The 382,582-nt window shown below is 38.7% G+C and carries 352 protein-coding genes, 4 tRNA genes, 3 pseudogenes and 1 other annotated feature (1 of these 360 cut by a window edge); of the genes and pseudogenes, 146 read left to right on the top strand and 213 right to left on the bottom strand.

Annotated features, from left to right (window positions below; genetic code table 11):
• Nucleotides 1–74: 74 nt before the first annotated feature.
• From ACPEH5_RS03735 to ACPEH5_RS03710, 6 genes are all read right to left on the bottom strand, one after another.
• Nucleotides 75–707, bottom strand: a complete 633-nt coding sequence (locus ACPEH5_RS03735; protein ID WP_281111436.1) for a hypothetical protein — start codon at nucleotides 705–707, stop codon at nucleotides 75–77.
• 10 nt (nucleotides 708–717) lie between these two features.
• Nucleotides 718–1,260 (bottom strand): hypothetical protein, encoded by a 543-nt coding sequence (locus ACPEH5_RS03730; protein WP_071548096.1) that lies wholly within the window; start codon nucleotides 1,258–1,260, stop codon nucleotides 718–720.
• 3 nt (nucleotides 1,261–1,263) lie between these two features.
• Nucleotides 1,264–2,739, bottom strand: a complete 1,476-nt coding sequence (locus ACPEH5_RS03725) for a hypothetical protein (protein WP_042843765.1) — start codon at nucleotides 2,737–2,739, stop codon at nucleotides 1,264–1,266.
• A gap of 15 nt (nucleotides 2,740–2,754) precedes the next feature.
• On the bottom strand, nucleotides 2,755–3,207 hold the full coding sequence (locus ACPEH5_RS03720) for a TcpQ domain-containing protein (protein ID WP_210847286.1): 453 nt from the start codon (nucleotides 3,205–3,207) through the stop codon (nucleotides 2,755–2,757).
• 18 nt (nucleotides 3,208–3,225) lie between these two features.
• Complete coding sequence (locus ACPEH5_RS03715) at nucleotides 3,226–4,875, bottom strand: prepilin-type N-terminal cleavage/methylation domain-containing protein (protein WP_281111437.1); 1,650 nt, start codon at nucleotides 4,873–4,875, stop codon at nucleotides 3,226–3,228.
• Nucleotides 4,876–4,940: 65 nt separating this feature from the next.
• On the bottom strand, nucleotides 4,941–5,675 hold the full coding sequence (locus ACPEH5_RS03710) for a type IV pilus major pilin (RefSeq protein WP_042843767.1): 735 nt from the start codon (nucleotides 5,673–5,675) through the stop codon (nucleotides 4,941–4,943).
• Nucleotides 5,676–6,307: 632 nt separating this feature from the next.
• Here ACPEH5_RS03710 and ACPEH5_RS03705 point away from each other — a divergent pair.
• Nucleotides 6,308–6,559 (top strand): hypothetical protein, encoded by a 252-nt coding sequence (locus ACPEH5_RS03705; RefSeq protein ID WP_042843768.1) that lies wholly within the window; start codon nucleotides 6,308–6,310, stop codon nucleotides 6,557–6,559.
• A 125-nt stretch (nucleotides 6,560–6,684) separates the two neighbouring features.
• On the opposite strand, the gene ACPEH5_RS03700 is transcribed toward ACPEH5_RS03705, so the two are convergent.
• Nucleotides 6,685–6,948 (bottom strand): DUF3811 domain-containing protein, encoded by a 264-nt coding sequence (locus ACPEH5_RS03700; RefSeq protein WP_042843769.1) that lies wholly within the window; start codon nucleotides 6,946–6,948, stop codon nucleotides 6,685–6,687.
• A 159-nt stretch (nucleotides 6,949–7,107) separates the two neighbouring features.
• On the opposite strand from ACPEH5_RS03700, the gene mnmH reads away from it, so the two are divergent.
• Nucleotides 7,108–8,199, top strand: a complete 1,092-nt coding sequence (mnmH, locus tag ACPEH5_RS03695; protein WP_206226930.1) for a tRNA 2-selenouridine(34) synthase MnmH — start codon at nucleotides 7,108–7,110, stop codon at nucleotides 8,197–8,199.
• Nucleotides 8,200–8,261: 62 nt separating this feature from the next.
• Here the strand turns inward: mnmH and ACPEH5_RS03690 are convergent, their stop codons facing one another.
• From ACPEH5_RS03690 to alkB, 4 genes are all read right to left on the bottom strand, one after another.
• On the bottom strand, nucleotides 8,262–8,906 hold the full coding sequence (locus ACPEH5_RS03690) for a LysE family transporter (protein WP_129465918.1): 645 nt from the start codon (nucleotides 8,904–8,906) through the stop codon (nucleotides 8,262–8,264).
• 107 nt (nucleotides 8,907–9,013) lie between these two features.
• A complete protein-coding gene (locus ACPEH5_RS03685) occupies nucleotides 9,014–9,475 on the bottom strand; it encodes a YaiI/YqxD family protein (protein WP_042843771.1) in 462 nt (153 codons plus the stop codon).
• A 393-nt stretch (nucleotides 9,476–9,868) separates the two neighbouring features.
• Nucleotides 9,869–10,894: a threonine aldolase family protein gene (locus ACPEH5_RS03680; RefSeq protein WP_129465917.1), complete on the bottom strand. Its 1,026-nt coding sequence runs from the start codon at nucleotides 10,892–10,894 to the stop codon at nucleotides 9,869–9,871.
• A gap of 187 nt (nucleotides 10,895–11,081) precedes the next feature.
• Nucleotides 11,082–11,717, bottom strand: a complete 636-nt coding sequence (alkB, locus tag ACPEH5_RS03675) for a DNA oxidative demethylase AlkB (RefSeq protein WP_281111438.1) — start codon at nucleotides 11,715–11,717, stop codon at nucleotides 11,082–11,084.
• A 264-nt stretch (nucleotides 11,718–11,981) separates the two neighbouring features.
• On the opposite strand from alkB, the gene ACPEH5_RS03670 reads away from it, so the two are divergent.
• From ACPEH5_RS03670 to ACPEH5_RS03660, 3 genes are all read left to right on the top strand, one after another.
• Nucleotides 11,982–12,371 carry a RidA family protein gene (locus tag ACPEH5_RS03670; protein WP_129465916.1) on the top strand — a complete coding sequence of 130 codons (390 nt, stop codon included), beginning with the start codon at nucleotides 11,982–11,984 and terminating at the stop codon, nucleotides 12,369–12,371.
• 27 nt (nucleotides 12,372–12,398) lie between these two features.
• A complete protein-coding gene (locus ACPEH5_RS03665; protein ID WP_071548092.1) occupies nucleotides 12,399–13,364 on the top strand; it encodes a threo-3-hydroxy-L-aspartate ammonia-lyase in 966 nt (321 codons plus the stop codon).
• Between the two features lie 83 nt (nucleotides 13,365–13,447).
• Nucleotides 13,448–14,077 carry a helix-turn-helix transcriptional regulator gene (locus tag ACPEH5_RS03660; RefSeq protein WP_129465915.1) on the top strand — a complete coding sequence of 210 codons (630 nt, stop codon included), beginning with the start codon at nucleotides 13,448–13,450 and terminating at the stop codon, nucleotides 14,075–14,077.
• Between the two features lie 10 nt (nucleotides 14,078–14,087).
• Here the strand turns inward: ACPEH5_RS03660 and ACPEH5_RS03655 are convergent, their stop codons facing one another.
• A complete protein-coding gene (locus tag ACPEH5_RS03655) occupies nucleotides 14,088–14,624 on the bottom strand; it encodes a metallophosphoesterase (protein WP_281111439.1) in 537 nt (178 codons plus the stop codon).
• Between the two features lie 245 nt (nucleotides 14,625–14,869).
• Between ACPEH5_RS03655 and ACPEH5_RS03650 the strand changes: the two genes are divergently transcribed.
• Nucleotides 14,870–15,760 (top strand): alpha/beta fold hydrolase, encoded by an 891-nt coding sequence (locus ACPEH5_RS03650; protein WP_129465913.1) that lies wholly within the window; start codon nucleotides 14,870–14,872, stop codon nucleotides 15,758–15,760.
• Between the two features lie 51 nt (nucleotides 15,761–15,811).
• Here the strand turns inward: ACPEH5_RS03650 and ACPEH5_RS03645 are convergent, their stop codons facing one another.
• A complete protein-coding gene (locus ACPEH5_RS03645) occupies nucleotides 15,812–16,696 on the bottom strand; it encodes an ATP-binding protein (protein WP_071548846.1) in 885 nt (294 codons plus the stop codon).
• Between the two features lie 244 nt (nucleotides 16,697–16,940).
• Nucleotides 16,941–24,641, bottom strand: coding sequence for a C80 family cysteine peptidase (locus tag ACPEH5_RS03640; protein ID WP_423727016.1), 7,701 nt, complete (start codon nucleotides 24,639–24,641; stop codon nucleotides 16,941–16,943).
• Between the two features lie 308 nt (nucleotides 24,642–24,949).
• On the opposite strand from ACPEH5_RS03640, the gene ACPEH5_RS03635 reads away from it, so the two are divergent.
• Both ACPEH5_RS03635 and ACPEH5_RS03630 read left to right on the top strand, forming a co-directional pair.
• The gene (locus tag ACPEH5_RS03635; protein ID WP_071548089.1) at nucleotides 24,950–26,107 is read left to right on the top strand and encodes an iron-containing alcohol dehydrogenase; all 1,158 of its coding nucleotides are present in this window, start codon (nucleotides 24,950–24,952) and stop codon (nucleotides 26,105–26,107) included.
• A 596-nt stretch (nucleotides 26,108–26,703) separates the two neighbouring features.
• Nucleotides 26,704–27,894, top strand: coding sequence for an MFS transporter (locus tag ACPEH5_RS03630; protein ID WP_281110869.1), 1,191 nt, complete (start codon nucleotides 26,704–26,706; stop codon nucleotides 27,892–27,894).
• A 24-nt stretch (nucleotides 27,895–27,918) separates the two neighbouring features.
• Here the strand turns inward: ACPEH5_RS03630 and ACPEH5_RS03625 are convergent, their stop codons facing one another.
• Nucleotides 27,919–29,085 carry an MFS transporter gene (locus ACPEH5_RS03625; protein ID WP_166686529.1) on the bottom strand — a complete coding sequence of 389 codons (1,167 nt, stop codon included), beginning with the start codon at nucleotides 29,083–29,085 and terminating at the stop codon, nucleotides 27,919–27,921.
• A gap of 524 nt (nucleotides 29,086–29,609) precedes the next feature.
• Between ACPEH5_RS03625 and ACPEH5_RS03620 the strand changes: the two genes are divergently transcribed.
• Nucleotides 29,610–30,842, top strand: coding sequence for an MFS transporter (locus ACPEH5_RS03620; RefSeq protein WP_129465910.1), 1,233 nt, complete (start codon nucleotides 29,610–29,612; stop codon nucleotides 30,840–30,842).
• A 211-nt stretch (nucleotides 30,843–31,053) separates the two neighbouring features.
• Here ACPEH5_RS03620 and ada read toward each other — a convergent pair whose 3' ends face one another.
• Both ada and ACPEH5_RS03610 read right to left on the bottom strand, forming a co-directional pair.
• A complete protein-coding gene (gene ada / locus ACPEH5_RS03615) occupies nucleotides 31,054–32,112 on the bottom strand; it encodes a bifunctional DNA-binding transcriptional regulator/O6-methylguanine-DNA methyltransferase Ada (protein ID WP_048607206.1) in 1,059 nt (352 codons plus the stop codon).
• 103 nt (nucleotides 32,113–32,215) lie between these two features.
• Nucleotides 32,216–33,394 (bottom strand): MFS transporter, encoded by a 1,179-nt coding sequence (locus tag ACPEH5_RS03610; protein WP_281110868.1) that lies wholly within the window; start codon nucleotides 33,392–33,394, stop codon nucleotides 32,216–32,218.
• 115 nt (nucleotides 33,395–33,509) lie between these two features.
• Between ACPEH5_RS03610 and ACPEH5_RS03605 the strand changes: the two genes are divergently transcribed.
• Nucleotides 33,510–34,406, top strand: a complete 897-nt coding sequence (locus ACPEH5_RS03605; RefSeq protein ID WP_166686528.1) for a LysR family transcriptional regulator — start codon at nucleotides 33,510–33,512, stop codon at nucleotides 34,404–34,406.
• 5 nt (nucleotides 34,407–34,411) lie between these two features.
• Here the strand turns inward: ACPEH5_RS03605 and ACPEH5_RS03600 are convergent, their stop codons facing one another.
• Complete coding sequence (locus ACPEH5_RS03600) at nucleotides 34,412–35,266, bottom strand: helix-turn-helix domain-containing protein (protein ID WP_166684932.1); 855 nt, start codon at nucleotides 35,264–35,266, stop codon at nucleotides 34,412–34,414.
• Between the two features lie 147 nt (nucleotides 35,267–35,413).
• Here ACPEH5_RS03600 and ACPEH5_RS03595 point away from each other — a divergent pair, with 147 nt between their 5' ends.
• From ACPEH5_RS03595 to ACPEH5_RS03575, 5 genes are all read left to right on the top strand, one after another.
• Nucleotides 35,414–35,956 (top strand): GNAT family N-acetyltransferase, encoded by a 543-nt coding sequence (locus ACPEH5_RS03595; RefSeq protein WP_166686527.1) that lies wholly within the window; start codon nucleotides 35,414–35,416, stop codon nucleotides 35,954–35,956.
• 177 nt (nucleotides 35,957–36,133) lie between these two features.
• The gene (locus ACPEH5_RS03590; RefSeq protein WP_048607201.1) at nucleotides 36,134–37,561 is read left to right on the top strand and encodes a Na+/H+ antiporter NhaC family protein; all 1,428 of its coding nucleotides are present in this window, start codon (nucleotides 36,134–36,136) and stop codon (nucleotides 37,559–37,561) included.
• A gap of 16 nt (nucleotides 37,562–37,577) precedes the next feature.
• Nucleotides 37,578–38,567, top strand: a complete 990-nt coding sequence (locus ACPEH5_RS03585; protein WP_166686526.1) for a D-cysteine desulfhydrase — start codon at nucleotides 37,578–37,580, stop codon at nucleotides 38,565–38,567.
• A gap of 141 nt (nucleotides 38,568–38,708) precedes the next feature.
• A complete protein-coding gene (locus ACPEH5_RS03580; protein WP_042843786.1) occupies nucleotides 38,709–39,230 on the top strand; it encodes a GNAT family N-acetyltransferase in 522 nt (173 codons plus the stop codon).
• A gap of 21 nt (nucleotides 39,231–39,251) precedes the next feature.
• A complete protein-coding gene (locus tag ACPEH5_RS03575; protein WP_042843788.1) occupies nucleotides 39,252–40,118 on the top strand; it encodes an SDR family oxidoreductase in 867 nt (288 codons plus the stop codon).
• Nucleotides 40,119–40,315: 197 nt separating this feature from the next.
• On the opposite strand, the gene yqfB is transcribed toward ACPEH5_RS03575, so the two are convergent.
• A complete protein-coding gene (gene yqfB / locus ACPEH5_RS03570) occupies nucleotides 40,316–40,639 on the bottom strand; it encodes a N(4)-acetylcytidine aminohydrolase (RefSeq protein WP_042843790.1) in 324 nt (107 codons plus the stop codon).
• Nucleotides 40,640–40,816: 177 nt separating this feature from the next.
• Between yqfB and ACPEH5_RS03565 the strand changes: the two genes are divergently transcribed.
• The gene (locus ACPEH5_RS03565; protein WP_281110866.1) at nucleotides 40,817–41,599 is read left to right on the top strand and encodes a GNAT family N-acetyltransferase; all 783 of its coding nucleotides are present in this window, start codon (nucleotides 40,817–40,819) and stop codon (nucleotides 41,597–41,599) included.
• Nucleotides 41,600–41,652: 53 nt separating this feature from the next.
• Here ACPEH5_RS03565 and ACPEH5_RS03560 read toward each other — a convergent pair whose 3' ends face one another.
• Entirely contained in the window at nucleotides 41,653–42,573 is a 921-nt protein-coding gene (locus ACPEH5_RS03560) for an alpha/beta hydrolase family protein (RefSeq protein WP_166684928.1), read from the bottom strand.
• Between the two features lie 469 nt (nucleotides 42,574–43,042).
• Here ACPEH5_RS03560 and ACPEH5_RS03555 point away from each other — a divergent pair, with 469 nt between their 5' ends.
• A complete protein-coding gene (locus tag ACPEH5_RS03555) occupies nucleotides 43,043–44,203 on the top strand; it encodes an MFS transporter (RefSeq protein WP_048607195.1) in 1,161 nt (386 codons plus the stop codon).
• 54 nt (nucleotides 44,204–44,257) lie between these two features.
• Here ACPEH5_RS03555 and ACPEH5_RS03550 read toward each other — a convergent pair whose 3' ends face one another.
• Nucleotides 44,258–45,085, bottom strand: coding sequence for a PhzF family phenazine biosynthesis protein (locus ACPEH5_RS03550; protein ID WP_042843793.1), 828 nt, complete (start codon nucleotides 45,083–45,085; stop codon nucleotides 44,258–44,260).
• 152 nt (nucleotides 45,086–45,237) lie between these two features.
• On the opposite strand from ACPEH5_RS03550, the gene ACPEH5_RS03545 reads away from it, so the two are divergent.
• From ACPEH5_RS03545 to ACPEH5_RS03530, 4 genes are read left to right on the top strand one after another with little or no spacing between them, the layout of a single operon-like run.
• Nucleotides 45,238–46,338, top strand: a complete 1,101-nt coding sequence (locus ACPEH5_RS03545; protein ID WP_048607193.1) for an NAD(P)/FAD-dependent oxidoreductase — start codon at nucleotides 45,238–45,240, stop codon at nucleotides 46,336–46,338.
• A 3-nt stretch (nucleotides 46,339–46,341) separates the two neighbouring features.
• The gene (locus tag ACPEH5_RS03540) at nucleotides 46,342–47,115 is read left to right on the top strand and encodes a GNAT family N-acetyltransferase (protein WP_042843795.1); all 774 of its coding nucleotides are present in this window, start codon (nucleotides 46,342–46,344) and stop codon (nucleotides 47,113–47,115) included.
• Nucleotides 47,099–47,572 carry a GNAT family N-acetyltransferase gene (locus ACPEH5_RS03535; protein WP_048607191.1) on the top strand — a complete coding sequence of 158 codons (474 nt, stop codon included), beginning with the start codon at nucleotides 47,099–47,101 and terminating at the stop codon, nucleotides 47,570–47,572. The genes ACPEH5_RS03540 and ACPEH5_RS03535 overlap by 17 nt, the downstream gene beginning before the upstream one ends.
• Before the next feature lie 12 nt (nucleotides 47,573–47,584).
• Nucleotides 47,585–48,127, top strand: coding sequence for an AAA family ATPase (locus tag ACPEH5_RS03530; protein ID WP_042843796.1), 543 nt, complete (start codon nucleotides 47,585–47,587; stop codon nucleotides 48,125–48,127).
• Nucleotides 48,128–48,208: 81 nt separating this feature from the next.
• On the opposite strand, the gene ddlA is transcribed toward ACPEH5_RS03530, so the two are convergent.
• Nucleotides 48,209–49,312 carry a D-alanine--D-alanine ligase gene (gene ddlA, locus ACPEH5_RS03525; RefSeq protein WP_042843797.1) on the bottom strand — a complete coding sequence of 368 codons (1,104 nt, stop codon included), beginning with the start codon at nucleotides 49,310–49,312 and terminating at the stop codon, nucleotides 48,209–48,211.
• 138 nt (nucleotides 49,313–49,450) lie between these two features.
• Nucleotides 49,451–50,329 (bottom strand): LysR substrate-binding domain-containing protein, encoded by an 879-nt coding sequence (locus tag ACPEH5_RS03520; RefSeq protein ID WP_071548078.1) that lies wholly within the window; start codon nucleotides 50,327–50,329, stop codon nucleotides 49,451–49,453.
• Nucleotides 50,330–50,477: 148 nt separating this feature from the next.
• Here ACPEH5_RS03520 and ACPEH5_RS03515 point away from each other — a divergent pair, with 148 nt between their 5' ends.
• Complete coding sequence (locus ACPEH5_RS03515) at nucleotides 50,478–51,092, top strand: LysE family translocator (protein WP_071548077.1); 615 nt, start codon at nucleotides 50,478–50,480, stop codon at nucleotides 51,090–51,092.
• A 19-nt stretch (nucleotides 51,093–51,111) separates the two neighbouring features.
• Here ACPEH5_RS03515 and ACPEH5_RS03510 read toward each other — a convergent pair whose 3' ends face one another.
• Together ACPEH5_RS03510 and ACPEH5_RS03505 are read right to left on the bottom strand one after the other, a co-directional pair.
• On the bottom strand, nucleotides 51,112–51,576 hold the full coding sequence (locus ACPEH5_RS03510) for an NUDIX hydrolase (RefSeq protein ID WP_042843800.1): 465 nt from the start codon (nucleotides 51,574–51,576) through the stop codon (nucleotides 51,112–51,114).
• 23 nt (nucleotides 51,577–51,599) lie between these two features.
• The gene (locus tag ACPEH5_RS03505) at nucleotides 51,600–51,986 is read right to left on the bottom strand and encodes a cytidine deaminase family protein (RefSeq protein WP_048607185.1); all 387 of its coding nucleotides are present in this window, start codon (nucleotides 51,984–51,986) and stop codon (nucleotides 51,600–51,602) included.
• 418 nt (nucleotides 51,987–52,404) lie between these two features.
• Here ACPEH5_RS03505 and ACPEH5_RS03500 point away from each other — a divergent pair, with 418 nt between their 5' ends.
• Nucleotides 52,405–52,863: a GNAT family N-acetyltransferase gene (locus ACPEH5_RS03500; protein WP_042843802.1), complete on the top strand. Its 459-nt coding sequence runs from the start codon at nucleotides 52,405–52,407 to the stop codon at nucleotides 52,861–52,863.
• 59 nt (nucleotides 52,864–52,922) lie between these two features.
• Here the strand turns inward: ACPEH5_RS03500 and leuE are convergent, their stop codons facing one another.
• Nucleotides 52,923–53,564, bottom strand: a complete 642-nt coding sequence (gene leuE, locus ACPEH5_RS03495) for a leucine efflux protein LeuE (protein ID WP_048607183.1) — start codon at nucleotides 53,562–53,564, stop codon at nucleotides 52,923–52,925.
• A 686-nt stretch (nucleotides 53,565–54,250) separates the two neighbouring features.
• On the opposite strand from leuE, the gene ACPEH5_RS03490 reads away from it, so the two are divergent.
• The 5 genes from ACPEH5_RS03490 to ACPEH5_RS03470 all read left to right on the top strand — a co-directional run bounded on the left by ACPEH5_RS03490 (nucleotide 54,251) and on the right by ACPEH5_RS03470 (nucleotide 56,925).
• A complete protein-coding gene (locus ACPEH5_RS03490; RefSeq protein ID WP_048607181.1) occupies nucleotides 54,251–54,952 on the top strand; it encodes an AzlC family ABC transporter permease in 702 nt (233 codons plus the stop codon).
• Nucleotides 54,949–55,263: an AzlD domain-containing protein gene (locus ACPEH5_RS03485; protein ID WP_042843806.1), complete on the top strand. Its 315-nt coding sequence runs from the start codon at nucleotides 54,949–54,951 to the stop codon at nucleotides 55,261–55,263. Before ACPEH5_RS03490 ends, ACPEH5_RS03485 begins: the two co-directional genes overlap by 4 nt.
• A gap of 185 nt (nucleotides 55,264–55,448) precedes the next feature.
• Nucleotides 55,449–55,916: a DUF1456 family protein gene (locus ACPEH5_RS03480; protein ID WP_042843807.1), complete on the top strand. Its 468-nt coding sequence runs from the start codon at nucleotides 55,449–55,451 to the stop codon at nucleotides 55,914–55,916.
• Between the two features lie 89 nt (nucleotides 55,917–56,005).
• Nucleotides 56,006–56,467: a type II RES/Xre toxin-antitoxin system antitoxin gene (gene parS / locus ACPEH5_RS03475; RefSeq protein ID WP_048607179.1), complete on the top strand. Its 462-nt coding sequence runs from the start codon at nucleotides 56,006–56,008 to the stop codon at nucleotides 56,465–56,467.
• The gene (locus ACPEH5_RS03470; protein ID WP_042843809.1) at nucleotides 56,464–56,925 is read left to right on the top strand and encodes an RES family NAD+ phosphorylase; all 462 of its coding nucleotides are present in this window, start codon (nucleotides 56,464–56,466) and stop codon (nucleotides 56,923–56,925) included. The genes parS and ACPEH5_RS03470 overlap by 4 nt, the downstream gene beginning before the upstream one ends.
• 8 nt (nucleotides 56,926–56,933) lie before the next feature.
• Here ACPEH5_RS03470 and ACPEH5_RS03465 read toward each other — a convergent pair whose 3' ends face one another.
• From ACPEH5_RS03465 to ACPEH5_RS03440, 6 genes are all read right to left on the bottom strand, one after another.
• Complete coding sequence (locus ACPEH5_RS03465; protein WP_131680005.1) at nucleotides 56,934–57,824, bottom strand: LysR family transcriptional regulator; 891 nt, start codon at nucleotides 57,822–57,824, stop codon at nucleotides 56,934–56,936.
• 43 nt (nucleotides 57,825–57,867) lie between these two features.
• Entirely contained in the window at nucleotides 57,868–58,827 is a 960-nt protein-coding gene (gene accA / locus ACPEH5_RS03460; protein ID WP_129465903.1) for an acetyl-CoA carboxylase carboxyl transferase subunit alpha, read from the bottom strand.
• A 106-nt stretch (nucleotides 58,828–58,933) separates the two neighbouring features.
• The gene (locus tag ACPEH5_RS03455; protein ID WP_042843814.1) at nucleotides 58,934–59,356 is read right to left on the bottom strand and encodes a helix-turn-helix domain-containing protein; all 423 of its coding nucleotides are present in this window, start codon (nucleotides 59,354–59,356) and stop codon (nucleotides 58,934–58,936) included.
• Nucleotides 59,357–59,412: 56 nt separating this feature from the next.
• Nucleotides 59,413–59,946 (bottom strand): GNAT family N-acetyltransferase, encoded by a 534-nt coding sequence (locus ACPEH5_RS03450; RefSeq protein ID WP_226693208.1) that lies wholly within the window; start codon nucleotides 59,944–59,946, stop codon nucleotides 59,413–59,415.
• 16 nt (nucleotides 59,947–59,962) lie between these two features.
• Nucleotides 59,963–61,390, bottom strand: a complete 1,428-nt coding sequence (locus tag ACPEH5_RS03445) for an AMP nucleosidase (protein WP_370661193.1) — start codon at nucleotides 61,388–61,390, stop codon at nucleotides 59,963–59,965.
• A 115-nt stretch (nucleotides 61,391–61,505) separates the two neighbouring features.
• A complete protein-coding gene (locus tag ACPEH5_RS03440; RefSeq protein WP_048607173.1) occupies nucleotides 61,506–62,414 on the bottom strand; it encodes an AEC family transporter in 909 nt (302 codons plus the stop codon).
• Nucleotides 62,415–62,734: 320 nt separating this feature from the next.
• Here ACPEH5_RS03440 and ACPEH5_RS03435 point away from each other — a divergent pair, with 320 nt between their 5' ends.
• From ACPEH5_RS03435 to ACPEH5_RS03420, 4 genes are all read left to right on the top strand, one after another.
• Nucleotides 62,735–63,502, top strand: coding sequence for a basic amino acid ABC transporter substrate-binding protein (locus ACPEH5_RS03435; protein WP_042844340.1), 768 nt, complete (start codon nucleotides 62,735–62,737; stop codon nucleotides 63,500–63,502).
• A 63-nt stretch (nucleotides 63,503–63,565) separates the two neighbouring features.
• Nucleotides 63,566–64,330, top strand: a complete 765-nt coding sequence (locus ACPEH5_RS03430; RefSeq protein WP_129465901.1) for an amino acid ABC transporter permease — start codon at nucleotides 63,566–63,568, stop codon at nucleotides 64,328–64,330.
• Nucleotides 64,317–65,039, top strand: a complete 723-nt coding sequence (locus ACPEH5_RS03425) for an amino acid ABC transporter ATP-binding protein (protein WP_042843818.1) — start codon at nucleotides 64,317–64,319, stop codon at nucleotides 65,037–65,039. Before ACPEH5_RS03430 ends, ACPEH5_RS03425 begins: the two co-directional genes overlap by 14 nt.
• Before the next feature lie 104 nt (nucleotides 65,040–65,143).
• A complete protein-coding gene (locus ACPEH5_RS03420) occupies nucleotides 65,144–65,683 on the top strand; it encodes an NADAR family protein (protein ID WP_042843819.1) in 540 nt (179 codons plus the stop codon).
• Nucleotides 65,684–65,790: 107 nt separating this feature from the next.
• Here ACPEH5_RS03420 and ACPEH5_RS03415 read toward each other — a convergent pair whose 3' ends face one another.
• Complete coding sequence (locus ACPEH5_RS03415; protein WP_042843820.1) at nucleotides 65,791–66,249, bottom strand: GNAT family N-acetyltransferase; 459 nt, start codon at nucleotides 66,247–66,249, stop codon at nucleotides 65,791–65,793.
• Between the two features lie 103 nt (nucleotides 66,250–66,352).
• On the opposite strand from ACPEH5_RS03415, the gene ACPEH5_RS03410 reads away from it, so the two are divergent.
• The gene (locus tag ACPEH5_RS03410; protein WP_042843821.1) at nucleotides 66,353–67,840 is read left to right on the top strand and encodes a PLP-dependent aminotransferase family protein; all 1,488 of its coding nucleotides are present in this window, start codon (nucleotides 66,353–66,355) and stop codon (nucleotides 67,838–67,840) included.
• Between the two features lie 94 nt (nucleotides 67,841–67,934).
• Nucleotides 67,935–68,516 (top strand): YebB family permuted papain-like enzyme, encoded by a 582-nt coding sequence (locus ACPEH5_RS03405; RefSeq protein WP_048607169.1) that lies wholly within the window; start codon nucleotides 67,935–67,937, stop codon nucleotides 68,514–68,516.
• Between the two features lie 30 nt (nucleotides 68,517–68,546).
• On the opposite strand, the gene ACPEH5_RS03400 is transcribed toward ACPEH5_RS03405, so the two are convergent.
• The 12 genes from ACPEH5_RS03400 to ACPEH5_RS03345 form a co-directional block, all read right to left on the bottom strand.
• Nucleotides 68,547–69,218, bottom strand: coding sequence for a CerR family C-terminal domain-containing protein (locus ACPEH5_RS03400; protein ID WP_042843824.1), 672 nt, complete (start codon nucleotides 69,216–69,218; stop codon nucleotides 68,547–68,549).
• A gap of 21 nt (nucleotides 69,219–69,239) precedes the next feature.
• Nucleotides 69,240–70,505, bottom strand: a complete 1,266-nt coding sequence (locus tag ACPEH5_RS03395) for a M24 family metallopeptidase (RefSeq protein WP_129465899.1) — start codon at nucleotides 70,503–70,505, stop codon at nucleotides 69,240–69,242.
• A gap of 205 nt (nucleotides 70,506–70,710) precedes the next feature.
• The gene (gene yajD / locus ACPEH5_RS03390; protein WP_042843825.1) at nucleotides 70,711–71,058 is read right to left on the bottom strand and encodes an HNH nuclease YajD; all 348 of its coding nucleotides are present in this window, start codon (nucleotides 71,056–71,058) and stop codon (nucleotides 70,711–70,713) included.
• Between the two features lie 235 nt (nucleotides 71,059–71,293).
• Nucleotides 71,294–72,901: a GMC family oxidoreductase gene (locus ACPEH5_RS03385; RefSeq protein ID WP_129465898.1), complete on the bottom strand. Its 1,608-nt coding sequence runs from the start codon at nucleotides 72,899–72,901 to the stop codon at nucleotides 71,294–71,296.
• A gap of 368 nt (nucleotides 72,902–73,269) precedes the next feature.
• A complete protein-coding gene (locus tag ACPEH5_RS03380; protein ID WP_042843827.1) occupies nucleotides 73,270–74,301 on the bottom strand; it encodes a methionine synthase in 1,032 nt (343 codons plus the stop codon).
• A 28-nt stretch (nucleotides 74,302–74,329) separates the two neighbouring features.
• Entirely contained in the window at nucleotides 74,330–75,307 is a 978-nt protein-coding gene (locus ACPEH5_RS03375) for a DUF1852 domain-containing protein (RefSeq protein ID WP_129465897.1), read from the bottom strand.
• 783 nt (nucleotides 75,308–76,090) lie between these two features.
• A complete protein-coding gene (gene ahpF, locus ACPEH5_RS03370) occupies nucleotides 76,091–77,665 on the bottom strand; it encodes an alkyl hydroperoxide reductase subunit F (protein ID WP_042843830.1) in 1,575 nt (524 codons plus the stop codon).
• A 113-nt stretch (nucleotides 77,666–77,778) separates the two neighbouring features.
• Nucleotides 77,779–78,342 (bottom strand): alkyl hydroperoxide reductase subunit C, encoded by a 564-nt coding sequence (ahpC, locus tag ACPEH5_RS03365; protein WP_042843832.1) that lies wholly within the window; start codon nucleotides 78,340–78,342, stop codon nucleotides 77,779–77,781.
• Between the two features lie 185 nt (nucleotides 78,343–78,527).
• On the bottom strand, nucleotides 78,528–79,652 hold the full coding sequence (locus tag ACPEH5_RS03360; RefSeq protein ID WP_162493717.1) for an ABC transporter permease: 1,125 nt from the start codon (nucleotides 79,650–79,652) through the stop codon (nucleotides 78,528–78,530).
• 4 nt (nucleotides 79,653–79,656) lie between these two features.
• Nucleotides 79,657–82,413: a ribosome-associated ATPase/putative transporter RbbA gene (rbbA, locus tag ACPEH5_RS03355; protein WP_048607162.1), complete on the bottom strand. Its 2,757-nt coding sequence runs from the start codon at nucleotides 82,411–82,413 to the stop codon at nucleotides 79,657–79,659.
• Nucleotides 82,410–83,480 carry an HlyD family secretion protein gene (locus ACPEH5_RS03350; RefSeq protein WP_042843835.1) on the bottom strand — a complete coding sequence of 357 codons (1,071 nt, stop codon included), beginning with the start codon at nucleotides 83,478–83,480 and terminating at the stop codon, nucleotides 82,410–82,412. Before ACPEH5_RS03350 ends, rbbA begins: the two co-directional genes overlap by 4 nt.
• A gap of 398 nt (nucleotides 83,481–83,878) precedes the next feature.
• The gene (locus ACPEH5_RS03345) at nucleotides 83,879–84,355 is read right to left on the bottom strand and encodes a GNAT family N-acetyltransferase (RefSeq protein ID WP_042843836.1); all 477 of its coding nucleotides are present in this window, start codon (nucleotides 84,353–84,355) and stop codon (nucleotides 83,879–83,881) included.
• 414 nt (nucleotides 84,356–84,769) lie between these two features.
• Between ACPEH5_RS03345 and ACPEH5_RS03340 the strand changes: the two genes are divergently transcribed.
• From ACPEH5_RS03340 to ACPEH5_RS03330, 3 genes are all read left to right on the top strand, one after another.
• Nucleotides 84,770–86,512: an ABC-F family ATP-binding cassette domain-containing protein gene (locus tag ACPEH5_RS03340; protein ID WP_048607160.1), complete on the top strand. Its 1,743-nt coding sequence runs from the start codon at nucleotides 84,770–84,772 to the stop codon at nucleotides 86,510–86,512.
• A gap of 248 nt (nucleotides 86,513–86,760) precedes the next feature.
• Complete coding sequence (locus tag ACPEH5_RS03335; protein ID WP_129465889.1) at nucleotides 86,761–88,455, top strand: hypothetical protein; 1,695 nt, start codon at nucleotides 86,761–86,763, stop codon at nucleotides 88,453–88,455.
• Nucleotides 88,456–88,578: 123 nt separating this feature from the next.
• Nucleotides 88,579–93,468, top strand: a complete 4,890-nt coding sequence (locus ACPEH5_RS03330; protein ID WP_281110863.1) for an RHS repeat domain-containing protein — start codon at nucleotides 88,579–88,581, stop codon at nucleotides 93,466–93,468.
• A 187-nt stretch (nucleotides 93,469–93,655) separates the two neighbouring features.
• Here the strand turns inward: ACPEH5_RS03330 and ACPEH5_RS03325 are convergent, their stop codons facing one another.
• The 5 genes from ACPEH5_RS03325 to ACPEH5_RS03305 form a co-directional block, all read right to left on the bottom strand.
• Nucleotides 93,656–93,868, bottom strand: coding sequence for a hypothetical protein (locus ACPEH5_RS03325; RefSeq protein ID WP_042843838.1), 213 nt, complete (start codon nucleotides 93,866–93,868; stop codon nucleotides 93,656–93,658).
• Nucleotides 93,861–94,412, bottom strand: a complete 552-nt coding sequence (locus ACPEH5_RS03320; protein WP_042843839.1) for a PadR family transcriptional regulator — start codon at nucleotides 94,410–94,412, stop codon at nucleotides 93,861–93,863. Before ACPEH5_RS03320 ends, ACPEH5_RS03325 begins: the two co-directional genes overlap by 8 nt.
• A 231-nt stretch (nucleotides 94,413–94,643) precedes the next feature.
• Complete coding sequence (tyrP, locus tag ACPEH5_RS03315) at nucleotides 94,644–95,792, bottom strand: tyrosine transporter TyrP (RefSeq protein ID WP_230232918.1); 1,149 nt, start codon at nucleotides 95,790–95,792, stop codon at nucleotides 94,644–94,646.
• 81 nt (nucleotides 95,793–95,873) lie between these two features.
• Nucleotides 95,874–97,814 (bottom strand): pyridoxal phosphate-dependent decarboxylase family protein, encoded by a 1,941-nt coding sequence (locus ACPEH5_RS03310; RefSeq protein WP_166686519.1) that lies wholly within the window; start codon nucleotides 97,812–97,814, stop codon nucleotides 95,874–95,876.
• A 406-nt stretch (nucleotides 97,815–98,220) separates the two neighbouring features.
• Nucleotides 98,221–99,231: an NAD(P)H-quinone oxidoreductase gene (locus tag ACPEH5_RS03305; protein WP_395346597.1), complete on the bottom strand. Its 1,011-nt coding sequence runs from the start codon at nucleotides 99,229–99,231 to the stop codon at nucleotides 98,221–98,223.
• A 365-nt stretch (nucleotides 99,232–99,596) separates the two neighbouring features.
• Here ACPEH5_RS03305 and ACPEH5_RS03300 point away from each other — a divergent pair, with 365 nt between their 5' ends.
• Complete coding sequence (locus ACPEH5_RS03300; RefSeq protein WP_042843842.1) at nucleotides 99,597–100,352, top strand: FNR family transcription factor; 756 nt, start codon at nucleotides 99,597–99,599, stop codon at nucleotides 100,350–100,352.
• A 125-nt stretch (nucleotides 100,353–100,477) separates the two neighbouring features.
• A complete protein-coding gene (gene uspE, locus ACPEH5_RS03295; RefSeq protein ID WP_048607154.1) occupies nucleotides 100,478–101,425 on the top strand; it encodes a universal stress protein UspE in 948 nt (315 codons plus the stop codon).
• Nucleotides 101,426–101,711: 286 nt separating this feature from the next.
• Here uspE and ACPEH5_RS03290 read toward each other — a convergent pair whose 3' ends face one another.
• From ACPEH5_RS03290 to pntA, 3 genes are all read right to left on the bottom strand, one after another.
• Complete coding sequence (locus ACPEH5_RS03290) at nucleotides 101,712–102,725, bottom strand: hypothetical protein (protein ID WP_281110861.1); 1,014 nt, start codon at nucleotides 102,723–102,725, stop codon at nucleotides 101,712–101,714.
• A gap of 353 nt (nucleotides 102,726–103,078) precedes the next feature.
• Nucleotides 103,079–104,467 (bottom strand): Re/Si-specific NAD(P)(+) transhydrogenase subunit beta, encoded by a 1,389-nt coding sequence (gene pntB, locus ACPEH5_RS03285; protein ID WP_042844348.1) that lies wholly within the window; start codon nucleotides 104,465–104,467, stop codon nucleotides 103,079–103,081.
• A 13-nt stretch (nucleotides 104,468–104,480) separates the two neighbouring features.
• The gene (gene pntA / locus ACPEH5_RS03280) at nucleotides 104,481–106,010 is read right to left on the bottom strand and encodes a Re/Si-specific NAD(P)(+) transhydrogenase subunit alpha (RefSeq protein WP_048607149.1); all 1,530 of its coding nucleotides are present in this window, start codon (nucleotides 106,008–106,010) and stop codon (nucleotides 104,481–104,483) included.
• 385 nt (nucleotides 106,011–106,395) lie between these two features.
• Between pntA and ydgH the strand changes: the two genes are divergently transcribed.
• Nucleotides 106,396–107,346: a DUF1471 family protein YdgH gene (gene ydgH / locus ACPEH5_RS03275; RefSeq protein WP_071548056.1), complete on the top strand. Its 951-nt coding sequence runs from the start codon at nucleotides 106,396–106,398 to the stop codon at nucleotides 107,344–107,346.
• A gap of 363 nt (nucleotides 107,347–107,709) precedes the next feature.
• Nucleotides 107,710–109,050 (top strand): amino acid permease, encoded by a 1,341-nt coding sequence (locus ACPEH5_RS03270; RefSeq protein ID WP_395346592.1) that lies wholly within the window; start codon nucleotides 107,710–107,712, stop codon nucleotides 109,048–109,050.
• A gap of 294 nt (nucleotides 109,051–109,344) precedes the next feature.
• Here ACPEH5_RS03270 and hrpA read toward each other — a convergent pair whose 3' ends face one another.
• Nucleotides 109,345–113,247 (bottom strand): ATP-dependent RNA helicase HrpA, encoded by a 3,903-nt coding sequence (hrpA, locus tag ACPEH5_RS03265; RefSeq protein ID WP_281110860.1) that lies wholly within the window; start codon nucleotides 113,245–113,247, stop codon nucleotides 109,345–109,347.
• A gap of 206 nt (nucleotides 113,248–113,453) precedes the next feature.
• Between hrpA and ACPEH5_RS03260 the strand changes: the two genes are divergently transcribed.
• On the top strand, nucleotides 113,454–114,053 hold the full coding sequence (locus tag ACPEH5_RS03260; RefSeq protein ID WP_042843850.1) for an FMN-dependent NADH-azoreductase: 600 nt from the start codon (nucleotides 113,454–113,456) through the stop codon (nucleotides 114,051–114,053).
• A gap of 63 nt (nucleotides 114,054–114,116) precedes the next feature.
• Here the strand turns inward: ACPEH5_RS03260 and ACPEH5_RS03255 are convergent, their stop codons facing one another.
• From ACPEH5_RS03255 to ACPEH5_RS03245, 3 genes are read right to left on the bottom strand one after another with little or no spacing between them, the layout of a single operon-like run.
• The gene (locus ACPEH5_RS03255; protein WP_042843851.1) at nucleotides 114,117–114,446 is read right to left on the bottom strand and encodes a YdbL family protein; all 330 of its coding nucleotides are present in this window, start codon (nucleotides 114,444–114,446) and stop codon (nucleotides 114,117–114,119) included.
• Nucleotides 114,443–114,655 (bottom strand): YnbE family lipoprotein, encoded by a 213-nt coding sequence (locus ACPEH5_RS03250; protein WP_042843852.1) that lies wholly within the window; start codon nucleotides 114,653–114,655, stop codon nucleotides 114,443–114,445. The genes ACPEH5_RS03255 and ACPEH5_RS03250 overlap by 4 nt, the downstream gene beginning before the upstream one ends.
• An 11-nt stretch (nucleotides 114,656–114,666) precedes the next feature.
• Nucleotides 114,667–117,264 (bottom strand): YdbH family protein, encoded by a 2,598-nt coding sequence (locus ACPEH5_RS03245; protein WP_281110859.1) that lies wholly within the window; start codon nucleotides 117,262–117,264, stop codon nucleotides 114,667–114,669.
• 233 nt (nucleotides 117,265–117,497) lie between these two features.
• Here ACPEH5_RS03245 and ACPEH5_RS03240 point away from each other — a divergent pair, with 233 nt between their 5' ends.
• Both ACPEH5_RS03240 and ACPEH5_RS03235 read left to right on the top strand, forming a co-directional pair.
• Complete coding sequence (locus ACPEH5_RS03240; protein WP_042843854.1) at nucleotides 117,498–118,496, top strand: 2-hydroxyacid dehydrogenase; 999 nt, start codon at nucleotides 117,498–117,500, stop codon at nucleotides 118,494–118,496.
• 15 nt (nucleotides 118,497–118,511) lie between these two features.
• Nucleotides 118,512–118,949 (top strand): META domain-containing protein, encoded by a 438-nt coding sequence (locus ACPEH5_RS03235; RefSeq protein ID WP_042843855.1) that lies wholly within the window; start codon nucleotides 118,512–118,514, stop codon nucleotides 118,947–118,949.
• Nucleotides 118,950–119,032: 83 nt separating this feature from the next.
• Here ACPEH5_RS03235 and grxB read toward each other — a convergent pair whose 3' ends face one another.
• Nucleotides 119,033–119,671 (bottom strand): glutaredoxin 2, encoded by a 639-nt coding sequence (gene grxB / locus ACPEH5_RS03230; RefSeq protein ID WP_206227344.1) that lies wholly within the window; start codon nucleotides 119,669–119,671, stop codon nucleotides 119,033–119,035.
• Between the two features lie 188 nt (nucleotides 119,672–119,859).
• Here grxB and ACPEH5_RS03225 point away from each other — a divergent pair, with 188 nt between their 5' ends.
• A complete protein-coding gene (locus ACPEH5_RS03225) occupies nucleotides 119,860–120,459 on the top strand; it encodes a DJ-1/PfpI family protein (RefSeq protein WP_129465883.1) in 600 nt (199 codons plus the stop codon).
• A 517-nt stretch (nucleotides 120,460–120,976) separates the two neighbouring features.
• The gene (locus ACPEH5_RS03220) at nucleotides 120,977–121,288 is read left to right on the top strand and encodes a helix-turn-helix domain-containing protein (protein ID WP_042843858.1); all 312 of its coding nucleotides are present in this window, start codon (nucleotides 120,977–120,979) and stop codon (nucleotides 121,286–121,288) included.
• A gap of 224 nt (nucleotides 121,289–121,512) precedes the next feature.
• Here ACPEH5_RS03220 and ACPEH5_RS03215 read toward each other — a convergent pair whose 3' ends face one another.
• The 11 genes from ACPEH5_RS03215 to ACPEH5_RS03165 all read right to left on the bottom strand — a co-directional run bounded on the left by ACPEH5_RS03215 (nucleotide 121,513) and on the right by ACPEH5_RS03165 (nucleotide 131,794).
• The gene (locus ACPEH5_RS03215) at nucleotides 121,513–122,508 is read right to left on the bottom strand and encodes a fimbrial protein (RefSeq protein ID WP_129465882.1); all 996 of its coding nucleotides are present in this window, start codon (nucleotides 122,506–122,508) and stop codon (nucleotides 121,513–121,515) included.
• Nucleotides 122,499–124,982 carry a fimbria/pilus outer membrane usher protein gene (locus ACPEH5_RS03210; RefSeq protein ID WP_129465881.1) on the bottom strand — a complete coding sequence of 828 codons (2,484 nt, stop codon included), beginning with the start codon at nucleotides 124,980–124,982 and terminating at the stop codon, nucleotides 122,499–122,501. Before ACPEH5_RS03210 ends, ACPEH5_RS03215 begins: the two co-directional genes overlap by 10 nt.
• Before the next feature lie 9 nt (nucleotides 124,983–124,991).
• Nucleotides 124,992–125,693 carry a fimbrial biogenesis chaperone gene (locus tag ACPEH5_RS03205; protein ID WP_129465880.1) on the bottom strand — a complete coding sequence of 234 codons (702 nt, stop codon included), beginning with the start codon at nucleotides 125,691–125,693 and terminating at the stop codon, nucleotides 124,992–124,994.
• A gap of 119 nt (nucleotides 125,694–125,812) precedes the next feature.
• The gene (locus tag ACPEH5_RS03200; RefSeq protein WP_129465879.1) at nucleotides 125,813–126,433 is read right to left on the bottom strand and encodes a fimbrial protein; all 621 of its coding nucleotides are present in this window, start codon (nucleotides 126,431–126,433) and stop codon (nucleotides 125,813–125,815) included.
• 1,586 nt (nucleotides 126,434–128,019) lie between these two features.
• Nucleotides 128,020–128,259, bottom strand: a complete 240-nt coding sequence (locus tag ACPEH5_RS03195; protein ID WP_166686513.1) for a putative hemolysin — start codon at nucleotides 128,257–128,259, stop codon at nucleotides 128,020–128,022.
• Between the two features lie 299 nt (nucleotides 128,260–128,558).
• Nucleotides 128,559–128,768: a hypothetical protein gene (locus tag ACPEH5_RS03190; protein WP_166684904.1), complete on the bottom strand. Its 210-nt coding sequence runs from the start codon at nucleotides 128,766–128,768 to the stop codon at nucleotides 128,559–128,561.
• A 327-nt stretch (nucleotides 128,769–129,095) separates the two neighbouring features.
• Entirely contained in the window at nucleotides 129,096–129,218 is a 123-nt protein-coding gene (locus tag ACPEH5_RS03185) for a hypothetical protein (RefSeq protein WP_259671930.1), read from the bottom strand.
• A 29-nt stretch (nucleotides 129,219–129,247) separates the two neighbouring features.
• Complete coding sequence (locus ACPEH5_RS03180) at nucleotides 129,248–129,688, bottom strand: YcgN family cysteine cluster protein (RefSeq protein WP_042843865.1); 441 nt, start codon at nucleotides 129,686–129,688, stop codon at nucleotides 129,248–129,250.
• Between the two features lie 20 nt (nucleotides 129,689–129,708).
• Nucleotides 129,709–130,365, bottom strand: a complete 657-nt coding sequence (locus ACPEH5_RS03175; RefSeq protein ID WP_042843866.1) for a fumarylacetoacetate hydrolase family protein — start codon at nucleotides 130,363–130,365, stop codon at nucleotides 129,709–129,711.
• Nucleotides 130,366–130,388: 23 nt separating this feature from the next.
• Nucleotides 130,389–131,477 (bottom strand): lytic murein transglycosylase, encoded by a 1,089-nt coding sequence (locus tag ACPEH5_RS03170; protein WP_042843868.1) that lies wholly within the window; start codon nucleotides 131,475–131,477, stop codon nucleotides 130,389–130,391.
• 47 nt (nucleotides 131,478–131,524) lie between these two features.
• Nucleotides 131,525–131,794: a YcgL domain-containing protein gene (locus ACPEH5_RS03165; protein ID WP_042843869.1), complete on the bottom strand. Its 270-nt coding sequence runs from the start codon at nucleotides 131,792–131,794 to the stop codon at nucleotides 131,525–131,527.
• A gap of 129 nt (nucleotides 131,795–131,923) precedes the next feature.
• Between ACPEH5_RS03165 and minC the strand changes: the two genes are divergently transcribed.
• From minC to minE, 3 genes are read left to right on the top strand one after another with little or no spacing between them, the layout of a single operon-like run.
• Nucleotides 131,924–132,625, top strand: coding sequence for a septum site-determining protein MinC (gene minC / locus ACPEH5_RS03160; RefSeq protein ID WP_129465877.1), 702 nt, complete (start codon nucleotides 131,924–131,926; stop codon nucleotides 132,623–132,625).
• A 23-nt stretch (nucleotides 132,626–132,648) separates the two neighbouring features.
• Complete coding sequence (gene minD, locus ACPEH5_RS03155) at nucleotides 132,649–133,464, top strand: septum site-determining protein MinD (protein ID WP_042843872.1); 816 nt, start codon at nucleotides 132,649–132,651, stop codon at nucleotides 133,462–133,464.
• Nucleotides 133,465–133,467: 3 nt separating this feature from the next.
• Nucleotides 133,468–133,752 (top strand): cell division topological specificity factor MinE, encoded by a 285-nt coding sequence (gene minE / locus ACPEH5_RS03150; RefSeq protein ID WP_042843873.1) that lies wholly within the window; start codon nucleotides 133,468–133,470, stop codon nucleotides 133,750–133,752.
• An 84-nt stretch (nucleotides 133,753–133,836) separates the two neighbouring features.
• On the opposite strand, the gene ACPEH5_RS03145 is transcribed toward minE, so the two are convergent.
• The 9 genes from ACPEH5_RS03145 to ACPEH5_RS03105 all read right to left on the bottom strand — a co-directional run bounded on the left by ACPEH5_RS03145 (nucleotide 133,837) and on the right by ACPEH5_RS03105 (nucleotide 147,197).
• On the bottom strand, nucleotides 133,837–134,613 hold the full coding sequence (locus tag ACPEH5_RS03145) for an energy transducer TonB (RefSeq protein WP_166684902.1): 777 nt from the start codon (nucleotides 134,611–134,613) through the stop codon (nucleotides 133,837–133,839).
• 61 nt (nucleotides 134,614–134,674) lie between these two features.
• Entirely contained in the window at nucleotides 134,675–137,665 is a 2,991-nt protein-coding gene (locus ACPEH5_RS03140) for a TonB-dependent receptor domain-containing protein (protein WP_281110856.1), read from the bottom strand.
• A gap of 18 nt (nucleotides 137,666–137,683) precedes the next feature.
• Complete coding sequence (locus ACPEH5_RS03135; RefSeq protein ID WP_281110855.1) at nucleotides 137,684–139,093, bottom strand: surface lipoprotein assembly modifier; 1,410 nt, start codon at nucleotides 139,091–139,093, stop codon at nucleotides 137,684–137,686.
• Between the two features lie 77 nt (nucleotides 139,094–139,170).
• Nucleotides 139,171–139,914 carry a Slam-dependent surface lipoprotein gene (locus ACPEH5_RS03130; protein ID WP_187551096.1) on the bottom strand — a complete coding sequence of 248 codons (744 nt, stop codon included), beginning with the start codon at nucleotides 139,912–139,914 and terminating at the stop codon, nucleotides 139,171–139,173.
• A gap of 408 nt (nucleotides 139,915–140,322) precedes the next feature.
• The gene (gene rnd / locus ACPEH5_RS03125) at nucleotides 140,323–141,444 is read right to left on the bottom strand and encodes a ribonuclease D (RefSeq protein WP_042843875.1); all 1,122 of its coding nucleotides are present in this window, start codon (nucleotides 141,442–141,444) and stop codon (nucleotides 140,323–140,325) included.
• Nucleotides 141,445–141,529: 85 nt separating this feature from the next.
• Nucleotides 141,530–143,218, bottom strand: coding sequence for a long-chain-fatty-acid--CoA ligase FadD (gene fadD, locus ACPEH5_RS03120; RefSeq protein ID WP_042843876.1), 1,689 nt, complete (start codon nucleotides 143,216–143,218; stop codon nucleotides 141,530–141,532).
• A 419-nt stretch (nucleotides 143,219–143,637) separates the two neighbouring features.
• A complete protein-coding gene (locus ACPEH5_RS03115) occupies nucleotides 143,638–144,234 on the bottom strand; it encodes a Slp family lipoprotein (RefSeq protein WP_042843877.1) in 597 nt (198 codons plus the stop codon).
• A 244-nt stretch (nucleotides 144,235–144,478) separates the two neighbouring features.
• On the bottom strand, nucleotides 144,479–145,177 hold the full coding sequence (gene tsaB, locus ACPEH5_RS03110) for a tRNA (adenosine(37)-N6)-threonylcarbamoyltransferase complex dimerization subunit type 1 TsaB (protein ID WP_048607136.1): 699 nt from the start codon (nucleotides 145,175–145,177) through the stop codon (nucleotides 144,479–144,481).
• 103 nt (nucleotides 145,178–145,280) lie between these two features.
• Complete coding sequence (locus ACPEH5_RS03105; RefSeq protein ID WP_048607135.1) at nucleotides 145,281–147,197, bottom strand: ATP-dependent DNA helicase; 1,917 nt, start codon at nucleotides 147,195–147,197, stop codon at nucleotides 145,281–145,283.
• Between the two features lie 150 nt (nucleotides 147,198–147,347).
• Here ACPEH5_RS03105 and ACPEH5_RS03100 point away from each other — a divergent pair, with 150 nt between their 5' ends.
• From ACPEH5_RS03100 to ACPEH5_RS03085, 4 genes and pseudogenes are all read left to right on the top strand, one after another.
• Entirely contained in the window at nucleotides 147,348–147,695 is a 348-nt protein-coding gene (locus ACPEH5_RS03100) for a RidA family protein (protein ID WP_281110854.1), read from the top strand.
• 356 nt (nucleotides 147,696–148,051) lie between these two features.
• On the top strand, nucleotides 148,052–148,777 hold the full coding sequence (locus tag ACPEH5_RS03095; protein WP_048607134.1) for a gluconate 2-dehydrogenase subunit 3 family protein: 726 nt from the start codon (nucleotides 148,052–148,054) through the stop codon (nucleotides 148,775–148,777).
• A 2-nt stretch (nucleotides 148,778–148,779) separates the two neighbouring features.
• A pseudogene (locus tag ACPEH5_RS03090) lies at nucleotides 148,780–150,554 on the top strand (GMC family oxidoreductase).
• 12 nt (nucleotides 150,555–150,566) lie between these two features.
• Nucleotides 150,567–151,832 (top strand): c-type cytochrome, encoded by a 1,266-nt coding sequence (locus ACPEH5_RS03085; RefSeq protein ID WP_423727015.1) that lies wholly within the window; start codon nucleotides 150,567–150,569, stop codon nucleotides 151,830–151,832.
• Nucleotides 151,833–151,930: 98 nt separating this feature from the next.
• Here the strand turns inward: ACPEH5_RS03085 and mdtI are convergent, their stop codons facing one another.
• Entirely contained in the window at nucleotides 151,931–152,263 is a 333-nt protein-coding gene (gene mdtI, locus ACPEH5_RS03080; protein ID WP_042843883.1) for a multidrug/spermidine efflux SMR transporter subunit MdtI, read from the bottom strand.
• A 1-nt stretch (nucleotide 152,264) separates the two neighbouring features.
• Complete coding sequence (gene mdtJ, locus ACPEH5_RS03075; protein ID WP_042843885.1) at nucleotides 152,265–152,693, bottom strand: multidrug/spermidine efflux SMR transporter subunit MdtJ; 429 nt, start codon at nucleotides 152,691–152,693, stop codon at nucleotides 152,265–152,267.
• Nucleotides 152,694–153,327: 634 nt separating this feature from the next.
• Between mdtJ and pdxK the strand changes: the two genes are divergently transcribed.
• Nucleotides 153,328–154,176, top strand: a complete 849-nt coding sequence (pdxK, locus tag ACPEH5_RS03070) for a pyridoxine/pyridoxal/pyridoxamine kinase (RefSeq protein WP_281110852.1) — start codon at nucleotides 153,328–153,330, stop codon at nucleotides 154,174–154,176.
• Between the two features lie 82 nt (nucleotides 154,177–154,258).
• On the opposite strand, the gene zwf is transcribed toward pdxK, so the two are convergent.
• Nucleotides 154,259–155,734, bottom strand: coding sequence for a glucose-6-phosphate dehydrogenase (zwf, locus tag ACPEH5_RS03065; RefSeq protein WP_042843887.1), 1,476 nt, complete (start codon nucleotides 155,732–155,734; stop codon nucleotides 154,259–154,261).
• A 474-nt stretch (nucleotides 155,735–156,208) separates the two neighbouring features.
• Between zwf and ACPEH5_RS03060 the strand changes: the two genes are divergently transcribed.
• Nucleotides 156,209–157,054 carry a MurR/RpiR family transcriptional regulator gene (locus tag ACPEH5_RS03060; protein WP_042843888.1) on the top strand — a complete coding sequence of 282 codons (846 nt, stop codon included), beginning with the start codon at nucleotides 156,209–156,211 and terminating at the stop codon, nucleotides 157,052–157,054.
• A 199-nt stretch (nucleotides 157,055–157,253) separates the two neighbouring features.
• Nucleotides 157,254–158,696: a pyruvate kinase gene (gene pyk / locus ACPEH5_RS03055; RefSeq protein ID WP_042843889.1), complete on the top strand. Its 1,443-nt coding sequence runs from the start codon at nucleotides 157,254–157,256 to the stop codon at nucleotides 158,694–158,696.
• Nucleotides 158,697–158,758: 62 nt separating this feature from the next.
• Here pyk and lpxM read toward each other — a convergent pair whose 3' ends face one another.
• The 3 genes from lpxM to znuA all read right to left on the bottom strand — a co-directional run bounded on the left by lpxM (nucleotide 158,759) and on the right by znuA (nucleotide 162,173).
• Nucleotides 158,759–159,733, bottom strand: a complete 975-nt coding sequence (gene lpxM / locus ACPEH5_RS03050; protein ID WP_166686507.1) for a lauroyl-Kdo(2)-lipid IV(A) myristoyltransferase — start codon at nucleotides 159,731–159,733, stop codon at nucleotides 158,759–158,761.
• Nucleotides 159,734–159,851: 118 nt separating this feature from the next.
• Nucleotides 159,852–161,192 (bottom strand): murein DD-endopeptidase MepM, encoded by a 1,341-nt coding sequence (gene mepM, locus ACPEH5_RS03045; protein WP_129465874.1) that lies wholly within the window; start codon nucleotides 161,190–161,192, stop codon nucleotides 159,852–159,854.
• Nucleotides 161,193–161,213: 21 nt separating this feature from the next.
• Nucleotides 161,214–162,173, bottom strand: coding sequence for a zinc ABC transporter substrate-binding protein ZnuA (gene znuA, locus ACPEH5_RS03040; protein ID WP_042843892.1), 960 nt, complete (start codon nucleotides 162,171–162,173; stop codon nucleotides 161,214–161,216).
• Between the two features lie 76 nt (nucleotides 162,174–162,249).
• Here znuA and znuC point away from each other — a divergent pair, with 76 nt between their 5' ends.
• Complete coding sequence (gene znuC, locus ACPEH5_RS03035; protein WP_042843893.1) at nucleotides 162,250–163,017, top strand: zinc ABC transporter ATP-binding protein ZnuC; 768 nt, start codon at nucleotides 162,250–162,252, stop codon at nucleotides 163,015–163,017.
• On the top strand, nucleotides 163,010–163,795 hold the full coding sequence (gene znuB / locus ACPEH5_RS03030) for a zinc ABC transporter permease subunit ZnuB (protein WP_042843895.1): 786 nt from the start codon (nucleotides 163,010–163,012) through the stop codon (nucleotides 163,793–163,795). The genes znuC and znuB overlap by 8 nt, the downstream gene beginning before the upstream one ends.
• A gap of 528 nt (nucleotides 163,796–164,323) precedes the next feature.
• Here znuB and ruvB read toward each other — a convergent pair.
• The 6 genes from ruvB to aspS form a co-directional block, all read right to left on the bottom strand.
• Nucleotides 164,324–165,334 (bottom strand): Holliday junction branch migration DNA helicase RuvB, encoded by a 1,011-nt coding sequence (gene ruvB, locus ACPEH5_RS03025; protein ID WP_042843896.1) that lies wholly within the window; start codon nucleotides 165,332–165,334, stop codon nucleotides 164,324–164,326.
• A 16-nt stretch (nucleotides 165,335–165,350) separates the two neighbouring features.
• On the bottom strand, nucleotides 165,351–165,968 hold the full coding sequence (gene ruvA, locus ACPEH5_RS03020; RefSeq protein WP_281110851.1) for a Holliday junction branch migration protein RuvA: 618 nt from the start codon (nucleotides 165,966–165,968) through the stop codon (nucleotides 165,351–165,353).
• 142 nt (nucleotides 165,969–166,110) lie between these two features.
• Nucleotides 166,111–166,632: a crossover junction endodeoxyribonuclease RuvC gene (ruvC, locus tag ACPEH5_RS03015; RefSeq protein WP_042843898.1), complete on the bottom strand. Its 522-nt coding sequence runs from the start codon at nucleotides 166,630–166,632 to the stop codon at nucleotides 166,111–166,113.
• A 276-nt stretch (nucleotides 166,633–166,908) separates the two neighbouring features.
• Nucleotides 166,909–167,652: a YebC/PmpR family DNA-binding transcriptional regulator gene (locus ACPEH5_RS03010; RefSeq protein WP_042843899.1), complete on the bottom strand. Its 744-nt coding sequence runs from the start codon at nucleotides 167,650–167,652 to the stop codon at nucleotides 166,909–166,911.
• A 31-nt stretch (nucleotides 167,653–167,683) separates the two neighbouring features.
• Complete coding sequence (gene nudB / locus ACPEH5_RS03005; protein WP_042843901.1) at nucleotides 167,684–168,115, bottom strand: dihydroneopterin triphosphate diphosphatase; 432 nt, start codon at nucleotides 168,113–168,115, stop codon at nucleotides 167,684–167,686.
• Between the two features lie 9 nt (nucleotides 168,116–168,124).
• The gene (aspS, locus tag ACPEH5_RS03000) at nucleotides 168,125–169,909 is read right to left on the bottom strand and encodes an aspartate--tRNA ligase (RefSeq protein WP_042843902.1); all 1,785 of its coding nucleotides are present in this window, start codon (nucleotides 169,907–169,909) and stop codon (nucleotides 168,125–168,127) included.
• Nucleotides 169,910–170,402: 493 nt separating this feature from the next.
• Here aspS and ACPEH5_RS02995 point away from each other — a divergent pair, with 493 nt between their 5' ends.
• The 5 genes from ACPEH5_RS02995 to cmoB all read left to right on the top strand — a co-directional run bounded on the left by ACPEH5_RS02995 (nucleotide 170,403) and on the right by cmoB (nucleotide 173,629).
• Nucleotides 170,403–170,726 carry a DUF4377 domain-containing protein gene (locus tag ACPEH5_RS02995; RefSeq protein WP_210814150.1) on the top strand — a complete coding sequence of 108 codons (324 nt, stop codon included), beginning with the start codon at nucleotides 170,403–170,405 and terminating at the stop codon, nucleotides 170,724–170,726.
• A gap of 98 nt (nucleotides 170,727–170,824) precedes the next feature.
• Nucleotides 170,825–171,229 carry an NUDIX hydrolase gene (locus ACPEH5_RS02990; RefSeq protein ID WP_042843905.1) on the top strand — a complete coding sequence of 135 codons (405 nt, stop codon included), beginning with the start codon at nucleotides 170,825–170,827 and terminating at the stop codon, nucleotides 171,227–171,229.
• 149 nt (nucleotides 171,230–171,378) lie between these two features.
• Nucleotides 171,379–171,777 (top strand): MAPEG family protein, encoded by a 399-nt coding sequence (locus tag ACPEH5_RS02985; RefSeq protein WP_042843906.1) that lies wholly within the window; start codon nucleotides 171,379–171,381, stop codon nucleotides 171,775–171,777.
• A gap of 128 nt (nucleotides 171,778–171,905) precedes the next feature.
• On the top strand, nucleotides 171,906–172,655 hold the full coding sequence (gene cmoA / locus ACPEH5_RS02980) for a carboxy-S-adenosyl-L-methionine synthase CmoA (protein WP_042843907.1): 750 nt from the start codon (nucleotides 171,906–171,908) through the stop codon (nucleotides 172,653–172,655).
• 2 nt (nucleotides 172,656–172,657) lie between these two features.
• Nucleotides 172,658–173,629: a tRNA 5-methoxyuridine(34)/uridine 5-oxyacetic acid(34) synthase CmoB gene (cmoB, locus tag ACPEH5_RS02975; RefSeq protein ID WP_042843908.1), complete on the top strand. Its 972-nt coding sequence runs from the start codon at nucleotides 172,658–172,660 to the stop codon at nucleotides 173,627–173,629.
• A 62-nt stretch (nucleotides 173,630–173,691) separates the two neighbouring features.
• Here cmoB and ACPEH5_RS02970 read toward each other — a convergent pair whose 3' ends face one another.
• From ACPEH5_RS02970 to ACPEH5_RS02950, 5 genes are all read right to left on the bottom strand, one after another.
• Nucleotides 173,692–174,468, bottom strand: coding sequence for a dimethyl sulfoxide reductase anchor subunit family protein (locus ACPEH5_RS02970; protein ID WP_042843909.1), 777 nt, complete (start codon nucleotides 174,466–174,468; stop codon nucleotides 173,692–173,694).
• A gap of 1 nt (nucleotide 174,469) precedes the next feature.
• Nucleotides 174,470–175,087 (bottom strand): DMSO/selenate family reductase complex B subunit, encoded by a 618-nt coding sequence (locus ACPEH5_RS02965; RefSeq protein WP_042843910.1) that lies wholly within the window; start codon nucleotides 175,085–175,087, stop codon nucleotides 174,470–174,472.
• Nucleotides 175,088–175,097: 10 nt separating this feature from the next.
• Nucleotides 175,098–177,521 carry a DMSO/selenate family reductase complex A subunit gene (locus tag ACPEH5_RS02960; protein WP_129465871.1) on the bottom strand — a complete coding sequence of 808 codons (2,424 nt, stop codon included), beginning with the start codon at nucleotides 177,519–177,521 and terminating at the stop codon, nucleotides 175,098–175,100.
• 281 nt (nucleotides 177,522–177,802) lie between these two features.
• Nucleotides 177,803–178,564 (bottom strand): copper homeostasis protein CutC, encoded by a 762-nt coding sequence (cutC, locus tag ACPEH5_RS02955; protein ID WP_042843912.1) that lies wholly within the window; start codon nucleotides 178,562–178,564, stop codon nucleotides 177,803–177,805.
• Between the two features lie 182 nt (nucleotides 178,565–178,746).
• Nucleotides 178,747–179,298, bottom strand: coding sequence for a VOC family protein (locus ACPEH5_RS02950; RefSeq protein WP_187550941.1), 552 nt, complete (start codon nucleotides 179,296–179,298; stop codon nucleotides 178,747–178,749).
• A 170-nt stretch (nucleotides 179,299–179,468) separates the two neighbouring features.
• Here ACPEH5_RS02950 and argS point away from each other — a divergent pair, with 170 nt between their 5' ends.
• Nucleotides 179,469–181,199: an arginine--tRNA ligase gene (argS, locus tag ACPEH5_RS02945; protein ID WP_042843913.1), complete on the top strand. Its 1,731-nt coding sequence runs from the start codon at nucleotides 179,469–179,471 to the stop codon at nucleotides 181,197–181,199.
• A 201-nt stretch (nucleotides 181,200–181,400) separates the two neighbouring features.
• On the opposite strand, the gene murJ is transcribed toward argS, so the two are convergent.
• Together murJ and rimJ are read right to left on the bottom strand one after the other, a co-directional pair.
• The gene (gene murJ / locus ACPEH5_RS02940) at nucleotides 181,401–182,939 is read right to left on the bottom strand and encodes a murein biosynthesis integral membrane protein MurJ (protein WP_042843914.1); all 1,539 of its coding nucleotides are present in this window, start codon (nucleotides 182,937–182,939) and stop codon (nucleotides 181,401–181,403) included.
• A gap of 91 nt (nucleotides 182,940–183,030) precedes the next feature.
• Nucleotides 183,031–183,618 carry a ribosomal protein S5-alanine N-acetyltransferase gene (gene rimJ / locus ACPEH5_RS02935; protein ID WP_129465867.1) on the bottom strand — a complete coding sequence of 196 codons (588 nt, stop codon included), beginning with the start codon at nucleotides 183,616–183,618 and terminating at the stop codon, nucleotides 183,031–183,033.
• Between the two features lie 274 nt (nucleotides 183,619–183,892).
• On the opposite strand from rimJ, the gene mdtH reads away from it, so the two are divergent.
• Together mdtH and ACPEH5_RS02925 are read left to right on the top strand one after the other, a co-directional pair.
• Nucleotides 183,893–185,098 (top strand): multidrug efflux MFS transporter MdtH, encoded by a 1,206-nt coding sequence (gene mdtH / locus ACPEH5_RS02930; RefSeq protein WP_042843916.1) that lies wholly within the window; start codon nucleotides 183,893–183,895, stop codon nucleotides 185,096–185,098.
• Nucleotides 185,099–185,136: 38 nt separating this feature from the next.
• On the top strand, nucleotides 185,137–185,697 hold the full coding sequence (locus ACPEH5_RS02925; protein WP_042843917.1) for a lipoprotein: 561 nt from the start codon (nucleotides 185,137–185,139) through the stop codon (nucleotides 185,695–185,697).
• Nucleotides 185,698–185,840: 143 nt separating this feature from the next.
• Here the strand turns inward: ACPEH5_RS02925 and ACPEH5_RS02920 are convergent, their stop codons facing one another.
• Nucleotides 185,841–186,392 (bottom strand): TorD/DmsD family molecular chaperone, encoded by a 552-nt coding sequence (locus ACPEH5_RS02920; protein WP_042843919.1) that lies wholly within the window; start codon nucleotides 186,390–186,392, stop codon nucleotides 185,841–185,843.
• A gap of 194 nt (nucleotides 186,393–186,586) precedes the next feature.
• Entirely contained in the window at nucleotides 186,587–187,528 is a 942-nt protein-coding gene (ghrA, locus tag ACPEH5_RS02915) for a glyoxylate/hydroxypyruvate reductase GhrA (protein WP_129465866.1), read from the bottom strand.
• Between the two features lie 351 nt (nucleotides 187,529–187,879).
• Between ghrA and ACPEH5_RS02910 the strand changes: the two genes are divergently transcribed.
• Nucleotides 187,880–187,967: transfer RNA gene (locus tag ACPEH5_RS02910), tRNA-Ser, on the top strand.
• A gap of 8 nt (nucleotides 187,968–187,975) precedes the next feature.
• Here the strand turns inward: ACPEH5_RS02910 and ACPEH5_RS02905 are convergent.
• The 5 genes from ACPEH5_RS02905 to ACPEH5_RS02885 all read right to left on the bottom strand — a co-directional run bounded on the left by ACPEH5_RS02905 (nucleotide 187,976) and on the right by ACPEH5_RS02885 (nucleotide 194,172).
• Nucleotides 187,976–189,493: an alanine/glycine:cation symporter family protein gene (locus ACPEH5_RS02905; protein WP_042843921.1), complete on the bottom strand. Its 1,518-nt coding sequence runs from the start codon at nucleotides 189,491–189,493 to the stop codon at nucleotides 187,976–187,978.
• An 86-nt stretch (nucleotides 189,494–189,579) separates the two neighbouring features.
• On the bottom strand, nucleotides 189,580–191,064 hold the full coding sequence (locus tag ACPEH5_RS02900) for an aldehyde dehydrogenase (protein WP_042843922.1): 1,485 nt from the start codon (nucleotides 191,062–191,064) through the stop codon (nucleotides 189,580–189,582).
• A gap of 15 nt (nucleotides 191,065–191,079) precedes the next feature.
• Nucleotides 191,080–191,946, bottom strand: coding sequence for a 4-hydroxy-tetrahydrodipicolinate synthase (gene dapA, locus ACPEH5_RS02895; protein ID WP_281110849.1), 867 nt, complete (start codon nucleotides 191,944–191,946; stop codon nucleotides 191,080–191,082).
• Between the two features lie 18 nt (nucleotides 191,947–191,964).
• Nucleotides 191,965–193,212 (bottom strand): NAD(P)/FAD-dependent oxidoreductase, encoded by a 1,248-nt coding sequence (locus tag ACPEH5_RS02890; protein WP_166684891.1) that lies wholly within the window; start codon nucleotides 193,210–193,212, stop codon nucleotides 191,965–191,967.
• Between the two features lie 9 nt (nucleotides 193,213–193,221).
• Nucleotides 193,222–194,172, bottom strand: coding sequence for a 4-hydroxyproline epimerase (locus ACPEH5_RS02885; protein ID WP_129465864.1), 951 nt, complete (start codon nucleotides 194,170–194,172; stop codon nucleotides 193,222–193,224).
• 152 nt (nucleotides 194,173–194,324) lie between these two features.
• On the opposite strand from ACPEH5_RS02885, the gene ACPEH5_RS02880 reads away from it, so the two are divergent.
• The 6 genes from ACPEH5_RS02880 to dauA all read left to right on the top strand — a co-directional run bounded on the left by ACPEH5_RS02880 (nucleotide 194,325) and on the right by dauA (nucleotide 201,700).
• Entirely contained in the window at nucleotides 194,325–195,128 is an 804-nt protein-coding gene (locus tag ACPEH5_RS02880; protein ID WP_181469252.1) for a helix-turn-helix domain-containing protein, read from the top strand.
• Between the two features lie 236 nt (nucleotides 195,129–195,364).
• Nucleotides 195,365–195,988, top strand: coding sequence for a CDP-alcohol phosphatidyltransferase family protein (locus ACPEH5_RS02875; protein ID WP_210831957.1), 624 nt, complete (start codon nucleotides 195,365–195,367; stop codon nucleotides 195,986–195,988).
• A gap of 13 nt (nucleotides 195,989–196,001) precedes the next feature.
• On the top strand, nucleotides 196,002–197,768 hold the full coding sequence (locus ACPEH5_RS02870) for a bifunctional alpha/beta hydrolase/class I SAM-dependent methyltransferase (RefSeq protein ID WP_281110847.1): 1,767 nt from the start codon (nucleotides 196,002–196,004) through the stop codon (nucleotides 197,766–197,768).
• A 203-nt stretch (nucleotides 197,769–197,971) separates the two neighbouring features.
• On the top strand, nucleotides 197,972–199,309 hold the full coding sequence (locus ACPEH5_RS02865; protein WP_048607111.1) for a phosphatase PAP2/dual specificity phosphatase family protein: 1,338 nt from the start codon (nucleotides 197,972–197,974) through the stop codon (nucleotides 199,307–199,309).
• Nucleotides 199,309–199,710, top strand: coding sequence for a hypothetical protein (locus ACPEH5_RS02860; RefSeq protein ID WP_198861353.1), 402 nt, complete (start codon nucleotides 199,309–199,311; stop codon nucleotides 199,708–199,710). The genes ACPEH5_RS02865 and ACPEH5_RS02860 overlap by 1 nt, the downstream gene beginning before the upstream one ends.
• A 274-nt stretch (nucleotides 199,711–199,984) precedes the next feature.
• Nucleotides 199,985–201,700, top strand: a complete 1,716-nt coding sequence (dauA, locus tag ACPEH5_RS02855; RefSeq protein WP_129465861.1) for a C4-dicarboxylic acid transporter DauA — start codon at nucleotides 199,985–199,987, stop codon at nucleotides 201,698–201,700.
• A gap of 64 nt (nucleotides 201,701–201,764) precedes the next feature.
• Here the strand turns inward: dauA and ACPEH5_RS02850 are convergent, their stop codons facing one another.
• From ACPEH5_RS02850 to hemA, 7 genes are read right to left on the bottom strand one after another with little or no spacing between them, the layout of a single operon-like run.
• Nucleotides 201,765–202,499: a tetratricopeptide repeat protein gene (locus tag ACPEH5_RS02850; RefSeq protein ID WP_129465860.1), complete on the bottom strand. Its 735-nt coding sequence runs from the start codon at nucleotides 202,497–202,499 to the stop codon at nucleotides 201,765–201,767.
• Nucleotides 202,500–202,521: 22 nt separating this feature from the next.
• Nucleotides 202,522–203,424, bottom strand: a complete 903-nt coding sequence (locus ACPEH5_RS02845) for a TIGR01212 family radical SAM protein (RefSeq protein ID WP_210855190.1) — start codon at nucleotides 203,422–203,424, stop codon at nucleotides 202,522–202,524.
• 12 nt (nucleotides 203,425–203,436) lie between these two features.
• Nucleotides 203,437–204,291, bottom strand: a complete 855-nt coding sequence (gene kdsA / locus ACPEH5_RS02840; RefSeq protein WP_042843935.1) for a 3-deoxy-8-phosphooctulonate synthase — start codon at nucleotides 204,289–204,291, stop codon at nucleotides 203,437–203,439.
• A gap of 45 nt (nucleotides 204,292–204,336) precedes the next feature.
• Nucleotides 204,337–205,146, bottom strand: a complete 810-nt coding sequence (gene sirB1, locus ACPEH5_RS02835) for an invasion regulator SirB1 (RefSeq protein ID WP_281110846.1) — start codon at nucleotides 205,144–205,146, stop codon at nucleotides 204,337–204,339.
• Nucleotides 205,147–205,169: 23 nt separating this feature from the next.
• On the bottom strand, nucleotides 205,170–206,003 hold the full coding sequence (gene prmC / locus ACPEH5_RS02830) for a peptide chain release factor N(5)-glutamine methyltransferase (protein WP_042843936.1): 834 nt from the start codon (nucleotides 206,001–206,003) through the stop codon (nucleotides 205,170–205,172).
• Nucleotides 206,003–207,085, bottom strand: coding sequence for a peptide chain release factor 1 (gene prfA, locus ACPEH5_RS02825; protein WP_042843937.1), 1,083 nt, complete (start codon nucleotides 207,083–207,085; stop codon nucleotides 206,003–206,005). Before prfA ends, prmC begins: the two co-directional genes overlap by 1 nt.
• A 31-nt stretch (nucleotides 207,086–207,116) precedes the next feature.
• Nucleotides 207,117–208,379: a glutamyl-tRNA reductase gene (hemA, locus tag ACPEH5_RS02820; protein WP_042843938.1), complete on the bottom strand. Its 1,263-nt coding sequence runs from the start codon at nucleotides 208,377–208,379 to the stop codon at nucleotides 207,117–207,119.
• A gap of 628 nt (nucleotides 208,380–209,007) precedes the next feature.
• Between hemA and lolB the strand changes: the two genes are divergently transcribed.
• The 3 genes from lolB to prs are packed head-to-tail and all read left to right on the top strand — an operon-like array spanning nucleotide 209,008 to nucleotide 211,513.
• Nucleotides 209,008–209,637 (top strand): lipoprotein insertase outer membrane protein LolB, encoded by a 630-nt coding sequence (lolB, locus tag ACPEH5_RS02815; protein ID WP_206227108.1) that lies wholly within the window; start codon nucleotides 209,008–209,010, stop codon nucleotides 209,635–209,637.
• A complete protein-coding gene (gene ispE, locus ACPEH5_RS02810) occupies nucleotides 209,634–210,509 on the top strand; it encodes a 4-(cytidine 5'-diphospho)-2-C-methyl-D-erythritol kinase (protein ID WP_048607107.1) in 876 nt (291 codons plus the stop codon). Before lolB ends, ispE begins: the two co-directional genes overlap by 4 nt.
• Before the next feature lie 56 nt (nucleotides 210,510–210,565).
• Nucleotides 210,566–211,513, top strand: coding sequence for a ribose-phosphate diphosphokinase (gene prs / locus ACPEH5_RS02805; protein ID WP_042843941.1), 948 nt, complete (start codon nucleotides 210,566–210,568; stop codon nucleotides 211,511–211,513).
• Between the two features lie 274 nt (nucleotides 211,514–211,787).
• Here prs and ychH read toward each other — a convergent pair whose 3' ends face one another.
• On the bottom strand, nucleotides 211,788–212,060 hold the full coding sequence (gene ychH, locus ACPEH5_RS02800) for a stress-induced protein YchH (RefSeq protein WP_034783625.1): 273 nt from the start codon (nucleotides 212,058–212,060) through the stop codon (nucleotides 211,788–211,790).
• Between the two features lie 300 nt (nucleotides 212,061–212,360).
• Here ychH and pth point away from each other — a divergent pair, with 300 nt between their 5' ends.
• The 4 genes from pth (at nucleotide 212,361) to ACPEH5_RS02780 (ending at nucleotide 216,341) form a co-directional block, all read left to right on the top strand.
• Nucleotides 212,361–212,951 (top strand): aminoacyl-tRNA hydrolase, encoded by a 591-nt coding sequence (gene pth, locus ACPEH5_RS02795; RefSeq protein WP_042843942.1) that lies wholly within the window; start codon nucleotides 212,361–212,363, stop codon nucleotides 212,949–212,951.
• Between the two features lie 102 nt (nucleotides 212,952–213,053).
• Nucleotides 213,054–214,145 carry a redox-regulated ATPase YchF gene (ychF, locus tag ACPEH5_RS02790; protein WP_042843943.1) on the top strand — a complete coding sequence of 364 codons (1,092 nt, stop codon included), beginning with the start codon at nucleotides 213,054–213,056 and terminating at the stop codon, nucleotides 214,143–214,145.
• 215 nt (nucleotides 214,146–214,360) lie between these two features.
• Complete coding sequence (locus ACPEH5_RS02785; RefSeq protein ID WP_281110845.1) at nucleotides 214,361–215,551, top strand: tyrosine-type recombinase/integrase; 1,191 nt, start codon at nucleotides 214,361–214,363, stop codon at nucleotides 215,549–215,551.
• 172 nt (nucleotides 215,552–215,723) lie between these two features.
• Nucleotides 215,724–216,341, top strand: a complete 618-nt coding sequence (locus ACPEH5_RS02780; protein WP_163761951.1) for a Fic/DOC family protein — start codon at nucleotides 215,724–215,726, stop codon at nucleotides 216,339–216,341.
• On the opposite strand, the gene ACPEH5_RS02775 is transcribed toward ACPEH5_RS02780, so the two are convergent.
• The 12 genes from ACPEH5_RS02775 to ACPEH5_RS02720 form a co-directional block, all read right to left on the bottom strand.
• Nucleotides 216,338–216,502, bottom strand: a complete 165-nt coding sequence (locus tag ACPEH5_RS02775; protein WP_006536548.1) for a hypothetical protein — start codon at nucleotides 216,500–216,502, stop codon at nucleotides 216,338–216,340. The genes ACPEH5_RS02780 and ACPEH5_RS02775 overlap by 4 nt on opposite strands.
• A 404-nt stretch (nucleotides 216,503–216,906) precedes the next feature.
• A complete protein-coding gene (locus ACPEH5_RS02770; RefSeq protein ID WP_163761950.1) occupies nucleotides 216,907–217,302 on the bottom strand; it encodes a hypothetical protein in 396 nt (131 codons plus the stop codon).
• Between the two features lie 5 nt (nucleotides 217,303–217,307).
• A complete protein-coding gene (locus tag ACPEH5_RS02765; RefSeq protein WP_163761949.1) occupies nucleotides 217,308–217,877 on the bottom strand; it encodes a hypothetical protein in 570 nt (189 codons plus the stop codon).
• Nucleotides 217,878–218,479: 602 nt separating this feature from the next.
• Nucleotides 218,480–218,614, bottom strand: a complete 135-nt coding sequence (locus ACPEH5_RS02760) for a DUF4113 domain-containing protein (protein ID WP_241105271.1) — start codon at nucleotides 218,612–218,614, stop codon at nucleotides 218,480–218,482.
• A gap of 85 nt (nucleotides 218,615–218,699) precedes the next feature.
• Nucleotides 218,700–220,502 (bottom strand): UvrD-helicase domain-containing protein, encoded by a 1,803-nt coding sequence (locus ACPEH5_RS02755; protein ID WP_163761948.1) that lies wholly within the window; start codon nucleotides 220,500–220,502, stop codon nucleotides 218,700–218,702.
• Between the two features lie 2 nt (nucleotides 220,503–220,504).
• Nucleotides 220,505–222,715 (bottom strand): AAA family ATPase, encoded by a 2,211-nt coding sequence (locus ACPEH5_RS02750; RefSeq protein WP_163761947.1) that lies wholly within the window; start codon nucleotides 222,713–222,715, stop codon nucleotides 220,505–220,507.
• Nucleotides 222,716–222,852: 137 nt separating this feature from the next.
• A complete protein-coding gene (locus tag ACPEH5_RS02745) occupies nucleotides 222,853–223,560 on the bottom strand; it encodes a PIN domain-containing protein (protein ID WP_231039576.1) in 708 nt (235 codons plus the stop codon).
• A 3-nt stretch (nucleotides 223,561–223,563) separates the two neighbouring features.
• Nucleotides 223,564–224,196, bottom strand: coding sequence for a hypothetical protein (locus tag ACPEH5_RS02740; RefSeq protein ID WP_281110844.1), 633 nt, complete (start codon nucleotides 224,194–224,196; stop codon nucleotides 223,564–223,566).
• Nucleotides 224,197–224,688: 492 nt separating this feature from the next.
• Nucleotides 224,689–225,312 (bottom strand): hypothetical protein, encoded by a 624-nt coding sequence (locus tag ACPEH5_RS02735; RefSeq protein WP_163761945.1) that lies wholly within the window; start codon nucleotides 225,310–225,312, stop codon nucleotides 224,689–224,691.
• A gap of 258 nt (nucleotides 225,313–225,570) precedes the next feature.
• Nucleotides 225,571–227,070, bottom strand: coding sequence for a hypothetical protein (locus tag ACPEH5_RS02730; protein WP_281110843.1), 1,500 nt, complete (start codon nucleotides 227,068–227,070; stop codon nucleotides 225,571–225,573).
• A gap of 368 nt (nucleotides 227,071–227,438) precedes the next feature.
• The gene (locus tag ACPEH5_RS02725) at nucleotides 227,439–228,545 is read right to left on the bottom strand and encodes a hypothetical protein (protein ID WP_281110842.1); all 1,107 of its coding nucleotides are present in this window, start codon (nucleotides 228,543–228,545) and stop codon (nucleotides 227,439–227,441) included.
• Between the two features lie 68 nt (nucleotides 228,546–228,613).
• The gene (locus ACPEH5_RS02720; RefSeq protein ID WP_272524065.1) at nucleotides 228,614–228,826 is read right to left on the bottom strand and encodes a helix-turn-helix transcriptional regulator; all 213 of its coding nucleotides are present in this window, start codon (nucleotides 228,824–228,826) and stop codon (nucleotides 228,614–228,616) included.
• Between the two features lie 254 nt (nucleotides 228,827–229,080).
• Between ACPEH5_RS02720 and ACPEH5_RS02715 the strand changes: the two genes are divergently transcribed.
• The gene (locus ACPEH5_RS02715; protein WP_115166750.1) at nucleotides 229,081–229,677 is read left to right on the top strand and encodes a hypothetical protein; all 597 of its coding nucleotides are present in this window, start codon (nucleotides 229,081–229,083) and stop codon (nucleotides 229,675–229,677) included.
• 5 nt (nucleotides 229,678–229,682) lie between these two features.
• Here the strand turns inward: ACPEH5_RS02715 and ACPEH5_RS02710 are convergent, their stop codons facing one another.
• Both ACPEH5_RS02710 and ACPEH5_RS02705 read right to left on the bottom strand, forming a co-directional pair.
• Entirely contained in the window at nucleotides 229,683–230,204 is a 522-nt protein-coding gene (locus tag ACPEH5_RS02710; RefSeq protein WP_281110840.1) for a hypothetical protein, read from the bottom strand.
• Nucleotides 230,205–230,273: 69 nt separating this feature from the next.
• The gene (locus tag ACPEH5_RS02705; protein WP_281110839.1) at nucleotides 230,274–230,708 is read right to left on the bottom strand and encodes a DUF2787 family protein; all 435 of its coding nucleotides are present in this window, start codon (nucleotides 230,706–230,708) and stop codon (nucleotides 230,274–230,276) included.
• Between the two features lie 634 nt (nucleotides 230,709–231,342).
• Between ACPEH5_RS02705 and ACPEH5_RS02700 the strand changes: the two genes are divergently transcribed.
• On the top strand, nucleotides 231,343–233,601 hold the full coding sequence (locus ACPEH5_RS02700) for an autotransporter outer membrane beta-barrel domain-containing protein (RefSeq protein ID WP_281110838.1): 2,259 nt from the start codon (nucleotides 231,343–231,345) through the stop codon (nucleotides 233,599–233,601).
• A gap of 230 nt (nucleotides 233,602–233,831) precedes the next feature.
• Here the strand turns inward: ACPEH5_RS02700 and ACPEH5_RS02695 are convergent, their stop codons facing one another.
• The 3 genes from ACPEH5_RS02695 to ACPEH5_RS02685 form a co-directional block, all read right to left on the bottom strand.
• A complete protein-coding gene (locus tag ACPEH5_RS02695) occupies nucleotides 233,832–234,143 on the bottom strand; it encodes a hypothetical protein (RefSeq protein WP_281110837.1) in 312 nt (103 codons plus the stop codon).
• Nucleotides 234,144–234,158: 15 nt separating this feature from the next.
• Nucleotides 234,159–234,500 (bottom strand): hypothetical protein, encoded by a 342-nt coding sequence (locus ACPEH5_RS02690; protein ID WP_281110836.1) that lies wholly within the window; start codon nucleotides 234,498–234,500, stop codon nucleotides 234,159–234,161.
• A 107-nt stretch (nucleotides 234,501–234,607) separates the two neighbouring features.
• Nucleotides 234,608–234,883, bottom strand: coding sequence for a helix-turn-helix domain-containing protein (locus ACPEH5_RS02685; RefSeq protein ID WP_001967176.1), 276 nt, complete (start codon nucleotides 234,881–234,883; stop codon nucleotides 234,608–234,610).
• A 137-nt stretch (nucleotides 234,884–235,020) separates the two neighbouring features.
• Here ACPEH5_RS02685 and ACPEH5_RS02680 point away from each other — a divergent pair, with 137 nt between their 5' ends.
• From ACPEH5_RS02680 to ACPEH5_RS02670, 3 genes are all read left to right on the top strand, one after another.
• Entirely contained in the window at nucleotides 235,021–235,437 is a 417-nt protein-coding gene (locus tag ACPEH5_RS02680) for a hypothetical protein (protein WP_001967075.1), read from the top strand.
• 61 nt (nucleotides 235,438–235,498) lie between these two features.
• The gene (locus ACPEH5_RS02675) at nucleotides 235,499–236,329 is read left to right on the top strand and encodes a DNA translocase FtsK (RefSeq protein WP_281110835.1); all 831 of its coding nucleotides are present in this window, start codon (nucleotides 235,499–235,501) and stop codon (nucleotides 236,327–236,329) included.
• Between the two features lie 62 nt (nucleotides 236,330–236,391).
• Entirely contained in the window at nucleotides 236,392–238,350 is a 1,959-nt protein-coding gene (locus ACPEH5_RS02670) for a nuclease-related domain-containing protein (RefSeq protein WP_318859373.1), read from the top strand.
• 193 nt (nucleotides 238,351–238,543) lie between these two features.
• On the opposite strand, the pseudogene ACPEH5_RS02665 reads toward ACPEH5_RS02670, so the two are convergent.
• Together ACPEH5_RS02665 and ACPEH5_RS02660 are read right to left on the bottom strand one after the other, a co-directional pair.
• Nucleotides 238,544–239,023 (bottom strand): annotated as a pseudogene (locus ACPEH5_RS02665) (site-specific integrase); the annotation flags it as partial.
• 473 nt (nucleotides 239,024–239,496) lie between these two features.
• Complete coding sequence (locus ACPEH5_RS02660) at nucleotides 239,497–240,390, bottom strand: LysR family transcriptional regulator (protein ID WP_042843944.1); 894 nt, start codon at nucleotides 240,388–240,390, stop codon at nucleotides 239,497–239,499.
• Nucleotides 240,391–240,514: 124 nt separating this feature from the next.
• Here ACPEH5_RS02660 and ACPEH5_RS02655 point away from each other — a divergent pair, with 124 nt between their 5' ends.
• Nucleotides 240,515–242,164, top strand: a complete 1,650-nt coding sequence (locus tag ACPEH5_RS02655; RefSeq protein ID WP_166684888.1) for an alpha-keto acid decarboxylase family protein — start codon at nucleotides 240,515–240,517, stop codon at nucleotides 242,162–242,164.
• A 65-nt stretch (nucleotides 242,165–242,229) separates the two neighbouring features.
• On the opposite strand, the gene ACPEH5_RS02650 is transcribed toward ACPEH5_RS02655, so the two are convergent.
• Nucleotides 242,230–243,207 carry a Gfo/Idh/MocA family protein gene (locus ACPEH5_RS02650; protein ID WP_210814141.1) on the bottom strand — a complete coding sequence of 326 codons (978 nt, stop codon included), beginning with the start codon at nucleotides 243,205–243,207 and terminating at the stop codon, nucleotides 242,230–242,232.
• Between the two features lie 53 nt (nucleotides 243,208–243,260).
• Complete coding sequence (locus ACPEH5_RS02645; RefSeq protein ID WP_281110906.1) at nucleotides 243,261–244,178, bottom strand: LysR family transcriptional regulator; 918 nt, start codon at nucleotides 244,176–244,178, stop codon at nucleotides 243,261–243,263.
• A gap of 112 nt (nucleotides 244,179–244,290) precedes the next feature.
• Between ACPEH5_RS02645 and ACPEH5_RS02640 the strand changes: the two genes are divergently transcribed.
• The 5 genes from ACPEH5_RS02640 to ACPEH5_RS02620 all read left to right on the top strand — a co-directional run bounded on the left by ACPEH5_RS02640 (nucleotide 244,291) and on the right by ACPEH5_RS02620 (nucleotide 249,458).
• On the top strand, nucleotides 244,291–244,767 hold the full coding sequence (locus tag ACPEH5_RS02640) for a DMT family transporter (RefSeq protein ID WP_281110907.1): 477 nt from the start codon (nucleotides 244,291–244,293) through the stop codon (nucleotides 244,765–244,767).
• Nucleotides 244,768–244,771: 4 nt separating this feature from the next.
• Nucleotides 244,772–245,200, top strand: a complete 429-nt coding sequence (locus ACPEH5_RS02635) for a DMT family transporter (RefSeq protein WP_210814140.1) — start codon at nucleotides 244,772–244,774, stop codon at nucleotides 245,198–245,200.
• Nucleotides 245,201–245,468: 268 nt separating this feature from the next.
• Nucleotides 245,469–246,191, top strand: coding sequence for an IclR family transcriptional regulator (locus ACPEH5_RS02630; protein ID WP_042843951.1), 723 nt, complete (start codon nucleotides 245,469–245,471; stop codon nucleotides 246,189–246,191).
• A gap of 26 nt (nucleotides 246,192–246,217) precedes the next feature.
• Entirely contained in the window at nucleotides 246,218–247,633 is a 1,416-nt protein-coding gene (locus tag ACPEH5_RS02625; RefSeq protein WP_048607074.1) for a YfcC family protein, read from the top strand.
• Between the two features lie 10 nt (nucleotides 247,634–247,643).
• Nucleotides 247,644–249,458 (top strand): CocE/NonD family hydrolase, encoded by a 1,815-nt coding sequence (locus tag ACPEH5_RS02620; protein ID WP_166686481.1) that lies wholly within the window; start codon nucleotides 247,644–247,646, stop codon nucleotides 249,456–249,458.
• A gap of 82 nt (nucleotides 249,459–249,540) precedes the next feature.
• Here the strand turns inward: ACPEH5_RS02620 and ACPEH5_RS02615 are convergent, their stop codons facing one another.
• The 8 genes from ACPEH5_RS02615 to ACPEH5_RS02580 form a co-directional block, all read right to left on the bottom strand.
• Nucleotides 249,541–250,686, bottom strand: coding sequence for an ABC transporter substrate-binding protein (locus ACPEH5_RS02615; protein ID WP_131679973.1), 1,146 nt, complete (start codon nucleotides 250,684–250,686; stop codon nucleotides 249,541–249,543).
• A gap of 18 nt (nucleotides 250,687–250,704) precedes the next feature.
• On the bottom strand, nucleotides 250,705–252,828 hold the full coding sequence (locus ACPEH5_RS02610; protein ID WP_281110908.1) for a TonB-dependent receptor family protein: 2,124 nt from the start codon (nucleotides 252,826–252,828) through the stop codon (nucleotides 250,705–250,707).
• Nucleotides 252,829–253,038: 210 nt separating this feature from the next.
• A complete protein-coding gene (locus ACPEH5_RS02605; protein WP_181469238.1) occupies nucleotides 253,039–253,893 on the bottom strand; it encodes a dimethyl sulfoxide reductase anchor subunit family protein in 855 nt (284 codons plus the stop codon).
• An 11-nt stretch (nucleotides 253,894–253,904) separates the two neighbouring features.
• On the bottom strand, nucleotides 253,905–254,447 hold the full coding sequence (locus ACPEH5_RS02600) for a DMSO/selenate family reductase complex B subunit (protein WP_042843955.1): 543 nt from the start codon (nucleotides 254,445–254,447) through the stop codon (nucleotides 253,905–253,907).
• Nucleotides 254,448–254,460: 13 nt separating this feature from the next.
• The gene (locus ACPEH5_RS02595) at nucleotides 254,461–257,043 is read right to left on the bottom strand and encodes a molybdopterin-dependent oxidoreductase (RefSeq protein ID WP_048607069.1); all 2,583 of its coding nucleotides are present in this window, start codon (nucleotides 257,041–257,043) and stop codon (nucleotides 254,461–254,463) included.
• 32 nt (nucleotides 257,044–257,075) lie between these two features.
• On the bottom strand, nucleotides 257,076–257,753 hold the full coding sequence (locus ACPEH5_RS02590) for a TorD/DmsD family molecular chaperone (protein ID WP_131679970.1): 678 nt from the start codon (nucleotides 257,751–257,753) through the stop codon (nucleotides 257,076–257,078).
• Nucleotides 257,746–259,110, bottom strand: a complete 1,365-nt coding sequence (locus ACPEH5_RS02585; RefSeq protein WP_166684881.1) for a radical SAM protein — start codon at nucleotides 259,108–259,110, stop codon at nucleotides 257,746–257,748. The genes ACPEH5_RS02590 and ACPEH5_RS02585 overlap by 8 nt, the downstream gene beginning before the upstream one ends.
• Nucleotides 259,111–259,894: 784 nt before the next feature.
• Entirely contained in the window at nucleotides 259,895–260,356 is a 462-nt protein-coding gene (locus ACPEH5_RS02580; RefSeq protein WP_206227183.1) for an Lrp/AsnC family transcriptional regulator, read from the bottom strand.
• Between the two features lie 171 nt (nucleotides 260,357–260,527).
• On the opposite strand from ACPEH5_RS02580, the gene ACPEH5_RS02575 reads away from it, so the two are divergent.
• Entirely contained in the window at nucleotides 260,528–261,139 is a 612-nt protein-coding gene (locus ACPEH5_RS02575) for a LysE family translocator (protein WP_048607063.1), read from the top strand.
• On the opposite strand, the gene ACPEH5_RS02570 is transcribed toward ACPEH5_RS02575, so the two are convergent.
• Together ACPEH5_RS02570 and ACPEH5_RS02565 are read right to left on the bottom strand one after the other, a co-directional pair.
• Nucleotides 261,136–261,702: a HutD/Ves family protein gene (locus tag ACPEH5_RS02570; protein ID WP_042843962.1), complete on the bottom strand. Its 567-nt coding sequence runs from the start codon at nucleotides 261,700–261,702 to the stop codon at nucleotides 261,136–261,138. The genes ACPEH5_RS02575 and ACPEH5_RS02570 overlap by 4 nt on opposite strands.
• A 92-nt stretch (nucleotides 261,703–261,794) precedes the next feature.
• A complete protein-coding gene (locus tag ACPEH5_RS02565) occupies nucleotides 261,795–263,219 on the bottom strand; it encodes a PLP-dependent aminotransferase family protein (protein WP_048607059.1) in 1,425 nt (474 codons plus the stop codon).
• 227 nt (nucleotides 263,220–263,446) lie between these two features.
• Here ACPEH5_RS02565 and ACPEH5_RS02560 point away from each other — a divergent pair, with 227 nt between their 5' ends.
• From ACPEH5_RS02560 to zinT, 5 genes are all read left to right on the top strand, one after another.
• Complete coding sequence (locus ACPEH5_RS02560; protein ID WP_042843965.1) at nucleotides 263,447–264,784, top strand: cytochrome ubiquinol oxidase subunit I; 1,338 nt, start codon at nucleotides 263,447–263,449, stop codon at nucleotides 264,782–264,784.
• Nucleotides 264,774–265,784, top strand: a complete 1,011-nt coding sequence (gene cydB / locus ACPEH5_RS02555) for a cytochrome d ubiquinol oxidase subunit II (RefSeq protein WP_166696769.1) — start codon at nucleotides 264,774–264,776, stop codon at nucleotides 265,782–265,784. Before ACPEH5_RS02560 ends, cydB begins: the two co-directional genes overlap by 11 nt.
• Nucleotides 265,741–265,920, top strand: a complete 180-nt coding sequence (locus ACPEH5_RS02550; RefSeq protein ID WP_048607056.1) for a DUF2474 domain-containing protein — start codon at nucleotides 265,741–265,743, stop codon at nucleotides 265,918–265,920. The genes cydB and ACPEH5_RS02550 overlap by 44 nt, the downstream gene beginning before the upstream one ends.
• Nucleotides 265,921–266,321: 401 nt before the next feature.
• A complete protein-coding gene (locus ACPEH5_RS02545) occupies nucleotides 266,322–267,161 on the top strand; it encodes a siderophore-interacting protein (protein WP_048607054.1) in 840 nt (279 codons plus the stop codon).
• A 197-nt stretch (nucleotides 267,162–267,358) separates the two neighbouring features.
• Entirely contained in the window at nucleotides 267,359–268,003 is a 645-nt protein-coding gene (zinT, locus tag ACPEH5_RS02540; RefSeq protein ID WP_166686561.1) for a metal-binding protein ZinT, read from the top strand.
• A 67-nt stretch (nucleotides 268,004–268,070) separates the two neighbouring features.
• On the opposite strand, the gene phoH is transcribed toward zinT, so the two are convergent.
• The 5 genes from phoH to ACPEH5_RS02515 form a co-directional block, all read right to left on the bottom strand.
• Nucleotides 268,071–268,856 (bottom strand): phosphate starvation-inducible protein PhoH, encoded by a 786-nt coding sequence (gene phoH / locus ACPEH5_RS02535; RefSeq protein ID WP_131679968.1) that lies wholly within the window; start codon nucleotides 268,854–268,856, stop codon nucleotides 268,071–268,073.
• 46 nt (nucleotides 268,857–268,902) lie between these two features.
• The gene (locus ACPEH5_RS02530; protein ID WP_042843970.1) at nucleotides 268,903–269,085 is read right to left on the bottom strand and encodes a hypothetical protein; all 183 of its coding nucleotides are present in this window, start codon (nucleotides 269,083–269,085) and stop codon (nucleotides 268,903–268,905) included.
• A gap of 267 nt (nucleotides 269,086–269,352) precedes the next feature.
• Nucleotides 269,353–270,303: an endonuclease gene (locus ACPEH5_RS02525; protein WP_164975511.1), complete on the bottom strand. Its 951-nt coding sequence runs from the start codon at nucleotides 270,301–270,303 to the stop codon at nucleotides 269,353–269,355.
• A gap of 244 nt (nucleotides 270,304–270,547) precedes the next feature.
• Complete coding sequence (locus ACPEH5_RS02520; protein ID WP_042843971.1) at nucleotides 270,548–271,018, bottom strand: threonine/serine exporter; 471 nt, start codon at nucleotides 271,016–271,018, stop codon at nucleotides 270,548–270,550.
• Nucleotides 271,009–271,818 (bottom strand): threonine/serine ThrE exporter family protein, encoded by an 810-nt coding sequence (locus ACPEH5_RS02515; protein WP_042843972.1) that lies wholly within the window; start codon nucleotides 271,816–271,818, stop codon nucleotides 271,009–271,011. The genes ACPEH5_RS02520 and ACPEH5_RS02515 overlap by 10 nt, the downstream gene beginning before the upstream one ends.
• 196 nt (nucleotides 271,819–272,014) lie before the next feature.
• On the opposite strand from ACPEH5_RS02515, the gene ACPEH5_RS02510 reads away from it, so the two are divergent.
• A complete protein-coding gene (locus ACPEH5_RS02510; protein ID WP_042843973.1) occupies nucleotides 272,015–272,653 on the top strand; it encodes a TetR/AcrR family transcriptional regulator in 639 nt (212 codons plus the stop codon).
• Here the strand turns inward: ACPEH5_RS02510 and ACPEH5_RS02505 are convergent, their stop codons facing one another.
• A complete protein-coding gene (locus ACPEH5_RS02505; RefSeq protein ID WP_129465846.1) occupies nucleotides 272,654–273,055 on the bottom strand; it encodes a hypothetical protein in 402 nt (133 codons plus the stop codon). It abuts the gene before it with no gap.
• Between the two features lie 238 nt (nucleotides 273,056–273,293).
• Between ACPEH5_RS02505 and ACPEH5_RS02500 the strand changes: the two genes are divergently transcribed.
• Nucleotides 273,294–273,587, top strand: coding sequence for a DUF5339 domain-containing protein (locus tag ACPEH5_RS02500; protein ID WP_166686560.1), 294 nt, complete (start codon nucleotides 273,294–273,296; stop codon nucleotides 273,585–273,587).
• A 75-nt stretch (nucleotides 273,588–273,662) separates the two neighbouring features.
• On the opposite strand, the gene ACPEH5_RS02495 is transcribed toward ACPEH5_RS02500, so the two are convergent.
• The 5 genes from ACPEH5_RS02495 to ACPEH5_RS02475 form a co-directional block, all read right to left on the bottom strand.
• Complete coding sequence (locus ACPEH5_RS02495) at nucleotides 273,663–274,100, bottom strand: universal stress protein (protein WP_042843975.1); 438 nt, start codon at nucleotides 274,098–274,100, stop codon at nucleotides 273,663–273,665.
• Nucleotides 274,101–274,271: 171 nt separating this feature from the next.
• A complete protein-coding gene (locus ACPEH5_RS02490; protein WP_042843976.1) occupies nucleotides 274,272–274,607 on the bottom strand; it encodes a hypothetical protein in 336 nt (111 codons plus the stop codon).
• A gap of 121 nt (nucleotides 274,608–274,728) precedes the next feature.
• Nucleotides 274,729–275,157 carry a universal stress protein gene (locus ACPEH5_RS02485; RefSeq protein ID WP_042843978.1) on the bottom strand — a complete coding sequence of 143 codons (429 nt, stop codon included), beginning with the start codon at nucleotides 275,155–275,157 and terminating at the stop codon, nucleotides 274,729–274,731.
• A gap of 111 nt (nucleotides 275,158–275,268) precedes the next feature.
• Entirely contained in the window at nucleotides 275,269–275,706 is a 438-nt protein-coding gene (locus tag ACPEH5_RS02480; protein ID WP_042843980.1) for a glyoxalase/bleomycin resistance/dioxygenase family protein, read from the bottom strand.
• Nucleotides 275,707–275,779: 73 nt separating this feature from the next.
• Nucleotides 275,780–276,718 carry a Gfo/Idh/MocA family protein gene (locus ACPEH5_RS02475; RefSeq protein ID WP_042843981.1) on the bottom strand — a complete coding sequence of 313 codons (939 nt, stop codon included), beginning with the start codon at nucleotides 276,716–276,718 and terminating at the stop codon, nucleotides 275,780–275,782.
• A gap of 157 nt (nucleotides 276,719–276,875) precedes the next feature.
• On the opposite strand from ACPEH5_RS02475, the gene ACPEH5_RS02470 reads away from it, so the two are divergent.
• Nucleotides 276,876–277,061, top strand: coding sequence for a hypothetical protein (locus tag ACPEH5_RS02470; RefSeq protein WP_166686476.1), 186 nt, complete (start codon nucleotides 276,876–276,878; stop codon nucleotides 277,059–277,061).
• Here the strand turns inward: ACPEH5_RS02470 and ACPEH5_RS02465 are convergent.
• Together ACPEH5_RS02465 and sra are read right to left on the bottom strand one after the other, a co-directional pair.
• A complete protein-coding gene (locus ACPEH5_RS02465; protein ID WP_042843984.1) occupies nucleotides 277,051–277,830 on the bottom strand; it encodes a YaeF family permuted papain-like enzyme in 780 nt (259 codons plus the stop codon). The genes ACPEH5_RS02470 and ACPEH5_RS02465 overlap by 11 nt on opposite strands.
• A 229-nt stretch (nucleotides 277,831–278,059) precedes the next feature.
• Nucleotides 278,060–278,248, bottom strand: a complete 189-nt coding sequence (gene sra / locus ACPEH5_RS02460) for a stationary-phase-induced ribosome-associated protein (RefSeq protein ID WP_048607043.1) — start codon at nucleotides 278,246–278,248, stop codon at nucleotides 278,060–278,062.
• 306 nt (nucleotides 278,249–278,554) lie between these two features.
• Between sra and ACPEH5_RS02455 the strand changes: the two genes are divergently transcribed.
• Nucleotides 278,555–279,199 carry a glutathione S-transferase family protein gene (locus tag ACPEH5_RS02455; RefSeq protein WP_166686475.1) on the top strand — a complete coding sequence of 215 codons (645 nt, stop codon included), beginning with the start codon at nucleotides 278,555–278,557 and terminating at the stop codon, nucleotides 279,197–279,199.
• A 43-nt stretch (nucleotides 279,200–279,242) separates the two neighbouring features.
• Here the strand turns inward: ACPEH5_RS02455 and ACPEH5_RS02450 are convergent, their stop codons facing one another.
• Entirely contained in the window at nucleotides 279,243–279,593 is a 351-nt protein-coding gene (locus ACPEH5_RS02450; RefSeq protein ID WP_208292456.1) for a hypothetical protein, read from the bottom strand.
• A 413-nt stretch (nucleotides 279,594–280,006) separates the two neighbouring features.
• Here ACPEH5_RS02450 and ACPEH5_RS02445 point away from each other — a divergent pair, with 413 nt between their 5' ends.
• From ACPEH5_RS02445 to catA, 3 genes are all read left to right on the top strand, one after another.
• Nucleotides 280,007–280,702 carry an aspartate/glutamate racemase family protein gene (locus tag ACPEH5_RS02445; protein ID WP_129465844.1) on the top strand — a complete coding sequence of 232 codons (696 nt, stop codon included), beginning with the start codon at nucleotides 280,007–280,009 and terminating at the stop codon, nucleotides 280,700–280,702.
• A 316-nt stretch (nucleotides 280,703–281,018) separates the two neighbouring features.
• On the top strand, nucleotides 281,019–281,267 hold the full coding sequence (locus tag ACPEH5_RS02440) for a helix-turn-helix transcriptional regulator (protein WP_042843989.1): 249 nt from the start codon (nucleotides 281,019–281,021) through the stop codon (nucleotides 281,265–281,267).
• Between the two features lie 193 nt (nucleotides 281,268–281,460).
• Nucleotides 281,461–282,102, top strand: coding sequence for a type A chloramphenicol O-acetyltransferase (catA, locus tag ACPEH5_RS02435; protein WP_129465843.1), 642 nt, complete (start codon nucleotides 281,461–281,463; stop codon nucleotides 282,100–282,102).
• 85 nt (nucleotides 282,103–282,187) lie between these two features.
• Here the strand turns inward: catA and ACPEH5_RS02430 are convergent, their stop codons facing one another.
• Nucleotides 282,188–282,328, bottom strand: a complete 141-nt coding sequence (locus ACPEH5_RS02430; protein ID WP_164975491.1) for a hypothetical protein — start codon at nucleotides 282,326–282,328, stop codon at nucleotides 282,188–282,190.
• 282 nt (nucleotides 282,329–282,610) lie between these two features.
• A complete protein-coding gene (locus ACPEH5_RS02425) occupies nucleotides 282,611–282,847 on the bottom strand; it encodes a YgdI/YgdR family lipoprotein (protein ID WP_042843991.1) in 237 nt (78 codons plus the stop codon).
• A gap of 879 nt (nucleotides 282,848–283,726) precedes the next feature.
• Between ACPEH5_RS02425 and ttcA the strand changes: the two genes are divergently transcribed.
• A complete protein-coding gene (gene ttcA, locus ACPEH5_RS02420) occupies nucleotides 283,727–284,641 on the top strand; it encodes a tRNA 2-thiocytidine(32) synthetase TtcA (RefSeq protein ID WP_042843992.1) in 915 nt (304 codons plus the stop codon).
• A 256-nt stretch (nucleotides 284,642–284,897) separates the two neighbouring features.
• On the opposite strand, the gene zntB is transcribed toward ttcA, so the two are convergent.
• Both zntB and ACPEH5_RS02410 read right to left on the bottom strand, forming a co-directional pair.
• Nucleotides 284,898–285,881, bottom strand: a complete 984-nt coding sequence (gene zntB / locus ACPEH5_RS02415) for a zinc transporter ZntB (RefSeq protein ID WP_042843993.1) — start codon at nucleotides 285,879–285,881, stop codon at nucleotides 284,898–284,900.
• Between the two features lie 346 nt (nucleotides 285,882–286,227).
• Entirely contained in the window at nucleotides 286,228–287,850 is a 1,623-nt protein-coding gene (locus ACPEH5_RS02410; RefSeq protein WP_042843994.1) for a peptide ABC transporter substrate-binding protein, read from the bottom strand.
• 661 nt (nucleotides 287,851–288,511) lie between these two features.
• Here ACPEH5_RS02410 and tpx point away from each other — a divergent pair.
• Nucleotides 288,512–289,015 carry a thiol peroxidase gene (tpx, locus tag ACPEH5_RS02405; RefSeq protein WP_042843995.1) on the top strand — a complete coding sequence of 168 codons (504 nt, stop codon included), beginning with the start codon at nucleotides 288,512–288,514 and terminating at the stop codon, nucleotides 289,013–289,015.
• A 79-nt stretch (nucleotides 289,016–289,094) separates the two neighbouring features.
• Here tpx and ACPEH5_RS02400 read toward each other — a convergent pair whose 3' ends face one another.
• From ACPEH5_RS02400 to pspA, 8 genes are all read right to left on the bottom strand, one after another.
• On the bottom strand, nucleotides 289,095–289,469 hold the full coding sequence (locus tag ACPEH5_RS02400) for a hypothetical protein (RefSeq protein ID WP_042843996.1): 375 nt from the start codon (nucleotides 289,467–289,469) through the stop codon (nucleotides 289,095–289,097).
• A 219-nt stretch (nucleotides 289,470–289,688) separates the two neighbouring features.
• Complete coding sequence (locus ACPEH5_RS02395; protein WP_042843997.1) at nucleotides 289,689–290,117, bottom strand: hypothetical protein; 429 nt, start codon at nucleotides 290,115–290,117, stop codon at nucleotides 289,689–289,691.
• A gap of 5 nt (nucleotides 290,118–290,122) precedes the next feature.
• Nucleotides 290,123–291,682 (bottom strand): transcriptional regulator TyrR, encoded by a 1,560-nt coding sequence (tyrR, locus tag ACPEH5_RS02390; RefSeq protein WP_281110911.1) that lies wholly within the window; start codon nucleotides 291,680–291,682, stop codon nucleotides 290,123–290,125.
• A gap of 240 nt (nucleotides 291,683–291,922) precedes the next feature.
• Nucleotides 291,923–292,978 (bottom strand): YcjF family protein, encoded by a 1,056-nt coding sequence (locus tag ACPEH5_RS02385; RefSeq protein WP_042843999.1) that lies wholly within the window; start codon nucleotides 292,976–292,978, stop codon nucleotides 291,923–291,925.
• Entirely contained in the window at nucleotides 292,975–294,372 is a 1,398-nt protein-coding gene (locus ACPEH5_RS02380) for a YcjX family protein (protein WP_131679963.1), read from the bottom strand. Before ACPEH5_RS02380 ends, ACPEH5_RS02385 begins: the two co-directional genes overlap by 4 nt.
• 367 nt (nucleotides 294,373–294,739) lie before the next feature.
• Nucleotides 294,740–295,096 carry an envelope stress response membrane protein PspC gene (pspC, locus tag ACPEH5_RS02375; protein ID WP_042844002.1) on the bottom strand — a complete coding sequence of 119 codons (357 nt, stop codon included), beginning with the start codon at nucleotides 295,094–295,096 and terminating at the stop codon, nucleotides 294,740–294,742.
• Entirely contained in the window at nucleotides 295,096–295,326 is a 231-nt protein-coding gene (pspB, locus tag ACPEH5_RS02370; protein WP_042844003.1) for an envelope stress response membrane protein PspB, read from the bottom strand. Before pspB ends, pspC begins: the two co-directional genes overlap by 1 nt.
• A gap of 80 nt (nucleotides 295,327–295,406) precedes the next feature.
• Entirely contained in the window at nucleotides 295,407–296,072 is a 666-nt protein-coding gene (gene pspA, locus ACPEH5_RS02365; RefSeq protein ID WP_042844004.1) for a phage shock protein PspA, read from the bottom strand.
• A gap of 267 nt (nucleotides 296,073–296,339) precedes the next feature.
• Here pspA and pspF point away from each other — a divergent pair, with 267 nt between their 5' ends.
• From pspF to sapF, 7 genes are all read left to right on the top strand, one after another.
• The gene (gene pspF, locus ACPEH5_RS02360) at nucleotides 296,340–297,350 is read left to right on the top strand and encodes a phage shock protein operon transcriptional activator (RefSeq protein ID WP_042844005.1); all 1,011 of its coding nucleotides are present in this window, start codon (nucleotides 296,340–296,342) and stop codon (nucleotides 297,348–297,350) included.
• A gap of 567 nt (nucleotides 297,351–297,917) precedes the next feature.
• On the top strand, nucleotides 297,918–298,523 hold the full coding sequence (locus tag ACPEH5_RS02355) for a hypothetical protein (RefSeq protein WP_042844006.1): 606 nt from the start codon (nucleotides 297,918–297,920) through the stop codon (nucleotides 298,521–298,523).
• Between the two features lie 376 nt (nucleotides 298,524–298,899).
• Nucleotides 298,900–300,585 (top strand): ABC transporter substrate-binding protein SapA, encoded by a 1,686-nt coding sequence (gene sapA, locus ACPEH5_RS02350; protein ID WP_048607026.1) that lies wholly within the window; start codon nucleotides 298,900–298,902, stop codon nucleotides 300,583–300,585.
• Entirely contained in the window at nucleotides 300,582–301,547 is a 966-nt protein-coding gene (sapB, locus tag ACPEH5_RS02345; RefSeq protein WP_042844008.1) for a putrescine export ABC transporter permease SapB, read from the top strand. Before sapA ends, sapB begins: the two co-directional genes overlap by 4 nt.
• Entirely contained in the window at nucleotides 301,534–302,424 is an 891-nt protein-coding gene (gene sapC / locus ACPEH5_RS02340; RefSeq protein WP_042844010.1) for a putrescine export ABC transporter permease SapC, read from the top strand. Before sapB ends, sapC begins: the two co-directional genes overlap by 14 nt.
• Nucleotides 302,424–303,419, top strand: a complete 996-nt coding sequence (gene sapD, locus ACPEH5_RS02335) for a putrescine export ABC transporter ATP-binding protein SapD (RefSeq protein WP_042844011.1) — start codon at nucleotides 302,424–302,426, stop codon at nucleotides 303,417–303,419. The genes sapC and sapD overlap by 1 nt, the downstream gene beginning before the upstream one ends.
• The gene (gene sapF, locus ACPEH5_RS02330; protein ID WP_247603799.1) at nucleotides 303,419–304,225 is read left to right on the top strand and encodes a putrescine export ABC transporter ATP-binding protein SapF; all 807 of its coding nucleotides are present in this window, start codon (nucleotides 303,419–303,421) and stop codon (nucleotides 304,223–304,225) included. The genes sapD and sapF overlap by 1 nt, the downstream gene beginning before the upstream one ends.
• Nucleotides 304,226–304,246: 21 nt before the next feature.
• Here sapF and ACPEH5_RS02325 read toward each other — a convergent pair whose 3' ends face one another.
• Nucleotides 304,247–305,113 (bottom strand): DUF817 domain-containing protein, encoded by an 867-nt coding sequence (locus ACPEH5_RS02325; RefSeq protein WP_048607024.1) that lies wholly within the window; start codon nucleotides 305,111–305,113, stop codon nucleotides 304,247–304,249.
• 292 nt (nucleotides 305,114–305,405) lie between these two features.
• On the opposite strand from ACPEH5_RS02325, the gene gstA reads away from it, so the two are divergent.
• Nucleotides 305,406–306,011: a glutathione transferase GstA gene (gene gstA, locus ACPEH5_RS02320; protein ID WP_042844014.1), complete on the top strand. Its 606-nt coding sequence runs from the start codon at nucleotides 305,406–305,408 to the stop codon at nucleotides 306,009–306,011.
• 55 nt (nucleotides 306,012–306,066) lie between these two features.
• Here gstA and pdxY read toward each other — a convergent pair whose 3' ends face one another.
• From pdxY to anmK, 4 genes are all read right to left on the bottom strand, one after another.
• Nucleotides 306,067–306,930: a pyridoxal kinase PdxY gene (gene pdxY, locus ACPEH5_RS02315; RefSeq protein ID WP_129465839.1), complete on the bottom strand. Its 864-nt coding sequence runs from the start codon at nucleotides 306,928–306,930 to the stop codon at nucleotides 306,067–306,069.
• A 233-nt stretch (nucleotides 306,931–307,163) separates the two neighbouring features.
• Complete coding sequence (gene tyrS / locus ACPEH5_RS02310) at nucleotides 307,164–308,438, bottom strand: tyrosine--tRNA ligase (protein ID WP_042844016.1); 1,275 nt, start codon at nucleotides 308,436–308,438, stop codon at nucleotides 307,164–307,166.
• A gap of 160 nt (nucleotides 308,439–308,598) precedes the next feature.
• Nucleotides 308,599–309,252 (bottom strand): pyridoxamine 5'-phosphate oxidase, encoded by a 654-nt coding sequence (pdxH, locus tag ACPEH5_RS02305; RefSeq protein WP_042844017.1) that lies wholly within the window; start codon nucleotides 309,250–309,252, stop codon nucleotides 308,599–308,601.
• Nucleotides 309,253–309,271: 19 nt separating this feature from the next.
• Nucleotides 309,272–310,393 carry an anhydro-N-acetylmuramic acid kinase gene (gene anmK / locus ACPEH5_RS02300; protein ID WP_042844019.1) on the bottom strand — a complete coding sequence of 374 codons (1,122 nt, stop codon included), beginning with the start codon at nucleotides 310,391–310,393 and terminating at the stop codon, nucleotides 309,272–309,274.
• A gap of 519 nt (nucleotides 310,394–310,912) precedes the next feature.
• Between anmK and ACPEH5_RS02295 the strand changes: the two genes are divergently transcribed.
• Nucleotides 310,913–311,380, top strand: a complete 468-nt coding sequence (locus tag ACPEH5_RS02295) for a glycine zipper 2TM domain-containing protein (RefSeq protein ID WP_042844020.1) — start codon at nucleotides 310,913–310,915, stop codon at nucleotides 311,378–311,380.
• Between the two features lie 483 nt (nucleotides 311,381–311,863).
• Here the strand turns inward: ACPEH5_RS02295 and slyA are convergent, their stop codons facing one another.
• Both slyA and ACPEH5_RS02285 read right to left on the bottom strand, forming a co-directional pair.
• A complete protein-coding gene (gene slyA / locus ACPEH5_RS02290) occupies nucleotides 311,864–312,298 on the bottom strand; it encodes a transcriptional regulator SlyA (RefSeq protein WP_042844021.1) in 435 nt (144 codons plus the stop codon).
• 538 nt (nucleotides 312,299–312,836) lie between these two features.
• The gene (locus ACPEH5_RS02285) at nucleotides 312,837–313,076 is read right to left on the bottom strand and encodes a DUF1289 domain-containing protein (protein ID WP_042844023.1); all 240 of its coding nucleotides are present in this window, start codon (nucleotides 313,074–313,076) and stop codon (nucleotides 312,837–312,839) included.
• A gap of 176 nt (nucleotides 313,077–313,252) precedes the next feature.
• Between ACPEH5_RS02285 and gloA the strand changes: the two genes are divergently transcribed.
• Both gloA and rnt read left to right on the top strand, forming a co-directional pair.
• Complete coding sequence (gloA, locus tag ACPEH5_RS02280; protein WP_129465838.1) at nucleotides 313,253–313,660, top strand: lactoylglutathione lyase; 408 nt, start codon at nucleotides 313,253–313,255, stop codon at nucleotides 313,658–313,660.
• A gap of 127 nt (nucleotides 313,661–313,787) precedes the next feature.
• On the top strand, nucleotides 313,788–314,432 hold the full coding sequence (rnt, locus tag ACPEH5_RS02275; RefSeq protein ID WP_042844024.1) for a ribonuclease T: 645 nt from the start codon (nucleotides 313,788–313,790) through the stop codon (nucleotides 314,430–314,432).
• An 81-nt stretch (nucleotides 314,433–314,513) separates the two neighbouring features.
• Here the strand turns inward: rnt and ACPEH5_RS02270 are convergent, their stop codons facing one another.
• Complete coding sequence (locus ACPEH5_RS02270) at nucleotides 314,514–314,861, bottom strand: Grx4 family monothiol glutaredoxin (RefSeq protein WP_042844025.1); 348 nt, start codon at nucleotides 314,859–314,861, stop codon at nucleotides 314,514–314,516.
• Nucleotides 314,862–315,331: 470 nt separating this feature from the next.
• Between ACPEH5_RS02270 and sodB the strand changes: the two genes are divergently transcribed.
• Together sodB and purR are read left to right on the top strand one after the other, a co-directional pair.
• Nucleotides 315,332–315,910, top strand: a complete 579-nt coding sequence (gene sodB, locus ACPEH5_RS02265; protein ID WP_166687428.1) for a superoxide dismutase [Fe] — start codon at nucleotides 315,332–315,334, stop codon at nucleotides 315,908–315,910.
• A gap of 435 nt (nucleotides 315,911–316,345) precedes the next feature.
• Nucleotides 316,346–317,371: an HTH-type transcriptional repressor PurR gene (gene purR / locus ACPEH5_RS02260; RefSeq protein WP_042844027.1), complete on the top strand. Its 1,026-nt coding sequence runs from the start codon at nucleotides 316,346–316,348 to the stop codon at nucleotides 317,369–317,371.
• A gap of 9 nt (nucleotides 317,372–317,380) precedes the next feature.
• On the opposite strand, the gene punR is transcribed toward purR, so the two are convergent.
• Nucleotides 317,381–318,286 (bottom strand): DNA-binding transcriptional activator PunR, encoded by a 906-nt coding sequence (gene punR, locus ACPEH5_RS02255; protein ID WP_042844028.1) that lies wholly within the window; start codon nucleotides 318,284–318,286, stop codon nucleotides 317,381–317,383.
• Nucleotides 318,287–318,408: 122 nt separating this feature from the next.
• Between punR and punC the strand changes: the two genes are divergently transcribed.
• The 3 genes from punC to ACPEH5_RS02240 all read left to right on the top strand — a co-directional run bounded on the left by punC (nucleotide 318,409) and on the right by ACPEH5_RS02240 (nucleotide 320,996).
• Nucleotides 318,409–319,632, top strand: a complete 1,224-nt coding sequence (gene punC, locus ACPEH5_RS02250) for a purine nucleoside transporter PunC (protein WP_048607018.1) — start codon at nucleotides 318,409–318,411, stop codon at nucleotides 319,630–319,632.
• A 308-nt stretch (nucleotides 319,633–319,940) separates the two neighbouring features.
• The gene (locus ACPEH5_RS02245; RefSeq protein ID WP_225832903.1) at nucleotides 319,941–320,699 is read left to right on the top strand and encodes a helix-turn-helix transcriptional regulator; all 759 of its coding nucleotides are present in this window, start codon (nucleotides 319,941–319,943) and stop codon (nucleotides 320,697–320,699) included.
• 24 nt (nucleotides 320,700–320,723) lie between these two features.
• Entirely contained in the window at nucleotides 320,724–320,996 is a 273-nt protein-coding gene (locus ACPEH5_RS02240; protein ID WP_048607016.1) for a putative quinol monooxygenase, read from the top strand.
• A gap of 229 nt (nucleotides 320,997–321,225) precedes the next feature.
• On the opposite strand, the gene ACPEH5_RS02235 is transcribed toward ACPEH5_RS02240, so the two are convergent.
• Nucleotides 321,226–321,888: a riboflavin synthase gene (locus tag ACPEH5_RS02235; RefSeq protein ID WP_042844031.1), complete on the bottom strand. Its 663-nt coding sequence runs from the start codon at nucleotides 321,886–321,888 to the stop codon at nucleotides 321,226–321,228.
• A gap of 283 nt (nucleotides 321,889–322,171) precedes the next feature.
• Between ACPEH5_RS02235 and ACPEH5_RS02230 the strand changes: the two genes are divergently transcribed.
• The 6 genes from ACPEH5_RS02230 (at nucleotide 322,172) to ACPEH5_RS02205 (ending at nucleotide 326,474) form a co-directional block, all read left to right on the top strand.
• Nucleotides 322,172–323,545 (top strand): MATE family efflux transporter, encoded by a 1,374-nt coding sequence (locus ACPEH5_RS02230; RefSeq protein ID WP_423727014.1) that lies wholly within the window; start codon nucleotides 322,172–322,174, stop codon nucleotides 323,543–323,545.
• 158 nt (nucleotides 323,546–323,703) lie between these two features.
• Nucleotides 323,704–323,780 (top strand) — tRNA-Val (locus ACPEH5_RS02225).
• A 32-nt stretch (nucleotides 323,781–323,812) separates the two neighbouring features.
• Nucleotides 323,813–323,889, top strand: a tRNA-Val gene (locus tag ACPEH5_RS02220).
• Nucleotides 323,890–323,921: 32 nt separating this feature from the next.
• A tRNA-Val gene (locus ACPEH5_RS02215) sits at nucleotides 323,922–323,998 on the top strand.
• 405 nt (nucleotides 323,999–324,403) lie between these two features.
• Nucleotides 324,404–325,816 carry a pyruvate kinase PykF gene (pykF, locus tag ACPEH5_RS02210; RefSeq protein ID WP_042844034.1) on the top strand — a complete coding sequence of 471 codons (1,413 nt, stop codon included), beginning with the start codon at nucleotides 324,404–324,406 and terminating at the stop codon, nucleotides 325,814–325,816.
• 421 nt (nucleotides 325,817–326,237) lie between these two features.
• Nucleotides 326,238–326,474: a major outer membrane lipoprotein gene (locus ACPEH5_RS02205; RefSeq protein ID WP_004263789.1), complete on the top strand. Its 237-nt coding sequence runs from the start codon at nucleotides 326,238–326,240 to the stop codon at nucleotides 326,472–326,474.
• A gap of 94 nt (nucleotides 326,475–326,568) precedes the next feature.
• Here ACPEH5_RS02205 and ACPEH5_RS02200 read toward each other — a convergent pair whose 3' ends face one another.
• The 9 genes from ACPEH5_RS02200 to ydiJ all read right to left on the bottom strand — a co-directional run bounded on the left by ACPEH5_RS02200 (nucleotide 326,569) and on the right by ydiJ (nucleotide 337,410).
• A complete protein-coding gene (locus ACPEH5_RS02200) occupies nucleotides 326,569–327,636 on the bottom strand; it encodes a L,D-transpeptidase family protein (protein ID WP_048607013.1) in 1,068 nt (355 codons plus the stop codon).
• A gap of 237 nt (nucleotides 327,637–327,873) precedes the next feature.
• Nucleotides 327,874–328,290, bottom strand: a complete 417-nt coding sequence (gene sufE, locus ACPEH5_RS02195; protein WP_042844037.1) for a cysteine desulfuration protein SufE — start codon at nucleotides 328,288–328,290, stop codon at nucleotides 327,874–327,876.
• 36 nt (nucleotides 328,291–328,326) lie between these two features.
• A complete protein-coding gene (sufS, locus tag ACPEH5_RS02190) occupies nucleotides 328,327–329,565 on the bottom strand; it encodes a cysteine desulfurase SufS (RefSeq protein ID WP_042844038.1) in 1,239 nt (412 codons plus the stop codon).
• Between the two features lie 5 nt (nucleotides 329,566–329,570).
• A complete protein-coding gene (sufD, locus tag ACPEH5_RS02185) occupies nucleotides 329,571–330,878 on the bottom strand; it encodes a Fe-S cluster assembly protein SufD (protein ID WP_281110913.1) in 1,308 nt (435 codons plus the stop codon).
• Nucleotides 330,853–331,599: a Fe-S cluster assembly ATPase SufC gene (sufC, locus tag ACPEH5_RS02180; RefSeq protein ID WP_042844040.1), complete on the bottom strand. Its 747-nt coding sequence runs from the start codon at nucleotides 331,597–331,599 to the stop codon at nucleotides 330,853–330,855. The genes sufD and sufC overlap by 26 nt, the downstream gene beginning before the upstream one ends.
• Before the next feature lie 46 nt (nucleotides 331,600–331,645).
• On the bottom strand, nucleotides 331,646–333,145 hold the full coding sequence (gene sufB, locus ACPEH5_RS02175) for a Fe-S cluster assembly protein SufB (RefSeq protein ID WP_042844041.1): 1,500 nt from the start codon (nucleotides 333,143–333,145) through the stop codon (nucleotides 331,646–331,648).
• A 16-nt stretch (nucleotides 333,146–333,161) separates the two neighbouring features.
• A complete protein-coding gene (sufA, locus tag ACPEH5_RS02170) occupies nucleotides 333,162–333,530 on the bottom strand; it encodes a Fe-S cluster assembly scaffold SufA (protein WP_042844042.1) in 369 nt (122 codons plus the stop codon).
• 410 nt (nucleotides 333,531–333,940) lie between these two features.
• Nucleotides 333,941–334,357: a 1,4-dihydroxy-2-naphthoyl-CoA hydrolase gene (gene menI, locus ACPEH5_RS02165; RefSeq protein WP_042844043.1), complete on the bottom strand. Its 417-nt coding sequence runs from the start codon at nucleotides 334,355–334,357 to the stop codon at nucleotides 333,941–333,943.
• Entirely contained in the window at nucleotides 334,357–337,410 is a 3,054-nt protein-coding gene (gene ydiJ / locus ACPEH5_RS02160) for a D-2-hydroxyglutarate dehydrogenase YdiJ (protein WP_042844044.1), read from the bottom strand. The genes menI and ydiJ overlap by 1 nt, the downstream gene beginning before the upstream one ends.
• Nucleotides 337,411–337,666: 256 nt before the next feature.
• Between ydiJ and ydiK the strand changes: the two genes are divergently transcribed.
• On the top strand, nucleotides 337,667–338,782 hold the full coding sequence (gene ydiK, locus ACPEH5_RS02155; RefSeq protein ID WP_042844045.1) for an AI-2E family transporter YdiK: 1,116 nt from the start codon (nucleotides 337,667–337,669) through the stop codon (nucleotides 338,780–338,782).
• A gap of 706 nt (nucleotides 338,783–339,488) precedes the next feature.
• Here the strand turns inward: ydiK and ppsA are convergent.
• Entirely contained in the window at nucleotides 339,489–341,867 is a 2,379-nt protein-coding gene (gene ppsA / locus ACPEH5_RS02150; RefSeq protein WP_042844046.1) for a phosphoenolpyruvate synthase, read from the bottom strand.
• 295 nt (nucleotides 341,868–342,162) lie between these two features.
• Here ppsA and ppsR point away from each other — a divergent pair, with 295 nt between their 5' ends.
• From ppsR to ACPEH5_RS02125, 5 genes are all read left to right on the top strand, one after another.
• Nucleotides 342,163–342,984 carry a posphoenolpyruvate synthetase regulatory kinase/phosphorylase PpsR gene (gene ppsR, locus ACPEH5_RS02145; RefSeq protein WP_269466240.1) on the top strand — a complete coding sequence of 274 codons (822 nt, stop codon included), beginning with the start codon at nucleotides 342,163–342,165 and terminating at the stop codon, nucleotides 342,982–342,984.
• Nucleotides 342,985–343,103: 119 nt separating this feature from the next.
• On the top strand, nucleotides 343,104–344,153 hold the full coding sequence (locus ACPEH5_RS02140) for a 3-deoxy-7-phosphoheptulonate synthase (RefSeq protein ID WP_042844048.1): 1,050 nt from the start codon (nucleotides 343,104–343,106) through the stop codon (nucleotides 344,151–344,153).
• A gap of 533 nt (nucleotides 344,154–344,686) precedes the next feature.
• Entirely contained in the window at nucleotides 344,687–346,846 is a 2,160-nt protein-coding gene (locus ACPEH5_RS02135) for a TonB-dependent receptor domain-containing protein (protein WP_131679957.1), read from the top strand.
• Between the two features lie 128 nt (nucleotides 346,847–346,974).
• The gene (locus ACPEH5_RS02130; RefSeq protein WP_281110915.1) at nucleotides 346,975–348,024 is read left to right on the top strand and encodes a hemin-degrading factor; all 1,050 of its coding nucleotides are present in this window, start codon (nucleotides 346,975–346,977) and stop codon (nucleotides 348,022–348,024) included.
• Nucleotides 348,025–348,650: 626 nt separating this feature from the next.
• Nucleotides 348,651–349,022 (top strand): helix-turn-helix domain-containing protein, encoded by a 372-nt coding sequence (locus tag ACPEH5_RS02125; RefSeq protein WP_042844051.1) that lies wholly within the window; start codon nucleotides 348,651–348,653, stop codon nucleotides 349,020–349,022.
• A 78-nt stretch (nucleotides 349,023–349,100) separates the two neighbouring features.
• On the opposite strand, the gene ACPEH5_RS02120 is transcribed toward ACPEH5_RS02125, so the two are convergent.
• The 11 genes from ACPEH5_RS02120 to btuC all read right to left on the bottom strand — a co-directional run bounded on the left by ACPEH5_RS02120 (nucleotide 349,101) and on the right by btuC (nucleotide 360,091).
• Nucleotides 349,101–350,117, bottom strand: coding sequence for a lipoate--protein ligase (locus ACPEH5_RS02120; RefSeq protein WP_042844052.1), 1,017 nt, complete (start codon nucleotides 350,115–350,117; stop codon nucleotides 349,101–349,103).
• A gap of 65 nt (nucleotides 350,118–350,182) precedes the next feature.
• On the bottom strand, nucleotides 350,183–350,671 hold the full coding sequence (locus ACPEH5_RS02115) for a C40 family peptidase (RefSeq protein ID WP_042844053.1): 489 nt from the start codon (nucleotides 350,669–350,671) through the stop codon (nucleotides 350,183–350,185).
• A 75-nt stretch (nucleotides 350,672–350,746) separates the two neighbouring features.
• A complete protein-coding gene (gene arnF / locus ACPEH5_RS02110) occupies nucleotides 350,747–351,166 on the bottom strand; it encodes a 4-amino-4-deoxy-L-arabinose-phosphoundecaprenol flippase subunit ArnF (protein ID WP_281110916.1) in 420 nt (139 codons plus the stop codon).
• Nucleotides 351,163–351,510, bottom strand: a complete 348-nt coding sequence (arnE, locus tag ACPEH5_RS02105) for a 4-amino-4-deoxy-L-arabinose-phosphoundecaprenol flippase subunit ArnE (RefSeq protein WP_129465834.1) — start codon at nucleotides 351,508–351,510, stop codon at nucleotides 351,163–351,165. Before arnE ends, arnF begins: the two co-directional genes overlap by 4 nt.
• The gene (gene arnT, locus ACPEH5_RS02100; RefSeq protein ID WP_042844056.1) at nucleotides 351,507–353,165 is read right to left on the bottom strand and encodes a lipid IV(A) 4-amino-4-deoxy-L-arabinosyltransferase; all 1,659 of its coding nucleotides are present in this window, start codon (nucleotides 353,163–353,165) and stop codon (nucleotides 351,507–351,509) included. The genes arnE and arnT overlap by 4 nt, the downstream gene beginning before the upstream one ends.
• Nucleotides 353,166–353,172: 7 nt before the next feature.
• A complete protein-coding gene (gene arnD, locus ACPEH5_RS02095) occupies nucleotides 353,173–354,066 on the bottom strand; it encodes a 4-deoxy-4-formamido-L-arabinose-phosphoundecaprenol deformylase (protein ID WP_129465833.1) in 894 nt (297 codons plus the stop codon).
• On the bottom strand, nucleotides 354,066–356,051 hold the full coding sequence (arnA, locus tag ACPEH5_RS02090; RefSeq protein ID WP_042844058.1) for a bifunctional UDP-4-amino-4-deoxy-L-arabinose formyltransferase/UDP-glucuronic acid oxidase ArnA: 1,986 nt from the start codon (nucleotides 356,049–356,051) through the stop codon (nucleotides 354,066–354,068). The genes arnD and arnA overlap by 1 nt, the downstream gene beginning before the upstream one ends.
• On the bottom strand, nucleotides 356,051–357,043 hold the full coding sequence (gene arnC, locus ACPEH5_RS02085) for an undecaprenyl-phosphate 4-deoxy-4-formamido-L-arabinose transferase (RefSeq protein WP_042844059.1): 993 nt from the start codon (nucleotides 357,041–357,043) through the stop codon (nucleotides 356,051–356,053). The genes arnA and arnC overlap by 1 nt, the downstream gene beginning before the upstream one ends.
• Complete coding sequence (gene arnB / locus ACPEH5_RS02080; RefSeq protein ID WP_042844061.1) at nucleotides 357,043–358,188, bottom strand: UDP-4-amino-4-deoxy-L-arabinose aminotransferase; 1,146 nt, start codon at nucleotides 358,186–358,188, stop codon at nucleotides 357,043–357,045. The genes arnC and arnB overlap by 1 nt, the downstream gene beginning before the upstream one ends.
• Nucleotides 358,189–358,316: 128 nt before the next feature.
• On the bottom strand, nucleotides 358,317–359,084 hold the full coding sequence (locus ACPEH5_RS02075) for an ATP-binding cassette domain-containing protein (RefSeq protein ID WP_166687187.1): 768 nt from the start codon (nucleotides 359,082–359,084) through the stop codon (nucleotides 358,317–358,319).
• 5 nt (nucleotides 359,085–359,089) lie between these two features.
• Nucleotides 359,090–360,091 (bottom strand): vitamin B12 ABC transporter permease BtuC, encoded by a 1,002-nt coding sequence (gene btuC / locus ACPEH5_RS02070; protein WP_048606996.1) that lies wholly within the window; start codon nucleotides 360,089–360,091, stop codon nucleotides 359,090–359,092.
• 115 nt (nucleotides 360,092–360,206) lie between these two features.
• Between btuC and ACPEH5_RS02065 the strand changes: the two genes are divergently transcribed.
• Nucleotides 360,207–361,145: a RhoGAP domain-containing protein gene (locus tag ACPEH5_RS02065; protein WP_281110917.1), complete on the top strand. Its 939-nt coding sequence runs from the start codon at nucleotides 360,207–360,209 to the stop codon at nucleotides 361,143–361,145.
• A gap of 118 nt (nucleotides 361,146–361,263) precedes the next feature.
• Here the strand turns inward: ACPEH5_RS02065 and ACPEH5_RS02060 are convergent, their stop codons facing one another.
• The 3 genes from ACPEH5_RS02060 to ACPEH5_RS02050 form a co-directional block, all read right to left on the bottom strand.
• Nucleotides 361,264–362,277, bottom strand: a complete 1,014-nt coding sequence (locus tag ACPEH5_RS02060) for a phage integrase (protein WP_036962137.1) — start codon at nucleotides 362,275–362,277, stop codon at nucleotides 361,264–361,266.
• Nucleotides 362,278–362,370: 93 nt separating this feature from the next.
• On the bottom strand, nucleotides 362,371–362,583 hold the full coding sequence (locus tag ACPEH5_RS02055; protein ID WP_281110918.1) for a hypothetical protein: 213 nt from the start codon (nucleotides 362,581–362,583) through the stop codon (nucleotides 362,371–362,373).
• Nucleotides 362,580–362,846 (bottom strand): helix-turn-helix domain-containing protein, encoded by a 267-nt coding sequence (locus ACPEH5_RS02050; protein WP_259672909.1) that lies wholly within the window; start codon nucleotides 362,844–362,846, stop codon nucleotides 362,580–362,582. Before ACPEH5_RS02050 ends, ACPEH5_RS02055 begins: the two co-directional genes overlap by 4 nt.
• Nucleotides 362,847–363,010: 164 nt before the next feature.
• On the opposite strand from ACPEH5_RS02050, the gene ACPEH5_RS02045 reads away from it, so the two are divergent.
• Both ACPEH5_RS02045 and ACPEH5_RS02040 read left to right on the top strand, forming a co-directional pair.
• Nucleotides 363,011–363,727 carry a hypothetical protein gene (locus ACPEH5_RS02045; RefSeq protein ID WP_226618962.1) on the top strand — a complete coding sequence of 239 codons (717 nt, stop codon included), beginning with the start codon at nucleotides 363,011–363,013 and terminating at the stop codon, nucleotides 363,725–363,727.
• On the top strand, nucleotides 363,714–364,145 hold the full coding sequence (locus ACPEH5_RS02040; protein ID WP_131679953.1) for a tail fiber assembly protein: 432 nt from the start codon (nucleotides 363,714–363,716) through the stop codon (nucleotides 364,143–364,145). Before ACPEH5_RS02045 ends, ACPEH5_RS02040 begins: the two co-directional genes overlap by 14 nt.
• Nucleotides 364,146–364,188: 43 nt before the next feature.
• Here the strand turns inward: ACPEH5_RS02040 and ACPEH5_RS02035 are convergent, their stop codons facing one another.
• Nucleotides 364,189–365,700 (bottom strand): phosphoethanolamine transferase, encoded by a 1,512-nt coding sequence (locus ACPEH5_RS02035; protein ID WP_166687184.1) that lies wholly within the window; start codon nucleotides 365,698–365,700, stop codon nucleotides 364,189–364,191.
• A 148-nt stretch (nucleotides 365,701–365,848) separates the two neighbouring features.
• On the opposite strand from ACPEH5_RS02035, the gene ACPEH5_RS02030 reads away from it, so the two are divergent.
• The 8 genes and pseudogenes from ACPEH5_RS02030 to ACPEH5_RS01995 all read left to right on the top strand — a co-directional run bounded on the left by ACPEH5_RS02030 (nucleotide 365,849) and on the right by ACPEH5_RS01995 (nucleotide 372,043).
• Complete coding sequence (locus tag ACPEH5_RS02030) at nucleotides 365,849–367,021, top strand: phage tail sheath protein (protein WP_281110919.1); 1,173 nt, start codon at nucleotides 365,849–365,851, stop codon at nucleotides 367,019–367,021.
• A 2-nt stretch (nucleotides 367,022–367,023) separates the two neighbouring features.
• On the top strand, nucleotides 367,024–367,539 hold the full coding sequence (locus ACPEH5_RS02025; RefSeq protein ID WP_036962042.1) for a phage major tail tube protein: 516 nt from the start codon (nucleotides 367,024–367,026) through the stop codon (nucleotides 367,537–367,539).
• Nucleotides 367,540–367,548: 9 nt separating this feature from the next.
• Nucleotides 367,549–367,857, top strand: a complete 309-nt coding sequence (locus tag ACPEH5_RS02020; protein WP_036962040.1) for a phage tail assembly protein — start codon at nucleotides 367,549–367,551, stop codon at nucleotides 367,855–367,857.
• A gap of 14 nt (nucleotides 367,858–367,871) precedes the next feature.
• Nucleotides 367,872–367,991, top strand: a complete 120-nt coding sequence (locus tag ACPEH5_RS02015) for a GpE family phage tail protein (RefSeq protein WP_281110920.1) — start codon at nucleotides 367,872–367,874, stop codon at nucleotides 367,989–367,991.
• Nucleotides 367,984–369,880, top strand: a pseudogene (locus ACPEH5_RS02010) (phage tail tape measure protein); the annotation flags it as partial. The gene ACPEH5_RS02015 and the pseudogene ACPEH5_RS02010, both read left to right, overlap by 8 nt.
• A gap of 326 nt (nucleotides 369,881–370,206) precedes the next feature.
• Nucleotides 370,207–370,653 (top strand): phage tail protein, encoded by a 447-nt coding sequence (locus ACPEH5_RS02005; RefSeq protein ID WP_281110923.1) that lies wholly within the window; start codon nucleotides 370,207–370,209, stop codon nucleotides 370,651–370,653.
• Nucleotides 370,650–371,756, top strand: coding sequence for a phage late control D family protein (locus tag ACPEH5_RS02000; RefSeq protein ID WP_281110924.1), 1,107 nt, complete (start codon nucleotides 370,650–370,652; stop codon nucleotides 371,754–371,756). Before ACPEH5_RS02005 ends, ACPEH5_RS02000 begins: the two co-directional genes overlap by 4 nt.
• Before the next feature lie 71 nt (nucleotides 371,757–371,827).
• Nucleotides 371,828–372,043 carry an ogr/Delta-like zinc finger family protein gene (locus tag ACPEH5_RS01995; protein ID WP_281110925.1) on the top strand — a complete coding sequence of 72 codons (216 nt, stop codon included), beginning with the start codon at nucleotides 371,828–371,830 and terminating at the stop codon, nucleotides 372,041–372,043.
• Nucleotides 372,044–372,120: 77 nt separating this feature from the next.
• On the opposite strand, the gene ACPEH5_RS01990 is transcribed toward ACPEH5_RS01995, so the two are convergent.
• Nucleotides 372,121–373,908 carry a DUF262 domain-containing protein gene (locus tag ACPEH5_RS01990; RefSeq protein WP_242680853.1) on the bottom strand — a complete coding sequence of 596 codons (1,788 nt, stop codon included), beginning with the start codon at nucleotides 373,906–373,908 and terminating at the stop codon, nucleotides 372,121–372,123.
• A gap of 425 nt (nucleotides 373,909–374,333) precedes the next feature.
• Between ACPEH5_RS01990 and ACPEH5_RS01985 the strand changes: the two genes are divergently transcribed.
• Nucleotides 374,334–374,675: a hypothetical protein gene (locus ACPEH5_RS01985; RefSeq protein WP_131679948.1), complete on the top strand. Its 342-nt coding sequence runs from the start codon at nucleotides 374,334–374,336 to the stop codon at nucleotides 374,673–374,675.
• Between the two features lie 151 nt (nucleotides 374,676–374,826).
• Here ACPEH5_RS01985 and ihfA read toward each other — a convergent pair whose 3' ends face one another.
• The 8 genes from ihfA to thrS all read right to left on the bottom strand — a co-directional run.
• The gene (gene ihfA / locus ACPEH5_RS01980) at nucleotides 374,827–375,123 is read right to left on the bottom strand and encodes an integration host factor subunit alpha (RefSeq protein WP_004263721.1); all 297 of its coding nucleotides are present in this window, start codon (nucleotides 375,121–375,123) and stop codon (nucleotides 374,827–374,829) included.
• Between the two features lie 4 nt (nucleotides 375,124–375,127).
• Nucleotides 375,128–377,515, bottom strand: a complete 2,388-nt coding sequence (pheT, locus tag ACPEH5_RS01975) for a phenylalanine--tRNA ligase subunit beta (RefSeq protein WP_129465830.1) — start codon at nucleotides 377,513–377,515, stop codon at nucleotides 375,128–375,130.
• A gap of 14 nt (nucleotides 377,516–377,529) precedes the next feature.
• Nucleotides 377,530–378,513 (bottom strand): phenylalanine--tRNA ligase subunit alpha, encoded by a 984-nt coding sequence (gene pheS / locus ACPEH5_RS01970; RefSeq protein ID WP_048606990.1) that lies wholly within the window; start codon nucleotides 378,511–378,513, stop codon nucleotides 377,530–377,532.
• 120 nt (nucleotides 378,514–378,633) lie between these two features.
• Nucleotides 378,634–378,765 (bottom strand) — a sequence feature (Phe leader region).
• Between the two features lie 87 nt (nucleotides 378,766–378,852).
• Nucleotides 378,853–379,209, bottom strand: a complete 357-nt coding sequence (gene rplT / locus ACPEH5_RS01965; protein ID WP_042844069.1) for a 50S ribosomal protein L20 — start codon at nucleotides 379,207–379,209, stop codon at nucleotides 378,853–378,855.
• 45 nt (nucleotides 379,210–379,254) lie between these two features.
• The gene (gene rpmI / locus ACPEH5_RS01960; RefSeq protein ID WP_004263702.1) at nucleotides 379,255–379,452 is read right to left on the bottom strand and encodes a 50S ribosomal protein L35; all 198 of its coding nucleotides are present in this window, start codon (nucleotides 379,450–379,452) and stop codon (nucleotides 379,255–379,257) included.
• Between the two features lie 81 nt (nucleotides 379,453–379,533).
• Nucleotides 379,534–380,073, bottom strand: coding sequence for a translation initiation factor IF-3 (infC, locus tag ACPEH5_RS01955; protein ID WP_071548019.1), 540 nt, complete (start codon nucleotides 380,071–380,073; stop codon nucleotides 379,534–379,536).
• Between the two features lie 372 nt (nucleotides 380,074–380,445).
• Nucleotides 380,446–380,985 (bottom strand): translation initiation factor IF-3, encoded by a 540-nt coding sequence (gene infC, locus ACPEH5_RS01950; RefSeq protein ID WP_071548018.1) that lies wholly within the window; start codon nucleotides 380,983–380,985, stop codon nucleotides 380,446–380,448.
• A 3-nt stretch (nucleotides 380,986–380,988) separates the two neighbouring features.
• A protein-coding gene (gene thrS, locus ACPEH5_RS01945) for a threonine--tRNA ligase (protein WP_042844073.1) crosses the window boundary here: on the bottom strand, nucleotides 380,989–382,582 show its 3' portion. Its footprint extends 335 nt past the window's final position; the window shows 1,594 of its 1,929 coding nt (coding positions 336–1,929); its start codon lies off the right edge, out of view; it ends in the stop codon at nucleotides 380,989–380,991.

The following is a 382,582-nucleotide window of genomic DNA, read 5'->3' as shown; positions in this document are numbered from 1 at the left end:
AACCCATGAAAGTTTAAATCACCTCCCACCGGAGGCCTATCGTCAACAGTTAGAAAACTCTAATTTAACGTGTCTCAATTAAAGGGGAGTGGACAAGAGGAAGATGGTAATTCATTTAATTTTATCTTTTTTTTCTCGTTATCTTTTGATGAATTGTACGCATAAACATAGTTTATATAATCATTGCAAGTAGGTACATGCAATTTTGCCTCAGGAGAAGTTATTTTATTTTCCAATCTATTATCAGTATATTTCAATTGTAAATTAGAAAAATCCAAGCTATCTGGGCTAATAATCCCTTCGTAGCGTTCATTGAAAAAAAATTTATCTTGAACATTAAAAATAGCACCAGGCTTTAATTTGTATGAAAATTGACAGTTATCTTCATTACAAGTAAACATATCCTCATTGAAGCCACTTGCTGTAAATGCATAACTACTGAGTAAAATTTGTTTTAATATAATGATAAGATCATCAGCTTGATACCCATGAAACTGAGATAAATAAAAATTTGTAATTTTCTTTTTATCATTGAGAACTAACTGCTGCTGTTGTTTTTCTAATGCCTCTTTTTCTGTTTTTTTATAATGTAAATAATACATTACACCAGAAATGGTGATAATTAATACTATTACAATACTAATGATTAGCATATACTTACTTTTCAATAAGCCATGCTCACGCCAGCCAGAAAGAATATCTTTCATACTAATAACCCTAATATAAGGATAGAATATAAATAATGATTGTGAATATGCTTATACCACAAGCAATTGCCGCTGAAACTTTAATGATTGTATTACGATACTTTTTTTCCTGATTCAAATACTCTTCATAAATTGCATCAAATATATCATCATTAATAACCGTCACATCTAAAGAGCCATATATTGATGTATCTTTTTGACTCAAAATATAGGAGAGCATTCCCTCCGTTATGATTGTATCGATTGGAGAGATTACACAATCATCTTTAATGCATATTAAATAATAATGTGTAATATCACCCTCAACTATAGGAGCATAAAACATGCCATCGCCATAAAGTTCTTTAATATATAAAGCTAATATTTCGTGTAATTTCACTTGCTTAGGAAATAACACTTCCTTCATACCATTACGAGTTTTATACCTAATTTTCCTACATTTTTTTTTGGTTGACTCAAGCCAAAATCGATGCCGATGCTCTTCTGTTTGGCTCGAATCAATCCATATACCACCAATAGTCAGCTTATTTTTTAGTAACTCTGCTAATGTCATGGCTTACTCATTAATTGAAAAGTAATTGTCTATCCCTACAATCATAATAATAGTTGAATTCGCATCTTCACTTTTTAAGATAGCTGATAAAATACCTGCCTTTTGTCCATCAGATTCTGTATTTTCATCATATTTACCAACGATCAGTAAATCACCCGGTTTAATTACAGAAGTATTAAACATTTCCGTTGTTGTATAATTAGGCAGTTGAACATTATCAAATTTTTCTATGCCAATCAGATTTTTACGTGTAAATCCACTAGCAACTTCAATTTTCCCATCAGATAAGGCTCTCGGAGTAATAATAAAACTGCTCCCTGTCACAATTTGATCGGTTGTTAACTGATTCTCAGTAATATCCATATTGGCATTTTTAGTTGAAGTCATGCCAGATACATAATGTTGAGTCTTAGTTAAATTTAGCGGGATTGGCATATTATTACGAGTAATAAAAGACCCACTTTGCAAAATTTTACTTCCAGTTAAATTATAAACAGCGTCAAGTTGTGCGGCTAAGCGAAATTTGGCATTTTCACCACCATGAAAATTTGAATTAGCATTAAGACTTCCAGTTAACTTAGTCAGCAAACTTTGATTAAACCCGACTTGCGTACCACCACTGTTGTAAGAAAAACCCAACTCTGCTTCTAAGTTTTTAGATTTTGACTTGTCGAGTATATAAATTTTATAGCTAACAACAAATTGACGGCTATTTGCTTGTTTGTATTGCTCTAGAACCTTATTGACATGATTGTATTCTGATTGCCTTCCAACAAACGTCAAAATAGATGAGTCTTGAAATATATTATATACCCCTGAAGAGATATATTTATCCATCATATCTTTCACATCTGCCCAGAACGAGGATTTAAATGAGGTTGTTGATTTACCTTTTAATCCGCTAGATGAGGCTGCCTCATTACTTGATATATCTAAACTAGCTTCATAGTTATTATCTGTCCCATAATAATCAAGGTTGATCGCAAAGTTTGAATATAAGTTAACCTCTAGTAAATTATTCTTCTTCAGTTGAATACTTACATCATACAAATTTGATAAATAACCAATAAATTCGTCTAGATTACCTTTAAAATTAATAGTATATACTGTGTTTTTTAATATATCCTCACCAGCCGTAGCTTTCTCAGCCAACTCTTGAGGAGTACTCGCATCAACTTTATAGGTAATTTCCATTTGTTCACCTAACATTTCTAATACGGTATAAATGTTAACAGGTGCATAAGTTGTCAAATTAATTTCTTTATCGAGTACTTTTTTCTGCTGACGATCGTAACTGACTTCTTTTCCTAAATACGATGTACCTAGAGATAAAAATGTCTCTTGTTTGCTACTATCAATATCTTGAAGGTCAGTTACTCTATCAAATAATTCTTTGTCATTATATTTTTCTTCAAAAAAACTACTACATCCTTGAAGTAGTAATGGCAATAGAATATAAACCAATTTACACATTTTCATTTTATTTTCTACTTATCAATTATCAATCACGAGAACATTGTTTTCTTCATAAAACTTCAAATAAAACCCTGCTTTTTGGTAAGACAGTTGTTTACCTAATTTTTCTAAAACTTGTATCCTATCTGTACCATCAATTGTGATCTCATTAAAAATGACAATATCTTTTGGGCTATTCCAAATAAAATCAATGCCATTGAATTTTGTCCACTCTTCAATACTTTGGCTTAAAAGCTCATTTTTCTTTAGTATTAAATGACTCATAACCTCCCGTTGCTCTTCACCCTCTTTTTTATCACCAGTCATTTGTTTTATATTGATATTTTGCTGTTCAGTTTTTGATGAATCAGAAACCGATTTAATTTCTTTCATCGGTTTTAAATTAACCCACCCTTGTTGACCTATTGTTGAGTTAGCAATAGAAGAGAAAGCTAAACTACATAAAATAAACACGCTCATTTTATATTTCATTATATGAATACCTTATTACTAATCATATGAAGTAGAATAATCCCCTTTAATTGAACTGCACCATTCAACTGCCATAATTGATAATGATTTAGGGTTAACATAAGTACTGGAATCCCCGTTCTCTGGATTATTTACACCTAATGATGCACTTATAATCCAAGTCGGTTGAAATGGTGTCGTTGCTGTACCTACAACATAACCGTGTCTAGCCTGTAATACGACGCCTGCCGATAGCCCTACGTGTTTTATTTTGTTTATTCTTGTACTCGACTCGTGAGAGAGGTCAACATCTAAAATATTTTTTTCATCATCAAATACAACTGGCGTCATTGATGAAACTGCGACTGTCAACCTTGGCCATAACCTTACGTCATTAACTACCGGACATAACTTTCTTGGTATAGTAATGACCCCATCCTCTTTGAGATCATCTCCAACATAATTCTCACCAACAATCATGCTCTTATTATTGCCTGTAAAACTGTGATAACTTACTTCAGGGACGGTACGATATTCTTTGACTAATTTAGAGCCTTCATAATGACTATCTTCAATAACTACATTAGCGACCAATGTTCCTGCTATTTGATTGCCTTTATTATCTTCTTTGGTGAGTATAAAATTACTGTCATCTAAATATTGAGCATCCGTTATACTGAAGTCTCCGGGTAATTCTTTCAATTCTAAACAAACAGATTTTGCTTTATTTTGAGTATCCCAACATAAAGCAGGCATTTTTTCATTTTTATCTGGAGCGCCACTCGTTAATACAAGTTTATTCTCATCTTTTGCTGTCAAACAAGGACCATATTGACTATTTTTTGTATTCCAACATAATTTATCGGTATTAACAGAACCATCGGATTTTAAATATTTCCCTGCTTTACTATTGAAGCTAAAACGTATTCCATAATTATAATTATCATTACTTAAAGTATCAGCATTTAGTGCTAATTCTCCAAACTTGATATTTTGATCATTTTTCTTTAATAATTTCCAGTTAGTATTTTCATTATGTTTTTTTTCTTTAAAAACTATATCAGCTTGAATTAAATATAGGGACTTATCTTTAAATGATTGCATAAAGTTATTATATAAATTTTCAATGTATAAATTTTCTTCTTCTTTTTGTGGGTGGTACATTGCGATAAAATCAGTTCGCTCAATTGTTTTTCTTTTGGTGTCACCAATAAGATCAATTCTTTCTATAGATAAAACAGGCTGTTGGCTAATTAAAGGGTCAATTGTACATTTCAAAAATTCTTTTTTTAGTGATAATTCAAGTAGGCTTCCTTGACAAGTTTCATCGGTAAAGTAATTACGTTCACTTCCAATGCCATTTCCCCAATTAAAGTGTAAATTATCATGAGTTAATTCATCTTCAATTTTATAGTTACTCACACGCTTACTGTATTCTGGATTTTTATTTCCTATTTGAAATAAAGGATTTCGCTTGAGGTTCCCATCTATTGTTTCTAGTTCGTCACTATTAACAAAGTCTATAAAACGATACATTTCATCAACGATTGTATCTGAAATTTGTTGGCGACGGTTATCTTCAATTCTATTAATAATAAAGCGGCTCAATGGAACCATTATCACACCAATAATTCCAAGGACGATAATAACTTCAAGTAATGAATAACCTGCTATTTTACTTTTTTTCATCTTTATTTCTCAAAACCTCTCTAATTAAAGAGAGGTTTTATTAGCGAGTTATTAGTCTCTATTTATTAACGACTACCTAAAATAACTGCGTTAGTTGGCGAATCGACACAAACTGTTGCGATGTCATCTGGCTTAATGTTTTTATTACCATCGGCATGCAATGAGCGCAGGATAGGTGAATCATCTGTTATTTCTACAGCGAGATTTTTTGGTGTTGCAGTCAAGCTACTTGCTCCAGCTGCTGCTACACCGACTTCAACGTAATCCCATAAATTTCCTGATTGGGAAATAACCGCACGGCACTGCTCTTGATTAAGTCCATTTAATTCCACAACAAACCCACGCAGCCCCGTTGCTGGCTGCCCCGTTACTGTCATGGCTCCAGAGATCGCAATAAAGTTATTAGAAATATTATTACGCGCTTCGTCTGTCGAAACTTTGCCTAACTGAACTAAGCGTGCCACAATTGCTGTAGATTCTTTTGCGTCTTTAATTGACTCAAATGTATAGTTCGCAGAATCTGTTCCTGCCTCTGCTGGGTAACCTGGAGCGCGTTGATAAGCTTCTTTAGCTGCAATACGTATTGAGTTTGTATTGCTCACTAAGTCTGAGATTGCACGGCTATCGAATGCACGTTGTGCTAATACGACGACACCTGCTGCAATTGTTCCGACAATGCCTAATACAATGATAATTTCGAGTAATGTCATACCACGCTGATTTTTTACTTCGTGGTATTTGGATACTTTTTTTAGGAGTTTCATTTTTAAATTTTGAGTCTGTTGATACACTTTGAACATAGTTATTCCTCAAATATTGATTTGATATGTTTTTATAAATTCAATAACATTGATAAATTATATATTATTTAAATTAGTTACTCTCTTTATTAATAGTAACTCTATTTATTACCTTTCAAGATTTTATTTTGTTTATATTAAATGTTTATTGGCTGTATCCTTTTATCACTACCTCTCATTGCAATAATTATTAGTTCAAATTATTTTTCAGTCAACATGGTTTTATTATTATAAATTTAATTGTCGTAATCACCTTGTAATCTTTATTAACTTTTATTTAATATCTTATACATAAAGCATATTTAATATGTATGCACCATTTATCTATTCAGTATATAAAAACCCACCGATTAGGATTATTCCTAATCTATTTTAATTTAATAAGAAATATTCAGTTACATTATTTATGAAAATACTACCGATTAAATATATACAATTAAATAATATTAATATATTTTACTCTTTATTCGGCTAAATACTACTATTCGGGATAATAAACGTGCTTTGTATATTGCTTATTTATTATCACTTGAGTAATTCTGTTTTTTAGTCGAAACACTACTTTTACTACCAATTACCGCTATTACTATCGTTAGTTGTATGGTAAATAGCCCTGATATGAGACTATAAACATGACATATCCAAAATTATCCTTTACTGGCACTTCATTTAGCTCTAATCATGAGTCTACTATTAATTCAAAACCTGCACCAATTGCTAAACAAGATTTGAAAAAGGCAAAATTAATACAAGTTCCTATGATATATATTGATGCATTTGAAAATATTAAAAATGAAGGGTATACCTCCCTCTCCTTCTCTTCATATCTAATCGAAGCGTTAAAAGAAAAAATCATTTGTGATGTCTCTCGATTAGATTCATAGAATTATATTTAACGTTTTAACCTAATAAAAAATCGCGTATTTATTCATGCTCAAATACGCGATTTTTTATTTTTAACTACACTAACAAATAAAATAACCTACTAACTATTCTTACTAATAATTAGTTATCGATAACCTTTTTTATGGTTTGCCGAAGACCAACTGTAAGTTTGGTCACTTGGTATTAATTTATCTTTTTTCTTTTGTGCTCGAAGTTTCTTTGCTTGCTTATCAACTTCAATAGATATTTCGGTAATGATTTGCTTTTTGACTTTATTTTGCTCAGAGTTGGTTAATTCACGGCCAAGTTTTTTTCTTTCTTGCGCCAACTTACTACGAACTTGCATCTTTTGAGTTTCGGTCATCTCTTGGATGGTTAACATCTTCATTGTCTCGCCCCTTACTCATATTGAAATACCCAACATCAATATAGCATCATTATACGCCAAAGTACTATTAAGCCTTTTTAATCTTAACATTAAGTGCCAAGTGATAAGATTAGGAGTATAGTTAGCCTTATTGCAACTTTAATGAATACCACAGTTATTATGGAATTAACTCCCTCTTCAAAAAATATTCGGCAATTACTGGCGACTGACAGCACGTTAATTGATGTCAGGGCTCCTATCGAATTTCAACAAGGTTCGATGCCAAGTGCGATTAATATCCCTTTAATGAATGATGATGAACGCAAAGCAGTTGGCACTTGCTATAAACAAGAAGGGTCTCATCAAGCACTCACATTAGGGCATCAGCTTGTGAGTGGTGAGATAAAAGAAGCACGCTTAGCTGCTTGGAAAGAAGCCTGTCTCAGCCATAAAAGTGGCTATATTTGCTGTGCTAGGGGGGGAATGCGGTCGCATATCGTTCAATCATGGTTAAAAGACATTGGTATTGAATACCCTCTCGTTGCAGGAGGCTACAAAGTATTACGGCAAGCCGCAATTGATGCAATCAATGAATTAACACTACGGCCTATAATTTTAATTGGTGGCTGTACTGGTAATGGCAAAACAACGCTTGTTCATAACTTAGCAAATGGGATTGATTTAGAAGGAATTGCTCATCATCGCGGGTCGTCTTTTGGTCGCACATTACAACCCCAATTTCCTCAAGCCACATTTGAAAATCATTTGGCAGTTATGCTACTAAAAAAAGCAGAACATCATAACCGCTGGGTTTTAGAGGATGAAGGTCGTGCAATTGGTTCTAATAGCCTACCCAGTGTACTCAAAAGTCAAATGGACTCTGCTACTATTGCGGTGGTTGAAGACCCCTTTGATGTACGGCTCGAACGCCTTAAACAGGAATACTTCGACCGTATGACACATGAATTTCTTAATGTATTTGGGGAGGAAAAAGGCTGGCAAGAATACAGCGAATATTTACACCACGGTCTCTTTGCTATTCGTAAGCGTTTAGGTTCACAGCGTGCAATTGAATTAACTCGCTTATTAGATCTTGCTCTTGCAGAACAAAAAGTCACAGGTGACACTCGAGCACACTATTCTTGGCTATGCCCTTTACTCAATGAATATTATGACCCTATGTATCTCTACCAATTAAGCAAAAAACAACAGCGGATTATTTTCCGTGGAACTTATGAAGAAGTTGAATATTGGCTAACGTCTCAGCACTGATTTTAGATCCATATCATACAAATCCCATGCTCAAAACGGTGAAACTGTATAGTTGTCATCTGCTATCTTTTAACAACAAGTTCAGTTACACCTTGGTAAATGAGCCTTGATGCTAGCGTACCTAGTACTATACCAACCGCTTTTCCTACTATTTTATGAATGCGTGAATACATTCTTCTGACTGACGTCATCGAGAAAGTTTGGCATAAAATGATTCGCCATATTAATGATGCGATGATAATGCCGAACCAAATGACGAGCTTGGTCCATAAAGGAGTAGAAGGTGAAATAGTTGTTGAGAAAATACTCATGAAAAACAAAACTGTTTGCGGATTAGATAAATCAGAAATCACCCCCCGCCTGAAATAAACACCGGAAGGAAAGCTTTCGACAATGTTTTCTGTAGATAAATTAAGCTGCGTCCTATTTTTAAAAACGGTTATGGCATAGTAAAACAGGTATAAACCACCAAGAATTTTGATCAATGAAAATAATGAACCAAATTCAGACATTAGGGTAACTAAACCAAATAGACCTAACCCGGAATAAATCGCATTACCCAATACAACACCATAACCACAAGTTAACCCCGCTTTTTTACCCGAACTTAATGTTGTTTGCACAACAATAAACAGGTTTGCGCCAGGGTTAAAAAAAGTTAAGACAAACAAAAATAGAGTGATAATAATGCTGTGCAAAGGGTCCATAATTTTGTATTCAAAAATTTAGGGATAACCATTATAGACATAAGATTATTAGCAACTCTATTTTAATTTGCATGTTTTCTGAGCTAAATCAGCAAATTTATTTCCTATTATAGACTTAATGACTTTTTACGGTGTAATAACCATTTGTCTAACTCATTTGCAAATTGCTGCCTATCACGTTGATTTAAACTTGCAGGCCCCCCTGTTTGAACGCCACTTGCCCGCATGGTATCCATAAAATCACGTATATTAAGGCGTTCACGGATCGTCGCCTCACTATAACGCTCCCCTCGCGGATTCAAGGCAGAAGCTCCTTTTTCCATCACCTCTGCGGCTAACGGTATATCCGCCGTAACAACAAGGTCGCCTACTTGTGCACGTAAGACAATTTCATTATCCGCAACGTCAAAACCTGCAGAAACTTGCAACGTTTTTAAAAACGGTGATGGTGGAACTGTTAAGCGCTGATTGGCAACAAACGTTATTTGCACATTTTCCCTATCCGCCGCACGGTATAAAATTTCCTTAATTACTTTAGGACAGGCATCCGCATCAACCCAAATTACCATTATTGTATCCAGAATAGTCAAAAAATAGGGCTCATGATTATAACAGAGAATAGAAACAACGAGTGTGGATTTATAAGCGAGTCAACTAGAACAGATGAAAACAGGATACAATATTGACAATTTCATCACTATTTTATGTCAGGTTACCCCACCATACTCAGGGTTTTAAAAATAAACGTATTTATTTTCTATATTGGTGTCTACGCCATCATAATTTTGTTGCGGCCAGTCACAGTGGCCTCTTCTTTTAAGTCTCAGATAGTATATCGACAACAGATAACACCAACCGATAACATTAACTAAAGTAGCTCATTGAACAGCCCGTTACACGTAAAAATAACAGGATAGAGCAACCAATAAATAAGGTTATCGACTGGTTTACTGACTGTATTTTTAACTTAATGTATGAAAAACTTGTTTAAATTTATCGATATCTTGCTGGGTTGTTGACCAAGCCGTACAAAACCGTACGCACGTTGTTTCCGTTGTGGGGTTACCAATTTTGCTCAGTTGGTAATGCTTTAATAAATTATCAGCAAGGCTGTTTGGTAAAATAACGAAAACTTGGTTTGATTCAACGGGAGCTAAAAACTCAAACCCTTGTTCCTCAAAAAATAAGGCTAACTGAGATGCCATCTCATTAAGGTGATGACCAAGCTCAAAATATAGCTCATTATTAAACAGTGGCTCAAACTGTGCGGCCAATAACCAACCTTTAGCTTGTAACCCCCCTTTTTGCTTGATGCTATAACGAAAATCAGATTTTAATGCTGGGTTCAAAATAACCAGTATTTCCCCCGTTAAAGCCCCTATTTTTGTACCGCCAATGTAGAAAACATCTGTGACTGCAGCAATATCTTCAATGGTTAAATCACTTGCTTTAGACATTAACCCCGATGCAAGACGTGCGCCATCTAAAAAAAGGAGTAACCCATGCTTATCGCAAATCTCACGTAATGCAAGTAACTCATGTTTACGGTAAACGGTGCCTATTTCTGTCGAATTACTGATATACACTAATTTTGGCTGCACACTGTGTTCATCATTATGCTCAGCCAGCACATTCGCAACCAGTGTTGGCGTTAATTTCCCTGATGGTGAGCTCACCGTAATCACCTTATGCCCCGTTGCTTCGATCGCACCAGTTTCATGCGTAGCTACATGCCCACTATCAACAGCGATCACCGCTTGGTGCGGGCGTAAAGCATGGGAGATCACGGTTAAATTGGTAACAGTGCCGCCATTAAAAAAATGAATATCCGCATTAGGTTGTCCAATACGTGCTTTAACTTGCTCAGTGACCCGAGAACAAATTTCATCTGTGCCGTAACCTTTAAAACGTTTTCCTGTTAAGTCATTCAGGGTTTTCATCACTGCTGGATGGGCTATTTCATTGTAATCATTTAAGAAGCTATACATTCATTCACCTATTAATACTGGACAAAACCATTTTATAGCCACTATTTATAGGTGTATCTTATTAATTATTCAACAAAATTTTTATTGGGATGCGTTTCAAGTTGCTTACGTAGCTTTCAATTTTCTGAAGCTAAATATGCAGCTATTTATCACCTATTTCCCCCCTTTAGTTGGAATACAACCGACTCTAGTTTTGGGTACGGCGAAAAGTTAAATTAAAGCGATAAGTGCCAAGTAGTGGGTGAGTCCCTGCTTTAATACGCCTTATACCATGGTAATTTAACCGTGATTGTCCTCCCCAAACCACCACATCGCCATGTTCTAAATGGATAGCTTGTTTAGCGGCATCCCTTGTTATCCCTCCAAAGTCAAATAGCGCAGGTAGCCCCAAAGAAAAAGAGACAATTGGATGAGAATAATCGGCTTCATCTTTATCTTGGTGCAAAGATAATTTTGCCCCGATAGCATAACGATTAACTAGGCAAGCATCAGGTTTAAACCCATCAAAACCGACGCTATTTGCAGCTGAAGTCGCTAACTGACGGAAAATAGCTGGCATTGATAACCAAGGTAAATTAGTGACAGGGTCACGCTGACTATAACGATAACCTTGTTCATCCGTTACCCATCCCCAATCCCCACAATTAGTCATCGCAACTGACATGTGATAACCACTTGGTGTTTTCATGTGCCTTAAAGGATTCGCCTTGAGTACAAGGTTCAAATCCTTCAATAACCCTTGGCTATGCCCTAATAAAAAGCCTTTTAATAAATAAGCATCAGGGGCAATCTGAATGGTGTTTTCTTCTTCGGAAAATAGCATATCGACCACTTCTCATTATTAGCTGCTAATAAAAATAATACTGCTGCCCGCTATACTACCCCAAAACTTTCGTTAACACCGGATAGTGTCGCTTTTGCTAACCATGTTACTGAAAGATGTTCTTTACATTACTCGAATAGCTTTGCTCACGTTTAAACGCAGACCTCATGTTATTTAGATGGAAAACATTGACTAAACATATAATCTAATATTAGACTAAAATTCCAATGCAAGACCACCGTTGTGATAGATAACAAGGTAAATATGAACCAATCAATTAAATATGCGAATGCCTCTACATTAATTCCCCCTAAAGGGCATTATTCTCATTGTGTTAGCGCTAATGGGTTTGTTTTTATATCGGGGCAATTACCTATTGATGCTTTGGGTAATGCCGCCACAAACATATCTTTTACCGAGCAAACCAAGCTTGTGCTCAATAATTTGCAAGTCTGCCTAGATACCGTCAATTGTACTAAAGCCAACTTGGTGCAAGTCCGTATTTATATTACCGATATGAATAACTGGAATAGTTTTAACCAAATTTATGCTGAGTGGATCGGTAATTACCGCCCCGCTCGTGCTGTTGCTGGGGTTGCAGAGCTCCACTTTGGCGCCGCATTAGAAATCGAAGCCACCGCTGTATACGCTTAAAATTTGATAATTTATTGAGGTAATATCATGACTGAGTTAACTTTGCCAAGCTATCAAGATATTGAAGATGCCGCCCAACGTATTTTAGGTTTTGCCCATAAAACGCCTGTATTAACATCAACCACTGCAAATAAACAATTTGGGGCTGAATTATTTTTTAAGTGTGAAAATTTCCAGCGTATGGGTGCATTTAAATTTAGAGGCGCATTCAATGCGTTAGCACAATTAAGTCCAGAACAAAAAAAAGCAGGTGTTATTGCTTTTTCATCAGGTAATCATGCTCAAGGTGTTGCTTTGGCCGCACAGTTACTCGATATCCCAGCAACAATTCTAATGCCAAATGATTCCCCTGCAGTCAAAGTAGCTGCCACCCAAGGCTACGGGGCTAAAGTTATACACTTTGATAGATATACCGAAAACCGCGAGCTACTTTGCCAACAACTCGCTAAGCAACATGGGTTTACCATTATCCCGCCCTATGACCATCCACATATTATTGCTGGCCAAGGTACTACTGCTAAAGAACTCATAGACGAAGTTGGGCCATTAGATGCCCTTTTTGTGTGCTTAGGTGGTGGTGGTTTGCTCTCAGGCTGTGCTATTGCCACAAAGCAACTACTCCCTGATTGCCAAATATATGGTGTCGAACCACTTGCGGGTAATGATGCACAACAGTCATTTTATCGCGGTGAAATTGTACATATTGATACCCCAAAAACCATTGCAGATGGTGCCCAAACCCAACATTTAGGCCATTATACTTTTGAAATTATTAAAAATATTGTCAATGATATTTTTACCGTTACTGACCCGCAATTAATCGACTGTATGAAGTTTTATGCTGAACGCATGAAAATTATCGTTGAACCAACGGGTTGCTTATCTTATGCAGCAGCTCTGGCTAACAAAGAACGACTGCAAGGTAAACGAGTGGGGATTATTGTCAGTGGAGGGAATGTGGATATTCATCACTTTGCTCAGTTAATATCCTAACCCCATAATTGCCTATCACCTATTAGATACATTAAAAATAGTTTAAAATTAGGGTTTCGATACAAGATAAATAAGGGAGAATAATGTCAGACCTAAAAGAAAATTCATTACTTGCGCAAATAGATATTATAGCAAAAGGATTAAGCGAAACATTTGCCCCTTTTTGTGAAGTAGTGGTTCATGATCTTAAAAAACCTGAACATTCTATTCTCTCTATTCATAACAATTTATCTGGTCGCCAAATCGGTGAACCTACAACAGAGTTAGGCCTTGCAAGAATAGAGTCTCCTGATTTCCCAAATATCATAGCCAATTATACCAACCAGTTTACGGATGGACGCCCAGTAAAAAGTACCTCGATTGGTATAAAGGATGATTCTGGGCAATATGTCGCTGCGCTTTGTCTTAATTTAGATATGACGCTATTCAGGGGAATGCAAAGTATGTTGTCTCAATTTATCGAAGTGGGAAATAGCCCTATAAAAGAACATATTGAACCCAATGGCACAGAGGCAATTCGCATCCGTATTGACCAATATGCAGCTTCGTTAGCTACCACAGCGCGTACTTTAAAAGTTGAGGAACGGAAAAATTTAATTGAGATATTACGAAATGAAGGCTTACTGGATGTAAAAAAAGCAATGGAGACTGTTGCTCAACACCTTGGGATTTCAAGAGCTTCGGTGTATTTATACGCTAAGAAAGCAAGCTAGTTTTGCTTCCTTAGCCATTTACTTTTTTTAAAATACTTTTAATGCTTATTGGGTAAAAATCATTTACATCAACACCCACATTGATTGCACGTGAACCCAATATTTCTAAGCGTTTACGTTGCTCAGGGTCTTTACCTGAATTATGTACATGCCCATATAAATGAATAGCGTCACGGAAAAAACCTTGCCATTCTAAAATTGGGTAGTGAAATAACACAAATTTTTGCTTTTGGTATTCCAATTCATAGTAGCTTCGTACCCATTCAAATAAGGTCGTATCAAACTCTGGATCATCCAAAAATTTATCATGGTTGCCCCGTATGAGATATTTCTTCCCAGCTAAACGACGTAATATTTTATTTGCATTACTGCCGTTCCCTTTATATAAAAAATCACCCAATATGTAGATCTCATCATAGTCCGTAACATAAGCATTCCAGTTATGAATTAAAGTATCATTCATGTGGTTAGTGCTTCGAAAAGGTCGATCACAAAGATTAATTATATTAGAGTGACAAAAGTGCGTATCTGAAATAAAGTAAATCATATAAAACCCGAAAAAAGATATTAATTGTCATTATGTTAAAAATGATAGTATACAAATAAATATGCGCTATCCCCTATATCATAACGTACTTGTAATTAATAACCTTACAGAATTGACCTAAAAATCCAATTCCTCCTACATAGAGGTTAGCGTTAATTGTTGATAGTTTTTATCTGTTTTTATCACTCGCATTGGACGCGAAATTGCGGCATAAATAATACAACATTCAAAATATCGGAAACAAAATGACCAATCCTTCCTCAATTTCTCTTTTCTATGATTCATTTGGTATAGCGAAAAACCCTGCTGTTGTGTTGATCCCAGGTTTGGGTGGCCATAATATCAGCTGGACTTCGGCGTTTTGCCAACAAATTGCAGATGCAGGCTTTTATGTTATACGTGTTGATAACCGTGATTCAGGATTGTCTTCCCACATCGAACATTTTCCACCAATCGTTTTAAGTGAATTGATTGGAAAAATGCAAACTGGGGAACAATTTGTTATTCCTTACACTTTATTAGATATGGCTGAGGATATAATTCGCCTACTCGACTTATTATCTATTGATAAAGCACACATAATTGGCCGCTCAATGGGGGGGATGATTGCACAGTTGGTTGCTGCGAATTACCCGCAACGTATACTATCCCTTTGCCCAATTATGTCTTCATCAGGGAACCCCGACCTGCCACAAAGCGAACCCGATGTAATGCAAATGCTGATGAGCCCAAGCCCCAACCCTAAAGAAAATTTAGAGGGGTACTTAAGCGGTCAATTAGCATTTTACCAACGCATTAGTTCCTCTATTTGCCCATTTGATGAAAATTATTATCGGGATTATGTACTGCAAGCGCTTGCTCGAAATTATTCCCCAGAAGGAACTAAACGGCAAATGGTTGCTGTGGCTATGACGGGTGATCTTCGGCCTTATATCAAAAGTATAGATGTACCAACATTAGTTATTCATGGTTCCATTGACCCTTTGTTCCCATTAGCTGCAGGTCAGGATATCGCAGAGAATATAGTGAATGCAAAATTAGAAATCATTGAGGGTATGGGGCATGAAACACCTCCGGCTCTAAACTCGCAAATTGCAACTCTGATTATTACTCATTTAAAGCAGAACCAAGTTTAGCTTGGTTAGTACCTATTTATGGCTCTATAACTGAGCCATAAATATAGGTGATTATAACCATCCTTGTTTTTTATGTTGCGCACAAATGGGGCAAATATTGATATTTTCTTCCCAAGATGAAAATGGTAGATGGCAAGTATGGCACTGACCATCATAATAGTTAAAACTAATCGGTTCGCTATTTTTAGCCGTATGCGCGTGGACATGAATAGATTGCGGGAAACAAACTACTTGGCAGCTCATACACCCCGTACACCGCTTTTCATCTATTAAAAATTGGTTATTTTCGATGTTTATCGCATGTTCATCACAAACTTTTGCACAAGCACCACATAAAATACAGCTTGCTGTATCAAGCTCTACTCTAAACCAGCTATCCTCAGGGTAAAATTGTTTCCTTGCATTTAACCCCGTTTTTACTTGGCCTTTATCTAACGGTTTCTCGTCCAATTTTTGACGGAATAACATCATTCGACGCCCGGTATCCACCTGTGCCGGCTGTACAATACGTAATTGCCAAATCGGTTCTTGTAGCGTTTTTAACTTTAAATTCAATGAGGCAACTGTTGGCAGCCACTTGTCTACCAAAGGCTCTGCTATCTGTATGCCGCGAATGCCATATTGCCGGTGCCAAACAATTAACTCATCTGCATTGGCGACAGGTTCATCGTGGTTAACCACCAAAAAGTCACCTTGATAGGTTCGTTCATGAGGAGCAATATTCTCAATAGCGTCAACAGGGCAAGAAAATAAACAGTTACCACATTGAAAGCACAGTTCATTATCAATTGCAGCTGCCATATGGCTAAAAGACACCGCACCAACCGGACAACTCGTCGCACAATTGTCACAAATACTATTTTTTAATCGTTTTCTGACACAGTTATTATTAATTGTTGGCTCTGGTGGAAGTTCTAGATTAATAAAACGTCTCATCATTCTGCACTCCCATCGTAGCAATAAATACGAATGTAAAAATCAACATTCACCTACTCAACGCTCACATTTTACCATTAATCTAAGGTTTATTTTAGTACAACACATTGTAGATAAAGATGATTTAGGCTAACTAATATGTCAAAAAACATAAAGATTTAACTATTTCAATCACCTAGTAGGGCGGGAACTCATTTATAGTTAAAAACTTTATGTTTTTTTAGCAGTAATAACTTATACAGTACTAGTTTATTGGTGCTGCTAACAGTGCATTTCTCATATAACTTTCAACGTGCGTGACTGGGTCCCAGCCAGCTTGTATTAGCGCAATACTTTTACGACCAAAACTACTGATTTCATCTTGTATACGCATCCCTGCAATTGTATTAGCTAAATACTCCAACTTTTGTTGTGTACTAAGTTCATCTTGACCACCTAGACTTTTATAAAGGCGAATTTCCGGTGCTTTAGTATTGGGATATTGAAGTATTGTTACCCTCCTTCCCAATTTTGACTGATAAATAAACTGAGTTGCATTACTTAGATGATTAGGCTCTTCTCGGGTAGGTTTTTTGTCAAAACCAATCAGATGAATCGCATTATCACCACCGCGACTATGTATTGTATTCCAACCTTCTATTTCACCATTAATGAGAAAGCTATTTTTCCCTTTTAACTCTGTTAGCAAACCATTTGCCCCGTTGATAATGTAAACATCATCTCCATCCCCTGCCGATAAGTCATTTTTACCTTTACTTGCATAAATAACATTATTTCCAGGCGTTTTATCCGGTACGGAAACGACACCCTCTTCCGCTTCGGCATAAAACACCCGCCCATACCCGCTTCGGTCCCAAATATTTTGTTTTGCACCTTTAGTTTTTACAACAAGCTGACTAAATGTGGAGTTTTCAGAAATACGAATATCCATTGACTTGAGATCAATAGTTGGTAAAGACTTCCACCCGTTAAGCATGCCTTTAAATTCATCCATTGGCTGCCATGGAGTGTTTAAATTTAAGTCGTTTTTATATTTTCTCTGTTCTGCTAAATAACGGATTAAAGAAACCATATCTTTTTTAGCATAATTTGGCAGGTGTGTAGGTAAGCTGTCATAATGATGAGCGTGGTTTATATTCATATCACTATCTGGTAATACCTTTATTTTCACAGACCGAAGATTTGATTTGGACTTATAAAGATGAAAAATAACATCATCTTCACTGATAACTTCGTATTCTGATTGGAAATTAAATAAATGAATATGGTTTTCGCCACTAGCATCATGTATTGTAGTTTGGCCGGCTTCTAAATCCCCATTTATAAGGTAATGGTCATTACCGTCTTTACCATCTAAAATATCATTACCTAAATCTGAAAGGAATAAATCATTTTGATCTCCACCATAAATATGGTCATCACCCTCCCCACCATATAGAACATTTGCCCCACTAGTCACGACTACTATGTCGTTACCTTTTCCTGCATTGACGATACATCCAGTGATATTATCATTTTTAATGAAATCATTACCATCGGATGCATCGATAATAGGAAAAGGAAATTGATATCCCATTGGGATATCAATATAATCGTCTTGTTCAGTCGGTAAGTTTATTACTTTTGCAGAGACAATTTCTTGTTCTTTTTTACTAAAGTCCACATGGAAATAGTTATTATTTCCATCTTGAATACGAATACTACCGTGTTTTTCTAATGAATAATTAATAAGTTTAATTTCTAACTTAACATCATTAAATCGGTTATATAATAGGATAGATTGGCCTATAACCTTTAACCTAAACCCATTCTCATAAGGTAGCGAAATATATGTAGCACCAATGTTATCACTTACTTTATTTATATTCGAATAGTCAAAAACCAACTGACCTTGAAAATATTGTTCTGGGCTTACCTGATAAAAATCTTGGCCTTCAGTAACAATAATCCGGCTATTTCTATTCACCATCAATAGTTGGTTATCACCAGAGGTCCCTTGATAAGTCAAATTTCGAATAGAACCATGAAGTTTAAAACTTCCCCATTTACGAGGGGTATATATACGGTCGCCAATACTTAACGTATTTGTTTCATCATTTATATTTACAGTTTCATTACTGTATTTATATATGGCATCTTGTTCTTGTTGGTAGGTGATGTCAAAAATATCTTCTTTAAGGATAAGGGGTTTCTGTGCATCTAAGTCTTTTAATTTACTATTTAATAAAAAACCATCTTTGGTATGTAATTGGTATTGATGATTTATTCTTCTAGTATCTTCATACTTAGAATATACATTTTTAAGTTCAACTTTGACGCTTACTATTTTATCTTTAAAATTTGATGATTTACTACAGATGACTATTATTATATCATTACCACTAACATATACCTCTTCAATTTCACTTAACAAATAACCTAAGGTTACTCGACTTCTACTTTTTGTTGTTTCCGTAATCGTTGCTGTTAAATTAAATATTTTTTTGGCTTCATTTTCAGGGATACTTCCCCAATCAAAACGTCGTAAAAAGTAGCTATCATTACCTTCTCCACCATTTATTACGCCGTGTTCAAATACCAAATGGTCATCCCCCCCCATAGCATTAATAAAAGCACAAGCTGAAGCAGCATCTAATGTATTACTTTCATCATTGCCCACTAGAGTCGCTTTTGAATCTCGGCTTCCTACTAAAAAAACATTACTAATATTACGTAAAACAAGATCTTTCTGTTTTTTATTGTAAAAGGTAATTTTTGATTTAAGTGAGTTAAGGTCTATATAGATATAACTCCCAATTCGTATGTCATTAATAATTAAAGTATTATTCCCACCATTTCCATCAAAATATAAATCATTGATTTCATTACTTGATGAATCAAATAATAGTGATAAATTTGCCACATCATCATGATTTCCACCAGCTAAAAACTTAGTACCGGAACTAATAGTAAAAGAATTTCTTGCATTTTTTTTACCAATAGTAATATCAGTCCCATTACCCGAATTAAAATTAATATTTTTTTGCTTAGCTTCTTCCTCATATTGTAATCCAATATTTTGCATGCCTTCATAAATAATATCAGGAACTTCACCTAGTATTTTTTTTGCAATTTGAACTGGATCAGCAATAATTTGTTCACCTAAAATTTCAATTGGTATGTGACTGTCAAAGTCTGGATGATAAATATTACCATGATGATTCCTTGCCCTAAAGAACCTTAATTCAGAGGCGGCTAATGTGCTTAATTGAGTAACGACTGGTTGCTTTTTTTTACTCTTGTATTTTTCATTTAATTTAAATCGATACAGAAACTCTTTTAATAAATCACTATCATATTCTGTATTGAGTATAAGAATGTCATCAGCTTTTTTCTCACCAATGTCCTTATAAGAGACACCTGCCTTCTTCTTAATAAGACTAAACTTACAGCAAAAATGAATTTTACGTGTTCCTTTTCTGATTTTTATCCATATATTACAGTGTGAATCATAATCATAATTATTACAAATATAATTAATTTGCTCTATCGTATAATGAGGGCCAGTATCATCACGTGCAATGTTTTTAAGAATATGGTTGTCATCACCCCCTTCAAATACAGTGCTATTGATGATTCTAAATTTTGGCCGATAATAAATATAATATTTTTTATGTTCTGTAAGTATCGGCTCACCTACAAATTGCAGATGTTCTTCAAACCCTTGGTAAAGATTGTTCGATTTAAAATTATCTAGATCCTGTTGCCAATTTACATTTTTAAAATGTGCTAGATGCTGCTTATAGCTAATTCGATTTAATATATCGTCAGAAGGAGAAAAACCAAATGCCGCGCGTATCCCTTCTCTAGCTTTTTCATCCCAATCTAAAGAGCTTCCTAATTCCTCTTCGATTCTCTCTACGGCTCGTATACCTGTATAAACCATTCCACCTATTAATAATGCACCACCAACAATTAAACCAACAACAGGTATTGTTGATGACCCTATGATGATACCAATGATGGTCAGGCTACCAACAACTATATTTGCAATAGACAACGAGCCGTTAACAAGTAAATCTTGCCGCTCTTTTGCATCCGTTATTTTGTCTAACTGCTCAAAAGCTTCATAAGCCTGATAAATGTCTAATCCGATCCCAATTAAGTTAAATATGATTGTGACTCGAGCGGCTAATTTAGCCCCTGAATTAAATGACCCAGCCTGTTTATATGATAATCTCAATAAAATAGGCTGCAAAATCATGTCACCATAATTAAAACAGGCGGATGCACAAGCCATGGTCAGTTTTTTGGTAATTAAAGAACGTTCATCTTCCGTAAGGTCTGGGTTATCTAAACCATCAATCAACTGATAAATCCCATTAAGTGTAATAAAAACACCGACTCCCCCCGTAACTTGACCGGCACCATTAGCAATACGGGCATAAGCGGGTAATTTTATTCCTTCATTATGTAATGACTTAACCCCTTTAGATACAGTACGCTTATCTCCAAAATCTAATTTTTGAATAATTTTTAATTGCTTTAAAGCAATTTGTTGACTTTGCATCATGTCATTTGAGCGTATTTTTTGCTCAATATTACTATCTTTGATTAATTGTTGTGTCACCTCAAGAGGTTTAATGTCTGCCTCTAGTTCTGTCGATAAGGTTAATTTTTCTACTAATACATCAGCATTAAATTTAATTTTCTGCACCCATCCTTTATCCTCCACGTGTTTTGCGTGAATAGGTACATTGTCTATCATCGCCCCTAGTGAGCGTAATTCTTTTATCGATGTTGTAACTTCTCCCAGTTGAAGGGCCACATTTCTATTGATCTCTAAGTTCTTTTTATATACCGTGTTTTCCAGTTTCTCTTCACTTTGTTTTACTAACGTACGGTAACCCTCTCCGCTCGCATCAATATATAATGCTGTTGCTCTTAGCCCTTCATCTGAATCAGTTAAAAAACCCAACTGTTTGCCTCTAGTTATCACCCTACCATCAAGTTGTTGAAGCTCTTGTTGCATATAGTGTTGAGTTATTTTCAATAATCTAGCTCGAGCAACGGCAAGGTTAGGGTCAGATATTACTAATTCAATGCCTGATTCATCCATCAAGTGAAAAGTATAACTCTCCACTTTATATTCACACTTAATCATAATTTTAGATAAAGGACTTTTAATACAAACTAAATAATCGTTATTTATTTGATTAAAAATAGTCTCAAAAGATTGATTACTTGATGTTGAAGCTATTTTCTCTATTCCCTCATTTTTTAACTGGTAGATATCATTATAACTTTTTAAAATTTCTATTTCATGGCTAGATGCATTACCTAGCCTATGCTTATATTTAATTTCTTCATAAATATTATAACAATCTTCTGCCATTTTTTCATTTTTGAAATAAACATTATATAATGATGTAGATGTTTTTTTACCCTCATAATGAAATTCATTAAATTTCACATAATCATGATAAAACAATCCCCTACTCATCTCCTTTACATAATTTACTGTAAGTTTTCGTTCATACTCCAACTTACACATTAACCCATATGCTTTTTTCAACGAGCCATTATTAAATGCTTCATTATCTTCTTGGTAAAGATATATTAAATCTCGAAGTCTTCTTTTAACTATCCCTAGTCTATCATTAGATTTTAACGTAAATAATAATTCTTTGTGATCATATTTATTCCCTCGTGGAAATAGTGATTTCAATCTATTTTTTGAAGACTCACCCAAATATACATTAATTTCAGGGTTAGATTTTAGCGCTTCTAATAATATCATTGATTCTTGTGCTTGTTGTACCAAAGAATATTTTTCATTATCCTGAAATAGAATATTCCACTCTTTTAAACCTTTAACATTACCCTCACTTTTAAAATAGCTCATCACTCTTTTATTAATTATCGGGTCCATTCTAATCATTGATATTTTTTCATGATTTAGTTTTCCATCATCATGGGTTAAATAACCTATTATATACTTATCTTTTTCTATATCTATCTGGCTTGGAACTATTTTTTTATTAATTAGTTTTAATATTAAACCTTCTAATCTTTCGTTATCATTTAACTCCTTCTCATTTAATGTCCATCTAGTATTTACTGTTAATTTATTTGGCTCATATAGCCCCGCATTAATTAATGTATTTTTTAACTTTTCAGAAGCAACTTTAACCCCTTCGGAGGTTAAATCATTTGGATTATCCGTTAAAACTAAGGATACCGAATTATTAAAATCCGAATTATAATCTTTTCTTAATTTTTCCATTACATCAGTTAGGGGTAATAATGATTCATTTATCTCTAATGCGCTAGTAATAAACACCCATTTTTTTTGCTTTAGCCCCGTAAGCTTGTTAATATCACCATATTCAATACAACCATCAGCCACACCTTTACCTACTTGCATAATAAGGGTATTTTTAGGATTGTTAGAAGCTATTTTCTCTGCCTGTAGCCTACCACTCTCACTACCATTTACCCGTAATATAATGGTCGCCAGGCCATCATCAACAACTTTATTTACTCGATTATTAATATTTTCATCATTTACCATACGCCATAATGGGGGTTCTTCAATACCAGCACTGGCAAGTAGGTGACAGATCCTATCGTAAAAATCTTCATCAATAATGCGCTCATACCCCTTGAGCTCTGATTCTAAAATAGCGTTTGCTTTATGATTAAATGCTAATGTCTTTATTAGATCACTGTTAACCACTCCATTTTTTTTATAAAAAGCCAGTAGATTAGTATTTTTACCTTCCAAAATTTGCGAAATTTTTAATTCCCCACGTCGAACTTCATTTATAAAAAATAATGGTGCAGGAAACCCATTTATATATGTTTTTTTCGATGAAGGATGTGTTTTATATTCATATTTAAAATTCTTAGTTGAAAATTCCTCACCCTTAATTTTAATTGATTTTACCCCTATATGGTTCACACTCTCTCCAATGGACCTATTATAAGCCACTATTGGAATATTGATGCCTTTTCTATTTAAAGCCAAATGAGTATTTAATGCAAAATTTTCATTAATGCCACCTCGAGCCAATTTACAACCATATAGAACAATTTTATTTGGCTGTAAGTTTTTTAATGTGTTATTTTTTAAAAAAGAGACTCCACTGGCGAACTCTTCAGGTAGCGCACCTTCAAATGTTACTTTACTACCTATATTATTTGTGTTCTTTACATGTAAACCATGCCCTACAAACGTCCAACGAATATTCTTGTTTTCACCTACTTCAATCGCTGATTTTAAAATACGTGCTTGCTTGCTCTCCAAATCAAATTGGACTAATGTAGTATTTTCCGAATGTTTGACGTATAGCCCAGAAATAACATCTGCTGTAATTTCATCACTACCTAATTGAATAACAATATGATGATCATAATTAGAGCTTAGATTTTTATGAGTTAACCCTACAATAGATTTTTCAGGGTTATATTTATAGTCTAAGTACTCAGTCTCTGATAAGTTTACATTTGAATTAGTTCTATGCCTTTCATATTCATCTTTTTTTACCTCATTTAATTCAAAGACACATCTAAGGAATAGTTTTTTCATTTCATCTTCATTTTTAGTATATATTTCCTCCATAATTTTAGGATCTTTAAACATATAAACAAACTTATCTTTGCTTATATAAAAATATTCTTTATATTGCATTAACTCAGCTGAATTAGCCTCAATAAGGTTAATGACTCTCCCTTGATTTTCAATCCTTGTTTGTAAACAAATAATTTGTTCTTTTTTTTGGATTTCATATTTAATAGTTTTAGATTTAATATCATAATTTTCAAAGCTGAGTAAAAACCGCCCTTGTGAATCCAACTTCATTACAGGTTTTACTGAATATTTATCTGTGTTTTTACCTTCAATCATGTCATTGACGTAACAAATGAATTTTTCTTTTGTCATAAAATTTAAATTATTTGGCATATTGTATCCCTTTTATTTGGTTTCATCATTATTGATAAAGTTGGCATTTAAAATACCAAATGAAGATAAAAATCAAAATTCGCTGAGGTTAAATAAGACTAACTTTTTATTTTTTACTTCTACTTATCATCAGCATGTAAAAATAATTATATTGAAGAGCGGTTTCGCTTATATCATACAAGTCGAAATTATATGCTGGTTATATATCACTACCATAGCTATATAATTTGTATCTAATACATTTAGGCGCTAAACTTGATTAGTTAACAAAAACCAAGTCCACCCACTTTTAAGGCTAAGGTTTATCTATGAATAACTTTGAATTTTATAACCCAACACGTATCGTTTTTGGTAAAGATAAAATCGCTGAACTTGACAGGCTCATTCCACAAAATGCAAAAGTTCTCATCCTGTTTGGTGGCGAAAGCGCCCGAAGGACAGGTACATTGAATGAAGTTGAGCAAGCATTAGGCACGCGTCAATTTGATCTGTTTGGTGGAATTGAAGCTAACCCTCGTTATGAAACGTTAATTAAGGCCGTTGATAAAATAGAGAAAGAAGGCTTTGATTTTTTACTTGCCGTTGGTGGTGGGTCTGTCATTGACGGTGTTAAATTTGTGGCAGCAGCGGTTAACTACCCTGGTGATAAGTGGGAAGTTGTTACCAACAGAGGCTCTACAATCAAAACAGCTTTACCTTTTGGTACCGTTTTGACATTACCAGCAACAGGTTCAGAAATGAACAAAGGCTCCGTCATTACAAGGGAAGAATTACACTCAAAGTTAGCATTTATGAGCGATTATGTTTTTCCTCAGTTCTCGATTCTTGACCCTGTAAAAACATTTACCTTACCTCCTCGACAAGTCAGTAATGGTGTTGTTGATGCCTTTGTACATATTGTTGAGCAATATTTAACCTACCCTGTTAATGCTAAAGTACAAGACTCATTTGCTGAAGGTTTACTAAAAACGTTAATAGACATTGGTCCTAAAGCACTTGAAACACCTCATGACTATGATATTCGCGCTAATTTAATGTGGGTTGCAACATTAGCATTAAATGGGTTGATTGGAGTTGGCGTACCGCAAGATTGGTCTACCCACATGTTAGGCCATGAAATTACAGTGTTATATGGTTTAGACCATGCACAAACATTAGCTATCGTACTTCCTTCAATGCTGCTCGAAAAACTACCACAAAAACAGGAAAAATTAGCCCAGTACGCAGAAAATGTGTGGGGGGTTACCGCTGGTTCTCAATCAGAGAAAGCCATCAAAGCTATTGAGCTGACAAGAGCGTTTTTTGAAAAAATGCAAGTAGGCACACGCTTTAGTGATTACCAGCTTACCCAAGATGTCATTGAACCATTAGTCAACAGTCTAAAAGCACATGATATGGTCAAGCTGGGTGAACACCAAGATATTACTTTGGACGTTAGCCGCCGAGTGTATACCGCAGCCTTATAACGGCTATGTAAAGGTTGTACCTTCAACCTTTTTAATGAAGCCCGTTAATGTTTTCTTGACCACATTTGCATTGATAGGTGATTATTTCTAATAAACAAAATAATCACCTACTTAATTGTAATTTCAAGTATGTCCAAACCAGTATTACATGATTTTCTTTGCGCTAACCACCTAACCTTGTAGATTGACTCAATCTAGGTTTATTGGTTATTTGGAGGGGAGATTTTTAATCAGTGAACTACTGTAATACCACCCCCCCATCAAACTCGCTAAAGCCATTATTAATCATAATTAGGTTAATCATTTACCTTGATTGAACGCCCATTTGTTTGCATCCATACCTATAAAACTACATCGGCCATAATTAGCCTAAGTTACTCATATTTATCTATCTAGCATATAACGTTTAATTAGATATAAGGGCGCTTTAATTACCAGATTTTTAATTGTGAATGGTAGATTAGCATTAGCAAAATATTGTTTTCGATTCAGAGCATTATTCCCCATTTCTCACTGCTCTAAATTTATGTATTTTATAGCTTACAGACCCTTTTATACAAAATTTTAACAACAATTATGAGTTAGGTTGTGAGCCAATGCTTTCTAAATTTAATATATCAAACAGCGCATTACTTGCATCGTCACTACTCTTAACGATAGGACGTGGCGCAACATTGCCCTTCATGGCAATTTACCTAACTCGAGAATACCAAATGGCAATTGATATTGTCGGTATAGCCATGTCACTGGCAATGGTTATAGGTGTTTTATTCAGTATGGGCTTTGGTATGCTTGCTGACCGGGTTGATAAGAAACGCTGCATGTTATTTGCTGTGTTAGCTTTTATTTTGGGGTTTATCGCTATCCCCACAGTAAATAATGCTATTTTAGTTATCGCGTTCTTTTCTCTTATTAACTGCTCATATTCTGTGTTTTCTACGGTCTTAAAAGCCTATTTTGCGGATACACTCACAGTCTCTTTAAAGGCAAAGATATTTTCCTTAAATTATACCTTTATCAATATCGGTTGGACTATTGCCCCCCCCATTGGTACTTGGTTATTAATGTACAGTATTAACTTACCATTCTATTTAGCCGCTATATCAGCTGCTCTACCAATATTTTTTATACAACGTTTTGTACAAAGCATAAAACCAACGCCATTAGAAAACGGAAACATACGTAAATGGAACCCACTGAGTATGCTAAGTGATCAAGTCTTAGCATGGTTTATTTTATCCACATTTTTGGGTTCATTGGTTTTTGGTACTTTTACCACTTGGATTTCGCAATATGCAATTACTGTGGCAAGCAGTGATTTTGCTCAGGTTGTTATTGGGGTAATTTTACCTGTGAATGCAGTCGTGGTCGTTACATTACAATACACCGTAGGGAAGCGTATCACCCCGGATAACCTAAAAAAATTAATGACCTTAGGCAGCTTATTCTTTATTTTAGGCTTAGCAACTTTTATGAATGCACATGAAAATTTATACCTCTGGGCGGCAGGCGCTTTTATTTTTACATTAGGTGAATTAATTTATGCCCCAGGAGAATATATGTTAATTGACAGTATTGCACCGGAAGGCATGAAAGCGAGTTATTTTTCAGCCCAATCCCTTGGGCTATTGGGCGGTGCATTTAACCCTATGTTAACTGGTGTTGTTCTTACTGAGCTTCAGCCACATTTCATTTTTATTATTCTCATGTTTATTACCTTTCTGGCATGGTTATCCATGTTAAACGGGATGCGATTACGCAAAAAACAATTATTACGCACCGTATAGTGCGTTACCGTTAGTGCTCCATCATTAACGGTAACGCCTATTTTTCCTGACCCGTAAATTTAACGTAGCCATAACGAGAAAAATTGCACTACTAATTATTAAGATGACTGAAAGTACTAAAGTTGAGAGATTATTTTCAGTCACCAGCAGTGAAAATGCAGGTATTGTAATTAATAAAGCTAAATTATTTATGCTTTCTGAAACAGATAATACTAATCCTTTATTTTTAGTACTCTCTTTAGCCAATAACGAGGTACTGACCGGTGAAGCCACCCCTAATGCTACCCCTATAAATAACAAGCAGATACAATCGCCAACTAAGGGTAATTTTCCTGTAATAAATAACACTAAAGCAACCAATATTCCTAATAAAATTAGGATTAGTTTAGCTGCATCCTGTAGTTTATATTTTGCTATTTTCGCAACCAAAGCATTACCAATGAACAAGCCAATACCAAATAACCCCATAATGATACCAATCTCAGCTGTTTCTAATGCAGTTCTTTGTCTTATAATTTCCCCTGACAATAAAAAGATACTAACTGAAACCCCGTTCCATAATCCCTTTGCTATGATCAAACGTAAAATATTTGCTTGTATTAAGCAGCTCAATGAGTGGGGATAGGTATGGTTTTTTTTAGAACTCGGCAAGATAAACCATGATATAGAAAATGCGAATAAGCCACATAAACTCGTTAATATAAAAGGCGAATACCACGAAAAATATTGAACTAAAATACCCGCTAACATTGGCCCAGTCACAATGCCAACGGTCATTCCCATCATGACACTCCCCATCGCGGCTGCTTGGTTTTCTCTTTTTATCACATCGGCTATAAGGGAAAAAATAACGGGAACTAATGCCGCTGATGCCACTCCCCCTATAACGCGGAAAATTACAGCAACCGAAAAATTAGGCGAAAAAATAATCGCCAAACTATCTAGTGATAATAACAATATTGCAGTGAGTAAAATTTTTCGCTTATCTATTCGGTCAGAAAGGTAACCAATTAGAGGTGCTGTGAGTGTATATGCCAATGCATAGGACGATATCAGCCAAGGAATTTGTTCAGACGGAACTTCAAATGCCAGTGCTAGTGGCGACATTATTGAGGACAACATAAATTCTGTAGTCCCAACTAGATATACAATAACAGCAGATAAAAATAATACATTACGATTAGAGGTCATAGTATCCCCTTACGAGTGAAGTAATTAATATGATTTGAGTTTTAGATTTAATAAATTGAGTCTAAATTTAATGAATCGAAGAAATTAGATTTTGGGCTATAAGATGTCAAAATGAACGCAACTCGGCTAAAGTCACATAGTTTGAGGTGAGTGAAATGGGGTATTCTAGGTTAGTAATTAGGTAGGTTTCATCTAATTTAACACTAATTACGAGGCTAATGCAACTTTTAGTTTAACCTTATTGTTAACTATTTCTTATATTTAATTACCTAAACAACCCTCTTCTTAAATACAAATTATTAACATTTCGGTGAGTATGTAATAATGCTTATAAAAGTAACAATGTAATATTTAATTTATAATAAGCCGCTTTTACATCAAAAAAAAAGCCCAAAATTATATTTTATAATATGCAAGAAATAACCAATAGATGCTTGTATACATGATTATTAAATGAATTTGTGTAAGTGATTAATTTAACAATTACATGAAAGTATATTTAGACTAGGCAAGGATGTATAAATATGAATATAACAACTCGATTAAAGATAGTTTCATTTTTACAATTTTTTATATGGGGATCTTGGTTAGTTACATTTGCGTCCTATCTTTTCAACACCCTACACTTTAAAGGTGGTGAAATTGGGTTAATATTCAGTGCATTAGGGATATCCGCTCTATGCTCACCAGTTATCATAGGGTTTATTGCAGATAAAATTAATAACCGTAAACTAGTTTATATCGCTTCTCATTTTATTTCTGCTTTATTCTTACTCGCGATGGCTCATAGTCATTCAATAACCCTACTGTTCATTATGACATTAATCCACCTAATGTTTTATATGCCAACAATTTCAATCTGTAACAGTATTGTTTTTGAAATGTTAGAGGAGCAAAAGCTTAGCTCTGATATCTATTTCCCTAAAATACGAGTCTATGGCACAGTTGGCTTTATTGTCGCTATGTGGACTATTAGTCTATTAAAACTTGAAATGAGTTTTTATCAATTATATATCAGTGCTGCTGCATCTATTGTTTTAAGTATTTTTTCTGTTTTCTTTATATCGATTAAAAGAGTTAATACATCAAAAAATAAAAAAATTAGCTGCCAAAATATTATTCAGCTATTTAAAAAAGGTAGAGTCGCTGTATTTCTATTTTTTGCTATGCTACTCGGTTCTGTATTGCAAATAACCAATACCTTTGGTGTTCCTTTTTTGCAAGATATGGCTCTAGCTCCTGAGGCTAAGGGTTCTGTTTTCTCTGCGTATCCAACCATATTCTTATCAATATCACAGTTTTCTGAAATTATTTTTATTCTCCTTTTACCTATTTTGCTGAAAAAAATTAAAATTGAAACGATCCTATTGCTCAGTATGATTGCATGGATTTTACGCTTAGGATTATTTGCTTATGGTGACTTCACCTCCATAGGCACCATCGCCCTCTTCTTATCAATGGTTGTGTATGGCTGTGCATTTGATTTCTTCAATATTGCGGGAGCCCTATTTTTAGAAAAAGAAATCGCCCCTGAATTTCGTTCCACAGCACAGGGCGTTTTCACGACTTTAGTTAATGGGTTCGGTACTTTTTTAGGCGCAGTGCTTTGTGGTTGGGCAATTGAACTCAATACAGTTGAAGGTATTGTAGATTGGAAAACTTTTTGGCTAATATTTACCGGGTACACAGCAAGTTTTACGGCTTTATACCTTATCTATATGTTGTTCACTAAACATAATAAGGCTGAATCTATGTAATTGTTCATAATCACAAGCTCCCAAAGATAAACCTAAATCAACTTTACTCATGACTGCTAATGGGCTGTAGAACGATAAGCTAAGCGATTAGTACTTTAATTTTAAAGTACTGATTAATTTTTTGGGGGCGTCTTTTACACCATCGACTCACATTAAGCTTTAGTTAACTCATCATAAAAGATGACCAATACTAAATGACTTATTATTTAAATCATTTACGTTGAGATTCTTTTAACAATAGTGCTTGTTTACGATCTATTCCCCAGCGGTAACCGGAAAGGTCACCATTATTTCTGACCACGCGGTGGCAAGGTATCGCTACAGCTAATATATTTGCAGCACAAGCACTCGCAACTGCCCTAACCGCTTTAGGTTGGCCTATTTTTTCTGCTATCTCACTATAACTTACTGTTTTACCAGCGGGTATATCACGTAATGCATGCCATACCCGTTGCTGAAATGCAGTACCTCTAATATCTAATGGTAGGTCAAAACCAATTTCGGGTGCTTCAATAAACCCCAAAACTTTCGCAATCACTTTTTCAAACTTATCATCACCTCCGATAAGATCAGCTTTAGGGAACTTATCTTGTAAGTCTCTCAATAGCTGCTCAGGGTCGTCTCCCAGTAAGATAGCACAGACACCTATTGGGCTTTGAGCAACCAATACAGTTCCTAATGAACAAGCAGCGAGAGCAAAATAAATTTTGCTGCCACCCCCTCCTGATTTCCAAGCGCTTGGGGTCATTCCTAGCCGCTGTATTGCCGTTTCATAAAAGCGGCTGTTTGATTGGTATCCTGCATCATAGATAGCATCAGTAATTCGTTCTTGTTGCTGAAGTTGACCTTGTAATTTTTCGTGTCGCAGACCGTTTGCATAAGCTTTAGGCGTTAAACCTGTGTGCGCCTTAAATAAGCGATGAAAATGGTAACGGCTAATTCCAACGTATTCTGCAAGTTCAGTCAGTGTCAACGGCCGATTTTGCTGTTCAATGTAACGGCAGGCCTTTTCTATTTTTTCCTTATAAAATTGGTTTAATTGTGCCGTTTCTGTACGCTGACGTTTACCGGGACGATAACCTTGCTTAATGGCTTGTTGTTCATTATCGAAAAACTCAACATTATCTCTATTCGGTAAACGCCCCGCAGCAGAAGGATGGTTATAAATTAATGATGTTTTCACACCATAAACAAAATGACCATCTGCATTTTTATTACGTTCGACTACGGCTTGCCAACGTTGCTCTGGAGATTTCCACATATTAACCATCGCTATGACCCCTATTCCACTTTAGAATTATTGCGTTAATTATCAACATTGGGCTAGCACAGAAACTCCGAACCTTGCTTTTTAATTATTCAATCGCTACTGGCTAACTACACGCCACTTCCGTTACGAGTTTTGTATTAGCATTTCTGCGAGAAATAACCAGAATAACACTGATGCCTAAAACAGCAATTAACGCCCCAATAAAGCTAATCATTGAATAGCTATAACCATGAGATAATATAACTCCCCCAATAGCGGCTCCAATCGCATTACCTAAATTAAAAGCCCCAATGTTAACAGAAGAAGCTAAAGCTTGTGCCCCCGTCGCAGCATTCATAACAAGCATTTGGATTGGTGGTACAATACCAAAACTAAAAATACTCCAAAATAATAAACCAGCACCAGCCCCGATTGAATTTACCGCGATAAATGGAAATATAGCCATACTGGACGCTAACATAATAAAAAATACAATTAAGGTACCAAACAATGATTTATCAGCAAACAGCCCTCCAATATAATTACCAATGGTAAAGCCAATACCAATAATTACTAACATTATGGTGATCATTTGATCTGAAGCTTGGATAAATTCCATTAACATTGGGGTTATATAGGTATAAAGTGTAAACATCGCACTGGCACCTAATACTGTTGAAAGCATCCCTAGCAATACCTGAGGTCGTCGCAGAATAGCTAATTCGCTTTTCACATTCACTTTTTTACCCGTCAAATGGCTAGGTAATGCCAAAACCAAGCTAATAATCGTCAATATACCTAAAGCAGAAATCAAATAAAATGCCTGACGCCAGCCTATCATTTGAGTTAATTTAGTCATTAATGGTACACCACCAATATTCGCTATTGTTAGCCCCATAAACATCGCTGCTATTGCACTGGCTTGTTTACCCGTTGGTACTACACTAGGGGCCACCATTGCGCCTAACCCAAAAAATGCGCCATGATTTAAGCTGGTAATAAAACGAGAAAGTGACAGTGTCACTAAATCAGGTGACATGGCAGATAATAGATTCCCTATAGTGAATATTGACATTAAAAATATTAAAGCCATTTTCGGTCGTCTATTTGCTAAAAGTAATGTCATGATTGGCGCACCAATCATCACCCCTAATGCATATATCACTACAATAGAACCTACTGATGGTATGTCTACCTGAATATTTTGCGCGATATAAGGTAACATTCCCATCGGTGAAAACTCTGTTGCTCCAATAGCAAACGCACCTATCGCCAAAGCCAATAATGCTGTGTTTATTCTCATTCAAAACCCTTATTAAAATACATTATGAGTGCTGATTAATAACCCGAATTCTTTCATATTGAAACACAATGAAAAAGGCGTTAAGGTGGAAATGACTTTTGCCGGAAATGCAATAATGAAAATAACATTTGAAGAACTGCAAACCTTTATTAGTGTTGTCGATTGTGGCTCAATTACCGCTGCTGCTGAGCAGTTAAACGTCACTGTCTCAACTGCAAGTCGTCTATTACTTAGGCTTGAAGAAAAAGTGGACACCACCTTAATATATCGCACAACACGCTCAATAAAACTCAGTGATGAAGGTGCTGCATTTTTGCGAAAAGCGCGAGAAATTGTTAACCTCACTCAAGAAGCGGAAGAAATGCTATCTGCCCGCCAATCTATTCCCTCTGGCGTATTACGCATTGATGCATCAACCCCGTTTCTCACTCATGTTATTGCACCATTAGTCCCTTTGTTTTATCAGCATTACCCACAAGTTGAACTTGAAATCCATAATTATGAAGGGATAACAAATTTATTAGAAAAACGGATTGATGTTGCCTTCCGTATTGGTACGCTTAAAGACTCTTCCCTTAACGCCACCTTACTTGGGTATAGCCAAAAACGGTTAGTCGCAAGCCCATCTTATTTAAAGCAATATGGCGTACCACAAAATATTGATGAACTAAATAAACACTGCATATTAGGCTTTACACAGCCTGATACCTTGAATGTATGGCCGATAAAAACCAACGATGAAAAATTGTTGAAAGTTACGCCTAATATTGCAGCTGCAAGTGGCGAGGTCCTATTTCACCTCGCTGTTCAAGGGGCCGGTATTTTATGTTCAGCAGATTTTGTTACGGCGAATGCGCTTGAAAGTGGGCAATTATTACAAATTTTGGAAAGTAAAACTGTGGTGACTCGGCAACCCATTAATGCCGTGTATTATCGCAACCAAACCGTTTCCCCTCGATTACGCTGTTTTATTGAGTTTATAAAAAAATATTCAACTAAAATTGAATCCTGAATCCTCTATTCAGCAACCTTGTCTTTTTTATGTAATGCGTTTTTAAACCTTGTTAACGTCATACCCGTATGGCGTTTAAAATAACGGCATAAATAAGACGTATCCTCGAAGTTTAATTCACTCGCTATTTGCTTAATAGATAATTCACCAACCTCTAATAATGCTTTAATTTCTAGAGTAACTTGTCTATCAATCAATGCTTTAGGTGGGTCATTAAAAAAGGCTTGGCTGATTTTCGATAAATAAAAAGGGGTAATTGCTAATTCATTCGCATAAAACTTCACCTCTTTATGTTGTTTGCAATGAGTCGTAATTAAATCCCAAAAGCGCCAACACAACTGTTCTTGTCGGCTTCTTTCCATCGGTTTATTTAGTTTATTTTGAGCCCCATTGCTAATCTCTAAAAATAGATTTTGTAGGTGATTTTTTAATTGCAATTGCCAATATTCGCCACGGCTTGATACGATTTCAAATAAAATATGCCGCCAGCTTTCAAGTACTGTTTTTTTCCCAGCTGGGATAGTAATAATCGGATATTCATTAAAAAATGAAAACAATTGGTTTGGCAATGAATAAGCGATTTCAGTTGCAAATTTTTTCTCAATCAATAGATACTCAATCTGAAAATTGCGTGATTTAGCCTTTAACATCGCAAAAGTATCATCATATAACACCATGATATCACTTTTGCCAACAGTGTAATGTTTGAAGTTAATATTAAATACCGCTGCCCCTTGCCTGCATATACATACAGTGACATAAGATGGCCTTATTGGGGTCAATTGCATTTCATCCATATTCGTATTACCCAAACAAATCACATCCAATAATTCAATTTGATGTTTTTTTATACGAAGCATCTTTTCCTCTTTCACCTTCGATTTGTTTAAATCATAGCAAATGAGTTGTCATTTGTACCCAAATTGGAGATGTATTGCCCTTTTATGTTTTTCATAAATACCTAAAATAGCCTCCAATATCAAATAAGCATGATAAGGAGCTTTAGGATGATACTTAATACCAACAGGTTAGTTTTGCGCCCTTGGCAAGAAACAGATGCAAGTGATTTATATTTTTATGCAAAAGATAAACGAATTGGCCCAATAGCTGGTTGGCCCCCTCATCAAAATGAAGAAGAAAGTCGAATAATTATAAAAAATATTTTTATGCGTGAAGAGATCTATGCTGTTACGCTAAAAAATGATAATCGAGCTATCGGTTTAATTGGCCTATCCTTTAACCACGAAAGTAATTTCCCGATTGGTGATAATGATGCAGAAGTGAGTTATTGGATTGGTGTACCATTTTGGGGAAAAGGTTTGATCCCAGAAGCAATGTCTGAAATCATGCGCCATGCCTTTGTTGACTTGAAATTAGATAATTTATGGTGCGGGTATTTTCAAGGCAATCAACAATCTAAAATAGCCCAAGAGAAATGTGGGTTCAAATATCATTCAACCCTCGCCCCACAGTATATTGAGCTCATTGCAGAAACTAAAACAGAAAATATTAGCCGAATTACAGCCCAAGAATGGCTATCATTACAATAATTGTTTATTACTCACCAAGCAGCCATAAATTCAATATGGCTGCTTTTCATTGGTTACTGTTCCCCACGTTTTTCAAACTGCATAAAATTATTCTACCCTGTTGTTATTAATGCTATGATTTTTCGATAATTATAAAGTTATAACATTTTTATTTTATAAAGGATCACAGGTAAACACATGCAGGACTATGGTATTTGGACAATTATAACTCCCATTGTGACCATTATTCTGGCTATATTAACTCGCCAGGTAATGCTTTCATTAATGTTGGGGATTTTAGTCGGTTTTACAGTTATTCATGACCACAATCTACTTTTAGGTGTTCAAGGCACTGTCGATGGGATTATTCATACTTTTTCATCCGCAGGTAATACTCGCACCATTGTCTTTATGGTAATGATAGGCGGTATCATGCGCTTGGTAGTTGTCACTGGTGGTGTTCGTGCCCTAGTTCAATTACTCACCAATAAAACTAAATTAATTAAAAACCGTACAGCCACACAACTGTTAGCGATAATCATCACATCTCTTATCTTTATAGAAAGTTCAATAAACCAACTCGTCGCCGGAGCATCGACTAAAAATTTAGCAAGGCAGTATGGTGTTGCTCCCGAAAAAATGTCCTACATCATTCAAACAGCCTGTGTTTCGGTGTGTTCATCAGCCATAATTAATGGCTGGGGTGCAGTCATTATGGGGTTAATCGGTGTGCAAATATCTCAAGGCCTAATTAGTGGCGAACCTTTTGATATTTTAATTACCTCTATTGGTTATAACTTGATGGCATGGTTATCCATTATCACAATCTTGTTCTATGTATTTACTAATATTTCATGGGGCCCCATGAAAAAAGCAGAAGATAAATATCAACAAGATTTTGCCTCAGGGAATATCTCTCAGCACCAAGGGCAAAATGACGAAGATGAAATTATTGATCACCCAAACGCACATTCTTCATTAAACTTTTTTATCCCCATTTTATCTACTGTGCTTATGGTACCTATTGCGCTTTATATCACAGGAGATGGAGACTTTAGTAAAGGAAGTGGTTCAACATCTGTATATTGGGGAGTTATGTTTGGAACAGCAGTGTCTTTCTGCTGGTTTATTGGCCGTCGCTTACTAACTATTGATGATTTCTTTAAAGAGCTCTTTATCGGCTATGCCAATATGCTGAAAATTAGTTCTATTATGATCTTAGCGTTCTTAATGGGGAATGTTTCCGCTGAATTAAATACTGGCGCCTATATTGCCGAAGTCACTCATGGCGTTATGGCGCCAGGTTTCTCTATTGGTTTTATCTTTATTATCAGTGCCATCATGTCGTTAGCGACAGGAACATCTTGGGGAACATTTGCCATTATGATCCCCATTGGGGTTCAATTAGGTTTATCCGTAGGAATGCCTGTTGAGTATATGATTGGCGCTGCAATTTCAGGCTCTATTTTTGGTGATATGACATCACCAATTTCTGCCGATGCAATTGTTGCTTCGATGGCAACAGACTGTGAACATATTGAGCATATCCGCACTCAAATGCCATATGCATTAGTCACTGCCAGCATTGTGCTCGCCATTTACCTTTACCTTGGTTTCTCTTATTAATTTATTGGGAGTTTAAATGTCTCTTCAACAACAATTAAGCCAATATGCAAAAATAGATTTACTCAACGCACCAACTCCGCTTAACCGGCTTAACAATTTATCGCGTAAATTTCATCGTGAAATTTATATTAAGCGAGATGATATGACCCCCTTAGCGATGGGAGGTAATAAATTACGTAAGCTTGAATATTTGATGGCAGATGCCCTTGCAAAAAAGGCTAAAGTCATCGTAACTGCAGGGGCGATACAATCGAATCATGTTAGGCAAACCGCGGCTGTTGCTGCAATGTACGGTCTTGAGTGTGTCGCATTATTAGAGAACCCAATTCAAAGTGATAACCCTCATTTTCTGCATAATGGGAATAAATTACTAACTGATCTATTTGGCGCCCGTTGCGTCATGTGTGATGAATTAACTGACCCACAGTCACAGATGGAAACGTTAATTGAAACATTAGCGCTTAAAGACACCTATATTGTTCCAGTAGGCGGTTCAAATGCATTAGGTGCATTAGGGTATATTCAATGTGCTATTGAAATCGCGCAACAAAAGCCAAAACATATTGAATTCGATAAAATTATCGTCGCTTCCGGTAGTGCGGGAACCCACGCTGGCCTCGCTATCGGGATACAAGAATTATTATCTCAAAGCCAGGTTATCGGTGTCACCGTTTCAAGAAAGCAACAAGACCAATCCCCTAAAGTAGAGAAGCTACAAAATGAGCTAGCGCAAATGTTTGCGCTTACTCAAACACCAGAAATCCAATTATGGGATGATTTTTTTGCGCCTATGTATGGAATGCCAAATTGCCAAGGGTTAGAGGCAATTAGACTGTTAGCTCAACAAGAAGGTATTTTGTTAGACCCCGTTTATACGGGTAAGGCAATGGCTGGGTTAATTCATTACTTAGAAACGTCAACCGAAAATACCCCCGTATTATTTATACATACTGGCGGTGCTCAAGCCTTATTTGCTTATTCAGATATTAGCCAAAAAATTAAATAACCTACTTTGTGCAAAAGGGCTTATCTGCCCTTTTATCTTGCTTGCATAATCCTTTATATCCAAAAATGCTCTTCCCCCTCACCTCTGTAGCTATCTCACTGCATATTGCTATAAACTGATGATATACAGGAGATAATATTTATGACTCAAGTTTCTATTACACTGAGAAAAGCCACTGAACAAGATGCATCAATACTTAGTGATATAGGTATCAACAGCTATTGCCACCATTTTGCTGCTTTATGGAATAATCAAGATGAGCTATTAGATTATTTAGACCAAGAATATAGCCCAGTTAAAATTATTAATGATATCAACCAACAAAATATTGAATGGTACCTAATAGAACATAGTTCTCCAATCGGGTTAGTTAAGTTAACTCACCAATCTTCCATACCTGAATCCTCAATAACAGGAACACTACTCAACAAACTCTATTTCTCACCCGACGTCACAGGTAAAGGTTATGGAATGATCGTTTTCAGATTAATTGAAAATATTGCCAAACAATCTGGCAGCACAGCATTATGGTTAGATGTTTTGGCTAGCAACGCGAGAGCCATCAAACTTTATCAGTCAAATGGATTACACATCCTGAAGGAAGTGTTATTCAAAAGTAAAACTCAGCAAACACTTGAATATATTATGAGTAAAACACTTTAATTTATTTAATCAGGAATATTTATGAAAAATACTATCCTCATCACCGGTGCTACGGGTCAAGTCGGTAGTTATTTGACCCAGTCATTACATGAAAAAGGATACCAAGATGTCGTTTTAGCTATTAGGGTTCCAAACAAAATAACTAACACCAGCTATCGTACCGTTGTCATGGATTACGATAAGCCTGAAACCATTGAAAATGCTTTGCAGGGTATTGATTCTGTTTTCATGATGACTGGCTATACCATTGATATGCTTGTACAAAGTAAAATTTTTATTGATACGGCAAAAAAATCAGGGGTTAAATATATCGTTCATTTAGGTGCTTGTGGCGATGATAATGCGCAAGTTGCTCATTGGGCTTGGCATCAGTTAATCGAGCGTTATATTGAATGGTCTGGAATGCAATATACTCATCTTCGCCCTGAATCTTATATGCAAAATCTATTAGGATACCAAGGGGATAATAATTTACAAAAAGGGATATTACGTTCTTATTTTGGCCATGCTGTATTAAGTTGGGTTGATTGCGCAGATGTTGCCGAATTAGCTGCACATTGTTTACTTGCTCCTGAAAAACATACTGGTCATATTTATCGTCTTGGTTACGAAAATAAAAATTACACTCAGATTGCTGAACTCATTACAGAACAATTAGGTATAACTTTTCAGTATCAAGCAGAAAACCCAGATGAATTTTGGCAACATGCCCTAAATAACAATCTAGAGCTTGCCTATATGAAAAGTATCTATGACCATTATGTAGATTTTACAAATGGTAAGTTAGATCGCACAGGTATTGTTTTTGATAATTTTCAAACCATCACTGGTAAGCCCCCAACCTCATTAAAGCAGTTTATTTTAAAACACCAAAGATACTTTATATGAGCCTCACCCAGCTCACTATGTAATAGTGGGCTAACATTTATTAGTGAACATTTTACCTATAACGATGCCCTTCCTCCAGCTAACAGAGGCAGCAGAAATCACAAAAATTTCTTTTGCAAATGGCCTATGGTATTCGCTACAACCAAAAGAGGCTTTTGATTAAAATAGTAAGCAACTCTAACTCATAATTAATAACTCTATTTTATTAGCCTATAACTAATAACATACAAAGATTGCTCTGTTGGGTAAATTTCTCTAATCAGTTTTTTCAATGTATCTAATGTCATCGCTTCTTGCTGAGCATGGTATTCAGAAATATCATCGTAAGAGATAGGCTGTACCGAAAGAATTTCAATATCCGTATAGTATTTATTTGTTTCTAATGCATATACTTTAACAAAACTACCTGGCACATAATGGCTTTCGCTTTTATCACGAATAGTGATAACTTTTTCTCCTGATACGACTAATGGCAGTAAACGTTCAAAAAACGTGATGGTCTCTGGTGCTGCACTCTTCATATTATTCTCCTTATATTGTCAGTGAAATACCTTATCATAAAAACCAATTTTTAAATCCATCAGTAAATGCAATGGTTCCAATCGTGCTGTCAGAGGCTCAAGCACTATAGCGATTGAATTGTATTATATACAATGTAACCCAAAAGCAACTAGCCGTAATAAATCACAGGGTCTACAATGAATAACAAAGAAGGTTTATTTTACCAACAAGAAAATCATTTTTGGTCAGCAATTTGCTTAGAAACCGCTCATATTGACGACCATGTCATCGCTTATTTTTCTGAGCTTCCTCTGCCTGTTTTTAATTTTATTTATTTACATAAAGACGCAACTATTACAGGCTTTGAAAATGCACGACATTTATTTAAGCAACGCTCTAAACCTTATGTACTAGTCGTTCATGAACAAGCACTTCATCAAGTCAAATCTGAAATTGCCAAATTAAGTTTAATTGCTGATGGTGAATCAACGGCCATGTTTCTTCCTCAAGCATCATTATCTCAATATTCTATAGCACTACCGCTTGCCGCAGATTACCGAATTGAAACCTGTAATGAACAATTAACTAATTGGGCACAACCTTTAATTACAGCTTTCCCAATTGAAGTTGAAGGAGAGGAAAACGATTCAACCGTCATTAACGAATACATTCGTTATCACCAAAGAGCTATGGATAAAAATACAAATATGATGCATTTCGTCTTATTTGATAAGCAACAACCCGTTTCTACTCTAACCTTAACTATAAATGAAAAAACTGCTCGCCTTGATGATATTGGAACTGATGTTCAATACCAAGGCAAAGGGCTAGCGACTCAATTAATTAAACATGCTCTTTTCTTCTGTCATCAGCAAGGTATAGAGCAATGTGTACTCGAAGCATCATCAGATGGGCTATCTATTTATAAGAAATTAGGTTTCGAACCTATATTCAATTACTACAGTTTTATTGCTGAGTAATCTAATAGTTACACTTTAAAAATTAAGGTGTAACTATTCATCATAGGAAAAGATTAGTTATTGATTGTTTGGTACCAACTCTGAATATCCCTAATAATTTCCTTGGTATGTAATTGCCCTTTATAATCTTGGAAAAAATGGTCTAACCCTTGATATTGCTTAAAGCTCACATTGGTATTATGGTTTTTTTGTATCATTTTTTCCGTAGCATAAGCATCAACGTTGGTGTCGGCCATAGTTTGGATAACTAAGTGCGGCGTTTTTATCGATTGAATTAATTTTAAATTATCAATGGTTAACATTTCATACCACCACATGGCTCCATGACCACTCACGAACTGGTCTTTTCTTAATTGCTTTTGTTTGACGGCTTCTGCAAACTGTTTAAAACCCTCAATAGAATTATCGACTTCGTCGGCAGGGGTATTATTCTTAATACTGTATAAAACGTCATTAATAAAAAATTGCCCTCCAACGTTAATAGCGACGGAGGCAGTTATAAAATCTACTTTAGACGCAATCAAATTAGTGACTGTTGCCCCCTCGCTCCCTCCTAATAAAATAATATTCCGGTAATCATTTTTTAGCTGCTGTAACACCGCAATATAATTATCCGCCCTTTCTAAAGGGGAATCTTGGGACATATATTCAACGGGGCAATTTTCTTCCGAAACTGGGTTTCCATCAATACCAACTTGCCGAGTCAAGCCTGTTTTTTCAACTAATAAAATATCATTCTTAGGGAATGCGATAGCAAAATTTTTTACCATATTAGGGTTGTTTGTCACGCTTATGCAATCAGACCCTTGCAATAATACTAACAAATCATTTGAGTTTAGTGCTTGTTGCTTAATAACGTAATAATCAACTTTTTTCCCCTCATGGAGTAAAGTTTGCTTTTGCCAGTTATCTCCCTGTGCAAATGCATTTAAGCTGTAAATAGAAAACAAGAAAGCAACAATTTTTAGCTTCATAATATGCCCAAATAAATTTTAGTCAGGTGATTATATTAAACCATCCTGTAAATTAGGTGCTAAAAATGCCTTAATAAAGATATGAATTTAGAAAAATGATAAATAACAATAAAAGCCTAGCCACTGATTAAGCAAGCTATCTTCTATCCAGAGTTCCCAAAATAGTTTTTCCCGCCTAATTATTGTTCATACTGACCTAACTAGTCTTATTGACTCATAATACCTGAGAATATTATTCAGTGATGACACTAACCACAAAAAAATTTATTTTTGCGTTAAATTCGCACTAGAACCTTATGATATTGTTTCATTAGTCCCTATGATTAAACCTACTGATGTACACTTAAAGGCAAGTACTTTGATGGCAAAAGAGCCATTATTGTCTTTGATTGCTCTATTCTCCACGAGCAAATTCTCGCTATTTTAAATAATGGTTAATTTTATTTATCTTATTGTAAAGTAATTAAAAATGCACTCTACCCAACAATTAAACGTTAATATTCACGCTGCGCCAGCCAAAAAAGAACAAGTTTCTACACGAATTATCTTTTTTATTGCAGGTTTTGTAACCGCTGCGTGGGCCGCTATAGTGCCTTATATTAAGATTAACACGGCAGCAAATGATGCCACCCTTGGTATGTTACTGCTCTGCTTTGGGGGTGGTGCTCTCGTTGCCATGCCAATGACTGGCGCTCTGGCTGCAAAATATGGTTGTCGGCGATTAATGGTTTTTTCAACAATTGCATTTTGTTTACTCTTCCCTATTTTATCTTTCATATCGCAAATTAATTTGTTAGTAATCGGCTTATTACTGTTTGGTATTTTTATCGGTTTAACAGATTGTGCCATGAATGTACAAGCCGTGATCGTCGAAAAATCATCCGATAAACCCATCATGTCAGGATTTCATGGGTTTTATAGTATTGGTGGTATTGCGGGGGCCGGTACGATGAGCCTAATATTACTCCTCGGCGCTTCAGCAGTGCTTGCATCAGTTATTATCTCTGTAATTGCATTCATTTTACTCATGGTTTGCTATAACGGTCTGCTCCCTTATGCCAATGCGCCGTCAGGGCCACTCATTGCGGTCCCTAAAGGAATTGTGCTCATCATCGGGATTGTTTGCTTTGCCGTTTTTCTTTCTGAAGGTGCAGTATTAGACTGGGGAGCCGTGTTTCTTATTGAGCATCACGGTTTAAAAGAAACCCTAGGGGGACTTGGTTTTGCAGCCTTCGCAACCATGATGACTATTGGCCGGTTATTCGGCGACAAGATTGTTATGCGAGTAGGTTCTGCACGTGTGGTTTTTTTAGGGGCTTTGATTGCTTGCTCTGGTTTTGTTATTGCCGTTTTATCACCGTCTTTAACATTGGCGATCATCGGCTTTGCTTTAGTCGGTGCTGGTTCATCCAATATTGTTCCTGTCATGTTTTCCGCTGCTGGGAAACAAAAAACTATGCCTGAATCACTAGCTGTCCCGGCAATTTCAACCTTAGGTTATTTAGGTATTCTTGCAGGCCCTGCCGCAATCGGTTTTGTTGCCTTTCATCTATCATTAGCCACCTCATTACTGATGATCTCTGCATTACTTATTATTATCGCTTTCGTGACACGTTTTATTCGCGTGTAATCGATTTAACATCATAAGGTGATTGACCAAAGTCAGTCACCTTATGATGCATTCTTAATCCAGTTCTACTGTCCCGCTAATACAGTTAACAACATCACCGGCAACCCAGATCCCTTCATCATCAGCGGTTACATAAATTAACCCATTGCGCCCAATGCACTGACCTTGGCCAGCAGTATATTGTTGCGGTAATTTCCCCTGAGGGATTAACCACTGTGCAGCCACCGCATTAAAACTTCCCGTCACAGGGTCTTCTTCGGCTATGGAACAACAAAATGCCCTAACCTCTAATTGTTTATCATGACCTTCAGGGCAAATGGCACATAATCCAATGTCATATCCCTTTAATTGGGAATAGTCAGGTTCAATGTGCAATAGTTTTTCAACAGATTTAAGTTCAATACCAAGCCAACCAGGGCCATTATCGAGCCATTTGCAGCCAACGACATCATCATCTGTAAGCCCAAGTGCTTTAAAAATTTTATTTTTTTCTTGTTGTTCTATTTCACCACCACGAATTAGTGGTGGCGCCATAAATGCCAGCTTACCATTTATTCGTTTTATTGTTACTAAGCCCACTCCGCACTCTTGGACTATGGTGTCTAGCGGTCGACCATAAGTTTGCTGCCATACAAAACAACTGCCTAAAGTTGGGTGCCCAGCAAAAGGGAGTTCACCTTCCGTGGTATAAATCCTCACACGGTAATCCGCTTTAGGTGTTGTTGGTTTTAATAAAAAGACGGTTTCACTTAAGTTAGTCCATTTTGCAAATTTATTCATTTGCTCTTCTGTTAAATCATCAGCCCCTACAACAACAGCCAAAGCATTGCCATCCATTTTTTTAGATGAAAAAACCGTTACTTGCTCAAAAATATACTTCATTTACTTTCCCTATTTTACTTCTATGCTGCATCAATGTTCGAATAATAATGCGCCATTAATGAATTAATCGGATATAATTAAAATAATAGCTTATTAATTGTTGCCTTAACTTTATAGTAGTTTTCATTATATGGCGACTGTCTGGGTAATTTATGCATTCTGAACATAAAAAAACTATTGTTATCGTTGGTGCAGGCATTGTCGGAGTGACACTCGCATGGTATTTATCAAAAGAGAGTGATAGCAAGATTATTTTGCTAGATAAAGGCCATGTTGCTCAAGGGGTAACACAGCACTCTTTCGCATGGTTGAATGTTTCATATGGGCGACCAGATGGTTATAGCCAGCTTCGTCAGCAAGCTTTAGCGAGTTGGCATCAGTTGGAAAAATTAACCCATGGTGAAATAAAAATTAATTGGTCTGGTGCTATCAGTTGGCACAAGACTGATAAAGAAACCCAAGAATTCATCAATAGCCACCAATCTCAAGGTTTTAACATCCAAGCGTTAAACCGTATTGAGTTGCAAGCGATGGAACCTAACTTAAAAATCTCACCTGCTATTACTGCTTTTTGCCCTGATGAAGGTAGCATTGACCCTGTCAATACCACACAAACCTTGTTAAAACTTGCTATTAAACAAGGTGTAACATACTTACCTGAGCACGAAGTATTATCCTTAAATGTTAGTGATAAACGTATTTTAGGAGTCAAGACTAGCGAGGGTAATTTCATCGCAGATCAAACCGTCGTCACTGCGGGGGTTGGAGCAACTGGTATCATTAATTCATTAGGAATAACGCTGCCAGTTTCAGCATCTCCTTCAATTATTGTCCATTTTACGAAACAAGATACCGTCAAAATGGTTCAACATATCATTTCAACACCCGCAATGGAGCTTCGCCCAGAGACTTCTGGTAAAATTGTTTGCGCTGAAGATTATATTGATGAGCAGCCTATACATAGTGCAGTCAATATCGCACAAAATGCCCTTACAACAATCAAGAATTCATTTATAGGTAGTAATACACTAACTCTTGATAACACTTTCATAGGAATGAGACCTATGCCTAAAGATCAGATGCCAATTGTTGGAAATGTTGCTGATTTTGAAGGTTTATATATTATCAGTATGCACGCAGCAATTACATTAGCGCCTTTGATATGCCAGTTAGCTCAAAGTGAAATATTACATGGTGTAAAACACGCTGCTTTAGGCCCATATCGATTAACTCGTTTTGCATCAGGTAACTGACAAATGAATATTCCGCTTTATTACTTAAGACACTACCAATCGATCGAAAAAACGTTTTGGACTTCAATTTGTGAACATAGCATTCAAATAGCACAGCATACCATTTGCTACTTGACGCCCTTAAACTCCCCTGCGTTTAATTTCATTTATCTGCAACCTGATTCCACCAGCCATGCATTTATGCAGGCACATAACTTATTTATATCACAAAGAAAAAACCACACATTAGTTATCCCTGAAGAAATGTTGCCACAAATTGTGCAACAGGCTGAATCATTAAACTACAAACGTGACAGTGTCACAACCGCTATGGCGTTGACCCTTGCAAAACAGAATGAGGTCACTCTGCCCAATAACCAAGTTGATATCGTACTGGCTAATCATGACTTATCGCTCTGGGCCGCTCCTCTCGTGGCTGCATTTTATTTATCTGAAGAACACGATGAAGTCATTAAAGAGTATGTTCGTTACCATGAAGATGCATTACAGCAAGGTGCGCCACAATTTCACCTCGTATTGCTCGTCAATGGTGAGCCAGCGACTTCAATGACAGTGACCATAGAAGGTACCCTTGCTCGTTTCGATGATATCGGTACTGAGCCGAAGCACCAAGGCCATGGGTATGCTTCACAACTTATTGATTACGCCTTAGCATTTTGCCGCCAGCAAGGTGTCGAACATTGCTTCCTTGATGCCTCAGAAGCAGGGTTTGACCTGTATAAAAAATTCGGTTTTGAGCCCTTGTTCCGCTATATTAACTATGTCTGGTGTAAATAGTTCACGTCATTGGCGTTATTTGCACGACCTCCCTGAGCTGGAACCATTGCTTGTACAGTGGTTCCTTCAAGAGTGGCCCTCCCATTATGGTCCTCTAGGTAAAGGTGATGTTTGGCAAGATATTGCTTCCTATCGCCATCGTGAAGGGGTCGGTATGGGGATCATCGCCTTTGAACATGATATACCTTGTGGTTTTATTGCATTGAAAAGTGATACTTTTTTTTCTGATAACACCGCATTTCCATGGGTTGGTGCTGCCTTTGTTATCCCCAGAAAACGAAATCAGGGTATCGGGAAGTTTTTGTTTGAACAACTTGAATGGGTTATTGATAAACAGCAATACCCTCATATTTTTTGTGCAACCACAGTGGCTGATAACTTACTTATTCGCTGTGGATGGCAATTAAATTTATCATTAAGTCAGCCTTCTCTACGTATTTACCACAAATATATCTGACAGTTACATTGCATGAAAATTAATATCATTGGTACCAGTGGCAGCGGTAAAACGACTCTTTGCCAACAACTTGCATCGCTATTAAACGTGCCTTCAATCGAATTGGATAGCCTATATTGGCTGGAAAATTGGCAAGGTTCTTCGGATGAAGCGCTTAACCAGAAACTAAGCGCAGCCTTGAATGAATCCGTATCAGGCTGGGTGCTCGATGGAAACTATACACGGACTCAACCCATTAAATGGAAAGAGGTTGATATGGTGGTTTGGCTGGATTACTCATTACCTCGAACCCTTTATCAGTCTATTATACGCACGTTATCACGTATTCGTTCAGGGCAAGAACTGTGGGAAAATACAGGTAATAAAGAAAGCTGGAAGAACGCCTTTTTCAGCCGTGATTCGATTATTTTATGGCAGCTAAAAACATACTACCCAAATAAAAGAAGAAACCTAAAACATATGGCTAATATCAATTTGCGCCATATTCAGTTTGTTCGGCTGACTTCGCCAAAGGAGACCCGCCTATTTTTTGAACATATAAAGTCGCAAATTTAGGAGAGATTAATAGGTTAACGCTGGTAGTCTGGGATCACCTCAGTAGCCATAAAGACTACCGAGGTAGTATAAATCATACGATTAAATTTCATCACATGCTGTTTTCAGCATCGCCGTTTGTTGGAACTTTTCAATGCCTAACTCAATCAAACGACTAATTAATTGCTGATATGTCATACCGCCTTGTTGCCATAGCTTAGGATACATACTGATATTCGTAAAGCCTGGCAATGTATTGATTTCATTAATAACTACATCATTATTTTCTGTTAAGAAAACATCAACACGCGACATACCGCTACAATTTAATGCCCTGTATGCCGATAACGCAATCTCACGAATTTTATCACTAACGGCTTCATCTAGCTGAGCTGGAGCAACCACAGAAGCACCATTTTCATCAATATACTTAGTGTGATACGCATAGAAGCTATCATGTAAAACAATCTCACCGCATGGGCTTGCTAGTGGGTTTTCATTGCCTAACACTGCACATTCAATTTCGCGGCCTTTTACTGCGCTTTCAATTAACACTTTAGTATCGAATAAAAATGCAAAATCGAGGGCTTGGTTAAATTCAGCTAGATTACTGACTTTATTAATACCCACTGAAGAGCCTTGATTAGCGGGTTTAATAAACAGAGGTAGGCTTAACTGAGCCACTATTTCATCATAGTTAACTGTGGTGCGCTCACTGTTTAAAACGGTAACAAAGGGTGCAATTTTTAAACCCGCATCTCTTAGTAACCTTTTCGTTACGTCTTTATCCATACAAGCCGAAGAACCTAATACTCCAGGCCCAACAAAGGGTAAATTAGCCATACGTAAAAGGCCTTGTAAGGACCCATCCTCACCTAAATTACCATGGACAATTGGAAATATAACATCGATTTGAGGGAGCGGCTTTGCGTCTTCTAAAGAAATAAATTGTTCGGAAGTCTTGCCTGGAACAATCGCAATACTACGCTTTGGTGTATTTAATGTAATACGAGATGGGTCATCACCATGCAATAAGAAATCGGCTTCGTTATATTCATGCCATTGCCCTTCTTTATTAATACCTAAAAGGCATACATCAAACCTATTGCGATCTAGCCCATTGATAATATTTTTAGCGGACTGTAAAGAAACTTCATGCTCCGTTGACTTACCACCGAAAATAACACCTACCCGTATTTTGCTCATTATCTGCTCCAACATAAGACATAAAACCCAGCAGAGAAATATAGCACGCACGGAAATAGTTATGTCATAAAATCTTTATATGACAGGGGGGTTCGGTGAATTAATAACCAAAATATCCTTTTTTGATAGTTAACTATATTAATTTATGATTGTTTTAATACTTGTATTCACTTGGTCGATTAACCACTGGGTAAAAATATCTGCTGCACTCTTAGGCTTGATGGGTTTTACCGACAATAAATAATACGCTGAGCCATCTTGCATAAACCCATCTGGAGCACAAAGTTGCTTCGATTTAACTTCATCAGCGACCATCAAAAATGATGCCAATGCGACACCTTGCCCTGCTAATGCGGCTTGAATACATAGATAAAAATGTTCATAAGTGATTACCTTATTCCCTTGAAAAGATACCCCTTTCATTTTCTGCCAAGTTTGCCATGCATTTGGCCGCGACGCTGTTGATAACAATGTCGCGTCGCCAATTCCCCCTGCAAAATCTATTTCGGGCCTAATAACCACCCCCATATGTTCAGAGCACACTTTTACCGCACTAATGTGCATATCCCATGTGAAATCATTTCGTCTAAGCGCTAAATCAACATTAGTTTTAGTAAAATCAATAGGCCCTCCAGCGGCAACCAAGTGCACCGTAATATCTGGATAATGTTGATAGAAATCAGTCAACCGAGGAATTAACCACTTCATCGCAATCGTCGGCTCACAAGATAAACTTACCACATTAGAGGTGTTATTTGCGGTGATTTTTTCGACACTTTCTCGCAATTGCTCAAATATAGAAGTGGTTGTTTGTAGTAATAATGCCCCTTCAGCAGTTAAAAAAACAGCCCGGTTTCTGCGCTCAAATAGCTCGACATTAAGATGTTCTTCCAATAAACGAATTTGCCGGCTAATTGCGCTGTGAGTGACATTTAACTCTTCGGCAGCTTTAACAAAGCTGCCTGCTTTAGCTGCTGCGTCAAAAAAACGTAATGAAGTTAAAGGTGGTAGTTTCATATAGGTAATAAAAACTGACAGATTTATGTCAGGATAAATCGCTTTTTAGTTTTAATCAATCTATTGATAATAAAAAATAATAAGCCAGCTTAGAAAGATAAAACAAAGACTTTTCAGTAAGTTTTTATTACTCATTTAGGGAATTAATATGAATGAAATTATTGCTGTTGCCACTATTACGATTTTGGCCGTTATTAGTCCAGGCCCCGATTTTGCTATGGTGACGCGCAGTAGCTATACCTATGGGGTTAAGACAGGGTTAATTTGTGCGTTAGGGATTGCTATCGGTGTACAAGTACATGTTTTTTACACTATTTTCGGTATTACAGTGATCATTATGAGTTCACCCACTTTATTTTTAGTGGTGAAACTTCTTGGTGTTTTTTATTTGGTTTATATAGGTTTTAAGTCATTTATAAATAAAACAAAGATAACAACAGGTGCTTCCCAAGGTCAGTCGCTATCACATTTTGTCGCGTTTAAAACGGGCTTTTTAACTAATGCGTTAAACCCCAAAACAATGTTTTTTGTTGTTTCTGTCTATAGCCAAGTCATCCAAGTGAATAACTCTGTTTGGTTAAACCTAGGCTACGGGTTATTTATCTCTTTTGCCCATTTAGTCTGGTTTAGTTTAATCGCCCTATTTTTTGCAACCCCAACTGTACGTAATAAAGTACTTAACTACCAACTTGTGATGGATAAGGTTATTGGTCTTTTACTTATCGTGTTAGGGTTATCTTTGTTGTTTTTCAACGTGAGCTAATTTTGCGTTGGCTTGCCAGTCACTGTTGATAATATTCATTGACCATTTTCGCCAACTCAATCACATCCTCAGGAATATTGAGTTTGGCGAGTTGCTCATATGCAACCCATTTGAATGGCGCAATGGGAGGCTGTGCTGGCGACAATAATTCGCACAAATACACCATATCAATATGCCAATGATCCCCTTGCGTTTTATCAGCAATAAATTCTTTTAAAATCGCGAGAGGTAAAGGCAATACTTGTGTCGGAGGAACACCCTTTACCTTTGATTTAAAAGGATAACTACAATCAATAACCTTGCATTCCAACCCCGTTTCTTCAAGAACCTCTCGAAAAACAGCCTGCTGTGGTTCTTCATTCGCTTCAATATGGCCACCGGGGGGTAACCAAAACCCTAATTTACGATGTTCATGTAATAAAAACTCACCTTTATCATTACGGATCATCGCAGTAGCTGTATAGTGCTTCACTTCATTATTCATTTTGTAACCATTCTTTTATTAGATTAACAACGCGCTACCTTCCAGTCATAAGGCATTAACTGTGCTAATGTCACTTGCACATCATCACTCACACCCACAATCGTTTCTTTATTTTTATCCGACAGTTGGGTAAGAAGCTCACGGCATCGTCCACAAGGAGGTACGATACAACCTGATGAGTCAACAGCAACAATAGCTTTAATTACTGACTTACCTTCCTTTAACATATCAGCGACAGCAGCGTGCTCAGCGCAAAAACCCAATGAGCATGCTGAATCAATGCTCACACCACTATAAATTTCACCATCTTCTGTTTCTAATGCAGCTGCTACATGCCCGCTTTCTATATACCCATTAAAGGTTGCGGGCTTTGCATAATTTTTAGCAATTTCTATTAGATGTTTTAGCATAAATAACCCCAGATTTATCTTTTAATTCAACACTATTAAAAACTAATCGAATAAAAACCATCAAGTTTTTCGTGCGTTATTGTAAGCCTAGTCACAACAATATCACTTGCTGTTGTAGGTTAATGATTATTACAACATAGGACGTTATTATCTGTGCTGTTGCGAAAAAATAACCTATAACAGATTTTCGCACTATTGGAGCGACCCAGACTTAATATTTACCCTACATTTGTTACTTCACCAATTAGATGATGGACACGCTATATCGTTGCGAAACCCTAGGTACATACTGGGAATTGCCACATAAAAACGTATAACCATAACAAAAATAAAGTGATAAGTTATATTTATAGGCAAATATTCAGTCTACTAGACGCCCTTTCACCATTACTTATATTATCTGCTCAATAGGGATGCTATGCACTTTATCGTCGTTACACCTCAGGACACACAACTTATTGAACAAATTAGCAGTGCCTTACATCATGAATGGCGGCATTTACCCCCATGGGAAAATATTTCTGCCATTCGTATGCGGCTAATAGAACGCTGTAGTCATGACAACCCGCAAATACTATCTTGTTATGCGGATAAAAATGGCAATCTCCTTGCTACTGCAAGTACTATTTTGCATGAATTAACGGGTGTCCACCAAGCTACTTGGTGGCTAGGCGAAGTGCTCACAGTCCCTGAAGCCCGTGGACATAAAATGGGCAGTAAACTTATTGAAGAATTATATAACTACTATCACAACCTGATAGGCCAAAGCCTTTACTTATACACTCCGGATATGCAGCAACTCTATCGTCGAATGGGCTGGAAAGATGTCGAGGAACGGATAGTGAACCATGAGCAGGTTACAGTGATGAAACGTTAGTCTCCATAAAAATAGCCGATATACCATCGGCTATTAGTAGGTAGTAGGATAATTTATCCCTATGCGGTTAAAGCCAGTTTCACACCAAACATTAGAAACACGGCACCAATACAGCTATTGGAAAATTTGGATAATTTTTTATTGTGTTTCACCATATTAGTCACTGCAACTGCACCAAAAATTAGTAATGATAAATAAATCATACTGCAAGTTTCTAAAATGAGGCCCAGAATGAAAAATGGCACTCCAGCGCTTGGGTAAGCAGGGTCTATAAATTGGATAAAGAACGACACATAAAAAATGATCATTTTGGGGTTAAGTAAACTTAAAAAGACGGCTTTTTTAAATGTCCCTTTAGTGGCAAGGACAATAGAATCAACATCACCCGCCGTGTCTTTTTTATGTAGAACGCTATAGAGTGTTTTAATCCCTAAATAAAATAAATAAGCTGCCCCTGCATATTTTATGACACTAAAGAATATAGGGGAGGTTTTCACCAATGAAGCGACACCCAAAAATGATAAAAATATGAGTACAGCATCACCAGTAAAAACACCTAACGCTGCTTTATAACCATTTTTTACGCCATATTTTGCACTGCTCGTTAAAACAAATAAAGAATTAGGGCCGGGTACCAGAGTAATAAATATTACACCAATAAGATAAGTCCATAAGTTTGTAATACCGAGATTTTCAAGCATAGTAAACCTGCTAACTCTATAAAAGTTATAACAAAAAATTCACATTCTTTCTTAATGGTTACTATGATACAGATCTTCTGTTTTATATGAAAGATATCACTAATTAATAATTTCAATATGGATTTATTATCTGCATACAAACAAAAAACCAGCTTAACCAATGAGTTTCTGGCATACACAGCAGAATATAAAACCAGAGCGGTCACCCTATTCAGTGGCGTGCTGAAAATAATTTACCAGCGTGTTTTTATGCTTACATCTCATAATTAATTGGAGTTTTAAACTTTTTATGGCCATCTATTAGCAGTAGTGATTAAGTTTGTATTTCAAGATATAACATAACAGCCTGTATTACATAAAAGTAGCTATGGCACTAACATCTATTTATTAAACACCCTATATAAATTAGTATTCCAAATGCCATCTTTCTGCTTATTAGTTGTTATTAAAATAATGCTATCAATAAGTCGCTTAATAAAAATAGCTCATAAACGACTCACTTTTGGGAATGCTATGGAAAGTACCCATTACTTTCATTTACAAGGCCTTGGTGGGCTTGAAATGATCAATGGCACGTAATCAGGTGGATATAAAAGAGCAATCTTGTTTTATCCCATTGAGTTATAAGTCTTTAATATAAATTATATTGCTATAATTATTTTTACTCATAATAGGTATATATCTACATGTATTCTCAACAACATCACTCATGGCAAAAAGCAATGATGAACGGCGCTGTTCACACTGCCCCTCTCAACCTTGCCGTTATTCCATGGGGAGTCCTCGCTGGCTCTATGGCTGTCGAAACAGGGCTTGATTTTTGGCAAAGTCTTGCCATGTCAGCCATGGTATTTGCTGGTGCTGCTCAATTAGTTACACTTGGGTTACTTAATTCTGGTGCTGGTTATATCACGATTATTATCTCGGTTTTCTTTATTACTTCTCAACACTTACTATATGGGTTGACACTGCGACCCCAAGTTAAAGACTTTACAACGCCTCAGCGCCTTAGTATCGGCTTCTTACTGACTGATGAGTTATTTGCGATTAGTGCAGCAAAACGCCAGAGTTTAAGTTTTCCTTATCTCTTTGGTGCAGGTTTTAGTTTTTATCTGGTTTGGTTAATTACCAGTCTTTGCGGGATTGCGATGGCCAATATTGTGGGCGATTTGAGTCGATTACATCTTGATTTTTCTGTGGTTGCAACTTTGCTCGCAATCGTCGTTCCATTAACAAGAAAAATAAGTACACTTTGCGGAGTTATCTTTTCACTCGTTGTCGCTATCATACTTTCAATGTACTCCTTCAGTAGTGCTATTGTTATCGCAGGCGTTGGTGGGATGTTTGTCTCTGTCGCAGTTTCACGTTTATTGAAGGAGGAAAAATGATCTGGTTGTTAATTATTAGCTTAACCGCTATTGTTTTTACTCTGCGCTATATTTTTCTAATCCCCCAATTACCAATACGGTTACCCCTTGTCGTTCGTCAAGCTTTGAGCTATTCGGCTCCCTGCTTATTGACCGCTATTTGCGCACCTGTAATTTTGCTAGAAAATCATGAGATTCGCAGCTTCCCAGACAACCCTTACCTTTGGGGTGCTCTCTTTTGTGTGGTCGTAGCTTCAGTGCTTAAAAATATGCTATTAACCGTTGGGCTTACCTTAGTCTTTTTCTATTCCCTTATTTATTTTATGGGCTAGATAACGCTACATGGGGTAAAGCATCGTTCAGTGCTTTGCTTTATCCTGTTATTCCCTCATAATAGCCACCTCGTCATCGCAAGTTTCTTTTCAAACAATATCTTGTCAGCGTTGTCACGGTAACCATTAATGCAAACAATATGATTGCGTTAATTAATTTTATAAATAATGGATAAAATACAACCATGCTTAATAATTATGTTTTACGTAGTATTCGCTATATGTTGGACTTGAGCGATGCTCAGATGGTTAATATCGTAAAACTAGCAGACCTCACAATTTCAAAAGAAGACATGGTGAGTTGGTTAAAGAAAGATACAGACCCTGAATACATTGAATGTAATGATAATGTAATGGGGCATTTTTTGAATGGGCTGATTTATTATCGCCGTGGTAAAGATGAAAGTCGTCCTGCACCTGAAATCGATACTCGTTTAAACAACAATATTATTCTCAAAAAATTACGTGTCGCTTTTGAACTAAAAGACACTGATATGATTGAAATTTACCAACTCGCTGACTTTCGTGTTTCAAAACCCGAACTAAATGCCATTTTTCGTAAACCCGGGCATAAAAACTACCGTGAATGTGGAGACCAGCTACTTCGTTACTTTCTAAAAGGCCTCACAACGCGTTTTCGAGGCGATAAATAGTCTTCACCAATGGCTATTTTTTAATCTTTCATTTTACACCTTACTGACAATTGTCTATAATAAACAAGACAAATGTCAGGAGGTATTTAATGAGAAACTATATTCCAGCACTCCCAACCCAACCCGCCACGCCACCTTTTAAGCCCCTATGGCGCTTTGCTGGCCTACCCGCAGAACGTGGTATCGAACTCACTCATTTCCTACGACAAGGTCTTTCCGTTACGGTGTTAGACAACATTCAAGAATGGTCTGGCATCAGCAAATCTGAATTACTCCGTATTTCAGGTATTAATGAGCGCAATGTGGCAAGGCGTAGAAATGCAGGTCAGCCACTCAATGCCGATGAAAGTGAAAGAATTGCTCGCTTAGTGCGTGTATTTGATGCCGCTGTACGCTTATTCAATGGTGATAAGTCAATGGCAAGTGATTGGTTGAATCACCCCGTGAAAGGCTTAGGACATACGCGCCCTATAGAGTTGATTGCCACTGAAAGTGGTGCTCTTGAAGTTATCGACCTTATTGGCCGCATTGAACACGGTGTTTTTTCATGATTTTATATCGTTTGATTAAATCTGACTTTGCTCATGATGCGTGGTCCGGTCAAGGTGCTAGGTTATACGGTGGGCGCTGGAACCATAAAGGTACGCCCGCTATCTACACATCAACAAGTATTTCATTAGCTGCTTTAGAAATTCTCGTTCATATAAACCAAGATACCGTGCTTAATCATTTCACTTTATTATCAATTGAGATCAACGATAGGTATGTGATGAAGCTGTCAGTAGAGCATCTCCCTGATGATTGGCAGCGTGACCCAGCACCTACCTCTACAATGGACATAGGCACAACCTGGTTAACTAACCAAGACAGCCTAGCCTTAATTGTCCCTTCTTGTATTATTCCTTATGAATATAATGCCATTATTAACCCTATGCACCCGCAATTTCAAAAAGTGACCCAAACCATTAAGCCCCTCGACTTTGCTTTTGACCCACGATTTAACCGGTAGTAAGCTTGTTATATTTGCTGTAATAAATAATTTAAAAACGCAGCTATCTTTGGTGATAATGCACTGCGACTGGCATAAACAGCACGTAACTCAATAGGTGCAGGTTTTATATCACCAAATTCAATCAACTCAAGTACCCCTTGCTGTATTTGCTCACGACAAGCCTCTAACGATAAAATCGCGTAACCTACGCCGTTTGCCGCAGCGGCATTAGCAAGTAACCCACTGTTAACCCGATATGTGCTGTTTATTACTACTTTTTGCTGGCGGTCATGTGCATCAATAAATATCCACGGCTGCCCTTGTAAAGCGCTTAAACTTGAAATGCAAGGCACACTAGCCAAATCAGCCAATGTAGAAGGTTTCCCCGTTTTTTCAATTAGTTTTGGTGATGCGACTACCGCACTTGGCCATGATTTAATTAACCGTGAGTGATAACTACTGTCTTCGAGATGGCCCCGATGAAAAGTCAGCAATAAATCAATATCGTCACTGATAACATCTTGTGGTGTTAATTGAGTATCACAATGGATATTTAGTTGGGGATGCAATAATGCAAATTTTGCGAGTAAATCAGCCAATAATAAACTACCAGACTCACTGGGAATAGTCAGCCTCAATGTCCCTGTGAGCGCTTGAGGGTGACAAATTCTCTGGACGACTTGCTCCAATTCATCTACTAGTTTTTGGCTTTGAGCAAATAATATATTACCGGCCTCGGTTAAACGCATTTGCCGCGTTGTTCGCTCAATTAATTGGCTATTTAGTTGATGTTCCAGTTGTTTAATATAACGGCTTACATTTGATGTAGGCATGGAAAGCTGCTTTGCCGCATTCACAAAATTCCCTTGAGTGGCTACCGCAATAAAAACTTTCAATAAATTCAGGTCGACCGTCATATTTCCTCCATGCTCCACAACATATGGGCCTGAACTAATAACATTAACAATAACCGAAATCCATTATTTTTTGATAACGAGAAGCGAGCAATGTGTCTATATCTAATTGAGTTAATTCAGCTAAATCGACCAATAACTGCTGCTTTAAGTGCTCGGCTGCCAATGTATAGTCACGGTGTGCCCCTCCCATTGGCTCAGGTATAATTGTATCGATAATTCCGAGGTCTTTTAATCTAGGAGCTGTCATCCCCATCACTTCCGCGGCTATTTGGGCTTTTTGTGCATCTTTCCATAAAATAGATGCGCACCCTTCCGGTGATATTGCTGCATAAGTACTGTATTCCAGCATATTTATTCTGTCCCCTACACCTATCCCTAATGCACCACCTGAACAGCCTTCCCCTGTTATCACACAAATGATCGGTGTTTTTAAACGAGACATTTCGATAATATTACGGGCAATAGCTTCAGCTTGCCCTCGTTCTTCCGCACCAACACCCGGATAGGCCCCTGCTGAATCAATGAAAATAATGACGGGTAAATGAAAGCGTTCCGCCATTTTCATTAAACGCAATGCTTTTCGATACCCCTCTGGTGAGGGCATTCCAAAGTTGCGCATCACTTTTTCTTTCGTTGTACGTCCTTTTTGTTGGCCAATAACCATCACAGGCTTACCGTCTAAACGCGCAAGCCCGCCTACCATTGCTTTATCATCAGCAAATGCGCGATCACCTGCAAGCTCTTGAAACTCAGTAAATATTAATGGGATATAATCTAAGGTATAAGGCCTTAATGGGTGCCTAGCTAACTGAACAACCTCCCATGCACCAAGTGATGAAAATATTGTTTTAGTCAATGAGAGGCTTTTTTTCTTTAATAATTGGATTTCTTCATCGAGTTTAATTTCAGATGGGTGGCCTTTTTGTTTAAAGGCGATCAAAGCTGCTATTTTTTCGTTAAGTTCAATAATCGGTTTTTCAAACGCCAAAAAATGAGTTGTCATAATTTCCCTAAAATCGTTACTACAATTTTAGCAGTGTAATCAGATTAGCCATCCCATTCTATGCTTGAAATTAGGATTCATTATTATCAAAAGTGGGATAATATAATCAGGGTCCTTTTTTCTTTAACTGGTTTAATTTTAAACGACTTGCCATAATCTTTTGGAAGTTAGGGCATAAAAAATGATTCTCTTCAGGGCAATTAGCAATATGTAAAATACCATTTTTTAAAACTGACAGACTTTGCAGGGTTTGTTCAATCTCATCCGCTTTTGCCAGTAAACTTTCTCGTTCAATTTTAGGGCCCCCTTTATGGTTTAGCATTTCAGCTATTTCTTCAAGTGAGAACTTTGCCTCCTGCCCTAGCGAAATCAAAGATAAACGGGTTATAACTTCTTTGCCATGATAAACCCGTTTTAGCCCTTTTCTGCCTATCGGTTTAATTAACCCTCTTTCCTCATAATAACGAAGTGTAGAGGGTGCCAAACCTGATAACTGGCTAACTTGGGAAATATCTAGCTCATCATACATAAAATAATAACCCGTTATGCAATAAAAATTCATGATTAAATAACTACATCAACTAGTTATGCAACATCTAATTCCTGGCGTAATAATACCGTAATGCAACCGTTCATAAATATTTCACGGTCGACAACATAGCCTACTTTTTCAGCAACACGCAAAGACGCTATATTTCTCGGCTCAATAAAACAAATTGATTGCTTATGTTTTTTTTGTTTTTTTAACCACATTAGAGCGGCGCTCATCGCCTCGCTTGCATAACCTTGACCTTGAAATTCAGGTGCTATTACCCAACCAGCTTCAGGGACCCCTTTAACTTTAGGCTCAACCATGCGGTGAAAATCAGCAAAGCCTAAATCCCCTATATACTGCCTCGTGTTTTTTTTGCGCACAGCCCAATAACCAAACCCCAGTAATGGCCACAGCCCTCCATACGCAAGCATTCTCATCCACGATTCACGCTCTGAAGATGGAACGCCACCAATATGGCGTACCATAGATTCTGTTGCCCATAACTTGGTCAGTGCAGGAAAGTCACTTACCTGATGTTTGGATAAAATCAACCTATCCGTTTCAATTTCTGGTATCAAATTCATAGATGGCATCTCCTTGCTATCTAAATGGCGGTTCATCAAAAGTTCTTAATTTCCTAGAATGTAATTTATCCCCTTCTTGCCTTAATAAATCAATAGCACGAATACCTATTTGTAAGTGTTCGGATATCGCACCTTCATAAAAACTATTGGCTTGTCCCGGTAATTTAATTTCACCATGCAGAGGTTTATCTGAAACGCAAAGCAGTGTGCCATAAGGTACTCGGAAACGATAACCTTGCGCTGCGATTGTTGCACTTTCCATATCCACCGCGACCGCACGGCTTAAACTAAACCGACGTGCGGTTGCAAAAAAACGCAGTTCCCAGTTTCTATCATCTGTGGTAACTACCGTTCCAGTACGTAGCCGCTGTTTGACCAACTCACCAGGCATATTACTTACCTGTTTTGTTGCATCATAAAGAGCACGCTGAACCTCTGCGATACTTGGAATAGGAATATCTGGCGGTAATACATCATCTAAAATATGGTCATCACGTAAATAAGCATGAGCTAACACATAATCACCAATTTTTTGGCTTTCTCGTAAACCACCACAATGACCAATCATTAGCCAGGTATGTGGCCTTAATACAGCAAGGTGATCACAAATGTTTTTTGCATTTGAAGGGCCAACGCCAATATTCACTAATGTGATACCAGAGCCATCTTTTGCAATCAGATGGTATGCAGGCATTTGGAACTTTTTCCATGTTAAATCGGAAGTTGCAATTTGTGGGTCTGCATTTTCATCCGTTAAATAATTATGACCAACACAAGACAAAGCAATATAGCGGCTTTCAGGGTCTCGAATTTGTTCGCATGCCCAGCTCACAAATTCATCCACATAACGGTTATAGTTCGTAAATAAAATATAAGGTTGGACGTGCTCAGGCGGTGTACCCGTGTAATGTTTTAAGCGCGCTAACGAAAAATCTACCCGCAACGCATCAAAATGCGATAATGGCATTTCATCAGTTATTGGGTTTAAACCATCCGTAATATCGTCACTAATATGTGATAAGTCTGTAATCGGAAAATGTGCAGCAAGACGACTGCTCATACTACGGTCTAGGACTAAATCTGAACCATCAATCACAAATGGGTAGGGAATTTCTGTTTTGGATGGGCGAACCGTAAAAGATACATCATAGTCTTGTTGTAAAATAGAAAGCTGCTCAACTAAATAAGCCCGAAATAGTTCTGGTTGAGTTATCGTGACAGTATAATTACCGCGTTTAACAAAGCGTGCATAAGCACGTGTTTTTTCACAGTGATCAACTTCCCCTAACCATGTTACGCATAGCTCTGGGTAGGCAAATAAACCATTTTCCCGTTCAGCATTTTCAGGTATGCGGCCATCTTTAACATAAATAGCGATTGCATCTCGTAATGAATCAATTGCATTTGTATATAACAATGAAAGTTTATCCAATACCTCTTCAATTGATAAATTTTCATATTTCTGACATTTATCCAAAGACACACACAACTCCTTATCAGACGAAGTAATCTCCCGATAACATAGTGTATGGAGGCTAAGGTTGCAAAATATATCGCTGTTATTGTATGGCTAATGACAGAACTAGTGGCAAGGTAAAAACCGCCATCACAGTTTGTAATGTAATAATACCTGCCATTAATTGGCTATCACCATTCAATTGCCTAGTCAGAATATAAGCTGTTGGCGCAGTTGGAATAGCAAAAAAAATAACTAATAAAAGAGTTTCAAATTCAGGTAAGGAAAATAAATATGCGATTGATACCGCCAATACTGGCATCGCTAATAAACGTATCAATGTTGAGATAATCAAAGGCTGGAATTCTCTTCTTAAGGTTGCCGTTTGCAAAGCGCCCCCAATGCATATCAACCCTAATGGTAAACTGGACGCCGCCAATAATTTTAATAATTGGCCAGACCCAAATGGCAAACCAATAGGGGATAAATTCAATAGAATACCGACCAAACAAGAGATAATTAATGGGTTTTTAATGATCGGGAATAGAATTTGCTTTATCGATATTTTCTCACCTGATGTTAGGGAAAGTACCGCAATCACATTACAACTAGGGACAAGAATTGCCATTATTACCGCAGCAATTGCAACCCCTTCTTGACCAAATAAATCAGCTATTATTGCCAAGCCTAAGTAGGTGTTAAAACGCGTGATCCCTTGAATATAAGCACCGAAGCGCGGAACCGTAATTTTGAATAAATATTTACATAGCAAAACTAAAAATGAACTTGCCCCTAAGATACAGAATATTGCACTGGCAAGGAAAGTTAATTTAGGGTTATCTAGCGGTGCACTGGCCAAACTATTAATCAACAATGCAGGGAATAGGATAAAATAGTTAAGTTTTTCAGCACTCGGCCAGAAATCATTAGAAAATAAACTTGTACGACGTAAGATAAACCCAATTGCTATTAACGCAAATAAGGGCCATAACACCAATAAAATCTTTTCCATGATAAGTTAATTTATTCAATGAGCTAGCTAAACATGGCAGAAGCTTATCGTTAATGCAATGTTATGGTTAGGTAAAAAAAGCGATATTGTGAATATCCGTTTTTGTAAGAAGGTTTTTTCATTAAAACTAGAAATACCTCACATTTCCTATTCTTAAATAGTTTTATTTTCTCCGCTAATCTCACTGACAACACAAAACGGTATCCCTCCGCATTATTCAACCTCATATCACAGTACTAATTTATAAATATTGTTTGCTTACAACCTAAAGTTTATGTATTTTTATGCACTATAATTGCATAAATAAAGAGGCTGTAATGATGTTTAAAAAATTAGTTTTTGCGGGATGCCTGACACTCGCGGCTTTTTCAGGGAATGTTTACGCTAAAGAAAGTTATACGGTCGGTGCTGGTGGTACATACCGCCCTTTTGAATTTGAAAATAGCCAAAAACAACTGGAAGGTTTTGATATCGATATTATTAAAGCTATAGCGGAAGTTGAAGGTTTTGATGTGAAGTTAATCAATACCCCTTGGGAAGGTATTTTTGCAACTTTATCCTCAGGTGATCGGGACATTTTAATTTCCGGTATCACTATCACAGATAAACGTAAAAATATGGTCGATTTTTCCAACCCTTATTTCCCAGCAGAACAAGCTATCGTTATCAGCGAGTCCTCCAATGTGACTGACCTGAACAGCTTAAAAGATCTCAATGTTGGCGTGGTCAATTCCAGTACGGGGGATATTGTAGTCTCTGAAGTTATTGGCAAAAATAGTACCTCAATCAAACGGTTTGATAATACCCCTCTTCTACTACAAGAACTATTTGAAGATGGTATTGATGCAGCAGTCGGCGATGTGGGTGTGATTAAGTTTTATATCAAAACACACCCAGAGAAAAAATTTAAGCTGATCTACGATAACCATTTTGAAAAACAATATTTCGGTATTGCGGTGGCTAAAGGCAATAGTGAATTACAACAAAAAATCAATAATGGTTTAAACAAAATTGTTGAGAACGGAACTTATAACAAAATTTACCAAAAATGGTTTGATGAGAACGTTCCGCAACTGCCAAAACAATAACAGTAGAATTTAAAGCCATCGTTAGGTGGCTTTTTCGCGATATAAATCAGGGTGATAATTAAGATGTCTGCGTTTCGTTGGGAAATAATCGAAGAATATGCCCCTTTGTTTGCCGAAGGCGCTATGATGACTATCAAAGCGACCATCATATGCGTTATTTTAGGCTCACTTTGGGGATTAACATTAGGTTTAGGAAGAACAGCTAAGGCTGAACAAGGGATCTGGAAACCTGTTTTACGCTATTTCGTTCAATGGCCTGTCCGTTTCTATGTAAGTGCATTTCGTGGTACACCTCTGTTTGTACAAATAATGGTCGTCCATTTTGCCTTAGTACCGCTTTTTATTAACCCACGTGATGGCTTATTAGTCACATCAGGGATTATGTCCATCGATACTGCGCGTATGTTACGCTCTGATTACGGTGCATTTTTATCATGTGTAATCGCAATTACGCTAAACTCAGGAGCTTACGTCTCTGAAATATTCAGAGCCGGTATTCAATCCATTGATAAAGGGCAAATGGAAGCCTCTCGAGCGCTTGGTATGAGCTGGGCTAAAACAATGCGAAAAGTTATCTTGCCTCAAGCTTTCCGCAGGATCCTTCCGCCATTAGGGAACAATGCCATTGCAATCGTTAAGGATTCATCCCTTGCATCAGCTATCGGTTTAGCCGACCTTGCTTATGCAGCAAGAACCGTTTCCGGTGCTTACGCAACCTATTGGGAACCGTATTTAACCATATCAGTAATTTATTGGATGCTGACATTTATACTTGCTCAGCTTGTGCAATATATGGAAAAAAGGTTGGGCAGAAGTGATTTACGTTAATGATTTACAAAAAAAATTTGGTAATACCCATGTATTACGAGGCATTTCATGTGAAGTTCAACCACAAGAAGTTATTTGTATCATTGGGCCTTCAGGCTCAGGGAAAAGTACCTTTTTACGTTGCTTAAATGCATTAGAACGCCCTGATGGCGGCGAAATAAAAGTTAATGGGTTTAACGTCCATGACCCTAAAACTGATTTAAATAAAATGCGTGAAAATATAGGTATGGTTTTTCAGCGTTTTAATTTATTCCCTCATATGACCGTACTTGAAAACCTGATGATGGCGCCGACATTGGTCAAAGGACTAAAAAAGGATCAGGCACTTAAGCAAGCTGAGCAACTACTCGCCAAGGTTGGGTTATTAGACAAAATTGATGCATGGCCTGCGAGTTTATCTGGTGGGCAACAACAACGAGTAGCTATAGCTCGCGCCTTAGCCATGCAACCGTCAATTTTATTATTTGATGAACCCACCTCAGCGCTTGACCCTGAGCTAGTGGGAGAAGTTCTAGCAGTCATGAAAACTTTAGCCAATGAAGGAATGACGATGGTTATCGTTACTCATGAAATGGGGTTTGCACGGGAAGTTGCTGACCGCGTTATCTTTATCGATCAAGGCATCATCCAAGAACAAGGTAGCCCTGAACAAATTTTCAACTCCCCGACAAACCCACGTACTGCAGAATTTTTAAGTAAGGTACTCTAGGCATCACGCCTGCTTATAATTGACTAAGCAGGCTATTCCGATAGTCAGGGTTACCTGTGATAGATAAGCTAAGCATATTATTCTTAGCTAAAGCTGACTAACTTATGGATATAAAAACTCTTTGTAATCAATTTCGCTCAGGCAAAAAATATAAATATGTTTTTTTCTGGGGCCACCAAACAAAACAAAATCACATAACCAAAAGCTGTTTTAGCCAATGGTACCCTTCCCCATTTATTGTTGATGGTCATCGATTTGCAAGTGCTGAACATTTTATGATGGCGGAAAAAGCACGCTTATTTGGTGATACAGAAACCCTAAATAAAATTATTCATGCACCAAATCCAGGTGCGGCTAAAGCTTTTGGTCGCGAAGTCCGTGGGTTTAAACAAGATGTCTGGGATAAAAACCGTTTTGAGATCGTGGTTGCCGCTAATATGGCAAAATTTTCACAAAATGAAGAACTAAAGCAATTTTTACTTTCTACAAATGAGCGAATACTCGTAGAAGCCAGCCCCGTTGATAAAGTTTGGGGAATTGGGTTAGCTGAAGATAGTGAAAATATCGAAAATCCTCTAACGTGGAAAGGGTTAAATTTACTGGGTTTCGCATTGATGGAAGTACGTTCCCAATTAGCTGATTAACTCAGTTTATTTTTGCATGCTCTCTGATTGAGATGAAAAACCCGTTGTTGCCAAACAACGGGTCAGCAAATAATTAACTGAAATGTAGGATATTCGGCGGCTATTTATTACAAGGCCATTCTGTATTCAATCACGCCGGGCTTTTCTGCCACCCAGTTATACAATTTTTGACCGGGTAAGTTAGTTTCTTGCGTATGCCAATAAAGACGACCACATTGTTTTTCTTTAGCTTGCTGATGTACAAACTCGATTAACTGTTTCCCAACATGACGACCTCGCATTTCAGGTGTCACATATAAATCCTCTAAATAACAAAAATCATTTTCAGCCCAAGTTGACCGGTGATATAAATAATTCACAAAACCAACAACTTTTCCTTCTTCCAGTGCTACAGCACAATACATCGGCTCATTAGCATCAAAGAAGCGCTCCCACGCTTTTAACGTCACCTCTTCTTTTAAATCCACTTTGTAGAATTTTTGATATTCTAGCCAATAAACTAACCACTCAGGGTAATGTTCTGGCGCGACAAAATCGACTGTGACTGGTAATGCTGTTTTATTCATAATAACCCTTCCATCTATTAATTTATAACTTAGTGGGGTTATAGTACATACCAATCTGGTGCTGTATAAGATACACTTTTGTTATTTAAATAGGGTCCACTTTATGCGCCGTAAGCAGCAAGCTCCATTTCCCCTTCTTTTACTTAAAGAGGGTTACATTAAAGAAAATGTTTACCACACAATCCGTGATGCAATTCTGGATGGGCGTATTAATACAGGTATTAAACTTCCCTCAACTAGAGCACTTGCGGAAATGATGTCAATTTCTAGAAATTCTGTGATTGCAGGATTCGATAGGTTAATTGATGAAGGCTATTTGTATACCAAGAAAGGGTCTGGCACTTATGTTTCAGCGAAGATCCCAGACGAATTAGTTAGAACAACAAGTAAGCCTCAAATTATTAATTGCCCTGAATACAATGCACTTAATCTGAACCCTATTATCAGCACACTAGAAAGCTTATGGGATAAATCACGACCGAATACAAACACACACCAAATGTTTAATATTGGTATTGGCTGTGTAGACCAATTTCCACATGAACTTTGGGGGCGTTTACTGGGCCGTGTTTGGCGTAAATCTAAGTCTGCAATCCCTCATTTTAACCATCCCGATGGTTATATGCCGTTAAAAAAACTGGTGGCTGACTATGTTCGCTCAACGCGGGGAGTCCACTGTAATGAAAATCAAATTATTATTGTCAACGGTACCCAGCAAGCCATTAATTTAGTTTCCAAAGTTCTATTAAAACAAGGTGATACTGTTTGGTTAGATGATCCTGGTTATGATAGTGCAAGGGCAATACTCACCGCAACAGGGGCTAAAATCGCCGCTATTCCTTCAGATCAGGAGGGAATGGATATCACTTACGCTGCAAAACAATATAGCCATGCAAAATTAATTTACACCACGCCCTCACACCAATTTCCACTAGGAACAACGTTAAGTTTACCTCGGCGCTTGGCATTGCTAGATTGGGCACAACAAAATAATGCATGGATTTTCGAAGATGACTATAACAGTGAGTTTCGTTTTTCATCTAAACCAATTCAAGCATTACAAGGACTGGATAATCACCAACGTGTAATTTATGCAGGCACATTCTCTAAAATGATGTATCCCGGATTCCGTTTAGGCTTTTTAGTTGTCCCAGAAATACTGAGCGAACCTTTTACAATGATGAAATATTACAGTGATAGTCATTGTGGCTACCTAGAGCAAGCGGCCTTAGCTCAGTTTATTCAAGAGGGGCATTATGCACGTCATGTTAGGAAAATACGCAAAATATGTCATGACAGGCAAAACGCATTCCTCAGCGCAATCAACTTATACTTGCCCCATTTATTTGACGTACAAATGACAGACTCTGGTATTCACACTGTTTGCTGGGTCAAAGCAGGTTACGATATTCGGATAATCCTTGAACAATGCCAGCAATTAGGCTTTGGTGCACAACCGTTATCTCGTTATTGTATTGAAAGCCGCAACCACAATGCGATTCTCTTTGGATATGCCGCTCATAATGAAAATGACATCATAAGTAGTGTAAAACGGCTCAGCGAAAAACTAACGAACCTATACCCAACCTAAACAATGGTTATTTTAAGCTTTTATCTGATAGCTTGATTTCTACAAACCATTATAAATGTACCTTAATGACATTATATTTCATTGAGGTAAATTGATGACGACAATAAATTATCCCCATAAATTCGAAGTTGGTGATATTGTATTTACCAGTATCGGAACAGAGTTGTTTCGCCAGATAGCCTCTGCTTCACAATGCTGGAGCAACCATGTCGGCATGATTGTAGGCCATGATGGAGATGACTATTTAATCGCTGAAAGCCGTGTTCCACTATCAACCACAACTACCTTATCCCGTTTTATTTCTCGGTCATCTGATAAGCGCTATAGTGTACGGCGACTCAGACAGTCATTGACCCAAGAACAGAAAAAAGCGTTAGTCGCACAAGTACCACCACGTTTAAATAAATTTTACCATACGGGGTTTAATTATGATTCTTCTAGGCAATTTTGTTCAAAATTCGTGTTTGATATATACCAATCAGCGCTATCTATCCAAATTGGCGAAATTGAAACCTTTGAAGCTTTATTAACCAAAAACCCAAACGCCAAATTAAACTTTTGGAAATTATGGTTTATTGGACACATCCCTTGGGAACGTACAACCGTTACTCCAGCGAGTTTATGGCATCACCCTGAATTATCACTAGTGTACCGTAGCCATCAAGATATCCATTAAAACACCATGTGGAAAGCTATATTCGCCATATTAGTTTTGTATAGAGATAAGAAATGCGTTGCTCGTCATTAAACAAATTTGCTGCATAATTTGTGCTAACAACGCATCATCTATTTGTTCGCGCTCTAATCGCTTGAGTAATGGCTTGCGTGCAACAACAAAGCCTAATACTTGACCGATTAATGTATGGGCGCGAATAATTGCAGTTTGCTCATCAACCGAATGAGCCAATTGAACGAGGCTAGATAACCTAATATGAAAAGGCTCAATAAAATCACGATAAATAACATCATAATTTTCTGTCGGTTCTAACTGCTCCCGAAGGATCAATACTGAGTAATATTCATGTTCAGGTAATAGTAATGCATTACCCAATCCTTTAATCAATAAACATGCCAATTGATTTATTTGCTCATTTTCCACAACAGACTGTGTTTTTATCTTTGCCATCTGATCATCAAATAGCTGAATATTACTCGCTTGGGATAAATCAGCGGCTATTTTTTGGATAACAGCGGTATAAACGCCCAATTTCCCGCCCATATGATACGGAATTGCAGACTGGTTAACTCCTGCATTTTCAGCTAGTTGTCGCGTCCTTACACCATTAATACCATGAAGAGCAAACTGTTTAATCCCTTCATTGATTAACTTTTCTTTGGTTGACTCAGAAGAAAGTGTATTTTTATTGGTTTCAGTCATATCCCGCTGTTATTCCATCTATTAATTATCTGCCCGCATAAGATAAGTTGAATTATGATTCAGTTCAATACCCTGACTTTGACCAACGACGACAGTTCCGCCCAAATTACATAAATGGTAACCAAATGCGCAATTAGGTTCAAAGGCAAATGTCATACCTGCTTTTAACACCAGCTCACGACCAGGGTTCGGTAAACGCTCTAATTGGCGATACTTTTGTGCAATAGGTAAAGACTCGATACCCGGCGCAGTACCAAAACCAATTGGCCCATATGGGTTAATACTGTGGATCAACGGGTGAACATGCCATCCTTTTGATTTTAAAAGAGGCTGTTCCATTTTATCGACCACTTCCCCAAAAGTGACACCTTCTTTCAGATTTTCAACGCCTATTTCATAGCATTCCCGTGCGACAGCCGCAGCCTTTTCGAGGTTAGGGTGAATTTTCCCTACAGCGACTGCGGCTTGGTGTTGTGTTTCATACATCCCATACAGTGCAAATATTTCACTCAAGACAATATCACCTTGCTCAATTTTACGCGGTGGCTGTGAACGATATTGCCAAGCAGGTTGCCCCCAACCAATATACTCAGGGCCAGAACCCATTAAAATTTCGGCAGTAAACCCGCCCATGGACAAACACTTGGCTGTCACTGCTGCGGCAATATCGGCTTCTGAGTGACCGACCAACGCAGTTGCGCGCATTGATTCACTCATTGCTTCACCAATCATCGCAGCATATCTTACATGCTCTAATTCTTCGGCACTTTTCACTGAAGCTAACTGGAAAAAATGTTTATACACAGGCACAAAATTAAGTTGAGGTAAGCGTTCTTTGATACCTGTTAACGTGTTATAAGGCATCGCCCCATCAAAATAAAATGGGGGATAAGGTTCCAAACCCACCACACCGATATTCGCATTGGCTGATACCCCTAAATCAACAAATATTTGTGCAATATTTCGCCCTGTTTTACCCACAATAATCTGCTCTGGCGAGATCCATTGTACATCGCCCCGCATCTGCGCTTGTATATGGTCAGCCACCATCATTGGCGCAAATGTCACCACCAGCGGTGCTTTATCTTGATGAAAAATCACGACGGAACCTAAGCGGTCATTAGTAAAGTAGTGGTCAATACAAAAAGGTGCTGGCGCAGCTGACTCCCTATCCCCATAAATCATTAAGACTTCTAGGTCATTTAACTGCATGATTTTCCTTGCTATCCCCCACCTTCTATCACGTTCTTCAAAAGAAAAGGGGCTTGGAACAGTTATTGTATTCATCATCATCTCTCTTTATATTTAATTCATTTGAATGAATTAAATATAAGCCTGAGTAATCCCCTTTGTCAAACAATCATATGAACATATCGTGCGGATCAGGGAATTAAAAAATGGGTATTTAGTGAGGCATTAACGATAGTAAATACACTCAGATAAATGTATTTGCTATCATTGATTAACTATAAGCGCAGTTTTACGACTAAAATTATTTCTTTTTATTTAACATTGATTTTAAATCTGCAAAGGGATTGTAAGTTGCGGCTTCAACATCATCTTGCGCATCCTCCCCTGCGACCACGCGTGTACCGTACTGGTCAGCTTCCGTATACTTGGAGTGTTCATGATCATGACAAAACAGACACAATAATTCCCAATTGCTACCATCTTCTGGGTTATTGGTGTGGTCATGGTCGATATGATGAACCGTTAATTCGCGTAAATTTGAATACACAAACTCCCGAGTACATCGCCCACATATCCACGGGTAAATTTTAAGTGCTTTCTCACGGTAGCCGCTTTCCAAGCGCGCATAGTTTTTTGGGATCACTGCCATTGCCAATGTTACCTATAATAAAAAACAACTTTACGATGATTTCTTTAATATACCCTATCTGGGAACAAAAGGAGAAATGCAAAAAGTAGAATTTTAATCAACTGATCAACGTGCCTGACATATAGAACCACATTAAACACCAGTTACCTATGTCTTGTGTAGCTCAGGTGTTTTTTGATACCCCCCAAAAGTCAGCTGCTGAGACTACCCTCAGCAGACATAACAATAATAAAATTTATTTTCTATCCTCAATAATCATTGCTGCTGCACGCTCTGCAATCATTATCGTTGGCGCATTCGTATTACCACTTGGGATCTCTGGTATGACAGAGCAATCCACCACCCGTAAATTCTTAATACCATGAACCCTTAAACGTAAATCTGTTACCGAATTTGTTGTTTCTGTTCCCATGCGGCAAGTTCCCACGGGGTGATAAACCGTTTTACAAAAATTACGGACAAACTCTTCTAACTGCCGTTCATCATCATATACCGCCGCAGGAGGCATCAAAATATCTTTGCTTACCGCTTGCAATGACGGTGAATTGAGCACTTCTAAACCAAATTTAACTGCTCGTTTGCAACCTTCCATATCTTCAGGCGAAGCAAGATAATTTGCATGAATTTTTAACGGGGCGAGAGGGTCACGACTACGCAATAAAACTTCACCACGGGATTTGGGTTGAAGATACCCCACTTTCAATGTAAAACCGTGAGTCGCTGGTAATGGCTCACCAGGAACATCATCCCAGCTATCCAATATAGGAAGAAAATGGATTTGTACATCAGGGCGCCCTTGGTTACAACTGTCTTTAAACGCAGCACCTTCTAATACATTAGAGGCTAATAGCCCACTACGAAAGACCATCCATTCCAGTCCATGTTTAATCGCATTTAGCCCTTGGTCCGCACCAAATAAGCTAATTGGTTGTTTGGTTGTCACGTTAATTGACATATGCAAATGGTCATGAAAATTTTTGCCAACAGGCAGATTTGCAACGGTATCAATACCCAGACTGGAAAGATGTTCTTCTGGCCCAATGCCTGACAACATCAATAGTTTTGCTGACCCCATCGCGCCTGAACAAATAAGAACTTCATTTGTTGCAAACGCTTCTATTTCATGTCCACTTTTCCCTTGATAAGCAACACCAACAGCACAGCCATTACGGATAATAATGCGGTTAACTTGTGCATTCAGTTTTAGCGTGAGTTTTTCGCTATTTTCCACCGATTTTAAATATGTTTTTGAAGTGCTTGCTCTTTCACCATTGTGGGTTGTAGTTTGGTAAAAACCAGTACCCTGCTGGCTTCCCCCATTGAGGTCATTAACATAAGGTAATCCGTGTTCTTGTGACGCACGAATAAATGCCATCGATAGTGGGTGCCGGTACCTGTTCTCACTCACAGGGAGAGGCCCTTCGGTTCCATGATACTCACCTGTCAGGCTTTCGTTACGTTCCGCTTTTTTAAACCACGGGAGCACATCATCGTAACCCCAACCTTCGCAACCATAATTTTGAGCCCAATTATCGTAATCTTGTTTTTGACCGCGGATATAAATCATGCCATTTACAGAGCTACTTCCCCCAAGAACTTTCCCTTGAGCAATCTGCATTTTACGGTTGTTCGCATGAGCTTCCGGTTCGGTTTCGTAAGGCCAGCTTTTTTGTGCAATAATTTTAGCCACGCCTGCTGGCATACGAATAAACATGTGGTTATCACTTCCTCCAGCTTCGAGAAGTAATACCCTAGCTTGAATGTTCTGAATCAATCGAGCAGCAAGAACACATCCCGCAGAGCCCGCACCGACAATAATATAGTCATATTTTTCTGTATTCATTTCCGATCCACCACCCAAAAGATTAACAATGCATTCCCATTAATTTAACAATAGCGCTTTTGATTTGTTAATGTATGAATAATATTTAGTTAATGTGATTTAAATCAAAAATAATTTCCTACTTTAACTATTTAAAGGGATATTAATTAGTGGCTATATATGGTGTTTTTTACGGATGAATCGACGATAACCAAAACGTCATTAACCCTTTATTAATAGGTTAACATTTAATTAGTCATCCAACCGTGATAGGGAAGAAATGTCATTTAACTCTAATTGTATTAAAGAAGCTTCTTATAGGTAAGAAGCTTCTTTAACATGTGATGATAAGAAATAAACCTATTACAAAACTAGGGGATTTAGCGCAACTACTTCGTTGAAAGCTCTCTACGGATGATTTCTGCTCCGGCACTTAACGCATTGAGTTTACCGCTAGCCACTTGACGAGATAATGGAGCCATACCACAGTTTGTCGAAGGGTAAAGTTTATCTGCATCAACAAACTCAAGGGCTTTACGTAATGTGTTCGCAACCTCTTCAGGGGTTTCTATCGTATTTGTTGCCACATCAATGGCCCCTACCATCACTTTTTTACCACGGATCAGTTCGATCAAATCCATAGGAACACGTGAGTTATGACACTCTAAAGAAATGATGTCGATATTCGAAGTTTGCAGTTTAGGAAATGCTTCTTCATACTGCCGCCACTCTGTTCCCAACGATTTTTTCCAATCTGTGTTGGCTTTAATGCCATAGCCATAACAGATATGAACAGCAGTTTCACATTTTAGCCCTTCAATAGCTCTTTCTAATGCCGCTATTCCCCAATCATTAACTTCATCAAAGAAAACATTAAAAGCGGGTTCATCAAACTGGATAATATCAACCCCTGCCGCCTCAAGCTCTTTTGCTTCTTGATTGAGGATTTTAGCAAATTCCCAAGCCAGTTTTTCACGACTTTTATAGTGGTTATCGTACAGCGTGTCGATCATCGTCATCGGGCCTGGCAGAGCCCATTTAATCGGTTGGTTAGTTAACTGACGTAAAAATTTGGCATCTTCCACAAAGACAGGTTTTTGGCGCGCAACGGCACCAACAACGGTAGGAACACTTGCCTCATAACGGTCACGAATTTTAACCACCTGACGTTTCTCAAAATCAACGCCGCTAAGGTGTTCAATAAATGTCGTCACAAAATGCTGGCGTGTTTGCTCACCATCGCTAACAATATCAATCCCTGCCCGTAGCTGATCGTCCAAAGATAAACGAAGCGCGTCTTGTTTTCCCTCAATTAATTCATCATTCTGTAATTTCCAAGGAGACCAAAGTTTCTCCGGTTCAGCAAGCCATGAAGGTTTCGGTAAGCTACCTGCAGTGGATGTTGGTAATAATATTTTCATAATAATTGACCTTAAATTTTTAAATTAATCAAAGCACGCAGTTAGCAGACCATTTCTCTAGAATATGTTTGTAAGGTTCAATAAAGTGTTCTTCGGTATATTTCCCCTGCTCAATAGCCAGTCGGCTACGTTCTTCGCGGTCATAAACAATTTTTGTTAATGAATAATCTTGGTTCGTCAAACTCGGTTGATAGCATTGTCCTGCGACAGAGTTCGCATTATAAATTTCAGGGCGATAAATTTTCTGGAATGTTTCCATCGTGCTGATTGTGCCAATCAACTCAATATTGCTGTAATCATTCAGCAAATCCCCCGTAAAATAAAAGGCCAACGGTGCAACACTATTTTTCGGCATGAAATAGCGAACCTGTAATCCCATTTTTTTAAAATATTTATCCGTTAATGAGCTACCATTTTGCTGATATTCTATCCCTAATACCGGGTGTTGATTTCCTGTACGGTGGTAAATGTCTTTATTTGATACACTTAAACATATCACTGGCGCCTTGTTAAAACGCGCTTTATACTCATTTGAATTTACAAAATATTTAAAGATGTTCCCATGCAAATCACCAAAATTTTCGGGAAGGCTAAAGTTTGTTTGGTTTTTATTATGGTCTAGCAATAGAACACTGAAATCATAGTCACGGACATAAGACGAAAAGTTATTTCCGACAAGTCCTTCTATCTTTTTACCCGTTTTTTTATCGATAATATTAGTTCTTAGTATTTCAATAACAGGAAAAGTATTGGCACTTTTTTCAACGCTCATCTCTACCGAAATAATTTCAATTTCGATTGAATAACGGTCACTTTTTGGGTTATCCCAATACGCTAGTGTATTAAAACGATTATTCATCATCACCAGCGTGTTACGTAAATTTTCTTGACGGTTTTCCCCTCTCGCTAAATTAGCAAAGTTGGTCGTAATGCGAGTATTTTCCGAAGGGTTATAATTCTCGTCGAAAACACTGCTTTTAATCTTAAAGGTAAAATCTTTATTCATCGTGTTTGTTGCATCCTAAGCGCCAAGATGGAAACGGAGCCTCGCTTTTAAAATCACGTTTCCATTTATCAATATTCATGTTGTCAATAAGTTAATGATTTGAATAACCTAATTTATGCCAGAGCCGATGAATGAGTTAAAGCGACTTAATTTCATTTGGAACATGAGTTATCTTCATGATCAAAAGATCAGCATATAAAGACTGGAATATAAAGTGTTAATCGTGGTATCCAGAAAATGATTAGCTTTTGATTTTGTTGATAATTAACATCTAAGAACTGCTCCACATTTATAAAATTTATTTTGATAAGAAACTTTATAATGTCGGAAGATACCCCCTTTTCCAGCGAGGTAATATCAAATTTTGCCATACCTCTTTGTAATTTTAACCATCACGACACCTTTAGTAGAACGCTCGCCTTTGAAGATTTATCTACCTCTACGTGATGATAATGATGATGGGTCACAATTCTCTGGTGTAATCTACTACTGAAATGACGAAAACTTCGATGTGTGTGATGAAGCTATAGAATATCATCATCAATAATTTTCTCGGTGCTGTTGTTCGAAACTCTATCTTTTGTTGAAAATACCTCATTTGTTAAGCAAATGTAAATTGAGTTAACTAATTGATTTAAATGGATTTAGTCAATGGTTGATGTCCACACTTGAACACTTTTAGGCACTTTTGAGCCTTTTTTGTACAGATTATGCACAAAAAAAAAGGCACTCGCCCCCGAGTGCCTTTTGACTACAACTCACTGAATATAAAGTAAATTATACCTATTCAGCGGTTCTGGTACTTGTGCGGATTAGGTAATCAAATGCGCTAAGTGCGGCTTTTGCCCCTTCTCCGGCTGAAATAATAATTTGCTTATAAGGTACTGTTGTACAGTCCCCCGCGGCAAAAATACCTTTAACACTCGTTTCGTTACGTGCGTCGATTTCAATTTCACCCATACGGTTTCTTGCGATGGTATCTCCCAACCAATTGGTGTTGGGTAATAAACCGATTTGTACGAATGCCCCTGCAACCTCAAGTAAATGAACGCTATCATCTGTACGGTCTTTATACTCAAGACCCGTCATTTTGCTACCATCACCTTTAACCTCTAAGGTTTGTGCATTCAAAATAATATCGACATTACTTAAACTGCGGACTTTTTCTTGTAACACAGAATCCGCTTTCAGTTCTGGTGCAAATTCAAGCACAGTAACATGGTCAACGACTCCCGCTAAATCGATAGCCGCTTCAATTCCTGAATTACCACCACCAATTACCGCTACACGTTTACCTTTAAACAATGGACCATCGCAATGTGGGCAGAATGTAACGCCTTTAGTGCGGTACTCTTGTTCCCCAGGAACGCCCATGTTTCTCCAGCGAGCCCCCGTAGAAATAATGATGCTGCGTGATTTTAAGATACCACCTGATGCTGTCTCAATTTGGTGTAAACCACCTTCCTCTGCTGCGGGTATCAATTTCGCTACCGATTGACCATCAATGACATCAACATCATAACTATCGACATGATTTTTTAACGCGCCCGCAAAAATTGCCCCTTCGGTTTTAATCACTGAAATATAATTTTCAATATCAACGGTATCCATTACTTGGCCGCCAAAACGCTCACCGATCACCCCAGTACGGATCCCTTTACGAGCAGTATAAATTGCAGCTGAAGCACCCGCAGGGCCACTGCCAATTACCAGTACTTCAAATGGCTTACGTTCTGTCAGTGATTTTGCTGCGCGTGCATCCGAGTTGGTATCAACCTTGCTAACAATCTCACTTAATGTCATACGCCCTTGGCCAAACTCTTTTCCATTAAGGAAAACCGCAGGAACGCCCATTACATTACGCTCGTCAATTTCGTTTTGAAAAAGCGCACCGTCAATCGCGGTATGGCTAACATTGGGGTTCAATACAGCCATTAAATTCAGTGCTTGAACAACATCAGGGCAGTTATGGCATGATAACGAGTAATAAGTCTCAAAATGAAACTCACCTTCTAGGCCTTTAACTTGTTCCAATAACTCTTGTGCTTCTTTCGATGGATGACCACCAATTTGCAATAATGCCAGCACAAGAGAGGTAAATTCATGTCCCAGTGGCGAACCTGCAAAACGCAAGCCACTATCTATTCCTGGGTTAGTAATTAAAAAAGAAGGTGTTCTTATCGCGTCGTTGCGTTCTTCACGCACACTGACTTTATCTGATAGTGATGCGATTTGTTCTAACAGCTGTTTGATTTCATTTGATTTTTGGCTGTCATCTATATTAGCAACTAATTCAACGGGTTTAGTTAAACGTTCTAAGTAGGCTTTTAATTGTGCCTGTAAATTATTGTCGAGCATGTAATCCCCTTTAATTTTAATCATAAAATCGGGTACATATACCCGTCCATGCTTCAAGTTGCAGGCCTAAACACCTGCAACTTGAATAGTTTTTTTATTAATCTAGAAACTAATTAGATTTTGCCAACTAAGTCTAAAGACGGAGACAGTGTCGCATCACCTTCTTTCCATTTCGCTGGGCAAACTTCACCTGGATGGCTAGCTACGTATTGCGCAGCTTTAACTTTACGCAGTAAATCTGAAGCATCACGGCCAATACCTTCAGCAGTGATTTCAATTGCTTGAATGATACCTTGTGGGTCAACAACAAACGTACCACGGTCTGCTAGACCTTCATTCTCACGCATATTTTCAAAGTTACGAGTTAATGCGCCAGTTGGGTCACCGATCATGGCATATTTAATTTTGCCAATAGTGTCTGAGCTTGCATGCCATGCTTTATGTGTAAAGTGGGTATCAGTAGATACAGAGAAAATCTCAACACCTAATTTTTGGAATTCTTCGTAATGGTCAGCAATATCGCCTAATTCCGTTGGGCAAACGAAAGTAAAGTCAGCTGGATAGAAGAAGAAAACACTCCATTTACCTTCAACGTCTTTTTCAGAAACTTCGATAAATTGACCGTCTTTGAATGCTTGGTTAGTAAAAGGTTTGATTTGAGTATTAATTAATGACATATGATGTTCTCCTGTTTGGTTGCCTATTAAGTTACTGTTTTACAGCAATTAAATCCAATCAGTACCCACTATCGATTTGATAGGTATAACCTAATCATTGTCATATAATTAATAGGTGCGACATTAAAACGCTTACTGAACTCTTCAGCAAGCGTTTTGTTGTTAGGAAGGTATTTTTTCTATGATTATGCCATCGTGGCAATAGTTTTGCGGAAGCGGAACAATGCAAGTGTAAAGAAAACACTCCCAATGACGATTAAAATAACAAATTGCGGCCAAACTATTTGGAAACCTGCACCACGATACAAAATAGCTTGCGCAAGGCTAACAAAGTGAGTTGTTGGCATAGTTTGCATAATATCTTGCACTAATTGAGGCATACTCTCACGTGCCGTCATTCCCCCAGAAAGCATATTTAAAGGTAATAAAACTAAAATCATCAATAGACCGAACTGAGGCATGGACCTTGCGATAGTTCCCATAAAAATCCCGATTGACGTCGTCGCAAATAAACTCAGCGCAACCCCTCCCATAAAGAGCAATATAGACCCCTCAATAGGGACTTGCAGCAAGGTTTTAACCACCAGCAACAATGAAACACCCGATGCAATCAGTACCACCAGCCCCATGGACCATATTTTCGACATCATGATTTCAAATGGCGTCAACGGCATCACCATCAAGTGCTCTACTGTGCCATGCTCCCGTTCACGGATTAACGCAGCCCCAGTCAAGACAATAGACAACATCGTGATATTGTTAATAATCGCCATTACGGAACCGAACCACGATTGCGTCAAATTAGGGTTAAAACGCATCCTCACTTCTAAGTCTACTGGCAAGCTTGCATTACTTCGATACTTTGCTAAAAACTCGTTGACCTCTCCTAATGTAATATTTTGGATATAGCTATTTCCTAAAAAAGCTTGGCTCATCCGTGTTGCATCAATATTAACTTGGATTTCAGGTTGTCGCCCTGCAAGAACATCTTTTTGAAAATTAGGCGGAATATCGAGTGCGAAGGTGTATGAACCTCTATTTAATAAACCGTCAATTTGGTCAGGTGTAATATCTGCCGGGGGTAAAAAATACGGGGCATAAAAGCTGTTGATGATCCGATTCGATAACTGTGAGCGGTCTTGATCGGCTATCGCAATAGGCGCGTTATGTAACGAACCCGGCGTAACCGTTGCCGATGAATAAATCGAAACGGTAAACGCAAAGACGATCAATGCAAGCATCGCTTTATCTCGGCCTAAGCTGCGTAACTCTTTAACCCCTAGGTTGATGATATTTTGTATTTTACGCATCATACTAAACCTCCTGCTTTTTCAAAAACAATACGCTTAAGCCAATAACAAGCGGTACCGTGATAAGTAGCGGGATAAATGATGCCTGTAAATCAAATAAATTCAGCCCCTTAGAGAATGTCCCCCGAGTGATGGTTAAGAAATGTGATGTCGGGTAGACCATACCAACCCACCGACCTATTCCTTCTAATGAAGATACGGGGTCAATCATTCCTGAAAATTGAGTCGCAGGAATTAAAGTAATGATTGATGTACCAAAAATAGCAGCGATTTGGCTTTTCATAAAACAAGAAATGAGTAAACCAATCCCCGTTGCAATACTGACATACAAGAAAGCCGCTAACGTCAACGTTAGGAAGCTCCCCTTAAATTCCACACCAAATATATATACCGATAAAATGCACAGTAATAAAAAGTTAAACATGCCTAATAAAATATAAGGCAATTGTTTACCAAGCAAAAACTCTAATTTGGTGATCGGGGTGACATAAAGATTGATTATCGAACCTAATTCTTTTTCGCGTACCACACTAAGAGCACTTAACATGGCTGGGATCATCATTAATAACAATGGGATAACCGCAGGTACAATAGCGGGTAAGCTGCGAACATCAGGGTTATAACGATAGCGAGTTTCGATATCGATAGCCGGCATCCCTGCAACCCCGACAGGTTGACGAGCAGCCATTGTACTTAGCCAAGCAAGGTGCATAGCTTGCACGTAGCCACGTACCGTTTCTGCTCGGTTTGGCATTGCGCCATCAATCCATACCCCAATTTTGACATTATTTCCTCGAGCAACATCCCTCGCAAAATTAGGTGGAATTTCTATAGCAACGGTAATCTTACCGCTACGCATTCCAGCCTCTAAATCATCATAATCTTTGATAGGCGGCTGCTCGATAAAATAACGAGAACCTGCGAGGTTTAGAGTATATCCTTGACTTAACCCCGTTTGGTCACGATCTAGTACTGAAAAGCGTAAGTTTTCGACGTCCATGCTAATCCCATAACCCATAATAAACATTAGGATCACTGTTCCAAGTAACGCTAATGTTGAACGAACCGGGTCGCGGCGAAGCTCCATGCCTTCACGAATGGAATAGCTGAATAACCGACGTAAGCTAAAACGCTTTTTAAGTGCATCTGTTGCTTGCTCTTTTAATGCAGGGTCAACATGGAATTCAGGGGCTGTTTCTTGCTCAGCTCCCGCTTCCCCTACAGCATCTTGCAAATAGGCGATAAAGGTTTCTTCAAGAGTGCCTAAACCTCTTTTTTTGGTTAAATTAACTGGCGTATCACAATCCAGTACTTTCCCTGCATGCATCAACGAAATTCGGTCACAACGCTCAGCTTCATTCATAAAGTGGGTCGAAATAAAAATTGTGACACCGTCACGTCTTGATAGGTCTACCATCAAATTCCAGAACATATCCCTCGCGACAGGATCGACCCCTGAGGTAGGCTCATCTAGGATTAACATCTCTGGTTCATGGATCACCGCAACGGCCAACGATAAGCGCTGGCGGATGCCTAGAGGTAAATCATCTGGCATGGTTTCTCTAACATCTTCCAACTCAAAGCGTTGGCACATGTCATTAATACGCTGTGCAATGTTATCTTCTGGAATATGAAAGAGTTTCGCATGCAGTTCAAGGTTTTGCTCTACACTCAGTTCGCTATACAGGGAGAAGGCTTGTGACATATAGCCCACACGCTTACGCGTTTCAATATCTTTAGGGTCAATTTCTTGCCCAAATAACCAAGCTTGTCCTTCACTCGCTTGTAATAGCCCGGTTAGCATTTTCATGGTGGTCGATTTACCACAACCGTTAGAACCTAAAAAACCAAATATCTCCCCTTTAGGGATTTTTAAGTTCACATGGTCAACCGCCACAAAATTACCAAAGCGCATCGTCAAGCCTTGCGCTTCAATCGCAATCACATCATCTTTTGATTTATCACGCGGGGGAATAATGACTTTTTTGTGGCCACTGCGTTTTTCTTCAGGTAACAATTGAATAAACGCAGCTTCAAGATCATCACAATGGGTTTGTTTTTTTAGCTCCGATGCGTGACCGGTGGCTAAAACTTTACCGTCGTCCATCGCAACCAACCAATCGAACCGTTCCGCTTCTTCCATATACGCGGTTGCCACTAATACGCTCATGTTTGTTTGACGTAAACGAATTCGGTCAATCAGGTCCCAGAACTGCGCACGAGATAATGGGTCTACCCCTGTCGTCGGTTCATCTAAAATAAGTAAATCCGGGTCATGAATCAACGCACAACATAGGCCTAATTTTTGTTTCATCCCTCCCGATAGCTTACCAGCGGGTCGGTCTTTAAACGGAGCGAGCCCTGTGCTTTCAAGTAAGTCTTGAATCCGGTACTCACGTTCAGCTTTTGATTGACCAAACAACCGGCCAAAAAAATCCACATTCTCATATACGGATAGTGTGTGGTACAGGTTCTTTCCTAGCCCTTGCGGCATGTAAGCAATTCGTGGGCATACTGCCCTGCGATGCAAAGCGCTGTTCATATCCCCATCAAGTACCCTTACGTGGCCTTGCTGAATCGCCCTAGCCCCTGCAATTAGTGAAATTAGACTCGATTTACCCACTCCATCAGGCCCTATTAGCCCAACCATTTTCCTCGCAGGGATAGAAAGAACAATGTCATCCAACGCACAATTTTCACCATAATGCTGGCTGACATGCTGTAAATCGATTATCACATCATCCATCAATTTGTTGGTCATTGCGGTAATCTCACCTCAAGTTCAGCAGGCCAAGGTTCATTTGGGTCTAAACGCACATAAGCCTTTCCTGGTAACCCCGTTTTGACGTATTCAAGGTGTTGCTCTAATAATTCAGGTGATATGCGCGCCCTAACCCGGAACATTAGCTTTAAGCGTTCATTTTGGGTTTCCACCGTTTTTGGGGTGAATTGAGCCACACTGGCAACAAAGGTTGTTTTTGCCGGAATAACAATATTAGGCGCAGCATCAAGGATAATATGGACATCGCTACCTATCGCAACTTTCCCTGCATCTTCTGTCGGCAAGAAAAATGTCATATAAACATCGCTTAAATCAACCATATTTAAGACCCGCCCACCGGCTCCAAGTACCTCTCCTGGCTCAGCTACACGGTATTGAACGCGTCCATTTCTTGGGGCTTTTAAAATACTATCGTCTAAATCTGCTAAAATCCTGCGCTCTGTAGCCGTCGCAGCTTCAACACGGTTTTTAGCTTGTACAATCCCTGCAGAAGCAGAATCAATGGCAGAAGTCGATGCGGCAACTTGTGCTTTAGAAGCTTCTAAAGCGGCTCTAGCCCCTTGCATCTGCGCGGTATCATCATCAACTTGCTGCTGTGAAACGGCGTTTGTTCTGACTAATGCTCTAGAACGATTAAGCCGTTTTTGTGCGGCATTCAACTCAGCTTCACGTTGGCGAACGACTGCTTGAGCGGCTAATTTTTCGCTCTTACGTTGTGCTAAGGCAGATTCAGCCGTAGTGACGGCACTAATCGCTTGACGCAATTGTGCTTGTACTTCATGCAGTTGCTCTTGAAGAGCACGAGTATCCATCCGTGCGAGCTCTTGACCTGCTTTAACAAAAGCCCCTTCTTTTACGTTGATTGTTTCAATTCTACCTGCTGTTTTAGTCGCAATATCAATCTCAGTTGCTTCAATACGGCCGTTACTCTGCGCAAAGCCCGCAGGTAGCCCCCCAGAGTTCACACTCCAGTAATAATAGCCGCCCACGGCAATAATGATTATTAAAATGAGATACAACGATACTTTTCGCTTATTTATTTTCATACCATCCCTTTTCCATTAAATGAGAAAACAATGAACAACAATTATTTTGATTATTAACCTGGTGAAATTAATAAAGCCGTATAACTGTTTATATACGAAATAAATACGATTAAGACTGAAGTTGTGATGCTTTCTTTTTTTAATCGAGCTACATTTTTCCAAATACAGTTCGATTATTAGCTATCTATCTAATTTAACGACATTTTATCAGGATTTATCTTAAGTATAGTTGCCGTACATCACAAAAAAATAGAATAGATTAGAAAAAGTGATAATAAGGCATTTATTGTATATGTTTATACAAAAATAAAGCCAGTATTTAATTTACTGGCTTACTTGAATAAACTTTAAAAACATCTTTAATATTACATTTACAAGTTGTTTATTTTCTACAAAAATTAACTAGCAAATATTGCAATTGTTTTTTCATCCATCCGATAACGAACCCACTCATCTTGTGGCTGTGCACCGATACTTTTATAAAAATCGATTGCGGGCTGATTCCAGTCTAAAACGCTCCATTCAAGGCGCTGACATTTGCGCTCTACAGCAAGCGTTGCAATGTATTTCAATAATTTTTTCCCTGCACCAGCGCCTCTGTAATCAGGAGAAACGTATAAATCCTCTAAATATATTCCATTATTCCCTAGCCAAGTTGAATAACTTGTAAAAAATACGGCATATCCTGCAGGTTGCCCGTCAATATAACAAATTAAAGCTTCAGTATTTGAATCTGAACCGAATAACGAATTTTCAATGTCAGTAACGGAGGCTTTTACTTCATGACGAGCCTTTTCATAATCAGCCAACTCGATGATCATGTCTAAAATTAATGCAGCATCTTGGCGTGTTGCGGGTTTTATTTCTACGTTCATTAGTCATTCCCTTATAATTTGAGCATCAATTTTATGTATTACTCGCTAAAATCCCAACCATCAGAAATTTTATTCATCTCATCATTAGCTGTATAAGTTTTGTTTATACCAATAACTTACTTCTGAGTAGATAAATTAAACAGCGCATTTTAGGACATTGCTCCTTAAACAGTCTATTTGCTATGATACCGACATTGTTCAACTTAACTAAATAATAAGGAGGCTAATCTATGTTGTTGTGTGATTTAATTGAATATTCACACTTCTTTGGTAATCGCCAAAGCTCAGGCTTTCACAGTTTTATACTGCGATAACCCTGCCTGAGCGAAATTACCAATTGGGTGTTCCCTCAGCTTACTGGGTTGTCGTTCTGACAATTCCTTGGCATTTTTGTGCCTAAAAATTGAGTAAGCTATGAGTACTTTATTGTCTGTAAAATCATTAAACTACGATACACCAACAACGTCTTTATTAAATGATGTTTCTTTTACCTTACAACAAGGTGAACGTATAGGCTTAATAGGCCATAACGGCAGTGGGAAAAGTACATTATTAAAACTGATAACCCACCAGTTATCTCCAAATAGTGGCACTATCACTTATGCAAACCATTGCGTCACCGCTTATATCGAACAGCATTTACCTGCAGATGTTGCTAATCTGTCACTCATTGATGCTATTGTTGAGAAGCTTCCTGAGCAAGATAAAATAACAGACCGCTGGCGGGCTGAAGTTTTATTATCTGAGTTAGGCTTTACGACACAACAATGGGAACAAAAAGCAAACACAATAAGTGGTGGTCAACATACTCGTTTATTATTAGGCCGTGCTTTAATTGAACAACCTGATTTATTACTGTTAGATGAACCGAGTAACCACTTAGATCTGCCTACCCTTATTTGGTTAGGTGATTTTCTGCAATCATGGAAAGGCAGCTTTATACTTGTTTCCCATGACCAAGCGTTACTTGATAAAGTGACCAACTGCACATGGATTTTGCGGGATAAATCGCTCCATTTTTTTCGGTTAGCTTGTAGCGCCGCTCGTCAAGCGCTAATTGAAAAAGATATCGCAGACGAACATCGGTTTCAGGCAGAGCAAAAGGAAATTGACCGCATAACCTCAAGTGCTAAGCGCTTAGCCATATGGGGACACGTGTACGATAACGAAGCACTTTCTCGTAAAGCAAAGCAGATGGAAAAGCATATTGATCGTCTTAAGGATGACCAAACAGAAGTCACAGAGGGTTACCAATGGACATTATCTTTAAATGGCAAATCCATCCCTGCAAACCGCGTACTTGAGTTAGAGAATACCGTCATTTCAACACCTAATGGCTTGCATTTATTTACTAGTGCATTTCATCAAGTTAAAAGTGGCGATCGTATTGCTATTATCGGTGCAAATGGTTGTGGTAAATCAACATTATTGCGTCTACTTTGGCAGCACTATCAGCAAGATTTACGCTATAGTTCGCAGCTAAAGTTTCATCCTGCAATTAGCACTGGTTATTATGATCAGCAACTTGCGCAGCTAAATGATAATGACACTCTACTGGATGCATTACGCCCTTTTGCACCGTTAACAGATGAACAACGCAAAATGGCCTTAATCAGTGCAGGTTTTGCTTATACTCGTCACTCACAAAAAGTAGCAACACTGAGTGGCGGGGAACGCTCTAGACTGTTGTTTATTGGTTTAAGTTTGGCTCAATATGAATTATTGTTACTGGATGAGCCAACAAACCACCTTGATCTTGAAGGGAAAGAAGCACTAAGCGAGCAAATCCGCCAATTTTCAGGGGCATTACTGGTCGTCAGCCATGATAGGTGGCTGATCGAAAATAGCTGCCAACGTTTTTGGTTTATTAATGATAATCGTTTGGAAGAATACCTCAATGTAGATGATATCTATCATAAAATTGAGCAGCAATCCCAGCTGTTGTTAGTCAATAATCCCCCGCTTATTAATGCAAGTGCGGAGCTTGATGTTTACCCTAGCAAAGCAACTCAGGAAGATGAATTGCTAGAAAAATTGTTAGTGTTAGAGGAAAAGTTACAAGCTGACCAAAAACGCAAACTGAATCATCAAAAACCACAATTACAGCAGCAATGGATTGAAGAAATTGCCTATATACAATCTCAATTAGGTTTATAACCTATTCCCCTGATAATTCAATATTATCAGGGGGATTTATACCATTCATGTTTCTATGATAAATTTAATTTATTATAATTTTAAGTAAGAATACTCTTTTTTTAGCATTCTAATTATTTATTTTTTTCATTAACATTAACAACCTTTGAATGTTAATAATATTTTTATATTTTATATTTCCCATTAAAGATAAACATATAGTCCAAAATTTAGTATACCTACAAACCCAATAAACAAGGTTAATTATTATGCAGAAATATAGGATCACCGATATTGAAAAAAATCATGATGGCATCACACTATATAAAATAGAAAACCTAATAACCAAAGAATATGGTGGATGGGTTAGTAGTGAAAGTAATTTAAGTCAGGAAGGTAATTGTTTTATTTTAGATGATGCGATGGTATATGGTAACGCTCATATTTCTGGTGATGCACAAATATCTGGTAATGCCTGCATATGTGACGATGCAAAAGTATATGACAATGCTATGGTTTATGGTAATGCTCTAATATCCGATAATGCAAATATTTATGGAAATGCAAAGGTATCTGATAATGCTAGTGTTTCTGGTAATTCTAAAGTATTAGATAAATCCGATGTTTTCGATAATGCTAAAGTTTCAGGCAATGCTGAATTAAGAGGAAGATGCCTTATTATGAACTCAGCTGAAATAAGCGAATTTGCTCAAATCACAGGAAAAGATTATACCGCAGTAATAATAAAAGACTCTGCTAAAGTTTATGGTAATGCCATAGTGACTAATAATTCTATTATTAGTGGTCATGCTGAGGTTTATGACAATGCGAAAATACTTATTAGTTGTCAGGTAACTAATTATGCAAAAGTCTATGAAAATGCCACTGTAGAAGGCAGTCCACTCATTAGTGAAAATGCTCAAGTTTATGGTAATGCCCTTATCAGGAATAATGCAATAATAAGAGGTAATGCGAGGGTTTATGGCAATGCGTCAATAAATTTAGGCACCGTGATAGAGGGAAATGATTATGTATCGGGTATTTGCTACTGGGAGGATATTCACTCTCTATCCGCCTTAAAAATATTCATTCCTGGTGGGGGTAAAGCTGCATCTATTTATGCTAATGGCAACCACCAAGTTCAGGTTGAAATTAATATCGAAGCGAAAAACAATCACAACCAACCACTTGACATATCGCCAAAAGATATATTTAAAAACATTCAACTAGTAGATTATAAGAATGAACCGTTTTCTAATGTACTTCACTATACTGATATATGCGGAAACTATGTCCCAAACAGTGGTACGTCTAATAAACAGGTTAACATTTCATCATGTATTGTCTATGTCTCTCTTAACCATCTAATTGAAGCATTTAAACTCTGTGTAAGATGTCAAATTAATCAAGATGAATATACTACAGCCCTAGAATATAATGGGAAAAATAAAATGCCTGATTATGTTCTATTGAATGTACTACCCAAACGTATTTTTTCAGAGTCCGATCTTGATAAGTACTCTCTTGAACACCCCATTATCGAGAAAGGCGTGGGTGGTTACTCAAATAGCATTTTGACTAAATACTACGTAAGATTTAATAATACAAATGGCACAATTACTCATGACGCATCATGCCAAGAGCATCTATGGTTCCACTATAAACAAACAGGTAATTACAAAGGTTGTAGCACATCAACGGACTCTTCAGTCAAACAAAATCACGATGCCGCATATACAACAACATTTCATTTCACACAAAAATGGTCCATCACTGTTACATCAAAAAACCATGAAAAATCAGGGTTATGCTTTTGGAGTTACCGTGTTTGGTATGGTGCTTTATGGAATTATAGTGAATGGGGAGAAAAAATGGCGTTTATTTTGCGTGACCAATATGGAAATGAAGCCACAATTATAGCCAAGGTAGGTAATGATGAACATATTAAATTTTATGTTAGCTAACCAACCGCATTATTATATTTATTAATTTCTCAGCATTATAAATTATAACGCTTATTATTTTAATAATGTCATAATCAAAAACATCCAACAAAAATCAATAATAAATTAAATGGATAACATTCTATGAATAAATTTTTTTCACAAAGCCAAAATTTCATAAGTGCATTAAAAACAGGAATAGACCCTAGAACCGGTATTTTTTCCTTAAATATCCCTATCGTTAATATTAATTGTAACTATGGCATGGGCCCCGAAATTAACTTATCATTATGCAGTAGTTCATTACAAAATAATAATAGTGGCTTTGGTATGGGCTTCTCATTACCATTAACCACCTATGACAGTAAGAACAAACTACTTCACTTATCATCTGGTGAAAAATATCTTATTAATGATACTGTTGCCAATTTTGAAGTAAAACAAAAAAAGTTAAATAATTTTATTTTTGAACGTTTTGATGATTTTTATAAAATCACCTATAAATCAGGTGTAGTTGAAATATTAGAAGGACCATCTTCGGGAAGTGATATCAAAAATACATTAAAAATCGAAAGTTATGATGGCCATTTTGTTATCCTAAAATGGGCGTTTTTTGGCTTCCCTCACCTTTTAGAAATAAAAGATGAAAATAATGTTTTATTATCGATAGACTACGAAAATTATAATCAGCCTATAATATCAATATACCCCCTATCACTAGAATGCTATAAAATAAAATTAAAAATATTCAATGGACATTTACAGCAACTTATAAAAACAACAGAAAATTATATTTGGCATTTCAGTTATAATGAATATGGTTACATAGAAAAAATAATACATCCTACTGGGTTAGTTGAATCTATTTATTATCAAAGAGACCTCATTAGATTCCCTGAGGATATATACCCTGCACTAATTGCCGCAACTCGCCATACGTTATCCTTCCAAGGAGAACAACCTGATATTGTCACCTCCTATACTTATACAAACACAAATTATTTAGGCTTTGCTAGCGGATTAAATTTCAAATCGGATACTGATAATTTATATTCGCTTTTAACTAATTATACTTATGGGTCTACAGAAATACAGAGAAGTGATGACCTAATTATAGAAACTAAACGGCTCTATAATAACTATCATTTACTGACAAATGAAATTACAACATATCAATCACATAATGGTTCTATTAATATTAATCGTACAGACTATGATTATTACGCCGTTATCGGTCTTCCTTTTGATAAGCAACCCCCTCAATTTCAATTCGTTAACAAAAAAACTATCACATGGGAAAATCAACAAGGTCAAAAACGACAAGATGTTTATCAATCCGAATTTGACGAACATGGCAACCCTACATTAGAAATACATCCCGATGGTACGCGAATCATTATGCAATGGTATTCAGCAGAAGAAAGTAGCGATACCAATAATAATTTATTGTGCCCTCGCGAAAAAAATGGATTTGTCCGCTTCATGAAATCCAAAATAGTAATACCTAACCAAACTGATTATCAAACACCGACTACATCAACATATTATTCCTACAGCTACCTAGAAAATACCGAGATAATTATTTTACACCAAGAACAATATTATGCAGATAATCGTTTATTGCAAAAACGTATTTTTGAATTTTGTAGCCAGAGAAATGGTATAGAATATGGTAGAATAACAGCTAGTTATAATATTTTTTATCAAGATGGGGAAAACTCAACCCACTTCGATTCAAAACAATCTATTAGCACTTCTATACAAAACCAGCAAATAGTTCAAAAAAATCAATTTCAAGGGCATGATGGTTGCCAATTAGCAACAATGAAAAAACTATCAATGCTGAGTTTATGTTTGCTGAGTGAAATAAATAGGTTAGGCATTCAAACTAATTATACTTATGACCAGATTGGCCGGATATTGAGCCAAACTGAAGCTGTGGGTTCCGCCTATGAGCGAACAATATATTGGCATTATAAAATCACTCATTTAGGCCCTATTACTTATGAAAAAGACTCATATGGTAATCAAGCAAAAATACTCTTCAATAGTTTAGGTTACCCTATAAAACAATATCAATTTGATAATGATGGAACCCAAGAATGGTACGAGGTAAAGCATCAGAAATATGGGCCATTAGGTAACCTACAAGCAACAACAGAACAAGATACCCAATTTTCTGATAGAAAACAGCAGTGCTATACCATAAATACAACCTATAAAAGAGACTCATGGGGTGAAATTACTACGACAAGGCTTAATAATAATTTTGAAACACACCGAATAGTTGACCCAATCTTATTAACCGAAACACATACTCAGCAAGGTTGGTTAAACGGCCAACATCTACAAAGTGGCCAGTGGATGACTATTCTTAATAAGAAAAATCAATTGCCCAAACTCACACTACGTATTGATTCGAATAGTGAAATTATTGCCTCTCAACAACACTTTTGGGACGGTTCAGGGCGTTTACGTAAACAAATTGATGAGTTAGGCAATCCTATTGAATGGACCTATGATGTGTATGGTCGTGTTCTTAGCCAAACATTACCTGATGGCACAGTAATTGAACAAACATATGTCCCATATTTAATGGGAAAAGAAGTTTCATCCATTCAAGTAACTGATATCAATGGCCATTGCTGGGTTCTAGGAAGCCAAGAATTTGACAGTTTAGGCCGTTTAACCCTACAAGAAAGCGGCAAACGAGTCACAACCTACCAATATGATAACGCATCCCCCTCGCCTTCATTCATCACATTACCTTCAGGAGAAACCGTACATTATGAGTATATCCCTGAATTAAATAATGCCATAAATAAGGTCAATGTATGTGGCGTCACTCAGGAGTTTGAATATGATTTAGCCACCGCAGAACTGTTACATTCTACAGAAAAAGACACAAAAGTGAGCAATCAATGGAATAATTCAGGCACATTGAAACGAGAAACAATGATTTTATCGGGTGTAACTAAGCAGACTGAATATCAATGGACATTGCAAGGAAAGCCCGTGTCATACCATGATATTACAGGGGCAAAAACAGACTATCAACGAGATAAATATGGTCGATTAAGTCGAATTTTTGATAGTGCTCTGATAACTGATTTTACCTATGATGCGCTGGGTCGTTTAATTACGCAAATAGTAACTGATAATTCTACCCATGCTTTTATACTCACCACATTCACTTACAATGAGTTTAATCAGGAAATTAGACGGAGTATCACCGATAACCAAGGTTCTCAATTGGTTATTCAAAGTATATGGCTAAAAAATGGCTTACTATCATCCAAACATACGACATTGGATAATAAGCCCGTAAAAAATGAAAAATATCGCTATGATAAACGTAATCGTTTAATAGGTTACTCTTTTGAAGGTAATGAGCACCCTATAGACTGCTATGGGCAATCAGTTAGACAGCAATTCTATGATTACGACCCATTAAATAACCTTATTCAGGTACGCACCGTACTAAAAAACCACGAAGTGGATATTGCCCTGCACCATTACAATAATAAAGATGACCCTACACAATTAACCGCCATATCTCATTCACACCGTAATTACCCTGCGAATATTCCACTTGAGTATGATAAATGTGGTCGTCTGATACTAGATAATGCAGGTAGGACATTACACTATGACCCTCTAGGGCGGCTTATTCGCGTTAATGGGCTAGAAAATAGCAAATATGGCTACAATGCTCTAAATCAAATTGTGAGCCAAACCGTCAAAAATAATCAAAATCATCAACTCTATTACCGCGCCGACGAGCTAGTTAATGAAATCACCACAGAAAAAAACAACAAAATTCGTTTAATAAAAGCAGGTCATACTTGCTTAGCTGTTGGATGTAATACTGAACTAACCTTAATGGCGAATGAATATAATGACAATTTAATATGGTCTTTAAATACAAACAATAAGCTGAGCCAGTCCCACTCTAGGTTGCCATATGGCGAAGATAAAACAACAGAACATTTTCTTGGCTTAAATGGTGAGCGAATTGACCCAATTACAGGTGTTTATCACCTAGGCAATGGTTATCGTGCATATAACCCATGCCTAATGCGCTTTCATTGCCCTGATAGTTTGAGCCCTTTTGGCAAAGGGGGGATAAATCCCTATGCCTATTGTGCCGGAGACCCGATAAACCGGATTGACCCATCAGGGCACTTTAGTCTTAAAGCAATGAGTGGGTTAGCGATTGGGGCATTAGGGATAATTTTCTCTGGTGTAACATTTGGTGCATCATTAGCAGCCTCTGGCGCCATCATGGCAAGTATTACACTAATATTAAGTGTTGCCTCAGATGCTACGGGGATCGCTAGCATGTTAACTCGGAAAAGTGACCCCCAAGCTTCAAGTATCTTAGGCTGGGCATCTCTTGCACTGGGTATTGCCAGCATAGGTACTAGTGTAAGTAGCCTTAAGCTCAATTCCAATAGGCTATTTTCTATACTAACAAACAAAAATAGCTCACCTCTCAGTACAAAATTAACAACCTTTGGTGGCAAAATGGAAGGGATGGTCCCTATGGGGAAAGATTTTTATTTTTTTGAAGATATCTATCATAATGAAAAGCGACTAAATATTGTTGCACATGGAATAAAACAACAAAACGGTACCGCACTACTCTACAGAAGCGCTCAAAATCATATGACCCCAAATGAATTGTATGAAATATTATCAAAAAGAAAAGACTTATCTAATTATACCAATATACGCACAATTATGTGCCACTCAGGAAATGGAGGAGAGCAGTCATTTGCAAAACAGTTAGCTAGGTTAACCAATAAACCCGTAAAAGCGTACTTAGGGCCCGTAACTGGAAATTTTGAAACCGAGGAAGTCAATAAAATTTTGCTGGGTGCGACGCGGCGTTATGGAGACGAGGGGCTCGAATATATGGTTAATCTATTTTCCCAAAAATATGAATTTCAAATAAGAAAAACCAATCCTTATTCGATTTTTTCATCGGAATATTTTTCCTATAAATATGACCCAATAAAATTTAACCCATAAAGGTAACAACATCATTATACTGATGGCACAAGCTCAATACCTTTTTCATTAGCAGGACAGTACCCATCTTTGTTATACAACCGCTGTCCTCTGGAGTTTTTTATTGGTTTATCAATAAAATAAGTTACCCTATCAATAATTATTTATAAAATACTTTTTTTAATAGCCTAAATACTAAACAAGCTTTTTAGTATTTTAATTTTTGTTTTTTATTTTTTGCACGTTTAAAATAAGAAGTTGGCACACTAGGGCAAACGACTTCTTTGAATTTTACGTCTTTATTTGAAGGTTGTATTGCTTCACCGTCAGCGGGTGTTGAGGCTTTATTCTTCTGTGTTTTGTTAGTATCTTTCATATATGATTGCTCATTCACTTGTATAATATCATTTGTTTTAGCCATTTGATTTTCCTTCTGTCACTAATACTGCATTCACTTGTTCTATTCTTTCTACTGCTCGATTGATGATCTCAACCACTTTAGTCGATTCATCCTTCGTCAATTGTTGAAGAACAATTTTATGCCTTAACAATGATTTAAATTTATCTACTGCACATTCAATTTCATTAGCAAACTGATTTCCGGCTTTCAATTCCTGTGCATATTTTAATTTTAGCTGAACTTCAGCTAAAATCTCAGCTTTGAGCAATAAAAAACACCGCCCTTCAGGTGTGATCACATAGCATTTACGGCCTTTCCCGTTATCTTTACCCTCTGTGATAAAACCTAATTCTTCTAACAAAGTCAAAGTTGGATATATCACCCCTGGGCTTGGGCAATAAAAACCAGCGGTTTCTTCCCCAATTTTTTTAATTAGGTCATAACCATAGTTTATTCCCCCTGTCAGTAAATGTAAGATATATATCCTCAACTGTTTTGGGTTGAACATGCGACTGACACTTTTGCCATTACATAAGCATGACCCTGACTGCGGTTCCCTTATCATTAAAACTCTCAGTGGTTATTCGCTATCAAAACCGATATATCTAACATAATAGCCATTTTTACAGAAAATGCTAGCTTTAGATATATCGGTTTTTCTCATATCGTGCTAATGATAATCATTCGTATATAAATCATACCAGCAATGTCGAGATAATATAGTGAAAAAATGCGATAAACTGACGATGAAGAAACCAGCCATTAAAATATGACTGGTTTACAATAAGAATGGTAATTAGCCTATATTAGGTAATATATTGAAAACTATACCTAACTGAACACCTATAACGATAATACCACAAATGAATACCAGTGATAACCCTAACCCGCCACCTAAGACTTGATACTTACGTTGATTTAATGCTCTGGATTTAAACGCCATCGCACTAGGTAATAACAACGCCAATATTGAAAGTGCTATCGCGGCATAGCCTAACGCCATCACAAACCCTTTCGGATAGAACAAGGCAAAAACTAGTGGTGGAGCAAAAGTCAGTATTCCGGTTTGTAAACGCCCTGATGCGTTATCTTGCCGTTTGAACAAATCCGCTAAGAAATCAAATAACCCTAATGCAACACCGAGGAATGACGTTGCTAAAGCGAGACTCATAAACATTTGAGCAACCAGTTCGGTTCTTTCAGATTGCGCTACATTTTTAATAGCATCTAACAGCCCGTTTAACCCTGCATTTTCAGCAAGAATACCCACGAAGGTCGTTGTACCTATACTTCCAAGAGTTGCTATTTGCCATAATATATAAGCGATTAAAGGAATAGCACTACCAATGATAAATATGATCCGTAATTTTTTTACGTCTCCTCCCATATATTTAACAATACTAGGCACACTACCATGGAAGCCAAAAGAGGTAAAAAATACCGGAATAGCAGATAATATCAGTACCTTTTCAGTCGGCGCCGACAGCAAATTTTGCTGTTCTACATGTGGTATCATTAACGCCAAAATAATCACTAAAAATACAATTTTTGCTGTAAACAATATACGGTTAATAAAATCTACCGATGACGTGCCAAAACAAACTACCCCGCCGCCGATTACTGTGAATAGCACGATCCCCATCCAATCAGCCATTTCAATGGCCAAACTGCTGTTTAAATTTGATGTGATAATTTCCCCTGCACCACTAACGTAAGCTGCTGTCAGAGCATACATCAGAAACATCATGCTAAAACCGGTAATAAACTTACCGCCTGAACCTAAATAGCGCTGAGCAACACTCCCGATCCCCGTTTCATGGGATTCATGTTGATAAACTTCAACCAATAATAATGCGGTGTAACACATCAATGCCCATAACACTAATAGCATGGCTAAACTGGCCATAAAACCATTGCCAGCGGCTGCAATTGGCATAGCCAACATACCTGCGCCAATCGTAGTACCTGCAACAATAAAAACACTACCAAGCGTGCGATTTTTCATATTGAGATCCTAGCAAGTCAATTAAACACTAATTTTATAATTGGAATGATTGAGTTTATTTTCTTCATCAACGAGTTGTTGTAGCTTGTCTGCAAAGATATTTTTTAATTCCGCCCAGTAATTATCGAAATGCCCTTTATCTCGTAAACAGTGAGTCATAACTGCCGCCCTTAATACATATACTGAACGGACCTTCTGCCACTCTTCATCTGAAAAATGTGCGTCTCGGCATAGTTTTAACGGAGTATCTCCATATTCTTCATGAGTTAACGAAGTTGAGGATGTTAGAAAATCATTAGAATAAGTGCGCCCTGAAGCATACGAACACAGCTCATATAACCGTTTATTTAATTGGTTTTGCTTTTCTAATGATGTGTTGCCTGATTCGCGGAACATAAAATTCACCATGTGGAAATCAGGTGCGGGCATTGCAGCAATTGAAAATTGACGGTCGCCAATAATAAATGGCTCACATTGGTTAATTTCCTGAATTATCCAATGAGCCGTCGTTACTCCTGCCGCGATCACCTTCCCATAGCCTAAAAGATTTAGCGGCACTAAACGATGTGCCGCCCATACCGCAGCTGCGGTTGCCCCAGATTTTGAACCTTCCATAATAGAAGAGCCAAGCAACACATTCTGTACTTTGTCCGTTTTACGCTGTTTTTCTTGTACTTCCTCAAATACATAAGCAGCATGATAAGAAATCAAATCGACAATGCGCTTATCTTTCATACAAATAGCGCCAGCTGAATAAGGAATGAAACCAACTTTATGCGGGTCAACAGTAATAGAGTCGGCTTGGTTTAGTGCTTTAAAACTCTCGTATACCTCAGGCTTCGGCCAAACGATCTCTTTAGGGAATATTCCTTCACTATGATAGCGTTTAATTAGTGCATCATAATCAATGAATTGGTTATTTTCATCACGGAACATTGCACAAGCATACCCCGCATAAGCTGCATCAATATGCACATAAAATGAAACCCCGAAACGCTGTTCGCATTCCTCACGTAACTTAATGACTTCTTTAATGTTATCAATTGATCCGGTTTCTGTTGTACCCACAACAGCAACCACAGCAAGGATCGGTTCACCCCGCTCTATCAATGAAAAGACCGTTTCACGCATTTTTTGTACATCAGTTCGGTAACTTTCATCGACGGGTAACTGGACGATGTTCTGTTGACCTAAACCAAGAATATCCATCGCTTTCATCCATGAATAATGCTTGGATTGCGGCACTAATAATTTACCTAATTTTCCTTGCTCAATACCAACACCACGGCACGTTAAATCACGAACCTCTTCAAAAATGTGGCGTTTTTTTAATTCATCAATTAAGTCCAATATTTTACTAACCGGCAAATTCAGTAATTCTTTTTCTGATTTACCATTCAGTAAATGTTGTGCTTCTGGGTGTTGCGCAACAGCTAATGGTAACGTTTTGATGTTTCGTGCCACCCATAACCCTTCATAATTGGCCACCGTACCACCAGAGGTAATATGCCCCCAAGCTTGTTGTACGTCATAGCCAAACATAGCGCATAAATCTAAACCAGCTTCTACTTCTAATACCGTTGTTGTAGGTGAAGATTCTTGTGCACAGTTATTGGGGTTGTACATCATCGCCATCACATAAGCGAGATTAGAGATCATCAGTGTATCGGCATTCATATGCCCCATATAACGGGGTGAAAACCAAGGAACAGATGTTGTTTTTAGCTTTGAAGAGAGTTGGTTAAGAATACCCTCGGTACGGTATAATGTATCCCTATATTCAGGGGCATACCGGTCAACAGTAGAGATAAGGTCAGGGTCTTCAGGGTGGTATCCTGAACGCCAATGCATGTGCTCTGTGATGGAATACTCCATCATCTCTTTGAAAAACACCGCATTTTCTGATTTAGGGCCTAAGAACAAGGCATCGACATTCATTTTTGAATTTTTAAAATTATTCATTATTACTACACCTTCAAACTACAAATAACTTACGTTAATTGTCTTTAAGTTAATTAACTTAATATCATTGGAAAGTGCATAACGGGCTGTGTGTTTAAAAGACATCAATATGTTAATGATATACATTTTTTAAATATCATTTAACAAGAAAATATTGATAGACAAACCGTTAATGGCCAACTTATCTATAGATATAATCTATTCCTATTAAATTATTAATAAACTAATAAGAATTTCGTTCGAAATTGTGGGCGGGGACAAAAAATCAATAATTATTTAGCTGTAAAGAGATATTTACGGTAAAAAGACTTGATAGTGTAAATTATTTGTTATAAATGACAAGTGCTTTCACTACTAGCACATGCCATCAGCCAGTAGTGAAAACGCCAAGAAAAAAAACAAATAATTAATTGTTTAATAAAACTATTTTACCCAGCAAATCACCAGATTCCATATGTTGATGGGCTTCTTTTACCTGTGTCAATTGGTACACTTTGTTAATAATTGGTTTTATTTTACCTTTTTGCAACATATCCCAAACTTGTGTTTTAAGATCTGTTGCAATCAATGCTTTTTCTTCAGTTGAACGGGAACGCATTGTTGAACCTGTATGAACTAATCGTTTTACCATTAACGGCATCATATTTAATTGTTTAGGGTTACCTTTCATCATGCCAATTTGAATAATCCGGCCAAATTTAGCGGCTACCTGATAGTTTTTCTCGACATAATCACCGCCTATAATATCCACCACCATATCAACCCCTCGTGATAAGGTGTAATTTAAAGCCGCTTCAACAAAATCATCGGTTTTATAATTAATGACACAATCAGCTCCTAGCTTTTTGGCTGCGTCAACTTTTTCTTCTGAACCAACAGTGGTGATCACAACTGCACCAAATGCTTTCGCTAACATAATCGCAACACTACCAATGCCGGATGTTCCTCCATGAATAAGTACCGATTCATCTTTTTTTAACTTACCAATTTGGAACACATTGGCCCAAACTGTGAAAAAGTTTTCTGGAATGCAGGCGCCTTCAATAAAAGATAATGAACCTAGCGGCAACGCTATGTCCTTATGTACTAAGCAATATTGCGCATACCCTCCACCTGCGACTAATGCACAAAGCTTATCGCCTAATTGCCACTCATCAACGTCATCAGCTTTAGCTACAACAGTTCCAGCAACTTCGAGCCCCATAATTGACGATGCATCTGGAGGCGGTGGATAAGCCCCTTTTCTTTGAAAAATATCCGGTCGATTAACCCCTGCGGCCTCGACTTTTACTAACATATAACCTGCAGAAATTCTTGGTAGTGGTTTTTCTATTAATTGCAATTTTTCAGGCCCACCAGGTTCTATAATGTCAACAGCGGTCATTGTCGTCGGTAAAGATGGTTGAGCGTGTATCATCATAATCTCCCTTCTTAAAGTTAAGTTGAAAAATTGATATTTATAAATTTATTTTTGTGTTAAATTAATGCTAATTAGTTTAGTATTTATAGCTTGAAAGTCATATTTCTAAGTAATTATTATCGAAGTGATAGCAATCACCTTTTTTACTGTTTAGAGGTCAAAATTTAATCTACATCAAATTTAATCTTTAATAATCTTCTTTAATTTAGCATTAACGTCTAAATACGCTAACAATTAGCTCCTCTCTAATTGGCTTTTTTATCTATTAAGTCGATTCTGTCATACATTACTACTTACCAGTCTCATTATCTTATGTTAAAATTGACGCATATCAATAATTTTAACTTGATTGAGCCTTAAATATGATCCCAGAAAAAAGAGTTGTTCGTCGCATCCAGTCTGGTGGTTGTGCTATTCATTGTCAGGACTGCAGTATTAGCCAACTTTGCATTCCTTTTACACTGAATGAACATGAACTGGATCAACTTGATAATATCATCGAGCGCAAAAAGCCTATCCAAAAAGGCCAAGCTTTATTTAAAGCTGGTGATGAGTTGCGCTCATTATATGCCATTCGCTCCGGTACAATAAAAAGCTACACAATAACTGAGGAAGGCGATGAGCAAATTACCGGTTTCCACTTAGCTGGTGACCTTGTTGGTTTTGATGCCATTATTCATACACAGCACCCAAGTTTTGCACAAGCACTTGAAACCTCAATGGTTTGTGAAATCCCATTTGAAACATTAGATGACTTATCAGGCAAAATGCCTAATTTACGTCAACAAATTATGCGATTAATGAGCGGTGAAATTAAAGGTGATCAGGAAATGATCCTTTTACTGTCCAAGAAAAATGCTGAAGAACGATTAGCTGCATTTATTCTTAATTTATCTCATCGTTTTGCAGAGCGTGGTTTTTCACCAAGAGAATTTAGGCTAACCATGACTCGTGGTGATATTGGTAATTATCTCGGTCTAACCGTTGAAACTATTAGCCGTCTTTTAGGTCGTTTTCAAAAAAGTGGTATGCTTAGCGTCAAAGGCAAGTACATTACTATTGAAGATATGACGAAGCTAACTGATATTGCAGGTAAAGTTACAGCTATTACATGCTAACCATCCTAAACGGATCACATTCTTAGTGGTCCGTTTTCGTTTTTTTTCCCAGATTTCTTGCCTATTTAATGCCAATATCATAGTTTATCTATGTGGAAGTATCCGTATATCGAGAGGATTTCAATATGGCAAACTATAAAAACCTGCTAGTTGCAATTGACCCAAATCAGGATGATCAACCTGCATTAAGACGTGCTGTCTACATCGTGCAGCGTAATGGTGGACGGATAAAAGCGTTTCTTCCTATCTATGATCTTTCCTATGATATGACAACATTACTCTCCCCTGAAGAGCGTAATGCAATGCGTAAAGGGGTCATTAGCCAAAAAGCGGCCTGGATTAAACAACAAGCCCATTTTTACCTTGAAGCTGGGATTGATATTGAAATTAAAGTTATTTGGCATAACAAGCCATATGAGGCCATTATCCAAGAGGTTATTAGTGGAGAACACGACCTGCTACTGAAAATGGCACATCAAACCGACAATTTTGAATCAATAATTTTTACCCCACTCGACTGGCATCTACTTCGTAAATGCCCTGCGCCAGTTTGGATGGTAAAAGATAAAGTTTGGCCTGATCATGGCTCAGTTGTAGTGGCCGTAAACTTATCAAATGAAGAATCCTACCACGACGATCTCAATATTAAACTGGTTGAAAAAACTCGGGATTTAGCAACCCGTATCATTAAAGAACAAGAGATTCATTTAGTGAGCGCGTACCCTGTTGCACCGATGAATATCGCCATCGAGCTGCCGGATTTCGACCCTAGCCTATACAATAACGCTCTTCGAGGCCAACACCTAATCGCGATGAAGGAATTACGCCAAAAGTTTGCTATCGATGAAAAATACACTCATGTCCGTGAAGGGCTACCTGAAAAAATAATTCCCGATATGTGTGAAGAACTACACGCCGGTGTAGTTGTATTGGGGATTTTAGGCCGTACAGGGATTTCTGCTGCCTTTTTAGGTAATACAGCTGAGCATGTGATTGATAAACTCAAATGTGACTTATTAGCCATAAAACCGGATGGCTTTGTATGTCCTATCAGTGCAGCTGATGATGATTGATTTCACTTCCCCCCATTTTTAATGGGGGGTTCCTATTAACACTTATTTCTACATTAAATAGCGGCCAAGGTTTCATCGGGTTGTAAATGACTTGATTAAACCTATCAAGCTCTACCTCATCTCAGGCTTATATTGTAAAACCATCTTTCAATATTTTGTCGTCATCAGTAGTAAATTATCCCCCTGTAAAACAGGGGGAATAATAAAGATGTAAAAGCAATTTAAATAAGCTAAAACCATCATAAAAAATACAATTTGCTCAAAGTTGAGCAGATTTGGAAATATTTTACATAGAAATTTTCACAAATAAAGGAGCGGATTTTATAGTATTATTGATTTCCTCTGTTTTAGCATAAGCCACATCAGCATCAGTTGTATTAAAAATCACAACACAATCAATTAATTTATTCTCTAAAAAACCAATGAAATCATTTTTATTCACTACGCCAAACGTGATGTTATTATCCAAACCTGAAATAACTTTATTGCTATTTTCATAATTATCTATATCCTTAACAACCTTATTAGCCAAATTAATATATGATGTTTTCAGATTAAATACTTTTTTTCTGGTATCTAAAGTTCGATTATGCTCTACTCGCTCAAACTCAGTCATTTCTTTACTATTTAATTCTTCATTTAATCTACTAATATTAGCATTTAATTCCACCATATCTCTTTCAAAATTACTTATATGTCTAAGATGATTTGGCCCAGTATATTCCCCATTTTTTTCATAGTTATTTATCGCGGAATAATTTTTGTTAGCCTTATACAATAATTCCCCATGCTTACGGTAAAGAAGTGTAGCTTCAAGCTCCACATTGATTAAATACCTTTGAACATCATGAGGTAGGTCAGGCAATATTTTTCGTAATTCACTCCCTATTGCAGGGATATTATCGAACTTATCGAACATCCCTTTTAGCTTTGTAGAACGTTCCAAAATTGAAGTAGCAGCCTTTTTTCGAGAGCCTGGATTATCAATATAACCTCTTATTTCAGATATTAATTTATTATGAGTATCTATGCTACCATTTAATTCATTATAATGATTATCAATCTGTTCAAGATACTCCTTAACTAATCTATATTCTTCAGGCTTAAGTATTTTACTCTTTCCTTGGAGGTCTACCTTCAAGATACGTTGGCGTTCTGGCTCATTTTTTGCCATATATTTTTCATATAGCTCAGTTATTTCTCGCACATATGAAATATTATTATTTGTAGAAATTATGGAACATTCTAAATCAATAATATAATTAGCCTGAGTAGCTTTATCAAACATAGCATTTTTCATTTTAAAACTCCGTTTTAAGAAAATAAAAAAGTAAGAGCAGGAAAAACAATAATACATTAAATACCCAAAAACAAATTTAATATTCGTATATTACGCACATTAAAATAACAATAAAAAAATACCATTATCACAATGAATGATTATTTCAAATAGATAATAAGACATTTGATGATGTATGATTTTATTTTCCATCTAAACTTTAAAGTTAAATAATGTATATAATACCTTATTTAATAAAGCCATATCCAGTTTTATGCTTAATATATTAACAAGGCTTAACACCATAAAAGTGGGGCTACTGGTATCGACCAATAGCCCCATCATATTAATTAAACACTTTAATTATTTAGTAGTTATAGTGCACGTAAGATGGCATCAACGCTATCTTTCGCATCACCAAATAACATTTGGGTATTTTCTTTAAAGAATAATGGGTTTTGTACACCGGCATAACCTGTATTCATCGAACGCTTGAATACAATGACATTACTCGCTTTCCAAACCTCAAGCACTGGCATCCCAGCTATTGGGCTATTTGGGTCCTCTTGTGCCGCAGGGTTAACTGTATCGTTAGCACCAATAACTAGCACAGTATCGGTATCAGAAAAATCGTCATTAATTTCATCCATTTCTAATACGACATCGTAAGGAACTTTCGCTTCCGCCAATAATACGTTCATATGCCCTGGTAAGCGCCCAGCAACTGGGTGGATACCAAAACGAACTTTGACCCCACGTTCCCGCAACTTAGTGGTAATATCAGCAACAGGATATTGAGCTTGCGCCACAGCCATACCATAACCCGGAGTGATGATCACTGATGTTGAGTTTTTTAGCATTTCAGCGACTTCTTCCGCTGACGTTTCACGATACTCGCCCATCTCTTCTTCAGAGCCAGTCGATGACCCATCGGTACCAAACCCCCCCGCAATAACACTAATAAATGAGCGGTTCATTGCCTTACACATAATATAAGACAGAATTGCACCTGAGGAACCAACCAATGCACCAGTTACGATCAGTAAGTCATTACTTAACATAAAGCCTGCCGCCGCTGCTGCCCAACCTGAGTATGAGTTAAGCATCGAAACAACGACTGGCATATCAGCACCACCAATAGAGGCGACCAAGTGCCAACCAAAAGCTAATGCGATCACAGTCATGATTAACATTAAGAACACTTGTAAACCAACGCTTTGGGTCTTAACGAAAATCACTAACAAAATAAATGAAACAACCAGTGCCGCTAAGTTAAGTTTATGTCTATTTGGCAACATCATCGGTTTAGATGACATTTTGCCTGACAACTTGCCGTAAGCCACAACCGAGCCCGTAAAGGTCACCGCACCAATAAAGATACCTAAGAAAACCTCAGTTAAATGAATATTTTCCATTACGACATCAGCATGTGCTTCACTTGCGATAAAGCTATTGAAACCGACTAGTACAGCAGCTAAACCAACAAAGCTATGTAAAATAGCCACCAGTTCAGGCATTTCCGTCATTTCAACTTTTTTTGCTAAACGGACTCCAATCACGGCACCAATCACCATGGCCACGATCATCCAGCCCACATTTGCGCTATGGGGACCTAATATGGTAGCAACGAGTGCGATAGCCATCCCCACGATGCCATAAGTGTTCCCTCTTTGAGAACTTTCATGGCGCGATAGCCCCGCAAGGCTAAAAATAAATAGGATAGCAGCAACAATGTAAGCCGCTGTCACAATTCCACTTGACAACATAAGTTACCCCTTATCCTTTACGAAACATTTTTAACATGCGTTGAGTTACTGTGAACCCACCGAAAATATTGATACTTGCTATCAATATGGCAATAAAGGATAAGAAGCTTACCCAGCCACCACTCCCTATTTGGAGTAAGGCACCGACAACAATAATCCCTGAGATTGCATTCGTGACTGACATTAATGGTGTATGTAATGCATGAGTCACATTCCAAACCACGTAATAACCTACAACACAAGCAAGTGCAAATACCGTGAAGTGTGATAAAAACTCTTTTGGCGCTGAATTGGCAAACCAACCAAATAATACAATTGCTAATGCCATCAAGCCATATTTCACCACTGGCGACATCTTTTTCTCAGGCGCTTTAACCTTTTCAACTGGTTGCGGCTTCGCCTGCGGTTGAGCAGATACCTGAATTGGAGGTGCTGGCCAAGTGATTTCCCCTTGTTTGATCACCGTTACACCACGAATAACGAGGTCGTCGAAATCGATATCAATTTCACCATTTTTATCTTTACACAATAATTTCATTAAGTTAACAAGGTTAGTACCATATAACTGTGATGATTGTGTTGGTAGGCGGCTTGGTAAATCTGTGTAACCAATAATTTTCACACCATTATCGGTAACAACTAGCTTATCAGCTTGAGTTAACTCACAGTTCCCCCCCGTTTGTGCGGCTAAATCCACAACCACACTTCCCGGCTTCATTGATTCGACCATTTCTTTAGTAATCAATTTAGGAGCAGGTTTTCCAGGGATCAGAGCAGTAGTGACAATAATATCCACGTCTTTAGCTTGAGCCGCGAATAATTCCATCTCAGCCTTGATAAAGGCTTCTGACATCACTTTCGCATAACCATCGCCGCTTCCAGCTTCTTCTTTAAAGTCCAATTCAAGGAACTCAGCGCCCATACTTTGGACTTGCTCTTTCACCTCTGGGCGAGTGTCGAATGCACGAACAATCGCACCAAGGCTGCCAGCCGCGCCAATAGCCGCAAGCCCAGCAACCCCAGCCCCGATGACCATGACTTTTGCTGGCGGAACCTTACCTGCTGCGGTAATTTGACCAGTAAAAAAGCGACCAAATTCATGGGCAGCTTCAACAATCGCACGATAACCGGCAATATTTGCCATTGAGCTTAGCGCATCAAGTGATTGTGCTCTTGAAATACGAGGGACTGCATCCATAGCCATCACATTAATATTACGCGCTTGTAGAGCATCCATTAGCGCAGCATTTTGAGCTGGCCAAATAAAGCTCACCAGTGTCGCTCCCTCTTTTAATAACGGTATTTCATCTTCCAGTGGAGCGTTGACTTTAAAAACAATATCAGCTGCAAATGCAGTGTCACGATCAACTATTTCTGCACCTACCTGCTCGTATGCTACATCATCAAAACTCGCTAAGTGCCCTGCGTCTTGTTCTACACAGACAGAAAAACCCAACTTTACTAGTTGAGTCACTGTTGAAGGTGTAGCAGCAACACGCGCTTCATTGGCAAGTCGTTCTCTTGGTATACCAATACGCATAATGTTCCCTTTTTAAAGCCTAAAGTAATGTTGTTGATTGAATGTTTGCTAAAATAATGACCATCATCACAGAGAAAAGTCTTATTTTGTGTATAAACAGATTTTTAATGTTCTAATAACCTACTGAAAATATGCTTCTTGATCCATAATTGATCACGATTCTTAGACAGTAAATGGAATTCGCAGTGAAAATCTTAGTTTTAGGTCAATAAAATACTGGATACTTTAAAAAATCTGGTAAATTTAACTAGTCAATAATTATTTATTTCTTATAAAAAGAAAATCATGAGACAACAGGTTCAGTTACGTGTAATAATCACGTACATGTGATACAACTAAGATTCAGCACTTTTATAATAAATTGCGCAAGGCGGAAGGATTTTGTATGAAGCTGAAAACTACGGTCATCGCAGCCGCGGTGTTATCATTAACTAGTATAACTGCTACTCAGGCGGCTGTTGAATTGACGCCAAAACAGGCTACTGAATTAAAACCTTATGAGCGTATAACAGTTACCGGGCGCTTTAATGCTATCTATGAAGCATCCGATGCAGTCTCCCGTAGGGCTGATAAAATGGGGGCGTATGCCTTTTACATTCAAAGCCTTGATGATGTAGGTGATAGCGGCAACATGCGTGTTGTTGCGGATGTCTACGCGAAAGATGCACCTAAAGTCGACGAACCAAAACGTCGTGTCTTTGGCGGTGTTGAAGAAATGACTAAAACTGACGCTGCACAGTACGAACCTTTCGATACTGTTACAGTTAGCGGTTTTTACCCTTCTCAACCTGACCTTTACGAAGCTATTGCAAAAAAAGCGCTCGAAAAGAATGCAGCATCATTCTATGTCGTACGTAATATTGCAATGAACGATGGTGGTAATACCTTAGCAACCGCGTACATCTATAAAAAAGATGCACCAAAACGGCAAGTTCTCAATGAAGATGCTGTTGTTCCCGCTGATTCAGATGCAGGTCGAGCGCTGCTCGCTGAAGGTGGTGAAGCGGCTAAAAAGGTAAGAATACCTGGTGTTGCTTCATCCGAAGAACCCACAACAGCGGTAGGTCGTTTCTTTGAAACTTCTAGCAGCCAACCTGGTCGAACAAGTGTAACACTACCAAGTGGCTATGTAATTGAAGAAGTCAATAAAACAGCTGCTGCACAAATGGTTCCATTTGATTCAATCACCTTCTCTGGTTACTACACAAATACACCAGAAGTACGTTATCAAATTGCAAAACGTGCTGAAGCGAAAGGTGCCAAATATTTCCATATTACAAGAGAATGGCAATCTAACGGTGGAAGTGTCACCATTAGTGCCGATTTATTTAAGTAATAAATAACGTCTCTAAAAAACCAGTCTAATTATCTAGGCTGGTTTTTTTATTTTAATAACTCAAAATGCTTGGAACCCCATCTTTACCTCTTTCTTCTGATACTTTTTCATCATTAACATAAAAGTGAATAAATCATCCAATAAAATGCATACTTTCCCATTGCATATCGGCCATTTCATTCGTAGAATCCCACAACTTAAATTACGGCAGTCAAAGTCACTAGATTATTTAAACCTGCCAGTTAAACTCATTACTGCAATGACGTTTTAACGTCATTTTAACTTTTGATTGCTAAACACTCAGGATTTACTTTGAAAAATACATTGAGCCTTACTGCACTAACCGCCCTTGTTCTTAGTTCAATGGTTGGTGCTGGTGTATTTAGCCTTCCGCAAAATATGGCCGAAGTGGCTAGTCCACTCGCTTTAATCATTGGTTGGTCTATTACAGGTGTTGGGATCTTATTTCTCGCATTTGCTCTATTACTATTGTCTCGAATACGCCCTGATCTAGATGGCGGCATTTTTACCTATGCAAAAGTTGGCTTTGGTGAACTCATCGGGTTTTGTTCTGCGTGGGGTTATTGGCTCTGTGCCGTTGTAGCAAACGTGTCCTATCTCGTTATTGTTTTTGCGGCGATCAGCTTCTTTACTGATACCCCTGATAACATTATTTTTGGTGATGGAAATACCTGGCAGGCATTGATAGGTGAATCAATACTATTGTGGTTTGTTCATTATTTAGTTCTACGAGGCGTACAAACCGCCGCCGGCATCAATAAATTAGCAACAATGGCTAAATTAGTTCCCCTTGGCTTGTTTATTGTCTTGGCGTTTTTTGCATTTAAATTAGATATCTTTAATGCAGATTTCAGCGGAATAGACCTAAAAATGCCGGTTTGGGAACAAGTCAAAGATACTATGCTAATTACCCTTTGGGTATTTATTGGTATTGAAGGTGCTGTAGTTGTTTCTGCACGCGCAAAAAACCGCAGAGATGTTGGTTTAGCAACAGTCTTTGCGGTTAGTTCAGCACTAATCATCTATATCCTTGTTACCCTACTATCACTCGGTATTATGCCTCGCGCTGAACTTGCAGAAATCAAAAACCCATCAATGGCGGCTTTGATGGTTAATTTAATGGGCTCAAGTGGTGATATCATCATTGCTGCTGGGTTAATTATTTCGGTATGCGGTGCTTATTTAAGCTGGACAATCATGGCTGCAGAAGTACCTTATATTGCGGCTCAATACCAGTCATTCCCTAAAATTTTCAATAAATTAAATAAAAATGATGCCCCATCTTCATCATTATGGCTAACCAACGGTGCGGTACAGCTCTCACTGGTTTTAATTTGGCTCAGTGGTAGCAATTATAATACATTGCTAACAATTGCCTCTGAAATGATTTTAGTGCCTTATTTCTTGGTTGGCGCATTTTTGATGAAGGTTGCATTTGAGCGCCATAACAAAGCATTACTTGCCGTCGGATTTATTGCCAGCATCTATGGTTTATGGTTACTTTATGCATCAGGTTTAATTAACTTGCTATTATCTGTGGTGCTATATGCCCCTGGCATTCTAGTCTTTTTCTATGCTCGCCAACAACAGACCAATAAGGCCCCATTAAAAACGATAGAAATAATCATGGCTTATGCTATTGCTGTCGCAGCAATACCCGCACTCTATTATTTACTCGCATAGCGTCCATCATTTAGGTAGGCTTAGTCTAATATTATTAAGCCTACCTTCTTTGACCATATAGGCTCATCATTCTCACTGTATAAATCATCTTTTTTCGTTATCTCCCCCCTCTCTTTGTTTTCAATTTCAACCTAGTTAAATGTTTATTTTGTACGAGCACAGTGGCTAATTGGATGTAATTCTTACAGTATGTTGTAACTAAATTAGGGTGAAAATAGTTTTATTAAATACGAAGCTAAATAAAAAAGCTTCGTGCCGTTAAGTACGAAGCTTTGGTAAATCAAAAGGCGATTATTACGACAATTTTTGCGATAAGCTATCCATCGTCTGAATAATTCTTTTATCTGAAATTGGATAAGGCGTCCCTAATTGCTGAGCAAACAGACTGATACGCAATTCCTCTATCATCCAGCGAACCTCTTGTACTTCAGGCATATCTTTTTGAATTGGTGTCAGTTTTGCTAACCATTGCTGCCACATATTTTGAATGTGTTCGACTTTACTCATTTGAGCCCGGTCACGATTTGGGTCAATAGCCAACTTTTCAAGGCGACGCTCAATACCATTTAAATACCGCAACACGTCGGGCAAACGTTTCCAACCATGAGCAGTGACAAAGCCTTTAAATACCAGCCCCCCCATTTGTGCTTTTATATCAGAAAGTGCTAGAGCCATCGAAAAGTCTACTCGCCCTTTCAAACGTTTACTAATTGCAAATACTGCACTAAGAATTTGCTCAACTTGCTTTGCAATAGTGACAACGACATCGTTTAATTCAGCACGAGCAAACTCTTTAAGCTTCTCAAATTGCGCTTCATCCCACACAGCTCCACCAAAATTAGCAATTAATTGGTCTACCCCACAAGAGATACAGTCATCGATTAGGTCTAAAACTTTACCATAGGGATTAAAATACAACCCTAATTTCGATTTATTCGGTAGTTTTTCATGCAAATATTTAATGGGTGATGGAATATTTAGCAATAATAACCGGCGAATACCACACCACATCGCTTGCTGTTGCTCAAATTCTGTTTCAAATACACGAATTCCTACACTGTTTTTTTCATCAACTAAGGCCGGATAGGCTTTAACTGAATACCCTCCTCGCTTTTGCTCAAAACGTTGAGGTAATTCGCCAAAACTCCAAATATGTAAACCAGATTGTTCAATCCCATCGTCAACGACCTCAGAGAGTGTTTCTTGCACTTTTTCCTTCAGGCTATTTTTCAAAATATCGAGATCTTGGCCTTCCGCAATAGTTTTATTTTTGTCGCCAATAACACGGTAAGTCATTTTTAAATGTACAGGAAGTTGGTCAAGCTGCCACGCTTCACGTTCAACAGTCACTCCAGTCATCCGACGCAATTCTTTTTCTAGCTTGTCTAACACACTACCTTCAGGTTCTGGCACACGCTCAAGAAAGGCTGAAGCATAGTTTGGCGCAGGAACGAAGTTTCTTCTAATTGGTTTGGGTAATGACTTAATTAATGCAACAATCAATTCATGCCGTAAACCTGGCACTTGCCAGTCAAAACCCATATTCTGCACCTGATTTAAAATAGCGAGAGGAATATGTACTGTCACGCCGTCTGCATCAGTGCCTGGTTCAAATTGATAGCTTAAGCGAAATTTAAGCTCCCCTTGATACCAATAATTGGGGTAATCAAGCGCCGAAACTTTACTGGCATCTTCTTTGATTAACATGCTTTTTTCAAAACTTAGCAAGTCTGCCTGCTGTTTTGACGCAGTTTTCCACCAGTTATCGAAGTGGCGTGAAGAAATCACATCATTCGGGATCCGCTGGTCATAAAAAGCAAATAAGGTTTCATCGTCAACTAATATGTCACGTCGACGTGATTTATGTTCTAAATCCTCAACTTCAGATAACAGTTTAAGGTTTTCTTTAAAAAATGCGTGACGCGTTACCCAGTCCCCTTCTACTAAGGCGTGCCGAATAAATAACTCACGACATAATAAAGGGTCAATGTTGCCATAATTCACTTTCCGCGCTGAAACAATCGGTAATCCATATAAGGTCACTTTCTCTGATGCCATTACCGCACCTTCAGATTTTGACCAATGGGGTTCACTATAGCTATACTTCGTCAAATGCTCTGCTAATGGTTCAATCCACTCAACATCAATAGAAGCCGCAATTCTCCCCCATAATTTTGATGTTTCAACTAACTCTGCAACCATTGCCCATTTAGGGGGCTTTTTGAATAAACCTGAGCCAGGAAAAATGGTGAATCGCGCATTCCTTGCTCCAGTATATTCTGGTTTATCAACATCCTTTTGCCCGATATGTGAAAGTAACCCAGCCAATAAAGAAATATGGATACTACGAAAATCAGCTGCTGAGCTATTAATCGTAAAACCTTGTTCTTTTACAACTTGCCTTAGTTGCGTATATAAGTCTTGCCATTCACGAATACGTAAATAATTTAAAAACTCTTGTTTGCACATTTTCCTAAATTGAGCGTTAGACAGCTGTGTTTGTTGCTCTTTCAGGTAATCCCAAAGGTTTAAAAAAGCCAAAAAGTCTGATTGTTTGTCATGGAAGCGACGATGTTTTTCATCAGAAGCTTGTTGCTTATCCAAAGGCCTTTCTCTTGGATCTTGGATTGAAAGCGCAGAAACTATGACCATCGTTTCCCTAATGGCACCATGTTTTCTCGCCTCAATAACCATACGAGCTAACCTCGGGTCAACAGGCAGTTGGGCTAATTGACGACCTGTATCTGTTAATTGGTAGCCCTTATCTGCCTGCCTATGAGGTTTAATTGCCCCGAGCTCCTCCAACAGTTTTACGCCATCTTGTATATTACGTTTATCAGGAGCCTCTACAAATGGGAATGCAGAAATATCACCAAGGCCTATAGAAGTCATTTGCAAAATAACTGAGGCTAAATTGGTCCGTAATATTTCCGGGTCAGTAAACTCCGCTCGTGAAAGAAAATCCTCTTCCGAATATAGGCGAATACAGATACCATCAGAAACACGCCCACAACGCCCTTTTCGTTGATTCGCAGAAGCTTGTGAAATGGCCTCGACAGGCAAACGTTGCACTTTTGTTCGATAACTATAACGACTGATCCGTGCATAACCTGTATCAATTACATATTTGATACCAGGTACTGTTAATGATGTTTCTGCTACGTTGGTCGCTAAAATAATTCGCCTTCCTCCATGAGGATGGAAAATACGATTTTGTTCTGTATTAGAGAGCCTTGCAAACAAAGGAAGAATTTCAGTGTGACGTAATGACAACTTTGATAAAGCATCAGCAGTATCACGTATTTCACGTTCACCACTCATGAATATCAGAATATCACCATTACCTTCTAGTGATAATTCGTTAACAGCATCAACAATCCCATCAATTTGGTCACGGTCACTGTCATTATCTCCGCCAACAATTGGGCGATAACGCACTTCTACAGGGTAAGTACGCCCAGATACCTCAACAATTGGCGCATGATTGAAGTGCTTCGAGAACCTTTCAGGATCAATAGTTGCTGAAGTAATAATAACTTTTAAATCAGGGCGTTTGGGTAATAATTGACGCAAATACCCTAAAATGAAGTCAATATTTAAGCTTCTCTCATGTGCTTCATCGATAATAATCGTATCGTATTGTAGGAGTAATTTGTCATTCTGCAGCTCTGCAAGGAGGATACCGTCCGTCATCAATTTAATTTGGGTGGTTTCACTCACTTGGTCACTAAAACGGACTTTATAACCCACATTAGTGCCCAATTCACACTCTAATTCTTGTGCTAACCGAGAAGCAACTGACCTAGCAGCAAGGCGACGCGGTTGGGTATGGCCAATATAGCCGAGTACACCTCGTCCAAGTTCAAGACAGATTTTTGGAATTTGGGTTGTTTTACCTGAGCCAGTTTCACCTGCAATAATAACCACTTGATGTTTTTTAATCGCATCAAAAATAACATCTTTTTTCTGGCTGACCGGTAAATTATCAGGGTAAACAATTTTAGGTGGATTTAACCTTTTGGCTAACACCTTCTGCTTAGCCGTTTCAATATCCGACTTAATGATATCAAGTACAGCTGAACGCGATTTTTCATCTTGAATTTTCGCGACTCCATGCACTCTTTTTTTCAGTAACCATTGGTCACGTAATGAAGTTTGTCCAATATCAGCGTTTAATGCTGTCAGTATGGATTTCACTTTTTAATCCTTATATTTTTAATTACAATTACGATAGTCATTAAACTTCGCCGTTTAGAAGTAGCATTTAGATTAGGTTTTGATTGTTGTTATTACATAAAAATACCATCATTTTTTTTGAAGTAAGCTATCTAATTTTCTTTCTATCAATCAGTTATGTATCACGTATGATTAGAGTAAAGTAATACAATAAATTTGAGGAACATATGAGTAAAATATTACTATTGAAATCAAGTATTCTTGCTGACTACTCACAAAGCAATAAAATGGCAGATTACTTTATTCAGCAATGGCAGGAAAAATACCCAGCAGACGCAGTTACTGTACGTGATTTAGTCAATCAGCCGGTCCCAGCAATTGACAGTGAAATTTTAGCAGCTTTTGGCCCTAGTGACACGAAAACAGAACAACAACAAGCACATTTAGACCTATCAAATGCATTAATTGAAGAAATCAAAGCTCATGATACGATTGTTATTGCAGCACCTATGTACAATTTTACGATTTCGTCTCATTTAAAACACTACTTTGACTTTATTGCACGTTCAGGCCATACCTTTAAATATACAGAACAAGGTTCCGTTGGTTTATTAAAAGATAAACGCGCTTATGTATTAACAAGCCGAGGCGGCATCTATAAAGATACACCTGCTGATACTATGGTGCCTTATTTAACATTATTTTTGAATTTTATTGGTATCAGCGATATTGAGTTTATTTTTGCTGAAGGGACTGCGTTAGGACCCGATTCAGTTTTACAAGCTCATCAACAAGCTCAAGAACATATAAATAACATCATAAATTAATAAGCACCTCATATACCTAAAGCTACCATTGTTATAATTTGCGCGCTTTCTTAGTGCGCTTTTTTAATTCTTTTGTAGCCATTGCCCATTAATTCCACGTACATACTCCCCTTCACTTGCTCGCTCAACTAATTTCTGCCCAGCAATTCTCGCTACTTCGCTAGTTTTTAGATTGTTTTTTTTAGCAATCTCACTATACTTTTTTTCACGTTCTTGATTAATTTGGTTTGCCAACTTTACAGCATCTGGATTATTTGTATTAACAGGGGCTAAGTATCCTGATAATGTTTCTCCTAACACCCCTCGATCTTTCGCTTCATCAATTGTTAATGCCATAGATTGAAAAACACTAAACAATGAGCATAAGGCTAACACTTTAATTATCTTACTCATTTTTCACTTACCTCGCCAAATAGATCACTGTTTTCCTTAAGTAACTCCTCAACCTGCCTATCCGCTTTTATTTGGATTTCATGCTCAATTTTCACATTCATATTAATGTTAATTGGCTTATCCGGGGTGGCAACCTCAACTCGCAAACAAGCTGATAATAAAAAGGTTATTACTACTACTGTACTCAGTTTCAATATATTCACATTCATCCCTACGCCTATTATAAATTTTTTTCTAACCACTCTTCTAAAGAGCTACCAAATCGCAAACTACGCCATAGTTGAAAGATATTTTCTTCATGATGATAATTTAAATGAACCTCACGCCTTTTCTTTTCTTGTGTGTTATAACCTTCAAGGATCGTTTTCATCGTTAACATCCCTAAATTAGTTATATTTACATCTGTTCTGCTACGCTGTATTTCTAAATACTGCAACCAACTCATTGCAGAACCTGCAGATATATTATCTTCACGAATAGAATCGACAAATTGGGTATCTAACCGTAAAGTCAGCGGCCCACTGTTTTCCATCCAACCATTTTTAACTATCCATTCCGGATTATTTAAATAAAATGGCAGCTCTCCATTAACTTTACCTGAGACTGCAAACTGTGACACTTTCAGTATGGTAAATAACTGGCTAAGTTCAATTTGTCGCAATTTAATCGTTGAAGCTTGTGTCTGTGGCCAGCGTAATAAATCCATTGAAATATTCCCTCCTAATGTCTTAAAACCGACATTAGTTAGCTTCAATGGCGCACTATCTGTTGGAGGATAACTTCCAGATAAATCAGCTTTAATATCCGTAAGTTCAAATAAATTATTTAGTTGTTTAATCCGTAATTCAACAGGTGTTTTTCCACCCAAAGTCCATGTGCTTTGCTTTAACCGCCATGGTAATACAAAATTTAACCCCGATAGGTCTCCATCTTTCAGCCAAAGGCTAGTATTTTCAACTCTCCAGTGCCCACCAGCAATAAAGCCATCTTCAGGTGTAATAGAAAATGCAGCTTGAGAAAATAATTTACCCTGTTTTAATTCAATACCAAGATCTGCGGGTATTAATGTTTGAAATGCAGTCACTGATTGCTCAGGCCAACGGGCTTCACCTCTTAGCCTTTCCCCATCCCAACGACTAAAAATCACAATTGGCCCAACATCCTTAGTACTCAGGTCGCCTTTTAACTGAAAATCAGCAGGTGATTTACCATTAATATCTGCATTTACCGTGATTTTTGGTAAATAACTTTCTTTACCAAATTGCATTCGTTCACTCGTAAGTTGCAATGACCCCTTAAAGTTAGCTTTGTTGAGATCTCGTTGCCAAGATAAAGGTTTTGTTAATTGCAAACGCGGTGCACTCATCGACAGTAAACCATAGTGTATTTGGTTAAAACCTGTCGTTAAATTATTTAGTGTAATCAGTGTATCTTGCCAACTACCATTCCCTTTAATATCCCAATTAGCAGAGATTGAAGGCAATACAGCATTCCCCCAATAATTCCAAAACCATGTGCCGTTATCGAGGGTAAATTTATTGGCTTTACCATCTAAATGGATATCAAAATCCCCCCAATATTGCTCTTTAACCTTTAATATCGCTTGTAGAGGCCCGGAAATACCCTCTTCACTAAGGGAAGTGCCTGCAAGAGGTAAACGGATTTCTTTAATTAATACTGTTGGTGATGCTCTTCCATATGCTCTAAGTAATGACCCCGATAAAAATGAGATTTTTGCCGCGGTTAGTTCGCCTGATACTTGAGCTGGCAAGTTGATATCTAAAATCATATCTTCATATTTCACTCTGCCATTAAGCTGAAAATTGACCGCAGTATTTATTAAATCAATATGTGTTGGGGGCAGAGTTAATACTAAGTTTGCTTTTCCTTTTTTCCCTTGAGTCAATAGATTGATTCGCCCTGAAAAAACCATTTCACTCAATATATTATTCCAGTTATTAACCTGTAAGTTTATTCCCCCTTTTAAAGGAATATCAGCCTCATCCCACTGCCATTTACCGTCGGATATTTGAATAACTTCAGGGGTTAAAACCCAAGGAAGGTGGAGTATTTCTTGCTGTTTGTCTATATCAACGACACTTATTTTACCTTTATTATTTTCCCAACTAAATTTAGCAGTCAGGAATTTTTCAGGGTTTAATAATTTAAAATTAGCGTTTAACTCACCTTTCTCAGGTAATCGATTTGCCGTCAAAGGTAATTGGATTTCACCTGAAAGCTCTAACGTTTGTTTTTGTTCTGGGAGGTATGTAGAAAATTCTTGAATAACCAATTGATTATCCGCGGTAATTAAAGAGGTTAACTGTAAATTATCTCCTCTAAAATCCAATTTTAAAGGATCAGTATGGCTACTTCTGAGCCATAAGCTACCTTGGTAGTCCTCCCAAGGATGAACGTCTACATTTTTTATGACAAGCGAAAACTCGGGAATACTGCCTATCAGCTGCTCAACATTTATAGCATCATCTGTGCCATGACTACTTGATTTAATAGCACTAAAACATTCAGGAGCCACAGTGAGGTTATCAACAATAAAATGCAATGGGAATATTGAAACCCGAGTATTTTTTATCTCAACTAACTTGCATTTATCGACGTTTAGATTGATCTCGCTAAGTTGTAATTGCCCTTCTATAATACGCGGCGCTGAAAATGAAAGCTTCAACGGTTCAGGAAGATAGTGAGAAGCAACCACTGGAGCCCAACGAGAAATGGTAATCCATAATAATGCTAAGAGAGCAATACTTACCCCTGAAAAACAAAGTAATATCATAAATGCTCTTTTTAATAGCTGCATTAGCTTCGTCCTTGTCTGATTTGATCTACACTGCAAGTAATGAAGTTCATTCGACTGTCACATTAACTCATTGTCTAGCAAGCATAAACTATATCTGATTGTAAACAGATACCTATTTTCTTAATTTATAGGTGATTTACAAACTTAATTGCCTTATTCTGAGTTTATATTTTGTAGGTACACATTTTTACCTACTGTTATTTTATTGGTTCCTAAAAACTGGAGTCTCTCTGATGAAAATTGTTTCTTATAGTACCAAACTGTATGACCGTAAGCACATGGAACAAGTTAATCAAAGTTCTGGGTTTAATTTTAATATTGAGTATTTTGATTTTCCATTAACGGTTCAGACTGCAAAAAATGCGGTAGGTGCTGATGCTATTTGTATTTTTGTTAATGATGAAGCCAACCGTGCTGTTTTAGAAGAATTAGCTGCATTAAACATTCGAATTTTAGCTTTACGCTGCGCGGGTTTTAATAATGTCGATTTACAAGCGGCTAAAGAATTAGGGATTCAGGTGGTACGTGTGCCTGCTTATTCCCCAGAAGCCGTTGCTGAACATACTGTTGGCATGATGCTATGCCTAAATCGCAGGATCCACCGAGCATACCAACGGACAAGAGATGCTAACTTCTCTCTTGAAGGTTTAACCGGTTTTAACATGCACAACCGCACTGCTGGCATTATTGGAACAGGTAAAATTGGCCAAGCCACTCTACGTATTTTAAAAGGTTTTGGGATGCGACTCCTAGCCCATGACCCATATCCAAACCAAGCAGTTTTAGATCTTGGGGCTGAATATGTGGATTTAGATACCTTATATAAGCAATCAGACGTTATTTCTCTACATTGCCCATTAACCGCAGAGAATCATCACCTACTTGATGAAAGTGCGTTTAATAAAATGAAAAAAGGGGTCATGATCATTAACACCAGCCGCGGTGCACTCATAGACTCTGTTGCAGCAATCAATGCGTTAAAATCACAAAAAATTGGTTCGTTAGGTATGGATGTATATGAAAACGAACGTGATTTATTTTTTGAAGATAAGTCTAACGATGTTATACAAGATGATGTTTTCCGTCGTCTTTCATCTTGCCATAATGTGTTATTCACGGGGCATCAGGCATTTTTAACTGAAGAAGCGTTGATAAGCATTAGCCAAACAACGCTTAATAATATTCGCCAAATTAATAGTGGTGAAACTTGCCCTAATATTGTTAATGCTTAGTTGGATAATGGAACAATGAAACACCTAATTCCACTTACAATTTTAAGTGTACTATTAGCCGCTTGCCAAACACATCAAGTGAATGCCAGAAATGACGACCAAGAACTTAGAAACAAATTAATGCACCATCGTTTTATTCTGACCGAAGTTGACGGCAAAACGATTCAAAATAAACAAACAACGCCATCTATTTCTTTTGGTGAAAAAATGTTTATTTCCGCATCAATGTGCAATGATTTCAATGGGTTCGGTAATATTAACAATGCTAAAATTACCGTTAAAGATCTAAATAAAACAGAACTTGAATGTGTCGATGAAGATTTATCAAAATGGGACCCATTAATAAAACGAATGTTAACTGATGGTGCAACTGTTACGTTGAAAAACAATCAACTTGTCTTGATTCAAGGGCATTACAAACTCGTGTATACCTTACGTGATTATATGAATTAACAGGCAAGATTACCTACTCACGGTTTGCATTCTATTGACTAAAATGCCTCCTGTTGGTAGGCATTTTTCATTTAACACAAAAATTATTTGGCTTGGTCAAACAGTAAATTAATCTTCGCGGCTTCTGCAATACGGGTCATATAATGGCTAATATTTGTACTGAATGACAATTCGTCGACAATACTCAAACTACGTAGAATCGGGAAAATAATAAAATCATTAATATCAATAACTTCCCCACGTGTTTCTAACCACGCATCTAATAATGACATTTGAGGTTCTAACTCTATTAATAAAGTGTGAGTTTCTTTCTTCAGTTCTCCTAAATCACCATGCGATTTGGTAGAGCGTTCAATATAAGCCTCCCTTGCTTTAGTTGTACTGATTTCAGGAAAATCAGTTTCAGTGAAGCGAGGTGTCACAAGTTTATAAACGACTGAAGATACGGCCTTAGACCAAGTTTCTATTTCAGGGTAAATCGTTCCATTAGCATATTTAGGTTCATTAAGGCTATCAATATAATGGACAATATCTAAGCTTTCCGGTAAATAGCTGCCATCCTCTTTTTGCAAGATAGGTAACATTTTTTTACCTATCATACTGATAGGTGTTTCTTTATCATCATCCAGTAAAAAAACCTGTTCTACCGCTAACTTTTTCAAACCAAAAATCATTCTGGCTCTGACACAAAATGGGCAATGGTCATAAACATATAGTTTCATTTTTAACCTCATTGTTCAGGGAGTAAAAAACCCAATACATATTTACAGTATACTTTAGTGATTTTGTTTATGTGTGAATGATTTGTAAAATTTCACTTACTTTTAGTGTTAATAAAGTGCACAAAATCCCAATAATGAAGTAATAATCATGGCAAAATAGCCACATTACAGAAATGCCAGAGAGACTTATGACGTTAGACTCTATTGCTATCATTCTTTTTAATGAATTTGAAACCCTTGATGTCATGGGGCCTGTAGAGGTATTTGGCCGCTTAGATAATTGCAAAATTAACTTTATTTCCCCTTCTGGCTTACCTATGACTAGCTCACAAGGTGTCACACTTGAAACTATACGAGTAGATAAGCCTCGCTATAAACATATTTTAATCCCAGGGGGACAAGGCACTCGGCCTTTATCGCAAGACGATAGGTACATCCAATGGTTAATGAAACAATTTGAGTTTGCTGATACTGTGATTTCAGTTTGTACAGGATCTGCACTCATTGCAAAAACCCCTCTTTTAAATGGGCTTCGCGCAACCACCAATAAACTAGCCTATGACTGGGTTACATCGCTAAATAAAAAAATTTTATGGCAACCTAGTGCAAGATGGGTGCATGACGGAAAATTTTATACCTCTTCAGGTATTAGTGCCGGTATTGATATGTCGTTGCAAATTGTTAATGATTTCTATGGGTTAAATATAGCAACTGATATCGCTATTAAAATGGAGTATATATGGAACCAAAACCCAAAACATGACCCATTTGAAAAAGTCATCATATAAGATTATTTAAGCATTTATTTAAATTAATAAATACTCACATTTTATTAATATTATTAACCTATTAAAGCGTGTGTTTTATAGTTAACTTATATTTAGAGTTAATATATTAAGCATAAAATTAACAATATAACACCACATTCTTAACTTTTTCATTTGAATTTTATAGTTTGCTATTAAAGATATCGTAATTGGTTGTATTTATAGAGTTACCTATAGTACTTTCAATATAAAACATGCCCAGATTGAAAGTATTAAGCTAAATTTTCTATCTTTCACTTGCGCTAACAACCTTACTTTCAAGCAATAAAATAAAATTAATTATTTTTACTTATTAAGTGATACAATCCCCCTACTAAAAATAATGTTATTTTTTATTAATCATTAGTTGTAAATGGAGATTTTTATCATAATTATCATCATTAGAACTTTTAAAGTACTTTAGTTTTTAATATACTATATAATGTAAATCTTATTAAAAATATTAAATATAACCCTTCATATAAATTGAGGATGTCATATGGACATTCATACTCTAATAGGTATCAAGATAAAAAACCGGAGAAAAGAACTAGGTCTATCTGGAGCCAATTTAGCTAATAAACTAAATTTAAGCCAACAACAAATATCACGTTATGAAAATGGTATTAATAAAATACCAATTAATCATTTGGTTGATATCGCAGAAGCGCTAAATTGCCCTATTGAATGGTTTTTTCAAGGTTATGTAAGTAGTTCAAAATCAAACGAAAACGGACTATCTAATGAACTTAATCAAGAGTTAAGATACACCGCTGAAAGTGTTATCGCCCCTTCTAAAGATCAATATTAATACAATCAAAACATTAAGTTCATACAAATAAAGTACAAATAACATAAGCATTTTTATGCCATGTTATTTGTACTTTTATTTTTCTAAGATTATTAAAATAAAATGGCTAATCTTCTACATAAAGATTAGCCATTTATTTAAAGTTGATTTTATCAACTTACAGAACATCACCAAAAATTTAGTTTAATTATAATCACACTAAATCAAAATTTATGTATAAAACTTTAATCATAGGTAATATTAAAAACCATTTTAGAATTTACTTCTCCAGCAGAAATTGTACGGCCATATTGGTAATAACGAGCTTTATAATTTAAATCAAGATATTTTGTTTGCCGGTCAACTAAACGTCCAACGTTGTATTTTTCATTAAACATAAGTGGTTTATTAGCTTTACGTTCTAAAACTTGTATACCAACCCCTGTAGCTCCGCTACTGGATTTATTCTGATTAACCAAAACACCTTGTCGGTTATTCATATTTGTTGGAATATCGCCGCTGAAAGTCATATTAACATTTGCAAAACCAGAAATACTAACACCACCACTGCATATTAATCGAATATCAAAATCTTTTTCGCCTGCCGTCGCCCCTGTACCATTCAGCTGTGAGCGCTTAATAGGATCAAGATACACATTTTTTTCAGTTCCCCCTTCAACTTGGCAAGAAGGTGAAACTATTGTGATAGCTTCAGCATCTAACTTAGTAATTAAAAACGGGTCGTTGTTTGGAGTATATCCATAAGACGTATAAAGACCACTTGCTATAGTTCCAGAACCGGTAACCGGAGCAGTTTTCACCAGAGTTAAAATAAATTTTGAACCCGCAAGATAATAGTTACTTGATCTAGGCGCATAAAATGTATCCGGGTACGTCATTCTCACCGCACCTTCACGGTGAAATTTCATACCAATTCCTGGCACATTTGTCTGGTAAATTTTGTTCCCTACTGGAACTAAACTTGGCATAGTCACGGAGGCTGTTATCGGTGTATTCCTCGTACAATACGCATAAATAGCACTTGAGTTTTCCCGCATATCCCATGTTTGCTCCGCAATGGTATCGCCAACATTTAAGTTAGGGTCTACCACGACTCTCCCCATCTGCATATTTAATTCATATGTCCGGGTTGAAGTTCTATTACAATACGCAGAAGCATAACTCGCGGTAAGAAACACACCAACTCCGATATACAAGCAAATTTGTTTCGTTATTGACATAAACTTTCCTTACTATTGCCAGCTTCTAAAGAAAATGAACACTGCCCGTTTTCCCATTTTATAATTGCCACTTTTGCAGTTTCGCTACTAATAAATACTGTACCACCTTGACCAACGATACCTATGGACTCACCATCTATATCAGTAACATTCGCCCCAAATGGCAATGGCTTATTTCCAGGTCTTACAACATTAAATGCGATATTCTTTTCGACTTTAGTACCAAATTTAACCTTAACGATACTCCCTTCATAAGGAACAACTTGCGTTGCTGTATTTTCAAAAACAATATCTTCAGGACTTCCTTTTGGATCAATTTCTACATTATTAATGCGATAAGCTCTGACATAAGGAGCAATAGCATAACCATTTCCGTCAATCCGTGTTCCCGGTGCTCCCATGATTGATGCACCTTCCGCACCTTTCGCTTCAATTAAAGCCAACGTTGTTGAAGTATTTGGTGTGAATGTGATGCCTTCAGAGTGCACAATCATTGAACCATTTGCACCAAGCCCAAACTGACGATACCCCTGACCTTGGCTATAGTTCGCATTCGTATTAACAAACGGTGCACGATAACCCGTATTCAAACCAATATTTTTCTGTCCACCATTTGCAACTGAAGTATTTACGCCATAAGTCCAATTATTATCTCTATCAAATGCACCACTCGCACCGATTTGGCTGGAACCAAATTTTTCATTATTGAATGTCGTATTTGAAGTTAATGTTGCGCTCTGACTCTCACCGAAATACAGTGGGTAGCTAAAGTTTAAGTTGATTCGGTCATCTTTTTTATTATTGGTATTTTCCGCATAAACTCTCATAAATGCGACGCCATAAGAAAGACGATTAAAATTATTGTTATAACTCAGTTGGTATTGCTTTTCTGTCCCTGACTTATCCCAGTAATTAGAAATACGGCCCGTAAAATAAACCCCACCATAACCATCAGGAAGGTTTTGATTTACTGTATAACTAAAGCCATTTTTCTCGCGTCCTAATGTATTCTCTACGCCACGCTTATCGTTATCTATCGCATATAATGCATTACTGACGTTATAGTAATCTTTCGTTGAATACCGATAAGCAGCTAATACCAAGTTAGTATCCGTTTGAGTAAACAAACGACTAAATGTTAGACGGTAACTTTGCCCATTTTCTGTTCTATATTTAAATGCGGTTCTAGACTGAGTTAAATCCACAGCAACTGCACCAAACCCAGTGTTAACACCAGTACCAACTAAGTAAGCTTGATAGTCATCAAATGCAGTGACACCACCATAAAGCGTAAACGTATTATTCAAACCATGTTGAATAGTACCTTGCATAATAAATGGACGATTTCTCAACCCATCAGCATCAGCTTTACCACCAGCAACTTGATAACGTGTAAAACCAGGACGTAATAGCTGTGCTAATGATGAATATGGCACGCTAAAGCTACTTTCACTTCCGTCAGCTTCTTTTACTGTTACAACCAAATCATTCCCGTAACCTGATGGATAAACATCCGTCAAGCTAAAAGGCCCAGGTGAAACCGTTGTTTGATAAATAATAGAGTTATTTTGTGTTACTGTTACTAAGGCATTACTTTGTGCTATTCCTCTGATTTCAGGCGCGTATGTTGCCATTCCATCAGGATACATATTGTCATCTGTTGCTAGTTTTGCACCACGCAAACTAATACTGTCAAAGAGATCACCATCGGTATAAAACTGCCCTGCTGTCGCTTTTGATTTTAGTTCGGCGATTGGTTTTTGCAGATATGTTTGATTGCTATTCCAATTCGTCCCGCCATGACGCTGCCAATTAAAGTTTCCAATATGTTTGAGTAGCCATCCATCAAAACTTAAACCAGCATTCAGCCCTAAATAAGCGCTAGCGTTATTCGTTCCCTTTGAGCCACTGGTATGGTTATCATAATAGTTAGCCATATAACCGATATTTAGTGCAGGAATGCCCGTTTCCCAAAATTGAGGAGAAACATAACCACGGGAAGTTCTCTGTTCATATATTTGTGGAACAGAAATATCCAAACGCAATGTAGAAGAATGAAATGTATCTACAACGTCTTTTTGATCATTCCAATCCATTAAAGGTAAACAAGTATTACTATCTTTACTAACCGTAGGATTTAGCTTTTCAATATTAATACCAAAGTCAGAAAGCATTTCTGGTGTATAACACACCCCTAGTTGACCGTTTTTTTGTTCTTCAAAATTAAGATCGTAGCGCCCCTTCCAATTGTTATTCGTATATACGTCAACTGAATATTTACCGGGGCTGATCCCTGAAGAATTGAAACGCGTTAAATCAACATCTTCCTTACTACCTATAATAAAACCACTATTAAATTCATAGGTTGTATCTTCTTCACCCCAAGCATTAAATGTAGGCACCATGCATGCAGTGACAAAGCAAGTCACAGAGAGCGTATTGCTATATTTATTTATTAACTCTCGCTGTTTCATTATATATTCCTATTTAACGGTGGTTTTCACCGCAATATCTGACCCATAATCATTAATATTATTAATTACGATATGACTTCCTGACCTTACGGCTTGTTTTAATTCAACTGTCGTTTGACTTTTTGGTTCTAATAAAATTGTTTTTTCATTTAACCCTGATTTACCATCTGTTGAAATTTTTGTAATGGTAATATAGTAAGGTGTCGGGTTATCTATGATAATGCTCTTGCCATTTGCTTTTATAACAAGTTGCTCTGGCGCTAATTCACGGCTACTCAGCCCTGCTGGCCGATAAAAGAATTTAAATCTAGAACGGATCGCTAGTTGCAATACATTCTGACTATCCCCTTCTTTAGCTTTAGCCATAGGGGGAATATCCAAAATATTCAACCACCATAAGCTTTCGCGATCTTGAGGAATACTTCCTTTATCCATTAATTTGATTCGTAACGTTTGCCCACCTTTAGCTTCTACACGCGAAATTGGTGGTGTAATCTGAAATGGGGTTTTTATCGTATCTGGTGTTTCTGACGCATCTCCTGTATCAAGCCACGCTTGTGCAATTGCAGGACGATCGGCAGTATTATTTAATTGCACGGTAATTTCTTTTTCATTTCCAGGATAAATAAACCGTGTACCATTAACGATAATATTATTAGCAAATGAATGCATACTGAAAATGAAGCAGAAGATAAATACTATTGCTTTCATTTGAACCTCAAAATAAAAGCGGCAGTATACCTACCGCTTATCAAAGTAATGCTGATTAAATTAATATTTAAACAATGCTTATGTAATTAAAACTAATAAGGAATTAACTTATTACATTCTTATTGGTAAGTGATTTCATAAGTTGCATAACTTTTAACTTCACCTGTTGTGACATCTTTAGGTGTAGAAGTTGCGTAACCAACGTAGTATTGGAAACGAGCTCCATTCTCAACTTTAGTTAAGTCACCTTTAACTTTTTTCTGAGATGGGTTACCAGGAATGATTTTACCTGATAAGTCAGAGCTATCATCAGTTGAAAGTGCCAATTGAATATTTTTAGCACCTGTAGTTTCAGTATTTGCTAAGTAACCTTCTGAGTTACCTGATGCACCTTGCAGTAAGTTACCACCAGTCCAGTTAACGTTTAATAACGTTTTATCGATCGCGGAATCATTAGCTGCATCTTTAACATCTGCTGCAACACAGTTAGTTACGTCAATAACAAAAGATTTTGGTTTTAACAATGCATCTGCACCACCATCACGAACTTCTGTTAATGAAACTGGCGCTAAGTAAACGCTAGCATCACTACCTTGTCCATCCACAGAAACAGTACAAGAAACATCGGTCACTTTACCGTGAAAGTTAACTTGGCCGCCACCAACGTTGGTGCTTGCAGCGTTAGCTGTTGATAAGCCAATAATAGTTGTTGCAACTGCAGTCAGTAGTACTTTCTTCATTTTCATTTCCTAATATGAGGGTATTTATTTTTCACATTAAAAAGAACTGATTAAGTTTTTTGTTTTATTGTTAGGCAAAAAATAAATGCAAGAGCCTAGTCATACATAGAGTATGACTGGTAGTTTATGCTTCACTTTGAACCATTCGTATTAATGCAAATAAATATATTTCTTAATTAGTCCTATTTAGAATTTATAATCATATGCTCTATATGATTTCGAAGAGAGGATACATAATAACTTAAGTTTTATTAAATCGTTTTTACCATCGCTTATTTATTTTTTAATAGGCAACACCTATTAAAACTGATCTATTGATTGAGTTACTTGATGTGATCATTTCACTAAATTACTCGTGCTGCGCTTAAATTTTAGAAAAAAATCTTAATTTTATTGAATTATAGATTTAATTAACTATTAATTCCTAATAAATTAGATTTATATGAACAACAAAAAATACATTTACCATATTAAAATGATACTAAATTACACATTTTGATACTTTTAGTCGCAAAATAACACTAGCATATATCTATTAACGACTATCACCTAAAGACTATATCATTAATTTTATTAATGTATTTTTACTGGTATTCGTAATAAATTTCGATTTCAAAAAAAAATTTAATACCGAATTGTTATGCTTAAAACCTAAAAAACACACCATGAGTGTATAAGTGAGTTTTTATATCAACAGTCAGCTTTGGTCGTTATTAAAATTCTGAAATGTGTGTTTTGGAGGGAGAAACATCGATTTTAATTAAAATAATAATATTTATGATGAGGACAAATTTAGAATGTTAACGAAAATGACGATAAAATCGCAATATAATCCTCTTTTCATTCAACTCTAAATTATTACTAAAAACTCAATATCAACTTGTACAAGTAAGCCTATGTTAGAAAAAATTATCATTGTTTTTGATATAAAATAAAAAAACAGAATCGCTGCACAAACTATAAACTAACTTATGTCAATTTTTCTATTTTATAACCATATGAAAATACGCGTATTTTCTCAAACCGAACAACAGCCAAAAATGTGATCTATACACCGTTTTTTATCATTAAGAATATTCCTAATTTACTCTCATGGTGTGTTAAAGTGTGATCCTAAGCTTAAAGCCATCAATAAAAGATGTTTTTCTTACCCTCATTTATGCATAAAAAAGAGAGTTTACCGTTTTTCAAAATATTCAATCCCGTGAATAACGCTCATTTTTTGTCGATTACATAACATAAAGTAGCTATCTCCATTTTAGTATCATAATTTAACAATTTTGAGACATTAACAGATAAAAATATTTTATATCAATAATTTGCCATATACCGACTAGCTTACCTTTACTAAATCAATATGCCTTTCTTAAAATGTCGCCTAAAGTACATACGGAATAGTTGACGGATACTATCTGCAACATATCATTCCGTTATCTGCTTTATGACGAGCAAAAAACGATTGATACTCATTTAATATCGGCTAATAAATTGAAATGATTAATCACTAAAAAAGGAGAATGCCTGATGGTGGTATAGCAAAAGCCCATAAGGAGTAGAGCCTTTGCTAATAACGATGAAAAGGAAGGTTAGTTTGAATGGCCTTTACGATATAGCTCCCATTCTTCTATTCTTTCTTTTGAAGGCAAAATACAATAGCCAACCTGCCCGCTAGGAGTATCAACCGTCTCAGATTTACCACCAGATTGTACACAATATACCGATGCAGGATTAGGCATCCCTACTGCTTGTTGAGGCTCTGTTTTAGTATTTTTAGATACACAACCCGCTATTGCTATTAACGCAGTAAAAATGAATATTTTTTTCACACAACCCCCTATTTACGTTAGGCTAGCTTATTATAAATAAATAATAGCAAACTAACAACAAATTACCGTAAATACCACCTATTAGTAGGTAAAAATACTACACGTTAGTGTTGTATATTAAAAATGTCATTATTATTTTGGATACGACAATTTGTGTCGATAAGATAAAAAAGAATCTAAGGGTTTAGACTCTTTCTGCTATATGGAAGGAATACATAGGATTATAGTTAGTTAATTTTAGTGATTTTAGTCTATATCTAGTAAGAAAAAGAGAGGCCTTATCACCCCAAGCGGCCTTATTATTTACGCTTTCTACTATCAAAAATAACAATTAATACTCCAAAAACTGCAACCAGCAAACTACCAATAATATAATTTTGCCTATCAAATGCTAAGCCTGTGTCTTTAATCGACTCTCCATAAACAATAGGGATACTAACATCCATATTATAAGAAATAATCGCTGTAATTAACCCAATGATTGTGAGCACAACACCAAACGTTTTCATTCCAGACCCTCAAATCACTTCTGTTAAAATAGGGTAGCGGACTATCTTTATAAAAGCAAAGCAAGGAGCCACTAGTTGTGCGGCTGCTATTATAAATGGGCTTTTTTTTTGCGTAACTACAATAATAAATGTGTTCTAAGGCACAGTTTAATTGGAAATTTCTGCTTAATAAATTAAGTGTTTTTAATAAGCTAAAACAATCGAATGATATTAATAAATAATTTTTTATCGTTAAAGTCAACATATGAAATAATATCTATGCTTAAAACTGGCATTATTCCAAAATAGTTCTTTCGATATTATTGATTCTATTTAACTCAATAATGTCTAAAATGTATAAAGCATCGTCTCTGCATACTGACAGAATTTTTCGATAAAAACCCCAAGAGCAGGCAATAAAGATGCATTGATGAGAATAGATAAAGCTGCGGTTAGTAAAGAGATACCCATTAAAATTACCTTACCAATGAGGGGGAATATTACCCCCTACCCATAGGCCGGTTCATAATGTGTTCTTCCCAATCCACCACATCAATTTCTTTTACAGCAATATGGCGAACCGAAATACCCTCACTATGCATCGCAGCTTTTGAACCTGTTTTCAATGGATGCCAAGCAGGGAGCGACTTACCTTCAAGTAACAAACGATAAGCACACGTATTGGGTAACCACTCAAACGTTTCTAAATTATAACGATTAAGTTTAATACAGTCCGCTTCATAACTAAACCTGTCTTCATAATGCTTACATTGACATGTTTTTAAATTTAGCTGATTGCAAGCTACATTAGTAAAATAGATTTCATCAGTGTCTTCATCCATTAATTTGTGTAAGCAACATTGCCCACACCCGTCACAGAGAGACTCCCATTCCTCATCCGTCATTTCATCCAATGTTTTAACTTGCCAAAACTGCGACATAATACTAATTAATCCTATAATTAAATAATTCGAGTAGTCAGCGAATGATCATTTATCGATAACTTCAGCATATCACCAGAAGCCAATGGGCCTACACCTTCAGGAGTCCCAGTCAAAATGACATCCCCTGCACGTAGAGTAAAGAAACGGGACATGTAGCTAATCAGTGGTAAAATTGGGGTGATCATATCACGCGTCGAGCCGCTTTGGCGAACTTCACCATTAATTTCCAAAGAAAGCTCAATATTTTGTAGGTCATTCGGGTTACTAACAGGAATAAAACCAGAAATTGGGCAAGAACCGTCAAAAGCTTTGCTTTTTTCCCATGGCTGCCCTGCTTGCTTAAATTTAGCTTGTAGATCCCGTAATGTTAAATCCAGAGCAACTGCATAACCGACAATAGAACGCGAAACTCGGTCTTCATCGGCATTTTTTAACGGCATACCAATTAAAATTGCCATTTCAATTTCATGGTGAACCTCACCAAAATCTTTTGGAATAACAATTGATTGTGTAATATCGCATAAAGCTGTTTCTGGCTTAATAAAAACCACAGGCTCTTCAGGAACCGCTGACCCCATCTCTTTAATATGCTTTGCATAGTTACTACCCACACAAACTACTTTGTTTGCTGGGAAATCAAGTAACGCACCTTGCCAATCACGATGTTGATACATAAGGGGACTCCTATCTACTATCATTATTTTATTTTGTTAGCGATGCCATCTGCCATCATACAAACACTCAGTGCAAAATAATATGAGCGGTTCCAATGCATAATGGTGCGAAAGTTTTCAGTCACTAAAAATGTTCTCCCTTCTGGATCATCAGGGATAACTACCCATGTTTTCACGTCTGGAGATAATTGCGCACTTGTAGGCAATTTAACACCTAATTGTTGCCATTCGCTCACTGTTTTCCCTTGTTCAGTTTTTACGCCTTCCAGAGTTCGATTGAAATCAGCAGGTAAAGTGACTTGATAACCCCAAGGTAATTGTGATTGCCAGCCCTCAGTTGATAGGTAATTGGCAATAGAGGCAAAAACATCGGCCTTATTAGCCCATATATCCATTTTCCCATCGCCATCGCCATCTGCGGCATAGGATAAGTATGAGGTTGGCATAAATTGGCTCTGCCCCATCGCCCCGGCCCATGAACCTTTCAATTGCTGGTCTTCTGGAATGAAGCCTTTATCCATTATTTCAAGTGCGGCTAATAATTGTTTACTAAAAAGCGCCTCTCTACGCCCTTCGAACGACAGTGTCGCAAGAGCAGAAATGACATCCTCTTTCCCTTGAGAGCGCCCAAATCCACTTTCTAATCCCCATAACGATACAATAAATTGGGGTGGCACCCCATATTTTTGGCTAGTGGAATCCAACAAGTTTTTATTTTCTAAGTATTTATTATACCCTGCGTTAACCCGTGATTGTGGCAAGACATTTTTTAAATAGCTGGCTAATGTAACGGTCGCTCTTTTTTCTGGCTGACCTTTATCTGCTTTTACCACTCGCTCTATAAAATGTATATTAGCAAAGGCTCGCTCAATCGTTGCGGGTTTAATCCCTTGTGCAACAGCATGTTCTTTTAGTAATTCCACATAGGCAGGAAATTGCTCTGGTTCACGTTGTTCAATTGGAAATGCTTTATCTAGCGCGGCAACTTCTTGAATTATTGCCTCGTTTTGTTTTGCAGTAATCGGTTGAGTTACCACGGATTCAGGTTGTGTCGCAGAACAACTTGCTAAAAGCAAACCAGCGACTAATGTATATAATAATGTTGGTTTCATTCGTATCCTCCAGACAGAATTACTTTTCAGGATTTTCTTAATTTGCTTCAGTTATTCAGTTCTTTGTGTTCTGAAAGCAAATTTTCCACCGGAGGTGGGAATTGTAGGTAATAACCAACATCGATAAGATCGGCCTTAACACGTGCTAAGTCAGCATTGGCAAGCCTGTCGCGTTTATCCAACGCAATAAGCATAGCAAATTGTGGTGTTCCAAATTGGGCTAATAAGTCCTCAGGAACCCGTGAAAAATCATCTTTCTTTTCAATATAAAGATAAGTTTGCTCACGCTTAGGGCTTCTATAAATTGCACAAATCATTATATTTAACTCTTTTTCTTAGTTCATTAGCTTGCTTGAAGAATACAGTAACTATAACATGCTATTGTTTTACAGAATATCTTCACCCGAGGATTGTTTCGGAAATTTTAATTTGCTGAGTCTAGATAGATGCCACAATCGCCAATAGAACTTAAAGGCAGCAGTTTTACTCTTTCAGTAATTCACTTATACAGTGAAGAGCCTAAACTCATCAAAAAAGCGCTGCAAGATAAAGTAAGTCAAGCTCCTGACTTCTTTAAAAATGCCCCTGTCGTAATTAATATTGCTGAACTATCACCAAATGTAGACTTATCGAGTATTCACAAGTCCGTTATTTCAGCTGGTTTACGAATTGTCGGTGTCAGCGGATGTACTGACCCACAGTTACGACAAAAAGCAAATGATGTTGGTTTACCGGTATTGAATGAAGGTAAAAGCCAAAAACCTGTTGAAGTGCAAGCTGAAACTCAGGTTACGACGGTTCAAACTGAGCCGCAGTATCGTAAAACTCGAATTATAAATACCCCTGTTCGTTCTGGGCAACGCATTTACGCACCAAATAGTGATCTAATCGTCACAAGTAATGTGAGCGCAGGTGCAGAACTGTTAGCAGATGGTAATATTCATATATATGGCATGATGAGAGGTCGCGCATTAGCAGGTGCCTCTGGTGATGTTGAAAGCCAGATTTACTGTACTCACTTGCAAGCTGAATTAGTTTCAATTGCAGGTGAATATTGGTTGAGCGATCAAATCCCTGCTGATTATCTTGCCAAAGCAACTAAACTTCGTTTAGTTGATAATAAACTTAACATCGAATATTTAATTTAGACCTTATTTACAAGGAATTATTCATGGCACGCATAATTGTAGTGACTTCTGGTAAAGGTGGCGTTGGTAAAACCACTTCAAGCGCGGCCATAGCTACTGGCCTGGCACAAAAAGGAAACAAAACGGTAGTGATCGATTTTGATATCGGCCTACGTAACCTTGACCTTATTATGGGGTGTGAACGTCGAGTAGTGTATGACTTCGTGAACGTCATCCAAGGTGACGCTACCCTAAATCAGGCACTGATTAAAGATAAACGCACCGAAAACCTATTTATTTTACCCGCTTCACAAACTCGCGACAAAGATGCATTAACTCGTGAGGGGGTCGCTAAAGTCCTTGATGAATTAAGTGATAACTTGGGCTTTGACTTTATCGTTTGTGACTCACCAGCTGGTATTGAAAGTGGCGCATTAATGGCGCTCTACTTTGCTGATGAAGCTATTATTACTACAAACCCAGAAGTTTCTTCCGTCCGTGACTCTGACCGTATTTTAGGTATTTTAGCCTCTAAATCACGTCGTGCTGAAAGAGGTGAAGAGCCAATTAAAGAACATTTACTACTGACTCGTTATAACCCAGGCCGTGTTACCCGCGGTGATATGCTAAGTATGGAAGATGTACTTGAAATCCTTTGCATTCCTTTAATTGGTGTTATTCCTGAAGATCAATCGGTACTGCGCTCATCTAACCAAGGTGAACCCGTTATTTTAGATACTGAGTCCGAAGCGGGCCAAGCGTATGATGATTGTGTTGCACGTATTTTAGGCGAAGAACGCCCTATCCGTTTCATTGAAGAAGAGAAAAAAGGTTTCTTAAAACGCCTATTTGGGGGATAAATAATGGCTTTATTGGATTTCTTTCTGTCGAGAAAAAAACCGACAGCGAATATCGCAAAAGAGCGATTGCAAATCATCGTTGCAGAACGTCGCCGTGGTGATAGTGAGCCCCCATATCTGGCCGATATGAAACGCGATATTCTGCAAGTTATTTGTAAATATGTTCAGGTTGACCCTGATATGTTATCAGTGCAGTTTGAACAAAAAGGCGATGATATCTCTGTTCTAGAGCTCAATGTTACGTTACCTGAAGGTGACGAAATAAAAAGTTCAACAGCTGAAAAATAATTTGCAAAGAAGCCGCTATTTACTATGGCGGCTTGCTTTTCAACCCAAGCATTACATCGCTGTGATGCCAGTCTTTCTATCTTATTATTTCTCTAATGAGAAATAAATTGTTAGGCTGTTCAATGCATTAACACCTTCAGGTTTTACACCAACAGATCTGTAACGTCTAGTTGCGTCAAGTACTGCTTTACCAAACATTTCACTATGTTCAGACCTCACAATATAAACATTAGTTAACTCCCCTTGCGGTGTAATTTCAAAGTGAACAACAACATGGCCCTCCTTATTCATCATTTTCGCTCGCCGTGGGTATTTTTTATGGCGTTCTAACTCATTACGTATTCTTGTAAGGTAATTTAACCGAATATCATTGCTATTATCGCCCACCATTCTCGTTTTCTGCTCCCCTTGTTCTCCACTCGCTAGCGATTCTATTTGGTTATCCCCCTCCTTAAACTGCTGCTCAGTTTCATCATGGTTTATTTTTTCTACTATCTCTTTCGAGATGACCCGTTTTTTATTCTCACTCTCTGAGCTTTTCTTGGGCTTATTCAAATTAATTTTTGTTTTTGATGAACTGTCTTCGCTATGCGTTTCACTGTTTGTTTTTGCGACCTCAATTAGTGCGCTTTCCAATTCAACTGGCGAACTCATTAATCCACCAGAGCCAACAAGGGGCTCTTCAGTTTTAGCGATTTGTTTTTCAACCAGTAATTGAGATAGAGCAACCGTTATGACATCTGAATTAATCGGTACCAATATTTTTGCAGATACTGAACTGCTCCGTAGACTGTAATAAGTTAGCCCACCATGTAGCAGTAATGAGACAATAACTGCATACACAAAACGTGAATAAGTCATCTCTTTTCCTACATAAAAAACCCTTTATGCGACCACACTTCACCACATAAAGGGTTAATTGTTAGAATCTGCTGGTTAAATTAAAACGTATTGCCCTACCTGGCGCAGGCATCATGCTACGTGTTAATGGGTCAATATAATATTCATCAAATAAGTTAGTCGCTAAGAGCTCTAATGATAGGTCTTTATTCACTTGGTAATTGACGTAAGCATCTGTAGTAAAAACAGCATTCCAATGCATTGGGCTATTATTTAAAGGTGCAAAATGATATGGGTATTTATTTATCATCGCTTCTTCATCTTCATTTTTCGCCCTACTGTGATAACGCATACGACTACCCACTTCCAACGTTTCATCTAAGAAACGTAACCCTAAGTTAGTATGAATACTGTATTTAGGTTGTAATTGAGTCCGTAAATACCCCCCTGGAAACCCTGCAGTTGTGCATTCTGAGCCTCCATATTTATTGTAGGGGTCCATTGATACTAATGACGCTTCATCACACACTTCGTTTTTTAAGCGGTAATTTAACCCCACATCACCAAAAAACCAGCCATTATCATAACGAGCTAATAGCTCTATCCCTGCTGTTTTATGTTTATCTACTTGAGTGAAAATTAAATTCATATCTCGCTCAAACGCATTGGTCACCACTGTATTGTAATAATTTATTCTTAAATCAGCGTGGTTTTCAGCATTTAATAATTCTTGGAAGTTGCGCACATAACCAAATTCTATAGTATGGCTACGCTCAGGTAAAAATGTAGGGGGGACATAACTAACACCTCTACTGCTCGAAAAACCAACAGTATCTTCAAAAAGACTTGGCATCCTAACGGTTTCTAAATAACGGGCAAATAGACGATCATTATCCGTGACATATGCAGTTATACCAAAGGCTGGCGCCCAAGCTGAATCTTCATTTCTTTTCGGGGCTTTAAATTTTTCAACCTCTGTAAATTTAATTTTATCTTTCCTTTTATTTAACTCAGTCAATCCATATTTTTTCGCTGTCAAACCAGTGACTGGGTCGATAACCTCTTCTTTTAAATCAACTTCACCATTATAAAAAGGATTATTTTTTCGCATAAAGCGGTTGTTGGTATCGGCCTTCCATTTAACTATGTAGTCTTTTCCCGCAATTCTAAATTCGCGTTTTCCTTTCATATTACTTGCCCATATTAAAGAATGTTTCGGCATGCCTAAAGCTTCTTCAATCAAGACCTTTGTATCATATGGTAGTTTATCTTTTATGCTTGCAAAACTTTGCCCCTTACTATTAACATAATTCTGTATTAGTTTAAATTCATCGGCTGTTAACACACGGGTTAACCGAAAATTTCTAGCTGTTACCTGACTGACTCGAGCAAAATTTATGTCTTTTGCCGCTACCCTTCTTTCTTTTAAAGTGTCCCTAGACCAATAGCTAATATATTGAGCCCCTGCATTAAGGCTTAACCAATCTGTTGGTTGCCAATCAAGCCTTATTGCACCATTGTATTCCCTGCGTTTACCTTCCCTTGGAACCGCACGGAATAAACCACTTATCGGAACTGTATTTGAATTATACACATCGTCTCTACTCCCTATCTTTTCATCAATTAAATTTCCTATTAATGTGATTTTAAACTCAGGGGCTAATTGAAATTTATTGGATAACGAAATACCATAACGATCATTAAGCTGGCTTAATTTAATGCCATTGACTAATGTACCATTGAGCTCAGCTAAGCGAGGTCGAGTTTTAAATTCATAAGACCAATCTCTTTGCATAGGCTCCCTAGGCTGACCTCCCGCCGTATTCGAATTTAAATCCATTTTCGTCAGCCAATACCCTAAACGAAAATCAACCCAATCCATAGATTCCGGTTTGAAAGAATAATTCGCATAAAAGGTATTTAAGGTTAAATTAGCTAAAGACCACTGTGGGATACTGCCAGTTAAATCATGATAGCGGATCTGTGATGGCATGATTTCACCATAGTGGCTGGTTGTTCTCATGTAACCAAGAGACAAATCTTGTGCATTAGGCAGCATAAGATTTAATTTTGCTAATAATGTAGACATTTCATTAGACGTGTTACCAACCTCTTTATTGGGAGCATAAATTTTGGCAACAAATGGCATATAGGGGTCAATGGATTTCTGTGGCGAAGCTGGGTCATAAGTAATAATCTCGCCTGTATATTTGCCTGACCCACGACTTCCCGCAAAATAATTACCTTGGTTGCGATAACTATAGGCTAACATAAGGTCAAATTTTTCTTGCCGTGTACCAATGGCAAAACGTGCCGCTTTATCTTGTAAATTAAAGAAATTGGCATTCCCTCTAGAACGAGGTTTAACAAGGACTTGGGAGTCTTGGAAATAGATCCCGCGAAATTTTTTATAATCCAGTGTTTCTAATAGGCGTTTGTCATCCCGATAATCCACACCATAATTTACCTGACGAATTCTCGGCTTTGTTGAATTACTACTGGTTTCTAACTTGATATCAAACCCAAATTGTTCATCTGCATCAACAACATCATCAATACCAATAGTTGTTATTGCGATTCCCCCACCTGTCGAAGTACGCACATCACGACTGAGTCCCCCGCTTTTCATCACCCTAATACGACTAATCATGTTCGGGTCAATATAATTACGGTTGTTAGCACCATTGTAACCACGCCAAACCGTGATAGCCTGTTCAGTACCATCAACCGTAACAGGAACACGCCCTTGCCCTTGAATACCCCGTACGTTAGGATCTAACGCCCCACTATTGCGGGCATCACCACTATACACCCCAACAGCATGGTTGATAGTGTCGGCTGGGTTTGTCCCCTTATAACGCTCGATTTCTTCCTTACTGATATAGATATTCGATTCATCTTTATCATACTGATCATCAGCCCCTTTTTTATCGCGCTGTTTAATTGTGGTTGTTTTATCATTAACTATGATAGAACCGATATTTTCACGCTCTTGTGCATACAATAAATTAGGAATACTACAAACAGACAACCCTGTCGCAATATTAATCGCTATTACTGTTTTTACTTTCATTATTCCTTCCGCTAAACATTAGAATTTTTTGCTGAAATTGACACCAACTTCACTTTGCTTAAAAGAATAAATAATATGAGCCGTACTTTTATTTATTTGGCTATTAAAATACACCGCCGGTGTAAAGCTTAATACTTTGTATTTTTCTAATGTCAGTTGTGTATTCAAATACCAATTATGATCACTTCTTTTTGTATTCAAATAATCATCAAACTGTTTAAACTCTGTATATTTATAACCAGTAACAACCAATAACTTATAGGGGTCGACAACTGTTAATAGCCCAATTTTTGTTCCATATTGCAGATAACTGTCGCTTTTGAATTTTTTCTCCCTCTTGATAACATCTATCCCTGAAAAAAATAATAGATTTGGATTAAGAAAATAACCACTAATCAGTGAATAAGAGAGTTTATTACCATCATTAAAGTTATATTTATCAATATAATTTTTATTTTTTAACTCTACCCCCCCGAATAATATTACTTGAGGCGTAAATTCGTATTCTACGGCTATCCGTGCCCCTAATTTCAAACTATGATATTGATTATCATGCCATTTAGTTTCAACAATCGGTAACAACTGTATTTTTTTATTTGCACCTTCAAACTGGTAGCCTCCATTGAGTAAAACACTTATTTTTTTAGTGGACACTGTTTTCATCGGTTCTAACCCAACAATGTTAAATGAAAACTGCCCAGCATGATTACCTAATAATGGATAGCGTTTCGATAGTTCAATAGAATAATGCCATTCCCCACCAGCTATCGCCTTTTTACTACTCCCCATACACTTGCTTCGAAAACAATAAATATTATTACTATTGGATGCTTCATTTAAATTAAAATCATAGCTTGCACCAAGTTTAATCGTACCCTGCCAATGATTTTTAGTTTCCAGTAAAATTATTTGACTACTAATGAAATTACTCAGGCTTACTGATAGTTTATTTTTATACTTGGTTAGCAATGTTTGATACACCAATAAAGCATCTTCATAGCGCTTAATACCAATAAGTGCAAGTGCAAGCTTTATTTCAATTAAGGGTAAATCCGGCTGTACAGCCAAAATTTCATTATAAAAACCAATCGCTATCTCATACTCTCGCCTTACCAGTGCCTTTTCAGCGTAAATATATTTAACTAGGTTTTCATCATGCTGATGATCGCTTTTATAAAGAAAAATTATAGTTTCTATTTTATCAAACTCTTTTTTACGAACAAGATCATAAAGAATAAACCCAAGTTCTTCGATGTTTTTTTCATTATTTTTTGTTTTTTTTATTTTCAGTTCATGTTTATCATTATTATCTATACTTAAAATACTAATAAATTGTTCGTCTAATTGTTGCCCCGCAAATATTGGGGTTACAAAATTACATGAGCTTACAATAATAAAACCAATTATATACTTAATATATACGACCATAAATAACCTATTCTTTAGTGATAAAAAAAGCAGACAAAATAATATTTTGCCTACTTGTCTTTATTTAAGTTTAATTATTAGTCTTTTTTGCCACCAAATGCGGTATCTAAGTGCTCATGCCCCTTAAATGAAGTAATACCTGCAACTTGCTCTGCATTATCGCCAAATAACTGCCCCATACTACTACCTGTTATTGTATCATTCGCTATAGCATTACCACTGAATTTCCCTTGCTCTGCAATATTCCCCCCCATCGAAATACTTAATGTTTTCCCTTTTAATGAGCCTTTATACGACTTATCATTAAAATCAGCCGTGAATGAGCCTATTAGTTTTGTTTCACCATCAAATTGGTTGATTCCTTCTAGGGTATAATTGGCTTGCCCACTAGATGGAACCTCACTCATCGCGTTCTCACCCGAGAAATAAGCTGTGTGTGTTGTATCGCCGTTTACCCCTGTCTGTGACCAATCACCGAAATATACTTCGGCATCCGCAACCTGACTAAATTGAAACTTGCCCATGTTACCATGTGGTATAGTAGTACCATCAAGAAGATAAACATTATCAGGCTTCTTAATATCGCTACTTTTTAAGCCTGAAAATGATATAGTTTTTCCTCCTGCTATGCTTCGATAACCAATACCGGGGGTACCTAACGCACCACCGTGTGGTCCCATTGTTGATTCAGTTTCATCTATTCTTATATTTACCATATTATTATCATAACTTTGGCTTTGCCCTGAGATGGTTTCAGCCATAGTGCTACTAGAAAATATAGAGAATGTAACTGCTAATGTTAATACCGATATTTTTTCCATTTGTTGGGTCCTTTTCAATAGAAATTAACTTACCTTGTTAAATAAAAATCCACATTAAGAAAATATTATATTTTCCTTTAATGCGTAGATGTCAGTATATGAAATCACCTTTCATTTACAAATAAGCTTAATATAATTAGCTTTTTTATTATTTGGTGAAAAACAAAAATAATGGTTTATTTTCAGTTTATTAAAAAATAACCTTATAGTAATTAATTATATTATCCCCCTTTACTCTTTTTTGTTTGTTTATTTTTAAGAGTAAATTTAATTAAAAACCAATTTTTATTTAAATATAGCAGGCGATTAACTAGAATTTATTTGTTAGAGTAATTAAATGAAATGATAATATAACTGAAAAGGATGTTTTTAGTAGGTACAAGGGAAAACCCCCTGTACCTTAAACGATTATACGTTTGTTAGTAACTTTGAAATAGGTTTTGCAAGCAACTTTCCACGCCAACCATCGAGAAGCTCAGGGGGCGTTGCCGAAGTTTTTAGCCCCCAATGTAAAGAAAGTAACTGGTTAATCTGCCTTCTTGAGGCTAATAATTCTGCATTAAATTTTTCATTTTCAGCGATATCTTTGACGATAGCTTTAATTTCTTTAAAGAGATTTTTATATTCACTTTGTTCAGTAATATTTGCCACAGGTGCAGGATATTGGCTTGCATCAAGTTTTTTAGCTTGATCCACAATAGCTAACAAACGCTTACCGTGACAACGGATTTCTTGCCCCGTCAAACCTAAGCTATCAAGTTCGCCGAGAGAACCCGGTAAAAAACGAGCCACTTTCCACAAGTGCTCTTCTTTTACAACAAAGTTAATTGCCATATCACGAGCTTTTGCCTGATTTAATCGCCATGCCGCGAGTAACTGTAAACACGCGAGTTGTTCATCACGTAATTGCCAAGCATTATGAATATTTAGGTATGCTTTTTCCGGTTTGAGTGTTTTTTGACGACGAGCGACAACACGTTGGCACTCATCTTTAACATCTTCTAAATACCCAGCCTCCATCACTTTAGCCATCAGGATTTCAGCTAATGGTAGTAAATACAGCACATCCGCTGTTGCGTAATCACACTGTTTTTCACTCAATGGGCGCGCTAACCAATCAGTACGAGACTCACTTTTATCCAACTCAATTCCCAGATGTTCTGATACCAACGACGCAAAACCACACGAAATAGGATACCCTAAAAAAGCCGCTATAATTTGCGTGTCAATCATGGGTTCAGGAACGCAGCCGAAATCATGCATAAAGACTTCGAGATCTTCACTGCCCGCATGTAAGAACTTAATTTGATTTGGGTTAGTCAAAAGTGCTTTGAACGGGCTAAAATCCGTTATTGATAACGGGTCAATCAACGAAACTTGCTTTCCATCATACAGCTGTAGCAAACCTAATTGAGGATAATACGTTCTGGTACGAACAAACTCGGTATCCAACGCAAGCCATGGCGCATGGCTCGCTTCTTGACATATTTGGGCTAGTTCACTATCTGTAGTTACTAAACGATAATTCAAAACAAGTTTCTCTTTTTATATTTTCATCACAGTAACGCCGGTATAAACCGGCGTTACTTATTATCTTTATGAGACTAAACCATCATCATACTGGTGTTTTATCTCTTTGCAATTTTTCTTCATCACGCAGATCTTTACGTAAAATTTTACCTACGTTAGATTTTGGTAATTCATCACGAAATTCAAATAACTTAGGCACTTTATACGCGGTTAACGAACGACGGCAAAAGGTTTTAAGTTCATCAGCAGTTAAATTCGTATTTTTCGTCACAACAAACACTTTAACGGCTTCCCCTGTACTTTCGCTAGGAACACCAATTGCAGCGCATTCAATCACATCAGGGTGTGCCGAAATGACATCTTCAATTTCATTTGGATAAACATTAAAACCAGAAACAATAATCATGTCCTTTTTGCGATCAACAATGCGAATATAGCCTTCAGTATCTATTTCAGCGATATCCCCTGTCGCTAACCAGCCATCAACGATGGCCTCCGCGGTTGAGTCAGGGCGATTCCAATACCCTTTCATAACCTGAGGGCCTTTTACCCACATTTCACCGGGTTCACCAATGGCAACTTCATGACCATCATCATCAAGGAATTTAACATCAGTTGATGGAACAGGTAAACCAATACTTCCACTATAAGACGTTAAGGTATAGGGGTTCCCCGTCACTAATGGTGAACATTCTGTCAAACCATACCCTTCAAGCAAATGTTTCCCGGTGAGCTGCTGCCATTTTTCAGCCACTGCTTTTTGTACTGGCATCCCCCCACCAACCGAAAGACGTAAACGTGAAAAATCTAACTTCTTAAACTCATCATTATGAAGCCATGCATTAAATAATGTATTCACCCCAGTAATGGATGTAACAGGATAACGCCCTAATTGCTTCACCGTGTCTGGTACATCACGCGGGTTAGTTATAAGTAAATTGACTCCCCCAACATTGATGAATAACAAACAGTTCACCATCAGCGCAAATACATGGTAAAGAGGTAATGCAGTCACAACAAACTCTTCCCCAAACTTCAACACAGGGCCGTAAGCTGCTCTCGCTTGTTCTAAATTCGCTAACATATTGCGATGGGTTAACATCGCGCCTTTGGCAACCCCTGTTGTTCCCCCCGTGTATTGCAAGAAAGCCAAATCACTACCTGCAATGTTTGGTTTAATATATTGCATACGATAGCCATAATGCATTGCACGACGAAATGATATGGCATCGGGTAAATTGTATTTAGGAACTAAGCGTTTCACATACTTAACAACAAAATCCACAATGGTCGCTTTTGGTCGTGAGAGTTGATCGCCCATTCGCGTCAAAATGACATGCTTAACTTTGGTGTTATAAACAATTTTTTCTAGCGTATGAGCAAAATTCGACACAATCACAATCGCTGCGGCACCGCTATCGTTTAGTTGATGTTCTAGTTCTCGCGGTGTATACAGTGGATTAACATTCACCACTACCATACCTGCCCGCAATATCCCAAACAAAGCAATAGGGTACTGCAAGAGGTTCGGCATCATTAATGCAACACGATCCCCTTTTTTTAGACCAAGCCCATTTTGCAAATAAGCAGCGAAAGCACGGCTTCTTTCCTCCAGCTTCCGATAAGTCATGACTGCGCCCATATTGATAAATGCAGGCTGATCAGCATATTGAGAAACCGCGTTTTCAAGTAACTCAGCCAAAGAGGCAAAGCGATCAGGATTGATTTCTTCCGGCACATCAGTAGGGTAATTTTTTAGCCAGATTTTTTCCAAAATGTTACTCCTGAATTTAGTGAATTTATTATACTCAACACATGTTTTAACAAATTATTAACTCAGCGTACCAGTTTGAAAAACAGACAATGTCAAGGTTGAGACCTCTATCACTAAATAAATTTTATTCTTCTAAGAAAAAACAAGGCGGTCTATGCCGCCTTGTTTGTCTTAAGATTAATTAAATAGATGTAAATCTATACAAGATAACGTAATTATACACCGAACTACACTAAGTTTGGAGAGCTTATCGATGCTTAATAACTTGCCATATCAAAAAAAGATAGTTTTAGTGGTATAAAAGACTGCCGAAGAACGCCATTATTTATCTTCAAGCACAAAAAAAGCCATTACTTTAAAGGTAACAGCCTTTTCCTTTTTACTTAGTGAGTCTTAAGTTCAAAAACAGAGATAAAATATTACTCAGTTAAGTAAGTGTGAACCTGAGCCGGGCCGCCTGGATAGCCATATCCCCACCCCCAAGGATGGTTATAATAGTAAGGGTCCCCGTAGTAGCCATAATTCCACGGCCCACTCGGTGGTATCATAACACTTTGTGCAATATTCCAACGTTGAAAACCTGTCACATCTAAAGTGACATATTTGTAAGGAACTTGCCCGACTTTACCTGGTTGTTCACCAGTGATTTTACCGACTACCGTGACGTAACGATTAGTGAAATCACTCGGCTCACGGAAGCCATTCAAATAAGCATATATACGACCAATAGATGGAGCATTGAGTTCAGGTGCAGCATCGTATTTACTCAATGCCATCACCGCAATTTCTAAGCGAGTCCTTGTCGGCTCATTTGCCACAGCAAGGACTTTTCCACCAAAGCGTGCCTCTTGACCAATATACATTTCAGGTGCATTTTGTACGGATGTTAAGTTATCCGTAGGATTTTGTACCGACCCTTGAATTGATGCGGGTATCGAGACGCACCCTGTTAGTGCTAATACGCTTGCGACAAAAAGACCTTTAAGTGCAGTGCGGCAGTTTAATTCAATATTCATAGACCACCTCCGATTAGCAATAGTATAATTTTATATTGTGTTGTTTAAAATAGTCTTAATTTGAGACAACACAATATGTTAAACAGGCATACATTACCTTTTAATAATAACCTATCTTTTTAAACAATTCGATTTGTATTTTAATTTATCAAGATATTATGTATTACCTAAATTAGATAATAAATTGGCTATATATTTAGTGATAAGATACAGCCAATTCAATTTTTGATGACTTCTGCTGAACTTATTCTCTACCGGGCAATTTTTTCCAAGTCACTTCATTACGCAAATAAGTTGGTTCTACATTTTCAACTGCAATCGCTTTACCTTGTTGCCATAACTGTGCAGCAATTGGCAGCATGTCTTGCGCATCAGGTAACGTCACCTGACTATCACTCAATGCCTTATCACTGGCTAATAATGTTGGATAAGCTGCCCAACCTGTACCGGCATAGCACCATTGCCCAGTCAATGAGGTGAATTGGGCTTTAAAGTCATCAGGTTGTAGAACAGCTTCTGTGCCTTCACCTAACCATTGCCTATCTACAACATATTGATATTGAGCACAATAGATTTCAGACATACGTGCATCAATGGCAACTAGGACTTGCGTTTGCCCCGTGAGACGTAATGCACCTTGAGCGAGAGTCATTAATGAAGAAACACCAATCATTGGCAAATCAGCACCTAATGCTAACCCTTGTGCTATCCCTACACCAATGCGCACTCCCGTGAAACTACCCGGGCCACGACCAAATGCTAATGCATCTAACTGGTTTAGCCCCATACCTGCTTCGGCCAAAACCTCTTCAACCATGGGTAAAACTTTTTGTGTATGTTCACGAGGGGAAATAGCAAAGCGTGAAATGATTTCACCATCACACCAAAGTGCAACTGAACATGCTTCGGTTGCTGTATCAACAGCAAGAATACGGGTCGACATGCCTAAACTCCGGCAAATTAATAATTTTTGATTAAAAGATGTTATGCATATTAACACAAACAACTTCCGTAACAGCAGAAAAACGCCAAGGAATTGACTCTTTTTAGGGAGACTGTCGCCTTTTTTCTTCAAGAAATTCGATAGCCTTGGTTACGCTTCTCGTCCGTGGAGATGGAGGAAGGCTGCGTAAAAATACCTCACCATAAGGACGAGTCACTAGGCGATTATCACAAATCACTATCACACCATAATCACTTGTATCACGAATTAACCGACCAACACCTTGTTTTAAGGTAATAACAGCATCAGGTAGCTGTACATCGGCAAAAGGGTCGCCACCGCGTAATTCACAGTCTTCAATTCGCGCCCTCAATAAGGGGTCATCTGGTGCCGTAAATGGCAGTTTATCAATAATCACACAAGTAAGTTCATCGCCACGTACATCTACCCCTTCCCAGAAACTACTTGTTGCGACTAACACAGCGTTTCCTGCCGCAATAAACTGAGATAACAGTTTGTTCTTACTGCTCTCCCCTTGCATTAATACGGGTAACGTTAATGAGGCTTTAAATTCTTCGGCTAATTCACGCATCATCACATGAGATGTACACAAAAAGAAGCACCGCCCTTGGTTTTTCTCGATTAAAGGCCGTAACATCGTTGCCAGTTTTTGCGCAACTCCGCGTTGATTCGGTTCCGGTAAAAAACGCGGCACACACAACAACGTTTGACGTTGATAATCAAATGGGCTCGCCAGTAATAATGTTTTGGCTTTAACCAAACCTAATCGGTCTGTAAAATGACTTAGCTTTTCATTGACAGATAACGTTGCTGATGTGAAAACCCAACTCGCAGGTGTGCTATTAATCATCTCACTAAATTTTTCTGCGACCGTTAATGGGGTCAAAGCGAGTAAAAAATGACGTCCATAGCTTTCAAACCAATAACTGTAGCCAGCAATAGAAACATCTTTAAGCCGGTTTAGCCGGTTGCGATACATAGTCACTCGCTCGAAAATAGAATCTAAGCTTTGAGAGCGCCCTAAAGAGGTTTTAATTACCTCATAGCATAATTCTAATGAATCATCGAGTAATGTCAGCGCCCTTTGCACAGCAGGTAGCTTAAGTAAGTCACGTAAGTTCCCACGGAAGCTGTTTTCCCCCAAATTCAACCTAAAATCTAACGTGCTTTGCGTTAGCCTATCCGCACTTTTTTGCAGTTGTACTTGGTCTTTCAACTCCGTTCGATACGTCATGACCATGTCCCGGGCAAGGTCAAGTAATTGACGACTACTTAACTGTTGGCCAAAATATTGGCTGGCAATATCTGGAATTTGGTGTGCTTCATCAAAAATCATCACCTCTGCTTGGGGGATTAGTTCCCCAAACCCCGTATCTTTGACGACTCTATCCGCCATGAATAAATGATGATTGACGACGACAATATCCGCTTCTAAAGCTTTACGGCGAGCTTTGAGAACAAAACACTCTTTATAACGAGGGCAATCACTTCCCAGACAATTATCATTGGTACTAGTGACTAGTGGCCAAACCGGGCTATCCTCAGCAATATCATGGCAAGTACTGGTGTCGCCTAACTCAGACTCTATTGACCAACTACGTAACCTAACAACGGCAGATAAAATTTCTGGTTCGAGGCTTCCGCCACCTAATGATTGCTGATCTAACCTTTCTAAACACAAGTAATTGGAGCGCCCTTTCAATAAAGCTGTGCGCCCAGTATAGTTCATCGCTTCGATTATTGAGGGTAAATCCCGATGATATAATTGATCCTGTAGTGCTTTTGACCCTGTTGAAACAATAACTTTTTTCCCACTACGCAATGCTGGCACTAAATAAGCATAGGTTTTTCCTGTTCCCGTTCCCGCTTCAGCCACCAGCACCTGTTGCTGTTCAATCGACTCAGCTACGGCTTTGGACATAGTAACCTGAGCTTCACGAGGTTGAAAACCAGGAATTGTTCTGGCTAAAAAGCCATCCGCAGAAAAATCATCGTGCACAACAAAAACCTATTTATCAAAAAAATGAGTAGCACACTTTACCATGAGTTGGCTTACCCTGCTGAGCTAATTAATACTTGGTTGAACAACTGATTTTCATCCGGCTATCAAGCTGCTATTCTTGAGTTACATGTATAATAAGGAATGATTATGTCCATTAAACGTATTGACCCAGATAATCGTTGGTCTGAAGCTGTTATTCATAATAATGTTGTTTACTACACCAGCGTGCCAGAAAACCTCGATGCCGATATCGTGGCGCAAACCGCCAATACACTTGCTGCAATTGATGTCATGTTAGAGCGTATAGGTTCGGATAAAAGCAAAATCCTCGATGCAACAATTTTCTTGACTGATAAAGCTGATTTTGCTGGGATGAACCAAGCATGGGATGCATGGGTCGTTGCGGGAAGTGCACCTGTACGTTGTACTGTACAGGCATTATTGATGAAGCCTGAATATAAAGTTGAAATAAAGATAATTGCTGCAATTGATTGATTTTATATTTAAAAATAAGTGATTGTAGGGTTAGCTTAAGAGTCCTAGTAACGAAACTGGGGCTCTAAACTAAAAATATACCCTTTAAATTTAAAACTGCCTCCTGTCTGCAATCGCCCGCGAATAAAATAGCTAAAGCAGCATCCCAATTTTCTCAATCCAGCTTCCCTTATTAACAATTTATTGCCACTAAAATCTGCGTTTTGTTACATAAAACACATTTAGAAACCTTTTTTAGGCAAATATCCCTCATTAAAATAAACGACTATAAATTTTAGATAGTTCTATCTTCTATCACACACTAAAAGAAACTTATGTGTTTATTTAAATTAATAGATCATAACTGGGATAGTAATATGAGCAAAAAAGAAAACGTACCTCCTAGGCGAATTTTTTTACAGAAAACATTAGCTATCATTCCGCTTACCGCGCTAGGCAGCAATCTAATAACCATGGACAGTTTAGCTGCTACATCTCATTCACCCAATAATTTATCAACGCTATATTCCCCGCTTTTTTTTAATGAAATTGAGTGGCAATTCGTTCTTGCTGCCACCAATAGGCTTATTCCTGCCGACCAATATGGCCCAGGTGCCGTCGATGAAGGTATCCCTATTTTTATTGATAAACAAATGGAACAACCTTATGGATATGGGCATCTTTGGTATATGCATGGCCCCTTTGCAACTAGTGTTCCAGAATTAGGTTATCAATCTCCGTTAACCCCTCGTGATTTATGGCGCAATGGGATTCAGGATGTCAATGTATGGTGTCAACAACACCACAATAAAATGTTCGCTGAACTAGAAACGGCAGAGCAAGATGAAATACTCACTCAGCTTGAAAATGGCGCGCTTGAACTTTCCTCCGTTCCAAGCGAACTGTTCTTCACACAAATGCTTGAAAATACAAAAGAGGGCTATTTTTCTGACCCGATTCATGGCGGAAATCAAACAATGGCTTCGTGGAAATTAATTGGGTTCCCTGGTGCTAGAGCTGATTATCAACAAGTTATGGATAATCCTGGTCAACCGTACCCATTAGGGCCCGTGAGTATTTCAGGTAAGAAAAGAGGAATATAGCCATGGAAATTAAAAAAGATCCTGTTGATATTGTCATTGTGGGTTTTGGTTGGACTGGGTCATTAATGGCCATGGAGCTCGCCAATACAGGTCTAAAAATAGTCGCTCTTGAACGAGGTGAAAAACGGGATACTTATCCTGATTTTGCTTATCCTCGAATTGCAGATGAATTGACTTATGGTATTCGACTGAAATTATTCCAAAATATATCTGGAGAAACCATAACGGTAAGGCATAAACAATCAGACACTGCGCTGCCTTATCGGCGTTTAGGCTCTTTCTTGCCCGGAAATGGGGTTGGTGGTGCGGGTGTTCACTGGAATGGCATGCTTTGGCGACCGTTACATGCAGATATCAAAATGCGCAGTACTGTTATTGAAAAGTATGGGGCTGACTTTATTCCATCGGACATGACTGTACAGGATTATCCTTTTAGTTATGAAGAAATGGAGCCCTATTTTGACAAATTTGAAAAAATTTGTGGAACTTCAGGCCAAGCCGGTAATATTAATGGCAAAATTTTGGATGGAGGAAACCCTTTCGAGTCTGAACGGAAAAACCCTTATCCAACTAAACCATTAAAAATGCAATATTCATCCCTATTATTTAATGAAGCAGCAAAATCCCTTGGTTACCACCCTTCCCAACACCAAGTGCTAACTGTACAGAGCCTTACGTCAACCCTTATGGCGTTCAACTTGGGGTTTGTAATTATTGTGGTTATTGTGAACGTTTTGGCTGTTTTAACTATTCTAAAGCATCCCCTCAAACCTGTGTGCTCCCAGCATTAAGGCAACATAAAAACATTGAATTACGAACAAACTCACATGTTGTTCAAGTCAATATGGATTCGACGGGGAAAAAAGCAACGGGAGTCACTTATATAGATAGCCATGGGCAGCGTGTTGTACAGCCAGCAGACCTTGTTATCTTAAGTGCATTCCAATTACATAATGTCCGACTACTTTTGTTATCGAATATAGGAAAGCCTTATAACCCTACTACAGGAGAAGGGGTTGTCGGTCGTAACTTTGCTTATCAAATGAACGGTGGAGTCACTTTATTTTACGATCAAAACCAATTCATGAATCCATTCGCCGCCGCGGGCTGCACAGGTAGTTTTATTGATAACTATAACGCTGAAAATTTTGACCATAGCCAACTAGGCTTTATCGGCGGTTCAACAATATCGACGACAACTTCAGGTGGACGCCCTATTCAGCAAATGACGATACCAAAAGATTCGCCAACATGGGGAACAGGTTGGAAAAAAGCTATTAAAGAAAATTATTTACACTCAATGCATATTGGGGCCTCAGGGTCTGTCATGCCTTATAAACAATGTTACCTAGACCTTGATCCAACTTACCAAGATAAGCATGGCCTACCACTGTTAAGAATGACATTCGATTGGCAACCCAACGAATTGAAAATGACTAACTTTGTCGGTTCTAAGGCTGAAGAAATAACAAAAAGAATGAACCCTAAACATTATGAAATGGGGTTTATGTCAATGGATGCACATTATGATGTACGCCCATACCAATCAACCCATACCACCGGTGGTGCAGTGATGGGTGACTCCCCACAAAATAGTGTCGTCAATAAGTACATGCAAACTTGGGATGTTCCCAATGTATTTGTATTAGGGGCTTGTTGTTTTCCACAAAACCTTGCTTATAACCCAACCGGGATAGTGGGTGCGACAGCACTGTTTGCTGCAAACGCTATACGTGAACTTTATTTACCAAACCCAGGTCCTTTGGTTCAAGCCTAAATAAAGGGGAATATGATGGGTAAGCTAAAAATAAACTCTCTATTATTGATTATTGGCCTTTGTAGCATTGCAGCCAAAGCAGACAATAATTTCACTAATGGTCAACAGTTGGTCGCAGCTGGAGATTGTATTTCTTGTCATACTGCTAAAGACGGAGCTCCTTTCGCGGGAGGATTGAAGATGATCACCCCAATTGGGGCCGTTTATTCTTCAAATATCACACCAGATAAAACGTTTGGTATCGGTAATTATAGTTATGATGACTTCGTTAAGGCAGTACGTGAGGGGGTTGCCAAAGACGGCCGTAACCTCTACCCCGCGATGCCTTATACTTCATATGCAAAAGTGACTGACCAAGATATGCGCATGATTTATGATTATTTCATGACGCAAGTTAAACCTGTAAAGCAAGCCAGCTTAGAAAGTGATATCCCTTGGCTAATCAGTATGCGCTGGCCGCTGGCTGTCTGGAATGAAATCTACTTAGACAACAGTATTTATCAAGCAGACAATTCAAAAAGCGAACAATGGAACCGAGGTGCTTATTTAGTTCAAGGGTTAGCGCATTGTGGGGCCTGCCATACCTCTAGGGGGATTGGATTCGCAGAAAAAGCACTAGACCAATCTGATCAGACTTATTTAACAGGGGCACTAATCGATAACTGGTATGCACCTGACTTAACTGAAAATGCGATAAGTGGATTAGGTAATTGGTCTAAGCAAGATATCATTCAATTTTTAAAAACTGGCCATAATGATAAAAATGCCGCATTTGGCTCAATGTCTGATGTGATTAAAAATAGTACACAATATTTGTCAGATGAAGACCTAACGTCAATAGCCGTGTATTTAAAATCATTAACATCAACGAGTAAACACTCAGCGTCTTCAACAACTAACAACACAACCACTTCGTTAGTTGCCGGAGATATGAGCCAACCTGGTGCTCAAGAGTATATGGACAACTGTTCTGCATGCCATCGTATTGATGGTCAGGGTTATACTAAAACCTTCCCATCCCTTGCAGGCAGCCCAGTAGTCTTAAGTGAAAAACCCGACTCTTTGATAAGGATAGTATTAAATGGCAGCCAAGTCCCTGTGACTCAAGATGTGCCAACCGGGTTAACTATGCCTAATTTTGCGTGGCGTTTAGATGACCTACAAATGGCTAATTTATTGACGTTCATCCGTAGTAGTTGGGGGAATAATGCAGAGAAAGTGACGGTTAGTGATGTCAAATCAGTGCGAGATGCAACTACGACAAAAGGCAAAAATTAAAAGAATATACTTTTAACGTATTGATAGATAACAATAAGCCCAAGCCGAACTCCTCAGTCCGACTTGGGCTTATATTACTTTTCAATATACCAAATAGGTTAAGACATTTTAATCAGCACCATTCCTAGCAATAGCAGCACTATCCCACCCCAACCTTTATAATTTAGCCGCTGGTTGAAGAGTATCCAGCCTGCAGCTACTGTGGCAATAATACCAAACGCGCCCCATAGAGCATAAGCAATTGATAATTCAATGCCTTTTACTGCTTGGGCTAAGGAACTAAAAGCCCCTAATACCGCCACCAACGATAAAATACCTAACCAATATCGTTTAAAACCATTCGACATCTTTAGTAAAATATTGGCGATAATTTCGAGTACTACCGCTAGGATCAAAAAGGCTGCATGCCACCATTCAAAATGACTGGCCATCTTATGCCTCCGACTTAGCTTCGCGTCCAACTAGAGCATTAGTTTTGGCTGCATTGACCGCATTTTGCGTTACTTGTTTTACCTTTTGTGCAGATTGGCGAACAGTGGCTTTTTTGGTCCCTGATTTAATCAAGCCAATACCGGTGATCAGTAATACTAACCCACCGATTTTCATGGGTGATAACGTTTCTCCAAACCACATTACGCTAAATGTCGTAATAAATAAGATCCCGATACCTTCCCACAGTGCGTATGCCACACCTAAAGCCACTTTTTTTACTGCAACGGCCAATAAAATATATGATGTTGCTATCATGACATACATCACCACCATACCGGTGAAATCGCCACTGACACTGGCATGTTTCATTGATAAGGTACCGATAACCTCGGTTATAATAGCTAATACTAAAAATATCCAATAAATCATTATAATATCTCTCTATATGCAGCCGCGTAATAGACTATTTTTTATACAGACCAAGGGGTCAAAATACCCATACGCGGTTGTTGAAAATTCAAATAAATAACAACGTGTTGCTGAGTTTATTCAGCAGAATGAATAATCGAGAGAGACGCTATAATGCACCACACCAGTAGTGTTCACTGGAAAGGATAGCTGAAAGGAAAAGCCGATGTGTCGTTCTTTTTTGGGACTTACTGATCTTGCCGCTAGTTGAGCTAAGCATGATATCTCATTCTTTTCATCAGGTAGACATCTACCCAATTTACTCCGAACCCTCATGTTGATAGTTAATTACTGCTTATTTTTAGCATGTCATTTTTATTAAGTCAATGAATATAAACACCTTTTAGTTTGAATAAAAAATCGCATAATTATGCATCGATAAACACGATAAACGTAACTTTGGCATTCTAAAAACGAATAAACAGTCGAAGATAATACGTTTTACACAAATATTTTTTAATAAAAAAATAGATTTTTACCCTTTTTTTCACTTTACAGGCAGCACTAATATGCTATTTGATCTTTAACATTGACAAGCCAGTTGAACAAGCTTCTTATAGTAGCTATATGATTGAAATATACCTAAGAGAGAGTCATGAACACCTTCAGCCTTACCTCCAATAGTTTTCAAAATGCCGCCGATGCGACTCCACTACCCTATGATGTTGTATCAATCCAATCTCAAGTTATTTATGGTAGCGTCGGTAATAGTATTGCGGTACCTGCACTCACCAAGCAAGGCCTGCGTGTTGCTGCCGTTCCCACTGTGGTACTCAGCAATACCCCACATTATTCTACTTGCTATGGTGGTGAATTGCCTGGTGAATGGTTTTGTGGCTACTTAAACGGCTTTATAGAGCGAGGTAGTTTAGACTCAGTAAGAGCTATCCTTACAGGTTACTTAGGTTCCCCTGAGAAAGCACAAGACTTAGCTAACTGGCTAATACGCATTCGGGAGCAACGCCCAACATTGCCAGTTATTGTTGACCCAGTTATGGGGGATGAAGATAGCGGCTTTTATATTCCGCCAGAAATCGCCGAAGTTTACCGTGACAAGGTCATCCCTTTAGCAACGGGTATCATTCCAAATAAATTCGAATTAATGACATTGAGTGGTAAACAGGTCAATAATTTAGATGACGCTGTTAACGCGGCACGCACGCTATTAAAAGGTAATACTCAATGGGTGATTATCACCAGCGCATTTCAGCCTGATGAAGACCATATCGAGGTAGTTTGCGTGACACAACATGAGGTTGCGGTGATCCGTCACAAACGTTACCCCGTGACCCCCAAAGGGACTGGTGACTTATTTGGTGCAGAGTTAACCGCCCAACTTCTTGCGGGGCTTTCAGTACCTGACGCAGCCAAAATGGCCTGTTTACGTATCGAACAAGGCATTATTCATATGGTTGCCACGGGCCGCAGTGAGTTAATTCTCTAAGTGTTTATCTCCCCCTCACGACAAAAAAAGCCAAACAATTGTTTGGCTTTTGCGGGATGAGTTAACTAAATAACATCAGCTGTTACTCAAATTCATTCCAAGAACGCCCATCGCGAGCAATCATGGCAACAGAAGCAATCGGCCCCCATGTACCTGCTTGGTATGGTTTTGGTGCGTCATTATCCATTGCCCATGCATCAATAATGGAATCAACAAACTTCCACGCTTCTTCTACTTCATCACGTCGTACAAACAATGCTTGGATCCCTCTCATCGCTTCGAGTAGTAAGCGTTCGTAGGCATCGGCTAAGTGTGTTTGATTGAAAGTTTCTGAAAAGCTTAAATCCAGTTTTGTAGTTTGTAACCGATGTTTATGATCAAGACCCGGTGCCTTGTTCATAATTTCAATATCAATCCCTTCATCTGGCTGTAGACGAATGGTTAATTTATTTTGCGGCAGGTCTTGGTAGCTTTCAGAGAAAATATTCAATGCCGGTTTTTTAAAGTAAACAACCACCTCAGAACATTTTGCAGGTAAACGTTTACCGGTACGTAAGTAGAAAGGAACGCCAGCCCAACGCCAATCATCAATATCTACGCGCAGGGCAACAAATGACTCAGTCATGCTTTGTTTATTCGCCCCATCTTCTTCTAAATAACCAGGGACTTTTTTGCCTTGCACAAAACCTGCAGTGTATTGCCCACGAACAGCTTTTTCACGCACATTGCTGTGGTCAATTCGGCGCAGTGAACGTAATACTTTCACTTTTTCATCACGAATACGGTCGGTCGTTAAATCTGCTGGGGGTGACATTGCTATCATCGTTAAAATTTGCAGCAAGTGGTTCTGTACCATATCACGCATTTGCCCTGCTTGGTCAAAGTAACCCCAGCGACCTTCAATACCAACCTCTTCTGCTACGGTAATTTGCACATGGTCAATAGTGCGATTATCCCAGTTATTAATAAATAACGAGTTAGCAAAACGCAGAGCTAATAAGTTTAAAACCGTTTCTTTACCAAGGTAGTGGTCAATACGATAAACTTGGCTTTCATCGAAATACTTCGCTACTTCATTATTAATTTCTTGTGAGGATGCCAAATTCGTTCCTAATGGTTTCTCCATTACGACACGATTAGGTTTTTTATTTAATTTTGCATGACCCAGCCCTTGGCACATAGCCCCGAATGTGCTTGGCGGCATAGCGAAATAATGGATAGCTGGCTGGGAATCTTGTTTTAACATTTCAGCGAGACGAACAAAACTTTCTGTTTCATTAACGTCCAAGTTACAGAAATCTAAGCGTGCGCTGAGCTTTTCCCACAATGCTGAATCGAGTTCCTCTTTTAAGAACTTATGTAACGCTTCTTCGACGAAGTTAACATAATCATCTTGGCTCCACTCTGCACGGCCAACACCTATGATACGCGTGTCTGGGTGAATGTAGCCTGCCTTTTCTAATTGATAAAGCGACGGCAGCAGTTTGCGACGTGCAAGGTCACCCTTGGTGCCAAAGATAATTAAGTCACAAGCTTGAGCAGCATTATGTACCGCCATATTGGTTCTCCTCAATTTGCGGAATCTAAGACCTAACTAGGATAGGCCTTATTGTAATTTTGTTAAAATTAGCCCTAATTCCGCTAATGTACCCTGTTGCAAGTGTCCAGTAAATGTTCATGATGCCGATCACAGTTTTTATGCTGAAAAAAACAACATAATTTTGTCCTAATCTCATGTTATAACGGGAATATTCTTTATTGTACGAAAAGTGCGCATCAAAACTGAATGGAGCCAGCCCGTGAAACAAAATAACCAAATCTGTAGGATGTTTACTAATCTGAAAATTAGATACGGGTCAAAGTTTCACAAAAAAGCTACCATTTAGCCTCTGCATTCAGATAGTTTACACATCATACATAGTATATTTTCACACACCATAACAGCCTCATGAATAAGAAACTTAAAATCAACACTAGGATAACGTGATGGCTCAAAAATTTCTCCTTTCGATGAAATAGGCGCTTTTGCTATATGAATATTTTAGAACAAATGAAAATGAGTCTCGATTTTTTAAGTAAATCAGAAAAAAAAGTGGCTGAAGTCATTCTAGGCATGCCGCAAAACGCTATTCATCTTAGTATCGCAGCCTTAGCACAATTAGCAGACGTTAGCGAACCAACAGTGAATCGTTTTTGCCGAAAAATGGACACTAAAGGGTTCCCTGATTTTAAATTACGGCTCGCACAAAATTTAGCGAATGGCACCCCCTATATAAACCGCCATGTGGAAGAAACGGATACCGTAAACACTTATACACACAAAATTTTTGAATCAGCTATGGCAGGCCTTGATAACGTAAAACATACCTTAGATATCAGTGCCATCAATCGAGCAGTCGATTTATTAACGCAAGCACGAAAAATAAGCTTTTTTGGTTTTGGTGCTTCTGCGGCTGTCGCTCATGATGCGATGAATAAATTTTTCCGCTTTAATATTCCTGTCATGTACTTTGATGATATTGTTATGCAACGCATGAGCTGCATCAATAGTATTGAAGGAGATGTCATCGTGTTAATTTCCCATACAGGAAGAACCAAAGCACTCGTTGATATGGCTTATTTAGCCCGTGAAAATGATGCCACCGTAATTGCTATCACCTCAGAAAATACCCCTTTAGCACAAGCCGCCTCCCTTGCCATTATTATCGATGTCCCAGAAGATACGGATATGTACATGCCAATGGTTTCCAGAATGGCACAGCTCGCTGTTATTGATGTGTTAACCACTGGCTTTACGTTAAGAAGAGGTGAAAAATTTAGAGATAACTTGAAGCGCGTCAAAGAAGCATTACGTGATTCGCGGTTTGATAATGCCTGAATACAATAAATTGACAGTGTGAATGATTTTCTTTGCTTATCAGACTTTAATAGTTTTGCAGACCTGATAGCATAAAAATATTCGCAGTATATAATAGCTGTGCTCGTGTCAGCATCCCTATTTGCAGTAAACAGGTTTCGAAATGGAGTGAAATGGTTTCACTCTTTTATCAACACCATACAGGTCAACGGAGTAATACATGTCTAGACGGCTTAGAAGAACTAAAATTGTTACAACTCTTGGTCCAGCTACTGATCGTGATAATAACCTTGAAAAAATTATTAACGCTGGTGCCAACGTTGTTCGCCTTAACTTCTCCCACGGAACTCCAGAAGACCATCAAATACGTGCTAATAAAGTACGTGAAATTGCCGCTCGTTTAGGTCGTCATGTTGCGATCCTCGGTGATTTACAAGGTCCAAAAATTCGCGTTTCTACCTTTAAAGATGGCAAAGTTTTCTTAAATGTTGGGGACAAATTTATTCTTGACGCTAACCTAGGTAAAGGGGAAGGCGATCAGCAAAAAGTAGGTATTGACTATAAAGGTTTGCCTGCTGATGTAGTACCTGGCGATATCCTGCTCCTTGATGATGGACGTGTTCAATTAAAAGTACGTGAAGTCCAAGGCCTGCAAGTATTCACTGAAGTTACGGTTGGTGGTCAGCTCTCAAATAATAAAGGCATTAATAAATTAGGCGGTGGCCTTTCTGCTGAAGCATTAACTGATAAAGACAAAGAAGACATTAAAACCGCAGCAAAAATTAACGTAGACTATTTAGCTATTTCTTTCCCTCGTTCAGGTGAAGACTTAGATTATGCACGTCGTTTAGCACGAGATGCAGGCTGTGAATGCCAAATTGTAGCGAAAGTTGAACGTGCCGAAGCCGTTGCTAATGATGAAGTCATGGATGAAGTGATCCTTGCATCTGATGTCGTTATGGTTGCTCGTGGTGACCTCGGTGTTGAAATTGGCGATCCTGAACTGGTCGCGGTTCAGAAAAAATTGATCCGCCGCTCACGTCAATTAAACCGCGTCGTGATCACCGCGACACAAATGATGGAATCGATGATCACCAACCCAATGCCAACTCGTGCAGAAGTTATGGACGTAGCAAACGCGGTGCTTGATGGTACAGATGCGGTTATGCTTTCAGCTGAAACGGCAGCAGGTCAATACCCAGCAGAAACTGTTGCTGCGATGGCGCAAGTGTGTTTTGGCGCAGAAAAAATGCCTGGCTTGAATGTCTCTAAACACCGTTTAGATGCAGAATTTAATAGCCCAGAAGAAGCTATTGCGATGTCAACAATGTACGCAGCTAACCACCTTAAAGGGGTTAAAGCCATTATTGCGATGACAGAATCAGGCCGTACCGCTCGTATGATGTCACGTATTAGTTCTGGCTTGCCTATTTTTGCAATGTCACGCCATGAGAAAACACTCAACCAGTGTTCACTATACCGTGGCGTTACTCCGGTTTTCTGTAGCACCCATACTGATGGAATTGCTGCCGCCAATGAAGCGGTAACTCGCCTACGCGACAACGGCTATTTAATGAGTGGTGATATTGTCCTAGTTACTCAAGGTGACTTGATGGGGACTATCGGTAGTACCAATACTTGCCGTATTTTAGAAGTCGAATAACCTTTTGCCCTCGCCTATTCAGGCGGGGGCTCATTTCATTGTTAACGTATAGTATCCGATAGTTAGCGATATAAATCTTTACGCTGATAAGGCTCAATTTCCCCTTCTTTGCGGGTTTTTAGTAATTTCAATATCCACGTATATTGCTCAGGGTTCGGTGAAACAAGGTATTCCAATTCCTCATTCATTCTTCGTGCTATATATTCATCATCCTTACCATCAATATCATCCATCGGTTCACGAATATAAATATGTAATTGATGTGTTTTATGGTCATATACAGGAAATAGCGGAACAACTTTTGCTTTACACACTTTCATCAACCGACCAATTGCAGGTAACGTCGCTTTATAAGTACCAAAAAAATCGACAAACTCACTGTGCTCTTCACCATGGTCTTGGTCTGGAAGATAAAACCCCCAGTATCCTTGCCTGACAGAGGCGATAAACGGTTTGATACCCGCCTCCCTTGAGTGTAAACGCCCACCAAAATGATAGCGGGCTTTATTCCATAAATAATCCGCTACAGGGTTGTTCTGGTGATGAAACATAGCGGCCATAGTCTGACCTCTTGCCGCTAATAACATAGCTGGGACATCAACTGCCCAACCATGAGGCACCATAAAAATCACATTACTTTGTTGTTGTTTTAAGCGTTCAATGATTTCTTCATTATGCCAATGTGTTCTTGCGAGTGTTTTATTTGCTCCGCGAAGACATAATTCAGCTAACATAACAAAAGACTGCGGCGCAGTTTCAAACATGCGGTCAACCAATTGTTCTCTTTGTGATTCCGTTAATTGTGGGAAACAATAAAGTAAATTGATTTTAGCGCGACGACGCGCACTTTTAGCTACCCGTCCTACCCATTTCCCTGCCTTTGCTAGTAATGGGTCCCGAACTTTAACAGGGATGTAAGCTAAGCCTGCTAATACAGCTGCGCCCATCCAAACTCCCCAATATTTAGGTAGTAGATAGGAACGATGAAAGGTTGGCACATACCCTTTTTTACTATCAGTGTCTTGGTCTTTATTCATGCTGCACTCAAGTGAATAACGGCTATCTTTTATAGCCTATAATAATAATTTTCGAAAGCATTACAAAGAAAACTGGCAGATACAAGTACCTGCCAGCTATGAAAAATAAGATCATTAATTATTGCAGTTTAAGTTGGGGTTTTGTTTCTTTAACTAACGCTAAGTATTCTTTCCTTTCTTTCCCCGTTAAACCACCAGAACTTGGTAATTTTGCTGTTAGTGGATTCACTGCTTGTTGGTTAACCCACATTTCAAAATGCAAATGAGGCCCCGTTGAACGCCCTGTATTACCAGATAATGCAATACGATCACCACGTTTAACTTTTTGGCCTGGCTTCACTAATAATTGACGTAAGTGCATATAGCGAGTGGTATACTGGCGACCATGGCGGATCGCGATAAAATTCCCTGCCGCACCACTGTATTTCGATACAATCACTTCGCCATCCCCTACTGCAAGGACAGGTGTCCCTACTGGCATAGCAAAGTCGACACCTTTATGAGGTGCTACACGCCCTGTAACCGGGTTTACACGACGTGGGTTAAATTGGGAAGAAACTCTAAATTGTTTTGCCGTTGGGAAACGTAAAAAACCACGTTCTAAACCATTCCCTTCACTGTCATAATAACGGCCATCTTCCGCACGGAATGCATAATAGCTTTTCCCATTAGTTTGCAACCGAACACCTATTAACTGGCTTTGCTCACTACGACCATTAAGCATTTCGCGGCTCATTAGAACACTAAATTTGTCGCCTTTTTTCAATTTACGAAAATCAACTTGCCATTGTAAAGCTTTAATCACGTCACGACCTTCACTACGCGTTAAACCTGCTTTACTCGTGCTTTGTGCAAATGTACCGTCGACTGTCCCTTTTAAGACGCTATTTGTCCATTCGCCAGTGCGAATTTGTTTAGCTTCTTCAAATTTATTCGTTGCTCCAACACGGGTAAACACACGAGTTTCACGGCGAGAAACCTCCCATGTTAAAGACTCTAACTCGCCTTGATCTGTCAAAGACCAATTTAACGATTGACCTATTTTAAGATTTCTTAGTGATTTATGTTGATTTGATAGCGTCGCAACATCACCTGCTTCTATACCGAATTGGGTTAAAATGGTTGTTAAATTATCACCACTTGCCACAACATACTCATGGGGTAATGGCGCAACCTCTCCACCGGTCTCAGCAGCTTCAGCCTCAGTGTCAGCTAACCCTTCATCAGGAAGTTGATCGCTACTATCTTGAATTATATCGTCAGTGGCGTCACGAGGAGAAAGTAAAGAGAGTGGAATAATAGTATCAGGCGTACCATCATTTTCAGAAGTGGCTGGTATATGAACTGGCCGCCAAATTGCGACGGCCATGGTAGCTACTGTGAGCGTACTTAATACAATTTTGTGAGTTCTAGACAGGCTACCATATACCTGAGCCAGACTTTTGGCCATTTGCTGCACTTAAACAATTCCTTCTATTTTTTAATTCAGGCAGCTGGCGTATTGTTCCGACAATTGTGTCAAAAACTGCATGTAGCTATCTGGCCCTATAGCCAGCCCAATTCCAAGTGGGTCGAGAGTTCCCATTTTTACTCCCGTATTACGTGCTACACTTTCAATCACAGCAGGCCTGAATTGTGGCTCAGCAAAAACACATTGCGCTTTATGCTCAACCAATTGAGTTCGTATTTGATGTAATTTCTGCGCACCAGGCTGTATTTCCGGATTTATCGTAAAATGCCCCAATGGAGCTAATTGATAGTGTTTTTCAAAGTAGCCATAAGCGTCGTGAAAAACGAAATAACCCTTGTTTCTAGCTGGCTGCAAAATCTTAGCAATTTTTTCATCATTTTGCGCCATATTTTCTTTGAATTTACGAAGGTTTACGTCTAGCTTATTTTTTTGTTCCGGATAAAGCTCTACTAAATGTTCATAAATGTCCTGTGCAGCAGAATTTGCAATGTCTGGGGATAACCAGATGTGCATATTATACTCACCATGGTGATGATGTTCGTGATCCTTGTCATAGTTAGCCTCATCACCATGTTCATGGGTGTGCTCATCTTCGTGAGGCTCTGCTAAAAGTAATGATTTGATATTTTCCTGCTCGGCCAATGCTAGTCTTTTATTCTGTGGTAACGTATTGATTGGCTTTTGTAAAAACATTTCCATATCCGGTCCAACCCAAACGAATAAGTCAGCCTGTTTAATTTTTTTCAAATCAGAAGGTTTAAGCGCATAATCATGGGGGGATGCGCCATCGGGAAGGAGAACTTGGGTACCGGTTACACCGTCAGCAATTCCCGCTGCGATAAAAGCTAATGGACGAATTGAAGTGACAACATCCGCATAGGATGCAGACACCATAGTTGCACTCAATACGGATGTTGCCACCGCCCCGAAAAGAAATTTACGGGCAATATGTTTCGATTTATGTATCATAGCAGTCTTTTTCCGTGATTTTAATTTTGAAATGTTATAATATAACACAACATGAATTCTGCAAGATGTTTTTCATATGCAACCATTACTCACTTTAAATAAGATTTCTGTTTCATTTGGCGAAAGACAAGTTCTCGAAAACGTCTCCTTTGAGCTAAATAAAGGGGATATCGTCACGCTTTTAGGCCCTAATGGGGCGGGGAAATCGACAATTGTACGTGTCGTGTTAGGGTTACTGGCCCCGACATCGGGTACCGTAACACGCGACTCTTCCCTTGCCATTGGCTATGTTCCACAAAAACTTCATTTGGACACAACCCTTCCTCTTACTGTTAAGCGCTTTATGTTATTAAAACTCGGTGCACGCAAAGAACATTTACTGCCTGCACTGGAACGGGTTAAAGCAGCACATTTACTTGACCAACCAATGCAAAAATTATCAGGTGGTGAAACCCAACGAGTTTTGCTCGCTCGCGCATTACTGAATAAACCTGACCTACTGGTTCTTGATGAACCTGCGCAAGGTGTCGATATTACAGGGCAAGTTGCGCTATATGACTTAATTAACCAATTAAGAACTGAGCTCGGTTGCGCGGTATTAATGGTTTCCCATGATTTGCATTTGGTTATGGCTAAAACGGATAAAGTGCTATGTATCAATGGGCATATTTGTTGTTCAGGCGCTCCGGATGTAGTTTCAAATCACCCTGAATTTGTTGCCATGTTCGGCTACCGAGGTGCACAACAATTAGGGGTATACCGTCATCAACATAATCACCAACACGATTTAGAAGGTAATATTATTTCAGGGCATCAGCATAACAAGGACTGTAAACATGATTGAATTGTTATTACCTGGTTGGATTGCAGGCATGCTACTTGCTATTGCGGCTGGCCCTCTTGGTTCTTTTGTTGTATGGCGCCGAATGTCTTATTTTGGCGATACGTTGGCCCATGCCTCTTTATTAGGTGTCGCCTTTGGGTTGCTTTTAAACATAAACCCATTTTATGCGATTATTGCCGTAACTTTGTTATTAGCTTTAATACTGGTATGGTTAGAAAAGCGCCCTCAACTTGCTGTTGATACCTTGCTTGGTATTATGGCTCATAGCTCACTGTCATTAGGTTTAGTCGTTGTTAGTTTAATGGCAAATGTCCGTGTAGACCTAATGGCCTATTTATTCGGCGACCTACTCTCTGTAAGTTACGAAGATATTACCATAATACTGGTTGGTGTTATTGTCGTTTGTGGGTTGCTTTTTTATCGTTGGCGGGCACTTTTATCTATTACTGTCAGCCCTGAATTAGCATTTGTGGATGGTATTAATATCCAACGCTTACGTTTATTGCTTATGTTAGTTACTGCATTAACTATTGGTATCGCAATGAAATTTGTTGGTGCGCTAATTATTACCTCCTTATTAATTATACCCGCAGCTACAGCCCGTCGATTTGCTCACACCCCTGAGCAAATGGCATTTATAGCAATTATCATTGGTATGCTTTCAGTTACTGGGGGGCTCACCTTTTCCGCTTTTTACGACACGCCAGCAGGCCCGTCTGTGGTGTTAATTTCAGCGGTCTTATTTATATTTAGCTTATTAGTTAAAGCAAAGAATTAATTCATTATCAAAATATGCATATGCCCTAGTCTTTTTTAACTAGGGCACTTTGTTATGAGCTTACCCTCTTATTTATTACCTTTCCTTTATTTATTACTTTTCTTTTATTTTTTTGTATAGAGTGGCTAACTAATTTGAGTAAGATTAAATAAAAGCTACCTCTACCCTAGTGGGCTTACTTTCAGCATTCATCAAAAAGAATAAAGAGTCGTATTTTTATAGGGCAATTATTATTTAAAATAATAATTAAGTTTAGCCTATATTAACTTCAGATATAAGACAGCAAGGTTATATAATACGATACAATATTATAGTAATAAAAAAGTGACTACTAAGACCTTGCTACTTGCCAAGGTCGTAGAATTGAATAAGGCATAAATTATTAATAATATAACGAATAATTTAAGTTTAAACAGAATATTGATACTCTGTGAACATGTCCGTTTATGCCTTTGTCGTTATTTACAACCGTATATCAAGCTTGCAAACTACCTGTTATTTAGCTTTCCCCAACCGTGAAAAAAGTAATTAAACCTCTTTCGGAGACAAACCAAAGTGATTGTAGGCGTGTGTTGTTGCCATGCGACCTCGAGGTGTACGCTGGATAAAGCCTTGTTGGATCAAATAAGGTTCCAGTACATCTTCTATTGTTTCGCGTTCTTCACCAATAGCTGCGGCAAGGTTATCCACGCCAACCGGCCCCCCCATAAATTTATCAATAATTGCGACTAATAATTTACGGTCCAAATAATCAAACCCTGCGGCATCAACATTTAGCATGTCTAGTGCTTGGTTAGCAATCTGTTCATCAATAGACCCATCACCTTTAACCTGTGCGAAATCCCGTACACGACGTAACAAACGGTTTGTTATGCGTGGAGTCCCCCTTGAGCGCATGGCTACCTGATGAGCACCACCTTCGGTGATATCTAACCCCATGTATTGTGCACTTCTTTTAACAATATGCTGTAAGTCGTCCACTTGATAAAACTCTAAGCGTTGCACAATACCGAAGCGATCCCTTAACGGAGAAGTTAATGACCCAGCACGTGTAGTTGCCCCAATTAGAGTGAAAGGTGGTAAATCAATTTTGATTGAACGTGCAGCTGGGCCTTCACCAATCATGATATCTAATTGGTAATCTTCCATGGCAGGATAGAGAATTTCCTCAACAACAGGCGAAAGCCGATGAATTTCATCAATAAATAACACATCATGGGGTTCAAGATTAGTCAACATAGCAGCAAGATCGCCTGCTTTTTCTAAGACCGGCCCTGATGTGGTACGTAAATTCACGCCTAATTCATTTGCGACAATCCCTGCAAGCGTTGTTTTACCCAGCCCTGGTGGCCCAAATATTAATAAATGATCGAGTGCGTCCCCCCGCATTTTGGCTGCTTGAATAAAAATTTCCATTTGGTTTTTAACTTGTGGCTGACCAATGTATTCATTCAACAGCTTAGGCCTGATCGCACGGTCAATAGCTTCTTCATCTGACTGCAACACTTCAGCGGTAATTAGGCGATCAGCTTCAATCATATTAATAGTCTCTCAATCAGAGTGCTGCACGTAAGGCATCACGGATCAATGTTTCTGAATCACTACCAGGTTTAGCTACTTTGCTGACCATCCGGCTGGCCTCTTGCGGTTTATAACCTAAAGCAATCAAGGCTGCCGCTGCCTCAGCTTCAATATCCACAGTGCTTGGCTGTTTACTGTTAACATTAGGAAGATTGATATCACTTGTTTTATTAAACAGATCCCCATTAAGGCCTTTAAAGCGGTCTTTCATTTCAACCACTAAGCGTTCTGCGGTTTTTTTACCAATACCGGGAAGTTTCACTAGTGATGCAATTGCTTCTTGTTCTATTGCTGAAACAAATTGTTGGGCGGACATACCCGATAAAATCGCCAGAGCCAATTTTGGACCAACACCATTGACTTTAATTAATTCCTTAAATAGCGCTCTTTCTTGCTTATCATTAAAACCGTACAATAATTGGGCATCTTCACGAACTACAAAGTGAGTAAAAACAATAGCTTCTTGGCCAATATCTGGTAGTTCATAGAAGCACGTCATTGGCATATGGACTTCATAGCCAACCCCTTGCAACTCTAATAATACTATTGGTGGTTGTTTTTCTAATACAATGCCACGTAAACGACCAATCACATTGAGCCCCTCTGTTATCGTCTAAAATTCGACCAATTTAGCCTGCTATTATTAATACTGCTGTTTATACCATAAAAAATGCTGGATGCATATCCAGCTGAGAAGCTATTTATTATTAAAAAGTTACTTGAAGAGCAGTAAACTACCTCAATCGCCCGCGCGTTAACACCAGTCGTGGGTCTCCAACTTTCAGTAAATTTTGATTAAAATGGCAATGGGTGATCGCAATTGCCAAAGCATCAGCCGCATCAGACTGAGGGTTCGCTGACAACTTGAGTATAGACTTAACCATATGCTGTACTTGGCTTTTTTCAGCAGCACCTGTACCGACAACGGTCTGCTTTACTTGCCGTGCCGCATATTCGAACACAGGGATATTTGCATTGGCTGCAGCAACAATAGCAACTCCCCTCGCCTGACCAAGTTTTAAAGCTGAATCCGCATTTTTTGCCATAAAAACTTGTTCAATTGATAATATATCAGGTTGGTATTGGGTGATAATTTCCGAGACACCCGCGTAAATTCGTTGCAGACGACTTGGTAAATCATCAACTTGAGTCCGAATACAACCACTACCCAAATACAGCAGTTGCCTGCCTTGTTGGCGAATAACACCGTAACCGGTGACTCTTGAACCGGGATCAATCCCTAATATAATCGCCATATAAAATCTATTTATGCCTCTTTATATTAATTACATCATAATTTATTGTTCTGGTTAGCTGCATAATACTATCAATTTCAATTAAATAGCTATTTGAACATCATAATATTAGCCAAGCATATATGTAAAAATAAATTAAGTTATCAGTATTGAAAAGTATAGCGAATAAAAGAAGGGATATCATGGAAGGCGTTAGAGAAAACAGGCTGCAACAGCCCGCTTTCTCTACGCGGATATGTCTTAAATTGTAGCGAGTGTAATAAAACACCTCACTTTTTACAGTGTCGCTGCAACTTCGTCAGAAATATCACCGTTGTGATAAACTTCCTGAACATCGTCAGAATCTTCTAACATATCAATGAGTCGTAACAGTTTTGGCGCTGTTTCTGCATCCAACTCCGCTTTTGTTGATGGGATCATTGAAACTTCAGCGGCTTCGCTAGTAAAACCCGCGGCATCAAGTGCGTCTTTTACTTCACCGAAAGTTTCTGGCGTCGTATACACATCCATCGCACCATCATCGTAAGTTTCTACGTCATCAGCACCCGCTTCTAATGCCGCTTCCATCAAGGCGTCTTCATCAACACCTGGTGCATAAGTGATCACACCACGTTTAGTAAACAGATAGGCTACAGAGCCATCCGTCCCTAAGTTACCACCGGTTTTAGTGAAAGCATGACGCACTTCAGAAACGGTACGATTACGGTTATCGCTTAAACATTCAACCATAACCGCTGTTCCACCAGGGCCATAACCTTCATAAATGATTGTTTCCATATTATCGTTATCATCATTACCCACACCACGTGCAATTGCACGGTTTAAGGTGTCACGAGTCATGTTATTTGATAACGCTTTATCTACAGCTGCACGTAAACGTGGGTTAGTTGCGGGATCACCCCCACCTAAACGGGCTGCTGTAACTAATTCACGGATAATTTTTGTAAAAATCTTACCGCGTTTCGCATCCTGGGCTGCTTTACGGTGCTTGGTATTGGCCCATTTACTATGACCTGCCATGAAATATCTCCAAAAACGTCAATACAATAAATTAAATAGCAAATTCTAAAATAGCCTGACTGTTACTCCATGATTTGGTTAATTTGGCGGCTTCTTGCGGCGTCAACCAACGAAAATCAGTATGTTCAGTCAGTAATGGCATTTGTTCTTCATCGAGAACTAGTTTAAACCAGTGCTCTTTGCAATGTGATACATCTGGTGCATAACGATGCCTGAAATGCGCGAAAATTTCAAAAATGATACTATGAAATAAGTCTTGTGGCGGATTTTGTTCGACGTCAAAACCTGTTTCTTCTTTAATTTCACGACACGCCGTTTCAAACGGCGTTTCGTTAGATTCCAGACTTCCCGTTACTGACTGCCAAAAGTCTGGATCATCGTTACGCCTTAACATAAGCACCCGACCACTATTTTTAGCCACGATAATGACTAATACCGATTCTGGGCGCTTATAGATTTTCATTCGGCGTTATCACTCTTCATTTTTTACTTCTAGGTCTTTTGCAACGACGGCAATGGCTAACTCAGTTAAAGCCTCTGGGTTCGCATAGCTTGGTGCATTTGTCATTAAACATGCTGCCGCCGTTGTTTTTGGAAACGCAATAACATCACGGATGTTATCAGTCCCAGTTAGCAACATCACTAAACGGTCAAGACCAAATGCAAGACCTGCATGTGGTGGTGTACCATATTTTAATGCATCTAATAAGAAACCAAACTTCTCTCGCTGATCTTCTTCATTAATACCTAAAATACTAAATACAGTTTGTTGCATCTCATTACGGTGAATACGAACAGAACCGCCACCCACTTCATAACCATTAATTACCATATCATAAGCATTGGCAACTGCTTCTTCTGGCTTGTTAGCGAGATCTTCTGGAGTGAAGTCTTTCGGTGACGTGAATGGGTGGTGCATAGCAGTTAAACCACCTTCACCATCTTCTTCAAACATTGGGAAGTCAATCACCCACAGCGGTTGCCAGCTATTTAAGTTGGTGATTTCAAAGTCGCGACCAACTTTCAAACGCAACGCGCCCATTGAATCTGTGACAATATTTTTCGCGCCAGCACCAAATAGAATGATATCACCATCAGCAGCACCTGTGCGCTCAAGCAATTGGTTAATAACCTCTTCGCTCAGGAATTTAGCCACTGGGCTTTGAATACCTTCAAGGCCTTTTGCACGCTCATTGACTTTCATCCACGCCAAACCTTTCGCGCCGTAGATACCTACAAATTGACCATATTCGTCAATCTGTTTACGTGTCATTGCGGCACCACCAGGGACTTTTAATGCAGCCACTCGGCCTTTAGGGTCGTTTGCTGGACCTGAAAATACCGCAAACTCAACATCTTTAACGATGTCAGCAACATCCACCAGCTCCATTGGGTTTCGCAGGTCTGGCTTATCAGAACCATAACGGCGCATTGCTTCCGCAAAAGTCATGATTGGGAAGTTGCCTAAATCAACCCCTTTTACCTCTAACCATAAGTTACGGATCATGCGTTCCATGATTTCACGCACTTGCTCAGCGGTCATAAATGAGGTTTCGACGTCGATTTGGGTAAATTCAGGTTGACGATCTGCACGTAGGTCTTCATCACGGAAACATTTTACGATTTGATAATAACGGTCAAAGCCAGACATCATCAGTAACTGTTTGAACAGTTGAGGTGATTGTGGCAGCGCGTAGAATTTACCTTTATGTACACGGCTTGGGACTAAATAGTCACGAGCGCCTTCAGGGGTCGCTTTGGTTAACATTGGGGTTTCTACATCTAAAAACCCTTCTTTATCCATAAAATTACGCACAAAACTGGTAATTTTTGCACGGGTACGCAAACGCTCAGACATTTCAGGGCGGCGTAAATCCAAATAACGGTATTTTAAACGACGCTCTTCTGTATTCGTTTGATTGCTATCTAATGGTAGCGGCTCAGAGCGGTTAAAAACATCAAGCTCTTCAGCAAAGATTTCAATTTCCCCAGTTGCCATATCTTTATTTTTTTGGCTATCTGGGCGCGCGCGTACTGTCCCTGTGATTTGGATACAGAACTCATTACGCAGCTCTGACGCTTTTTCAAATATGTCTTTGCGATCCGGATCGAAAAAAACTTGTACGATACCTTCACGGTCACGCATATCGATAAAAATCAAACCACCTAAGTCACGACGGCGGTTTACCCATCCACAAAGGGTGACCTTTTGGCCTTCATGAGCAATGTTTAACTGCCCACAATAATTAGTACGCATACAATATCCTTTTACTCAGCTTGTTGTGCATTTGCTTGCTGCGGGAATTTGGCATTTTGCTGAACATTGAGCTGAAAATTCAGAATGTCAAAAAGGCAGACATTATACAGGAAATTCTGTCAGACAAATAGTTACGGATCTAACTTATCGCGTAAACCATTTTGTTTTTAATCATATTTTCATCAATTTTAATGCCACCAATAAATAACATTAAAATTAAATCACTAGGCATGCAGACAGCACACGATGATCTGTTCGATTTTAAGTGACTATGAGCACCATGTACATATTACTACAAAGGTTTATTTTATCTGTTCAAGGGAATATTGAATAAAAAACAACCTTTTGTTGATTTCATTACCTATCGTTATTCAGCAACACCATTTTTAGTGACAAAATTTTCTATTTAGGAATCGTTACCTTTTTCAGTTTGCTATAATCGAAAACTGTATAAATGCTCAATTAATCATCATCTGCTGTTTAAGGATTGCATATGAAAAAAATGTTACTTGCCTCATCCATAATTATGCTACTTGTAGGATGCCAAACTGCGAAACCCGCAGATACTGATAATACCAAAACATTTTATGTCGATTCTTCACTCGCTGACTGTGTCGGCGTTGCCCCAATGAAATGTATGAAAGTAAAAGAAAACCCTAATGATGACTGGCAATTATTTTATAATTCAATTCAAGGGTTTGAATACCAACCCGGTTTCACTTATACCCTACAAGTGAAACAGTTTGATGTGCCAAACCCACCAGCAGATGCCCCAAGCATTCGCTATGAACTTGTCAAAATCATTGAAAAAAAATAATGTTTAATCATTAAGCTAGGGTTTCTACCCTGCTTAATGATTTTACTCAGTGTAAACTTCAAATTTTTATTATCAAAAAATAAAAGAGTGACGACATTGTGACTGATAAAATTATTGATAAGCTGGGGTTAATCGCCTTATCACAAAGCAAAATTGCCATGGTTCGCTCCCATAACAAACAGCTGTTTTATATCCCTGGCGGCAAAAGAGAGCTTGGTGAAACGGATGAACAAGCATTATGCCGTGAAATTGATGAAGAACTCACACTAAAACTGGACACTAGCTCTATTCGTTTTTACGGTGAATTCATTGGGTTAGCGGATGGCAAGCAAGATGGCACTCAAGTCCGTATTCGTTGTTATTTTGCCGAATATAACGGCAAACCGCAGCCTGCAGCTGAAATTGCTGAACTCGCTTGGTTTGATAGCCATGATTTATCACGCTGTTCCACAACAGCAGTACATATTTTACAACGATTAAAACAAGATGGTTTAATCAAATAAGATTGAATGATTACCCAAAAAAGTTGTGATTTTATTTGTCCTATGGCTTTTTAAGAATTACAATTTACAAAATATCGTTAATACACATTACTATAACTTATATTTTTAGGTGTTTTCATAGTTTGATTCGTTTTATGGTGGAGTAAAAAATGGTCAGCTCTTTGTACGCTGTACTAGGTGCCTTACTGCTGCTTAGATTATCTTTAAATGTTGTGAAGCTGCGTAATCAATATCGTATAGCTTATGGTGATGGCGGTTTTTATGAATTACAAACTGCAATCCGTGTTCATGGCAATGCCATCGAATATATCCCTATCTCCCTTATTTTGTTACTTTTTATGGAGATGAACGGCGCACAAGTTTGGATGATCCACGTTTGTGGTCTTATCTTAATTGCGGGTCGCTTACTTCATTCCTATGGCTTAAAAAACCATGACTATACATATCGCCGTTCAGGTATGGTAGCAACCTACCTTGCTATGGCATTGATGGTCATGGCAAACACTTATTATTTGCCATGGATACAAATCGTTTCGTTTAATCTTTAATTTTTATCGTCTATACGGCACTTACTCACGTGCCGCCGCATTATTCCATGGTATATGGATAGATTTTCAGAAAGCAGCCTTTCTGATACAATCCCCCACTACTTTTGTTTTTGATTAATACAGAACTTATGTCAAGTCAGGACCCAACCCAAAAAGACAGCCTTTTTTCTGCACCTATTGCTAACCTTGGTGATTGGCAATTCGATGAAAAAGTTGCCGAAGTTTTTCCCGATATGATCCAGCGTTCAGTACCGGGGTATTCAAATATTATTACCATGATTGGCATGCTTGCTGGTCGTTTTGTTAAGCCACACAGCCGAGTCTATGACTTAGGGTGTTCGCTAGGTGCTGCCACTTTATCTATAAGACGCAACATTACCGTCGAAAATAGCCAAATCATCGCAGTCGATAATTCACCTGCAATGGTCGAGCGATGCCGTCGTCATATTGATGCTTACCGTGCAGATACACCGGTTGAGGTTATTGAAGGCGATATTCGAGATATCAATATCGAAAATGCCTCAATGGTTGTGCTCAATTTTACCTTACAATTCCTCAATCCGAATGACCGCCAGTTATTACTGAATAAAATTTATCAGGGGTTACAACCAGGTGGTATCTTAGTACTTTCTGAAAAATTTAATTTTGAGGATCAAAAAATAGGTGAATTATTGTTCAATATGCACCACGATTTTAAACGTGCAAATGGCTACAGTGAGCTAGAAATTAGCCAAAAACGCAGCATGCTAGAAAATGTGATGCTGACAGATTCTGTTGAAGCTCATAAAGAACGCCTAAAAAATGCAGGTTTTACTCACTGTGAGGTTTGGTTCCAGTGCTTTAATTTCGGTTCACTTCTAGCACTTAAAGAGGCTTGAGTATGATTGATTTTGGTCGTTTTTACCAACAGATCGCTGTTGGCCCTTTAAGTCATTGGCTTGAAACCCTTCCAGCGCAAATTACTGAATGGAAAAAGCAAGGTTTACATGGCGGTTTTTCCTCATGGGAAAAAATGTTAGATAACTTACCTGTCATGACACCAACACATTTAGATTTACTCAACAGTGTCACTGCCACACGTGAGCCCGAACTGACATCCGGTGAGACTCGACGTTTAAATAATATCCTTGAGCAATTAATGCCTTGGCGAAAGGGGCCATTTTCACTGTATGGCGTCAATATTGATACCGAATGGCGTTCTGATTGGAAATGGGATCGCGTTTTGCCTCATATTTCGTCGTTAAAAGACCGCTATGTGTTAGATGTCGGTTGTGGAAGCGGTTATCACATGTGGCGCATGTTAGGACAACAAGCTAAATTTGTCGTCGGCATTGACCCAACAGAGCTGTTTTTATGCCAGTTCGAAGCAGTCAGAAAACTATTAGGGGATGACCAACGTGCCCATTTATTACCTCTAGGGATAGAGCAACTCCCTGCACTTAACGCGTTTGATACCGTATTTTCAATGGGTGTACTATATCACCGTCGTTCACCACTTGATCACTTATGGCAACTGAAAAATCAGTTAGTTAACGAAGGTGAATTGGTCCTTGAAAGCCTTGTCATTGAAGGTGATGAGTTCCAATGTCTAATCCCGGGTGATCGCTATGCTCAAATGCGCAATGTGTACTTTATTCCTTCAGCTAAAATGCTCAAAGTTTGGTTAGAGAAATGTGGTTTTGTGGATGTACGTATTGTTGACCAAGCGGTGACATCTTTGGAAGAACAGCGCCGCACACAATGGATGAGAACAGATTCATTAGCGGAGTTTTTAGACCCTAATGACCAAACTAAAACCATTGAAGGTTATCCTGCACCGTTACGCGCTATCTTAGTTGCTCGCAAACCTTAAAACTAAAACGCCTAGGAGAAGTTTCCCATAGGCGTTTATTTTAATGATTATTTATCAGAAAGTTACATTGTTATTTGCCATAAATTATAAAAAGCAATTCGACCCGACAACTCTGCTAAGATCACGGCTATTGCACAAATACCCAGTAGCGCCGTCGAATTCCGTCCCCGGTATAAAAGTGCTGGGAAAACAAACAGCATCAATGCGAGAACAACCAGTTGGAAGCTCCAAAAACCCGCTTGTTCCGCACTAATTTCAGGCCCTGTTTCACCCAAAAATGACACATAAGCGGCTCTTGTAGCAAAAATAATAACTGCCCCAATAAGGAAGGCCAAAGCCCCTAACCGCTGAGCACCCAATAGAATGGCTAATGCCCCTCCACCGACTAGCAACGTCATCCACATTTGTAAGGTTGTGAAGACAGTAAACCAATTAGCAACTGTGGCAATGTTATAAACTTGTGGAATTGACCATACAAATGCCAAACCAAAAATCACCGTGCCGATGTTACATAGTTCACTTAATACTTTATTTTTAATAAATAAAGTAAACAGTAAAGTTGCAGCCCCAAAAGCGACAAAAATACCACTCAATAAAGCTTCATTACTCATTGGTGAGCGGCCAACACCTAATAGCATATTAAAGAAGCGCAAAGGTTGCCCCACATGCAGTGCCCCCAAAGCTAACGCAATTATCATCGTAATAAAAGCCACTATATTGGCGTTACGCAATTGGTACTCATCAACCATCCCTATCTTTTTACTCAAATAAGCAAGTAAATATAGACCCGCTGCTGACTGACCCAATACGGTAAAAAATACAAGAGGAAGTTCGTGCATGTTATACCTCCGCCGGGTTTTGTAATTTACCGCTCGTATCACCATAAGGCTTCGCGTCTTTATGCGGTTTAATCACAATATTAGGGTTGGTTAGATTAGGATTTGGCATAGGTGCAATACCACTTATATTACCGTGACGTTCACGAAGTATATTGATATCGTCAAAATCTAATGCTCGTTGAGGACAAGACTCCACACACACAGGTTTCATCCCCTTTTCAACTCGTTCGTAGCAACCATCGCATTTGCTCATCAGATGTTTCTTTTCATCGTACTGTGGCGCACCATAAGGACAACGTAATTCGCAGTAGCGACAGCCAACACAAACACTTTGGTCGACGACTACTAAGCCATCCTGTTCTCGCTTATGCATGGCTCCCGTTGGGCACCCTTCAACACAAGTCGGGTTAGAACAATGGTTACACGAAATGGATAAGTAATAGCTATAGACATTTTGTTGCCAAATACCATCTTGCTGCTGCCAACTTCCACCACCGAACTCATAGACTCGACGAAATTTAGGCCCTAAATCGAGATCTTTTTCATCTTTACAACTGACCTGACAAGTTTTACATCCCGTGCATTTCGTTGAGTCAAAATAAAAACCATACTGTTTCATCAATCACTCCTTATGCACGTTTTACGTCAACTAAGTTAGTATGTTGAGGGTTACCCTTCACTAAGGCCGATGGCTGTTGGGTGGTTAATGTATTAATACATCCACCAATATCAACACCCTCATCATTCACTTCACGCCAAGCACCTTGTGGAACAGCAATAACCCCCGGTAAAACACGCTCAGTGACTTTAGCTTTGATATACATTCGCCCGCGGTCATTAAATATTTCGGTATTATCACCATCCTTGATCCCTCTAGCAGAAGCATCGATTGGGTTAATCCAATATTGATGGGGTACCGCTTCTCGCAATATTGCAATATTAAAATAAGACGAATGCGCATGGCCCTTATCATGGTAGCCGGTCATTTGTAGCGGATATTTTTGTTTAGCTTGTTTGTTTTCAACACCTTCTGTATTTACGCAATATTCAGGTACTGCTGGAATGCGTTGGTCTGACGGGTATTCCCACTCTTTCGCTATCTTCGCTAACCGTTCTGAATAGATCTCAATTTTCCCTGATGGTGTCGGTAGAGGAGCCATTTCTGGTGAGTCACGGAATGATTTTAATGCAATATAGTCCGCACTATTCGCCAGTTTTCTATCGACAATCCCCATATCATTTGTTTCTTCAAATGTCGGTAAATGCGGGTTTTTCTCGCGCATTTGATTGTAGCAGTACTCAATCCACTGCTCATGGGTACGCCCTTCGGTAAATTGTTCTTTAATACCTAGTTTTTGCGCAATATCAGCCAGTACATCATAAGATTGGCGGCACTCCCATAATGGCGTAATCGCGTTTTGCAGGCGAATTGCATAATGATATGCACCACTTGCATAGGAATTATTGATCAGGTCATTAGACTCTACGCTCGTGACATCAGGTAAGATCAAATCTGCATATTTTGTCGATGGCGTCATATGTGTGTCCCAAACAAGGATAAATTCACACAAAGACTCATCCGTCAAAATGTTGTGAGTTTTATTTAAATCAGAGTGTTGATTGCCAGTAACATTGCTTGCGTAATGCCATAAGAATTTTACATTTGTTTCGAGGCGCTCTTTACCGATAAGCGTCGAATTTGTTGCTGTCATCTCCGTTCCACGGGCAATGGCATCCGTCCACATAAAACAAGGGATTTTAGTCTTGACTGGGTTAGGAATAGCAAACCCTGGCACTGAATAAGCAACATTACCGCCCCATCCTCCGGCGTTGGTACCAGGACGGCCAATATGGCCCGTAACAATGGGCAGCATCATCACTGCGCGAGAAGCCTGCTCGCCTGACGCTGTTCTTTGCAGCCCCCAACCTTGAGAGATCCACGCTGCTTTAGCATTCCCTAATTCACGAGCTAGTTGAACAATACGGGTAGCTGAAACGCCAGTAATTCGGCTCGCCCATTCAGGTGTCTTTTCTATGCCATCATCACCTTTGCCTAAAATATAATCTTTATAAGAGCCATTTTTTGGCGCAGACTCAGGCAATGTTTGGCTATCCCAACCAACACAGTATTGGGCTAAGAATGCCTCATCAGTTAGCTGTTCTTTAATTAAAGTATGGATGATTGCAGCAACCAAAGCCCCATCTGTCCCGGGGTAAATAGGTATCCACTCAGCGCCAAGTGTTGTCACACTATCTGTCCGGCGTGGGTCAATAATAATCACTTTAGCTTTGCTTTTTTCTAATGCATGGAGGGTTTCATAAAATTGCCCACCACCTGACATACGTGTTTCTGCAATATTATGACCGAACATCACCACTAAATCGCTATTCGCAATTTCAGACAACAGTGAGTCGTCTAATTTCCCATAAACATAGGGAATAACACCGTTTATTTGCGCGGTTGAATAGGTACCATGTTGGTCAAGGAACCCACCCAGTTGGCTTAATAGGCGCTTACAAGCATTACGCCCTTGTAAATTTGCTCCTGTCGAGCCTGAACCATATTGGTAATAAATAGCTTCATTACCATAAGTATCAATAGTAGAACGTAGTTTTTGTGCCACTATTGTTGTTGCTTCATCCCAAGTGATACGTTTAAATTTCCCTTCTCCGCGCTTTCCTGTACGTAATAGCGGGTACTTCAGTCTATCTGGGTTGTAGGTTTTCCAACGAACAGAGCGCCCTCTTAAGCATGGGCGTATTTGATGTAAACCAAATTGCGAGTCATCATACATAGTCTCATTGGAGATTCGGGTAATTACATCATCCTTCACATGCACTTTTAACGGGCACCTGCTCCCACAATTCACTAAACATGCGCTGTATTTAATCGTTTCATTGATTTCATCAGGTTGAATGGTAACTGGTGGTGTTGCTTGGGCAGAGAAAGGTAAAGTGATGGAACTGACAATGGCCGTTGTGGTCGCGACTGATGCAGAGGCTTGAATAAATTGCCGCCTACTCAGCGCTTTTTTTCTGATATTGTTAATCATTACATTGCTACCTTTTATTATTATAAATTGAATTACATCGTATTTTTATAGTAATTAAATAGTAGCCATATAAAAAACATGGTTAATTGATATGCATCAACACAACCGATAATCACACCATTAATAGCAAATAAATCATATTATTTACGGTATTAAGCGGTATTTATTAATGAATTAACTACTAAAAAGCGCAAAAGCAATAAGGAAAACCAATTCATTGATTTTCCTTATCTTATAAACACCACCTAAATACCGTATTGTTGAATGCCTTAAATTATCAGCTACGCAGAGGCTTTTTCTGTAATAGAAATAAAGTCTTTCATCGCTTCTACCGTTGGCCCATCGACACAATAATGAGTAAATTCATCACTTTCACTATTTGATGCCATTGTGACACCGACTTTACGATAATTCATCGTTGAAGGGACGGTTTTACCCGCTGAGCTATGGACTTCGGTCAAACCTATTTCGATAAACTTACTTAAATTAGCTAAACGAACGCCAGCCCCGGCCATGATTTTCGGCCCATCCATCTGGCGGCTTTTTTCATGCAGTTCTTTCAGGAGAGGTAAGCCCAATTCTGCACCTTGTTGTTGGCCAGAAGTTAATATCCGTGCAACACCTAGCTCTTTTAACTGTTCTAGTCCAAGCATTGGGTTGATACACATATCAAATGCACGGTGGAATGTGATATTCATTCCCTGTGCTATTTCCATTAGTACCTGCATTCGGTTAATGTCAATACGTCCCTCTGTATCAAGGACTCCCACGACTGCCCCAGGAAACCCCATTTCTTTAATCATGACTAAATCTTCACAAATAACATCAAACTCACTAACGTTATAACAAAAATCACCACCCCGAGGACGAATAATAGGATGAACTGGAATATAAAGTTTTTCCCTTGCTAATTTCAGATAACCATAACTTGGTGTCAGCCCACCATCTGCGGCGCCAGAGCACAATTCGATACGATCCGCACCATATTCTTGCGCCACTTGGGCACATTCGATCCCGAAACAGCAAATTTCCAGTTTTGCCATGATGACCTCCAAAAAGTGGCAATAAAGCTAATGCTTTAAATACCCTACAATAACAGTAGGGTTATAATGTTAAACGTTAACACTTGAATTAATAATGCCATTAATCAGTGAATGTTATCGGATGGATATCACACCCCGAAAAGTTAACGGGGACTATTGATCAATAACGTTACTTGTATCACTTATTTTTCACTTTCAATTATCTTTTTTAGCGAAAATGGATGGTATTTAACCGTTACCTCACCATTTGACACTGCTAATGTTGGATTAGGCAACCTTTCTTGCTGGCCTTTGGGTTGACTTACTTTGATCCTGTAGCCATAAGGTAGAGGGTCTGGCAGTAGAGCACGTGCTGCCATTTCTAATTGTGAAGGCTCAACATCAATGACCATCTCAATATGTTCCCAACTTTCTTTTGGGTAGATTTTATCTTTAGGGAATGGAAGCTCAATAATATAAACATCCTGCTGTGCAATACTAATCGGCTCTGCTAGCTCATATAAACGTATTGGGCGGCCATTGATAAGGTTATCTGACACCAGTTGCGCGCACTGCATTAAACCTTGGTGCCAACGTTCTGCGGTGTTAATCTGATGGCAACGTACTGAGATATGGTCAATAAGATATGATGACAAGGATAAATTTAATTCCTCAGCCATCTGCTGTAATTTATCCCTAAATACAGGTAAATCGTCCCATAAATCTTGTAATTGTGAAACTTCACTCAATTTCATGACGCCAAAAGCCCCTTTCAATAAAACTAATCCCCTAAACAATGGCGCAGACTGTAGCATGAGAGCCCTAAAATGTGGTATAAAACCTGCCGATTTTTCTCTTCCACCTTTTAGTTCTGCGCATGTGATGGCACAATGCGGTAACTATGTTCGTAATTTAAGGTATTTCGGTGAATATTCAGGCGATTCTTTCAGATAAAATTGGTGCTGCAATGCTAGCAGCAGGTGCTCCAGAAGGCAGTGACGCGCTGGTACGTCAGTCCGCGAAGGCTCAGTTTGGCGATTATCAAGCCAACGGGGTAATGGGCGCTGCTAAAAAAATGGGGATGGCTCCGAGACAACTTGCTGAGCAGGTTGTTAATCACCTTGATTTGGACGGGGTTGCAAGCAAAATCGAAATTGCAGGTCCTGGGTTTATTAATATTTTCCTTGAACCGACTTGGATAGAGAAACATATCGAAGACGCTTTAACTTCACAACGGTTAGGCATCGCACCCGTTAAACCTGAAACGATTGTTATTGACTACTCCGCACCAAATGTTGCAAAACAAATGCACGTTGGTCATTTACGTTCAACTATCATTGGTGACGCTGCCGCGCGTACTCAAGAATATCTTGGTCATAAAGTGATCCGTGCCAACCACGTAGGTGATTGGGGTACGCAATTTGGTATGTTAATTGCCTACCTTGAAAAAGTACAAAACGAAGATGCAAGTGATATGGCCCTTGCTGACCTCGAAGCGTTTTACCGTGAAGCGAAAAAGCATTACGACGAAGATGAAGAGTTTGCCGTGCGTGCCCGTGGCTACGTAGTAAAACTTCAGTCAGGTGATGAATACTGCCGCCAAATGTGGCGTAAATTGGTTGATATCACCATGCAACAAAATCAACAAACTTACCGCCGTTTAAACGTCACATTAACTGAAGATGACGTGATGGGTGAAAGCTTATATAACAGCATGTTACCTAATATTGTCGCGGACTTAAAAGCAAAAGGCCTTGCGGTTGAAAGCGAAGGTGCGACGGTTGTCTTTCTTGACGAGTTTAAAAACAAGGAAGGCGAGCCTATGGGGGTAATAGTTCAGAAGAAAGACGGCGGCTTCTTATACACCACCACAGATATTGCTTGTGCCAAATACCGCTATGAAACCCTACATGCTGACCGTTCGCTGTATTATATTGACTCACGCCAACATCAACATTTAATGCAAGCATGGACTATCGTGCGCAAAGCCGGTTACATCCCTGAATCCATGTCTTTGGAACACCATATGTTTGGTATGATGTTGGGTAAAGATGGTAAACCATTTAAGACTCGCACAGGCGGAACGGTACGTTTATCTGACTTACTTGATGAGGCTATTGAACGCGCACAAAACCTGATCCGCGAGAAAAACCCTGAAATGCCAGAGGACGAGCTGGTCAATGTTGCAAATGTTGTGGGCATTGGTGCGGTTAAGTATGCTGACCTGTCAAAAAATAGAACCACAGATTACATTTTTGATTGGGATAACATGCTAGCCTTCGAAGGAAATACAGCTCCTTACATGCAATATGCTTATACGCGTGTGGCCTCTATCTTCAAAAAGGCTAACTTAAGCCACACTGACCTCACTTTACCGATTTCATTACAAGATCCACGTGAAATTGCACTAGCAACACGGTTATTACAGTTTGAAGAAACCATCCTGACAGTAGCAAGGGAAGGAACTCCTCATGTTATGTGTGCCTATTTATACGAATTGGCTGGGTTATTCTCAAGTTTCTACGAGCATTGCCCTATTCTGTCAGCGGAAAACGAAAATCAACGTCAAAGCCGCCTGAAACTTGCAGCATTAACACAAAAAACACTGAAAACTGGTTTAGATACACTTGGTATAGAAACCGTTGAAAGAATGTAATTGTGGCTATCAAGCCCAAAAAACAGCCCACTATGTGGGCTGTTTTTTTATGCTTAGAGACTAAACTCTTTGTCACTTTTCTAGATTTCATTGATGGAATTACCAACCTCATCATAAAAACAAATGATAAGGCTCGCGAAAAAAGCAACAAAAAAGCCCAATACATTGATTGGGCCTCTCAACATTAGTCCGATATACAGCTTAAGCGATACTGCGTTTCATAAAATCACGTGGCCGAAAACCGAGGGCGAACAAGGCAATAAAATAACTAGCCGCACCAATAACCACCACCATAATTAAACGTAGCATGCGCATTAGCATATTCCCTTCTTGCCATGATGGCATAAAGTGCAATACACCAAATAACACAAGCCCCATTACCACTAAAGCAACTAATAATTTAAATAGAAAACCTTTCCAGCCAGCTAGAGGTTGGAAAATATCTTGTTTACGTAATTGCCAATACAGAACACCGGCATTGAAGCACGCTGCTAAGCCAATAGACAAGGCTAAGCCAGCATGCTGGAGCGGCCCAATAAAAGCCAAGTTCATCAATTGAGTTAATATTAAAGTCACGATAGCAATTTTAACTGGTGTGCGAATATCTTGGCGTGAATAAAACCCCGGCGCTAAAATTTTCACTAAAATCATCCCTGTCAAACCCACACAGTAAGCCACTAAAGCATATTGTGTCATCAAAGAATCATGAGCTGTAAAATTGCCATATTGGAAAAGAGAAACCGTTAACGCTTCAGATAATATTGCTAACCCAAGAGCACAAGGTAGCGCCAATAGTAGACAAAGACGCAACCCCCAATCCATTAACTGACGATATTCATTCTGGTTACCGCTTGTGAAACTTTTCGCCAACGACGGCAGCAGAATAGTCCCTAAGGCGACCCCGAGTACACCAGACGGTAACTCCATCAGGCGGTCTGCATAGTACATCCAAGAAACCGAGCCTGACTGCAAAAATGAAGCAAAAATAGTATTAATAATTAATGAGATTTGCGCGACAGATACCCCAATAATAGCGGGTCCCATCATTTTCATTACACGCCAAACGCCGCTATCTCGAAATGAAAGACGTGGCAGAACTAACATACCAACCTTTTTTAAATAAGGTAGCTGATAGACTAACTGTAAAACCCCACCCACAAGTACTGCCCATGCAAGTGACATAATCGGTGGATCAAAATAAGGGGCAGCAAAAGCAGCAAAAATGATCATGCTGACATTGAGCAAGGTTGGGGCAAAGGCTGGAACAGAAAAACGGTTCCAAGTATTCAGGATTGCTCCCGCTAATGAGGCGAGTGAAATCAAAAAGATATACGGAAAAGTGACACGAAGTAAATCCGTTGTTAGGGCAAATTTACCCGCATCATCGGTAAACCCTGGGGCAGTTACATAAATAATCCAAGGTGCCGCCACCATACCAGCCACCGTCACAATTGCCAGTGCCAGTGTTAGCATCCCCGCAATATAAGCAACAAATGTACGAGTTGCCTCTTCACCTTGCTGATTTTTATATTCAGCTAATATAGGAACGAAAGCTTGAGAAAACGCGCCTTCTGCAAAAATCCGACGCAATAAATTTGGTAATTTAAACGCGACAAAAAAGGCATCAGCTGCAGCCCCAGCGCCAAAAACCCGAGCAATGATAGCATCACGAATAAACCCAAGCACACGGGACATCATGGTCATTGAGCTTACAGCTGCTAGCGATTTTAATAAATTCATGATTGATAAACTAAAAGAATACAATCGTATCAGTTTAACAGCGCCCGCTGCTACTGACTACGATTGAAAAGTAAATTAGGAGTTTAGGTATTTAAGCTTTATGGCGTCCCCACGCATCATCGGTTAATGCCGTCAAGACATGATCTCGCCATTCACCATTGATTTGTAAGTACTGCCTTGCATAACCTTCACGTTCAAAGCCCAACCTCGCCAGAAGGTTACCACTACGCATATTATGAGGCATATAATTAGCCATAATACGGTGCATTTTTTGATGCTTTTGCATATAACGCGTCACTTGCGTTAATGCCTCATACATCAAGCCATGACCTTGCCATTTCTCACCTAAGGAATACCCTAAATAACATGCATGAAATGAACCTCGTAGGACATTACTAAAGTTAGCAACCCCCATCACTTCATTTTCTTCTTTATCTAGTAAAAGAAAATGATAAGCACTTCCTTCACGGTGCATTTCATTCATCACTTGTAACCGGTTTTGCCAACCTGCGGGTTGATAATGTGAATTATCCCGCGTTGGTTCCCACGGCATCAAAAAATCTTTATTCAAACTATAATAATCAGCAAGTCGATAATTATCACGTTCATAAGTCAAACGAATAATCATTCTATCAGTAATAAGACGTACTTTAGGTACATTTGAACGATAACCAAACATCGTTAACCCTTAATTAATAATAAACCCTGACAACTGTTCTAGATTGTAATTTAAAGACCTAGGAGCATACATAAATATGTGACTAGACTTGTTTAACGCAACCAATAACACTGCGATGCAAAATATGGCGGCTATTTATCGATAAAAATAAATCATCAATAACCACCTTTACCCACGATAAAAAAATATCATCTATTGCCTCATATTATACTGATATTATTGACAAGTAACATTAAGGTTCCATCCCTCTTGGCTATTTTTCTAATGGTGTGTCATGGCGCAGGTGTCACGGGCAAGAAGCCTTGGTAAGTATTTCCTTTTATTCGACAACATGTTAGTTGTTCTCGGGTTTTTTGTCGTTTTTCCCCTTATTTCAATTCGATTTGTTGACCAGCTAGGTTGGGCAGCCGTAATCGTTGGTTTTGCCTTAGGCCTTAGGCAATTTGTACAGCAAGGTTTAGGTATTTTTGGGGGAGCTATCGCTGACCGTTTTGGCGCCAAGCCCATGATTGTAATTGGAATGCTGTTGCGTGCTAGCGGGTTCGCCGTCATGGCAGTTGCCCATGACCCGTGGGTTTTATGGCTATCCTGTGTACTTTCAGCTCTTGGCGGCACCCTGTTTGACCCACCCAGAACTGCGCTTGTGATCAAATTAACTCGTCCTTACGAACGTGGGCGCTTCTATTCTTTGCTGTTAATGCAAGACAGCGCTGGGGCAGTAATTGGTGCCTTAATTGGGAGCTGGCTTTTACAATACGACTTCCACTATGTTTGCTGGGTAGGAGCCGCTGTCTTTGTTATTGCGGCTATTTGTAACGCTTGGTTATTACCTGCTTACCGCATTTCAACCGTTAGAACCCCAATAAAAGAAGGTATGGCTCGGGTATTAAAAGATAAACGTTTTGTCACTTATGTTGTAACTCTAGCGGGTTACTTCATGTTATCTGTGCAAGTTATGTTAATGTTTCCTATTGTTGTTAATGAATTGGCAGGGACACCAACTGCGGTCAAATGGATGTACGCTATCGAAGCCGCGATATCTTTAACATTGCTCTACCCGATTGCGCGCTGGAGTGAAAAACATTTCCGCCTTGAACAACGCCTGATGGCCGGCTTATTTTTGATGAGCATCAGCATGTTCCCAATTGGAATGACAACTTCGCTCAATACATTATTTGCACTTATTTGCCTGTTTTATCTTGGAACCGTTACCGCTGACCCCGCTAGAGAAACTCTCAGTGCTTCTCTCGCAGATCCTCGTGCTCGTGGCAGCTATATGGGGTTTAGCCGCTTAGGCTTAGCATTAGGAGGAGCCGTCGGTTATACCGGAGGCGGCTGGATGTATGATATTGGCCATCAATGGAATATGCCGCAACTACCGTGGTTTTTATTAGGCATTATCGGCTTTATTACTTTATGGGCACTCCACAAGCAATTTAATCGTAAAAAAATAGAAACAGTCATGTTGAGTGGGCAGTAATACGCTAAACTAGCAGTATTATTGTAAAAGGAGTCATTATGAAAAAATTTTTATTGGCGACAATGATTGGCTTTCTCACTTTGTTGACTGGCTGTAGTCAATTATCTGAATTCAGTATTAGTGAATCACAAATTAATAACTATCTGGCGAACAAAGTAAAATACGACCACAAGGTTGGGGTAACCGGCTTTGCAGATGCGGATATTCAACTGGCGAATTTAAAATCAGAAATTGGCCGCAGTGAACCGGGGAAGATAGCACTAACTGGGGATGCAACCGTTAAATTAGACTCCCTGATTGGTAAAGCGGAAGCGCAAATTAACCTCACGCTGACCGCCCGCCCATACTTTGACGCACAAACAGGCTCTATTTACCTAAAAGAATTAAATATTAGCCAATATACGGTGATGCCAGAAAAAATGGACACCGCAATGTCAGCCGTTATCCCTTATTTGAATAGCTCCCTTGAAACATTTTTCGAAACTCAGCCTGTTTATGTATTAAACCCAGATAACGGTGCAGCTGAGGCAACCGCTAAAAAATTAGCGAAAGGCTTAGAAATAAAACCCGGTAAACTGGTCATTCCATTAGTTGATTAGTTATCACCATAAATTATTTCGATTGAGAAACGCATTTAAGGCAACAGAGAAATCTGTTGCCTTTCTAGTTCAATCAAAAATATTAATCAATGCATGAGAATAATAGGCTAAAACCGGCCTCTCCTGATGTGACCCTGTCACAATCACTCTATTTCTGAATCCAACTCATCACGTAAAGCAATAACAGCGTCACGAGTAATTTGTGCCAGCGTACGATAAAATGCCGTTTTGGCGTGAGCTTCAACTTTACCTAAAAAAGTACCATACCAACTTAGGATATAACTATCGAATAACTCTTCTTGAGCGGCTATTTCATCTTCCGCTGCTTGGTCTTCCAACCACGATGCTGCCAGTAATAAAGCCCCAAATGCGTCTGTTGGTGCATCGGTTAAAGACATGCCTCTCACCGTTAAAAACTCACGGACCTCTGCCTCAGTGATTTCAGAGTCGTAATCATTCGCTAGCATTGATACTGCCGGCACTTCACCCGTAAATAACGCATGATAATCCGCACTAATGGCTTTGACATCTAACCCTGTTGACATACGAGACCAAAGTTCATCTTGCTCTAATGGCCATGATGCTTTCAGTTTATCTTGTGCGATCAGGTCAATCAGCGGTTTAACTAGGCTGTCATCAGGGCTACGTTGAAATAGTGTGCCTAAAATACGGCAAACGATTGAAAATTCGTTCATATACATTTTCCTATTTTACAAATCAATAGCCACATCGTCGTGACCAACGCAATGATCTTTTAGTATATCGAAAAAATAGGAAATATATTAGGTAAGAAAAAGAGGAATAACCTCGACAGGTGAATAAATAGAAACAAGATAATAGCGAGTGGCTCTTGGTATACACCGCCCCACTCGCAATAACAGAACAGTAATTAATAACCGCGCTGCATATCAACAACACCAACTGGGGCTTCACCCGCTTCGATACGCTGAATATTACTGGTAATCATATCCATCGCTTCATTAGGTAGCGTAAACGCCGCGACATGTGGCGTAATGGCAATGCGTGGATGTGTCCAAAATGGGTGCATTTGCGATAATGGCTCGCTAGCAAACACATCTAGCGCCGCACCAGCAATTTGCCCTGAATCAAGCGCTGAGAGTAAATCTTGTTCAATTAAATGTGCGCCACGTGCTAAGTTAATCACATATGCGCCTTTTTGTAGCTGGCTAAATAATTGCTGGTTGAGAATACCAACCGTTTCAGGAGTACTTGGTAATAGGTTGATCACCACACGAGTTCCTGCAAGGAAGCTTGCAAGCTGCTCATGGCCATAATAACTCTTCACTTTATCAAGGTGTTTTTCAGAGCGGCTCCATGTTTTGACGTGGAAACCAAAGCTAACTAGGCGCTTAGCCACCGCTTGCCCTAGAGCACCAGCCCCCATCACACCAATAACAAATTCGTCATGTTGATACGCTGGCAATTGTTTCCATTGGCGCTGTGATTGTAACTGCCGGTATTCATCCATACGACGGAAGTAAGATAAGACTTTCGCACAGGCATATTCTTCCATTTGAATCGCCATCCCCGTATCTTCTAACCGCATAACAGGCACCCCAGCCGGTAATGTCCCAGGGTTATCGTGCTCCTGTTTTAAAATAGCGTCGACACCTGCACCTAATGCAAAAATCCCTTTTAAATCACTACGCCCAGCTAAACACTCATAAGGGGGTAACCAAACCATGGCATAATCAGCTGCTTGATTATCCCCTTTTTCCCATTGACGAATATTAGCTTGTGGTAATCTAGCACGCATGCCTTCAATCCACTGTTTTGAATCAAAAAATGGATGGTAAAATAAAATATTCATGGCGACTCCTCTTCGGTTTCTAACAGAGTGTGCCGAATGGCTTTTCTTTTCAAGTTAATCAACCTTATACAGCTCACTCTATAAGAATTTTGTTAACTAGCTAACGGTTTTCACTCTCCCTTCTTGCAGTTCAAAATTAACATAACAAATATCAGTCACCCTAAAATATAACAATTAAGATTAGATAATAATCAAATTGATTTTTATTTAGCTAAACAACCATAAATGTGGGAAAAAGAATAAATAGATAGTTGACGCAAGACGCTATTTTCCCTATAGTAGCGCCCCGTTGCAGAGCAGGTTTTTATTACCTACTCCACAACGGATATAGCAGTACAGATTTAGAAAAACGGTGAGGTGTCCGAGAGGCTGAAGGAGCACGCCTGGAAAGTGTGTATACGGCAACGTATCGAGGGTTCGAATCCCTCCCTCACCGCCATTTTTCTTCTAGTTTTCCCTTTCTTCTTTATACAAAACTTCCTTTTCTTGCCCATTTTTAGGGCCAATACCGATACCTCTTTCATGGTACTCGCGGCTAATGTCTTCCCAAAGTTCAGCATTTTCCACCCCTGCTACTTTTGGGTCGAAAACAGGGTCAATTCCCAGTTTTTCTTGTCGTTCATAATCCCGTAAAGCACGCAATGCAGGTTTCGAAAGAAAGACTATCGCGATTAAATTGAGATAACTCATACTACCAAAGCCAATATCGCCTAAACTCCACATTAGGCTAACTGACTCCACACTTCCCATAAAGACGATAATTAAAAATACAAACTTAAGGATCAATTTGAGTACTGGATAAGACAGCTTCCTATCAAGGTAAACGATGGTTGTTTCTGCAATATAATAGTAAGCCATCAGTGTTGTGAAAGCGAAAAGGAATACGGCAATTGAAACAAACCCTGACCCGGCTGAAGTAAATACTGTGGATACCGCCATTTGTGTCCACGCCGTTCCTGCGGCCACTCCTGGGACATATTCAACTAATGCTGTTGCAGAACCGTCAGGGAACACATTGTACATATTGGTCACGAGGATCATCAACCCTGAAGCCGTGCATACCACAACTGTATCAATATAGATTGAAAAGGCTTGGATCAAACCTTGTTTAACCGGATGGCTCACTTCAGCCGCCGCAGAACTGAATGTTGCCTCACCTGCACCAGCAACATTAGAAAAAACAGCTCGGCGTACCCCCCATGAAACCGCAGTACCGATAATTCCACCAAAAACAGCATCCATCCCCATTGCACTACGGAATATCAAGCTAAACATTGCTGGGACTTTCTCATAATGGCTACCTAAAATAATCACCATCATCACGATATAAGCAAGAGCCATAATCGGCACAATTTTATCCGCAGCACTCGCAATACGCTTGACGCCACCAAAGATTAACCACGCCATTAGCACAGTGACGATTACACCTGTCACAATCGGAGGGAGATTGAAAGATGTTTGGAAAGCATCTGCGATGGTATTGGCTTGAATACCAGGAACTAATATCCCATAAGATAAACAAATGACAGCAGCCACCACGATTGCAAACGGTTTTAACTTTAAACCTTTTTCAATGTAGTAAGGGGAGCCGCCTCGATATTGGCCATCAGAACGTTGCTTATAAATCTGAGCTAATGTTGACTCAATAAAAGCACTAGCCCCTCCTAATAGCCCCATGACTACCATCCAAAAAATAGCACCGGGACCACCCGCGGCAACGGCGGTTGCGACCCCAGCAATATTACCAACACCAACGCGACCAGATAAAGCTAAGCAAAATGCTTGGAATGAAGAAATCCCATCCTTTGATGCTTTATTTTCCTTTAATAAACAAACCATTTTGATGATATAGCGAAACTGTACTCCACGTGTCGCTAAAGTAAAGTAAAGCCCCACACCTAGCGATAATATGACTAATGCATTACCCCAGATGTAACCAACGATTGTATTAACGATGGCTTCCATTTTGTACTCCTTCGTTATTGTAATTGTTTATTGTGTGTTTGCAGGGGAAAAAAAACCTGAGCCCTTAGAGCTCAGGTCAACGTTATTTATTGGTGAATAAACCAGATAACTTTCTTTTGTGTATATTGTTCGAAAGCCTCTAACCCATTATCTTTACCGCCAAAGCCTGATTGCCGGAAACCTCCAAACGGCGTAGCGATACTACCCTCACTGAATCCGTTTACCGAAACCGTTCCTGCATTAATACGACGGGCAACATGCATAACTCGATGAATATTCTGACTATAAAACGAGGCCGCTAAGCCGTAGTGCGTATCATTCGCTAAAGCAATTGCTTCATCATCATTTTTAAATGAAGTGACTGCTAAAATGGGCCCGAACACCTCATGTTTAAACAGTGACATTTGGGGAGTAACTTCATCAAAAATTGTCGGCTCAAGATACCAGCCTGAACCTATCTCATGATGGACTTTTCCACCTGTAACGAGTTGACCTCCTTCTTTTATTGTTATGTCTAAAAACGATTGAACCTTCTCAAAATGCGCTTGTTCAATCATAGGCCCTATTGACACCTCAGCCTGTCGTGGATCACCCAATTTCCATTCTTTCAGTGCCATCGTTAGCTTTGCTAATAGTGGCTGTTTAATACTTTCATGTACTATCAGACGAGAACCACAGCTACAGTTTTCACTCATATTCCAAAATGCAGCGGCCAAGATATGCGGAATTGCAGCCTCTATATCTGCATCTTCGAACACAAGTTGCGGGCTTTTACCACCACACTCAAGAATAATTTCTTTTAAGTTACTTTCAGCCGAATACTTTAGAAACAGGCGCCCTACCTCAGTTGAACCAGTAAAGGAAACAACATCAACATCATTGTGCCGCCCAAGTGCCTCACCGACTTTTTCCCCTAAGCCGCATACAAGGCTTAGTGCCCCTTTAGGAACACCCGCTTCATAGGCAAGCTCGACCAAACGATAAGCACTTAACGATGTTAGCTCCGCCGGTTTGACCACCACAGAATTACCCACAGCAAGAGCTGGCGCAACCTTCCATGCAAACATTTGTGCTGGGAAATTCCACGGAAGTACTGCCCCAACCACGCCAATAGGCTCATTAACAATCAGCCCTAGCTCTTGCTGACTAGTTGGTGCAATTTTACCAAACAGCTTGTCGAGAGTTTCAGCATACCAATAGAAAGTTTCAATGGTGGCGGGTAAATCCGTATTTAAACATTCAGTTATTGGTTTACCTGCATCAACACAATCCAACGCAGCTAACTCCTCGCTGTGCAGGCTAATAAGATCAGCCCATTTAAGCATTACAGCTTTACGTTCTTGAGGGGATAGGTCACGCCAAATTCCCTTTTCAAACGTGTTGCGAGCCACTCTTACCGCAGCTTCAATATCTTGGGCATCCCCATCTGCGATATACCCAATGAGGCTATTATCAATCGGCGTACGGTTTTCTAACTTATTATTATGATTTGCATACCCTTCAATCAAATTGCCCGCCCATAATTTCCCTTGATTAGCGCGTTCGAATACCTGTTCTTGAGTGATTTTCATTCTGTGATCCCCCAGCTACGATTTGACTAATTTGATAAATTCATTACGTGCTGCAGTTGCTAAATTTGATAATGGCAAGCGAACAGGTCCCGCAGTAAATGAGCCATTTAAGCAGCCAGCTTTAGCTTTTTGGTTATAATCACCTGATTCCATAGAATAAATTGCTGGGTATATGGTCTTCATAATTTGCTTGGCTTTATCCCAATCCCCTAATTGAGCAGCCTCATAAATTGCCACCTGTTCAGATGGGAATACATTACCTGCTCCAGCAATCCAACTTTTAGAGCCCCAGAAGAAAAAGTCCACAGGCTGGTCATCACAACCGCAGATCACTTCAAAGTTTTTAAATGACGTTTGGAGTAAATGAAGTGCGCGGCTAAAACTACCGCTGCTCTCTTTGATAGCGACAATGTTGTCAATTTCTGCCAACTTCATCACCGTATCAATTTCAATTTCTATACCAATACGAGCAGGGAAATTGTACATAATAATGGGTAATGAGGTTGATTTTGCTACTTTTTCATAGTGGGCATATACCCCTTGTTGATCGGGTAGACTATACGGAGGCGGTGATAACATTAAACCTTCATAACCGAGGTTTTTCGCTTGTTCAGCACGTGCGATTGCTCCCTCGGTTGACAAATCGTTAATGCCAGCAATTAGTGTCACACGCCCTTTGGCGATTTTGCTGACCGTTGATAATACGGTTTGGCGTTCATCTTCATTTAATGCGTAATATTCACCCGTTGTTCCGCACACGACTAAACCAGTGACGCCCTTTGCAATTAACTGCTCCGTTAGTTCTGCTAATCCACTAATATTTAATGATAAATCATCGTGAAATGGAGTGACTAATGGTACAAGAATGCCATGAAAGTTCATTTGAATTATCCTCAAAATTTAAAGAAAACGCTCAATAGAAAACGGACTACAATCGACGGCTGTCGGCTGTTCATGAATAAAACAATTAACTATATCTGCGGTGATAGCCGCTTGGGTTAACCCTAGGTGTTGGTGCCCAAAGGCAAAGATATACGGGCCTTTGTGGTCAATTACGGGTAAAGAATCTGATGTGGAAGGGCGAAACCCCATCCACGGCGTTGATTCTTGGCTATTAAGCGGGGTGGTTAGCATCGGCTCTGCTAAGGGAAGAAAATGATGAGCACGTTGCATATTCGGCGGTCGTTTTAACCCTGCATATTCAACAGTACCCGCAAGGCGTAATCCCCCAGCCATTGGGGTCATAATAAAACGCCTATCCATACTTGAAACAGGAATATTCAGCCGCCGCCCCTCCTGCGGCAACATTAAATGATAACCCCGCTCAGTTTCTAGCGGAACATTAATGCGACTGACCATTCTGACTAATGATTTAGAAAATGCGCCGCCTGCGATCACGACTTTTCGTCCTGAAAATACGCCTTGCGTTGTTGTTACTGTCGCTTCCAAATTTGAAGTTGAAGTAATTTGCGTTACTTCACAGTGGGTTAACACTCGGCCACCCAAATTGATAAACGACTGAGTGAGCCTTGAGTGCAATTCTGCTAAATCAATAACATGCCCAGTATCAGGGTAGAAAATCCCTCCCAACTGGCTTGTTGATAGAGCTGGCTCACGCTGCAATAGTTCAGCTTGTTGAATTAATTGGTTTTTAACACCAATTTTTGTAAGGTATTCACTATGTTCACCCAGCTTATCAAGGGTTTCATTTTTTTCTGCAACCAATAACGACCCTTCCATTTTAACAAGGTCACTAAGTTGCCATTTTTGAATAAAAGTTTGCCACGAATCAAAAGCAGCACGATTCAACGTGGTCAATGTACGGTGGATGTGTGTAAAAGGCTTGTGACGCATATTACCCACCAGCTTACATAACCATGGTGTTAACGGTAATAAGTAGCGCCAATCTAAACGTAAGGGCCCAAGCGGGTCGAGAAGCATTTTCGGAATGGATTTTAACACTGCAGGGTCGGCAATAGGAAATACCTGTTCAGTTGCAATATGCCCTGCATTACCAAACGAAGCTCCAGAGCCAATTTCATGTTTATCAATGAGCAACACATCCGTACCATTAGCTTGCACACTTAGTGCAATACTTAAGCCAATAATACCACCACCGATCACGACTACAGGATATTGATAAGCCATACCATTCCCCTACGAAACCGAAATGCCAAAACGGAATGGGTCTTGCTCATCAATAAGCAAGGTATTTTGACCACTAATGTAAGCGTTGCCTCTAATCGTAGGGATAATCCCATTCGCATCAGCATGCTGAAAACTAGCTTGAAATTGGCTTCCGATAACACTGGCTTGATGCCACACTTCACCAGCCACTAATTTTTTATCCGCAGCAAGGCAAGCTAGTTTTGCACTTGTTCCCGTACCACAAGGTGAACGGTCATAAGCGCCCCCAGGGCAAAGAACAAAACTTTGACTGTTCGCTGTTGGGTGTGAACTAAATAACTCAATATGGTCAATTTCTTGGTTATCTTTACCAAAAACTTTTTGGTCTAATAAGGCTTGTTTTATTTTTAAACAGATTTCTGTCAGTAGGTTTACTTGTTGAAAATTGACTGCAACAGGCGAATTTTCAACTAAGAAAAACCAATTCCCTCCCCAAGCGATATCTCCAGTGATGGTGCCAACTTCAGGGACATCAATCTGTACACCTTTACGATAACGATATGAATAAACATTTTGAATACTCACACTGCCATCCTGATGTAACTCGGCGGTGACTTCGCCTACGGGGGTTTCAATTAAGTGTTTTCCATATGAAATCTGCCCTAAAAAATGCAATGACGCGACTAAGCCAATTGTGCCGTGACCGCACATGCCTAAGTAACCTTCATTGTTGAAGAAAATAACACCAGCTGCGGCAGCTGGGTTTTGCGGCTTACATAGGAGTGCGCCGACAAGAATATCGTTACCTCGAGGCTCTAAAATGGTTGTACGACGCCAATCATCATGATGCTCACGCAGTAACTCTAATCGTGCAGCTATACTTTCATTTCCCAACTCAGGGAAACCGCCGATCACTAAACGCGTTGGTTCTCCGGCGGTATGAGAATCTATAACTTCAATTTTTTTATAATGAGATTGCATTTGTTAGCACCCTATCCACTTTAATTGTTAATAGAATGCTTGATTTTTGTTAACAACTCTTGATATCTTTCCAATCAACTTATGCGTTTTTCTGCACAATCTCAAAATATTTAAGAAAATTAGTTAAATTAATTTAAGAACCGGAGAACAGCATGATCAATTTAAATAAATTATTATTGATTAGTCAGGAAAATATGCTTTTTCCCGTTGATAATATTGATACTTTGCTAAACCACCTAGGTTTAGTGATGCCTCTTATAAATACATTGCCTAATGTGACTTTCTTTGTGAAAGACCATAATGCAAAGTATTTACTTGCGAATGATAATTTAGCCACTCGCTGTAAAATTGAGCATGTTAACCACGTAGTAGGTAAAAGCGCTGAAGATATTTTCCATTCTGAGTTAGGCCAAAGTTATAGTTCACAAGATTATTTAGTGATGGAAAAGAAAATTAGTGTCATCAATAAACTTGAACTTCATCTCTATAAAGCAGGTTTACTGGGTTGGTGTTTAACCACTAAAGTTCCTATTTTTAATACGAATAACCAAGTCATTGGGGTTGCTGGTATTTCAGTTGACCTTCAAGACGCGAAATCAGTGAGTCCAAAACTAAACAACCAACTTAGTCGAGTTGAACGCTACATTAGCGATAACTTTGATACTGCGATTAAAATGACAACGCTTGCGGAAATTTCCGGCTTATCTCTATCCCAATTGAATCGCCAATTTAAAGCTATTTTCTTGATCACTCCTCAGCAATATATTCAAAAAAAGCGTCTTGAACATGCTATTGAATTATTGGAGGATAATTATTCAATCACTGAGATTTCCAGTAAATGTGCCTATGCTGATCACAGTGCGTTTTGCCGTAAATTCAAAGAAATGACAACCATGACGCCTAGCCAATTTAAACGGATGCGAGCAGCCATAGACAGACAAAAAATAATTGCCTAATTAATACTGAACTACTCAGTAAAGATTAGATAATGAAAGTTATTTAACATTCATTGATAATGTTTATTTTATATTTTAATTCAATGAGTTAGTTAACGTCCAATCTCAATTTCTACTCTATTCTCCCTTTTCTATAATATTAACTTAAGATAGCTCTTATTGTGGCTTAAGATGGATCGCGTATTGATATGTCACAAACCTGCATACTATTCGCAGTGATAGGAAAGGATAAACCAATGACAATTTATGATCTGAAACCTAAATTTCAAGATCTACTCCGCCCGCTAGTACGTTACTTATTTAAAGCCGGTGTGACAGCAAACCAAGTGACTATAGCCGCGTTACTTTTATCCGTAATGGTCGGTGCTGTTTTATTTTTCTTCCCCAACCCTCACTTGTTTGCTTTATTACCTTTTATTTTGTTTATTCGGATGGCATTGAATGCGATTGATGGCATGCTAGCCAGAGAACATCAGCAAAAAAGCAACCTTGGTGCATTTTTAAATGAGCTCTGTGATGTCATTTCTGATATCGCTTTATACCTACCATTTATTGTTATTTTTCACTCGTCCTTCTGGTTGATATTATTGATTTTAGTACTGTCAGTATTAACCGAGTTCATCGGTGTCATTGCCCAAGCCATTGGTGCATCACGACGCTATGACGGCCCTATTGGTAAAAGTGACCGTGCGTTTATTTTTGGGGCTCTAGGGTTATTGGTGAGCATATTCCCACAAATAGCCTTATCAAACTGGGTTATTTACCTGTTGGTTATTATGTCATTGTTGCTGTTTTATACCTGCTATAACCGTATCCAGCGAGCACTTGCTCAGTTAAATACACCACTGGATAATAAATAATTAAGGAATAATTATGAACGTTCAGACAGATTATCTGACGCAACGCTCCGTTACCGAATCACACTTTACAACTAGCGACCATACCTCTATTTTTTATCGCTATTGGCCAACTGAAACCCCCACTCAGAAAGCTATTGTCTTATTCCATCGCGGTCACGAGCATTCAGGGAGAGTGGCTCATTTAGTTGATGAATTAAATTTACCTGACTTTGCAATGTTCGCATGGGATGCTCGTGGGCATGGTCGAAATGACGGCCCGAGAGGTTATAGCCCCTCATTAAGTACATCTATTAGTGATGTAGATGAATTTATTCGCTATATATCTAGGCAGTATCAGATACCATTAGAAAATATCATTGTTATCGGCCAAAGCGTTGGCGCAGTGCTCGTCTCCTCTTGGGTACATGATTACGCCCCCAAAATCCGCGCAATGGTATTAGCTTCCCCCGCATTTAAAGTTAAATTATATGTCCCATTTGCACGTACTGGCTTAGCTTTAATGCAAAAAGCTCGTGGTTTGTTTTATGTTAATTCGTATGTAAAGGCAAAATTTCTCACCCATGACCAACAAAGAATTGATTCGTTTAATCGTGACCCTTTAATCACTCGCCCTATCGCTGTTAATATTTTACTCGAACTGTACAAAACGGCCGATAGAATCGTCGCAGATGCAGGTGCGATTACATTACCAACCCAATTATTTATTTCAGGTAGTGATCACGTGGTTCACCATCGCCCTCAACACCAATTCTTTGAAAAACTGAATACACCAATTAAAGAAAAACATGTGTTACCCGGTTTTTATCACGATACGTTAGGCGAAAAAGAGCGCCATATTCCTATTGAAAAAATTCGGGATTTTGTCGAAAAACTGTTTAGTTTTCCCCTTTATCAACATAATTACCAATATGAAGACACCTGGAGTGTTAGCGCAGAAAAATACCGCACTCTAATGACCCCGCTCCCTAAATGGTGCCCTAAAAACCTTATGTATAAAACCATGAGCAAATCCATGAGTACGCTTGGAAAAGCCTCTGAAAGGATACGTATTGGTTATGACAAAGGCTTTGATTCTGGTTCAACACTGGATTATGTATATCGTGATAAAGCCCAAGGAAAAGGCTTATTTGGTCGTATTATTGATAGACAATATCTCAATAGCATTGGCTGGCAAGGAATACGCCAACGAAAAGTAAACATTGAAAACATTTTACGCCAAGCTATTCGTGAGCTAAGCGAAAATGGCATACCTGTTCGGATCATGGATATTGCTGCTGGCCAAGGCCGTTATATCTTTGACGCTATTAATGATTATGGCAAAGTCGAATCTGTTTTGTTACGCGATTATAGCTCAGTCAATGTTGAACAAGGCCGTTTACATATTAAGCAACGTTACCTTGAGGATAAGATCCAGTTTATAGAAGGTAATGCATTTGATGCTGACTCCTTAGCTGCGGTAACACCATCACCAACGATAGGTGTAGTCAGTGGTTTATATGAGCTTTTCCCCAGTAATGAGTTAATTAAGCAATCATTAAATGGGCTTTCTCGTGCCATACCTTCAGGCGGTTTACTTATTTATACTTGCCAGCCTTGGCACCCCCAAGTCGAAATGATCGCGCGCGTACTACCAAGCCACCAAGGCGGCCAAGCATGGGTAATGCGTTGCCGAAGCCAAGGCGAAATGGATACATTAGTTGAAGAGGCAGGTTTTGAAAAATTAAACCAATCTATCGATAACTGGGGTATATTCAGTGTATCTATAGCTAGACGCCGCTAATTTACTTTCATAGTAAGTGATTGATAGTATGATTAATTTCGCCATCAATCACTTACCTTTAGCGGCCGTCATTATTGGTTAACATCAACGCTGTTATGTCATGAAAGCTGATTTGAACCGACCTTATACAACATATATACCTATTTATATGGCTATTGTTTATCATTAACCTATTCGTACTTTAAGGAAGATAGCAAAGGACTATGACTGTAATTTCTATTCCTAAACAAGCACCATCACGACGTCAAATTATATTATATGGCTTGTTATGGCTCGCGTTCTTAGCCCCTTTTTTCTTTCTAACTTATGGCCAAGTTAATGCTTATACCGCAACATTAAACCATGTCCCTTCCGTTGTTTTTTCTTGGGAGCCAGAGATCCCTTTTATCCCTTGGACGATCATTCCTTATTGGAGCATCGACCTTCTATATGGGCTATCGCTATTTATTTGCACAACTCGTAAGGAACAAACGATACACGGGTTACGACTCGCCATTGCTTCGGTTGTCGCTTGTATTGGTTTTTTATTATTTCCCCTTAAATTTAGTTTCTCTCGCCCAACGACAGATGGCCTTTTTGGCTGGATGTTTGATAGCTTAGAGTTATTTGACCTACCCTTTAACCAAGCCCCATCATTGCATATTATTTTATTATGGATCTTATGGTTACGATTTCGTGCTCATACACCTAACAAATGGCGTTGGTTGCTCCATAGTTGGTCTGTATTAATTTTAATTTCAGTTCTCACTACTTGGCAGCACCATTTTATTGATGTAATAACTGGCTTTGCTGTTGGCATCATAATTAGTTATTTGTTACCTATGCATACCCGCTGGCAATGGCATTACACGGGTTCTCCTCGTAGCTTCAAAATGAGTAAAAATTATGGCCTAGGGTCAATATTTTGTTTTGCTTTAGCTTTTTTTATTCAAGGTACAGCATGGTTATTACTCTGGCCTGCAATAGCATTATTTTTTATCACTGTAGGCTATTTGGGAGCCGGCGCTAGTGTCTTCCAAAAAACCCCCGACGGCAAAATTTCCCTTTCAGCCGCTATCCTCTTACTGCCTTATCGGCTCATTGCTTGGGGAACCTATCATTACTTTGCTAAACATTGTGCACAACCGAGTATTATCAATGCGTATATTGTTTTGGGAGGGCGCCCGCTTTATCCTTTGCAAACACAAGCCGTTTTAGATATGACTTGCGAATGGCCTCGCAATACTTATAGCGAAGGGCAAGCTTACTGTAGCCAACCACAAATTGATTTGTTACCACTAAGCGCAGAAGATATCGAAAAATCAGTACATAGCATGGACCAGCTAGCAAAATTTGGTACTGTTTACATTCACTGTAAGCTAGGCTATTCACGTAGTGCTACGGTTGCTGTTGCATGGTTAGTCCACCATGGTGATGCAACAAACATAGAAGAAGCAATCGCGTTAGTTGAACAAGCACGGCCACAAGTTATTTTGAATGCGGCAACGAAAGAACAACTAAACTATTGGTATACACAATATCATTTAAATAGAGTGGCATAATGAATACTTTGATGGATAAAAATCATGGCGATATAATTATTGCTTTCACTAATAGCTGGCGCTATTTAGCAACGGGCTCCTTTTTATCCTTTATTTGTCAGTTTAGCCTATTCCTCTGTTTAAATTATAATAAATACTATTTATTTATTGCCATAATTATATTTATTATTAGTCATTATTATATTTATCGACTTTGGTTAGATAACCATTTCTTTAAAATTATCTATCACCAAGAAAACACCAAAGCCTTTGATAATACTTTAACTTTTCTATTTCCTAGGAAAACCAAAGACAGAAGTATGGAGCAACGCTGGTACGGCACCAAACAGCTATTTACCCGGGCATTACTGTCAGTACTATTACTTTGGTTATGGTTATTAATTACTGTAGTTACATTATAAGTAAATTAATTAGTGGCGATTAATATATTATTTACTATTAATCCCCACTAAAAAACACTAATTAAATATAATTTAAACCGGCAAAATTAAATAGGCGAATAAAATAAAACTGGCTATTTAACATTATAATATAATGGCTTTTTTTACTTTCACCACTGAAAACGTTATGATAATTGCAGATTCATTGATACATAACAGTTTTTTTCAGGTTGCTAAGCGTATCATTATAGATACATTTTCGTTTATTTTTCACCCTGTTATTTGGTAGGGTATAATGAGTACAAAAAAAATTAATAGTTTGCGCCCTTTTAGTGCGCTGATAGATTCTTGTTGGAAAGAAAAATATACCGTTGCCCGCTTAGTTAAAGACTTAATCGCGGGGATTACCGTTGGGATTATCGCAATCCCTTTAGCTATGGCACTAGCGATTGCAAGTGGCGTTCCACCGCAGTATGGGTTATATACTGCAGCAATTGCTGGGGTTATTATTGCCATAACTGGTGGGTCGCGCTACAGCGTTTCAGGGCCAACGGCTGCTTTTGTTGTAATTTTATACCCAGTATCGCAACAGTTTGGGCTAAGTGGGCTACTCGTGGCAACACTGATGTCAGGTATCATACTCCTTGCCATGGGCTTTGCTCGTTTTGGTAAATTTATTGAGTATATCCCTGTTTCCGTTACTTTAGGGTTTACCTCAGGTATCGCAATTACCATAGCAACCATGCAAATAAAAGATTTCTTTGGCTTGCAAATGGAACATGTGCCTGAAAACTATGTTGATAAGCTAATTGCGATTGGGAACACATTTCCAACGCTCCAATACAGTGACACACTCATTGGTTTATCAACCTTATTAGTTCTTATTTTTTGGCCAAAATTAAAATTAGCCTTTCCGGGGCATTTACCCGCTCTGGTTGTTGGTACTATCGTGATGTGGGTACTTTCATTATTTGGTCAAGAAGTGGCGACTATAGGTTCTGAATTTAGCTATTTACTTCCGGATGGCACCGAAGGTAATGGTATTCCGCCTATTCTTCCACAATTTATTTTACCGTGGGAACTCCCAGGAAGCTCACCAATTAGCTGGGGGATGATCACCGCATTAATGCCAGCCGCCTTTTCTATGGCTATTTTAGGTGCAATTGAGTCCCTACTTTGTGCTGTTGTATTAGACAATATGACAGGTAAAAAGCACCATTCAAATAGTGAACTCATTGGCCAAGGTATCGGGAATATTGCAGCGCCATTTTTTGGCGGTATCACAGCAACAGCAGCCATTGCACGCTCTGCGGCTAACGTACGTGCTGGAGCGACATCGCCAATATCTGCCGTGATCCACTCAATATTAGTCATACTCACCTTGCTCGTATTGGCTCCAATGCTTTCTTACCTACCACTCGCAGCAATGTCGGCTTTACTATTAATCGTTGCATGGAACATGAGTGCGGCTGGTAAAGTGATGTACCTAATTAAGCGCGCTCCAAAAGATGACATTATTGTATTAGTTCTTTGTATGTCTTTAACCGTGCTATTTGATATGGTTATTGCTATTACCGTTGGTATCGTTCTTGCTTCATTGCTGTTTATGCGTCGTATCGCCAACATGACTCGCTCAACACAACTTGCTGAAACCGATGAAGAAAAAAGCCGCTTAGTCGTTCGTATTAATGGCCCATTGTTCTTTGCCGCAGCCGAACGCATTTTCGATGAGCTACGGGTAAAAAGTGAAGGCTATGAAAGCATTATCATGCAGTGGGATGCTGTACCAGTTCTTGATGCGGGTGGTTTAGAAGCCTTTGAAAAATTCATAGAAGCGGTACAAAAAGATACACATATTTTAGTCTGTGATATCCCGTTCCAACCATTAAAAACATTAGCTCGCGCTAAAGTTATACCTATTGAAGGTGTATTGAGTTTCCATAACTCAATGGATAATGCATTGGAAGCAGTTAAAGAAATAGAGCAGAGTAAGGCGCCCACCCAAAAGTGACCCTGTAACAATTTAATTCTTTACTCTCGAAACCGCCACGTTAAATCACGTGGCGGTTTTCACATTAATATTCTAAACAAAACATTTCGTTTCCTGCTTTTTTACCTTTCTCACAAGCAAGTTCCCTAAGTTTTTTAGCTTTTTTCGGATCAATTCTTACCGTGCCTGTATTATCTTCAGAAAATTTAAATGCAGCCATCCATTCCGCATAGCCGGGATACGTCATATCATCAGCCTTATCAAACCATTGCTGCGCTTGTTTTTCATCTTTAGGGACACCTTGACCATCTAAATAGATAACCCCTAACCAAATTGGAGCAGTAAAATAATCAGGATTATTAAGAGCAACCACTTCATTAAGTAAATTCACTGACTGCGCGTAGTCTGTTTTACCAGCAGTTGGGTTAATTAAAGACTCTGCTAGGCTAATTTTCCCTCTAATACTGCCCAACTCAACCGCTTTTTTTGCATTTTTCCTTGCTTCAATAAACTCATCTTTAAAATAACTATCATTTAATAAGCTAATATCAGCCAATAATGCATATCCATCCGCATTACCATTCTTAGCTGCTTCATTGGCCCACAAGCGAGCACTATTGAGGTTTTGTAAAACACCTAAACCAGAAAAATACATCTCGGCTAATTGATATTGTGCTAATGCATCATTATTAATTGCTTTTTGCTGTGTCTGGGTAAAAACCTGCTTATCTTCGGGTGTAATATCTAGTTGAGCAACAGAATGAAAAGAAATAAAAAAAACAGAGGATACTATAATAGCTGTGTGATTTATCCGTAACATAAAATACTCTCATTAAAATAAATTAAAGTGCAGAACCTTGCCCGCCATTTTTTAAAAAATACTGATATAAATTATTCATTCCAACCCAATGATTTTCACACCACAAAGGTGCCAATAAGGTAGGTTTCCTTGCGCTAGCACTAATGCGGTGATAAACAATTTCAGGTGGTGTATAACGGATCATTTCCCCTGCAATTTGAGTATATTCATCAAGAGAAAGTGTTGCTAAGCGCCCTGCTCTCCAGCTTTTAGCCATCACACTGCCTTCGACGATATGTAATGGATGAAGTTTAATGCCATCAGTACCACAATTGAGTACTTTTTCGAGTGTCTGCATGTTCATTTGCATATTCTCACCCGGTAAACCACAAATTAAATGGGTGCAGACTTTTAGCCCTAATCGGCGGGCTTTTTGTGTAGTCTGCTGATAAGCAGCAAACCCATGACCACGGTTAATGCGATGCAATGTTTTATCATGGCCGCTTTGTAGTCCTAGTTCGAGCCAAATTTCATAGCCTTGTTCTTTATATTCGCTCAATAAAGATAATACAGAGTCGGGAACGCAGTCTGGACGAGTACCAACACACAGGCCAATAATATCCGCTTGCTGTAATGCCTCTTCATATAACTTCTTGAGTAGGCTCACTTCTGCATAAGTACTTGTATAAGCTTGAAAATAAGCAAGATAGCGCTTTGCTCGAGAAATGCGGGAGACTTGATGATTAATTTGCTCGCTAATTGTTTGCGAAGATTGGCTTTCATCTGAAAAGGAAGCGACATTACAAAACGTACAACCGCCTCGACCGAGAGTACCATCACGGTTTGGGCAACTAAAACCACCATGTAACGTGATTTTATAAATTTTTTCACCATATCGACGCTGTAAATCAGCGCCGAACATGGAAACAACTTCAGTTAGTTGCATGTCACGTCTGATTTAGCGACTTGTATCTAACTCAGGGAAGCTTTTAACAACTTCATCAATTGCTTTCATTTGCTTCAGGAATGGTTCTAATTTATCTAAAGGCAGTGCTGATGGGCCATCACAACGTGCATTGTCTGGGTCTGGATGCGCTTCAAGGAATAACCCGGCGATCCCCACCGCCATACCCGCTCTAGCTAACTCTGCAACTTGCCCACGACGACCACCCGATGCCGCTCCAAATGGGTCACGACACTGTAAGGCATGCGTCACATCGAAAATGACAGGGCAACCTTTAGAAGATTGAACCATCACGTTAAAACCTAGCATATCAACGACTAAGTTATCATAACCAAAGTTTGCACCACGATCGCAAAGAATAATTTTATCGTTACCGCCTTCAATAAATTTCTCAACGATATTACCCATTTGCCCTGGGCTAATAAATTGTGGTTTCTTAATATTAATGACTGCATCCGTTTTTGCCATAGCAGCGACAAGGTCGGTCTGACGCGCCAAAAAAGCAGGTAATTGGATAACATCGACCACTTCAGCTACAGGTGCAGCCTGTGCCGGTTCATGGACATCCGTAATGATTTTAACGCCAAAGGTTTGTTTCAGTTCTTGGAAGATTTTCATCCCTTCTTCAAGACCTGGTCCACGATATGAATGTATTGATGAACGATTAGCCTTGTCAAATGAGGCTTTAAATACGTAAGGGACCCCCAGTTTTTGCGTCACAGTGACATAATGCTCACACACTTTCATCGCCATATCACGAGATTCAAGCACATTCATTCCGCCAAATAACACAAACGGCAAGTCGTTCGCGACATTGATATCACCAATATTGACTACTTTCTGTTGCATACTCTTACCTTTAATATTTAGACAGGCTATCTGTCTGTACGTTAATTAATGTAATATGACTGGATGGTTATCCAATGAGTAAATTTGTATTTTAATCATTTCAGATACGGGGTCTTCTGGGCAATGTTCAATAAAGTAATTGAGATCACTTAATGCCACATGGTTGCAATCTAAATGTGCAAGTATTAGCCCACGATCACGAATTTCATAAGGGTCTTCTGGATCGAGTGTCAGTAGCGTTTCGCAAACTTTAAGCGCTAACTCCATCTTTTTCTCTTCCATTAGCGCTGCTTTTAATGTGTCAAAGATTTTACGAATAACAACACTATTTTCTGCGGTCTCAAGTTGGTCATAAAAAAACTCAGAAAAAGGGTCAACGGTGCCCTTTAACCACATATTAAGAGTATGCAATGATAATGAATCGCCATTTACAGGGTTAATAACCCACTGTGAACCATCATTTTTTTCTGCAATGAACAATAATTGTGTCGGGAAAATCGCTGGCGCTATCTCTATACCTAAACGCTCTGCAATATATAAAAAAAGCGAACCGAGGGATACGGGCGTCCCTTGCTTGGAAGATAATACTTTATCAAGCCACAACATATCAGACAGTGAATAAATCCCTTCTGCCGGGCCAAATGACCAATCCCGATAGAACAAAGTAATAAGTTGTTCAATTTTTGACTCATTATCAGCTTGTAAATCAATAGCTGTTTGTGCCACTGAAACTAAACTATCTAACTGAGCTTGCACTTTCATTAGTGGAAAATCATGGCGGATACATTGTGAAACGGCCATGATCCCTTCACTTAAGGGGAGTTGGTTAAATTCTATATTCGCTATGGTTTTCATTACATTTCCACTGCTGTGCCCACTTAACCATTCCATTGACCAAGTGAAATTCTTTCTCGTCCACCATAATCAAGGCATGTCTCAATTTTGGTGTACCCATGTTCTTTAAATAAACCACGCACCGCGGGACCTTGTGTCCAACCGTGTTCAAGTAGTAACCACCCTTGATTCTTAATATATTTTTTAGACTCTTGAATAATATGTGCTAAATCGGCTAACCCTTCATTTTCAGCGACTAAAGCCGTTAAAGGTTCAAAACGCACATCCCCTTCACTTAGGTGATTATCATTTTCGTCAATGTAAGGCGGATTACTAATAATCATATCAAATTGTTGAAGAGATAGTGAAGCGAACCAATCACTTTGTATAAATTGCACATTTGAAATATTTAATCGCTGTTGATTTCGTTGAGCAAGTTTAACCGCATCAGGGTTAAAATCTACACCGATAACCTTGCTTTTAGGCATCTCAGATGCCAAAGCTAGTGCAATTGCCCCAGTTCCAGTACCTAAATCCAATAATTGGCTGGATTGTTCTGTTAAACGAGATAAAGCCTGCTCGACGATACATTCTGTATCAGGCCTAGGGATTAATGTGGCGGGAGAAACATACAGCGGAAGTGACCAGAACTCACGTTCGCCAACGATATAGGCAATCGGCTCACCTTTTTCTCTTCGTTGCAAAAGTGATTCTGCATGTTGAAACTCTTCTGCTTTTAATGTTGTTTCACCAAAAGCAAATAGATAGGTACGACTACGGCCTGTCACATGTTCCAGCAAAATCTCTGCGTCACGCTTTGCACTGTCACTTGCAGACAGCCGGTTAGCTGCCTGCTTTAGCCATTCTGTGTACTGCATTATTCCTGCTCAGACAACGCTGAAAGTTGGTCTGCTTGGTATTCGTTAATAATTGGTTGGATTAACGAATCTAATTTCCCTTCCATTACTTCATCTAAACGATACAAAGTTAGGTTGATGCGGTGATCTGTCACACGCCCTTGAGGGAAGTTATATGTGCGAATGCGGTCAGAACGGTCACCTGTTCCTAATAGATTTCGGCGCTCAGAAGCCTCTGCTGCATGGCGTTTATCCATTTCAGCTTGGCGAATACGAGCACCTAGCACAGACATTGCTTTCGCTTTATTTTTATGCTGAGAACGCTCATCTTGGCATTCAACCACGATCCCTGTTGGGATGTGCGTAATACGAATCGCTGAGTCAGTTGTGTTTACGTGCTGACCACCCGCTCCCGATGAACGGAATGTATCGATACGCAGGTCTGCTGGGCTGATTTCAGGCAATTCCGCTTCAGGGAGTTCTGGCAAAATAGCGACGGTACACGCTGATGTGTGAATACGGCCTTGTGATTCAGTTTCAGGGACACGCTGAACTCGGTGACCTCCTGATTCGAACTTCAAACGCCCGTATACGCTGTCCCCTGAAATTTTGGCAATGACTTCTTTAAAACCACCATGCTCACCATCACTGGTACTCATTAATTCCACTCGCCAACGATTATTTTCTGCATAACGACTATACATACGGAATAAGTCACCTGCGAAAATAGCGGCTTCATCGCCCCCAGCTCCAGCACGGATTTCAACAAAACAGTTATATTCATCATCAGGATCTTTTGGAAGTAACAATAATTGTAACTGCTGTTCTAGCTCTTCATTGCGCGCTTTCGCTTCTTTTAGCTCTTCTTGAGCCATCTCTTTCATTTCAGGATCATCCAGCAGTAATTCTGCTGTTTCAATATCATCCTGTACTGTACGCCATGCGGTGAAGCATTTAGCCACATCAGATAATTGAGAATATTCTTTAGATAAAGCACGAAAACGGTCTTGATCGGCAATCACACCCGCATCGGCAAGGTGCGCTTCAATTTCTTCGTAGCGTTCTTGTAATGCTTCTAGTTTTGCGACAATAGAAGGCTTCATTCGTTATATCAGACCTATGATTAAAAAGTGGTTATTGATGGTCCAGCCCTAAGCTGTCCCTAAGTAGATTTAGACGCTCAATATCACCATTTCCTGCTGCTTGTTGCAAGGATTTGGTTGGGGCGTGAATAAGACGATTGGTTAATTGTTGCGATAATTGCGTGATCACTTGCTCAGGGTCTGCGCCTTGGCGAATTGCCATTAACGCTTTTTCAGCCATATTAGCCCGAATGACCTCAGCTTGTGCTCTATAATCGCGAATTGTAGACACTGCCGCTTGTGAGCGTAACCAATCCATAAAGTGACTACTTTCTTGCTCAACAATAAATTCAGCTTCAACGGCGGCTGCTTTTCTCTGAGCAAGGTTCTGTGCAATGATAGATTCAAGATCATCCACAGTATAGAGATACACATCCCTTAATTTTTCAACATCTTGTTCTATATCACGGGGAACTGCAATGTCAATCAACAACATTGGTTTACTGCGGCGCACTTTCATTGCGCGTTCAACCATCCCTTTACCGATAATAGGTAGTGGGCTTGCTGTAGAACTAATGACAATATCTGCTTCCGCTAAGCGGTTATCAATATCTGATAACGAAATCACCTGAGCATTCACTTCATTAGCTAATAGTTCTGCCCGTTCACGAGTTCGGTTCGCTATCATCATTTTTTGCACACCATGTTCACGTAAATGGCGAGCAACAAGCTCGATAGTTTCACCTGCGCCGACTAACAAAATATTTAAGTGCTTGAGTGATTCAAAAATTTGCCGAGCAAGTGTACAAGCTGCAAATGCGACTGAAACGGCATTCGCCCCAATTTCGGTTTCTGTACGTACACGCTTAGCAACCGAAAAAGATTTTTGAAAAAGACGCTCCAGCTCACTTGATAACGAATGGTTGCCTTGTGAAAGTGCAAACGCTTTTTTCACTTGACCTAAGATTTGTGGTTCCCCTAGTACCAAGGAATCCAAACCACTTGCTACACGCATTAGGTGACTAACTGCTCTATCATCTTGATGCCAATACAAACTGGGTTGTAAATCTTTTGGGGTAATACCGTGAAAATCACACAACCATTTCACTAGCTGTTCTTGAGCCCGATCTTGCGATTCAAGGCTCAGGTATAGCTCTGTTCTATTACAGGTAGACAGCACAACGCCACCACTCACTTGGGGCTGCTTAAGTAGGTCCTCAAGTGCGTAGTCTATTTTTTCAGGACCAAACGTTACCCGCTCACGCAGGGCAACAGGTGCTGTTTTATGGTTGATGCCTAAGGCTAATAAGGTCATTGTGCTTTACGACTTACTCACATTGCTTACATTGCTAATTATTTTCAGTAGCGCCTATCAATTAAGTTAACCATTGGCAGTACTGTTATTTATATTTTTCTATTGTAAATGATCCGCGCCCCTCTTTCTACGGTTTGCAAAGCGCTAACCCTCAGAAAGATGACCAACACCAAAAAATAAACCAAAAAAATGGCTTTCAATGGCTGTTTTTACAGGTTAAAGCTGATATCGGTTTTATAATTTATTTATATATCGTTACCAATTATCAGCCACATCATTATTAACTACAATAAGATGCATAAAGAATGCAATTATTTCGCACAGAAAGCAAACGCTGGCTGTTTGCCGTTACTTTTCCTACATAGTAAATTAAATAATAGGAATCTGATTGATTGGTTAGCAATTTTAGCGCACTATTTTTCTTATTATTACACTATGTTATCTGCATGTAATGGGGAATGTTCTATTGATATTAGCTCGCTATCCTATTTATCATCTAGACCATTAAGTGACTCCGACAACACAAAACCGCTAAACTAGCTCAATGCCAGTAACTCAATGGATGCTGCTATCGGCACCGAATACAACTTTGAGATTTGATATGCAATTAACCCAAATGTTACCCTTTATTCGTCCCAATGTCCGTTTGCTACGCTTGCTCCCGCTGTCTTGCCTGCTCCTTACTGCTTGCGTGACAACGTCACAAAACACCACTAAAGGGACTAGCTCTGCTACAGATAGCCAGTGGAAAGCCCATCAACAAGAATTAAGCCAATTACGTGATTACCAAACACGCGGGTCATTCGCTTATAATGGTGGCGAAACCAAAACTTACGCTAAGTTTTTCTGGCAACAATATACCCCTGAAAAGTACCGTCTTTTACTCACTAACCCATTGGGGAGTCGTGAACTTGAGCTAACTGTTGAACCTGATTTAGCACGTTTAACGACCAAAGACGGGCAAACACATATGAGTGATGTCCCTAACGAGTTAATTTATCAGTTGACTGGGATGGAAATCCCCATCAATGACTTAACAGCTTGGCTGACTGGCTCTCCAGGCCGTGCCACAGATTTTACCTTAGATGAAAACCACCTCTTAAAAAGTGTCATTTTTGAAAATAATGGTGAAAAATGGCAACTTAATTATATCTCTTATGACAGCAAAACATCCCCGATGCTGCCAAATTACCTTGAACTACGCCAAGGTGATAGGTTAATTAAATTGAAAATGGATAGCTGGACACTGAAAAAATGACATTAACATGGCCCTCTCCTGCAAAATTGAATCTTTTTTTATATATTACTGGCCAGCGCTCTGATGGCTACCATGAGTTGCAAACTTTATTTCAATTTGTGGATTACGGCGATGAAATCACCGTCACAACTCGTCAAGATGACCAGCTAAATTTATTGACAGAAATGGCGGGCGTCCCTGCCGATAAAAATTTAATTTTACGTGCTGCAAAACTGCTACAAACATACTGTCGACAAGTATTACAGTATTCTGGCCCGTTAGGCGCAGACCTTTCTATCCATAAAATATTACCAATGGGCGGTGGTATTGGTGGCGGCTCATCTAACGCTGCTACCACCTTAATTGCACTTAATGAGCACTGGGGGACTCAAGTTACTGATGAAACTCTGGCTGAACTTGGGGCAACATTGGGTGCAGATGTCCCTGTATTTGTTCGTGGTCATGCTGCTTTCGCTGAAGGCATAGGTGAAATTTTAACCAAAGCTTCCCCCAAAGAGAAATGGTATTTAGTCGCCCACCCCGGAATTGAAATATCAACCCCGATGATCTTCACAGATCCGCAATTAAATCGAAATTCTCCAAAACGCTCCCTAGCCGCATTATTACTGGCTCCGTACGCTAATGACTGCGAACCAATCGCAAGAAAACGTTTTCGTGAGGTTGAACAGCTTGTTTCTTGGCTGTTAGAATATGCTCCGTCTCGCCTGACAGGAACAGGCGCATGTGTTTTTTCTGAATTTGAAACACAAGCGGATGCCCTACAGGTGTTAAATCAAGCCCCATCGTGGGTGCAAGGGTTCGTAGCTCAAGGAGTTAATGTTTCCCCTCTGCACAAATTCCGCGCTGGGATAACCCGTGTATTGCACCAATAAGCACTGTCGCTATTGGTCAACAATATCTCTCTGGACGCAAGCCTGAGGTTTTTCTCGTGCCCGATATGAAGCTTTTTGCTGGTAACGCTACACCGGAACTAGCACAACGTGTTGCTAACCGCCTTTACACTAATCTTGGAGACGCGGCTGTTGGTCGTTTTAGCGACGGCGAAGTCAGTGTTCAAATTAATGAAAATGTTCGCGGTGGTGATATTTTTATCATCCAGTCAACTTGTGCACCAACCAATGATAACCTGATGGAACTGGTTGTTATGGTCGATGCCCTACGCCGTGCTTCTGCTGGTCGTATTACCGCTGTTATCCCTTACTTCGGTTATGCAAGACAGGATCGTCGCGTACGTTCTGCCCGTGTACCAATCACCGCTAAAGTTGTTGCCGATTTTCTGTCAAGTGTAGGTGTAGACCGTGTTCTCACTGTCGATTTACACGCAGAGCAGATCCAGGGCTTCTTTGATGTTCCTGTTGATAACGTATTTGGTAGTCCTATTCTTCTGGAAGATATGCTACAGAAAGATTTGGAAAACCCAATCGTTGTATCCCCAGACATCGGCGGCGTGGTACGTGCTAGGGCTATCGCAAAACTCCTGAATGACACTGATATGGCAATTATTGACAAACGTCGTCCTCGTGCAAACGTTTCTCAAGTTATGCATATCATTGGTGATGTTTCAGGTCGTGACTGCATCTTAGTTGACGATATGATTGATACCGGTGGAACTCTGTGTAAAGCAGCTGAAGCACTGAAAGAACGTGGTGCAAAACGTGTGTTCGCATACGCTACTCACCCAATTTTCTCAGGTAATGCTGTAGACAACATCAAAAATTCAGTCATTGATGAAGTCATTGTTTGTGACACTATCCCTCTTTCACCTGAAATTAAAGCGCTGAGCAATGTTCGTACTTTAACACTTTCAGGTATGTTGGCTGAAGCAATTCGTCGTATTAGCAACGAAGAATCAATTTCAGCGATGTTTGAGCACTAATTCCCGTTAGCTGGTTTTTAGCGTTCTGACAACGATTAAATGTCACCACAAAAATACAAGCCCCTACAGAAATAACTGTAGGGGCTTTATGATTTTAGAAAGAAAATAAACTATAGATACCTATTTCTATGACGCCTTAAGCCATAAAAATAACCAACTTACTCAAAAAACAAAAAGTTTTTGTGACATTACACTTGCAAGAGTGAAACTCACCTGACTTCCACTCTCACCTAGCCGTTAATAACATCAACACGCCCTATAAACTAGTCACTATTTATGGATAACGGTGATTATCCCTACGTGAATGATAATGGCGTTTTAACAACCAATAACGGTCTGCAACTTTTTCTCGGCCACCGACTCTCGCCCCCGTAAGCCAAACAATAGCACCGATGAAAATACCAAACAGGGAACCATTAGTAACAAGCTCAGAAAGATTGAGATTAACAATATGAGAGAATAAGTTGATGCCTATGCTCCCTATCATTAAAACCATCCCTATTCCCATAAGAACATTACCAAGAAGATGAGCGCTTTTCCGTTTCATATATACCTCCAGTACCAGTAAACTGATAAGTAAGCATGTGTAAAAAAATTCGGTAATACTTTATATTTATGTAATGATTATAGTGCATTAAGTAAAATTTTTTGCGATGAGCATCACAAGGAAGGAAGTTAGCTAGGATTTCTACACAAAAAATGCTCTTTATCAAAAAAATAGAAAATCCGAATAATTTATAGCGTAACTATACTTAGGGTAATTTTACCCATGACAATTTTGTACATCTCCCATTTCTCAAGGTAAACTAGCGTATTACTTCCATAAACTGACAGTGAAATAGTCGCCGTGAGCAAAATTAAATTAATTGTTGGACTTGCAAATCCAGGTGCGGAATATGCACAAACACGTCACAACGCAGGGGCATGGTATGTCGATTTACTGGCCGAGCGCCATAATCAACCGTTAAAAGAAGAAGCTAAGTTTTTCGGTTATACCGCACGTATAAACATGGCTGGCAATGATATTCGCTTATTAGTTCCAACCACATTTATGAATCTTAGCGGTAAATCCGTTGCGGCCATCGCTAATTTTTATCGTATTAACCTTGATGAAATTTTAGTCGCCCATGATGAACTCGACTTGCCACCCGGCGTAGCGAAAATGAAATTAGGCGGCAGTAATGGCGGCCATAACGGTTTAAAGGATATTCAAAGTAAATTTGCCAATAACCCTAACTTTTACCGTTTACGTATTGGTATTGGGCACCCCGGTGATAAAAACAAAGTTGTTGGCTTTGTGCTCGGTAAGCCCCCGCTTTCTGAACAAAAGCTCATTGATGACGCTATTGATGAAGCAACAAGATGCACTGATATTCTACTTACAGATGGAATGGATAAAGCAATAAATAGGCTCCATAGCTTTAAAGCCTCCGCATAAGAGTTCATTTCATCAAAATCAACTTTTTGTGTATAATCAGCGCCAATTTCTAAACATTAGGTGCAGCATACGTCTGCCCCTTGCTATTAAGGTGAGAAACATATGGGTTTTAAATGCGGTATCGTTGGTCTACCTAACGTGGGTAAATCCACCCTATTCAATGCATTGACCAAAGCCGGCATCGAAGCAGCCAACTTTCCTTTCTGTACAATTGAACCCAATACGGGTGTTGTACCAATGCCAGACCCACGTCTTGAGCAATTAGCTGAGATTGTAAAGCCACAACGTATTTTACCAACCACTATGGAATTTGTGGATATTGCGGGCTTAGTGAAAGGCGCATCCAAAGGTGAAGGCCTAGGTAACCAGTTTTTAACTAATATTCGTGAAACTGAAGCTATCGGTCATGTCGTCCGTTGTTTTGAAAATGACAATATTATTCACGTTGCAGGTCAAGTTAACCCAGCAGAAGATATTGAAGTCATTAATACAGAGCTAGCATTAGCCGATCTCGATACCTGCGAGCGTGCTATTCACCGTGTACAAAAACGGGCTAAAGGTGGCGATAAAGACGCAAAAGCAGAATTAGAAGCTTTAGAAAAATGCTTGCCACATCTTGAGCAAGCCGGCATGTTACGCACTTTAGACTTATCAGCGGAAGATAAAGCCGCAATCCGTTATTTAAGTTTTTTAACATTAAAACCAACCATGTACATTGCTAACGTCAATGAAGATGGCTTTGAGAATAACCCTTTCTTAGATGTCGTTTATAAAATTGCTGAAGCAGAAGGTTCTGTCGTTGTTCCAGTTTGTGCGGCGATTGAGTCTGATATTGCCGAACTGGAAGATGAAGAACGTGATGAGTTTATGGCAGATTTAGGCATCGAAGAACCCGGTCTTAACCGCGTTATTCGCGCAGGATATGAATTGTTAAACTTGCAAACTTATTTCACGGCGGGTGTCAAAGAAGTACGTGCATGGACTATTCCTGTCGGAGCAACAGCCCCACAAGCAGCAGGTAAAATTCATACTGACTTCGAAAAAGGCTTTATCCGCGCACAAACTATCGCTTTTGATGATTTTATTCAATATCGCGGCGAACAAGGTGCTAAAGAAGCAGGTAAAATGCGCGCTGAAGGTAAAGATTATATCGTTAAAGACGGCGATGTACTTAATTTCCTGTTTAATGTGTAAGCCTACACTTAAGTCTCACACTGTTTCACAAAGTATCACTTAATAAGAAAATAGCATAAAATTCATGATATTAACTGGGTTTTATGCTTTTTTATGTCTCATTAAGTTTCATAAAAGCTCGCGATTAAATGAGTACATAACTGAGTACAACTTATTTATCTTCCCTTTTTAAGTGAGTATAATAATATCAACTTACATAACTAGTTGAACTTATTATGCTTACTGATACAAAATGCCGAACTGCAAAACCTAAAGAAAAACTTTATCGTATCAATGATTTCAACGGTTTGTACCTTGAAGTGAAACCTAATGGTAAGAAAGCATGGCGATTCCGTTTTCAAATAAATGGAAAATCAAGCATGTTCGCATTGGGTAACTACCCATTAGTAACACTAGCTGAAGCCAGATCTAAATGCGATGAGGCCAGAAAACTCGTATCAGAAGGAATTAATCCAACACAAGCTAAGCAACTAGACAAGATCAGAAAAGCGAACGAATCTGCGAATACATTTCAAATCATCGCAAAAGAATGGTTACAAATGAAAGATTGGGCTGATGTGACAAAATATCGTCGCCTTGATATGTTGGAGCGCATTGTATTTCCTTCTATCGGTGCATTACCAATAAGAGAAATTACATCTCACCACATTCTCAAAATATTGCAGCGTGAAGTTCAAAGAGGCGCTCCAACGGTTGCTGCTGAAGCTAAACGGACGATATCCTCGATTTTTGAATTTGCGGTTGCCACATTAAGAGCTGATAGTGATCCAGTATGGGCAATAAGAAAAGCTCTCCCAGCAAACAAAACACAACATAAAAAAGCCCTCACTACGGATCAAATAGGTCAACTACTCAATAACTTTGATAATAGCCGTGGCACCTTTCAACTGAACTATTGTATGTGGTTAATGTGGTGGACGCTTTCTCGTCCATCTGAAGTCGCTGAGGCTGAATGGTCTGAATTCGATCTTGATAATGCACTTTGGACTATCCCAGCTGAGCGTATGAAAGCACGAAGAGAACATATTGTTCCTCTGCCTACACAAGCTATTACGATTCTAAAATCTCTTTATGGTTTTACTGGTAACCGCAAACATTTATTTCCCGGTCGTGATTCTTGCCATAAACCAATGTCCACTAACTCACTAAGGCAATTTCTTAAAACGAGAGGTTGGAGTGGTATATATAGCCCTCATGCGACACGCACAACAGGCAGCACACGATTAAATGAGCTTGGATATAGACCTGATGCTATAGAAGCACAATTAGCCCATATGGACTCAAATAGCGTTAGACGTTCATATAACCATGCAACTTATCTTGAAGAGCGAAAAATCATGATGCAAGATTGGGCTGATAAACTCGATATTTGGGTAAAACGGGCCAACCTTGAATCAAATTCATGATGCATGGGTGTGTTATCTTTGATATATAACGATATTTATGAATTTTTTAGCAAAACCTACAATTTAACCTATACTTAATTAATCCTTTGATTTATAGGTAGTTATTATTTATTTGATGTTTTTAGCATTATAACGTACAAAATTCATCCCCACACCACAAGTACACGCTTATATGAATAAATACGACGTGTTTAACAGCGAAGGAAAATTTGCTGATGGTTCTGATGAAGAAGTGCTAGCTAATAAGCTAGGGCTTTCAAACGTTGATGATATCAATGATGCAGAGCTTGTCCTGTTAGAAAAACTGTATCAAGTCATTTTTGAAGAACAATTTCCCACTGAGCAAATTACCGTATCACTTATTCAGCGTTGGCACCGCCAATGGTTAGGGAATGTTTACGAGTGGGCAGGTCAATTACGCACGGTGAATATTAGCAAGGGTGGCTTTATGTTTGCCCCTGCGGGTCGTGTTGCAAAGTTACTTGCTCAATTTGAAAAAGAGTATCTAGCGATGTACACGCCTTGCATCAATATGAGCCGAGAACAAGTCATAGAGGCTATTGCCACGGTACATGTGGAGTTGATTCTGATACATCCATTTAGAGAAGGTAATGGGCGCTTATCGCGCTTACTTGCCGATGTAATGGCAGTACAAACTGGTTTCCAGCCGTTGGATTATGAAAGTTGGACTCAACACCCCGAGCAGTATATTGCAGCAATCCACGCAGGGTTAAACCTTAACTATGAACCCATGAAATATTGGGTTAGCGAAGCCTTAAAAGAAAGCTAAATCGCCAGTTTCAAATGACCAAACTTCTCACGCTTTGCTTTCATTTCTTCTTCAAGGCGACGAGACTCCTGCCCTGTTTCAATAGCTGTAGAGGTTGCTACCGAACGAATAAGTTGAGTACGAGTTGGTCTTGTTGCTTGAATTAATTCATTCTTTTTCATGGTAGTCTCACTTCAAACTGACGATAGTGCATTTTATCACCGTTAGTTTATATGACAACATAGAACACTTTTCTAATCAAAAATTTTACAGCAGAACAATTTAACCAGTGTGTTGTATCCACCGGTTGAACTCACAGCGAATTGCGGACTTAACACCGTGCTCTATCGATAGCAGCCCCTTATTACGAGATTTCTAGCTTTCCGCTCGATTTTAGAAAAATACCAGCTTTAAATGCCGCCCAAATTAATGCACACAGTAAAAGCTCCTAAAAAAAGCCCCATTTTCAAAACGATACAAAATCAAAAATGTTCATCTGGCTAATGGGACTCAAAACGCTTTGATCACCGCTAAATTGCGAACGCAGCGAATAATTTATCCGTGAGTAGAAACTTGCTAAAAACCATTAGCTTAGCAGTTTTCTCAATAACCACAATTTCCAAACCAACACCCACATGTAGCTGGCAAGCACTATAGATAATATTGTTACGAAGCAATACGCTGTTCGGACCGCATCATACCTATAGAGATCATAATTACTCGAAGCATAAATCAAGAATGATTCTTTGGTGATTTTAATAGCGTCCGGCAGAAAGATAAGCGCCACTGAAAGTGCCATTATTGCCACCGGTAAGGCTTTACTGAAAATCGTGGTAGTTACTAATTGTTTGGCCGCTACATTATCCTCACTATGGCTCTTAGGAGATATTTCTAGGGATTTCGAAATATCTCCATACCAAAGACTAAATAAAATTGCCGAAATGGCCATGAGCAAGCTTGATGCTGAAAGTAAATCACTCATAGGAATCAAGGTTTCGGCTGGACGTTAAACTTGGCACAAAGGCGATTATAGGAAGAAGGTGATATTTCATATGTAGATATGCTTCCCCTCTTCTTTCCAACAGGCGCAAGACTTCCATCAATATCAGAAAGAGCCTTATTCAATTCATCGACTACGTTTTGGCTATTAATAACTACAGTATAATCTTGAGTGTTATTCTGTCGGTCAGCTGCCATTAGTGATGAGCTGAGAGTTCTTTCGATGTGCGCCTTCAATTGATATTGATATTTTGAAATCACAGATCGAATAAGAGATCGACTTTCTGTCAATGTTGTTTGAAACAGACTGCTGACTGTACGCTCGTCGGGGATTGTGCCATTGAATGCCGTTTCGATGAGGAGCAACAGCCGATACTCAAGCAAATCGCTCCCTCGTTTAAATACCTTCTGCCCACGAAACATTGCTAAGTACTCTTGGATAGAGGCAGAAAGGCACGAATTAAGACGAGTATTTAGATCGACAACGTCACAACCTAATATCGCAGATATTTCGGCTTCCTCTGCAGCTGTAAGAGTAAGTTCAGTGGTTATTTGCATATTTTTCTCCCTGTAGTTTCTAACATTTAATTCATACGTGTGCGTGTTTTCATGTTAGATCAGTAAAAATACGCGCAGTTAACTATATGTATGCAATGAACTTATCAGCTTTCTATCAAATACACCATATGGAAAAACGAGCATGCATGTTTTTAAAATCTATTAACTAAAAATTAGATATCATAACAATATGATTTTATTGTCATTTTTTCAGTGTGGTTAATTCTCACTGGTATTACCTTAAAATTACCCCAAAATTTCTAAATTTAAATACGACTGTATACCCATACATTATTAGTCTCTTTACGGTAGGGCCAAGCATAGACGAATAGATGAGAATTTATATGGAAACAGGAGTGGGATCTTTTAATTGAGCTAACGAGTCAAAACACGGAATGGGATAATAAGCTGGTAGAGCCTTCATGCAATGACCGCTGTTGGCACAGAACCATCTATTAAATTCAATTTGCTCCATACCGCCGTCGGGTCAAACCTAAACAATAAAGAAAAGTCCATATTTTTAGGTTTTGTAGTTCTGCTCCCTATTTTTTTACTTATCCAGCTATACGTTTAAAACGTCCAGCCCATTTCTTAGCTTTTAACTACTGGCAATTCAGCAAAATTTGTGTGCAAGCAGGCGATAACATTTCTCTTTTCATTTTGTATCCGCTATCCCCCTTACTTGCAAACCAAACTTTATCCTGCCCACTCTTATTAATGACATCTGATATTTTCATTAACTCATGGCTATTACAAAATGGCTTTTGTGTTGAAAACATATCAATTGGATAACTGAATATCCAAGCTATCAATCCACATTTATCATATTAAATTTGAGTCATATGTAAAATTCAACTGGTGTAGGACTTCTGTAGGCTGACGCGCTCTTCTATATTGACCATAACCAGTCATCCGTCCTGTTTCTGAAATAAGATGTAGGTTCTTTCTAGCTCTAGAGCCAATTACATACAGCAACTTTTTAGCACTTTCAATCGAAGGGTCATTAAAATTCGGAACCAAATCTTGAAGAAGGCCGAAGGATATCACAACATCATATTCACCGCCCTTTACTCCGTGTATTGTTGACACTTTGATACCAGTTCTGGGTTTAAATGCTTTGCGAAACGCCTCAATGTCTGTTGCAAATAATGCATTCTCGTTCCTTAGCCTACAAATCCTATCCTGTGTACTATTGAAGAATGATTCGTGATGCTCCTTTAGCATAGGATATAGCATGAAATCTATTCCCAATTCTCCAAATAGTGCTTCAAAGAATGCTCGAAGATAAGCGATGCCGTCGTCTTCATCTATCGAAATAGAGTTGACAGTCTTTAGAAACTGTTTTGGTGGGATCGAATGAACATCGACAAGTGCAAGTTCCATATCATATAAAATATCAGATGCCCATCGAAGACGCTTAACATACATATTAGGCGATGGCTCTGTTAGGATAACTTGAGTCAACTTGAACCAAAAGTTATCTATATCTCTTGAAAAAGGAACAAGACCAGGTCCATCGAAACTATACTGAGGCAACCTGTTTACCAAGTTACGAGTTAGTGCTGCCAAGTGCATCCACCAAGGTGCAATGACGCATATTTCCTTCTCTAAGATGCCCAGATTTTGAACACTATACTCAATGTGTCGGCTGACTTGCTCCACCAAGTTATCCTTATGAGTAATCTGATCATAGGTAATAATACTGGGATAATCGCGATGTTCACCTTCAGCAACAGTGGCACTAGGGGTGACATTAAAATTACGATAATAATCTATGATCTTTCTAGAGCTTCTATAGTTCTTATCTAATGCCATTGGAGTAAATGACACTTCTGCTAACTGCTCAAGTTCCAACTGTGTTATTGCGTAACCACCGAGCGAACCGTAGATAGCTTGGTTTGGATCACCAACAATGAAGGTTCTCACCCGACCTTGGCTAGCTTTTATAATACTCGCAACAATTGAATATTGTACCTCCTTGGTATCTTGATATTCATCAACAAGAATGTAAGAGAACAAATTTGCCAGTATCTTAGCAATAGATGAATTACTAGATAGAATTTCATGAGCAAAATATAGCATTTGCTCAAAGTCGATTAGGTCATTTTCTGCAAGATGCCTGTGATAATCATCTAATACTCGTCTTGCTAGTGAAATTTTACTTCCAGCGCAAGTTAAAGTTAATCCTCGAGGAGTGTAGAAATGGCTACACTCTCCATATCTAATACGTTCAGTACGAATACTAGAGCATATTTGAGATATTATTTCTTCAGAATCATAAGAGTTAACTATTTTAAATCCGTTTTTCAGCTTGTCATGATATAGGCCATATGGCTTCAATATCCATTCTAAACAAAATGCATGAATAGTACCGATCCACAACTGAGATGTATCTACACCAAGAATTTCAATTCGCTCGCGAATCTCATCAGCTGCTCTATGCGTGTAGGTAATGGCCACAACCCATTTTTTAGGATCCTCTAAACCTGAAAGCTCAGAAGCTATTTTATAGGTAAGAGTCCTAGTTTTGCCACTTCCTGGACATGCAACCAAAAACACATTATTCGGCTCGTTAATCGCTGCAATTTGTTCATCGTTTAGATCACCTTCATCCCACATAAACATGATTATATCCTTGCTAATATGTCGTTTTGCTCAGAAGGTAAATCGTTCATTAGGTCGATTTTGAGTGTAGCTATGTCGCCATCGACTGGATTAAAGGCTTCCCACTTAGGAGTGAATATTAATAAACCAGTCTCATATGGGGTCAAGTATGTTTCCCATTGCTGCCTTAGAGCCGTATCACCATTTGCATTCAGACTTTCGATAATTTTTCTACCAAATTTGACATGTTCAATGACTGAGTCGTAACGGTGTTTAAGTATTTTGAAAGTAAGTCCTGCATTGAAGTCTCCATGCGCAAACTTGATGGCATCAAAAATGTACTCTGGAATAGCTACTTTAAAGTCAACCACTTTACCTAGCGTAAGAGCAAACCAACCTTTACCTTGATAGTTTGCCATAGTTAATGCTCTTGAACCTGAGATAGCAATATCAGTTGAAGATAGTTCAGTTATAGCAGTATTTATCGTAGCTTGTTGAGTGTACACATCTCCAACAATGCTCTTGAGGTAATTGCTGTTGGATGACTGTATAAAATCAACCTCAAACGTATGATCTGCATAAAAAACCGAAATCCAAGGGTTATTTTGACAGAAGTAATCAAGCCTACTTTTACGAGCAAGGCCAGCTTCTTGAGAGCCAAGGGCTTTCTCTTTCTTCTTTTTATCTGAGTCACTATCTGTAGAATAAATCGTTGTATCAAAGAAGGCTTCATCTAGGTCAGTGATAATGCTGCAACGCTTTTTGATTCTTTCATTATCAAATAACATTGCAATATTCTCGAAACCAGTACTTCTGATGTTGACTAGAGTGATACCAACTTCATCTAAGCTCAATCCTAAAACTTTTTTCATTAAAATAGGAATAAGGATCTCTTCGGCATCTCCTTCGACTAAAACAACACTTCGGGCAAATAGTAAGTTACTACGGATGGCATCAAGGTAACGTTGAACGAATCCCACTTTCTCGTCACTAAGCCCTACGGAAGGTTGAAATACTTCGCAAATACTATCAACAAAACCTATAATATTCATACTCTTAATATTACTCACTTCTGATATGTGAGATGAGTGAGTTGAATATATTATCTGAGTGTTTTCATAGTTAATGTTGTCGAAAAGTGATTTTTGAATGTGGGTGTGGATGTGTGCTTCTGGTTCTTCAATTAGTAAAAAGTTAGCAATAGATTGATTTGCTTTTTGGTATTTGAATTCTAGTAGCTTTAGTGTGAGAAAAAGTAGGTTAGCACCGCCTAAACTCATTTCATGTATGGTCCCCTCGTAACCATCATTTGACTCTGCGACAAAGAGTTTTAATGATTGAAATAACTGATCAGACTCGTTACTCAAACTAGAGCGAATAGAGATTGAATTAGGTGAATATGTATCTCCTACTGTATCACTAATAGTAGTTACAATATCATCACGAACGTCACAAATGTCTGATAGAGCTTCAATCTCATTATTTAATGTCTCAATTAAATCTGCAATAGGCTGGAAATCAGTTTGATTAATATTTCCGGATTTACCCTTTAATAGTGTGAGCAAAGGATTGGTTCTATTGCTATGGAAATCCGATACTACATCCCTTAGTGCTTTAATAAAGGTAAATGAAACTTCATTCGGCATATTGAGAATGTTCGGCAACCGTATACCAATGTCAGGGTTATTTAATACCCTAGGAAAATCGACTCTCTCGAAGTCTCCAACTATACTTTTGTATACAACTGGGTCATTGAAATCAGCGATACTTTTGCCAGTAAGGACGGTTTCATAATCATCAATAGTTATACAATCCAAATACCTTTCTAGAGCAACTATATCCCCTATTGTAAGTTGTGCCAGTGCTTGACGGATGTTTGCTTTAGGTCTGAAAATCAGATTGTATGTTGCTCTAGTAACAACTTCATCCTCCGCATTCCCTGCACCATGAAGAAATAAAGACTGACTAGCTTCATCACTAGCAATGTCATTAAACTCAATACTAATAACGATCCAGTGACCACGCCAATCACCTAATGTCCTACAAAAGTCGCCTTCAGCAAGCTTAGTTGCCGAGCGAGGCATTGAATTATCAAGCAGCAATCTCATCGCTCGGAATAAGTTAGTCTTACCAGAACCATTCTCGCCAATAATTGTATTTATTCCCTTATTAAATAGAAACTTTACGTTTTTAAAATTTCTGTAATTTACTAGAGAGAGCTTTGTGATGTGCATACGTCCTCTGGAATCTGATTACATTATATTTCTAGAAAAATATTGAACTGATATATGCCTATTTACTTATTGACTCTAAAGCAGCACTCATTATTTCCGAGTAACACAGGCACTTAACGTCCAACAGCCGCCGCTTGTTATGCTTGGCCTTTTGCAATAGCCAAAACATGGTCAATATTGTCAATTAGCTCTGCGTTTATAGCAGAAAATTGGCTATCTAGCGGCTGCTTTAGTTCTTTATTAGTGCCGAAATCATCTTTATTCGCAGTAAAGAATATGAGCTTCTTAGAAAATCCAGAAGCCCTTAATTTTTGGCCAAGCTCCAGAAAACACTCAACAATCTCACAATCTTTTGGTTCAGGTTTTCCCTTTCTGGCTGGTGCCTCATTTTTTCTAACTCTCTGCATTGCTCGCAATGTGTGAGCATCTTTTCTCTCTAACGAAAGGCATGTATCTAAGACTGTTTTAGAAAGTGATCGTATATGCGCAGAGATATTTAAAGATGATATTTTCTGTGGCAAAGAGTAAGAAGCATTAAGTAGAGTATTACTAACCGTGAGCATAGATGAAATATTACGATCTATTTTTAAGACTTCTCTCTCCATAGTTGCAATTACAGAATCTATATTATCGTTCCATTCTTCCCTTACATTTTGGCTTGTAGTTAGCCAAATATCATTCCCATGCAGCTTGCTAAGTTCGAGTGCTGAAATAGCGTACCTCTCAGATAAACTGTTCATGTGTAATGAATTGATGATATTAAGAATGGAGCAGGTATCAATGAAGAGTACAGGACTCTCTTTTTGCATAATGTCATTACAAATATCACTAACACTTCTACACATGGCTTATCCCTCCATGTGTTTAATAAGATCTCTGCCAAACTCAAATTCAATTATAAGACCCAATGCAATTTCTTCGCTCCAACCTTGTTGCTGTAACAAACGCTTTAGGTTACCTGTGTCAATATCAATTTTTGAATTACATGCTGCGACAATAAATTCAAGCCATCTATTCCTGTCCGATGGATGCGCACTCCCAGTTGATTTATTGGCACAATTAGAAAATGTCTTTAATAATTTAGCGGGAATTTCTCCAACAATATCTTCATCCTTCAGCTCACCAGTGCTTATTTCAACAGTAATATCGTGCTGAGCGGATAAAGGCATCAAACAGCTTTCGTAGAAGTCTGTAATTATTTCATTATATTCTTCATAACTTAGCTGTCCTGTCTCTATCGGCACAACGTTAGGGATATACCATGAATTGCCATCTTTTTGAAAAATGCTCAGACCCGCAGCAGGTAATGCTGAATCGCCTTCTCGCTGAAAACAAAAAGCAACTTCACCAAGATACTTAGAGTTCTCTTCGTTTTCGTAAGCTCGCTTCCAAGGCTTTTTCAGCTCATTCGTTACATCTCTTATATAGTCAATAATCCCCACATCCCCAACTCTGATAAATACGTCTTTAAATGTTTTCATAACAATCCTCGATTTCAAAATCTGGGATATTGCCCATCGGGAAGAATAACAGTGTCTTTTCAGCAGACATTGTCTATATAATATTTTCATAAAATACAGACACCATGCAGCGACATACTGTTCTATTGGTCTTATATTTCCTTGCACTCACAAATTTCAGAACATATCTGTATAGTCATAAGTGCTCAACTAAGCTCATAGTCTACTATCAGAGAAAGTTGGTCAAGAATATGACATGAGAAAGTGGTTAGGAGTCTCAAACTAAACGATTTTGGGGCAGAAGAGAGCCAGAGTAACATTTCGGATCGGCTGCATCGTGATTTGAATTTGGCGAGTTGAGTCCAGAGTAGTGCAATTCAACTGTATTTTCTCAGACTTGATCTGATGGCTTTCACTGGCAGCATACAATCAAATCTGACAGTCTGCTTTGAGAGAGAAGCGGGAGTTTGCGTATTCAACAGTGTTACAGTTGACATTGCTTTGACCGAAAGGTTAGAAGTCACTCAATAAGGTACGCAGGCTCTTGAAAACTTCTTCATGAGGATTTTCAACAATATATTCCTTTAACTTCCTTACTTGTGCCATTAGAGCCACAGTGTCATCCTCGTCAGGCGTAATACCATAAGGCTCGCTTGATTCGAACACACCATCTACTCGGCGGAAGAACACTCTTAACGCTTGCATTATCAATTTCGTCGATAACGGATGAATGTTTTCATAATTTTGATAACCCGTGCTTGCACCTTTTTGCTTTGCCGAATGATGGAAACCAATAGTATTTCTGATTATTGTAAGTGGCTTTTCGATTTTTTCCCATTGCTCCAAAACCAAATCCCTAGCCCCATGCGCATCTGGTGGAAGGTGAGGTAAAATTTCCTCAGTTATTTTTCTGAAGTTGACAGCACTAGGATCAAAGAGACTAAAGATAAATGAGTAGTAAGCAATAAGTAATGTATGAGTAGTCTGGAACACAATAATGTCATTGAGACATGTTTTATCATTTCCTGCAAGTACTTCCCTATTAAGGAAAGTATTATATGCCACCCTCATCTCGATCGTTCGAGAAAAACGATGCCTTAGCATCTGAAGAGCTTCAGGCTCAACTAGCTTAGTCATATATACTCCTAACGTTTACAAATCACATTCCCGCATAAACCAACTTCACTCGAATTTTATCAAGTTTATACAATACTGAAAAATCCAAGTTTTCATCAAGTGATAATAAAAATATGCACACAAAAAAGTACTCGCAATAGCTATGAGTAACTTTACTACCAATTCTGGTACAGAACGCCCATTTAATTAAGTATGATCCTGTGCAGTTAAGATTATACAAGCTATTTCCCCCAAATTAATTTTAGCTTCGATTCACGACTAACCGCTATGCTTCAACACTATCTCCAAATACTCGTGCTGCCAATCACCATCAGACAGCTTATGCAAGCTCACAAATCCATCATGTTCTAATGCACAAACACCGCTGTGTGAACTCACATAATCATAGACTGCACGGCTTTCTAGTCCTTGAATCATATGGGCAAGCAACTTTCGCTTCATCTTTTTACTATCTTTAGTCCATTTTTTCCACTCACCGCTATGTAACTTCCTCCACGTTGTGTTAAATGGATGTCCTACCGCATTTGTAACACATAACCCATATCCGTTTTTCTTTCCTGTATTTAGATACTCGTCAAGAAGCAGGTTTAAACTGTTACAAAGTTCTTTTGTTTCTAATTCCCAATGTTTCAGCATTTCTGATACATAATCGTCGGAATAAAGCTTTTTTAGCTTTTTCACCATATTCCCCTTAGGCGAAAAATTAACTATTCCAGCATTAAATATAGTGCCGTAGCGGATAGTTTTAACGAGCGCATCATCTACCCCTAGCGTATCTTTGATAAAGTCGGTTTCTAATACAGATAGTGAATCGGTGCTAATGCCATATTTCTTGAATTCTTGCTCTAAGATAGCTAACTGACACCCTTTAATATCATAATTGTACCCGTTGGCTAAACATGCCCATTTCATCTTGCTGGGTAAATATTGAAAGCCTGTACCTATCTCAAAAGAACGGCTTCCCACTTTGGCGGTTTTATACGCTTGTCGATATTCAATAATCAATGGCGTTTTGCTAATTATCTTGACGCCCACCTCCATCAAATGAGAGATAAAATTAAAATAAAAGCTCTTATTCTTTGCGGTAGGATGGTCATTACAATATGCTTGTAGTTTATCAAGGTTGATAGGTAATGCTTCGAGTTGTTGATACGCACTGATAATACGCTGTCTAAAATTGTCATTTTCAATCGCTAGTTTATGCTTAGGCGGCTTTACGTTGTAAGAGCTTTTTAACATCAGTTTATACAGTGTTTCGGGTTTCTTACGTTTATCAAAAATATTCGTCAAATAGGTATAGCGATCTGTACGTTTAAGATAATCCTTTCGTTTACCGGGAAATAAGGCTTTAAGGACACTTTTAGATAAAGCAAATTCTCGGCACTTATGGGTTCCATAGCTATGTTGGATAATTTTAATAATTTTAGCTTGTTCTAAGCACTCTAAACCGCGTTCTAAGCCTAAATCACGACTTTGCTTAAAAATCATAGGGAATTTCTCTTTCCCTAGTTCAGCAGGAAATGGCACAGAGTACGTCCATTTTTTATTTCCTTTAAACCTCGCTTTTTTCTTCGTATTTTTGCTAACTGTCGCACTGCAGATAATATGCTGTAAGAACAAAGCAATTGCACGGTGATATTTAGATTTTTGACGTTGATCGACGGTCTTATCAAAGGGAACACTCAAAACAATCGCTTTATAGGCTTCAACTGTAGCTTCTGTGACAAGAATGTTATCTTCGGTGATATATGCTGTCATTTCAATTTACCATGTTGTTAATAGTAAATTGAATTACGCAAATGCATTTTTAATGGGGGTTACCGCTAACCCCATTTTTTAGTAGGTGATTAGAAAAACCGAGAAAGCGTCAAATACCCGTGCCAGCTACTCAAAACGATCCGTTAAGACGAACAACTCGCGGTCTAGGCGAAAATAGCTACCCCCCAATATCCCACGCTATAGCCATATATAGATAACGTTATTATTCATAGCCATTATGCTTATGATGCTTGCTAAAACTTGCTGTTATGCTGGTAACCAGCATTGATATATACATATATTATTATGTTGAGTCGCCACACAATACCGCCGCAGCGACCCAACACCATTACCCGTGATACAGGCTACTAATAACCGTGTTTGCGAGCCCACTTTTCACGCAAACTCTTCTGCCAAAGAGCATCATTGCCAAGAATGCCGAGCTTCTCAACCAATAAATGAAAGTCGTACCAAATTTCATCTTTATCGAAAAGATCAACTTGATTGTTTTTCAATCTATTATCTAGACGTTTTAAGATCTTTTTAGCCTCCTTTGGGTTGGTTTTATTCACATAATCGCGTAGCTCAGGTAATATCATGCCCGACAGTAACAACTCCCAATCTAAATCCCCTTCTTTGGTACACAGTGGCTTTTTATAGAACCCAATACGTTCCAGCAAATTGTGAAGATTGCGAATATCTCGTAATAATAGCGCTTTACATCTCGGTTTATAACGAACTTCTAAGCGCAGGAAGCGGCGGTAATCCTGTATTTCGCGCCAATTAGTGATTATCAGTTGTAGATCTTTATCATGTAAAGTGTCTAAGTCATCACCAACATCCAGCTTCTCATAGCAAGAGGCGTGATACTCTGATTTATTGCTACCAAGCCGTTGCCCTTGAAACTCTCCTTCACTTGAGTAACGTTCGCCACAACATGCCCCCTTAAAACCAATATGATAGTCTGAGAGACGCATATCATATATGTCTAAAGCATAATCAATGCGAGTCACCCATGCGCTTTTCAATATTTTATACAGATACTTACCTAGGCGCTTCTTCTTTCCTAAATAAAGAACTAATTTATTAATATCATCAACAGTAAAATGTTGAGGACTAAATTCAAACCTAACAGCACCTCTTCCTTGATATTTATCTGTTTTCTTAAAATCCATTTCCGTCGGCTTATAATAGATCATAAATGCTTGCTTCGGATTATATTTGTTTTTCACCTTAACTTGATAGCGATAAAGTTTCTTAATATATTTACTTTTCGTTTTTCTTCTTCTAATTGAATAAAAACGACTGCCTTTCATCTTATTTAATCTATCGAACAATTCATCGGTATCATCAATTTCAAGATCACCTACAATACTAAGTTTATCTATTCTATGCATCATTTCGTAATGACCTAATTCATGAGGAATAGCAATTGATTTCTTCAAATTATCAATATTAGGTTTAAGGGTAGACATAGCTACCCCCATCACTTACTTGAATATTATTATTCTCTATATAATCATATAAAGGGGTTATAACAGGCTTATAGATCCACATAGTTATTGCCCCCTTTTTTCACACACTCGTCGATCCACTTCTGCACTTCACTAGCTTTCCAACGAGCAGTACGCCCTGATACAGTCAAAGAATATTGCGCAGGGAACCCCCCTGCACGGATCCAGCGGTAAATTGTCGCGCGTGAGACCTGGGTGATTTCTAAAACCTGTTTCATTGTTAAAAAGTGTTCGTGTTGCATGAGACATAACTCCTGTCAGTTTATGGAGTTACTCTTTACAATCACTCAGAACGGCTATTTTGTGATAGTCACAACAACAAAAAAGCAGATTAAGTGACGGTCACAGTGATTTTCTTGACTAAACCTGCTAAAATTCTTTAAAATATTAGTGACGGTCACACATAAAAATCACCGTGATGTATGACCGTCACAATTATTGGGTGTTTTTACTAAACTCATGAGAACTACATGACTGTCACAAAATGGAGCATCTAATGTCTGGAAAAATAGGTCAGAGAAAGAAGATAGAACAAGAAAATAAAAAGGAAGATAATTGCAAAAGGGCAAAAACAAGCAGAGAGAATAGACTGAAAAAATTAGGCGCACCATTCACCATTAACATGCATGATAAAAATAAAACAAGATTGAGAGAAATCTGTGTTCATTTTGGTCATGATGACATGATGGAAAGAGAAAAAGCCACAGGACGAATTTTCAGCCAAACAATTATGAATGTTATCGATTATTATTATATTACCGCAGTTATTGAGTCTAAAAATGACAATGCAAAATTATTAATAAATACGTTTAAAACCATTTGGAAAGAATGTGTTTTAAACAAAAACATTTTCATTCTTAAAAACGAATTTGAAACACTTCCTGATAATAAAGAAAAGAAAATAATCGAAGGAGAACTAAAATCAATTGCCAAATCCATGACTAAAACAAAGTGTTTCATTCCTCCCTATATATTCAATAATAATTTTGATGAAAGAAATATTACAACATGGACACCGTTAGATATTTTATATTTGCTAGATACTCAATCGGTCATTAATAAACTTAAAAAGTTAAATACATTGAAAAAATAACCTATTTATAAAGGTGATATTTCAACAAAATAAACAGATTCACTATACAACCGCCGTACTTTGTTACCTCTTAATCCATAGCTGGTGCGGCTCACTTTCTCTTGCTGGTGGCTATCAAAGAAATAGAGATATTCACTGTCCATATGCTCCACCAGCGACCAATGCCACTGATCACCCAGAAGAATAAGCCGACGTGACGTTGTATGAGCGCTTAGGAAAGCCTCGCATGCAGACAATATTTTTTGTGTTGTAAGTCCATCTTTGTAACGAAATGGCGTGGTGACGCGTAGAGGGGCTTGTGATGGGTATTTTGAGGTTAGGCGCTTAATCAAGTAATCCATCTCAGGAACATCAATACCTTGGGTTAAACACTTGTACAGTGACCAGTATTGACTGTATTCACGCAGAAGATAGTTAAATAATGGGCGGGACTTAATGCGGTCTCCATAGAACCATGTACCCATATTGACCAGACTGTAAATCCCACAGAGGCAATCTAAATCCCCTTGCTTGGACGGTATCAACATCAACTCAAACCTTCTATTGATTGTACTGTACTTAATGAGATCACCAGCGCTGGTATTATTTTTACTTAATTAGTGAGTTTCCCACTGAATACTGACTTCGTAACATTTCATTTTGTGGTATTGAATAAAATTGCGTTGCCACAGTTCAAACAGTGCTCCACCCTCTTCTTCATCAATATCCCCCATCATAAAATGATAGATATAACCCTGCGACCAACAAATATCGAGTTCCTTTTCAAGCTCAGGATAATAGCTCCCCATGAATGAAAAATCTGTCACATAATCAAACTGCCATTGCTCATGCAGCCGAAACAAGCGTATTTCAACAGGATGGAAGCCGCCTGTTTCAGCACTATACAATGGGTCTCGAAAATTCATTGTAACCGCCCGAACAGTGGTTAAATCAATCGCTGAGTTAACAACTGAATTGTCCAGTTCATGTAATAACAATTGGCTAAATACTTGTGCGACAGGCAAGTGTAGCCCTGACTGATGAATAGTCATATAAAGTTGCCTTTAAATAAAAAAGTGGAAATAAACTGTATAAGCACAACCCAATCATATTTTGGACAATAGTGCCATGCTAATATTTTACCATAATCACTAGCAAAGTAAAGTATTTTATTGTTTATAATCAGATAGTTACTGAATTTAGCCATCATTGCTATTTTGATATACGTACAGTGATTTTTATTGAAATGAAGACACTATCAACGTTCGCGTTAGCCCAAAACGTAAAATATCCGTACATCAGATTTATTTGAAACTACCCACTACCCAAAGAATCTCCTATCCCCCTTTATCCTCGCGTTATATCCGGACGTTTATGACAATCCTCCTCAAATTTTCAACTCACATAAGAATCTCAATAATCCATGACCGATCGTTTTTAACGATCGATAAATCATTATTGATAGGCGTAATTGATTTTAACAATCGTTTTGATCATATTGATAGATAAAACAGATCATATTTTGTAAACTTGTGTTTGATAGGTTCACACGTTGTAGCCCTTTTTAATTAAAATTTTTGTTATTTTGTTCTACAAAAGGTTATCAAGTGAACCTAATAATCGATGTAACCGCCTATTTTAACAGGCGCTTATCCATTTTTTTCATCAATTAATAAAGATGTCATTATGAAAAAACAATTAAATACAAACTATCGTCTTGTCTGGAGCGCTGTCCAAAACGCGTTGATTGCCGTCTCTGAACTAACCCATGCAAAAGGTAAGAAAACAGCGGGTATCATCGCACTTTCAGCATTATCATCACTGGCTTCAATACCTGCCTTTGCCAATGATAGCCGTTGTGTCAATGGCACAACAGTGACCGATAATTGCACCGTTGAGGCTGGGGAAACAGTGTCAAATATGACCGTTAAGGAAAATGGCAATTTACGAGTAAACGGTGAATCAAATAATACCGTTTTAACAGGACAGAAAAATCCAACCGGTTCAGGGTCGTCATTTGATGATGGAAGTCGGTATGATTCAGCGACAGAATGGGTTTATGGCACGGCGACGGGCACCATCATCAATGCAGGTGGGATCCAAAAGGTCGACGGTGGTACAGCCGACCAATCAAAAGTCAATTATCACGGTGTATTAGAAGTTAACAACGGGGGCACAATCACTAATTCAACAGTAGGCTCTAATGATGCCGTTGATGGGTTAAAAACCGATGAAGCCTATATTTCTGTTATCGGTAATGGTAGTTCAGCTAAGAACACCCATATTAACAATGGTGGCGTTCTGAGTGCGTCAGAAGGAGCTATCGTCACGGATACAACCATCAATGCCGGAGGGCGTCTAGAACTTTCAGTGGATAATGACCTCGATAACAACGAGTTTAGGACGAATGCAGGCATAACTACAGCTAATGGTGTAACAATTAATAAAGATGGCATACTGGCGCTTGATAAGGATACAAAAGCAACCGATGTGGCCGTCAATGAAGGCGGCACCCTATGGGCTGAAAATGGCGCTATTCTTGAAAATATAACGACCGTTGGAGGAGAAACTAAAGTTCAAAATGCCACACTCACTGGTAGCAACGTCTTTAATCAGCAAGGAACATTGACCGTCTCAGGGGATGTATCTGCGGAAATCATTGAGTTGTATGATGCCAATATTCAATTTGAGGGGGCGTCTGTTTCACAAGCCTCTTATCGCCGTAACACACCAGAGTTCAATGCGGGGCATCTTACCGTGAAAGAACTGAAAGGTGAAGGTGACAATAACAACATTACTCTGCGTATAGATGCCACATCGGGAGAGCATGACACATTACAAGTGACTGACGCTATTGACGGGCATTTTAATGTCAATATTAACAGTCAAGGTAAAGAAATAAACACATCGGCGTTAGATTCAAGTTTCATTGAAGCAAAAGGCAGTGATGCTCATACGTTCTCTGGTGATACTGATATTGGCGCTTACAACTATTCGCTTTACCAAGATGGCGATGACTGGCGGCTCCAACGCAGCGGCAATTTATCGGCATCTTCGAGCAATGCCATGATGCTCGCAAACGTCACACCAACAATTTGGGCGAGCGAATTATCCGTCTTACGCAACCGCCTAGGCGAACTCCACGCAGATTCTGAACAAAATGGTGTGTGGCTGAAATACATAACTGCCCGTAACCGCGTTAATAATAACCAGACAAGCTACAAACAGGACATGAACGGGTTTGTCCTCGGCGGCGATCGACAGCTTGATGTAACTAATGGAAAACTGTTCCTCGGCAGTCAGTTCGGTTATTCCTACTCATCTCTTGATGCAGCAAGCAGCGACGGACAAGTCAAAAGTTACAGTTTAGGCCTCTATGCGACATGGTTACACAATAGCGGCTACTACGTCGATGGCGTACTCAAAGGAAATCGATTCTTTAGTGAGAATAATGCACGCTTCAATCAAGGTACATCGAAAGCCAATGATGCGACCAATGGAATTGGATTCTCTCTTGAAGGAGGGAAACATATTAATATCAATACGTACCAAATTGAACCTTATGTTCAACTCGCTGGATTCCAAGGACAAAAAACACACTACACGTTTGATAATGATCTTCATGTTAATGCGAATGCAACCCGCTCTTTAAAAGCTGAGATAGGTACAACATTGGGTAAAGAATTTACACTACCTAATGGCGGTAATGCAAAACCTTATATTCGTCTGGCGGCAAGCCAAGAGTTTATCAAAAATAATGATGTCACTATCAATAATACCGAACGCTTTACCAATGATATGTCTGGCTTAACGGGGAAATATGGTATTGGTATGAATACAAACATTGTTAAAGATCTGGACATGTATGGTGAATTTAATTATGCCAAAGGCAACAAGCTTGAAACACCGTACAGTGGCACTGTGGGGATAAGATACAGTTTCTAACCTTTTCACTTAGCCCTCGACTATCAGTTTGAGGGCTTATTTAAACCACTTCCACCATGCGATATTAAAAATCAGTCTTTAGATGACTTTTTATCTCAATTGCTCCCTTTGGCGTGATTAAACAACGTTGATGATTTTTTTATGGCGGAGAATATTGATGTGGAAAGTGAATGAAAGAATAGAAACATCAAATGGTAAAATGCCAACCTAATAATAGGCTGGCATAGCAATTAACCGTTGAGTAACGTAACAACAAAACTTTTTTTATCATCCGCGAGCTGCACGGAATAAATTACCGTGACAGAGCCTGCTTTCCCCGTTGCTTCGGCAGCACAGAGATAAACGCCTCGTTGCGTATTTTGACGTTGCGTTCGCACATTCTCAAGCTGCTCATACATCGCCCAACCGACATGTTGATTGACCACTTGTAACGCTAATGCTTTTGCACCATCACTGTTACAATTAACGGTGCTCTCATTACATCCCGTTAAACCAACCATCGCCGTTAATACGCTTAATTTCATCCACTGGTTAAGTTTCATTTTTACATTGTCACCTTACAGCAGAAAATTTACGGTTATTCCTGCTAATATATCGAGTGCAATCACAACCAACGCCGCGTAATACCAAGCACGACGATTCGGTATTTTCACGATAAAGTAAAAACAGCAAACATCCCAAATAAGAATCAATGCTTCTACTTTATTCAATGTCACCTTTTTAGTAATAAAAAATTCAACGATATTTAAGAATAAAATCGGTAAAAACCAAAATAGCCAAAAGGTTTTAGCTAATCCAAAGCCACCGTTGAGCAAACGCTGTTTAAATAAAGCCGGATCATTTAATCCTTTCGCTTCGTTTTCTTCTCGAATTTTTTGCAATTTATTTTTGATAGACATGACTGTTCCTTCAATTAAATGAATTAAGGTTTTTTTCCATGATGTTGACGCCAGAATGGGTGCAATGCCTTACCGATAGGCAAGGGTAAATATTTAGACTATTTCAATTACCGTCCATGATTATTAGAGGGTGGCTTGTTGATGTAACGACTCGGCCATATTGTTTCGGGAGCCGTGCCAATCACATCCGCAATGATCTGTTCAGCTCTTGGGTACGCTCGCTCTAGCGCATTATTTAACGTCCGAGAAGAAAGACCATGCTCACGAGATAATTGCGCTAGTGTGACCCCTTTTTTATGCAAAGCCGCCACAATATCCGCACGGTGCCAATCCGCAGCGCTTCCTTTTCGGGGCTTTTTTTGAGATGCTACAGGGTTAGACATAGTAATAACTCCACTGTTTAATTCCTCGTCTATTAAAAACCAATTAAAGGGAATTATCAATAGATATCCTTATGATTTTAACATCTTTCTAGTGCGGTTATTTTATCCTTTTGATATGTATGGGATTTATAAAAATCATGACTGATAAAAAACAACTAACTGAAATGGATAATGCGCCCAAGCTCTGGTTTACCAGTGGGGAGCTAGCTGCTATAGGAAAAGAAAAAGCAGACGATCCAACACGTTACCCTGAATATAAAGATATGGATATCCCTACCACCGCGAAAGGCGTTAGAGTCCGTCTAGAGTCAATCACAGCCCTTCATCCCCACTTTCGCAAGAAGAACCCTAATAAGCGCGGCGACCTCTATCATATTGATGCATTTAAGGTGATCCTAAACACGGATGAAAAAGAGCTCATCAAGCAAAACACACTATCTTCTGAAAGTGCAGATCTTAACCTTTTACTTGAAATCTACAAATCACTGTCAGTTGAGAAAAGAAAAGCGTTATTAAAAAATGCACTCACAATGAAACAGGAAGAATTAGATTAGTATCTTTTGATATCTTTTGTTATTTTAATAACTGTATTTTCGTCACTGACTCAGAGGCACTATGCAGTTATCTCACCACAACATGCTAGACAGCAGCTATGACCCATTAACGGCTAAAGCTATTGATTATGTCATTCTCATTAACAGAGCATCACCGAGGCGTTTACAGCGCTATTTTCGGATAGGATTTCACCGTGCTGAGCGTATTATTCATCAACTGGAGTATTTGGGTGTGATTACGCCCTTGAACCAGTATGATTATCGTGAAGTACTCGGATACCCAACTCACTGCGGCTCTTTTGATGCATCGGCCTTTACAGCACCTATTGAGACATCACAAACACCGTTATTCACTGATTCACCACTAGATACGCAATCACTCGAATACCGCTGCCTAATACAAGCTATCGTCTGGCAACGGATCGTGGTTTGGGTCGAGGAAATCGAAATTGAAGGTGGAACGGCTAATATATTGAAATCCGCTTCGCCGTTTGAGTACTTAATTGAACCCCACAATGATGAAATTTATCAAGATGCACTCCGCAACAACGCTGGCTCTTACCGTTTCCTTGCCACACTGCGCCCTGAAACCCCATTGGATGTGCTACGACAACATGGACGCATTAGCTATCAGCCCTGCTGGAAGCTACCCCGTATAGCACAGGAAGAGTGGCAAGGTTTATGGGTGCCGAATGAGGCTGGCTGGGAAAGCCTATCTGAGGAAAATATTCATCAGCAAAGAGGAATTGGTGAGTGGCCTGATTTACCCCATAAAAGCATGAAACCCTTGGTGCATGGGCTGCAAGAAGATGGAGGAGATTATTTGCGGTACTTAATTTATTGGAAAATGAGCATCAAATATAGGCTACAGACTAATCTTAATAAAAAATAAGTGTCACTATATCTATGATAATATCATAACCCCATTTATTACCTTATAAAAAGGAATAGTATATGAAAGAAGAACATGAAAAAATAATTAAGAAACTCGAAAAGTTCGATGAGAAAGGGATCAAAAAACTAAATGAAATTGATGATTCACAACTTGGTAAGATATTAAAATTATCAGTATTAAACAATAAAAGTATTATTATTCATGACATAAAGAAAAGGCAGGTAAGAGATAATTTTTTTGAAAATCTTATTGCTGAAATACCTAATGATATTTATAAGAAAGATATAATCAAAACCCTTGATATATTAAAAGGCACTGAAGAAATATATGATAAAATAAAGAATTTCATAAAAAACTCTTACATCTCAAAACATGATATAGAAAAACAAATTTGGGCCCACATAAATAGAGCAGAATCGGAATTTGAATATGCTTATAATGAAGGAAACAAAAATCTTTTGCATACAATAAGTATGAGTGATGGTTTAACTGGTACTTATATTACAGGTGTGGATGGTTCAGTAGCTCATATAGATGTTGCTATAGAAACCTATAATTTTTATCTTTGCATGTATTTGAAAATGTCTGCATATGAAAATAAATTATACGATATAAATGGAACACTTATATTACCTCCTGAAATCACTATCAGTGAAGAATCTATTTTTGAAGCTGGATCAATATTGGCATCATCAATATCGTGGGCTAAATTAGAAGAGTTCTCTAATAAATCTCTTTGCTTTGGAGGAAGTTACACTAAAAGTAAAGTAATATTAGATGAAATAGAAAAAAATGATATTAATTTAGATAGCAATGTTAAAGATAGATACGTACATAAATTCAATATAGAAACAGATAATTATTTAGCATCTGACATCATATCTAATGCAAGATATTTCTTCAAAAAATACCAAAATAATATTGAAATAAACTTTAAAGAAAACATACCTCTCGATATGATAAAAAGTATTGGGCTACAAGATTCTACCGAATTTAGTGCCCTAATGTTTATTCAAAGTACGTTATTCTTGAAAAATGATGTTATCACAAAAAAATATGGTAAATTAACTTTAATTGAATGGATTATTGGGTATAGCGAGCTTAGTAAGTATGCAAAAGAAAACATAAAAACACAAACTTTAATTTTATCAAAAAAAGAAATTTTCAATCTGATAAATAATAGATTAAACTCTTCAGAAAAAACATATTTACTAATAGACTATCTGACTTTTAATAAAAAAAGCAAAGACCTATTTGATTCCCCATTAGTCAAAGTAAAAGGTGGTTTATACTACTTATGTAAACCATCACTAGTTACTATATCAATCGATGAAGCTATTTTATCTACATTTGCAACCTTTAATATAGCTACAGATAAAAAAGGTTATAAATTTGAAGAGTTTATGAATGAAAACCTAGAAAGGTTAAACTTAAATCATTCACCTTTAAAGTTTAAAATCAATGATGAAGAATACGAATATGACTGTATTTTGGTTTTAGATTCTAGAGTTTTTATTCTAGAATATAAAAATAGAACCCCAACTAAAAATTATATAAATAGCATTGTTAATAAAAAATCAGATTTATATGATTATATAGAACAAGTTAAACGCTTAAGAGATGGATTAATTAACAACCCACAGAAATTCAAAGAAAAATTCGATGAAGATCTTGATAATTATGAAATAATCCCTGTAGTTCTATTTAATCATACATTTACACATCCAAAAACAGAGGATAATGTATATATTACAGATAGCTCTATATTTCTTCGATTCTTCAAAAAACCATACATAAGCATGGATATATTGAAAGATGGAAAGGAATACAATATATATAAAAGCGATAAATTTTGGTTAGGAGAATCACCTACTTCAAGTGAACTATTAACCTACATGGAAAATCCACCACAAACAAAGCTATTTATCAATAAGTTAAAATATGATGAAAGATATTATCCTATCGATCATGAGAATATGCTTACAGGTAATGATTTAATCATCTCAAACTTCTTATAATCTTATATAACCAATGAAAGACACGATCGCAACATCATGTCTTTCATATTTTTTAAATATCATATAATTAAAATATCAGCATAACCATACAAATATTATTCACCAAGTAAAACACTCTTAATATTTAAGAACTAGCTGTAATATCTATTTTGTAGATCGAGGATAAATTTATTTATATAATCACTTCAACGTCTCAAGAGAAGTTATCCATATGATCTGCCCATTTCTGCAACCACACCTTACATTCACTCTCATAACCATATAAATCATACGTTCCTTCGATACCACTACGTGAATGCCCAAGTATCGCCTCCCCCACTTCATTGGGGCAACCTAATTTAGCTAGCCCAGTACGTACTGTTCGACGTAAATCATGAGGTGACCAATCAGGGATATCTAGCATCTTGCCTTCTTTGCGTAAACGCCACGCACATTCTGTTAGATATTTTTGTTGAATCGGCAACTTGGTTACTTGAGATGGGAAAAGATATTTATCGGAGTTCATGCGCATTGATTTCAAGTAGGTGACTGCTTGCTCGGGTAATTGCACGTATCGTTCAATTCCTGTCTTGGTTTCTTTCAAATGAATAGTTCCTTTTTCAAGATCCACATCATCCCAAGCCATTGCGCACACTTCACCAGTTCGGCAGCCTGTCCAAAGCGTCAGACGGACTGGTAATATCCGTATCAATAGATAGCAAGCTAATCAAGTTAACTTTACCTATAATGCTCTTTAGCATATTATCTAAAAAGGAAAATATAACTTTATGCCACTTTATAATAGTCATTGCGAAGTAAATTTATTGTATGGAATTGTTTAATTTTAACAATAATACGCTATTTTATCAGACACCTTGTTCTAAATGAGTACACCGCTGAGTACAAAATCAATAACACAAAATTAAATCAATAAAAATCAAATAAATACACCCCGAATTAGGGTTTAATGTGTAAACTACCACTTAAGTTCTCACACTAATGCATTTTATTATCTAATAGTGTAAAGCGCATAAAACCTATGGGCTTTACACTTTTTATTTCACTTGAACATCAATATTTCTATAAAACCAAATGCCTCAATGCATTTAAACCCGCCCCTACTTGCTTCGTCCTGCATCGTATTTTTTAGTAATAAACACCAGGAATCTAGTGACTTTGGTCTTTAAGCATCTCTACCGCCAAATCATGCCATAGTTTTACACGGCGGTTTTGGTGACTGCTTTTTAATGTTGCTAAGGCTAAGTCATAAGACAGTACAGGCTCAATCACCGAAATGGCTGATAACCCTTTCGAATTGCTTTTATTCCACATGCTATCAGGAAGCAATGTCACCCCAACCCCAGCTTTAACCATTGCAGTAACCAAATCTAGGTGGTGACTACGTCCTGCAATTATTGGTTGCTTACCATAAATACCACATGCACTAATAACTAATTCATTAATTAAAAAATCATCTGAAAAGAAAATGAAAGGCTCATTCACTAATTCACTAAACTTGACCGTTTCTTTCTCAAACAATGCATGCTGTTCATTCACTAAGAGTACCAAGCGGTCAGTTGCAAAAATATGTAAATCATAGTCCTCATTGTCAAATGGCAGCATAACGGCAGCAGTTTCCACTTCTCCATTTAATAGTGCATCCATCATTTTACGTGTGCCTAACTCATGAATTTTCAACTCAATATCAGGGTAACTCTGGCTAAATTTCATGATTATGTCAGCAAAATATGTAGAAGCAATAACTGGGGGTAAACCCACATGTAAGATACCTGCTAATGGTCCTGACCTCTCCTTCAGTGATTTTTTCATATTGTTAAAAAGTTCAAGTAATTGCACCCCGTAACGATACAGAATTTCGCCTTCATCGGTCAGCTTAACCCCATCAGGTGCCCTCACTAATAAAATATAACCAAGCTCCTGCTCCAACTTTTGAATACTTCGACTGATTGCCGGTTGTGTAATAAATAAGCTTTTCGCCGCTCGGCTGAACCCATTAAGTTGTACAACCTCTACAAAATATCGTATTGCGCGTACGTCCATTTCTTCACCTATTACTTTTAGTTATAGCTACGATGATTATATGTGATTTCCAAATAAGAGAATTATGCACTAGAAATAATATAAAGCAGAAGATTTGTCTAATATAATTACTAGGAGCAATATAATGAGTAAGACAGTCATTGAACATGTTCTGAGCCGCTTAAACGAAATTGGAATTTGTGACATTTTTGGTGTTGCTGGTGACTACGCCTTCCCAATTGAAGATGCAGTTTGTGAAAGTAAAAATATGCGTTGGATAGGCAATTGCAACGAATTAAACGCCTCATATGCAGCAGACGGCTATGCGCGGACAAAGGGTGCCGCCGCACTGTCTACAACCTTTGGTGTGGGCGAACTGAGCGCATTAAATGGTATTGCCGGTTCTTATGCTGAAAACCTTGCTATTTTCCACCTTGTAGGGATGCCAGCAAGCGGCGTGCAGAAAAAGCATCGCTTAGTTCACCATTCTCTTGGTAATGGTGATTTTGATGTTTTTTATCAAATGAGCCAACATTTAAGCTGTGCTCATGCCATTTTAACACCTGAAAACTGCATAGCAGAAACCGAACGTTTAATCACGACAGCCTTACATGAGCGGCGCCCTGTTTACCTAGGTTTTCCCTCTGACTACGCAGTCATGCCTGTCATCGCAGATGAAAACACTGAAACAATCACTATACATAAAAGTAATGATGAGTCACTATCAGCTGCAGTAACCGCTATCATAGAAAAACTCAATTCAAGCTCACAAGCCTGCGTTATTCCCGGTATTTTAACGGCTCGACTCGGCTTAGCTGACGATGTTCAAACTATTATCAATAAAACAGGGCTTCCTTATGCAACCATGTTTATGGATAAAGCTATTTTAAGTGAGTCTAATCCGAGCTATATGGGGATTTATAATGGCCAATTAATGAACCATGCTGTCGCTGAATTTGTTGAAAATTGTGACTGTATTTTAGGTATAGGGGCTGTATTAACTGATTTTAATTCAGGGAGTTTTACCGCAACTGTTAAAGTGGAAAACTGGATTAATATTCTAGCAGACCATGTCAAAATAGGCTCTGCCGTTTATCCACAAGTTTATATGAAAGACGTGCTTAGCGAACTGAAAAGGCTAGCCCCATCATTAAACCATCGAGGCATCACAGCACAAGGGCTCGGAGAACCAATTCAAAATCAACAAGGGAAAATTACCGCCGCCTACCTCTATCCACGCCTAGAAAAAATGTTTAAAAAGGATGATATTATTATTACGGAAACAGGCACCGCTTCCATGGGCTTAGGTTTCGCCTTATTACCTGAAAATGCTCAGGTCTATAACCAGACTCTATGGGGTTCGATTGGCTGGGCGACCCCCGCTGCCTTTGGCGCGGCCATCGCTGCACCACAGCGACGCGTTATTCTAGTCACAGGGGAAGGTTCACACCAATTGACAGTACAAGAAATTAGTCAGTTTGCCCGTTTTGGTTTAAAACCCATTATTCTTGTACTCAATAATGATGGTTACCTAATTGAGCGCTTACTCTGTAAAAACCCTGAAGCTTATTACAATGATATAGCTCAATGGAATTATGCACAATTACCCGCAGCACTGGGGTGTACAAATTGGTATTGCCAGAGAGTCACTGATTGTAACGAGCTAGATGCCGCAATAAAAGCAGCAGAGTTATCAGATAATGCTGCTTATATAGAGATCGTTATGGATAGGTATGCCGCATCTGAACTCGCACAAAAACTCGGTGATTCTATTGCTTCATTATATTCGTTTTAAACCAGAGTGTTCGGTACCCTCGGTGTTTTCATACACCGAGGTATAAAAAGCAACCTAAAAGTAGGTTACTCAAATACTAAGCCTACATCATGTTTTGATTGACTCAGTATCTTCGAGACGGTTAATGCCAATTCTAGCAGTTCTTGGCAAGTCGTTAATTTATTGGAGGCAATCTGATCACGAAAGAACGCAAATTCGTAAACCATATGATTAATTGCCCTATCCCGAGAAACCGTTGTGATGTCCCCATCAATACACACCTCAACTGATTCACAAAGACTCGGTGCGCCAATAACACGAATATAGCCTTTCGTCCCTTGAATAATAAAATAACCTGGACTTGCTGAATCTTTAGCGCCAACACAAGTAGCTACCGCAGTAGAAAAATAGGCCGTTAATACACCTGAAGTATCAATCCCATTATACCCTTTGTTGCAAATATATTGGCTTTTCTCTGGAGCCCCCAATAATGCGGATAACAGATAAATATTATAAAGGTTGATATCATACAGTGCTCCACCTGCTTGTTTGGGGTCAAATGCAGCATGAATATGGCCTTGTAAATAATCATTATATCGGCTTGAATATTGTGAATAATTACCTTGAATTATTTTTATTTCGCCTATTTTATCAATATATTGCTTAATAAAATGAAATTCAGGTGTGTGTATTGATGTAATAGCTTCGAATAGATATAAACCTTTTTGACGTGATAAAGAAATTAACTCCTGCAACTGTTCCCAATCTGGCGTGAAAGGTTTCTCACAAATAACATGCTTATTTGCCACCAACGCATCATAGGTATATTTGTAATGCAGATGATTTGGAAGCCCAATATATACAACATCAATATCCGGCTGTTGTAAGAGTTTTTCGTAATCCGTATACAAGCTAGCTATATCAAATTGTTGACAGATTGACTCCCCCTTTTCAATACTTTCAGCCCTAACACATAATGCGGCCAATTCTACCCCTTGCACCTGCGTTAGCGCATCAAGAGCCATCATGATTATTTTACCTGAACCAATCAGCGCTATTTTCATCTACGTTACCTATATAAGAAGAGTAAATTTTATTCTGCCACAGAGCATCACAATTAAGAAATCCCTTCGATTAATTTTTGATACTGACTCCCCGTTCCAAACTGTTCAATTAAAAACTCGGTAAATGCTGAGACTTTTCGTGGTAAGTATTCTTTTGCAGGATATACCGCATAGATATTGTGCTCAGGTAATTGATAATTCCCCAATAAAGGAACTAATTGATGGTTACTGTCACCTATAGCCGTAATGAAATAAGGTAACAATGCGATACCTATATCCGCTAATACGGCTTGGATTAGTGCCTGACTATTATTGGCACGAAAAGACCCTTTTGGTATATGGCTATATTTTTTCCCTTTTTGGTAAAATACCCACTCTTGCCCTACTTGGTAAAATGAATAGCACAAACAATTATACCCTTTAAGATCGGCGATTTTTTGGGGAGAACCATATTTCGCCAGATAAGATTTCGATGCATACAGCCGACTATGGCAAGGGGATAATTTACGCGCAATTAAGGACGAATCAGGCAACGCACCAATACGAATAGCTAGGTCATATCCCTCACTAATTAAATCTACTACTTTATCATTAAAAGATAACTCAACATTAAGCTCAGGGTATCTTTGCATAAACTGGGGGAGAACTTTAGCTAAGTGTAAAGTACCAAAAGACATTGGAGCTGAAACCCTCAGAGTTCCTGTTATTTTATCACTAAATTTAGCGGCAATATCATCTGCCATAACCGCGAATTGATAAGATTGTCGAATATAACGAATATATACAGCCCCCGCTTCCGTCAAACTTACCGTTCGAGTAGTACGATGGAAAAGTTTTATTCCCAGTTTGTCTTCGACGATTTGAATTGTTTTACTTACCGCCGATTTAGTCATATTTAATGAATTTGCCGCTTTAGTCAGACTTAAACTATCAGCCACTGCAATCAAAACTGGAAATGCATTCATATCCATAGATACCCCATTGTCAACCAAAAGGAAACAGTGTGTTTTCTTGATACCAAAGAAAAAACAGCATACCTTATCGCTACAGAAATACAATGTTTACGCGATAAGACATATCATTATGAAAAATAAATATATTCTATCTTTTCTTGCCTTAGCCTCTGGGGTTTTACTGTCAATGATGATCATGGCAAATAGTTACCTAGCCCGCTTTACAACACCATTGACAGCATCATGGCTTACTCATGGCATCGGAACATTATTTTCACTCGTTATTTATTTTTTTTACTTACAAAAAAGGAAACAACAAGTAAGAAAACAACAAGTTCAGCCACAAGTCATAAAAAAAGGGAAAATGATTTGGTATTTAGGTGGTATTCTTGGAGGCTTTACCGTTTTATTGGCAGCAATAACCGTTAATAGCCCACTATCACTTGCGGGAAGCATTATTTTAATGATCACCGGCCAAATTATATTCGGTTTATTAGTAGACGCTATGGGCTGGTTTGGTGTGATAAAACGTAAAATTACAGTTAGTGACTTTCTGATGTGTACATTATTAATAACAGGCTGCAGCTTGTTAATTATAGGAAAATAATAAAATGAGTATATATATTTTTATCGCATTACTAAATGGTATTTGTATTGTCATTAGCCGCACATTAAATGGCAAATTAGCTCAACAACATAATGCGTTCTACAGTTCACTAATCAACCACTTTGTTGGTTTTTTGTTTCTCACTATCATGGTGCTCATTTTTAAAATATACCTGTTTAATTTCAATGAGATCCCGTTAGTTGCATTCATTGGCGGTATCATTGGTGCATTTTTTGTTATCATTAATAGCTATGTTCTACCATTGCTTGGTGTCATGCTCACCTCAATACTGGCTATTTGCGGCCAAATGATTTCAAGCTTAGTGATTGACCTTGTAAATGGCGCACATAGTCAAAATGTCTACTTACAATTAATAGGCGTTGTATTAATTATTGGTGGTGTATCCATTCATTTTATCAGGCGAACCAATTAAATTACTTTTTAAGGTTTTTTATCTCTGTTTATTTTGTTTTTTACTTGAATAGCCATCCGCTTTCTTTATTTGCCAAATAGAAATTAACCAATTGTTTTATATAAAAAATCAATTGTTAAATACACTTTCTAACACGCTAAATTCATTTTCAAAAACCTAATCCACCTCACAATTTATTAACAACTCTCTTGAATCATTTTTAGTTATTCCCCATGCTAATTTTATTATATAAACCAGTGGTTTACTGTGCAAACCAAGTGAGGCAATCATGAAAGACAATATTGTGACGGCTGTTGATGATGCTTTATTACTGATGATGTTATTAGGTGAGAAAAATAACCTTGGATTAAGTGAGCTAGCTCGCTTATCTGGAATGAATAAATCTAAAGTATACAGGCTATTATGCACATTGGAGCATCGTGATTTTGTACAAAAAAATGATAACCCTGTTACCTATCATTTGGGTCATCAATTATTAAGCTTAGGAAATTGTGCTCGCCAGCAAATCAACTATATCCAAGTAGCTGATATTGAAGCTGAACATCTACGCCAACTTTTTGATGAAAACATTCAACTGCGTATACGTGATCACCATGAAATTTTGCAAGTTCTTCATAAAGCTTCAGGGCAGTCACTACAAGTTCGCAGTGAAGCTGGTAACCGCCGCCCACTCGGTTCAGGTGCCTCAGGAAGAGTATTACTCGCCTATGCTCCTACCACTGTGCAGGCGCCCTTTGTTGAAAAAAATGCCTCCCTGACCAAATCCCTTGACGAAATACGGGCACGGGGTTTCGCCATTACACGCGGGGAATTAACGGCGGGAATAGGTGCTATTGCCGCCCCTATTTTTTCTCAACAGGGCGAATGCATTGCAGCACTCAGTATCAGCCTTCCTCTTAGCCGCTTTTCTGATGAAAAAGAACACAATATGACGGAGCAATTACTCCAAGCGACTCAACGTATTTCGAGGCAACTCGGTTACCACTTATAATTAATACAATAAAAGAGATAACACCCATGCAACCAACACAAACCACAATACACAGCCCATCACCATCTCCTGGCTGGCAAATGAACCCCGTTTTAGTGATGTTAACCATTGTTGTTATTGCTTTTTTAATGACTTACTTTGTTAATTCAGGGCAGTATGAACGCGAGGGTAAAAAGGTCATTCCAGGTTCCTACCAAACCATCACAAAACAAGTAACTGTTGACCAAGTATTGGGAATAGAAAAACCGGCTGAAAATGAAGCGGCTCCTGTCAGCCTACTTCAGCTATTCAAAGCCATTCCTGAAGGAATTATTAAACAATCCCCACTTATTTATATGGTGCTATTTATTGGTGGCATGTTTGGTATTCTCAATAAAACAGGCGCGATTGAGTCAGGTTTAGAAAGGTTGCTGCATGTCACTCGTGGCAATATTTACCTCTTAATCCCTTTTTTAATGATTGTTTTTTCTATGGGTAGTACCTTTATGGGGTTAGCTAAAGAGTATCTTTTAGTGATCCCGATGGTTATTGCCTTAATGAAGCGTGTCGGGCTTAATGAGCTCATCGGTCTTGCTATTGTCGCTATCGCTGTCAAAGTGGGTTATTTGGCATCAATTACTAACCCATATGCCTTATCTATTGCACAACCGCTCGTTGGCTTACCTGTGTTTAGCGGCCTCAGTATGCGGGTTGCAGCCTACTTTGTGTTTATTACTTTAGGGATCTTATTTGTTTTCTATAGCATTCGTAAGACAACATTAACTTCTTATGTTGTCGAAGAACATGTCCAATCAAGTCAGTTAACCCGCCGCCATAAACTCATGCTCATTGTTTTAGCGATTGGCGTGGCATTTTTAGTTTATGCGTCTAATCGCTGGCATTGGAAAAATAATGATTTATCTGCTTATTATTTATTTTTAAGTGTCATTCTCACTTTTTGTAGCGGCTTAACCGCCAGTGCAGCGGCGGATGCCTTTGTCAGCGGGATGAAAAAAGTGCTGATTGCTGGTGTCTTAATTGGCCTAGCTACCGCCGTTGAAATTATTCTTTCACAAGGGAAAATTCTCGATACCATTATTCATCAACTAGTTGGTTTAGTTGGCGACCATGGTGCTTATATCTCGTCATATAGCATGTTCCTTTCGCAGTTATTACTGGATGTCGCCATCCCTTCCACATCAGGTCAAGCCGCCGTTACTATGCCAATTTTAGGTCCAGTTGGGGAAATTTCAGGCGTTTCGCCACAAACAACCGTCTTTGCGTTTTTAATGGGCAATGGATTAACCAATATGATCACACCAACATCCAGTGGGCTACTCATCTTCTTAGCTACCGCAGGGGTAAGTTGGACGACATGGGCAAAATACATTTTTCCTCTATTTTTAATTTTTATGGCAGTCGGAATTGGCTTATTAACCATAGCAGTAACCATAGGGTATTAGCAGGATGGATATGAAGAATTACCGCGTAACAATGCGCGATGGGATCACGCTTTCTACTGATGTTTATTTTCCTCAGGGAAAATTATCAGCAGCTTACCCAGTTATTATTGAGCGTACACCTTACGATAAAACTGCACCTTCACGCTCAGAAAAAACGGCTTCTGGACATCAAATTACACGCCAAGAGATGGCCCAGTATTTCGTTAACCACGGGTTTATTGTGATATTTCAAGATTGCCGTGGGCGCTATGACTCTGAAGGAGTATTCACTAAATACATTAATGAAGCCGAGGATGGTTTCGACACATTACAATGGATCATGGAACAACCTTGGAGCAATAAGAAAATAGGTTCAATGGGCCTCTCATATGCCGCACACACGCAATTGGCAATGGCTTGTTTGAACCCTCCAGGTTTGCTAACTATGGTGTTAGATTCCGGCGGTTTTGCCAATGCCTTTCAGTGTGGGATCCGCCAAGGAGGCGCATTTGAACTTAAACAAGCTACTTGGGCATTTAAGCAAGCAAAATTAAGTCCATTAGCGCAACAATCGGCTAAAATAGCAGCAGCACTTGAGCAAGAAAATATTCATGATTGGTTTGCTGCAATGCCATGGCATCAAGGACATACCTTACTAAAACATGTCCCTGAATATGAATCCTACTTGTTTGAGCAGTGGGAAGAAGAGTGTTTTACAGATTATTGGCAGAAAATAGGCATTTATGCGGAAGGATATTATGACCAGATACCTGATATCCCAGTACTATTCATGTCCAGCTGGTATGATGCCTATGTCAGTTCCACATTAGATAATTACCGTGCATTTGTCACCAAGAAACAATCCCCGCAAAAATTAATCATGGGGCCTTGGTTACATGGGGATCGTAATATCACCCACAGTGGTGATGTCGAGTTTGGTGATATCGCAACATTTGACCGCAATGTAAGCGAAGATTGGTTATCTTGCCGTTTATCTTGGTTCCAAGAACACTTACAAGGTAATACAACTGACTGCCCCCATGAGGATGTAACTATTTTTATGATGGGGGGAGGTTCGGGTAAACGTAATACTAACGGGCGTTTAGAGCATGGTGGCCAGTGGCTAACCCATCACCAATGGCCGCTGCCCAATATTAAGCCTACAGCTTTTTATTTATGGCCCGACAATTCATTACGCCATGAAAAATACTCTGAAACAGTGACTTTATCCTATTGTTATGACCCTAAACACCCCGTCCCGACAATTGGAGGGGCTTTAACATCTGGGCAACCCATATTTTGGGGCGGTGCATTTGATCAGCGTGAATTACCGCAGTTTTTTGGTAGCAAAGGAAATAACCTCCCCCTTGCATCTCGTTCTGATGTACTGGTATTTGAAACGGAAGAATTACAAGAAGAGGTATGCTTAGCTGGGGATATTGAAGTCTCATTATGGATCAGTAGTGATGCCCTGGATACCGACTTTACAGCAAAGCTGATCGATGTTTACCCACCAAGTGATGATTACCCACAAGGGTATGCAATGAATATCACCGATGGCATCATACGTTGCCGCTTTCGTAATGGCTATGAACAAAAACAGTTACTCATACCGGAGCAAATTGTTGAAGTGAAGATAAAACCATTTGCTTGTGCTAACCGCTTTACCAAGGGCCACCGTATCCGGTTAGATATCTCAAGCAGTAATTTCCCCAAATATGATTTCAATACCAATACGGGGGAAATGATTGCAGGTGATAGGAAATTACAAGTAGCCCGCAATAACATACATATTTCGAGCGAACACCCATCAAAAATTGTATTACCTGTTATTAAACCACGTTAATCGTTTTCAATAATAGTTAATGTATTCCGTTACCTGCTTTAGTTATTTGATAACACTAAAGCAGGTAAAACATGGTCATCGCCTATTGTGCTTGTACCCAAAATACACCGTCACCATCTAGCGCGGTAAAAGTTTGGTGTAAATAGTCGCTATCGGCTTGGGGATCAAGATCCGCAAATAGCTCCGGATGGATAAACTTCGCAATCGCCTCCACTGCAATAATATTAAATGGAGTATCATAATATTGTTGATATAGTGCTAATACTTGTTTGTTTTGAAATGCCGCTAACGAACGAAACTTAGGGCGTTCCATCAGCTTGTTCAGTCGCGCTAGAGACTTTTGTTTATCCCCTGTATAACCCAATGGTACTGAAGCGCTGCCTTTACGGGTACTATCCCAATCAGCGGCTGTCATCAAATAGTAATCTGGGTTGCTGTGGATTAATTGCTCCTCACTAATTTCCCCACCCATGCCAATGCTAAACCATTGTGAACCGAGGTTGTTTCCCCCTGCTGTTTCAACAAACTCACCAAAATTACCATTACCAAAGGTTTTACAACAGTAATCAACCCCTGAAATACCAGCGGCCCTTTCAATAAACACACTTGGACGTTTATCTTTATCAATCGAGGAGACCCTTGAACGAATTAACCCCAATTTTTGTTGATAAAACTGGTTAAATTCCTTCGCCTGCTGCTCCTCACCAAATACTTGCCCGAGTATCGTCATACTCGGCATAGTATTTTTAAGTGGGTATTGTCTAAAATCGATAAAAATGACAGGTAAACCGCTTTTTTCCAATAATGATAACGTCCCGCTTTCTGTTAGCTTGCTTTTCAAGCCAATATCAAAAATCAATAAATCGGGTTGAGCAACTAGCGCTTTTTCTACGCTGAAATCAGTAGTGTATGGGTTAGGAAACACAGGGATCTTTTTGAGTTCTGGGAATTTTTTGCTATATGCAACACTTAGGTCAGGTGCTTTTTTTATTAACGCGTCATCCCAAGCAATAACCCCTTTTAATGGCGTTTTGGGATGTAGTATATTCAGTGCTACCAAGACACGGCTATCCGCTAACATTACACGGGATACTGGCACATTCACCGTGACTTCCCGACCTGCAATATCCGTGACCACAGTAGGTGTAGCCATGCTTGTAGCCGCAAAAAATAGGCTAACGACGCTAAGAATTACACCCAATTTTTTGATAGTTTGTCTACCAGTCATTGTTTTGCCTTATATTCATTAAAATTTCACAGACGCTTGAACGTAGTAAGTTCTCGGCTGCCCAACATAAATGCCATAATTGTTATCCGTAGAGCGTGTGAAATAGGTTTGATCAAATAAATTTTTAATACCAGCGGATAGCGTTAAATCAGACAAACTTCTCCCAAAATGGTATTCACCGCGAGCGTCCCATACCATATAACCTGGGATAGTCCCATAACGGCCATCCACGCTTGGTTTAGTAACATATTGGTCTGTTGTGCCTGGTGACTCTTGGGTTGATTGCGCATAAGTATTCAAGTTCCAAACCCAATTCCCCGTTTCGTAACGGCCACCTGCGGTGAATACTTGGCGTGAATAAAAAGGTAAATCTTTATGAGCAAAGTTCCCTTTCTTACTCACCGCCTTAGTGTAGGTATAGGTACTGTAAACACTCGCGCCTTCAAGTACATCAGTAAGGTCAGATAAGTTGTACCTCGCGGCTAACTCGACACCTTGGTGTGTTGTTGCACCTAGGTTCGTCCAACCCGTTGTATTTTCAACGTATAATAATTGGTCATCAAAATCGATATAAAATAATGTTGCTTCAAGGGACAAGGCGGTATTGTCGTATTTAGTACCTACTTCATAATTATGCGCTTTTTCTGCACTTAACCCATTCGCAGGCGAGTTACCGACCCCTTTAGTATTCAATTGGAAATATTGCAAACTCCCAAATGATGTGCTGGCATTGGCAAATAACTTCCATTCATCATCAATATGGTAGATCACAGCTAGTGCAGGAAGTGGTTCACTATAACGTTTACTACGATGTTGTTCTTTAAAGCTATCGTCTAAATGAATGTTAATATTTTCGTATCTAATTCCGGGAATAAGCGTCCAATTACCAACATCGATAGTGTCATCCAAATAAATCGCATGGGCTTCTGTTCCCCCAGACGTGTGCTGATAATAATTATTGGTATCAGGGCGAGTGCTTTGGCTCCCCGCTTGGTACCAATTTGAGCGGTACGCTTTTTCATCTGCCGTTTCATTTAAATAACGATAACCAATGGTAACCTCATGGGAAATATCATTAAAACGGAATAATTGCGAGTAACTTGGTTCAATCGCATAAGCAGTATAATGACGAGGGTAAGACACTAAGCGCCTTTCATTCGCTTTTTCTTTATGGTCACTTTCTATATAACTCCCCCGGTAACTTTTGCTAAACCAAGTCATCAATTCAAATTGTTTGTCATCTACTTCGTGCTTGTATTTCAATGACAGATCCTGCCGATTACCTTCAAAACGGTCATAAGGCCGTGTTGATTGGAATGGGTCAGCATTATATTCAGCTTGGGTCAAGCCTCCGGGCATACCCGACATTGCACGGTAATAATGAAAATTAGCTAATAATTCATCGTTATCTGTTAAGGCATAACGCGTTTTCAGCATGAGGTCATCAATATCCGTGTTATTATTGCTTTTACGGTAACCTTGCCCGTGTAAACCCGAATAAAGCAAAATTGCCCCAGCAGAATCATCCGCTTTAGAGCCCCCTAGCGAGGCATCCACTAATGTTTTTAACCCGCCTGTTTTGGCACCCTGCGTCTGTACTGATACACCGCCACCAAAATCTTTAGGGATAGGCTTAGTTACAAAATTAATCACTCCCCCTACATTTTGTGGCCCATAACGTACCGAAGCCCCTCCGCGTATGACATCAATAGATTCAATACTTCCCAAAGATAATGGGGACATAGAAAGCTGCGGCTGGCCATAAGGTGCTGCGGCTAATGGCATCCCATCAAGCAAAATAGTTGAGCGCGGTGAAAGACGCGAAGTTAACCCACGGACTCCCACATTCAAAGAAACATCACTGCCACCGGTTCCATTACTTTCACGAACTTGTACACCTGGGATCCCTTTTAATGCATCTGCGATTGTTTCACTGCCAGTTTCTTTTATTTGTTGTTGTGTTTTTACCGTTCTAGCGCCGGGATGATTAAATACCACTTCACTGTCTTGTGTATTTTCGAGCCAATTGCCCGTAACTGTGATTTGGTCACTCTTTGTATTATCAGCCGCAACAGCGTAATGAGATATCAGAGCAGTAGAAATTGCGAGGGGGGTAAGTAATTTGCGAGTTTTTAATTTCATAACCGATGAGCTAAAAGAGAATTAAGAGCGATAATGATAATTATAATCATTAATAACAATCAACATAATTTACTCACTTTTGGTAATTAATTTGTCAATAACCCACTTTTACAATCATAATTTAGTTTTTGCTGTACTAAAATGCACATAAGCATATAAAAAAAATCCGAAGGAGCTCACCTTCGGATTTTAGATTAATATGATGATAAATTAACCACCAAGTGAGAAAAATACCACTCGTCCAACACCCTCACCGGCAAAAATACACAGCGTGGCCAAAGACATCACAACCGTAGCGTTGGTATTTTGCCCCGTCTTTTGGCACAGCAAGCGGCCAACAAATAGTATGCCTAATGCGATTAGCACTACACGAACAAGGCTTAAACTCAGTAGCCCTTCTGGCATTTCACGCTGGGTCATACCGAGGTAAATCGGCTCACCTATATTACCAAGCAGCGATAAAGCCCCTAATAACATAAGTAGTATCCCCATAATACCTAGCCCTAAGGTAATTTTAACCACTCGTTGTACCTGCTCTTCTTTCGCACTTCGGCGCAAAGACCCCACCAGCAAAAGTGCAGCAACAACACCGCCTACCAGTAATACCGCGCCGAAGAAACTCGCGTAAGTAAATAAACCATTCCATAAGTTAAATAATGTATTGGCATATAACGCTGACATCGCATACATATACATCAAGCCAGCAATCGCACTCAGTACCAGTAATGCAGCATTCGCTTTTTGTTTCAGTAAAAGTAAAGCGACACTAAAAAATAGTAACCCCATGTAAATTGCAGTCGCCCAAACTTCACGGCTCATCCATGAGGTCGACACGTGCAGCATAGTGTAAAACATGTGCAGAGGGTTCCCCATGTGAAATAACGAACCGAGTAACCCAACGCAGCCTAAAACAAAACTGGCTAAAACAGGTCGTTTGATAAACTGAACATTCTGAATATCATTTCCCCCGCCAAGTACCCGGAAATAACAGATTAATGCAACAACCAAGCAGCCCACTGAGGCCTGCATAAATAAGGTGAAAATCACCAATGGAAATTCATGCATGATAGTTTTCCTTATCCTTTCGTGCCGACAACAAGGTTCGGCTTCGTGATTGATGAGCTTGGTAACCCATCAATATCCGCATTTGTGCCATATTTTTTGCGCAATTCACTGATTAAGCCAAATTCAATGGCACGCATTGGGCAAGAATCCACACACATAGGGTTTCCCCCTTTCTCACGCAGGTCGATGCAGGTATCACATTTGGTCATCATACCAATACTCGCATCAAATTGTGGTGCTTCATATGGGCAAGCCCAAGTACAATAGCGGCATCCAACACATTTATTGTGATCGACCAACACAACCCCATCTTCTTCACGTTTATGCATTGCCGTTGTTGGGCAATGACTGACGCACTGAGGGTCATCACAGTGATTACAAGCTATTGACAAATGCCAGAGACGAGGCCGCGGGTATTCCCCAACTTCAACGTCATATACTCGGCGAAAATTACGCCCAACCTCAAGGTCGTTCTTGTCTTTACAAGCTACTACACAGGTTTTACACCCAATACAGGCAGCAACGTTTATATAAAATCCGACTTGTTTATCCATTTCTTATTGCCCCCTAAAAAATAATACGCTGTGGAATAGCAGCATCTGGAACTAATTGATCACCATGCCATTTCTCGATATTACACAGCATGGTGTTCCAACCTGATGTGCCAAGACCCGTTGGTACTTGGATCGTTAGCGTATTATCAGCCCCTGCCATATCTATCCCTGTTTTTTCATCCACATTCGTCCAACTACCATGAGGTAATGCAACCACTCCTGGTTTCATCGTTTGGGTAACCAATGCTGGACGTACAATTTTCCCTTGTGGGCTTGTAACTAACACCGTTTCACCATGCTTAATTCCTAGGCGCTTTGCATCCGACGCATTGATGTAAATTGGGCTAGGCCACTGCTCGCGTAACCAAGGCACATTATCAAGGGTACTGTGTGAACGGCGTAAATAATGAGGGTTATAGATTTGGAATGGATAATCCCCTTTTTCTTTTTTAGAGAAATCCTTAAAGCTAGCTTCATAGCCATTTGCTGAAGGAATGTACTCAGGGATCGGAGGTAATTTTGTCCAACCACATTCATCCGCTTTTTCTACCAATGTTTGGCAATAAATTTCAAATTTACCACTTGGCGTTGGGCGCGGATTCCCTTCAGGGTCTCGAATAAAGTCTTCATAGGCGATATAACCATAGTTATCACCTTTAGTTCGTTTAACTTGATATTTCCCAACGGTAAGAAACTCATTCAATGTAATGCGACCTTGCTGAGGTTTGCCTGTCACTTGCCATTCATCAATGTCTGCTTGGGTAATTGTCAGCAATGGCTCAGTTGTTTTACCATCTTCACCAATAATTGTTGCGCCATTAAGCTTATTGAAGAACTGCTGTTTCTCAGAAACAGGGAATACTTCATCGACATTAATGCCAAGGCGTTTTCCGATTTCTTTGGCAATCCATTGGTCACTTTTCGCTTCATAAAGAGGTGGGGTCACATTAACCGCGGCAATAATAACTTCGCGGTTGCTTGGATTTAATATGGTCCCTTCACGCTCCCATTCGGTAGTTACTGGCAGTACAATATCGGAGTATTTAGCGCAAGTGTGTGGAACATAAGCTGCTGTTACCACTAATTCCACATCTTTACGGTAGGCTTCAATACTCTGCGAAATATTGGCGCGTGTTTGCAGTGTGGCATTAAATGGGTGGATAATCATTTGAATGTTAGCGTTTACATCACCCACACCGCGTTGACGGAATTTTTTCTCTAATAATGCACGGTTGAGTTCATTATGGTTAATTTTCAGGCTAATTGGGTTTGGCACCGCCGGTAAACCACTGTCGCCAGCCATCACTAAGCGAGTACCGTTATTCCCTGCCGCAAAATGGCAGCTTACCCCTGTCATACGCCCCGGTTTACCCATATGCCCTGTCATAAAACCTAAGGTTGAGAATGCTTGTACCCAACCTTCTCCATTATGAACACGAGCTGGAGCCCAGCCAGTAAGTAGTGCCACTCGGTTTGTCCCACCAATTTCACGGGCCAATTTACGGATATCTGTAGCGGATAACCCACAAATGTTAGATGCCCATTCAGGTGTTTTCGGCTCCCCTGTATACGTACCTAATAAATAATCTTTAAAATTACCTTTTGGATCAGCCCCTGCTGGCATATTAGTTTCATCAAAACCAACCGTACAACGGCGCAAGAAATCCCAATCAATTAATGGGTTATCTTGGCTGTCCATTTCCAATAGAGCATACATGATGCCCAACGCTAAAGCGTGGTCAGTACCCGGGTTAATAGGGTACCAATCAGCATCCATTAATTCCGCTGTCGCAGTATAGCTTGGGTCGATACAAATAAACCGAGCTCCTGCTTTTTTTGCTTGATAGTAGTTATAGGTTGGGCTACCAGGGCTACTCCACGCAGGGTTTGCCCCCCACATAACAATCAATTGTGAATTACGCATATCAAAGCGATCATTGGTACCAAAGGTATAAAAACCTTCTAACAACCCTAAATGGGCTGGTGTTTCAAACCATGCTCCCCATGATGTTGTTCCCCAGTCGCCAACAAATCCACCCGCTTTCGCATAAACATTTTGGATATCAACACCATTGCCGCCTGTGATCCAAATGGATTCATTACCATATTTTTCTTTGATGCGTTTGCTTTCTGACGCAACAATATCAAGTGCTTCATCCCAGCTAATACGTACCCACTGGTCACGCCCACGCAAGCTTTTATCTCCCCCTCCGGGAGCCCAACCTTTACGTTTCATTGGGTATTTTAATCGATCGGCGCCGAATACCTGTTTACGTTGAGAACGCCCACGTAAACAGCCTCGTTGTTGTGGAAAGTCAGGTGAGTCCGCTACCACATCATCTGTTTTTTGCCTAACAACGACACCTTCAACGACGAGGGCTTTATTGACACAACGACCACCGCAGTTATGCCAACATGCCACGGGCTTCCATGTCCCTTGAGTGACAGCGTCGGTTGCTTGGGCAACGGCTTTTTCCTCTTCTGGTGTTGCAGCATAAAGTCGTTTACTTAGCGGCAACGTAGCCATCACTGATGCCGCCGATGTCCATGCTAAAAATGAACGACGACTTAAGGCTACTTTCTGTCTTTCTGACATTGCTCTTACCTCTTCACTTTGCTTTATTATTATTAATTAACTAATTCATTGATTCTTTTAAGGTCGTTGCGCAAAAAAAGCTCTAAAAGTGAGCTTAATTGGCGATAAAATAAGGTTTCTGCATGGTTATGCATTGCACGGCAAAACGGGGTAATAAATGCTAAAAGATGCGTATCTAAGAATGCAGATGACCCTAGCAATAATTTTTTTGCGTCTTCGCCTAGCTCATTTCCAACATCGGCAATCGCAACAATGCGTTGACTTAAATTCCACATAAAATCTAACTCAAACCCAATATGATCTGCTGCCTCCATGTCACCCTCAGGTAATTGGAACCCATATTTTTGATAAAAGGTTTTTACAGCTAATGTGTTTTCTTGAAACAACAATTTGTCACGGGAGACATAAGTAGACTCCCATGGTGCCGCCGGAGGCGCTTCTGGGCCAATAAATAAGCGGGTAAAATCCCAATGTAAATCTTCAAAACTATCCGCGTTTGCTTGTAACGTCCGTGACTGTAAATCTTTTCCCATTTCCTCAATTGCATTTTTCATCGCGGGTAATGCTTCATCACAAGGGAATAATGCCAACCCCGTATTATCCAAATAATTTAATAACTCAGGGGTAGGTTCTTCTATTAATAAGCGTCTTAATACGTCATAAGCAAATTGACGCGCATAGAGATAATCAAATGTTGGGATGTTATTCATTACAGGAACCTTCATGCAAATCGGCCAATAAAAATTGAGTTGGTGTCGTTAATTCAACCTTCACTTCTTTAATTAAAGGGTTGCCCTGCTCATCAGGCTCAATGATGTGTGAGGTGAGTGCGATGGGTAAATCAACGAGGGAAGTTAAATACAAAATAGATTCGGGATTAAACTGCAAAAAGCCGTGCAACAACTCTTCGTGATAAGAAATTCCCGCTTGTTTTAATAGTCTTGCTACTTGTGGGCGGTCATCACCAAATACTTTGGCGCTTTTATAAAAATAATCGCGAGATGAAAATAGATAATGTTGCCCAATAAGCTGAGCATGTTGCCGAAAAAATGCGTTACTTTGGTATACTTGACCTGTGTGTTTATTCTCCAAGGAACAATAATGCACACCAAGTGATAGCTGTTGTTCTAATGCAAATTTAACCACACGCAAACAAGCTAATTCACTTTGGGAGACAGCAAGCCCACCTGCATACCAATAATTGTAATACACTTCATAAGGGGGGTTTTTAAGTTGAAAGCCCCGTGATTGGTAAGCGTCACTATTTGTTAAAGGAAAACAAAATTCCAATAAGTTAATCCCATCTATACCAATATCATCTAACCGCATGAGTAACTTGTACATTTGCGGCTCAGTGCCTGGGATAACCGGCATCTCCACCATCACCGTCGGGAAAATTTCTCTTGCTAATTCAATGCGGTGTAAAACTTTCTCAATCCGTTCTTCTGCATCATCAATTTTGATGCTAAAGCGAATTTCTTTAAGGCCTGCGTTTGCTAAGGCTACCGCTGTGCTACGGTCTAATGGGTCACCAGCTGTATATAAGCGGCTATGAACCTGAGGTAATTTCTGTTGAACTGCTGCGAAAAACGCAATGCTCTCTTGGCGGAAAAGTAATGGTTCACCTCCCGTTAAAGCAATATGTGTTAGCGGGTATTCTTGCTCTGCAATTGCAGCAACTTCGCCAACAGCGTCCCTCATCTCATGTTGAAAACCTTGGTAGTTCTCTTGGTTAGGATTGAAACAAAAATAGCAGTCGCGGTGGCATTTTAATGACAAAAATGTGGTGTAACTCCCTTCCCCTGTGCGGCACTGCACACAAGCACTCGATAGCCAATGACTATGTATACTCTTTCCATTATTCGCAAAACATGCACCTAGCGCTTTAATATCCTGTTTAAGCTGGTTTATCTCACTTTGCTGTGAAAAAGCAGGTTCAAAACTAAGCCCATATTGAGTAATAGCTTGCTGTGTTTGTCTCTCAATATCCAAATAACGCATAGCATAACGCTTAAACTCAGCGTTATTGATGGTAGGCAACAGCCTATCAGTAATCGGATAAATCATAGTTTTCCTTCAATTTACTGACGAATAGTTTCTTTAAAATTTGAGCTTCATAATTCGAATAAAGAAATATAATAACCATCTAATTCACTGGCAAACTGATAACAGAACAAAGCCGTGCCAATAATTACATTCGTGTTATTGAAATAAACTGAGAGTTACTAACTTCATTAAATAAGAAATATTCGCATTATATTTTTTTGATTAATACTAGTATAAGGAAGGGATATAAAATGATGTTGCGCAGGATCAAAAAAAAACCATTTCATTACTGACATATCAAGCAATTAGATTACGCTATCAGTAGTATTGATTTATAAACCCAACAGTTACTATTATTGAGCCAAATACCTAATCAAAAAACGAACCGATATATAAATAAGTACATTTCACATTCTCACACTAAACAACAACGCTACTATTTCACCATAACTTTTCTCTCTATATATTAAAATCAATAATTATATTTCAATTTGTAAAATTAATTTTCAAAATATAATTAAATATCACCTACCCATAGTTAAACAATATTTAATAAATAAAAATTTTATTTTATATTTTACTTATTGTCTTTTCTTAAAATACTAAATAATATATCGGTTACTATTATTGATTCGTCACAACCGCCATAATGCCTGATACAAGGCATATTATGCCCACTATTTTAATTGTTAAATCAAAAAAATGGGGAAATCAGGCTATTTTTACTTACCTGATAACACTGTAGAGCTAACTGAATGTGCCCCAACAAAATTGATAAAACAACAATAAACGATTAGCGATACTGTCATAATGGTAATGCATAAGTCACTTTAACTGTTTCCATTGGCACTTCAGTCTTAATACTTTGAATACTATTAATTTGTGTCAGATGGTCGGCATGGAAACGGCGATATGATGCAAGATCATGTGTCACAATACGGATTAGCGCATCACATTCCCCTGCCATTAAGTGGCATTCAACAACCTCTGGCATTTGCTTTATCTCTTGGATAAATTGATTGATGGTGTGAGCATCCTGCGTTTTAAACCAAATACGCGCAAATAAAGATAACCCCGCCCCAATCTTAGCGCCATCAAGCACCGCAACGTAACGTTTTATCACCCCAGCTTCTTCCAATAATTTAACTCTGCGTAAACAAGGAGAAGGGGAAAGCCCAACTTCTTTAGCTAATTCAATATTTTGAATTTTACCGTCTCGTTGTAAAACCCGTAAAATATGTTTATCTATGGCATCAAGTTTTACCATATTTTCACCTATTGAATCTGAGTGCTATTTTTAAGTTAATTTTTGATATTTAATATCAAAAATTAACGCTTTACAAGCAATAAAAAAACCCAACACTATCGATACATAGTTATAATTTTATTGCGACTGGCCAGTTGTGTTAAATAAAAATAATCAACATGAGGTATTCAAATGGAGTTACAAACTTTGCTGTTATTTAGCGCAACTGTGATCCCTCTGGTATGTACACCAGGACCTGATCTGCTGTTTATTTCTGCTCAAGGTCTTTCCGGCGGGGCCATTGCTGCTTGGAAAGCTAATTTAGGAATTATTATGGGCTATATGACCCATGCTATACTTGCCGCATTAGGGTTATCAGCGATTGTTGCTGCCTCACCAGCCATTTTCCATACAATTAAATGGGTAGGTGTCGCGTATGTGGCTTATCTCGCGGTTTGTATGCTGCTATCAGCCATCAGAACACGTGAAATATGCATTAAAACAGCCTCGACAAAATCAATCATCGGCAAAGCCTTTTTGACCAGCTTTCTCAACCCTAAAGGTCTCTTAGTTTACTTCGCCATCTTACCTAATTTTATCCAATTAAATGAAAGTGTTGCTATTCAATCGTTGATCTTGTCTGCCACTTTTATTTTTTCTTGTATTGTTATTTACGGTGTGATCGGAGCATTATTTGCGTCCATGCATAACAAGCAAACTTATAATGATAAAAAACGCCGCATAACCGAAGGTGTTGCAGGGGGAATGCTGACTTTTGCTGCAATTGGCTTAGCAACCAGCTAGTGAGGCAACAACTCAATCCAAATTAATTTGCTATCGGTGCTAAGTGGCTTAACCTCCCCTTCACCGATATCAGGAAGCCACCAGCCCCCTTGCCCTTTTGCCATTATGTTACAATTTCCACCAAAAACCTCCCACTGGCCCTCAAGTACATAAACAAGGCCTGCTTGGTTTGCCGGTAACCTACGTTTTTCAGTCACTAAATAATTTTTAACGCTCCACCTATCTTGTCGAAAAATAAAATTCAATAATTGAGTTGAGGGTTGCTTTATATTAACTGCACAATACTGCTGAGCAGAAAACTGAATACTGTCACCCACTTGCCCTAGTGGATATTCAACACCCTTGTTATCGGTTAATGAAAGCGGCTGTTTATTAAGCAAGATAGCTAGCCTTTCGCCTTCGGCATAGCGTTTTAAGTAGCTATCTTTATTAATCGTTGCAATACTTGCACGTAAAGAGTAATCCGATGCGACAGGCCAGCAAAAAACCTCTTGGCTAAACCCCCCGCCATCATTCCAATCAAGGATAGGTAACTCCGTCATATCAAAACATTTTATTTTCACATTACCCCCTATGCTGCCATTGGTACTTGTGGTTTTAGCTTAGATTGGCAAAGTTAGTCTCTCAAGGCAATGAATTAACAACAATAATGTGACTATTCGCGCCTCTCATTAATTAAATAGTGACATAAACGACCTAAAGTTTTCATGGCCTCTTCTACTTGCTCGTTCCATGTAAATGAAGCATTCAGACGAAATGCATGGTTGAACTGCTCGCTCGTTGAAAACATACTACCAGGCGCAATACTGATCCCTTCTTTAAGAGCCAATTGATAAAGACGAATAGCATTAAAAGGTGCTTCAAATTCTAACCACAAAAAATACCCGCCTTTAGGCATATTAACTTTTACTGAAGCCGGCATATATTTTGCTATGGCCCCGAGCATCTGATGTTGACGTTGCTCCATAGTTTGCCGCAGTTTACGCAAATGATTGTCATAACCGCCCAGAGAAAGATACTCAGCAATCGCCAATTGAGTCGGTACACTGGCAGAAACTGTGCTCATCATTTGTAAATGTTGAATTTTTGTCGCGTGGTGACCAGCCGCAACCCAGCCAACCCGATAACCCGGCGCTAAACATTTGGAAAATGAAGAGCAATGGAAGAAATTACCTTTGGTATCTAAAGCCTTAGCAGGGATGGGTTGTTTATTGCCAAAATAGAGTTCACCGTAAACATCATCTTCAATTAACGCAATTTGGTGTTTATTGAGAATATCAACTAAGCGCTTTTTGTTAGCCTGTGGCATCGTGCCGCCAAGGGGGTTTTGATAGTGAGTCATTAACCAACAGGCTTTAATTGGGTATTTATTCGCTATCTCTTCAAGTGCATCTAGGTCGATACCAAAGATAGGGTCAGTTTTGATAGCTATTGCTTTGAGTTTTAAACGTTCTATCGCCTGTAAAGAACCATAAAATGCTGGAGACTCGATAACAACCCAGTCCCCTGGTTGCGTAACTGATTGTAAGCTAAGAACTAAGGACTCCATCGCCCCAGCTGTAATGACAATTTCATCGGGTGCAACGTGGATCCCTTGAGTGGCATAACGTTGGGCAATATTACGCCGTAATTGCTCATTCCCCGGAGGAAGGTTCGCTGGTGTATTAAATTTTGATAAGCGCCTTGCCACTGAAGCTAGCGATTTAGCAAGCTTTGGTTCATCTAACAGGGCGGGTTCTGGAAATGCGGAGCCAAATGGGATAATATCAGGGTCCTTACAAGCTTGTAGCACACCAAAAATAGAGGCGTTAATCTCTACATTTTCATTTAAATGTAGCCCTTTTCCTCCCTTTGCCGCAGCAAATGAATTATTACGGTTAGCCACATAGTAGCCCGATTGCGGGCGAGCAACGACCCAACCTTGGCTTTCGAGTAATTGGTAGGCTTGTACCACGGTCATTAAACTCAGACCTGATTGCTTAACGCTTTCCCTAAGTGAAGGTAATCTGTCACCAACTTGCCAGATATGGTCTTCAATTTGTTGACGAATTTGCGCTGCTAACTGTTCATATCTCGTCATAGCCGCCTCAACTGTTATAGTTAATTTCTCAATAATTGTTACTATTATAGTTTATCGTCTCATGTTCTACTTATCCACACATTCACCTGACTTTTTTTAACTATAAGCACAAAACATTTTTAGCTGTATTCCGGCGTTAACGATTTTTTGCTAGGGATAAGCGCTTCGATTGTTATCACCAAAGCTTTAAATGGGCGTGCCATTAACATTTCCATTCAGGGGTCAATATGTTTGGACTAAGTGCGTTGGAACTCGCCCGTATTCAATTTGCGTTTACGGTCTCGTTCCATATTATTTTTCCCGCCATTACGATTGGGCTAGCGAGTTACCTCGCTGTGCTTCAAGGTTTATGGCTTAAAACTCGTGATGAAGACTATATAAAGCTGTTCCATTTTTGGTCAAAAGTTTTTGCGGTTAATTTCGGAATGGGTGTCGTTTCTGGGTTGGTAATGGCTTATCAATTTGGGACTAACTGGAGCTTCTTCTCTGATTTTGCAGGCGGTATTACTGGGCCATTACTAACTTATGAAGTCCTCACTGCATTTTTCTTAGAAGCGGGTTTCCTTGGTGTAATGCTGTTTGGTATGAACCGTGTGGGTGAAAAACTTCACTTTTTTGCGACTTGCATGGTCGCACTCGGAACCATTATCTCAACATTCTGGATCTTAGCATCTAACAGCTTCATGCAAACGCCACAAGGCTTTGAAATCATTGATGGTCGTATTGTACCCGTTGACTGGTTGGCCGTTATTTTCAATCCATCCTTCCCTTATCGCCTACTGCACATGACAACCGCAGCATTCCTTGCGGCAGCTTTCTTTGTCGGTGCTTCTGCTGCATGGCACCTACTAAAAGGTAACAAGTCCAGTGCCATGAAAAAGATGTTTTCCATGTCACTGTGGCTAATTTTGGTATTAGCCCCCGTTCAAGCTTTGATTGGTGATGCACACGGCTTAAATACATTGAAACATCAACCAGTTAAAGTTGCTGCAATGGAGGGCCATTGGGAAAACAAACCCGGTGAAGCGACGCCACTTATTTTATTTGGTATCCCCAACCAAGAAAAAGAAAAAACGGAATACGCTATCGAAATCCCTTATCTGGCAAGTTTAATTTTAACACACAGCATTGATAAACAAGTGCCAGCGTTAAAAGAATATGCACCAGAAGATAGGCCAAATGTGTTTATGGTGTTTTGGTCATTCCGCGTCATGGTCGGGCTAGGCTTGTTAATGATAGTTGCTGGCGTGTGGGGGCTTTGGCTGCGTTATCGTAAAAACCTTTACGAGTCAAAAGCATTTTTACGTTTTATTTTCTTCATGGCACCTTCTGGTTTAATCGCTATTCTTGCAGGGTGGTTTACCACAGAAATAGGCCGCCAACCATGGGTTGTCTATGGGTTACAGCGAACCGCTGATGCTGTTAGTGCACACGGTGAAATGCACATGAGTATTAGCCTAATCGCTTTCTTTGTCGTCTATGGCAGTGTATTCGGTATCGGTTACATGTACATGATGAAATTAATTCGTAAAGGTATCGCGGAGGACGCAACTCATGGGCATTGATTTACCTCTCATTTGGTTTGTCATCATTGTATTTAGTATGTTGATGTATATCGTAATGGATGGCTTCGATTTAGGTATAGGGATCTTGTATCCAGCCCTGAAAGATAGCCAAGACCGCGATTTGATGATGAATAGCGTTGCCCCCGTATGGGATGGCAATGAAACTTGGCTGGTTTTAGGTGGTGCCGCCTTATTTGGTGCATTCCCACTCGCCTATGCAATTGTATTAGATGCTCTTTCTATCCCTTTAACCTTCATGTTATTAGCGTTGATTTTCCGAGGTGTTGCTTTTGAGTTCCGCTTTAGAGCAGACGAATCGCATCGTCGACATTGGGATCATGCCTTTATTTGGGGGTCTATTTTCGCCACATTTGTGCAGGGTGTGGTTGTCGGGGCATTTATTCAAGGCTTCCATGTTGAAAACCGCGTTTACATGGGGGGCTATTTTGATTGGTTTGCGCCGTTCCCACTATTTTGTGGTTTTGGCTTAGTCGTGGCATATGCGTTGCTCGCTTGTGGCTGGTTAATCATGAAAACTGAAGGCCACCTACGCCGTACCATGTATCGTATCCTGCGCCCATTAACCTTACTGATGTTAGCTGTTATTGCAATCATTAGCTTATGGACGCCAATGTTAAATGAAGCTGTGTTTGACCGTTGGTTCTCACTCCCTAACCTATTCTTCTTTTTACCTGTTCCATTACTAGTATTAGGCTGCACTTGGTTGATCTTAAAGAGTGCTAAACGCCAGCAACATGATAGCGTGCCATTCTTGGCGGCACTTTTACTGATTTTCCTTGGTTTTACTGGCCTAGGGATCAGTATTTGGCCAACGCTCATTCCGCCAGTAATTAGCTTCCGTGAAGCCGCTGGTCCACCGGAAAGCTTAGGCTTTATGCTCGTTGGTGCATTATTCATTATTCCCGTTATTTTGGCTTATACCTATTGGAGTTACTATGTCTTCAGAGGAAAAATTACCCCAGACCAAGGCTACCACTGATAACGTGATAGCCTCACCTTGGTGGAAAAAACTTGGTTGGATGGCGGTCATTTGGCTAGGGAGTGTATTCGCGTTATTCGCATTCTCTTATCTATTTAAGTTAATGATGACCGCCGCCGGAATGAAAGTGAAGTAGTTAACCTATTGAATGCCGTATAGTTTATATACGGCATATTTTATAAATACGCTGAGTGCATTCAGTGAGTCAAAAGAGTTCATTGCCTAAACGTTACAACGTAACAAAGTACCTTTTTACATATTCAGTCAATTTTTCATGCCTTCAAATGTATTCTTACGACCATACTATACCGCTTTATTTTACTGATTTATCGATTAACCCCTGCTGAATAGTCATCCCATCGCTATTCCTTAAGTGACGGCTATCAGTACAGATCAATCACTCAATTGACTACCGGTTAATAAAACACAAAAATCCTCCCCACAATCATAGACTATGTATTGCAACTTTTCGGCATATTCATGATAATGATAATAATTACCATATAATAAAATTATCATTAACATAGGAGATTGTCCGTGGCTACCGAACAACCCGTTGAAAAAAATATCTACCGCCCGGCTCCACCACAGCTTATCCAAGTTAAATCGATTAGGGATGTCAGCCCTTCTATCCGTTGCATTACCTTCACCGGAGAAAAACTCAGTGCTTATCCTACAGGTTGTGAAGGTGGGCATCTGAAAATTTTTCTCGCTCCTGATTTAAAAAGCCAGCCAGCATTACCTGTATTAACAGAAAAAGGTCGTAGTTGGCCAGAAAATGAGCCCCGCCCATTTGTGAGAACCTATAGTGTGCGTGCTATTCGACCTGAAATAAAAGAAATTGATATTGAATTTGCAATGCATGATGGCGTGACAGGCCCCGCTTATCTTTTCGCTCGGGATGCAAAGCCGGGTAATTGGATGGGGATCACCAATCCTGGTGGTCCAGACCCACTCTTACCTATTAGAAAACACTATTTTATGGCTGGGGATTCTAGCTCATTACCAGCCATTGCCGCATTACTAGAAAAAATGCCTAAAGATGCACAAGGTAAAGTTGTTTTACGGTTAGATAGCCAAGAAGATATTCGTGAATTAGAAAAACCACAACATGTTGAAATTATTTGGATTTGTGGTGATATCACTAAAACGGATGCGTTAATCTCTACTTTTAAATCATGGGACATTCCAACCAGTGATACTGCTTTTTGGATTGCCGGAGAAGACCAAATAATTCGTGATTTACGCCGTTTTATTCGTCGTGAAAAAGGTTTTGGCCGTGAAGATATTTATGCTATCCCATACTGGCGTCATGGCTATGATGAAGAAGGTTACCATCATGAACGCCACGCCGTAATGGATAACCCAGACGATTAAAACCCCCTCTACTCGCTTATTAGGGCTAATAAGCGAGTTTATCTACCCCACCAAACTGTCATTTACAAACGCCACCATTTTATTGCATCGCTTAAAAATGACGTTAAAACACTTTTCATTGCCATTGATGTTATGTTATAACATATCTATTATTTTCTTATCCACTCGATAAAATAGGGAAAATTATTGTGTACAAAATGGCAATTCTAAAAGCGAGCTTATGCACTGTTCTTGCTGTAACCAGCTTTACTGCAATTTCTCATGGCTCACACAGTCACGCTCATCCCCAATCAGAAAAAGCACTTCAAGCTTCCAAAGGGGTTTTTGATGATGCTGATGTCAAAAATAGGTCACTGAGTGATTGGCAAGGTATTTGGGTATCCGTCAACCCATTATTATTAAATGGAAAACTTGATGAAGTGCTCGAAAATAAAGCGAAAAAAAATAAAGATAAAACCGTTGAAGAGTACCGAGAGTATTATAAAAAAGGCTATGCAACGGATGTTGATAGCATCGGTATTGAAAATGACATTATCGAATTTACCCAAAATGGTGTCGTAAATAGCTGCCACTACACATATTCTGGTTATAAAATACTGAATTACGTTTCGGGGAAAAAAGGTGTTCGCTATTTATTTGAGTGCCAAGACGCAAACTCGAAAGCACCAAAATATATTCAATTTAGCGACCATATCATTGAGCCGCAAACCTCGGGCCACTTCCATTTATATATGGGTAATGATTCGCAAGAAAAATTATTAGGGCAACTAGAAAATTGGCCAACCTACTACCCTTATACTTTAACCGATGAACAAATTGTGCACGAAATGTTATATCACTAATCAACCGCTTTCAGATTAAACAAGATGCCCCGTAACTAACCACGGGGCATCAGCAATAATGACGATATTAATGGTTATAAGCCAACAATGCCTTATGACACAATTGTGACCGAACACAATCTTCAATCGTGAAATTCACCATTGAGACCATTTCATCACTACTAAAACGTTGTAATGCATCTGCCAACCCTGATGGCACATTCTCAGGTAAATCACATTGTGTGACGTCACCATTAACAATTACCGTCACATTCTCACCTAATCGGGTTAAGAACATCTTCATTTGTGTGACTGTGACATTCTGCGCTTCGTCTAAAATTACAATCGCATTTTCAAAGGTTCTACCACGCATATAGGCAAATGGCGCTATTTCCACCTTAGCAATTTCAGGACGTAAACAATATTGTAAAAAAGAGGCTCCTAACCTTTTCAGCAAAACGTCATAGACAGGACGAAAGTAAGGTGCAAATTTTTCCGACATATCCCCCGGTAAGAAACCGAGATCTTCCTCCGCTTGAAGAACAGGTCTTGTCACAATAATCTTATTGATATCTTTATGAATTAACGCGTCCGCAGCAAGTGCAGTACTTATGTAGGTTTTCCCACACCCCGCTTCACCATTAGCAAAAACTAATTGCTTATGCTTAATGGAATTAATATAGAGCTTTTGAGCGTCATTTCTTGGCAAGATAGGAGATTCATCACGACGTTCTTTTGCCATACCAATAGGCTCAATGCCTGTAAATTCAGCAAAAGACGCAACATTATTCATATCAAACCGACCAGAACGGTCTTTACGTGATGAACGTTTCATTTCACGACGTGCCTTTGTTGCAGCTTTCTGTCTACTCATAGTATTAACCCTTCCAGGTATCAGTGATGTCAATTCAAATGACGGACTATTCAAAACAGAGAGGAGCTCCCTTCAAGCTCATAGTTAATGGTGGAACTTGTGCTTGGCGATATAATTTCATTTCAGAAAAGTCACCAATAAAAAAACCGGTTACCAATCTCACCATGACAGTTCCATGATGGAGTGGTAACCGGTTTTGCATACACCTAAATAAACAATTATTTCCCATTAGTTTCTCCTGTGACAGCGATACCTTTAAACTAATGAATCTGTATGACATTAATATGACAAACTGCAACATTTTTTGAAACCCGATGAGCTCATGTTTTTGCTACAGTTTTTTATTTACATTAAATATAGCGTTATTTTTTTTCGAAAAGCAACATTTTTTTAACATTTTTTAATGGTTTTGTGATAAAAAAACATTTGGTGTCATAGCTAAAAAATAAAATAAGCTAATCAAATAATTACCTAGTTAGGTGAAATAAACATATCGTCAACGTGGTTTACAATTTCCCGCTAATATAAAACCAGCTGCTTTAGCCTCGGCCTCTGTTGCAAACATTTTAGCATTTTTATCTGCGGTGGTTTTAAAACCTGAACAGTGTGAAAAATGGTATTTTTTTGAGTTAATGTTGCCTTTGATTTCATAGGATTCAGGTCTATTTGTCACTCGTTGCTGATTGTGACTATAAGTGGATGATGACGGTTGTGAAACACGCAACCCCTCCCCTGTATTTTTATGATTTAAACGCCATTTTTTTTCCCCTGTCACAAATGGATTATGATGCCCCATGACTTTTGCTATTCGCTCATCTCGTTGCATTTCCCACTGACTAGGCGGATATTTTTCATCCCAAGCCATTAATAATTGTTGCTGTTGGCGTGACATCGATAAATTATAACGGTCATGCATATAAAAATAGACACGAGCAACTTGGCCTTTGACTTCATTACGGGGCTCAAATACCCTCTGTGCAAAGTCTACACGGCTCTGGCACATTCCATACGGATAAGCTACATCATTGCCCAATTGCCCAAAACGGTAATTGCTTCGGTCACCATTAACTTCCCCTATGGATGGAGCCAAATTATGCAAATCAGCCTCCATCATCCCAAATACTGGGTCAGTTGAAACACAATTTTTTCTGCCGCCTTTTTGCCAACATTGTCGTTGATGCCCAAAGACCCACGCCGGAACAATATGCTCCCATTCAATTCGTTGAGCACGTGTTTGCTGTTTACGCACTTGGTAGCCGCAGGAGGCTAAATCAACTTGTCCACCGCTTTTGCCAGACCATTCCCACTGACAACCACAATATAGGGTCCCTTCGCCCTGTTTATTTTGGTCTTTATACACCTGATTTTTACTGAGAACTTTAGCTTCTGTAAACGAATTTGGTGATGAAAATGCAGGAATGGAAAAAAGAATAATTATAAAAGGAATAAAACGTTTAACGTATTTAAATACACTGGATTGTTTCAAAATAGCACCGATGACTAGAATAGCAGCAAAAAATAAGAATAAGGTGATAGGATTAACGCTAACACCTTAAAGTATATAAGAAAATATACATCTATTCTAATCAAATAAAAACACAAATGGTATCAGGAGTCACTCAATTTTATCTATTAAAACCATGATGAGAATTTATGCAAAGTTAGTAGAAACTGTTACTTTTAATTTATCATTAAACACTCGGCCTTTTGCGGTAAAGCCATAAGCCAGGTAACGAGATACCAATAGATAATGCCCCAACGATAAAAGATGCTTTGAGAAAATTAGTGACTAAAACCTCAATTAACTCAGGGTTATAACCAAATTGAGAGATTTTCACGACCGAAATCATCGCAATATAAGCACTAATTCCCGGAAACATCGGTATCACCGCAGCGACAGTAAAAACCTTAGGGTGTGCTAACCACCAGCGAGACCACTGAATACCAATCACCCCAACGAGTATAGCGGATACAAAACTGGCCCATTCTATTTGTAAACCAAATTCAATTAATACAATTCTAGAGCCATAACCAATCGCGCCTAATAATGCACAATATTTTAATGCTCTAGCAGGAACATTAAATACCATAGCAAAACCTACCGCAGGGATTGCAGCTAACGCCATCTTTTCAGCTAATTCAAGTAGAAAACTTATGCCCATTCTCTTAAATCCCATATTGTCATAGCAACTACCACACCAATACATGTCGCTAATGTCAGCAAACTTGCCATGGTCCAACGTGCAACCCCTGTATTGACATGCCCTTTGAACATATCAGCAACCGCATTGATCAACGGAAAACCAGGCACTAACAGCAATACGCTTGCTGCCATCGAGATGGTTTCTGTAACCGCCAAATATGGGATCTTCAACAATAGGCCTGAAACGGAGGTGGCAACAAACGCAGTCATACAGAAATTAATCAACGGGTTCATTTGGTGAGACGTTAAGACTTGGCGAATATACATCGCACATCCACTGGCTATAAATGTAATCAATGCACTTTCCCAGCCCCCGCCATTTAAGGTACTAAAACAAGCACAAGATAATGCCACCATGAATACCATTAACCATCGGGGGTAACGTAACGGTTTAATTAACGACAGTTTTTTCTGCAATTGTTTACTGTCTAATAAATGATGCTCTACAAGGATCACCGCATGTTGAACCTCAGTAACAACATGCATGTTAATCCCACGATCAATAATACGACGAGTGGATGTTAAACAACGCCCATCAATAATTGTGGTCAATACCAGTGAATTCGATGAAATTGCACTATCAACTTGACTTGCCCCAAGAGCAATACCAACACGTGTCGTAAGTTGTTCAACTAACATACTTTCGGCACCATGCTGTAAGAGAAGTAAACCACACTCGATACACAGCCTGGTTATTTCTCTCTGCTTATTAATTGATTCATTCTCGCTGACGTTTTGCTCTGTTGCACACCCTACCATCTCGTCCCCCCTAATGACATCCATTCAGATATCGACTTAAACATGTTAACCTCTAAAATATCATAGAGCTAAACATACGTTGAATTTATGATCTCTTTCAGGTAAAAGCGCGAATAAGGTGACTTGATTCAAACTATTTTGGTAAAATTGATAACATTATTTTGTTGTTGAGTAAAAAGGGGAAGATTAATCATTTATGAATAACCCATTAGTGGCTAAAACCCCAAAAGGGAAACGCCGTAATCAAGCATTAATCACTGCCGCTGCTGATATTTTTCTTCAGTATGGTTTTGAAGGGGCGACTTTGGATATGATTATTGAGCGGGCGGGTGGTTCTCGTTCTACCCTGTACAAAAACTTTGGTGATAAAGAAGGGTTATTTGCAGCCGTGGTTGCCGCTATGATAGATGACATCTTTATTGAGCCAAATGAAAAAGCTCCAAAACTCGATACCATTGAAATGGTTTTATCATTTTACGGTTCCCGCTTTCTCTTGAATGTCCTTAAGCCACAATCCATTGGTTTATATCGGCTAATTCTTGGCGAATATAACCGATTCCCCGAAATCAGTCAGGCCTTTTTTGAACAAGGCCCTGTAAAAAGCTACCGTTCACTCACACAAAAACTCAGTCAATTACCTGATGTTAAAGTGGATGAAACAACACTCCTAAGTATTTCTTCCCGTTTCCTAGAAATGTTAAAAGCGGATGTATTCATTACAACTTTTTGTGTCGCTGATTTCAAACCTAGCGATGAATTTATTGAACAACAAATCACCCTTTCTGTTGATATCATTGCCAGCTATATACGCAAAATAAGTTCCACTGCAATATAACTAAATTAAAGCTAACTCAGCTTGCTCTTTGGCTGTTTTAACATCAACGGCTAACAAAACTTCAGGACCATACAATTCTGATAACATAGGTGCCATACGTTCTTTTTCTTCTTTATCGCTGCCATCTGGTTGCAACGTCACAACCATGGCACGGCAATGTTGTTCCATAGGTTCTTTTGCATATTTTAGCCAACGGCGTACATATTTCATCCCTTCCATATCTTCCCTCGATGGTTTTTCTTGCACGGCAATTGGCGGATAAACCAACACAAATTGCTCTCTTCTCGCTAATAGTAAATCCATTTCCTCTACCCATAAGCGTGTTTCATCCATTGATGTAGGAAAGGTATTCATTACACAGACAGGCCAGTTCTCTGTGCTGACTATAATTTTATTTGCCATAGTTATTCTCTCATACCAATAAAGTGTACTTGAATGTACACTTTTTCACTGCACTAAGTCAAGAATGATTATCATTTCTATTTTGCAAAATATGCTATAACGCCAAGTTATGGAAAGGAATAGTCTTAATATGTATGTAATTTTTATATCTTAAAAACATTAGCAACCTTTGAGTGGTGCGTTTTTTTATATGGAATGTTATCCTGATTATATTATGACTTTTAAAAGCGAAATTATGATGAAAAGAACTCTTCCGTTAATCTGTAGTCTATTTGTGGCTCTAACCGCTTTTAATGCAAGTGCAGGGCCAACATGTGATACCTATTTTAAAGAAATGAATGATCTGGTTAAACAAGCAGAAGAACAATACAAAGACGAAGCTAATGCGGGAGAGCAAATTGCCTTAATGAAATCCCAATTAGAAGAGGCGAAAAAGGCATTAGCAAGCTACCCCGATGATGCCCAAGAGCAAGCCTGTAGCCAAGCCCTTAAAGCTATTGAACAAGCGAAAGAAGCGGTCAAAACGAAGTAGTTTCGTTCATGTATATCACCTAAAAAAATACAGCCTAAAATTAGGCTGTATTTTTATTCTTACTTGCAATTCTTTCTAGCGAACAACAAGTACTGATATTTTAGCGTAAGAAACAATACCTGAAGCATTAGAACCTAATAAATGGGTTGAAATACTCGGATTACGAGAACCGATTACAATTAAATCAGCATTAATACTTTCAGCTTCTGATAACACTTTATCTCTTGGTGAACCAAATTCAACCTTATAAGTGATTTTGTCTGAAGGGTAATCAATTTTTTCAATAATTTCTTTTAATTGCTCTTCAGAACGTTCTACTGCTTTTTTAGCGAAAGAAGACAGTAAATCATAATGATAGCTATAGCTCATAGAGAACCTTGAAACATCAGGTACTGAGTGAAATAAGTGAATTGTCGCATTAGTCATTTTAGCCAAGTAAACAGCATGTTTTAATGCGTTATCTGTTAGTACATCTTCAGATATATCCACGGGAACCAAAATTGTCTTATACATATGATGCCCTCTTTAATTGTGTTTATCCTCTTTTAAACCGTATTTTAGTTAATTTTTACGATTTAATCGTTAGGAAGTGCGGGTGAATATTTACTATTTCATCGATAAAAGTATAGTATTTCTATTGTAAAAAAGCTGTGAACTTCCCTAACATTACGACAAAAAATAGACCTATTCCTCTAAATGCCATTTATGCAAAATACGATGAATAAAGGGTGTTACAATCAAGCCAATACTGATAATAAAAACACTTTGTAGAAATAAACCATAAATAGCAATAAAAAAGCGACCAGCACGCGTAATCGGTGCAGGCTCTATTGGTTGCCCACTTAGCATTGATAATGCATTTAGCATTGACTCAATCAGTGAGTGACCTTCTATACAATAGAAACCGATAATACCGGGCAATAACCCGAGGAAAAACACCAAAAGCGATAACAAATAAAAACGCAAAACTCGAAGCAAGAAATACTCAATACGTAATAATTCTTTTGAAAATTTTTCCATAGGGATTCAAAAATTCCTTACTATAAATAAAATAGATTCTAAACTTTACCCACTAAATTTATAACTAAAGAAATCCTATTTAGAAAGAACCTACATTTATAGGTAGGTTCTTATCTGTAAATTAACGAACAACAAGCACTGAAGTTTCTGCGTAACGAACAATACCCGCAGCTGTAGAGCCTAAAAGATGAGTCGTGATATTCGGGCGGCGTGAACCAATGACAATAATATCAGCATTGATATCCTTTGCAGTATTAATCACTTCATCACGAGGGGAACCAAATGTAATGGTGTAGCTAACATGATCATGAGGTAGATCTATAGAATCCATTAGCATTTTCATATCCTCTTCTGCTTTAACTGTTGCACGGTCTTTTATTTCCATGTAACCCAAAGCATAGGCATTAATAATTGCAGATGATATAGGCAAAACGTGAATAAGATGAATGTTAGCACCCGATTGTTTTGCAAGATTGACAGCATGACGAACCGCTTTACTGGTTAATTCATCTTCAGTTAAATCAATAGGGACCAGAATCGTTTTATACATAACCCCTCCACAAAATAGTTAAAATTAAGATTTACCATAAAATTATAAACAATTAGCTAAGAATGTCTCTCATTCACAAAGATAAATGAGATCTCTAGCGATAATTTAAAGCTATTCTCTTAACCAAGGTGTAACTGTTAATCCAATAAGAATACCTTCAGGACTTAACAAACGAGTTACCGTTTGTCCCCAAGGCTCAATTTGATTAGAGACTAATAATTTATAGCCATGTTCGAGGCAAGTTTGAGTGATTTTATCAATATCTGAAACTTCAAATTCCATCCAACTTTGGGGGATAGGAATTTCAACTGGCCATTGTCGTTCTTTAAAACAAGACAATGCTGCTTGCTCAATCGGCCAAAGTGCAAAATGTTTAGTTCCATTGAGAGCATCTTGCTCACAAGTCAAATACTGACTCCCCTCTTCTATTGGTTTTAAGGGCAGTTTTAGTACATCCAAATAAAAATGCTGACTCATTGGGTGATCAACAACAATGGGGCCAAAACCCGCAATAAATAACACCTCTGAACTATTTGTTAAGTTTAGCATATGGGGATCTCACTATCATGGCTGCTGAAATAAAAAATGATAATCGACTTTATATTTAACTCTAACTATTTAATTAAGTATTCGCCATTTGCTTTGATTCTAAAATCATTTTTTCAACCAGCCTTTGAGCCATAATCGCCTGCTCACCACTGATCAATGGTTGAGACTGGTTTGAAACCGAGTCAATAAAGTGACGAATTGCCCCATCGAAACCACGTTGTAGTAAGGTTGAATCCCAACTTCCGGGATTTGCCTCATGAATACCAGTGCCGTCTTCACTTCGCCAATGATTCATATTGGTTATTTGGTGTATGCTATCTTCTGCCACAGCAATCAGTTTCTCTTGTTGGCTCCCAGCTTTTCGATGCATAGATGTCGTTAGCCAACATAGCCCTGCTTGTATATGGTGTTCCGCGTAAAAAAGTTCACCTTGTGATGTTGCTTGAATATTTCCACTGATTAATTTCGCCTCTGAGTCAGCCCCCGCCATCCAAATTACGGTGTCGACCACATGCAAGTAATCATCTAATAATGTGAACCTAACATCTTTTGGTCCAACACTGTTCGTACGATGTTTTTCCATACGAAGTGAAGAAATATTTTGTAAGTCATATTTTAAAGCCATGTAGAAAGGTGAAAACCGGCGATTAAAACCAACCATTAACCCTTTCTGTCGAAGGTCTGCTAATTCAATTAATTGCTCAGACTGTTCAATCTGCTCAGTTAATGGTTTATCAACATAAACATGCACATTTAAATCTAATAACCTTTTTATGACCTCATAGTGGCTTGCAGTAGCACTATGTACAAAAACCGCATCACACTGCTGAGCGAGAGAATCAAGACGACTAAATAGCTCTATTCGATATCTGTCACAAACTAATCTGGCTTTCGATTGATTCGGCGAAAATGCGCCTATTAATTCCCAATTATCTTCCTTGGTTAAGATGGGTAAGTACGCCTTTTGCGCAATTGAGCCTAAACCTACGACACCAATTTTTAGTTTTCTCATACTGAATACACTCTTTAGTCGATTATCTAGGCTGAAATAATCGCATTAAACGATTTTTTTTAAATAAAATTATTAGCAAAAATACAAAAAAACAGCTTAATTAGCATTAACTAGTTGTTTTTCATGCATAAATAAAATAAATCAGTAGAAATAAAGAATGAGTAGCAATACAAAAAAAGGGGTTGATTTATTAAATGAGAATGGTTATCTTTTACCTCGTGAATACTTGAGTAAATTACTCAAGTTTATCACAAACGACATTGCTCACATTGCTTCCAGTTTAGCAGGCCAACTTAATACGTTGGCCTTTTTTTTGTTTGTAAAACAATGCGCTATTTTTTAAAGATAGCGTTACTGAAGCTCCACGATTTCAAATGGCCAACATAAACTAAGCGCTGAGTTGGCATAAACGTTGGCACATCCCCTGTACGCATATGTAATATATCTGCTGGGGTTATCCATGATGAATTTCCTTCAAATAAAGGAATACCTGCATATTTGTATGCATCAATAACGAACTGAGAACAAAAGAAACCATTTGCTTGGTCTACGTCATCACCTAACTGGACTTTAGCTAACGTCTGTAGACAAAAATTGCGTATTGTTTCACCAATTAATGGTAGTTCACATATTCTTTTTGTCACCATCCAAGGGGCTATCATCACAATACCTTTATAATTATATTTACGCCCATCATTACGCATCGAAAATTCACGTAATTTATCTGCGTGTAGTGATGTAAGACCCGACTGTCGCAATACCACCATATTATTCGAATCCCTTACGGCTTGGTTCAATGAAATAACTCTCACACCACTGCCAACAGATTCAGCAACCTCACCAAGTCCCAAATAAATAGATGCATGACTTACACCACTAATACTAAATAGCCTAATTCCCCACGAGTTTAACCCTGTCGCTGAAGACAAAAGAATATCGCCAGGCAACATGTCGGAAACAGCAAGTGGTTCAACGGAATCTTTAATAGGAATAGTATTGGCATGTTGGATACTGAATTTTAAACGATTTGTTTTTTCATCTGATTTAAATTGAGTAGAACACCCTGTTAAAAACATATAACACAAAAACAACAACCAACAGTAAGATTTCATCCAAAAGCGCCTAATCGTAATCATTATTTTTCATTTTATACAATGGATGGAATCTTAACGTTTAATTATATTTCTGACTACAATTATTGTTATAAAAAATCATATTCAGCTAAATATGATTAATTTATTTCGTATTAAAAATAGGATAAGAAATGAGTTTTTTATTAAAAACTAAGTGAAGAGTGTTATTTTAACCCCCTAGAGGGTACTAGAGGGTTAAAAATAATAATTAACCGACTACATATTCAGGGTAAAAAACGGTAATTGAATGATATGTTTTCTTTTCTGTTGCTTTGTTTTTTTGGACTGCTACAGCAATATTATCTTTAGAACCAATAGACACTCGAATATTCTTCTTAGAACGGCTCAATTTGTAAGGCATACCTAATAAACGACGTGCGCTATTATTACTAACCATTATCGACTCCTTAAACTACTAAATTAAAATTCATTAAAAAAATGAATATCAACAAATATAGTCATCGTTGACCACAAAGGTTTTTTTTGTTTTGTATCAATAACAAAACCAACTACAACTCAATTAGTATACCATTAATATAAATATATATAATCCAGTTATTCTTATTAGTTTACACCCGAAACTACAGCTGAGTTTTATTTCAATCACCGTAGGCGGGGTTATCGCAATAACTATAAAAATACAATTGCATAACATAACTATCTATGTTATTTGAATATTATTATTTTTAAGGGGCTAGATAAAATGTTAAAGATATTAGGTCGAACATCCTCAATTAATGTTCGTAAAGTGTTATGGACAGCACACGAACTGAACCTTGAATTTATTCATGAAGACCAATGGGGAAATACAGAATCTCTAAAACAACTAAACTACTTAAAACTAAACCCTAATGCACTCATTCCAGTATTAATTCATGACCAAGGAGCATTATGGGAAAGCAATACAATATGTCGCTATTTAGCAGCAACAACCCAACATGAAAATATATTACCAACAGACCCTCTTGCTAGAGCCGAAGTTGAAAAATGGATGGATTGGCAAAGCGCTGAACTAAACCCTGCTTGGCGAGCCGCTTTCATGGCCCTAATTAGAAGAGACCCCTTCTATTTACAACACTATGAGCTAGTAGAATCCAGTATTGTTTTATGGAACGAAAAGATGCTAATACTGGATTCTGTTTTAGCACAAAATAAGACCACAAAAAACCACTACGACTACCTATGCGGGGAGTATTTTACCCTAGCAGATATTGTTGTAACACTGTCTATTCAGCGTTGGCTACTAACACCTTTAAATCGGCCGAACACTCCATTTTTAATCGATTATTATCATAGAATGATAAACCGCCCAGCAGCATTAAAATGTATCGACCCAAGCACCGCCTAGCATTGCCTTATAACAAGCTACTGACAGCAATAAATACAAATAGCTACGGTAACGACTCTAACGGAGATGCTGGGCTAGAACATTTGTCATGCCAAATTTGGTTGACCTGTTCTGGCAACAGTATTTCATGACCGCCATCAACAAATGGAATGGAAATATCCATTCGACCTTCATCATTCGTATACGCTTTAACGATAAAACGTTTAAATCCGTCAGGCTTATCATTTTTATACCGATAAACTTCCCCACATACATAACCAACCTTACCTTTATCGGCAGTATAACGAGCGAAGTGATATTCTATATTTCTAAACTCAGCGGCTTGCGGGTATGCCAAAACATCATTAACATTCTTTTTGACTTGCTCAACTAAACTTAATTGGGTTGGCTTCATATATAGTGCCCCTAATAGAAAAGCAGCACCAAAAATAAGTATCGCAATGATTATTTTAAAAAAATTCATTTGATGGTCGCCATTACCTTACCAATATTATGCATGTGATTTCATTTATGATAATAACTGTATATCATTTAAAATCCATCTTTAAAACGTAAATATTGTTAACTTAGCTCATTTTATTTGATTTTTATTACATCAACAGCCAAAGACCATGCAATAAGTAATGTTTAAATGAAATTAATACCATACATAAGCCAAATATAAAAACAGATTAAACTTAGGTTTAAGACCATGCATATTTTTATATAAGTAAAAAACAGTCATCTTTATAATGCTATCGTATTGTGATTATTGATAAAATATTAGTATAGTTAAAACTAAAACTGTCAGTTATACGGAGCCCCACGATGAAAACAATTGGACTTATTGGTGGTATGAGCTGGGAATCTACTCTGCTTTATTATCAACAACTTAATGAAGGCATTAAACAACATTTAGGTGGCTTACATTCTGCAAAAATTATTTTATATAGTGTAGATTTCGCCGAGATAGAACACTACCAAGCCAATGGTCAATGGGATTTGGCAGCTCAATGCTTAGCTGAGGCAGGGAATCGTTTAAAGCTTGCAGGCGCTGATTTCCTTGTTCTATGTACGAATACAATGCATAAAGTTGCCACGGCAATTGAAATGGAAACTAACCTCCCTCTACTACATATTGCTGATGCAACAGGTGAGCGGATAGTACAATATGGTTTAAAAAAAATAGGGTTACTGGGAACTTCGTTTACTATGGAGCAACCTTTCTATAAAGATAGGCTAACAAATAAATTTAATTTAGACGTATTAACGCCTAATCTTGATGATAGAAAAATTATTCATGAGATTATTTATAATGAGCTTTGTTTAGGGAAAATAAACCAAGCATCAAAAAAAGAATACCAACGGGTTATGTCATCATTAGTACAACAAGGAGCCGAAGGGATTATTTTCGGATGTACTGAAATTACATTATTAGTTAATGAAAAAGATACCACAGCCAAAGTATTTGATACGACAGCTATCCATGCTCAAAAAGCGGTGGAAATCGCATTATCTATTTGATTATCAGGGTAACAATAGATACTGCCTTCAATACCATTAGAAGGTAGTATCTACTAATTAAATCTAATCTATTCAGCATGCTTATTAGTGTAATAAGCATAATTTATCATTCATCATGATACATCCTACTAATTTCAAACATATAGCACATATAAAATATCATTAAATTTTGATAGCTAAACTATTCAAATTAAATTAGTTTAAATTAACATTGCTTATTAATAACTTTAATCTTTCATTTTACAGATTATTACCCATTGAATATTAATTTTCATCTACGATAATCACTAAAAAACTCACTGAAAAAATGGCTATTATGAAGAAAAACAAAGTTGGTAACATCGTATTAGGTAATTTTATTAAGGAAAAACGTCTAGAAAGTCAATTAACGACAAAGCAAGTAGCAGAACTGATTTCTGTTTCTGAACGCGTCTATATAAAATATGAGGATGGTTCCCTATCTATATTTATAGACCACCTTGTATTACTTTCTAAGATATTCAAGGTTGATCTTAAGGTGCTGTTTGATATTTATATTGATGCAGAACCATCTTCTAAATTATAGTATTACCTTTATGACTGTACACTAAGGACGCTCTTATTTAGATTATGTCACATTTAACTCGACAAGATGTAACTATTCAGTAAAATATTAATCTATTATAACCATTATACAGGGGGCTATCATAATGTTACCAAAAGCAGAAAAACTCCCCTTCTAATAAAAAATTTCCATTTATTATTAGAAGGGTTTAAAAGTGAATTACATAAAATTTAACGTTGATACATGGCAACGTAAAGAGCACTTCCATGTATACGACCAACTTATAAACTGTGGTTTTAGTTTAACAACGAAGATAAATATCACCAATTTAAAAAAGCAAATAGATTCAACAAATTATAGTTTTTACCCAGTTATTATTTATTTGCTATCACAAGTGGCAAATACCTATGATGAGTTTAAATTAGCCAAAAAAAATGGTGAGCTTATTTTATGGGATAAAATTAACCCAAGCTTTACAATTTTCCACCAAGAAACTGAAACATTTTCTGCTTTATGGTGCGAGTATTCTGATGATATTTGCCAATTTATGGAGAATTATCATCAACAGTTGATATTGTACAAAGATAACCCCAAATTATCTCCTCAGCCAATACAAGCTGACAATCTCTTTTATATATCATCTTTGCCATGGGTAGAATTTGATAGCTTTAATTTGAATATCTCTGATATAACAAAAAATTTCGCCCCAATTTTTACTATAGGGAAATTTTACAGTGAGAACGATACATTATTACTTCCACTAGCAGTACAAGTACATCATGCTGTCTGTGATGGTTTTCATGTTGGTAGGTTTCTCATGAGATTACAAAAACTGTGTGATGAATTCACTATTTAGTTCTATTTAACCAGTCAGAAGGAAGTTAAACCTTCCTTCTTTCCAGATAAACACAGGCGATAACTATTAATATAGTGCAGAATTTTTACCCTATAAATAGCCAACTGATAAATACCACATCACCTATAGCCCCACTTTGAACGATATATTCTACTGGGGTGACCACCATTTTTATGGTATTTGCTATAGTATATGAAATCAACTCCATCGGGTTTATTGTAGGCATGTTTCCTCCATTTTTATCTAGGTTAATCACTTGTTTATTAGTATTCAATCAGATAAAAACTATAAATTTTTCTATTCCATTTTTACTTAACCACACCAACTTCTATCTTAGTTGTACCATCATATCCCTTCTAGCGACATTATTGTACTTTGGAGGTTTCAATTACCTATCCGAACAAATAAAAAACCTCTACATAAAGAGGTTTTTTATCACATCAATGACCTAGCTAAAGTACATCGATGAATGCGATTAAATTAACACCAAAACAATATATGAACTTAATTAATTTTGTAACTCATTCATATTTTTTATTTGGTCTCTGTTTATCTGCTCAATCTCACCCGTTTCAGCATTTTTATAGGAAACCAGTCCTGTTTCGCTATCCACTTCAGGTTTTCCATCTGAAATAATAGCTCGGCCGTCAACAGTCTCTATTTTTTGATTTGATGAACACCCTGCGATACCCATCACTGATATAGAGGCGAATATAAAAATGGCAAATAACTTTTTAATTTTCATATCTATCTCCTAATTCAGTTAATAACAACGCCTACATATATTAAATATAATATATAAGTCGAAACTTTCAAGTAAATAGATTAAAGTATCAATATTAAAATTAGGTTTATCAACTTTTTATTTACCAGAAAAATACCACAACCAATTGATAAGTAACAAAAAAAACAAAATCAAAAACAATCATAAACTTACACTATCACTCATTATATTTACAAATATAACGGTAACTTTATAAAAAACAAAATTAATCACCAAATTAAAATCATAATATTAATCACGCGTTATTAATTAAAACTACAGGGCATTTTTTGTCACCTCTCTATAAAAATAGAAATATTAATAGCGGTATATTTAATAACTCAAATCTAATATAAGCTAATTTGGACTCTGTTTACATAACTCAAATATTTTTAGAAAAAATCGCTCATTTAATATAATGAACTCAAAAAATTAAACAAAGTTAACTAGCTGTACGATAGTATTAACCCTACATTTTTAGCTCTACCATTTTAGATTGGACTTCGACTCATCAATTAGAGCTTACCCATTATTTTTCAAGTTAATGTACCTTCTCAAGTTGCTTGCCAAACTATCACACTAGTCAAGAAGCAAGACACATAATAAAGCTTTTTTACTAATTAGTATCGAAAGCCCCCAACCATCTGCTATCATTACAGGCTAAGAAATTTCTATGCTAGGAATGTTTTTTAGTTTTGTGTCTGTTAGCTATTTATTTCTAATCTTGGGACTTGGTTTTTTTGATTTTTTCAGGCAAAAATAACCGAAAAGTGACACCCAACCATGAACATCACAAAGCTAAAAAACAATTAATTTACAGCTAATTGCGTAACAACCAGCAACAATGAAGAACAATTTAGAATGACAAACAATAAAGAACAATACAACTTAAACAAGCTGCAAAAAAGGATCCGCCGTGATGTCGGCCAAGCGATCGCTGATTTCAATATGATTGAAGATGGTGACCGGATAATGGTTTGTTTATCCGGTGGCAAGGACAGTTATACCTTACTTTCCATTCTACAAAGCTTGCAAAAAAGTGCACCAATCCAATTTTCATTGGTGGCTGTAAACTTAGACCAAAAGCAACCGGGTTTTCCTGAACATATTTTACCCGCCTATCTTGACAACCTTGGCGTTGAATACAAAATTGTTGAAGAAAATACCTATGGCATTGTTAAAGAAAAAATTCCGGAAGGCAAAACAACCTGCTCCCTATGCTCCCGTTTACGTCGTGGGATCTTATACCGCACAGCCACAGAATTAGGCGCGACAAAAATAGCGCTTGGTCATCATCGTGATGATATTTTGCAAACCATGTTCTTAAATATGTTTTACGGTGGTAAATTAAAGGGTATGCCACCTAAACTAATGAGCGATGACGGAAAACATATCGTTATTCGCCCTCTGGCTTATTGCCGTGAAAAAGACATTGAACGTTTCGCACAAGCTAAACAATTTCCCATCATTCCTTGTAACCTTTGCGGTTCACAGCCAAACCTGCAACGGCAAGTGATCAAAGAAATGTTACGTGATTGGGATAAACGCTACCCTGGTAGAATTGAAACCATGTTCCGTGCCACCCAAAATGTTGTTCCATCTCATTTATGTGATACCGAGCTTTTTGATTTCAAAAATATTTCTCACGGCGATGACATCATCGATGGTGGAGATTTAGCATTTGATCGAGAAGAAATCCCACTGCAAGCTTTTACTGATGAAGATGATACCCCAGATTTTATTACACAACGTCTTGATATCGTAGAAGTGAAATAATTAACCTATAGCCTCCATAACGGAGGTTATTTTTTGTCGGATTTTAAGCAAAAAAAAGCCGATGTAATCAACATCGGCATTACAGTGGTCAATTATTCTGTATAAGAACTCAATATGAGAAAAACTACAATTATGGAGCACAACGTTCATCGCTCAACGTTGCATTCACCTGCAAGACTTATACTGCCCTAAAACCCCATTGGTTTTATTGATTTATCTCAAACTAGGTTGGGTTATAAATAATAAGTCATCAATTTTAGAGCCAACGGCTTTTTCTCAACCACCATAAGACCGTTCCAATTAAGATCGCCAATAAAACACAAAAGGCGCTAAAAGCAAAACGGAACTCATTTCCTGGTATCCCGCCTAAATTAACACCAAACAACCCTGTCAAAAAAGTAGTAGGTAAAAATATCATCGCCATTAATGACATTGTATAGATACGACGATTCATCATCTCTGTCATCATATTAGTTATCTCATCAGAAATAATCGCGGTACGAGCGATAAAACCATCGAGATCTTCAATACAGCGCCCTAATCTATCTGATATTTCTTGAATTCGACGACGGTCGGTATCATCTAACCACAGTAATTTTTCAGTCGTTAAACGTGAAAACATATCCCGCTGAGGAGCCATGTAACGGCGAACTACAATGATCTGCTTGCGAAGTAAAGCAAGCTCCCCTCTTTCCGGAATTTGGCCATTTAATATAAAATCTTCCATATCAATTAGGCGTTCATGCAGAGAGTCAGTAAAATCACTTATTTCATCCGTAATCGAATCAGCAACCTCAACTAACCAATCCCCCGTACTTTGTGCGCCCACGCTTTGTTTTAAATCATCGATAACAGGGTCAAGTGAATTAACTTTTCGGTGGCGGCTTGAAATTATCATCCGGTTGTTAATGAATACACGAAAAGCAATTAACTGCTCAGGGCGCTGACCGACATTAGTATTTAAGGTTTGCAGTGTTAATAAAATACCATCACCAACCCGGATCAACCGCCAACGACCAGAATGACCTGATAGCGCTGATTTTACTTGGTCATTAAATAAACCCGATTGTTGGATCCAATTAAAACTTTGTGGGTCTTTATAATCGTAATGAAGCCAAAATGGCGATTGCTGACTGGCACTCGCATTAACATCAAGTGGCAGCAACCCACCGTCCCCATTTAACTGAAACGCATGTACAGGATTTGAGTTTTGAAATAATGAACCATAAATCAGCCCCATGCAATTTCTCCCTTTTATTAACAATATGTTATTTTTAATCGAATAAATGAAGTATTGCAATTATTTCAAGGCGATGTTTGAAATCAAAAGCGCAGAACAATAAAAACCCATAGAAGACAAATAGACCATGATAAATAGTAAAATATCGCCATTTTTGCTAAAAAAAGACACATCGTTGACACAAACGAGCAATAAAATAACTTATAAATTTTTTATTATAAAAAGGTAGTGTTTATTCCTTTTTGGTCCTCCTTCCCTTTCTCCAGAGGAAGGAGTTTTTTTAGATACTAACTTAAAAAATTATCCTATACCTAGTACAGGCTAAGTAAATATTTAATATGTTACGTTAGTGTTTTATGATATAAAAACTATGGCTATAGGCCACATCCTCTGGGTTTTCAATCGGATACCCCTTTAACCAAGGCTTAATTAAACGTGCATTAGTATATTGATAGATAGGAGCAATAGGTGCCTCTTTAGCAATAATTTTTTCCGCGTTATTATAATATTGGTTACGTAATCGCTCATTGGTCTCAATACTGGCGGACCCCATAACGTCATCATATTGCTGGCTATTAAACTTTGGAATATTGCCACTATGTTGTGATGTTAATAAAGACAAAAATGTCGACGGCTCATTAAAATCCCCAATCCATGATGCCCTGATAACATCAAAGTTCCCAGTATTACGGCTATCAATATATGTTTTCCACTCCTGATTAACTAACTTAACTTCAGCACCTAATTTTTTCTTCCACATAGAAGCAATAGCAATGGCTATTTTTTGATGGTTTTCTGAACTATTATACAATAATGTTAATTTCAACGGGCGATTTGTACCAAACCCAGCTTCTTGCAACAAAACTTTCGCTTGCTGGTCTAATTCTTTTTGCGAGTAGCTGTTATATAAGCCTTTCTCTGGTTTAAACCCGTCAGTAACATCTGGAGTAAAATAATAAGCCGGCTTTTCTCCTGTCCCTAATACCTTGCTCGCAATTAATTGGCGGTCAATCGCCATAGACAACGCTTTTCTGACCCTAACATCACTCGTTGGCGCACGTTGTGTATTAAAAGCGTAATAATAAGTCCCTAATTGATCTGGTGTAAAAACCTCATTAGGAATATCCCTTAACAATTTTTGATAGCGTTGCTTGGGGAATGATTCTGTAATGTCTAAATCCCCAGCTAGATAACGGTTTGTTGCATGAGATTCTTGATTAATAGGTACAAAAGTCACCTTAGTAACCACCGTATTTTTATGATCCCAATAATTTGTATTTGGCGTTAAAACAATTTTTTCATTTACAACACGGTCAGATAATACAAATGCACCATTACCAACGAGATTTCCTACTTTTATCCAATTAGCACCAAATTTCTCAACGGTTTCGCGATGTACTGGAAATAAACTAAAATTAGCAGTAAGAGATGGAAAATACGGGACTGGTTTATTTAACACAATTTTTAACGTGTGTTGATCAACTGCCTCCACACCAAGTTGCTCGACAGGCAATTTCCCATCAATAATATCTTGTGCATTGTTGATACCAGCTAATGCAGCAAACCAAGCAAAAGGGGACGTCGTATTAGGCGAAACAAGCCGTTGCCAGCTATAAACAAAATCTTGTGCTGTCACCGGTTCACCATTAGACCAGCGTGCATCAGGACGAAGATTAAATATCCAAACTCGGTTATCCGATGTACTCCAATTAAGCGCAGTTCCAGGAATAGGTTTGCCATGCTTATCTTGGTTAACTAGACCTTCAAAAAGATCTCGCATGACTTGTGCTTCTGTTAACCCTACGGATTTCACTGGGTCCAAAGAAGCTGGTTCATCTTTAAGGTGGCGAGTCACTTCCTGATTTTCAGCTAAAACAGTCCCCGCAGGAATAACTGCACTAATAGCAGGTGTAGTAAAAAAAACTGAAGCAAATAAAATAGTTAAAGGTGTGAATGGACGTTTATGCATTTTATTTTCTATCTGGTTAATATGTAAATTTAACTAAAAATCAGATTTAGCTAAGTGATTTGAATAGAGACAGAGTATGAACAATATTAATCTGTTGAGCCCCCTCTTTATTCACAATTTTTCCTTTATGCAGCATATGCTTTGAGCTTTAAAAAATCCATATCCTAGGTTTTCTTTAGCGTATTGTAAGCTTAAATAGATCTGAGCCTTGGAGCGCGTCGCTATCCCAAAATTTTATGAGTCGCTGCGTCCAATAAAATAACATTAAAGATCATGATATTTTATCCTATAAATTATAGGTTGCTAAAGAAATGGATACAGGCTAACGAGCTTTTGTTACACTCAACAGAGTACTTTGAAAAAGGTATGATAAAAAATGTGGGCATTAACAAGGCTTAACAGTTATATAATCATCCGACGTGATACCTTAATAAGAAACTTAATTTATCGTTATGTCGCCGTGTTAATGAGTCACTTGCCCCACACACAACTTAAGGTATACAGTAAGTCAATGTAGGCAGCAGTATAAATTTTGGTCATTAATAGAGTATAAAACTCAACACTGTGTCACTTTATCTATGAAAGCCTTTAATCGCGAAGACTTTTCTTTAAAAAACAGATTAAGTAACCAGTGACTCAATTTATAAACGGGAGAATATTCATGTCGCAAACAGTTAAACTAAAAGGCAATGATGTTGCAGTTAATGGCGTATTTTTACAAGCAGGAACAAAAGCAAAGCCTTTTACCCTTGTTACGAAAGATCTCAGTGAAGCAACTTTAGAAACGTATGCAGGCAAACGTAAAATCTTAAATATTTTTCCAAGTGTTGATACCGGTGTTTGTGCGGCATCAGTTCGCAAGTTCAATCAACTGGCTAGTGCTTTAGATAACACAGTGGTTCTATGCATTTCAGCCGATTTACCATTTGCACAAGCTCGTTTTTGTGGTGCAGAAGGTATAGACAATGTTGTTATGCTATCCGCTTTTCGTAGTGATTCTTTCGCTGATGATTATGGTGTTGCTCTCGCAAGTGGCCCTTTAAAAGGCCTCACCGCTCGCTCTGTTGTCGTTTTAGATGAAAATGACAATGTTATTTATAGTCAACTAGTACCAGAAATCACTGAAGAACCTGACTATGACGATGCTTTAAACAGTTTAAAATAAGTGATTTAATATTATTTAGGTCACCACCAAGCGGGAAGGTTTATTTCCCGCTTTCACCTTGCTGCAACAAAATATCAAGTCAATCAACATGTGCCCAATAGAGTGGGTGATGGTTCTTCGCATTAACGACATTCGCAAACAATTTATTACCGCTCATGAGTGAAATCAATGTGTGCGATAACGTGCTTAATACTTTTAATGCTTGCTCCTGTGTCACAGGGCAACACGATGTCAAAATATCGATAATTAAATCGCGGGGTTTATAACCATTTTTTACTAAGGCTTCCCACGTAAAACGGTTTTTTTTGGTTAAATATTTCACAGCCGCTTTATTCATTAAATACAATTCAGCAGCCGATGCCGCAGACTCAAACATATCATTTTTATAATGAGACTGACTCATGTATTCACGCAACTTAAGGTTTACAACAAAATTAATGGTGAATTGATCCATGGCGACTCCTTGTAGGCTTTAACCTATTGAATGAGATTAGGTACCCATAAACAGCTGCTATATTTATTATATAGCAGGAAAAATCACCAATTAGCAATAGTATTAGTCGGGTTTTGCCCGTTTGAAATCTAAATATGAGTGGTTAAACAGAAAAATAAGCATTCAGCAAGACAAGCGCGTTTTATCGCCTCCCCGCCGAATGGTTAATAAAGAAATGAATTAATCAAGGTGTTTAGTAATTTCTAGCGATGTCCCATCACTATTTTGCCTAAATTGTAAGTGAGTTTCCCCACCTTCGAATTCCTGTTCAATTTTTAAGTTCTGACCACCATTCCAACGGTAGCGAATAGCAACACACCCTTCAGATGGACATGGCATATCCATATCTGTTTTTATCATTAGCTTTTTAGTTAAGAATTGTTGCCCATCAACCAACCCTACTCGGTAGTGTTGATAGGCTTCTAGGATTGAATCACCCGTAAAATAGCATTTAGTCAACGCACCATTTTCATAGATTTCATCCATAGTTTGCACAGTATCTTGGCAATATTGGTTTAGCTCATTATTTGGTATCGATGTTTCCGCCATCATTGGTGTACTCACTCCAACCAATATTGCAGCTAATATGAATGTTAATCTTTTACTCATTGTATTTAATCTTGCTCTTTTTTGGTATTGAGGCCATATTCTCTCAGCTTATTGGCAATTGCTGTATGAGAAATATCCAAACGTTTTGCTAATTTGCGCGTACTTGGATAATCACGGTATAAACGTGACAACACAGAAGCTTCATAACGCTTCGTTATTTCATCTAGAGAACCATTAAGTGAATCTAACGCCAGAGCAGGTGTGTTCGCAACAGTTGGCAGTTGGACGTTATCTGCATCTAAAATATGGCCATCTAATTGCGTTAAACTTTGATAAAGTGCATTTCTTAACTGCCTTACATTGCCCGGCCAGTCATAACTTCCCAAATACTCAATTAATGAAGGCGTTAATTTAGGTTCAGCCATATGTAATTCTTTCGAGAAACTCGCAACAAATGCTTTAGTCAACGGTAAAATATCTTCTTTGCGTTCACGTAATGGCGGTATAGCTAGTGTTAACACATTTAAACGGTAGTAAAGGTCTTCCCTAAATTTCTTCTCTGCGACTAGCTGAGGTAAATTTTTCTGCGTAGCGCAAATCACGCGAACATTCACTTTCACTTCCCGCTCTTCGCCAACACGCCTGAATGTCCCATCATTTAGAAAACGTAATAATTTAATTTGCATTTGAGGCGACATTTCTGCAATTTCATCAAGTAAAACAGTGCCACCATTTGCTTGTTCAAAAAAACCTTTTTTACCTTCAACTGCATTTGGATACGCCCCTGCGGCATAACCAAATAATTCACTTTCCACCACATCATCAGGCATCGAAGCACAATTTAACCCTAAGAAAGGTTCTTTCCCCCTCGCGCTATGTAAATGGCAAGCTTTCGCTAAAATATCTTTCCCTGTTCCTGTTTCACCCTCAAGTAACAAGGGTTCATCAAGCATAGCTATACGTTTTGCCCGTTCAACCACATTTACCATCACAGGGCTAACAGCAATAATTTGTTCAAAGCCGCTTTTATCAATTTCAACCACTTGTTTACGCTGTTGGTCTAAAATTTCAGCCGATTTCAGCAATAACACTGCACCTGTACAATGGGATTTACCATTTTCATCAGCCAAGATAATTGGCGTGACTTGCATTAAATAGTCTCGGCCTTTAATAACGACTTTTTCTGTATAAGGCTCTGGTGATTCACGTTCAAACCAACGCAATAAACCTTGGCTACCAACGAGTTGAGAAAATGTTTTCTCACGAATCTTGGTTTCATCGTAGCCAAATAACTGTAATGTCATTGGGTTAACCAATTCGATATTTAATTTATTATCAATAGACAAAACGGGCTCTGGAAATGAATTTAATAACGCCCAAACAGCTTTATGCTCTCGTTCTGAAGGCATAAAGTAAATTCGACGTACATCAATGACACCATTAATACGGCGAATCTCTGCCATCAATGTACTAAATACCTGAAAATCTACAGGTGTGAAGTTAAGGTAAATTTTACGTTGTGGTGAAATCTCAATCCCTTTCAAGTCAATATTTTGCAGGACTAAAAGATCAAGTAATTCACGTGTTAAACCGATTCGGTCTTGGCAGGTTACTTCGAGGCGCATGGATAGAAACCTTTATCAGAAAAGTCGATTGAATAAAGGTATTTTAGCGTTAAATACTAGGGGAATACAGTGTTTGTGTCACATATTGTTGACAGTCTGTAATGTTAACGTGAATACTCAGACAATATCACTATTTTAAGCTTTTTTTTGTGTGTTGGAATAGCAATAAAACTATTAATTGACAAATAATGCTGCAGGGTGAGTCAAAACTGTCAACTCCCCCTGCCAATTATTCTCTATTTATGATTTATTTTTCTTACTGGGAATAACATTCTTTAATTGACCAATAAGTTGATGACGAAAATCAGCTAACCTTGGTTTGTCTTCAATCCAAGGCAATGGCCGGCATAGCTCCATCGCTTTGATACCAAGGCGAGCGGTTAGCAAGCCTGCACCGATACCTTGTGCGGCACGTGTCGATAAACGCGCGGTGATATCCTGTGACAGCCAATCCATACCGACCTCACGGATCAATTCAGATGCTCCAGCGAATGCAATATTGATTAACACCATACGAAACAACCTAATACGGCTATAATAGCCCAATTCTATGCCATAAATTGCAGCAATTCGGTTGATTAAACGAATGTTACGCCATGCAATGAAAGCCATATCGACAATCGCTAATGGGCTAACCGCGATCATGATTGCCGACTCTGCCGAGCAACGACTAATTTCTTTGCGTGCTTGTTCATCCAAAATAGGTTGAACCATTCTGCTGTATAATTCTACGATTTCTCGGTCATTATGAGAATCATGGATAGTTGCCTGCCAACGTTGCAGTGCGGGGTGTTGTGCCGATAATGCCGATTGTTTGGCCAGTTTTTCACAAAAAGGCTTCCCTTGCCCCATGCCATGGCTGTGTAAAAGTTCTCGCGCAAAATCCCGTTCTTGCGCCCGCTCTCTTAAGCGGTACAAGCGCCGCCATTCTCCCGCAATTGACCCTACACCGGCAATAATAATCAAGCCCCCTGCTGCCGCAGTACCTAGGGCCGTCCAATCCTGAGTAACCCATGACTGGTGTATCCAAATACCTAATTGAGCGACCACACTGACAGCAAAAACCCCCACCGCGGTTCCGACTAACTTACGCCAAAAACTTCTTTTAGGTTTTAATGCTTCGTTAATTAGGCTTTCTACCTCACCTTCTTGGTTATCTTGTTCTAATTCCAAAGAGATAGGCGTAAATTTTTCAAGCTCTTGCTCATCAAAAAAATGTGCCTTTTTCAGCTTTTCTTCATTTTCTTTTTCAAGGCTATCAGCAAAATCAAGACGTTGTTTTAGAGGTTCATTCATTTTAGTTTATCTCCCAACAGAAATTCTAGCGCGCTATCCATACGGATATGGGGCAATGGTTGGTCAATAGGTGTAAATCGTGGCCTAAAGTTTTCAAACTGGAAACCTTGCCGTTGCCAGAATTGCTCATTTGGCAGCCGTTTTGGCACTTCCCCTGGATAAAAAGTCAACGGCAAACCATCACTTAAGCGCTCGCCTTTTAAAGCGGGTAGTTTCTCGCCTTTATAATCCACAAGACCGCTTTCTGTGGCCTGTATCGACGCTAACCCAACACAATCCATGCTTATCCCTTCAAATGCGGCGTGTTGCCAAGCTTCTTGAACCAATTGTTGTAAAAGCGCCACTAAATTTGCATGTTGATCAGGGGTAACATGATCGGACTTACTGGCAGCAAACAGTAATTTATCAATACAAGGAGAAAATAAGCGTCTTAATAATGTCCGTTTCCCATATTGAAAGCTGCGCATCAATTGGGTCAGCGCCATTCTCATATCATTAAATGCATCAGCCCCACTGTTTAACGGTTGCAAGCAATCAACTAAAACAATTTGCCGATCAAAGCGTTGAAAATGCTCCCGATAAAACCCTTTTACTACGTGCTCACAATAATATTGATAACGCTGTTGTAACGCGCCAATATTCGTATTCTTACCTGCTTGGGCGAGCTTTTTCTCCCCATATTTTGCAACATTTGGCCAAGGGAAAAATTGCAACGCTGGAGCCCCAGCCAATTCCGCAGGTAATACAAAACGACCAGGCTGAATAAAATGTTGCCCTTGGGCCTTACATTCTAATAAATATTGTGTATACGCTTCTGAAATTTCAGCCAATAAATTCTCATCGACAGGCGCTAATGGGTCACATTTCTCACACAAAGTCAGCCATGATTGCGCTAAATGAGCTCGTTCCCCTTTGACTAAAGTATGCATTTGCTCTGACCAAGCCAAATAATGCAAATCCAGCATAGGAAGATCCAATAGCCATTCACCTGGGTAATCAACTATTTCCAAATATAGCGAAGAATTATCAACAAAATGGCGAAGGAAAGAATCTTCTGAACGATAATGTAATTTTAAGCGGATTTCACTCACGCCTCGAGTCGGCGTTGGCCATTGTGGAGGTTGACCATAGAGTGAAGCGATCCCTTCATCGTACGCAAAACGTGGTACCGATAAATCACGGTGAGGAACGCGTTTAACACCCAATAATCGTTTGTCCCTTGCAGCGGAAAATAATGGTAACCGGGCACCAGTATTAACATTCAATAATTGATTAACTAACGAGGTGATAAATGCCGTCTTACCACTACGGCTAAGCCCGGTTACTGCTAGCCTGACATGACGGTCAACACTCCGGTTCATCAAATCAGTTAATTCATTTTGCAGCCGTTTCATGCTCCTCCGAAGACTTATCCTTTAAATATAAATCAATTTCACCAACAACACTGGTGGTTAGATAGATAATACCCTTATTAATTTAGCATAAAACAACAAATTGAATTAGGTTAACCGCTTAATTAACGCATTTATTAGCCACTTACTGCTCAACAGCTTAATTATTTTCCCGATGACACCCGCAGGGCCATAAGTCATCAATAACAATAAAATAAATTTAACTCCTCTCTTCAATATTAGTTGTTTAGCGAATTTTTTTAATCGAGGATTGGTTTGATTTGACATACTGCGCTCACTGACACGTTGAAAACAAAAGGGATTCGGCATCAATACCTAACCCCTTATCGTGTGATGACAATGCGAAATGTTATAGATCACGAAATTTACTATTAACAGTATAAGTATCTGAAGTTACATATCTTTCAATCTGGCGTAGCTTCATTTCACCTGATTTTAACTGTGTATCTATTTGGTTTATTAGGCTACTCACTTCAGGCCCAATATCTTGCTCTGAGCGATAACCACTTGGCGCGGTTTCAACAACAAAGCACATAACAATATACAAAATTAATGTAATTCCGAAACTGACAAATAAAGCCAGTACAGCCAATGCCCTAACCAAAGCAACCGGAAGTTCCAAGTATTCTGCAATACCCGAACATACACCACCGAACACTCGTCTATCCGTTAAACGGTACAGCTTACGGCCGCGAAATTGAGTCATTATTTTTGCCTCCAATTTGGGTGCTCTGCATCCAAAATGTCTTCAAGCGTTTTAATACGTTGCTGCATATGTGATGCCTGTTCAGCCAATTGCATTAAACGCTGTATTTCATTTTCGGTTAGCTGACTCCCTTGCCCATTATTCTTTTTGCTGTAGTGTAACCACAGCCAAATAGGCAAAATAAAAATGAGAAAAATTATTAATCCGAGAGACAGAAAAACGTAGCCCATCACATTTCCTTATACATATGGTTTGCTTGTCTACAGCACTGATACGATGTTACCAACGCATCAGTGCATCAAAAATACTGTTATTGCTCTTTGTTTATTTTAGCTTTAAGTGCAGCTAATTGCGCACTAATTTCATCGTCTGCTTTCAATTCAGCAAACTGTTGGTCCAGTGATTTTTGTTTGCCAATACCATAACTTTGGGCTTCGCCTTCCATATGGTCGATACGACGTTCAAACTGTTCGAAACGCGCCATAGCTTCATCAAGCTTGCCGCTATCCAACTGACGGCGAACATTACGGCTTGATTGCGCAGCTTCCATACGAACTACCATGGACTGCTGCTTAGCACGTGTTTCCTGCAGTTTATTTTCCAATTCAGTAATTTCGCCTTTCAAACGGGCTAATGTTTCACCAACAATAATTAGCTCATGTTTTAATGTATCTACCATGTCACTAACTTTTTGTTTTTCAATCAATGCAGCACGCGCTAAATCTTCTTTATCTTTAACGAGTGCTAATTCTGCTTTTTCTTGCCAATCAGCAACTTGCTTTTCACCCATTTCAATACGGCGTTCTAGCCCTTTTTTTTCTGCTAGAGTACGTGCAGATGTTGAGCGAATTTCAACCAACATATCTTCCATTTCCTGAATCATCAGGCGGATCATTTTTTGCGGATCTTCAGCTTTGTCTAACAAAGAAGCGATGTTTGCATTAATGATATCGGCAAAACGTGAAAAAATACCCATTATTTATTTCCTCTTGATGGATTTTATCATTCTGTAGCGCCTCGACCTGATTTGGCTTCCAACCAATACCTGACGCTCCGTAAGTCATACAATTAATTCGTTATACCAAACTATTTGCGAAGAAAATATTGCAACTAGCGTGCCAACTTTAAAATTTATTTATATCCAAATGATTTTTAAGTAAATAATTATATGCTTTCCCTTTTATTTCATTTTAGCCTATAGTAAAAAATAGGCATTTTAAACCAACTATTGGTAAAAATAACCATGAAAGAGACTAATGACCCGATCCTTGGTATTTCAAGTAATTTTTTAGACGTACTAGAACAAACTTCCGAGCTCGCTCAACTGAGTAAACCTATACTGGTTATTGGTGAACGAGGTACAGGTAAAGAGCTTATCGCCGATAGGCTTCATTACTTATCCCCTCGATGGCAAGAAGCTTTTATCTCTCTCAATTGCAGTGGACTCAATGAGAATTTACTGGATTCTGAATTATTCGGACATGAGGCAGGGTCTTTTACAGGCGCACAAAAACGCCATCAAGGCCGCTTTGAACGCGCTGATAAAGGGTCACTTTTTCTGGACGAATTAGCCACAGCCCCAATGTCAGTACAAGAAAAATTATTACGAGTAATTGAATATGGTGAATTAGAACGAGTGGGAGGAAGCCAATCATTACATGTTGATGTTCGTTTAATTTGTGCTACTAATGCGAATTTGCCAGAACTGGCGAAACAAGGTCGATTTCGAGCAGACCTCTTAGACAGACTTGCTTTTGATGTAATCCGCATACCACCTTTGCGTGAACGCCAACCAGATATTTTACTACTAGCAGAGCATTTCGCCATTTTAATGTGTGGAGAACTAAAACGTTCACATTTTACTGGTTTTACTCATGATGCCCAACAAACACTACAACAATACCCTTGGCCTGGTAATGTACGTGAATTGAAAAATGTCATAGAGCGCTCCGTATACCGCCATGGTGACCGTGCAGAGCCTGTCAACAATATTATTTTTAACCCCTTTGGAGAGCGACTCACAGAATTACATGAGTCATTACCTGCTCAACAATCTGTGTCTCCTTCTTCCTCAACATTGCCCTCGTTACCTTGTGACTTGCGCCAATGGCAACAAACATCTGAGAAAAGGTTGTTAGAGCAAGCACTTGAAACAAGCCATTTTAACCAACGTAAAGCTGCAAAATTACTTTCATTAAGTTATGACCAACTACGTGGTTTGATTAAAAAACATCAGATTAAATTAGAGCCCTAATAATAAATAGTGTTCAAGTGACATTATGGTTATTTGAACACGGCTTTAAATTTAGACATTATTATCTTCCTTATTAACTGTATTTTTATTGCCAAATATTTCAAAAAATTGGCCTCAACCTTTATTACCTAATACGCGATAACACCTAATAATATTTAAATTTTAAATACATATATATTATTTTTTCTAAATAAAAGCAAAAAACCAAACCCCGAGTTTAAATTCACGCATATCAATTAGATAAGGTTCAATTTTTATTAACTTGCCTTAAATTAATTAATCTGCAATTATTTTCAATGAGATAAAAAATTAAGGTTATCTTAACTAAGTATTTTATACAATTTTATTGGGTAAATTTTCTCGCAAAATAAGTTAATTATTAACATAATGATTATGCCAATGTTATACCCTGCATTCTTATCATTATAATTTTTTACTATTCTCAGAACACTCTTTAATAAATTAAATTATTTCTTTATTTTACAAATTGTCATATTTATCTACTGTGCGAAATGTATTTATGTGATATCTCTAGACCATAACTTTATTTACTAAAAGGAGACTATTATGAAAAATATAAACATTTTAGCTGTAACATTTTTTATTCTAGCTTTATCTCCTATCACCAATGCTGAGTCATTAATGAGAACTTTTTCTTATTGTGACTCATCCTTTTTTGAGAAAATTAAAGAAAGCCCTGCCTTACAAGATGTCTCTGACATTTTAAATAAATCACAGCTTAGTGATGGTAAGCAAATTTCTGTCAATATCAATTTTTCCCCGACAAATAAAGTCACTTTTAACCGTTTTATTGCTAGTCATAGTGATTTTGACAAATATGATGACTTTTCTTATATGGGAATGCGTGGACAGTATTATTTTTGGGGGTTCGAAACAACACAAAGCCTTGAAGAAGTGATCCGCCATACTACATCAAGGATTAGCATTATCAAGATTGGTAATAGTTATATATATTCCCCCATGATTAGGCATAATTTACAAGATCACTGGGTATTTAACGAAAATGCAGCTCAACGTTACAACCTTGACAAGAATGCCGCTGAAAAAATGCTGATTATTGAAAAGGATGAGCAAAGAGGTGTCGTTCGCTTTTTGTGTACCCTTCAAGGCAAAGTGACAAAAGATGATTTAAAATATGTTGGTTTAGAATAAATTCGCTTTTTATTACTGCCGTCTGTGCCAATTGACTGCTTATGTTTGGATAAAAAAAAGCCAGCACCCATGCTGGCTATCAAATAAAACACTGGAAGCAATGTGAGCAATGTCATGCCTTGTCTACATAAGCGTTTGCTTAATCGACAAAACGAATGATAATCGTTATCAATGTCGTTTGTAAAGCTTTTTAATGAGATTTTTTCTCATTAAGACATAGTTCAATGATAAACCTAATAATTTAAAGTTAGATTATTAGGTTTACTCCATTAATTACGCCTATTCATTCCTATTTTTTTGATTAAAATTTTGCTTATACCCAGAGCCCCTATTTTTACGCTACAATAGGCTCATTCAGGTTAACGATATCAGTGTTATGCGCCAACTAACTTTTTGGTTTTTACTTATCATTTCTTTATCTGCCCGTGCACTTGCTAACCAAGGGCATTATCCAGACATCGTGGCAAACGAGGTCCCAGCTGATATACGCCAAAAAGGTTTTATTTATTGTGTAAATGGCATCGTCACAACATTTAACCCTCAGTTGGTCAGCAGTGGGCTCATTGTCGACCCTCTTGGCGCACAAATTTATGACCGCCTATTAGATGTCGACCCTTTTACCTATCGTTTAATTCCCGAACTTGCATCACGTTGGGAGGTTCTTGATAACGGCGCAACTTACCGTTTACACCTACGTAAAGACGTAAAATTCCAAAATACGCCTTGGTTTTCACCGACCCGCAACATGAATGCAAATGACGTTGTGTTTAGCTTCGCCCGTATGTTTGAGGTAAATCATCCTTACCATTATATTAATGGTGGCCGTTACCCTTATTTTGATAGTTTGCAATTTGCGAGTAGCGTACAAAGTATACAAAAAATTAATAACTATACGGTTGAGTTCCGTTTGAACTCACCGGATGCCTCCTTCTTATGGCACTTAGCGACTCACTATGCCCCTATCCTGTCGGCTGAATATGCAGACTACCTTTCGAGTATTAACCGCCAAGAGTTGATTGACTGGCGTCCTGTTGGCACAGGGCCATTTAATTTAGATGACTACCAAGCTGGGCAATTTGTTCGTTTACTTAGAAATGACCAATATTGGAAAGGTCAACCTCGTATGGAAGAAGTCGTCGTCGATATGGGTGCCGGTGGAACTGGGCGTATTTCAAAATTACTCACAGGGGAATGCGACGTTTTAGCTTACCCCGCGGCAAGCCAACTAAAAGTGTTACGTGATGACCCACGCTTACGGATTTCCATGCGCTCGGGTATGAATATCGCTTATTTATCATTTAATACCAGTAAACCGCCATTAGATAAGCTAAAAGTACGCCAAGCTATTGCTTATGCGATCAATAATGAAAGGCTAATGCAGTCTATTTATTATGGTACCGCTGAAACAGCGGCATCAATCCTACCTAGGGCTTCGTGGGCATATGATAACCAAGCCAAAATAACAGATTACAATCCAGAACTCTCAAAGCAAATGCTACAAGAAATGGGGTTAGAAAACCTCAAGTTAGACTTATGGGTGCCAATTGCTTCACAATCATACAACCCCAGCCCATTGAAAATGGCTGAGCTTATCCAAGCTGATTTAGCACAAGTCGGAGTTATTATGAATATCCGTTCTGTTGAAGGCCGCTTTCAAGAAAACCAATTAATGGATAGGTCTCATGATATGACACTCGCAGGATGGACAACAGACAGTAATGACCCTGACAGTTTCTTTCGTCCTTTGCTTAGCTGTGCAGCAATAGGTTCACAGACCAACTTGAGCCACTGGTGCAACCCTTCATTTGATGAGATTTTGCATAAAGCATTGCTGACACAACAACTCGCTGCTCGTATCGATTATTACCATCAAGCGCAGCAAATTTTAGGGGAAGAACTTCCCGTTTTACCCCTAGCCTATTCTTTACGTTTACAAGCATATCGTTATGATATTAAGGGCTTAATGATCAGTGCCTTTGGTAACACATCCTTTGCTGGGGTGTATCGTGAAATGGAGCAAAAAATTAAAGTTGCACCTAAAAAGCCGAGTTCGCAACCATGATAATTTATTCTCTGCGTCGTTTTTTATTGCTACTAGTTACCGTATTCTTTTTATCATTAGTGAGCTTTAGCTTAAGTTATTTTACACCTAACGCGCCGTTAAGTGGTGCGTCACTCATTGATGCTTATATTTTCTATTTCGATGGTTTACTTCATTTTGATTTTGGTGTTTCTAGTATCAATGGTGAGCCCATAACCGAACAGCTAAAAGATACCTTCCCTGCAACAATGGAGCTGTGTATTTTAGCCTTTATCTTTGCATTAACCACAGGGATCCCGCTTGGAATTATAGCGGCTTTTTGGCGTAACAAACCTGCCGATATTGTTATCAGTATTTTTGCTTTATTGGGCTTTTCTGTGCCTGTCTTTGTACTAGCGCTTGTTTTAACTTTATTCTTCTCATTACATCTTGGGTGGCTCCCCGTCTCTGGTCGTATTGACCTTTTATATAATCTTAAACCGGTGACAGGGTTTGCTTTAATTGATGCATGGCTTTCAGATTCGCCCTATCGTAAGGATATGATAATTAACGTACTTGAGCATATGATGCTGCCAGTGCTAACCCTAGCACTCGCTCCCACGACAGAAGTTATACGTTTGGTGAGGAACAGTACCGAAGAAATTGCTAGTGAAAACTATATAAAAGCCGCAGCTATCCGCGGTCTCTCAAGAATTAAAATTATTCAGCGCCATATTTTTCACAATGCTATTCCACCTATCATCCCTAAACTTGGGTTACAGTTCTCAACAATGCTAACTCTCACAATGGTAACCGAGCTAGTCTTTAACTGGCCGGGGCTTGGCCGTTGGTTAGTCACTGCGATCCGTCAAGAAGACTATTCGGCGATTTCAGCCGGGGTAATGCTAATCGGTGCATTAGTCATTACAGTAAATGTACTTTCTGATATTTTAGGCGCTATGATGGACCCATTAAAGCATAAGGATTGGTATGTCCTCAGATAATTTTTATCGTGAACAAAAAATGCCATCCCCAACACGTGTGGTATGGAATTTATTTTCATCAGATGTTATTTCAATGGTGGGGTTTATTGGCGTCCTAATTTTGTTGGCTCTATGCTTTACAGGTTCTTATCTTGCTCCTTACGCATTAGATCAACAGTTTTTAGGTTATCAATTAACACCACCCTCTTGGTCGCACTACGGTGAGGTCGCATTCTTCTTCGGGACTGACGATCTTGGTCGCGATATTCTTAGCCGGCTATTAATCGGTACTAAATCAACTTTTGGCTCTGCTATTTTAGTGACCTTCATTGCGACAATTATCGGGTTGGTTTTAGGTTGTTTAGCCGGAATGACTCGTGGGTTAAAATCCGCAGTGTTTAACCATATACTTGATACCCTATTGTCTATTCCCTCATTATTATTAGCCATTATTGTTGTGGCATTTATGGGGGCTAGTTTGCAAAATGCTATGCTAGCTATTTGTCTTGCATTGATTCCTCGAATGGTGAGAACTATTTATGTTGCAGTGCATGATGAATTAGATAAAGAATATATTGTCGCCGCACGCCTTGATGGGGCGTCAAATATTTTTATTTTATGGTATACCGTACTTCCTAACATCACACCAATTTTGGTTACTGAGCTGACTCGCGCGCTATCAATTGCCATATTAGACATTGCCGCTTTAGGCTTTCTTGATTTAGGTGCACAACTCCCTTCCTCTGAATGGGGGGCAATGCTTGGTGATACTTTAGAACTTATCTATGTCGCACCTTGGACCGTGATCCTTCCTGGTATTGCTATCATGATAAGCGTGCTCTTTGTTAACCTTTTAGGCGATGGGTTACACCGAGCGATTAATGCGGGAGTTGAATAATGCCACTATTAGACATCCGCAATTTAACCATCGAATTTATGACGGCGAATGGCCCTGTTAAAGCGGTTGACCGTGTATCCATGACTCTATCTGAAGGTGAAATACGCGGTTTAGTCGGCGAATCAGGTTCAGGTAAGAGCCTAATCGCCAAAGCAATTTGTGGGGTAACTAAAGATAATATTAGGGTAACAGCCGACCGCTTTCGTTTTCAAGATATCGACTTATTAAAACTCAGTCCTCGTAAACGCCGCCGGTTAATTGGCCATAATATTTCAATGATATTTCAAGAGCCCCAGTCTTGTCTCGACCCTGCGGCAGATATTGGTAAACAGCTAATTCAATCTATTCCCAGTTGGACCTATAAGGGCCGTTGGTGGCAACGCTTTAATTGGCGAAAACGCCGAGCGATAGAGTTATTACACCGGGTTGGTATTAAAGACCATAAAGATATTATGCGTAGCTATCCCTATGAACTCACTGACGGTGAATGCCAAAAAGTGATGATAGCTATCGCCATTGCTAACCAACCCCGTTTATTGATTGCGGATGAGCCGACCAACGCAATGGAGTCCACCACGCAAGCTCAAATATTTCGTTTACTTGATAAGTTAAATCAAAACAATAACATGGGTATTCTACTGATTAGCCATGATTTGGAAATGATGTCAAAATTAGTTGACCGTATTAATGTACTTTATTGTGGTCAAACCGTTGAAAGTGCGACTCCTGAAGATATGTTACAGCGCCCACGGCACCCATATACACAAGCCCTAATTCGTTCAATTCCTGATTTTGAAAGCCCAATTCCTCACAAAGGGCGGTTGAATACCTTACCCGGTGCAATTCCTTCACTGGAACATTTGCCTATTGGTTGCCGCCTTGGTCCACGTTGCCCTTATGCGCAGCGTACTTGTATCATTGCGCCTCAATTACGCAGTATTAAAGGCCATCTCGTTGCTTGTCACTATCCGTTAAACACCGAGGAACAGCCATAATGGAAACCTTACTTGAAGTACGTAACCTCACTAAGACTTTCCGTTTCCGTGAAGGGCTATTTCATCGCCATGAGTTACAAGCCGTAAAACCTGTCAGTTTTAACTTACAAGCGGGCCAAACCTTAGCCATTATTGGCGCCAACGGTTCAGGGAAGTCGACACTTGCACGTATGTTATCAGGTGTTATCGAGCCCACTAGTGGCGATATTTTTATCCGTGGGCAGCACCTCAAATTTGGTGATTACAGTTACCGTTGTCAACGGGTTCGCATGATATTCCAAGACCCCAGCACCTCATTAAACCCAAGGCAGCGTATTGGCCAGACCCTTGAGCTTCCTTTAAAGCTAAACACTGATTTAACAGGAATTGAGCGTGAAAGGCGTATAATTCAAACACTTCGCCAAGTAGGTTTACTTGCTGACCATGCAGAATATTACCCTCATATGTTAGCATCAGGGCAGAAACAACGCATCGCATTGGCTAGAGCACTTATCCTACAGCCGGAAATTATTGTTGCGGATGAAGCATTGGCTTCTTTAGATATGTCGATGCGTTCGCAAATCATTAATCTAATGTTGGATTTACAAGCAAAGCAAGATATTGCTTTTATTTATGTCACCCAACATTTAGGCATGATGAAACATATTAGCGATAAAATGCTAGTGATGGATAAAGGAGAAGTTGTCGAGCGAGGCAATACTGCTGAAGTTTTAGCCGCCCCTCTGCATGATGTCACTCGCCGCCTAATTGAAAGCCATTTTGGTGAGCCTTTATCTATCGATGCATGGCGGCAAGATTTATCATAATTAATGCCGCTATTTGTGCTATTAGCGTGAGATTGTCACATTTGCCTTAATATGTTTGAGATGTACAACAATTGTGAAGGTAACAATCACTAACAGTGACCATGCTCCCCATTTGCCCGCATGCACCATTGACCAAGCACCAATTTGGTTTGGGTATTGCCAAACACCAAAAAATGTCCCAAAGTTTTCAGCTAACCAAATAAAAAAACCAATCAACATAAAAGCTAGTAATAAAGGCATTCTGCGTTCTTTATCTAATGGGGTATAAAAAACGACACTACGTGCATACAAGCCAAAAATAAAAGCTGTCAAATACCAACGGTAATCATCAATATAATGGTGGCTAAAAAAATTCACATAAATGGCAAGAGCAACAAGTGTCGCCATCCAATAAGGTGGGTAATGTTCAATTCTAACGTTAAAAAACCGCCAAGACTGAATGATATAGCTCCCTACCGCCGCATACATAAAACCAGTAAACAAAGGAACGCCCCAAAGCTTGGAATAAGCCTCATCGGGGTATTGCCATGAACCAATAGTTGCAGAGGTTTTAAATAACTCCATCATAAAACCGACTAAATGAAAAACACAGATTGCTTTTAATTCATCCCATGTTTCTAGTTTTGACCATACCAATAAAGCTTGAAATGTGACGGCAAAAATTAATAGGGCATCATAGCGAGGAAGCCCCATTACCCCTTTCGCTGGCACTAAAAATAAGGCCAAAAAGAAAAAACCAGCAAATAAACAAGAACGTGCATTGATGATACCAAAGAACCAGAACTCTAAAATAAAACGTTTAATCCCTTGGCTATTATTTGGCGTGTGCGCCATCAAAATTTTATCTAGCTTCCCTAAGATATTTAATTTTTGACACCCGTTGGTCATTTATTTACTCGCTAATTTCAATTGTGCGACTGTATTTTTATATACAAAGTAAGCTGTAGATTTTAGCAAAGCATAGCGAATACACCTAAGGCAACTATCTTAATTTTATGGCTTTTTTTCTTTTACCTTAACATTCTCATTTTTACTCTTGGGCCCTATTTTTGTTTAAATTTTAATTTTTGTATGTATCTCGCACCTGATGGCAATTCGTTAACAGAAAGTAATGATATACTTAAGTGATATGTGTTTATTTGCTATATGAATGCCCACTTAATAACTTAGGAGTTTTATCATGAAATTGTATTACGCTCCCGGTGCTTGCTCGCTGTCCCCTCATATTATTCTGCGTGAGACTGGATTAGACTTCAGTATTGAACGAGTTAATATCAAAGAGAAAAAAACAGAGAAAGGCGAGGATTATTTAGCAATAAACCCTAAAGGACAAGTTCCAACTTTAGTGCTAGATAATGGTGAGCAGTTAACAGAAGGTGCTGTTATTGTTCAATATATTGCTGATCAAAAACCTGATCGTAACCTAATCGCACTACCAGGGTCGATGAAACGTTATCACCAACTCGAAGCCCTTAATTTTATTTCGACAGAATTACATAAAAATTTCTCGCCGTTATTTACCCCCGGTACACCAGAAGAATATAAAGACACCGCTCGTGGCATATTATTTAATAAGTTTAAATATGTCGACAACGTACTATCAAAACAGGCTTTCTTTGCTGGTGATAGCTTTAGTGTTGCCGATGCTTATTTATTTACCGTTAGTGGTTGGGCAAAACATGTCGGGCTGGATTTAGCTAGCCTAACCCACCTACAAGATTACATGGCTAAAATTGCCAAACGCCCTAATGTCCAAGATGCATTAAAAGCTGAGGGACTGATTTAATCCGTAAGATAGCGCTCAACCAACGGGCGCTATCTATTTTATTAACTCATTAAATTTAATCTAACTGCGTCGCACAGAATTTATGTTCAGGATTGACCATTTTGTCTTGGGCTGCAACCAGTTGTAATTCGTATTCACCCATTTCTTTGGTTTTTATCATCACTTCGTATACTGCGGCTGCAACATGCTCAAGCCCTTTATCAAGAGGCTCCCCTTTCAATAAATTGACTAACATTAAACCACTCGTTAAGTCACCGACGCCTACTGGTTGTTTTTCACCAAAATCTACAAGTGGACGACTCACATGCCAGCTATGCTCTGCCGTCACTAAGATCATTTCAAAACGATCAGCCCGATAGCCTGCTCGGCTTAAATGCTTCACCAGCACAATTTTCGGCCCTTTGTGACATAATTCACGAGCGGCTTGTGCTGCTTCATCTACTGTTTTAATACTTCTACCAACTAAAGTTTCTAACTCAAGTAGATTTGGGGCGATGACATCGCTTACTGCTAATGCACGGTGACAAAGAAACTCCGCAACACCTGGTGCAACGATACAGCCTTTTTCAGGATGCCCCATGACAGGGTCACAAAAATAAAGTGCTTGTGGATTTGCCGCTTTAACTTTTTGTACAATCGCAAGGATATCATCCCCTTGCTCTGCGGAACCGATATAACCACTTAAAACCGCATCACAAACTTCTAATTTATGGATTTTTGCTAAGCCTTCAACGATATCGGTTAAGTGCTGAGCTGAAAAAACATTCCCTGTCCACTGTGGATATTGCGTGTGATTCGAAAACTGTACGGTATTAAGTGGCCACACATCTACGCCCATTCGGCACATAGGAAATGCAGCGGCACTGTTTCCTGCATGGCCGAAAACAACATGGGATTGAATTGATAATACGCTTTTCATTAAGAACCCAAAGAATTGTTATGTCGAATGAAGAGAAATCAGTGATTCGCCATTGCTAATATGAATATACTCCAAATAATTCGAGTTGCATGGAGGCGACAAGAGAAGAAAGCCCTATGAGTATACTTGACTCTATACTCAGCTAACTGGACACAATCAACACCTATGCAAATTGAAATATGACGAGTATAGCCTGGGGAACCCCAGGCTAATATTACAAAGGTTAGTCAGAGCTATTTCCAATTAATTAAACAGTCGTTTTTCTTACCACGACGGATTAAAGTATAACGACCAAATAAACGGTCTGCATCACTAAATACATACATAGGGTCTGTTTGTTTTTGACCGTTAATGGATACTGCATTAGAACTGATTGCAGTTCTTGCTTGCCCACGAGATGGCGTTAATTCTGAATCAACTAGAGCTTGTTGTAAGTCAGCTCCCGCATCTAGTGTAATACAAGGCATGCCGTCTTGTGCTAATTGCTCAAAATCAGCTTCTGTTAAATCAGATACCGCACCTGAGAACAAACTATCAGTAATACGTTTTGCTGCGGCTAACCCGCTTTCACCATGCACCAGTTTAGTCACTAACTCAGCTAAAACATATTGAGCACGAGGTGCTTTACCGCTATTTTTATCTTCTTCTTCCAATGCTTGAATTTCTTCTAATTCCATAAAAGTGAAGAATTTTAAGAAACGATAAACGTCAGCATCAGCGGTGTTAATCCAGAATTGATAGAATTTATATTGGCTAGTTTTCTTAGAATCTAACCATACTGCACCACCCTCGGTTTTACCAAATTTAGTACCGTCCGCTTTTGTAATTAGAGGAACTGTCATACCAAACACTTGATTTTGATGTAAGCGACGAGTTAAGTCGATACCGGAGGTAATGTTACCCCATTGGTCTGAACCCCCAATTTGCAGTTCAACACCCATCTCTTTATTCATATTGGCAAAGTCATAACCCTGTAGCAGGTTATAAGCAAACTCGGTGAACGAGATCCCTACATCATCACGGTTTAAACGTTGCTTAACAGATTCACGGTTGATCATTTGGTTAACGGAGAAATGTTTACCAATATCACGTAAGAATGTCAGCACATCCATTTTACCAAACCAATCATAATTGTTAGCAAGGCGTGCGCTGTTATCACCACAATCAAAACTTAAAAATGGTGATACTTGGTTGCGTATTTTTTCTACCCACTCTTGAACGGTTTCTGTGGTGTTTAATTTACGTTCAGTAGCTTTAAAGCTCGGATCGCCAATTAGGCCCGTTGCGCCACCCACCAACGCCACAGGCTTGTGCCCGGCTAGTTGGAATCGTTTTAAACACAGCAAAGGAACCAGATGTCCCAAGTGCAAGCTGTCAGCGGTAGGGTCGAAGCCGCAATAGAGGGAGATAGGCCCTTGCGCCAGTCTCTCTGCTAACGCATCCTCATCCGTTACCTGGGCAACGAGGCCCCGCTCTTGCAATTGTTTAATCAGGTTATTGCTAGACATCAATGACTCCATCGGTTGAATTTTGTCTATCTATTTAGGGTTAAAAAACCAACGATTTTGAGACTCATATCAAAAGCTCGTCAGTTTAATTTGTCAATTTTATTAAATGAGTCTATAGCATAAAGCGCATATCAATTAAGTGCCAGTTAAAAAACTATAATTAAGGGGCTAATCTGTCAATTTTCCAGCCATCCCCTTCGCGTTGATATAAAAAGCGGTCATGAAGGCGGTGAGCGCCCCCTTGCCAAAACTCAACGCTATTAAAAACCACTCGGAACCCACCCCAAAAACTGGGTAATGGAACCTCGCCATTTTTGAATTTTTGTTTTAGCTCTAAAAACTTGCCTTCTAAAATCCCTCGAGCAGAGATTTTAGATGATTGCGCAGAGGCCCACGCTGCAATTTGGCTGTCTTTAGGCCTACTATGAAAATACTTAACAACTTCAATTGGATTTAATCGCTCAGCGACACCCGTAAAATTGACTTGGCGCTCTAGCGGGTACCATGGAAAGTGCAAACTTATTTTGTTATTTTTTTCTAAATGTTGCGCCTTTCTGCTACCTAAATTGGTATAAAAAATTAAACCGTTATCATCAAAATGCTTTAACAATACAATACGTTGATAGGGCTGCCCTGTTTCATCAACTGTAGCAACCGACATTGCTGTTGGGTCACTTAAACGAGCCTCGCACGCTTGCTTCATCCACAATTCAAACAGTGTTAATGGGTTTGGTGTTAAATCATTACGTCTTAAACCACCTTTTGTGTATTCACGACGTACCGATGCGAGGTCTATTTCATCTAGCTCGTTCATTTTTATATCCTTAATACGGTTATTTTTTAGCGATATTTTTAGGGTATATCGCACCGAGAACAGTTTCTTCACTTGCCCCTGTTACAGAAGCAAGATTTCCTGATAAACCGGCTACAGTTCGAGCCGCTAACCACGCAAAAGCTAACGCTTCCATATCGTCACCACTTAACCCAAATTTATCACTGGGAGCGACCTCAATCCCCGGTAACAAAGCCGCTAAACGCTGCATTAGAAAGTGATTCTTTGCGCCACCACCACAAACAATTAAGCGCTCACAGCCGCCACATAATAAAACTTGGTCAGTAATCGATGTTGCCGTCAGCTCACAAAGCGTTGCTTGAACATCCTCAGCAGAAATTAATGGAAACTTATCTAAGTGTTTCTCTAACCATTGCATATTAAAATATTCACGCCCAGTGCTTTTAGGGGATGAGCGTCTAAAATATGGGTCGCTTAGCATGGATTTTAATAATGTGTTATCGACCTTGCCACTACTCGCCCATTGACCGTCTTTATCATATGCTTTCTGTTTATTACGCCAAGTCCATGTATCCATTAACATATTCCCAGGACCTGTATCGTAGCCTTTAACATAAGCACCAGGTAATAAAGCTGTCACATTCGCAATTCCACCAATATTTAATACAATGCGTTTCTCAGTAGGATGCCCTAATACAGCAAGGTGAAATGCAGGCACCAATGGTGCACCTTGCCCGCCATATGCCATGTCCCTACGACGAAAATCCCCAACAGTGGTAATCCCCGTTAAAGCGGCAACTCTGTTGTTATCACCTAATTGCATGGTAAAAGGCTGTTCGCCATCAGGTTCATGCCAAACAGTTTGACCATGGCAGCCAATAGCGATGATATCTTCAGACGTTAAACTGGTTTGTACCAACAGCTGATTAATAGCATCTGCATACAATGACCCTAACTGCCGATCAATTTTGCCAACCTCTGACAATGTTGTTGTTTGCCCTTGGCAAATATTTAAAATTTTTTTCTTTAATTCAATTGGGAATGTGACACTCAAACTAGATTGTTCAGCAACAAACTTATCACTGATTGCTGCAAGCACCACATCAACACCGTCTAAACTCGTTCCCGACATGACACCTATGTAACGACCGGACTTAATCATTATGCTTGTTCCTTCAGTGTGCACATTAACTTGACTAAATATCACTATAAAAGATTGTGCTTTGATGAAGATTTTTGTCAACAATTCGATGCAATTTCTCGGGCAGCTTCGCAGGAATAATAAATAATCACCTTTAAGTTAAAAATAACTAGACAAACTAAATAAAAAAGACACTTTTTAATATCACGATTTCTCTTTTTGTTTACAATGGTTCATAATAAAATTATAAACCAAGCACTAGTTACAGGGTCTTGACTAAGATGATAAGGCGTCCTATTTAGCTATAGATGCGAAATCATACTCATAACTTGACATCCCTTTAACAAACAGTGCCTTTGTCAGTGAAATAATCCTGAATTTGAGATATTTTACCTAGTGTTTACACTCTATTTAAACCAAAATAAGTAATCTAACCTTCGCTTTTTAATACCATTATTTTGATAATTGTTGTGTTTATGGTGAAAACAAATATACGATGCTATGTTAGTGCCACAGACAGCAAATCTCATAGGAGTTATTATGCTTAAGAAAGTTTTTGTAGGTGTTGTTGCAGTTGCAGCGTTATCAGGCTGTGTCAATACCAGTACGCTTTCTGGTGATACTATTTCAGCCAAGGATGCGAAACAGGTACAGACTGTAACCTATGGTACCGTTTTGAATGCCCGCCCTGTGACAATTCAAGCTGGTGAAGATGGTAACGTTATTGGCGCAATTGGTGGTGCTGTGCTCGGTGGTTTATTAGGTAACACTATTGGTGGTGGTACTGGTAATACACTAGCAACTGCAGCAGGCGCAATAGCAGGTGGCTTAGCAGGTCAGCAAGCACAAGGCGCATTGAATAAAAGCCAAGGGGTTCAGTTAGAAATTCGCTTAGATAGCGGCAAAAATATCGTGGTTGTTCAAAAACAAGACCCAAGCACTTTCCGTAACGGTCAACGCGTTATGATTGCAAATAGCGGCAATACAGTCACTGTATCTCCTCGCTAACTTTACTATTCTAAATTAAAATATGTTCACCGGCTCATGGTCGGTGAACATACTTAGTGTTAATTAACTAATATTTAGTTATTAATAACCTCTATTAATTAATTATTTTCCTATATTTTTATCTTTAATATCATGTGTAGTATTCTAGTTAGTCATCCCTCTAGTTATACATATAGATATTTCATTATTCAATGTGAAATAGTTATTTAAGTTATCATTTTTTAGTGAAGGTTTTATTGCTGAGTATTCTACAAGCCGTGTATCATCACTAACTAATGATTGCAGAATAATGTTAAAGAAATTATTTTAACTCAAACCATACACTACAAAAATAACTGCAATACAATATATATTTCACAGAAATAATTTGTCATCTATAAAGATCATTTTATTTAAAATCAATTTGAATAATTATTGTCTTTATAATAATCACCATAATAATAGTTGGTGTTATATTTATTCACATGCTAAATTATACCAAATTCAAGAGTCATTCTGTAACTGTATAATGTTTCTTTCAAGTTTAAGAAGTAACTGAGACAGTTGCTCAAGCTCTTCTTCACTAATATTATTCAATATTTCTAGCCGTGTATTATTAATTACTTGGTCTACTGTCTTAATAAATGGTTCAGACTCTTCTGTCAATTTTATTCTTTTAGCCCTCCTATCATTTGCACATATATGCCTAGAAATGAGTTTTTTTTCCTCTAATTGGTCAAGGGTTCTCACTAGTGATGGTTGTTCTATTCCTATTGCCTTTGCCAGTTGTATTTGCGATTGTTCCGGTGGTAACTGGCTAATATTATGTAATGTAACCCAATGTGTTTGCGTAAGTTTAAGGGGTTTTAAACGATGATCGATTAATGCTCTCCACATACGGACTACACGTGATAATTCTGTTCCAATTTGTGATTCCAATTTACCCTCCTTTATATAATTATAATGTCTAAAAAATATACCAGACTCATATTATTTTTTAAATTATATATTAATTTCCTTTTATATTTACAACTTTTTATTGATGCATAGGACAACAAATACCTATTTATAGTGATGACAAACTCTTCATGAGACGATGTACCTCTAACTAATACCTTGCGACTCATGCCTTTTCAAATTAGTAGGCTTAATAAAGCAACCTATCAATTATCTTATTAATAAGAATAGCCTTACTCTCCTTTCGGATCTATCTATTTTAACCCTTATAGTAATTACAACTAACAATAAAAAAAGCAATACCAAATAAATGGTTTAAAAACAAAAGTATATAGTTAATCTTAAAAATATGTTATTTATGGTTGTTTTTATAGAATCTATAGCTATTTTGAATAAATAAAATTTTATTGAAAGATAAACAACGAAATTAATTAAAATAAAATAATTAAAAAAGAACTAGTTACTTTAATTAACAAAACAATTGATTGAATTATAAAAATAGATTCATTTGTATAACACTTTAAAAAAGCTGTTGTTGGGGATCGGGTAAATCTTTTGCAGTCGCCTGTTTACTCAGTGACCTTAAGTACCGTTGACGGCATAATCGAATAATATTTCGTTTTTCAGGATCAGAAAATTTTAACCAGTTAAAACGCTCATCTCGTGTACGATAACAACCTCGGCAGTAACCTTGTTCATTTACTTGGCAAATACCACGGCAAGGGCTTGGAATATCAAAGAACTCGAGTTGCTCAGCCATATAGGTATCCCCTTAAAAGAAAAAACACAATAAATGTATGATATACTATGAAAATAAGCATCACTGCCGTTCGATTAAAAAATATACTACAACCATTGTATTTATCAATATAGACACGTTATATTAATAAATACAACGATTCAGGTTTTTTCTGGAAATTTTAAGAGGTTTATAATATGCGCTTACTTCATACTATGTTGCGTGTTACAGATATGCAGCGTTCAATCGATTTTTACACCAAAGTACTGGGCATGCGCCTGTTAAGAACCAGTGAAAATACTGAGTATAAATATTCTCTTGCTTTTGTTGGTTATAGTGATGAAAGCGAAGGCGCAGTCATTGAGCTAACCTATAATTGGGGTGTTGATCACTACGATATGGGGAATGCTTATGGTCATATTGCACTAGGTGTCGATGACGTTGCAAAAACTTGTGATGATATCCGCAATGCAGGTGGTAATGTTACTCGTGAAGCCGGCCCTGTAAAAGGGGGAACAACTGTTATCGCATTTGTTGAAGACCCTGATGGCTATAAAATTGAATTAATTGAAAACAAAAGTGCAAGTAAAGGCTTAGGTCACTAATTGACCTTTCAATTACAAAATTAAGGCTGCCAATTGGCTGCCTTAATTTTCTTCTATGTTTACCTACAAATTTTTACTGGTTTTGGCATAATACGAGCCAATCAGAAACTTATAATCGAAAGTCCTAATGTCTGAAAAAAATAATCCTAATGCCCTGGTTAACCGTTTCAGGGGTTATTACCCTGTTGTTATTGATGTTGAAACCGGTGGGTTTAATGCCAAAACTGACGGGCTGTTAGAAATCGCCGCGATTACCTTAAAAATGGATAAAGACGGCTGGCTGTCTATGGATGAAACATTGCATTTTCATATAGAGCCATTTGAGGGTGCAAACCTTGAGCCATCTGCGCTCGCCTTTACTGGCATTGACCCTACTAATCCATTACGTGGGGCCGTAAGTGAATACGAAGCATTACACGCAATATTTAAAGTGATCCGCAAAGGAATGAAGAACACGGATTGTAACCGCGCAATTATTGTTGCTCATAATGCAAATTTTGATCACAGCTTTGTTATGAATGCCGCAGAACGCGCGAGTTTAAAACGTAACCCATTCCACCCATTTGCAACCTTCGATACTGCAGCATTAAGTGGTTTAGTGTATGGCCAAACTATTTTAGCAAAAGCATGTGTCGCTGCAGGTATTCCATTTGATGGGAAACAAGCCCACGGTGCTCTGTATGATACTAACCGTACTGCCCTATTGTTTTGTGAGATTGTCAACAAATGGAAAAAGCTTGGTGGCTGGCCTATCGTTGAGAACGAAGAGTAATTGAATTACATATAAAAAAACCGTATTTGCTAAAATACCACTACGTTAGCTAAATACGGTTTTTTGTTATCTATCGCAATATTATTCTGCGCTAGTTTCGTCTGTTGGGCGATATTTATCCGCAGTTTCTTTAATCAATGATTGAAGTTCACCGCGCTGGAACATTTCCATGATAATATCACAGCCCCCAACCAGCTCCCCATCAACCCACAGTTGAGGAAAAGTTGGCCAATTTGCATATTTTGGCAGTTCTGCACGAATATCTGGGTTTTGTAGGATATCAACATAAGCAAAGCGTTCACCACAAGAAGACAGAGCTTGGACTGCTTGAGCAGAAAAACCACAGCTCGGAAGTTTTGGAGAGCCTTTCATGTATAATAAAATTGGGTTTTCTTTGATTTGGCGCTCGATTCTTTCAATTGTCGTCATTTTTACTTCCTTAGAACAAAGATGCTGGTTTTGCAGTCAGCCGACAAGCATGATTTACTGCGACTTAATAGAATGCATTGACCATTATAATGTGAAACTTAATTGTTTCATACAATATGCCAGTTTTACAGGGGCATTACTATAACATCCAAAAAACCAAAAAGGCACCTTTTCTATCTTCTGCTCACCTAAGTCAAACAAATAACTCGCTATTGTTTAAATTCGAAAAACTGGCGTTCTTCCTCACAAATACCCATACAATATAAATAGTTAATGATTTTGTTTTTTGCTAACATATAAGTAACATGATTACCGTTACCCTTTGTAAGGTTTATCGTGTTATCATTAATATATTAAATACCATCTCGCCAATGAGCGAAATGTTGATAACAAATTGCCATCTTTTAATTAGCTCATTTTAAGAGCAAACACCCGAAGTATTTTATACAAAAGCAATCAAGGAGTACGCAATGTCTTTTGAACTACCCGCTCTACCGTATGCTAAAGATGCTTTAGAACCATATATCTCTGCTGAAACCTTAGAATATCACTATGGCAAGCACCACAACACTTATGTTGTTAACTTAAACAACCTCATCAAAGGCACTAACTTCGAAGGTAAATCTCTAGAAGAGATCATCAAAACTTCTGACGCTGGGGTTTTTAACAATGCTGCTCAAGTTTGGAACCACACATTCTATTGGCATTGTTTAGCGCCAAATGCAGGTGGAGAACCAACAGGCAAAGTTGCTGATGAGATTAATAAAGCATTCGGTTCTTTCGCTGAGTTTAAAGCGCAATTTACTGACGCTGCGACCAAAAACTTTGGCGCAGGTTGGACATGGCTAGTGAAAAAAACCGATGGTAGCTTAGCTATCGTTAATACATCTAATGCTGCAACGCCAATTTCTGGTGAAGATAAGCCTGTATTAACAGTTGATATTTGGGAGCATGCTTACTATATCGATTATCGTAACGCGCGTCCTAAATACTTAGAAAACTTCTGGGCGCTAGTCAATTGGAAGTTTGTTGAAGAAAATTTAGCGTAGTGATATCTGTTGATTTCTAAATAGCTAAGGGCGAGATATCTCGCCCTTATTTTTTACGCACATTGCTATGAGTAAAAATAAAATCAAAAAATATGTGCAGCAATAAAAATAATCATTGCTAATGAACCCAACGCAGCCAGTAATCCATATTTAACATCTGTATCCATGAGTTCCTCTCATCTAAACGTAATTGAATTAGCGAATAACCATATTAACACAAAGGTTATTAAGTATATATATCCAAAAAAACAAAACTCGTGCCTATATCACATGTTATAACATCAATTATTTCTTTCGTTTTTGCGCTAGATCAGACAAAATCGACAACAAATCGCTAAATTATTGCCAGCAAAGGATCAATGCATCAATATGCTGGTAATTTTTTAACAAGAATGCTTATAGAGACCTATTGTTGGTCAGGAGTTTTTTTCCCCCATGGCAACGATTAAAGATGTGGCGAAACGCGCTGGCGTATCTACCACAACCGTATCCCATGTTATTAATAAAACGCGCTTTGTGGCTGATGATACTAAGGCTGCGGTCTGGGCTGCAATTAAAGAGCTCAATTATTCACCAAGTGCGGTTGCCCGTAGTCTAAAAGTTAATCACACTAAGTCGATTGGTTTGCTGGCAACCTCCAGTGAAGCACCCTATTTTGCTGAGGTAATAGAATCAGTTGAAAATAGCTGCTATGAAAAAGGCTATACACTAATCCTCTGTAATTCCCATAATAATTTGGGTAAACAAAAAGCCTATCTACAAATGCTTGCGCAAAAACGCGTGGATGGTTTACTCGTTATGTGCTCTGAATACCCAGATACTTTAATCAGTATGTTAGAAGATTATCGTAATATTCCAATGGTCGTTATGGATTGGGGTACGTCACGAGGTGATTTTACTGACAGTATTATCGACAACTCATTCCATGGCGGCTACCTTGCAGGGCGTTATTTGATTGACCGTGGCCACCGTGATATCGGTGTCATTCCTGGTTCACTCGAAAGAAATACAGGCATTGGTCGTTTAACTGGTTTCCAAAAAGCGATGGAAGAGGCCAAAATTACGTTAAAAGATGAGTGGATCGTCCAAGGGGATTTTGAGCCTGAATCAGGCTACAAAGCAATGATGCAAATCCTTAGCCATAAACAGCGCCCTACCGCGGTCTTCTGTGGTGGCGATATTATGGCAATGGGAGCGATTTGCGCCGCAGATGAGATGGGCCTGCGTGTACCACAAGATATTTCAGTGATTGGCTATGATAATGTGCGTAATGCGCGCTATTTTACCCCTGCTCTAACGACTATCCACCAGCCAAAAGAGCGTTTAGGGCAAATGGCCTTTACAATGTTACTCGATAGAATTGTGAATAAGCGCGAAGATGCGCAAACTATCGAGGTACATCCACGGCTGGTTGAACGCCGCTCTGTTGCTGATGGGCCATTTATTGATTACCGCCGATAACTTAGCAACCTAAGTTGAAAGCCATTCCGCGTTAAGTGTTTCAGTATCACCGAGGTAATCTAATAACCAACTTAACGCTGGAGATGTGTTTTTTTCAACCCAAGTTAGGCAGCAAGGGCTTGGTGGAAATGGTTGTACTAATGCCAATTCCACTAACTTCCCTTCCTCGCATAAAGGGGTTGCACGGTGTTCGGGCACCATGCCCACACATAGCCCATTGACTAAACATGCCAAACCATTTTCCCAATAAGGCACAACAAGACGCCGCTGGTTATCAAGGGCCCATGTGTCTCTTTTGGGTAAATTACGGGAGGTATCTTCTAAGCATAAACTGGGGTATTCACGCATTTGTTCATCCACCAACTTACCTTCTATTTTGGCTAATGGGTGCTCAGGGCTCGCAACACACATCCAAGACATGAAACCCATATCACGAAAACTATATCTTTCACCAATGGGGGAAGCACGTGTTGCGCCAATCGCCACATCAACACGACCATCAGCTAAAGCATCCCAAACACCATTAAACACTTCAGGGTGAATATACAGTTCAATATCAGGAAAATGACGATAGAAATCTAGAATGAGTTGTTCTGTGCGCTGCGGTTTGACAATGCAGTCAACTGCGATACTAAATTGACCACGCCAACCATTTGCGACTTGTTGGCATTGATGTCTGGTATCTGTCATTTTTTTGATAACAGAACGACTTTGTTTAATAAATATTGCCCCAGCCTCGGTAAGAACTACATCACGATGGCGACGTTCAAATAAAGGGACAGCAAGCCATTCCTCAATTTGTTTTACCGTATAGCTAATCGCAGATGGAACACGGTGCAACTCATCGGCAGCACCACTAAAACTTCCCGTACGAGCCACTGCATCAATGACTTCGAGCGCATGAGCTGACCACATAACATCTCCTTTCAAAAATTTTGATAGCAAGATCCAAATATTACCGTTTCACAACATAAAAAAATAGCCTATACAATAGAACTACTGTTAACATTTTTTTAAATATCAAATAAGTAATAATTATGACGAATACTGTGAAAAAAAATTCCCCTGGGTTTATGATTTACCTTGCAGGGTTAAGCATGCTGGGGTTTTTAGCGATTGATATGTATCTACCTGCTTTTGGGGCAATGCAAAACTCACTGCATACCACAGAAGGGGCTATCAGCGCTTCTCTCAGTATATTTTTAGCTGGTTTTGCTTTTGCTCAGCTTCTATGGGGACCATTATCAGACAAACTTGGTCGTAAACCTGTGCTTATCGTTGGGTTGGCTATTTTCATTTTAAGCAGCCTAGCTATTTTTTGGGTTGAAACTGCGACACAACTCTTAACTTTGCGTTTTCTACAAGCTGTCGGTGTCTGTTCTGCGGCCGTTTTATGGCAAGCTCTCGTTATTGACCGCTATGATGAAGCAAGCACGCAAAAAGTTTTTGCTTCTATTATGCCATTAGTCGCTTTATCCCCTGCTTTGGCGCCTTTATTAGGTGCTTGGGTTTTAGAACACCAAACTTGGGAAGCCATTTTTCTGATCCTCATGGCCGTAGGTATATTACTTTTATTACCAACGTTATTTTTGAAGAATGTTTCTGTCAAAAACATCACGGATGAAAAACAACCCAAAACTAAAGTCTCTTTTGCTAACTTGTTAAGTTCACCTATTTTTAGTGGTAATGTACTTGTTTATGCCTCTTGTAGTGCTGGCTTTTTCGCTTGGTTAACGGGCTCGCCATTTATTTTGCGGAATATGGGGTTTAACCCAGCAGATATAGGCTTAAGTTATATCCCTCAAACCTTAGCTTTCATTGTTGGTGGCTATGGCTGTCGTATTGTATTAGCAAAAGTTCGCGCTGAAACTTTATTCCCTCTATTATTGACGGGTTATGCAGTAAGCATGGCAATCTTATTCATTATAGCTATCTACAGTACTCCGTCACTAACTATGATTTTGATCCCATTTTGCTTTATGGCGGCGATGAATGGGGCCTCCTATCCAATCGCTGTTTCGAAAGCATTAAATGCATTCCCGAGTGCAAGTGGTAAAGCGGCGGCATTACAAAATGCCTTGCAATTAGGGTTATGTTTTTTAGCCAGCTTGCTCGTTTCTGCTCTTACTTTCGACCCACTTCTGGCAACAACGGGGGTAATGGCTGCAACCATCATTCCAATGACGATTGGTTATTTTATGCAACGTTGTTCCAGCAATAGTGAAAAAGCGCTAAAACATGCCGATTGCCAAGCCGATTGATAACAACATATGATTCACTTTAAACCATGCCGCAAGCTTAGCGGCATGGTTTTCGTTTATTAACCAATAAAAATACTCCCAACTTCCCACCGCGAATATTCAGTTATTCATGACAAATAATCTTATCTGTTATTTAGATACTCAAAGACTAAAAACTGTATCTACTTCATATATTTCTAATATTTAAAGCGTATTTCACTAAAATAGAGGGATTTTATTTTTTTATCTACTAAGATATAGATTTTCTATAGTTAATTTTCTTGTTAGAAAGCGTTATCATTGCCATATCAAATAATGAGTGCTCAAGAATGATGTTGAAACAGTATTATCCACCAGATGAATTAAAATCCTTTGTTAGTTCAATTTTGATCATTAAAGAATTTTCAGGAACAATTAAAATTTTTCCAGGAACTGGTGCTGAAATTTGGGTTTCATCAGATTCTTTTTGCATGTCAACAGAAAAACATTCAACAACAGACTCTTTCCAATTAATTATTCCTAGAGTCAATACATTCACGGCTAATCCTAACCATTCAAAAGTAATGGTGTTGCGTATACGCCATGATGCACTGCGCTTTTTACTTCCCCTTAGTACGTTTAATTACACTGATAGGCCTATGGCTCTGAGTGAAATATGGCAAGATCGCTGGTTTGAGTCCTTAGCCAACTCATCATTTAAAGAACTTTTAGATTGCTTCAATCGAACTAAAGCCAATAAAAAGCCTCATTTTATCGATGACATTTTAGAATTGCTGTATCGCAACCCTACAAAAAAAATAACAGAACTTGCTGAAGAAACAGGATTACATGTACGGGTTATTCAAAAAGAGTTTTTAAAAGAGTATGGCATTACCCCAAAACGTTATCAGATCAATTGCCGCTTAGAGCATGTTTTGAAGAGTATGGTAGTAGAACAAGATACATACCGATGGTTTGAAACAGGCTATTATGATCAGTCCCACTTTTATCGCGATTTTAAAAGATACTTTACTATGACCCCGTCGGCATTTTTAAAATCAGAGTATTCGCTTTTTTACAATACAAAAACTAAGTACCCATTAAGATAGTTCTTAATACATAAGGAGAAAGGAATGAGTATTGTTGTGTATGCCCAAATTACGACGGAAAAATCAGATGGGTATTTGACGCGAGAAATCGTTCGTGACTTAGCAAAATTAAGTCGCCGAGAGAAAGGATGCATTCAATATGATCTTATGGCTAAAGAAAATGGTTACATTGTTTTCGAAGAGTGGGAAAATACTCAAGCGCTAGAGATGCATAAAAATAGTCCACATTTCAAACGTCTAGTCGATGCAATTGAGCGTGATAACGCTAGTTTTTCAGTCAACTTCAGTGAAAAATAACTAGTTGACGTTTAAGGTTAGCCATTAATAAAAATTTCACCCTCTTTTATTAATTTTAACTTATTGTAATTAGCGGAATTGTAGAATTAGATTATTAAACACGCCCGATAAATTAATTCCCCCTTCGTAATTGACCTTGGCTATAGCACCATAAACCGCTGCTATAGCCTAATTAGATAAAGTAATCAAACCTAACTAACAGCTTAAGACCCCTTAAAGGTAATATTTACTAAGGCTCATTAGCTTCTATTGTTTCATTAGTTTGTTGTAAAAACTTTTCTTGTTCTTTTTGGTTCAAAACACGTTCAACCGTATCAACGATTGCCTGAGTCTGAGGATCGATTTCAATATTCACTTTGTCCCCTAAACGTTTTTGACCTAATGTAGTTCGCTCCAAAGTCTCTGGGATCAAATGCACACAAAAACGATTATTGATGACATCACCTACAGTTAAGCTGATACCATCTATGGCAACAAACCCTTTATGTAAAATATATTTCATCAATGATTTATCGTGAATCGCCAACCAAATTTGATGGTTATCTTCTGAGGTGAAAATTTTACTGATTTCTGCAGTTGTCATAATATGACCAGAAACAACATGCCCCCCAATTTCATCACCGTATTTAGCAGCACGTTCAATATTAACCACATCCCCTTCTTTTAGTGCGCCAAGGTTGGTTAAACGTAATGTTTCTTTAATGAGATCAAAGCTAACCTTTTCACCATCAATTTTTGTCACTGTAAGGCAACAGCCGTTATGTGCAACAGATGCCCCTGTTTCTAAGCCGACTAATAATTCAGGGGTAAATTTCATTACATGAGTACGAAAATTAGCTCTTTCAGTGATTTCTATAATAGGAGCTGTAGCTTGGACAATGCCTGTAAACATAATAAATCTCAGTGTAGTGAATTAATGACTTCAGTTTACATAAGAATTCTTAGAGATCTATCTTATTTGAGTGATAAGCGACAGACCAATTCACTGGCAAACTAGCGATATAACCAGCACCTAGGTTTAAAAATGCTTTTTTATTACATTCAATTATATCATTATTGGATTCTCTCTAGAAAAGGGATAGAATGAGCGGTTTTTATTAAAGCTTATACTTTAAGTAAATCATTTATTTTTCTAGTTTTTTTCCTATTACTCGTTTTATTATGAAGGTGTATGCGTGCAGAAATATTTTACAGAAGCGCGTAGCTTGCTGGCACTCGGTATTCCTATTGTTTTAGCTCAATTTTCACAAACTGCAATGGGGTTTGTGGATACTATTATGGCTGGAAGCATTAGTGAAATAGAGATGTCCGCAGTTGCAGTTGGGGTTTCAATCTGGCTGCCCGCTATTCTTTTTGGGCAAGGGCTATTGATGGCATTGACGCCTATTGTCGCTCAAATGAATGGGTCAGGTCGCCGAAATTTAATTGGCGATCAGGTTCAGCAAGGTCTATGGCTTGCATTGTTCTTAGCGTTGGGCATTATGTGTTTGCTCTATAATAGCCAGTTAATCATTCATAACATGCCGCACATTGATGCTGAATTAGCCGATAAATCAGTGCGATTCTTACATGCAATCATGTGGGGAGCGCCAGGATACCTATTTTATCAAGTCTATCGTAGCCAATGTGAAGGTTTATCGAAAACGAAACCGGGGATGGTTATTGGTTTTCTTGGTTTGATGGTGAATATTCCTATCAATTATATCTTTATTTATGGGCACTTTGGAGCACCTGCACTAGGTGGTGTCGGTTGTGGTGTTGCGACAGCTACAGTGTATTGGGCTATGTGCATAATGATGAGATGGTATGTGAAACGAGCGCATTCTCAGCGTGATATTCGCCCTACTCTAGTTTTTACATCGCCAAATCCATTAATTTTAAAGCGCATCATTGTATTGGGTACTCCTATTGGTTTAGCTCTGTTCTTTGAAGTCACATTATTTGCTGTTGTTGCACTATTAGTTGCACCGTTAGGTGTCATAGCCGTTGCCGGTCACCAAGTTGCTCTTAATTTCAGCTCAGTGATGTTTATGTTCCCATTATCATTAGGGATCGCTGCAACAATCCGGGTTGGTTATAATTTAGGGCAAAAATCTACCGAGGCCGCTAAAGTTTCATCTTACACTAGCTTAGCGGTTGGCTTAATGGTGGCTTGTATTACTGCTATTTTAACTATCGTATTCCGTGAGCCAATTGCGATGATGTATAACAAAAACCCGGAAGTTGTGGCTTTAGCGTCTAGTTTGATGCTATATGCCGCAATTTATCAATTATCAGATTCCGTACAAGTTATTGGTGCTGGTATCCTACGGGGTTATAAAGATACACGTTCTATTTTCTTTATTACTTTTACTGCTTACTGGCTACTAGGATTACCTGCAGGCTATATCTTAGCCTTAACCGATATTGTTGCTCCAGCCATGGGGCCTAAAGGGTTTTGGATTGGTTTTATAATTGGCTTAAGCGCAGCAGCCATTGGTATGGCAACACGGATTATGTGGCTTCATAAACAATCTGAAGAGTTTATTTTAGTTCGTTCGACTCGCTAATTGACGGTTTTTTAAGCTTTTAACTGTACGGGAAGATGTATTTCGCATCAGATAGTTTTAAATACGAGCAAACTATCGCAAAAATACATTTTCCCCTTGCCAGATGCGCATCATAACGTTAATATTCGTTCCCGTTGTCAGCTAGATAATTTTTTAATGCGTCCGTAGCTCAGTTGGTTAGAGCACCACCTTGACATGGTGGGGGTCGGTAGTTCGAGTCTACTCGGACGCACCATTTCTAGTGAACAACGCTTGTTAATTTTCAATGCGTCCGTAGCTCAGTTGGTTAGAGCACCACCTTGACATGGTGGGGGTCGGTAGTTCGAGTCTACTCGGACGCACCATTTCAAGTTAACTCAAAGCATACTCTTTCAGTGCGTCCGTAGCTCAGTTGGTTAGAGCACCACCTTGACATGGTGGGGGTCGGTAGTTCGAGTCTACTCGGACGCACCATTTTGCTAACCTCCTCCTATTGATTCTAATATTTTCCTTGATTGTCTGTCGATCTTCCCTTACTTTGTTGCGCAACAAAATAAATCGCAAACTATTTACTGAGTATTTGATCTGAGTGACGACTTCTTTCAATTTAAGAAAATTTGATTTGTCTCACAGTTTTTTGTTGTCTATAATACTCATGCTGGCTGAAAGGTTTCAACAGCAATAAATCAGTGTGTTAGCTTTAATTGAATTTGTCATCTACACTATAATAAGAATCAAAATGAGATAAATTTTAGCGTAAAATGAATTAACCACCAGACTGTCGCCTATTCTTATAAATGAGTTGCGCAACACATTTTATCATGCGCACTAAGCATCGGCGACAATACCGATTTCCTTTATAACCTTAGATAGACTGCCATGAAAAAAACCAAAATTGTTTGTACTATCGGTCCAAAAACCGAATCAGAAGAAAAACTGACCCAACTCCTTGATGCTGGCATGAACGTTATGCGCCTCAACTTCTCTCACGGTGACTATGAAGAACATGGTCAACGTATCAACAATCTTCGCTCTGTGTGCGCAAAAACTGGTAAACAAGCAGCTATCCTGCTGGACACAAAAGGTCCTGAAATTCGTACCATGAAATTAGAAGGTGGTAACGACGTCTCTCTTGTTGCCGGTCAAACCTTTACTTTTACGACAGATACTTCCGTTATCGGCAATAAAGATAAAGTTGCTGTCACTTATGCAGGGTTAACTTCTGATTTAGAAGTAGGTAATACTGTATTAGTCGATGATGGCTTAATTGGCATGAAAGTCACTAGCATCACTGCTACTGAAGTTATTTGCGAAGTCTTAAATAACGGTGACCTCGGTGAGAAAAAAGGGGTTAATCTACCCGGCGTTTCAATTGGCTTACCCGCATTAGCCGAAAAAGATAAAGAAGACTTAGTTTTTGGTTGCCAACAAGGTGTGGATTTTGTAGCTGCCTCTTTTATCCGTAAACGTTCTGATGTAGAAGAAATTCGTGCTCACCTGAAAAAACACGGCGGCGAAAACATTCAAATTATCTCTAAAATTGAAAATCAAGAAGGTCTAAATAATTTTGATGAAATTTTAGAAGCATCTGATGGCATCATGGTTGCACGTGGTGATTTAGGGGTAGAGATCCCTGTTGAAGAAGTTATTTTCGCGCAAAAAATGATGATTGAGAAATGTGTTGCAGCACGTAAAGTGGTTATTACTGCGACCCAAATGTTAGACTCAATGATCAAAAACCCGCGCCCGACTCGTGCAGAAGCAGGGGATGTTGCAAACGCGATTTTAGATGGTACCGATGCAGTGATGCTATCAGGTGAAAGTGCAAAAGGTAAATATCCTGTAGAAGCTGTCACTATTATGGCAACGATTTGTGAGCGCACTGATAGTGTGATGCAAACTCGCATCGATAACCAAAAACCAAGCCAGCGTTTACGTGTTACTGAAGCGGTATGCCGTGGCGCAGTAGAAATGTCTGAAAAATTAGATGTTCCTCTGATTGTTGTTGCAACATACGGCGGTAAATCAGCAAAATCGGTTCGTAAATATTTCCCAACCGCACCTATTCTTGCATTAACAACTAACGAAGAAACTGCTCGTCAGTTATTATTAGTCAAAGGCGTGATCCCGATGATTGTTGGTGGGTTTACTTCTACTGACGACTTCTATCGTGAAGGTAAACGTGCAGCGTTAGAAAGTGGTTTAGCGGTTTCAGGTGATGCTGTTGTTATGGTATCCGGCGCATTAGTACAAAGCGGTACGACCAATACTTCATCTGTTCATGTGCTCTAAATAAACTCTCATAAGTTGTATGCAAAAAGGCCGATGGTAATTAATTTAACCATCGGCCTTCTTATTTAAAGTTAACATTTTGTGCTGTCCTGAAGTAACTATTTACTTATTTTGTACCCCCAAGTAAATATTCTCTTATCATTATTAGTGTAAAATCAAAAAAAGCCCTTAAATTGGTCAAATAACCGCCATCATTGTTCTTGATTTAAATTTTTCTTCTTTTTCCTAGTACTAATATTAAAGTATTTCTAGCAAAACTTTATATTTAGTACTAGCATAAGACTAAGTAAGTGCCATACCCTAATTTTCATTAGGTTGTTTTAAAGGGATATAGCAAGCTTTAAGATAACAGTCTTGGCTCTATTGTTTGGTGACTTGCTTTTTTATATTTTCAAGATAAATCAATCTAGAGGGTAAAATAATGATTCGTACTAAAATTGTACTGGGCTCTATCGTATTAGCTTCAGCATTACTAGCGGGTTGTTCTAACAGCACTGAAGTGCAAAAACTCTCTTCAGACGTACAAACTCTGAATGGTAAAGTTGATCAACTGAGCAACGACGTTCAGTCTCTGCGTTCTGACGTACAGACAGCTCAAGAAGAAGCAGCTCGCGCTAACCAGCGCTTGGACAACCAAGTTCGCACTTACAAAAAATAAGTTCGATTTGGTCGTTATTTAGTCGAAAAGACGCTTCTTTGAAGCTAGTAGCATTTATGAGGGCCTATGAAAATAGGCCCTTATTTTATTGAAATTATTGCGTTATTGCAGAAGAGCGGTACTTAGCCGGTAGCAATGCTCCAACTTTACCATCATAGATAGGTTCAGGTTGTGAGATACTAAAGGGTTCAATAGGAACTAAACCTTGCTGTGTTTGGCTTTCAGTATCAGGAATACTATTACCTTGATCATTATTGACCCTCACAGGCATACCAGAACGCCTTGCCAGTTCTTTTTCTACTAAGCCCTTGTCAACCCCTTCATTTTCTAAAAAACGCTTGAAATCGTCAGACAATTTGATTGGCATCGTTTGTGGGTCATCACTGCTTGTCCGAGATAACGGTTGATGTACTTCAATATAATAGCTTCCATCCGCTTCTTTAGAATATTTCACCGGTTGGTCAATAACTTGGACCCGTGTTCCTTTTGGTACTGTTTTGAATAATGCTTCAATATCATCAGGCCGTAAGCGAATGCATCCCGAACTAACTCTCATGCCAATACCAAAGTCTGCATTAGTACCATGAATTAAATATTCACCTCGACCATAAGATAACCGTAACGCATATAGCCCCATCGGATTTTCTGGTCCCGCAGGAACTACCGCAGGCAAAGTTATCCCCTCTTTGGCATAATTTTTACGAATGTTTGCTGTTGGTGTCCATGTAGGGTCTTTAATTGATTGGCTGACAGATGTCACCATTTCAGGCGTGTCACGCCCCAATTGACCAATACCTATTGGGTAAACAATAACATTTTCACTATTCGCAGGGTAATAATATAAACGAAGCTCAGCGAGGTTAATGACAATCCCCGTTCTTGGTGTAGCGGGTAATAGCATTTGTGCGGGGATGATCAGTTCCTTGCCCGCTTCAGGAAGGTAAGGGTCTGTCCCAGGGTTTGCTTCTAACATACCCAATAAGCCTATTTGGTAATCACTGGCGATAGCTTCTAACGGGCGCCCATCATTTGGTACAACATACGTCAGGTTTTCCCCGATTAGGCGTGTATTACTGTCAGGTAATGGATACTCTTTTGCCTGAGCCGGAGCCAACAAGGCACTCATGACAAACAAACTTGCCGCCGTCAAAACTCTTTTCATACCTACTCCAAGGAAAATGGTGTTCTTACAATAATGCAATGATTATTGCTCATAATAGCAACTATCTTGCATATCTTTAATACTAAATAAATATTTTAGTTAATAATTAGCACTGAGCTAATCCATAATAATTAGTCTAATAATAATAACTTAATTAAATACATGAGTTTAGAGTAGCATAGAAAAGAAAAAAGATTGGCGAGGAGAAAGGGAGCAAACTGTACTCCCCTGATATTATTATGCTAATTGACCTGCACGAGCTAAAATTGAGCGGATCATGGCATTTAAGCCTTGTGTACGTGAAGGGGTTAAATGCTGCTCCAATGCTAATTGCTCAAAAAAAGACTTAACATCGAGCCCTAATATTTGTTGCGCGGTTTTGCCTTGAAAAAGAATAATGACAATTGCCACTAGCCCTTTAACTATTGCTGCATCGCTGTCACCAGCAAACATAATAGCCCCGTCCGATTGCTTTTGCATGTCAATCCAAACCTGACTTTGGCAACCTGCAATCAAATTATTATCACTTCTTTGTGCTTCAGTTAAGTCAGGTAAACGTCCACCAAGTTCAATCATATATAAATAGCGTTCTTCCCAATCCTGACAACGGGAAAAGTTACGTAATAACTTATGTTCATCGGGTAATGCGGGCATACTGATTTCCTTTACCAAAACAATCTGTTTTATGTGCTAGCCTAACAATTTTTTAATTCGCTGTAACGCACTGAATAAAGAATCGATTTCTTCTTTGGTCGTGTAAATCCCCACAGAAGCTCGGCACATAGCAGGAACATGATAGTGTTCCATTAATGGTAAAGCACAATGGTGCCCTGTACGTATCGCTATTCCATATCTATCAAGAAAAGACCCGACATCATAAGCATGGTGTTGCCCTAAATTAAATGCCAGTACCCCTTCCCGTTTATCATTACCATATAATGTGACTGACGGTATTTCTTGCAGTTTTTCCGATGCGTATGCCATCACTTGAGCTTCATGAGCAAATACATCCGCCAAATTTAGTGCATTCAAATAATCAAATGCCGCCCCTAAACCTATAATGGCACTAACATTCGGGGTACCTGCTTCAAAACGCCATGGGGCATCAGCAAATGTGATACCTTTGGTCAAGCTGACTTGGCGGATCATCGCCCCACCGCCTTCCCATGGTGGCATATTATCAAGGACCGCTTTTTTACCGTAAAGTACCCCAATCCCTGTCGGCCCATATAATTTATGGCCGGAAAAAACGTAAAAATCACAGTCTAAGGCTTGTACATCAACTTGCTGATGCATAGCACCCTGCGCACCATCAACAAGAATGGCAATCTCACTCCCTTTCGAAGCCGCAATAGCCCTTGCTTGTTTGATGATATCTTGTACAGGGTTAACCGTTCCTAATACATTGGAAATATGCGCAAAACTCAATAAACGAGTGCGAGCATCAATAAATTCATTGAGTGAATCTAGCTGCAACCTTCCATCATCAGAAATCGGAATAACACGGATCTCGAAACCGATTTCTTCAGCCAACATATACCAAGGAACAATATTCGCATGATGTTCCATTTCCGTGATAACTATATTATCCCCTTCATGGAAATACTTGCGGCCAAAGCTATTTGCAACAAGATTAATGCCTTCCGTGGTGCCTTTCACAAAGACAATTTCTTCATTTGATGCAGCATGGATAAAATTAGCCGCTTTTTGGCGCACTTCTTCCATCATCGTGGTTGCATTAGCACTGAGAGTATGAATTCCACGGTGTACCGCAGCATAGTGATGCAACGTGAACTCACTTTCTTTCTCAATAACTTGCAGCGGTTTCTGTGCACTAGCAGCAGTATCTAAATACACCAAAGGATGATTATTGATTAGTTGAGATAAGGCAGGAAAGTCCTGCCTTACTGAAGCTACATTGAACAGCATAGGTATTAAACCTCCGCTAAGCGCTGGCGGATGTTTGCCATCACAGCGTGTTTTAATTCTTCCGATTCAATAGATTCTGTTAATTCAGCAGCAAATGCGATAATAATCATATGTTTTGCTGCTTTGCCATCGATTCCCCTTGAACGCAGATAAAATAATTGCTCATCATCGATTCGACCAACTGTTGCACCGTGACCGCATTTTACATCATCAGCATAAATTTCAAGTTGTGGCTTAGTATCAATTTCTGCTTTTTCCCCTAACAATAATGTATTGTTAGTCATTTGACCGTCTGTTTTCAACGCATTTGGCGCAACTTTAATCATACCATTAAACACGGCATTGCTATTGTCCATAGCAATGACTTTATGCCACTGCTGGCTGTTACAGTAGCCTTTGTTATGCTCAAGATAGGTTCGAGTATCTGCAATTTCACTGCCCTTCGGTAATAGCAAACTATTAAGTTCGAAATCGCTATTTTCCCCATCAAGACGTGCGCTAGTATGGTTACGGGTTAATGAGGCACCGAGTAAAAAACTACTGCTTTTTACTCTGCTATCGCGCCCAACAATAATATCATTGTGCGCAAAATGCTGGGCTTGTTCATTTTCTACATTCAATTTGAAATGGCTAAAATCAGCATTATCACCCACTTCAACGGTTAAACGACTTCCCGTCATGTGAGCTTGACCATTTAAGCTTACAAAATGTTCAATTACCTGTGCTTTACTATTGGCTTCTAAACTTAAGTGGTAACGATATTGGCTAAGATTTGTTGCTTGTGTACCCTGATTACCACTAGAGATATTCAATAAATAAAGTGGTTTTTCAGCAATTTTATTCGCCGATAAAGAAATTACCAACGGTTGCACCGCTAAACTTTCTGTTAAATGTAAAAAAATTTCACTATTAACTGGAGATGGCAGCAAATCTTGGTTATCGAGTAAAGCGACTTGGAATGGCCCCATATCGATAGAACTTAACGCAGAACTATAACGACCATCAACTAACACAATGCGGTATGCATCAATGTGTAGAGCTAAGGCTTCGCATTCCGCTGCAGCAACATCTGCTTCACTAAAACGATACTCCGTTTCTAATACACTATTTAATGGCGTGTAATGCCAGTCTTCATGACGAAATGTAGGTAAACCGACATGCTTTGCCATTTCCCAATGGGTTTTAGCATGTTGTGAGTTCGCCCCATGACGCTGTTCATATAATGTCGCAAAACGTGACATTGCGCGCTCATTGAGCGCAGCAACTTGAGCACGTTTCTCTGCTTTCTCACTGTTGGTCAATAAGCCAGCCATAACCTTGCTCCTCAAGTTTTTTCGCTAAACTGAAATCACCCGATTTGATGATTTTCCCTTGATAAAGCACATGGACAAAATCTGGCTTCACATAATCCAAAATACGCTGATAGTGAGTCACAATTATGAATGAGCGATCAGGCGAACGCAGAGAGTTAACCCCATTTGCCACAATTTTCAACGCATCGATATCCAAGCCTGAATCCGTTTCATCTAAGATACACAGTTGCGGCTCAAGTGCTGCCATTTGCAAGATATCATTACGTTTTTTCTCACCACCAGAGAAGCCTACATTCACTGAACGCGCCAGTAAGTCTTCGGGCATTTCCAATAGTTTGATTTTATCTTCGATAAAGTCTTGGAAATCAAAGCGATCTAAAGCTTCTTGCTGACGATATTCTCTTACCGCATTCACCGCAGTTTGTAGGAAAAACTGATTACTTACACCAGGAATTTCAACGGGATATTGAAAGGCTAAAAAGACGCCCTCACCTGCACGCTCTTCAGGGTCTAGCTCAAACAGGTCTTTACCTTTAAATGTCACTTCACCACTATCAACTTCATATTCTTCACGGCCTGCGAGAGTGGCTGACAATGTACTTTTACCAGAACCATTCGGCCCCATGATGGCGTGGACTTCCCCTGGTTTTACTTCCAGAGATAACCCTTTTAAAATCTCATTCCCTTCTACACTCACGTGTAAGTTTTTAACACTTAACATATTCACATGCCTTTAGCGCTTAAGCGCAAATAAACTCATATTAGGATCAGCCAACGCTGTGTTCTAAGCTGATCGCCAGCAATTTTTGTGCTTCTACGGCAAATTCCAACGGAAGCTCCGAGAACACATCCTTACAGAAACCATTTACAATCATTGAAATGGCATCATCTTCGCTAATGCCACGTTGTAAACAGTAAAACAGCTGGTCTTCCCCTATACGTGAGGTTGTTGCTTCATGTTCTAATTGTGCCGTATTATTTTTTACTTCCACATAGGGAAAAGTATGTGCTCCGCATTGTGTCCCTATTAACATAGAGTCACACTGGGTAAAGTTACGCGCGTTATGAGCACTCGGTAAAATTTTCACTAATCCGCGATAACTGTTCTGACTTTTACCTGCTGAAATCCCCTTGGAAATAATTGTAGAACGCGTATTTTTCCCAATATGGATCATTTTCGTTCCAGTATCAGCTTGTTGATTACCATTGGTTAATGCAACGGAGAAAAATTCACCTACTGAGTTATCACCTTTGAGAATAACACTTGGGTATTTCCATGTAATAGCAGAACCGGTCTCAGACTGTGTCCATGACATTTTAGAATTTTCACCTTCGCATAATGCACGTTTAGTCACGAAGTTTAAAATCCCACCCGTTTCGCTATCACCACCAGAAAACCAATTTTGCACCGTTGAATACTTCACTTCTGCATCTTTGTGAATAATCACTTCAACCACAGCAGCATGGAGCTGGTAGCTATCACGGACAGGCGCTGAACACCCTTCGATATAACTCACGTAGCTCCCTTCATCAGCGATGAGGATAGTACGTTCAAATTGGCCTGTTTTCGCCGCATTAATCCTAAAATAGGTTGAAAGCTCCATAGGACAATGCACCCCTTTCGGGACATAAACAAACGTACCATCTGATGCAACCGCAGCATTGAGTGCCGCAAAAAAGTTGTCATGACTTGATACAACAGTACCTAGGTATTTTTGTACCAGTTCTGGATATTCTTGGATCGCTTCACTAAACGAACAAAAAATAACGCCATGTTTGGCAAGGTCATCACGATATGTCGTCGAAACGGAAACCGAGTCAAAAATAGCATCAACCGCGACGGCTTTCCCTTCACGAACCGGAACACCTAGTTGATTAAACGCTTCTTCAACTTCTGCCGTTAAATAACTATTGGTTTCAGCAACACCAGTACCTTGAGTTGCACCTGATTGAGAACCGCACGTATCATCACACGCACCACATGATGGTGCAGAGTAATAGCTATAATCTTGATAATCTAAGCTTGGATAATTCGCCTTAAGCCAATGTGGCTCCTCCATGCCTTTCCAATGATTAAAAGCATCGAGGCGGAATTGTAGCATCCACTCTGGTTCATTACGTTTTGCTGAAATGGCGCGGATCACATCTTCGTTGATCCCTTTTTCCATTTCATCCGTTGCGACTTCAGTAAAGAAGCCTTCTTTATAACGCTGGTCATCAAGCCAGCTTTGAACATCATCGCCAACTTCTACATTGCTCTGTGACATAATCTGACTTCACATGTTAAACGCCGAAGCTTTCACCACACCCACAGGCATGTTGTGCTTTCGGGTTATTGAATTTGAAAATTTGATTCAGCCCTTCTTGGACAAAATCAACGACTGTACCATCAATAAATGGCATTGCTTCTTTTGGCACATAAAGACGTGCGCCATCGAGTTCAAATAACAGGTGTTGGTCTGTTGGGTTTTCGATCATTTCAAATACATAACCGAAACCTGCGCAGCCAGACTGTTTTACGCCCAGTGAAAGCCCTTTCGTATTTGGGTTTTGCACCATCAATTTTTTGATTTGTTTTGCAGCGCTTTGTGTCAGGCTAACTCCCTGCCAACTGTTTTCATCAAATGAAAATGTCTCTACACCGTCAGTCATATTGACCCCACATTTCTTATGGCTTTTCAGCCTGTTATCAGGAGATTAACTCTGTCTACCCTATGGTAATGATTAGCTATTCTACTTCAACCATTTGTTTTAAGAGGTTATAGCTATTTTAGTTCTTTTTTTATTCATTATGAGCTTATCGAATCACCAATAATGTCTTTCTTATCACTTAACTTATTGAAATAAGAAAAATAAAATAGAACTATTTTTTTATTTGATTTTGTACTGAATAATACAATTAAATGACACAAATTAATAAAGATGTATTTATTATACAACTTTATTAATGCGATAAAAAACGAATTTACGGATAAAACAGCAGATAAAAACACTACTAATAGGAAGGTTATTGGTGGCTTTTAGCTACTCAAAGCCTACAAGCCACCTAAGCATAGCTGTGATTATTCAAATAATACCGCAGTCGTTAGACGGGAAGTACAACACAGTTTTCCTTGTTCATTGAATATTTCAATATTCCAAACTTGCTGGCGACGCCCTAAGTGAATAGGTTTGCAAATGCCTTTAACAACCCCCGAACGCGCTGCACGGACATGGTTTGCATTAATTTCTAGACCAACCACTCTTTGCTCACCTTCCGTACATAAATAACCCGCTATTGACCCTAAAGACTCAGCAAGCACCACGGAAGCGCCACCATGAAGTAAACCAAACGGTTGTTTAGTTCGCTCATCAACAGGCATTGTTCCCTCTAAATAATCATCACCAAATGCTGTGATCTCAATACCAATATGCCCTAACATGCACGTTTTTGACATTTCAGCTAATTGTTGCAAATTAAATTGACGTTTCCAAATCATTAAACTATCTCCAACAGTGCTTGAATCGGGTGTTTTATAACTGTATTTTCCATACGCTTCACTTGGCTACGGCAAGAATAACCGGGGCTTAAGCAACGCTCTTTTGGTAAAGAGGCCATCGCTCCTTTCCAAGATAAGTTATAAATTCCTTTGGAATTTTCAAGGTTTGCCACTTCATGACCGTAAGTTCCCGCCATTCCACAGCAACCCACACTGACATTATTCAGTTTGTGGCCAAAACGTGCAAATAAGCTTGCCCATTGGCTCGCACTATTTGGTAAAGCCGTTGATTCCGTACAATGCCCAAAAAAGTACCAAGGCTCAGCTGCATTTACTTTGGCATTTTGTGGTGCAGGTAAACTCACTAACCATTCATGAGCCAACATTACAGTAAACTGGCACTGTTCTTTTCCTAAAATTTCATGGTATTCATCGCGATAACATAAAACTAATGCAGGGTCGACGCCAACCATGGGTAACTTTAATTTTGCTACGCGATTTAAAAAGTCTGCGGTTCTACGTGCTGTTTTCGCAAATTTTGCCAAAAAACCCTTAATATGCTGCGCCTTACCATTCGGTGAAAATGGTAATAAAACAGGTTTATAGCCCAATTTTTCAATTAATCGCACAAAATCTGCGACCACTTTCGCATCGTAATAGCTGGTGAAAGGGTCTTGTACTACCAACACGTATTTTTCGCGCTGAGCAGCCCCCATACCTTCTAGTTGCTCGAGTGTTACTGACACCGCAGTATGCCCCAAAAGCTCTTGTTTCAATGTAGGCTGAGAAAATAAGGGTAAATCAACCATACCTATCGTGTGTTGGCTAAGCTTTTGCACTATTGGCTGACGTAAAAAGAAATTAAATACACCTGGTACCTTAGAGAATAATGGTGCACTGCTCTCTACGTTAGCAACAATATGATCACGCACAGGGCGTAAGTAGCGACCGTGATATAAGGCTAAAAATTTCGCTCTAAATGAAGGTACATCAATTTTGATTGGGCACTGTGTTGAGCAGGCTTTGCAAGCAAGGCACCCGGCCATTGATGCTTTTACTTCGTGAGAAAAATCGTAATCTCCTTGCTTTGCCCGCCAAGTATTACGCGTTTTCTCAATTAAACCGCGTAAGGAAGGTGAGTCTTGCTTAATGCCCTTTTCGAGGTAGTCCGGAGTCACTCCTTGATCTGCTAATAGCCTTAACCATTCTCGAACAAGTGTTGCACGACCTTTAGGTGAATGAATGCGCTGACCACTCACTTTCATCGACGGGCACATAGGGCTTTTAACATCAAAATTAAAACATAGCCCATTCCCATTACACTCCATGGCTCCCCGAAATTGCTCGCGAACCTGAACAGGGATTTGCCTATCATAAGTGCCTCGTTTGATATCATCGACCTGTTTCATTGGAGCATCAAGCCCTGCTGGAGGGCAAATCTTCCCAGGGTTCAAACGGTTGTCTGGGTCAAATGCCGCTTTGATGTTACGTAATTCGCTATACAGTACGTCCCCAAAAAACTCAGGGCTATATTGTGCGCGAAAACCTTTACCATGCTCTCCCCACAGCAACCCACCATATTTAGCTGTTAATGCAACAATTTCATCAGAAATTTGTTTCATCAATATTTCTTGTTGTGGATCACACATATCTAGAGCTGGCCGAACATGTAATACCCCCGCATCGACATGACCAAACATGCCATAATTCAGATTATGGCCATCGAGTAGCGCTCGGAACTCAACAATATAATCAGCTAAATGCTCTGGTGGTACACAAGTATCTTCTACAAATGGAATTGGTTTTGCCGCACCTTTACTATTACCTAACAAGCCAACTGCCTTTTTACGCATATTATAAATGCGAGTTATATCATCAAGGTCATGACAAGTTTGATAGCCAATCACACCCGCTTGATTATTTGCCATTAACTCATCAAGTCGTTGGCACAAACTGTCTGTCAGCTGGTTAATTTCACTTTCATCATCGCCACTAAATTCAACGATATTAAGACCTAACATTTCTTTATTAGGAATATCAGTAATTAATGCTTTTACAGAGTGCCAAACGATATCTTCACGGGCTAGATTCAGCACTTTAGAATCGACGGTTTCAACAGATAATGCTTTAGCATCAACCATAAAAGGGGCATTACGCAGTGCTGACTCAAAAGAGTCATATTTTACGTTAACCAGCCTGCGTACTTTTGGCAATGGCGTGATATCAAGGGTGGCTTCAGTAATAAACGCTAAAGACCCCTCTGAACCCGTCAAAATGCGGGTAAGGTCAAATTCAGTTAATTCATCATTAAAAACATGACGTAAGTCGTAGCCTGTCAGAAAACGATTTAACTTTGGGAATTTTTCTTCAATTAATGGCCGCTGTTCTAAGCAGCGTTCTAGTACCGTTTTATAAATACGCCCGACAATAGAATCCTCGGACGCAATCGATTGGGCGAGTTCGATAGGCATAGCACGAGTATCAATGCACTCCCCCCCTAATACCATGGCTTTAACACCTAAAACGTGGTCGGATGTTTTACCGTAGACTAATGAACCTTGCCCTGATGCATCGGTGTTGATCATTCCCCCCAAGGTTGCACGGTTACTGGTCGATAGCTCAGGAGAGAAGAAATAACCATAAGGTTTTAAAAATTGGTTTAACTGATCTTTGATTACGCCAGCTTCAACTTTGACCCAACCTTGCTCGGGGTTTATTTCTAAAATACGATTCATATAGCGGGACATATCTACGACAATCCCTTCTGTTAAGGATTGCCCGTTAGTCCCTGTACCACCACCTCTTGGCGTAAAGCTAAGTTCACGATATTTGGATTGCCCGGCTACGCGTGTAATAATTTGTACATCTGCACTAGAACGCGGGAAAACAACCGCTTGAGGCAATAGTTGATAAATACTGTTGTCTGTCGCCATGGATAACCGTTCAGCGTAGCTGGTACCGTTATCACCAGTAAAACCTTGTTCTTGTAGCTCATGCAAGAACTCAATGACTAATTGACTAAGATGAGGAGCTTCTGATATACGCGGGATCATTATTAACGATGACTCTTGTTGTTTAGTGTTCGCATTACTCGTTATGTACTATCTTTACTTTAAGTTGCACAATAGCGTCTCAGGTTTATGACTTATTACCTTCACAGCTAGTAAAAACGGTACAGCCGCTGATGACATTGTCATAATGAACCATATCACAATATTGTTTTTTTTAATCGTGAAAAATAATTTCGTTATTTTCACCTAAAAATTTGCCGTATAAGCAGAATTTTCATTTATTAAGGATCAATCATTAATGGAAAAATCGCAAAAACGTTTGGATCTCCCCAAACTTATTTTCGGCCTATTGTCCATCATCTTAATGATAGCCGCCTGTTTTTGGGTACTTAATCCCTTTATTCTTGGCTTTGTATGGGCAGGAATGATGGTTATTGCAACATGGCCACTATTATTACGGCTAGAAGCGCGCTTATGGCGTAAGCGTTGGCTAGCTGCATTAGTGATGGTTCTTCTTATATTACTGTTGTTTGTTATCCCATTAGGGGTTTTGATTGGAAGTATTATTGATAATAGCACTCCATTGATTGATTTAGCCAAGTCCCCTTCAAGCCTGACATTACCAGAGCTAGAATGGCTAAATACTATACCGATGGTAGGCGAAAAAATTTATTACGCATGGCATAGCCTTGTAGCGAGTGGTGGTAACGCCCTACTCGCAAAAATCCAACCTTACTTTGGTCAAGCCGCGGGGTGGTTCGCCACACAAGCGATCAGCGCAGGGCGCTTTGTGTTTCATTTAATCTTAATGTTACTGTTTAGCGGCTTACTTTACCTTAAAGGTGAATCTGTCATGTTAGGTATACGTCACTTTGCTGTGCGCCTTGCAGGCATGCGTGGTGATGCAGCTGTTTTATTAGCAGCTCAATCAATAAGAGCGGTGGCATTGGGCGTCGTCGTGACAGCGTTAATCCAAGCTATTGTCGGTGGGATTGGCCTTGCACTTTCTGGCATTGGTTATGCTGCAATCCTCACTGTTTTACTGTTTATCTGCTGTGTTGCTCAAATAGGGCCGCTGTTGATTATGGTGCCATCTGTTATATGGTTATTTTGGACTGGTGATACCACTTGGGGAATTATTCTCGCCATTTGGGCTGCGGTTGTGGCAACAATGGACGGTGTTCTTCGTCCTTGGCTGATTAAAATGGGTGCCGATTTGCCGATGGTACTAATCTTAGTTGGGGTTATCGGGGGTATCTTATCATTCGGGATGATAGGCCTATTTATCGGTCCCGTTGTATTAGCTGTTTCATATAGTTTATTAAAAGCATGGATGAATGAGGTAGCTATGCCTAATGAGAACTTAGCTGAAACAGAGAAATTTCTTGAAGATGTGTTCATGATTAAGAAATAGTTGCAATTAATTGAAACAGGCATGTTGTCGATATACATGTCTGTTTCATTAATGATTTCATTTCTCATTAATATTTAGAAACAATATTTAACATTCTAATGTTAGTATTTAGCCTAATTTATGTTAACATAATTCTATTGGAATAATTCTCTTAAGTAACAACAAGTAAGTTTATTATTGAGAGTGTTCTTAATGCTTGTATAATATGAATACTTTATTATCTAGCCATTGAATCAAACAAACATGAAAAGCCATGCTAACCCCTTAAAGCACGGTTTTATTAACCAAATTGCTGTGTGTAGTCTTTGCCTGTCAGCCCATGATAGGCTTTTTTTTTATCTAGTTCCTCAATATGAAAATTATTCACATCAAAATTAAATCATCTGTTTTATAAGTATTGATAAGAATCAACTTCTGGTACCAAACATAAGTAAACATACTCCTTTAGCGTTATATATAACCCGCACTATTATTACTTTCATGAGCTTTATAATTAAAGTACATTTAATTACTCATCATACGTGTAATTGATTTGGAATAATTATGTTTATGTACGCAAAAAGAATTGCATAATCATTCAATCGAGTTATTTAGTATGAAATAACTCAATAATAGCTATTAACTATTGTAATAATAGATAATTTAAATTAATAAAAAAAGCCGAAAGGTTTTCACCTCTCGACTTTCATTATTAGCTCAGTAATGATTACTGATTTTCAGCGATCGTTAACCAAGTTTGCACGACAGTGTCTGGGTTTAAAGATAAACTATCAATACCTTCATCAACTAACCACTGAGCGAAGTCTTGGTGATCTGAAGGACCTTGCCCACAAATACCAACATATTTATTTTGGCGTTTAGCTGCTTGTATTGCCATCGATAGCATTGCCTTAACCGCGTCGTTTCGCTCATCGAATAGCTCAGAAACAACACCAGAATCCCTATCAAGGCCTAATGTTAATTGAGTCATATCGTTTGAACCAATAGAGAACCCATCAAAGTGCTCAAGGAATTGGTCAGCCAGCAAAGCATTCGATGGTATTTCACACATCATAATCACTTTTAAGCCGTTCTCTCCGCGCTTAAGGTCATGTTTTGCCATCTCCGCAATGACAGCCTCAGCTTGTGCGACAGTACGCACAAACGGGATCATTACCTCAACGTTCGTGAGCCCCATAGTATTACGCACGCGCTTAACGGCTTCGCATTCCAACGCAAAACATGCACGGAAGCTATCAGAAACATAACGCCCTGCACCACGGAAACCAAGCATAGGGTTTTCTTCTTCAGGCTCATAAATATCCCCACCGACTAAATTGGCATATTCATTTGATTTGAAGTCTGATAAACGCACAATAACGCGTTTTGGCCAGAAGGCTGCTGCTAACGTTGAAATACCCTCGGTTAATTTGCCCACATAGAACTCGATTGGGTCGTCATAACCGGCCATCATTTCGCGGATTTCAGTTTGTAATTCAGGAGACTGTTCATCAAATTCTAACAATGCTCTTGGGTGAACACCAATCATGCGATTGATGATAAACTCCAGTCTCGCTAAACCAACACCTTCATTTGGCAAACAAGCAAAATCAAATGCACGGTCAGGATTACCCACATTCATCATGATTTTGACACCAAGGCTTGGCATTTCACTCACTTCAGAACTGTGAATTTCAAATTCCAACTTGCCTTGGTAAACAAAGCCAGTATCACCTTCCGAGCAGGAAACAGTGACTTCTTGACCTTCTTGTAAACGGTCAGTTGCATCACCACAACCAACGACAGCAGGTATCCCTAGCTCACGAGCGATGATAGCGGCATGGCAAGTACGCCCACCACGATTAGTGACAATCGCAGCAGCTTTTTTCATGATTGGCTCCCAGTCAGGGTCTGTCATGTCTGTAACTAAGACATCACCAGCCTGAATGCGATCCATCTCACTTAAATTATGAATCACTTTTACTACACCGGAACCAATGCGGTGACCAATAGCACGCCCTTCAACTAAAACCTGTCCTTGCTCTTTGAGCTGATAGCGTTCCATGACTTGTTGATTTGAACGCACTGTTTCTGGTCTTGCTTGGACAATATATAAACGCCCATTGTGGCCATCTTTAGCCCACTCAATATCCATTGGACGACCATAATGCTTTTCAATCTGTAAAGCTTGACGAGCGAGCTCTTCAACTTCATGGTCAGCCAGAGAGAAACGATTGCGTAGGGTTTCTGGCACATCTTCAATCTGAACTTGTTTACCGTGCTCTTTACTATCGGCATACACCATTTGTAGTTTTTTAGAGCCTAGAGTACGGCGTACAATCGCAGGGCGGTTATTTTTCAAGGTTGGTTTATGGACATAAAACTCATCCGGATTTACCGCCCCTTGTACCACCATTTCACCTAGGCCATAAGCTGAGGTAATGAAAACTACCTGATCAAAACCAGATTCGGTATCAATAGTAAACATCACGCCCGAAGATGCTAAATCAGAGCGTACCATTCTTTGCACACCCGCCGACAGAGCTACTCCACGGTGATCGTAACCTTGGTGAACACGATACGAAATAGCGCGGTCATTAAACAACGAAGCAAAAACATGTTTAATCGCCACTAATACAGCATCAATCCCTTGAACATTAAGGAATGTCTCCTGTTGCCCCGCAAATGAAGCATCAGGCATATCCTCTGCGGTTGCTGATGAGCGAACAGCAAATGATGCTTCTGCTTCCCCTTCTGAAAGTTGAGCGAACGCGTCACGAATATCTTGTTCCAACTCCTTCGTCAATGGCGTATCAATCACCCATTGACGGATCTGAGCACCTGCAACAGCCAGTTGGTTCACATCATCAATATCCGTTTCATCTAGCAGGTTATAAATGCGTTGATTTACACCGCTCTGCTCCAGAAAATCATTAAACGCCTGTGCGGTTGTCGCGAAACCGTTAGGTACGGATACACCCAGATCAGATAAGTTTGTGATCATTTCACCTAAGGAGGCATTTTTACCGCCAACCCGGTCAACATCATTCATCCCTAATTGGTTATACCAAAGTACATTACACGGAGTAAGGCCATTTGTGGACATTGAAAGTGATCCTTTTATAGCAATTTAGTGACAGAGTACAAATCGTAAAAAATCTCATTGGCGAAAATTCGCCTCGTGAAATAGACTAGCACAGACATTAATAGAAGATGGACTGGTGAATCGTTCCATCAAATAAGAAAAATGTTTTGTTCTAAAAATCGCTCAAATAATGGCTATACTTTCCCTTATAAACTAATTTTTAAACTTTAAACAAAGATAATATCTCTATAAAACTAGTGATAAATACAATAAAAGATAAATAACAATGAATAAATTAGATTCGATGAACAACCCAATACAAAGAACTGTTTTCTTTATTTCAGATGGTACAGCTATCACTGCTGAAACTCTGGGGCATGCTGTCCTTTCACAATTTCCACTAGCTTTTATTTCTTATACCCTGCCTTTCGTTACCACGCCGGCCCGCGCACAAGAAATAAAACAAAAAATTGATACCATATTTGAAGAAACACAACTTCGCCCATTAGTGTTCTATTCGATTATTTCCCCTGAAGTTAGGCAAATCATCACGCAAAGTTCTGGTTTTTGCCAAGATATTGTCCAAAGTTTAGTTGCTCCAATCCAAAAAGAAGTTGGCCTTGAACCAGAACCTAAGCTCAATCGTACGCACGGCTTGTCAATGCAAAATATGATCCAATACGATGCTCGTATTGCAGCCATTGAATATACACTCGCACATGATGATGGTATTTCTCTGCGTAATTTAGACCAAGCTCAAGTCATTCTTATCGGTGTTTCTCGCTGTGGCAAAACCCCTACCAGCTTATATTTAGCTATGCAATTTGGCATTCAAGCCGCCAATTATCCATTTACTGCTGATGATATGGACAATCTAAAGCTCCCCGTGGCTCTTCGCCCTTATACCCACAAATTATTTGGCTTAACGATTAGCCCTGAACGTTTAGCTGCTATCCGTGAAGAACGCCGTGAAAATAGCCGTTATGCATCGATAAGGCAGTGCCGTATTGAAATTGCTGAAGTCGAAGCATTATTTAGGCAGAATAAAATCAACTACTTAAATACAACTAACTACTCAGTGGAAGAAATTTCAGCAAAAGTGATTGATACAATGGGTTTACAGAGACGTATATTTTGATAAAAAATATAAAATATAATTGATACAAATTACTTTGTAGGTTGAAATTAAGCCATTTTCGTTTATTGTGATCTTTATCACTGATACGGCATCTGCCTATTAAAGTTTTGAGAACCAAAATGCAAAAAACTGATGAATTACGCACTGCAAGAGTGGACAGTTTAATTACACCACAAACTCTCGCTGATGAATTTCCTATTTCCCAAAAGGTTGCCAATAACGTGACAGCGTCACGTAAGCGCATAGAACAGATCTTATCGGGGGAAGACCCGCGTTTACTTGTTATCGTCGGTCCTTGCTCAATTCATGATATTGACGCGGCAATTGAATACGCGACAAAGCTGAATGTATTAAGGGAACGTCATCAAAACCGCTTAGAAATTGTTATGCGGACTTATTTTGAAAAACCGCGCACCGTTGTTGGCTGGAAAGGACTAATTTCTGACCCAAATTTAGATAACTCCTGCCAAGTCAATACAGGAATACGCCTCGCGCGAAAATTACTAATAGAAGTTAACCAGCTTGGTTTAGCAACAGCAACTGAGTTTCTCGACATGGTTACGGGCCAATATATTGCTGACCTTATTAGTTGGGGGGCTATTGGTGCGCGAACGACAGAAAGCCAAATTCACCGCGAAATGGCTTCTGCGCTCTCCTGCCCTGTTGGTTTTAAAAATGGTACAGATGGCAATATTAATATTGCTATTGATGCAATTAGAGCCGCAAAAGCACAACATATGTTTTTGTCCCCAGATAAAAACGGTCAAATGACCATCTACCAAACCAGCGGTAACCCACATGGCCATATTATTATGCGCGGGGGGAAACAACCGAATTATTCTGCTGGGGACTTAGCCGCAGCCTGCGATAAGCTTCGCAAATTTGAACTGCCAGAGCATTTAGTCGTCGACTTTAGTCATGGTAATTGTCAAAAAATTCACCGCCGTCAATTAGAAGTCGCTCGGGATATTGCAGAGCAAATAAAGGATGGCTCTACCGCGATAAGCGGTGTAATGGCTGAAAGCTTTTTAATTGAAGGCACACAGAAAGTCATCGCTGACCAAGCTTTAGTTTATGGTCAATCGATTACTGACCCATGCCTTGGCTGGGAAGATACTGAACAACTCATTGAAATCCTTTCTCAAGCGGTTGATTCTCGCTTCAAATAGCCTAGTTTAGTATCAAACATTTCCATCACGCCCTTTAGTTATATTCTAATTAAAGGGCTTTTTAATATAAAATAACAATAATACTCAATTAAATATAATTTATTTGTATTAATAACTGTTTATTTAAATTAAAAACACAGATTAAATCAAAAAAAACTCTTGACCACCCAAACCTTAACGATAATAATTCTCACTACAGCTCGTTTTATCTATTAGCTCACTGTAAAACAACGCCATTATTCCTATTAATGACTATAAAAGACGATAAACAATAGGTTAAGTCCCCATAAAAATTCGGGTATGTATTCATCTAAGGTGCTTACTAAATTGAAATGGAGCTCTTTGCTTATTGGCAATAAATAGCAAATATAACAATGGATTGTTTTATATCGCTATCAAATTTATCAACCAAAAGGCGGGGTTGATAATAAACGCTAATAAATAAAAACGTTATATAAAATACTTTTAGCATGCCACCCAGATAATCTATCTAGGCAGCCAGCGTAACCTAAAATATAAGGAAAGGACTTCCTATGCAGTTTAAACCGATGCCTGCATCTATATTTCAAGAAAAAAAATTCCCTATTTCAACACTCACCATCGCTATTACTTTAGCCGGGTTGAGCCATTCCGTATTAGCTCAAGATGTTATCCAAGTTTCAGCCTCCCCCTTCGGTTTTGAAGAAATTGCCGTGGCTGAGCAAGTTGATGTGATTGACGCCCAAGCGCCTGAACAACAATCTGCAACTTCTGCCTTGGATTTACTAAAAGGCCAACCCGGCGTATTTGTCTCTGGGTCTAATAGCACTTATGGCCAAGGCATTCAAATGCGAGGGTATGACTCTCGGGGGGTAAAAGTCACAATAGATAACATCACTCAAGATTTTAACTCAGGGTTATATGATGCCACTTTTATCGACCCGACTTTGATTAACAAAGTGTATATCCACAAAGGCTCCGCATCAGTTCATCATGGTGGAGGTGCTCTAGCTGGGGTGGTCGCATTCAAAACATTAAATGCCGCCGATATTTTAAAACCGGGGCAAAAATTAGGTGGGCGAGCGTTTAGCGGCATTAACCGTAATGACCATAGTTACTATGCAGGCGCAACTTTATTAGGTCGTTCTGAGTCATTTGACACATTGCTCAGTTACAGTCAGCGTAAAAAGCATATTATGGGTTCTCCCGAATTTGAGCTGGCACATAATGTTGAAAAAATCCATAACTGGATGCTCAAAACTACTTGGCTACCACACCCATCTTACAACCTAACATTACAGTTAAAAGAATATCGAAACGATAGCCTGAGCTTAAAACAACCGGCAAAACCCACGGAAAAAACTAAGTATCCGAACGCCCCCCATGAAAGGCAAAGCCACCAGCGGGATATTGCAATTAATCAGTATTTTAAGCCGCAAAACAGCTTAAATTGGCAAGCTGAATGGAGCGTTTATTATACCGACTTGTATTTAGACCAAACTGATACCATCAAAATTATCAAAAAGCCTGATGAATATGGCCCTGAGGAACGCAACCAATACACCTATGGGACTAAATTTTCTAATAGCGTCTCTTTACCGATGTATAACTGGGTAAACCACTATATTCAAAGTGGTTTTGAATATTACCAACAGAAACAAACATCAAATCAATATGCAATCAGCTATCCGCCATCAGAATTGTCTAACATGTCTGGCTGGCTGGTAAATGATATGACTTTGCATCATTTACCCATCACTTTCTCCGCAGGGACACGTTTCACCCAGTACCAAGCTTCTAGAGAGAATTTCCCTGAAAACAAGCATACTAACTGGTCATCTCGCTTTGCTGTAAGTGCAACCCCTACTAGCTGGTTAAATCTTCATTCATCATACGCTGAAGCATACCGTACTCCAAGAATGTCGGAGCTTTATAACAATTCAAACCATTTCACTATTCCACTTTTTTTTGGCGCCTCTATTAAATCTGATTTCCGTCCATCACCAGATTTACAGCCTGAAACCAATAAAACATGGGAGACAGGTTTGAAACTCAGTTTTGACGAGCTTTATTTTAAAAATGACTCCCTTCAATTTGGTTCGACTTATTTTCACACTAAAGCAAAAAATTACATAACTGTCGATGGCGAGTACCCCTTATCCTTCAATCCAAGAGCTCGAGATGGTAATAAAGTTGGTCGAATGGAACACTTCCCGAAGAAAATATTTTTTATAAATATTCCATCCGCAACTATTCATGGATTTGACAGTTTTGTTCACTATAAAACACATTGGTTTGATATCGCTGTTAACCATAATCACACGATGGGAAGAGAAGATGGTACAAATTATTCTTTATCATCTATTCGCCCCCAAACGTTGACAGCCAGAATTAATGCTCCAGTCGCAACAACAGGAATTCAAATTGGCTGGATTGGTGAGTTTTCAGCCAAAACCAAGTTCCAAGGCAACGCTAAATATCAACGTCCCCATCACAAATCTGATAAAGGCTTAGATCGCTATCATAAAGAAGTCATTCAATACGCAGGATATGGAGTTCATGATTTTTATGTGAATTATCAAGCTGATGAATTCATTAAAGGGCTAAGTTCCACGCTTACTATGAAAAATGCCTTTGATAAACAGTATATCTCTTCCATGGGGGTCCCACAGGAAGGTAGGAATTTTTACTTTAACGTAAATTATAACTGGTAATTTAGTAACAAATAATAGTTAACAACCAATAAGTTATGTTATCAGCTAATTTCATAGCGCAAATTACTATGTCCTTATACGAAATTAGTTGATAACACTTTACTCTACTTAACCTTAAGGAAATTATTTTGAATTCAAATAGCTATAGTGATTACCAAAAAATACGAAAAGAGCATAAGGGTATATATGCGCGCGAAATAGCAGCACAACTAAATATTTCAGAAGCACAGCTTCTTCATTGCCGCGTTGGTCAAGATAACGTGCAAAGGTTATCTGGAAAAATGCCTGATATCTTGCAAAGTTTAGCATCCATCGGGGTGGCAAAAGGGGTTACCCGTAATGAGTACGCCGTTAATATTCAAATTGGTCAATATGATAATGCAAGGCTCAGCTCACATGCGGGTTTATTTCTCCATCCTCGAGCTCTTGACCTTAGAATGTTCTTTGCTCAATGGCGTTCAGCATTCTCATTAGTAGAAGAAACAACTGAAGGCCTACGTCATAGCATTCAGTTTTTTGACAAACATGGTGATGCCTTACACAAAGTTTTTACCACAAAGTCGACGAATCTCGATGCATGGCAAACATTGATTAAACAATATGTTACATCAGAAAACCGCCCTCTCACCATCCATGAAGTCAAACCGTTTTCTGAACGGTCGATTGATCGTGAACTTGCACAAAAACTAGAACAAGAATGGCGCAATATGACAGATGTCCACCAATTTTTCACCATCTTAAAAAATAATAATCTAAGCAGACAGCAAGTCTTCCGCGTTGTTAGCCGTAAACTAGCATGGCAAGTCCCTCGCAGTGCATTATCAGGTTTACTGTCACTCGCCCACCAAGCACAAAATGAAATTATGCTTTTCGTTGGTAATCGTGGCTGTGTACAAATTTTCACTGGTAAAATCAGTGAAATAACATCATTAACCGTAGAAAATACCCAAACTCACTGGTTAAACATTATTGGTCCTAATTGCAAACTGCACATTATTGAAAATGGTATCGCTGAATGTTGGGTGACAAGAAAACCGACTAAAGATGGCTTTGTAACAAGCTTGGAGGTTTTTGATACCCAAGGCAATCAGATTATACAAATGTATGGTCAGCGTACTGAAGGCACACCTGAGCAAGATGAATGGTGTAAGCAAGTTTTAGCTTTACCTCATATTTAATAGGGGTAAATAACATGAAACATTGGCTTCTAATCGCCATTTTCCTTGATGTGACAGCCTCATGAAAACATAAAACTCAGTGGGAGTAGGTTTAGTTAAATACGCCAAAAGCTATGTCACAGACCCAGCATCTACAGCGTTTTGGCAAAAAAGAGGTAAAATTCATTAACGGAGTATTATGTTGATAATAAAACCAATCACCATAATTCTCCCTATAACTGCCAATCATTTAGTGTTTTTCTCTAAAAAAATCAACTCGGAATTTCCTGTTTATCGTTATAGAACTGTCTTTAAATGTAGTGCGATAATTTTTCAATTATTTACTTGGTTAATAAAATCGAACAGCTTGAACAATTAATTTGAATATATAGTAAATCCACCAGAATAACCTATCATAAAAATCAAAGTTAAAACACAACCCATTGATTTTTTATATATTTAAACATACAATGATGTATGTTTAAAATGTTAAATTTATCAACATCTATCGTAGTGATAGGTATTCTCATTAAAAAACCGCACGTTTAGCCTATCGATATATCGGAAAAACAGGAAGAATAGATCCTAATTTCGTGAGTTATTATTAGTTATTAATGAACAATAGCCTACTTGAGTAGGAGGTAAATATGTCAGAAAGTGTAGTCAATGATATTGTTAAGTGGCTAGAAAGCCAGTTGCAACGCAATGAAGGCATCAAAATCGACACAATAGCCGATAAAAGTGGTTATTCGAAATGGCATTTACAGCGTGTTTTCAAAGAAATGAAAGGATGCACGCTTGGCGAGTATGTGCGTAAACGCCGCTTGTTAGAAGCCGCTAAATCATTACGTGAAGGCAACTTACCTATTCTTGATATTGCGTTGCAATATGGCTTCAGCTCACAAGCTACATTTACTCGTATATTTAAAAAACATTTTGATACAACGCCGGCAAAATTCCGCCAAACTGGTGAAATGCCGGAATGTAAAAGCTTTATGACTTGTAACTGTCATAGTTAATTATTTTATTCAATAAGTCCCTTTTCCTATTCGTTATTTTAATGTCTATGTCTGAGCCGACAACAGTCGGCTCTTTTTTTAACTTAACTCTAAAACCAACCAGTTTTCTAAATCAGCCAATTGTTCCTGTAATTGAGGCCATTTCTGCATCATTTGTTTACTTAATAAACGAATAGTCTCTGTTTGATAGACCTTACCAACTAGCTGTTCACTGAGCCACTCTAATGGCGAAGGGTCTAAGCTATCAGTAAAAAATTGACAGCGGTTAATCACACCTTTTTCAATATCAAAATGAAATTCAATTCCCCCCCACGGGAATCGAGTATCAGAGTAATGTGAAAAGGCAGGCGCCTGCCCAAAATTCCATTCCCAGCTACTTTGTTTAGCAAAAGTTTCCTTGAAATTGGGTAGATCAGGTAACTTCTCAGGGGAAATATATTCGGGGTCAACCGTCTCACCGAAATGCTCGAAAAAGCTTTTAATAATGCCTTCGCATACTTTTTCGTGGGAAATATTAGGGACTAATTCAGATAAATTTGCGACCCGAGAGCGTACCGAGGTGATCCCCTTTGCTTGCAACTTTTTAGGGTCTGGGTTCAAATAGTTTGCTAGACGACTTAAATCTGCATTTATTAACAAGGTTCCATGATGAAAACCCCTGTCTTTTGTTTCACGATATGCAGAGCCAGAGATTTTTCTTAGGCCATTTTCAGTGTCTAAAACCAAATCATTACGCCCAGAAATTTGTGCAGCGATACCCACTTGAGCTAAACCATCAACGATAATTTGTGTAGAAACTGTTTTATCGTATTCAGGTTTCCCCGCCATAAACGTAAAACATGTATTTCCCAGATCATGGAATACTGCGCCACCGCCACTACTACGACGTGCTAAGCGAACATTGTCCTCATCCATCCTTCTGGTATTACATTCTTTCCAAGGATTTTGAGCTCGACCAATAACCACCGTGTCCGCATTACGCCATAAAAACATAACACGTTGATCTGCTGACATTTGTCGAAAAATAGTTTCTTCAACCGCAAGGTTAAACCAAGGATCAAAAGATTCGGAGATAAGTAAACGTAACCTAGACATTAAAAACTACCCTTAAAACAAAAATTGCTTCTAAGATAGCATAATCACTGAAAAAAATAGCGAGTTTAGATGCGCCTTGCTTGCCAGAACACTTTTCGCCAATAAACGTTATCCATTGAGGAACGGATCACCCCTTTACTGGTTGAAGCATGAATAAAAGTATTATCGGTATCATAAATACCCACATGTAACCCATTTTCCCCTGAACCAGTCTTAAAGAAAACCAAATCCCCTGGCATCAAATCCGATTTATCAATTCGCGTCCCTAACTGAGTTTGGTCCACCGTCGTTCGGGGCAGCTGGATAGCAAAACGATCGTTAAAGGTGCGATAAACAAAACCTGAACAATCCACACCACTTTGGTTCATTCCACCATAGTGATAAGGCGTCCCATACCATTGTTCTAATTGGTCTTTTAACTGTGCTATTGTCATTATTGGGTCGGACAACTGTGTTTTTAGCGGCGGCGGCGGTGTCCTTTTAACTGTCGTTGATGAACAGCCGATTAAAACTAGACACAAAAGTAATGGTAGGTGTTGTATTTTTATAAGCATAAAGCACCTTATTCATCGTTCTTATTACAATATTTAACTGAGATTATAGTGCGTGAAGAATAAAAAATAAGCAACTTAGATTTTACCCCCCTTATTATTACTTCTCATTTGTTTTGTTGGTCGGCTAATCAACCAAACGCCTAATAAAATAAAGGCAATTCCCGCTGCTTTTAACCATGTCGCAGGTTCATTAAACCAAGGTAAAAAAACAGCGAGAATATAGACGAATACGTAACTAAGGCTGATAAGGGGGTAGGCTTTATTTAATGCGATATATTTTAATGCAAATAACCAACATAGCATCGATAATGCGTAGCAAACTAACCCTATAAAAATAATACTTAGGCTAACAAAATTTGCCAATAACCAATCTGCTTGTAACCAGTGCCAGCCAAGTGTAAATGAGGGTAACTCAACCACACCGGCTTTCAAGCTCAGTTGGGCCACAGTCACTAGTAGTGCACTGCCAAGTACCCATAAATATCCTTTATTCATACACTGATACTCATTAGCAAAATACCCAACATGATCGCTGCGACCCCTAGCCAATGACTAAGCCCTGTTTGTTCTTTATAGATAAACTGGCCAATCAAAGTAATTAATACAAAGTTAATACTTAGCATTGGGTAAGCAATACTGAGAGGCATGGTTTCCAATAACTTCAGCCAAAACAACATGCCAAGACCCAACATGAAAACCGCCAGCACCAGCCACCGAAGTGCTGATGCTGTTTTATTGGTTTTTTCACTCTGCCAATTTACCACTGCTTGTTTTTGAGCCACTTGCCCCATGCAAGTTAATACGCTAACAAGTAATAATAGTAATAGTTGAGCTATCATTGTTGATGATAAACCACAATCGCCATACGCGAATTTTTAATGACTTCATCTGGTTTAGGTATATCCGGTAACCCTTCTTTACGACCTAATAAAAAGACCACCGTTACCTGCCCTTCTTGACGTGCTTTTGCTAACCATTGTGCAAATTGGTCTGGTTTAACTAACCGATGTTGGCTGTCAGGGTATTTCAAACCGTAGGTCAACTCACCACTACTATTATATAAATAAATATTTGAGTTTTTAGTTTCCCAAGCAAGACCAGCCGCAACACCAACATTACTCGCCATTAAATAACGGCTATTCATCAACAAGTCATGGTTTTGATGAATAAAGTTTTGCGGCAATTTCGAATCAATGGTGTTGTTTGGTAAGGCACTACCAATACATAAGCTAACCGCCAATGAACATGACGCAGCCCAAAGCCAATATTTGGCATTAAGCACGGTGCAAAGGTAACCGATGATCGCCCAGATAGAGAAAGCAACGACACCTAAAACCATTTTTGACCATTCATCTGGTTCATATAACGGTTTCTTTATCACTGTGCTTATCACAATCACAGCAATCACTGCAGCAATGCCCAATACAATATTAATAATACCATTAACTTTTAGCGCTCTCATCGTGCCATTACGCACGCAATCAACCCCATACTTTGCCATTAAGAGAGCTAAAGGCGCCATAAACGGCAACATATAGGTTGGTAACTTACCGCGAGAAATACTAAAAAAGATAACTGGCACTATAAACCAACACAGTAAAAAGAACATATCAGGGCTAGATTTACGTTCTTTCCACCCTTTGATTATTGCGCCGGGTAGTAAACCTGCCCAAGGGATGGCACCGAGCAATATAATGGGGATATAATACCAAAAAGGTGCAATATGCTGAGCATCATCCGCAGTAAAACGTTTAATATGCTCTATCCAGAAAAAATAATTCCAATAATCAGGTTCTTGTTTAGCAATCGCCAATGCCCATGGAAGGCTAATAATGACCGCTGAAATTATCGCAAGTGGCCCATACTTTACTAATTCAAGAAAACGCCTTTGATACAGTGTGACTGGAAGCATGACGATCACGGGTATAGCAAGGGCTAAAAAACCCTTAGTCATAAATGCCATACCACAAGCTAACCCAAGGCAAACCCATGCCCCAAGTTTAGATTTGACTTCTCTGGCTTTCATCGCCCATAAACAACAAAACATACTCGCCGCTATCCATAAAGATAACATTGGGTCAAGTACACTGTATGTCCCGATGGAAAAAACTAAAAACATCGAGATGTAAATCAGGCTTGCAACATAAGCAACGTGGCTATTACGCCACATCATTTTTGCCATGCGATAAACCAGTAATGCACTAAGAAGAATACAAAAAACAGAACCGAAACGAACTGCAAAGTTAGTATCACCAAAAATCATTTGGCTGATATTGTTTATCCAATAACCTGCAACTGGTTTTTCAAAATAACGCACATCCAACATATAAGGGACAATCCAGTCCCCCCGCTGTAGCATCTCGCGGCTGATTTCTGCATAGCGTGTTTCATCGGGTTGCCAAAGTAAACGGCTGTTCAACGGCAATAAATAGGTCAGGATAAAAAAAAGAGCCAGCAGAGAGGCTCCTACTTTGCTCGCTCGGTTATTCAACATAGATTGCTTATACCTCTTCTTGGCAGCCTAGCCAGCCTTCACGCCCAGGGAATGGTGCTCTGACCACACGCCCTTTTGGCAATGAATTTAAATCCTCTGGCAGTAATTCACTCAATGTACAGAATTGGATTTCTTCTTGTGTGATTCGTTCCAATAATTGTAAAAATTGTTCCGATTTTGACATTCCTTCCACTTCTGTGTGGATAGTATAAACTGGAACGCCTTGATCTTCTTTAATTGCTTGAAGAATAAAATCATTAAATGCTTCATCACTCACGACAGTCCCTACGACTTCATCGTAAGTTGGTAATGTTACAGGAATTTGAACTGTCCCAAGAGAACCATCCGCCATAATCGGTCGAAATGGATATTTGCCACGACAATCACTATTGTAGTCAAAATTAAACGTTTGTTTAACTTCTAATACTCGCTCATCACCTCGCCAGCCAGCAACAGCCGAGCATGTTACACGTTGACCAATGGCACATTCTAATGCATCAACACCTAACTTCACTTGTTCGGTAAGTTGTGACTTACTCCATTTTGCAACTTTAGCTTGCCAACCTTGATGATCCCATGCATGTAGACCAACTTCATGGCCTTCATCCAACGTTTGTTTCATCAAGTAGCCTAAATCTTTAGCAATCTTTTTACCCGGCCAAGCGGTGCCTGCGAGTAAAATATCTAACCCATAAAGAGACGCTGCATTCGACCTGAGCATTTTCCACAGAAATTTAGGACGCAAAAGGCGCCATAAATGGCGCCCCATGTTATCTGGTCCTACACTGAAGAAAAAGCTGGCCTGAATGTTGTGCTGTTTAAGCACTTTGAGTAATTGTGGAACCCCTTTTAATGTACCTTGGTAGGTATCCACATCAATTCTCAAGCCAACTTTTTTCATTAGTCTTTATTACCTAGTTCTTCAACTGCACCTTGCAAGAAGAAATCTAATGTTTCTTCAATAGTATCTTTCATGTCGATAGTTGGAACCCAATCTAATAAGCGGCGTGCGTTTTCAACACTTGGCTTACGATGCTCGACATCTTGATAGCCTTGACCATAATAGCTACTGCTTTCAATTTCACGGAAGCCAGCAAACGGAGGGAACTTATCGCGTTGTGGGTGATTTTCAAAGCTTTCTAACAACATTTCAGCCAGTTCACGAATACTTGCTTCGTTCGTAGGGTTACCAATGTTGATGATTTGGCCATCACATTTACCGTCTTTGTTTTCAATAATGCGGAATAACGCTTCGATACCATCTTTTATATCAGTAAAGCAACGTTTCTGCGCACCACCATCAACAAGTTTGATTGGCGAACCTTCAACTAAGTTTAAAATTAGCTGAGTAATCGCGCGTGAACTACCAATACGTGCAGAGTTTAGGCTATCTAAACGAGGTCCCATCCAGTTAAATGGACGGAATAAGGTAAATTTCAGACCTTCTTTTGCACCATATGCCCAAATTACTCGGTCAAGTAACTGTTTAGAGACAGAGTAAATCCAACGCTGCTTATTGATAGGACCGACGATCAAGCGTGATTCGTCTTCATCAAACTCTTTATCATCACACATACCATAAACTTCAGAAGTTGATGGGAAGATGATGCGCTTGTTGTATTTCACGCAATAGCGAACAACTTTTAAGTTTTCTTCAAAGTCTAATTCGAAAACACGCAGCGGATTACGGGTGTATTCGATTGGTGTTGCAATCGCAACCAATGGCAGAATAACGTCACATTTTTTAATGTGATATTCAATCCACTCAGTATGGATGCTTACATCACCTTCAATAAAGTGGAAACGAGGGTTACCAATAAAACGCTCAATTGCTGATGAACCGATATCCATACCATAGATATCGTAATTTCCATCTTTTAATAAACGTTCAGTTAAATGGTTACCAATAAAGCCATTTACACCCAAAATAAGAACACGAGTACGACGTTTAACTTGTGCAGTTGGTTTCGCACCTACACGAACATCAGTCACGATACCCATTTCGGTAGCAAGGCGGTTACCTTGCATATATAAACCTGCTTCACTTTGCCCACTAACAACTTCAATCGCACCTTGACCACAAGCAATACGCAGAGGGTCATTAGAAAGTACAGTCCCCGCAGCTTTACCTTGATTGTCATCTAGAACACGTGCACGCCAAATAACCATTTTGCGTGCGCCTAAATAAGTAAACGCGCCTGGATATGGCTCAGTCACCGCACGGATAAGACAATCAATTTCTTTTGCGCTACGGTTCCAGTCAATTTGACCATCTTCCGCTGTACGACGCCCAAAATACGTTGCTTGACTTTCGTCTTGAGCAACCGCTTTATAGGTACCCGCTTCGATTAGTGGTAGTGTTTTATCTAATAAAACTTCTGCCGCCTCACGAACTTTTGCATGTAAGGTTAAGCCCGTATCAGTTTCAGTGATTACCACTTTTTCTTGCGCAATGATATCGCCAGCATCAGCTTTAGCCACCATCTTGTGCAAGGTTACACCCGTTTCATTTTCACCTTTTAATAGTGCCCAATTGATAGGCGCACGACCACGATATTTAGGCAGTAATGAACCATGCAAGTTAAAAGCCCCTTTAGGTGCAATTGACAGCAGTTCTTCACTTAGCATATCACGGTAATAAAAAGAGAAAATCACATCAGGTTTCATTTCGCGAATACGTTCAATCCACAGTGGGTGATTAACGTTTTCAGGTGCGAAAACAGGAAGCTCCATGTCAGCGCTTAAGCGTGCAACTGAAGAGTAAAAGTGGTTTTCATTTGGGTCATCAGTGTGAGTAAACACTGCTTGAATATCAAAACCCGCTTTTTCAAGCGCTTTTAGCCCTACGCAGCCAATATCATGATAGGCAAAAACAATAGCTTTCATTAGTCTTCTTCCTGATTTTTGTCGGATTTAAGGTCTGCTCCGACGACTTTTTGAATAAAATAACGAGGTCTCGCGCGCACATCATTGTAAATTCTACCGATGTATTCACCTAATAAACCCATAGCAACAAACTGCGCACCAATAAACATAAAGAGTACTGCAAACAGGGTAAATACGCCATCTGCTGCCCACTCTGCGCCAAAAATTAAACGTAGTGCAATCAATAAAACCGCCAGCAGGAAACCACCGACAGCAATAACACTACCCACAACGCTTAATAAACGCAGTGGCGCAGTAGTTAGGCAAGTCAACAAGTCATACATTAAGTTAATCAGCTTCATAAAGCTGTATTTAGAATCACCAAACTCACGTTCCGCATGCGCAACATCAATTTCAATCGTTCTACGCGCAAACGTATTCGCAAGAATAGGAATAAATGTACTTCTTTCATGACATTGCAACATAGCTTGAATGATATGGCGGCGGTAAGCACGTAACATGCAACCGTAATCCCCCATTGAACGCCCTGTTGCTTGAGTGATCATCGCATTAATCATCTTAGATGCCGTTTTACGGAACCAAGAATCTTGGCGATTAGCACGACGCGTGCCTACTACATCATAACCTTGCGACGCTGTTTGCACTAAACGTGGGATTTCCTCAGGTGGATTTTGTAAATCCGCATCCAAGGTAATAACTAAATCCCCATCTGCTTGATTAAAGCCCGCCATAATAGCAGAGTGCTGACCATAGTTACGATTAAGGATAATAGCAATCACATGGTTATCAGGGTTTTCTGCTGCATCCGTTAACATTTGTGCTGAGCGGTCACTACTACCATCATCGACCAAAATTAACTCATAAGATTGAGTCAGTTGTTTACATGATTTGATAGTACGTTCTAATAATTGTGGCAAGCTCTGTTCTTCATTATAGACAGGGATTACCACTGAGACTTTTTTTATCTCATCAAATTCATCTGCGTATGACACTATTTAGACTCCAAAAGAACTGCTTCTACTGCTTTTACAACCCGTTTAACATCATCATCCGTCATATCTGGAAACAGCGGTAACGAACATAATGTTGCACTATTCCATGTCGATTCAGGTAATGTTAATTCAGGATATTTTTCACGGTAATATTTTTGTGTATGGGCTGCGCGAAAATGTAGCCCCGTTCCAATATCGTGCTCTTTCAATTTTTCCATGAAAGTGTCACGGTCAATACCACATTCGTTTTTATCAACACGAACCATAAATAAATGATTAGCATGCAAATGAGGGTAATTAGGAACACTAAGCATCTGTAATGGAGAGTCTTTTAGCAATTCACGATACTGTGCTGTCAGTTCAGCTCGACGTTGATTTAATTGCTCAACACGAGATAACTGCACTACCGCTATTGCGGCATGGATATCCGATAAATTGTATTTAAAACCGGGTTCTACAACTTCAGCTTGTGGCTTGCGGCCTTGCATTTGCCTATCAAACGCATCAACCCCTAAACCATGAAATTTAAGTGTGCGTACGCGCTGAGCAAGTTCGTCGTCATCTGTTGCGACTAACCCCCCTTCTGCACAAGTAACATTTTTAATAGCATGGAATGAGAAAATAGACGTGCCTTTCTCGCCAATCCACTCATTTTTATAACGCGTACCAACAGCATGTGCAGCATCTTCAATCAATACAACGCCCGCTTTTTGCGCAATTAAACGCAACGCGTCTAAATCACAAGGAGCTCCTGCGTAATGTACAGGAATAATTGCTTTAGTTTTTGTTGTTAGCGCTTTTTCTACCGCTTCGGGTTGGATCATCAATGTATCGCGGTCAACATCAATCATTACAGGTGTAGCACCCAGTAATTCAATCATATTAATGGTTGAAACCCATGTTTGTGATGGTGTAATCACCTCATCACCTGGGCCGATACCTAATGCCATTAAGACAACATGCATACCCGCAGTAGCAGATGAAAGTGCTATCGCATGCTTACAACCATAGCGTTTACAGAAATCCTCTTCTAACTGGTGATTCTGTGGGCCTGTTGTAATCCAGCCTGAACGCAGAACTTTTTCAACTGCCTTGACCTCTTCATCACCAATTGCTGGTTTTGAAAATGGTAAGAAATTGCTCATATTGTTTATAGCCTAGTTTTCATTGTGAATAGAATATTCTAGTTAATTATACTTTAACCGAACCTCAACACTTGCGAATCTTGCTGTATTATCCCGCATAAAAATAAGTGATTAAATCAACTTTTCGATTAATCCGCTAATTTTATAATTTGCCACATTCTATTCGATGTGTTTTGACTTAGCTTAATTTCAGACATAAAAATGTCAGATAAATTTTTTTCGGTCATCACCTCATCAGGTTTTCCTATCGCCATTAGCCTTCCTTGTTTCATCAGCCAAATACCAGACGCATTTTTATAAGAATGGTTGAGGTCGTGTCCACTCATTATAACGGTTCCTAGGCAATCACAAAAATATTTAATCCATTTATCTAACGTTGCCTGTTGGATAATGTCTAAATTGCTCATTGGTTCATCAAATAATATGAATTTTCCCGCCAATGACTGTTCATCCCAAACCTGTAAAAATGCTGCGGTAAGTCTAACTCGTTGCCACTCACCTCCAGAAAGTTGTGTAATCCGTTTTCGAAGTAAGGGCATTAATTGAAAATCAGTACATAAACGTTCAAAAATACCTATTAGTCGCGAGTTTTTAGGTGAAAATAACTCAAGATATTGAAAAACTTTCAAGATAGGCATGGTATTGACGAACTGAGGAAAATACGCACGTTGGTTAGCTAATTGAGAAACACGATACTGTTGTAGATTAATACCATTAATGTGGATATCCCCCGCTACAGGCAAATAACCACTTATCGCACCTAATAACGAACTTTTCCCTGAGCCATTTGCGCCTAATAAATGAATTTGCTCACCGGGAAAAGCCTGAGCTGAAATATTAATTAACCGTTTATTAACGTTAATATTTTTAATATCAATTATTGGTTGATCATTCATCGTATTTACCGCCATTGTTGATGACGAATTAATAATACGATAAATATTGGTGCACCCAATGTGGCAGTGACCACACCAATTGGTATTTCTGCATTCGCGATTAATAAGCGAGAAAGTAAGTCTGCAACCAATAAGCCCAACCCGCCGGCAACCGCACAACCTAGTAATAATAAACGATTATCCGTGATACCACTTAACCGCAATATATGTGGAACAACTAAACCAATGAAACTAATAGCACCGGCAATGGCAACACTAAGCCCAATCAAGACTCCGCTAATAACAATTAAAATAATTCGCCATTTATGTATTGAGATACCTAACTGATAAGCTTGAACGGCCCCCAATGAAATATAATTCAACACATTCCCTTGAAAAAGAGCCCAAAATAAAAAGGGCAAACATGCAGCCACTAAGCCCATTTGGCGCCAATCAACCCCACTAAAACTCCCCATCATCCAATAGAGTAATTGGCGTAAATCCAAATTACTGCTCATATACACCATCCATGTCATACAAGCCCCACTAATCACACCAAGTGCAACCCCAACAAGCAATAAACTGGAATTATTCATGTCCTTACGACGAGCAAAGTAAAGCAATATAGAGGTAAACAGTAAAGCACCTATAATCGCGCTAACACTTAATAGCCAGTAATGTGTCATGCCTGACGATAGTAATACAGTCAATACTACAGCAACACCTGCGCCATTACTCACACCTAATAAGCCAGGTTCTGCTAATGGGTTTTCAAATAAGGCTTGCATTATTGCCCCTGTGACAGCAAGAGCTGCACCAATCACAATGACCGTAAGTGTGCGAGGAAAACGAATTTGCCAAACAAAAAGTTGTGCTGTGTCATTCATCCATTGGCTAGGCCAATACCAAATCTCCCCTGCACTAAGCGATAATATTGCAATGATAAAAAGGGAGAAAAACAAAAACACGATTAAACGTATGTCTGATTTATTTTGTTGTTTTTGTAATCCAAGCAAAGAATAAGTCATATATATATTTACTTATTTATTATTGAGTTAGAAAATTACCGTTTTTTATGCAAGATATATTATCACCATAGATTTAAATTAATTTTTAATTTTAACATAATCTCTATGGAAACCTATGAAAGTTAGAAACAATGCACTCAAATCATCACTGATAACAAATCCTCACGAAAATATGCGTCCCTCTAGTGAGAAGAAGAAAGGGTTTATAAATTCAATCAGAAAAATCAATGTTCTGTCTAGTATAAAAAACTATATCTTACACAAGTTTCAATCAAATACGGTCAAACACTATCCCACCTTCTCTACTGAAATGCCCCCAACCTCACCAATTTGTGAAAAAAACAAATTAGCTGCGAAAAAGATAGAGCAAGAAAACATAAAGGCTATCGGTTACTGTAAAGAGCTCACTAGCGATGAAAAAATGAATTATCTTCAGCTTAATAAACTGGGTAGCGCCATTTTAACTCACCCAAACTACAGTGAAACAATTGGTATTTTTCGCACATCAGCAAATGCGCTTGAACGTGATAAGTTAGTCTCACACCTGCTCGCAGGCAAACCACTTAAAGAATATCTTTTAAACAAAGATATTGTTGATATTAAAATTTATACTTCAGCTTACAAAAGGATTGCTGCTAATCTAATAGAAAAAAATATTCATTCATTAGAAACCCCTCCAGAATCCATTCATAAATTAGCCGATGCAATACAACAAAAATCTGCGTTATTAAAGGAAATTTCCACTCAAAACTCAACCAATCAGGACAAAAGAGAGCAACAGAAAGAACTAGATAAAAATGCTCAACATGCATTTTTATCTCTTGAAAAAACACCGTTAACACTACAATTAGTCATTCCTCTATTCGCTGAAATCACAAAAAATGAGGAAATAAATAAAATGGGTGCTTACAACTTAGCAACTTGTTTTGCACCTAGTTTGGTCACTAGATCAGATCTACCTCCTGATTCTCAGTTTAAATTAAATAGTGACGCACAAATTTACATAGAAGCTCTAATTAATCACGATTTAAAATTGCAATCCTATGATGTCTAATCAACTCTCAACTACTATCACAGTTTCCAAAAACAAAAGACCGCCTAGGCGGTCATTGCCAGCCCCAGAACATCGGGGCTAGCAATATTTTTCAATAGCTTACGAATTTTATGATACGTTAATTCGCATCATTACACCCCATATCGGTGGATGGAATGTGGATGCCTCCCCTTAAAGGGTTGCATGAAATGGCCTCATTTAAATAGTCAGGGGCAAAGTGTGCGTATGTCATTGTTTGCTGAATACTCGCATGACCCATGATTTTTTGAAGAGTGAGAATATTGCCACCGTTCATCATAAAGTGCGCTGCAAAAGAATGCCGTAAAACATGCACGGCCTGACCATGCGGCAAGTCTGGTTTGACTTCTTTGAGTATTGATCTGTAAGTGACGTAATCAACATCGAAAAGTAATCCAGAGTCTTTTACTTTTACAGTTCTCATTACATCATCAGAAATGGGAACAGTTCTATGTCTACCATTTTTCGTTTTCATAAATGTAACTCGTCCATGTAATAAGTTTTCAGCCTTTAAACTAATGGCTTCTCCCCATCTTGCCCCCGTACTTAGACATAAAATAGTTATGCGTAAGTAATCATCGGTCATGACATTAAGTAATTTTTCAATATCACTTTTTGTCAAATAGGCCATTTCTGGTTTTTCTTCTTTCAACTTACCAAGAGACTTAATCGGGTTGTTTTTAGAGCACTCGCCAATTTCCGCTAATGAAGTAAAAATGCTCATTAGCAAATTAAACTCTCTATTGATAGTTGATGCTTTCACACCACTTTGTAATCTATCAGAGCAGTACCTAGCTAATAACTTAGATGTAATTTGGTATACAGCAGGATTACCCATATCCTTAGTTATTCTTGTTAAAATAGCCTTGTATTTTTTTGAATACTTTAGGTTTCGACCAATAAAATTCCACCAAATATCACATATATCATTTAATGATCTGTAGTCTCTTGCTTCGCTGTTCCACTCTTCACTATTAGCCGTCAGCATGACGCTTCTTTCATAAGCAATCGCATCGGCTTTCTTTTTAAATATCCGCTGAACTCTCTTTCCTGATCTGCCCTGCGGTCTGATATCCACTTTGTAACGTCCACCTTCAAGCGCCTTAATAGTCATTGTTGCGCCCTCCGGTTAAACGGGGTAATTCTAGATTTTCATTACAAATATAATGTTGGTATATTTCCAACCAATTTTTGTACGTATAAACAACTAAATTATTAGAGTATGCCCACTGTGCGCGATAGCCGGTGAAATTTGACCAGCTTCAGGAAGTATCTTCCCGGTCGTAATCCATAAGCTATACTTTTCTAGTTTTCGGTGCTTCAAAATACGTTCAACAAAAAGCCAGTTGATATTTTGCGGTACCGCCATTTTAATCTTTTCTACATGTAGCATTTCGTTAAGCTTCTCATTTAAAGTCATGCTTGTTTTTCCTCGTCTGTTTCATAATTTTTCGGGTCATAAAGTGCAGGTGCTATTTGTCCTGATTCTGGAGCGGTCTTACCTGTAATAAACCACAAAGCATATTTTTCAAATCTAGGGTGGTTTAATATTTTTGTGACCACGTCGACATCTGGCATAGTTTTGCCAGTTTCATAACGCCACAATGCATTAGTAGGAATACCAAGCATTTCAGCAACTTCCGGTCTACTTGAGAGCCTTTCGCTTTCACGGATCAAAAGCAATCTCTCTCCAATACTGATTTTCCCATTGGTAATGTCAAAGTATTGTCAGTGACATTAAACGGCCTATCACAGCCACAAGGCCACGCTTATACCATTGAGGGAACAACCCTATTTCTAGCGGAAGCATTAAAGGCAACAGACTTTATTTCTGTGGAGGTAACTAAATGAGCAAACCAACAGGCAAGCTAATTCGTTTAACAGCCGGTGATGTGGGGGCATACACAAAAACTGAAGCCGATACCAAAGTCGCCGATGCGAAAAAAGCGGGTACGGATGCTAACAATAATGCCAATGGGCGCGTGCCCACATCACGCAAAGTCAATGGAAAGCCATTAACAACAGACATCAATTTAGTAGCTGGCGATGTCAGTGCATACACGAAAACCGAAACCGACACCAAAGTCGCTGATGCGAAAAAAGCGGGTACGGATGCTAACACCAATGCGAATGGGCGGGTTCCTAGTGGGCGAAAGGTCAACAATAAACCTCTAAGCACGGATATTTCGCTAACAGCGGGGGATGTTGGGGCATTAACACAGACTCAGGGTGATAGTCGTTATGTGCAAAAAACGGGTAATGGTAATGGGGGAATTGGTACTTATAAATATAAGCAAAGACTCATTTATACAATTACAAACTGGAGTGGTGATTTCACCGTAACGCTACCTGAATCTCTAACTGGGCGAATTATTGCGATAACTAATAACGTTCATAAAAACTCAATGAGTTTACCAACCCTTGTTCCCGCTGATGGTGTTGAATTTGTAGTGAGTAGTGTTGATGGTAACTCCACAATGATACAAGCATCTGCCAGCGGAACAAAATTGAAATTTTACGGGCGAGTTTATTTCGATCCTACCCGTATCTATGTATGGGAGTAATAAAATGAATCAGTATTTTTTTGATGGTACAGGTTTTATTAGCGAATCTGAAACTTTCAGTGCTGAGATTGAAAGTGACTTAAAAGGCGTTTGGGTGCCCCAGTCTACTTATGATGAGTTTACAAAAACCGAGAAGTTAGGTTTCAAAGTTATACAAAACTTTAACGGACTCCCAGAATGGAAAGAACTTGGAGCGGCTGAATTGAAAGAAAAAGAAGTTTACATAGCTAATAAATGTAAAGCTAAACTGATCAATCATGCAGATAAAATCATAGCACCATTACAAGATGCATTAGATTTAGGGATTGCTTTAGAAAGTGAGAAATTACAATTAAGCGCTTGGAAAAAATATCGGGTAATATTAAATCGAGTAGACACTTCAACTGCACCGGATATTGTTTGGCCAGTTTATCCGTAATATTTTAAGGATGCCTTATAAGTGAAGGCATCCCATTTTATTTTTATTTGGAATAATCATCGGGTAAATCATCAAACATGAGATGATTTCTATTAAAATCAATTACTCTATTTTGGTTAGGGCAGTCATTTTCAGACAACATATTGCAATGACTCTCAATGTTACTTTCTTTTATTCCTGTCCACTGTGAAAATAAAGACATGAAATTGAGCCCACTACGACGACTATTTATCATTTCTTTATGCTTAGAATTATAAGATGTGATGAAAAAAGGCACTTCATAGTTCTGTTTGTATTTATCACTATGTGCCAATTCATTTTTGTCATATGTTAAAGATAACGCATGATCAGAAAAATACATCATTGACCATTTTGACTTGGTTTTACTTAAATCAGAATATATTTCTGATAACAATTTATCTGTGTTTTTTATGCTTTGGACATAACAAGAGAATTTTTTATTCTGATAAAAATGGTCATACTGCTCCTCTGTTCTGGTACAAAATGGCGTATGACTTCCCATAAGATGAACAACAATAAGTTTTTTGGGTTTTTGTGATTCCAGCGCCAATTTAAATTCAGGTAATAAAGCACCGTCTGGAGAGACTAATTTATCATCTGAGCTTCCTCTCTTAACAAAGAAGCTATTATTTGCCCTTCGTCCTATAGCGGCAACTGAACCATCATATTCACCAACAAATCCTTGATTAGATAACCAATAAGTATCGAAACCTGCTTTGCTAGCTAATGTAATGATATTATTACCGATTTCAGGATATAAGGATAAGCTATGTGTTAAAGACGGTTGTGTCGAACTCGCCGCAGATATGTAGTTAGTAAAAAAAGTCCCATTGATTGAGCTCATAAATGGCGTGTTTTGTATTTTAAAACCATATTCTTGCATAAAATCTTTTCGGACACTTTCACCAATAATAATCACGTAAGTATCATATTGGTTATTAACCTCTGTGATCTTAAAAGTGTCATCACTTGTATATAATTCAATCTCGTCGATTAAAGAATATACAGAATAAATGAGTTCTGTAAAAAAACGGGTTTCTGGTGTTCCTGAATTAGCCGCTCTCTCATATTTACCACTTAAAGCATATTTTGAGGGAGTGAAGAAAAAAACCACCATTGCGATACTTAATATCGTCTTTTTACGATAATTCATCGGATTGGCTTTAATAAAGCTAACTAAGATTCCAAAAACGAATATTAAGATAGAATAAATAAAATATTTGTTATCTATATTTGATATAAATTCTCGTGATTCTTGTATGTCAGTATAATAAAAGGAAGCAACTGTATTATATGTAGGGGGGCCGTAGATCAACCCGACTGGTAAATAAATAGCAGCTAAAATGGTGAAAAATAAAACAACAAAACGGTAGGTGCTATTGTTCACATAAAGCAAACCAATGCTTATAAAAAAGATATACAGTGGCTTGAATGGGTAGCCCATTACCTTGTGTAATATAGAAAAGAGAAAAAATAATGCGATAAACTTCAGCATTATTTTACTTAAAATTACATGTTGTATTTTCTGGATCATAACTCGCTTTTGAAAGATTTACTCTTAATTTTTGCCGCGTAGGGTAGCACAAATGGAGTAAACGAAACATAACAATAGAATTGAATCTTTAATATGATCAGAAAAATTTATCATTAATTGAGCTATTGCAAAATAGAGGACGCTAGTAATGGCTCAAGATTATCACCACGGCGTGCGAGTGATTGAACTCAACGAAGGCACGCGACCTATTCGTACCATCAACACCGCCATTGTCGGAATGGTGTGTACTGCTGATGATGCAGACACAAAAGCCTTTCCACTCAATACCCCTGTTTTAATTACAGATGTGAAAAATGCAGCAGGTAAAGCTGGCGAAACTGGCACGCTTGCACGCTCACTAGATGCTATCGGTAACCAATCAAAACCGGTTACCGTCGTTGTGCGTGTTGAGCAAGGCGAAAGCGAAGCAGAAACCACATCCAATATTATTGGTGGCACCACGCCCGATGGCCGCAAAACCGGCTTGCAGGCATTAACCGTGGCGCAAGGCCGTTTAGGTGTTAAGCCTCGCATTCTAGCCGTACCGGCTCATGATACACAGGCGGTTTCATCAACGCTCGCCGGTATCGCGCAAAAAATGCGTGCCATGGCCTATATCAGCGCCTATGGCAGCAAAACCATTTCGGATGCCATTGATTACCGCAAAAACTTCAGTCAACGTGAATTAATGTTGATTTGGCCTGAGTTCCAAAGCTGGGACACCGTTGCGAACGCAGAAAGCAATATCTACGCCACCGCGTGTGCCTTGGGCTTACGTGCCAAAATTGATAATGATATTGGCTGGCATAAAACCTTGTCTAACGTAGGCGTTAATGGGGTAACGGGCATTTCTGCCGATGTGTCATGGGATTTACAAGACCCTGCCACCGATGCCGGCTTACTTAACGAAAACGATATCACCACGCTAATTCGCAATAACGGCTTCAAGTTTTGGGGCTCCCGTACTTGCTCAGATGATCCGTTGTTTGCCTTTGAGTCCTACACCCGCACCGCGCAGGTGTTATCCGACACCATCGCCGAGGGGCTAGACTGGTCCATTGACGGCACGCTCAATCCCTCACTGGCTCGCGATATTATCGAAAGTATCAATGCAAAACTGCGCAGCATGACAACGCAAGGCTATTTGTTAGGCGGTGAATGTTGGTTCGATCCAGACGTTAACACCAAAGAAGAGCTGAAAAGCGGCAAGTTATACATTGATTATGACTATACAGCAGTACCCCCACTGGAAAACTTACTGTTACGTCAGCGTATCACTGACCGCTATTTATTAGATTTTGGCTCAAAAATTAAGGGGTAATCATGGCCTTACCACGCAAACTTAAAGATTTAAATTTATTCAATGAGGGTGAAAGCTATATGGGGCGTATTGAAGAAATCACGCTACCGAAAATCACCCGTAAATTTGAAACCTATCGCGGCGGCGGCATGAATGGCGGCGTCAAAATTGATATGGGGTTAGAAGATGATGCGCTCTCAGCCGAATTAACATTTGGGGGCTTAGAAGCCCAGCTTTATAAGCAATGGGGTATCACTCAAATTGATGGCGTGATGTTGCGTCTCAATTGTGCTTATCAACGCCAAGATACCAAAGAATACACCGCCGTTGAGGTCGTGTTACGGGGTCGATTCAGTGAAATTGACTCCGGTAATGGCAAGGCCGGTGAAAACACCCAAGTCAAAGCGCCTTTTAATGCCACGTATTACAAACTGATTTGGGATGGTGAAACACTCATTGAGATTGATTTACTCAATATGATTGAAAAAGTTGATGGTGTTGACCGCTTAGAAGAACAACGCGCCGCATTAGGTTTATAGGAAAAGTAAATGACTGAACCAGTAGAAAAAAATCAAATCACCGTCACGCTAGATGAGCCTATCACGCGAGGAACAACCACAGTAACAGAGATTGTGGTACGTAAACCCAATTCTGGCGCATTGCGTGGTGTTCGCTTAGCCGCACTGATGGAAATGGATGTGGATTCGGCAATGTTGGTATTACCCCGCGTCACCGCTCCGGCATTGACGAAACCCGAATTAATCATGATGAACCCTGCGGATATGCTGAATTTAACCAAAGAGCTCGTGCTTTTTTTGTTACCGAAGTCGGTGACTATGGATTTCCAGAACGATTAACCGTCAATGATTTAGTGGCAGATATTGCCACTATTTTTCACTGGTCACCCGCTGTCACCGGTGAATTTTCCCTAACCGAATTATTAGAATGGCGTTATCACGCCCTTAAACGTAGCGGTGTAGAAGATGAGTAAAGATTTACGTTTACAGGTGATTTTAAGCGCCGTTGATAAATTCACGAAACCGTTTAAGAGCGCCCAAGCGTCAAATAAAAAATTGGCGGAAACCCTCCGCCAATCTAAACAACAACTCAAAGAGCTCAACAACCAAGCCAAGCAAATTGACGGGTTTAAGAAAACCAAGCAATCCCTTGATAGTGCTAGTCAAGCGTATCAACAGGCTACCGCCAAAGTTAGCCGGCTCGCACGTGAATTATCCACCGTTCAAAACCCCACGAAAGCCCAATCACGGGAGCTTGACCGCGCAAAAGCGGCGGCCGCAAAACTCAAAGCTGAAACCGGCACACTGAGTGCCTCATTGCAGCGCCAACGGGAAGCCCTAAAAGGCAGTGGTATTTCAACACGCCAGCTAAGCCAAGCCCAAGTAAAATTAAATAGCGACATTGCCAGCACAAGCCGGCGATTACAGCAACAAGAGCAGCAACTAAAACGGGTGGCCAACCAAGAAAAGCGCATGTCTGCGGCAAAAAATAGCTATCAAAATGCCATGGGAATACGTAATAAAATGGCCGGTAGCGGCGCGGGTATGCTTGCATCCGGTGTGGGGCTAGGTTATGCGGCTAAAAAAGTCTTAGTACCAGGCTATGATTTTGAAATCGGCATGTCGAAAGTGCAAGCCTTAACCCGCCTTGATAAAAATTCCGACGACTACAAGATGTTAAGGGAACAAGCGCGAGACCTTGGGGCAACAACCGCATTTACCGCTAATGAAGTTGCACAAGGCCAAGCGTTCTATGCCATGGCTGGTTTTAAGCCAGAACAAATTAAAAATGCCATGTCCGGTACTTTATCCATGTCATTAGCCGGTGATATCGACTTGGCCACCACGGCTGATATTGGTTCCAACATCTTGACCGGCTTTAAGCTGAATTCGAATGAAATGAACCGTGTCAGTGATGCCCTTGTTGCCACCTTTACCCGTTCAAACGTCAATCTCACGATGCTCGGCGACACCATGAAATATGTAGCACCAGTGGCATCAGGTCTTGGTGTTGATATAGAAACAGCAGCCGCAGCCGCGGGAAAGCTGGGTGATGCGGGTATTCAGGCTAGCATGGCGGGTACAGGATTAAAATCTATTTTAGGTCGTTTGGCTGAACCACCCAAAATGGCCGGCGAAGCCCTTGATAAACTGAAAATTAAAACTCGTGATTCAAAAGGTAACTTGCGTGAATTTACAGATATACTTGTTGAACTAGATAAAAAAACCAAAAAAATGGGTAATGCAGAACGTGCGGGATTATTCAAGCACATTGCTGGCGAAGAGGCATTTGCAGCCCTAACGGTACTTGTTGACCAAGCAGGAAGCGGGCAATTACAAACTTTAATTGCTGAAGTTAAAGCCGCCAAAGGGGAAGCGGAAAAAGTCGCCAAAACCATGACAGATAACCTTGATGGCGACTTAAAAAACTTAACCTCGGCTTATGAAGATGTGGGGATACAAGTTTTTGGTGGTGCGGATAGCCCTTTGCGGGATATCACTAAACGAGTCACTGATCTCATTTCGAAGTTTGGCCAATGGGCAAAGAAAAACCCTGAACTGGTCAAACAAATCACCATGATCACGTTGGGATTAGGTGCGGTGCTGGCCGTTGGTGGCGGTATCACATTGATGATTGCGGCATTAATTGGCCCACTCGCCATGGCGAAATTAAGTCTGTCCGTATTAGGTATCAAAGGCAGCGGCTTTCTATCATTACTGATTAAGCCTATTAAGATAATTGGAACGGCATTTATGATGCTAGGCCGTGCGCTATTAGCTAACCCGATTATCTTAATTATCACGGCTATCGCTGGCGCAGCTTACCTGATTTATAAATATTGGGATGATATCGTTCCGTACGCAAAAAAATTATGGAACAGAGTGACAGAGATATTTTCCCAATTTTGGGAGGGGGTTAAATCCTATGTGCTGAATTGGGGGCTTGTCGGGCTGGTTTATCAGCACTGGGATGAGATTGTCGCTATCACTTCTCGTATGTGGGCATTGGTGAAGAAAACCATTTCTGATAAGTGGGAGCAGATTGTCGCGGATGTTAAAGGTTTACCCACTACCGAACCAGTCAGCAAACGATATTGCAAGAGAAGTGGCTAGACAACTAGAGCAACGTCAGCGACAAACACAGGCAAGGCAGTTAAGCCGCTACCAAGACAGTGAGGAGTATTAATTATGGCAATGGCAGCGCTGGGCTTGTTCGTTTTTCAACTCAATACAACGCCTTACCAAATGATGCAAATTAACCAAAAATACCGTTATGGCGTGAATAATCGTGTCGGCAAACGCCCCACAGTTCAATTTATCGGCCTTGATAATGACGATATCACATTAAGTGGCTCATTATTTCCGTCACTGACTGGCGGCAGGCTGTCATTACTGGTATTAGAGCAAATGGCAGAAACGGGAAAAGCATGGTCACTGATTGATGGCTCAGGCACTATTTACGGTATGTTTGTGATTGAAGAAATCACCCAATCGAAAAGTATTTTTTTTGATGATGGCTCGGCCAGAAAAATTGATTTTACGCTGAAATTAAAACGCACTGATGAATCACTGTCTCAAATGTTTGGCGATCTAGGTCAGCAGCTCAATGATATTCGCGGAGCCTTACCGCTATGAGTTTTTTAACCAAAGATGAACTAACCCCTGCATTTGTGCTTGCGGCAGGCGGTGAAAATATTAATAGTCTAATTCAAGGGCGTTTAATGTCATTAACCATGACAGATAATCGCGGCTTTGAAGCTGACCAATTAGATATTGAATTGGATGATAGCGACGGACAACTCGCCTTACCAAAGCGAGGTGAAACCCTGTCATTGCATCTTGGTTGGAAAAACGAACCGCTGATCTACAAGGGGACGTTTACGGTTGATGAGGTTGAACATAGCGGCGTGCCCGATAAACTCACGATCCGTGGTCGTAGTGCAGATTTTCGCGACACATTAAACGTTAAGCGCGAACAGTCTTACCATCAAAAATCGTTGGGCGATATCGTACGAACTTTGGCAGAGCGTAATAAGCTGAAGCCGGTCATTGATGACAAATTAGATAAAATCAAGCTTGCCCATATTGACCAAACCAACGAATCGGACGGCTCATTTTTAACACGAGTAGCAAAATCAGAGGGGGCAATCGTCGCAGTTAAAAATGGTAATTTACTGTTTATGAAACAAGGCCAAGGGCTCACCGCCACAGGCCAACCCATCCAAACGATGCATATCACCCGTTCAGTGGGTGATGGACACCGCTTTTCACTGGCTGACCGCGGCGCATACACCGGTGTTGTGGCTAACTGGCTGAACACCCGAGAACCCAAAAAGAAAAAAGAAGTCACCGTGAAACGGAAACGAAAAAGCAAAAAACCGGCAAAACCTGCAAAGCCAGCAGAGCCAAAAGAAAAACAAGGGGAATATCTAGCCGGCGAACAAGGGAACATTCTCACGCTTTCTCACACCTACGCCACGAAAGAAAATGCCGCCCGAGCCGCAAAAGCCAACTGGGAAAAAATCCAACGTGGTGTTGCGTCATTTTCGATTCAACTCGCGGTTGGCCGTGCAGATCTCTACCCTGAAATGCCTGTCACCGTCAGTGGATTTAAACCAGAGATTGATAACGCGGACTGGACATTAACGCGAGTCGTTCATTCACTGAATGACAGTGGTTTTACAACCGCATTAGAGTTAGAGGTGAAAATTTCGGATTTAGATATGGCTGACGAATAATTTTTTAGACTGTATGGATATACATGATATAATTTACATAACATCAACATCATGACAAAGGATACATAATCATGATGAATTGTCCTGAATGCGGTCACTCTGCACATACCCGTAGTTCCTATCAAGTCTCATCCGAAACCAAAGAACGTTATAACCAGTGCCAAAATATTAATTGTGGTTGCACATTTGTCAGTCACGAATCAGTGACTAAAATTGTTGTTAAACCCGCACATATTAATGTTGTTGAACCGCATCCGAACAAGTTTCAGCAGTCTTCTTTGATATGATAAAATGATTTATTAGAGGAATAGCTATAACTAACTATTCCTATATTTAAACTAATTTCTATTTAAAAAAATAGAAATTAGCTGTTATAAAGTGAATATATTACATTTTGTTCATCAATCCCCTTTATTTCTTTATTATTAGCTCCTTGTCTAACATATATAGTATTATTATATGCACATACTTCGCCTGTTGATTTTATTGTTATTTTTAATATGTGCTTATCTTCATAAATACAAAATGTAATATCTTTTAAAATCTGCATTTTTAATTTTTTGTTTATATTACTCTCTTCAATGAATTGTTTGATTCGTAGAAAGTAACCATCTAATCCATTAGTTTCATTTGTAGCTTCACGATCTACACCAATTAAATGAAATCCATTAACTACTTTAACTTCACTTTTACCATAAATCTCATCTAACATTTTACAAACATGAGAATCTTCAGCTATTCCAACTAAAATATAACCAGTTACAGTTTTATTAATATTGTGTATAGCCACGCAAGTTTCTACTATCTTAGATAAACATTTTTTATCTATCTTAGTTTTTTTATCTAAAGTATAAATACCTTGCTTGAAGTCATAATATGTTTGTTCAGTTTTTGAATTTGTTAGTAATGTATTGATTTCTGTTGTATTTACTTGATTTTCAGCTCCTTTCGGAGACATTTTAAAGAAACGATCTATATGTGCAACCAAATCATCTACACTTTTTTCTCTTGATTCGCCTTTCCATCGGCTAGCTTCTGTAACGTCAATAATTTTTTTTGAACCTACATTTTTTAATTGCTCTAACAGCTTTTTCTTGTCTTTTATTACCTTATTTTTATTAATTAATAGGTCATAAAATGCCAAAAAAACAACTTGGTAATACCTTGGGCATTCATGCGATCTTGATTGCTCACCTAAAACATGTTTTTTGAAATTATTATTTTTAAAAAGGTCATCTATAATATCATAAACATAAATATAATTTTCTTTAATTCTCGGAACTGAATGTAGCTTTATATATTTATCTAGTGCGTTACGATCTGAAAGAGTATGAGTCGTATCCCTTACACCATAAAATCCATCTAAAGCATCTGAGCTAGATAAAGGTTTCTCCTCTAACATAATATAAGCTAATATATTGGAAACCAATTCTTCATCTAAGGATTCTCTAATATTACTTTTTATTAACACATTATTTCTGACATAAAAGTGATTATCTATATTTATCCCATAATCTAGTTTATCACTAGCTATAGATATAGAATGAACATTTTTTAATGCTAGCGTCTCTGTATGTGTTGTATCACCTCTGATTGTAGTCGAAATAATTCTAACTAGGTCAGAAAAATACGTAGTACAACCTGCACATCGTATTTCCTGTCTTGATAAACGTTTTCCATTTGAATTTATTCTTCTGAATACCTCATCAATATCTTCATTATCCGATGAATATTCGGATATCGCAAACTTATACCTTGCTATTCCAGATGATTCCTGTCTAGACATAATTGGTAGCTTTTGTACTAACTCGCCTGAATCCTTTTTTTCTTTTGTTAGTACCATGGAATCCAAGTTGAAATATTCGCCATTTACAGGGTAACGTTGTTCGATAAAGCTCATTATCGCTTCTAAACGTTGTAAACCATCTAATATCTCTCTTTTATTATTAGTCCTAACAAACAATAGTAATGGTATAGGATATTTCTTGAGCAAAGATGATATTAGTTCCTGTTTTTCCTTTATCGTCCATACCAATTTTCTTTGATATCTTCTATTTATAGTTAAATTATCATTTAAATACCATTCATAAAGCTCATCAATGTATTTTGCATCTATGTCTAAATTATTTTCGTTGTCAATTAAATTATCCATTTTATCACTATGCCATTAAGTATTATCATTTTAACTATATTTTTTAATATAGTTTGTATAAAAACATTCATATTTATAATTAAATTTATAATACATTTACATCTTATTGTCACTAATTAAAACCTAACATAATTTTTCTGTACGACCATTTGAATAACTGAAAATAAAAAAATGCCCTAAAAATTAATTAAGAGCATTTACATTGATAAATTCGGATAACTTGTTGCATCCGAAAATTACACAAGACATTTCATTTTGAAAGTGACGAAGAGGTGATAACCTTTGAAATGTCAGCGAGATCACTTCGTTCGCATTCACTGTTCACATCAATTAATGCTGTCACATTTCTTGATAGAACAATTTTTATTGCACTTGAGAACAGGGTTGCAGCTATTCTCAAACGACTTAAAGGAGAAGTTCCTTTCATGACAAGTAATAACATAAAAACCATCCTAATTAAGGCGCCTTGGAAAATTATAGATGAATTAACAAGCGAATTCGATAGCAAAGCAGTAAAACATGAAAGAGGCCCATTGTGTTTTAGTGGTGGAGCTATTGAATGGGTACAGGTTGCAATCCCAATTGGTTCGGCAAGTATTGGCGCTATTGTGACAATACTAGTTGCTAAGATGCAACAGAACAAAAGAGTGAAAGTGACATTTAATGATAATGGGAGTATCACATCAATAGATGCACCAACAAAAGAACAGGCAATAGAAATTTGCAACGAGTTAAATAAGATAAAAGAAATCAGAATTGAACCATAAACATGCCCCTCATTTGAGGGGCTATTTTTTTGAAGGTTGGTTACATTGTGGATGTAATGTGGATGGAATTTTATAAATCCCTTTATAAAACAGACAATTGCCTAAAAACAAAAGACCGCCTAGGCGGTCTTTTCTATATCAATTGATATGATTACTCTTTAGGTGTTGCTTTTTCCACGCGGCTTTTTAATTTTTGGCCTGGACGGAAAGTAACAACACGGCGTGCAGTAATTGGAATATCTTCCCCAGTTTTTGGGTTACGTCCGGGACGTTGATTTTTATCACGTAAATCAAAGTTACCGAATCCAGATAATTTTACTTGCTCACCATTTTCTAAGGAAAGGCGAACCTCTTCAAAGAAAGTTTCGACAAGGTCTTTAGCATCACGTTTGCTAACACCCAGTTTTTCAAACAAATTTTCTGACATTTCAGCTTTAGTAAGCGCCATAGGTTTAGTCCCTCAAGGAGGCTTGGAATCGCTGTTTTAACGCAGCAACACACAGATCAACGGTCGCGGTAATCTCTTCTTCTTCCATCGTACGTTGAGTATCTTGGAAGATAAGACTGATAGCTAGGCTCTTATAACCCTCTGCTATTCCCTCACCACAATACACATCAAATAAGTTTATGCCAACTATATGATTTATGCCAACTTTTTTACACTCTGCTAAAACTTCTGCAGCAGCTACATGTTCTGGCACGACCACAGCGATGTCACGGCGGTTCGACGGATAGCGTGAAATCGCCTTAGCTTCAGGGATGACACGTTGTGCTATCGCATCACTACGAACCTCAAACACCACCGTACGACCATTTAAATCGAGTTTACGTTCTAATTCTGGATGAACCACACCAATAAAGCCAATGTGTTCATTTTCCAGATAAATCCCAGCACTTTGACCTGGATGCAATGCAGGATGTGCCTCAGATTTAAATGTAATTTGATTTAGTTTCCCAGTCAATTCAAAAACAGCTTCAAGATCACCTTTTAAGTCAAAGAAGTCAACAACTTGTTTATCTAATGACCAATGTTCTTCAAATCTGTTACCTGTAATGACCCCCGCCAACATAGGTTCTTGGCGAATTCCATATTCTGCTTGATTATCAGGAATAAAGCGTAGACCTGTTTCAAATAAACGAATTCTATTTTGTTGACGATTTTGATTATAGACAACCGTTGTCAATAAACCAGTCCATAGAGACAAACGCATCGCCGACATATCCGCAGAAATTGGGTTCGGCAACATTAATGCATCTTGTTGTGGGTGCAATAATGCCTGAACTTTCGGGTCCACAAAGCTATACGTAATCGCTTCTTGATATCCACGGTCAACTAACATCGCTTTAAGACGTTTTAATGGTAAGTTAGCTTCTTTATGATTAGTCATAACCAGATCGGCGCGTAACGGCACATCAGGAATATTGTTGTAGCCATAAACACGTGCGACCTCTTCCACTAAGTCCTCTTCGATTTGCATATCGAAACGCCAGCTTGGTGCCACTACATCCCAACACCCTGCTGAAACCACGACTTGGCAACCTAAACGCGTTAAAATGTCGGTAACTAATTCATCTTCAATAACATGGCCAATCAAACGGTCTAATTTATTGCGCGTCAGCTTAATATTGGCTGCTTTTGGTAAGTGTTGCTCACTCGTAGCATCAATAATTTCGCCGACTTCACCACCACAAATTTCAACGATTAACGCTGTCGCACGTTCAATAGCTTTAAATTGTAGTTGTGGATCAACACCACGCTCAAAACGGTGAGAGGCATCAGTATGCAAGCCGTAATTACGTGCGCGACCTGTGATTGATAGAGGGTCGAAAAATGCACACTCTAGCAGGATATTTTTCGTCTCAGCATTAACACCTGAATGTTCACCACCAAAAATACCCGCAATTCCCAATGCTTTAGATTCATCAGCAATAACAAGTGTATCTGGTTTCAATGTGGCTTCACTACCATCAAGAAGAACCAGTTTTTCCTCTTCTTTTGCCATACGTACAACAATAGCGCCATCTAAACGGTCTAAGTCATACGCATGCTGAGGTTGCCCTAGTTCTAGTAATACATAGTTGGTAATATCAACAACAGCATCGATAGAACGCACACCACCACGACGCAGCTTTTCTTTCATCCACATCGGTGTCGGTGCAGACACATCGATATTTTTGATTACACGGCCTAAAAAGCGCGGACAGGCCTTAGGAGCTTCAACACGGATAGGAAATGTGTCTTTAGTCGTAACAGGGGCCACATTGATAGCAGGCTCAGTTAGCGCTAATTTATTAATAACAGCAACATCACGAGCCACACCAAGAATACTTAAGCAATCTGCACGGTTTGGCGTAATGCTGATTTCAATTGCGTTATCATTAAGTTTTAAATATTCGCGGATGTCGGTTCCAACAACGGCGTCTAACGGTAATTCTATAATCCCGCTATGGTCATCAGAAATACCCAATTCCGAATAAGAACACAGCATGCCTTCTGATGGCTCACCGCGTAATTTTGCCGCTTTGATTTTGAAATCACCCGGCAGTTCTGCGCCTACCGTTGCAACTGCAACTTTCAACCCTTGACGACAATTTGGAGCACCACAGACAATATCTAATAAGCGATCGCCACCAACATTCACTTTGGTAACACGTAATTTGTCTGCATTGGGATGTTGACCACATTCAACCACTTCACCAACAACAACACCGTGAAATTGGCCAGCAACAGCTTCAACCCCATCAACTTCAAGACCAGCCATAGTGATTTGGTCTGATAGTGCGTCACTATTGATCGCCGGGTTCACCCATTCGCGTAACCATAGTTCACTGAATTTCATGAGATAAACCCGCCTTATTTAAACTGTTTGAGGAAACGAAGATCATTTTCGAAGAATGCACGTAGGTCAGAAACGCCATAACGCAACATTGTTAAGCGTTCCATTCCCATACCAAATGCAAAACCTGAGTAGACCTCTGGGTCAATCCCAACATTGCGAAGTACATTCGGGTGTACCATGCCACAACCTAACACTTCTAGCCATTTACCATTTTTCCCCATGACATCAACTTCAGCTGAAGGTTCTGTGAATGGGAAATATGATGGACGAAAACGTACCTGTACTTCTTCTTCAAAAAAGTTATTCAGGAAGTCATGCAATGTGCCTTTTAAATTAGTAAAGCTGATGTCTTTATCAACAATCAGACCTTCTGTTTGGTGGAACATTGGAGTATGTGTTTGGTCATAGTCGTTACGATATACACGACCTGGTGCAATGATACGAATTGGAGGTTGTTGACCATTCATAGTACGAATTTGTACCCCAGAGGTTTGGGTACGTAACAAACGCTTAGCATCAAACCAAAAAGTATCATGATCTGCACGTGCTGGGTGGTGAGCAGGAATGTTTAGCGCATCAAAGTTATGATAATCATCTTCAATTTCAGGGCCAGTCTCAACAGAGAAACCTAATTCACCAAAAAATTCTTCAATTCGCTGGATCGTGCGGGTCACTGGATGTAGTCCACCGTTTTCCATACGACGCCCAGGTAATGATACATCCACTTTTTCTGAAGCGAGACGCGCATTGAGGATCTCAGCTTGCATGGCATCTTTACGGGCGTTTAGTGCATCTTGAACCTGTACTTTGGCTTCATTTATTACGGCCCCTGCTGCTGGACGTTCATCGGCAGGCAGATCACGCAACGTTTTCATCTGTAGTGTGAAGTGGCCGCTTTTGCCTAAAAATTCAACACGCACTGACTCCAACGTAGCAACATCTTGGGCCTGTTCAATGGCTGCTTTTGCCTGTGCAACCAACTCAGCGAGATGTGGCATTGTTTCCCCTTTATGACCACTCGGTCTTTTTGCTAGTTATTCACTAAATTATTAAACCCACATTCCATTTAAGATGGCGGGGTAGTTAACTGATTTTACTGTATTTAATCCTAAACCAGAAACAAAAAAGCCTCCCTAAGGAGGCTTTAGCGTAACTTTTCGTTTATTCTTTCTATCTTTACGCGCAAAAGCCCCCGAGAATCAGGTGCTAAAGTAAAAAAAGAAACGAAAAATAACAAAACACATGCAATGATTTCTCAAAAAATGGGCTATTAAAGTATTAACACAAATAGTTATAAATGAAAAGAGGAAGTTACCTTCCTCTCTTCAAGCAAACAATTAAGCTAAAGCGCTTTTTGCTTTTTCAACTAAAGCAGTGAATGCTGCTTTATCGAAAACTGCGATGTCTGCTAAGATCTTACGGTCGATTTCAATCGAAGCTTTTTTCAAGCCATTGATGAAACGGCTATAAGACAGACCGTTCTGACGAGCCGCTGCGTTAATACGCGCGATCCACAGTTGACGGAACTGACGTTTACGTTGACGGCGGTCACGGTAAGCGTATTGACCAGCTTTGATTACCGCCTGAAACGCTACGCGGTAAACACGTGAACGTGCACCATAGTAACCTTTCGCCTGCTTCAGAATTTTTTTGTGACGTGCACGGGCGATTACACCACGTTTTGCGCGAGCCATAGCTATCTCCTATCGTCTTTTATCTTAATTAACTAAATTGTTTACTTATGCGTAAGGCAGGCAGGCTACTACCAGACCCAGATCGCCCTTAGATACCATTCCTTTCGGACGTAAATGGCGTTTACGCTTAGTTGACTTTTTAGTCAGGATATGACGAAGGTTTGCATGCTTGCGCTTAAAGCCACCGCCTGCAGTTTTTTTAAAGCGCTTTGCTGCGCCACGTACAGTTTTAATCTTTGGCATTTCTTTTATTTCCAACTTCGCATTGTGATAAACTACGAATTAATTAGGCGAATAACTTTCGCTATTACTTGCAAGGCCTAATTATTTCTTCTTCGGTGCCAACACCATAATCATCTGACGTCCTTCAATTCTTGAAGGGAATGACTCCACTGACGCCAGTTCTTCCAGATCAGCTTTGATGCGATTAAGCACTTCCAGACCAATCTGTTGGTGAGCCATTTCACGACCACGAAAACGCAGCGTAACTTTAGCTTTGTCACCATCTTCTAGAAAGCGAACCAGGTTGCGTAGTTTGACCTGATAATCACCTTCATCTGTACCAGGGCGGAATTTAATTTCCTTCACCTGAACAACTTTTTGTTTCTTTTTCTGTTCTTTTTGAGATTTGCTCTTCTCATAAAGGAATTTGCCGTAATCCATGATACGACAAACTGGCGGTTCAGCATTTGGGCTGATTTCCACAAGATCTACACCTGCTTCTTCAGCTTTTTCAAGCGCTTCGCGTGCGCTCATAATGCCTAACTGTTCACCGTCTAAACCTGTTAAACGGACTTCAGGAACACGGATTTCATCGTTAATACGATTTGGACGTGTTGTTGGGATTCTTTTTCCGCCTTTAATACTTCATTCCTCCAACTGGATAAAGAGATTTGCATACTCTCTAAAGCAATACGCAGAACTATTATTGCTTAATACAACATCTGCGTACAAGATTCTTTGGCTTGTCTGCTTATTATTTAAAAACTGACAAAGCGATTCGACCGCGGATTTTAATGCTTATTGCCCGATTACTCAAGTAAATCTTGAAATAAATCACGTTAACTTATTTAAAAATTTAGTTTTACCGTATTTATTTCTATCAGTCAGTCTATTTTAATTAGTTATTAATTTAGCTTATTACTGAATAAGCACGACATTTGCTCACATTACTGACAATACAAGATAAGCAGTGCCCATAACGAGCACTGCTTAGCTATACCAATACTGGCTTAATTATTTTTTCTTTGGTGCCAATACCATGATCATCTGGCGCCCTTCAATTCTTGAAGGAAATGATTCCACTGACGCCAGTTCATCCAGATCAGCTTTGATGCGATTAAGCACTTCCAGACCAATCTGTTGGTGAGCCATTTCACGACCACGAAAACGTAGTGTGACTTTAGCCTTGTCACCTTCTTCCAAAAAGCGAATTAAACTACGTAATTTAACTTGGTAGTCGCCTTCGTCTGTTCCTGGACGGAATTTAATTTCCTTCACTTGAACAACTTTTTGTTTCTTTTTCTGTTCTTTCTGAGACTTACTCTTCTCATAAAGATACTTACCGTAGTCCATAATACGACAAACGGGTGGCTCAGCATTTGGGCTGATTTCGACTAAGTCGACACCTGCTTCTTCAGCCTTAAAGAGTGCTTCACGCACACTCATAACACCGAGTTGCTCACCGTCTAGACCTGTGACACGGATTTCTGTAGCACGGATCTCTTCGTTAATACGATTAGGACGTGCTGTTGGGAGTTTTTTTCCGCCTTTAATACCTTATTCCTCCATCTGATTGAGTTGACGACTGCGGATCTCTTCAAGCAGTTTAGTCATGAATTCGTTGACATCAAGGCTACCTAAATCTTTACCACGACGGGTACGTACAGCAACTTTGCCTGATTCAACTTCTTTATCACCACATACTAGCATGTAAGGGACTCGACGCAGCGTGTGTTCGCGGATTTTAAAGCCAATTTTCTCATTACGTAAATCTGCTTTCGCGCGAATGCCAACACTTTGCAGCTTGCTAACTAATTCTTGAACATAATCAGCTTGGCTATCCGTTATGTTCATTACAACCACTTGTTGTGGTGCTAACCATGTTGGGAAAAAGCCTGCGTATTCTTCTGTTAAAATACCAATAAAGCGCTCAAGTGAACCCAATACAGCACGGTGGATCATAACAGGAACGATACGTTCGTTATTTTCGCCTACATAGGAAGCGGTTAAACGGCCCGGCAAGAAGAAGTCTAACTGGACGGTACCGCATTGCCATGCACGGTCAAGGCAGTCATACAGTGTAAATTCAATTTTAGGACCATAGAATGCGCCTTCGCCTGGTTGGTATTCGAATTCAATACCTTTTGATTTCAGGGCGTTAGCTAAGTCTTCTTCCGCTCTGTCCCACATCTCGTCAGTACCGATACGTTTTTCAGGGCGAGTTGATAGTTTCACAACAATCTTTTCAAAACCAAAAGTTGCGTAAACATCATAAATCATTTCAATACAGCTAGTTACTTCACTTAAAATTTGTTCTTCTGTACAGAAGATATGTGCATCATCTTGAGTAAAGCCACGCACACGCATCAAACCATGTAAAGCACCTGATGGCTCATTACGATGACAGCTACCAAATTCTGCCATACGTAATGGTAAGTCACGATAAGATTTCAAACCTTGGTTAAAGATTTGTACGTGACCAGGGCAGTTCATTGGTTTTACACAATACTCACGGTTTTCTGATGAAGTCGTGAACATTGCATCTTTATAGTTATCCCAGTGACCTGTTTTTTCCCACAGTACGCGATCCATCATGAATGGACCTTTAACTTCTTGATAGTTATAAGCTTTCAGTTTCGTACGTACAAAAGTTTCCAGTTCACGGAAAATTGTCCAACCATCATTATGCCAGAACGCCATACCTGGCGCTTCTTCTTGCATATGATATAAATCTAATTGTTTACCGATTTTACGGTGGTCACGCTTAGCGGCTTCTTCTAAACGCAATAAATAGGCTGCCAATTGTTTCTTATCAGCCCATGCGGTACCGTAGATACGCTGCAACATTTTATTGTCGCTGTTACCACGCCAATACGCGCCAGCCACTTTTTGCAATTTGAAGTGGTGACAAAAACGCATATTAGGTACATGTGGACCACGACACATATCAACATATTCTTCATGGTGATATAAACCAGGGCGATCATCTTGGCTAATATTTTGATCCAAGATTTCAACTTTATAGTCTTCGCCGCGGGCAACAAATGTCTCACGAGCTTCGCTCCAAGAAACACGTTTTTTCACCACATCATAATCTGTTTTGGCAAGCTCAAGCATACGCTTCTCTAGCTTTTCCAAATCTTCCTGCGTC

The organism is Providencia sp. NPDC089933 (assembly GCF_049545585.1).
GTDB lineage: Bacteria > Pseudomonadota > Gammaproteobacteria > Enterobacterales > Enterobacteriaceae > Providencia > Providencia huashanensis.
The sequence above is the reverse complement of the archived record's forward strand: the minus strand, read 5'-3'. Positions and strand labels throughout refer to the sequence as shown.

Bases quoted from the DNA above. Each gene is read 5' to 3' on its own strand.
- prfA (WP_042843937.1), bottom strand. From the start codon at position 207,085: ATGAAGCCTTCTATTGTCGCAAAACTAGAAGCATTACAAGAACGCTAC.
- ACPEH5_RS02495 (WP_042843975.1), bottom strand. From the start codon at position 274,100: ATGTATAAGACAATTTTGGTTCCCGTGGATATATCTGAAGATGTACTA.
- ACPEH5_RS02245 (WP_225832903.1), top strand. From the start codon at position 319,941: ATGATGTTGAAACAGTATTATCCACCAGATGAATTAAAATCCTTTGTT.
- ACPEH5_RS03410 (WP_042843821.1), top strand. From the start codon at position 66,353: ATGCGCCGTAAGCAGCAAGCTCCATTTCCCCTTCTTTTACTTAAAGAG.
- ychF (WP_042843943.1), top strand. From the start codon at position 213,054: ATGGGTTTTAAATGCGGTATCGTTGGTCTACCTAACGTGGGTAAATCC.
- ACPEH5_RS03330 (WP_281110863.1), top strand. From the start codon at position 88,579: ATGAATAAATTTTTTTCACAAAGCCAAAATTTCATAAGTGCATTAAAA.
- ACPEH5_RS03535 (WP_048607191.1), top strand. From the start codon at position 47,099: ATGTCTGGTGTAAATAGTTCACGTCATTGGCGTTATTTGCACGACCTC.
- ACPEH5_RS03605 (WP_166686528.1), top strand. From the start codon at position 33,510: ATGAAAATAACATTTGAAGAACTGCAAACCTTTATTAGTGTTGTCGAT.
- ACPEH5_RS03010 (WP_042843899.1), bottom strand. From the start codon at position 167,652: ATGGCAGGTCATAGTAAATGGGCCAATACCAAGCACCGTAAAGCAGCC.
- ACPEH5_RS02765 (WP_163761949.1), bottom strand. From the start codon at position 217,877: ATGCAAATAACCACTGAACTTACTCTTACAGCTGCAGAGGAAGCCGAA.
- ACPEH5_RS03500 (WP_042843802.1), top strand. From the start codon at position 52,405: ATGCACTTTATCGTCGTTACACCTCAGGACACACAACTTATTGAACAA.
- ACPEH5_RS03660 (WP_129465915.1), top strand. From the start codon at position 13,448: ATGTCAGACCTAAAAGAAAATTCATTACTTGCGCAAATAGATATTATA.
- ACPEH5_RS03100 (WP_281110854.1), top strand. From the start codon at position 147,348: ATGTCCATTAAACGTATTGACCCAGATAATCGTTGGTCTGAAGCTGTT.
- ACPEH5_RS03300 (WP_042843842.1), top strand. From the start codon at position 99,597: ATGATCCCAGAAAAAAGAGTTGTTCGTCGCATCCAGTCTGGTGGTTGT.
- ACPEH5_RS03620 (WP_129465910.1), top strand. From the start codon at position 29,610: ATGAATATAACAACTCGATTAAAGATAGTTTCATTTTTACAATTTTTT.
- ACPEH5_RS02200 (WP_048607013.1), bottom strand. From the start codon at position 327,636: ATGAAAAGAGTTTTGACGGCGGCAAGTTTGTTTGTCATGAGTGCCTTG.
- ACPEH5_RS02075 (WP_166687187.1), bottom strand. From the start codon at position 359,084: ATGAATGATCAACCAATAATTGATATTAAAAATATTAACGTTAATAAA.
- ACPEH5_RS03215 (WP_129465882.1), bottom strand. From the start codon at position 122,508: ATGTCAATAACGAAACAAATTTGCTTGTATATCGGAGTTGGTGTGTTT.
- ACPEH5_RS02780 (WP_163761951.1), top strand. From the start codon at position 215,724: ATGAATAAATACGACGTGTTTAACAGCGAAGGAAAATTTGCTGATGGT.
- ACPEH5_RS03585 (WP_166686526.1), top strand. From the start codon at position 37,578: ATGTCTCTTCAACAACAATTAAGCCAATATGCAAAAATAGATTTACTC.
- yqfB (WP_042843790.1), bottom strand. From the start codon at position 40,639: ATGAAGAGTGCAGCACCAGAGACCATCACGTTTTTTGAACGTTTACTG.
- ACPEH5_RS02035 (WP_166687184.1), bottom strand. From the start codon at position 365,700: ATGATCCAGAAAATACAACATGTAATTTTAAGTAAAATAATGCTGAAG.
- ACPEH5_RS02000 (WP_281110924.1), top strand. From the start codon at position 370,650: ATGAGTTTTTTAACCAAAGATGAACTAACCCCTGCATTTGTGCTTGCG.
- anmK (WP_042844019.1), bottom strand. From the start codon at position 310,393: ATGATTAAGTCCGGTCGTTACATAGGTGTCATGTCGGGAACGAGTTTA.
- sufB (WP_042844041.1), bottom strand. From the start codon at position 333,145: ATGTCACAGAGCAATGTAGAAGTTGGCGATGATGTTCAAAGCTGGCTT.
- pntA (WP_048607149.1), bottom strand. From the start codon at position 106,010: ATGCGTATTGGTATACCAAGAGAACGACTTGCCAATGAAGCGCGTGTT.
- ACPEH5_RS02785 (WP_281110845.1), top strand. From the start codon at position 214,361: ATGCTTACTGATACAAAATGCCGAACTGCAAAACCTAAAGAAAAACTT.
- ACPEH5_RS02885 (WP_129465864.1), bottom strand. From the start codon at position 194,172: ATGCAATCTCATTATAAAAAAATTGAAGTTATAGATTCTCATACCGCC.
- minD (WP_042843872.1), top strand. From the start codon at position 132,649: ATGGCACGCATAATTGTAGTGACTTCTGGTAAAGGTGGCGTTGGTAAA.
- ACPEH5_RS03735 (WP_281111436.1), bottom strand. From the start codon at position 707: ATGAAAGATATTCTTTCTGGCTGGCGTGAGCATGGCTTATTGAAAAGT.
- mdtJ (WP_042843885.1), bottom strand. From the start codon at position 152,693: ATGATTTATTGGATATTTTTAGTATTAGCTATTATAACCGAGGTTATC.
- ACPEH5_RS01995 (WP_281110925.1), top strand. From the start codon at position 371,828: ATGATGAATTGTCCTGAATGCGGTCACTCTGCACATACCCGTAGTTCC.
- ACPEH5_RS03270 (WP_395346592.1), top strand. From the start codon at position 107,710: ATGGTTGGTGCTGGTGTATTTAGCCTTCCGCAAAATATGGCCGAAGTG.
- ACPEH5_RS02475 (WP_042843981.1), bottom strand. From the start codon at position 276,718: ATGAGAAAACTAAAAATTGGTGTCGTAGGTTTAGGCTCAATTGCGCAA.
- rbbA (WP_048607162.1), bottom strand. From the start codon at position 82,413: ATGACCAACAAATTGATGGATGATGTGATAATCGATTTACAGCATGTC.
- arnB (WP_042844061.1), bottom strand. From the start codon at position 358,188: ATGAGCAATTTCTTACCATTTTCAAAACCAGCAATTGGTGATGAAGAG.
- cmoB (WP_042843908.1), top strand. From the start codon at position 172,658: ATGATTGATTTTGGTCGTTTTTACCAACAGATCGCTGTTGGCCCTTTA.
- ACPEH5_RS03515 (WP_071548077.1), top strand. From the start codon at position 50,478: ATGAATGAAATTATTGCTGTTGCCACTATTACGATTTTGGCCGTTATT.
- ACPEH5_RS02285 (WP_042844023.1), bottom strand. From the start codon at position 313,076: ATGGCTGAGCAACTCGAGTTCTTTGATATTCCAAGCCCTTGCCGTGGT.
- ACPEH5_RS03405 (WP_048607169.1), top strand. From the start codon at position 67,935: ATGACGACAATAAATTATCCCCATAAATTCGAAGTTGGTGATATTGTA.
- ACPEH5_RS02970 (WP_042843909.1), bottom strand. From the start codon at position 174,468: ATGCACGAACTTCCTCTTGTATTTTTTACCGTATTGGGTCAGTCAGCA.
- ACPEH5_RS03245 (WP_281110859.1), bottom strand. From the start codon at position 117,264: ATGCAGCTATTAAAAAGAGCATTTATGATATTACTTTGTTTTTCAGGG.
- ACPEH5_RS02295 (WP_042844020.1), top strand. From the start codon at position 310,913: ATGCTTAAGAAAGTTTTTGTAGGTGTTGTTGCAGTTGCAGCGTTATCA.
- sapB (WP_042844008.1), top strand. From the start codon at position 300,582: ATGATAATTTATTCTCTGCGTCGTTTTTTATTGCTACTAGTTACCGTA.
- ACPEH5_RS02615 (WP_131679973.1), bottom strand. From the start codon at position 250,686: ATGACTGGTAGACAAACTATCAAAAAATTGGGTGTAATTCTTAGCGTC.
- ACPEH5_RS03325 (WP_042843838.1), bottom strand. From the start codon at position 93,868: ATGGCTAAAACAAATGATATTATACAAGTGAATGAGCAATCATATATG.
- ACPEH5_RS02520 (WP_042843971.1), bottom strand. From the start codon at position 271,018: ATGGGCATAAGTTTTCTACTTGAATTAGCTGAAAAGATGGCGTTAGCT.
- pdxH (WP_042844017.1), bottom strand. From the start codon at position 309,252: ATGAACGAGCTAGATGAAATAGACCTCGCATCGGTACGTCGTGAATAC.
- ACPEH5_RS03625 (WP_166686529.1), bottom strand. From the start codon at position 29,085: ATGACCTCTAATCGTAATGTATTATTTTTATCTGCTGTTATTGTATAT.
- ACPEH5_RS03180 (WP_042843865.1), bottom strand. From the start codon at position 129,688: ATGTCGCAGTTTTGGCAAGTTAAAACATTGGATGAAATGACGGATGAG.
- ACPEH5_RS03210 (WP_129465881.1), bottom strand. From the start codon at position 124,982: ATGAAACAGCGAGAGTTAATAAATAAATATAGCAATACGCTCTCTGTG.
- leuE (WP_048607183.1), bottom strand. From the start codon at position 53,564: ATGCTTGAAAATCTCGGTATTACAAACTTATGGACTTATCTTATTGGT.
- ruvB (WP_042843896.1), bottom strand. From the start codon at position 165,334: ATGATTGAAGCTGATCGCCTAATTACCGCTGAAGTGTTGCAGTCAGAT.
- ACPEH5_RS03650 (WP_129465913.1), top strand. From the start codon at position 14,870: ATGACCAATCCTTCCTCAATTTCTCTTTTCTATGATTCATTTGGTATA.
- ACPEH5_RS02720 (WP_272524065.1), bottom strand. From the start codon at position 228,826: ATGCAACACGAACACTTTTTAACAATGAAACAGGTTTTAGAAATCACC.
- ACPEH5_RS02580 (WP_206227183.1), bottom strand. From the start codon at position 260,356: ATGGTAAAACTTGATGCCATAGATAAACATATTTTACGGGTTTTACAA.
- tpx (WP_042843995.1), top strand. From the start codon at position 288,512: ATGTCGCAAACAGTTAAACTAAAAGGCAATGATGTTGCAGTTAATGGC.
- menI (WP_042844043.1), bottom strand. From the start codon at position 334,357: ATGATTTGGAAACGTCAATTTAATTTGCAACAATTAGCTGAAATGTCA.
- ACPEH5_RS03555 (WP_048607195.1), top strand. From the start codon at position 43,043: ATGCACTCTACCCAACAATTAAACGTTAATATTCACGCTGCGCCAGCC.
- ACPEH5_RS02960 (WP_129465871.1), bottom strand. From the start codon at position 177,521: ATGATTAACAATATCAGAAAAAAAGCGCTGAGTAGGCGGCAATTTATT.
- ACPEH5_RS03690 (WP_129465918.1), bottom strand. From the start codon at position 8,906: ATGGACCCTTTGCACAGCATTATTATCACTCTATTTTTGTTTGTCTTA.
- znuB (WP_042843895.1), top strand. From the start codon at position 163,010: ATGATTGAATTGTTATTACCTGGTTGGATTGCAGGCATGCTACTTGCT.
- ACPEH5_RS02875 (WP_210831957.1), top strand. From the start codon at position 195,365: ATGACAATTTATGATCTGAAACCTAAATTTCAAGATCTACTCCGCCCG.
- ACPEH5_RS03235 (WP_042843855.1), top strand. From the start codon at position 118,512: ATGAAACACCTAATTCCACTTACAATTTTAAGTGTACTATTAGCCGCT.
- sufE (WP_042844037.1), bottom strand. From the start codon at position 328,290: ATGCCCGCATTACCCGATGAACATAAGTTATTACGTAACTTTTCCCGT.
- ACPEH5_RS03635 (WP_071548089.1), top strand. From the start codon at position 24,950: ATGAATAACTTTGAATTTTATAACCCAACACGTATCGTTTTTGGTAAA.
- murJ (WP_042843914.1), bottom strand. From the start codon at position 182,939: ATGAATTTATTAAAATCGCTAGCAGCTGTAAGCTCAATGACCATGATG.
- ACPEH5_RS03220 (WP_042843858.1), top strand. From the start codon at position 120,977: ATGGACATTCATACTCTAATAGGTATCAAGATAAAAAACCGGAGAAAA.
- ACPEH5_RS02900 (WP_042843922.1), bottom strand. From the start codon at position 191,064: ATGAAAATCACTCAAGAACAGGTATTCGAACGCGCTAATCAAGGGAAA.
- ACPEH5_RS03250 (WP_042843852.1), bottom strand. From the start codon at position 114,655: ATGAATGTGAATATATTGAAACTGAGTACAGTAGTAGTAATAACCTTT.
- pdxK (WP_281110852.1), top strand. From the start codon at position 153,328: ATGAACACCTTCAGCCTTACCTCCAATAGTTTTCAAAATGCCGCCGAT.
- ACPEH5_RS02650 (WP_210814141.1), bottom strand. From the start codon at position 243,207: ATGAAAATAGCGCTGATTGGTTCAGGTAAAATAATCATGATGGCTCTT.
- ACPEH5_RS03095 (WP_048607134.1), top strand. From the start codon at position 148,052: ATGAGCAAAAAAGAAAACGTACCTCCTAGGCGAATTTTTTTACAGAAA.
- ACPEH5_RS03310 (WP_166686519.1), bottom strand. From the start codon at position 97,814: ATGAATAATTTTAAAAATTCAAAAATGAATGTCGATGCCTTGTTCTTA.
- ACPEH5_RS03465 (WP_131680005.1), bottom strand. From the start codon at position 57,824: ATGACGGTCGACCTGAATTTATTGAAAGTTTTTATTGCGGTAGCCACT.
- ACPEH5_RS03610 (WP_281110868.1), bottom strand. From the start codon at position 33,394: ATGAGAATAAACACAGCATTATTGGCTTTGGCGATAGGTGCGTTTGCT.
- alkB (WP_281111438.1), bottom strand. From the start codon at position 11,717: ATGCTATTTTCCGAAGAAGAAAACACCATTCAGATTGCCCCTGATGCT.
- ACPEH5_RS03450 (WP_226693208.1), bottom strand. From the start codon at position 59,946: ATGAATTTGATACCAGAAATTGAAACGGATAGGTTGATTTTATCCAAA.
- minE (WP_042843873.1), top strand. From the start codon at position 133,468: ATGGCTTTATTGGATTTCTTTCTGTCGAGAAAAAAACCGACAGCGAAT.
- ruvC (WP_042843898.1), bottom strand. From the start codon at position 166,632: ATGGCGATTATATTAGGGATTGATCCCGGTTCAAGAGTCACCGGTTAC.
- sodB (WP_166687428.1), top strand. From the start codon at position 315,332: ATGTCTTTTGAACTACCCGCTCTACCGTATGCTAAAGATGCTTTAGAA.
- ACPEH5_RS02675 (WP_281110835.1), top strand. From the start codon at position 235,499: ATGCAGTTATCTCACCACAACATGCTAGACAGCAGCTATGACCCATTA.
- ACPEH5_RS03705 (WP_042843768.1), top strand. From the start codon at position 6,308: ATGACATATCCAAAATTATCCTTTACTGGCACTTCATTTAGCTCTAAT.
- ACPEH5_RS02325 (WP_048607024.1), bottom strand. From the start codon at position 305,113: ATGACCAACGGGTGTCAAAAATTAAATATCTTAGGGAAGCTAGATAAA.
- punR (WP_042844028.1), bottom strand. From the start codon at position 318,286: ATGTGGTCAGCTCATGCGCTCGAAGTCATTGATGCAGTGGCTCGTACG.
- ACPEH5_RS03290 (WP_281110861.1), bottom strand. From the start codon at position 102,725: ATGAAAAATGCTATGTTTGATAAAGCTACTCAGGCTAATTATATTATT.
- ada (WP_048607206.1), bottom strand. From the start codon at position 32,112: ATGGTTAATATGTGGAAATCTCCAGAGCAACGTTGGCAAGCCGTAGTC.
- sra (WP_048607043.1), bottom strand. From the start codon at position 278,248: ATGGTTAGTAATAATAGCGCACGTCGTTTATTAGGTATGCCTTACAAA.
- ACPEH5_RS03175 (WP_042843866.1), bottom strand. From the start codon at position 130,365: ATGTATCAACATCGTGATTGGCAAGGTGCGTTACTTGATTTCCCAGCA.
- ACPEH5_RS02240 (WP_048607016.1), top strand. From the start codon at position 320,724: ATGAGTATTGTTGTGTATGCCCAAATTACGACGGAAAAATCAGATGGG.
- mdtH (WP_042843916.1), top strand. From the start codon at position 183,893: ATGGCGCAGGTGTCACGGGCAAGAAGCCTTGGTAAGTATTTCCTTTTA.
- cmoA (WP_042843907.1), top strand. From the start codon at position 171,906: ATGTCAAGTCAGGACCCAACCCAAAAAGACAGCCTTTTTTCTGCACCT.
- ACPEH5_RS02635 (WP_210814140.1), top strand. From the start codon at position 244,772: ATGAGTATATATATTTTTATCGCATTACTAAATGGTATTTGTATTGTC.
- ACPEH5_RS02465 (WP_042843984.1), bottom strand. From the start codon at position 277,830: ATGAAATCTTACTGTTGGTTGTTGTTTTTGTGTTATATGTTTTTAACA.
- ACPEH5_RS03580 (WP_042843786.1), top strand. From the start codon at position 38,709: ATGACTCAAGTTTCTATTACACTGAGAAAAGCCACTGAACAAGATGCA.
- ACPEH5_RS02725 (WP_281110842.1), bottom strand. From the start codon at position 228,545: ATGTCTACCCTTAAACCTAATATTGATAATTTGAAGAAATCAATTGCT.
- ACPEH5_RS03590 (WP_048607201.1), top strand. From the start codon at position 36,134: ATGCAGGACTATGGTATTTGGACAATTATAACTCCCATTGTGACCATT.
- ACPEH5_RS03655 (WP_281111439.1), bottom strand. From the start codon at position 14,624: ATGATTTACTTTATTTCAGATACGCACTTTTGTCACTCTAATATAATT.
- cydB (WP_166696769.1), top strand. From the start codon at position 264,774: ATGGGCATTGATTTACCTCTCATTTGGTTTGTCATCATTGTATTTAGT.
- tyrP (WP_230232918.1), bottom strand. From the start codon at position 95,792: ATGTTGGCTATGCCAATTGCAGCCGCTGGCAATGGTTTTATGGCCAGT.
- ACPEH5_RS02395 (WP_042843997.1), bottom strand. From the start codon at position 290,117: ATGAGTAAAAGATTAACATTCATATTAGCTGCAATATTGGTTGGAGTG.
- arnD (WP_129465833.1), bottom strand. From the start codon at position 354,066: ATGAAAAAAGTTGGCTTGAGAATTGATGTGGATACCTACCAAGGTACA.
- pdxY (WP_129465839.1), bottom strand. From the start codon at position 306,930: ATGAAAAGCGTATTATCAATTCAATCCCATGTTGTTTTCGGCCATGCA.
- ACPEH5_RS03255 (WP_042843851.1), bottom strand. From the start codon at position 114,446: ATGAGTAAGATAATTAAAGTGTTAGCCTTATGCTCATTGTTTAGTGTT.
- phoH (WP_131679968.1), bottom strand. From the start codon at position 268,856: ATGAGTAGACAGAAAGCTGCAACAAAGGCACGTCGTGAAATGAAACGT.
- ACPEH5_RS03485 (WP_042843806.1), top strand. From the start codon at position 54,949: ATGATCTGGTTGTTAATTATTAGCTTAACCGCTATTGTTTTTACTCTG.
- znuA (WP_042843892.1), bottom strand. From the start codon at position 162,173: ATGATACATAAATCGAAACATATTGCCCGTAAATTTCTTTTCGGGGCG.
- ACPEH5_RS02585 (WP_166684881.1), bottom strand. From the start codon at position 259,110: ATGATTTATCCGATTACTGATAGGCTGTTGCCTACCATCAATAACGCT.
- ACPEH5_RS02985 (WP_042843906.1), top strand. From the start codon at position 171,379: ATGGTCAGCTCTTTGTACGCTGTACTAGGTGCCTTACTGCTGCTTAGA.
- sufD (WP_281110913.1), bottom strand. From the start codon at position 330,878: ATGGCTGGCTTATTGACCAACAGTGAGAAAGCAGAGAAACGTGCTCAA.
- purR (WP_042844027.1), top strand. From the start codon at position 316,346: ATGGCAACGATTAAAGATGTGGCGAAACGCGCTGGCGTATCTACCACA.
- ACPEH5_RS03545 (WP_048607193.1), top strand. From the start codon at position 45,238: ATGCATTCTGAACATAAAAAAACTATTGTTATCGTTGGTGCAGGCATT.
- ACPEH5_RS03505 (WP_048607185.1), bottom strand. From the start codon at position 51,986: ATGCTAAAACATCTAATAGAAATTGCTAAAAATTATGCAAAGCCCGCA.
- ACPEH5_RS02445 (WP_129465844.1), top strand. From the start codon at position 280,007: ATGAAAACAATTGGACTTATTGGTGGTATGAGCTGGGAATCTACTCTG.
- pspA (WP_042844004.1), bottom strand. From the start codon at position 296,072: ATGGGTATTTTTTCACGTTTTGCCGATATCATTAATGCAAACATCGCT.
- ACPEH5_RS02670 (WP_318859373.1), top strand. From the start codon at position 236,392: ATGAAAGAAGAACATGAAAAAATAATTAAGAAACTCGAAAAGTTCGAT.
- ACPEH5_RS02385 (WP_042843999.1), bottom strand. From the start codon at position 292,978: ATGAATGAACCTCTAAAACAACGTCTTGATTTTGCTGATAGCCTTGAA.
- yajD (WP_042843825.1), bottom strand. From the start codon at position 71,058: ATGGCAGTGATCCCAAAAAACTATGCGCGCTTGGAAAGCGGCTACCGT.
- mdtI (WP_042843883.1), bottom strand. From the start codon at position 152,263: ATGGCCAGTCATTTTGAATGGTGGCATGCAGCCTTTTTGATCCTAGCG.
- ACPEH5_RS02610 (WP_281110908.1), bottom strand. From the start codon at position 252,828: ATGAAATTAAAAACTCGCAAATTACTTACCCCCCTCGCAATTTCTACT.
- ACPEH5_RS02605 (WP_181469238.1), bottom strand. From the start codon at position 253,893: ATGCATGAATTTCCATTGGTGATTTTCACCTTATTTATGCAGGCCTCA.
- hemA (WP_042843938.1), bottom strand. From the start codon at position 208,379: ATGACCTTATTAGCCTTAGGCATCAACCATAAAACAGCACCTGTTGCC.
- ACPEH5_RS02455 (WP_166686475.1), top strand. From the start codon at position 278,555: ATGTTAAAGATATTAGGTCGAACATCCTCAATTAATGTTCGTAAAGTG.
- sapC (WP_042844010.1), top strand. From the start codon at position 301,534: ATGTCCTCAGATAATTTTTATCGTGAACAAAAAATGCCATCCCCAACA.
- sufS (WP_042844038.1), bottom strand. From the start codon at position 329,565: ATGCTGTTCAATGTAGCTTCAGTAAGGCAGGACTTTCCTGCCTTATCT.
- cutC (WP_042843912.1), bottom strand. From the start codon at position 178,564: ATGGCAAAACTGGAAATTTGCTGTTTCGGGATCGAATGTGCCCAAGTG.
- ACPEH5_RS02055 (WP_281110918.1), bottom strand. From the start codon at position 362,583: ATGACTTTAAATGAGAAGCTTAACGAAATGCTACATGTAGAAAAGATT.
- ACPEH5_RS02695 (WP_281110837.1), bottom strand. From the start codon at position 234,143: ATGAAACTTAACCAGTGGATGAAATTAAGCGTATTAACGGCGATGGTT.
- ACPEH5_RS02995 (WP_210814150.1), top strand. From the start codon at position 170,403: ATGAAAAAAATGTTACTTGCCTCATCCATAATTATGCTACTTGTAGGA.
- ACPEH5_RS02920 (WP_042843919.1), bottom strand. From the start codon at position 186,392: ATGAACGAATTTTCAATCGTTTGCCGTATTTTAGGCACACTATTTCAA.
- ACPEH5_RS02425 (WP_042843991.1), bottom strand. From the start codon at position 282,847: ATGAAAATTAAAAAGTTATTTGCCATTTTTATATTCGCCTCTATATCA.
- aspS (WP_042843902.1), bottom strand. From the start codon at position 169,909: ATGCGTACTAATTATTGTGGGCAGTTAAACATTGCTCATGAAGGCCAA.
- ACPEH5_RS02490 (WP_042843976.1), bottom strand. From the start codon at position 274,607: ATGGAAAAATTTTCAAAAGAATTATTACGTATTGAGTATTTCTTGCTT.
- ACPEH5_RS03360 (WP_162493717.1), bottom strand. From the start codon at position 79,652: ATGCGTAAAATACAAAATATCATCAACCTAGGGGTTAAAGAGTTACGC.
- sapF (WP_247603799.1), top strand. From the start codon at position 303,419: ATGGAAACCTTACTTGAAGTACGTAACCTCACTAAGACTTTCCGTTTC.
- ACPEH5_RS03320 (WP_042843839.1), bottom strand. From the start codon at position 94,412: ATGATAAGGGAACCGCAGTCAGGGTCATGCTTATGTAATGGCAAAAGT.
- ACPEH5_RS02120 (WP_042844052.1), bottom strand. From the start codon at position 350,117: ATGTCTAGGTTACGTTTACTTATCTCCGAATCTTTTGATCCTTGGTTT.
- zwf (WP_042843887.1), bottom strand. From the start codon at position 155,734: ATGGCGGTACATAATGCTGCTCAAGCTTGTGACTTAATTATCTTTGGC.
- ACPEH5_RS02870 (WP_281110847.1), top strand. From the start codon at position 196,002: ATGAACGTTCAGACAGATTATCTGACGCAACGCTCCGTTACCGAATCA.
- ACPEH5_RS02125 (WP_042844051.1), top strand. From the start codon at position 348,651: ATGTCAGAAAGTGTAGTCAATGATATTGTTAAGTGGCTAGAAAGCCAG.
- ahpC (WP_042843832.1), bottom strand. From the start codon at position 78,342: ATGTCATTAATTAATACTCAAATCAAACCTTTTACTAACCAAGCATTC.
- ACPEH5_RS02770 (WP_163761950.1), bottom strand. From the start codon at position 217,302: ATGAGTGATTTACTTTCAGCATCAAGCTTGCTCATGGCCATTTCGGCA.
- ychH (WP_034783625.1), bottom strand. From the start codon at position 212,060: ATGAAACGGAAAAGCGCTCATCTTCTTGGTAATGTTCTTATGGGAATA.
- ACPEH5_RS02590 (WP_131679970.1), bottom strand. From the start codon at position 257,753: ATGAATAACATCCCAACATTTGATTATCTCTATGCGCGTCAATTTGCT.
- ACPEH5_RS03575 (WP_042843788.1), top strand. From the start codon at position 39,252: ATGAAAAATACTATCCTCATCACCGGTGCTACGGGTCAAGTCGGTAGT.
- ACPEH5_RS02680 (WP_001967075.1), top strand. From the start codon at position 235,021: ATGACTGATAAAAAACAACTAACTGAAATGGATAATGCGCCCAAGCTC.
- ACPEH5_RS01985 (WP_131679948.1), top strand. From the start codon at position 374,334: ATGACAAGTAATAACATAAAAACCATCCTAATTAAGGCGCCTTGGAAA.
- ACPEH5_RS03640 (WP_423727016.1), bottom strand. From the start codon at position 24,641: ATGCCAAATAATTTAAATTTTATGACAAAAGAAAAATTCATTTGTTAC.
- ACPEH5_RS02730 (WP_281110843.1), bottom strand. From the start codon at position 227,070: ATGACAGCATATATCACCGAAGATAACATTCTTGTCACAGAAGCTACA.
- ACPEH5_RS02740 (WP_281110844.1), bottom strand. From the start codon at position 224,196: ATGAAAACATTTAAAGACGTATTTATCAGAGTTGGGGATGTGGGGATT.
- ACPEH5_RS02505 (WP_129465846.1), bottom strand. From the start codon at position 273,055: ATGGCAAATAAAATTATAGTCAGCACAGAGAACTGGCCTGTCTGTGTA.
- gloA (WP_129465838.1), top strand. From the start codon at position 313,253: ATGCGCTTACTTCATACTATGTTGCGTGTTACAGATATGCAGCGTTCA.
- znuC (WP_042843893.1), top strand. From the start codon at position 162,250: ATGCAACCATTACTCACTTTAAATAAGATTTCTGTTTCATTTGGCGAA.
- dauA (WP_129465861.1), top strand. From the start codon at position 199,985: ATGAGTACAAAAAAAATTAATAGTTTGCGCCCTTTTAGTGCGCTGATA.
- ACPEH5_RS02710 (WP_281110840.1), bottom strand. From the start codon at position 230,204: ATGTTGATACCGTCCAAGCAAGGGGATTTAGATTGCCTCTGTGGGATT.
- ACPEH5_RS03440 (WP_048607173.1), bottom strand. From the start codon at position 62,414: ATGGAAAAGATTTTATTGGTGTTATGGCCCTTATTTGCGTTAATAGCA.
- tyrR (WP_281110911.1), bottom strand. From the start codon at position 291,682: ATGCGCCTCGAAGTAACCTGCCAAGACCGAATCGGTTTAACACGTGAA.
- ACPEH5_RS03435 (WP_042844340.1), top strand. From the start codon at position 62,735: ATGTTTAAAAAATTAGTTTTTGCGGGATGCCTGACACTCGCGGCTTTT.
- ACPEH5_RS03565 (WP_281110866.1), top strand. From the start codon at position 40,817: ATGAATAACAAAGAAGGTTTATTTTACCAACAAGAAAATCATTTTTGG.
- ACPEH5_RS02500 (WP_166686560.1), top strand. From the start codon at position 273,294: ATGAAAAGAACTCTTCCGTTAATCTGTAGTCTATTTGTGGCTCTAACC.
- arnT (WP_042844056.1), bottom strand. From the start codon at position 353,165: ATGTTGAATAACCGAGCGAGCAAAGTAGGAGCCTCTCTGCTGGCTCTT.
- ACPEH5_RS02655 (WP_166684888.1), top strand. From the start codon at position 240,515: ATGAGTAAGACAGTCATTGAACATGTTCTGAGCCGCTTAAACGAAATT.
- arnA (WP_042844058.1), bottom strand. From the start codon at position 356,051: ATGAAAGCTATTGTTTTTGCCTATCATGATATTGGCTGCGTAGGGCTA.
- ppsA (WP_042844046.1), bottom strand. From the start codon at position 341,867: ATGTCCACAAATGGCCTTACTCCGTGTAATGTACTTTGGTATAACCAA.
- rpmI (WP_004263702.1), bottom strand. From the start codon at position 379,452: ATGCCAAAGATTAAAACTGTACGTGGCGCAGCAAAGCGCTTTAAAAAA.
- ACPEH5_RS03725 (WP_042843765.1), bottom strand. From the start codon at position 2,739: ATGAAAATGTGTAAATTGGTTTATATTCTATTGCCATTACTACTTCAA.
- ACPEH5_RS02620 (WP_166686481.1), top strand. From the start codon at position 247,644: ATGAAGAATTACCGCGTAACAATGCGCGATGGGATCACGCTTTCTACT.
- dapA (WP_281110849.1), bottom strand. From the start codon at position 191,946: ATGAACTTTCATGGCATTCTTGTACCATTAGTCACTCCATTTCACGAT.
- prmC (WP_042843936.1), bottom strand. From the start codon at position 206,003: ATGCAGTACACAGAATGGCTAAAGCAGGCAGCTAACCGGCTGTCTGCA.
- ACPEH5_RS02115 (WP_042844053.1), bottom strand. From the start codon at position 350,671: ATGCTTATAAAAATACAACACCTACCATTACTTTTGTGTCTAGTTTTA.
- ACPEH5_RS03350 (WP_042843835.1), bottom strand. From the start codon at position 83,480: ATGAAAATAAATAAGCGAAAAGTATCGTTGTATCTCATTTTAATAATC.
- ACPEH5_RS02135 (WP_131679957.1), top strand. From the start codon at position 344,687: ATGCAGTTTAAACCGATGCCTGCATCTATATTTCAAGAAAAAAAATTC.
- sufC (WP_042844040.1), bottom strand. From the start codon at position 331,599: ATGTTAAGTGTTAAAAACTTACACGTGAGTGTAGAAGGGAATGAGATT.
- tsaB (WP_048607136.1), bottom strand. From the start codon at position 145,177: ATGTCGACCCGTATTCTTGCTGTTGATACAGCAACCGAAGCATGTTCA.
- ACPEH5_RS02430 (WP_164975491.1), bottom strand. From the start codon at position 282,328: ATGCCTACAATAAACCCGATGGAGTTGATTTCATATACTATAGCAAAT.
- ACPEH5_RS03645 (WP_071548846.1), bottom strand. From the start codon at position 16,696: ATGAGACGTTTTATTAATCTAGAACTTCCACCAGAGCCAACAATTAAT.
- ACPEH5_RS03225 (WP_129465883.1), top strand. From the start codon at position 119,860: ATGACGTTAGACTCTATTGCTATCATTCTTTTTAATGAATTTGAAACC.
- ACPEH5_RS03380 (WP_042843827.1), bottom strand. From the start codon at position 74,301: ATGAAAATATTATTACCAACATCCACTGCAGGTAGCTTACCGAAACCT.
- ACPEH5_RS02140 (WP_042844048.1), top strand. From the start codon at position 343,104: ATGCAAAAAACTGATGAATTACGCACTGCAAGAGTGGACAGTTTAATT.
- ACPEH5_RS02760 (WP_241105271.1), bottom strand. From the start codon at position 218,614: ATGAAAATATCAGATGTCATTAATAAGAGTGGGCAGGATAAAGTTTGG.
- pheS (WP_048606990.1), bottom strand. From the start codon at position 378,513: ATGCCACATCTCGCTGAGTTGGTTGCACAGGCAAAAGCAGCCATTGAA.
- ACPEH5_RS03720 (WP_210847286.1), bottom strand. From the start codon at position 3,207: ATGAAATATAAAATGAGCGTGTTTATTTTATGTAGTTTAGCTTTCTCT.
- ACPEH5_RS02560 (WP_042843965.1), top strand. From the start codon at position 263,447: ATGTTTGGACTAAGTGCGTTGGAACTCGCCCGTATTCAATTTGCGTTT.
- ACPEH5_RS02735 (WP_163761945.1), bottom strand. From the start codon at position 225,312: ATGACTAAGCTAGTTGAGCCTGAAGCTCTTCAGATGCTAAGGCATCGT.
- ACPEH5_RS03710 (WP_042843767.1), bottom strand. From the start codon at position 5,675: ATGTTCAAAGTGTATCAACAGACTCAAAATTTAAAAATGAAACTCCTA.
- sapA (WP_048607026.1), top strand. From the start codon at position 298,900: ATGCGCCAACTAACTTTTTGGTTTTTACTTATCATTTCTTTATCTGCC.
- ACPEH5_RS03550 (WP_042843793.1), bottom strand. From the start codon at position 45,085: ATGAAGTATATTTTTGAGCAAGTAACGGTTTTTTCATCTAAAAAAATG.
- pyk (WP_042843889.1), top strand. From the start codon at position 157,254: ATGTCTAGACGGCTTAGAAGAACTAAAATTGTTACAACTCTTGGTCCA.
- pspC (WP_042844002.1), bottom strand. From the start codon at position 295,096: ATGACTCAATTTCGCGGCCGTAAGCTGTACCGTTTAACGGATAGACGA.
- ACPEH5_RS02575 (WP_048607063.1), top strand. From the start codon at position 260,528: ATGGAGTTACAAACTTTGCTGTTATTTAGCGCAACTGTGATCCCTCTG.
- ACPEH5_RS03510 (WP_042843800.1), bottom strand. From the start codon at position 51,576: ATGAATAATGAAGTGAAGCACTATACAGCTACTGCGATGATCCGTAAT.
- ACPEH5_RS03600 (WP_166684932.1), bottom strand. From the start codon at position 35,266: ATGCTTCGTATAAAAAAACATCAAATTGAATTATTGGATGTGATTTGT.
- pspB (WP_042844003.1), bottom strand. From the start codon at position 295,326: ATGGGCTACGTTTTTCTGTCTCTCGGATTAATAATTTTTCTCATTTTT.
- ahpF (WP_042843830.1), bottom strand. From the start codon at position 77,665: ATGCTCGACAATAATTTACAGGCACAATTAAAAGCCTACTTAGAACGT.
- ACPEH5_RS02645 (WP_281110906.1), bottom strand. From the start codon at position 244,178: ATGGATATGAATGCATTTCCAGTTTTGATTGCAGTGGCTGATAGTTTA.
- ACPEH5_RS02235 (WP_042844031.1), bottom strand. From the start codon at position 321,888: ATGTTTACAGGCATTGTCCAAGCTACAGCTCCTATTATAGAAATCACT.
- ACPEH5_RS02690 (WP_281110836.1), bottom strand. From the start codon at position 234,500: ATGTCTATCAAAAATAAATTGCAAAAAATTCGAGAAGAAAACGAAGCG.
- ACPEH5_RS03135 (WP_281110855.1), bottom strand. From the start codon at position 139,093: ATGGTCGTATATATTAAGTATATAATTGGTTTTATTATTGTAAGCTCA.
- ACPEH5_RS02715 (WP_115166750.1), top strand. From the start codon at position 229,081: ATGTCTGGAAAAATAGGTCAGAGAAAGAAGATAGAACAAGAAAATAAA.
- ACPEH5_RS03260 (WP_042843850.1), top strand. From the start codon at position 113,454: ATGAGTAAAATATTACTATTGAAATCAAGTATTCTTGCTGACTACTCA.
- minC (WP_129465877.1), top strand. From the start codon at position 131,924: ATGCCACAATCGCCAATAGAACTTAAAGGCAGCAGTTTTACTCTTTCA.
- rplT (WP_042844069.1), bottom strand. From the start codon at position 379,209: ATGGCTCGCGCAAAACGTGGTGTAATCGCCCGTGCACGTCACAAAAAA.
- ACPEH5_RS02450 (WP_208292456.1), bottom strand. From the start codon at position 279,593: ATGAAGCCAACCCAATTAAGTTTAGTTGAGCAAGTCAAAAAGAATGTT.
- ispE (WP_048607107.1), top strand. From the start codon at position 209,634: ATGACATTAACATGGCCCTCTCCTGCAAAATTGAATCTTTTTTTATAT.
- ACPEH5_RS03305 (WP_395346597.1), bottom strand. From the start codon at position 99,231: ATGATACACGCTCAACCATCTTTACCGACGACAATGACCGCTGTTGAC.
- ACPEH5_RS02510 (WP_042843973.1), top strand. From the start codon at position 272,015: ATGAATAACCCATTAGTGGCTAAAACCCCAAAAGGGAAACGCCGTAAT.
- ACPEH5_RS03700 (WP_042843769.1), bottom strand. From the start codon at position 6,948: ATGAAGATGTTAACCATCCAAGAGATGACCGAAACTCAAAAGATGCAA.
- ACPEH5_RS03185 (WP_259671930.1), bottom strand. From the start codon at position 129,218: ATGGGTATCTCTTTACTAACCGCAGCTTTATCTATTCTCATCAATGCA.
- rimJ (WP_129465867.1), bottom strand. From the start codon at position 183,618: ATGTTTGGTTATCGTTCAAATGTACCTAAAGTACGTCTTATTACTGAT.
- ACPEH5_RS03680 (WP_129465917.1), bottom strand. From the start codon at position 10,894: ATGTATAGCTTCTTAAATGATTACAATGAAATAGCCCATCCAGCAGTG.
- ACPEH5_RS02040 (WP_131679953.1), top strand. From the start codon at position 363,714: ATGTATGGGAGTAATAAAATGAATCAGTATTTTTTTGATGGTACAGGT.
- ACPEH5_RS03630 (WP_281110869.1), top strand. From the start codon at position 26,704: ATGCTTTCTAAATTTAATATATCAAACAGCGCATTACTTGCATCGTCA.
- ACPEH5_RS03430 (WP_129465901.1), top strand. From the start codon at position 63,566: ATGTCTGCGTTTCGTTGGGAAATAATCGAAGAATATGCCCCTTTGTTT.
- ACPEH5_RS03730 (WP_071548096.1), bottom strand. From the start codon at position 1,260: ATGACATTAGCAGAGTTACTAAAAAATAAGCTGACTATTGGTGGTATA.
- lpxM (WP_166686507.1), bottom strand. From the start codon at position 159,733: ATGAATAAAGACCAAGACACTGATAGTAAAAAAGGGTATGTGCCAACC.
- ACPEH5_RS02630 (WP_042843951.1), top strand. From the start codon at position 245,469: ATGAAAGACAATATTGTGACGGCTGTTGATGATGCTTTATTACTGATG.
- ACPEH5_RS02400 (WP_042843996.1), bottom strand. From the start codon at position 289,469: ATGGATCAATTCACCATTAATTTTGTTGTAAACCTTAAGTTGCGTGAA.
- ACPEH5_RS01990 (WP_242680853.1), bottom strand. From the start codon at position 373,908: ATGGATAATTTAATTGACAACGAAAATAATTTAGACATAGATGCAAAA.
- ACPEH5_RS03540 (WP_042843795.1), top strand. From the start codon at position 46,342: ATGAATATTCCGCTTTATTACTTAAGACACTACCAATCGATCGAAAAA.
- rnt (WP_042844024.1), top strand. From the start codon at position 313,788: ATGTCTGAAAAAAATAATCCTAATGCCCTGGTTAACCGTTTCAGGGGT.
- ihfA (WP_004263721.1), bottom strand. From the start codon at position 375,123: ATGGCGCTTACTAAAGCTGAAATGTCAGAAAATTTGTTTGAAAAACTG.
- ACPEH5_RS03115 (WP_042843877.1), bottom strand. From the start codon at position 144,234: ATGAATATTGAATTAAACTGCCGCACTGCACTTAAAGGTCTTTTTGTC.
- ACPEH5_RS03470 (WP_042843809.1), top strand. From the start codon at position 56,464: ATGATTTTATATCGTTTGATTAAATCTGACTTTGCTCATGATGCGTGG.
- ACPEH5_RS02625 (WP_048607074.1), top strand. From the start codon at position 246,218: ATGCAACCAACACAAACCACAATACACAGCCCATCACCATCTCCTGGC.
- ACPEH5_RS02020 (WP_036962040.1), top strand. From the start codon at position 367,549: ATGACTGAACCAGTAGAAAAAAATCAAATCACCGTCACGCTAGATGAG.
- ACPEH5_RS03455 (WP_042843814.1), bottom strand. From the start codon at position 59,356: ATGTATGATGAGCTAGATATTTCCCAAGTTAGCCAGTTATCAGGTTTG.
- ACPEH5_RS02685 (WP_001967176.1), bottom strand. From the start codon at position 234,883: ATGTCTAACCCTGTAGCATCTCAAAAAAAGCCCCGAAAAGGAAGCGCT.
- zntB (WP_042843993.1), bottom strand. From the start codon at position 285,881: ATGGGGCTGATTTATGGTTCATTATTTCAAAACTCAAATCCTGTACAT.
- ACPEH5_RS02905 (WP_042843921.1), bottom strand. From the start codon at position 189,493: ATGGAAGCCATCGTTAATACAATCGTTGGTTACATCTGGGGTAATGCA.
- pykF (WP_042844034.1), top strand. From the start codon at position 324,404: ATGAAAAAAACCAAAATTGTTTGTACTATCGGTCCAAAAACCGAATCA.
- ACPEH5_RS03595 (WP_166686527.1), top strand. From the start codon at position 35,414: ATGATACTTAATACCAACAGGTTAGTTTTGCGCCCTTGGCAAGAAACA.
- ACPEH5_RS03340 (WP_048607160.1), top strand. From the start codon at position 84,770: ATGAGTACTTTATTGTCTGTAAAATCATTAAACTACGATACACCAACA.
- nudB (WP_042843901.1), bottom strand. From the start codon at position 168,115: ATGAAAATCTATAAGCGCCCAGAATCGGTATTAGTCATTATCGTGGCT.
- ACPEH5_RS03345 (WP_042843836.1), bottom strand. From the start codon at position 84,355: ATGAACGTAGAAATAAAACCCGCAACACGCCAAGATGCTGCATTAATT.
- ACPEH5_RS02925 (WP_042843917.1), top strand. From the start codon at position 185,137: ATGAAAAAATTTTTATTGGCGACAATGATTGGCTTTCTCACTTTGTTG.
- ACPEH5_RS02700 (WP_281110838.1), top strand. From the start codon at position 231,343: ATGAAAAAACAATTAAATACAAACTATCGTCTTGTCTGGAGCGCTGTC.
- ACPEH5_RS03420 (WP_042843819.1), top strand. From the start codon at position 65,144: ATGGATATAAAAACTCTTTGTAATCAATTTCGCTCAGGCAAAAAATAT.
- ACPEH5_RS02485 (WP_042843978.1), bottom strand. From the start codon at position 275,157: ATGTATAAAACGATTCTGGTCCCTATTGATTTAACTGAAGATGAATTA.
- ACPEH5_RS03665 (WP_071548092.1), top strand. From the start codon at position 12,399: ATGACTGAGTTAACTTTGCCAAGCTATCAAGATATTGAAGATGCCGCC.
- ghrA (WP_129465866.1), bottom strand. From the start codon at position 187,528: ATGAATATTTTATTTTACCATCCATTTTTTGATTCAAAACAGTGGATT.
- ACPEH5_RS02065 (WP_281110917.1), top strand. From the start codon at position 360,207: ATGAAAGTTAGAAACAATGCACTCAAATCATCACTGATAACAAATCCT.
- ACPEH5_RS03130 (WP_187551096.1), bottom strand. From the start codon at position 139,914: ATGGAAAAAATATCGGTATTAACATTAGCAGTTACATTCTCTATATTT.
- ACPEH5_RS03395 (WP_129465899.1), bottom strand. From the start codon at position 70,505: ATGAATACAATAACTGTTCCAAGCCCCTTTTCTTTTGAAGAACGTGAT.
- ACPEH5_RS02480 (WP_042843980.1), bottom strand. From the start codon at position 275,706: ATGCTAAACTTAACAAATAGTTCAGAGGTGTTATTTATTGCGGGTTTT.
- ACPEH5_RS02595 (WP_048607069.1), bottom strand. From the start codon at position 257,043: ATGTCAGAAAGACAGAAAGTAGCCTTAAGTCGTCGTTCATTTTTAGCA.
- ACPEH5_RS02005 (WP_281110923.1), top strand. From the start codon at position 370,207: ATGGCAATGGCAGCGCTGGGCTTGTTCGTTTTTCAACTCAATACAACG.
- ACPEH5_RS02950 (WP_187550941.1), bottom strand. From the start codon at position 179,298: ATGAAATTGAGTGAAGTTTCACAATTACAAGATTTATGGGACGATTTA.
- ACPEH5_RS02515 (WP_042843972.1), bottom strand. From the start codon at position 271,818: ATGGTAGGGTGTGCAACAGAGCAAAACGTCAGCGAGAATGAATCAATT.
- ACPEH5_RS02600 (WP_042843955.1), bottom strand. From the start codon at position 254,447: ATGGATAAACAAGTCGGATTTTATATAAACGTTGCTGCCTGTATTGGG.
- ACPEH5_RS02750 (WP_163761947.1), bottom strand. From the start codon at position 222,715: ATGCACATCACAAAGCTCTCTCTAGTAAATTACAGAAATTTTAAAAAC.
- ACPEH5_RS03400 (WP_042843824.1), bottom strand. From the start codon at position 69,218: ATGACTGAAACCAATAAAAATACACTTTCTTCTGAGTCAACCAAAGAA.
- btuC (WP_048606996.1), bottom strand. From the start codon at position 360,091: ATGACTTATTCTTTGCTTGGATTACAAAAACAACAAAATAAATCAGAC.
- ACPEH5_RS02205 (WP_004263789.1), top strand. From the start codon at position 326,238: ATGATTCGTACTAAAATTGTACTGGGCTCTATCGTATTAGCTTCAGCA.
- uspE (WP_048607154.1), top strand. From the start codon at position 100,478: ATGGCAAACTATAAAAACCTGCTAGTTGCAATTGACCCAAATCAGGAT.
- zinT (WP_166686561.1), top strand. From the start codon at position 267,359: ATGGCAATTCTAAAAGCGAGCTTATGCACTGTTCTTGCTGTAACCAGC.
- ACPEH5_RS03170 (WP_042843868.1), bottom strand. From the start codon at position 131,477: ATGAAACCAACATTATTATATACATTAGTCGCTGGTTTGCTTTTAGCA.
- ACPEH5_RS02470 (WP_166686476.1), top strand. From the start codon at position 276,876: ATGAGTAGCAATACAAAAAAAGGGGTTGATTTATTAAATGAGAATGGT.
- ACPEH5_RS03560 (WP_166684928.1), bottom strand. From the start codon at position 42,573: ATGAAGCTAAAAATTGTTGCTTTCTTGTTTTCTATTTACAGCTTAAAT.
- ACPEH5_RS03530 (WP_042843796.1), top strand. From the start codon at position 47,585: ATGAAAATTAATATCATTGGTACCAGTGGCAGCGGTAAAACGACTCTT.
- ACPEH5_RS02850 (WP_129465860.1), bottom strand. From the start codon at position 202,499: ATGTTACGGATAAATCACACAGCTATTATAGTATCCTCTGTTTTTTTT.
- parS (WP_048607179.1), top strand. From the start codon at position 56,006: ATGAGAAACTATATTCCAGCACTCCCAACCCAACCCGCCACGCCACCT.
- ACPEH5_RS03145 (WP_166684902.1), bottom strand. From the start codon at position 134,613: ATGACTTATTCACGTTTTGTGTATGCAGTTATTGTCTCATTACTGCTA.
- ACPEH5_RS03165 (WP_042843869.1), bottom strand. From the start codon at position 131,794: ATGATTTGTGCAATTTATAGAAGCCCTAAGCGTGAGCAAACTTATCTT.
- ACPEH5_RS02845 (WP_210855190.1), bottom strand. From the start codon at position 203,424: ATGCAACTAACTGAAGTTGTTTCCATGTTCGGCGCTGATTTACAGCGT.
- ACPEH5_RS03085 (WP_423727015.1), top strand. From the start codon at position 150,567: ATGATGGGTAAGCTAAAAATAAACTCTCTATTATTGATTATTGGCCTT.
- ACPEH5_RS02880 (WP_181469252.1), top strand. From the start codon at position 194,325: ATGATCAATTTAAATAAATTATTATTGATTAGTCAGGAAAATATGCTT.
- gstA (WP_042844014.1), top strand. From the start codon at position 305,406: ATGAAATTGTATTACGCTCCCGGTGCTTGCTCGCTGTCCCCTCATATT.
- sapD (WP_042844011.1), top strand. From the start codon at position 302,424: ATGCCACTATTAGACATCCGCAATTTAACCATCGAATTTATGACGGCG.
- ACPEH5_RS02410 (WP_042843994.1), bottom strand. From the start codon at position 287,850: ATGCATAAACGTCCATTCACACCTTTAACTATTTTATTTGCTTCAGTT.
- tyrS (WP_042844016.1), bottom strand. From the start codon at position 308,438: ATGTCTAGCAATAACCTGATTAAACAATTGCAAGAGCGGGGCCTCGTT.
- ACPEH5_RS02355 (WP_042844006.1), top strand. From the start codon at position 297,918: ATGAAAAATATAAACATTTTAGCTGTAACATTTTTTATTCTAGCTTTA.
- ACPEH5_RS02565 (WP_048607059.1), bottom strand. From the start codon at position 263,219: ATGACGAGATATGAACAGTTAGCAGCGCAAATTCGTCAACAAATTGAA.
- pheT (WP_129465830.1), bottom strand. From the start codon at position 377,515: ATGAAATTCAGTGAACTATGGTTACGCGAATGGGTGAACCCGGCGATC.
- mnmH (WP_206226930.1), top strand. From the start codon at position 7,108: ATGGAATTAACTCCCTCTTCAAAAAATATTCGGCAATTACTGGCGACT.
- ydgH (WP_071548056.1), top strand. From the start codon at position 106,396: ATGAAGCTGAAAACTACGGTCATCGCAGCCGCGGTGTTATCATTAACT.
- ACPEH5_RS03415 (WP_042843820.1), bottom strand. From the start codon at position 66,249: ATGAATAAAACAGCATTACCAGTCACAGTCGATTTTGTCGCGCCAGAA.
- ACPEH5_RS03190 (WP_166684904.1), bottom strand. From the start codon at position 128,768: ATGAAAACGTTTGGTGTTGTGCTCACAATCATTGGGTTAATTACAGCG.
- ACPEH5_RS03205 (WP_129465880.1), bottom strand. From the start codon at position 125,693: ATGAAAGCAATAGTATTTATCTTCTGCTTCATTTTCAGTATGCATTCA.
- accA (WP_129465903.1), bottom strand. From the start codon at position 58,827: ATGACAACTCATTTTTTGGCGTTTGAAAAACCGATTATTGAACTTAAC.
- ACPEH5_RS03685 (WP_042843771.1), bottom strand. From the start codon at position 9,475: ATGGTAATTTGGGTTGATGCGGATGCCTGTCCTAAAGTAATTAAGGAA.
- ACPEH5_RS02530 (WP_042843970.1), bottom strand. From the start codon at position 269,085: ATGGGAAATAATTGTTTATTTAGGTGTATGCAAAACCGGTTACCACTC.
- ACPEH5_RS03520 (WP_071548078.1), bottom strand. From the start codon at position 50,329: ATGAAACTACCACCTTTAACTTCATTACGTTTTTTTGACGCAGCAGCT.
- ddlA (WP_042843797.1), bottom strand. From the start codon at position 49,312: ATGAGCAAAATACGGGTAGGTGTTATTTTCGGTGGTAAGTCAACGGAG.
- ttcA (WP_042843992.1), top strand. From the start codon at position 283,727: ATGACAAACAATAAAGAACAATACAACTTAAACAAGCTGCAAAAAAGG.
- ACPEH5_RS02965 (WP_042843910.1), bottom strand. From the start codon at position 175,087: ATGAAACAGTATGGTTTTTATTTTGACTCAACGAAATGCACGGGATGT.
- ACPEH5_RS03335 (WP_129465889.1), top strand. From the start codon at position 86,761: ATGCAGAAATATAGGATCACCGATATTGAAAAAAATCATGATGGCATC.
- ACPEH5_RS02030 (WP_281110919.1), top strand. From the start codon at position 365,849: ATGGCTCAAGATTATCACCACGGCGTGCGAGTGATTGAACTCAACGAA.
- pspF (WP_042844005.1), top strand. From the start codon at position 296,340: ATGAAAGAGACTAATGACCCGATCCTTGGTATTTCAAGTAATTTTTTA.
- ACPEH5_RS02890 (WP_166684891.1), bottom strand. From the start codon at position 193,212: ATGGCTTATCAATATCCTGTAGTCGTGATCGGTGGTGGTATTATTGGC.
- sirB1 (WP_281110846.1), bottom strand. From the start codon at position 205,146: ATGAAAACCATAGCGAATATAGAATTTAACCAACTCCCCTTAAGTGAA.
- ACPEH5_RS02270 (WP_042844025.1), bottom strand. From the start codon at position 314,861: ATGACGACAATTGAAAGAATCGAGCGCCAAATCAAAGAAAACCCAATT.
- ACPEH5_RS03140 (WP_281110856.1), bottom strand. From the start codon at position 137,665: ATGAAAGTAAAAACAGTAATAGCGATTAATATTGCGACAGGGTTGTCT.
- ACPEH5_RS03670 (WP_129465916.1), top strand. From the start codon at position 11,982: ATGAACCAATCAATTAAATATGCGAATGCCTCTACATTAATTCCCCCT.
- ACPEH5_RS03060 (WP_042843888.1), top strand. From the start codon at position 156,209: ATGAATATTTTAGAACAAATGAAAATGAGTCTCGATTTTTTAAGTAAA.
- ydiJ (WP_042844044.1), bottom strand. From the start codon at position 337,410: ATGATCCCGCGTATATCAGAAGCTCCTCATCTTAGTCAATTAGTCATT.
- kdsA (WP_042843935.1), bottom strand. From the start codon at position 204,291: ATGCAACAGAAAGTAGTCAATATTGGTGATATCAATGTCGCGAACGAC.
- ACPEH5_RS02755 (WP_163761948.1), bottom strand. From the start codon at position 220,502: ATGTTTATGTGGGATGAAGGTGATCTAAACGATGAACAAATTGCAGCG.
- ACPEH5_RS02550 (WP_048607056.1), top strand. From the start codon at position 265,741: ATGTCTTCAGAGGAAAAATTACCCCAGACCAAGGCTACCACTGATAAC.
- ACPEH5_RS02660 (WP_042843944.1), bottom strand. From the start codon at position 240,390: ATGGACGTACGCGCAATACGATATTTTGTAGAGGTTGTACAACTTAAT.
- ACPEH5_RS03240 (WP_042843854.1), top strand. From the start codon at position 117,498: ATGAAAATTGTTTCTTATAGTACCAAACTGTATGACCGTAAGCACATG.
- ydiK (WP_042844045.1), top strand. From the start codon at position 337,667: ATGGAAAAATCGCAAAAACGTTTGGATCTCCCCAAACTTATTTTCGGC.
- ACPEH5_RS02775 (WP_006536548.1), bottom strand. From the start codon at position 216,502: ATGAAAAAGAATGAATTAATTCAAGCAACAAGACCAACTCGTACTCAA.
- ACPEH5_RS02860 (WP_198861353.1), top strand. From the start codon at position 199,309: ATGAATACTTTGATGGATAAAAATCATGGCGATATAATTATTGCTTTC.
- arnE (WP_129465834.1), bottom strand. From the start codon at position 351,510: ATGATAGCTCAACTATTACTATTATTACTTGTTAGCGTATTAACTTGC.
- ACPEH5_RS02705 (WP_281110839.1), bottom strand. From the start codon at position 230,708: ATGACTATTCATCAGTCAGGGCTACACTTGCCTGTCGCACAAGTATTT.
- ACPEH5_RS02045 (WP_226618962.1), top strand. From the start codon at position 363,011: ATGAGCAAACCAACAGGCAAGCTAATTCGTTTAACAGCCGGTGATGTG.
- ACPEH5_RS03375 (WP_129465897.1), bottom strand. From the start codon at position 75,307: ATGAATAAAGATTTTACCTTTAAGATTAAAAGCAGTGTTTTCGACGAG.
- ACPEH5_RS02380 (WP_131679963.1), bottom strand. From the start codon at position 294,372: ATGAAACGGCTGCAAAATGAATTAACTGATTTGATGAACCGGAGTGTT.
- ACPEH5_RS03200 (WP_129465879.1), bottom strand. From the start codon at position 126,433: ATGAAGAAAGTACTACTGACTGCAGTTGCAACAACTATTATTGGCTTA.
- grxB (WP_206227344.1), bottom strand. From the start codon at position 119,671: ATGAAACTATATGTTTATGACCATTGCCCATTTTGTGTCAGAGCCAGA.
- ACPEH5_RS02865 (WP_048607111.1), top strand. From the start codon at position 197,972: ATGACTGTAATTTCTATTCCTAAACAAGCACCATCACGACGTCAAATT.
- sufA (WP_042844042.1), bottom strand. From the start codon at position 333,530: ATGACTGACGGTGTAGAGACATTTTCATTTGATGAAAACAGTTGGCAG.
- arnF (WP_281110916.1), bottom strand. From the start codon at position 351,166: ATGAATAAAGGATATTTATGGGTACTTGGCAGTGCACTACTAGTGACT.
- ACPEH5_RS02440 (WP_042843989.1), top strand. From the start codon at position 281,019: ATGAAGAAAAACAAAGTTGGTAACATCGTATTAGGTAATTTTATTAAG.
- ACPEH5_RS02025 (WP_036962042.1), top strand. From the start codon at position 367,024: ATGGCCTTACCACGCAAACTTAAAGATTTAAATTTATTCAATGAGGGT.
- ACPEH5_RS02640 (WP_281110907.1), top strand. From the start codon at position 244,291: ATGAAAAATAAATATATTCTATCTTTTCTTGCCTTAGCCTCTGGGGTT.
- ACPEH5_RS03385 (WP_129465898.1), bottom strand. From the start codon at position 72,901: ATGAATACAGAAAAATATGACTATATTATTGTCGGTGCGGGCTCTGCG.
- ACPEH5_RS03490 (WP_048607181.1), top strand. From the start codon at position 54,251: ATGTATTCTCAACAACATCACTCATGGCAAAAAGCAATGATGAACGGC.
- ACPEH5_RS03480 (WP_042843807.1), top strand. From the start codon at position 55,449: ATGCTTAATAATTATGTTTTACGTAGTATTCGCTATATGTTGGACTTG.
- punC (WP_048607018.1), top strand. From the start codon at position 318,409: ATGACGAATACTGTGAAAAAAAATTCCCCTGGGTTTATGATTTACCTT.
- ACPEH5_RS02060 (WP_036962137.1), bottom strand. From the start codon at position 362,277: ATGACTATTAAGGCGCTTGAAGGTGGACGTTACAAAGTGGATATCAGA.
- ACPEH5_RS02745 (WP_231039576.1), bottom strand. From the start codon at position 223,560: ATGTGTAGAAGTGTTAGTGATATTTGTAATGACATTATGCAAAAAGAG.
- ACPEH5_RS03715 (WP_281111437.1), bottom strand. From the start codon at position 4,875: ATGAAAAAAAGTAAAATAGCAGGTTATTCATTACTTGAAGTTATTATC.